Origin of the sequence: Massilia timonae, from assembly GCF_001866515.1 — a bacterium.
Lineage (GTDB): Bacteria > Pseudomonadota > Gammaproteobacteria > Burkholderiales > Burkholderiaceae_D > Telluria > Telluria timonae.
Map to the genome: position 1 here is coordinate 456376 of NZ_JRYB01000001.1, position 454875 is coordinate 911250.

Sequence of the window (454875 nt, forward strand, 5' to 3'; positions counted from 1 at the left end):
CCCGATTTATATCTTTTATAGATAAATTATGCGAAGCGAGAGAGAGGTGCTTACACTGGGGGAAAGATTCGTTGACATGCCCCAAACAATTGTCTAGCATAATAAAACAATTGTCCTTGGCGCCAGACGGCGTATATGAACGCGATGCCGAAAAAAGAACAGTTATACGAGCTGATCCGTTCTAACCCCTTCATCTCGCAACAAGACCTGGCCGGCCATCTCGGCCTGTCGCGCTCCGCGGTCGCCAATTACATCGCCACCCTGGTGCGCGAGCGCCGCATCCTCGGTCGCGCCTACGTGCTGCCCGACCATCGTCCGATCCTGTGCGTCGGCGCGGCCAACCTCGACCGCAAGCTGCGCACCATCGGCAAGCTGGCCCTGAATACCTCGAACCCGGCGCGCCAGACCGAATCCTTCGGCGGCGTCGCGCGCAACATCGCCGAGAACCTGGCGCGCCTGGGCGCCCCCACGGCGCTGGTCACGGCGGTCGGCGGCGACTCGTCCGGCCGCGCCCTGCTCTCCTACGCCGACGAAGCCGGCATCGATACCCGCGGCGCGCTGCGCGTGGACGGCGCCGCCAGCGGCACCTATACCGCGGTGCTCGACGAGGACGGCGACATGCGCGTGGCGCTGGCCGACATGGAGATCAACGAGTCGCTCACGCCCGATTTCCTCGCCACCCGCGAACAGCAGCGCGCCGGCGCCGCCCTGATCGTCGCCGACCTGAACCTGCCGCGCGAGGCGGTCGCCACGCTGCTGGAGGGCAGCCGGCGCGACGGCGTGCCGATGGCGATCGTGGCCGTCTCGGAACCGAAGATCGACCGCCTGCCGCGCGACCTGACCGGCCTGCGCCTGTTGATCCTGAACGTGGGCGAGCTGGCGGCGCGCGCCGGCCGCCCGCTGGCGACCGCTGCCGACATCGCCGCGGCCTGCGCCGAACTGCGGCGCGACGGCGTCCGGGACGTGATCGTCACGCGCGGCGCGCAAGGCGCCATGTTCACGACCGCGACCGGCATGGCGGCGCTCGAAGGCCAGCCTGTCGACGCGCCAGCCGTGGTCGACGTCACGGGCGCCGGCGACGCCTTCGCCGCCGCCGTCTGCTGGAGCCTGTACAACGGCCAGCCCGAGCTGGACCTGGAAACGGCTTGCCGCCGCGGCCAGCTACTGGCCGCCATGACCATCGCCTGCGCGCAGACCGTCTGCCCGCAACTGGCGCCGGGGCTGTTCGACGCCCCGGTCCAGGACCTCGTTACCGATTGAATAAAGACCCGACCATGCAATCCTTCCTCCTGTTTTCGCCCGAAGTGGCGGCCGCCCGCGCCGCCGGCAAGCCGATCGTCGCCCTCGAATCGACCATCATCTCGCACGGCATGCCCTATCCGCAGAACGTGCACACCGCGCGCGAAGTCGAGCAGGTCATCCGCGACGCCGGCGCCGTGCCGGCCACCATCGCCATCATTGGCGGCAAGATCTGCGTCGGCCTGTCGGAAGACCAGCTCGAGACGCTGGGCTCCTCGCCCGACGCCATCAAGGTCAGCCGCCGCGACCTGCCCTACGTGCTGGCGCAGGGCCGCCTGGGCGCGACCACCGTCGCCGCCACCATGATCTGCGCCGAACTGGCCGGCATCGAGGTCTTCGTCACCGGCGGCATCGGCGGCGTGCACCGCGGCGCCGAAACCAGCTTCGACATCTCGGCCGACCTGCAGGAACTCGCCCAGACCAGCGTGGCCGTGGTGTGCGCCGGCGTGAAGTCGATCCTCGACATCGGCCTGACGCTCGAATACCTCGAGACCCACGGCGTGCCGGTGCTGGCCGTCGGCCAGCCGGGCTTCCCCGCCTTCTTCACGCGCGACAGCGGCTTCAAGGCCGACTTCCAGCTCGACTCGCCCGAGGAACAGGCCGCCTTCATCCGCACCAAGTGGCAGCTCGGCCTGAAGGGCGGCGTGGTGGTCAGCAACCCGGTGCCTGCGGAGTCGGCGATGGCGCCCGACGAGATCGATGCCATCATCCACCAGTCCCTGGGCGAAGCGCAGCAGCAGGCGGTGACCGGCAAGCAGGTCACGCCCTTCCTGCTGGCCCGCATCAAGGAGCTGACGGGCGGGCGCAGCCTGGCCACCAATATCGCGCTGGTCAAGCACAACGCCCTGGTCGGCGCGCGCCTGGCCGTGGCGCTGCACCACAAGGCTGCCTGAAGATACGGCGCGCCATGTCGATCGACCTGAAACAGCTCAAGTACTTCCTGGCGGTGGCCGAAGAAAAAAGCTTCAGCCGCGCCGCCGAGCGCCTGCACATCTCGCAGCCGCCGCTGTCGCAGCAGATCATGAAGCTCGAGAGCGAGCTGGGGGTGAAGCTGTTCACCCGCACCACGCGCAGCTTCGAGCTGACCGTGGCCGGCCGCGCGCTGATGGTCGAGGCGGCCGAGCTGCTCGGCAAGATGCGCATGACGATCGACACGATCCGCCAGATCGACCGCGGCGAGGTCGGGCGGCTGCGGGTCGGCATCGTCGGCTCGGCGATGTGGGGCCCGATCCCCGGCCTGCTGGAGCAGTTCCAGAGCCAGTTTCCGCGCGTGAGCTGGACCATCCACGAGCTGGGCCCGAACGACCAGTGGGAAGCGCTGCGCAGCAAGCAGATCGACGTCGGCTTCTGGCGCGAGCCGCGCATCGAGCAGGACGTGCTCAAGCAGGCCAACCTGCGCCAGGAACTCTGTTTCAGGGAGCAGTTCTGCGTGGCGGTCAATGCCCGCCATCCGCTGGCCGCGCGCGACGCCATCGCCCTGCCCGAGATCGCGGGCGAACCCATGCTGACCCTGCACCTGGACCAGTCGGCCGAGCCGCGCTACCTGCTCCAGTGCTGCGTGAACGCCGGCTTCCAGCCGACCATCTTCCAGGAGGCGGCCGAGCCGCAGACCCTACTGGCCATGGTCGGCGCCGGCCTCGGCGTGGCGCTGATGCCCGAAACCACCAGCCGCATCGGCTGGCCGGGCGTGCGCTTCCTGCCGATCCACGCCCACGCGCCGTCGGCCAACCTGTACATCAGCTACCCGGCCCAGGACGATGCGCCGGTGGTGCGCGCCTTCCTCAAGATCCTGTTCCCCGAAGAACAGCCGGCCTGACGACTTCCGGTAATCTTTTTCTGCCCGGCCCGCCATGTGCGGGCCGAACCGTTTTTGTACCGCCTTCCCATAAGTCCTAGCGTAAATTGCGCATTTTTTGCGCAAGAAACCCCCGCACGATTGAGTTCAATTAACTATTTCTCAACTTTGTCTCCGGTATGATGGTTATCAAGTTCATCAATTTCTACAGGATTCCGTATGACTACAGCGACGCGGCGGTACGATGGGATCGGCGTGGAAACGGGCGACGACGCCGCCTTTGACATCGCATCGCTGCGCCGGGCGGTGGACGAACGCATCGACCAGCTGCTGTCCGGCAGCCCCCACGACCAGCTCACCAGGGCCATGCGCTCGTCCGCGCTCAGCGCCGGCAAACGCATGCGTCCCCTGCTCCTGATGCTGGTGGCGCGCGACCTCGGCTGCAATTCACCGGCCCTGATCGACGTCGCCTGCGCGGTCGAGCTCGTGCACGCGGCCTCGCTGATCCTCGACGACCTGCCCTGCATGGACGACGCCAGCTTGCGCCGCGGCAAGCCCGCGATCCACATCCAGTATGGCGAAGACGTCGCCATCCTCGCGTCGGTGGCCCTGCTCAGCCGCGCCTTCGGCGTGCTGTCGCAGGCCCAGGACATCGCCCCCGCCACCCGCGCGCGCCTGGTCGCGACGCTGGCGCAGACGGTCGGCGACCAGGGCCTGGTGCGCGGCCAGTTCGAAGACCTGCACGGCGGCGCGCGTTCGCCCGAGGCGATCGCCACCACCAACGAACTCAAGACCGGCCTGCTGCTCGGCGTCGCGGTCGACATGGCCTGCATCGTCTGCCATGCCGACGAGCAGGTCGCGCAGCAGCTGCGCGCCTTCGCGCTGGCGGCCGGCCAGGCCTTCCAGATCAAGGACGACTTCCTCGACGGCGCCGGCAACGACAGCGCCGTCACCGGCAAGGACACCGGCAAGGACGTCGGCAAGGCCACCCTGATCAACACGCTGGGCCGCGACGAAGCGCAGCGGCGCCTGGCGGCCTGCCTGGTCGAAGCCGACCGCTGCCTGAGCGCCGCCGTCGGCGCCCACGGCCGCACGCGCCGCTTCGTGTCCGGCCTGTTCGCGAAAGAAGGCAAGGGAAAGCGCTTCGCCCCCGAGCTGGCCAAGGCGCGCGAGCTGCGTCCGGGCGCCCAACTGGCCGAACTGCGCCTCTCCTGAAGCCGGCGGTCCGCATGGCGCATTTCGCGGTGGTGGCCCCGGCGCTCTACAGCCACTTCAATACGCTGACGGTGCTCGCGCGCGAACTGCTCGCGCGCGGGCACCGCGTCACCTTCGTGCACCGGCCGGATGCCGCCGCCTACGTGAAGGACGAACGCATCGGCTTTTATGCCGTCGGCCTCGACACCCACCCGGCCGGCTCGCTGCCGGCGATGCTGGCGCGGGTGGCCAATCCCGGCTCGCCGCTGGGCCTGCGCCGCGTGATCCACGACATGGCGGCCAGCACCACGATGCTGTGCCGCGAACTGCCGGCCGCGCTGCGCCGGCTGCAGGTCGACTTCCTGATCGCCGACCAGATGGAAGCGGCCGGCGGCCTGGTGGCCGAGGGCATCGGCATGCCCTTCGTCTCGGTCGCCTGCGCCTTGCCGGTCAACCGCGAGCCGGGCATTCCACTGCCCGTCATGCCCTTCATGTATGAAGACAGCGAGCGCGCCTTCAAGATCGTCGAAGGCAGCACCATGGTCTACGACTGGATGATGCGGCCGCACGAGCGCGCCATCTCCGCCGCAGCCCGGCAGCTCGGATTGAGTCCACGCGGAAAACTGCACGACTGCCTGTCGCCGCTCGCCCAGGTCGGCCAGGTCGTGCCGGGCTTCGATTTTCCACGGCGCGCGCTGCCGCCGCATTTTCATCACGTCGGCCCGCTGCACAGCGGGGCCGCGGCGCCGGCCCGGACGCCGGCCGAACTGGCTGCCGAACTTGCCACGTTGCTGCCGCCCGTGTCAAACACGCGCCCCTTCGTCTACGCCTCGCTCGGCACCCTGGTCAGCCAGCGCTTCGGGCTGTTCAAGCGCATCGCGCAAGCCTGCGCGCGCCAGGACGCGCAACTGCTGGTCGCCCACTGCGGCGGCCTGGATCCATCCCAGGTGCGCGCGCTCGAGCGCATCGGCGACACCCGCGTGCACGCTTTCGTGCCCCAGCTGGCCGTGCTGGCGCGCGCCGACGCCGTCATCTCGCATGCCGGCGCCAACACCGTGATGGAAGCCGTCGCCAGCCGCACCCCGATCCTGGCGCTGCCGATCGCCTTCGACCATCCGGGCGCCGCCGCCCGCGTGGAATATGCCGGCGTCGGCCTGCGCGCCTCGCCGCGCTTCGCGACGGTGGCCGAACTGTCGCGCAAGCTGCGCCGCCTGCTCGACGAGCGGGGCTTCCGGCAACGCATGGAACCGCTGGCCGACCAGATCCGCCAGGCCGGCGGCGCGCCGCGCGCGGCCGACGTCATCGAGGCCGCGCTCGGCCTGCAACCCGCGACCCGAGGCCTGGCCCGCCATGGATGAACGCGGCAAGCCCGACTACGACCTGATCCTGGCCGGCGGCGGCCTGGCCAACAGCTTGATCGCGTGGCGCCTGCGCAGCGCGCGCCCCGAACTGCGCATCCTGGTGCTCGAACAGGGCAAGCGCCTGGGCGGCAACCATACCTGGTCGTTCCACGACAGCGATCTCGATGCCGCGCAGCGGCGCTGGATCGCGCCGCTGGTCACCCACCGCTGGCCGCGCTACGACGTGGTGTTTCCCGGCCTTGCCCGCACGCTCGAAGGCGGTTACGCCAGCATCGCCTCGCACGACCTGGCCCACGTCGTCGAGCCGGCCCTTGGCGCGGCGCTGCGCACCGGCGTCTGGATCGACGAGGTGACGCCGACCATGGTGCGGCTGGCCGATGGCGAAACCCTGCGCGCGCGCGCCGTCATCGACGGCCGCGGCATGCGCGACAGCAGCCACCTCGCGCTCGGCTACCAGACCTTCCTCGGCCAGGAACTGCGGCTCGACGCCGCCCACGGCTTGACGGCGCCGGTCATCATGGATGCCAGCGTGGCCCAGCAGGGCGGCTACCGCTTCGTCTACCTGCTGCCCTTCGGGCCCGACCGCGTGCTGGTAGAAGACACGCACTACGTCGACAGCGCGGCCTGGGACCCGGAGCGGCTGCGCGCCAACATCGCCGCCTATGTGGGGGCGCGCGGCTGGCGCGTGCGCGACGTGCTGCGCGAGGAACAAGGCTCGCTGCCGATCGTGCTGGCCGGTGACTTCGACCGCTTCTGGGACGAGCTGCAAGGCCAACCCAGCGTCGGCCTGCGCGCCGGCCTGTTCCACCCGACCACCGGCTATTCGCTGCCGCACGCGGTGCGCCTGGCCGAGCGCGTTGCCGCGCTGCCGGACCTGTCGGCCCCGACGCTGTTCGCCGCCATCCGCGCGCAGGCGCGCCAAGCCTGGGACGAACAGCGTTTCTTCCGCATGCTCAACCGCATGCTGTTCCTGGCCGGCAGCCCCGATCACCGCTGGCGCGTGATGCAGCGTTTCTATGGCCTGCCCGCGCCCTTGATCGCGCGCTTCTACGCCGGCCGCCCGACCCTGGGCGACAAGGCGCGCCTGTTGACCGGCAAGCCGCCGGTGCCCGTCATGGAAGCCTTTGACGCCGTACGCAAGACCCATCCCTATCAGATCAGGACCGCAGAATGAACCAGATGAATTTCAAGCCGAGACTCGAACCAAAGCGCGCCGTCGTGATCGGCGCCGGATTCGGCGGCCTGGCGCTGGCCATCCGCCTGCAGGCCGCGGGCATGCAAACGACCCTGCTCGAGAAACGCGACAAGCCGGGCGGCCGCGCCTACGTCTACGAAGACCAGGGCTTCGTGTTCGACGCGGGCCCTACCGTGATCACCGATCCTTCGGCGATCGAGGAACTGTTCACCCTGTGCGGCAAGCGGATGGCCGACTACGTCGAAATGCTGCCGGTCACGCCCTTCTACCGCCTGTGCTGGGAAGACGGCAGCCACTTCGACTACGCCAACGACCAGGAGGCGCTGGACCGCCAGATCCATGCGCGCAACCCGCAAGACGTCGCCGGCTACCGGCGCTTTTTGGCGTACTCGAAGGCGGTGTTCGATGAGGGTTACCTGAAGCTGGGCGCGGTGCCGTTTCTCTCTTTCCGCGACATGATCCAGGCCGGCCCGCAACTGGCGCGGCTGGAGGCGTGGAAGAGCGTGTACGGCATGGTGTCGCGCTTCGTGAAGGACGAGCAGCTGCGCCAGGCGTTTTCCTTCCATTCGCTGCTGGTGGGCGGCAACCCGTTCGCCACCTCGTCGATCTACACCCTCATCCATGCATTGGAACGGCGCTGGGGCGTGTGGTTCCCGCGCGGCGGCACCGGCGCGCTCGTGAAAGGCCTGGTGCGGCTGTTCGAGGACATGGGCGGCAAGCTGGAACTGAACGCATCGGTGGCGCGCATCGAGACCGCCGGCAATCTCGCCAGCGGCGTGCGGCTGGAAGACGGCCGCTGGTTCATGGCCGACGCGGTGGCGTCAAACGCCGACGTGGTGCACACCTATGCCGACCTGCTGAAGAACCATGGCCGCGGCAGCAGCCACGGCGAGGCGCTCAAGAAGAAACGCTTCAGCAATTCGCTGTTCGTGCTGTACTTCGGCCTGGACAAACACCATGAGCAGCTGCAGCACCACACGGTGTGCTTCGGCCCGCGCTACCGTGAGCTGATCAAGGACATCTTCCACGGCCAGCAGCTGGCCGACGACTTCTCGCTCTACCTGCACGCGCCCTGCGTCACCGATCCCTCGCTCGCGCCGCCCGGCTGCGGCAGCCACTACGTGCTGGCGCCGGTGCCGCACCTGGGCAACGCGCCGATCGACTGGGAGACCGAAGGCCCGCGCTACCGCGACCGCATCTTCGACTACCTCGAGCGGCGCTACATGCCGGGCCTGCGCAGCCAGCTGGTGACGAGCCGCATCTTCACGCCGCACGACTTCCGCGACCAGCTCAACGCCCACCTGGGTTCGGCCTTCTCGCTGGAGCCGATCCTCACGCAAAGCGCCTGGTTCCGCCCGCACAACCGCGACGCCGAGCTGCCCAACCTGTACCTGGTCGGCGCCGGCACCCATCCCGGCGCCGGCGTGCCGGGCGTGATCGGCTCGGCCAAGGCGACCGCCGGCCTGATGCTGGAAGGCGTGCATGCCGGGGTGCACTCATGAGCGCCTACGCCGGCACCAAGCTGATGGAACACGCGACCCAGACCATCGCGGTCGGGTCGAAGAGCTTCGCGGCGGCCGCCAGGCTGTTCCCGCCCGCCACCCGGCGCAGCGTGCTGATGCTGTACGCCTGGTGCCGCCATTGCGACGACGTGGTCGACGGCCAGGAACTGGGCTTCGCCGCCGCCGCGCCGAGCGCCTATGGCGCCAATTTCGAGCTCGACCGCCTGTACGACGACACCCGGCGCGCCTATTCGGGCGAACCGATGCGCACCCCGGCCTTCGCCGCCTTCCAGGAAGTGGCGCTGGGCCACGCGATCGCGCCGCGCTATGCCTTCGACCACCTGGCCGGCTTCGCGATGGACGTCAACGAGGCGCGCTACCGCACCATCGACGACACCATGCGCTACTGCTACCACGTGGCCGGCGTGGTGGGCCTGATGATGGCCTCGATCATGGGCGCCCGCGACGAGCTGGTGCTGGACCGCGCCTGCGACCTGGGGCTGGCCTTCCAGCTGACGAACATCGCGCGCGACATCATCGACGATGCGAAGATCGGGCGCTGCTACGTGCCGTCCGAATGGCTGCTGGAGGCCGGCATACAGCCCGACCACGTGGCCCTGCCGCGCCATCGCGCGGCGCTGGCGACCGTCGCCGCGCGCCTGGTCGACCATGCCGAGCCGTATTACGCGTCCGCCACGCTCGGCATCGCCGCACTGCCCCTGCGTTCGGCCTGGGCGATCGCCACCGCGCGCAATGTCTATCGGCAGATCGGGATCGAAGTCAAGCGGCGCGGTGCGCACGCCTGGGACCAACGGGTGGGCACCTCGAAGGCGGCCAAGCTGCGCCTGCTGGCCCTGGGCGGCGCCCAGGCGCTGGCCTCGCGCCTCAGCCCTGCTCGGGCAGCGAGGGCGCCGCGGCGGCGCGATCTGTGGCTGCGTCCTGGGCGCGCGGGCGGCGCACCTGGCCCTGCCGCGCCTGCAGCTGACGTTTAAGCCGGGCGACCGGCGGCGCGTACAGGAAGCCGAAGGACACGGCGCCCTCTTTACCTTCCACCGCATGGTGCATGCGGTGGGCCTGGTACAGGCGCTTGAGGTAGCCGCTCCGGGGGACGTAGCGGAATGGCCAGCGCTGGTGCACCAGGCCGTCGTGGGCGATGAAGTACAAGGCGCCGTAGGCGGTCATGCCGGCGCCGATCCATTCGAGGGGGTGGACACCGCGCGTGCCGAACCAGATCAGGGCGATGGCGACCCCGGCGAACACCACGGCGTACAGGTCGTTCTTTTCGAACCAGCCGGTGCGCGGCTCGTGGTGCGAGCGGTGCCAGCCCCACCCGAAGCCGTGCATCACGTACTTGTGCGCGACGATGGAAAACACTTCCATGAACGCGATGGTGGCCAGGACGATGAGCGCGTTGGAAAGCATAATGAGGGCTGCGAGAGCGGGTTGACGGGATATCAACAGCCTATCATGGCGGCCCGCGCGCACGGTTGCGCGGCGCTGCCGCAGACCGCTCAAACGCGGTCAAACACGATTCACACTTAACCTTATGGAGTTTTCATGCAGTCGATCTTTCGCACCCTGGGTCTTTCCCTTCTGCTGGCGTCAGGCGTGGGCGCCGCCGGTCTTGCTTCGGCCGCGGCGATCGAGGTCAGGGTTCAGGGCGTCACCACTGCCAAGGGCACGGTGCGGGTCGCGATCTGCGACAAGGCGACCTTCCTGAAGGATTGCCCGTATGCGGCGTCGGCCGCGGCGCGCGTGGGCGAGACCGTGGTCACCGTCGACGACCTGCCGCCCGGCACCTGGGCCGTGCTGTCGTTCCAGGACGAGAACGACAACGGAAAGCTCGATCGCAACGCGCTGGGCATCCCGAAGGAGCGGTACGCCTTCAGCCGCGATGCGCGCGGGCGCTTCGGGCCGCCGAGCTTCGAGGATGCGGCCTTCGTGCTGCGTGACGAGGAGGCGGTCAGCTATATCAAACTGCGTTGATAACTCATTACGACATGTCATCTCGCCGTTTCTGCCTCTTCGCCACGATTGTTTGCCTGTTCGCCGTGCTGACGCTGCCGTCCGCCCGCGCACAAGATCCGCAGCCCAAGCCGTCAACTGGGCGATTGGAGCGCATCGAACTTCCCTCGCGCCATGTCGAACCGCGACCGGTGGACGTGTGGCTGCCGGGCGATTACGCCGAGCGTGTCCGTCAGGGCCAGCGTTTCCAGGTGCTGTACATGCATGATGGCCAGATGCTGTTCGACCCGACGATCACCATGAACCAGCAGGCCTGGCACGTCGATGTCACGCTCGACCGCTTGACGCGCAGCGGCCGGGTTCCCCCGACCATCGTCGTCGCCATCTGGAACCGGGGCGAGTTCCGCGACGCGGAATACTTTCCACGGAAAGTGCTGGAACGTCTCGCCCCGGGTAAGCACAAGTCCACGCTCGAGACCTATATGAAACAGGGGTCGCGGTCAGACGATTATCTGCGCTACCTCGTCGACGAGCTCAAGCCACTGATCGACAGCCGCTATGCCACCCGGCCCGAACGGGACGCGACCTTCATCATGGGTTCGAGCCGGGGCGCCGTCCTGTCGGTCTATGCCATGAGCGAGTATCCGCAGGTGTTCGGTGGCGCTGCCGGGCTGTCGGTTCACTGGATCGGCACGTTCGAGCGCAACGCCGCCATCCCGATGGCCACTTTTTCCTACCTGAGCGCGCACCTGCCGGATCCGGCCGGACATCGCCTGTATCTGGACCGCGGCACCGAGACCCTCGATGCGCTGTACGGGCCCAGCGTCGAATTCGGCGGTGACGTCATCCGCGAACGCGGCTACACGGATGCGAATTACATGCAGCGGGTATTCCCGGGCACCGATCATAGCGAGAAGGCCTGGGCGGCCAGGCTGGACATCCCGCTGCTGTTCCTGCTCGCCAAGCCATCGTCTTGATGTGCCGATGGGCAGGCAGCTGCATCAGCCGGTCTGCTCGCGACGAATTCGCCGGCAGATCACCTCCAGTTCGGCGCTTCCCGTGCCGGGAGGATGGCCGGCGCAGGTCTTGCTGTGCACATGCTTTCGCCGGCCGCTGTGTGCGCTGCTTCGCCCACAATAACAGCCTTCCCTTTGCCTTCTTGATGGCCCGACTATTTGAAACGACATCATCCCTCGCCTGCGCACATGGTGAACCTATTCTATTCACCGAGTGCTCGACAATAGTGCCAGCGGGGAGACTGTGCGCTTGTCAGATTTCTCGTACTCATGGCGTGCGGCCGTCCCCTGACGGCCGGCACGGCGCTCAGTGCGTGGCCCCTCCCGTTTCACGCACGTCGGCCTCGACGCTCACGGTCACCTCCACCGCCAGCTTGATGCCGGCGATGATGTCGTCCAGCGCCATCGACGGCGGCGCATCCGGCCGCGCCGCGGCCTGCTCCGGCAGGAAAGGCACGTGGATGAAACCGGCCTTCATTGGCTGCGGCTGGCGCGCCGCATGGTGCATCAATCCATAGAACACATGGTTGCACACGAAGGTGCCGGCGGTCTGCGACACGCCGGCCACCAACCCCTTCTCGCGCAGCGCGCGCACGATGGCCTTGATCGGCAAGGTCGAGAAATAGGCGGCGGGACCGTCGGCCGCGATCGCCGCATCCACCGGCTGCTGGCCGCCGTTGTCGAGGATCGCCGCATCGTCGACGTTGATCGCCACGCGCTCGACCGAGATGTCGGGCCGTCCGCCGGCCTGGCCGACGGCGATCGCGACATCCGGATGCAGCTCGTCGACCATCGCCACCAGGTCTTCGATCGCCTGCCCGAACACGCAGGGCAACTGGCGCACCTCGACCCGGAAGCGATGTTCCCCCACCTCGCCTTCCCAGCCTTCGAGCGCGCGCACCGCTTCCCAGGCCGGGTTGATGCTGGCGCCATTGAACGGCTCGAAGCCGGTAAGCAGTACGGTCTTGATCATCGTGGCCTCACAGGTTCATCAAAAAATACAGCAGGAAGATATTCGCTATCAGGATCGGCAGCGCGCTCGGTATCTGGGCGCGGATCACCGCGTTCTTGTCGGGCAGGTCGAGCAGCGCCGCCGGCACGATATTGAAGTTGGCCGCCATCGGCGTCATCAGGGTGCCGCAATAGGCGCTGAACATGCCGATCGCCGCCATCACGGCCGGATTGGCGCCATACACGCCGATCAGCACCGGAATGCCGACGCCGCCCGCCATCACCGGGAAGGCGGCGAAGCCGTTGCCCATCACGATGGTGAACAGCGCCATGCCGATACAGTACACCGCCACCGCGACGAATGCCGAATCCATGCCGATATAGGTGGTCGTCAGGTGCGCCACCGTCTTGCCGACGCCGGCTTCCGAGAACAGCAGCCCCAGCACCGCCAGGATGTGCGGCAGCACCACCGCCCAGCTCATGGCGTCGACCAGGCGCCGCGCCTCGCGCACGCCCTGCAGCGGCGTCGCGCGCGTCAGCCAGCAGGCGGCAGCCAGGGCCACGACCGCGCCGCAGCCCATGCTGACCAGGGTCAGGTGGGCCGGGTCGAGCATGGGCAGGCCGCCAATGTGAACGTCCTTGAGCACGGTGGCGCCGATCACGGTCACCAGCGGCAGCAGCAACGCCGGAATGAAGATGCGGTTGCCCAGGCGCGCGGCGCTGGCGCGGCGCGCCTCCGGCTCCAGCGCCTTCGGCGCGCCGGCCTTGACGCCGCCGAAGCCTGCCAGCAGCGCCATGGCGATCATCAGCGCGCCGACCGCCGCCGCCGGCATGCGCTCGCCGGCCAGGTACAGCAAGGCATACAAGCCCCAGAACAACGCGGTGGTATGGCGGCGCGGATTGCTGCGGTCCACCAGGTTCATGATGGCGACACTGGCGAGCAGGAGGCCGACCAGGATGTAGAAATGGTCGATGGTGAGGGTCATGCCGCCTCCTTCGCCGCCGACACGTCACGCCCGACCTCGCGCCTGATCTCGGCATCGAGCCGGCGCAGGTTCCAGGCATGGATCACGAAGGCGGTGATCGCGGTCGGGATGCCCCACAGCGCGATGTGCAGCGGATCGACCTCGATGCCCTCGGCCTGCAGGATCGTGTGCATCAGGACGATGGCGCCGAAGGCGACGAAGATGTCTTCGCCGAAGAACAGGCCGATATTGTCGGTGGCGGCCGACATGGCGCGGATGCGATGGCGCACGCGTGCGGGCAGGCTGCCGTGCTGGGTTTCCGCCGCCGCCTCGGCCATCGGCGCGACCAGCGGCCGCACCATCGTCGGATGGCCGCCCAGGCTGGTCAGCCCCATCGCGGCGGTGCTCTCGCGCGCGAACAGGTAGACGATCAACAGGCGGCCGGCGGTGGCCGAGCGCACCTTCGCGATCACCGATTGCGCCTGTTCGCGCAGGCCGAAGCGCTCCAGCAGACCGATCGCGGCCAGCGGCAGCAACAGGATCAACGGCAGGTTGCGCGTCTTGACGAAGGCGGCGCCGAGCGACTCGAGCAGGGCCATGACGGGCATGGCGGCCGCGACGCCCGTCACGCCGCAGGCGGCGACGGCGACCAGCACCGGATTGGCGCGCAGCAAGAAGCCGGCGACGACGACGACCACGCCGAGCAGTGGCCACAGATTGACAGCAGATTGCATGGATTCCCCGGCAATGTTCGACAAGCCGAGGATGTTACCCGATCTTGTGTGTTAGTTCGGCAAGAACTCAGGCGGCGATTCAGGCAGGCCGTACGGGATTGCCCGCCAGGTCACCGACCACCGTATTCCACTGGCGCACGTGGAAGGCGCGCACCAGGCCATGGGTGACGTAGGGGTCGCGCGCCGCGAACAGCTGGACCGGTTCGGCCGTCTCGCAATCGAAGACCAGCACCGCGTGATCGGCCGGTTCGGCCAGCGCGCCGGCCAGCACCAGTTCGCCGCGTTCCTGCGCTTCCCAGGCCAGCTTCAGGTGTTCGTCGCGGAATTCGCCGCGGCGTTCGAGGTAGTCGGGGGCGAGGTCATAGGTGAGCAGGTAATGCACGGCGTCTCCAGGATGGCTTGGATGAATGTGAACGTACATCGTAACCGCAATCGCCCGATGGCGGCACCAGCACGACGGCAGCGCTCGATGTTGGTTTAAAACAACTTCTTGACCCGTTTCGCATGGCCCGCCCGACAGTGAGAGGCATCACACAAAACAAAACTCAGCGGCTGGCGTAGACTGTCAGTCATGGATATGTCGAAGAAAATGGCGGCGGGGATCACGGGCTTTGCCAGCATGCTGTGGCTGGGGCTGACGGCGGCCGTCGCCGCCAACCAGCGCCGCCTGGTCTTCAATCCGACGCTCGAGCGCGAGGTGAAAAGCCCGCGCAGCAGCGGCCACCGCACCCGTCCCGTGGTCTTGCGCGCCAACGACGGCACCCGCCTCTCGGGTTGGCTGATGACCCCGACCATTCCCGGTCCGCGCCCGGCGGTGCTGTATTTCGGCGGCCGTTCCGAAGAAGTGTCCTGGGTCGTGCGCGATGCGGGCAAGCTGTTCCCCAACATGACCGTGCTGGCGATGAACTACCGCGGCTATGGCGAATCGCAGGGCGTGCCGGCCGAGATCCACATGATCGAAGACGGCTGCCTGCTGTACGACTGGCTCGCCACGCGCGGCCAGGTCGATCCGCACCGCATCGCCGTGGTCGGCCGCAGCCTGGGTTCGGGCGTCGCGGTGCAGGTCGCCAAGGAGCGGCCCGCCCATTCCGTGGTCCTGATCACGCCCTACGATTCGATCCTGGCGATCGCCAAGCGGCGCTTCCGCGTGATGCCGATCGAGTACATGCTGCAGCACCGCTTCGAGTCGATCAAGTACGCGCCCTCGCTCAAGGCGCCGACCTATGTGCTGCGCGCGGCCAGCGACGACGTGGTGCCGCACACGCATACCGACCTGCTGGTGGCCAAGCTGGGCCAGCTGGTGGCGGACGACATCGTGCCCGACTCCGACCACATGAACATCCCCTACCTGGCATCGACCCAGGACATGATCGCGGGCTTTCTCACGCGCCAGTTCAGCCAGCCGGTGACGCCGGCCGCCGCGGCGGCCGTTGCCGACGCGGTCGCCACCGCCGAACCACCCGCCGAGGCGGTCCCGACGCCCGCCGATTTCGTCCTCGCGACAAAATAATTGCTGAAAGTTGTCAGCAGTTATATTTCCAACGAATAAATTGGCAAGTAAAATCGTATTTGTCATCAACTTGCAGGTTGATGCATATTTGACAGCTTGCGCTGAAATGGCGTGAGTTTGCTCATGATTTGCTCACTTCAGCCAGATCGACCCTCCCAGCCTGTTGTGGCCGTGCTACACGTATGCCATTCTGCTGAGAAAATAGTCGCCAGATACAAACCGTAACTTCCTGCGGATCGCCGGACTGACACAATCGCACAGCGCGAAGTGCCGTCCCCGCCATGTCGCTCGAGGTCGCAATTGCGCAGCCCTTACCATCGGCCACCATGCCGCGGGTACAATATCGCTATTCCAGGAGCCCATTGATGAAATTTAAGCAACTCAGCATGACCATCGCGGCGCTGTGCGTCGCAGGCAGTGCATTGGCCGCGCCGGCAGCAGGTCCGATCGCGCAGCCGAAGCTCGGCATGGTCTACGATGCGGGCGGCAAATTCGACAAATCGTTCAACCAGTCGGCCTTCGAAGGCCTGCAGCGCTTCTCGAAGGAGACCGGCGTCAAGGTGTTCGAAGTCCAGGCCAATAGCGATACCCAGGCCGAGCAGGTCATGCGCGGCCTGGCGCGCAAGAAGGTCGACATGATCGCCGCCATCGGTTTCTCGCAAACCCAGGCCGTGCAGAAGGTCGCCCGTGAATTCCCGAACGTGCGCTTCGTGCTGATCGACAGCGTCGCGCAAGGCCCGAACATCGAATCGGTGATGTTCAAGGAACAGGAAGGCTCCTACCTGGTCGGCGTGGCCGCCGCCATGGCCTCCAAGTCCAAGAAGCTCGGCTTCGTGGGCGGCATGGACATCCCGCTGATCCGCGCCTTCGCCTGCGGCTACGGCCAGGGCGCCAAGGCCCAGGCGCCGAAGATCGAGATCGTCCAGAACATGGTCGGCACCACCGCCGCCGCCTGGAACGACCCGGCCAAGGGCGGCGAGCTGGCGCGCGCGCAGTTCGCGCGCGGCGTCGACGTCGTGTTCGCGGTGGCCGGCGGCAGCGGCATGGGCACGCTGCAGGCCGCCAAGGAACGCGGCAAGCTGGCGATCGGCGTCGACTCGAACCAGAACTACATGCATCCGGGCACCATGCTGACCTCGATGGTCAAGCGCGTCGACGTGGCCGTGTACGACTCCTTCATGGCCGTCAAGAACGGCAGCTGGAAGGCTGGCGTGCACTACAAGGGCCTGAAGGAAGGCGGCGTGGACTGGGTGCTGGACAAGGACAACCGCAAGGTAGTCACGCCCGAGATCGAAAAGCGCGTCAACGCCGTGCGCACCGACATCATCAACGGCAAGATCAAGGTCATCGATTACCGCGCAGGCAGCAGCTGCCCGGTCTGATCTTTTCATTCCCATTCAAAGCGCGCCGCGCCGGCTTCAACCGGCCCGGCGCGCTTTTGAATGATAAGCACACTCATATTTACGACAGATCGCAATGCAGCCAGCCGTAGAATTTCGCAACATCAGCAAGGCCTTCGGGCCTGTGCAGGCGAACGCCGACGTCAGCTTCTCGATCGCCAAGGGCTCGATCCATGGCGTGATCGGCGAAAATGGCGCCGGCAAATCCACCCTGATGAGCATCCTGTACGGCTACTACCATGCCGACAGCGGGCAGCTCGTCATCAACGGCGCCGAGCAGAAGATCCGCTCCAGCCAGGAGGCGATCGACCTGGGCATCGGCATGGTCCACCAGCACTTCATGCTGGTCGAGAACATGACCGTGCTCGATAACGTGATGCTCGGCGCCGAGGGCGGCTTCAAGCTGGCGAAGAAGCGCACCGAGACCGAGGCCAAGCTGCGCGAGATCTGCGCCCGCTACCACCTCGACGTCGATCCGCTGGCGGTCATCTCGACCCTGTCGGTCGGCGCCCAGCAGCGCGTCGAGATCCTCAAGCAGATCTACCGCAGCGCCGAGATCCTGATCCTGGATGAGCCGACCGCGGTGCTCACCACGCAAGAGATCGCCTCGCTGTTCGACATCCTGCGACTGTTCAAGGAACAGGGCAAGACCATCATCCTGATCACCCACAAGCTGGGCGAGATCATGGAGATCACCGACCAGGTGACGGTGATGCGCGCGGGCCGCGTGGCCGGCACCGTCGCCACCCGCGACACCTCGAAGGAGCAGCTCGCGAACATGATGGTGGGCCGCCCGATCGAGGGCAACCTGCCGCGCAAACCGCACGCGCCCGGCGCGCCGGTGCTGCAGGTCGAGAATCTGCAACTGAAGGACGCCAACGGCGTCCAGCTGCTGGCCGACATTGCCCTGGACGTGCGCGCCGGCGAGATCGTCGCCATCGCGGGCGTCTCGGGCAATGGCCAGAGCGAGCTGATGGAAATCCTGGCGGGCATGCGCCTGCCGACTTCCGGCAAGGTGACGATGGAAGGCGCGCCGCTGCCCTTCGCCGGCCGCGCCAACGCCGACGGCCTGCCCGCCCTATTTCGTGACCTCGGCATCGGCCACGTGCCGGAAGACCGCCTGCGCGACGGCGTGATCAAGGATTTCTCGGTCATGCAGAACACCGTGTTCGGCTACCAGGACCGCGTCACGAAGCGCGGCCTGTTCGACTTCGACGCCATCGCCAAACGCTGCGCCGGTTTGCTCGAGCAATTCGACGTGCGCCCGAAAGACCCCAATGTGCGCATCGGCCTGCTCTCGGGCGGCAACCAGCAGAAGGTCGTGATCGCGCGCGAAGTGTCGGCCGCGCCGAAGCTGATGCTGGTCGGCCAGCCGACCCGCGGCGTCGACATCGGCACCATCGAGAGCATCCACACCCAGCTGCTGCGCCTGCGCGACGAAGGCGTGGCCATTCTCTTGGTGTCGACCGAGCTGGAAGAAGTGCGCGCACTCAGCGACCGCATCGTCGTGATGTCGGGCGGCCGCGTCACCGGCGAACTCCATATTGACGAATTCGACACCACCCGCATCGGCCTCCTGATGGGCGGGATGCACAAATCATGAAAACGACTGAACTCCCACGCTGGGCCTCGGGCTTCGTCCTGCCGGTCCTGAACCTGCTGTCCGCGCTGCTGGTCGCCGCGCTGGTCATCCACCTGCTGGGCGAGAGCCCGGTCGAATCGCTGCAGATCCTCGTCAACAGCGCCGTCATCAATCCGGAAGGCCTGAGCTATACGCTGTTCTACGCCTCCACGTTTGTCTTCACCGGCCTGGCCGTGTCGATCGCGATGAAGGCGGGCCTGTTCAACATCGGCGCCGAAGGCCAGATGTACCTGGGCGGCCTGGGCCTGACCCTGGCGATGCTGGCGTTCGACGCCTCGCTCTCCGCCTGGCTCCTGATCCCGCTGGCGATCGTCGCCAGCGCTCTGTTCGGCGCGGCCTGGGCCTTCCTGCCCGGCTACCTGCAGGCCAAGCGCGGCAGCCACGTGGTGGTCACGACCATCATGTTCAACTTCATCGCCGCCGGCCTGATGAATTTCATCATCGTCAAGTACATGATCCCCGAGGGCGACCAGAACCCGGCCAGCCGCGTGTTCTCGGACGCCGCGGCGATCCCGCAGCTGTCGACCTGGCTGCCGTTCTTCGGCGAGAACACGCCGCTCAACCTGGCCTTCATCCTGGCCCTGGTCGCGCTGGTGGTCTATTGGGTGGCGGTGTCGCGTTCGAGCTGGGGCTACAAGCTGCAGGCGACCGGCCTGAACGCCCACGCCGCCCACTACGCCGGTGTGCGCATCAGCCGCACCATCATCGTCGCGATGCTGATCTCGGGCGCCCTGGCCGGCCTGGCGGCGGTGAACTCGATCCTCGGCTCGACCCACTACCTGAGCCTGAACTTCCCGGCCGGCGCCGGCTTCATCGGCATCGCGATCGCGCTGATGGGCCGCCAGCATCCGGTCGGCATCCTGCTGTCGTCGGTGCTGTTCGGCGCGCTGATCCAGGGCGGCTTCGACCTGTCGCTGGAAAAGCCGAACATCCCGCAAGAGACCTTCATTTTCATCCAGGGCCTGATCATCCTGTTCTGCGGCGCCATGGAAAACATGTATGGACCGGCGCTGCTGAAACTGATCAACGCCACTCGTCGTAGCAAGGGATAAGCCATGGAAGACTTCCAGTTCGCCAGCATCGTCGTCTCCACCATCCGCAACGCGCCGGTGCTGATCTTCGCGGCCATGGCCGGCCTGTTCGCCGAACGCAGCGGCGTGGTCGACATCGGCCTCGAGGGCAAGATCCTGGCCTCGGCCTTCGTCTCGGCCGGCGTCGCCTACACCTACCAGGACCCGTGGATCGGCATCGCCGCCGGCATCCTCGCATCAGTCGCACTGGCCCTGGTGCAGGCCTTCGTCTCGATCACCCAGAAGGGCAACCAGCTGGTGGCGGGCATCGCCATCAATATCGCGATGAGCGGCCTGACTTTTGTCGTGGCCCAGTACTTCTTCCAGCAGGGCGGCCGTACGCCGGACCTGGGCGAGGCGCGCCTGTCGACCGTGGTGCTGCCGGGTTCCGACCTGGTGGCCGACATCCCCGGCCTGGGCTGGGTCTGGACGCGCCTGATCGGCGGCCACTCGCCGCTGGTGTACTTCGCCTTCGCCCTGCTGCCGATCGTGCACTGGGTGCTGTTCCACAGCCGCTTCGGCCTGCGCCTGCGCGCCTGCGGAGAGAATCCGCACGCGGCCGACGCCGCCGGCATCTCGGTCCAGCGCACCCGCTACACGGCGATGATCATCGCCGGCGTGCTGTGCTCGTTCTCGGGCGCCTACCTGTCGATCGTCCAGAGCGGCTTCTTCCTGCGCGACATGTCGGCCGGCGCCGGCTACCTGGCGCTGACCGCCCTGGTGTTCGGCAACTGGCGTCCGCTGCACACGGTGCTCGGCTGCATGATGTTCGGCTTCTTCGCCGCGGTGCAGATCCAGATCGAAGGCGTCGACCTGCCGGTCGTGGGCCGCATCCCGGGCTCGTTGATTCAGATGATCCCGTACATCGTCACCGTGGTCGTGCTGGCTGGCCTGATGGCCAAGTCGGTGGCGCCGAAAGCGCTGGGCAAGCCCTTCGTCAAGTCGCGCTGAGCAATACCTTCGCCTGCCCGCGTTCGCGGGCAGGCATTTTCCCTTCCGTTCCCCATCCTTCGACGCAAAACCAGCTATCACTTGTTGTGATGACAAGTGAACGTGACTGCATTGCCACACATATCAAGAAATTTGGCATACAAAATGCAATCTTGTTCGGCAATTGCTGTCCAGTCTGAGAAAATACCGACTTTCCGTATGGCAACGAACAGACCATGGTCGTTGACATGCAAATTTTCTCTATAGGAAACTTATGGCAATCGAGAACATCAAGCTGCGCAGCCTCCTGTTCGGCGGCTTCGCTACCCTGCTTGCGGCAATGCTGATCCTGGTCGGCATCGGCCTGATCCAGACCAAGAAGGCGGAAGACTTGACCGACAGGCTGACCACCGAAAGCATGGAGCGTCTGGCCATGCTGCAGGAATGGCAGGCCATCATCGAAACCAATGCGGCGCGCACGATCGCCGCCATCAAGATGGCTGACGCCGCCGACGAGAAATACTTCCTCGACGATATCGCCTCCTCGTCCAAGCGTTCGGACGTGTTGCACAAGGGCCTGATCGAAAGCCTGAAGGACGACGCCGCGGCGATGGCCCTGTTCGACAAGGTCGACGAGCAGCGCGAAGGCTACCGCGCCGCGCGCAAGAGCGTGCTGGAGAAAAAAGCGGCCGGCGACGACGAAGCGGTGCGCGAATTCCTGGCCAAGGACATGCTGCCGCGTGTGAAGTCGTACATCGAGAGCCTGCGCGCGATCGTCGAGTACCAGAAGAAGGTGGTCGAAGCCGATGCGCAGTCGATCGATGACGGCTTCAAGACCAGCCTGAACCTGCAGCTGACCCTGGCCGCGATCGCCCTGGTGGCCGGCGCCGCCTTCGCCTGGTGGATCGGCCGCCGCATCACCGCGCCGTTGGAAGAAGCCGTGGCCGTGGCCCAGACCGTCGCAACCGGTGACTTGAGCAGCCGCATCGTCGCCCAGGGCAGCAACGAAACCGGCGTGCTGATGGGCGCCCTGAAGGACATGAACGACAACCTGGTGGGCATCGTCGGCCAGGTGCGCAGCGGCACCGAGACCATCGTCGAAGCGGCCGACCAGATTTCGGCCGGCAACCTCGAACTGTCGTCGCGCACCGAGCAGCAGGCCGGCGCGCTGGAAGAGACCGCGTCGTCGATGGAAGAACTGACCTCGACCGTGAAGCAGAACGCCGACAATGCGCGCGAAGCCAATGCGCTGGCGCAGACCGCCTCGCAAGTGGCGGGCCGCGGCGGCGAGACCGTCGGCCGCGTGGTGCAGACCATGGACGCGATCAACGATTCGTCGAAGAAGATCGTCGACATCATCTCGGTCATCGACGGCATCGCCTTCCAGACCAATATCCTGGCGCTGAATGCGGCCGTGGAAGCGGCGCGCGCCGGCGAACAGGGCCGCGGCTTCGCGGTCGTGGCGAGCGAGGTGCGCAACCTGGCCCAGCGTTCGGCGGCGGCGGCCAAGGAAATCAAGACCCTGATCGGCGACTCGAGCGCCAAGGTCGAGGAAGGCAGCCGCCTGGTGTCGGATGCCGGCGCGACCATGCAGGAAATCGTGGACAGCATCGGCCGCGTCACCGCGATCATGTCGGGCATCGCCATGGCCAGCCAGGAGCAGTCGGCCGGCATCGAGCAGGTGAACCAGGCGATCGCCCAGATGGACCAGGTGACGCAGCAGAACGCGGCGCTGGTGGAAGAAGCGGCGGCCGCCTCGACCTCGATGCGCGAACAGGCGCAATTGCTGGCGCAGCTGGTGTCGACCTTCCGCTTCGAGCCCGAAGCGGCTGCCGGCCGTCCTGCGCTCAAGAACGCCGGCCGTCCGGCCCTGGCGATGCGCCAGGCGGCCTGACGCCGACGATTCGTGTCTTCGTTTGACGCCGGGCTGGTCCCGGCGTTTTTTTATGGCGTGACCGGATCGACCGGCTCATAGCCGGCCGCGCGGCGGCTCGAGCGCGCCAGGGTCCAGGCGAAGCCGATGCCGGCCGAGGTGCCGGTGTTCTTGAGGTGCAGCGGGCTGTCGCGGTTGGCGCTGCCCGCATACGATTCGAAGCGCACGAAGCCGAACAGGCGCACATCCGGATTCAATTGGCGCGTGGCGAACAGGCCGACACGGGTGAGCATCAGGCCGGCGTCGGCGCCATACGCGGCGCGCGACGCGTTCGCATACTGCGGCTGCACCTCGTAGAAATAGCGGTTGATGCGCTTGTCGCCGAACACGACCGAGACATTCCCTTCGACGCTCCACAGTCCGCGTTCGCCACGCGTCTCATACGCCAGCTTGGGCTCGAAGGTCCAGCCCTGGCGCCGCAGCCCTCCCCTTGCCTCGATCACGGCGCGCAGCGGCAGCTCCGCGCGCAGGCGGCTGCGCTCGTCGAAATCGGCCACCCGGATCTTCAGGCGCGGCCCGAACTCGAACAGGGCGCCCAGGTCGGGCATGCCGGCGCGGATCTCGACGTCGTCGGAATCGGATGGCAAGGCGCCGGCCAGGCCGACGTCGAACTCGAGCCGGTCGGAACGGAACAGGCGCGCACCGATGCCCGACTGGTCGGCGCGCAGCACTTCGCCGCGGTACAGCAGGTAGGGCACGGGCAGGACGCGGTTGTTGCGATCGTCGGCGCCGGGATAGGCCGGCGCCGTGAGGCCGAAGGCGCCCACGCCGAATTCCCAGAGCGGCAAGCCGGCCGAGGCGGGCGCCAATTCGGGCGACTGCGCGCTGGCGTGGAGGGAGGGAATCAGGCATGCGGCCGCGATAGCGGCTTTGATGGTGGGATGCATGGGGCCTCGGAATCTGATCGGGATTGACCGGATTCTAGCTGACACCGGGGCAAAGACGCGCGATTATGCCGTGACGCGGTTGGCAGCCAGGTCCCAGCCACCGACCGTGCTGCCGCCACCGCCGCCACCGATTTTCTGCTGTGTATAGCGCCATTTGATCTTGGAATACTTCAAGCTGACGTGCTCATCCAAAATCGTGCCCGGCTCGATGCTGGGCTCGACGGCGCCGATCAACACATTCTCGAGTTCGATTTCGAAGTAGCGGATCGGATTGCCGCTGCCATCGGCGCGCATGAATTCCAGCTTTGCCTTGGGGATGGTTTTCCCCATCGCGCAATATTGCATGAGGATGGGACTCGACAGATCGGCCAGCTTGCTGAACGCGATCTCGCGCAGTTCGGCGCGTTCGGCCGTGTGCCCGCCGCTGGTCGACGCGGTTGCGCTACGGGGCTGGCGGATCCCCCAGTTCACGGAAACGCACTCGATCCAGTCCTTGTGCTTGTCGTCCTGCGACTCGCCCTTGATGCCGTCGATTTGCAGATACACGTCGATTGCCATGTCAGTCTCCTCGTTTGAGCGCTCATTATTCAGCGGTCCCGGCGTCGATCGGTTGAGTGCACTCAACCGTGCTCGAACTGCCAGCCTGTAGATTGAAGCTCTCCGGATTGGCAGGAGCGATCATGTGGAACGGAAACTCTGGACAAGACACGGCCGGCGCCAACGACCATCTCGGCATGAGCGCTGGCGCGCGTGCCCGCATGCGCAAACGAGAAGTGGACGTCTATCGCTACTATGATGACGGCGGCCGGCCGGGGGTAGGCCATTGCACCTGGGGTCCGGGCATTCTTGCCCATAGGGGGCCGTGTACCAAGGAAGAACTGGGACGCCCCGTCGGCCAGGCCGAGATGGATGCCGAATTCGCGCGTCGGCTCGCGCGGTCCGAACGCGAAGTGCGCAGCGGCGTACGCAAGCAGCCGCTCAGCCAGGCGCAGTTCGATGCCCTGGTCAGCCTGGCCTATAACGCCGGCGCACGCGGCAGCAGGGGCACCTGGAAGCTCGTCGAAAAAGGCGATATGGAAGGGGCCGCCATCAACATCAAGAAAATGACCAAGACCACGATCAATGGCAGGCTGGTTGTCGCACGCGGCCTGGTCTCACGCCGGGCCGAAGAAGCAGCGCCATTCCTGGCGCCATCCCGCTAGAACAAGGATCTTGCATGAGTCGCTCACGCATCCTCGCCGCAACACTCGTACTCGCTGCAACCGCGCTCGTCCCGGCAATCGCCGCCCGGCCCATCCAGCCAAACGATGACATCCTGGGACAATGGCGCATCACTAAAATGCTGGATGCATCGAACGTCACGGCGCTGGACGACAGGCAGGCCGCGCGCCTGGTCGGCAAACTCTTCGTGGTCGAACCGGGCAAGGTGTCGATGGATGGCGAAGTGTGCGACGAGCCCGAGTTCACGCGCCACTATGAAGACGCGGTGCGCTACCTGCGCGAAGAGGCGCATGCCTCATCGTGGAAACTGGGCCTGCCCTTGACGGTGACGGTCATCGACCTGTCCTGCACCGAAGCGCTGATCAAGAATCACGATCATATCGTCGTGCTCTGGAAGGGCGTGTTCTTCGACGCGGTGAAGCAAGCGCCTGGCCTGCCTGGCCAGGCGAAGCACTAGGCTTTTTCATCGCCCATGCGCGCAGGCAGCTGTTATGGCCAGATCGCCTGCAGCATCGCCGCCAGGTTGTAGCCGCCCTTGATCAGCTGGGTCTTGGCGATCTCCGAGCTCGGCACCGGGTAGTTCTGCGGCACTTCGAGCGCGAAGGTGTAATAGGTCTCGCCCTTCTTGCTGGTCTGCGGGGTCAGCTTGCCAGGTGTCACGTCCTTGTAGGCCAGCTTGGCCGACACCAGGCCGTCCTCGACCCACTGCACCGGCCAGGTCGAGACATCGCCCTGCGCCCGCTTGATCTGTGGCCGGCTGGCGACCGCGACGTCGGCGAACTGCTCCGGCGTGCGGGTCTTGATGCGGCGGAAGGCGTAATCGACCGTGGTGCTGTCCCAGTAGGAGTGGAACGGCTTGGTCAGCGCCGCCGGCACGCCTTCCTTGACGACGATTGGCTCGCCGGCCGGGATCACGCCGGCCGACAGGGCCGACAGGCGCTCGTTATCCAGCAGCAGGTTGTTGCCGCCGCGCGAGTCGAAGACCAGGGTCTCGTCGATCTCGGCGCGGTCTTTCGGCACCACGAACTGGCCGTCCTTGGAAACGAAAGCCGAACCCACGTGCAGCGGCTGGTGGATGTCGCCGGCGAAGTGGGTCAGCAGGATCAGGGCCTGGCGCTTGGTGAACTTGTGCGGGTTCAGGGCAGGGTCGGTCTTGCCTTGCAGGACGGCGATGCACTGCTCCAGCGTCTGCACGATGTCGACGTCGCTCGTGCCCACGCCGTGTTCATGGTAGTGGTCCAGCTGGAACGGCACATTGGTGTAGTGGTATTCGCTGTGGCGCGGATTGGCGGCCACGTACTCGACCATCTCGGGCGTCTGCGGGCCGCAGTAGTTGCCCTTGACGCAGTCGGCCCAGCTGGCCATCGAGGCCAGCGATTCGCCCGGCTGCAAGAGCTGCGCGATTTCCTTTTGCGCGTTGCTGCCCTTGAGCAGGCGGTCGGCGATGGCGCCGATGGCGCGGTGGCCGTCGCGGCCCCAGGCGGCGGCGTCGGGCGCGGCCACCGATGCGAAGACGCCGGTCAGCGCCAGCACGCATGCGAGTTTTTTCATGGTGATTCCTTGTTGATTCAGTTGACCTTGCGGATGCGCGGAGCCGCTGGCGCCATCGCGCCCTGCCCTTCGATCTTCTTCAGCCAGGCGATGAAGCCGTCCAGGTCGCGCATGCCGGTGTCGACGCGCGCCGTGCCCTTGCCGAACTCTGGATAACCGTCGCTGCCTTCGGCCAGGAAGTTGTTGGTGGCGATGCGGTAGGTGGCGTTGTCCTGCATCTCCTTGCCGTTCAGCCTGAGGCTGCCCGGGACCAGGCGGCTGCCCGCCGGACGCTTCGGGTCCCAGGCATAGCTGAAGCCCTCGGAAATCTGCAGCACCGACGAATTGGAATCGACGCCGTCGGCCCATTGGCGTTCCAGCAGGGCGCGGATCTGGGCGCCGGTCAGGTCCATCACGACCGTCGTGTTGCCGAATGGGAGCACCACCTGGACCTGGCCGAAGGCCACCGTACCGTCAGCGCCGGCCTCGAGGTCGCGGCGGATGCCGCCATTGTTCATGAAGGCCAGTTGCGCGCCCAGGTGACGGACCGAATCGAGGGCCGCATCGGCGATCATATTACCCAGCACCGATTCGCCGGCATCGTTGGTCCTGCGCAGCACGGGCGCCCCGACCACCTTGGCGATCGGGCGATTCAGGGCTTCCTTGCTGCGCTCTTTCACCTGCGCCACGAAGGCCGTCATCTTCGGGTCCGCCGGGTACTCGCCCGGCTTCATCACCACGTTCTTCACGACCAGGTTGCTCACCGCGCCGCTCTTCGGCTCGACCTGCATCGACACGCGGGTGAGCAGGTGGCCGGCGGTGTCGGCCTGGGTCACGGTGCGGCCATCCACATTGCACAGATAGCCCTGGTGCGAGTGGCCGGTCAGCACCAGCCTGACCGACGGGTCGATCTTTTTCACCACGTCGACGATGTCGCCCTTGAGCTGCGAGCAGCCGGCCTGCAGCGGCGACTCCACCGTGCGACCGCCCTGGTGCACCAGGGCCACGATGACTTGCGCGCCGGCGGCGCGCATGGCCGGCAGCGCGGCATTGATCGCCTCGGCCTCGTCGCCGAAGCGCAGGCCGGCGATGCCGGAAGCGACCACCATGTTCGGCGTGTCCTTCAGCACCACGCCGACCAGGCCGACCTTGATGCCCTTGACGTCTTCGATCCTGAAGCCCGGGATGACCGGCTTGCCGGTGGCCGAGTCGATCACGTTGGCGCCGAGGTAGGTGAACCTGGCGCCGCCGAAATTCGGGGTGAGCTTGCAGGCGCGGGTCGGATGCGGCGAATCGCAGCCGCCGTTCTGCTGGCGCAGCAGTTCCTTGCGGCCGCCGTCGAACTCATGGTTGCCGACCGCGCTGGCGCGCAGGTTCAGCATGTTCATCACTTCGATGGTCGGCTCGTCGGCCCACAGCGAAGACAGCGCCGGGCTGGCGCCGACGATGTCGCCGGTGGACACCAGCAGCAGGTCCTTGTCTTCCTTGCGCCAGGCCTGCAGGGCCGCGGCCACCGCTTCGGCGCCGCCGGCGCGCATGACTTCTTCCCTGCCGTCCGCATGCTTGAGGACGTAGCGGCTCGGCTCGAGGTTGCCGTGGAAGTCGTTCAGCGACACGAGGTTGAGGGTGACCGGCCCCTGGGGCGCGCTGACGCAGCCGGCCAGCAGCAGCGCCATGGTGAGGGTGGAAAGACTGGCGCATGCGCGGCGCGAAACGATCATGGGAACACCTTTAGTGGATGCGGACCGGCGCGAACGGCGGGTCCGGAAAAACGGGGTTCGAGCGAACTCGACAGCCAACATTATCCCACGCGGCTTGTGCGCAGGAAATCCTTACGGCGGCTGGGTTTCTCAATTTTTGAAAGAAAAACGGCCGGTGTTTCCACCGGCCGTTTCTTGACTAGCTCATGCTACGAATTCGACCTGCTTAGAATTCGTACTTGAGGGTTGCCTGGATCGCCCACTGCGACTCGCCCTTCGACTGCTTCAGGTCTTGACGCTCGACGTCGTTGCGCACGACGTAGATGTAACGACCCTGGCTGTCCAGACCGGCGTAGTCGACGAAGCTACGCGCCATGCCGCCCGACGACTGGAAGCTGATCTCTTCGGTACGGCCCCACTTCTTGTTCAGCAGGTTGCCGAAGTTCATGAAGTCCAGGGTGAAGGTCGCCTTGTTGCGCTTGAACAGGCCAGGGATTTCCTGGCTGATACGCACGTCGAAGGTGTTGACCCACTCAGCGGTGCTGTTGTTACGCTTCACGACGCCACCAGCCGAACCGTGCAGGCCCTTGTTGGCGTTGACGACGTCCCAGAAACGCTGCTCGTTCGAATGGTTGGTCGCGGTGTCGCCGTAGAACACGACTTCGCCGGAACCGAACGCGGTCGGGATGTACATCAGGTCGTTGCCCGACTCGCCGTCACCATTCAGGTCATTGTTGATGGTCCAGCTGTATGGACGACCTTCACGACCTTCGTAGAAGATGCCCAGGCGGGTGTTGTAGTTCGAGAAGAACTTCTTCTGGAAGTTGACCAGCGCATTGACGCGGTTCTTGATCGCGTAGCTCGACGCTGCAGCGACTTCTTCGTTCGGGTTGAACACCGAACGACCACGCCAGTTCGAGTTGGCCACCGACGAGGTCAGCGGCGAGACTTCGGTCGCATCGGTGTAGGTGTAAGCCACCGACCAGCCGAAGCCCTTGGTCATCGGACGCGACAGCGACGCGGTCAGGACTTTTGCATCGCCCTTGTCGGTATCGCGCGCCACCAGCACGTTGCCGAAGCTGCGGTTGTTCAGCGAGCGAGTCTGTGCGCCGGCGCTGGTGATCACGTTGGCGGTGTTGTTCGACACGCCCCAGCTATTCTGGTTCAAGCCGGCCGCGTTCCAGTACAGCTCACGACCGTCGGTGCCGGTGCGGGTCGACGCGCCCAGGTTCAGGTGCTCGTAGTAGATGCCGTTCTTGTTCTTGGTGTACAGCGCTTCAGCGCCGAACACGATGCCGTACCATGGCAGTTCGGTATCGAACGCCAGGTTGGCTTTCCAGATCGACGGCTGGCGGAAGTCCGGATCCAGGAAGTTCACGTCAGCAGCCGGAATCGCGCCGGAAATCGCCGGCTGGGCGTCCGGATCCAGGCTGGCCAGGCCGCCCGTGGTCGGGCAGCGGGTCGCGCCGGTGCCCGAGCAGCTGATGGTGGCGGTTGCCACGCCGGTGCCCGAGAACGGGTTCGACATCCAGACGGTCGCTGCCGCGCCCTGGAACAGGCCGACGCCGCCGCGCAGCTGGGTCGGACGCTCCGCCTTGTCGAAGCGGTAGTTGAAGCCCACGCGTGGCTGGACCAGGTCGGTGCCGTCGATGGTCTGGCGGTTGTCCAGACCGAAGCCGCCGCTCTGGCGGACGCCGGTGGCCGGGTTGCCGGCAACCATCGGTGCGGCGGCAGCGGCGTTGTACAGCGGGACGCCGCCGACATCGTTACGGTCGTAACGCACGCCGTAGGTCAGGGTCAGCTGGTCGTTGACAGCCCAGGTGTCCTGCAGGAACAGGCCGGTGTTCTTGGTTTCGAACGTGGCGATCGCGTCGTTCAGCGATGCGCCCGGCAGCGCGCGCTGCTGGCTGAAGCTCAGCGGACGGCCGCGCTGGAAGTTCTCGAGCACGGCTTGCTGGATGCGCTCGGCCGAGGCGCCGGAGCAGGTCAGCGCGCCGAACGAGTAGAAGTTGGTATCGGCCGAATCCAGGCAGGCGAAGGTGTACGAGCCGTTAATGCCCTGCAGGAAGGCGTTATAGACTTCGTTCTTGGTCTGGTCGACGCCGAACTTCAGCTCATGGTCGCCCACGATCCAGTTGGCGCCCGCATACATGTCCTTGGTCTTGTTGCGCAGAACGTTGTTATGGCGGCTGAACTCGGTGCCGAAGTTCAGGAAACGGTTGGCGGTCGACAGGCCGGCCGGTGCGCCGGCTGGCAGCGCGCCCGAGAATTGCAGGCCGATCGATGGGGTGCGGGTCGCGTTGACCGGGACCGAATCATAGTCGCGGGTCGAGAACTTGAACTCGGTCGAGAAGGTCGGGGTCCAGTCCGAGAAGATCTGGCCGACGACGGTCTCGATCTCCTTGCCCTGGTTGTAGAAGCTCGACGACAGGCCGACGCCGGTGGCCGAGAAGCCCGGGTAGAACGGCTCGCCCTGGGTGGTCTTGGCGTAGCGCAGGTTGGCGCGGTGCTCGTCGGTGATGTTCCAGTCGAACTTCACCATGCGCTCTTTCGAGGTCAGCATCGAGCCGCTAGGAACGGTCGGGCTGCCGATGTCGACGCCGTAGACGCTCTGGGCGATGCGCTGGGCTTCGGAGATGGCTGCCGGGGTGATGGCGACGGTGGTGCCGGCGCCGCTGCCGATCGGTCCGAAGTCCGGGCTCGAACGCGAGCTTTCATAGTTTTCAGCCAGGGCGAAGATGAACAGCTTGTCTTGGATCAGGGGACCGGAAGCCCAGATACCCTTGGTGGTTTCCTTCGACTTCGGCGGCTCGCTGTAGACGTCGGTGATCGGGTTGTAACGGTCGCCCGACATGGTGTCGTTGCGGAACACGTAGTACACGCCACCCTTGTAGGTGTTGGTGCCCGACTTGGTCACGGCGTTGATGTTGGCGCCGGTGTAGCCCTTCTGCGTCACGTCGTAGTTGGCGACGTTGACCTGCACCGACTGGATCGCTTCGATCGAGATCGGCTGGCGTGCGGTAGGGCTGCCGTTCGCTTCCAGGCCGAAGGTGTCGTTGATCGCGACGCCGTCGATGGTCATCGAGTTGTAGCGCGAGTTCTGGCCGGCCACGGACAGTTCGCCGCGGTCCTTGTCGGTCTGCGACACGCGCGGGTCGGCACGGGCGTAATCTTGCAGGTTACGCTGGATCGATGCCTGGGTCTGCAGTTCGGTGTTGCTGATCGAGGTGCCCGAGCCCATGTTGTTGCTCGAGAAGATCTCCGAACGAACAGCCGAGCCGGCCACGGTCACGGTCTGGATGCCGACGGTCGCGTCGACGGTCGCGGTCTGCGCCAGCTCGACGTAGACGTCGTTGCGGGTCTGGGTGACGCCATCCTTGGTGATGGTAATGGTGTAAGGACCACCCACGCGCAGGCCGCGCGCGGTGTAGCGGCCTTCCGCGTCAGTGACGACATTGCTGACAGAACCCGACTCGACGTGCAGGATCTGCACTTGGGCGCCGGCGGCTGGTGCGCCCGCAGCGTTCGAGATACGGCCACCGATGGCGGACGTGGTGTTCTGTGCAAACGACGGCGACGCCGCCAGTGCAACCGACAAAGCCAGCGCCAATTTGGTGAGCCGGATCTGTTGTTGAGTGATCATTGATTACCCCAAAAAGAACTTCAATTTATTGTTGGACGCCCGGGCGGACGCCCTCCCCTACGATTTACTGCTTGAATTTTTTGCTTGGTGCGGCAGCGCTTCAGCCGGCAAGCGGCTGCGATTGTATCGTTACAATGTTTCAACAAAGTGACACGACGGAGTGATGAGATACAGCGGAATTCCGCCAATATGCATGAGCTTTGAACAAGCCGACAAATTCGTTTTGGCTTGGTTATTCAGAGCTTTTACGTATAAATCACCGCGTATGTGTTGTCTTTACGCGACATAATCGGAGTGCTGCCAGCCGGAATATGACAAGGCGGGATTATATGTGCGGCGTTCTCCAGCGGAATTTTTTTGATAAAAATTCAGTGGAAGTGCGTAGGGAACGAAGATTTTTGTAGCGAGAAGGCGACATAAGTTAATTTTATATTAACTTATTACCAAAGAGTCACCGGGGGATTATGACAAGGTAGTGGCCCGGCGGGCGCCGGGCCGTGGATGTCACACTTTATTTGGCACGGACGGCCGCGGCGTCCAGGGCAGCGATCTTTGCCTCGAATTCCGTGTAACGCTGATCCAGTTGTCGGGTCAGCCGTTGCTTTTCTGCCACGGGCAAGAAGGCATAGCGGATGCTGTTGTACGAGGCCTTCTTCACTTCCGCGTAGCTCGGCTTGAACTGGCTGGCGAACTGTACGTACTCATGCGACAGCGTGTGGCGGGTCACGCCGGCATCGTCGGTCGAGATCACGTAGGGCACGCCATATTTACGATACAGGTTGAGCGGATGGTTCGTGGTCGACACGCCGCTGATGAAGGCGTTCGAGGTCAGGTTGATCTCGACCGGGATGTCCTTCTCGCGCATGGTCTTCATGATGCCGGGGGCATTCGCCTCGTGCGCCAGGTCCAGGCCGTGGCCGATGCGGTCGGCGCCCGCCACCGCCAGCGCCTGGTCGATGTGGAACTTCAGGCCTTCCGGCGGCACGTCGCCCAGCGCCAGTTCGCCCGCATGCATCGCCACCTTCACGTCCGGGTAGACCGACTTCAGGAAGCGGAACATCTTCATGTGCAAGGTATAGTCGCGCATCGAGACGTGGGTGCTTTCCTGGCCCACGATGTTCAGGCCGACGACGCGCCCGCCCTTGGCTGCCGCCTTGAAGCTCGACACCATGGCCGAGAAGACCTGCGACGGGTTCAACAGGCGCAGCGTGTAGTTCTGGTAGCGCATGGTGAAGCGCTCGTCGTCGATGCCTTCGGAGGCGGCATGGATCTGCTGGACGAAGTCGTCGATCGACTTGTTGAAGGCGGCGTCCTTGTCCAGCGCAGCCAGTTTCGCGCGCAGCGCATCGTCGAGCGCCTTGTCGTCGTTCACCGTGGTCCAGGCCTGGCTGTCGAAATCCGGATTGGCAATGAAGGGCGACAGCAGGAACATCGTTTCGATGTAGCCGACGTTTTCCGCGATCGCGCGCTCCTTGATCTCCAGCAGGCCTTCGCGCAGGTTGTCGTTGGCCACCGGGCCGAAGTAGCCGAAGGTCTGGAAGAAGCGCTGGTCGGGCGCCGGCTGCAGGTTGGTGTGGTTGTAGAAATCCCTGTTCGACCAGCGCTTGGCCACTTCGCGCCAGGTGTCTTCGTCGGCGCGCACCTCGGCGCCCGAGCGGCAAGCACGCTGGGCTGCCGGCTTCGCGCGTTCGGCGGCGACGACCGCCTTGTCGGTCTCGATCCGATACGTCTGCGTGTTGATGCAAAAGCCCTGCTTGTCGACGAATTCGGTATAGGTCTCGGCATACACCGATCCCGAATAATGGTGGTGCAGGTCGCCGCCCTTCGGCATCTGGGTGAAGAACATCGTCAGCTCGGACAGCTTCGGCTGCTCGCCCGCGATCAAGCCCGCGTAGTGGCGGGCGGTGGCCGCTTCATTGGCCTTGGCGGCAGGCTCCTTGGCCCAGGCCGGAGCGCCGGCCACGGCCAGCGCCAGCAGCGCGCTGCCGGAGAGTAGCTTGTGCATAGTGTGCTTTCTGGATGAGATGGAATCGCGCCACTCTAACTGCTTAGTTCACCCTTGGCAATATTGCCAGACTCATTTGCCAAATGCGCGCTGATGCACCTTGCGTCCGCCCGAATACGTCGCGGCGATCGTGCGGTCGTCTCCCAGCAGCGCCAGCGCGAACAGCAGTTCTTCCAGCGAATCGGCGTAGCTGGTGCGACGCGCCAGCAGCGGCGTCGCCTCGCGGTCGAGCACCACGAAGTCGGCTTCCAGGCCGGGCTGGAAGCTGCCGATCGTGTCGTCCAGGCGCATGCTGCGCGCCGCGCCCAGGGTGGCGAGATAAAACATGCGCAGCGCCGGCAGATAGCTGCCCTTGAGGCGCGCCACCTTGTAGGCTTCGTTCATGGTCTGCAGCATCGAGAACGAGGTGCCGGCGCCGACGTCGGTGCCCAGCGAGAGCAGTGCACGCGCGCTGTCGGCGCGTTCGAAGTCGAACAGGCCGCTGCCCAGGAACAGGTTCGAGGTCGGGCACACGGCGGCGGCCGATCCGGTGGCCGCCATGCGCGCGAAGTCTTCGTCGTCGAGCCAGATGCAGTGGCCGAACAATGCGCGCGGACGCATCAGGCCAAAGCGCTCGTACACGTCGAGGTAGCTGCGCGCCTGCGGGAACAGCTCGCTCACCCAGGTGCACTCGTCCTTGTTTTCCGAGACGTGGGTCTGGATGAAGGTGTCCGGGTGGCGCGCCGCCAGCTCGCCGGTCAGGCGCAGCTGGACGTCGGTCGACGTCGGGGCGAAGCGTGGCGTGATCGCGTACAGCGACCGTCCGCGCTTGTGCCATTTGTGGATCAGGTCTTCGCTCTGCCCCAGGTCGCCCTCGAGGTCGCGCAGGAAGTCCGGGCAGTTGCGGTCCATCAGCACCTTGCCGGCCACCATGCGCAGGTTGCGCGCCTCGCTCGCCTCAAAAAAGGCGTCGACCGATTGCGGATGCACGGTGCAATACACCACGGCGGTGGTGGTGCCGCAGCGCAGCAGTTCGTCGAGGAAGAACTCGGCGGTCGCGCGCGCATGCGCCGGGTCCTCGAAACGGCGCTCGCTCGGGAAGGTGTAGGTCTCCAGCCATGGCAAGAGGCCCGGCGACGGCGAGGCGATCATGTCGGTCTGCGGGTAATGCAGGTGGGTGTCGATGAAGCCGGGGGCGATCACCTTGCCGCGGTAGTCGACCGGCTCCAGGCCGGGCGGCAAAGTGGAAACCAGCGCGGCATGGTCGCCGGCGGCCTTGACGCGGCCATCCTCGACGATCAGCAGGCCGTCTTCATGCCACAGCGCGGCCCCGTCGTCGAAGGCCGGATCGGCGCGAAAGTGCAGCAAGCTGGCACGGTAGGCTTGCACATTGGATGATGCGGTGGACATTACGAGAGTTCCGGTTGTTCTTCAGGGTAGTGGGCGGCTTCCCACACGGACAGCAGCTGGGCGGCGACGGAGGCGGCGATCACGGCCGGGGCCTTGCCGTCGATGCCAGGCAGGCCGATCGGGCAGGTCATATCGGCCAGGCGCGCGGCATCGATGCCGCGTTCGCGCAGGCGCGCCTCGAACTGGCTGCGTTTGGTACTCGATCCTATCAGGCCGAACCAATCCTTGCAGGAATCACTGCGCGCGCGTGACAGGATTGCATGGCACAGGCGCAGGTCGAGCGCGTGGCTGTGAGTCATGACCAGGAAGCTGGTCCCGGGGGCGGCGCGTTCGGCCAGTGCTTCCGGGGTGTCGGTCGCTTCCACCGTCACGTTGGCGGGGACGTCAAGCGGGAACAGGTCGTCGCGTTCGTCGACCCAGGTGACGCGGCACGGCAAGGGCGCCAGCGCGCGCACGATGGCGGCGCCGACATGGCCGGCGCCGAACAGCATCAGGTGCTCGCGCGGGGCGAGGACGGCGTCCAGCAGCCAGCGGCGGCCGCCCTCTCCCTCCACCACGCGCGTGTCGCCTTGCGCCGCAAGGATTGGCGTCGTGACCGCACCGGCGAGGTGACGGCCCGCTTCGTCGAGCAGCGTCCATTCGCTGGCACCGTCGAGGGCGACCAGGCGCCAGGTGTCCTGGTGGCGGCGCGCGAGCAGGATATCCATCTGTTCGGCTTCCATGCGCTCGAACGCAAGCCAGGCCACGCCGCCGCAGCACTGGCCCAGGCTCGGGCCAAGGGGAAAGCGCTCGAAGCGGCGCGCTTCGCCAAGCTGCAGCATCGCACGCGCGATGTCCAGCGCCCGGTGCTCGAGATGGCCGCCGCCGATGGTGCCGTCGAAATCCCCGGCGCGCACCAGCATCTTCGCTCCCGGTTCGCGCGGCACCGAGCCTTTCACGGCCGCCACCGTGACCAGCACGGCGGCCGCGCCCGCGTGCGGGGCAAGCCAGTCGTTCGTCATGCGCGCGCCGCCTCGACGAAAGCGACCGCCTTCAGGATCTCTTCGGACGTCGCCGGCGCGTTCAAAGGCGGGTTGACACGGTGCCCGCCCACGCTCGAGACGGCGTCGCGGATCGCGAAGAAGACCGAGAACGGCAGCAGCAGCGGCGGCTCGCCGACCGCCTTCGAGCGGTGGATGCTGTCCTCGACGTTGGCGTTGTCGAACAGGCGCACGCGGAAGTCTTCGGGACAATCCGAGACGGCCGGAATCTTGTAGGTGGACGGCGCATGCGTCATCAGCTTGCCGGCCGGATTCCACCACAATTCTTCCGTCGTCAGCCAACCCATGCCCTGGATGAAGGCGCCTTCGACCTGGCCGATGTCGATCGCCGGATTGAGCGAGCGGCCGGCGTCGTACAGCGCATCCACGCGCAGCAGCTTCCATTCGCCGGTGAGCGTGTCGACCACGACTTCGGACACCGCCGCGCCATAGGCGAAATACGAGAACGGCCGGCCGCTCATCGTCTTCGGATCCCAGTGCAGGCCGGGCGTCGCATAGAAACCGTCGGACCACAGCTGCACCCGCGCCAGATACGCTTTGGCCACCAGTTCCTCGAACGGCAGCGCCATGCCGGCGACGAACACGGTCCCGGCCGCGAAGCGCACCTCGCTGGCCGCGCCGCCGTACTGGCCGGCGGCGAAATCGGCAAGGCGCGCGCGGATGGTGCGCGCCGCATCTTGGGCCGCCTTGCCGTTCAGGTCAGCGCCGGTCGACGCCGCCGTGGCCGAGGTATTGGCGACCTTGGAGGTATTGGTGGCGGTGGCGCGCACCCTTTCCAGTTCCACGCCCAGCTCGTGCGCCACCACCTGCATCACCTTGGTGTTGATGCCCTGCCCCATCTCGGTGCCGCCATGGTTGACCAGGACCGAGCCATCCACGTAGACGTGCACCAGCGCGCCGGCCTGGTTCAGGTGGGTGACGTTGAAGGCGATGCCGAACTTGAGCGGCGTGAGCGCCAGGCCCTTCTTGAGCACCGGGCTGGCGCGGTTGTACTCGACGATGGCGGCGCGCCGGGCGCGATAATCGCTGTCGGCCTCGAGCTCGGCCACCAGTTCGGGGAGCACGTTGTCGACGATCTCCTGGCCGAAGGGCGTGACGTTGCGCTCGGTCTTGCCATAGAAGTTCAGGCGCCGGACGTCGAGCGCATCGCGCCCCAGCTTGCGCGCGATCTCGTCGATCACGTATTCGATGGCGATCGCGCCCTGCGGTCCGCCGAAGCCGCGAAACGCCGTGTTCGACTGGGTGTTGGTCTTGCCGCAGGCGGCGCGGATCTCGACGTCGGAAAGATAATACGCATTGTCGAAGTGGCAGACCGCGCGCGTGGCGACGGGGCCCGACAGGTCGGCCGAGTAGCCGGCGCGGGTGACCATGTCGACCTTCGCCGCCAGGATGCGGCCGTCGTCGTCGTAGCCGACCTCGTACTCGTAGTGGAAGCAGTGGCGCTTGCCGGTGACCAGCATGTCGTCGTCGCGGTCGGCGCGCAGCTTGACCGGGCGTCCGGTGCGCACGGCCGCGATCGACGCCGTCGCGGCCCACAGCGCCGACTGCGACTCCTTGCCGCCGAAGCCGCCGCCCATGCGGCGGCACTCGACCGTCACGTGATGCGAGTGCAGGCCCAGCGCATGCGCGACGACGTGCTGCATCTCGCTCGGGTGCTGGGTCGAGCAGTACACGTGCATGCCGCGGTCTTCGCCGGGGATCGCATAGGCGATCTGCCCTTCGAGGTAGAACTGTTCCTGGCCGCCCACGTGCAGCTCGCCCTTGACGACGTGCGGCGCGCGAAAAAAGGCCTGCGCCGCGTCGCCGCGGGCCAGGCGCATCGGCGGCAGCACGTAGGATGCGGCGGCGCGCGCCGCCTGCGGCGTGAGGATGGCCGGCAGGTCGTCGTAGTCGACCACGGCCAGGCGCGCCGCGCGGCGCGCGTTGTCGTGGCTGTCGGCGACGACGATGAAGATCGGCTGGCCCACGTACTGGACCAGGCCATCGGCCAGGATCGGATCGTCGTGGACGATCGGGCCGCAATCGTTCAGGCCGGGGATGTCGCGCGCCGTCAGCACCGCGACCACGCCGCGGCTGGCGGATACCTTCGCCAGGTCGATCGCCTTGACGCGCGCATGCGCGCGCGCCGACAGACCCAGGGCCGCGTGCAGGGTGCCGGCCAGCTCGAGGATGTCGTCGGTATAGGTGGCCTGGCCGCGCACGTGCAGCTCGGCGGATTCGTGCTTGCGTGCGCGGCCGACTTCGGCCCAGGCGTCCATGCGGTTCAAGCCTGCATCGTTCATGATCAATCCCCTCACAGGCTCGCAAAGGCGTTGACGGCGCTGGCCGGCAGCGGATTTTCCGGGCGCGTCTCCAGCCAGAAGCGGTGCAGCAGGTTTTGCGCGGTGCGCATGCGGTAGCTGCTGGAAGCGCGCGCGTCGCTCAGCGGCGCATAGTCGCGGGCGAGCGCCGCCATCGCCGCGCGCAGCGTGGCTTCGTTCCAGGCCTGGCCTCGCAGGACGGCTTCGGCGTCAAGCGCGCGCTTCGGCGTGGCCGCCATGCCGCCAAAGGCAATGCGCGCGTCGACGATGGTGTCGCCGTCGAGCGTCACGGCGAAGGCGGCGCACACCGCCGAGATGTCCTGGTCGAAGCGCTTGGCCAGTTTATAGGTACGGAACCGCAGCCCGGGCAACGGCAGCGGCACGCGCACGGCTTGCACGAACTCGCCCGCGCGCAGGTCTTTCTGCTGGTAGCCGAGGTAGAAATCTTCCAGCGCCAGCACGCGCGTGCCCTCGCTGCTGCGCAAGACCACCTGGCTGCCCAGCGCGATCAGCCACGGCATCGAATCGCCGATCGGCGAACCGTTGGCGACATTGCCGCCCAGGGTGCCCGCATTGCGGATCGGGAGCGAAGCAAAGCGCTGCCAGAGTTCGGACAACTCGGCCGGATAGCGCTCGCACAGCGCCGCGTAGGCATCCTGCAGCGAGACGCCGGCGCCGATCTCCAGCATGCCGGCATCCATACGCACGCTCTTGAGCGCCTCGACCTGGCCCAGGTAGATGACGTCGCCCAGATCGCGCAGCTGCTTGGTGACCCACAGGCCGACGTCGGTCGAACCGGCCAGCAGCACGGCGGCCGGGTGCGCGGCGCGCAAGGCCGCCAGTTCGTCCAGCGTGCGCGGCGCGTGGAAGCGTTGGCCGCCGGCCGTGTAGCTGAAGCCGGTGCTGCGCTGCAGGCCGCGCAGGCGCTCGGCCAGTGCCGCCTTGTCGAAGGCGACCGGCGGCAGTTCGGTCATGCGGCGCGCGGCGTCGATGATGGGACGGTAGCCGGTGCAGCGGCACAGGTTGCCGGACAGTGCATCGTCGATCTCGCGGCGCGCCGGCGCGCGGCCCTCCTGCTTGAGGTACATGCCCCACAGCGACATGGCAAAGCCCGGCGTGCAGAAGCCGCACTGCGAACCATGGCACTCGACCAGCGCCTGCTGCACCGGGTGCAGCGCGCCGTCGGCCTGGGCCAGGTCTTCGACCGTGAACAGCGCCTTGCCGTCGAGCGTCGGGGTGAACTGGATGCAGGCGTTAATGGACTTGAGTGCAAGCCGGCCGTCTTCCAGCGACCCGACCACCACCGTGCAGGCGCCGCAGTCGCCTTCGGCGCAGCCTTCCTTGGTGCCGGTGCAGCGCAGGTCCTCCCGCAAGTGTTGCAGGATGGTTTGCGTCGGCGGCGTCTCGCGCAGTTCGCGCACCTCGCCACGGAAGAGGAATCGGATCGGTTCTGACATGCCTGTCTCGAAGTACAACTTTATTGTTCGCCAAGGGCGGAAGGCTACCATCCGGCGGCCATCCTCATATCATCAAATTCTGATATCGGTTATCATCAATTGCAAATACCTTGGACACGCGTCCTTGCGCCTCATTCCACGTAAGGATGCACGGTTTTCCAGTGATTGGCGATATCGATGCGGCGCGTCACCCAGACCCGGTCATGCCGCATCACGTAATCGAGGAAGCGCGCCAGCGCCGCCGTGCGCCCCGGCCGCCCCGCCAGGCGGCAGTGCAGGCCGACCGAGAGCATCTTCGGCCGGTCCAGGCCGGCGGGGTCGCCTTCCGCGTAGAGCACGTCGAAAGCATCCTTCAGGTAGTCGAAGAACTGGGTTCCTGAGTTGAAGCCCTGGGCGGTGGCGAAGCGCATGTCGTTGGTGTCGAGCGTGTACGGCACCACCAGGTGCGGCGCCGCGCGCACGACGCCATCGGCGTCAAGCGCGTCGACCCGCTGCCAGAACGGCAGATCGTCGCCATAGTGGTCGGCATCGTAGGCGAAGCCGCCATGCTCGACCACCAGCCGGCGCGTATTGGGCGAATCGCGTCCCGTGTACCAGCCCTGCGGCGCGGCACCTAGCAGGCGGCGCATGATCTCGACGGCCTCTTTCATGTGCGCGCGCTCGATCGCCTCGTCGACGTTCTGGTACGAGATCCAGCGCAGGCCGTGACAGGCGATCTCGTGCCCCAGTTCGCGAAACGCGGCGACCGCCTCGGGGTGGCGCTCGAGCGCCTGCGCCACGCCGAACACGGTCAGGGGCAGCCGGCGCTCCTCGAACAGCCGCAGCAGGCGCCACAGGCCGGCGCGTGAACCGTATTCATAGAGCGACTCCATGCTCATGTGGCGCGCCGGGAAGGCGCTGGCGCCGATGATCTCGGACAGGAAGGTCTCGGAGGCCGGGTCGCCGTGCAGCACGCAATTCTCGGCGCCCTCCTCGAAGTTCAGCACGAACTGCAGGGCGATGCGCGCGCCGCCGGGCCAGCGCGCATGCGGCGGATTGCGGCCGTAGCCGGCCAGGTCGCGCGGATAGGAAGCTGCCATGGCGTCCCTCGACAAGGAAGAATACGCTTGATCATATATTGCAACGACCACAACAGTATATGACAGGACGCATATGCGGGCTGTTGGCGCCGATATACGTCCCTCAGGCGCGCATGATGAATGGGTCGACGCTTGTATCTGTCCAGATCGGCGTTATGATGAGCTCCCCCCACATTCCCCGACAAGGACCACGATGGGAAAACTGACCACCCATGTGCTCGACACCGCCCACGGCTGCCCCGGCGCCGGCATCCGGGTCGAGCTGTACGCGACCGGCGCCGACGGCCGCACGCTGCTTGCCAGCGCCGTGACGAACGACGACGGCCGCTGCGGCGCGCCCCTGCTGGAGGCGGCCGCGCTGCAGGCCGGCCAGTACGAACTGGTGTTCCACGCCGGCGACTACTACGCGGCGCGCGGCGTCGACCTTCCGTCTCCCCGCTTCCTGGACCGCATCACGCTCGCCTTCGGCATCGCCGATCCCGCCCAGGCCTACCACGTGCCGCTGGTGATGACGCCGTGGTCGTATTCGACCTACCGCGGCAGCTAGCAGACTTGTGGGCGTCATTCTGCGTTGATCGGAAGTAAGATACTCATCAATACCACGATCAAGGATTGACGCCATGCAGCAGCCCGCGCCCGCCGCTTCTTCCGCGCCTTCGCCCGGCGACGACCTCGTCCCGGCCTGGCTCGGCCCCACGCGCATCGGCATCGGCCTGGCCCAGGGCCTGCTGCTCTACCTGCTGTACACGGCGGCGCAAGACAAATCCTGGCCGGCCACCATTCCGCTGCTGTTCGGGCCGCTCGTCATGCTCGGCCTGCTGCTGCCGGTGATCCTGATCAGCGGCCTGGGCCACCTGACGCGCCGCCAGCTGGCATCATGGGCGGTGTCGGCGGCCATCGTCATCGCGCTGCTGGCCGCCTACGATATGTGGCGCCGGCTCGGCGGGCCCGATGGGGAGGGCGGCAAGCCGTCCGGCATGCTCACCTTCTGCCTGGCGGTCGGCTTCTTCATCGCCCATGCGCTGGTGCTGGCTGCCTGCCGCGAGGGGCGCCGCATCGCGGCCTATGCCAGCTACTTCGAGGTCGCCTGGAAGCTCAATCTGCAGATCCTGTTCTGCCTCGTGTTCGTGGGCGCGACCTGGATGGTGCTGCAGCTGGGCGCCGCGCTGTTCGACCTGGTCAAACTGAATTTCCTGAGCTGGGCCATCGGCAAGGCCTGGTTCTTCATTCCCGTCACCGCCTTCGCGTTCTCGGTGGCGATGCACCTGACCGACGTCAAGCCCGCCATCGTGCGCGGCATCCGCAACCTGCTGCACGTGCTGCTGTCGTGGATCTTGCCGGTGCTCACCCTGCTGGTGGGGGGCTTCCTGGCCAGCCTGCCGTTCACCGGTCTCGATCCGCTGTGGGCCACCCGCAGCGCCGGCGGCATGCTGCTCAGCGCGGCGGCTGCCTTCGTGGTGCTGATCAATGCCGCCTACCAGGACGGCGCCACCCCGCCGGCGCGCGTGCTGGCCGCATCGGCGCGCATCGCCTGCCTGCTGCTGGTGCCGCTGACCCTGCTCGCCGCCTATGCCCTCGCGCTGCGGGTCGCGGACCACGGCTGGTCGGCCGACCGCGTCATCGCCGCCGCCAGCCTGCTGGTCGCGGCCTGTTATGCCGGCGGCTATGCGGCGGCAGCGCTGCGCCGCGGCTGGCTGCGTACCCTGGCCGGCGTGAATATCGCCGCCGCCTTCGTGGTGCTGGCCGTGCTGGTCCTGCTGCTGTCGCCCGTCCTCGATCCGGGCCGCATCGCGGTCGACAGCCAGCTGGCGCGCCTGGCGACGGGCCAGATCACGCTGCGCCAGCTGGATGTCGCCTACCTCCATCACCACGGGGCGCGCCATGGCCGCGCGGCGCTGGCGCGGCTGGAGCAAGACGCCGCCGGCCCCGACGCCGACTGGCTGCGCGCCGAACTGGCGCGCCTGCGCCAGCCGCGTCCACTCGGCGCCGACGCGCCGGCGCAGATCGCGCGCAACCTCACGGTCTGGCCGGCCGGCGCCTCCCTGCCCGCCGGCTTCGCGCACTACGATTGGAAGAAAGTCGACGGGCAGTACAATCTGCCGCTATGCCTGCAACGCCAGCAGACGCCGTGCGACGCCTATGTGATCGATCTTGGCGGCGACGCCAGGCTGGAGGTCGTCGTGATCGGCGCCCGCGACCATGGCAATGCCGTGCTGCGCCAGGACGACCAGGGCGCTTGGGAAATCGCCGGCAGCCTGCCCGCATCGCTGACCGGTTGCGCGCCCATGCTCGACGCCCTGCGCGCGGGCCAGGTGCGCGCGGCGCCGCCACCGTTGGCCGATCTCGAGATCGGCGGCCGCCACGTCGCGATCGAGCCGGCCGCGACATTACCCAATTGCGCAGCGACGTTCGGGCAAGGCCAGAGGGCCGGCGTTGTCCAGGAAGACGCGCCGCGCTGACGAATATTGCTATGCTCGGGGGCCGGATACCACCGCTGGAGGGGAGGCGCGCATATGGCATTGCACATCGTTCATTTCATCGGCCCGATCAACCACAACTCCGCCTGCACGGTGCGCAACTGCTGCCTGGAGGCGCTGCAAAAAGGCGCGACCGAGATCGCGCTGCACATGTCGACCGAGGGCGGCAATATGACGGCCGGCTTCGCGCTCTACTTCTTCCTGAAATCCCTGCCGATCCCGCTCACCACCCACAATATCGGCAGCGTCGAATCGGTCGGCGTGGTGATCTTCTTGGCCGGCCAGAAGCGTTATGCCTGCCCTGGCACGCGCTTCCTGATCCACCCGCTGCACTGGGGTTTCGGCAACCTGGTGGCGGCCGACCATGCGCGCGTGTCGGAGTGGCGCGAGTGCCTGGATTTCGATGCCGAACGCTACGCCAGCATCTTCCGCGAGGCTACCCGCGAAGCCGGCCATGAAACCGACATCCGGCCGCACCTGACCGGCCAGGCCCGCATCTATACCGCCGAGGAGGCGGTTGGCGCCGGCATCGTCTACGAAGCGGTGCAGGCCAGATTGCCGACAGCAGGACCGACTTGTCATTGGTGGAACTAAAACTGACAACGAAATGTGTCAATCCAGCCACATAACATGGCCAAGCATCTCCAAATATCTCCAATTGTCATAAATTTGTTGCTGTAAAAATTACCGGCTGGATAGAATAATTTCCAGCGCCCATGCCTGCTGCCCTTGCGTGCGCATCGTCCCTAGCAGCTCACGTCACACATCCGGTACCACCCCGCAATGAACAAAAAGATTCTCGCCAGCCTGCTGGCGCTCCCCTTGGTCGTCCCTGCAATGGCCCAGGCGCAAGATAACGCCGTCAAGATCAGCGGCTTCGGCACCGCCGCCCTCACCTGGTCGGACGACGACCGCGCCCAGTTCGGTCGCCCGAACCAGGCCAGCGGCGCCGCCGACAACTTCCGCACCGGCGTGGATTCCAACCTCGGCCTGCAAGCCGATTACACCGTCAACAACTGGCTGTCGCTGACCGCCCAGGGCCTGGTGCGCCAGGATGCCGAAGAACACTACGGCGCCGAACTGAGCTGGGCGTTCGCCAAGTTCCGCGTCTCGGACGAGCTGAGCGTGCGCGTCGGCCGCGTCGGCCTGCCGGTCTTCATGATTTCGGACTACCGCAACGTCGGCTACGCCAACACCATGCTGCGTCCGCCGTCGGAAGTGTATTCGCAGGTGCCGTTCAACAGCGTCGACGGCGCCGACATCACCTGGCGCCATGACTACGGCAACACCAGCATCACCTCGCAGCTGGCGGTTGGCACGATCAAGTCGCCGGTGAGCAATTTCCACGTGCGCGGCAAGGACATCCTGGCGCTGAACGTGGTCGCCGAGAATGGCCCGTTCACGCTGCGCGTCGGCCACGCCCGCACCAAGATCACGGTGGACGACCTGGCCTCGCTCAACACCCTGGTCGGCTCGCTGCGCGCCGCCGGCGCCGGCTATCGCCTGCCACAGCTGACCGACCTGGCCGGCCAGATCGAAGCCAAGGATGCCAAGGGCACCTTCAATTCCATCGGCCTGACCGCCGACTGGAACAACTTCGTGCTGCAGACCGAGTTCGCCAAGCGCAAGACCGAGACCTACATCAACGACACCACCTCCTGGTACGTGATGGGCGGCTACCGCATCGGCAAGTTCTTGCCGTACTACACGCGGTCTGAGCTGAAAATCGACGGCTCCATCAACAGCACCGTGCCTGCGGCCTGCCCGGCGGGCTATCCCGCGGCCTGCACCCCGACCCTGATGCAGCTGGACGGCGCCGTGCGCCGCATCCCGGTGTCGGGCGTGGGCCAGGGCGAGCAGACCACCGACACCATCGGCGTGCGCTGGGATTTCGCCAGCTCGGTGGCGCTCAAGGTCCAGATCGACCGCATCAAGCCAAGCGGCAACGGCCTGTTCATCAACGCCCAGCCCGGCTTCTCCGGTCCGGTGACCGTGGGCGCCGTGGCCCTCGATTTCGTGTTCTGAAGGAGCGAACATGAAGAAATTGATTCTGGCCGCGTGCGCGGCATCGAGCTTCGCCGCCCTGCCGGCAATGGCCCAGGTGGTCGTGGTCGTCAATCCCAAGGCGGCCGAGAGCAGCATGACCAAGGAACAGGTTGCCCAGTTCTTCCTCGGTAAATCGACGTCCATGACGCCGATCGACCAGCCGGACGGTGCGCCGATCCGCGCCGACTTCTACAAGAAGGTCGCGGACAAGGACGCGGCCCAGGCCAAGGCGCTGTGGTCCAAGCTGGTGTTCACCGGCAAGGCCACGATGCCGAAGGAAGTCGCCGACAGTGCGGCCGTGAAGGCGGCCGTGGCGGCCAACCCGAAAGCGATCGGCTATATCGAGAAGAGCGCGGTCGACGCGACGGTCAAGGCCGTCTACACCGCGCAGTAAGCCGGCTTTTCCCAGGCGGCCGGCACTGTACCGGCCGCCTCGTCTATCTGGAGACATCATGAGCATCAAGCGCAGGATCTGGGCACTGCCCGTCATTTCCGCCATCATCTTCGGCCTCGGGGCCGGCGCCAGCGTGACGATCGCGAACGGCGCACTGGCGTCGATCACCACCACCGAAACCGTCGACTACCCGCTGATGGACGCCGTCAAGGCGGTGACGCTCGACATCGCCGCCGTCACCGAGGGCCTGACCGACGCCGTGACCGAGGGCGACAAGGCGCGCATCGAGCAGGTCGGCGCGCAGGCGGACAAGGTGCGCGCCGATCTCGACAAGCTTGGACAGATCCCGGGCCATGCGGCGACCGGCGCGCGCCTCAAGAACGAATTCGACGCCTATTACGCCCCCGCGCTGTCGTCGGCGCGCATCATGCTCGAGATGGAACAGGGCGACCCGCAGGCGACGGTCGGCAAGATGCAGGCGGCGCTGGCCTCCCTGAACGCCGACCTGGCCAAGACCGTCGACAGCGCCCAGCGCCAGTTCGCGGCCGGCATCGCCGCCAGCCAGGACAGCGTGCGCAATACGCTGGTGGCGATGGTCGCCAGCGCCCTGGCCGTGCTCGCCGCGCTGGCGATCACCTCGTGGTTCGTGGTGCGCACCATCTGGCGCCAGCTGGGCGGCGAGCCGGCCTATGCGCGCACGATCGCGCAGGCGGTGGCCGCCGGCGACCTGTCGATGGATATCCGGATCGAGGCGGGCGACAACGACAGCCTGCTGGTGGCGCTGAAGGACATGCGCGAACGCCTGGCGACGCTGGTGGCCGGCATCAAGGGCTCGGCCGACACCATCGCCAACGCCAGCACTGAGATCGCGAGCGGCAACGCCGACCTGGCGCGCCGCACCGAATCGCAGGCGGCGAGCCTGGACCGCACCACGCGCGCGATGGAAGAGCTGACCGGCGCCGTGCGCCAGAACGCCGCCAACGCCAGCCAGGCCAACGCCCTGGTGGCCTCGGCCACCGACATCGCCACCCGCGGCGGCGCCGTGGTGGGCGGCGTGGTGACCACGATGGGCGACATCGACGCCTCGTCCAGAAAGATCGTCGAGATCATCGCCACCATCGACGGCATCGCCTTCCAGACCAATATCCTGGCGCTGAATGCGGCGGTGGAAGCGGCGCGCGCCGGCGAACAGGGCCGCGGCTTCGCGGTCGTGGCCAGCGAGGTGCGCACCCTGGCCCACCGCTCGGCGGCGGCGGCCAAGGAAATCAAGCAACTGATCGGCGATTCGGTGTCCAAGGTGAACGCCGGCAGCGCGCTGGTCGACGAAGCGGGAGCGACGATGAAACAGCTCGTGGACGCGGTGCGCAAGGTGCAGACCATCATGATCGAGATCCGCGACGCCGGCGCGCGCCAGCACGCGGGCATCGAAGACATCGGCCGCGCGATCGGCAGCATCGACGAGATGACGCAGCAGAACGCGGCCCTGGTCGAAGAGGCATCGGCGGCGGCGGAGTCGATGACCGACCAGACCGGGCAGCTGACCGAGGCGCTGGCGGTGTTCAGGCTGCAGGTTTCCGAACCGACCACGACCGTGAAAGCTTTGCCAAGACTGTTTCATCAAGCTTAACGCGCCACACGCGAAGCAGCGCAATACCAGCCCATCCATTCCGGGCGATCCTGCCCGGAATGCCAATTCGTCCACGTGGTACGGACGCATCTCATGCACACCAAATCCTTTACAAATTTAGTGCCTGTAGGCATGATCCTTTGATCCGCCGGCTTGCCCGGCGCCCTTGTCGCTTCCCTTGAGGTTCCCACACACGGCGCATATGGCAGCAGTCCTCCCCAACACGACCACCGGCACCGCGCTGTCGGGCCTGGCGCGCGCGCTGGTGCAGGCCAATCGCCTGAGCGCCGCGCAGGCGGACATGCTGCACAAGAAGGCCATCCAGGAAAAGACCGCCTTCATCGACGCCGTGCTCGCCAGCGGCGCGATCGAGCCGCGCGCGCTGGCCGCCTTCTGCGCCGAGACCTTCGGCTATCCGCTGTTCGACCTGTCGGCCTTCGCGCCGGAGTTCCTGCCCACCAGCGCCATCGACGCCAGGCTGATGCAGGCCCAGCGCGTGATCGCGCTGGCCAAGCGCGGCAACAAGCTGTCGGTCGCGCTGTCCGACCCGACCAATAACCAGGCCCTGGACCAGATCAAGTTCCAGAGCGAGGCGACGGTCGAGCCGGTGATCGTGCCGCACGACGCGCTGCTCAATCTGCTGGCTGCGATCGCCAAGGGCGCCGAACAGGATTTGAGCGAGCTGGCCGGCGACGACGCCGAGATCGAATTCGCCGAGGAAGACCAGCAGGCGGCCACGAACCCGGAGGCCGCCAGCGACGTCGAGGACGCGCCGATCGTGCGCTTCCTGAACAAGATCCTGATGGACGCGGTACAGATGGGCGCGTCGGACATCCATTTCGAGCCCTACGAAAAGTATTACCGGATCCGCCTGCGGGTCGACGGGGTGCTGCGCGACCACGCCTCGCCGCCGCTGTCGATCCGCGAAAAACTGGTGTCGCGCATCAAGGTGCTGGCGCGGCTGGACATCGCCGAAAAACGCGTGCCGCAGGACGGCCGCATGCGGCTGATCATGTCGGCCACCCGCACCATCGATTTCCGTGTCAGCACCCTGCCCACGCTGTTCGGCGAAAAGACCGTGATGCGTATCCTGGACGCGACCCAGGCGCAGATGGGCATCGACGCGCTCGGCTACGATCCGGACCAGAAGGCGCTGCTGCTGGAAGCGATCACCCGCCCCTACGGCATGGTGCTGGTGACGGGCCCGACCGGCTCCGGCAAGACCGTGTCGCTGTACAGCTGCCTGAATCTGCTGAACAAGCCAGGCATTAACATTTCGACCGCCGAAGACCCGGCCGAGATCAACCTGCCGGGCGTGAACCAGGTCAACGTCAACGAAAAGGCCGGCCTGACCTTCCCGGTGGCGCTGAAGTCCTTCCTGCGCCAGGATCCCGACATCATCATGGTCGGCGAGATCCGCGACCTGGAAACCGCCGACATCGCAGTCAAGGCCGCCCAGACCGGCCACATGGTGTTCTCGACGCTGCACACCAACGATGCGCCGTCGACCCTGACGCGCCTGATGAACATGGGCGTGGCGCCGTTCAACATCGCCTCGTCGGTGATCCTGATCACGGCCCAGCGCCTGGCGCGGCGCCTGTGCGGCTGCAAGCAGCCGCTCGAGATCAGCCGCGAAGCCCTGCTGGCCGCCGGCTACCGCGACAGCGACCTGGACGGCGACTGGCGGCCCTACGGCCCGGTCGGCTGCGACCGCTGCCTGGGCTCGGGCTACAAGGGCCGGGTCGGCATCTACCAGATCATGCCGATCTCCCCCAGTATCGAGGCGCTGATCCTGGCCAACGGCAATTCCATGGAAATCGCGGCCCAGGCCGAGAAGGAAGGCGTCAACTCGTTGCGCCGCTCGGGTTTGCTGAAAGTGAAACAGGGGCTGACCAGCCTTGAAGAAGTGCTTGGCTGCACCAACGAATAAGACCCGGACAGGAATACGAACAATGGCAACATCCCCCCAACCCAAGAGCCGTGGCGCGCAGGTCAAGGAAAACGTGTACGCCTGGGAGGGCAAGGACAAGACCGGCCGCGTGGTGCGCGGCGAAGTGCGCGCCGGCGGCGAGGCGATCGTCAACGTGACCCTGCGCCGCCAGGGCATCATGGTCACCAAGGTCAAGAAGAAGGTCTACCGCAGCGGCCGCAAGATCACGGACAAGGACCTGACCATGTTCACGCGCCAGCTCGCGACCATGATGAAGGCCGGCGTGCCGCTGCTGCAATCGTTCGACATCGTCGGCAAGGGCCACAGCAACCCGTCGATGGCCAAGCTGATCCAGGACCTGCGCAACGACGTCGAGACCGGCACCAGCCTGAACCGCGCCTTCCGCAAGTTCCCGCTGTACTTCGATCCGCTGTTCTGCAACCTGGTCGGCGCCGGCGAACAGGCCGGCATCCTGGAAGACCTGCTCACGCGCCTGGCGATCTACAAGGAAAAGACCCTGGCGCTCAAGGGCAAGATCAAGTCGGCCCTGACCTATCCGATCGCGATCCTGGCGGTGGCCCTGGTCGTCACCGCCGTGATCATGATCTGGGTGGTGCCGGCCTTCAAGCAGGTGTTCTCGAGCTTCGGCGCCGACTTGCCGACCCCGACCGTGGTGGTGATGGCGATCTCGGACTTCGTCGTGGAATGGTGGTACGTGATCTTCGGCTCGCTGTTCGCCGGGCTGTACCTGTTCTTCCAGGCCTGGCGCCGCTCGCTCAGGATGCAGCAGGTAATGGACCGCCTGCTGCTGCGCCTGCCGATCTTCGGCAGCGTGATCCGCAAGGCCACCATCGCGCGCTGGACCCGTACGCTCTCGACCATGTTCGCGGCCGGCGTGCCGCTGGTCGAAGCGCTCGACTCGGTCGGCGGGGCGTCGGGCAATGCGGTCTACCTGGAAGCCACGCGCAAGATCCAGAACGAGGTCAGCACCGGCACCAGCCTGACCGCCTCGATGCAGAATGCGGACGTGTTCCCGAACCTCGTGATCCAGATGGTGCAGATCGGCGAAGAGTCGGGTTCGCTCGATGCGATGCTGGGCAAGGTGGCGGATTTCTTCGAGGATGAGGTCGACGAGGCGGTGGCGGCGTTGTCGTCGCTGATGGAGCCGCTGATCATGGTGATTCTTGGGGTGTTGATCGGCGGGTTGGTGATTGCGATGTATTTGCCGATCTTCAAGCTGGGGTCGGTGGTCTGAAGCGGGTAGACCAGCGATTGTAAGTTTTTACGAATGGACGATATTGCCGCGACATGAGGGAACCACGTACTTTTGCTGGATGTATCCGACATCGCCGACTCTTCGTTGGCAGACGCTTCGTCATCCAGTAAAACTGATTCCATGCTCCATTTGGCGAGCGGCGCTCCCAAAGGAAGCGCTTTGCGCTTTGTTTGCCGCTAAGCATAGCGACTTCGCGTCGGCGGGGAACGTCAAACTTAAAAAACTGCGAAGTTTTATAAGAAAAGTTCTGCAAGATCCTCGCGAAGTAGTTGTAGAGCAGTGGGACACGACTGCAGGACGTCGTGAGAATCTACAGATGGGCCGCGGGCGCCATGCCGCGGCCCGGGTTTTGCCGTCTAGTACTGGGCGCGCCAGTCGATACCGAGGCCCGCGAGCTCCGGCTGGAGTGCGGCCAGGACGTGGGCCCAGTTTTCTTCGCGCGCCTGGCCACCGAAGTGCAATCCAACCACCAGCGCGTTTTCTCCCTCGAAATCGACGACGCATGAGCCGGAACTGCCGCGTAGGGTGCTGGCATCGTGGCCCATGATCCAGTTGCGCGTGTCGCCGGCCAGTTGGCCGGTGCCGGCATCGACCAGCCCCGGCATCCAACGCTTGACGCCGAATACATTATCGAACAGCAGCTTGAGCGGCACCTCGTACTCGCTTCCCGGTTGCGGAGGCGCTAATCCGGCGCCGTCGCCGGGCAGGATGATCTCTGGCTTGGCGGGAAAGCCGACGACATAGATGGGATGCCGCACGGCCTGGCCCGCGTCCATCGCATCGGCGTCGGTTCCGAGGCGCAGCGGCGCGGGAAATCGCGACAGGTCGCCCCGCACCCGGATCACGGCCAGGTCGAGATGCGCAAAATTGCTCCTGCCCTCGATCGGGTCGGGGCCGGCCAGCACCACCGAATCCAGGTCGAAGGCCAGCGTGGCGGTCCGTTCGTACTCGCCCCCGAAATCGATCTGCACAGCGTAGCGCCAGGCCCAGGCCTGATCCTGATGCGTCGCGATCACTTGAAGGACATGTCGATTGGTCAGGATCAGGCCGGGGGCTATGGCAAAGCCGGTACCGATCTGTCTGTTGCCGAAGGCGGGCAGGCAAATGCTGCCGACCGATCCGGCGATGCGTTCGATGCCCGCCAGGCGTGCCTCGGCCCGGTCGCGCCAGGGCCTTTCCAGCACGTTATCTGGGTCGAGCGCGTCGAGATCGATGGTGCCGTCTTGCACGAACAGGACCGGGCGACTGCCGTCCACGGCCCCGACCGCCTCCAGGCCGAGCCGCTCGTCCGTGGTCAGCGAGGCGCCCGCACCCTCGCCTGCCAGCTTGTGCAAACCGGTTTTTCCCAGCCTGACCAAGCCCCTGACTGCCTCGCTATCCACCTCGGGGATCGTCTCGGCCCGCCGCAGCAATGTCGCTTCGGCGGTGTCCACCCGCTCCTGGATCAGCATGCCAGGCGGCTGGTCGATGCCGCCGCGCTCCGCCAGGCCCGGTGCCAGTGGCAAGACGAGACGGGACAGGAAGTGGATATTCAGCTCTTCATTCGATACGGATGGATGATCCATGTTCCGCTCCTGGAGGTAAAGCGGCGCTGTCGCTGACTGTCAAGTCGTACCGGAGCGCGCTTGCCGCGTGCGATCCAGGCGCGCCACGGCAACGGCGGCGAGCATGGCCGCGGCCTCGGGCGGCAACCCGGCCTGCGCGCCCAGGCGCATGGCGGCGTCCGGCGCCTGCGTGGACTGGGGGTTGCGCTCGTCTTCCAGCATGATGCGCACTGTCTCGTCCGCGAGCTTGGCGCCGACCGTCTGCTGCTCGGGGAACACCGCTTCGACACTGGTGCCGTACACCAGCAGGTCGTCGTCGTCGGTGGTGGGGTCACCCGCCGCGGCCAGCGTTTTGCGGCGGCCGATCTCGCGCAGCAGGATCGGTTCCGAGTAGGTGGCGAGCTGCGCCTTCGCCTGTTCGAACAGCGAGGGCGGGGGCACAGCCGCTTCCACGTCGCCGTACGCGCCGGCCGCTTCCCCGGTCGACGCGAGGCCAGGCTTGCCTTCGATCGCAGGAATGAAACACGCCGCCACCGCACCGTAGCCGGCACTGGTCGGATGCAGCTCGTCGTGCCATCGCCTGTTGCCGACGATGCCACGGCAATCGACCACCTGCACATCCTGGTGCCGCGCCGCGATCTCGGACAGGACCGTGTGGAAGCGGTCGACGATGCAGCGCAGGATGGCGCATTGCAACGCCGCGTCGCGGATGCCGATCTTGGCCAGGGGGCGGCCCAGCCAGCGGCTATTGGCCGGGAGCACATAATCGTAGGTATGACAGATCACCCGCACGCCCGGCCGCACGGCCAGCACGCGCCCGACCAGCGTGTCGTAGTCGCGCGCCACGCTCTTCAGGTTGGCCTCGAATTCGGGGCCAAGATAAGCTTGCGCCTTGCGGCCCTCGGCATAAGGCGGCAGCAGGCTGCTCAACCGCGCGCCGCTGAGGACATCGTTTCCGCCGCCGCTCAACAGCACGACGTCCGGCCGCTCCTGCGCCACGGCGGCCACCAGTTCGTTTTGCCGCATGATGTCCGCCATCAGGTCGCCTGCTGCATCCAGGCTGAGAATCGCATACCGGTCGAACAGGTGATCGATGACGTCGTCGAGCAGCAGCGGGTACTGGAACCAGCTGTCCCCTTCCGACACGATGCGCAATCCCTTCCAGCCGTCGATCTTGCGCAGATAGCGCCGGTGCCGGCGCCAGCGCGAGATGCCGTTCAGCGATGCCAGCGCGACCGCCGCCTCCAGCGGACTCACGTCGGCGACCCGGGCCGGATTGGCCTTGACCACCGGGTTCAGTGGCGTCGAGTCTTCGACGCTGTCGATCAGGAACGGCCTGATCTGCGCATCGGGCACGTCGATGTCGAGCAGCATGCTCTCCAGCTCCCTGGCGCTGATGGATGATTCGGTCATGATGGCCTCGCTGTGATGGATGGGGCCTCATGCCCCAAGGACGACATGGCCGGTCTCGACCATGGCCTTGAGCATGACCGCGGCCCCGCACTGCTTCGAGACGGCGGACGGATCGAAGCGACCGTCGCGGACGAACTTTCCGGCTGCGTAGTGGTTCGAAAAACTCCACAGATAGGGGCTGTGCAGATTGCGTCCGCGGTAGCCGAAACCGTTGTAGGCCTCGAAGCGGTACAGGGTGGCCGCCAGGCCCCAGTCGTCGGTGCCGCCGAATCCGTGGAAGCGCATGGCGTCGACCGCCGACGACATCCAGTCGTTCGGCGGATTCCAGCGCGGCGGCCGCCCTTTGGGGACCTGGACGGTGCGGGCCGTCAACGGATCGCCATTGTGCAGATGTGTGGTGAAACTGAAGCTGGCCTCCAGCGCATGGACGATGCCCACGAACCACCATGGCACGCCACTGCCGGCGGAAACTTTGTCATATTGCGCGCGGTAGGCCGACAGGCGGCCGCAGTGCCAGGCGACTTCTCCCCGTCGCGCGGGATTGACCTGGCAGCTTGCGAACAGGCGGGTGTATTCCGGCCCCAGCTGCGCCAGGCCGGGCCGGGCCGATTCCGAACCATCGGGCGGCTGGCGCAGGCTGGTTTCTTCCGCAAGGCGCGCCAGCAGCACATCGATCATATCCCTCGCCTCGATGAGGGCCTGGAGCAAGGGTTTGCCGTTGGCGCCGGCCAGCGCCGCCAGGGCCAGATCGATATCGGCCAGCGCGGCCTCTTCTTGCGATTCTGCACCGATCGCCAGCGCTTCGGTGGCACCCGGCCCCGCCGGCGGCAGCGGCCAGGACGAGGCATCGTCGTAGAAGTTGCTGGCGGCCTTGACCGAGACGTGACAGTGTTTGTCATGCGGATTGCGGCCGGTATAGGCGCGCCAGGCCCAGGCCGGGGCGCCGCCGATCGGCAGTGAATTGGCGATCCGCCGGTTCCAGATGATGTACTTGATGCGCGGATCACGCGCAGCGTGCAGCCGCGCGGCGATCTGGCCGGCGTCGCAGCCGTGGGCGGGGTCGTGCGTGATGTCGAAGGCAGTGACGACGCCGACCGTGCCATCGACGATGTGCGGATTGTGATCCGATCCCGTGTCCTGATGGCGTGCGTCGCCGATCGTTCCATCGCTTTTTTTGCTGCGCCCGGGATAGGCAGCGTCGATCTGCACCCGCAGTGTGCTCAGCGACTCCGCCACACGCCATGGCCGCACGCCCTCTAGCGTGAAGGATTCAGGCCCTGCCTGGAAGTCGGCCGCCGCGCCGGGATCGACGTGGGCATCCGCCCCGGGGTCCGGCGGCAGCGTAGGTGCAGGCGGTCGCAACCGGGAGGAACGCCTCGGCCCTTCGGCCTGGGTGGTGTGCGATGCCATGGTCGCGCCTCCTTATCTGCTCCAGATTCGTAGGCGTTCGATCGCGATCACTCACGATATGTTCCGACTGTGCTCTGAAAGGGGCGGTAGGGACGCGCATGTCAGCGCCATCCGAGCGCCGGCGCCACATGCTCGAGCAACGACGACGGCAGGCGAACGTTGTAGTCCACGCCGAGCTGATTCGGCGCGGTCAGCAGCAGCATATCCGCTTCGGCAATGCCCTCATCCCGGCGCAGCTCCCCGATCAAGCGGACCGGTTTGGCCGCATGGGAACGGCCGTAGACGGCGCGCAGAGTGTCGATGACGCCAATCCGGTCGGGGCTGTCGCCACGACCGGAATACGCGCGGTCCAAGTCGTTGACGAGGGCGAAGATCGAGCGCGAGACGCCGACCAGGGGAGTTCGGGCAGTCGATGCCCTTACTTTACCCAACAACGCATCGCTGCTCGCTCGCTAGGAATGCGCCAGCCGCGCTCAGGCGAATCCGGGCGCTTGATCCAATCAGCGATGCCCTTCCGGCGCAGCCCTGAACCGCCGCGACCTGTTCGCACTATCTCAGCGCTGTTCTGATTCCCCGCGCCGCCCATTCCAGGGTCGCCCTCAGCAGCGCATTGCCCATCGCCCATGGCCGCTGCCGGTCCAGCCCGCGCCGCCCCATCCGCTGCGGCAGGAAAAACCGCCCGAACGCCGACAACCCACTCCCACGCATGACCCAGAAACACCCGCCAGCATACGTCGTATCGAACCCATCCTCCGCCCGCAGCAGATACAGCGCCGTCCCCGAACACATCGCCACGTCGGCCTGCGCATCGCGCGCCAGCAGGCGCAGGCCGCGAAGATAAGACAACTCGAGCGTCTGGCGCAGATCGGGCAACGCGAGCACCAGCGGGCGCAACAGGCGCAAGCGCTCCAGCAGCCGCGGCAAGCCATGCAGTCGCTCCACCGCCCGCTCGCGATACCTCAGAAAAGCTTCTTTCAACTCCGCCACCGTCGCCTGGGCCGGACGCGGCAGCGGCTCGGGCCGGTCGCGCCAGCAGCGCATCCAGTGCGCCAGCGCCTGCTCGTGCTGGGCCGCCAGGCTGGCCGGACTGTCGAATTCGAGGTCGAAGCGCGCGCCCGGCTGCAAAAAGCGGATGAGGCCGCGCTGCGCTTCCAGCCGCGGCGCCTCCAGCACGCCCACCGGGGTGCGGCGGCCATGGTTGAGCCAGGCATTGTCGACCCGGCTGTAGCGGGCGAAGGACGCGACCGGCACGATCAACCGCGGCTTGAAGGTCTCGGCCTGCAGGGCCAGGCGCTCGATGCCCCGCTCGGCCGCCGCTTCGCGCTGGGCGAAGTCGTCGGGATTGCCGCACCAGGCCATGTCGGCGAAGCCCGTCAGCAATACATCCACGCGGATATTGGCCTTGCGCATCCGCGCGGCGGCGGCGCTGCAGGCGGCGCGGGTGGCGAGCGCGCGCTCGCCCAGGTGCAGCAGCGTACGCCGTCCGCACCGGACCAGGCACCAGGAGTCGCCCTCGCCGTTCGCGAACGCCGTCAGGCGCAGGTCGCGCGCCAGGGTGCGCGGCTGCCCATCGGGACACTCGGCCATGGCGAAACGGTTGCGCCGCAACTCGCCCTGCAGACGCCAGTCGCGGCCCTGGCGATACAGGAAGGTGGCGATGCCGCGGAACTCGGCGCGAAAGCGGCGCAGGAAAGGCGTCGACAGGCGGTCGGGCTGGGCGCGCGAACACCAGATAAACACCGGCAAGCCGCTCGCGTTCAGCTCGGCGATCAGCCTGGCGGTATGGGTGGAACGGTCGAGCAGGCTCCATGCATCGTTCAGCACCGTGCCGTCCAGCCAGGGGTCAGCCAGCAGCAGCGCATGGTCGGTGCGCAGCAGGAAACCGGCGTGGTTCAGGAAGGTGAAGGTCGGGCTCGGCATGGCGGCATGGCGGGGGTAGGCTCGGCTTCAGCCTATCGCCACGTCGCGCGCCATCCATGAGGCACCGCAATCGTGTTGCGATGCCTTTCCACGCCTTATACCGGGATTGCCTCGAGCAAGAGCGCCCGTTCAAATCCAATCGTGAGCTTGTTGCTGGCCGCGCTCACTTCGCCCAGCTCGCGGTCTTCGACGTAATCGCGCACGCGGTAGCGACCGTTTCCGAGCCCGCGCAATTCGACCTGGCCCGACCACGCCTTCGCATAGAAGGCATAGTACAGCCGGCCATCCTTTTCGACCGCATGGGTTTCCGGCTTGTCGAAGCCGATGTCGTACAGTTCCCCGCGGTACTGGCCCTTGGGCAGCATCTTGTCCTTGTAGATGCCGATCCACTTGCGCCACTTCGCTTCCTTGACCGCCGTCAGCAAGTAGCTGTCCTTCGGCTTCGGGTCTTCGGGCCAGGTGAACTTGGTCGAGACCACCGCGCCGATGCCCACGGTCGATGCGAAATCGTCGCCGCCATCGCTGAGCTCGACGTGGTCGCCGGCGTAGGCCGCGCTCGGCCCCATCAGGGCTTTCAGGGTCTTGCCCTTGTGCCGCACCTGCCACGAGGACAGCGGGTCGGACGACGGCGCCTGGTTGGTATAGGGCAGCGTATGGAAGGCATACGAGGTGCCGCAGGGGCAAAACTCGACCACCGCCTGGGGGTTGATTTCGCGCGCGGTGTCGTACACCATCTTCCAGAAGTCCTGCAGTTTTTCGAAGGATTCTTCGGGACGCGCATGCTTGTGCGCCGGGTTGTGGCATGGCGCCACGCCGTTCAGGTGCTGGCCGTCGAGCTTCAAGCCCTCGTAGCCCCACTCGCCGATGATCTTGCGCACCAGCGCGCGGGTCTGCTCGATCACCGGCTCATAGGCCGGGCACAGGGTCAGGGCGTTCCACCAGGTGACGAATTGCGGCGCGCCGTTCTCGTCCAGCAGCAGCTGGTCGGTGTGCTGGTGCAGCAGGTCGGTGCCCGGATCGGCCGCCAGCGGCGCCAGCCACAGGCGCGCCTTCAGGCCGGCGCCATGGATGTCGTCCACCAGCTTCTTCATGTCCTCGTCGCCGCGCGCGAACTTCTTGCGGTCGATCTTCCAATCGCCTTCATTGGTTTGCCAGCCATCGTCCAGCACCGCCCATTCCAGGCCCAGTTCCTTGGCCTTGGCCAGGGTGCCGGTCATCAGCGGGATCGTGAAATCGCGCTCATAGCCCCAGGCGCACCAGATCGGCTCGTACGATTCCTCGCCCGCCTGCGGCGCCGCCAGGCCGCGCTCGGCCATCAGCAGGCGGTAGCGGTCCAGGGCGGCGAAGTAGTCGCCGGTGTGCACCGTAACAAACGTGTCCAGGGTCGCCAGCTCCTGGCCCGGCTGCAGCACGACGGCTTGATCGAACTCGATCGCCAGCGCGGCGCCGGCCTTCACCTGCCGCACCGGCAGCGCCACCAGGCGCGGCACGGTGTCGAGATGGCCCACGGCGATGCCGTGCTCGGGCTGCCAGACGTCGGCCACCGGCGTGCCGCCGCCATAATCGGACGAATTCATGCCCATGAAGTTGCGCTGCTCGAAGCCGTCCTTGAGCGGCTGCACCCAGTCGCGCCGGTCGGCGTGCGACGAACCGGAGAAGGTCCAGAAGCCGCGGCCAGGTGCGCGCCTGGCCGGCAGCAGCGTGTAGCCGCTGTTCGACCAGGCCTCGACCGGCAGCGCGGTCTGGCCATTGTTGCGATAGCTCACGCGCAGCAGGGCCAGGCCCGGATGGCGTTCGTAGAAGGTGACCGTCACGGTCTTTTCGACACCGTCCTTCGACACGCCTTTCAGGCGATGGCGCACGCCCGCGCCGTGCGGGCCGTCGACGCGGTCGACCGCCTGCTCGCCGAGGGCGAAGCCGTCGATCCAGCGCCCGCCCGTCACGCGCAGCCGTTCGCTGGCGTGAAAGCCCGTGACCGCGACCGTCGCGCCGCCCTGGCGCGCCAGCAGGCGGGTGCGCATCTGGCCGTCGAATTCGAGTCCCAGGGCGGCGTCGCCGATGCGCGCCACGTTTTTAGCCTCGGGCGCGGCCACGGCCACGCCGGCGCCCATGCCGCTTGCCACGGCCGATCCGGCCAGCCACTGCAACAGGGTGCGGCGCCGTTCGCTATGCACTTCGGTCATCTTGTCTCCTTGCTTGGTAGGACTACACAGCCGGCGCCGGCCGGCCGCGCCGCCCTACACCAGCACCACTTGCGCGCCGCGCGAGCGCAGCGCTTCGACCATCTCCGCCGGCACGCCGGCATCGGTGATGATCTGGTCGATCTGTTCGATCGTCGCGATCATGGACAGGCTGCGCCGTCCGATCTTCGACGAGTCGCCCACCGCCACCACGCGGCGCGCGATGCCCAGCATGCGCGCATTCAGGCGCGCTTCGAGCAGGTGCGGCGTCATCACGCCGATCTCCGGATCCAGGCCGTCGAAGCCCAGGAACAGGATGTCGGCATGCAGGCCTTCCAGCCCCTGCTCGGCCTGCGGGCCGCCCAGCGAATACGAGCTGGGACGCAGCACGCCGCCGAGCATGATCAGGGTCACGTGCGGCGCGCCGGCCAGCAGCACGGCGATGTTGAGCGCATTGGTGATCACGTTCACCGACTGCAGCTTCAGGCCGCGGATCTGCTTGGCGATTTCGGCGGTCGTCGTGCCCGAGTCGAGCACGATGGTCTGCCCTTCCCCGATCAGCTTGACCGCTTCTTCCGCGATGCGGACCTTTTCCGCGCGGTGCAGCGACTGCTTGACGCCGATCGGCAAATCCTCGTCGGCGCGCTGGGCCAGGGCCCCGCCGCGGGTGCGCACCACCGCGCCGATCTCGGCCAGCACGTTCAGGTCGGCGCGCACCGTCACCAGCGAAATGCCGAACATCTCGGACAGCTCGGCCACCGTCACCCGCCCACGCTCGGCCACCATCTCGCGGATCTTGCGGCGCCGCTCCGCCACCAGCAGATCCTGGTCGGGCACCGATTCCGCAGGCTTGCCACCGTTACCGTTCGAAACTTTCGTTTCTAAATTTTTTTCTCGCTTCATTCCTTGTCCATCCGCGCCGGTTCGCCGTCGCGGCTCCGTGTATAGGCGTGTATCCGTGTCATTAACGGTTTGATGATACAGGATGAAAATGCAAGAAACGAAAGTTCAGACTATTTTTTGCTCCCCTTCTCGCTTACGTATGAAGCCAGCATGATCACGCCTTCCAGGCGCCCTGGAACACGCGCTCGGCGTTCAGGCGGAACAGCTTGTCGGCCACCGCCTTCGGCAGCGCCAGGCCGCGCACCACGCCGTCCAGGTCCGGCGTGGTGAGTTCGTCGTCGGTATTGAAGTAGCGCCAGTCGCGCCGCCACACGCCGTCCAGGTCGGCCACGAAGTCGGCCTGGCTCTGCGCCGTCGACTGGGCCAGGTCGGAGCCATACATCAGGCGATCCTGGTAATCGATGAAGAACCGGCGCACCCGCTCGCGGTCGCGCTGCGACTGGTGCTGGATCTGGCCGATGCGCGCCGCGATGTCCACATTGGCCGTCGGATTGCGGTCCAGGAAGCGCGCCAGCTCGTCCACGTTCCACTCCAGCGAGGCCATGTGCACGCCGACGAAGCGCAGGCGCGGATGGCTGGCCAGCAGGCGGTCGCGCGCGCCCATCTGGTCTGCGTAGCTCGGCATCTTCGGCTGCCGGTACATGTGGTACTGCGGATGGTTCTTGAAGTATTCGCGGTCGTTCTTGGTCGTCATCTTCTCGAGCGGCAGCCAGCAGTTGTGCGGCTCGCCCTGGTGCCCGACCAGCAGCACGTCGCGCGCTTCGAACGCGTCGAACAGCGGCTTGATGCGGGCGTCGTCGACCATCACCAGCTTGCCCTGGGCATCGCGCTCCGACATGCCGATGTTCTTCCATACCTTGACGCCCACCGCGCCATCCTGCAGCGCCGCATCCAGCCGGTGCAGGGTCGCCGGGATCCAGGCCGGCTGCAGCAGGTTGTCGGCGCTGAAGCTGGCGATCCAGCCAACGGTGGCCGGATGCTCGTGATGCAGCTTGCTGGCCACGCGCTGCTGCTGCTCCAGCGCCGGGAACACCGGATAGTCGACGTTGATCGTCAGCGCGCGGAAATTGGCCTTGCGCGCCAGCTCCAGGAACGGGCCCTGCTCCAGGCCGTGCAGGTGCAGGTGGGCGTCGATCTTGGGCACGCTGTCGTAGTCGTCCATGGTGTAGCTGTCGCTGGCCAGCGCGCCGATTGGCGATGCCAGCGCGGCAAGGAGGATGGTGCAAAGAAGGCGGCTGCGCATGTCGTTCTCCTGTCTATCGTTTATCGGGCCTGGGCGGCGAGGCGATCCAGCGCGGCCTCGCTCAATGGCTGCCCGGCGCTGCGGGCGGCGTACAAGGCGGCGCCGAGCACCGGCGCCAGCCGCGGCGCCTGCAGGCGGTAGGGCCTGGCGCAGGCGGCCAGTGCCTGCTCGAATGGCGCGCACAGCAGGCCGCCGTCGCCGAACAGCCCGCCCGTATAGGACACCGGCAGCGGCATGCCCGGATCGACCTCGAGCCGGTCGCGCACCGCGTCGACCATCGCCGCCAGTTCGCGCGCCGCATCGACGAAGATGGCGCGCGCCTGTTCGTCGCCCTGGGTCGCCGCCTCGGACACCAGGCGCGCCAGCTGGGCCACGCGGCTGCGCTCGCCGCCAAGTTCGCCGTACACCACGGCGCACAGGTCGAGATCGTCCTCCAGCGCCAGCCGCTCGCGCATCAGGCCGTACAGGGCTCCCTTCGGCGCGCGACCGTCGCTCATGCGCGAGAACAGGGTCAGGCCGGCGCGCGCGATCCAGTGGGCCGACCCTTCGTCGCTGAACAGTTCTCCCCAGCCGCCGGCGCGCGCCTGGCGGCCGGCGACTTCGCCATAGGCCATCGAGCCGGTGCCGGCGATCACGCTGATGCCGTCCATGCAGGCCAGCGAACCGGCCCAGCTGCACACCATGTCGTTGCCGCACAGGGTGCGCTCGGGGCCGAGGATGGCGCCGGCCGCCGCATCGAGTTCGCGCTGGGCCGCGCGGTCCTCGCCATAGGCCGGCAGGCCAAAGAAAGCGTAGTCGACCGCGCCGCCATCGACGCCGGCCGTGGCCAGCAGCGCCTGCACGCCGCGCCGCAGGGTCGCGGCCACGGCGGGCATGCCGGCGTCGACGTGGTAGGTGCTGCCTTCTTCATGGCGCGCCAGCACGCCGCCGTGCGCGTCGACCAGCGCGAACGCGGTCTTGGTGCCGCCGCCGTCAACCCCGAGGAACATGGACGGCCTCGCTGTCGACATGGGAAATGAATGGATAGATGGTCACCCCACGCACCACCCGGTTGACGGTGCCGGACATGCTCGGCGTATCCGGGCGCACGCCCAGCGACAGCGAGCGCAGGAAGGCAAAGGCCTGGCAAAACACGATAAAGGGCAGCGCCAGCTCGAGGTCTTGCACACTCTCGGCGCCGGTGAACGTGAACGCATCGTCGCCGGGCGCGGCATCCGCCTGGGCGTCAAGCGCCAGCACGCGGCCGGCGCGGCGGTCGCCGCGCAGCTCGCGCAGCAGGTCGAGATCGTAGCGGCGCGCCTGCGGATCGTTCGACAGCAGCACCACCACCAGAGTCCGGTCGTCGACGATGGTCTTGGGACCGTGGCGGAAGCCCAGCGGCGAATCGTGGATCGCCACCACCTGGCCGTCGGTCAGCTCCAGCAGCTTCAGCGCGGCTTCGCGCGCCAGGGCGCGCAGCTCGTTGCTGCCGAGGTAGACCACGCGCCTGAAGTCCTGCGCCACCAGCTGCGCCAGCAGCGCCAGCGCGCGCTCGCCGACCTGCGTCGCCGCCGGCGCGGTACGAGCTCCAGCGTCAGGCGCCAGCAGCCGGAAGGCTAGCGCCGCGGCCAGCAGCATCGAGGTGAAGCTGGTCGTCATCGCGAAGCCGCGGTCGTGGGTGGCGTCGGGCAGCAGGATCGCCAGCGCATTGGCGCGGTCCTGGGTCATGCGGTACAGCTGCCCCTCTTCGTTGCAGGTAATGACCAGGTGGTAGACGTCGTCCACCAGCTGGTCGGCCAGCTGCACCGCCGCCACGCTTTCCGGGCTGCTGCCGGAACGGGCGAACGACACCACCAGGGTCGGCGCGCCGCGCTGGAAATAGCGGTCCGGACCGGACACCAGGTCGGTGGTCGGCACCGCTTCGGCGCGCCGCCCCTGGCGCAGCAGGCCGGGGGCCAGGCATTCGCCGATGAAGGCCGAAGTGCCGGCGCCGGCCATCACGATGCGCAGCGCCGGACGCGCCAGCAGGGGCGCCAGGAAGGCGTCGATCTGCGCGCGCTGCGCGGTCACCAGCGCATCGATCTGCGGCCACACGGCCGGCTGCTGCGCGATCTCGCGCGCCGTCACGCCGCCGCCCAGCGCATCGAGACGGGCCACATCCTGTCCAAATAATTCGTTGCCGCCTTGCGCGGCATCCTGTACTGCTTGCATGTTCACTGCTCCCTAGGTTCGGCGCCCGGCTGGCAGGCGCGCATGTACTGGCGCAGCACGCGGGCTACCCCTTCTTTCAACAGCGCGAGCGGCGTGTTGCGCACCCGGCCCTCGCGCACGGCTTCGTAATGGAATGGCAGGTACTGGCTCAGCAAGGTGAGCGGCGCCGGCTGGCGTTCCAGGTTCGCGATCAGGGCCGCCTGCGCGGCCTGGATGCGCGGATGCGGCCAGTAGTAGCGGATCCGGTCGCTCAGGCTGAACTGCTGGTCGAACAGCAGCGTGCCGGCATCGTGGTAATACTTGCGCCAGTAATCCGGCTCGGCGCGCATCACGTCCAGCACGGTCTCCTTGAAGCCGCTGTCCCCTTGCGCGCCCATCTCGGCCTCGATGTCGGCCAGCGCCCACAGCGTCTCGCGCAGCGCGAAGGTGAGGCCAGGGCCGACCTTCAATATGGCAAAGTGGTCGCGCACCAGCGCTTCCAGCAGGCCGGGCGTCTGGTAGTCGGTCGAGTGGGCCTCGAACACCATGGTCGGCTCGCCCTCGATGAAGCGGCTGAGCGCCTGCGCCTTCTGCGGACGGTAGTCGATCACCTTGTGGTGGTCGAACTCCACGCCCGGCTGCACCACCAGGCCGATCACGCGCGGCCACGCGGCTTCCAGCCCGGCCGCATTGAATGCGGCCCGATGCGCCGCGATCGTCAGCGCCGCCGCGTCCGGGGTGGTCACGGCCAGCTCGTCCAGCTCTTCGTGGGCGCCGCCCGGCACCGGCACTTCGGTGCCGACGATGTAGACCGGCGCTTCGCCGCCCGCGCGTTGCCAGGCCCGCTCGGCCACCACCGCCAGGCGCGCCGCCCGTTCGGCCACCACCTCGTCTGGCAGCGGCACCGGGTCGCCGGCGCACGACATCGAACAATCGAGGTGGATCTTGCGAAAGCCCGCCATCACGTACTGGTCGATCAGCACCTCGGACTTGGCCATCGCGCCGGCGGCCGGCTCGCCCTGCCAGCAGTTCGGCCCCAGATGGTCGCCCCCGAGCAGGATGCGCTCGCGTGGAAAACCCACCTTGTCGGCGATGCCGAACACGAAGTCGCGGAAAGCGGCCGGCGTCATGCCGGTATAGCCGCCATCCTGGTTGACCTGGTTCGAGGTGGCCTCGACCAGCACCGGGCCGTCCGCCGCCAGTCCCGTTTCGAAGGCGGCCTCGATCACGAGCGGATGCGCCGAACACACCGAATGGATGCCGACGGGCTGGCCCGCATGATGACGTTGGACGAGGTCGAGAAGCACTTGCATTGTCGTTGACTCCAGAAAGAGGGACTTCAGGCGGCGCTCGGCTCGTCGGGCTGCAGCGCCAGGAACAGCGCCGCCGCCAGCGAGAGGCCGATGCCGGCCAGCTTGAAACCGTTCGGCAGGGTCGCCGCCATCGCCACCGAGATGATCGTGGTCAGGAGCGGCGCGCCGGCGTTGACCAGGGGCGACACCACCAGCGCCTTGCCATGCCGGAACGCGTACACCAGGGTCAGCGCGCCCACCGCGTTGAGCACCTGGGTGATCGCCGCCAGCCACGGGCCATCGGGGCCATAGTTGATCGGCTGCGAAAAGTCGGTCATCGCCAGCGCGACCGGAATGAAAGCGAGTGCGCTGACGGTCATGTAGAAGAAGATGCTTTCGGCATCCATGATGGCGTTGGCGCGCTTGATGAAGTAGGCCTGCAGGCCCCAGGCCACCAGCACGCCCAGCGCCAGCACGAACCACCAGCCATAGGCAACGCCGCCCTGCTCCGGCGCGTAGTCGAACAGCGGCAGCGCGCACAGCGCCAGCACGATGCCGGCCACGCCCATGGCGCCGGTGCGTTCGCGCAGGAAGGCGTACGACAAGGCGATCGTGATCACCGGCGACAGCGAGATCAGGGGGAAGATCAGGTAAGTCGGGCCTTCCTTGACCGCGTGGAACAGGATCATCTGGCCGCCCGCGCCGAGCAGCCCGATGGCCAGGCCATAGCCGATCGCCGGGCCGTCGCGCCGCACGCGCCAGTCGATGCGCGCCAGCGCGAACAGCGCCGGCGGAATCATGGTCAGCGCCCATACCGCATACACCAGGGTCTCGGGAAAGCCGTTCTGCACCGGGCGCCCGGCGAAGGCGCCCCACACGCCCCACAGCAGCGTGGTCGCCAGCGCGTAGCCCAGCCAGTGGTTTTTTGTCGTCGGCATGGTATGCATCAGAACCTCACGCTCATGCCGGCGGCGTAGGTGCGGCCCCAGGCTTCGAAGCCGTAGATCGCGTCGCTGCGGCCCAGGTTCGAGCGCATCACCTCGTCGCCAAGGTTCTTGCCTTCGACGAACAGGCTGACGTTCTCGTTCACGTCGTACGAGGCCGAGGCGGTGATCCAGGTGATGGCGTCGACCTTGTTCGGCAGGCCGGCGATGGCGTTGGTGGCTTGCGTGTACTTGCCGGTGTAATCGAAGGTCAGCGCGGCATTGAGCTTGCCCTTCTCGTACAGGAAACCGAGCGACGACGCGGTCGGCGCCACACCTTCCAGCTGGCCGACGTAGACCCCGCCGGAATAGGCGCGGGTCCAGGTCTTGGCGAACTTGGCGGCGATGCCGAAGCCGCTGTCCCACAGGTGCTGCACGCCCAGCTCCATGCCGCGCACACGCGCCTTGTCGCCGTTGACCGGGTGGATCACCGTGTACAGGTAGCCCGGCACGCCGATGTCGACCCGCTCGTCGGTCTGGTAAGTGACGAAGTTCTTGATCTGCTTGGCGAACAGCGCGGCGTTGAGCGCCGACTTCGGCGCGTAATACCATTCCAGCGACAGGTCTTGCTGGGTCGCTTCGGTGGGCTTCAGGCCCGAATCGCCGACGATGCTCAGGATGTAGCTGCGGTCGAGCGTGTTGTCGGTGCGGGTCGGGGCCAGCTTGTCCAGCGACGGCCGCGCCATCACCTTGGCAACGGCGGCGCGCAGCACCAGCTCGGGCTGCCACCAGTAGCTGAAGTTCGCCGACGGCAGCACCTTGGTGTAGGAACCCTCGTCCTCGACCGGGGTGGCCGGGCTGTAGGTCACGATCGGGCTGCTGGTCGGAATATCCGGGGTTTTATCGTCGATGGCGACGATCTCGTCGATCGCGCTCCGCGAGCGGGTCCTGGTGTGCACCACGCGCACGCCGAGGTTGCCGTTCCAGCGTTCGCCCGACAGCTCGAGCTGGCCGAACAGGGTGGCGGTGCGCTCGCGCACGTCATAGGAATCGGTCGGCACGAACACCGGCTGCGACTTGCTGGTGTCGTACACGTCGCCGGTCGGCTGGCCGTCTTCGCCGATCACCGGCTGGCCGTTGAGCGACTCGAGCGCCTTGAAGTAAGCCGGCACGTCGAAGGCTACGAAGCCGGTCGGGAAGTTGCCGCCCGCCCCGCGCATGTAGTTCGGCAGGGTCATCGGCCGCAGCACGTTGGCGCCCAGGTTGGCGAAGGTGGTCGAGTACATGCCGCAGTACTGGCAGGCGCCGCCGCTCTTTTCGTTGCCGATCGAGGTGCGGGTCTTTTCGCGCGAGGTGCCCGACACGCCGAACTCGAAGGCGTCGACGTTCCACTTGCCGTCCAGGCTCAGGCGCCCTTCGAGCGAGCCGCCGTCGACGGTGTCCTTGATGTCGACCCCGGTCAGGCCGGCGAAGTGCACGCCGAAATCCTTGTCGCCCAGGCGCCCGGCATTGAGTTCGGTGGCCAGGTCGCGGCCGTCCTCGAGCTGCACGCGGATGTCGGGGAAGGCGTTGTCGTTGGCCCGGTAGTAGCCGGTGTTGGCGCCGGCGATGCCGGCCACCACGAAGTTGTCCTTGCCGCCCGAATCGCGCCTGGAGGTCGAGCGGTAGACGTCGCCCACCAGGCGCAGGTCGCGGTTGACCTTCCACTCGCCCTTCCAGCCGAACTGCATGGTGTCGACCACGCGGTCGGTGGTCACGTTCGACATCTCGGGGATCAGGTCCTTGATCGTCATGCCGGTGATCAGGCCATCCCTGGCGACCACGTCGGACCAGCGGTCGGCCGCGTGTTCGACGTAATAGGATTGCTGGTAGCCGACCTGCGGCGAATCGAGGCGGGTGGCGAGCGCGTCGAAGGTCATGCGAAAGTCCGGCGTGACCTTCCATTCGAAGGCGCCGGTGAGCGCGGCGCGCTTTTTCTTCTCGAAGATCGAGCCGAAGGAGATGCAGCAGGAACCGAGCAGGTTCTGTTCATCCGGGCTTAGCGAGGCGTTGCCGTCGACGTCGAAGCTGCCCGGCGCATCGGCATTGAAGGTCTGGTAGCCCAGCGAATCGGTGCGCACCTCGCGGTCGGACAGCACGGCGCCGAGGATGAACCCCATCGTGTTGTCATTGAAGGTGTTGCTGACGACGCCCGACAGCTTGACGCCGTTCTTGCGCGACAGGTCGTTGCGGTCGCCCTCGATGCGCGCCGAGGCGTGGTAGCCGGGATTGTCGAAGGGCCGGGCCGAGCGCAGGTTGACCGAGCCGCCGATGCTGCCTTCCATCTGCGCGGCGCTGGCCGATTTCATCACGTCGGCGCCGCTGATCATCTCGGACGGCAGCACGTCGAAGGCGAAGTCGCGGCCGTCGCCGTCGGTGGCCAGGATGCGGCGGTTCAGGGTCACGATGTTGTAGCCCGAGCCGAGGCCGCGCACATTGATGTACTGGCCCTCGCCGCCGCGGGTGCGCGAGACCGAGATGCCGGCGATGTGGGTCAGCGAGTCGGCCACGTTATCGTCGGGGAAGCGTCCCAGCTCGGTGGCCGAGATCGAGTCCTGGATCACGTCGGCGTTGCGTTTCAGGTCGAGCGCGCGCGCCAGCGCGGCGCGGGCGCCGGTGACGACCACGACCGAGGCTTGCGAGGGCTCGGCGGTGACGGCCGGAGTGCTGGTGTTGCTGTCGCCGGTCTCTGCGGCGTTGCCGGACTGGACCTGGGCCAGCGCCAGGCCGCAGAGCGCGGCGTTCACGGCGGTGGCAATCAAGGTTCGGCGGAGTCCCTTTTCGAATCTACTGCGCATTGGCATGTCTCCTTCAGGTTTCTTCGTTCTGACCAAATAGTAATGGAAGGAATTCGAAATATCAAATAACTTTCGAAGTCTTTCGATATGATTCGGAAATGCGTGGTTTTTGCCGCAAGATAGCGCCAGGTCAAGTCCTTCGCCAAATGCGGGGAAAACCCCTACAATGAGCTTGATGTAAGGAATTATTCTGCGGCAGGCCGTCGGTAGGTGGATGGCGCCGCCTATCGTCTCGGACCGGATCGACATGCCCCTGGAATCGTTGTTGTTTGCGCCCCCTGCCCTGCTGGGCCCCACCCTCGTGGCCGCCCTGCTGGGCCTCCTGGTCGGCAGCTTCCTGAACGTGGTCATCTACCGCATCCCGAAGATGATGCAGCGCGAGTCCGACAATTACGTGGCGCAGGAAAGCGGCAAGGAGCCGCCGCATACCGACCGCTTCAACCTGATGGTGCCGCGCTCGCGCTGCCCCTGCTGCGGCCACCAGATCACGGCCATCGAGAACATCCCGGTCATCAGCTGGCTCGCCCTCGGCGGCAAGTGCCGCAAATGCAAGACGCCGATCCCGGCGCGCTATCCGGCGATCGAACTGCTCACCGCCGTCGTCTCCGGCCTGATGGTGTGGACCTTCGGCAGCGGCGCGGCGGGCATGAGTAGCCTGCTGTTCGCCTGGCTGCTCATCGCCATGACCTTCATCGATTTCGACACCCAGCTGCTGCCGGACGACCTGACCTATCCGCTGCTGTGGGCGGGCCTGCTCATGAACATCAACGCCACCTTCGTGCCGCTGCAGGACGCCGTGATCGGCGCCGCTGCCGGTTACCTGGTGCTGTGGACCGTATACTGGATATTCAAGCTTGTGACCGGCAAGGAGGGCATGGGGTATGGCGACTTCAAGCTGCTGGCGGCGCTCGGCGCCTGGCTCGGATGGACCGCCCTGCCGACCATCATCCTGCTGTCGTCGGTGGTGGGTGCGTTAGTGGGCATCAGCCTGATCGTGTTCGCCCGGCGCGGACGCGACAAGCCGATCCCCTTCGGCCCCTACCTGGCGGCGGCCGGCCTGATCGCCATGCTGTATGGCGGGGAGCTGGGCCGTTTCAGCGCCGGCCTGCTGGGCGGCGCATGAACACGGCGCGCGGCGCGGCGTTTTCGGTCGGTCTCACCGGCGGCATCGGCTGCGGCAAGAGCACCGTGGCCGAGCTGTTCGCCGGCCTGGGCGCGACGATCGTCGACACCGACGCCATCGCCCACTCTCTCACAGCCGCGCACGGCGCGGCAATGCCGGCCATCCTGGCCGAATTCGGCCCCGACTTCGCCACGCCTGACGGCGCCCTGGACCGCGCGCGCATGCGCAGCCTGGTGTTTACGGATGCCGGCGCGCGCGGCCGGCTGGAAGCGATCCTGCATCCGCGCATCCGCGACGCCACCGCCGCTGCGGCGGCCATCGCCACCGGTCCGTACGTGATCTTCGCGGTGCCGCTCCTGATCGAGTCGGGAACATGGCGCAATCGGGTGTCGCGCGTGCTGGCCGTGGACTGCTCGGAAGACACCCAGGTGGCCCGTGTCATGCAACGCAGTGGCCTGTCGGCCGACCAGGTGCGCGCCATCATGGCGACCCAGGTCACGCGGGCCCAGCGCCTGGCGGCGGCCGACGACGTGATCGACAACGACGACGGCCTGGAGGCCCTGTTACCCCAGGTAATACGCTTGCACGAGCGGTATCTGGCATTGAGTATGTAACAAGGTTGATGCAGTGTTTGTAATTTCGCTTCGTATGGTTCAGAATCACCAAGTTGCTTGCCAGCCTACATTCAGAGGAATGTCATTTTGATCGTCTACGAATACCCTTTCAACGAGAGGATTCGCACGTTGTTGCGGCTGGAGGACCTGTACGAGAAGTTCAAGTTCTTCGTGCAGCAGGAACACCCGATGCAGCACCATGTCGCCCTCGCGACGATCTTCGACATGCTGGAAGTGGCCGGCCGCGCCGACCTGAAATCGGACCTGCTGCAGGAACTCGAACGGCAGAAGCAATCGCTGCTGGCCTACCGCAGCAATCCCGCCGTTGCCGCCGACACGCTTGACGCCGTCCTGGCCGAACTGGACAAGGCCAGCAGCGCGCTGGTCACCAGCCAGGGCAAGACCGGCCAGAACGTGCGCGACAACGAATGGCTGATGAGCATCCGCGGCCGCACCATCATCCCGGGCGGCGCCTGCGAATTCGACCTGCCCTCCTACTACGCCTGGCAGAAGCGCCCGGCCGAGCAGCGCCACGCCGACATCATGGGCTGGTTTGGCCCGCTCGCCCCGCTGCTCGAGGCGCTGGCCCTGGTGCTGCGCCTGCTGCGCAATTCGGGCGCGCCGGTCAAGATGATCGCCGTGGCGGGCAGCTATCAACAGATGTTACAGGGTAAAATCTACCAGATGCTGCGCTTGACCCTGGACGAGTCGCTTGGCGCGATCCCCGAGATCTCGGCCAACAAGTACATGCTGTGGGTACGCTTCACCACCCAGGACGGCGATTGCAAGCCCAAGCCGCTGGAAGAAGACGTGCCGTTCGACCTGACCCTCTGCAATTTCTGATTTTTGATTGGTAGTACCGATGACCGTAGTCGCCTGCCCCACCTGCGGCAAACAAGTCGAATGGATCGAAGCGAACAAGTTTCGTCCGTTCTGTTCCGAGCGTTGCAAGAAGATCGACCTGGGCGCCTGGGCCGAAGAGAAATTCGTGATTCCGGGCGGCGCGCCGAGCGACCCGCTCGATGAACCGCCGACCGAACGTTAAACGGCGATCCCCGCCGGCGCCACCACCGGCCTGTTGCGCCGCCCATAGCGGTCCATGAACAGCCCTTCCAGCCCGATCTCGGGCTGGCGTCCCGACAGGATATCCGCCAGCACCCGGCCCGAGCCGCACGACATGGTCCAGCCCAGCGTGCCATGCCCGGTGTTCAGGAACAGGTTGCGATACGGCGTCGGTCCGATCACCGGCGTGCCGTCCGGCGTCATCGGCCGCAGGCCGCACCAGAACGAGGCCTGGCGCACGTCGCCGCCGTCCGGGAACAGGTTCGTCACCGAATGCTCGAGCGTGTCGCGCCGCGCCTGGTGCAGGCGCAGGTCGTAGCCGCACAGCTCCGCCGTGCCGCCGACGCGGATGCGGTCGCCCAGGCGCGTGATCGCCACTTTATAGGTCTCGTCCATCACCGTCGATTCGGGTGCGCCGGATGCGTCCGTGATCGGCACCGTGATCGAGTAGCCCTTCACCGGATAGACCGGGATATGGATGCCGATCTGCCTGAGCATCAGCGGAGAGTAGCTGCCCAGCGCCAGCACGAAGGCCTCGGACTTCAGTTCGCCCTTGTTCGTGACGACGCCGGTCACGCGGTCGCCCTCGACGTTCAGGCGCTCGATTTTCACCTCGTGCCGGAACTTGACGCCCAGGCCCTTGGTCAGTTCCGCCAGCGCCTGGGTGAACTTGAAGCAGTCGCCGGTCTCGTCGTTCGGCAGCAGCAGGCCGCCCACGTAGTTGCCGGGCACGCGCGCCAGCGCCGGTTCGTACCGCGTGCAGCCTTCCCGGTCGAGCAGCTTGTAAGGCACGCCGGAACGCTCCAGCACCTCGGTATCGGTGTGCGCGCCATCGAGCTGCTTCTGGGTGCGAAACAGCTGCAGGGTGCCCTTGCTGCGTTCGTCGTAGGCGATGCCGGTGTCGCGCCGCAGCTGGACCAGCACGTCGCGGCTGTACTCGGCCAGGCGCACCATGCGGCCCTTGTTGACCTGGTAGCTGCGGGTATTGCAGTTGGCCAGCATCTGCAGGATCCAGCGCCACTGCTGCGGATCCATCCGCGGCCGGATCACCAGGGGGCTGTGGCGCATCGCCAGCCATCGGAGGGCCTTGAGCGGCACGCCGGGGCCGGCCCAGGGCGTGGCGTAGCCGGGCGAGATCTCGCCGGCATTGCCGAAACTGGTCTCCATCCCGGCGCCGCTCTGGCGTTCGATCACGGTGACGTCATGCCCGGCCCTGGCCAGGAAATACGCCGATGCGGTTCCGATGACGCCACTGCCGAGGATGATGACCTTCACACGTTCTCCTTGAGATTGATGGTCCGCGCTCAGCGTTCCGGATACCGGACCCGGTCGAGCCACGCGAGCAGCGGGATGGTGGCCGGCAGCAGCGGGCTCACGCCGAAGGCGCCCTGCCAGGCGAAGGCCTGGCCTTCCAGGCTTTGCGGCTCCCCTAACCACTCGCGGCAGATGTAGAAATACAGGCGCACGTGGGCGTGTTCGTACACATGCTCGACGCAGCACCAGGCGTCCCCGCCCACCACCTGCACCCCGAGTTCTTCCATGAACTCGCGCTGCAGGGCGGCGAAAATGTCTTCGCCCGCCTCGACCTTCCCGCCCGGGAATTCCCAGTAGCCGGCATACGGTTTGCCGTCGGGACGCTGGCCGAGCAGGACGTCGCCGTCGGGCCGCATCAGGATGCCGACGGCGACGTCGACCGGCGCTTGATTGCTGTTTTCAGTCATTCGATGATGCATCCGGCAGCTTGCCGGCATAGTCCTTCGCGAATTGCCAGGCCACGCGGCCCGAGCGCGAGCCGCGCTGCAAGGCCCATTGCAGGGCCTCCGGGCGCGCGGCCTCGATCTGCTGGGGCGTGCAGCCGAAGTCGGCCAGCCAGTGGCCGACGATGTCCAGGTAGTCGTCCTGGCGGAACGGGTAGAACGACAGCCACAATCCGAACCGTTCGGACAGCGAGATCTTCTCTTCGACCGTCTCGCCCGGATGCAGGTCGCCGTCCTCGCCGTGGCGGTAGCTGGCGTTGTCCGACATCTTCTCGGGCATCAGGTGGCGCCGGTTCGAGGTGGCGTAGATCAGCACATTGTCCGACTGCGCCGTGATGCTGCCGTCGAGCGCCACCTTCAGCGCCTTGTAGCCGGCCTCGCCCTCTTCGAACGACAGGTCGTCGCAAAACACCACAAAGCGCTCCGGCCGGCCGGCGACCAGGTCGATGATGTCGGGCAGGTCGGCCAGGTCGGCCTTATCGACCTCGATCAGGCGCAGGCCCTGGTCGGCGAAGGCGTTCAGGCAGGCCTTGATCAGGGAAGACTTGCCGGTGCCGCGCGCGCCGGTGAGCAGCACGTTGTTGGCCGGGCGGCGCGCCACGAACTGGCGCGTGTTCTGCTCGATCTGGCGCTTCTGGGCCGCGACGTGCTGCAGGTCCTCGAGCTTGATGGTCGATGCGTGCAGCACCGGCTGCAGGTAGTTGCCACCGCCGGCCGGGCGCCGGCGCCAGCGGAAGGCGAAGCTGCGCTTCCAATCCGGCTCGCGCGCGCTGGCCGGCGGCAGCACCGCCTCCAGGCGTTCGAGCAGGCCTTCGGCGCGGCGCAGAAACTGGTCGAGCGGCGTCATTACGAACGGTAGTCGGCGTTGATCGAGACATAGTCGTGCGACAGGTCGCACGTCCAGACGGTGGCCGTGGCGTCGCCGCGCGCCAGTTTGACGCGCACCGTGATCTCGGATTGCTTCATCACGCGCTGGCCGTCTTCTTCCTTGTAATCCGGATTGCGGCCGCCGCTCTTGGCCACCCAGACGTCGTCCAGGTAGAGGTCGAGTTTGGTCACGTCGAGGTCGTCGACGCCGGCATAGCCGACCGCGGCCAGGATGCGGCCCAGGTTCGGGTCGGACGCGAAGAAGGCGGTCTTGACCAGCGGCGAGTGCGCGATCGCGTAGGCGATCTTGCGGCACTCGGCCACATCAACGCCTTCGTCGACCGTGATGGTCATGAACTTGGTCGCGCCTTCGCCGTCGCGGATGATCTGCTGCGCCAGGTTGCGCGAGATGTCGGTCACGGCGTCCTTCAGCGCCTCGTAGTCGGCGCCGCTGGCCGCGTCGATCGACAGGCCACCGGTGCCGGTCGCGATCACGATGAAGGAATCGTTGGTCGAGGTGTCGCCATCGATGGTGATGGCGTTGAACGAGTGGTCGGCCGCGTGTTTCACCAGTTCGTCCAGCACCGGCTGGGCGACTTTGGCGTCGATCGCCAGGTAGCCGAGCATGGTCGCCATGTTCGGCTTGATCATGCCGGCGCCCTTGCTGATGCCGGTCATCGTAACTAGATGGCCGCCGATGGTGACGGTGCGCGAGGCAGCCTTCGGCTGGGTGTCGGTGGTCATGATCGCCTCGGCGGCGTTGAACCAGTTGTCCGCCTTCAGGCTACCCGCGGCGGCGGGCAGGCCGGCCAGCAGCTTGGGCATCGGCAGCTGTTCCAGGATCACGCCGGTCGAGAACGGCAGCACTTGGCCGGCCTCGAGGCCCAGTAACTTGGCCACTTCGGCGCAGGTGGCGTTGGCGTTGGCCAGGCCCTGCTCGCCGGTGCCGGCATTGGCGTTGCCGGTATTGACCACCAGCGCGCGGATCGGCGCGCCGCCGTTCTTGACCGCCGCCAGGTTGACCTTGCTGACCTGCACCGGCGCGGCGCAGAAGCGGTTCAGGGTGAACACGCCGGAGACGGTCGCGCCTTCGGCCAGCTTCATGATCAGGACATCCTTGCGGTTCGGCTTCTTGATGCCGGCTTCGGCAAAGCCGATCTCGACGCCGTTGACGGGCTTCAGGTCGGCGGCGACTGGCAGGGGGGAATTGACGGCCATGGTGATCTCGTTGGAAAAATTGTCGAATTCGTTATTGTAACGCCAGCGCCCTGGCGATGCTGCGAGGTTTCTGCTGCACATCAACGCGCGCGGATGCCTTTAGGAAAAACATGGGCGTGCACTGACAGGAAAGACCGCGATGCCGACCGCATTGAATCCCACCACCCTGCGCCACTACCAGGCTTTCGACGCCGCCGCGCGCGAATTCGACGTGCCGCGCGCGCTGCTCGAGGCGGTCGCCTGGGCCGAAACGCGCTGGCGCCCGGTGTCGCCGCAGTCCGAATCGCACCATGGCATGCCGCTGTCCCACGGCATCATGGGCTTGCGCGACGACCCGCATTTCGGCCGCTCGCTGCGCCTGGCCGCCGCCCTGCTCGGCATGCCGTCACGCCGGCTGGCGCTGGACACGCCCAGCAATATTCGTGGCGCTGCCGCCCTGCTCGCGCTGTATGGCGCAGGACTGACGCGCCAGTCGCCGCTGGAAGCCTGGGAAGACGCGCTGGCGCGCCTGTGCGGCATCGCGCAACGCGACGTCGCGCAAATCCACACCTACGACATCTATATGGCGATCCGCGAAGGACGCCAGGGACCGGATTTCGCGGTCACGCGCCTGCCGGTCGACCTCACGCGCATCTATGGCCAGGCCCGGCTGGACGTGCTGTCGGCACCGGCGCTGACCTTGGCCGACTACCCTGCAGCGACCTGGCTGCCGGCGGCCAGCTGCAATTATTCGGGCCGCACGCTGGCGGTCAGCCACGTGACCATCCACACGACCCAGGGCTCGTATGCGGGCGCCATCTCGTGGTTCCGCAACTGCAGCGCCGGCGTGAGCGCCCACTACCTGGTGCGCTCGTCGGATGGGCAGATCACGCAAATGGTGAGGGAAAACGACAAGGCCTGGCACGCGGGCAGCGCCAACGGCCACACGGTCGGCATCGAGCACGAAGGCTTCGTCGAGCAGCCGGACGCCTGGTATTCGGAACCGATGCTGATGGCCTCGAGCGCCCTGGCGCGCGCCACCCTCGCGGCGCGCGGCATCGCGCCGCGGGTGTATGACGGCAGCCGTGGCTGGAATGCGGTGCTGCCGGAGGCCGACTACAACGTGAAAGGCCACGTCAATCACGCCGGGCAGACGCATACCGATCCGGGCGCGGGCTGGGATTGGGAACGCTACCGGCGGATGGTGATGGACGAATGAAAACGGCCGGGTCGCCCCGGCCGTTTCGCATGCTGGCTAGTGGCTAATTACGCCAGCTTGCCGTGGCACTGCTTGAACTTCTTGCCGCTGCCGCAAGGGCATGGATCGTTGCGGCCGACCTTCACGCCCATATAGCTGTTGTGGTCTTCGGCCGACACGGCTTCGCCGTCGCCGCTGCGGTTCGGGTTCGGATTGAGCAGCTCTTCCGGCGCGGCCGACGGGTTAAAGTCGGCGTGCTGGTAGTTGACGTTTTCCAGCTGCGCGGCCTGGGCCGCCATCGCCGCCTCGGCCGCCTCGACTTCTTCGCGCGACTGGATGCGCACGGTCATCACGGTGCGGATCACTTCGTTCTTGATCAGGTCCAGCATATTGCTGAACAGCTGGAACGCTTCGCGCTTGTATTCCTGCTTCGGATTCTTTTGCGCATAGCCGCGCAGGTGGATGCCCTGGCGCAGGTGGTCCAGCGCCGCCAGGTGCTCGCGCCAGTGGGTGTCCACGCTCTGCAGCATGACGTTGCGCTCGAAGCCGCCGAACGATTCCTTGCCCACCACGCCGACCTTGGCGCCGTAGGACGCGTCGGCCGCCGCCAAGACGCGCTCGAGGATGTCGTCGTCGTTCAGGTTCGGTTCATCCTGCAGCATCTGCTGCAGCGGGACAATCAGGCTCCACTCGGACGACAGCGCGCTTTCCAGGCCCTTGACGTCCCACTGTTCCTCGACCGATTCGGCCGGCACGTAGTCGCGCACCAGGTCGGTGAACACGCCCACGCGCAGCGAGTTGATCATCTCGCTGATGTCGGTCGACTCCAGCAGTTCGTTACGCTGGGTGTAGATCACCTTGCGCTGGTCGTTGGCGACGTCGTCGTACTCGAGCAGCTGCTTGCGGATGTCGAAGTTGCGGGCCTCGACCTTGCGCTGGGCCGACTCGATCGAGCGCGACACGATGCCCGCCTCGATCGGTTCGCCTTCCGGCATCTTGAGGCGGTCCATGATGGCGCGCACGCGGTCGCCGGCGAAGATGCGCAGCAGCGCGTCGTCCAGGCACAGGTAGAAGCGCGAGGAACCCGGGTCGCCCTGGCGGCCCGAACGGCCGCGCAGCTGGTTGTCGACGCGGCGCGATTCGTGGCGCTCGGTGCCGATGATGTGCAGGCCGCCGGCGTTCACCACGTGGTCGTGCAGCGACTGCCATTCGTCGCGCAGCTGCTGCGCCTGGGTGGCTTTCTGCTCCGGCGACAGGTTGCTGTCGGCTTCGATGATCTGGATCTGCTTGCCGACGTTGCCGCCCAGGACGATGTCGGTGCCGCGGCCGGCCATGTTGGTGGCGATGGTGATCATCTTCGGACGGCCGGCCTGGGCCACGATCTCCGCTTCGCGCGCGTGCTGCTTCGCGTTCAGGACATTGTGCGGCAGCTTGGCCTTGGTCAGGATGCCGGACAGCAGCTCCGAGTTCTCGATCGAGGTGGTGCCGACCAGCACCGGCTGGCCGCGCTCGTAGCAGTCGCGGATGTCGTTCAACATCGCGTTGTATTTTTCTTCCGAGGTCTTGTAGACCTGGTCCTGGCGGTCCTTGCGCTGCGAAGGACGGTTCGGCGGCACGACGACGGTTTCCAGGCCGTAGATTTCCTGGAATTCGAACGCTTCGGTGTCGGCGGTGCCGGTCATGCCCGCCAGCTTGGCATACATGCGGAAGTAGTTCTGGAAGGTGATCGAGGCCAGGGTCTGGTTCTCGTTCTGGATACGCACGCCTTCCTTGGCCTCGACCGCCTGGTGCAGGCCATCCGACCAGCGGCGGCCCGTCATCAGGCGGCCGGTGAATTCGTCGACGATCACGACTTCGTTGTTCTGCACCACGTAGTGCTGGTCCTTGTGGTACAGGACGTGGGCGCGCAGCGCCGCATACAGGTGGTGGATCAGCGAGATATTGGCGGCGTCGTACAGCGACGCGCCTTCGGGCAGCAGGCCCATTTGCGTCAGGATCGCTTCGGCGCGCTCGTGGCCCTGCTCGGTGAGCAGCACGGTGTGCGCTTTCTCGTCCTTCAGGTAGTCGCCCGGGACTTCGATCTTGCCCTTGCCGTCCGGGGTTTCTTCGCCGATCTGCTGGGTCAGCTGCGGCGGCACTTCGTTCAGGCGGTGGTACAGGTCGGTATGGTTCTCGGCCTGGCCGGAGATGATCAGCGGCGTGCGCGCCTCGTCGATCAGGATCGAGTCGACCTCGTCGACCACGGAGAAATTCAGGCTGCGCTGCACGCGTTCGCGCGCGTCGTAGACCATATTGTCGCGCAGGTAGTCGAAGCCGAATTCGTTGTTGGTGCCGTAGGTGATGTCGGAACCGTAGGCCTTCTGCTTGCTGTCGTGGTCGAGCTGCGACAGGTTGACGCCGGTGCTCAAGCCCAGCCAGCCGTACAGCTGGCCCATCTGGTCCGCGTCGCGCTGGGCCAGGTAATCGTTGACGGTAATGACGTGCACGCCCTTGCCCGACAGACCGTTCAGGTAGACCGGCAGGGTCGCCATCAGGGTCTTGCCCTCACCGGTGCCCATTTCGGCGATCTTGCCCTGGTGCAGGACCATGCCGCCGATCAGCTGTACGTCGAAGTGGCGCATCTTGAGCACGCGCTTGGCCGCTTCGCGGCAGACGGCGAAGGCCTCGGGCAGGATATCGTCCAGGGTCTGGCCCTTGGCCAGGCGATCCTTGAATTCTGGCGTCTTGGCTTGCAGTTCGGCGTCCGAAAGCTGCTCCATTTGTGGCTCGAGCGCGTTGATCTGACGCACGGTCTTTTGGTACTGCTTGAGCAGACGCGAGTTACGGCTGCCGAAAATCTGGGTCAGGAATGACATGCTGTGTTCTAGAAAAATACGCCGCAAAAAGAAGCCAAGATGATATCAAAGCGATAAGCACCGTCGACGGAGTTAGGCAAATAACCACTGATTTTATCATGCGATCCGGCCACACTTGGGGATCATGGGCAGGATAACAAGTCCTGCAGAGCCAGAAACGTTATCAAACTGGCCTCGATGAGCCCCCCGCGGCGGCAGATCCGCCACCCGGTCCGCCCAAAGCGCGGGCGCTGTGGTATGTTCCAAGCATGCAGCAATCTCCTCCCAAGCGTCCCTTCCATATTTTCGGGACCAGCACCCGGCAGACCTCGCACGCCGCCACCGACTTCTTGCGCGCCAACGACCGCATGGCCAGCCTGCTGCCGGCCGTCGGCCGCATGGCGCGCCTGCAGGCCGACTGCGCGGCGGCGCTGCCGGCGATCTTTCATAACTGCGACGTGCTGTCGTTCCAGGAAGGCGTGCTGACCCTGGCCGTGCCCAGCTCGGCGCTGGCGGCCCGCCTCAAGCAGCTGCTGCCGAAGCTGCAAGCCACCCTGCTGCAGAAGGGCTGGCAGGTGGAATCGACCCGGATCAAGCTGCAGGTGACGCGCGCCCTGCCCGACCGGCCCGAGATGCGCACGCTCGAGCTGCCTCCGCGCGCGGTGCAGGCCTTCGAGGAACTGGCGGAATCGCTGCCGGAGACGCAGCAGAACCGCGACCTGGTGGCGGCGCTCAGGGCGCTGGCGGCGAAGCGCAAATAATCCGGCACGCCAGAAAAAATGGCTGCAGCCCCTTCCGGGACCCGCAGCCATCGTGTATTCCGTGCAGGGCGGCAGGCTCAGCTCTGCGCCCACTCCCGCGTCATCTGCCGCACATAGGACGGCGGCGCCGTGCCCAGGTCGTCGAAGGTGACGATCTCGTAGGAATCCGGCTGGGCCAGCAGCGCGCGCAGCAGGTCGTTGTTGAGCGCATGGCCCGATTTGTGCGCGGTATAGCTGGCCAGCAGCGGGTGGCCCACCAGGTACAGGTCGCCGATCGCGTCCAGGATCTTGTGGCGCACGAATTCGTCCTCGTAGCGCAGGCCGTCGGTGTTCAGGATGCGGTATTCGTCCATCACGATGGCGTTCTCGAACGAGCCGCCGCGCGCCAGGCCCATGCCGCGCAGGCTCTCGACGTCTTGCATGAAGCCGAAGGTGCGCGCGCGCGCCACGTCGCGCACATAGGTGATGTCGCCGAAATCGACGGTGGCGCGCTGCATCGTGCCATCCACCGCCGGATGGTTGAATTCGATGAAGAAATCGAGCTTGTAGCCGTCGTGCGGCGACAGGCGCGCCCATTTCTCGTTGGCGCCGCTCCCCTGGCGCACTTCGACGTCCTTGAGCACGCGGATGAACTTGCGCAGCGACGTTTGCTCTTCGACGCCGGCCTGCTGCAGCAGGAACACGAAGGACGATGCCGAACCGTCCATGATCGGGATTTCCTCGGCCGTGACGTCGATATACAGGTTGTCGATGCCGAGGCCGGCGCAGGCCGACATCACGTGTTCGACGGTCGAGACGCGCACGCCGTCCTTCATCACGACCGAGGCCATGCGCGTGTCGCCCACCACGTCGGCGCTGCTCGGGATGGCCACGATCGGATCGACGTCGACGCGGCGGAAGATGATGCCGGTGTCGGGCGCGGCCGGACGCAGGGTGAGCTCGACCTTGCGGCCCGAGTGCAGGCCCACACCCGTGGTGCGGACCAGTTCCTTGATTGTTCGTTGTTTCAGCATGCGCCAATTATAGCCCAGCGTTTACAGCGGCGCTGCCGCCCCCCTCGATTGGCGGGGCCATGGTGGCGCGGTCGCGACAGCAGCCATGCGCACTTAGGGGTGTTCCGCCTCGGCATGGTCTTTTTCGTGGCGGATCAGATACAGGCCGCTGCCGATGATGATGGCCGCGCCCACCATGGTCCAGCCGTCGGGCAGCGCGCGCCACAGCAGCCAGTCCAGGCCCACGCCCCAGGCCAGGGCCGAATACTCGAACGGCGCCACGCTCGAGGCCTCGCCGCGCGAAAACGCCTCGGTGATCGCCAATTGGCCGATGAAACCCGACACCGCCAGGCCGCACAACAAGGGAATCTCGCTGGCGGGCAGCGGCACCCAGCCCGGCGCCGCCAGCAGGCCGGCGCCCGCCGCGATCATGACGATCAGCCAGAACACCGTGTGCTCGCTGCGGTCGGTGCGCGCCAGCACCCGCACCGTGATCGCCGACACCGCGTAGCAGGCGGCGGACGCCAGCACCGACAGGCCGCCGATGGTCAGAAAGCCCGCGCCGCTCGGGCGCAGCACCACCAGCACGCCGCACAAACCCACGCCGATGGCGAGCCAGCGCGCCAGGTTGACGCGCTCTTTCAACAGCAGCACCGACAGCGCCGTGATCAGGGCCGGCGCGATGAAGAAGATCGAATAGGCTTCGGCCAGCGACAGCTTCTTGAGGCCGAAGGCGAAGAAGGCCAGCATCAGGATGCCGAGCAGCCCGCGCAGCACGTGCATCGACCAGCGCACCTGGAACACGCCCCTGAAGGCGCCGCGCCAGGCCACGTAGGCCGCGACCAGCGGCAGTGAGCACATCGCGCGCAGCGCCGCCACCTGCATCGCCGGATAACGCGCCGCCAGCAGCTTCATCGCCGTGTCCATCAGGGCGAACATGAAGACGGCGAGCAGCATCGCGTAGATGCTGTACAGGTTGCGGCCGCGCGTGGTTGCCAACCCGGTCATAGACGCTTTTCCATGAACAGGCTCAAGGGGTCGGGCCGGTAGTCGCCGAACGGCGCGCAGCGGCTGAAGCCGAACCCTTCGTACAGCGCGATCGCCGCCGGCTGATGGATGCCGGTTTCGAGCTTCAATTCGCCCAGGCCCGACATGCGGGCGAACATCGCCAGGTGTTCCAGGAGCTTCTTTCCCGTGCCCAGGCCGCGGCGCGCCTCATCCACATACATGCGTTTGACTTCACCATAGGCGCCGCGGTTGGCCAGGGCCGCGCAGCCGACCGCCGCGCCGTCGATGTCGCGCGCCACCAGGAACAGCACGTCGCCGGCCAGCAGCGCGTCGATGTCCAGCAGGTGGTTGCTCTCGGCCGGGTACAGCGCCGCGCAATAGGCGTCCAGCTTGCCCAGCATGGCCCGGACTTCTGGCTGGTCGGGGGTTTCGGTATTGATGATCATAAGTAGGAAACGGCGCCGCAGCGCCGTTCGTCAAGTGCGGATACGGCCGGGATCAGCCGAGTTTCTGCAGCATCGATTCGGCGCTCGACACGTCGACGCCCTTGGCGTCGATGTCCAGGCTCTTGACCACGCCATCCTCGACCAGCATCGCGTAACGCTTCGAGCGCGTGCCCATGCCGTGGGCCGAGAAGTCGTTGTCCAGGCCCAGGGCCTTGGTGAAGGTGGCGTTGCCGTCAGCCATCATGCGCACGATGCCGGTGGCCTTCTGGTCGCGGCCCCAGGCGCCCATCACGAAAGCGTCGTTGACCGAGATGCACCAGATTTCGTCGACGCCCTTGGCGCGGATCGCATCGGCGTGCTTGACGTAGCCCGGCACGTGCTGCACCGAGCAGCCTGGCGTGAAGGCGCCCGGCAGGCCAAAGATCACGATCTTCTTGCCTTTCACGAGGTCGGCCACCTGGAAGGTGTTCGGACCGAGCGTGCAGCCCGCGGTCTCGTTCTCGATGAATTCCGCGAGGGTGCCTTCCGGCAGGCGGTCGCCGATCTGGATGGTCATGCTGTTCTCCTGTTGATGTTTTGTGAATCTTGCCATTATCGCCGATCCGGATCGGGCGTGCTGGTCTTGCGGCCGTTTCGCGGCGACGCAAACGAAAAGGCCAGCTTGCGCTGGCCTCTTCATCGCGAACTGCCGACCGGACTTGGTCAGTCGGCCTGCTTGCGCAGGAACGCCGGGATGTCGTAGGTCTCGACGCCGTTGCGCTGCATCGCCTGCACCTGCTCCGATGCCTGCTCGCGGCGCCACACGGCCGGCTGCTTCATGCCGCCCAGGGCGTCGGCGCTGGCCTTGCCCGCGGTCAGGCCGCCGGCGACGGCCGCTGCGCCCTGCATCACCGGCGCGTCGTAGGTGCCGGTGCGCAGCTGCTGCTGCGGTTGCACCAGCTGGATCGACTTCTTGTTCTTGCCCAGGCCCGTCGCGACCACGGTCACGCGGATTTCGTCGCCCATCGCGTCGTCGTAGGCGATGCCCTGGGCGATCGAGGCGTCCGGCGCCGCGAAGGCGCGCACGGCGGCCATGACTTCCTTGATCTCCTTGCCTTTGAGGCCGCGGCTGGCGGTCACGTTGACCAGCACGCCCTTGGCGCCCGACAGGTCGATGCCGTCCAGCAGCGGCGACGCCACGGCCTGCTCGGCGGCGATGCGCGCGCGGTCGACGCCGGCGGCGGTCGCGGTGCCCATCATGGCCTTGCCCTGCTCGCCCATGATGGTCTTGACGTCGTTGAAGTCGACGTTGATGTGGCCCGGCACGTTGATGATCTCGGCAATGCCGGCCACCGCGTTGTTGAGCACATCGTCGGCGTGCTTCATCCAGTCGAGCATCGATTCGTCTTCGTAGATGTCTTCGAGTTTTTCGTTGAGGATGACGATCAGGGAGTCGACATGCTTGGTCAGTTCTTCGAGGCCTTCCTCGGCCACGTCCATGCACTTCTGGCCTTCGTAGGAGAACGGCTTGGAGACCACGGCCACGGTCAGGGCGCCCATGGTCTTGGCCACTTCGGCCACGATCGGCGCGGCGCCGGTGCCGGTGCCGCCGCCCATGCCGGCGGCGATGAAGACCATGTGGGCGCCGCGCAGGGCATCCTCGATGCGCGAGCGCGACTGCTCGGCCAACTGGCGGCCGACCTCGGGACGCATCCCCGCGCCCAGGCCCGAATCGCCAATCTGGATGATGTTGTTGGCGCTGGAAACCGCCAGGGCCTGTGCGTCCGTGTTTGCGGCGATGAACTCGACACCGGACACACCTTTATTGATCATGTGCTGAACCGCGTTGCCGCCGGCGCCACCGACGCCAACGACCTTGATCACGGTTCCCAGTGCTGCGTTATCGACCATATCGAACTCCATGATGAACTCCCTAATTTTCAAAATGCGGTTCCAGGGAAGAGGCCTTGGCGTTGCTGGTTCGCTGCCTCAAACCGGTAACTGCGATTGTATTTAAAAACCTTGTACCCGTGACGAATTTTTACAACTGAATTTGTTACTAGAGTTTAGAAATTCCCGGCTATCCATTCCTTCATGCGCTGCCAGACCGCCTTCACCGACCCGTCCTGGCGCGTGACGATGTGTCCGCGCAGGTACTGCTTCTTCGCTTCGAGCAACAGGCCGAGCACTGTCGCGTAGCGCGGGCTGCGCACCACGTCGGCCAGCTGGCCCCGATAGTCGGGCGTGCCGAGGCGCGCGGGCTTGAGGAAGATGTCTTCCGCCATCTCGATCATGCCCGGCATGATCGAGCTGCCGCCCGTCAGCACGATGCCCGAGGACAGCACGCCTTCGTAGCCGGATTCGCGCACGGCCTGATGGACCATGGCGAACAGTTCTTCCACCCGGGGCTCGATCACGGCTGCGAGGGCCTGGCGCGACAATGCGCGTGGGCCGCGGTCGCCGAGACCTGGCACTTCGAGTGTCTCGCCCGGATCGGCCAATACCTGCTTGGCCACGCCGTAGCGGATCTTGATGTCCTCCGCCTCGCCGGTCGGCGTGCGCAGGGCCATTGCGATATCACTGGTGATCTGGTCGCCGGCGATCGGAATGACCGCCGTGTGGCGAATCGCGCCGTCCGAAAACACCGCGATGTCGGTGGTGCCGCCGCCGATGTCGATCAGGACCACGCCCAGTTCTTTTTCGTCGACCGTCAGCACCGCGTCGGCGGACGCCATCGGCTGCAGGATCAGATCCGAGACCTCGAGCCCGCAACGGCGCACGCACTTTACAATATTTTGCACCGCGGACACCGCACCGGTGACGATGTGCACCCGCACTTCCAGTCGAATGCCGCTCATGCCGATCGGCTCGCGCACGTCTTCCTGGTTGTCGACGATGAATTCCTGCGGCACCGTGTGCAGCAGTTGCTGGTCGGTCGGGATGTTGACCGCCTTGGCGGTCTCGATCACGCGCGCCACGTCGGTGGCCGTCACTTCCTTGTCCTTGATCGCCACCATCCCGCTCGAATTGAACGAGCGGATATGGCTGCCGGCGATGCCAGCGTAGACGTTGCGGATCTTGCAGTCCGCCATCAGCTCGGCTTCCTCGAGCGCGCGCTGGATCGATTCGACCGTGGCCTCGATGTTGACGACCACGCCCTTCTTCAATCCCTTCGACTCGTGCTGACCCAGCCCGATCACCTCGTGGCGTCCGTCGGACATCACCTCGGCGACCACGGCCACCACCTTGGAGGTGCCGATGTCGAGGCCGACGATCAGGTTTTTCGCGTCTTTTGTCATTGCTGTTCGCCTGCTTCAGATTTGCTTGGTTGTTTTATTGGGTGTTGCATGTTTGGGTGACTCTTTGGGCTTCTTTGCCGCCTTGACCGGCTTCGTCGCATCCACCGGCACCGTGAGCGCCGCCGACGACAGGGCCAGACCGTTCGGATAGCGCATGTCGATCGTGTCGATACGGCCTTCCTGCAGCCGGGCGACCAGCTGCGGATAGACGCCGACCAGGCGCTGCACGCGCTTCTTGAGCGTGTTGCGATCCTGCTCGCGTCCCAGTGCGACGCTCATGCCGTTGTCCAGCTTCACGGTCCAGGCATACCGGTTGGACAGCGACAGCTCCTGCGGCACCAGCTGCACGGGAGCGAACGCCGTGCGCAGTTCGTTGAAGCGGGCCAGCACTTCCTTCTCGCTGCCGACCGGACCGTCGAAGGCCGGCAGCGCCTGCTCATCCTCGGTCTCGGCCACGTTGGCGGTGAACACGTCGCCCTTCACCGACAACAGGCGGCCGTCCTCGCCCCAGGTGCCGAGCGCTTCGTGCTCCTCCACCTCGACCACCAGCGCATTGGGCCACTCGCGGCGCACGGTGGCGCGGCGCACCCAGGGCACGGTCTCGAAGGTGGCGCGCACCTGTTCCAGGTCGGCGGTGAAGAAGTTGCCGCGAATCTTGCCGAGCACGCCGTTGCGCACGGTGAGTTCGTTTACGTGCTTCAACTCGATTCCGTACATGCTCTCCACCGTCACCGAACCGAGCGCGAACATCGGGCGCTGCGACAGCCACCACACGCCCGAGATCAAGGCGGCGAGCACCGTCACCGCCGTCAGAAAACTGGCGGTCGCGTTGAGGGCCCGGACGTCATGCCACATCTGCTTTTATCCTTTTGCCTTCTGGCCCATCTTGAGCCGCGCCGAACGCAGGATCTCGACGCACAGATCTTCGTAGCCGATGCCGACCGCGCGCGCCGCCATCGGCACCAGCGAGTGGGTCGTCATGCCGGGCGAGGTGTTCACCTCCAGCAGGAAGGGACGCATATCGCTTTCGCGCACCAGCACGTCGACCCGGCCCCAGCCCTCGCAGCCCAGGGCGCGGTAGGCGTTCACCGCGTGGCGCTGGATCTCGTGGGTCAGCTCCTCCGGGAGCGGCGCCGGGCAGTGATATTGCGTGTCGTCGGTGAAGTACTTGTTCTGGTAGTCGTACTTGCCTTCCGGCGCCACGATCTCGACGATCGGCAGCGCGCGCGCCGAGGCGCCATGGCCCAGCACGGCCACGGTGAACTCGCGGCCGGTGACGAATTCCTCGGCCAGCACCGACTCGTCCATGCTGGTCACCAGCGCCACCGCCTCCTTCAGCTGGTCGGCTTGCGTGACCTTGGTGATGCCGATGCTCGAGCCTTCGAGCGGCGGCTTGACGATCAGCGGCAGGCCCAGGTCGGCCACCACCGCATCCAGGTCGGTATCCGCATCGATCCTCACGTAGCGCGGGGTCGGCACGCTCTCCTGCAGCCAGATCTTCTTGGTGGTGATCTTGTCCATGCCAACGCTGGACGCCATCACGCCGCTGCCGGTGTAAGGGATACCCAGCAGTTCGAGGGCGCCCTGCAGGCTGCCGTCTTCGCCGTAGCGGCCGTGCAGCGCGATGAACACGCGATCGAATCGTTGCGCGGCCAGCTCGGCCAGGCTTTGCGTGCCGGGGTCGAAGGCGTGGGCGTCGATGCCTCGGCCCTGCAGCGCCGCCAGCACGCCGGCGCCGGAAATGAGCGAGATCTCGCGTTCGGCGGAGCGTCCGCCGAACAGCACGCCGACCTTGCCGAAAGCCGCTGCGTCAAGAGTTGGGGTGGTGGTCACGGTTCAGGCCTTTGCGTTGGTGAGTTGGTTGGGAACGCCGCTGATCGAGCCGGCGCCCATGGTCAGCACGACGTCGCCGTCGCGCGCCACATTCAGGATGGCGGCCGGCATGTCGGCGATCGTCTCCACGAAGATCGGCTCAAGCTTGCCCGAGGTGCGCAGCGCGCGCGCCAGCGCGCGGCCGTCGGCGGCCACGATCGGCGCTTCGCCGGCCGGGTAGACCTCGGCCAGCAGCAGAACATCGGGCGTGGCCAGCACCTTGACGAAATCCTCGAACAGGTCGCGCGTGCGGCTGTAACGGTGCGGCTGGAAGGCCAGCACCAGGCGCCGGCCCGGATAGGCGGCGCGCGCCGCGGCCAGGGTCACCTCGGTCTCGACCGGGTGATGGCCGAAGTCGTCGACCAGGGTGAAGCTGCCGCCGGACGGCAGCGCCACTTCGCCATAGCGCGTGAAGCGGCGGCCGACGCCACGAAATTCCAGCAGGCCCTGGGCGGTGGCGGCGTCCTCGATGCCGATCTCGCGCGCGATCGCGATCGCCGAGCAGGCGTTGAGCACATTGTGCATGCCGGGCTGGTTCAGCACGAACTTGGTGTCGGGATAGCCTTCCTGGCGCACCGTGAAATGCATCTGCGTGCCTTCGGCATAGGCGTCCAGCGCGCGCACCTCGGCTTCCTCGCAGAAACCATAGGTGGTGACCGGCTTGGTCACCTGCGGCAGGATCGAGCGCACGTGCGGGTCGTCGATGCACAGCATCACGCGGCCGTAGAACGGCATGCGGTGCGTAAAGTTCACGAACGCGGCCTTCAGTTTCTCGAAGTCGTGCTCGTAGGTGTCCATGTGGTCGGCGTCGATGTTCGTGATCACTTCGATCATCGGCGACAGGTTCAGGAACGAGGCATCCGACTCGTCGGCCTCGGCCACGATGTATTCGCCGCTGCCCAGGGCCGCGTTGGCGCCGGCCGCCGTCAGGCGTCCGCCGATGACGAAGGTCGGATCCAGTCCGCCGGCAGCCAGCACCGACGCCACCAGGCTGGTGGTGGTGGTCTTGCCATGGGTGCCGGCGATCGCGATGCCGCGCTTCAGGCGCATCAGTTCGCCCAGCATGATCGCGCGCGGCACGATGGGCGTCTTGTTGGCGCGCGCGGCGACCACTTCGGGATTCGCCTCGTTGACGGCGGTCGAGGTCACGACGACGTCGGCGCCGCTCACGTTCTCGGCCTGATGGCCGAGGTGGACGGTCACGCCCAGGCCGGCCAGGCGCTGGGTGGCGGCATTGCTGCCCAGGTCCGAGCCCGACACCTGGTAGCCGAGATTGTGCAGCACCTCGGCGATGCCGCTCATGCCGCTGCCGCCGATGCCCACGAAGTGGATATTCTTGATCTTGTGTTTCATTAACGCTGTCCTGCCAATTGTTCGAGTTCGCGCGCGATCGCCTCGTTGGCGTCGCGCTTGCCCACGCCATGCGCCGCCTGCGCCATCGCCAGGCAACGCTCGCGCGTCGTGTCTTGCAGCAGGCTCGCCAGCCGCTGCGGATTCAGTTCACCCTGCGCCAGATGCACGGCCGCGCCTTGCTTGTCCATCCACACCGCGTTATCGCGCTGGTGGCTGGTGGTGCTGGCGACGAACGGCACCAGCACGCTGGCCACGCCGGCCGCCGTCAGCTCGGACACCGTGATCGCGCCGGCGCGGCAGATCACCAGGTCGGCGTTCGCGTAGGCGGCGGCCATGTCATCAATGAAGTCGACCACGTTTGCGTTGACACCGGACTGCAAATAAGACGCGCGCAGCGCATCGATATTCTTCTTGCCCGACTGGTGGGTCACGATCGGGCGCAGGGCCGGGTCGATCAGGGCCAGGGCCGCCGGCACGCTGTCGTTCAGGACTTTCGCCCCCAGGCTGCCGCCCACCACCAGCACGCGCAGCGGACCGCTGCGGCCGGCGAAGCGTGCGGAAGGCAGAGGCAGGTCGAGGATCTGCTGGCGCACCGGGTTCCCGGTGACCACCGCCTTGTCGGCCGCCTTGCCGAAGTCCGCCGGGAAGCCGAACAGCACACGCTGCGCCACCGGCGCCAGCGTCTTGTTCGACAACAGCAGCGCGGCGTCGGCGTTCACCAGCGCCAGCGGAATGCCGCGCGAACGGGCGGTCAATCCGCCCGGGACCGTGACGTAGCCGCCCATGCCCAGCACCACGTCGGGACGACGGCTGCCCAGATAGCGGCGGCAAGTGAGGAAGCTCGCCGCCATCTTGAAGGCGCCCTTGACGGTGTGGCCCAGGCCCTTGCCGCGCAGTCCGGCGAAGTCGATGGTGTCCATCGGGATGCCGGCCTTCGGCACCAACTCGGTTTCCATGCCGTGGGCGGTGCCGAGCCAGCTCACTTCCCAGCCGCGCGCGCGCATGGTCTGCGCGATCGCGATGCCGGGGAAGATATGGCCGCCCGTTCCTGCAGCCATGATCATCAAACGCTTGGTGTTTCTGACCTTCATGTCCTGCCTCCGCGCATGCGCACCCGGTTCTCGTAGTCGATCCGCAGCAGGATCGCCAGGCCGATGCAGTTGAACATGACGCCCGAACCACCAAAGCTCATCAGGGGCAGGGTCAAACCCTTGGTCGGCAACAGGCCCAGGTTCACGCCCATATTGATGAAGGTCTGCACACCGATCCAGATGCCGATGCCCTTCGCGGCCAGGCCGGCGAAGGTCTGGTCGAGGGCGATCGCCTGGCGGCCGATGTCGAAGGCGCGCTTGACCAGCCAGTAGAACATCGCCACCACCACCAGCACGCCGACCAGGCCCAGCTCTTCGCCGATCACGGCCATGATGAAGTCGGTGTGCGCTTCCGGCAGGTAGTGCAGCTTCTCGACCGAGGCGCCCAGGCCCACGCCGAAGAATTCGCCGCGCCCGAAGGCGATCAGCGAGTGCGTCAACTGATAGGCCTTGTCCAGCGCATTGCCCTCTTCCCACGGGTCGAGGTAGGCGAACATGCGCGCGCGCCGGAACGGCGACAGCGCGATGATCGCGCTGAAGATCACCACCAGCAGCGCGCCGATGCCGCCGAACCAGACGATATTGATCCCGCCCAGGAACAGGATGCCCATGGCGATGCAGACGATCACGCCGAAGGCGCCGAGGTCGGGCTCGAGCAGCAGCAAGGCGCCGACCAGGCCGATCGCGACCATCATCGGCAAGAAGCCTTTCGTCAGCTTGTGCATGTACTCCTGCTTGCGCACCGTGAAGTCGGCCGCGTACAGCACCACCGCGATCTTCATGATCTCGGACGGCTGCAGGTTGAAGACCTTCAGCGACAGCCAGCGCCGCGCGCCGTTGACCGACACGCCCAGGCCCGGGATCAGCACCAGCACCAGCAGCACCAGGGTGCCGATGAACATCATCGGCGCGTATTTCTGCCATACCGCGATCGGCACCCGGAACACCACCGCGGCCGCAACCATCGAGACGATGATGTAGATCGCCTGGCGGTACAGGAAGTATTCGTTGCGGTCTTCCAGGTAGCGGAACTTGGGCGAATCGGGCAAGGCGATCGAGGCCGAGTACACCATCACCATCCCGAGCAGCATCAGCAGCAGCGTGACCCAGACCAGCGGCTGGTCGTAGTCCATCATCTTCGACGGCTTGCTGCGGCCATCGACGGTGGCGTCGGAGGCGGTTCCGGAGAACTTGAAGGGAATCTGGAAGGCCATCAGATCTCCTGTCCCTTGTCCAGCGCGATCTCGCGCACCGTGTCGACGAACACCTGGGCGCGGTGCGCGTAATTGGTGAACATGTCGAGGCTGGCGCAGGCCGGCGACAGCAGCACGGCGTCACCGGGGCGCGCGAGGCCCGCGGCGCGGCGCACCGCCTGCGGCAGGTCGTCCAGGTCGAAGGCCGGCACGCCGGTCGGCTCGACCGCGGCGCGTACCGCGGGAGCATCGCGGCCGATCAGCAGCACGGCGCGCACGTGATCCGCGACCGGTTGCGCCAGCGGCGCGAAGTCCTGGCCCTTGCCGTCGCCGCCGGCGATCAGGAGGATCTGCTGGTCGGCGCCGGTGAAGGCCTTGCCCAGGCCGGTCAAGGCGGCCACGGTGGCGCCGACATTGGTGCCCTTGCTGTCGTCGTAGTAATCGACGCCGTCGATGGTGGCGACCAGCTCCACGCGATGCGGCTCGCCCGCGTATTCGCGCAAGCCATGCAGCAGCGGCGCCAGCGGCAGGCCGCAGGCGCGGCACAGGGCCAGCGCGGCCAGCGCGTTCGAGGCATTGTGCAGGCCGCGGATTTTCAAGGCATCGGCCGGCATCAGGCGGTTGACGATGGCCTCGACCGGCTCCGGTGCCTCGTTTTTCTTGCGTTTCTTTTCGACTTCCTCGCCCGCGACCGCATTGGCCAGCCACAGCACGCCGCGCTCTTCGAGCAGGCCGAAGCTGTCGGCCTCGACCGGTCCGTCGGTGCCGAAGGTATAAGCCGGGGTGTCGACCGCCGCCATGCGCATCACGCGCGCATCGTCGCGATTGAGCACGCGGATGGTGTCGGCGCCGAAGATGCGCGCCTTGTCGGCCGCATAGGCGTCCATGCTGCCGTGCCAGTCCAGGTGGTCCTGGCTCAGGTTCAGCACCGTCGCGGCGTCGGCCTGCAGGCTGAAGGTGGTGTGCAGCTGGAAGCTGGACAGTTCCAGCACCCAGGCCTGCGGCAGGTCGTTCGCATCGATCGTTTCGCGCAGCACGTCCAGCGCGGCCGGGCTGATGTTGCCGGCCACGCGCGCGCTGAGGCCCGCGCGGCGGCACAGCAGGCCGGTCAGGCTGGTCACCGTGGTCTTGCCGTTGGTGCCGGTGATCGCGATGACCTTCGGCGTGTAGCCGCTCGTCTCGCGCAAGTGCGCCAGCGCCTGCGCGAACAGCTCGATCTCGCCCCATACCGGAATGCGGAGCTCGGCGGCGGCGGGCACGATCTCGGCCAGCTCGCGCTGCGGCGCCAGGCCCGGGCTGACGGCGACGAAGTCGACGCCGTCGAGCAGCGCGACACTGAAATCGCCCGCGACGAATTCAGCATCCGCGACGGCTGCGCGCAGCGCCGCCAGGCGCTGGGGTGCATCGCGCGTATCGGCCACGCGCACGCGTGCGCCGGCCCGCGCCAGCCAGAGCGCCATCGCCAGCCCGGATTCGCCCAGGCCCAGTACCAATGCGTGTTTGCCGTCGTAGTTCATTTCAGCGCAGTTTCAACGTCGACAGGCCGACCAGGATCAGCACCATGGTCACGATCCAGAAGCGGACCACGACCTTGGTCTCCTTCCAGCCCTTTTGTTCGAAATGGTGGTGCAGCGGCGCCATCAGGAACACGCGGCGTCCGGTGCCGTAGCGCTTCTTCGTATATTTGAACCAGCTGACCTGGATGATCACCGACAGGGTCTCGGCCACGAAGATGCCGCCCATGATGAACAGCACGATTTCCTGGCGCACGATGACGGCGATGGTGCCCAGCGCGCCGCCCAGCGCCAGCGCGCCGACGTCGCCCATGAACATCTGGGCCGGGTGCGCGTTAAACCACAGGAAGGCCAGGCCCGCGCCGGCCATCGCGCCGCAGAAGATCAGGAGTTCGCCGGCGCCCGGGATGTACGGGATCAGGAGGTATTTCGAATAGGTCACGCTGCCGGTGAGGTAGGCGAACAGGCCCAGCGCGCCGCCCACCATCACGGTCGGCATGATGGCCAGGCCATCGAGGCCGTCGGTGAAGTTCACCGCGTTCGAGGCGCCCACGATCACGCAATAGGTCAGCGCGATGAAGCCCCACACGCCCAGCGGATAGCTGATGGTCTTGAAGAAGGGGACGATCAGGTCGGCCTTCGGCGGCAGGTCCATCGAGAAGCCGGACTGCACCCAGGCGTAGAACAGCTGCGCCACTTCCCACGGGTTGGCGGCCGAGACCGAGAACGCGAGGTACAGGGCCGAGGCGATGCCGATCAGCGACATCCAGAAGTATTTCTCGCCCGAGCGCATGCCTTCCGGGTCCTTGTAGACGACCTTGCGGTAGTCGTCGACCCAGCCGACGGCGCCGAAGCCGAAGGTCACCACCAGCACCGGCCAGATCAGGCGGTTCGACAGGTCGCACCACAGCAGGGTCGAGACGCCGATCGCGATCAGCACCAGCACGCCGCCCATGGTCGGGGTGCCGTGCTTGGTCAGGTGGCTTTGCGGGCCATAGGTGCGCACCGCCTGGCCGACCTTCAGTTCGGTCAGCTTGCGGATGACGATCGGCCCGGCGACCAGGCCGATCGTGATGGCGGTGATGGTGGCGAACACCGCGCGGAAGGTGATGTAGTTGAACACGCGCAGCGGACCGATATAGTCCTGGAAGTATTGTGCGAGCCAGAGAAGCATATTAGTGGGCGCCCTTGCCAATGGTGGTTGATCCGGTCAGGTGCTGGACCACGCGCTCCATTTTCATGAAGCGCGAGCCCTTCACCAGCACAGTCGCTTTGGTATTGCCGCCCAGTTTTTCATCCAGTGCTGCCAATAATTCGTCGAACTGCTCGTAATGTCGTGCTCCCGACGCGGCCAGGTGGCGCGCCAGCTCGCCCGTCGCGAGCACGGTCTCGATGCCACGCGAAGCTGCGTAGGCGCCGATTTCTTCGTGAAACTCTTTTCCTTGCGCGCCGACTTCGCCCATGTCGCCCACGACCAGGATGCGCGGCGCCGGACAGGCGGCCAGCACGTCGATCGCGGCCCGCATCGAATCGGGGTTCGCGTTATAGGTGTCGTCGATGACGGTCGCGCCGTTGCCGGCCTGCTTGCGCTGCAGGCGGCCGCCGACCGGGGCAAAAGCTTCCAGGCCGCGCACGATGGCCGCCTGGTCGACGCCGGCGCCGAGCGCGCAGGCGACTGCGGCCAGCGCATTGCGCACATTGTGTTCGCCGGCCGCGGCCAGCTTGATGCCGAATTGCGCACCGGGCGCCAGGACGTGCAGCTCGCTGCCGAAATCGCCGGCGACGTGGGTCGCGCGCACGTCGCAGGCCTCCGACAGGCCGAAGGTCAGCGCCTTGCAGCCGGCCAGGCCGCGCCACAGGTCGGTGTAGGTATCGTCGCCCGGGAACACGGCCACGCCGTCCGCTGCCAACGCCTGCAGCACCGAACCGTTCTCGCGCGCCACCGCTTCCACGGTGTGCATGAATTCCTGGTGCTCGCGCTGGGCGTTGTTCACCAGGCCCACGGTCGGCGTCGCGATCGCGCTCAGGCGGCCGATCTCGCCCGGATGGTTCATGCCCAGCTCCACCACCGCGGCGCGGTGCGAAGCGTCGAGACGGAACAGGGTCAGCGGCACGCCGATCTCGTTGTTCAGGTTGCCCTGGGTCGCCAGGCGCGCGTCCTCGCCGACGGCCGCCGCCAGGATGGAGGCGATCATTTCCTTGACCGTCGTCTTGCCGTTGCTGCCGGTGACGCCGATGACCGGGATGTCGAACTGCGCGCGCCAGGCGTGGGCGATGCGCCCCAGCGCCACCAGCGTGTCCGGCACCACGATCGCGGGCAGGGTCCAGCCTTGCGGCAGGCGCGACACGACGACCGCCGCCACGCCCTGCCCCGCGACCTGGTCCAGGAAGTCATGGGCGTCGAAGGTCTCGCCGACCAGCGCGACGAACAGCGCGCCCGCTCCCACCTTGCGGCTGTCGGTCGATACGCCCTCGAAGGACGCATCCGGCCCGACCAGGCGCGCGCCCGGGATGGCGTCGACCAGCTGTTGCAACGATCCGCGCATCAATGCGTCCTCAACATGGTAAGCCGCGCCGTCAATGCCAGCGAAGCGTGGTCCGCATCCGAGAACGGCATCTTGCGACCCTTGATTTCCTGATAGGGCTCATGGCCCTTCCCTGCCAGCAGGATCACGTCCTGCTTGGCGGCCTGCTTTACCGCCAGCAGGATGGCGGCCGCGCGGTCTTCGACCGTCTGCACGCGCGCGGCCTGCGAGGTGTCCATGCCGGCCACGATCTGGGCGATGATGCTCGCCGGCTCTTCGCTGCGCGGATTATCGCTGGTGACCAGCACCTGGTCGGCGCCCTGCGCGATGCGGCCCATCTGCGGGCGCTTGCCCGGATCGCGGTCGCCGCCGCAGCCGAACACGCACCACAGCTGGCCGCCGCGATCGAGCGCCACCTGGCGCAGCGCGTCGAGGGTTTTTTCCAGCGCGTCCGGCGTGTGCGCGTAGTCGATCACGACCATCGGCGCGTCCGACCCGCCCATCTGCTGCATGCGGCCCGGCGCCGGGACCAGGGTCTCGATCGCATCGACCGCGGACTTGAGCGCCACGCCTTTCGCCAGCAGCGCGCCCAGCACCGCCAGCGTATTGCTGACGTTGTAGTTGCCCACCAACTGGGTGCGCACGGTCGCATTGCCTTGCGCGGTCTCCACCTGGAACTCGGTGCCGGCGTTCTTGCTGCGCATGCCGCCGGCGCGCAGCACGGCCACGCCTTCGGGAGCTTGCGCGGCGGCGAGCGTGTAGCCGGTGACGGCCAGCGCAGGGAACTTCGCGCGCAGGTGCGCCACCAGGCGCTGCCCGGCCTGGTCGTCGAGGTTGACCACCGCGTGTTTCAGGCCATCCCATTCGAACAGCTTGACCTTGGCCGCCTCGTAGCTTTCCATGTCGCCGTGGAAGTCGAGATGGTCGCGCGTCAGGTTGGTGAAGATCGCGACGTCGACGTGCATACCGGCGGTGCGCTCCTGCACCAGGCCGATCGACGAGGCTTCGATGGCCAGCGCGCTGGCGCCCGCTTGTTTCAGGTCGGCCAGCGTCGAGGCCAGCAGCACCGCGTCCGGCGTGGTGTAGCCGGTGACGTCGAACTGCGGTTCAGTCGCGGCCTTGCCCTTGATCAGGCCCACGCCCAGCGTGCCGATCACGGCGGCGGCTTCGCCCAGGCGCGCCAGGGTTTGCGCGGTCCACAGCGCGCACGAGGTCTTGCCGTTGGTGCCGGTGACGGTCACGGTGAACATGGCGCGGTCCGGATAGTCCAGCACCGCGTGCGCGATCGGGCCGGCGTTCTTTTTCAGGTCGTTCACGGCAAGATGGGGCAATGCAGTATCGACATTCCAGGCGAAACCGGCGGCCTCGAAGACCACGGCGGCGGCGCCGGCTTCGATAGCGGCTTCGATGTAGCGACGACCGTCGGCGGCCTCGCCCGGATAGGCGAAGAACACGTCGCCGGGCTTGACGCGGCGCGAGTCGGAAACGAGACGGCCGCCTTGGGCGGCGGCGCGAATCCATTCGATGGTGTCGTGCAGGCTCGGGGCCATCACATGCTCTCCTCTAGAGGAACTTCCGGAATGATGATGTCCGTGATCGATGAATCGGGCGGCACGTTGGCGGCCCGCAGCGCATTGGAAAACAGGTCCGCGGCGGTCGGCGCGGCGACGAAGCCGCCGGTGCGGAATGGACCGCTCGGATCGTCGACCATCACCGCGATGATGAAGCGCGGCTTCGACATCGGCCCGATGCCGGCGAAGTAGCCGATATTGTTGGTGCGCGAGTAGCGGCCGTTGACGATCTTCTCGGCGGTGCCGGTCTTGCCGCCGATGCGGTAGCCGGCGACCTGGGCGCGCGAGGCGGTGCCGCCCGGGCCGACCACCGATTCGAGCATGGTGCGCACCTGGGCCGCGGTCTTGGCCGAGATCACCTGCTGGCCCACCGGCTGCTCGTCCACCTTCACGAACGACAGCGGGATGATGTCGCCGTTGCGGGCGAAGATCATGTAGGAGCGCGCCATCTGCAGCAGCGACACCGACAGGCCGTGGCCGAAGGCCATGTTGGCGTACTCCACCGGCTTCCAGGTCTTGTAGGGCCGCACGCGGCCGGCGGCGGCGCCGGGGAAGCCGAAGCGCGGCGCCTGGCCGTAGCCGACCTTGGTGTACAGCTCCCACATCTCCTGCTGCGGGATCATCTGGGCGATCTTGACCACGCCGAGGTTCGACGATTTCTGGATGATGCCGCTGACGGTCTGCACGCCATAGTTGTGGAAGTCGCGGATGCGGCGACCGGTGACCATCATATAGCCCGGATTGTTGTCGAACACGGTGTCGGGCGTGATACGGCCGGTTTCCAGGCCGAGCGCCACGGTGAGCGGCTTGATCGTCGAACCCGGCTCGAAGGTGTCGGTGATGACGCGGTTGCGCAGCTGCTCGCCGGTCAGCTTGGAGCGGTCGTTCGGGTTATAGGTCGGGTAGTTGGCCAGGGCCAGCACTTCGCCCGTTTGCACGTCGAGCACCACGGCGGCGCCGGCCTTGGCCTGGAACTTCTCGACCGCGTTCTTGATGCTGGTGAAGGCGATGTACTGCAGCTTGCTGTCGACCGACAGGGTCAGGTCGCGGCCCTGGTGCGGCTCGCGGAACATGCCCAGGTCTTCGGCGATGTGGCCGAGGCGGTCCTTGATCACGCGGCGGCTGCCCGGCACGCCCATCAGGGTCTTCTGGTGCTGCAGCTCCATCCCTTCCTGGCCCTTGTCCTCGACGTTGGTGAAGCCCACCAGGTGGGTCATCACTTCGCCCTGCGGATAGAAGCGCTTGTATTCCTTGCGCGTGTCGATGCCGTCGATCTTGAGCGCCAGGATCTGGTCGACGATCGGCATCTCGACCTGGCGCTTGAGATAGACGAAGGTGCGGTCGGAGTCGAGCTTCTTGCGCAGCTCGGATTCCGGCATCTCGAGCAGGTTCGCCAGCGCGCGCAGCTTTTCCGGCGGCGCCTGCAGCACGTCTTCGGGAATGCCCCAGATCGCGCGCACCGGCAGCGAGGTGGCCAGCACGGCGCCGTTGCGGTCGAGGATGCGGCCGCGCGTGGCCGGCAGCTCGAGCGTGCGCTCGTAGCGGCTCTTGCCCTGCTTTTGCAGGAACTGGTTCGACACGCCCTGCAGCCAGACCGCGCGCACGGCCAAGGCGGCGAAGGCCGCGAACAGGACGAACAGCACCAGGCGCGAACGCCAGTCGGGCAGGCGCACCGCCAGCACCGGGCTCTTCGAGAAGGCCACGCCCTTCGATGCGGCCACCCGCGCATTGCTGTTCTTCGCGGCGCCACGCATCATGGGGCGCCCTCGGTCAGGTACTGGGTCCGGGCCGGGCTCAATGGCGCCATCTCGAGCTGCGAACGGGCGATCTGCTCGATGCGCTCGTTCTTCGCCAGGCGCGACTGGTCGAGCTGGAGCTGGTCCCAGTCGATGTCGAGCTGGCGCGCGTGCTGCTGCAGGCGCTCGAGCTCGATGAGCAGGTGGCGCGCCTGGTAGCGGGCGTTGACGACCGATAGCGCGCAGCCCACCAGCAAGGCGGTGAGCAAGACGTTCAGCTTGACGCTCATGCAGCCGTCCCCAGGCGTTCGGCCACGCGCAGCACCGCCGAGCGGGCGCGCGGGTTCTCCTGCACCTCGGTGTCGCTCGGCTTGATCTTGTCGATCAGCCGCATCTCGGGCTGCGGCAGGTCGACGGCGCGGATCGGCAGGCGGCGGTCGGGTTGTTCGACCTTGGCCTTGGAGGCGAGGAACTGCTTGACCATGCGGTCTTCCAGCGAGTGGAAGGAAATCACGGACATGCGCGCGCCCGGCGCCAGCATGCCGTAGGCGGCCGTCAGTCCTGCCTCGAGGTCCTCAAGCTCCTTATTGATGAAAATCCGGATAGCCTGAAAGGTCCTGGTTGCCGGGTCCTTGCCTTTTTCGCGGCCCTTGACCGCGCTTGCCACGATTGCGGCAAGCTGTCGTGTGCCTGAAATCGGTTCGACTGCGCGGCGAGCAACAATCGCCTTTGCAATCTGAAAAGCATACCGCTCTTCTCCATAATCGCGTATCACCTTTTCCAATTGAAGTTGCTCCGCGCTCGCTATCCACTCGGCCGCCGACATGCCGCGCGTGGTGTCCATGCGCATGTCGAGCGGGCCATCGTTGCGGAAGCTGAAGCCGCGGCTGGCGTCGTCCACCTGGGGCGACGAGATGCCCAGGTCGAGCAGGATGCCGTCGACCCGGGGGATGCCGCGCGCGGCCAGCGCGTCGTGCATCGTTGCAAAGCTGTCGTGGACGATCGCGAAGCGCGGATCGTCGATGTGTGATGCTGTGGCAATCGCTTGCGGATCCTTGTCGAACGCGATCAGGCGCCCTTGCGGGCCCAGGCGCGACAACAACAGGCGGCTGTGACCGCCCCGTCCGAAAGTGCCATCTATATAGATGCCGTCAGCGCGTGCGCCCGCGAGGTTGAGCGCATCGACCGCTTCGTCAAGCAGCACCGTTCGATGCTGGTACATAGGCACCGTCAAGGAATCCGTCATCGGCGCCTCAGAAAGAGAAATTGGAAAGAACATCGGGCATGCCACCGGCGACGGCCTCGGCCTCGTCCTCGGCCAGCTTGGCGGCATTCCAGATTTCGAAGTGGGTGCCCATGCCGAGCATCATCACTTCCTTCTCGAGCCCGACCGCGGCACGCAGTTCGGGCGAGATCAGCACGCGGCCGGCGCTGTCGAGCTCGACATCGACCGCGTTGCCGAGGAAAATGCGCTGCCACGCGCGGGCCGACATGGGCCAGGCAGCGATCTGTTTACGGTGCTCTTCCCATACCGGGCGCGGGAAAAAGAGGAGGCAACCATGGGGGTGTTTGGTCAAGGTCATGCGGCCCTCGCACTGAAGCGTAAGGGCGTCACGGTGCTTGGCCGGAATCGACATTCGGCCTTTTGCATCGAGATTGATCGCGGACGCGCCCTGGAACACGTATTTACCTAGCTTTGGAGAGTTATTTGCCGATGTTTGTCGGGCGCCGGGAGCCGAAGGAATTACCCCACAACCCTCCCACAAATCGACACTTTTTCACACCGTTTCCCACTTTAGTGGAAGCAATGTTGACGGTCAAGCGAATTCACGATTGACGAAATCGACTTTTTCCAATGAAACCAAGGACTTAGGCGCAGGTGCAGCGCACACAACGCAACAAAATGTCCCGTAAAATTAGGGACTTAGCCGTAGGAGTGAAGGAAAGGCCTGAGTTGTAAAGACGATGTTTACGTTTGAGCAACGTCAAATAGAAGAAAAATATTGACGTGAAGAAACAACTGTTGAGGTCGACCGACTGCTGTATGGGCATCCAGTCATTGGCGAGGATCGCGCTTTTCAGTGCATTCCCACGCGCGGCCCCGGCCGGCGCGGTCCGGTACAGGGCCTGCAACAGCGCTGCGCCGTCGCCGACACTGACCAGCAGCGACTTGCCACCTTAGCAGAAGCGCCGCGCGGATGACCCACGCCTGCGCGCGCCCGGCATGCAGATCCTTACAACTGTGGCGCACTACGCACTATCCACAGTTAACTATTTTGACTTTGGGAAACTAAAAACGTAATATCGGAAAATATGAACACCCCAACCGACCTGCAGCCGGCAGCGACCTACAATGCCGCGGACTATTGCTCGACCAAGGAGGCCGCGGCCACCCTGGGCGTCTCGCACCGCACGGTGCAGCTGTGGGTGGAAAACGGCACGCTGCAGGCCTGGCGCACTGCCGGCGGCCATCGCCGCATCACGGTGGAATCGGTGAACCGCCTGGTCGACGGCCGCCGCATCGCCATCGGCGCCCCGCCGGCGCCGGCCAGCGCGCCGGCGCCGGGCAAGCCGCGCGTGCTGGTGGTCGACGACGATCCCCTGATGCTGCGCCTGTACGAACTCGAGATGGCGGGCTGGGGCCTGGACCTCGAAGTGGTCAAGGCGAACAACGGCTTCGAAGCCCTGATCCGCATCGGCGAGCAGCGCCCCGACCTCCTGGTGAGCGACCTGAACATGCCGGGCATGGACGGCTTCCGCATGATCCGCACCCTGCGCGAAGACAGCGGCACGGCCGGCATGAACATGATCGTCGTCAGCGGCCTGGACCGTGCGACGATCAAGGCCATGGGCCTGCCCGCCGACATCCCGGTGTTTCCCAAGCCGGTGCCGTTCGGCGAACTGCGCGGCGCCGTCGAGAACGGCCTGGTGCGCGCGTAAGCTGCTATGCTGACCCACCGGCGCGGCGCGCGTCCGGCCTGTCAGGGAGCTGTCATGTCCGCATTCCCGTCACTGCAAGCAACCACCCCGCCGCCCTTCGCGGCGCGAACAAGACCATGAGCAGGACGATTCTTGTCGTCGACGACCAGGACGAGCTGCGCCTGCTGATCTCGCTCACCCTGCAATCCCTCGGACGCATCGTCGAAGCCGCCAATGCCGAGCAGGCCCTGGCCCGGCTCGCCGACGAAGGTCCCGACCTGGTCGTGCTCGACATCTGGCTCGGCCCCGGCGCCAGTGGCCTCGACGTGTGCGCCGAGCTGCGGCGCGATCCGCGCCATGCGGCAACCAAGGTCATCCTGTTGTCGGCCTGCGGCCAGCAAAGCGATATCGCGGCCGGCATGGCGGCCGGCGCCGACCTGTATGTTGTCAAGCCGTTCAGTCCACTGGAATTGCTCGACGCGGTGCGCAGCCTGCTCGGCTGAAACGCGTCACGATGTTGATTTAAAGAAACAGAAGTTTCTTTTAGAGACACCTCTCTAATTCTCCCGTCGATTCTGCAAATCCGAACAATTCTATAGCATTGAGACAACGCAATGAGACTCAGGGGCACCCCTGGGTCCGCCCTTCGCTGTCGGGTGCCCCGGCAATCCCGCAAAACCAAAAAACCGCCTGCGGCGACGAACTGACCGATTCCGACAGCACCGCGCGCAAGCCGCCAACAAAGCCGCTATGATGAATTCATCGCTATTTATCCGGTAATGTTCGGCTTTGTTCATCATGTTGCGCGCATCCCGTCTTCTCGCGGCCAGCCTAGCCGCCGTCACCCTGGCCCTGCCGGCCGTGGCGGACGCGCGCATCGCATCGGCCAGCTTCCAAGCGCGCTTCGAGATCGTCGCCACCTGCTCGGTGCGCGTCGCCGGCGCGGTCGACGTCGCCTGCGCCAGCCCGGGCACGCCCTACCTGCTCGACGCCCACGGCGCCCCTTCGCAACGCAGCGCCGACCCCGACGCCCGCCGCGTGACGGTGTACTTCTAAGACGTTTTTCTTATTTGCATATCAGCTTTTGTTCGTAGGCCCCTGGACGGGCGCCGTCGATAATGGCTGAGTGAATCATTCCGCCCCTACTTCCGACACCCACGCAGCTACCGACAATGCCGACCGCCTGGTGCACTGGCTGATCGACAGCGTGCAGCTCGAAGCGACGGTCTTCCACCTCGGCCAGTATTGCGGCCGCTGGCAGGCGTCCACCGCCGGTCGCGGCCTGGGCAGCTTTCACCTGGTGCTGCATGGCGAGTGTTACCTGCATGTCGTGGGCCGCGCGCCGGTGCGCCTGGGCGCGCGCGACGGCGTGTTCCTGCTGCGCGACACGCCGCACTTCCTGAGTCCCGATCCCGACCCGGCCAGCGCCCGTTCCGGCATGCCGATGCAGCAGCTCGGCCAGGCGGCGCCGGACGCCACCGCCCTCGCCTGCGGCTTCCTCCACTTTCGCAGTGCGCTCAGCACGCTGATCGCCGATTCCTTCCCGGACAGCCTGGTGCTGCGCGCCGACGACCCGTCGCTGCAGGCCCTGAACGCACTGTTCGAACTGATCCTGCTGGAGCCGCCGCGCGACCCCGACGCGCCGTCGCCGCTGGTGGCGCGCCTGGCCGAGCTGATGTTCTTCTATGTCATCCGCCACGTAGCTCGCCAGCAAGACATCGCCACCGGCCTGCTGGCCGTGGCCAGCCGGCCCGAGTTCTCGCCCCTGCTCGACCGCATGATGCAGGAGCCCGGCCAGGACTGGTCGACCGAGAACATGGCGCGCGCGGCCCATATGTCGCGTTCGAGCTTCTATAAACACTTCAGCGAGGCCAGCGGCCAGGCGCCGGCGCAGTTCCTGTTGCTGCTGCGCATGAAGATCGCGGCCCAGCGCCTGCACGGCGGCGAGACGGTCGAGCGCACCGCCGGCCACGTCGGCTACAGCTCGTACGCCGCCTTTTCGCGCGCCTTCCACAAGGTGATGGGCGAGCATCCGGGCACCTTCCGGCGCGGCCGGCACATCCACGTCAAGACACCGGACGCCGGGCCGATTCGGACGATCGAGCAGAAAACAAGGACGGCCGTGTCCAAACGTGTTTTTCAATCGCCGCTAAAATAACGGACCCAACGCTTTGATAGAGAGATCCGCCATGTCCCGCCTGACCCTGCATACCCAAGAAACCGCGCCTGAAGGCAGCCGTCCCTTCGTGGACAAGGCCGTCGCCAACAACGGCTTCCTGCCGAACCTGATCGGCGTGCTGGCCAATTCGCCGCAGGCGCTGCAGACCTATATGACGGTGTCCGGCATCAATGCCGAGACCAGCCTCACCCTGCCGGAACGCGAAGTCGTGCAGATCACCGCCGCCCGCATCCACGGCTGCGACTTCTGCATCGCCGGCCACACCGCCATCGCCCTCAAGAAAGCCCAGCTGCCGGTCGAGACCGTCCGCGCCATGCAGCAAGGCCAGGATACCGGCGACGCCAAGCTCGACGCCGTGCGCCGCTTCTCGGAAGCCGTCATCGCCACCCGCGGCGGCGTGAGCGACGACGCCCTGGCCGCCTTCAAGGCCGCCGGCTACAACGACCAGCAGGCGCTGGAAGTCGTGCTGGGCATCAGCCTGGCCACCCTGTGCAACTTCGCCAACACCCTGGCCGGCAGCGCGATCAACCCGCAGCTGCAGCCTTTCGCCAGCGGAGCCATCTGATGTCGGTCGGCGAACAAACGACACGCTCTGCCGTGACTCTGCCCGCGGAGCTGACTGACTGGCTGCAGGCCAACGCCGACCAGCTCGACAGCACGCCCGAGCTGGCGAGCGAAGTCGTGCCGCGCCTGGCCGGCGCCGGCCTGTTCGCCGTGGGCGTACCGCAGGAACTGGGCGGCAGCGGCGGCGCCACGATCGATGCGATCGACGCCATCGCCGCGGTGGCCGAATATTCGGTCACCGCCGCCTTCGTGTTCTGGGGCCAGCGCACCTTCATCGAATACCTGCTGCAAAGCCCGAACGAGGCCATGCGCGCACGCTGGATCGGCCCGCTGATGCGCGGCGAATTCGCCGGCGCGACCGGCCTGTCGAACGCGATGAAATTCCTGTCCGGGATCGAGTCGCTGCAGATCACGGCCACCCCCAACGAACAAGGCTGGCAGCTCGACGGTTCGCTGGCCTGGATCACCAACCTGCGCAAGGAAGGCTTCATCGCCGCCGCCGCCGTCAACTCCGCCGGCGAGCTGCCGCCCGCGGTGGTCGCCTTCGTCAGCGACGGCGCCGGCGTCACGCGCAGCCCCGACCTCGAACTGATGGCCCTGCGCGGCAGCAATACCGCCGCCGTCAAGATCGAGGGCGTGCAGATCGGCGAAGGCGAAGTGCTGCATCCGAATGCGCGCGCCTGGCTGCCGGGCGTGCGTCCGTCCTTCCTGGGCCTGCAGTGCGGCCTGTCGATCGGCCTGGCGCGCGCCAGCCTGCGCGCGGCGCACAGCCTGTCGACCGCCATGCGCGGCCCCCTGCTCGAGCGTATCGTGGCCCAGCAGGTGGCATTGGAAGACCTGGTCACGCAGCTGAAGGATGGCGTGGCCGACGGCCGCTTCAAGACCGCCGCGGCGCCGATGTTCAGGCTGCGCATCGCGCTGGCCGAAAGCGTCCAGCAAGCCGTGATGCTCGAGCTGCAAGCCAGCGGCGGCCGCGCCTACCTGGTCGACCGCGACCGCAGCTTCGCGCGCCGCTGGCGCGAATCGGCCTTCATCCCGATCGTCACCCCGAGCCTGACCCAGCTGCAGGTCGAACTCGCGAAGCACGCCGCGGCATGACGGCGCCCGTGCTCGAACCAGGCGCGACCGCGCTGTCGGCCTCCGGCCTGCGCATCGGCTACGGCGGCAAGACCGTGGTCGACGACATTTCGCTCACCATCGACAGGCGCGAGATCGTGTGCCTGCTGGGCGGCAGCGGCTGCGGCAAATCGACCCTGCTGCGCGGCCTGGCCGGCCTCAGCCCGGCCCAGGCCGGACAGGTCAGCTTTTTGGGCGAACCGCTGCTGGCCCCGCATCCGCGCGCGGCGCTGGTGTTCCAGCAACCCAGCCTGCTGCCCTGGCTGAGCGTCGAAGGCAATGTGGGCTTCGGCCTGGACTTCGCGCGCCAGCCGGCGATCTCCCGCGACGCGCGCAAGCAGCGGGTGGTCGACGCCATCGAGGCGGTCGGCCTGGCGGCGCGCGCGCATGCCTATCCGGCCCAGCTGTCCGGCGGCCAGGCCCAGCGCGTGGCGCTGGCGCGCGCCCTCGCGCGCCAGCCCGAGCTATTGTTCGCCGACGAGCCGTTCTCGGCCCTGGACGCGATCACGCGCGCCGAGATGCAGGCCCTGCTGGTCGACCTGGTGCACCGCTGGCATACCGCCGCCCTGCTGGTGACCCACGATATCGACGAGGCGATCCTGGTCGCCGACCGCATCCTGCTGATGGCCGGCCAGCCCGGACGCATCGTGCGCGAGTGGAAGGTCGACCTGCCGCGGCCGCGCCACGAACACGCCGACGGCGTGGTCGGGCTGCGGCTGGACATCATCAAGGCGCTGCGCGAAGGCGCCTGAACGCCGCGGCGCGAACCACGAACACGAACAACAAGGAAAACCCATGAGCAACCCGATCCACATCTGCGCTTCTTCCGACTGCGATTGCGGCATGACCCGGCGCGACTTCCTGCGCATGTCGGCCCTGACCGGCGCCGCGGCGGCGTCGCCGCTGCTGTTCGCGGGCGACGCGATGGCGCAGAACTTCAAGGGCGACGACCAGCCGGTGAAAATCGGCTACCTGCCGATCACCGACGCCGCCCCGCTGCTGGTGGCGCACGGCCGCAAGCTGTTCGAACAACAAGGCCTGAAGGTCGAGACGCCGCGCCTGTTCCGCAGCTGGGCCCAGATCGTCGAGGCCTTCGTGGCCGGCCAGGTCAATGTGATCCACCTGCTGTCGCCGGCGACCCTGTGGGTGCGCTACGGTTCGAAATTCCCGGCCAAGGTGGTGGCCTGGAACCACATCAACGGCTCCGCCCTGACGGTGCAGAACGAGATCAACTCGGTGGCCGACCTCGGCGGCAAGACGATCGCGATCCCGTTCTGGTACTCGATCCACAACATCCTGCTGCAGAAGATCCTGACCGCGAACAAGCTGAGCGTGGTCACCCGCGCGCGCGGCGCCGCGCTCAAGCCAAATGAAGTCAACCTTATCGTGCTGGCGCCGTCCGAGATGGTCTCGGCGCTGGCGACCAAGTCGATCGCCGGCTACATCGTGGCCGAGCCGTTCAATGCGGTGGCCGAAAATGCGAAGATCGGCAAGGTGCTGCGCTTCTCGGGCGACGTCTGGAAGAACCACGCCTGCTGCGTGACCTTCCTGGCCGAGCGCGACCTGAACGACAAGCCGGAATGGTCGCAGCGCGTGACCAACGCCATCGTCAACGCCCAGCTGTGGTCGCGTTCGAACCAGGTCGAGACGGCCAAGCTGCTGGCCGCCACCGGTCCCAACAAGTACACCCCGCACAACCTGCAGGCGCTGACCAAGGTGCTGGCCACCACCGATTATTCGGACTACGAAAAGCGCCGCATCGTCGCCCACCCGGCCTGGCAGCAGCGCCGCATCGACTTCCAGCCGTTCCCGTTCGCTTCGTACACCGAGGAACTGGTGCGCGCGATTGGCCAGACCAAGGTCGAGGGCGACACCAGCTTCCTGGCCAAGCTCGATCCGAAGTTCGTGGCGAAAGACCTGGTCGACGACCGCTTCGTGCGCAAGTCGATCGCCGCCGTGGGCGGGCCTGCCAAGTTCGGCCTGCCGGCCAACCTGCTGCGCACTGAGACGATCGCGGTTTGATGATGCTGGGACGTTTCTTGTGGCCGGTCGCCGGCTTCGCGATCGCGCTGCTGCTGTGGGCCTGGGGCGCCAAGGGCCTCGAAGAGAGCACACCGATCGCGGCCATGTTCGCCCCGATGGAGACCTTCGAGGCCTTGCGCGCGATGGTGCTGGGCCCCGACATCTGGGTGCACGTGGCCACCAGCCTGAAGCGCGTGGCCGTGGGCCTGGGCTTCGCCATCCTGTTCGGCGTGCCGCTCGGGATCCTGGTCGGCATGTCGAAGGCCTTCAGCCAGGCCAGCACGCCGCTGTTCCAGCTGCTGCGCATGGTCTCGCCGCTGTCGTGGATGCCGCTGGCGGTGATGGTGCTGGGCGTCGGCGACGCGCCAGTCTACTTCCTGCTGGCCTTCGCCGCCGTGTGGCCGCTGATGCTGAGCACCGCCGCCGGCGTGGCCCAGCTCGACCCCAACTGGATGCTGCTGGCGCGCTCGCTGTCGGCCACCAAATGGGAAGTGATCTGGCGCCTGGTGCTGCCGGGGATCACGGCGCAGATCCTGACCGGCGTGCGCCTGGCGATCGGCATCATCTGGATCGTGCTGGTGCCGGCCGAGATGCTGGGCGTGTCCGCCGGCCTGGGTTACTTCATCCTCGATACGCGCGACCGCCTGGCGTATTCGGAACTGACGGCCGCCATCATCCTGATCGGCCTGCTGGGTTACGCGCTCGACTACGCGGCGCGCTTCGTGCACGCGCGCTGGCTGCACTCGGTGCCGTCCGATCCGCTGCGCTGATCGCCTGTCCATCCCCGCCCGGTGCGGGGATTTTTTTTAGAACGTCAGCTGCACCGTGATCGTATCGCGGTAGTTGCCCGGCGTCGGCGCGCGCTGGCGCGGCACCAGGCCGTGCATCATGACGCTCTGCGTCGCGCCGGTCCCGGTGCCGGTGTACACCACGGTGCCGCCGGTGCCGTCGCCCCAGATCGCGCCGTCCGGCGTGGACGAGATCCGGTAGCCCAGGGTTTCACCGGTCAGGCTGTTCTTCATGGTGCGCGCCGCCGGGTTGCCGGACTGGCCGCCGTTCATCGAGATCTGGTAGCTGCTGTTGGCGGTGCAGGTCACGCTCAGGGGCGCGCTGGCGCGCCGCTCGCTCAAGGGGCTGCCCGCGCCGAACACCAGGTTGCTGGCGCTGATCAGGCAGTTGTTGGTCACGGTGGCGCGCGCCTGGAAGGCGAAGGATTCGGTGGCGCCGGCGGTGCACGACTTGCCGGCCCCGAACGAATACTGCAGCGTGCCGTGGCCGGCGAAACTGGCCGTGTACAGGGTGTCGGTATTGCCCGAGGTGCCGACCCCGGCCAGGCTGGACGCCGGGATGCGGCCATAGATCGTCACGCTCTGGGTCACCCCGCCCAGCGACAGCAGGCCGACCATGGTACCGGTGATCGGCTTGGCGCCGATGGTGCTGGTGTTGCTGCCCCACAGCGATGCCGCCGAATAGGAAGGATCGGCATACAGGTTGAAGCCGAGGCGCCGCGAACCGCTGGTCATGTAGCGCGGATCGCCCGTGCCGCCGCCGCTGCCCGGCCCCAGGTTGACGCAGACGTTGGCGGCCGGCAGCAGCAGCGCCGACTGGCCCAGCAGCAAGGTCCAGTAGCAGGTCACGTTCAGGGTGCCGCGCGCCGTGTAGTCGGTGTTGGCGATCGGGCTGACCACGCCGAAGTCGATGTCGGTCATGGTGACGGTACAGTTATCGGCGCGCGCGCCGGGAATGGCCAGCAGCCACAGCAGCGCTGCTGCGCACAGTGCGCGCAGCAGCCGGACATTCATGGTCGTCATCTTCATCATGGTCGTTTTCCTTGCACGGGCTGGCACACCAGCGGTCCGATGGTCGGCAACTCGCCCTCCAGCGGCTTGTAGTCGAAACGCACTTCGCAGGCATCCGCCCCGGTCCCGACCGTCACCCGGTTCGAGGCGCGCAATCCTTCCACGAACAGCACGCCATCGTAACCGACGACCGCGCCGGCCGCGCCGCGGGCCCCGGCGCCTTCGAGCCGTGCGGGAGTGCCGACTTCCGGCGGCCGGCCGTCGGGCTTGAGCACCATCAGCGTCGCCGCCGCATAGCGTTCGATCTCGAAGCGCGCCACCACGCCGGCGTACTCGCGCGGCACCACGTCCTGGCTGCTGCCGGCGATGCGGGTGTCGGGCGGCAGCGACGATGGATCGATCGCGATCCGGTTGGCGGCATATGGCTGCAGGTCGGGCACCAGCAGCCGGCCCTTGCTGTCGGTGCGGCCGATCACGCGGTTATCTTGCAACACCGGCAGGTCCGGCGCGCCGGCCGAGACCAGCGCGAAGCCGTTGCCGACCTGGCGCGCGGCGACCAGCGCGCCATCCATCGCCACCAGCGCGCCGCTGACGTCCAGGCTGGTATTGCTGCCGCCATTCACGTGTTGCGTGGAGATGGCGGCGCGGCCGTGCGAGCCGAGGTACTGGACCTGCGCCTGGTGATAGCGCTGGGCGCCGGCCATGCCGGACTGCAGCGCCCAGCCCAGGCCGCCCTCGAAGTCCGGCGCGCGTCCCAGCGACACCGTGGCCGCCGTGTCGCCGCGCTGGCGGCCGGCGTTGGTGTTGAACGAGATGCGCGAATCGAAGGCCATGCTGAAGGTGAACGTGATGCCGCGGTCGGCGCGCTGCTTCAGGTCCTGGAAGGCGCTGACGCTCAGGTTGCCGCGCCGCCCCACGCTGCGCGACCAGGCCAGCGACACGTTGCGCGTGACGCCCGGCGTCTCTTCGACCGGGCCGATCGGGGTGCCGCCGCCGGCGCCGGGTCCCAGCGGGTCCGGCGCCAGGCCCAGGCCGTTCTCGGACGGCAGGCGCAGCTGGATCAGGCTCACGCTCAGGCCATTGCCGCGGTACGAGGTGCTGAGCGTGGCGCGGTCGGTGGCGCGCGGCACCGGCACGCCCTCGAGCACGCCCAGGTCGCCATAGTCGCGGCTGGCGCGCACCGACTGCACGTCGAAGGCGAAGCGCGGCGACACGTATTGATAGCCGAGGCTGGCCTGGCCGCCGCGATGGCGGCCGCCGCTCGCGGCCAGCGCGGCGCTGAACACGCCCGCGTCCGGGATGCGTTTCAACACCCCGGCGCCGGCCAGCACCAGGCCGCTGCCGGCCTCGGCATGCCCCTCGAGCGTCATGCTGTCGCTCCAGCCGTGGCGCCAGGACGCCAGCGCCGCCGCGCTGCCGTAGCGGAAGGAATGCAGCCCGTAGTCGCGTCGCAGCGCGCCGACCGAGACCGCGAAATCGCTCAGGCCGCGCGCCAGCAGGCGGGTGTCGACGTACAGCGGCAAGGTGGTGGCGACTTCGCGCCCGAGGGCGTCGCGGGTGACCACGGTGGCCTGGCCGGCGCCGTTCAGGCCCGTCACCTGGTCGACCACGAAGGGGCCGGTGGGCACGGCGGCGCTGAACTGGCGCACCCCGTTCACGTACAGGTCGACGCTGCTGGGCACCACGGCCGAGCCGGCGACCGAGGCCACCGGATAGGTCACGAGGTCGGGCCGCAATTCGAAATTACGGCGCCATTCGATGCCGCCCAGGCGCATGGCGCGGGTCCAGCTGAGCGCCGGCGCGACGGTGTCGCCCACCTGCCAGGTCGAGAGATTGTCCTGCGACGAGCGCACCCAGCTGGTGTCGTAACGGGTATACCCCTGCCCCGGGCCGCGCAGGATGGCGGCGCCGGTGCTGTTCAGCGTTCCATGGCGGTCGAAATAACGCAGGTCGAGGGTGCCGGCCAGCGCGCGCGAGCTGCTCTGGCCGAACAGGTTGTAGTTGAGCAGCATGCCGCGGCTGGCCTGGGCGGGTCCGGCCTGGCGCACCGTGCGCGCGCTCAGCACGCGCTGCTCGCGCAGGGCATCGGTCAGGGTCAGGGCCAAGGCCTGCTTCGCGGGGTCGTAGGCCCAGCGCATGCCGCTTACCTCGTCCAGCGAAAAATCGCTGCGCCCGGCCACGCCGAAGCGGGCCGGGTCCAGGCCCAGTTCGCGCAGGGACTCGACCGTCATGCGCAAGGTGGAGCCGAGCTGGATGACGGGCACGATCTGGCCGGTGGGCTGGCCGTCGATGCTGGTGTCGAGGAAGAGTTCGACCGCTTGCCCGGCCGCCGCGGATGCGGACGCAGGCGCTGACTGGGCCACCTCGGCCACTTGCGCCACCGCGGCGGCGATCGGCGTCAGGCTCAGGGCCAGCAGGCACGACGAATGCAGCGCCCGCCATGGCCGGCGGCTGATCAACATTGCTGCACGAGGACTCAGTCCCTGGCGACGGCGGCGCTGGCGGACTGGGGCCGGGTATTCACCGTGGCCTGGATCCCCAGGGACGCCGGCATGCGGGCCGCGACGTCGGGCGGCAAAGCCCATTCGCGGGCGCGGCCCGGCAATGCATAGCCCAGCAAGCCCTTGGAGAGTTCCACGTCGCGCTCGCCGATGCGCACGCTGGTGGCGCCGATCTGGGCGTGCAGGGTGCCGGCGTTGAAGGCGCGCAGGTGCCAGGCGCCACCGCGCTGGAAGGTGCTCCATTCGAGCTTGGGCGCGGCCTGGCCGTCGGCCGGCAGCACGAAGGCCGGCACCGAATACTGGAGGCGGATCGCGACGTTGCCCTGCTGGCTGTCGCCACGCGGGAGTTCGTCGATGAGGATGCGGTAGGTCTGTTCGGCGGCGCCGGCGGCGGCCGCGCCCTGCGCACCCGGGCGGCGCACCAGGCGAATGGTCTGGGTGCTGTTGGGGGCGACTTCGATCACCGGCGGGCTGGCCACCAGCTGGGTGGTCGGGGTCAGGTCGTCGACGCCGTTACGCTGGTCCCATGCGTACACCCTCACCTGGCCGTACAGGGGCGTATCGCCATTGTTCTGGAGCTGGATGCCGGCCGCGTTCTGGCCCGGCTGGAAGCTGATCGAGACCGGCGAAATCTGCAGGTTGGCGCCATGCGCCAGCTGGCCGGCCGCCAGGACCATGGACAAGGCTGTAAAGCGGGCCGCAGCGATTGCGGCGCAGCGAAGACTCCGCATGCACACTCCAGTTTAGAAATACACGGATGCCGTGATCGACGATTTGTAGTTGTCCGGCGTCGGCGCATTCTGCACCGGGATCTCGCCGTACACGGTCAAGGTCTGCTTGTCGCCGTTTCCAGTTCCGGCGAGCGTGTCGGTGCCCTGGGTGTTACCCCACAGGCCCGCGCCCGGCGCACGGTACAGGTTGAACTTCACGGTGTCGGTATTGGTGCCGCTGCTGCCCGACAGGTAACGCGTCGTGCCGCTCGAACCGGCGCCGGTGCCGGCATCCAGGCCCACATTGTAAGGCGTAGTGTTGGTGCATGTCACAGTCAAGTTCGATTGACCGTTCTTGGCCGTGGTGATCAGGCCGGTCTGGCCGAAATCGAGGCTGGTCGCGGTGACGGTGCAGTCGGCAACGACGCTCATCGTCACGTCGAATTTCGCGGTGGCCGGGCTGGCGGCGGACACGCTGGTGAAAGGCATGACGGCAGCCAGGACAGCAGCCAATACGCGGTTACGGTTCGAGGTCGACATCATTTTCTTTTCTCCAGGTGTTGAGGGCGCGATCACCATGACGCACACGAAATTGCTCAACTCGGAAAATATGATACCTCGTTTCCGTACGGAATCAAATGCTTTTCATCACTTTTGCTGACTATTTCAATTTTGCTGGTTTTATGCAACAGCGTGGTGAAATTGCTACACCGACCTCACTCTTCCGGCGTGGCCCAGGAACGCGCATGCGCGACCGCCCGCGCCCAGCGCGCCAGCAGTTCGGCGCGGCGGCCGGCGTCCATGCCTGGCGTGTAGCGGCGCTCGACCTGCCATTGCGCCTCGATCGCCTCCAGCGATTCCCAGTAGCCGCAGGCCAGGCCGGCCAGGTAGGCCGCGCCCAGGGCCGTGGTTTCGGTGACGCGCGGACGCACCACCTCGACGCCGAGCAGGTCGGCCTGGAATTGCATCAGCAAGTCGTTGCGGGCGGCGCCGCCGTCGGCGCGCAGCTCGGTGACGGCGCAGGCGGCGTCCTTCTGCATGGCCGCCAGCAGCCCGGCGCTCTGGTAGGCGATGGCCTCGACCGCGGCGCGCGCGATGTGGGCGGCGCCCGTGCCGCGCGTCATGCCGAGAATGGTGCCGCGCGCATACGGATCCCAGTGCGGCGCGCCGAGGCCGGTGAAGGCCGGCACCAGCATCACGCCGCCGCTGTCGGGCACGCTGGTGGCGAGGGCCTCCACCTCGTGCGACTGGCGGATGATGCCCAGGCCGTCGCGCAGCCATTGCACGGTGGCGCCGCCCATGAAGACGCTGCCCTCGAGCAGGTAGTCGGTGCGGCCCGCGACCGTCCAGCCGACCGTCGCCAACAGGCGCTTGTGCGAGACCGGCGCGGAATCACCTGCATGCATCAGCATGAAACAGCCGGTGCCGTAGGTATTCTTGACCAGGCCCTTGCGGTGGCAGGCCTGGCCGAAGGTGGCGGCCTGCTGGTCGCCGGCGATGCCGGCGATCGGGATCGCGTGGCCGAACCACTCCTCGGCGGCCAGCCCGACGACGCCGGCGCTGGGAACGACCTCGGGCAGCAGCGCGCGCGGAATGTCGAACAGCGCCAGCAAGTCGTCGTCCCAGGCCAGCGCATGGATGTTGAACAGCATCGTGCGCGCGGCATTGCTGGTATCGGTGACGTGGCGGCCACACAGGCGCCAGACCAGCCAGCTGTCGACGGTGCCGAAGGCCAGCTCGCCCTTCTCGGCCCGGCTGCGCGCGCCAGGAACATGGTTCAGCAGCCATTGCAATTTGGTGGCGGAAAAATAGGCGTCGAGCTCGAGGCCCGAGCGTTGCTGGATGAAGGCGGCCTTGCCCGCCTCGCGCAGGCGGTCGCAGGCGCCGGCGGTACGCCGGTCCTGCCACACGATGGCGTTGGCCACCGGCTCGCCGCTAACGCGGTCCCACAGGAGCGTGGTCTCGCGCTGGTTGGCGATGCCGATCGCGGCGAGCTGCGCGGCCTGGATGCCGGCTTGCGCCAATGCTTCGCGCGCGCAGGCGAGCTGGCTGTGCCAGATGTCGAGCGGGTCGTGCTCGACCCAGCCGGGCTGGGGAAAATATTGGGGGTACTCTCGCTGGCAGCTAGCCACCGGCAGGCCGGCGCGGTCGAACAGGATGGCGCGCGAGCTGGTCGTGCCCTGGTCGAGGGCAAGGATGTATTGGGTCAAAGGCGTCTCCGGACTCTGGCCGGCGCGGAACGCCAGGGCAAAGCGGTCCGGGACGACCGTCAACAAGGCGCGTGGATCACGCGCCTCGGGGAATTATAAGTAAAGCAGGCCGATAGGCCGGATTCTGTGTAACGCCACCTTGCGGCGGCGCATGGACAGCCATTCCTCTAGGCGCTGGATTACTCCAGCGCTCAAGCTTCCTACCCGCACGCTCCGCGAGCAACATCAACGCGTGCCTATTTGGAATTGCTCCAGGTGGAGGTTACCGCGTTTCACCGTAACTGAATACGCTCGTCTCTGTGGCCCTATTCCTCGCCTTATACCGCTGGCTTGCGCCAGACGACTTTCAGCGGACGGCCGTTAACCGTCACCCCGCTCTGTGGAGTCCGGACCTTCCTCCCGTCCACGACCTTGCGGCGTGGACCAGCGACTGTCTGGCCTGCTTCACGGGCGGTATTGTACTCGCTCGCCGCTGTCGGTAGGGGCCTGCAGCACAGATTAAGTCCTCTCCCCTGAAGCGGGAGAGGTTCTTCCGCTCAATTCAAGGCTATCTTGTCAACGTTTAAAGCAAACAACTCTTCGATCAGCTTTGTGATGTTGGCTCGCACTGCACCCTCGTTTGCGATTCGCAAACGCTCTGTGCCAGCAAATGCAGCACTGAACGAAGCGGTATACGGGACGCTGATACGGCGGGTCAGGATTTCCTTGCCAGTCGTTCGCTCGATCACGGAGTACATTACGCCAACAGTGACAGTCATATCAAACCCTGCCATTGGCTGATCTACGCGCTCCAAATGCGCTATTAGCAGGTACTTCCCTGCCTGCTTACCGTTTGCTAGCAGGCCTGCATCACGCAGTGATCCCTCCAAAGCTTGCTCGAATTCACTATTGCCAACATTCGATACCCACATTGGGTTCGTTTCTTTTCCGCCGGTTACATCCTTTACAGCAACATTTGAACGAAGTGGCGTCTGTCCGATTCGCTGTTGCGGCGTTGCGTGGGCGGTCATCTGATCAATACGTGCCGGGGCGGCGCAACCAGTGAGCAGGAGTGTCAAGACGAGCGGTGCGGCAATGACGACGTTTTTCAAGTTGTCTGTTCTCATCAGAGTCCCGTTTGAGTAGAAGTAACAACCGGGGAGTTGCCAGGCGCTGCAACGGCACCTGAGCATTTTTTCAGGATCGCAGCCTGATGGCTGGCATCGTATTCGCCGCGCAGTCTTGCATAGTCAGCTTCTTGCTGCTTCGTCCCGCCCAATGCGAACAACGTAGGCCAGAACAGAACAATACCCACTCCTGCAATGGCTTTATCATTCGATGCTGCCTCGTCCAAGCGTCCACCCAGTTGAACGACACGAGACTGGATTCTTTGTATCTCACTGCTCAGCTGTTCACAGTCATAGGCTTGGTATTGCATTGGCGAAACGTATGCGACCGGGACATCCTTAGAGGCAGTTGCGCATCCGGTCAACGTCATACACGCTGCCAAAGTTATTGCTATGGTCTTTTTCATACGAAGATTCCCTAGTAAATATTATATTTTTTGGCAACATAAATTGCCTCAGTAAATATAAATACTGGAAAACATCAGTGTCAATCTGAAAACATAAATTTCCTAATTGCTATTCTGTATGCATATCCACGTCGCATTCCAGCAACTAATAGCGCTAAAAGAAATCTGAAATTTAGTGTCGCCATTTCAAAAGCCGACACGGGCGTGCTCACATAGAATGCCGAAGATGCCAAAACCTCAAGGATGACCTCTCCATGACCCACCCTTCCCGCACCGGCGGCCAGCTCCTGGTCGATGCGCTCCACGTCCACGGCGTCGACACCGCCTTCGGCGTCCCCGGCGAAAGCTACCTGGACGTGCTCGATGCGCTGCACGACTCGAACATCCGCTTCGTGATCAACCGCCAGGAAGGGGGCGCGGCATTCATGGCCGAGGCCTACGGCAAGATGACGGGCAAACCCGGCATCTGCTTCGTCACCCGCGGTCCCGGCGCCACCAACGCCTCGATCGGCGTGCACACCGCCTATCAAGACTCCACCCCGATGATCCTGTTCATCGGCCAGGTCGGCAACGACTTCGTCGACCGCGAAGCCTTCCAGGAAATCGACTATCGCCGCATGTATGGCCAGATGGCGAAATGGGTGGCCCAGATCGATCGCGCCGACCGCATCCCCGAATATCTGGCGCGCGCCTTCCAGGTGGCCACCAGCGGCCGTCCCGGCCCGGTGGTGCTGGCGCTGCCGGAAGACATGCTGGTGTCGACGGCAGAAGTAGCCAATACCCGTCCCTACCAGCCGTCGCACGGCGCCCCAACGGGCGAGCAGATCGCCCGCCTGCGCGCCATGCTGCAAGACGCCCGGCGTCCGATCGTGCTGCTGGGCGGCGGCACCTGGAACGCGCAGGCCTGCGCCGACCTGGCCCGCTTCGCCGAAGCAAACCGCTTGCCGGTAGGCTGCACCTTCCGCTTCCAGGACCTGCTCGACAACGCGCACCCGAACTACGCCGGCGACGTCGGCATCGGCATCAACCCCAAGCTGGCCGCGCGCGTCAAAGAGGCCGACCTGGTGATCGCCATCGGCCCGCGCCTGGGCGAGATGACGACCGGCGGCTACACGCTGCTCGATGCGCCGGTGCCGCGCCAGCGCCTGGTCCACATCCACCCGGACCCGGAAGAACTGGGCAGCGTCTACCAGGGCGAACTCATGATCGCCAGCGGCATGCCGCAAGCCTGCGCCATGCTGGCCGCGATGGAGCCGGTCGACGCCACCGCCTGGCAGGACAGCGTGGCCGAGGCCAAGGCCGAACTGGCCGCCTGGCAGGCGCAGCCGGCGCTGCTCAAGGAAGGCGCGCCGCTCGACCTGTGGCAGGTGGTGCAGGACTTGATGGATCAACTGCCGCGCGACGCCATCATCACCAACGGCGCCGGCAACTACGCCTCGTGGGCGCACCGCTTCTATCGCTACAGCGGCATGCGCACCCAGCTGGCGCCGACCAATGGCGCGATGGGTTATGCCGTGCCGGCCGGCGTGGCCGCCAAGATCGTGTGGCCGGAGCGCGCCGTGGTGACCTTCGCCGGCGACGGCGAATTCATGATGACGGGCCAGGAACTGGCGACCGCCGTCCAGTACGGCGCCGGCGTGGTGATCCTGGTGTTCAACAATAATATGTTCGGCACCATCCGCATGCACCAGGAGCGCACCTACCCGGGCCGCGTGTCGGGCACCGGCCTGCACAATCCGGACTTCGCCGCGCTGGCGCGCGCCTACGGCGGCCATGGCGAAGTCGTCGACAAGACCGGGGATTTCGCGCCGGCGCTGCGGCGCGCGCTGGAGCATGCGGAACAGCACCGGCTGCCGGCCGTGATCGAGCTGCGCTACGACGGTAACCTGATCACCCCGAACGCCACCCTGGAGACGATCCGCCGGCAGGCGGAAAGCGCCAGGGCTGGCCGCTAGGCCGGCACGGCCGACGGCGCGGCGTCCAGGCGCCGGCGCCAGAACGCGTGGCCGGGCCAGCGGGTTTCCATCCGATACCACGCGTCCAGGTGGCGGCGGTAGGCGAGGTCGATGCGGGCGGTCTCGCCGCCGTAGTCCTCCAGCGCGCCGGCCTCTCCTTCCAGATACCGGTGCGCCGCCTCGGCGCCGGCGAGCCCGGTGTACAGGGCATTGAACAGGCCCTGGGACGACAAGGGGTCGAAGGCGAGCGCGGCGTCGCCGACCGCAAGCCAGCCATCGCCCCAGGGACGATCCAGCGCGGCGCCGTGGGCGGCGCAAAAGCCGTGTCCGTCCTCGGGATCGAAGCGCGCACCGGCCAGGCTGGCGCGCAGCGCCGGCGTGCGCGCCAGCCTGGCCAGCAGGGCCGGGCCGGTATGCGCGCAACGCGCCGCCGGGAGGTCGGCATCGGTGTAGAAGGCCAGCAGGCGTCTCTGTTCAGGCAACGACGCCGTGTACCACCAGCCGTCCTCCTCGGCGTGCAGCTCGCTGGCGCCGGTCGCGGCGCCGTCGCGGCCGAACAGCCAGCCGCAGACCAGTTTGCCCCGCGCCTGGCGCCGCGCGCCGACGTGGCGCGCCAGCACCCCATCCCTGCCGCTCGCGTCGACCACCAGGCCGGCCCTGACCTGCAAGGGTTGGCCATGGCGCCGCACCTCGAGCTGCCAGCGCGCTCCCCCGTCGTCGATGCGGCGCAGCCCGGCCAGGCGCGTCCCGGCCAGCAGGGCGGCGCCGCGCGTGCGCGCCACGTCGGCCAGCCAGGCATCGAAGCGCGCGCGGTCCAGGTGCCAGCCCGGCCCATCGAGATTGCGCAAGGCATCCTGCTCCACCAGGACGGACGAGCCCCAGCAGGAGCGCGTCACGTGACAGGCGGCGTGCCCCTGCGCCAGGAAGTCGCGCTCGAGACGCATGTCGCGCAGCAGCCGGCCGGCGGCGGCCGGCAGCGCCTCGCCCACGCGGCGCGGCGCCGGGCCGCCCTTGTCGAGCACCAGCACCCGCCTGAAGGGCGCCAGGTTGAGCGCCAGCGCGCACCCGGCCGGCCCGGCGCCCAGCACGACGACGTCGGCATCGATGACGTCGTCGAGCGCGTCCCAGGCCGGCATCAGCCCGGCAGCCCGTGCGGGAAGCGCCGCACCTTCTCGATGGTGCCCGGCTCGGGCTCGCGCCGCTGCGCGCTGCCGCGGGCGCCGATGCGCAGCCCCGGCTGCGCCGCATCGTGCGACCGGTGGGCGTCGGGCGCCGCCATGTCCTTGATCTTCGGATGCTGGTCCTCGACCTCGATCAGCGCCGGGAAGTGCGCGCGGTCGGACGGCCCCGGATGCGACTCGACCACGCCGAGCTTGTCGAAGTGACGGATCATGTTGTTGATCTTGTCCGTGTAGCTCGTGTTCGCGTCGCCCAGCGGGTCGCTCCAGCCCGCGCGGTCGGCGAAGGCGGCGAGCCGCTCGCCCAGCGGCTTGCGCTCGTCCATGACGATCCTGTAGTTCTCCTTGGTGAGCACCTCGTTGGGCACGCGCGCCGGCCAGAAGGTCGGAATATACGGGTCGTACTCCGGCACGTAGCCCGACTTGCAGCTGGCCGTGTCCGTATGCCAGGGCACCGCCATCCAGCGCGTGATGCCGCCCGGCTGCTGGCCGGCGAAGGGGCCGTCGGTGATCTGCATCGCTTCCGGGGTCAGGACCTGCGCCGGCTGCGGCGCGATCCAGCCGTCCAGGGCGTGGGCGAAGCGGAACGGTTCCATGTACATGCTCGGCTGGCGCGTGACCCAGGTCATTTCGCAGCCGGGGTGGAAGGCGTCGGCCAGCGCGAATTCGAGCGCCGCCCGCGTCAGCGTATCGCCCTGCTCGGCCAGCGGCACCTCGTCCAGGCTGGCCGGCCAGTGGCGCTCGGGGTCGTAGTCCTCGATGAAGTCGCCCGCCGCCCACTGCGCCAGCATCTGCATCTGCGTGCCCGACAGCGAGGCGTTCTGGCGCGGCGTGGCGGCCGGCGGCACGTTCATCGCGTCGCCGTACAGCCAGGGCCAGGGCTTGGGCGAGGCGCCGTCGACGGCGTCGTCGCGGAACTGGTTCGCGACCAGGTGCCGCAGTTCGGCGCTGGCGCCGCCGCCATCGGACAGGCGCGCGAGCGCTTCGGCGCTGGTGAGGTCGTTCGCGCCCTTCCAGCCGAATCCCGACGCGAAGCCGGCATTGACCCACTGCAGCCCGGCCATCCGCTCGAAGATCGGCAGGATGTCGAAGGTGAAACTGGGCCGCCTGGGCCGCGGCAGCATGCCGGCGTTGATGGCCACGTCGCGCATCAGGTCCCACATGGTGCGCACCGACTGCCGCTGCGGGCCGTAGTTCGGCGGCGCCACGACCACCCACGCCGGCACGACGTTCAGGCGCATGCCCTGGTATTCCACGTCGGCGCTCACCGGACCGTCGGCGACGTCGTCATGCCAGGCCTCGTTGTTGGCGAAGGTGACCGCGCGGCTGCCGTCGTACGAGGCGGCGGCGCCGTGCCCGCCCAGCACGATCAGGCGTCCCTGGTCGTCGGTGAAGATCTCGCCCAGGTAGACCGGCTTGTCCATGAAGCGGCCGTCGTCGAAGCGGCGCGGGGCGGCGTCGCGTCCCGTCACCGTGCGCGCCGCCGGCGTGATCGCCAGCCTGTCGCGCTCGGCGACGCCGGGATTGCGCAGCGTCGTCGGCGGCGCCCAGGCGGCTTCGGGAATGTCCAGCGCCAGCTGGAAGCCGTACCAGGCCGACTTGGTATTGGCCAGCTGGACCTTCCACTCGATCTTCGCGTCGTCCGGCGTCAGTTCGCGCACGATATGGCCCTTGGCGTTGACGCCGTAGACGCGAAAGCGCACCGCCTGGCGCTTGAGCTTGTGATGCGCGTCGCGATAGAAGCCGGGCGGCTGGGCCGGCGGATTGCGCACTTCCGGGCCCAGGAACCACCCGTCCTCGCTCGACCCCACGCGCGCGATGCCGATCGCCGGATGGATCACCGCCTGGACGATGCAGGTGTCGGCGTCGGGCGCCGGCCGGCCCGCCGAGAAAGGACAGCTCGCGCGCGGCTGGCGCGGCTCTTCCTGCGGCTGGCCGTTGGCCTCGCGCCGCGCGTGCGCGCTGGCCGCGTAGGCGATCTTGCGCGCTTCGGCGATCGAGCCGACCGGCGTCTGCTCCGGCGGCACGCGCCAGATGTTGAAGGACAGCGCGTCGCCATATTCGGCCTGGCCGCGGGTGCAGATGTCCTGCTGCGGCAGGATCAGGGTCGCCACCTGCACGAACGGGCTGGTCTTTTCGCTCCATTCGACCGTCGCCTGGTCGAGCGGCATGTTGTCGGGGTCGGTGCGGCGCTGGACCATGAAGCGGAACCGGTATTCGCGCCGCGCCAGGCGGCGCGCCATGTCGGTGCCCAGGTAATCGTTGCCGCTCCCGGCGATCCGGTCGGACTCGGTTTCCGGCTCCAGCCGGTACTTGACGAACTGCTCGCCCGCCCTGAACGGCAGGATCGCCCAGTAGGTGGCCGTCAGCACGCTCGACTCGACCTTCGCCATGCGGTCGAACAGACGGGACATGCGCTCATGCTTGGCCAGGTAGCCGTCGTCGTCCTTGGCGATCACGCTCGCATAGGTGAAATCGAGCATCTCCGCGCAATCGTCGGCGAAGAACACCGGGAAGTTCTGCATGATGAAGTCGGCGGTATCGCCCTCCTCGCCCAGCCCGTTCGGGCCGGCGACGCCGAACAGCTTGATGCCGACGCCGACCGTCGAACGCAGGTCGGGATCGGTGGGCTTGATGTCGCTCGAAAAACGCATCCATGCGTCCAGCCGCGCATGGCGGAACACGCCGACCTTCAGGTCGGCCGGAATCGACGGCAAGACTTCCAGCCGGCCGCTGGCCACGCCATGCTGCTTGCGGAACACCGCGCGCCGCGCGGGTCCGGGGTCGTTCTCGATGTGCCGCTTCTGGGAAACGTCGACGAACAGTTCGGTCAGGCGTTGCGCGGATTGGTCCGGCTGCGTGAAACAGGGAGGCGCTGCGTCGTTCGGTTTGGTCATGGCGGAATCCAATAGGGGTTGCAGGGCATCGCATCGGTGGCGATGGTGGTCCGGCTGGTGAGACGACCGCGGTGCTGCATTGGAACGGGTGCTGGACTGCGAAGCGGACGAGGTGTTCGTGCCCTGTCGAGAGGGCAATTTATTGCGAAAAAATACTACTTCAGTATTTTTCGAAAATCTACTCGTAGTTTTCATCTTTACCGGTTCTTGTATGCGCCCGCGCAACGATCGAGCGGCATCCGATGCGCCGCAGCGACACCGGGCATGCCGCCCGCATGAACGATTGGATTCCGGCAAGGCTTCAGCGAGGCGATACTTGGCGTGCAAGCGCGGTGTCGCTCGCGTGCAATGCAAGACCGTATTGCTGCTCTGGTAAAATATTCGCTAGTTTTTTCATCGCCGGCCACGCCGGCGTCCGCACGCAGTCCCGCCACCAGACACTATGTTTAGCTTCTTCAAAAGAAAAAAAGCGCCTGACACACCGGCGCCGGAACCGGTCGTGCCGGCCGCGCCGCCTGCGCCCGCCCCCGCTCCCGCCCCCGCTTCGGCCCCGGCGCCCATCGCCGCGCCCCCGATCGCCGCCGAAGCCAGCGTCCTGCACGAAGGCGCCAACCTGTTCCCCGAAACCGCCGAACGCCCGACCACCGAGGCCGAGAAGAAGACCTCGTGGATGGCGCGCCTGAAGGCCGGCCTGTCCAAGACCTCGAGCAACCTGTCGCTGCTGTTCGTCGGCGCCCGCATCGACGAAGACCTGTACGAGGAACTCGAGGCGGCGCTGCTGATGTCGGACGCCGGCATGGACGCCACCGAGCACCTGCTGGGCGAATTGCGGCGCAAGGTCAAGGAAGACAAGCTGCTGGACGCCGCCGCCGTCAAGGCCGCGCTCAAGGCGCTGATGATCGAGCTGCTGCAACCGTTGCAGAAGCCGCTGGAGCTGGGCCGCCACGAACCGCTGGTGATGATGATCTCGGGCGTCAACGGCGCCGGCAAGACCACCACCATCGGCAAGCTGGCCAAGCATATGCAGAGCTTCGACCAGTCGGTGCTGCTGGCCGCCGGCGACACCTTCCGCGCCGCCGCACGCGAGCAATTGATGGTCTGGGGCCAGCGCAACAACGTCACCGTGATCTCGCAGCAGTCGGGCGATCCGGCCGCCGTCGCCTTCGACGCGGTGCAGTCGGGCAAGGCGCGCGGCACCGACGTCGTCATGATCGACACCGCCGGCCGCCTGCCGACCCAGCTGCACCTGATGGAAGAACTGAAAAAGATCAAGCGCGTGATCGGCAAGGGCATGGACGGCGCGCCGCACGAGACCCTGCTCGTCATCGACGGCAATACCGGCCAGAACGCGCTGGCCCAGGTGAAGGCCTTCGACGACGCCCTGCAGCTCACGGGCCTGGTCGTGACCAAGCTGGACGGCACCGCCAAGGGCGGCGTGCTGGCGGCGATCGCCCGCACCCGTCCGATCCCCGTGTACTTCATCGGCGTCGGCGAGAAGCTGGAAGACCTGCAGCCGTTCAACGCCGAAGAATTCGTCGAAGCGCTGCTCGGCTGACGGAACGGGACCCATGATCGCATTCCAGTCGGTATCCAAACAGTACACCCACGGCGATGCGCGCGGCGCCTATGCGCTGCACGACGTCTCGCTCGACATCGCCAAGGGCGAGCTGGTCTACCTGGCCGGCCCTTCCGGCGCCGGCAAGTCGACCCTCATGAAGATGGTGGCGGCGGTCGAGCGCCCCAGCAGCGGCAAGGTGATCGTCAACGGCCAGGACATCGGCCGCATCAAGCCGGCCGGGATTCCCTTCCTGCGCCGGAATATCGGCATCGTCTTCCAGCAGCAGCGCCTGCTCAACGACCGCAACATCCTGGCCAACACCATGCTGCCCCTCCTCGTCACGGGCGCCCGCACCGCGGACGCCGCGCAGCGCGCCCGCGCCGCGCTCGACCGGGTCGGCCTGCTCGACCGCGCCAAGGCGATGCCGCTCGAACTGTCGGGCGGCGAACAGCAGCGGGTGGCGGTCGCGCGCGCGATCGTCAACCGGCCGCAGATCATCCTGGCCGACGAGCCGACCGCCAATCTCGACCGCGTGGCGGCCGACAAGGTGCTCGACGCGCTGCGCGCCTTCCACGCCGCCGGCGTCACCTGCGTCATTTCGACCCACGACGAGCAGGTGCTGGCAGGCAGCACGCGAGTGATCCGCCTCGAGCAGGGCCAGCTGGTCGGAGGTGCGGCATGAGCCCGTGGCTGCGCCAGCACCGCTTCGCCCTCGGGGCCGCGCTGTCGACGGTGCGCAAGTCGCCCGGCAGCTTCCTGTTCAACGTGCTGGTGGTCGCGCTCGCGCTGACCCTGCCGTTCGCGGGCATCACCCTGCTCGACAATGTGCGTCCGCTGTCCGAGCAATTGTCGGTCGATCCCGAGATCAGCCTGTTCATGCGCGACGACGCCAGCCGCGCCGATGCCGAAGCGCTGGCGCCGCGGATCCGCCAGATCGTCGCGCCGCAGGGTGGACAAGGGGCGGAAATCGCTTTCGTGCCGCGCGAGCAGGCGCTCGCTTCGCTCAAGGAGCGTAGCGGCCTGGGCGACGTGCTGGAAACCCTGGGCGATAACCCCTTGCCCGACAGCTACGTAATGAAGCTGGAAGGCTTCGCCAGCGCCGGCGCCGCCGCCCAGGTGGACCTGATTACCGAGCGCCTGGGCGAACTGCCGGGCGTGGCGACGGTGCAGGTCGACTCAAGCTGGGTCAAGCGCCTGGCCGCGATGCTGGCGATCCTGCGCCTGGCGCTGCTGCTGCTGGCGGCCACCCTGGGCATCGTCGTGATCGCGGTCGTGTTCAATACGATCCGCCTGCAGGTGCTGACCCAGAAAGAAGAAATCTCGGTCTCGACACTGCTGGGCGCGACCAACGATTTCATCCACCGTCCGTTCTTCTACACCGGCGCCCTGCTCGGCCTGTGCGCCGGCGCGGTGGCGCTGGGCGCGGTGACCCTGGCCCTGCGCCCGCTGAACGGCGCGATCGGTGAGTTCGCCCGGCTGTACGGCTCGAATTTCCAGCTGATGCCGCTGGGTGGACTCGAAATCGCCGGCCTGCTGGCGATCAGCGCCGCGCTGGGCCTGGTCGGCGCCCTGCTGTCGGTGCGGCGTCACCTGGCGCGGCAGCGTTGAACGCGGTCCTACAAAGTTGCAGTGAAAAAAACTGTCGAGATGGTATTGAAAACGCGATCAGCGTCACCATCTGGTGTAGCAGGGCTAGGCGGCCCTCCTGTGTGGCTGCCTGCCCCTTTACCGGACAAGACCGCGTCGCATGACACCGCAATGAATCCTACGGCCTAGCTGCCATCCCCTACGCTTCCACGCGCATAAGTCCTACAGGCTGCGCCGTGGGTACGTGCGCCATTCAACAGAATACGTGCCGCTACGGCCGTAATCTGTGTCTAACGTTATTCCAGTCATTCCTGGCTTACTTTTGAGCCGAATCAACTGGACAAGCAATACCTGCTCTACAGTGGAACCGTCGGCAATTCGATTCCCGAGAGCAATACTTTGAACAATCTTAAGCGCCGGGACCACTTCTAGCACTCACCTCGGGGGAGTGCTAATATATGGTCCAAGGCAATCGAAATTCAAGTCACGCATTCAGGTAACAAGCCGTAACAGCAGTGCCGCAAGGCAATAAGTTATGGCACATTGAGGATGCAGCAAGATTACTACGAGGGAAATGAATATGTCCGCACAATCCGCATTGGTTCCGACCGGCAGTCGTGCTCTGGGACTGGGTTTCACCGGCAATCTGGGCAATATCGACGCCTATATCTCGGCCGTCAACCGCCTGCCGATGCTCACGCACGAAGAAGAGGTATCGCTGGCAAAGCGGCTGCGCGACGACCACGATCTCGACGCCGCGCAAAAGCTGGTGCTGTCGCACCTGCGCCTGGTGGTATCGATCGCGCGCGGCTACCTGGGCTATGGCCTGCCGCACGCCGACCTGATCCAGGAAGGCAATATCGGCCTGATGAAGGCGGTCAAGCGCTTCGACCCGAACCAGGGCGTGCGCCTGGTGTCGTACGCCATGCACTGGATCAAGGCCGAGATGCATGAATACATCCTCAAGAACTGGCGCCTGGTGAAGGTCGCCACGACCAAGGCCCAGCGCAAGCTGTTCTTCAACCTGCGCAGCAACAAGACCGGCCTGGACGCGATGTCGCCGGGCCAGGTCGACGACCTCGCCAAGCTGCTGGGTGTCAAGCGCGAAGAAGTGATCGAGATGGAAACCCGTCTGTCGGGCCGCGACATCGCGCTGGAGTCGCCGACCGACGACGAAGACGACAAGTTCTCGCCGATCGCCTACCTGTCGTCGGACCAGCAGGAACCGACCAAGGTGCTCGAGGCCGAGCAGGTCACCCGCCTGCAGTCCGAAGGCCTGGAAACGGCGCTGGGCAAGCTCGATCCGCGTTCGCGCCGCATCATCGAGGCGCGCTGGCTGGCCAACGACGACGGCTCGGGCGCCACGCTGCATACGCTGGCCGAAGAGTTCAGCGTGTCGGCCGAGCGCATCCGCCAGATCGAATCGGCCGCGCTCAAGAAGATGAAAGGCGCGCTGGCGGCTTACGTGTAAGCCGGCCCTGCCCCATCACGAACCCCGCTGCGGCGGGGTTTTTCTTTGGCGCTGTCAGTCCCGCACTCACAGCGCCCGGTAGCGGAAATCGCCGAGCGTCACCGCGCCGGCGCCGGCGCAATAGACGCCGACCTTCAGGCTCAGGAAGCCGCCGAACACATTGTGGTGGATGCCCGATACTTCCATCCGTGTCCCGTGCAGGGTCCAGGTCTTGCCGCCGTCGTGCGAGTAGCGCCAGGTGACGACGTGCTCGTCGTTCGTCATCCGCACCCGCACCGTGGAGGTCTTGCGCTTGCCCCGCGCCCAGCCCTGCTCTTCGGCGTACTGGAAGGTCTTGACCTCGTCACGCGTAAAACCGATGCCGACGAAGGCTTTCTGGCTGTAGAACAGCAGCAGGCCGGCTTCGGCCTCTCCCTCCAGGGTGAGCGTCACCTCCACCTCGTAGGCGCGGTCGCCGACGCCGCAGGTCAGCGGCCGGCTGTCGGCCGGCGACGCGCCGCGGCCGGCGATCCGCAGCCCCGTATCCGTGTAACGCGCGCGGCGCATCTCGTCCGGCGCCGGATCGTGGAAGGCCCATTGCACGCCGAGGCGGTCGCGCCTGAAATCGTCGGACAGCGCCTGGCCGGCCGGGCCGGTCTCTCCTCCCCTCGGCATCGGCAATGGCCGCGACAGGTCGCCGCCCATGGCGTGGAACCAGCCATCGTCCGTCCACTCGATCGGCTCCAGCAGCGTCTGCCGCCCCAGGGTGCGGTAGCCGTTCTCGTAGCCGTGATAGATCATCCACCAGTCGCCGGCCGGTCCCTCGACCAGGGTCGCATGGCCGCGCGACCACCACGGTTCGGCCGTGCCCAGCGAACGCACCAGCGGGTTGTGCGGGCAGTGTTCCCATGGTCCATGCACCGAGGTCGAGCGCGCCGCGATCACCATATGGCCGGTGACCGGGCCGGCGGTGCCGCCGACCGCCGTCACCAGATAGAACCATTTGCCGCGCCGCAGCAGCTTCGGCCCTTCGGGCGCGAAGTTCTCGACGATCCAGTCGGCCGGATAGCGCCAGGGTTCATAGGCCTTCTCGAGCCGGCCATCGGTGGCCAGGCCATCGTCGGCGAGCCGGATCTTGCGGATGCCGTTGACGAACAGGTAGCGCTTGCCGTCCTCGCCCACCACGTGGCCGGGATCGATGCAGTCGGCAATCCTGAGGTCGACCGGTTCGCTCCACGGCCCCTCGATGCGGTCGGCCCAGATCGCGTAGATCGACCACGGCTTGCCGTCCGGCGCGGCCGGGATATAGATGAAGTAGCGGCCATCGTGCTTGCACAGGTCGACGGCCCAGATCGTCCCCAGGGGTTTGCTCAGCGCCGGCGCGACCGGGCGCCAGTTGACCAGGTCGGTCGAATGCCAGATCACCAGGCCGGGATAGGAATAGAACGAAGAATACGTGAGGTAGTAGTCCTTGCCGTCCTTGAGCACGGTGGGGTCGGGATGGTCGCCCGCGATGATCGGGTTCAGGTAGGTGCCGTCGCCCTGGTCGGCCCGGCGCTGGCCTTCGATGCCACGGCGCCAAGCCTGCCCGCCTGCCTGGCAATCAGTCGATGCCGCCGCCGCGGGCAGCGCCGGCAGGCTGGCGCCAGCCAGCAGGATCTTGAAGGCGTCGCGACGCGAGGGTTTCGTCATGTCCTGGTCTTTCTCGTGGTGGACGGGACAGGATAGGAAATCCCGCGCGCCGAAGCCAGCGCCAGCAGCCTTTTCTCCCGGGGGGATGCGGAAAGTTGTACGAATCTTGCAGCAAGTGGCAGGCCGCCCGCCCCTTTTCGGGGCCGCGCCAACGCGTTTCTCTCCCATTGGCTAGAATGATTTCTTTGACCAGGTTCAAGGAGACCCCATGGCTGACCAAGCATCCTACGTCCCACCGAAAGTCTGGACCCCGCCCGCCTCGTCGGGCGGAACCTTCGCCAGCATCAACCGCCCGGTCGCAGGCCCGACCCACGACAAGGAACTCCCGGTCGGCCAGCATCCGCTGCAGCTGTATTCGCTGGCCACGCCAAACGGCGTGAAGGTGACGATCCTGCTGGAAGAATTGCTGGCGGCCGGCCACAGCGGCGCCGAGTACGATGCCTGGCTCATCCGCATCAACGAAGGCATGCAGTTCTCGAGCGGCTTCGTCGAGGCCAACCCCAACTCGAAGATCCCGGCCCTGGTCGACCGCAGTGGCGCCGAGCCGGTGCGCGTGTTCGAATCCGGCTCGATCCTGGTCTACCTGGCCGAGAAATTCGGCGCCTTCCTGCCGAAGGACGGCGTGGCGCGCGCCGAGACCATGAACTGGCTGTTCTGGCAGATGGGCTCGGCTCCTTTTGTCGGCGGCGGCTTCGGTCACTTCTATGCCTATGCCCCGGAAAAGCTGCAGTACCCGATCGATCGCTACGCGATGGAAACCAAGCGACAGCTCGACGTGCTCGACCGCCACCTGGCCGACAAGCGCTTCGTCGCGGGCGAGGAATACACGATCGCCGACATGGCGATCTGGCCCTGGTATGGCGGGCTGGTGCTGGGCCAGCTGTACGAGGCGGCGGAATTCCTGTCCGTGCACGAATACAGGCACGTCAAACGCTGGGCCGACGAGATCGCCGCGCGGCCGGCCGTCATCCGTGGGCGCAAGGTCAACCGCTCGTTCGGCCCCGAAGCCGACCAGGTGCACGAGCGGCACGCCGCGGCCGACCTCGACTGAGCATTACCTGAACTGCACCCGCGCGACCACCGGATGGTGGTCGGACGGATAGCGGCCGTGGAGCGAATCGCCCAGGGCCGCGTACTTGAGCACCTCGAAGTGGCGGTCGACGTAAATGTAGTCGATGCGGTCGCGGCTGGGCGCATCGAGCCGGAAGCCGTTATAGGTGCCGACCGGCCCGTAGGGCGGCGTGCGGCTGACCTGGTAGGCGTCGCGCATCGTCGTCGCCATCGCCCGCATCTGCGGGGTGTCGGGCGTCGAATTGAAGTCGCCCGTGCAGATGGCCGGCTCGCCACGGCTGATCTCGGCGATCTTGCGCAGCAACAGCTCGCTCGATGCGCGGCGGGCGACGACGCCCTCGTGGTCGAAGTGCGCCGAGAACACGTACAACACCCGGCCGCTGGCGCGTTCGCGCAGCCTGGCCCACGAGACGATGCGATGGCAGCAGGTCGCATCCCAGCCCAGCGAGGGCCGGTCGGGCGTTTCGCTGAGCCAGAAATCGCCCTTGTCCAGCAGCGCGAAGCGGCTCTTGCGGAAGAAGATGGCCGAATGCTCGCCGGCCTGTTTGCCATCGTCGCGGCCGACGCCGACGTGGTCGAATTCTTCCATCGCCGCCAGGTCGGCGACCTGGCCGGCGAGTCCCTCCTGGGTGCCGACGATGTCAAATTCGTGATGGCGGATCAGCGCCTTGACCATCTCCCTGCGCGCCGGCCAGGCGTTGGGGCCATCCTGGGGATTGTCATAGCGCAGGTTGAAGCTGGCGACGTTCATGGGTTCGCCCCGCTCGAATGCGACGGCGGGCGCGCAGGCCACGCCGATCAACATGGCGAATGCAGCGAACAGGGAGAAAACAATCTTCATGGCGTCGAGTTAAGCATAGTCGGCAGGACATGGCGACCAACAAGACCTCATGACGGCGCAGTTTATGTTCTTTTACTAAACAGCGCGGGCGGTTTGCGCGTCCAGCAGATAACGCCGCTCCATCATCGCCGCCATCTCGTCAGCCGGCACCGGACGCGCGATATAGAAACCCTGCACCTCGTTGCAATCGAGGTGGCGCAGGATCGCCAGCTGTTCCTCGGTCTCGACGCCCTCGGCCACCACCGACATGCCCAGCGCGTGCGCCATCGACACGATGGCCTGGAAGAACACCTTGCCCTCCTTCGAATTGGCCAGCTCGGTGGTGAAGGCGCGGTCGACCTTCAGCACATCCATCTTGAGGCGCTGCAGCTGCGACAGCGACGAGTAGCCGGTGCCGAAATCGTCCACATGCAGTTTCACCCCGAGCGCGCGCAGGGCCGCCAGCTCGGCCAGGATGTCGTCCTGGTCGCCCATCATCGCCGACTCGGTGATCTCGACCTCGATCAGGCTGGCCGGCACCCGGTGCTTGACCAGCGCCGCGCTCAGCTGGCGCTGCACGCCGCCGCGCAGGAACTGCTTGGGCGAGACGTTGATCGAGACCGGCACCAGCGCCACGCCGGCCTCGCGCCAGGCGGCCAGCTGGGCGCAGGCCTTGTCGATCACGGTCTCGCCGATGCGCACGATCAGCCCGGTGGCTTCGGCCAGCGGGATGAATTCGCCCGGCGCCACCATGCCCAGGGACGGATGGCGCCAGCGCACCAGCGCTTCCATGCTCAGCAATTCTCCGCTGCGCGCGTCCACGCGCGGCTGGTAGTGCAGCACGAACTGGTCGGCCTCGAGCGCTTCGAGCATGTTCTGCTTCAGGCGCGCGCGCGAGTTGAGGGTCGACGACAGCGAGGGATCGAAGAAGCGGTATTGCCCCTTGCCCTCGTTCTTGCCGACGTACATGGCGATGTCGCTGTGCCTGACCAGGGTCTCGGCATCCAGCCCGTCGCGCGGATACAGGCTGATGCCGATCGAGGAGCCCACGGCGTGCAGCTCGTCGCCGATCAGGAACGGCACGGCGAAAGCCTCGACGATGCGCGAGGCCACCGAGGCGGCCTGGCGCTCGCCGTCGCAGGGCGACAGCAGCACCACGAATTCGTCGCCGCCGAAGCGCGCCACCCCGTCGCCCGGACGCAGCAAGGACAGCAGGCGGCCGGCGGCGGCCTTCAGCAGCTGGTCGCCGGTGGCGTGGCCGTGGGTGTCGTTGACATGCTTGAACTCGTCCAGGTCGATGAACAGCAGCGCGGCGCTGGCGCCGTTGCCGGCGCCGGCTTCCTGCGCCTGGGCCAGCATGGCCGGCATGCGCTCCAAAAAGGCGTGGCGGGTGGCCAGGCCGGTCAGCGAATCTTCGTTGGCCAGGCGCTCGAGCTGGGCCTCGTGCGCCTTGCGCTCGCTGATGTCCTGCAGGGTCACCGCCAGGCCGTTGCCGACCCGTACCAGGCGCCGGCGGCCCCAGCTGATATTGAGCCGGTTATCGCTCGGCATCCTGCGGTCGTCTTCATGAAAGCCGCTGTCCATCGCCTTGCGGTAGGTGCCGAGGAGGTCCTCGCCGAACAGGCCGCTGTCGATCTCGGTCAGGCTCGACCCGACCAGTTCGTCGCGCGTCACGCCGTAGAAGAAGGCGCCGCGCTCGTTGCAGTCGACGATGCGGAAATCCGTGATCTGGCCGTCGCGCGCGCGCACCGCCGAGGCCATGTAGAAGCCGTCGTTGCCGCTCTCGGTGGCCGCGCGGTAAGCGCGCCGCACCTCGTCCTGCTCCTTGGCCCGCGCCACGGCGCGCCGCGCCAGCACCGCCCCGACCGCGCCCAGCAGCAACAGGCACAGGGTGGCGACGATGGCGCGGTCGCGGCTCTCGATCCAGTAGCCGTTGTTGGCCGCCAGCGCTTCGTGCTGCGGCAAGCCGACCAGGGCCACCAGCGGATAGGCGGTCGACTGGCGCCAGCCCAGCACGCGCGACTGGCCGTCGGCGAAGCCGCCCTCGCCCTCGACCAGGCGCACGCCCTGCTCGCCCGACCAGGCGCCGCCGCGGCGCGGCAGCGCGACCGCATCCGTGAACGACGCGCCGTTGCTGCGCTGCTCGACCCGCAACCGTCCTTCGCTACCGGCCAGCGCCACGATGCCGCCGGCGCCGATGGTGGCCGGGCTGACGAAGGACGTGAAGTAGCGGGCGTCGATCGCCATCAGCACCACACCGTCGAATTCCTCTTCCCGGGTTTCGAGGCGGCGCGTGAACAGCACCACGTCGTCGGCGCTGCCGAACTGCGTCGGCGCGGCGCCGACCCGCAAGGCGGTCGAGTTGTTGTCGCGGTGGTGGTTGAACCAGGCGCTGGGCGCCAGGTCGGCGCCGATCAGGCCGGCGCGCGTGCTGGAGCGCACGACGCCGCCGCGGTCGAGCACCGCCACCACGTGAAAGGCGCTGTCGGTGAACATGCCGTCGCGCCGCATCTCGTCGAGCAGGCCAGCCTGGCGCGAATTCTCCCAGCTGAACTTCAGCTGCATCGTGATCTGGTCCATCTGCGCCACCGAGCGCGTGATGTACTGCTCGTAGGCTTCGGCGTAGGCCGCCACGTCCTTGCGCGCCTGGCTGGCCACGCGCTCCTGCTCGGCCTCGACCCGCAACAGGGTCGCCGCCCACAACGCGCCGCATGCCAGCACGGCCAGCAGCGGCCACAGCAGGACCAGGAAGCGGTTGCCGCGTGCGGGGTCCAGATAGGGCGCCAGGTAGGGGGCGAGGCCGGGATGTCTGCTCATTGCGGGTGAAAAAAGAACAAGTTGCCGCAAGTCTAGATAGCAAACATGTCAGCGTCGTGACATGGAAACGCTTGGCGCTTCAGGTCGGCGACAGCATGTAGCCGGCGCCGCGCACGGTCTTGATCAGCGACTTGGCCCGCCCCAGCGCCTTGCGCAGGCGCAGCACGTGCACGTCCACGGTGCGCTGGTCGAGCGAGGCGTGGGCTTCCCACAGCTGCTCCAGCAGCTGGGTGCGCGTAAACACCTGGCCCGGATGGCACAGCAGGAAGCGCAGCAGCCGGTATTCAGCGTGCCTGACCTCGACCTTGTGGTTGCCGACCCGTACGCTGCAGCTGAGCGGATCGAGCACCAGGCGGCCCGAGCGCAACAGGCGCGATTCGGGCGACAGTTCGCGCGCCTGCTCGAGCGGGGCCTGGGGAATGAATTCGGGATGGGGGACGGGCGCCGGGAGGCTGGCGGGACGCTCGCCTTCCGCGCATTGCGCCGCCAGCAGGATCACCGGCTGCTCGCGCAGGCGGCGGTCGCCGCGCAGGCGCGCCAGCAGGCGCATGCCGCCTTCATTGCGCAGCATCGATTCCTGCAGCAACAGTTCCGGGCGCTCGCGCCCGATGAAGTCCCAGGCTTGCGCCAGGCTCGGCACGTCATGCCAGACCCACTCGTCCTCGTGCAGCGAGAACTTGAGCAGCTCGGCAATGGCCGGCTTGTCGTCGATCACCAGGACGATCGTGTTCGCCGTTGTCATGGGATGCCCAAAAAGAGGTTCTGCGTTGATGCGGCCCACGGTGCCGCGAGCGCACCAACGAAAATCCGGCAGCCAGGCTGCCGGATCGGTCGCCGTGAAGGCGTCTTACATGATGGCCTTGCCCGAAGCGTCCTTCAGGTTGGCTTTCCAGGCGTCCTGCACTTGCTTGACGACGCTGGCCGGCATCGGCACGTAGTCCAGCTCGGCAGCTGCCGGGGCGCCGTTCTTGAACGACCAGTCGAAGAACTTCACGACTTCCTGGCCTTTCTTGGCGTCGGCCTGGCTCTTGTGCATCAGGATGTACGACACGCCGGTGATCGGCCAGCTCTGCTTGCCGGCGCCGTCGGTCAGCACCACGCCGAAGCCAGGGGCCTTGGTCCACTCGGCATTGGCGGCAGCGGCCTTGAACACGTCGTCCGACGGTTGCAGGTCGACACCTTCCTTGTTGCGCAACTGGGTGTGCGACAGCTTGTTCTTCTTGGCATAAGCCCACTCGACGTAGCCGATTGCGCCCTTGATACGCTGTACGTTGGCGGCGACGCCTTCGTTGCCCTTGCCGCCCACGCCCACGGCCCACTTCACGGTGGTGCCCGAACCGATGCTCTCTTTCCATGCCGGGCTGGTCTTGGCCAGGAAGTCGGTGAACAGGAACGAGGTGCCCGAGCTGTCGGCGCGGTGCACGACGGTGATGTCCGCGGCAGGCAGTTTCACGCCCGGGTTCACGGCGGCGATTTCCGGCGCGTTCCACTTGGTGATCTTGCCCATGTAGATGTCGGCCAGCAGCGGACCGGTCATCTTCAGCTGGCCCGGGGTCACGCCGTCGACGTTGACCACGGCGACCACGCCGCCCATGATGGCCGGGAACTGCATCAGGCCTTCCTTGTCCAGCTCTTCCGCCTTCAGCGGCATGTCCGATGCGCCGAAGTCCACGGTCTTCGCCTTGATCTGCTTGATGCCGGCGCCCGAGCCGACCGACTGGTAGTTCAGGCCGGTGCCGGTGGCGGCCTTGTAGCTTTCAGCCCACTTGGCGTAGATCGGGTACGGGAAGGTCGCGCCCGCGCCGGTAATGTCGGCGGCGAACGAGGTCGTCATCACGAGCGTGGCGGCAGCGCCGGCGAGGATCTTCTTGAACATTGTTATTCCTATCTCTGGTTGAGGGATATGTTTTGGACTACAGGAAAAAGAATAGCTGCCGAATATGACCTGTTTATGACTTGACCATGCCCTGTCTTTTCGCTGTCACGCGACCAGTCGGTTGCGGTTTTGCTATCATGGGTTTCCCGTCAAACCCTGGATGACACCGATGCGCACCTTGCCCTGCGTCCTCTCCATCGCCGCCGCCGGCCTGCTGTCGGCCTGCGCCACGCCCGACCGCCTGCCCGACGCCCAGTACACGCTGAGCGAGCGCCAGACCCTGCACCTGCCGCCATTGCCGATCGACCAGCGCCTCTCCCTCACCTACGAGGGCGCCGACGACAGCCGCTGCCCGGACAATGCGCGCTGCATGTGGGCCGGCCAGCTGGCCTACCGCTTCACCCTGCGCATCAACAACATGGCGCAGGGCTTCTGGCTGGTGCAGGGCAAACCCGGCTATACCTCGCCCGGCCTGCGCGGCGCGCGCATCGAACTCGATCCCTCGTTCGTGCCGCAGCCGCGCGGCATGGCGGAAGCGAAACCGGCGTCGTATCCGGTGGTCTTCAATATGTACGGCAGCTGATGGCGCCGCGCCGCCTGCCGCGGGCCGCACTGGCGTGCGTCCTGGCCGTCGCCGTCTCCTTCCAGGGCGTCGCGGCCGCGCCGGTCGCGACCGGCACCGGGGGCGCCGTCGCCACGATCAGCGCGCAGGCCTCGCAGGCGGCGCTCGCCATCCTGAATCAAGGCGGCAACGCGGTCGACGCCGCGGTGGCCGCGGCCGCCACGCTGGGCGTCACCGACCCGTTCAGCTGCGGCATCGGCGGCGGCGGGTTCATGGTGATCTACCTGGCCAGGGACAAACGCGTGATCACCATCGACCACCGCGAGACGGCCCCCGGTGCGGTGGGACCGCGACTGTTCCAGCAGGATGGCAAGCCGCTCGACTTCGAGACGGCGGTCGCCAGCGGAGCGGCGGTCGGCGTGCCGGGCACCGTGCGCGGCTGGCACGAGGCGCTCGAACGCTACGGCAGCATGCGCTTTTCCCAGGTGCTGGCGCCGGCGATCGCGGTGGCCGACGGCGGCTTTCGCATCAACGCCAATTTCAGCAAGCTGGTCGAGCAGAACGACAAGAAATTCCGCCAGTTCGCGCCGACGAGCGAGCTGTACCTGCACAAGGGCAAGGCGCTGCCCGCCGGCACGCTGCTGCGCAATCCCGGCATGGCGCGCGCCTACCGCGAGATCGCGCAAGGCGGCGTGAAGGCATTCTATGAAGGGCCGATCGCGCGCGCGATCGTCGACAGCGTCAACCGGCCGCCGGTCGCGAAAGGGTATGCCGTACGGCCCGGCGCCATGACCATGGCGGATCTCGCCAACTACGAGGCGCGCATCCGCCCCGCCCTGCGCAGCACTTATCGCGGCTACGAGCTGTATGGCATGCCCCTGCCGAGCAGCGGCGGCCCGACGGTGGCGCATGCGCTCAACATCCTCGAGGGCTATGACCTCGAGTCTCTGCCGCGCGCCCGCGCCGAGCACCTCTATATCGAAGCCAGCCGCCTGGCCTTCGCCGACCGCAACGCCTATCTGGCCGATCCCGAATACGTCGATGCGCCGCTCGCCGGCCTGCTCTCGAAGCAGTATGCGGCCGAGCGCCGTGCGCTGATCGATCCGCGCAAGGCCGCGCCGGGCGCGGTGGCGGCGGGCGACCCCTACCGCTATCAGAACGACCCGAGCATCCCCCTGCGCACCCAGCCCGCCGCCGCCGTCAAGCTGGCGCCCGAGAGCGCGCACACCACCCACCTGACGGTGTCGGACAAGGACGGCAACGTGGTGGCGTACACCTTCACCATCGAATCCTGGGGCGGCAGCGGCATCGTGGTGCCGGGCTACGGCTTCCTGCTCAATAACGAGCTCACCGATTTCGACTTCGACGCCAGCGGCCCGCACCCGAACGTGCCCGAAGCCGGCAAGCGGCCGCGCTCGAGCATGGCGCCCACGATCGCGCTCAAGGACGGCAAGCCGGCCTTCAGCATCGGCAGCCCCGGCGGCTCGACCATCATCACCACGGTGCTGCAGACCATCGTGAACCACGTTGACTTCGGCATGCCGATGGACCAGGCGCTCGATGCGCCGCGCATCAGCCAGCGCAATGCGCTCGACACCTCGGTCGAGCCGGGCTTCACGGACACGGCGCAGGCACGCGCCCTGTCGGGCTTCGGCCAGCGCTGGGAGTCGCCGGCCGAAGAAATCGGCGCGGCCAATGCGCTGGTGTTCAACCCGGACGGCACCGTCACCGCCGTCAGCGAGGGCAAGCGCCACGGCGTCGGCACGGCGCTGGTGCAGCGCCGCGGGCACTAGCTGGCGGGCGGGTAATCGATATAGCCGCGCTCGCCTCCCTGGTAATACGTCGCCTCATCGGCCGCCGCAAGCGGCAACCCTTGGCGAAAACGCTCGACCAGATCGGGGTTGGCGATATAGGGAGCGCCGAAGGACACGAGATCGGCATCCCCCGCATCAAGCAGCGTGCGCGCCGATTCCAGCGTCAAGCCGCCATTGGCCATGATCGTCCCGTCATAGAACCGGCGGAAATAAGCCGCCGTGCCGCCCTCGAGCGCCTCGATCGGCGTGCCTGCCAGCTCGCCGGCCGGATGGTAGAGCTGCAGGTAGGCGATCTTCAGCTTCGCTACCCGTGACACCAGGTATTCGTAGGTCGGCAAGGTGTGCGCCGTCGGCTGGAGCTTGCCGAGACCGACGCCGGGACTGAGCTTGAGGCCGATGCGGCCCGCACGCCACTCGCCGATCATCGCTTCGAGCACCTCGAGCGGAAAGCGCGCGCGGTTCTCGATACTGCCGCCATAACGGTCCTCACGCAGGTTGAACGTCTCGTTCAGGAACTCCGGGATCAGGTAACCGACGATGCCGTGCAGCTCGACGCCATCGAAACCCGCCTGGCGCGCCAGCCGCGTCGCCCGCGCATAGTCGCCGATCGTACGCTCGATATCGCCGAGCGTCATGGCCTGCGGGATGGGCGAGGTCTTGAAGCCGTCCGGCGTGAACACCGGTTGCTCGAGGCCGATGGCGGAAGGCGCCAGCGGCAGCCTGCCGCCATGCAGGTCGGGATGCGACGCCGCGCCGCAGTGGCCGAGCTGGACGAAGATCCGCCCTCCGGCGGCATGCACCGCGTCCGTCACCCGCTTCCAGCCTTCGGCCTGCCGTTCGTTGAACAGGCCCGGCACGTGCAACGCGCCGATCGCCTCCTCGCTCGGCCACGTCCCTTCGCTCAGGATCAGGCCTGCGGACGCGCGCTGGCGGTAATACTCGGCCTGCAGCGCGTTGGGGACGAGCCCGGTGTTGTCGGTCCGGGCGCGCGACATCGACGCCATGACGATGCGGTTCGGGAGTTCGAGGTCACCGATCTTGCTTGATTGGAACAGGATATCGCTGGAACGCATTGCTTCCTCCGGTGAGATGTGAAAGGGCCTGACGCCCCTTTCCAGGCGTCGGCATCGCATGTTCCGGATGGTAGCCTCTATGATATGATTTACACCAGTACCCACTTTTTTGTAAGTGTAAAAACGGGAGGCGGCCGAATGAAAGACATCCCCTTCAAGTGCGGCATGGAAGCCGTGCTCGACCTGATCGCAGGCAAATGGAAACTCCTGATCGTCTATCACCTGATGCATGGCGACCAGTTGCGTTTCAGCGAACTGAGGAGACTGGTCGGCGATGTCAGCGAGAAGATGCTGAGCCAACAGCTCAAGGAAATGGCTTGCGACGGCCTGGTGCGGCGCATCGACTTTCGCACGGTGCCGCCCCATGTCGAGTACGCGCTGACCGAGTTCGGCAAGAGTCTGGCGCGGACCCTCCAGCCGCTGTGCGCATGGGGCACCGATAACATGGAGGAAATCGGTGCGATCTCCTCCGCGCGTGCGACGCGCAACGCCTGAAGAAGCCGGCGGCGTCAGATGCCGAGCCCGCCCGCCACGTCGATAACGCCGCCGGTGATGTAGCCGCCGTTCGGGCCGGCCAGGAAATTGACCAGCGCCGCCACTTCCTCGAGCGTCGCGATGCGGCGGATCGGGTGCATCTCCAGGAAAGCGTCGGGCGCCGTCGTGCTGCCCAGGGCCTCCACCATCATGTCGGTCGGCATCGCGCCGGGCTGGACCACGTTGACGGTGATGTTGCGCGGCCCGAGGTCGCGCGCCACGCCCTTGGCATAGCCGATCAGGGCAGCCTTGGTGCCGGCGTAGTCGGCCACGCCGGGGATCAGGGCCAGGGTGCCGTTGCGCGAACCGATGAAGATGATCCGGCCGCCCTCGGCCAGCACGGGCGCGGCAGCGCGCGTGGTCGCGACCGCGCCCATGACGTTGACCTGCCATTGATGGTCGAGTGCGGCGGTGTCGAGCGCGGGATCGTCGACGAGCTGGCCCTTGGCGACCACCGCGGCATTGTTGACGAGGATGTCGAGCCGTCCGAAATGGTGCATCACCGTGTCGACCAGCGGCTTGGCCGCCGCCGTGTCGGCCTGGTCGCTGCGGATGGCCAGTGCGCGCACGCCCTTCGCCTTCAGTCTTTCCACCACGGCTTCGGCCTTGCCGCCAGATGCCACATAGGTGATCGCCACGTCGGCGCCCGCATCGGCCAGCGCTTCGGCGATCACCGCGCCCAGGCCCCGCGAGCCTCCGGTCACCAGCGCAACCTTGCCTTTCAAATCATTCGACATATCGTTTCCTCACGCGTTATTTCGTAACGACCGTTACGATAACGACGAGTATATAATCCGCGGATGGACTGTCAAGCAATTTTTGTAACGCGCGTTATTGAAAAAGCGGAGGTGCGCTGATGGGTCGCCATCGCGAATACGATGTGGAAAAGGTGCTCGACGCCGCGCTGTGCGTGTTCTGGCGCAAGGGCTACGAGGGGGCCTCCTACGCCGACCTGACCGAGGCCGCCGGCGTCGAGCGGCCCGCCCTGTACTCGGCCTTCGGCAACAAGGAAGCGCTGTTCAAGCGAGTACTCGAGCGCTACCACGAGCGCTTCATGACCCATATCCCCGAGGCGCTGGCCAAGCCGACTTCGCGCGAAGTGGCCGCCCACATCCTGTACAGCTCAGTAGAACTGAATACCCGCTATCCCGACCGCGCCGGCTGCCTCGGCATCAACGGCGCGGTCGCCGGAACGGATGAATCGGAACCGGTGCGCCAGGCCCTGATCGGTTTTCGTGCGATCGGCGAGACCCAGCTGCGCGAGCGCTTCGAACGGGCCCAGGCCGAAGGCGACTTGCCTGCCTCGGCCCGGCCGGCCGCTCTGGCGGCATTCGTGATGGCCCTGCTGCACGGCATGGCGATCCAGGCCAAGGCCGGCTTCGAGCGCGAGACGCTCGAGGCGGTGGTCGAGCAGGCGCTGTCGACCTGGCCCGGCGCCTGACCTAGCGCGCGACCAGCTCGCGCACCCGCTGCGCCATCGCGTCGATCGAGAACGGCTTGGTCAGCACCGACATGCCGGGCGCGAGCTGGCCGTGGTCGAGCAAGGCGGTTTCGGCATAGCCGGTGATGAACAATACCTTCAACCGGGGACGCTTGACGCGCGCCGCGTCCGCCATCTGGCGTCCATTCATCATGCCCGGCAGGCCGACGTCCGAGATCACGAGGTCGATGCGCGCGTCCGATTGCAGCAGCGCCAGGCCGCCGGCGCCGTCCTCGGCCTGGAGCACCGTGTAGCCGAGTTCCTCGAGCAGGTCGACCACCAGCGTGCGCACGCTCGGCTCGTCGTCCACCACCAGGATCGTCTCGCCTTGGCCAGCCGGCGGCGCCGCCAGGGCGGGCGCCGCATCGGGGCCCTCGGCCGCGCCGCGATGACGCGGCAGGAAGATGCTGACCGTGGTGCCCTGCCCCACCTGCGAGTCGATGGCCACCTGCCCGCCCGACTGCTTGGCGAAACCGTAGATCATCGACAGTCCCAGCCCCGTGCCCTGGCCCAGCGGCTTGGTGGTGAAGAAGGGTTCGAAGGCCTTGGCCAGCACGTCCGGCGCCATGCCGGCGCCGGTGTCGGCCACCGAGAGCACGAGATAGTCGCCCGGCGGCAGCTCGTGGCTGCGCGCGGCGTCGAGGCCGAGCACCCGGTTGGCGGTGGCGATCGCGATGCGCCCGCCTTCGGGCATGGCGTCGCGCGCATTGATGCACAGGTTCAGCAGCGCGTTTTCGAGTTGCGACTGGTCGACCAGCGCCGTCCACGGCACGTCGCTGTACGCCGGCTCGACCCGCACGCCAGGGCCCACCGTGCGCCGGATCATTTCCAGCATGCCGTCGACCATGGTGTTGACGCAGATGGCCCTGGGCGCCAGCGTCTGGCGCCGCGAGAATGCCAGCAGCCGGTGGGTCAGCGCCGCCGCCCGCCTGGTCGCGCCCTGAGCCACCGCGAGATAGCGCTCGATCTCGTCGGCGCGGCCCTGCCCGAGGCGCAGCTTGATCAGGTCGAGGCTGCCAGCGACGCCGGCCAGCAGGTTGTTGAAGTCATGCGCGAGCCCGCCGGTGAGCTGGCCTACCGCCTCCATCTTCTGCGAATGGCGCAGCTGTTCCTGCGCCCGCTCCAGCTCGGCCTGGCGTTCGCGCTCGACGCTGATGTCGCGCGCCGAGCAGTACACCTTGCGCTCGTCCGGCACCGCCACCCACGACAGCCAGCGCCAGCCGCCGCTCTTGTGGCGGTAGCGGTTCTCGAAGCGCAGCGCGGGAATGCCGCGCTCCAGTGCGCGGCGCCAGACCGCCTCGGTGCCGGCGCGGTCGTCGGGGTGGATGAAGTCGAGGAAAGGCGTGGCGGCCACCTCTTCCTCGGTCCAGCCCAGCGTGGCCTGCCAGGCCGGGTTCGAGGTCTCCATGAAACCGTCGGCGTTGAGCACGCCCAGGATGTCGGGACTGAGCTGCCAGGTGCGTCCACGCGCCAGCGCCTGGGCCAGCACCTTCTGTTCCAGCTGCTCGTTGAGCGCGCGCAGCTTGAGGATCGCCCCGTCGCGCTCGGCCTCCACCGCGCGCCGTCCCTCGACGTCGATCAGCACGCCCGGGAACAGCAGGCCGGTGCCGTCCGGCGCCAGGTCGACCCGGCCATTGGCCTCGATCCAGTAGTACCGGCCGTCGGCGCGCCGCACCCGGTACTGGTGGGCGTAATGGCCGCCGCGCGCGATCACCGTATTGATGGCCTGGGCCAGGCCGGCCTGGTCGTCGGGGTGCACGGTGGCGACCACCTGGGCCAGGGAGAGGCCGGTGCGGCCGATCGCCGGGTCGAGGCCGAAGGCGCGTGCAAAGGCTTCGTCGACGGTGAAGCGGTCGGTCGGCAGGTCCCAGAACCAGGTGCCGATGATGGCGCCGGCCTCCAGCGCCAGCTGGACCCGCTCGGCGTCTTCGCGCGACGCCGATTCGTGCTCCCGCAGCACCGCTTCGTCGGCCGCCTGGCGCCGCTGCCTGAGCACGGCGTCGGTGGTCTCGATGCAGGTGCACAGCAGGCCGCAGATGCGGCTGGCGTCGTCGCGTACGGGACCGTAGGAATAGGTGAACCAGGTGTGCTCGGCATAACCCTTGCGCTGCATGACGAGCGCGAGGTCGTTCATCCGGTGCGATTCGCCGCCGACCAGGGTGCGCTCGACCAGCGGCCCGAGCACGTCCCAGATTTCGTGCCAGACGGCCTGGAACCCCAGCCCCAGCGCGGCCGGGTGCTTGTTGCACAGGATCTCGGCATAGGCGTCGTTGTAGAGCAGGATCTGCTCCGGTCCCCAGACGATAAAGCTCGGAAAGGCCGAGTCCAGCACGATATTGACGCTGGTGCGCAGCGTGGCTGGCCAGGATGCGATCGGGCCCAGCGCCGTGGCGGCCCAGTCGTGATCGCGGATTGCCGCCGCCATGGCGGCGCCGGAAGCGGGAAACACTGCTGGACTACCCATGGAGTCGATCGGTTGCCTGATGGGGTCCCAGGACGTGGTTGCGCGCATTCATGCGGCATTATTGCATGTTTCGCAACGTCGTCGCGCCGTAATCTCGGGCCGACAGGCGATTTTTCGCCGCGCACTCGACTACACTGGCAGGGCGGCGCGCATGCGCAGTCCGACGCGCCGACATCCGATAAGAACACCACCAAGGAGACGCGCGATGACCGATTTTATTACCCTGCTGCCCACCCTGCTGATCGGGGCGCTGGCCCTGATCATGTTCGGCCTGGGCCTGTCCCTCACCGTCGGCGACTTCCGGCGTCTGCTCGGGCATCCGAAGGCGGTGCTGCTGGCGCTGGCGCTGCAGGCGCTGGCATTGCCGGCGCTGTGCTACGGCCTGGTCGTGGTGCTGGACGTGCCGCCCGTGTTCGCGATCGGCCTGATGCTGCTGGCCGCCTCGCCCGGCGGCGTGTCAGCGAATCTGTTCAGTCACCTGTTTGGCGGCAATGTGGCGATGAATATCTCGCTTACGGCGATCAACACGCTGCTATCGATCGTGACCCTGCCGCTGATCGCCAACTTCGCCATCGCCAGCTTTTCGCAGAGCGGCCAGGTGGTGCCGATGCAGACTGCCAAGGTGATGGAAGTGATCGGCATCGTGCTGGTGCCGGTGGCGATCGGGATGGCGGTCAAGCGCGCCACGCCGGGTTTCGCGGCGCGCACCGACAAGCCGATGAAGATCTTCTCGATGGCGGTGCTGGCGGCGCTGGCGCTGATCGCCTTCGCCAAGGAATGGGATGCGCTGACCGGTTCGTTCGCCACGATCGGGCTGGCGGTGGTGCTGTTCAATGCGGCCAGCCTGGGCCTGGGCTACTACGTCCCGCGCATCGCCGGCCTCGACAAGCCGAACGCGGTGGCGATCGGTTACGAGATCGGCATCCACAACTCGACGCTGGCGATTTTCGTGGCGGTGTCGGTATTGGGCGACTTCCGGCTGATGGTGCCGGCGGCGATCTATTCGATCAGCATGTACGTGCTGGCGACGGCGTTCGGGGTGCTGGTGCTGCGGCGCCAGGGCGCTGGCGTGAAGGTGGCGGCGACGGCGAGCCGCTGAAGCAGCGCCTGTGCGGCGGGCGGCCGCACAGGCGCCAATACAGGTCCTTACGCGGCCAGGGCCATGCGTTCGTGAGCGGCACGCGCTCGCACCGGCGCCTGCGCCTGAGGCGCCGCCTGCGCATCGACCTTGAACACGCCCACCATCTGCTGCAGCGCATGCGCCTGGTCCTGCAGCGCGCCGGTGGCGGCTGCCGCTTCCTCGACCAGGGCGGCGTTCTGCTGGGTCGCCTGGTCCATGTGGCTGACCGCTTCGTTGATCTGCTGGATGCCGGCGTTCTGCTCTTCGCCCGCGGCCAGGATCTCGGCCATGATGTCGCTGACGCGGCTCACGCTGGTCACGATCTCGTCCATGGTGGTGCCGGCACTGTCGACCAGGGCGGTGCCGGCCTCGACGTTGCTGACCGAGGCGGTGATCAGTTCCTTGATTTCCTTGGCCGCCGCCGCCGAGCGCTGCGCCAGGTTGCGCACTTCGCCGGCCACGACCGCGAAACCACGGCCCTGCTCGCCTGCACGGGCGGCTTCGACGGCCGCGTTCAGCGCCAGGATATTGGTCTGGAAGGCGATGCCGTCGATGGTCGAGATGATGTCGACGATGCGCTTGGACGAGGCGTCGATGGCGCCCATGGTCTGCACCACTTCCGCCACCAGCTGGCCGCCGCGCACCGCGACTTCGGACGCCGAGCGCGCCACGTTATTGGCCTGGCGCACATTGTCCGCATTGTGCTGCACGGTGGTGGTCAATTCCTCGAGCGAGGAAGCGGTTTCTTCCAGGCCGCTGGCCTGGGCCTCGGTACGGCTTGAGAGGTTCATATTGCCGGCCGCGATCTCGCTGCTGGCGCTGGCGATCGACATGCTGCTGTCGCGCACGCTGCGCACGGTGGTGGCCAACTGTTGCTGCATGGTGGCCAGGCCCTTGAGCAGAGCGCCCATTTCGTCGTCGCGGTCGACCTGCACACGGGTGGACAGGTCGCCATGGGCCATCGCATCGAAGTGGCCGAGCGCATGGTCGAGCGGACGCATGATGGCGCGCAGCAGCAGCCACGACGACACCGCCGCCAGCAGCACGCCGAGCGCCACGCTGGCGCCGGAGATCCACATCAGCATGTCGAACAGGCGGCCGCTCTCGTCATAACCCCGCTTGGCGGTACTCAGCTGGTAATCGTCCAGCGCAACCGAGGCTTTGTCGAAGGCGCCGTACAGGGCCGTCATTTCCGTCATCGACAGCGCTTCGATGCGCTCGACGTTCATCTGCTCGACGGCGCTGGCCAGCGCCAGCATGCCGTCGTTGATGTAGCGGGTGCGCTCGACCTCCAGGTTCTTGGCCAACGTCGCTTCCTCGCCGTCGCGCGGGAGGGCGAGGTAACGCTGCCATTCCTTGTTCGAATCGTCGATGAAGCCCTTGGCGCGGCTCAGGGTCTTGCCGACGTCGGCCGCGTCCGGATGGAACACGGCGCGGTCCAGGCCAAAGCGGGCGCGGTTCAGGAAGTTCTTGGAATTATTGATCGCGATGCTGGACGCCAGCTGGTTTGCGTACACCTCTTCCAGCGCGGCATGGTCTTCACGCATGCCGTAGATGCCGAGCAGGCCGACGGCGATGATGAGGAAGCCAAGCATGGCCATCGTGGCGATCAGCCGGAGGCGCAGTGTCAATTTAAAAAGCATGGTTGCCCTGAAGATGAAGGTTTTTTCGTAAGTAAGTACGTCAGCGAAACCTTATCTTCAGCACGACTTTTTTTCAGCAAAAACCGAAGTTTAGTATCAATATTACAGGATTCTGGTTGTTGCGCAGCAACAAAGAGAACGACCGATCGATCCTTTTGGACAACTCGGTTAATGAACAGATCACATCGCACAATGCTACTTTACCGCGTCAATCCAGCCTTCCCACCGGATAATCAAATGAAGCCGGGAGCATGGAACGCCAGGTGCGGGCCATCAGGACGGTGACCAGCAGTAACGAAAATCCGGCATTACTCGAAAAAAGACGGTAATACCGGGTACCACCCAGTCAGTCCAGCCGTCCTGCCGGAAAAGCGAACGGCGCGCCTTCCACCAGGCGCAGGCGCCGGTGCACCAGCAAGCCGGCCGCGACGATCGAAACGATGGTCGCCGATGCCCAGAACGGCAGATCGAACACCATGAACAGGATGGCTCCCGCCAGCGGGCCGATGAGGCTCAGGCCGACCGCGAACAGCCAGTAAAAAACGGCGCTCCAGGCCGGCGCGCGGGCATGGTCGCGCAATGCCAGTGCAATGGCCGGCGAGGTCATGCAGCACATGCAGGCAGACGCCGCCAGCGCATTGCCACGCGCGCCGGCAACCAGCGCCATCAGGACGGCGGTGGCGCTGACGAAAATCCAGATCGTCAGTCCCTGGCGTAACAGTCCATGCGCCAGCATGCGGTTGAAGCGCTGCGCTTCGGCAGGCATCGCCGGCGCCAGGCGCAGCAAGGCTTGCTCGTTCTTGCTGCGCGCAACCAGGGACGGCACCGAACCGGCCTGGAACAGGAAAGACAGGAGGATCAGCGCGGTCATGGCGGAGCTGGATGGTGCGAGCACCTCCGTCACGTCGGCAGTCGTGACCGAGCGGCCAAAATAGGTCAGGGCAGCGAACGTCAGTCCCGCAATCGTCGCGCTCGCCACCGTGGCAGCCACGATGTCCGGGCCAAGCGCGCGCATCAGCAGCGCACGTGGCTCCCGGCGCGCAAGGTCGCGTCCCAGCGTCAGCCCATGCCACGCGTATCCGGCCAGGCCGCCGGAATGAAAGCTGTTACTGCCCTTGCCGAGCGCTCGCGCGCGGTGCGCGAGCATGTCCCAATGGCGATCGCCCGCCCGCGGCAGCAGCGCATGCGCGACCAGCAGCCCGCATGGGATCATGGTCGCCACCACCACCGCGGTTGCCGCCGGAGTGCGCAGCGCATCGAGCAGCCACGGCGGCGCCAGCTTGCCGGCCAGCGATGCGCCCAGCAACGGCAGGACCATGATCCAGCCGCCTTGCACGCCGCCCATGCCGGCCGCCACGCCCAGCGTCATCGCCATGGCCAGCAGCAGCATCGGCGCCGGTCCGTCCTGCAGCACGAGCAGGCCCGCCGTCAGCACTGCCATTGCGCCACCCCATAGCAGCACCGTCAGCTCGAACAGGCGCGCGCGCATGCCGGGCGCCAGTTGTGCGCTGGCCGGAGTGTTCAAGCCGGTCGCCCCCGGCACGAAGCACATGGTCCACACAAACAGCATGATGATGGCCGGCGTGCACAATACCGAGGCGATGACGCCGGACATGCCGAAGCCGAGCGCGCCCATGATCATGGCGAGCAACGTCATCACTCCCATCGACAACAGCAGGATCGTATGGGCGGCTGGATGAGCCTGTTCGATCGCCGCATGCCACAGCAGCCCGTATTGGCCAAGACGACCAGGGTGGCCCGGATAGCCGGTACGCCCGATCATCGGGTCACCTCGATGAACAGGTCTTCCAGGCTGCGCGGCGTACGCGCATCGGCCGCCACGTGGTTGGCAGCGCCGTCGAGCAGGTCGTCGAGGTCGCCTTCGAGCACGATGCGGCCGTCCTTGAGGAAGGCGACGTCCAGCGCCACCCGCTCCAGGTCGGTGAGGATGTGGGTCGAGAACACCACCGTGGTGCCGCGCTCGATCACGCCGTCGATCAGCTCGGCCAGGAAGTCACGCCGCCCGGCAGGATCGAGGGCGGACACCGGCTCGTCCAGCACCAGCAGCTCGGGTTCGTGGGCCAGTGCGCGGATGATCGACAGGCGTTGCTGCTCGCCGCCCGAGAGGCGCCGGATCGGCTTGTTGCGCAGCGCGATATCGATGCCCCAGCGATCCAGCAAGCCTGCCACCCTGGCATCGTTCCAGCGCGGATACAAGGCTTTGAAATAGGCCAGCATCTGCAGCGGCGTCATCCATTCGAACAGATCGGATTTCTGCGGCACATAGCCGATGCGAGCGCGGGTCGCGTCCGACAGCGCGTCAAGCGGCTCACCGAACAGCCGGACACTGCCACCGTCGATCTCGCGCAGGCCCAGCAGGCATTCCATCAGGGTCGACTTGCCGGCGCCGTTGCGTCCCAGCAGGCCGATCACCTGGCCCTGCCCGACTTCCCAGTCGAGGCCATCGAGGACGGGCTTGCTGCCGAAGCGCTTGGCGACGCCGCGCATCAGGATCGGGGATGCTGTCATGCTGATTCCTTCAGGATTTGGGTAAACAGGGTAAGGATGGCGTCGGGATCGAGCTCGAGCTCGCGCGCCTCACGCGCGGCGCGCTCCAGGGTCGGGCGCAGCAGCGCCAGGCGCTCGCCGGCGTCGCTGACGCGGCGCAGGCGATCCGCGACCACCATGCCGACTCCACGCCGACGCTCGAGCACGCCCTCCAGCTCGAGCAAGCCGTAGGCTTTCGACACGGTCATCGGGTTGACCGCAAGCTGCAACGCGGTCTCCCGCACTGAGGGCAGCGCGTCGCCCGGCGCCAGCTGGCCTCCTGCCGCCATGCGGCGCACCTGATCGACCAGTTGCCGGTAGATCGGCTCGGTCGAACCAGGGACGATCGAGAACAGTTGGGGAGTGTGGCTGGTCATCGCGTATTGGTGTATTAGTTCATTGATACACTAGACCCCGATGGCTGCCTTGTCAACCTCGAACGGAATTTCATGCGCCATGGGTAAGCGCTGCAACCCGCAAAAACAGGGACGAAAAAAAACCGGAGCCTTGGCTCCGGTCTTCATTCCGCGCAGCGGATTACAGATGCACCGTAATCTGCGGCATCAGATCGTCGAAGGTACGGCCATTGCCGTTCTCGCCGATCGCATGCATCTTCCACTCGCCGTTGTGGCGGTACAGCTTGGCCATGATCTGGGCCGAGTGCGAACCGGTCACCGACAGGTTGAAGCGCGCCACCTCTTGCTGGTTGGCGGCGTTGATCAGGCGGCAGTAGGCGTTCTCCACGGTCGAGAAGTTCTGGCCGGTGAAGCTGTTCACCGTGAACACCAGCGCCTTGACGTTCGCCGGCACGGCGTTCAGGTCGACATTGATCTGCTCGTCGTCGCCATCGCCGGCGCCGGTGCGGTTGTCGCCCGAGTGCGAGATGCTGCCGTCGCGGCTCTTGAGCTGGCGGAACCAGACCGTATCGATCGCATTGTTCGATTCGTCGAACAACACCACCGAGGCGTCGAGGTCGACAGCCTCCGACTTGCCGCCGCCGAAACCGAAGAAGCCCTTGGACTTGATCGCGTCCCAGCCCAGACCCATGGTCACGCGGGCGAGGCCGCCACCGGCTTCCTTGTCCAGGGAGATCTTCTGTCCCTTTTGCAGATTGACTGACATGTTATTCCTCCTTATTTTGCGGGCGCCTGCATCCAGGCCTTGAATGCGGTGCGGTTGCGCGAACACACATATACCTTGCCACGACCGGAGAAGCGCAGGACCATGCCCTCGCCGCTGGTCTGGCTGTTGATCAGGTTGCCCAGGAAGCCGCCGCTGGTGCCGGTCGTGATCGAGATCTCGTAGCGCAAGGTGCTGTCCCAGCACACCACGTGCGAGTTGTCGATGATCGCGTCCTTGCCCGGCTCGACCTCCAGGACCGACATGGAACCGAAGCCCGACACCACCACCTGGCCCTGGCCGCCCGTCTCGGTGACGAAGAAGCCGCCGCTCTGCGCGAACAGGGCGTTGCCCAGGCTTTGCGTGCGCACCCGCAGGTCGACGCCGGACGTGGCCGCAACAAAAGCGCCGTCGCTGATGATGTAGTTGTTCGGGCCGACGTCGACGATCTGCATCGCGCCCGGCAGGGTCGGCGACAGCAGGCAGTCGCCTTCGCCGCGGGTCGCTTCGATGTGCTGCTGGAAGAACGACTCGCCGTTGGCGAAGGTGCGCATCAGCGCGCTACCGAGGCCGCCCTTCATCTTGCCCTTGAGATCGAGGGTCGATTCCATCATCACCATCGCGTCGGATTCGCAATAGATGGTCTCGCCCTGCTTCATCGACACATGCAGGAAGGGATCGACGTCCCCGGTCACGGTAAATACTGGCATTTGGCTTCCTTTCATAAGGCGGTCCATGGACCGCCCCTACATTACCTTAAACGTTCACGCCGTAGTTGCGGGCCAGTGGGCCCAGGCCGCCGTTGAAGCCCTGGCCGATCGCGCGGAATTTCCAGTCGGCGCCGTTGCGGTACACCTCGCCGAAGATCATCGCCGCTTCGGTCGAGCTGTCTTCCGACAGGTCGTAGCGCGCGACTTCCTGGTTGGTGGTGTTGTTGACGCAGCGGATGAAGGCCTTGCCGACCATGCCGAAGTTCTGGCGGCGTGCTTCGGCGTCGTGGATGGTCACGCCCAGCACGACCTTGTCGACGTCGGCCGGCACCTTGGTCAGGTCGATGGTGACGAACTCGTCGTCGCCTTCGCCGGCGCCGGTGGTGTTGTCGCCCGAGTGGACGATCGAACCGTCGGCCGACTTCAGGTTGTTGTAGAAGATGAAGTCGCTGTCCGAACGTACCTTGCCCGACGAATTGAGCAGGAACACGGCGCCGTCGAGGTCGAAAGCTGCGCCATCGGTTGCGCGAATGTCCCAGCCGAGGGCGACTTTCAGCGAAGTCAGGCCCGGAGCTTCTTTCGACAGGTTGACGTTGCCGCCTTTTTGCAGACTGATTGCCATGATGAGACTCTCCTAGTTAGTGAACACCGGGTTGCAAACGCAGCGAGCTGGTGTTCAGCCGCTCGCCGCGGATTCTGTATTGCGTCGTTACGCGCCGCCTTCCACTGCGGCGTGCTTTTTCTTGTACTGCAGCGAACTCCACAGCGAAGCCAGGATGAAGGCCACGCCGACGCCGCCGGTGATCAGCTCTGGCACATGCCACTTCATGCTCGCCAGCATGATCACGGCCAGGATGCCGATCGCGTAGTGCGCACCATGCTCCAGGTAGACGTATTCGTCCAGCGTGCCCTTGCGCACCAGGAACACGGTCATCGAACGCACGAACATCGCGCCGATCGCCAGGCCCAGCATGATGATCACGACGTCGCTGGTGATCGCGAAGGCGCCGATCACGCCGTCGAACGAGAACGAGGCATCCAGCACTTCGAGGTACAGGAAGCCGCCGATACCGCCCTTCTTGACCGCGTCGCCGACGGCGCCGGCTTCGGACTCGCTCTTTTCCAGCATGCTGCTGAGCATGTCGACACCGACATAGACCAGGATGCCCCACATACCTGCGATCAGGACGACCATCTTCTGCGCTTCTTCAACATAGGTCATGCTGAACAGCAGCGCGGCGATCGCGATCATGACGGCGATCGAGGACACCTTGCCCAGCGCGCCGATCTTGGCTTCGAAGTTGCCCAGCCAGTGGGTTTCCTTCTCGTCGTCCAGCATGAAGTTCAGGAACACCAGCAGCAGGAACATGCCGCCGAAGGCCGCCACTTCGGCGTGGTGGTTGGTCAGGTGGGTCGAGAACGCCTTCGGATCGGTCAGCGCCAGGTTCCACACTTCAACGGCGCCCAGGTCCGCGGCCACGGCCACGATCACCAGCGGGAACACCAGCCGCATGCCGAACACGGCGATGATGATGCCGACGCCCAGGAACAGCTTGATCCAGAACTCGTCCCAGCCCTTGAGCACCGAGGCGTTGACCACGGCGTTGTCGAAGGACAGCGAGACTTCCATCACCGCCAGGATGGCCGCCACGCCCAGCGCGGTGAACGCGGCGCTCATGCCGCCATGCTCGAAGCCCCACCATGCGGAGAGCGCGAGACAGACTGCGGTCACGATGAATGACCAGGTAAAGTACTTCATAAGTTTTTCCCTCTTATAAAAGTTATACGCCAACAGTGTCGGCGAGCTATATTGTAAAAGCTTGGCGCTTATTGAAAAAGCGAAGATAATCGAAATATTACTTCCGAAAAACAGAAGCCATGAACCACGCGCCACCCAATTTCCGTCACCTTTATTACTTCTGGGTGGTTGCCAAGGAAGGCAGCATCACGCGCGCCGCCGAGCGCCTTGGCCTGGCGATCCAGACTGTCAGCACACAGCTTACCTTGCTTGAACAGGCGTTTGGCAAAGCACTGTTCAATCAGCAAGGCCGGCGCCTGAACCTGACCGAGGCCGGTCGCCTGGCGCTGTCCTATGCCGACCAGATCTTTCTTCTGGGAGAACAGATGCAGGAAGCGCTGGACGCCTCGGACAGCGCCCGCATCCGGCTCGCGGTGGGCATTTCGGATTCGCTGCCCAAGTTCACCGCCTACCGCATGCTCGAGGTGACGACCCAGCTCGCCATTCCGGTGCGCCTGGTGTGCCATGAAGACGAGTACGAAGCCCTGCTGGGCGACCTGGCCCTGCACAAGCTGGACGTGGTGCTGACCGACCGCGCGGTGCCGACCGGGACCACGCTGCGCGTGTTCAGCCACCTGCTGTCCGAGAACGAGATGTATGTGGTCGGCGCCCCGGCCCTGGCCAAGAACTACCGCAAGGATTTCCCGGCCTCGCTGCACGGCGCCCCGATCCTGCTCCCGACCCGCAACAATGCCCTGCGCGGCAAGATCGACGACTGGTTCGAGCGCCATGCGATCCGGCCCGACGTGGTCGGCGAGTTCGAGGACAACGCCCTGCTCAATACCTTCGGGCGGCGCGGACTCGGCCTGTTCTTCACCCCGGCGGCGCCGGTGGCCGACATCAAGGTCCAGCTCGGGGCCGAGCTGGTGGGGCGGGTGCCCGAGGTGCGCGAGCACTTCTATGCGATCTCGAACGAACGCAAGATCAAGCATCCGGCGGTCGAGGCCATCCTGGCCGCCGTGCACAAGGAAGCGCTTGACAGGGAATAAAGACAAGTCAGGTTGTACAATGACCCCTGGCTTTGCCTTTTGTTAATACAAAACCAGTATGGAAAACATTTTATTTGTCGTTCTCGCCTTCTTCCTGGTGGCGCTGAACGGCTTCTTCGTGGCGGCCGAGTTCAGTATCGTCACGCTGCGCAAGACCCGCGTGCGCGCGATCGCCAAGACCACCGGCCTGCGCGGACGCATCCTGGCCAAGGTCCACGGCCAGCTCGACGCCTACCTGTCGGCCTGCCAGCTCGGCATCACCCTGGCCTCGCTGGGCCTGGGCTGGGTCGGCGAACCGGCCTTCGCCAGCCTGCTCGAGCCGGTGTTCGCCTTCCTCGGCGTCACCTCCGAGGAACTGATCCACGGCGTGTCCTTCGTGGTGGCCTTCTCGGTGATCTCGTTCCTGCACATCGTGGTCGGCGAACTGGCCCCCAAGTCGCTCGCGATCCGGCTGCCGGAATCGGTGGCCCTGTGGTGCGCGATGCCGCTGTACGGCTTCTACTGGGCGATGTACCCGGCGATCGCCGTGCTCAATGCCAGCGCCAACGCCGTGCTGCGCATGGCCGGCCTGGCCGGCGCCGGCGGTCACGACACCCACTACTCGCTCGACGAGCTCAAGCTCATCCTGCGCACCAATACCAACACCACCACGCCGGGCGAGCAGATCACCCAGGACGACCGCAACATCCTGGCCCAGTCGCTCGACTTCAGCACGCTGCAGGTATCCGAGCTGATGCGGCCGATCAACGAGGTCAGCGCCCTGTACGCCAGCCGCTCGCTGGAAGAAAACCTGGAAACCGTGCGCCGCAACCGCTTTTCGCGCTACCCGTATTTCGACGAGGAAGGCGAGGAAGTGCTGGGCATCATCCACCTGAAGGACCTGTATTTCGCGCTGCAGGCGGGCCGCCCGGTCACCGACCTGACGCAGTTCCTGCGCCCGGTCGAGTCGATCTCGGCGCGCACCCCGGCCCAGGACATCTTCCGGCGCTTCCGCGGCGGCGCGCCGCACTTCGCCCTGATCGGCGAAAAGGGCAAGCGTCCGGTCGGCTTCGTCACCCTGGACAACCTGCTGGGAGCGATGGTGGGCGAGATCCGCGACGAGTTCCGGATGAACGAAAACGACTGGCTCAAGCAGACCGACGGCACCTATATCGGCAAGGCCAGCCTGCCGATCTTCTCGCTCGAACGCCTGCTCGGGATCGACATCGACAACGAGCAGATGGGGCTGGAAGACGTGGAATCGGTCGGCGGCCTGCTGATGGAAAAGCTGGGCGACATCCCGAAGCAGGGCCAGCGCATCGCGTTCCCGCATTTCGACGTCGTGGTCAAGAAAATGAACGGGCCACGCATTTTGCTGGTCAAAGTCATACCGCAATTGACCCGCTTAAATGAAAACGACGAGCGCGATTGAAATGTTTACGCCCCTTTGCACCCTGATTGCATGCTGCCTTTGCTGACTTTGCAGACAAAAAATGTTATTTTCAGTGCATGGCTGCGTGAAAATATTAGAAGGCATTAAATGTCCGTCAAGACTCGCAACAACGTCCACGTGACCGGCCAGGGAGCGGCCACGATGGTGTTTGCCCACGGTTTCGGCTGCGACCAGACCATGTGGCGCTTCCTCGCGCCCTGCTACCAGGACCGGTTCCGCGTCATCACCTATGACCTGACGGGCTCCGGCGGCTCCGACTTGGCGGCCTACGACCGCGCCCGGTACGCGTCGCTGCACGGCCATGCCGACGACCTGCTCGAGGTCGTGGAAGAGTTCGCCACCGGACCGGTCGTGGTGGTCGGCCACTCGGTCAGCGCCATGATCGGGATGCTGGCCACCATCGCGGCGCCCGGGCGCTTCGCCGCCCAGGCCATGATCGGCCCCTCCCCCTGCTACATCAACGACGGCGACTATGTCGGCGGCTTCAGCCGCGAAGACATCGGCGAGCTGCTCGACACCATGGAAGCGAACTACCTGGGCTGGTCGCGGAGCCTGGCCCCGGCCATCATGGGCGCGCCGAACCGGCCCGAGCTGCGCCAGGAACTGACCGACAGCTTCTGCCGCAACGATCCCGAGATCGCGCGCCACTTCGCCTGCGTCACCTTCCTGTCCGACCACCGGCCGGATGTGCCGAAGTCGACCGTGCCGGCCCTGGTCCTGCAGTGCAGCGACGACCTGATCGCGCCGCGCACGGTCGGCGAGTGGCTGCACCGGCACCTGCCCAGCAGCAGCCTGGCCGTGATCGACAACGTCGGCCACTGCCCGCACATGAGCGCGCCGACCGCCAGTTCGCGCGCGATCGACGTTTTCCTGGCGCAGACGCTGCGCTGACCTTCGATGAACGCCGCCCTGCCCGCCGTCGATGCGTTTTACGAGCAGGCGGCGTGCGGGCTGCTGGCGACCGATGCCGACGGCATGATCGTGCGCGCCAACGCCACCATCCACGCCTGGCTCGGCGCGCCATCCGATGCCCTGACCGGCAAGCTGCGTTTCTGCGACCTGCTGTCGGTCGGCGCCCGCCTGTTCCACCACACCCGCTGCGTGCCGCTGCTGCAGCGCGAAGGCGCGGTGAACGAAGTCCAGGTCGACCTGCTCACCCTGGACGGCCGGCACCTGCCGGTGCTGCTCAACATCGTGCGCCATCCCGGCGCCGACGGCGCCTGGCTCGACCACTGGGCCGTGTTCAGGTCGAGCGGACGCCACGCCTACGAACATGCCCTGCTCGGCGCGCGCAAGGTGGCCGAGGAAGCGCTCGAGGCCCAGCGCGCGGCCGACCTGCAGCTGCAGGCGCTCAACCTGCAACTGACGGCGGCCGACCGCCGCAAGGACGAATTCCTGGCCACCCTGTCGCACGAGCTGCGCAATCCGCTGGCGCCGATGCGCAGCGCGGTCGACGTCTTCAAGCTCAAGTACGGCAGCGGCGCCGACGAGCGCCTGCTGCAGGCCTTCGACCGCCAACTGCGCCACCTGACGCGGCTGGTGGACGACCTGATGGACGTCTCGCGCATCACCCAGAACCGGATGCGGCTGCGGCGCACGGCGGTCGACCTGGCGCCGCTGGTTCGCGGCGCGGCCCAGGACATGGCCCCGGCCATGGCGGCGGCGCGCCATACGCTGCGCCTGTCCGTTGGCGACACGCCGCTGGTGGTCGACGGCGACGCCACGCGCCTGGCGCAAGTGGTCATCAACCTGCTGGCCAATGCCGCCAAGTACACGCCGGACGGCGGCCTGATCGACGTCGAACTCACCTGCGCGGACGGCCACGCCGAACTGCGCGTGCGCGACAACGGCATCGGCATTCCGCCGGACGCGCTGGGCGCGGTATTCAATATGTTCGCCCAGCTCGAACCGGCCCTCGACCGGGCCAGGGGCGGGCTCGGCATCGGGCTGGCGCTGGCGCGCGGCATTGTCGACCTGCATGGCGGCGCGATCCTGGTCGAGAGCGCCGGGCCCGGCCTGGGCAGCGAATTCACGCTGCGCCTGCCGCTGGTCGCCGGCTGCGCCGCGCCGGAAGCCGTCGCGGAACCGGCCGCGCCGGTCCCGCCCAGGCGGGTGCTGGTGGTGGACGACAACTTCGATACCGCCGAGACCATGGCGCTGGCGCTGGAACTGTTCGGCTGCGAGACGCGCATGGCGCACACCGCGGCGGCCGCGCTGGACGTCGCGGCCGAATTCGCGCCCGACGTCGCCCTGCTCGACATCGGGCTGCCCGACTACAACGGTTACGAACTCGCGCGGCGCCTGCGCGCCCTGCCGTCCGGCCTGGACATCACGCTCGTTGCCGCCACCGGCTGGGGCCAGGACAAGGACCGCACGCTGGCGCTGGACGCGGGCTTCGATCACCATTTGACCAAGCCGATCGATTTCGAGCAGCTGCGCCTGCTGTTACGATGAGCGCTTGTGAACTTCGAGCACGATCCATGACCATCCGGTTTTCCATGCTTCCCGGGCTGGCTGCAGGCCTGTTGTGCCTGGCTTCGCTGATGCATGCGGGCGTCGTCGCCGCCTGCGAGCGGCGCTATCCCGAAGCCAACGGCGACGACCGCACCCGCCACGTCGCCCTGTCGGCGCGCTGGCCGGACGCCCAGATCCTGCAGAACCTGCGGCTGCAGATCGACCGCGCCGAGGTCAGGCAGAGCGAGAGCAAGGACGCGCTCAAGACCGAGTATGGCTACTTTGGGCGTTCGGTGACGATCACGCGCTCGGTGAAGAACGGCGTCGAGGTGCTGTTGCTGGAAAAAGGCAGGGACAAGCTGGTCTGGAAGCTGGGCAGCTGCTAGCCTGGAGCGATGTCCTCATCGTGCTTGACGATCGGATCCTCGGTCCCGGTCCATTCGCTCATCAGGGAATAACCGACCGCCAGCAGCACCGGCCCGATGAACATGCCGACGAAGCCGAAGGCGATCACGCCGCCCAGCACCCCGAGCAGGGTCAGGAGGAACGGCAGGCTGCTGCCGCGGCTGATCAGCATCGGCCGCACGACGTTGTCGACGCCGCTGATCAAGACCGTGCCCCAGATCGCCATGAAGATCGCCCAGCCCGTCTCGCCATGGGCGAACAGCCACAGGGTCGCTCCACCCCACACCAGCGGCGGGCCGAGCGGAATCAGCGACGTCAGGAACACCAGCACCGACAGCAGCGGCACCGCCGGCACCCCGGTGATCGCGAAGCCGACCGCCGCCACCAGCGCCTGGGCCAGCGCCGTGCCGAGCAGGCCGTACATCACGCCGCGCACGGTCTGGCTGACCGTGTGCTGGATCGATTCGGCGCCCTCGCCCATCACCTTGCGCATCGTCACCGCGATCACCGCCAGGAGCGCATTGCCGTCGCGGTACAGGAAGAAGCTGACGAAGGCCGCCAGGCTCATCTGCACTACGCCGGTCCCGAGCATGATGCCGCCCTTGACCAGCCAGATACGGGCCGGCTCGATCATGCGCTGGGCCAGCGCCAGCATCTGCTCGCGGCTGGCGATCAGGTCATGCAGGTAGGTGTCGATCGTTTCGCCGAGCAGGGGAATGTCGCGGATCCAGGCCGGCGGCGCCAGTTCGCGGTGCTCGACCAGGACGCGCAATTCGTTGAAGCCACGCGCGACGTCGTCGCCCAGGTTGTAGGCCACCATCGACAGCGGGATGATGAACAACAGGGTCAGGGTGAGCGTCATCGTCAGCGCCGCGATCGTGCGCTGGCCGCGCAGTTCGCGCAGCAGGCGCAGGTACAGGGGCCAGGTGGAGATGGCGACCGCGGCGGCGAACAGGATGGCCGGCAGGAAGGGACGCAAGACATAGAGACAGCCCAGCGTCAGCAGGACGACGATGGCGATGCGGGTGTAGTTTCTTCCGGGTCGCGCTTCCATGCCGTCCTGTGATGAATGATGTTTACATCATCATAGCAGTTGGCGCAGGTCGTGGGCGATGAGCGCCGGGCCCTGGCCGTGGCGCACGAACAGGCGCAGGCGGCCCTGCTTGTCGAACACGAAGCTGCCGGCCGTGTGGTCCACGGTGTAGCTGCCGGGATCGGCGCCCGGCACCTTGGCGTAGAACACCTTGAACTCCTTGGCAACCTTGGCGGTCGCGGCGGCGTCGCCATACAGGCCGATGAAGCGCTTGTCGAAGGCCGGGACGTAGTGCGACAGCAGTTCCTGCGTATCGCGCTCGGGGTCGACGGTGATGAACAGCACCTGCACGTCGTCGCTCGACGGGCCCAGTTCCTTCATCACGGTGGCCATCTCGGCCATCGTGGTCGGGCAGACGTCGGGGCACTGGGTGTAGCCGAAGAAGACCACCACCACCTTGCCCTTGAAGTCTTCGAGGGTGCGCGGCTTGCCGGTATGGTCGGTGAGGGCGAAACCCTTGGCGTAGTCGACGCCGGTGACGTCGGTGTTGTGGAAGGCCGGCGGCTTGTCGGCCAGCTTGTCGCAACCAGCCAGCAGTGCTACAGCCGCGAATCCAAGTACGCCCAGGATCTTTTTCATGTCAGAACTTGAAGTAATGGTCGACCAACAAGGCCGCGAACAGCAACGACAGGTAGACGATCGACCAGGTGAAGGTCTTGCGCGCCGCCATATCGCTGTAGTTGCGGTGCACCCGCCACGCGTGGCGCAGGAAGATGGCGTTGAGGGGCACCGCCGCCGCCAGGTAGATCAGGCCGCTCATGCCCACCGCGAACGGCAGCAAGGTGGTCGCGGCCAGGCCGATCGTGTACAGCCACACCTGCAGGCCGGTGAACTTCATGCCGTGGGTGATCGGCAGCATCGGCAGGCCCGAACGGGCGTAATCTTCGCGCCGGTACATGGCCAGCACCCAGAAATGCGGCGGGGTCCACATGAAGATGATCAGGACCAGCAGCCAGGCTTCCATCGGCACCTCATTGGCCACCGCGGCCCAGCCCAGCGCCGGCGGCATGGCGCCCGACAGGCCGCCGATCACGATGTTCTGCGACGTGTTCGGCTTGAGCAGCAAGGTATAGATGAAGGCATAGCCGACGAAGGTGACGAAGGTCAGCCACATGGTCAGCGGATTGACCAGGGTGTACAGGATATACATGCCCAGGCCGCCCAGCACGACCGAAAAAGTGATCGTCTGCGACTGGCTCAACTCGCCCGATGCCGTGGCGCGGCGCGCGGTGCGCGCCATGCGCGCGTCGACCTCGGCCTCGACCAGGCAGTTCACCGCGAAGGCGGCGGCGGCCAGCAGCCAGATGCCGACCGTGCCGGCGACCAGCGTTTGCCAGCCGGGGAAGCCGTCGGTGGCGAGGAACATCCCGATCACGGCGCAGAACACCGCCAGCTGCGTCACGCGCGGCTTGGTCAGGGTCCAGTATTGCGAGAACCGGCTCGGAGGCTTGTGGATGGCGGTCTGGGTCGTCATTTAGGGCGCTTGCTGGCGCGACAAGGCATTGGAAAGTTCGGGCGCCGGGGTGGCGCGGGCCGCGTCGAGTTGGAACTTCACCCGGTAGTTTAACATGGTCACCAGAATGACAAGCAGGGCGGCCCCGGCGTTATGCATGACGGCGATCGCCAGCGGGAAGTCGAAATACACGGTGGCGATGCCGGTCAACAGCTGCACCACCATCACCAGCAACAGCCGGCGCGCGGTCGTGCCTACCTCAGGCAGATGCCAGGCGCGCCAGGCCGCCAGGCCCAGCACCAGCACCACCGCCAGCGCGAACGCCCGGTGCACCCAGTGGATCGCCACCAGGGCCGAGAACGGCAGGTAATGGCCTTCCTTGGTCATGCCCAGCTCGCGCCACAGGTGGAAACCATGCTCGAAGTCGAGTTCCGGCACCAGCGCGCCCTGGCACAGCGGGAAGGTGTCGCAAGCCATGGTGGCGTAGTTGGTGCTCACCCACCCGCCGAGCGCGATCTGCGTGACCAGCACGACCGCCGCCATCAGCGACAGGCGCCGCAGGCCGCGCAGGCGGCGCACGAGATCGAGCCCCCGCGCCAGCGGTGGCGGTTTGAGCAGATAGTCTTCGCGGCAGCCCATCCACACCAGCATGGCCAGCAGCATCATGCCCAGCAACAGGTGGATGGTGACGATCACCGGTTGCAGCTTGAGGGTGACGGTCCAGGCGCCGAAGGCGCCCTGCACCAGCACCGACGCCAGCAACGCCAGCGGCATGGCCGGCTTGAAGACTTCGTTGTGGGTGCGGCGCCACTGCTTGACCGAGGTGAACAGCAGCGCCAGGATCAGCGCGCCGATGCCCATCGCCAGGTAGCGGTGGATCATCTCGATCCACGCCTTGGCGACGGTCACCGGGCCGGTCGGCATCGCCGCCTCGGCGGCGGCGATGTGTTCATGGGCCAGGAAGGGATTGGCTTCGCCATAGCAGCCCGGCCAGTCCGGGCAACCGAGGCCCGAATCGGTCAGGCGGGTAAAGCCGCCGAACACGATCAGGTCGAAGGTAAGAAACACCATCACCCAGACCAGCTTGCGGTATTTATTGGCGTCGGCCGACATCCAGACGATCGCCAGCGGCAGGCTGGCGACGAGCGCGCCCATCAGGAGCAGGTGAAGCAGTGAAGACAGATCCATGTGTTTCTTTTAACTATGACTGTGAAGCGCAAGCTGGAAGGCTCAACCGATGGACGAGGCCTTGAGCAGCTTGACGATGTCCTTGTAGACGCGGCCCGGCTCCGGCTGGTAGGGGAAGCGCATCATGAGGTTGCCGAGCGGGTCGATCAGGTAGATGTGGTCGCCCATCTTCTGGCCCGGTGCGACCGGCAGCCATTGCGCCACCGTCGCGGCAGGCGCGCGCAGCAGTTCCATGCCGTCGTACTCGCGCATCAGGACGGTATCGAGCGGCTCGTTGTCGGTGATCAGCCAGACGCGCTCCATGCGGTCCATGTTCTTGCCCTGCATGGTGCGCCACTGGCGCATCGCGTACAGCTGGCGCTGGCACTCGTCGTCGCAGGCGCCGCCGCCGACGCGCAGCATGACCCACTTGCCCTTCAGGTCGGCAAGGGTGCGCGGCTTGCCGTCGAGCGTGGTGGTGGCCATCTCGGGAATCGGCAAGGAGCGCGCGTCGAGGATGGTGCCATAGTTGGTGCGGCCATCCGGCTTGACGATATAGAACGTGATGTAGGACACGATGATCGGCAGCGCGCAGATCAGCAGCACGAACAGCAGTTTCATGCGCCCACGGCGGCGCGCAGCCTCAGGGGCCTTGGGGTCAGCGATTTGTTCTTGAGCCACGTCGAAATCCCGTCATTACATAAAAAATCAGGGCCAGCGCCGCCAGTGCATACCACTGGAAGGCGTAGCCGCGGTGTTTGTCGATGCCTGCGGAAGGCACGGGCCAGTCGCGGCCGAGCGCATCGCGCCGGCCGGCGGCCTGGGTCTGCTGCACCAGGAAGGGCTGCAGCTTCAGACCACTGGCCGCGGCGAGCGCCTCGGGCGTCAGGTTCTGGACCAGGGCGCCGGGCGCCAGCGGCGGCTCCTCGCCCAATTCCATCACCTTGCCGGCGCTCGCGACGATCCTGCCCTTGAGCAGGAGCGGGCCGGCGGGCGTGGCGAACGCGGGCAGCTTGCCGTATTCGGCCCCGGCGGGTCGCGGCAGCCAGCCACGCAGCACCAGCACGTGCGTGTCCGAACCCGCTATTTTAAACGGCATTGCGAGATAGAACCCGGACTGCGCTCCGGACCGGGTCGTCATCGGGCGATTGGCGAGGAAGACCGGCCAGCCGGCGACGAATTCGCCCTGCAGGCGCACGGTCCGGAATTCGTCGTCCGGACCGATCCTGGTGGAAGGCGTGAGTTCGAGCGGCGGCTCGGCGGCGCGCGCCAGCTGGCGCGCCTGCAGCCCGGTCTTATAGGCGGCCCGGCCCTGTTGCCAGTTGCCGAGCAGGATGCCGATGATGGCCACGAGCAGGGCCGCGGCGAAGGCGACGGGGCGAAAACGGAAGCCGAACCGCATTACAATGAAGCCTCAACCTTTCGCGGGTCCACCATGAAAATCTTCGTCGCCATCGCCTTCGTCCTGATCCTGGCCAGCCTTGGCTCGGCCCTGTTCTTCCTGATGCGCGACAAGGGACGCAGCAGCCGCACCGTCAATGCGCTGGCGCTGCGGGTCGGCCTGTCGATCGTGTTGTTCCTGTGCCTGCTGGCGGCGCACCAGCTGGGGTGGATCGCGCCGACCGGCTTGCGGTAAGGTGGGCGGGTTCCCCGCCCACGCGTTCAACCTACGCTTGCGTCACAACCAATATACAACAACGTACAGCCCCAGCCACACCACGTCGACGAAGTGCCAGTACCACGCGGCGCCTTCGAAACCGAAGTGGTTATCCGCCGTAAAGTGCCCTTTCATGACGCGGTACAGGATCACCGCCAGCATGATCGCTCCCATCGTCACGTGGAAGCCGTGGAAGCCGGTCAGCATGAAGAAGGTCGAGCCGTAGATGCCCGAGGTCAGCTTCAGGTTCAGGTCCCGGTAGGCGTGCATGTATTCGTAGACCTGGAAGCCCATGAAGACCGCTCCCAGCAGGATGGTGGCGGCCAGCCAGAACGCGGTCTTGCCGCGATGCCCGGCGCGCAGCGCATGGTGGGCGATGGTCAGCGTCACGCCCGAGGTCAGCAGCAGCGCGGTGTTGATGGTCGGGATCGGGAATGGTCCCATGGTGCGGAAGCCGTCGACGATGTGCGCCGGGCCGGTGTTGCCCCACTGCGCAGAGAAGTCGGGCCACAGGATCTGGTGGTCGAGGTCGGCCAGCCAGGGCATGCTGATCGCGCGCGCATAGAACAGCGCGCCGAAGAAGGCGCCGAAGAACATCACCTCCGAAAAAATGAACCAGCTCATCGACCAGCGGTAGGACAGGTCGATGCGCTTGCCGTACAGGCCCGATTCGGATTCGCGGATCGCGTCGCCGAACCAGAAGTACAGCACCACCAGCATGGCGACGATGCCGGCCAGGCACACGGGCGGCGCCCATGACATGCTGTTGACCCAGCCGGACGCGCCGGCCATCGTCACCAGCATCGACAGGCCGGCCAGCAGCGGCCAGCGCGACGGGCCGGGGACATAATAGTAAGGCGCGGCGCCTGGGGAACTCACTGGTGACGAACTCATGTTTATCTCCTCTGTGATGCTATTGTTGTTGCGTCTATGTCGCCGACACTGCGAACCGCACCGCCAGCATGATCAGTCCGATGAAGATCGCGACCCCGATCAAGCCGGCGACGATCACGTGGATCGGGTTCAGGTTGGCGGCATCGCTCTCGTAATCCTTGCGCTTGCGTACGCCGAAGAAGGACCAGAACACGGCCTTCATGGTGGCGAGAAAATTCGCCTTGCGCTGGTGTGGCTTATCCATTCTTCGCCGATGCCGCCGGCGCCGCCGCCGCCTTGAACGCGCCGCCGATCTCGAAGAAGGTGTACGACAGCGTGATGTTCTTCACTTCGCGCGGCAGCTTGGGATCGATGAAGAACACCACCGGCATCTGGCGCGCCTCGTTCGCGGCGAGCGTCTGCTCCTGGAAGCAGAAGCAATCGACCTTCATGAAGTGCGGCGTGGCCGACTGCGGCGCATAGCTCGGGATCGCCTGGGCCTTGACCGCCCTGCCCTGGGTGTTGACCACCTCGTACATGACGGTGGCCAGCTCGCCCGGGTGCACGTCGATGCTGCGCGTGGTCGGGCGGAAGCGCCACGGCCCCTGCGAATTGCCGTCCAGTTCGATCGTGATGGTGCGCGACGTATCGACCTGGGTATTGGTCGGCGCCGCCACGAACTCGCCCTTCTGGGTCAGCACGTTAATGCCGAGCACCTCGCAGATCTGGCGATACACCGGCACCAGCGCATAGCCGAAGCCGAACATCGCGATCGCCACCACCACCAGCTTGCCGAGCGTGGTGCGGTTCAGGCGCAGGAGCTTGCTGTTCATGCGCGCCTCCCGGATCAGCTCAGTAGCGTGAACTTGACGAACACGCTGGCGAAGAAGAACAGCGCCAGGCCGCCCACCCACAGGGCGGTGCGCAGATTGTTCGGTTTACGCGGGCTCATCATTTCACCAGCGGCGGGTGTTCGAAGGTGTGGAACGGCGCCGGGCTCGGCACGGTCCACTCCAGGCCTTCCGCGCCTTCCCACGGCTTGGCCGGCGCCTTGGCGCCGCCGCGGATGGTCGGCAGCACCACCGCGAACAGGAAGTACACCTGGCTGAAACCGAAGCCGAAGGCGCCGATCGACACGATCATGTTGAAGTCGGTGAACTGCACCGCGTAGTCGGCGTAGCGGCGCGGCATGCCGGCCAGCCCCAGGAAGTGCATCGGGAAGAAAGTGATGTTGAAGGTGATGAGCGAGAGCCAGAAGTGGATCTTGCCGCGGCCTTCGGGATACATATGGCCGGTCCATTTCGGCGCCCAGTAATAGAAGCCGGCGAACAGTGCGAACAGCGAGCCGGCCACCAGCACGTAGTGGAAGTGGGCCACCACGTAATAGGTGTCGTGCACCTGGATGTCGATCGGGGTCACGGCCAGGATCAGGCCGGTGAAGCCGCCCATGGTGAACACGAAGATGAAGCCGACCGCGAACAGCATCGGGGTCTCGAAGGTCATCGAGCCCTTCCACATGGTGGCGACCCAGTTGAACACCTTCACGCCGGTCGGCACCGCGATCAGCATGGTGGCGTACATGAAGAACAGTTGCGAGGTCACCGGCATGCCGGTGGTGAACATGTGGTGGGCCCAGACCACGAACGACAGGATGGCGATCGAGGCGGTGGCGTACACCATCGAGGCATAGCCGAACAGGGGCTTCCTGGCGAAGGCCGGGATGATCTGCGAGACGATGCCGAAGGCCGGCAGGATCATGATGTAGACCTCGGGGTGGCCGAAGAACCAGAAGATGTGCTGGTACATCACCGGGTCGCCGCCGCCGGCGGCGTTGAAGAACGAGGTGCCGAAGTGGCGGTCGGTGAGGGTCATGGTGATGGCCCCGGCCAGCACCGGCATCACGGCGATGAGCAGGTAGGCGGTGATCAGCCAGGTCCAGCAGAACATCGGCATCTTCATGAGGGTCATGCCCGGCGCGCGCATGTTCAGGATGGTGACGATGATGTTAATCGAGCCCATGATCGACGAGGCGCCCATGATGTGCATGGCAAAGATCGCCATGTCCATGCCGATGCCCATCTGGGTCGACAGCGGCGCATATAAAGTCCAACCCGCCGCAGTCGCCCCGCCCGGCACCAGGAAGGAACCGGCCAGCAGCAGCGCGGCCGGCGGCAGCAGCCAGAACGAGAAGTTGTTCATGCGCGCGAACGCCATGTCCGAGGCGCCCACCTGCAGCGGCAGCATCCAGTTGGCGAAGCCGACGAAGGCCGGCATGATCGCGCCGAACACCATCACCAGGCCGTGCATGGTGGTGAGCTGGTTAAAGAATTCGGGACGCACGAATTGCAGGCCGGGCTGGAACAGCTCGGCGCGGATCATCAGCGCCAGCACGCCGCCCGAGAGCAGCATGACGAACGAGAACCAGAGATAGAGGGTGCCGATGTCCTTGTGGTTGGTGGCGAACAGCCAGCGGCGCCAGCCGTGTGGATGCTCGTGGTGTTCGTCGTGGGCGTGGTCGTGGCCGTGTGAGTGATCGTGGCCGTGGTCGATCGTCGTGGTGCTCATGTCGTTACCCCTGCATTATTTGCGTGCGGCCAGGACTTCGGCCGGTTGAACGATATTTTCCGCAGCCTTGTTCGACCAGGTATTGCGGGTATAGGTGATCACGGCGGCGATCTCGGTATCGGACAACTGTTTCCAGGCCGGCATCTCGGTCGGGAACTTGCCGCTCTTCTGGCCATTGAGCAGGATGTCGATCTGGTGCTTCTTGTCGCCGAGCACGTTCGGCGAACCGTCCAGCGCCGCGAAGGCGGCGGGCACGCCCTTGCCGTTGGCCTGGTGGCAGGCCACGCAGTTGGCGGCATACACCTGCTCGCCGCGGGTTTTCAACTCGTCGATGGTCCAGGTCTTGGTCGGATCGTCGGCCAGCGCCGCCATTTCCTTCTTCTTGCCCTCGACCCAGGCGGTGTACTCGGCGTCGGTCACCACGCGCACCACGATCGGCATGAAGGCGTGGTCCTTGCCGCACAGCTCGACACAGTTGCCGCGGTAGACGCCGGTCTTCTCGGCGCGGAACCAGCCGTCGCGCACGAAACCGGGGATGGCGTCCTGCTTGATCGCGAACGCCGGAATCGTCCAGGCGTGGATCACGTCGTTGGCGGTGAACACCATGCGGATTTTCTTGTTCACCGGGACCACCATCTCGTTGTCGACTTCGAGCAGGTAGTTCTCGGTGCGCGCCTCGGTGGGCTTGACGCCCGGCTCGCCGATCTGGGAGCGCGGCGTGGCCAGGTTCGACAGGAAGGAGATGCCTTCGCCCTCGCCTTTCAGGTAATCGTAGCCCCACTTCCACTGCATGCCGGTGGCCTTGATGGTGAGGTCGGCGTTCGAGGTGTCCTTCAGGGCGACCACGGTCTTGGTCGCGGGCAGCGCCATGCCGATGACGATCAGGAACGGGACAATCGTCCAGGCGATCTCGACGGCGGTGGATTCGTGGAAGGTGGCGGGCTTGTGGCCGAGGGATTTGCGGTGCTTGAACACCGAATAGAACATGACGCCGAACACGCCGAGGAAGATCACCAGGCAGACGATCATCATCCAGTTGTGCAGGGAATAGATGTCGGCGCCGACGGCGGTGACGGGGGCCTGCATATTGAGCTGGTGCTCGAGGGGCCGGCCCGTGAGCGGCTGTTGCTGCGCCAGGGCTGGCGTGGCGCCGGCTGCTGCGAGTACGGCAAGGCCGTACAGCACGGCCTGAAGTCGCGTTGCATATGTCATGTATGTCCCCAACCACCCTAAAAATAAGAATATTTTTAAACGGGCCCAGCAATTTCGTGAACGAACCGTGCCCGCTCCTACTGATCGCAAAGGGCTTGCCGGGTCGTCCCGCGAAATTGCGCTGCGGAATGGTGGGAAACCATCTCGCCCACCTGGCAATACGTTGCTGCCAGGACCGGGCGACTCTGCGACTGCTGCAATTCTTTTTTCTACTTTTCGTCCGAATCTGCCGCTTTTTTAAGCGATTCTATTGGCCGGACGGAAAAAATAGCAATTGATTATATCTAAAGCACTAATTTTTATTCAAGGAAAATCGGCCGTCTTATCAGATATGCCATGCGAGGCGGATATCAGGGCTTGCGGGGCTGGAAGCGCACGATGGATTCACCCGAGGCGGTGGTGCGCGGCGCAGGGCGGAAGGCGTGGCCGTAGATGACTTCGAAGGTCAGGCCCAGCTTGCCGTCCGGGCGGCGTTGCGCCTCGAAGGCGTCGAGCACGCGCTGCCAGGCCGCGCGGCCGATCAGGCCGCGGCGGCGCGATTCGAGTGGATTGCCGCCCAGCGCCCGCACGTCGGCCAGCAGCGCCTGCGGCGTGTCGTAGGTGACCGTGATGCGCTCCATGTCCATCACGGGCGTCGAGAAACCGGCCGCGACCAGCTGGTCGCCGAAATCGTGCATGTCGACGAAGGGCAAGGTGTGCGGATAGGCGTCGAGCGCGGCGAAAGCGGCGCGCACTTCGGTGAAGGTGTCCGGGCCGAAGCAGGAAAACATCAGCAGCCCTTCGACCCGCAGCACGCGGCGCCACTCGGCGAACACGCGATCGGGCAGCGGGTGCCAGTGCAGCGCCAGGTTCGACCACAGCAGGTCGAGCGAGTTCGGTCCGAACGGCAGGTTGCCATAGTCGCCGCACAGCACGTCGACGCCGGCCTTGGCCGGCATCAGGCGGGTCAGCAACTGGTTCAGCGCGCCGCCCTGCGCTACCGGCCCCCTGGCCGCGCGCGCCATGGCCCCCGCCCCGTCGAGGCCCAGGATCTGGGCGGCCGGATAGGTTTTCTGCAGCAAGCCCAGGTCGGCGCCGGCGCCGCACCCCGCATCCAGCACCTGCCTGGGAACGATCTTGACGAGGCTCAGGCGCTCGTGCATGCGTTCGGCGATCTCACGGCGCAGGAAATCCGATGGCGCGATGCGCTCGGGACGCGCAAACAGCTCGCGCACGCGGGGCAGGTCGATCGGGGCGCTCAGCCTGGACGGGGATTGAGGAGAAGCCATGGGATGCAAGTCGAGATGAGATAATGTTGGCAGTTTAACCGGTTGTGGGAAGTCGAGCCGATGCTGGACCTTCGCGCACTGCCCGGCCGCCTGCTGGGCGCCATGCTGCCGTCCGCCTGCGCCCTGTGCGGAGCTTACTCGGACCATGCCGTGTGCCCGGCTTGCGAGCAGGCCTACGTCCTGCCCGTGACGCGCTGCCCGTGCTGCGCCAATCCGGCAGGCAGGGCCGACCTCGGCCGGCATTGCGGCGCCTGCCTGGCGGACAGACCGGCTTTCGACGCCACCGTGGCCGCCTGCGATTACGCGGCGCCGCTCGACAGCCTGGTGCTGCAGCTGAAGTTCGGGGCCCAGCTGGCGCTGGCGCCGTGGATGGCGCGCGTGCTGCACGGCGCCGTCGCACGTGCGGCGCCAGCGTTGCCCGACGTGCTGTGCCCGGTGCCGCTGGGCCCGGCCCGCCTGGTCGAGCGCGGCTACAACCAGGCGCTCGAGGTGGCGCGGCCGCTGGCCGGCGCGCTGCGCGTAGCCGTCGCGCCGCGGCTCTTGCAGCGGGTGCGCGAAACACCGGCGCAGTCGAATGCGGCGCCGGGAGAGCGCAAGAAGAATGCGCGCGGGGCGTTCGGGGTGGACGCCGCGTGCGACGTGCGCGGACGCCATGTGGGCGTGGTCGACGACGTCATGTCGAGTGGGCATACGCTCGACGAAGTCGCGACCGTCCTGAAACGGGCCGGCGCCGCGCGCGTCACGAACTTCGTGTTCGCGCGCACACCGCCGCATGCATGAACTATCACTGAGGAGAAGTACCTTGTTTCACGTCGTCCTGGTCGAACCAGAAATCCCGCCGAATACCGGCAATGTGATCCGCCTGTGCGCCAACGCCGGCGCCCAACTGCACCTGATCGAACCGCTCGGCTTTCCTTTGGACGACGCCAAGATGCGCCGCGCCGGGCTGGATTACCACGAATACGCCAATATGCAGGTGCACAAGGACTGGGACGCCTTCCTGGAGGCGGTCAAGCCCGACCAGGCGCGCATGTTCGCGCTGACCACGCATGGCTCGTCGCCGTTCGCCGAGGCCAGCTTCCGGCCGGGCGACGTGTTCGTGTTCGGGCCGGAGTCGCGCGGCCTGGCGCCGGCGTTTCGTGAGACCTTCCCGCCGGCCCAGCGCATCCGGCTGCCGATGCGGCCCGATAACCGCAGCCTGAATTTATCGAACACGGTGGCGATCGTGGTATACGAGGCCTGGCGCCAGAACGGTTACCAGGGCGGGGCTTAGCTCAGGACGCAGGCTTGGCACGCGTATACATCCCGACCGCCTTGCCGTATATCTCGGTGTCCGCTTCATACGTCAGGCCAAGGCGCTTGGCAACGCGCAGCGACGATGCATTGGCTGAAGCGATGAGCGCCCGCACTGTTGGTTCGCGTCGGATCTCGAGCGCGTGGCTCAAGGCTGCCGCCGCCGCTTCGTTCGCGAATCCCTGGCCCCAGAAGGCACGATAAGTATTCCAGCCGAGCTCCATCACGGTGGATTCCTCGCGGAAGAACGCGCCGACACTTCCGACGAGTCGACCCGTCTTCTTTTCCTCGACAGCCCACCATCCTGCGCCATGGATGAGCCATAGTCCCGCTTGTGAACAGAAGATGCGCCAAGCGGCGTGGCGGTCAGCCGGGCCCAGGTGGGCCGAGCTGACGGGGTCGGCGAGATGCGCTGCGAACGCGTCAAAGTCCTCGCGCCGATATTCACGCAGCATGAGTCGCTCCGTGTGAAGGTATGGAACAGATGTGATGAACTCGCTATTCATGCGCTGGATTCCATGTAATGGTGCCGGATTACTCATGCGTCGTCGGCCACAAGATTACCTCAAGCGTGCGATCAACTCCGCATGCTCGGGCCAATCCTGCTTGAGTAAACTTTCATCCCCAATCTCGAATTCTTCGAACTCAAAGCCCGGGGCTACCGTACAACCCACCAGGCTGTAGCCCTCGGGCTCCTCGCATTCCGCCGCGAACCAGCGCCCGGCCGGAACCAGCGCCTGGAACTGCGCGCCCGCATGCCGCAATGGATGTCCGAGTGTGAGAACGCTGAGCCCTCCATCCGGCTCCAGGACGTAGATCCGAAGTGGCACACCATCATAAAAATGCCACATCTCGTCCGACCGGATCCGATGCCAGGTCGACCTTTCCCTTCCGCGAAGAAGGTAGTAGATCGCCGTCGAGGCAGAACGGCTGACCGCGTCCCCTTCCCTGTTCACGCGGTGCTGACTTCGGTAGGTCTCCTTGAAATGCCCGCCTTCCGGATGCGGCATGAGCGACAGCAGAGAGATCAGATTGTCCGAACCGGTTTCAAGCGTCATGGGCGTATCGCAGGTCAAGAGGTAAGCGTTTCTCGGAAGGTTATATGCCAATGCAGGGAAAAATCAAACTCAGGCCACGCCCCCGCGAAAAGCCCCGGCACGAAACGCCAGCGCGCAAAAGCGTTCGCCGATCAAGCGATGCGCCTCCGCCTCGGGATGCAGCTCGTCGGGCAGAGGATAACGCGCATTGTCCTCCAGGCCGTAAAGCTCCCTGCCGTCGAGGTAATGGATGTTCGCATCGGCCGGCGCCCGCTGCTGGACGATCTTCTGCAGCTGCTCGCGGATCACGCCGAGGGTCAGCTTGCCCTGCCGGCGCTCGGCGTCGCTCCCCATCGCGCGGAACAGCAACGTGCCTTTTTCCAGCGCCTTGCCATCGAACATGGTGGGCCCCGGCGTCGTCTCATGGATCGGGCACCAGGTCGGCGAGACCACCAGCAGCGGCGTCGTTGGATGCCCTTCCCTGATCGTATCGAGAAAGCCGTGCACGGCAGGCCCGAAGGCGCGCAGCCGCATCGCGTCCGTGTTGACGAGGTTGATTCCCAGCTTGAGACTGATCACGTCGGCCGGCAGGTCGCGGATCGTGCGCGCCGTGAACGGGTCCAATAATGCGCTGCCGCCCAGGCCAAGATTGAGCAGGTCGACACCGGCCAGCCGCGCGGCCACGGCCGGCCAGATGCCGGTCGGGTTGGTCGCGTTGGAGCCCTGGCTGATGGAGCTGCCATGGTGCAGCCAGCGGCGCTTGCCGGACGCCGCCAGCGGCGCGACCGGCGCATCCGCATCCAGCGCTACCAGTTCGGTCGTCTCGTCATGCGGCAGCCAGATCTCGATCGCTTTGTCGCCCGGCGACAGGCCGGCAAAGCGCAGCCGCTGCGGTTCGCCCGGCAGCATCTTCGCCGCACCGGACAGCACGTCGATGTCCATGATCTTGCCGCCCGGCGCGCTGGCCTGCTGCGCCAGCTGGCCATCGACGAGCAGGTCATAGATGCCGTCCGGGCGCGGCGCCATGGCGCCATAGCGGCGCTTGGTCGGCAAGACAATCAGTTCCACGACCGTCGCCGCGGTGCGCAGCGCGACGCGCACGCCGGAAGGCTGCGCCTCCACCATTGCCAGTTGCGGATCCTGGCACTGGGCGCGTGCCCAGGCTGGCAGGCGGTGCGGCAGCAGGCCTGCGTCCGTGCGCTCGAGTTCGACGGCGCCATGGACCAGGTCGGACGTGATCGGTGAATGGAAAGGCAGCGTCATCGCGGTATTCCTTGGAGTATTTATGCAGCGCTCATTATAAGGACCCCAGCCGTTGACACCGGCGTCGCCGATGCGTAGTTTTCTTATCCTTTGCTTATCCTTTGCCTGCCCTGGAGATCGCCGCGTGCCGAGATCGCCGATGCCCTCCCGCCGCCGCCTGGCGCTCGCCCTCGCCTCGCTCGGCCTGCCCGCGCTTGCCCGCCAGCCGGTCGTCAACGACGCGACGCAGCTGAACCCGGTGCATGTCGAGCGCATCCTCGTTCCGCGCACGGTGGACGAGATCGTGGCCGCGCTGCGCGCGTACGCCGGTCCGGTCTCGATCGGCGGCGCCCGCTACAGCATGGGCGGCCAGATCGCCGCCGACCGTTCGCTGCATCTGGACATGCGCGGCTTCGACCAGGTCGTCCGCTTCGTGCCCGCCGAGCGCAGCATCACGGTCCAGCCGGGCATCACCTGGCGCCGCATCCAGGCCTTCATCGACCCGCACGACCTGGCGCTGCAGGTGATGCAGTCGTATGCCGATTTCACCGTGGGCGGCTCGCTCGGCGTCAATGCCCATGGACGCTACGTCGGGCAAGGCCCGCTGGTGTCGAGCGTGGAAGCGATCCGGCTGGTGCTGGCCGACGGCACGGTCATTGCCGCCAGCCCGACCCGCAACAGCGACCTCTTTTACGGCGCGATCGGCGGCTACGGCGGCATCGGCGTGATCGTCGAAGCGACGCTGCGCCTAGCCGACAATGCACCTCTCGAGCGACGCTCGCGCGTGATGCCGCTCTCGGACTACCGGCAATTCTTCACGGCCCGTATCGGCGCCAATCCGGATGCCGTGATGCACAACGCCACCCTGTACCCCGGCGATTACACGCTGGTGCGCGCGGTGACCTTCGAGCGCACCCGCCGCACGGTGACGCTGCCGAACCGCCTCACCGCCACCGGCGGCGACTACCGCATCGAGCGCCGGCTGCAGGAAGTGATCTCGGCTTCGCCCTGGGGCAAGGAGCTGCGCCGGCGCATCCTCGAGCCGCTGCTCTATTCCACGGATTCGGTCGAGTGGCGCAACCACCAGGCCGGCCTCGACATCCATTCGCTCGCGCCGCTGGCCGGCGCCGGGACCGCGTATGCGCTGCAAGAGTATTTCGTGCCGGTCGCGGCGCTGGAACGCTTCGCCGAGCGGCTGCGCGCCATCCTGCGCCAGCACCAGGTGAACGTCATCAACGTGTCGATCCGCCATGCGCGCAAGGACCCCGGCACCCTGCTGGCCTGGGCCCGCAGCGACGTGTTCGCCTTCGTGCTGTACTACCGCCAGCAGACCGCGCCACGCGACCGCGACGCGGTGCGTGCCTGGACCCGCGAACTGGTCGACGCCGCGATCACATTGGACGGCTCGTACTACCTGCCCTACCAGATCCACGCGACCGTGGCGCAATTCCACGCCGCCTATCCGGATGCCGAACGCTTCTTCGCGCTCAAGCGCAGGGCCGACCCGGCATATAGGTTCCGCAACAAGCTGTGGGACGCGTACCATACGGGCTGAATCCAACCTTGAAACGAAAGCCAACACCATGCTGATACGTGTCTTCACGACAGACGACCAATCCGAACCTTCCCTGGCCATGGAAACGCAGGTCGACGCCGCCGCGCTGATGGCGATGGCGCAACCGCGCGCAGCCGAGGCGCGCGAACGTGGAGCCGAATGGACCGCGGGCGCCATCCCCTTCTTCGTCCAGGAACTGGTCGATGCGCTGCAAGCGGGCAAACCCGGCCAGGAGATCGAGATGCAGGCGACGAACGCCGCGATGGCCGCATGGCTCTACGACTCGGTCCACGATGGCGTGAGCGCGGACGTCTTCGCCGGATGCGACCTGGTGTTCACGCAGTCGGCGGGCGGCGTGGTGCAATACGACCGCCTGCCTGCCGCGGCAGGCTGAAGAAACGGTCAGCCGCGGATGCGCGCCACCAGCTTGGTGGTCGAGCGGTCATGCTCGAAATCGATCGCCACCGCCCGGCCGCCATAGGCCAGCACGGCCTTGCCTTCGGGGATCTGGTCCATCACGTAATCGCCGCCCTTGGCGTAGATGTCTGGCCGGCCTTCCTGCACCACCTCCAGCGCCGTGTCCTCGTCGAACTCGACCACCAGGCTCACCGATTCCAGCGCCGCCAGCACCGCCATGCGGTCGGCCAGCGTGTTGTGCGGGCGATCGTCGCCCTTGCCCAGGCGCTTGACCGAGGCGTCGGTGTTCGCCGCCACCACCAGCGAAGCTCCCAGCTCGCGCGCCTGCGCCAGATAGGTCACATGGCCGCGGTGCAGGATGTCGAACACGCCGTTGGTCAGCACGACCGGTTTCGGCAGTGCGGCGATACGCGCAGCCAGCTCGGCGCGCGTGCAGATCTTGTTTTCGAATGAAGGCATGAATGATTAAAGCAAAAGTCAATGTTTCGGAGGTTCGTCGTCGGGTTCTTCCTCGATCGCCATCGACAGCTCGGCCGGCCGCGCGGCAGCGGCGCCTGGCTCGCGCCGTTCGCCCGACAGCTTGATCTGCAGGCGCAGGCCGTTGGCCGAGTCGGCATTGCGGATCGCCTCGTCGTAGCTGATCAAGCCCTTGTTGTACAGCTCGAACAAGGCCTGGTCGAAGGTGCACATGCCCAGTTCGCGCGACTTGTGCATGATCTCCTTGATGTTCTGGAAGTTCCCCTTGAGGATCATCTCGCCGATGGTCGGCGTGTTCAGCAGGATCTCGATGGCCGCCTTGCGGCCCTTGCCGTCTTCAGTACGCACCAGGCGCTGCGAGACGATGGCGCGCAGGTTCGACGACAAATCCATCAACAGCTGATTGCGCCGCTCTTCCGGGAAGAAGTTGATGATCCGGTCCATCGTCTGGTTGGCGTTATTCGCGTGCAGGGTGCCCAGGCACAGGTGGCCGGTTTCGGCGAAGGCGATCGCGTGTTCCATCGTCTCGGTGTCGCGGATCTCGCCGATCAGGATCACGTCCGGCGCCTGACGCAGCGTGTTCTTCAGCGCGTGATGCCACGACAGGGTGTCCACCCCCACTTCGCGGTGCGTCACCAGGCAATTCTTGTTCTTGTGGACGTACTCCACCGGGTCTTCCACCGTGATGATGTGGCCGGCCGAGTTGCTGTTGCGGTAGTCGATCATCGCCGCCAGCGTGGTCGACTTGCCGGAACCGGTGCCGCCCACCACCAGCACCAGGCCGCGCTTGGTCATCACTACGTCCTTGAGCACCTCGGGCAGGTCGAGCTTTTCGAAGTTGGGAATCTCGGACGCGATCGTGCGTACCACCATGCCCACGCTCTGCTGCTGCACATAGACGTTGACGCGGAAGCGGCACACGCCCGGCAGCGAGATCGCAAAATTGCACTCCATCTCGGCCTCGAACTCGGCGCGCTGGCGCTCGTTCATGATCGACAGCGCCAGGGCGCGCGTGACTTCGCCCGTCAGGCGCTGCTGGCTGAGCGCCTTCATCGCCCCCTGGTGTTTAATACTTGGAGGAAAGTCAGCCGAGATGAAGAGGTCGGAGCCGCCCTGGTGATGCATCACCGTCAGGAGCTTGTGGATATAGGCCTGGGCTTCCGCCGGGCCGAACGTCGAAGACATGCGGGCCTTTCAAAAATTGCGGCCGTGTAGCCTGCCGGGCAATTATATCGACTATGATTCTCGTTAAACTATTATTTCATGGCTAAAACGGGTGTGCCGCCCCAGCCCGCCGTTCCGGCGCCGGCCGGGGTGCGCTACCCGGAACACATAAAACATGACACTGACCGAGCTGAAATACATTGTCGCCGTTGCGCGCGCCAAACACTTCGGCCATGCCGCCGAAGCTTGTTTCGTGGCCCAACCCACCCTGTCCGTCGCCATCAAGAAGCTCGAGGACGAGCTGGGCGTGACCCTGTTCGAGCGCGGCGGCTCCGAAGTCTCCGTCACGCCGCTGGGCGCCCAGATCGTGGCCCAGGCCGAGCGGGTGCTGGAGCAGACCGCCGCCATCAAGGAGCTGGCCAAGCAGAACAAGGATCCGCTGGCCGGCCCGCTGCGCCTGGGCGTGATCTACACCATCGGGCCCTACCTGCTGCCGCCGCTGGTGAAGAACCTGATCGACACCGTGCCGCAGATGCCGCTGGTGCTGCAAGAGAACTACACGCATAAGCTGCTGGAGCTGCTGCGACAGGGCGAGCTGGACGCCGCCATCATGGCGCTGCCGCTGCCCGACCACGGCATGTCGGTGCAGCCGCTGTACGACGAGCCGTTCATCGTGGCCATGCCGAAAAGCCACCCATGGGCCGGCCGCAAGGAAATCTCGGCCGAAGACCTGAAAAGCGAAACCATGCTGCTGCTGGGCGCCGGCCACTGCTTCCGCGACCAGGTGCTCGAAGTGTGCCCGGAAATGGCGCGCTTCTCGGCGCCCGGCAACGGCATGCAGCGCACCTTCGAAGGCTCGTCGCTCGAGACGATCCGCCACATGGTCGCCAGCGGCATCGGCCTGACCGTGCTGCCGCGCGCCTCGGTGATCGACCTGCAGGACCCGAACGGCCTGCTGACCTACGTGCCCTTCCTGCCGCCGGCGCCGTCGCGCCGCGTGGTGATCGCCTGGCGCAAGAGCTTCACCCGCCGCGCCGCGATCGACGCGGTGGTGCGCGCGGTGGGCGAATGCCAACTGCCAGGCGTGGACATGGTCACGCTCGAGGCGGCGGCATAGTCTTATCCAGCGTCACCAGGCCTGCATCCTCTCCCCCCTCGCCAGGACCACCCGGCTGTTCCCGGGCGCCGGCCTGCTCCCGCGAGAACACGATCTTCTGGGTCGGGAAGGCGAAGGGGATGCCGGCCGCTTCCAGCCGCTCGTGGATCTTCAGTAGCAGCGTCTCGCGGATGATGACCTGGGTGTCGAACTCGCTCACGTTGATGTACGACCAGACATCGATGTTGAAGGCCCGGTCGTTGATGCTGCCCAGCCGCGCGCGATGGCCCTCGGCCATGTTCTTCTCTTCCGTCAGCACCTGCTGGACGATGGTGATCGCCTCCTTCAGCTTGGCCGACGGAGTGCCGAGCGGCACCGCGATGGTCGGGTTGAACAGGAAGCGGTCGCGCGCCGCGAAGTTCTCGATCTGGCGCGCCGACAGGTCGCCGTTGGGAATGGTGACGACGGTGCGCTCGCCGGTGCGGATGCGGGTCGAGCGGATGCCCACGTCTTCCACGGTGCCGACCACGTCGCCCACCTTGACGAAATCGCCCACCTGCAGCGGCTTGTCGGCGATCACGGTGACGCTGCCGACCAGGTTTTCCACCGTCTTCTGGGCGCCCAGCGCCAGCGCGATACCGCCGATACCCAGCGCCGCGATACCGGTCGTGACGTCGATGCCGAAGGTGCCGAGGATGGCGACGCCCGAGAATGCCAGCAGCAGGATCTTGGCGGCGCGGCGCGCCAGCGTGATCACGGCCACCACCTGGCGCCGCTGGCTGCGCTGCATGCGCGCGGTGGCCATTTCGGCGACCGCATCGATCAGCCGCAGGCCGAACCACACCAGCGCGATGACCGAGACGATGTCGGTATAACGCAGCAGCGTCGTACGCGCGACGATCGACACCGGCAGTTCTTCGGCCCAGTTGTAGAACAGGGCAACCGCGATCAGCAGGCTGGCCGGCGGCAGCGCCGCCTCCATGAAGCGCACCAGGCCGTTGGCGCCCGCGTCGGGCACCAGCTTGCGCATGGCGGCGACGATCAGGGCCGCCACCATCCACAGTCCGCCAAAGAGCAGCACCCCGAGCCCGACCAGCATCGCCCAGTCCTTCAGCGGCGCGCCGGCGACGACGAGTTCATTCTTGTCGGGCGCCTGCACCACCGGCTCCTGGCGCGCCGCCTGCGTGACCTGGTCGATCGTCTCGCGCGACACGCGCCAGACCTGGTGGTCGCCGTCCTGGCCGCGGGTCAGCAGGATCGGCACCTTCCTGTCCTGGATGGTCAGGACGCCGACGTTTTCCTGCTCGGCCGGCAAGTCGTCGTCGATCTTGCCGATCGCCTCGTTCGACAGCGCGACGAACGGCGACAGCGAACCGCCGTTGTCCAGCAGCGCATGGAAGTTGCGCGCCTGGGTTATGGCGTTGGTGCGCTGGCGGTTGCTGCCGGCCGGCATGTCGAGGTACTGGGCGGCGCGATCGTAATCGGGCTCGGCCAGGGCGGAAATCAGGCCCGAGACCATCGAGCGCGGCGTCTCGCGCTTGAGCGGATCGGGAATGACTTCCTCGGCGGGCGGCGCTTCTTCGGCCTGGCCGGCGGCAAAAGCGGTCGATGACAGTGGCGCCGCCAGGGCGATCAACAGTAGGAACAGGAAACTGAACGAAGCACGCATAAGCAAGTCGACTCCTCTGACTGGGCATCTGGCTGATGCGGAACAAAAACAAGGCTGAAAATGAAAGCGGACATCCTATGTCCGCTTTCAAGCAAGTCTAGCATCCGGTCGAGTCTGTCCCTCGCACTATTGCCCTGCTTCTACGTTCATTTCACCGCCAATCCCGTCCAATGGGCGGCAAATACCCGTTCTTCGCACACTTGCGCGTCTACGCTATCGGTTTTCAATCGCGCTTGCGGCGGCGCGCCAGCAGCAGGCCTGCCATCAGCGGCAGCACCATGGCCACGGTCGACGGTTCCGGCACCTGCGCCACGATCGAGAAGGTGTCGCCCGCCGACAGGCCGCTGGTGTCGAGCAGCCAGTCGCTGCGGCCGTCCAACAGGGTCGGATTGCCGAACAGGACGTCGGCCGTCTCGCCGTTGGCGAACTTGATGACGGCGTTGTTGCTCGAATAGCTGGCCGTGGCGCCGGAGAACGAGGACACGCTGCCAGCGCTTGCATAGCCGATGCCCTGCAGACCGAAGTTGAACTGGTACATCGACAGGCCCACCAGGTTGCGGACGATGGCGCTGAAGCTCAGCGGGCCGGCCAGGTCGGCTTCTTCCAGCACGAAGTTCAGCGTGGTCGTGCTGAAGTCGCGCAGGTCGAGGTCGAACGACACCACGCCGGGTTCGCTGTAGTCGGTCACGAAATTGGCGCCGCTGCTGCCCGTCAGGACGACGGCGCTGGCGGAGTGCGAAAAGGCCAGCGCGCCCAGGGCGATGGCGGAGGCGGCGACGAATTTGTTCATGCTCATGGTCGTTTTCCTTTATAAAAAGTGACGGTTACAGCGGGCCCTTGGCCCACGGGCCCGAGATCGCGAAGGTCACGCCCGGGGTCTGGATGTTCACGAACAGGTAGCGGCCGGTCGGGTCGAAGCAGGCGCCGGCGAATTCGTTGCCGCGCTGATCTCCGGCGAGCGACGGCAGCTTGCCGGCGCCCTGCAGCTGGGCCGCCGTCAGGTTGATGTTGTTCTTGGCGAAGATGTAGGCATCGCCCGCGCCCGTCAGGCCCATTAGGCGCTGGCCGTAGCCGAAGTGGTCGGTGATGGCGCTCGACGCGTCTTCGCAGATCAGGATCGCATTGCGCGGGCTGACCGTCAGGTTGTCGCCCATATTGCCCACCAGCTGGCTCGGGCTCGAATAGATGCATTTCAGGGTCTGGCGCGCCAGGTCGAGTTCCCAGATCGCGCCGCGGTTGATGTGGCCGCCCGAGGTGTCCATCACGTACATCTTGCCCTGGGCATACCAGATGCCTTCGCCGCGGTTCATGCGCAGCGCGCCTTTCATCCAGCCCTGCACGAAGGGGCCGGCGGCATTGTTGATGGTCTCGCCGCCCGGGCCGACGCCGCTGCCGCGGTTGGCGTCCGGATTGGCGATCGGCACCCACTCCAGCTCATAAGTGTCGTCGACCGAGGCCACCGCCAGGTTGACGTTGTTGCGGCCCTTCACCTTGGCCATCTCGAGCACACCGCCCATGGCCAGCGAGCCGGGTGCGCCGGTCTTCACATCCGGGATGTAGCGGTAGAAGCCCGACTTGCCCGAGGAATCCTCGGTCAGGTAGACGTTGCAGTTGCTCGGATCGACGGCGGCGGCTTCATGCGCGAAGCGGCCCATATTGACGATCGGCTGGCCACTGACCTGCTGCGGATCAGCCGTCACCTCGAACACGTAGCCGTGTTTCTTGCCGCCGGCACTGACCGTGTCCGAACCGATCTCTTCGCAGGTCAGCCAGGTGCCCCAGGGAGTGATGCCGCCGGCGCAGTTCTGCTGGGTGCCGCCCAGGCTCGGGGTCATGCTGATCCAGTCGCCGTCGCGGAACACCAGGTTGGTGGTGCCGCCGCAGGAACGGTTGCTCGAACTGCCGCTGACGTTACCGGTGTCATACAGGCCGTAGGCGTTGATGAAATTGACAGCGGCGCTGCCGCTGATTTCATGATTGCGCACCAACACTTGTTCCGTATTGCGACCGACCTTGCGCGTGACGATCACGCCCATGCCGTCATGGCCGCCCGGGCATGGACGGCCGTCGCTCATGGTGTCGCCGCGCCAGCCATAACTCTTGTAGCTGAAGCCCGGCGGCAATTGCAGCAGCGGTAGGCCGGTAGCCAGGTCGTTGACCGGGGCGATCGGGCCATAGGGACTGTCGACCAGGGCGGTCGCGCCATTGGCCGCGAGCGCTTCGCGCGCGTGCAGCGCGGCGAAGGCGCCGACGAAAGGCAGCGCGGAGGCGCCGGCCATGCCCTTGAGCAGGTTGCGCCGCGAAGGCGACATATCGTGTTCGTTCATCGAGATGCTCCAAAGAGTAGGAATCGAGCCGGTGGTCCGGCGTCTGGTGTCGTTGGCCGCGCCCACGCATCGGGCCCGTCCCGTCCCGCCACCCCCGGCAGGACCGATGCATTAAAACAAACAAAAATGTCACACTCATGACGACAAAAAGACAACAATCATGCATTCGCCACGCACTGAATACATGGCCTTGTCATGCACGAGGAATGGCGCCCGTATGGACGGGACGGAATGGGCGCGCATGGATAAACAGGCTAGAATCGCTGTCTTCTGCTCAACAATTCTTGCCTGTCAAGACGCGATTCACCATGAACAAACTGGCGCTCTACTTCCGCCTGGTCCGGGCCGACAAGCCGATCGGCATCCTCCTGCTGCTGTGGCCTACCCTGTGGGCGCTGTGGATGGCGTCCGGCGGCGTGCCGGACCTGCAGGTGCTGGCGATCTTCGTCGTCGGCACCGCGCTGATGCGCTCCGCCGGCTGCGCCATCAACGACTACGCCGACCGCGACTTCGACCGCCACGTCAAGCGCACGGTCGACCGCCCGCTCACCAGCGGCAAGATCAGCGGCAAGGAAGCGGTGACGGTGGCGGCGGTGCTGGCCATCGTGTCCTTCCTGTTGATCCTGCCGCTCAATGCGCTGACCAAGCAGCTGTCGGTGGTGGCGGTGGTGGTAGCCGGCACCTATCCCTATTTCAAGCGCTTCTTCGCGATTCCCCAGGCCTATCTCGGCATCGCCTTCGGCTTCGGCATCCCGATGGCCTTCGCCGCCGTGCAGGACCAGGTGCCGGCCGTGGCCTGGTGGCTGCTGGTGGCAAATGTATTCTGGGCCGTGGCCTACGACACCGCCTACGCCATGGTCGACCGCGACGACGACCTCAAGCTCGGCATGCGCACCTCGGCCATCACCTTCGGGCGCTTCGACGTGGCCGCGATCATGCTGTGCTACGGCGCCTCGCTGGCGATCCTGCTGCTGTGCGGCTGGTCGCTGGGCCTGCGCTGGTGGTTCGTGGGCGGGGTGGCGGTGGCGGGCTGCATCGCGCTTTACCACTACACCCTGATCCGCGATCGCGACCGCATGAAGTGCTTCAAGGCGTTCCGCCACAACAACTGGCTGGGCGCCGCACTGTTCATTGGTGTCGCGCTCGACTATGCATTAGGTTAATATTGTCCAAAAGGCATTCACCCACCACACACAAGAGGCCCAAGATGATCGAAAAAATCCCGACCCAGACCGGCACCCGCGACCAACTGGTCAGCGACCTGAAGACCGTGATCCACGACGCCGAATCGTGGCTGCGCAACGGCGGCCAGCTGACCGGCGAAGAGCTGAAGGCTGCCAAGGTCAAGTTCGAGCAGACCCTGGCCTCCGCCAAGACCAGCCTGATCCACGCCGAAGAAACCGTGGTCGAGCGCACCAAGGTTGCCGCCAAGGCCACCGACGAGTACGTCAAGGACAATCCGTGGAAGTCGGTCGGCCTGGGCGCCGCCGTCGGCGTCGTGATCGGCATGCTGATCGCGCGTAAATAACATGACGATCTCCGCGACCGTCGGAAGGATAGGATCCAACCTGCTCGCCATGGTGCGGACCAGGTTGGAACTGGCAGCCATCGAACTGCAGGAAGAGACGCACCGGCTGATCGGCTATCTGGCCTGGGGCGTCGCGGCCGCCTTTTTCGCGGTGGTCGCGGTGTTGCTGGCGATCCTGTTCGTGCTGGTCCTGTTCTGGGACACCTATCGCCTGCTGGCGATCGGCGTCATGACGGGGCTGTTCGCTCTGGGCAGCCTGCTCGCCTTCTTCAAGGTGCGCGGCGACCTGGTGACGCGTCCGCCGCTCATGGCCGCTACGCTGGCCGAACTGCGCAAGGATGCGCAAGCCGTCAAAGGAGAGCCGATCGATGAGCAGCAATGAAACCCTGGCGGCGCGCCGCCGCTTGCTCGCCGCCCAGTGCGCCGAACAGCGCGCGCTGATGGCGCACGACGTGGCGCTGCTGCGCCATCCGGCCGAACTGGGCGGCGCCCCCGGCTACGTGGCGCAGCACAAGACCGCCGTCCTGGCCGCCGCCGGCCTGGGACTGGGCTTCCTGATCACCAAGCCGAAGTGGGTGGTCGGCGCGGTGACCGGCGCCCTGTCCGCCTACAAGCTGGCGCAGAAGGTATTGCCGGTGCTGGGCTGGAGAAAGTTCGAGATCCACTGAGCCGGGTGCGCATGAACGCGCCAACCGGGCCGCTGTCCAACCGGACGAGCGACCACGGTTGGAGGCATCATGCGCACACGAATCCTGCGGCCAGTCCTGGCGCTGGCCTTCCTGCTGGCACTGAACTTCCTGTTGCCGCTCTCGGCGGCGGCCATGCAGGCGCAGTCACCCGACGCGCTCGCTTCGCGCGTCGACGGCGCCTATCGCGTCGGCGCCTTTTCCCTGTCCTTCGCCAATAACGGCTTGCGCATCGGCCATGCGGCCGAGCCGGCGCGCATCCTGTGGGCCAGCGTGCCCGGCCGCGCCTTCCTCGGCGCCGCGCAGGGGCAAGCCGACGTCCGCCAGTTCGGCACGCCCGACGGCTCCTACCGCATCGACGACAAGCTGCTGGCGCAGTGCCTTGCCCAGAGCATCGATGCGCTCGAGCGCGCGGCCGACACGCTGGTCGTGCGTGGTAGCCTGAGCGGTCCGGGCTGTGATGTGACCTACCGCCTGGCGTTCGACGCGGCCGGAGTCAACCAGCTGCGCTTTCGCCTGCAACTCGACGGCCCGCAGGCCGTGCAGCTGAACCGCAGCTACCTGCGCCACGCCTCGAGCGCCGATGAACGCTACTTCGGCCTGGGCCAGCAATTGACCTGGTTCGACCAGAAGGGCAAGACCATCCCGGTGCTGGTGCAGGAACACGGCGTCGGCCGCGGCCTGCCCGGCTTCACCCAGCTGTTCGACCTGCTCGAAGGCGGCGGTGGCGGCAGCGAGGTGTCCACTGGCGCGCCGGCACCCCACTACCTCAGCAGCAAGCTCAACTCGCTGTTCCTCGAGAACACCGAGTACAGCATCTTCGATTTCCAGCATCCCGAGCGGGTGGAAATCAAACTGTTCACGAGCGCGATGACGGGCCGGATCCTGTATGGCCGCACGCCGCTCGAGCTGATCCGCGAGTACACGGCCTATACCGGCCGCATGCCGCCGCTGCCGGACTGGGTCGGGCGCGGCGCCATCGTCTCGGTGCAGGGCGGCACCGATGAGGCCAATAAAAAGCTCGATACCTTCGAACGCGCCGGCATCCCGCTCGCGGGACTGTGGATCCAGGATTGGTCGGGCGTGCGCGTTACGAACGCCGGCAAGCAGCTGTGGTGGAACTGGGAGCTGGATGAAAGTTACTATCCACGTTGGGACGCGCTGGTCGACCGGCTCGCGCGCCTTGGCGCCCGCATGCTGGTCTACATCAATCCTTTTCTTAGCACCGAGGCCGGCCACGACAGCCTGTACCAGCAGGCGCGCCAGGCCGGCTATCTCGTCAAACGCCAGGACGGCACGCCCTACCTGATCCGCAACACCAATTTCGATGCCGCGCTGGTCGACCTCAGCAATCCCGAGGCACGCACCTGGATCAAGAACGTCATCAAGAACGAGCTCCTCGGCCGCACCCGCGCATCCGGCTGGATGGCCGATTTCGGCGAGGCGCTGCCGTTCGATGCGGTGCTGGCGAATGGTAACGACCCGGCCGCTTGGCATAACCGCTATCCCGAGGAATGGGCGGCCGTGAACCGCGAAGCGATGATGGAGGCCGGACGCGAAGGCGACGTCATCGCCTTTCACCGTTCCGGTTTCACCCGCAGTCCCGGTCAGGGCACCCTGTTCTGGCTCGGCGACCAGCTGCAGACATGGGACGGCTACGACGGCATCCGCACCGCGATCGTCGGCATGCTGTCGGGCGGCGTCTCGGGATACAGCCTGCTGCACAGCGATACTGGCGGCTACAACGCCTTCGGCTTGACGGTGCTCGGCCGGCAAGTGCCCGTCATCGCGCGCAACAAGGAATTATGGATGCGTTGGGTCGAGCTCAATGCGTTCACGGGCGTGCTGCGCACCCACGAGGGCCTGAATCCGGCCATTAGCTGGCAGGTGGATAGCGATGCCGAGACGCTGGCTCACTTTGCGCGCATGAGCAAGATTTTTCGGGCGCTAGGGTTTTATCGGCAGGGGTTGATGCAGCAGGCGGCGGACAGCGGTGCGCCGCTGGTGCGGCATCCTTTTCTGGAGTTTCCATCTGACCAGAATACCTACGCGCTGCGCTACCAGTACATGCTGGGGTCGGATTTCATGGTGGCGCCGGTGGTGACGCGTGGCGCGCAAGCGGTGCGGCTTTATCTGCCGGCCGGGACCTGGATTGACCTCTGGACCGGCAGGCCTTTTGACGCCGGCTCGGGTGCCTGGACCGAGGTGGCGGCGCCCTTTGGCAAGCCGGCGGTGTTCTACAAGGCCGGTTCTGCTGCGGGCGCGCGCCTGGTTACGGCGTTGAGATTAGAAGGACTCTATTAAGCGTTCTTGACCACTCCGAGCACCCATCAATTCCCTGAGGTTGTCATGAAAGCGGCCTCCGAATACACTCAGCCTTATCGAACGTCTGCTATCGGCCAAAAGCGGACCTACGCCGAAAATCGATTGATGTCTGATCTCAGCCATAACACATCGCTATGAGCGCATCTTTGTCTATTGCCGCTAACGGGCACCTAACTCTCGACTTTGGCGATTACGATTCTGTGGCATACCGTCAGGTGTGCGCCAAGCTCGAAAAAGAACTCGGGTTTTCTAGGCAGGGGAGCACCGTCGCTGGACTCGACGAAGGTATAAGCCCTTCGTTCTTGCGGGCCGGGCTCGAGCTTTCGGCCGGGTGGGACAACTGGAGCGGTAGTTATCTGTTTTCAAATTCAGACGCAGGCGACGTAGTGCTCCGGCGTTTGCACGCTGAGCTTGGCTAGGAGATTGCGGGCGAAACCATGCTCGCTGTAGCTTGCGTCTGACGCTAGTCGACGTTCGGTTAGTCGACGTCCGCTTTGGGTCAGTTGCGGACGCACCCATGCCCAGTCCGAGCATGAAAGTAGCGGTATTTTTGCAGCGCATTTACCACGGGCTTCTGCAACCGCTCCGCGAGTACCGCCAGATCAGGTGGATGCTCGCTCATCTGTTGATGGTATGCCGAATGGTTTTGCCAGGCGCGCTCAGTTGCTACCCAATTCCTCACCCAACTCGCGCCCACGCGCCGCAGCCGCCTTCATCGCCGCGACAATAGCCTCCTTGACGCCAGCCGCTTCCATGCTGGTGATCGCCGCATGCGTAGTCCCACCCTTCGAGGTCACACGCTGGCGCAGCACTTCGACCGGCTCATCCGACTGCGCAGCCAGCTGCGCCGCGCCGGTAAAGGTAGCCAGCGCCAGCTCCCTGCCCTGCTCCGCGTTCAAGCCCATTTGCAGGGCCGCCTCCTGCATCGCTTCCATGAAGAAGAACACATACGCCGGACCGCTGCCCGACACCGCCGTCACCGGGTCGATCTGCGCCTCGTCATCCAGCCACACGGTCTTGCCGACCGCGCGCATCACCGTGTCAGCCTGCTCGCGCTGGGCCTCGCTCACGCCCGGCTGCGCCGCCAGGCCGGTCACGCCCATGCCGATCAGCGCCGGCGTGTTCGGCATCGTGCGCACGATCGCGTCGTAGCCGCCGAGCCAGCGCGACAGATCGCTGCTGCGGATGCCGGCGGCGATCGACAGCACCAGCTGCCGGTTCAACAGCGGCGCCAGCTCGGCCGCTACTTCGCGCATTTGCTGCGGCTTGATCGCCAGCACCACGACTTCGCTTTCCTTGACCTGTTCGTCGATCACCGTCGCGGTGCGCACGCCGTATTGTTGCGACAGGCGCTCCAGCGCTTCCGGGTTGCGGTCGACGACGTGGATGTTCGCGCCCGAACCCGCCTGGCGGACGATGCCCGAGATGAGCGCGGCTGCCATATTGCCGCCACCAATGAACGTGATCTTCATGTGTTTTCCTGTTAGTCGTAATTGCGTGCGCCAAAGATGGCGCTGCCGATGCGCACGATGGTCGCGCCTTCCGCGATCGCCGCCGCCATGTCGCCCGACATGCCCATCGACAGCGTATCGAGCGCCAGGCCGTCGGCGCGCAGGGCGGCGTGCAGCTTGCGCAGGCGGGCAAAGGCGGCGCGCTGCTGCTCGGGTTCGGTCGCGCGTTCGGGGATCGCCATCAAGCCGCGCAGGCGCAGGTTCGGCAACTGCGCCACGGCGCGCGCCAGTTCCGGCAATTCAGCCTCGGATGCGCCGCTCTTGCTGGCCTCGCCGCTGATGTTCACTTGCAGGCAGATATTCAAAGGCCCGAGTTCGGGCGGGCGCTGTTCGGACAGGCGCTGGGCGATCTTGAGGCGCTCGACCGTGTGCACCCAGTGGAAGCTGGCCGCGATCGGGCGCGTCTTGTTGCTCTGGATGGGGCCGATGAAATGCCATTCGACCAGCGCATCGGGTTGCGTCTGCGCGACGTTCGCGATCTTGTCGAGCGCTTCTTGCAGATAATTTTCGCCGAACGCACGTTGTCCGGACGCCATCGCATCCAGCACCGCTTGAGCAGGAAATGTCTTGGAAACAGCGAGCAATTGCACCTCGTCCCGGGCGCGTCCGGCGGCTTGCACAGCCTCCCCGATTGTCGCTTCGACAGCTTGCAAGTTGGCGGCGATTGTGGACATAATGATTTTCTATAGGAAATATTTTTCGAGCGGCGACGATGACAAATGCGCACCTCGAGCCACAGGGATTATAAATGGACATTTCGGAATTACTCGCCTTCTCGGTCAAGAACAAGGCTTCGGACTTGCACCTGTCGGCCGGCCTGCCGCCGATGATCCGCGTGCATGGTGACGTGCGCCGCATTAACCTGCCGCCGCTCGAGCACAAGGACGTGCACGGCATGATCTATGACATCATGAACGACGGCCAGCGCAAGCAGTACGAAGAAGTGCTCGAGTGCGACTTCTCGTTCGCGATCCCTGGTCTCGCGCGCTTCCGCGTCAACGCCTTCAACCAGGAGCGCGGCGCGTCGGCCGTGCTGCGCACGATTCCGTCCAAGATCCTGACCCTCGAAGAGCTGAACGCCCCGAAGATCTTCGCCGACCTGGCCATGAAGCCGCGCGGCCTGGTGCTGGTGACCGGCCCGACCGGCTCTGGTAAATCGACCACGCTGGCGGCGATGGTGAACCACCTCAACGAGAACGAGTACGGCCACATCCTCACCATCGAAGACCCGATCGAATTCGTGCACGAGTCCAAGAAGTGCCTGATCAACCAGCGCGAAGTCGGTCCGCATACGCTGTCGTTCAACAACGCGCTGCGTTCGGCGCTGCGCGAAGACCCGGACGCGATCCTGGTCGGCGAATTGCGCGACCTGGAAACCATCCGCCTGGCGCTGTCGGCGGCCGAGACCGGCCACCTGGTGTTCGGCACCCTGCACACTTCGTCGGCCGCCAAGACCATCGACCGTATCGTCGACGTGTTCCCGGCCGAAGAGAAAGAGATGGTGCGCGCGATGCTGTCCGAATCGCTGCAGGCTGTGATCTCGCAGACGCTGCTCAAGACCAAGGACGGCTCGGGCCGCGTCGCGGCGCACGAGATCATGATCGGCACCCCGGCCATCCGCAACCTGATCCGCGAAGCCAAGATCGCCCAGATGTACTCCGCCATCCAGACCGGCAGCAATGCCGGCATGCAGACGCTGGACCAGAACCTGACGGAGCTGGTGCGCCGTAACGTGATCTCGACCGGCGCCGCGCGCGCCGCGGCCAAGATCCCGGAAAACTTCCTCGGCTAAGGATCATCCAGATGGAACGCGACCAGGCATCCAAGTTCATGTTCGACCTGCTGCGCCTGATGGTCAGCAAGGGCGGTTCCGACCTGTTCATCACGGCGGGCTTCCCGCCGGCGATCAAGATCGACGGCCGCATGACGCCGGTGTCGAGCCAGGCGCTCACCGCCAGCCACACGGCCGACCTGGCGCGCGCGATCATGAACGACAAGCAGGCGGCCGGCTTCGAGCTCACGCGCGAGGCGAACTTCGCGATCACGCCGGGCGACCTGGGGCGCTTCCGCGTATCAAGCTTCATGCAGATGGGTTGCGTGGGCATGGTGCTGCGCGTGATCACCACCGCGATCCCGAAGTTCGAAGACCTCGCCCTGCCCGACACGCTCAAGGATGTCGTGATGACCAAGCGCGGCCTCGTGATCATGGTCGGCGCCACGGGCTCGGGCAAATCGACCACGCTGGCGGCGATGGTCGGCTACCGCAACGAGAACAGCTACGGCCACATCATCACGGTCGAGGACCCGGTGGAATTCGTCCACCCGCACCGCAACTGCGTGATCACGCAGCGCGAAGTGGGCGTCGATACCGACAGCTTCGAAGCGGCGCTGAAGAATTCGCTGCGCCAGGCGCCGGACGTGATCCAGATCGGCGAGATCCGCGACCGCGAGACGATGGAACACGCGATCGCCTTCGCCGAAACCGGCCACCTGTGCCTGGCCACCCTGCACGCCAACAGCGCCAACCAGGCGCTGGACCGCATCATCAACTTCTTCCCTGAAGAGCGCAGACAGCAGCTGCTGATGGACCTGTCGCTGAACCTCAAGGGCCTGATCTCGCAGCGCCTGATTCCGAAGAAGGAAGCCAAGGGGCGCGTGGTGGCGATCGAGATCCTGCTGAATTCTCCCTTGATCTCGGACCTGATCTTCAAGGGCGAAGTCCACGAGATCAAGGAGATCATGAAGAAGTCGCGCGAGCTGGGGATGCAGACTTTCGATCAGGCGCTGTTCGACCTGTATGAGGCGGACAAGATCACTTACGAGGATGCGCTGCGCAATGCGGATTCGGTGAATGACCTGCGCTTGAACATCAAGCTCAATAGCAAGCACGCGAAGAACCGCGATTTCTCGAGCGGGACGGAGAAGCTGGGGTTGATCTGATCGGCTGTTGTACCGTCATCCGTGGGGTGGACGGTTTCCCGTCCACGCGTTCAGCCCGAGCATGCGTTGCCGCGATGTCCCCTCGATTTGAACGCGTGGACGGCATAGCCGTCCACCCTACGGCAACAACGGATCAAAAACGCGACTCCAGCGTCACCCGCGCCATCGTGTGCCCTTCACTGAAACTGGTCCTGCGCAGCGTCCCGAATTCATCGGTATAGCGCGAATCCGATACCCCATCCTGGCGCAGCAGGTTCGACGCCGCCAGCCGCAGCTGGTATTTCGGATTGAACTTCCACAACGCATACACATCCAGGTCGCGCCGCACGCTCTGGTAGCGCGACTGTTCCACATTGACCCGCACCGGGCCGCCGTCCTTGAACGCGAAGCTGGCGCCGGTGCTCAGTTTGCCGTCGCGGGTCTTGTAGTCGATCCCCAGCGTCGCCGACAACGGCACCTGCTGGTCCAGGCGGTTATCAGGGCCCGGCACCGCATCCACTTCCGACCAGTTGCGCGACACGCTCGCACGCAGGTCGATCTCGGGCACGTCGGCGAGCACCGCCGACAGCGGGAACTTCGCCTCCAGTTCCAGGCTGCGCGTGAGCGCGTCGCCGTCGTTGACCGGGGTCTGGATCCAGCGGCCGTCTTCCAGGATCAGGCCCTGGCGCGTGTAGTCCTCGATGCGGCGCACCGACACGCTGGCGCTCAGCAGCGCCTTCTCGGCCCACCAGTGCTCGTAGGCGGCGTCGATGCCGGTCGCCAGTTCCGGCTGCAGATCCGGATTGCCGCGGTAGTCGGGTTCGGTCTGGCTGTTGTTCGGCGTCGTGAAGCGACGCGGGATCAGGTTGCTCGCGGACGGCGCCTTGAAGGTGCGGGTCAGCGCCAGGCGCACCTGGTCGCGGCTGTCCGGGATCTTGTACAGGGTCTGGGCCAGCGGCGAGAACACGCTGGCGCGGTTGGTGCTGGTCTCGAAGGTATTGCCTTCGCTGGTCGTCTCCAGTCCTTCCCAGCGCAGGCCGGCATACATCGACCACTGCTTGCTCACGTTCCACTCGTCCTGGATGTACAGCGCCAGGCGCTTGATGGTGGCGTCATACTCTTCGTTCGATATCAGCTCGCGCCCGGCCAGCGGCAATACCTCGACTTCGCCGCGCTCGTCCTCGCGCTGCGTGTAGCCGGCATCCCAGCCCATCGACAAGGCATGGTCCTTCTTCCACGGCGTCGTATATTTGCCGACCATCGTCAGCCCGCGCTCGTCGGTCGCGCTCAATACGGTGGAGTCGCGCGCCAGCCGATCCAGGTTGTAGTCAAATTCGCGCCAGTCGCCGCGATTGCGCGTGCCGTTCACGCCCAGCTTGAGGTCGAGTTTCGCGCCCTCTTCCAGGTTGTGCACCCAGTTCACATCGGAACGCAGCATGACGAAACTGCCGCCGCTATTCATGTCGCGCACGTCGTACATCGGCGGCGCGCCAAGCTCGGTCGTGGTCACGGCGTCGCCGTGATAGTCGTTACGATTATAGGAAGCCATCGTCTGCCAGCTGACCGTGTCGCCGTTCTCGAGCGTCCAGTTCAGGCGTGGCGTGAGGTTGAAGCCCTTCGGGCTGCCGCTGTCGTTCTGCTCGGTGCGGCGCAGCTGCGTCAGGCGGCCTTCGGGATCGATCTGCGTTTCCTCGTACGGTTGCGGACGGTCGAAGTTGAAGCGCCAGACGCTGGCGCCGAGCGAGTACGACAGCGCGTCGAGACGGTCCGACATGTTCAGGCTCGCGCTCGGGTTGCTGGCGTCCTCGCTCTTGCCGTAGCCGACCCGCAGTTCGCGCTGCGCCTTTCGCACCACCCGCTTGAGCACGATGTTGATGGTGCCGGCGATCGACTGGGTCGAAAACTCGGCGCTGGCCGCCCGCAGGATCTCGATCCGTTCGATGACGTCGGGCGACAGCTGGTCGATGTCGAAGCCGGCCGGGGCCCGCTCGCCGTTGATCAGGATCTGCGTGTAGCCGCTGCCCAGGCCGCGCATGCGGATTTCGCCCGCCCCGCGGCCGCCGCCACCGCCGACGGTGATGCCGGGCAGGCGCTTGAAGACGTCGAGCACGGAAGTGTCGCCATAGCGCTTGATCTCTTCGTTCGAGACCACGATGCGGCTGGCGGTGTCGTCGCGCCGCGGGTCATAGCTGTTGGCGTCGGCCTTGACCTCGACCTTCTGCATGGCATCCGGGCTGACCGGCGGCGGGTCGGATGGCGGGCTGACTTGGGCGGCGGCCGGCAGCGCAGCGAGGGTCAGCGCGATGAGCGTTGGTCGGAGCATGGGATCGGGAACGCAGTGGACAAAAGTCCCCGTATTCTGTCACAGCTTGTTCCACCGAAAGCCGCTTTGCCAGAATTATTCATCCGGCATATCGCCTGTACTGACAGCTGTATTCACCGCGGCCCCATGCCGCCGCCCGGTGGACCGAAGCCCGGCCCGCCCGGGCCACGCGGCCCGCGTCCGCCGCCGAAGGTGCCGAAGCGGTACGACAGGCCGACGTAGACCAGGCGCCCGTCCTGGCGGCGCAGGCTGTATTCGCGCAGGGTGTCGGTTTCGGTGATCGACTCCGACTTCTGCGAATCGAAGACGTCGTTGACGTTGACGACCAGGCTCAGGGCCTGGCTCAGGTTGTGCCGGTAGTTCAGGTCCGCGGTGCGGGTCGGCTGGCGATAACCCTCGCCGAACAGCGTCTTGCCCTGGGCATTGAGCACCAGCTGCAGGCTGTTGGCCGGATTGAACTGGTAATTGAAGCGCGCGCGGCCGGCGATCGAGGTCGCGCTGCGCTTGTCGTCGTTCACGCTGCCCAGCACCGATTGCTCCGAATAGCCGATATTGCCGCTGGCATTGATCGTCAGCTTGGACGTGGCACGACCGCTGAAGGTGAATTCCAGTCCGCCCGAGCGGCTGGTGCCGGCGTTCTCGCGCGTGGTCAGCAGCACGGTGTCCGAGATGAAGTAGCGGCGCTCCGAGATCAGGTCGGTGTCGCGGCGCGCATACAGGCGCACATTGGTCTCGACGTTGCCAAGCTTGGTCTCGACGCCCAGCTCGAGCGAGTCGGACTCGGTCGGCATCAGGTCGGGATTGCCCGACGAGACGTTTGTTTCGTCGCGGTAGATCACGAAGGGATTCAGGTCCGAGGCGCCGGGACGGCGGATGCGGTGCGCATAGCTCAGGCGCAGCGCCGTGCTATCGGACAGGTCATAGGTGAGGAAGGCGCTGGGGATCGCTTCCAGGTAGTGGTTGCCGGCCTTGATCCCGGTCGTGACCTGGTCCATGTCGAGATCGGTGTATTCGGTGCGCAGGCCGCCCAGCACGCCCCACTTCTCGCCCAGGCGCATCTGGTAGGTGCCGTACAGCGCCAGCGTGGTGTCGACCAGCTCGAAGCGGTTGGTGCGCGCCGGGTTCACGGTTTCGAACAGCGTGCCCGGATCGACGTCGAGGAAGCGGGTGTCGATCACGCTGCTGTTGCGGATCACCTTGTAGCCCAGCTTGAGCACGCCGGCCTCGCCCGGACGCTCGTAATCGCCGGTGAGGTCGATGATGCGGGTCTCGTTGAGGTTGTCCTGGCGGGTCAGCGGATCGGACGAATTGATCGGACGCACCGTGTAGTCGCTGACGTAGCGGGTGTCGCCCTCGCCCCGGGTGCCGGACAGGCGCAGGTCGGTCTTGAAGATCTCGCCCGGCAGCTCGCCCTTGTGGTCGAGGCTCGCGCCCAGGCTGTAGCTGCGGTTGTCGGTGTCGCGCACCGTGGAGCGCAGGTAATCGCTCTCGACCGCCCCGGATGCGTCGGTGCCGCGGTAGCGCTCGGACGACAGGCCATCCTGGCGGTTGGCGTTGAAGCTGGCCTTGAGCGACACCACGTCCTTCTCGCCCAGGTTGTAGTTGAGCGAGCCGTTGAAGCCAGCCGACTCGGTGTCGTTCTCGCTGGTCGAGGTCTGCACGCTGCTGGCCACGGCGCCGGTGGCCGGGTCGATGCGGTCGCGCGTCGTCTCGCCGGTCGAGCCGCGGCTGTCGCGGCGGCCGAACAGCGCACCCTGCACGCTCAGGCGTCCGCCCGTGTAGCTGCCGAAGGTCGAGGCATTGAAGCGGCCCTCGGCGCCGGCGTTGGCGTTGACCACGCCGAAGCTGCCCGGCGTGCGTTCGCGCCGCATCACCAGGTTGATGATCGGGCCGCCGCCGCCTTCGTTGCCGAACTGCGCGCCGGGATTGTTGATCACCTCCACCGACTCGAGGTCGGCGGCCGGCAGCGCGCCCAGGGCGGCGGCGCGGTTCTCGCCCTGCATCATGGCGGACGGCTTGCCGTCGATGAGGATCTGCACATTGCTGCGGCCGCGCAGGGTCACGTTGCCGTCCGGGTCGACCGCGACCGACGGCACCTTGTTCAGGGTGTCGGCGATGGTGTCGTTGGTGGCGGCCGCATCGCTCTTGACGTCATAGGCCTGGCGGTCGATGCGGTTCGACGAGCGCACCGCGCTGACCGAGACCGTCGACTGGACCGGGACCTCGGCTTCCGGTGCGGGGGTAGCTGGCGCAGGCGCGGCAGGTGCGGGGACCGCGGGAGGCTGCTGGACGCTGGCGCTGGCAGGGGCGAGCAGCGTGCCCGCCACGATCGGCGCGAGCAGCAAGACGGAGGAACGGTGACGTGGCATGACAACCCGGGATGCTGGACAATTGGATGAGCATAATTGTCGCACGCGCTGTGCCCAAAATACGTTAAGAAATGCTAAGACGCAATAAAAGTCACAGCCGTGATTCATACCGCGGGATCGCGTCATGACGCCGTGCACGTCGCGCCGCCTTCGCGTAAACTTGGCGATTCAACCACAAGGAGAACGCCATGACCGCCTACGATTTCAATGCCACCGCTCTCGACGGCCAGCCGGTCGACCTGGCACGCTATCGCGGCAAGGCGCTCCTGATCGTCAATACCGCCAGCGCCTGCGGCTTCACCCCGCAATACCAGGGCCTGGAGGAACTGCAGCAACGCTATGCGGACCAGGGCCTGGTGGTGCTCGGCTTCCCATGCAACCAGTTCGGCCGCCAGGAGCCGGGCAGCGAGGCCGAGATCGGCGCCTTCTGCGAAAAGAACTACGGCGTCACCTTCCCGATGTTCGCCAAGATCGACGTCAATGGCGACGACGCCCACCCGCTGTTCCGTTTCCTGAAGGGCGAGGCGCCGGGCGTGCTCGGCACCGAGGGGATCAAGTGGAACTTCACCAAGTTCCTGGTGAACAAGGAAGGAGCGGTGGTCAAGCGCTACGCGCCGGCCACCAAGCCGGAAGAACTGAAGGGCGATATCGAGAAGCTGCTGGCGGCCTGACGCCGCCCAAGGGCGAATCGCAGAACGCTCAGTTGGCGAGGACGGTCACTTCGTCGTCCGGCCCCGGCTCGCACGCCGCGCCAAGCGGCTCCCAGCCGCGCCGCACGACGATGCGGCCCTCGTCGTGGCAGATCTCCACGCGTTGCGTCTGCGGTGCGCGCTGGCGCACGAAGGCTTCGATCGAGGCCGGCACGCTCACCTGCAGCGCGAGGGCGTGCAGGTCGTCCACCGGATGGTCGTCCACATGCACCAGCGGCACGAACTGCCCGGCGAACATCAGCAAGTGTCCCGGCACCCTGACCGGCCCGGCGACATAGCCCTGCGCGCGCAGCCAGTCCTGCGCCCGCTCGCGCACCTGTCCTGCCTGCCCTGCGCCGTGTCCCGATACGCCGCCCCAGGCGCCCGCCAGCAGCTCGGCCACCCACTGGTTGCAGTTCTGGTAATCGGTGCCGAAAGCATAGGCGTTGGCGCTGTACTTCCCCGCCAGCAGCGCCAGCGCCAGCCGCTTGTCGCGCGCGGCGCGTTCGAGCTGCGCGCTGTCCTGCTCGGGCAGGAACAGCAGCGACACATGGCCGCTGGATGGCGCATCGGCGCCAAGCGCGAAGCCCGAGATGCCCTGGTCGAACAGGTGCGGACGGGCGTCGTCGCAGGCATAGTACAGCTGGCGCACGGCCCAGGCGCCGTCGGCATCGTCCCTCAGGGCGACGCCGGCATGCGAATACAGCAGGCCGAAGCGGCTCAGGTCCACGCCGGCGCGGGAAATCAGGGCGACCTTGCCGCCCGAGCGTTCGAGCTCTTGCCGGACCACGCCGGCAAAGCGCAGCACGCGGTCCTGTTCGAGCGCGGAGATGTCGCTCTCGCGCTCGCAGAAGGTCGGCAGGCCGGCCCAGGCGGCGCCGCTGAAGGTGGCGCAGAGGCCGAGCGCCAGCGCGGCGGTCGCCCTGCGCAGCCGCATCAGATGACGACTTTGCGCGACGCCAGGTCGCGCTGCCACTCGTCCTGCAGCGCCAGGAAGAACGGACGCTGGGTGTCGGCGTGGGCGAATTCGTAGCCGTAGACGCGCTCGTTCACGCGCACCACGTCGCCGGCATACACCTGGCGCTGGACCATGGCGCGGTTCGGCACGTCGAGGAAGAAGGTGCGGGCCTGGCCGGCTTCGGCGCGCAGGGTCAGGCGGGTGGTGTCGGGCTTGTTCGGGGCCTGCGCGATGTCGATCACGCGGTAGTCGCCGGCCGCCACCTTGTTGTCGCCGCTCGAGCTGGTGCTGGAATCGCTGATCGAATCCGAAATGCTGGCCGACGACGCAGAGCCGGCGCTGGAGGCCGACGAGGCGAAACTTTCGGCATGGACCGGGATGGCGCAGGCGATCGCGAACAGGCCCAGGCACATGGAACGTGAAAAGATTGGCAAGGTCATAAGAGGCTTTCGTTGTCGAGCAAAACGCTCACATGGTACAAGCCCTTGCACTTGAACACCATAGTGCCGTCGTAACCTCTTGTGACAAGCGCACGGATTCGTCGTCAGCGCGTCTGGATGCGCGCCACGCCGTGGATGGTGCAGCCACGGCTGACGTTGTCGAGGAAGCGGATCGCCTCGGTCATCGAGACGCCCGGCGGCAGCAGGCCGCCCAGCGCGGCGTTCTCGTTCAATTGGTCGAGGCCGTAGGCGATGGCGCGCGAGACGTCGCGCGCCATGCGGCCGTCACTGTTGTACAGCGCGTCGTAGACGCCGGCGGCTTCCCAGACCGGGACCAGGCCGGGGCTGCTGCTGTCTTCGAAGACCACGGCGGCCGGGCCGCCCTCGTCGTCGCGCACGAGTTGGAAGTTGAAGCTCAAGATCGTTCCTGTAGTGTGGCGCTGATTTGCCGGATGCGGCGCGATGCTAACACGCGTAGAACATCGATGCTCGGAAAGCCTGAAAGTTACCGCAATACATGCAAAAATATGAGTATTAGTAAACCTTTCATGTGTGCTTCAGAGTAGTATTATTGTTGAGCGATACGGCACGCGAAATTGCCGGAATGTCCACAGAGAGAGTAGAAAATGAATCAAAGTCCATTTCGGCCGTCTGAGAGACCAGATCGCATTCCAGAAGAACGTGGACACGTTCCTCGTCCAGCAGAGCATCGACCACCACCTCCGCCCCCGACTAAGAGATAGTTATGGAAGACTTTGAATATCTTTGGAACAAGCGCTGCGATGTTCAACTTCGTGCATTAACTAATCGCTTGTACTATCAAGAACGACAAAAGATATTCGAATGGCGCGATGGAATTGTGAAAGTTATTTCCATTCTCGCCGGGTCAGTCGCTTTCGGCAATGTCACTCATGCTCTAGTTATTCAATGGTGCGCTGCTATTGTTACAATAAGCAGCGCAGCCTCGTTGGTATTCGGTTTTGGAAACAAGGCCCGCGATAGTGCTAAGCGTAGCGCGGAATGGGCATTGCTTGAAAAATCAATCGAAGAGCAGGGTGAACGCACTTTCATTGAAGCCGATCTAGCAAAATGGACTGCACGCTGCAATGAGATTGAAGCTGGGGAACCAGCCGCTCATCCCGCATTATTTGAAGAGTGCTATCAACGTGCTTGTTCCTCATTGGGCAGTAAGCCGAACGAACCATGCCCAAAGTTTCGTTGGGTTCCAATTCGCATTATTCATTAACTAAGCTGCATTTTCAGTCTTTCGGGTTTTTAATTTTAGTCTCACTACAACTCAAAAAATGCAACTAAGACGCGTTAATTTGTGGACGAATGCACAGGCATTGCTTTCGAGCACTAAATAGTTCGTACTATATCTAATGAGTGTATATCGACGACACTCGGCGCTGTCTAGCTGCGCCCTCCCCTTTTAACTAGGTCGTCAAACGTCATTCAAAACCCGCTCGAGCAGCTCGACCCAGTGCGTCACCGGCTTGCCCGTGCCCGACTGCAGGTGCGTCAGGCAACCGATGTTCGCCGACACGATCTCCTCGGCGCCGGTGGCCGCCAGGCTGGCCAGCTTGCGGTCGCGCAGCGCGTGCGCGATCTCCGGCTGCAGCACCGAATAGGCGCCGGCCGAGCCGCAGCACAGGTGGTTGTCGGCGCACAGCACCACGTCCACGCCGGCGGCATGCAGCACGCCCTCGACCTTGCCGCGAATCTGCTGGCCGTGCTGCAGGGTGCACGGCGGGTGGTAGGCCACGCGCGGCGCGCTTCTCCCCTGCGCCCGCGTCCTGATCTGCTCCTCGAACTGCGGCAGGATCTCGGACAGGTCGCGCGTCAGCTCGCTGATGCGGCGCGCCTTGTCGGCGTAATCCGGGTCGTGCGCCAGCAGGTGGCCGTATTCCTTGACCGTGACGCCGCAGCCGGAGGCGGTCATCACGATCGCCTCAATTTGGCCCTGCTCCACGTACGGCCACCAGGCGTCGACGTTGCGCCGCATGTCGTCCAGGCCGCCGTCCTGGTCGTTCATGTGGTAGCGCAGCGCGCCGCAACAGCCGGCCTTGGGCGCCACGAGCAGCTGCACGCCGAGAGAATCGAGCACGCGCGCGGTCGCGGCGTTGATGTTCGGCGCCATCGCCGGCTGCACGCAGCCGTCCAGCAGCAGCATCTTGCGCGCGTGGACCCGCGTCGGCCAGTGGCCGGCGGCGCGCCCCGGCTGCAGCTTGTCCTGCAGAGCGGCCGGCAACAGCGGCCGCAGCGCCTGGCCCGCCCGGAAGGCCGGCCTGAACACGCCGGCGCGCGGCAGGCATTCCTTGAGCGTGGTGCGCTTGATCCTTTCATTCAAGGGACGCGGCACGCGCTCGTCGACCAGCTTGCGGCCGATGTCGACCAGGCGTCCATATTTGACGCCGGACGGACAGGTGGTCTCGCAGTTGCGGCAGGTGAGGCAGCGGTCCAGGTGCAGCTGGGTCTTGCGGGTCGGCTGCGCGCCTTCGAGCACCTGCTTGATCAGGTAGATGCGTCCGCGCGGGCCATCGAGTTCGTCGCCCAGCAGTTGATAGGTCGGACAGGTGGCGGTGCAGAAGCCGCAGTGCACGCAGGCGCGCAGGATCGCTTCGGCTTCCGCGCCTTCGCGCGTGCCCTTGATGAAGTCGGCTAATGTCGTTTGCATGGGTCAGGCGCTTTCGGGATACAGGCGGCCCGGGTTGAAGATGTGGGCGGGATCGAAGGCATCCTTCATGCGCGCATGGATGCGCGCCAGCGCCGGCGCCAGCGGCTGGAACACGCCGCTGCCCTTGTCGCCGCCACGGAACAGGGTCGCGTGGCCGCCGCAGGCTTGTGCCGTGCGCCGGATCGCTTCGGCCGTGGCGGCAGCGCCATCGGCGCGCAGCCAGCGCTGGGCGCCGCCCCACTCGATCAGCTGGTCGCCGCCGAGCACCAGCGCGCCGGTGGTCGACGGCACCGACAGGCGCCACAGGGGTGTCGCATTGGCCCTGACATCTGAGAAGAAGGCATGACGCTGTTCGCGCAGGTCGGCCCAGAACGCCGCCGCATCCGGATGCGGCACCGCTTCGCCGCCCAGCAGCCGCATCGCAGCGTCGACCGCCGCCTCGGCGCCGGACAGGCGCAGCGCCAGCTGGCCGCCGCACCAGGCGCTGCCCGACAGCGGCAAGGGCTGGCCGCCCCATTCGTTCAGGCGGCGGATGGCGTCGATCTCGCTCATCTCGAAGCGCAGCGTGGCCTCGGCGAAGGGCCGCGGCAGCACCTTCAAGGACACTTCCAGCAGCAGGCCGAGCGTGCCCATCGAACCGGCCAGCATGCGCGAGACGTCGTAGCCGGCCACGTTCTTCATCACCTTGCCGCCGAACGCCAGCACGTCGCCCTTCCCGTCCAGCAGCCTGGCGCCAAGCACGAAGTCGCGCGTGGCGCCGCTGCTGGCGCGTCGCGGACCGGACAAGCCCGCCGCGACCGTGCCGCCCACGGTGGCATTGGCGCCGAAATGCGGCGGCTCGAAGGCCAGCATCTGATTGTGCCGGGCGAGCAGCACCTCGACCTCGGCCAGCGGCGTGCCGCAGCGCGCCGTGATCACGAGTTCGGTCGGCTCGTAGTCGACGATGCCGGCGTGGTCGCGGGTGTCGAGAACCGCGCCCTGTGGCGCGCCGCCATACCAGTCCTTGCTGCCGCCGCCGCGGATGCACAGCGGCTGGCGATCACTCGCCGCGGCGCGCACCCGTTCCTGGAATCGTTCGATCGTTCCCATATCGGCTCTCGTTCAAAAACGCGGCAGGTCCGGGAACGGAACCTCGCCGTGGTGCACGTGCAGCTTGCCGAATTCGGCGCAGCGGTGCGGGGTCGGGATCGCCTTGTCCGGATTGAGCAGCGCGACCGGGTCGAAGGCGTGCTTGACCGCGAAGAAGGCGTCGAGCTCCTTGCGCCCGAACTGCACGCACATGGAGTCGATCTTTTCCTTGCCCACGCCATGCTCGCCCGTGATGGTGCCGCCCACTTCGACGCACAGCGCCAGGATCGCCGCCCCGAAGGCTTCGGCGCGCTCGAATTCGCCGGGCGCGCTGGCGTCGAACAGGATCAGCGGGTGCATATTGCCGTCGCCGGCGTGGAACACGTTCGAGCAGCGCAGGCCATAGGTCTGTTCCATCGCGGCGATGCCGGCCAGCACCCGCGCCAGCTGCTTGCGCGGGATGGTGCCGTCCATGCAGTAATAGTCGGGCGAGATGCGGCCCGCCGCCGGGAAGGCGTTCTTGCGGCCGGACCAGAAACGCACCCGCTCCGCTTCGCTCTGCGACACCGCGATCGCGGTCGCGCCGGCGCACGCGAGCACCGCGCTCATGCGCGCGATTTCCTCGGCCACCTCGAGCGCCGTGCCGTCGGCCTCGCACAGCAGGATCGCAGCGGCGTCGAGGTCGTAGCCGGCCTTCACGAAGGGCTCGACCATGCGCACCGAGGTGCGGTCCATCATTTCGAGACCGGCCGGGATGATGCCGGCCGCGATCACGTCGGCCACCGCATTGCCGGCCGTGACCACATCGCTGAACGACGCCATGATGACCTGGGCCAGCGCCGGCTTCGGCACCAGCTTCACCGTCACCTCGGTGACGATGCCCAGCATGCCTTCGGAACCGATGAACACCGCCAGCAGATCCAGGCCCGGCGCATCGAGCGCTGCGCCGCCCAGTTCGACGATATCGCCCTCGATGGTGGCGACCCGCACCCGCAGCACATTGTGCACCGTCAGGCCATATTTAAGGCAGTGCACGCCGCCCGAGTTCTCGGCCACGTTGCCGCCGATGGTGCAGGCGATCTGTGACGACGGGTCGGGCGCGTAGTACAGGCCGAACGGCGCGGCGGCTTCGGAGATTGCCAGGTTGCGCACGCCAGGCTGGACGACGGCGGTGCGCGCCAGCGGGTCGACGCGCTTGATCTGGCTCATGCGCGCAGTGGACAGCACGACGCCGTCGCGGATCGGCAGCGCGCCGCCCGACAGGCCGGTGCCGGCGCCGCGCGGCACGATCGGCGCCTGCAATTCGCGGCAGACGTCGAGGATGGCCAGCACCTGCGCCTCGTCGGTCGGCAGGGTCACGACCAGCGGCAGCTGGCGGTAGGCGGCCAGGCCGTCGCATTCATAGGGCCGGGTGTCTTCGGGGTCGGACAGGACAGCACCCGCCGGCAGGCGCGCGCGCAGGGCCGCCGCCACCTGAGCGCGTCGCTCGGCGGGGTCGGATGCGGCCATGCCTGCGGAATCGGGAACGAGGTCGTGCATGCTTCGATTGTAAGCACAATTGCCACATTTTGTCGTATGCTCGTCCCATCGTTTTTTCTCACCAACGCATAAGGCAACATCATGGGCAACCGCCTCTCGAAAATCGCGACCCGCACTGGCGACGACGGCAGCACCGGCCTGGGCGACGGCAGCCGCACCGGCAAGGACAGCGCGCGCATCCACGCGCTGGGCGAAGTCGACGAGCTCAACTCCTTCGTCGGCCTGCTGCTGTGCGAAGACATGCCGGCTGCATTGCGCGAAGAGCTGGTCTCGATCCAGCACGACCTGTTCGACCTGGGCGGCGAGCTGTGCATCCCCGGCTACCAGATGATCAAGGAAGAACACGTGGCGCGCCTGGACGGCCTGCTCGAGAAATACAACGCCGACCTGCCGGTGCTGAAGGAATTCATCCTCCCGGCCGGCTCGCGCGCGGCCTCCACCGCCCATGTCTGCCGCACCGTGTGCCGGCGCGCCGAGCGCGCCATCGTGGCCCTGTCGAAGGCGGAGCAGATCCACGCCCACCCGCGCCAGTACGTCAACCGCCTGTCCGACCTGATGTTCGTGCTGGCGCGCGTGCTGAACCGCCATGCCGGCGGCAGCGACGTGCTGTGGCAGCACGAACGCAAGCGGGGCTGATCCATGGACGACAAGGTGATGGATGACTTCATCGGCGTCTATGACGACGCGCTCAGCGCGCAGCAATGCGACGCGCTGCTGGCGCGCTTCGAGGCCAGCGACAAGGTCGTGCGCGGGCGCACCGGCAACGGCGTCGACGTCGACAAGAAGGACAGCTACGACATCACCATCAACCTGCACCGCGAGTGGGACGACGTCACCCAGCTGCTGCTCGAGACGATGACGCGCCACCTGGTGCAGTACGTCGATCGCTACCGCATGCTGCTGATGGGCTCCCTGTCGCCGACCCTGGAGCATCCGCAGACCGGCACGCCGACGGTGCTATCGATGGACAACTTCGAGGAAGTGGGCCGCCCGTATATCGAAGACCTGGTGCGCGTGCTGTACCGCCCCGGCACCATCAACCTGCAGAAGTACCGGCAGAACAGCGGCGGCTACCACCACTGGCACTCCGAGATCTATCCGCAGAACGCCAGCTGCGATTCGCTGCACCGCGTGCTGCTGTGGATGTTCTATCTCAACGACGTGGAAGATGGCGGCGAGACCGAGTTTCTGTACCAAGGCCGCAAGATCGCGCCCAAAAAGGGGCGGCTGGTGATCGCGCCGGCGGGCTTCACCCATACCCACCGCGGCAACGTGGCCAGGAGCGGCGACAAGTACATCGCTACTTCCTGGATCCTGTACCAGCGCGCCGAGGCCTTGTTCGGGCAGCCGGGATAAAAAAACCGCTTTCTACGGAAAGCGGTTTTTCTTTCGTGCCTACGCGTATCGCGCAATCAGCCGTTATTCACGACCAGCCGCGGCTCGCCTTGCGCCACCAGGCGCGCGCGGATCGACGCTGCGATGCCCTTGGCATCCAGGCCCACCGACGCCAGCAGCGCTTGCGGATCGCCCTGGTCGATGAAGTTGTCGGGCAGGCCCAGGTTCAGCACCGGCTTGGCGATGCCGGCGGCGGCCAGCGCTTCCATCACGGCGGCGCCGGCGCCGCCCATGATGCAGCCCTCTTCCACCGTCACCAGGAAGTCGTGCTCTTGCGCCAGGCGCTTGACCAGTTCGACGTCGAGCGGCTTCACGAAGCGCATATTGGCCACGGTCGCATCGAGTTCGTCGCCCGCCTTGAGGCTCGGCGCCACCATCGAGCCGAAGGCCAGGATCGCGACGCCCTTGCCGGTGCGGCGCACCTCGCCCTTGCCGATCTCGATCGAGCTCAAGGCCTCGGCGATCTGGGCGCCGACGCCGGCGCCGCGCGGATAGCGCACCGCGGCCGGGCCGGGATAGTGGTAGGCGGTGGTCAGCATCTGGCGGCACTCGTTCTCGTCCGACGCGGCCATCACGACCATGTTCGGGATGCAGCGCAGGTAGGCCAGGTCGTAGTTGCCGGCGTGGGTCGCGCCGTCGGCGCCCACCAGGCCCGCGCGGTCCAGCGCGAAGGTCACGTCCAGGTTCTGCAGCGCCACGTCGTGGATCAGCTGGTCGTAGGCGCGCTGCAGGAAGGTCGAATAGATCGCGACCACCGGCTTGAGGCCCTCGGTGGCGATGCCGGCGCCGAAGGTCACCGAGTGCTGCTCGGCGATGCCGACGTCGAAGTAGCGCTGCGGGTACTCCTGGTGGAAGCGCACCATGCCCGAGCCTTCGCGCATGGCCGGCGTGATGCCGACCAGGCGCTTATCGGCGGCGGCCATGTCGCACAACCAGTTGCCGAATACCTCGGTATACGTGATCTTGCTCGGGGCGGTGGACGGCTTGATGCCCTCGAGGTGGTTGAACTTGCCGGTGCCGTGGTACAGGATCGGCTCGGCCTCGGCCAGCTTGTAGCCCTGGCCCTTCTTGGTCACCACGTGCAGGAATTGCGGGCCCTTGAGCTTCTTGATGTTTTCCAGCGTCGGGATCAGCGAATCGAGGTCGTGGCCGTCGATCGGGCCGATGTAATTGAAGCCGAACTCCTCGAACATCGTGGCCGGGACCACCATGCCCTTGGCGTGTTCTTCGAGCTTGCGCGCGAGATCCAGCACCGGCGCCGGCAGCACGCTCTTGCCCACGTTCTTGGCGGCGGCGTAGAACTGGCCCGACAGCAGGCGCGCCAGGTAGCGGTTCAGGGCGCCGACCGGCGGCGAGATCGACATGTCGTTGTCGTTCAGGATGACCAGCAGGTTGACGTCGTCCTCGACGCCCGCGTTATTCAGCGCCTCGAACGCCATGCCGGCGGTCATGGAGCCGTCGCCGATGACGGCGATCGCATGGCGGTCCTCGCCCTTGATCTTGGCCGCGGTGGCCATGCCCAGCGCCGCCGAGATCGAGGTCGACGAGTGGGCGGTGCCGAAGGTGTCGTACTCGCTCTCGTCGCGCTTCGGGAAGCCCGACAGGCCGTTCAGCTGGCGCAAGGTGGGCATGCGGCCGCGGCGGCCGGTGAGAATCTTGTGCGAATAGGTCTGGTGGCCGACGTCCCACACGATGCGGTCGCGCGGCGTGTCGTACACGTAGTGCAGCGCGATCGTCAGCTCCACCGTGCCCAGGTTGGACGACAGGTGGCCGCCGGTCTTGGACACCGACTCGAGCAGGAACTGGCGCAGCTCGTGCGCCAGCGGGGTGAGCTGAGTGCGCGGCAGCTTGCGCAGGTCGGATGGGTCGTTGATTTTTTCTAGCAGGTTCATTTAGGCCTTCCGCTGCACGATCAGGTCTGCCAGTTCGCGCAGACGCTGTGCTTTGTCTCCAAATGGCGCCAGCGCTTCGTGCGCGTCACGCCGCAGTTGTTCGGCCAGCGCGCGCGATGGCTCCAGGCCGAGGATCGACACATAGGTCGGTTTGTTGTCGGCCGCGTCCTTGCCGGCGGTCTTGCCCAGCGTGGCCGAATCGGCGGTGGCGTCGAGCACGTCGTCGACCACCTGGAACGCCAGGCCTACAGCGGCGGAATACGCATCCAGCGCTTCGAGTTCGTGCGTTGCCAGGTCGCGCCCGGCGAGCGCGCCGAGCAGCACCGACACGCGCAGCATGGCGCCGGTCTTCAATTGGTGCATGCGCTCGAGCTGTTCGCGGGTGAGCGACAGGCCGACGCTATCGAGGTCGATCGCCTGGCCGCCGCACATCCCGTTCGAGCCGGCGGCCTGCGCCAGCAGGCGCACCATCGTCAACTGGCGCGCCGGCGGCACCGCCGCGGCATCAAGGCTGGCCACCACCTCGAAGGCGTGCGCCTGCAGGGTGTCGCCGACCAGCAGCGCGGTCGCTTCGTCATAGGCCACGTGCACCGTCGGCTTGCCGCGGCGCAGGGCGTCGTCGTCCATGCACGGCATGTCGTCGTGCACCAGCGAATACACGTGAATCATCTCGACCGCGCTCGCGACCCGGGCCAGCGCCGCGGGGTCGGCGTCGAACAGCGCGCCGGCGGCATACGCCAGCAGCGGGCGCACGCGCTTGCCGCCGCCGAGCGTGGTGTAGCGCATCGCCTCGTGCAGCTTGTGAGGCACCTGGTCGGCGGGCGGCAGGAAGGCGTCGAGCGCTTCCTCGACCCTGGCCTGGACGTCGCGGGTCCAGGCGCTGAAATCCTGCACCGTCATTGCGTGACCTCGTCGTCGCTGAATGGCTTGAGCATGTCGCCCTCGAGCACCTTGACCTGGGACTCGACTTTTTCGAGCTGGGCGGCGCAATACTTGACCAGTTCGGAGCCGCGCGCATAGGCCGCGACCGAGGCTTCCAGCGGCAAGGCGCCGGATTCCATCTGTGTCACGAGCTGGGCCAGTTCGGCCATCGCCTGCTCGAAGGATTGCGGAGGCGCCGCGGCTGCTGCCGGCGCGCTGTCCGCTGTCATATTCTTTGCCATAAGTCGGTTTCGTGAAGGCGCCCAGTTGTGCGCCGTGGGTCAGTCCAATCGCGTATTTTAGATCAATCCCACCCCACGGGGGGCGCACATTGCAGCATTCACAACTGGCAGGTGCGTCATGAATCCGGCCGACGCCCTTTATTTGTCCCCTCCCTGCCCCTTTTCCAATATGAAAACCATGCCTCATCGGCAACACATCAAGCGCCGCGCACCACAATCTCGCGCCGGCCCAAGACGGTAGAGCCTGTTACGCAGTATAATCTCCGGTTCTGTCCGAAATACCGTATTCCTCTACTTAAATACTGGTCTTTGGATTCTTTCTCTTCTTTGGAAGCTACCTTAAAGGGGGGTTGGGATGTCCGATCTGGCTACCCACGCCAAGCTGGCGCGCTCGAACGCACAGCTTCCGGTAAATGTTTATTTTGACGACGCGCTCCTCAAGCGCGAGATGCAGCAACTGTTCCACAATGGCCCGCGCTACATCGGCCATGAATTGATGGTGCCGGAAACCGGGGACTTCGCGACGCTCGCCTCCGAACACGAAGGCCGCATGCTGGTGCGTAACGCGGGCGGCATCGAAGTGCTTTCCAACGTCTGCCGCCACCGCCAGGCGCTGATGTTCAATGGCCGCGGCAATGCGAAGAACATCGTGTGCCCGCTGCACCGCTGGACCTATGACCTGAAGGGCGAATTGATCGGCGCACCGCATTTCGCGGACACGCCGTGCCTGAACCTGTCGAAAACCCCGCTGCAGAACTGGAACGGCCTGCTGTTCGAACAGAACGGCTACAACGTGATGGAAAAGCTCGGCAAGCTGTCGGTGACGAAGGACCTCGACTTCTCGGGCTATATGTTCGACCACGTCGAGATCCACGAGTGCGACTACAACTGGAAGACCTTCATCGAGGTCTACCTGGAGGATTACCACGTCGAGCCGTTCCACCCGGGCCTGGGCAACTTCGTCTCGTGCGACGACCTGAAATGGGAATTCGGCAGCGACTACAGCGTGCAGACCGTGGGCGTGAACCGCGCGCTGCAGAAGGCCGGCTCGCCGGCCTATAAACGCTGGCAGGAGCAGGTGCTGAAGTTCAACAACGGCCAGCCGCCGAAGTACGGCGCGATCTGGCTGACGCTGTACCCGAACATCATGGTCGAGTGGTATCCGAACGTGCTGGTGGTGTCGACCCTGTGGCCGGACGGCCCGCAGAAGACCCGCAACGTGGTCGAGTTCTACTACCCCGAAGAGATCGTGCTGTTCGAGCGCGAATTCGTCGAGGCCGAGCGCGCCGCCTATATGGAAACGGCGGTCGAGGACGACGAGATCGGCCTGCGCATGGATGCCGGCCGCAAGATCCTGCTGGCGCGCGGCGTCAACGAGGTCGGTCCGTACCAGTCGCCCATGGAAGACGGCATGCAGCACTTCCATGAGTGGTATCGCAGCAGGATCACATTCTAACCTTCAAGTCGTAAAACCGGCGCCGCACCCCGGCGCCCGGACCGCGCGGCGCCAATGCCGCACGGTCCTTCACTGGAAATCCGATGGCTTCCCTCTGGATGTTGTACGCCAGCTTCGCGTTCGCCGCCATGGGCGCGGGCGTGAAGCTGGCTTCCGAGTTCTATTCCACCTCCGAACTCCTGATGTACCGGGGCCTGATCGGCACCCTCATCCTGCTGTTCATGGTGCGCCGCCAGGGCGGCACCTTCAAGACGGATTTCGGCAAGGCCCACCTGTGGCGCAGCCTGGTCGGCGTGACCTCGCTGTGGCTGTGGTTCTTCGCGATCGGCCGCCTGCCGCTGGCCACCGCGATGACGCTCAACTACATGGCGCCGATCTGGATCGCGGCCGGGATGTTCGTCATGGGCTGGTGGACCAAGACCAAGCATGCCGAGTGGCCGCTGGTGGTAGCGATCGCCTCCAGCTTCTTCGGCGTGACCATGGTGCTGCAGCCGGCGGTCGAGAGCAACCAGTGGCTGGGCGGCCTGGCCGGCGTGTGCTCGTCGATGATCTCGGCCATGGCCTATATGCAGGTGCGCAAGCTCGGCCAACTGGGCGAACCGGAATACCGCGTGGTGTTCTACTTCTCGCTGACCACGACCCTGGTCGGCCTCGTCGCCACCCTGGCCGGCGACGGCCCGCAAGGCGCCCTGTTCCATGCGCACACGGCCTACGGCTTCGTGCTGCTGCTGGGAATCGGCAGCGCCGCCCTGATCGCCCAGATGTGCATGACCCGCGCCTACCGCGTGGGCAAGGTGCTGGTGGTGGCCAACCTGCAGTACACCGGCATCGTGTTTTCCACCCTGTGGGGCCTGATCCTGTGGGGCGACGCCTTCGACTGGCATGTGTGGCTGGGCATCGGCGTGATCCTGCTCTCAGGACTGGCCGCGACGTTCTACAATACCCGCAAGACGGCGCGCGGCGCCGTCGTCAAGGACCAGGACCCCGTGGTCAGCGAATCGTAGAAGGAGACTTAACGCCATGTTCAAGACCCTGATTTCGGCCAGCCAGCTGGCCCCTCATATCGACGACCCGACATGGGTCGTGGTGGACTGCCGCCACGACCTGGTGAACCTCGCCGCCGGGCGCGAAGGCTATGCCGCCGGCCACCTGCCGAACGCGGTGTTCGCCGACATCGAGACCGTGCTGTCGGGCGCCAAGCGCGGGCCTGACGGCGTGTTCCTCGGCCGCCATCCGCTGCCGGAGAAGGAAGCGCTGGCGCAAGCCCTGCAGGCGTTCGGCATCGATGACGACACGCAGGTGGTCGCCTACGACGCCCACGGCGGCATGTTCGCGGCGCGCCTGTGGTGGCTGCTGCGCTGGCTGGGCCACGAGGCGGTGGCGGTGCTCGACGGCGGCATGGGGGCCTGGCAGGCGCTGGGCCAGCCCTTGTCGACCGAGACGCCCGCCAGGCCGCGCGGCAGCCTGAGCGTGCGCGCGCCCTTCGTGCCGACCGTGACGGTGCGCGAGGTGATGGACAACCTGGAAAGCGGCCAGCGCATCGTGATCGACGCCCGCGCGGCCGACCGCTTCCGCGGCGAGAACGAAACGATCGACCCGGTGGGCGGCCACATCCCGGGCGCCAGGAATCGCTTCTTCAAGGACAACCTGCAGGCCGACGGCCGCTTCAAGGCCCCGGAAGACCTGCGCGCGGAGTTCGGCGCCCTGGTCGACGATCCGCAGCGCGCCATCATGCAGTGCGGATCGGGCGTGACCGCCTGCCACAACCTGCTGGCGCTGGAAGTGGCGGGCATGCCGGGCGCCAGCCTGTATCCGGGATCGTGGAGCGAGTGGGTGGGCGACGCCTCGCGGCCGGTCGCGAAAGGCGCGGATTGAACGAAAAAAAGGGCTTCTTCGCGAAGCCCTTTTTCTTTAGAAGGCGTGCAGCGCCACCACGATCGCCACCCCGAGGGCGATCAGCAACACCTGCGGCACCGATTCCTTCAGGGTTGCCCGGCGCTGCATCTGCGGCATCAGGTCGCTCACCGCGATATAGATGAAGCCCGACGAGGCGAACACCAGCACGTAGGGAATCAGGCCGCTGGCCTGGTCCAGCGTGAAGTAGCCCAGCAGGCCGCCCGCCACCGCCAGCAGGCTGCACAGCAGGTTGAACACGTAGGCGCGCAGGCGCGAGAAGCCGGCGTTGAGCAGCACGATGAAGTCGCCGATCTCTTGCGGGATTTCGTGGGCGACGATGGCCAGCGCGGTCACGATGCCCACTTCCGGGTCGGCCAGGAAGGCCGCCGCGATCAGGATGCCGTCGGTGAAGTTGTGCATGCCGTCGCCGAGCAGGATCATCCAGCCCGACTTGCCGGCCTCGCGCGCGTCATGGCCGTGGGCGTGGTGGTGTCCGTCGCCCTCGTGGTGGTGCGAATGGCGCAGCAGCGCCACCTTTTCCAGCAAGAAGAACGCCAGCAGGCCCGCCAGCAGGGTGGCGAACAGGCTCTTGATGTCGGCGCCCGATTCGAACGCTTCCGGCAGCGCGTGCAGCAGCGACGTCGCCAGCATGATGCCGACCGACAGGCTGACCATCTTTTCGACCACTTTCGACAGCAGGGCGAACGAGAAAAGCGCAGCCCCGGAAATGCTGACGACGCCGGCGATCACGGTCGCCAGCAGGATGGAACTCAGGGTCGGGTCGATAAGCGGGTCGATTTGAAAGCCTCTTGTTCTGTTCTTGCGACGATCCGCAAACCGGGCATTGTACCGCTCCCGGCCCGCGCTCGTCCAAGAGCCCGCCCAAAGCGGCAGGCTCGCGGGCCGTCGCCCGTCAGGCGACGCCGTGCTTGCGGAACCACGCCAGCGCGCGGTTCCAGCCATCCTTGGCGTCAGCCTCGTTGTAGGTCGGGCGGTAGTCGGCGTGGAATGCGTGGTCGGCGTCCGGATACACGTGGATCGTCGAGCGGCTGTTGCCCTTGTCCAGGGCGGCCTGCATGCGCTTGACCGTGTCCAGCGGGATGCCGCCGTCCTTGCCGCCGTACAGGCCCAGCACCGGCACCTTGAGGTTCTGGGCCACGTCGATCGGGTGTTTCGGCGTGTTCGGGGTCGCCTCGCCCACCAGGCGGCCATACCAGGCCACGCCCGCCTTGACGTCCAGGTTGTGCGCCGCGTACAGCCAGGTGATGCGTCCGCCCCAGCAGAAACCGGTGATCCCCAGTTTGGTGGTGTCGCCGCCACGCTGCTTGGCCCAGGCCACCACGGTGTCGAGGTCGGACATGACTTGCGCGTCCGGCGTTTTGGAGACGATGTTCTTGATCAGGTCCGGAATGGCCTCGACCTTGGTCGCGTCGCCCTGGCGCACGAACAGGTCGGGCGCGATCGCCATATAGCCCTGCTTGGCGAAGCGGCGCGCCACGTCCTTGATGTGCTCATGCACCCCGAAGATCTCGGACACCACCAGGATGACCGGGACATTGGTCTTGCCGCGCGGCTGGGCGCGGTAAACGGGCACGTCCTGGCCCTCGATGACCAGGATGCTGTCGGCCGCGTCGAGGCCTTCGGCATCGGTCTGGATCCGGGTCTGCGCGACCACCGGCAGCGCGGCCGCGGCGAAACCGGTGCCGACGGCCGCCTTCAGGAAATCGCGCCGCTTCACGCCGTCGTCGTAGGCGCTGGCGCCCAGCAGGCTGTGGGCATCGTTGACGAGATCTTTCATGGACATCCCCTTTCTGGTCAGAGTTGGACAGGCTTGCCAGTTTAGCATCGCTTGCGGCGACTGCACGCGCGGCACGGATGGGCACGGCGAATGCTCCCAGCGCCCGCCGCCTGCGTGCTGTCGCTGGTGCGCGCGGGCGCCATCGGGCTCGATGACGACGTCTGCATCCACTTGCCGGAACTGGCGAAGTTCGAACAACCCTTCCCGCTGCGCAGCCTGCTCAATCACAGCAGCGGTATCCCGGACTATTTCCAGTTCATCGAATCCCAGTTGTCGCGCCACGAGGCCGACTATTTCGACAACCGGATGATCCTGCAGGTGATCGCTCGTCTCGACACCGTCGCCTTCCCCACGTCGACCGGATACCGCTACAGCAATAGCAACTACATCCTGCTTGCCGCCCTGGTGGAGCGCCTGAGCGGCAGGTCGCTCGGCCGCTATGCGCGAGAAAAGCTGTTCGATCCGCTGGGGATGCGGCGCATCGCGTTCGACGAGGACCGCTTCAGTATCATCGAACACCGGGTCTTCAGCTATGAAGCCGATCGCGCGCGTCCCTTCGGCTACAAGCAGCACCTGGGCAATGCCAACACGGTTGGAGATGGCGGCGTCTACGCGAGCGTCAATGAACTGCTACGCTGGGAAAAAGAATGGCATCGCCAATGGGCCGATCCAGCGAGTCTGTTGCGCGCGATGCTGCAGGCTTCGCCCTTGCTGGACGGTTCGGTGCCGGCTTACCGCTTCGGGCTGGAGGTGACCCAGCGCGCAGGCCATGACGTCGTATTCCACAGCGGCGGCCTGTGGGGATTCGACACGCTGATCCTCAGGATACCGGCCCACCGCATGTCGGTCATCCAGCTGGCGAACTGCGAGGCGGCGCAATCCGATATGGAAAAGATCGTGGCTGCCGCCCTTGATCAACATTGATCGGAACGGCGCCTACCTGGCCTGGTCGAACAGCAGCGGCATCTTGCCGTCGACCGCGAGCCGTTCCATATAGCTGCACACCGCCGGCGGGAACTGTAGCCCGTCGACGATGCTCAGCGAACGCAGAATCGGCCACAGCTTGACGTCGCCGAGGATCGGCACGGCCTTCTTGCCGACCAGGCGCGTGGGCGTCTCGGCATCGTCTTCCATGACGACGATGATCTCGAAGGGCAGATTCTTCAGACCCAGGGCCAGCCGCGCGCGGCTGCAGAAAGGGCAATGCTCGCATATAGAGTTTCAAGAGTCCTCCATGGACGATGTGCAGGCGCCTGGCCGCGTCGCTACATCAGTACGCTATCAGTGCGCCTCCTCCCAATTCTTGCCGACACCGGTCTCGGCCAGCAGCGGCACGTCGAGCTTGGCCACACCCGCCATCAGCTCCGGCAGCTTGACCCGCACCAGTTCCAGCTCGGCTTCCGGCACCTCGAGCACCAGTTCATCGTGCACCTGCATGATCATGCGGGTGCCCAGCTTCTCGTTCTCGATCCAGCCCTGCACCGCGATCATCGCCAGCTTGATCAGGTCGGCCGCCGTGCCCTGCATCGGCGCATTGATCGCCGCGCGTTCGGCGCCGGCGCGGCGCGGGCCGTTCGGCGAATTGATCTCGGGCAGCCACAGGCGGCGGCCGAACACGGTCTCGACGTAGCCGCGCGCCTTCGCTTCCAGGCGCGTGTTGTCCATGTACTGCTTCACGCCCGAGAAGCGCGCGAAATAGCGGTCGATGTAGCTCGAGGCGGCCGAACGCTCGATGCCCAGGTTCTGGGCCAGGCCGAAGGCGCTCATGCCATAGATCAGGCCGAAGTTGATCACCTTGGCGTAACGGCGCTGCTCGCTCTGCACGTCGGCCGGCGGGATGCCGAAGATCTCGGCGGCGGTGGCGCGGTGGATGTCCTCGCCGTCGGCGAACGCTTTCAGCATCGCCGCGTCGCCCGAGATGTGCGCCATGATGCGCAGCTCGATCTGCGAATAGTCGGCCGAGACGATCACGTGGCCCGGGGCGGCGATGAAGGCTTCGCGGATGCGGCGGCCTTCGGCGTTACGCACCGGGATGTTCTGCAGGTTCGGCTCGTTCGACGACAGACGGCCGGTGATCGCCACCGCCTGCGCGTAGTTCGTGTGCACGCGGCCGGTGTTCGGGTTGACCATCTTCGGCAGCTTGTCGGTATAGGTCGACTTCAGCTTCGACATGCCGCGGTGCTCGAGCAGGATCTTCGGCAGCGGATAATCCTCGGCCAGCTTTTGCAGCACCTCTTCGTCGGTCGACGGCGCGCCGGTGGCGGTCTTCTTGATCACCGGCAGGCCAAGCTTGCCGAAGAAGATCTCGCCGATCTGTTTCGGCGAACCCAGGTTGAACGGGCCGCCGGCCGCCTCATAGGCCTGCTGCTCCAGTTCCATCATGCGCTTGCCCAGCTCGCCCGATTGCACGTCGAGCAGCGCGCTGTCGATCAGCACGCCGTTGCGCTCGATCTTGTGCAGCACTTCCATGGTCGGCATCTCGATCTCGCGGTAGATGTAGGCGAGGCCCTTGTCCTTCTCGACTTCCGGCAGCATGCTCTGGTGCAGGCGCAGGGTGATGTCCGAATCCTCGCCGGCGTACTCGGTGGCGCGCGCCAGCTCGACCTGGTCGAAGCAGATCTGCTTGGCGCCCTTGCCGCACACGTCCACGTAGGGAATCGTGGTGTAGCCGAGGTGGCGCATCGCCATCGTGTCCATATCGTGCGGCTTGTGCGACTCGAACACATACGATTGCAGCAGCGTGTCGTGCACGATGCCCTTCAAGGTCACGCCATGGTTGGCGAAGATGTGCATATCGTACTTGAGGTTCTGGCCCACCTTCGGCTTGGCTGGATTCTCGAGCCAGCCGCGCATTTTTTCCAGCACGTGCTCGCGCGACAGCTGGTCCGGCGCGCCGGCGTAGCGGTGCGCCACCGGGATGTAGGCGCCCTTGCCCACCTCGACCGACAGCGAGATGCCGACCATCTCGGCCGCCATCGGGTCGAGCGAGGTGGTTTCGGTGTCGACCGAGGTCAGCTCGGCCGCGTCGACCAGCGCCAGCCATTTGTCGAGCTGCTCGTCGGTCAGGATCGTTTCGTATTCACCTTTGATGACCGGCATGCCGGCCAGGGTCGCCGCGCCTTCCGGCGAGTTCAGCGGTCCGCCCCCCGGCGCACTGCCGGCGGCCGGACGCACGCTGCCGTCGCCCGGCTTGGCGCCGCCCAGGTCGCGCAGCATGGTCTTGAAACCATAGCGCTGGAAAAAGTCGCGCAGCGCCTCGGCGTCTTCCGGACGGCCGACCAGCGACTCTTCGAACGAGATCACGTGCTTGACCAGGTCGCAGTCGGTCTTGACGGTGATCAGTTCGCGTCCCTTCGGCAGCCACTCGAGGGCCGCCTGCAGGTTGGCGCCGACGGCGCCGCCGATGCTGGCCGCGTTCTCGATCACGCCGTCCAGCGAGCCGTGCAGGGTGAGCCACTTGACGGCCGTCTTGGGGCCGCACTTGGCCACGCCCGGCACGTTGTCGACGGTGTCGCCGATCAGGGTCAGGTAGTCGATGATGCGGTTCGGCGCCACGCCGAACTTGGCCAGCACGCCGGCCTCGTCCATGCGTTCGTTGGTCATGGTATTGATCAGCATGACCTTGTCGTTGACCAGCTGGGCCAGGTCCTTGTCGCCGGTCGAGACCACGGTCTTCATGCCGCGCGCGGTGGCCTGCACCGCCAGGGTGCCGATCACGTCGTCCGCTTCGACGCCATCCACCATCAGGATCGGCCAGCCCATGTAGCGCACCACTTCGTGGATCGGTTCGATCTGCTTGCCCAGGTCTTCCGGCATCGAGGCGCGCGTTGCCTTGTATTCGGGATACAGGTCGTCGCGGAAGGTCTTGCCCTTGGCATCGAAGACGCAGGCGATGTAGGCGGCCGGAAAGTCGGCGCGCAGGCGGCGCAGCATATTGACCATGCCGTGCATGGCGCCGGTCGGGAAGCCGTCCGGGCTGCGCAGGTCGGGCAGCGCGTGGTAGGCGCGATAAAGATAACTGGAACCGTCAACGAGCAGCAGGGTATTGTCCATAGGGGGGCGACATTCAGGAGTTCGGCAGGCGGCGCCATCGGTGGCGCCAGGGTAAGCGCCATTATCGCAGAATCCGCATCAGCAGCCGCGCCTGAGCTTCAAGGCACTTGTCCCTCTGTAAACATAAGGTTTTGGCACACTTTTCACTGGGCAGGGACGCTGTTTGCTACAATGGACTAAACGACATTAGGTGACCATCATGCTGCGCTCGACATCCCGCTTCGCCCTCCTGACGCTTTGCCTGCTCGCCGGCTCGGCCGCGGCCCAGCAGTCGGCGTTGCCCCCGACGCAACCGACGCCGACGCCGCCGCAGAACCAGCAGCGGCCCAGCGATGCGCCGCCCGAACTCGAACGCATCGAGCCGGGCAGCGACACGCCGGCGACCACGATTCCGCCGCGCCAGCGCACCAAGATCACGGAGCGCCGCAGCAACGACGGCACGGTCACCCAGGTCGAGGTAGAAAGCGGCCCGAGCCGCTACACCATGAAGCCCAACGTTGCACCAGGTAACGCCCAACCCGGCGATGCCACCAGCAACAACATCCGTGCCCCACAATGGACGGTGATGGAATTCGACTTTGGCAATCCCAAGAAGCAGGACACAGCCGATCAGCCGGTCGCGTCGGCCCCCGCGCGTCCGGGCGTGCCCGCCCGCGCCGACGTGCCGCCGCCGCCCGCGCTGGAGCCGACCACCAAACAATGACCCCACCAGCCGCGGCGCTTGTGTCGCGGCGGCGGGTTCTCACCTTCTCTTTTGTTAGCACATGGCAGTATTTACCGCGGTCTCGCTGGATGACCTTCACCAGTGGATCAAGCAGTACCCGCTCGGCCAGGCCGTCGGGCTCGAAGGCATTTCATCCGGCATCGACAACAGTAATTTTTTCTTGAATACAGCTCATGGTCCACAGTCTGGCCAGTATGTGCTGACCATCTTCGAGAACCTGCGCTTCGACCAGCTCCCCTTCTACGTCAAGCTGATGGCCCACCTGGCCGATCGCGGCATTCCGGTGCCGGCGCCGGTGCCGAACACGGACGGCGAACTGGTGGTTGCGCTGCACGGCAAGCCGGCGATCATCGTCAGCCGCCTGCAAGGCAGCTCCCAGCTCGCCCCGCAGCCGGTGCACTGCGCCGAAGTAGGCCGCATGCTGGCGCGCATGCACCTGGCGGCCCAGGATTTCGCCCTGCATCAGCCCAATCTGCGTGGACTGGACTGGTGGGTGGAGACCGCGCCGGCCGTCCTGCCTTATCTGAGTGAAGCCGAAGCCGCGCTGCTGCGCAGCGAAGTGGCCTTCCAAAGTGAATTCGCCGCCGGCGCCACCTACGCGAATCTGACGCGCGGCCCCGTCCACGCCGACCTGTTCCGCAACAACGTGATGTTCGAGGGCGAGCGCCTGAGCGGCTGCTTCGACTTTTATTTTGCCGGCGTCGACACCTGGCTGTACGACGTCGCCGTGACCGTCAACGACTGGTGCGTCGACCTGGCGACGGGCGTTCTCGACGCAGCCCGGGTCCGGGCGCTGCTGGACGCCTACCATGCGGTGCGGCCATTCACCGACGACGAACGCGCCGCCTGGCAGCCGATGCTGCGCGCCGGCGCGCTTCGCTTCTGGCTGTCGCGCCTGTATGATCTGCATCTTCCCCGTGCGGCCGAGCTGTTGACGCCGCACGATCCGACCCATTTCGAACGCATCCTGCGCGAGCGCATCGCTTGCCCGGCGCCGAATTTGCCCTAAATGAACAATTTGCCTGCTATCACCGGCTGGATCTGGCTCAAACGCGGCGCCAGCCTGTTCCGTCAACAACCCGCGGCCCTGACCACGCTGTTGTTCGCCAACATCCTCATCAGCATCCTGATCAGCGCCGTGCCGCTGCTGGGACCAATGGTGGCGGTGGTCTTGATTCCCTCGTTCTCGATGGCCTTCATGATGGCTTGCTCGCTGATCGAGAGCGGCCAGCGCGTCTCGCCCGCGGTGCTCTTGACAGGATTCCGCAAGCCGGTATTCCGCGAATTGTGCAAGGTCGGCGTGGTCTACCTGGGCGTGTCGCTGGTGCTGGCGCTGATCACCCGTTTCGCCGTCGATGCGACGTTCTGGGAGCAGGTCCGCGCCCAGGGCACGACCGGCACCCCGGCCGTGCTGGCCGGATCGGACGTGCTGGCGATGTTCCTGATCTTCGCGGTCGACGTCGCGGCGCTGATTTCGCTGTGCTTCGCCGCCCCGCTCACCTACTGGCAAAAAATGCCGCCGTTCAAGGCCGTGTTCTACAGCTTCTTTGCCGTCAAGCGCAGCGCCGGCGTGTTCCTGGTGCTGCTGCTGGCCTGGTTCGCGATCTTCTTCGCGGTGTGCATGGTGATCGCCATGCTGCTGGGCGGGAACAATCTCGCGCGGGTGGTGATCATGTGGGTGATCTTCCTGTTCATCCTGCTGCTGCAGTGCGCGATGTATGCGGGGTATCGGGAGATCTTCGGCAAGCCGGATACGGCGCCGGCCGACAAGGTCAGCCTCGAGAAATGATGGGTTAAATGATGGGTTGATATGGGGTTGGCGGCTGCGCCGTCAACCCCATATATCGTTTCAGCGGCCGATCTTCTCCAGCTTCGCGATCGACAGGTCCAGCACCTTCATCCCGGCCGAACCGAAATTGATCTGGGCCCGCGCCGCGCCGGCGCCGCCTTCGATATTGACGATCACGCCCTCGCCGAACTTGGCGTGCGACACCGATTCACCCACGCGCCAGCCGGTGCCATTGCCCGACTTTTGCGTGATCTGCTGCGCGATCTTGTTGTCGCTGCCGCCTTCGCGGAACTTGGCGTCGTCCCAGGCCGTCGTCTGCTTGCGGCCAGCGAACCAGGCGGTCTGCACGCGCGGCGACAGCCACTTGAGCGCTTCTTCGGGCAACTCGTCGAAGAAGCGCGACTTCATGTTGAAGCGGGTCTGGCCGTGCAGCATGCGCTGCTGGGTAAAGCTCATGTACAGGCGCCGGCGCGCGCGCGTGATCGCCACGTACATCAGGCGCCGTTCTTCGTCCACACCCTCGGCTTCGCGCGCGCTGCTCTCGTGCGGGAACAGGCCTTCTTCGAGGCCGGTGATGAACACCGCATCGAATTCCAGGCCCTTGGCCGAGTGCACCGTCATCAGCTGCAATGCCTCTTGCCCGGCCTGGGCCTGGGCGTCGCCCGCCTCGAGCGAAGCATGCGACAGGAAGGCGGACAAGGGCGACATCACGGTCGGCAGCGGCGCGCCGCCGTCGATGACCTCGATGCCGTCCTGGTAGACCACCGCCTCGCCGGCCTGGGCCTGGGATGGCGGGCCGAGGTGGGCCGGCGCGCCGATGCCGAAGCCTTCTTCCTGCACGAACTGGGTCGCGGCGTTGACCATCTGCTCCAGGTTCTCGATGCGGTCGGCGCCTTCTTTCTCGTTGGCGTAATGCGTGAGCAGGGTGCTGCGCTCGAGCACCACGCGCACCAGCTCGGGCAGCGGCAATTGCTGGGTCTCGAAACGCGCGCCTTCGATCAATTTGACGAAGGCGCCCAGCGACGTGCCGGCCTTGCCGGACATATAGGGCACGGCCGCGTACAGCGAGATGCCGTAGCTGTCGGCCGCCATCTGCAGCTGCTCGATCGAGCGCGCGCCGATGCCGCGGGTGGGGAAGTTCACCACGCGCAGGAAAGCCGAATCGTTGTGCGGATTGTCCATCAGCTGCAGGTAGGCGATGGCGTGCTTGACCTCGGCGCGCTGGAAGTAGCGCAGGCCGCCGTACACGGTGTAGGGCAGGCCGGCGGCGAACAGCGCGTGCTCGATCACCCGGCTCTGGGCATTGCTGCGATACAGGATCGCGATCTCGTTGCGCGGCATGCCCTCGTTCATGAGGCTTTTCGCTTCTTCGATGATCCACTGCGCTTCTTCGAGGTCGGACGACGCCTCGTACACGCGCACCGGCTCGCCCTGGCCCGCATCCGTGCGCAGGTTCTTGCCCAGACGCTTGGTGTTATTGGCGATCAGGTAGTTGGCGCTGTCGAGGATGTGGCCGTGCGAGCGGTAGTTCTGCTCCAGCTTGATCAGGTTCTTGACCTGGTAGTCGCGCTCGAAGGCCGACATATTGCCGACGTTGGCGCCGCGGAAGGCATAGATGCTCTGGTCGTCGTCGCCGACGGCGAAGATGGCGCCGCCGCCGGTCTCGCCCTGCCCCGCCAGCAATTTCAGCAGGTTGTATTGCAGGTCATTGGTATCCTGGAACTCGTCGACCAGGATGTGGCGGAAACGCATCTGGTAGTGATGGCGCAGCGGGCCATTGCGCGCCAGCAGTTCATAAGAACGCAGCAGCAGCTCGGCGAAATCGACCACGCCTTCGCGCTGGCATTGCTGATCGTACAACTCATACAACTCGACCATGCGGCGCTCGATCGGGTCATACGCCTCGACCTGCGAGGCGCGCAGGCCCTGGTCCTTGGCGTTGTTGATGAAGTACATCAGGTTCTTGGCCGGATACTTCTCGTCGTCGACGTTGTGCGCCTTGAGCATGCGCTTGATCAGCGACAGCTGGTCTTGCGAGTCGAGGATCTGGAAAGTCTGCGGCAGCGCGGCGTCGCGGTAGTGCGTGCGCAGCAGCCGGTTGCACAGGCCGTGGAAGGTGCCGATCCACATGCCGCGCGTATTAATCGGCAGCATGGCCGACAAACGCGTGAGCATCTCCTTCGCCGCCTTGTTCGTGAACGTCACCGCCATGATGCCGGCCGGCGACACCTGGTTGGTCTGGATCAGCCAGGCAATGCGCGTGGTCAGCACGCGCGTCTTGCCGGAACCGGCGCCGGCAAGGATCAGCGCGCTCTGCGAAGGCAGTGTAACCGCGGCAAGTTGTTCGGGATTGAGGTTGTGAAGAAGGGTCTGCATCCGGCCATTATACCGCCGCGATTTACTGTATGCCCATCCAGTTCGCGCCGCCGCAACGTTTGCCGGCTGCGCTCAGGGCGCGCTCAAGGTGAAAACCGCTCGACCCGCACGACCGCGTCGCCATCGCCCTCGAAAGCTGCGGCCTTCGTCTCGATGCGCGCCAGCTGGTCCATGGCCGACGAGCAGGCGAAACCATATTTGGCGCGCACCCGCTCACTGGCGGCGCCCAGCCCGCGGCGGCTACGCGCCACGAACTCGGCCAGCGCATACGGCGTGCCGGCGTCCAGGTGTTCCTTGATGGCCGTCGACGGCGAATAGCAGTCGTCGGTGCTGGCATCCGGCCAGCGGACCAGAAAACGTACTTCAGGCATGGTTTGCTCCCCTATCGCGTTCTTCACCGCAGCCGATGAAGGCTTCCCGTTCGAAATCCCACAGCGTGACCCGTTCGGCGCCGCGCCGCAGCGTGACGGCGCTGCCAGGTTCCGTGCGGCCGATCGCGGCGCAGGCGATGCCGCGCGCCGCGAAGCGCGCCAGCACGGCGTCCAGGTGCGCGTCGGCGACGCTGAGCAGGAAGCCATAGCTGGGGAAGACGCCCAGCCAGCGCGCCAGGTCGACGCCGTCCGGGCGCGGCACCAGGTCGACGTCGATGACGGCGCCGATGCCGGAGCATTCGAGCAGCATCAGCGCCGTCCCGACCACGCCCGCCATGCTGATGTCCTTGGCCGCCGCCGCCAGGCCGTCCTCGGCCAGCGCCGGCAGGAGCTCGAGGTCGGCGCGCAAGCGCTCCGGCGGCGCGCCGAGGCTCGCGTTCCAGTAGGCATACGGCTCCTGGAAGCGGCCGCGCAGGTCGATCGCGGCGACCAGGTGCTGGCCTGGTCGCGCATCGAAGCTGGTCAGCAGGCGGCGCGCGCGGCCGATGATGGCGACCGACAGCTGTTCGCGGTCGGTGCGCCGGTTGCTGTGACCGCCGACGATGGGAACGCCATACGCGAGGGAGGCCGCCGCCAGCCCCTCCAGCACCGGGGTGGCCGCCTCGCCGCCGCGGCTCCACAGCGCATCCACGACGGCGGTGGGCCGTCCGCCCATGGCATAGATGTCGCTCACGTTGACCATCACGCCGCAATAGCCGGCGAACCAGGGTTCGCGCTCGACGAATTCGTTCAGGAAGCCTTCGATCGCGAACAGCAGGTAGCCGTCGCCGTCGGGGATCGCCGCGCAATCGTCGCCGATGGCGACGCCGCTGGGCGCGGCCCCGCGCAGGGCCGGCAGCACGCCCTCGATGTCGCGCTTGTGCGCGAAGCCGGGACTCGCGCGCAGGGATGCGGCCAACGCTTCCAGTGTGGAGTCGCTCATGCCGCCGGCCGCTTTTCGTAGGTGGACAGTGTCGAGCAGGCGCCGCAGCGTCCGCAACCCGCCTTGATGTCGGCCGCGCGCAGATTGCCGCGCTCGAGGATCCCGGCCAGCGGCGCCAGGACGGCGCGCATGAAGGCGGCGTCGGGCGCCGGATGGTCTTCGAGCGGGGTGCCGGTGACGGGCACGAACGGCACCACGAAGGGATACACGCCCATGTCCACCAGGCGCTCGCTCATGGCGAGGATCGCCTCCGGCGTGTCGCCCAGCCCGGCCAGGATGTAGGTGCTCACCTGGCCCGCGCCGAACACCGCGACCGCCGCCTCGAAGGCGCTGAAATAGCGCTCGAGCGGCACGCTCGCCTTGCCCGGCATGATGCGCGCGCGCACCGTCGGCGTCACGGCTTCCAGGTGCATGCCCAGTGAATCGACGCCGGCATCGCGCATGCGCCGGAACCACGCGTCGTCGTCGGGCGGCTCGCACTGGCCCTGGATCGGCAGGTCGACCGCCGCCTTGACCGCGAACGCGCTCTCGCACAGGATCTGCGCGCCACGATCGGTGGCGTTGGGGGTGCCGGTGGTCATGACCATGTGCTTCACGCCGTCGAGCAGCACCGCGGCGCGCGCCACCTCGGCCAGCTGTTCCGGCGTCTTGCGCAGGATCGTGCGGCCGGCCGCCAGCGACTGGCCGATCGCGCAGAACTGGCAAGCCTTGCGCCGGCTTTCGTATCGGATGCAGCTTTGCAGGACCGTGGTCGCCAGCACGTCGGCGCCGTGCAGGGTGGCGATCTTGGAGTACGGCACGCCGTCGTAGGTCTGCAGCTTGTAGAAGCGCGGCTGGCGCGGGAAGGACACCACAGCCAGCTCGATCCCGTCGCGCACGATGCGCGTCGAGCCGTCGGCGCGCGGCGCGGCGACATAGGGCGAGCTCCAGGCGCCCGCCGTGTGCACCGGGATCATCACCGTGTGGCCGTCGATCGTGACCGCCTTGTGGTCGGTCGGGCCGGCGCCGCCGCGCCGGCTCGGCGCGCCGATGCTGGTGTCGCCCAGCCGCAGTCCGACCGACTGCAGCTCCGCAATCAACTGCTGGTTCATGGGGTTCATGGCTGCTCCAGTGGTTGGGAAGAAGGTTCCGCGCCGCGCGTCGCCATCGCCTGGACCTGCGATTGCATGGGAGACGTCTGGCGCGGATCGATCATGAGGCTCAGGAGTTCGGGCCGCGCGTAGTGGCCCACCGAATCCATCATGCGCTTGCGTTTCGTGATCAGGGCCAGGTCCAGGTCGGCCACGACCATGCCTTCGCCGCTGCGCAGCGGCTCGGCCAGCAGCTTGCCTTCGGGCGAGACGATGGCGGTGAAGCAGCCGCCGCGCAGCGCCTTGCGGCGCTCCGGGTCCGGCGTGATCGCCTCGACCTGGGCGTCGGTGAGCCAGCCGGTGGCGTTCACGACGAAGCAGCCAGATTCCAGGGCATGGTGGCGGATGGTCACTTCCATCTGGTCGGCGAAGATTTGCCCCACCATCGAGCCAGGGAACTGGGCGGCATGGATTTCCTCGTGCTGCGCCATCAGCGCGTAGCGCGCCAGCGGGTTGTAGTGTTCCCAGCAGGCCAGCGCGCCGAGGCGGCCGACCGCGCTGTCCACCACCTTCAGGCCGCTGGCGTCGCCCTGGCCCCACACCATGCGCTCGTGGTAGGTCGGCGTGATCTTGCGCCGCTTGAGGATCAACTCGCCGTCGGCGTCGAACACCAGCTGGGTGTTGTACAGCGAGCCGTGGTCGCGCTCGTTCACGCCGAGCACCACGACGATGCCGTGGCGCCGCGCCGCGGCGCCGACGGCGTGGGTCACCGGACCCGGCACCGCCACCGCGCGCTCGTACAGCAGCAAGTGCTCGGGACCTTGCTCGAAGGGCGGCCGGATGAAGGAGAAATAGGGATAGTAGGGCACGAAGGTCTCCGGGAACACCGCCAGTTGCGCGCCCCGCGACGCGGCCTCGGCGATGGCGTCGCAGACCTTGGCGACGGTGCCGTCGGCGCTGTCCAGGCATGGTGCGATCTGCACCGCCGCCGCCCTGACCACCCTGTTCGCTTGGTTCATGGTGCCGCCCTCCTGTCGCTGACTACAGGGTCCAGGTATCGATGACGACCGCGTTGTCGCGCAGGTGCAGCAGCTTCAGGTCGAGCACGTCGAGCGGGCTGATGGGGCGGATGCCTTCGATCAGCGCCGGCTCACCATGGCCGTACAGCGCCTGCAGCGCGAAGCGGCAGGCATAGACCTTGCCGCCCTCTTCCATGAATTTGGTGAGCTGCTTGCTGTAGTTCTGGTGGCCGGGGAAGGCTTCGTCGCCGATGGTCGGGAAGCCGCGCTGGATGCCCAGGGTGACGCCCGGCCCGTACATCAGGATCGAGGTTTCGTACCCCTTGCGCTGCAGGCGGGTGGCCTGCAGCATGTTGACGAAACCGATCGAGCCTTCATAGGCCACCGTGTGGAAGGTTACCAGCGCTTTCTCGCCCGGCTTCGCCTTGACGTCCTCGAACACCTTCTCCTCGTAGTCCACGAAGAAGTCGCCTTTCTGGTGCTTGGCTTGGGTAACTGCTGGCATGGTAGTGCTCCTGTCTAGTGGTTGAATTGGTGCGGAAAAACGCGGTCCGCACAGGAGGATTGATTGCATGCTCCGTGCCAGTCAATGTCGCAACGAGCAGGCATTGAATGGAGCGTTTTCCATTCAAGCCGGCGTCCAAGAGGCATGCGGGCGCGGTGCGCGATGGCGATCCGGTCAAACCGTCCAGTCAATGGCGGCGGCAGGATCGAAGCGAAGCGTGCCGGGGCTGCGTCGCGGCGGTGCGGCAGATGCCACATCACGGCGCGCGCTGTGCACCGCGGCATGTCAGGCATACCGCAGCGCCGGTGCGCCGGCCAGGTCCGTGATGTGCTCCGCGAGGTACTCGGCATCGCGCGCCACGCCCGAGAAGCGCCCGGAGCCCCAGGTGTGCAGCCAGGGCAGGCCCAGGAAATACAGGCCCGGCTGGCCGCTGACGCCGCGCACGTGGACCGGATGGCCGCGCCCATTGAAGACCGGCGCATTGACCCATTTGAAATCCGGCGCGAAGCCGATGCACCAGATCACGGCCACGATGCCCTCGGCGCGCAGGTCGAGCGTGTCGGCCAGCGCGCCGTCCGGCTCCCATGGCGCCACGTAGGCGGCGCCGGGCGGGGCATCGATGCCCTGGGACGCGATCCAGTGGTCGATCGAGGCATTGATGCGGTTGTAGACCGCGTCGGCCTGGTCCAGGTTGGCCTTCAGGTTGGGGGCGAAGTCGAGCCGCGTTCCCTTCAGACCGGTCAGGGTGCCGTGCAGCCGCATCCCCTGCAGCGCGAAGGCGCGCAGGTCGATGTCGCGGCCGCCGTCGCGGCCCGTGACGTAATGGTTGGTGTTGTCACGCACGCCTTCGCGCAAGGGGTGTTCGCTGACCGACTTGTCGTAATAACCCATGTCGGCCAGCCAGTCGACCACGTCGCGGCCGCGATAGAAGCGCGCGCAGCGCGGCGCGTCGCCGGTGGCCAGGTGGACGCGGCGGCCGGCCAGGTGCAGGTCTTCCGCGATCTGCGCGCCGGACTGGCCGGAGCCGACCACCAGCACCGCGCCTTCGGGCAGGCCGTCCGGATTGCGGTAGTCGGCCGAGTGCAGCTGCACGATGTCGGCCGGCAGGCGCTCGGCCAGGCGCGGCACGATCGGCTCCTGGTAGCAGCCCGAGGCCACCACGACCTGCCCCGCGGTGGTGTCGCCGATGCTGGTGCGCAGCGCGAAGCCGCCGCTCGCCAAAGGCGCCACCTCGCGCACCTCGACGCCCTCGCGCACCGGCGCATTCACCTTGGCGATGAAGCCGTCCAGGTAGTCGACGATCTGTTCGCGCCGCATGAAGCCGTGCGGATCGTCGCCGGCATACGGATGGCCGGGCAGCCGGCATTGCCAGTTCGGGGTCACCAGCGAGAACGCGTCCCAGCGCTGGGTGCGCCAGGCGTGCGCCTGCACGTGTTTTTCGAACACGATGTGCCCGATGCCGGCCTGCTGCAGGTAGTAGCTCATGGACAGGCCGGCCTGGCCACCGCCGACGATGGCGACGTCGTAGTGCGCATCGAGCGCAGGCAGGATGGTGGGGGTGGTCATGCGGATTCTCCGGTGGGAAGGTTGGAAGACGGCGCCGGCCTGGCCGCCAGGCCGGCATAGCCGGCTTGCGGGGTGTGGCAGGGCGGATAGCTGGCCAGGTCGGCCTGCATCAGGTGATGCGGCCGTCCCAGCAGGGTTTCCTCGTGCAGCACATGCCAGTCGAGGCGCTGGAACAGGGGCACGTTCTGGCTTTGCACATGGGCGCGGAACACGCGGCAGCCCAGCGCGCCGGCGCTGGCGACCGCCAGGCGGATGAGGGTGATGCCGAGCCGGGCGTGCTTGCGCCATGCGGGATCGACGGCCAGCCGCGAACCGAACCACAGGCCGTCGCCTTCGTCATGGATGCGCACGGTGCCGATCACCTGGTCGGGCAGGCCGGCCAGGCACGACAGCGCGACCAGCAGCTGCGCGCGTTCGTCGACCGCGTCGCGGTCGTCGTGCGCGAAGATGCCCTGCTCTTCGCAGAACACGGCGCGGCGCAGACGGTAGGCCTGCTCCGCCTCCCATGGCAGGGTGACCCATTTGACGCGAAACTCGCTGGGCAGATAGGCGAGGGGCAGCTCGTTCATCATGATCGTTCTCCTGGCGGGCGATGCCTGGATTGAATGCATGGGGCGTGCCAATCAATGGCGCCGGAGGCTCGACTTGACTGCAGGCGCCTGCGGTCATTCCGGGCCACGGCGCGCCCGCCCCTTCTGGCACGCGCCTTGCATCGGGCCAGACGAGGGAGGCGGCTTTTTGCGTCGTCCGCCGGCTCCATACATTCGCTCCATACAATCGGCGCCAGGGGCCGCCACACGAAGTCGCGGATATCGCATCATCCGGGTGCGCGTTGAGCCTTTTCGGTGCCTGCGCGCGCCCGCAACAACGTCATGGAGGCCGGCAGCAATGAGCAAGAAATTCGATGGCTGGATGCCCAGGCTGAAGAAAGCGAACACGCCCGGCGCCCTGCCCTTCTACCAGCAGATCGCGAATGCGATCGCCGACGACATCACGACCGGCCGCCTGATGCCGGAGCAGCGCTTGCCGGCCCAGCGCCGGCTGGCCGCCGGCCTCGGGATCGACTTCACCACGGTGGCGCGCGCCTATGTCGAGGCGCAGCGGCGCGGGCTGGTCGATTCAACGGTGGGGCGCGGCACCTTCGTGTGCGGCAAGCGCCGTCCCGCCATCCCGCGCGCGGTCGAAGGACGGCCGAACATCGACCTGTCGATGAACATGCCGCCCGAGCCGGCGTCGCCCGAACTGGCGCAGCTGATGCAGGCCGGCTATGCGGAAGTCGGCGCCCACCTGCGCGACCTGCTGCGCTACCAGGACTTCTGCGGCTCGCGCGCCGATCGCGAGGCCGGTGCGCTGTGGCTGCGCCGGCGCGGCCTGGTGGTTCCCCAGGAACGGGTGCTGGTCACGCCGGGCGCCCAGTGCGCGCTGCTGGCGGTGCTGGGCGCGATCGCGCCCGCGGGCTCGGTCGTGTGCTGCGAAGAGCTGACCTATCCGGGGTTGCGCGCGCTGGCCGGCCAGCTGGGCCTGAAACTGGTGGGGTTGCCGATGGACGGCGAAGGCATCGATGCGGTCGCCTTCGCCGCCGCCTGCGCCCAGTACGCGCCGAAGGCGCTGTATTGTAACCCGACCCTGCTCAATCCGACCACGGCGGTGATGTCGGCGCAGCGGCGCCAGGCGCTGGTGGAGGTGGCGCGCTTTCATGGCGTGGCGATCATCGAGGACGACGCCTACGGCTTCCTGCCGCGTTCCGGCCCGCCGCCGCTGGCCAGCATGGGGCCGGACATCACCTTCTATATCGCCGGCCTCGCCAAATGCGTGGGCGCGGGCCTGCGCGTCGGCTTCCTGGTCGCCCCTGACGCCCATTACACGGCGCGCCTGACGGCCGCCATCCGCGCCACCACGACCATGGTCTCGCCGATCACGGCGGCGCTGGCGACGCGCTGGATCCGCGACGGCACGGCCGACCTGATGCTGGCCGCCATCCGCAAGGAATGCGCGGTGCGCCACAAGATCGCGCTGCGCGCCCTGCCCGACGCGAGCGTCGACGCCACGCCGGACAGTTTTCATCTATGGCTGCGGCTACCCGCGCCGTGGGGGCGCCGGCAATTCGCCGAGACGATGGCCGCGGCCGGCGTGGCGGTGGTCGCCAGCGATGCGTTCGCAGTCGGGGCGCCGGGCATGGCGCCGGAGGCGGTGCGGGTGTGCGTGGGCGGCATGGCCGACCGCTACCAGATCCAGCATGCGCTGGAGCTCATGGGGCAGGCGCTGCGCCATCCGCCCCCGTGCGTCGCGCATGGCGTGTGAACGCCGGCGCGCTTGCCGCCGCTAGACGCGCCTGACGAGCAGCGCGACGTCGATCTGGTCGTCGGCGCGCACGACCACCCGCTGGCCGATCACGGCGGTGCGGATCGGCGCCGCCAGGACTTCGTCGTTGCTGGTCAGCCTGGCCTGCACGCGCAGATTGCCCTGGTAGTCCATGCGGGCGATCGTGAACTCCAGGGCCCACGGCGTTTCGCCATGGACGCCACGCAAGGTGATGCGCTCGGCATTCTGCGCGACTACGACCGGCTTGCTGACCTCGCCGAACATGTCCAGCTTCAGCGCCACCTCGAATCCCGTATGGTGGTTGGTGTGCCCGATCCCGGCCGGAGGCAAGGGACGGGCTTGCGCGGCGGAGCCCGCCACTCCTGCGAGTGCTGCAACAGGCAGGGCGAGGCAAAGCTGGCGACGCTTGCGGTTGGACGATGGTGCGCTCATGGCGGTAGCTTTCCGAGAAGTTACGGTGATTCCATGCTCGCATCTTCCTGCACGGATGACAATGCGGGCCGCATGAAATCAGCTTTCCGACCGTGTCTTCTGATATTGCGGCAAGCCGTCCTGCAGCTTTAGCCAGCCCAGCCGGCTACGCACGAAGGTGTGGTCGGCCGGCGGCACCTGTTCCGGGTCGTCCAGGCTGGCGGTGGCAAGGTCGATCTCGTCGGGCCAGCGCTCGTCGTGCCAGGTGAGCGTGGTGCCGCAAGACGGGCAGAAACTACGCAGCGCATGTTCGCTGGAGCGGAAGCGCTGCGGTGCGCTGACGGTCCAGTGCAGGCTCGTTGTCTTGACGCTGAACCAGGCGAAGGCCGGGGCGCCCGAGGCCTTGCGGCAATCGGTGCAATGGCACAGCGTGCTGTTGAAAGGTTCGCCGCGCGCCTCGTAGCGCACTGCCCCGCAGAAGCATCCACCTTGCAAGCTCATCTGATTCTCCCCGACTTCATCGTCTTCGATTTCACACAGGAAACCACGTTAACGTCGCGCAACTTCTCATAAATGGGATTTCCCAGCCGCGCGCCCCCATCTTGTCTTTTCGCTTATTTTAATGACAGATTCGCGACAAGGTCGCGAACCCCGTCGCATGTGCATTCATTCGAGCCCAGGCGCGTGGGCCGGCCATCGTGCCGGCGCGGCGCGCCCGGGCGAAACCTAAGGAGAACACTATGTTGGGTCGTGTAGTTACCGTGGCCGCCCTGGCCGTCGGCGGCGCAATGCTGTCGAAGAAACTCAAGCAAAACCGTGGCTTTGGCGCCAGCTCGTCGATCGTCGAGACGATCGAAGTCAACGTGCCTGTGCGCACTGCCTATAACCAGTTCACCCAGTTCGAAGACTTCCCGCAATTCATGAAGAGCGTGAAAGAAATTCGCCAGCTGGACGACAAGCACCTGCACTGGAAGGCCAATGTGGCCGGCGAAGACAAGGAATGGGATGCCGAGATCACCGAGCAGATCCCGGACAACCGCATCGCCTGGCGCAGCGTCACCGGCGTCAAGAACGGCGGCGTGGTCACCTTCCACAAGATCTCGGACACCGTCACGCGCATCGCGCTGCAGATGGACTACGAGCCGGAAGGCCCATTGGAAACCCTGGGCGACGCCCTGGGCGCCGTGCGCATGGAAGCGCGTTCGAACCTGGCCAACTTCAAGGAGCTGCTCGAGAAGCGCGGCACCGAGACCGGCGGCTGGCGCGGCAAGATCGACCAGCATTGATTGCTGGCTGACGCGGGATCGGCGGCGCGGCCGCCGATCCCGCACGTTCACGGCCGACGGCTATTCACCGCCTTCGTCGTCGCCGGCAACTCCACCCTCTCCACCGGCGTCGCCTGCGCCTCGATGAAACCCTCCAGCGCCCGCGACAGGTCGTCGACGACCTGGCTGCCATACGCTCCCTCGATCAATGTGTACTGCTGCTCGATCAGCGGCGCGATCTCGTCGATCAACTTGTCGCCCTTCGGCGCCAGCCGCACCCAGATGCGGCGCTGGTCGGCCGCCACGCGCTGGCGCTCGATCAGGCCCAGTTCTTCCATCCGCGACAGCACGCCGGTCATGCTCGGACTCAGGATCTGGCACAGGTCGCACATCTCGCGTGGCTCCAGCTGCCCGTGCTCGTCCAGCACGCGCAGGATGCGCCACTGCTGCTCGGTCACGCCAAAATGGTTGAGGATGGGGCGAAAATGCGACATCAGCGATTCGCGCGCTTTCAGGAAAAGTTGGGGCAGGTTGCGGTGAGTGATACGGCGGGCCAATGCGTGCTCCGTGTTAAGTGTGTCTACGTCAAGAATGATCGCACAAGCACAAGCGCTTGACTGACTAAGATATTAGTGATTTACTGCGAATATATTAGTGAGTTTTCCTTGACTCCGTCTATTTTTTTGCGAATGCGGTCGGTACCGTGATTATCCGAGAGCGCCCTTCCGGGCTCAAGCTGTTCCTCCTGTTGCGCGGCTCGGTCCTGCCCCGCATCCTGCCTGTCCTGCTGGTCAATATTGCGGTGGCGACCCTGGTCACCTGGTCTCACGGCGACCTGTGGGACCTCAAGATCACCCTCACCACGATCCCCTTCACGCTGATCGGGCTGCCGATCGCGATCTTCCTCGGCTTTCGCAACAACTCGGCCTATGACCGCTTCTGGGAAGGCCGCAAGCTGTGGGGCGAGCTGGTGCTGCGCTGCCGGAACCTGGCGCGCCAGACCATGAGCCTGATCGACGACCCACGGCCGGCCCTCGCAAGCAATGGCTTGCAGGATACACGGGTTCGCATCATCTACCGCGCGATCGCCTTTGTCCACGCGCTGCGCGACCACCTGCGCGACCAGTCCGGCTCGCCCTACCTGGCCACCTTTTTGCTGCCGGACGAGTACGAAGACATGGCGCGCGCCCGCAACAAGCCCGACAGCCTGATGCGCCACATGGGCGACGACCTGCAACGCTGCATCAAGGAGGGGCGCATCGAGGCCTGCCTGGCGGCCAACATCGACAACACCCTGTCGGCGCTGACCGCCGCCGCCGCATCGTGCGAGCGCATCAAGAACACGCCCATCCCCTTTTCGTACACGCTGCTGCTGCACCGCACCGCCTATATCTATTGCTTCCTGCTGCCCTTCGGCCTGGTCGATTCGATCGGCTTCATGACGCCGTTCGTGGTCGCCATCGTGGCCTACACCTTCTTCGGCCTGGATGCGCTGGGCGACGAGCTGGAAGAGCCGTTCGGCATCGAACACAACGACCTGCCGCTGGACGCCATGTGCCGCGCCATCGAGATCGACCTGCGCAACGCGCTGCGCGACGAACACGTGCCGCCGCCTCTGCAGCCGGTCGACTACTGCCTGACCTGATCCCCCTTCAAGAAAAACAAGACCACACCAAGCCTGAACCTGAGGAGAAACCATGCATCACGATCACCACCTTGCCCACGACCGCGTCCGCCTGCCGCAACTGCGCGAGCGCATCACCAGCGCCGCCCATGCCGCAGAATGGATCCAGGACGGCATGACTGTCGGCACCAGCGGCTTCACCCGCGCCGGCGACGCCAAGGCGGTGCCGCTGGCGCTGGCCGAACGCGCACGCAGCGCGCCGCTGGCGATCACCCTGATCACCGGCGCCTCGCTCGGCGGCGAGACCGACGCGGCGCTGACCCAGGCCGGTGCGCTGGCGCGCCGCATGCCGTTCCAGACCGACCCTACCCTGCGCGCCGCGATCAACCGCGGCGAGGTGATGTTCACCGACCAGCACCTGTCCGAGACCGTCGAGCTGCTGCGCACGCGCCAGCTCGCGCCGGTGGACGTCGCCATCATCGAGGCGATCGCGATCACCGAGAGCGGCGCCATCATCCCGACCACCTCGGTCGGCAACAGCGCCAGCTTCGCGATCCTGGCCGACAAGGTGATCGTCGAGATCAACCTCTCGCAGTCGCCGGCGCTCGAAGGCCTGCACGACGTCTTCATCCCCAAGCACCGCCCGCAGCGCGAGCCGATGCCGCTGATGAACGTCAGCGACCGCATCGGCGCCACGGCGATCGCCATCCCGCCCGAGAAGATCGTGGCCATCGTCATGACCGAGAAGCACGACAGCGCTTCCACCATCCAGCCGCCGGACGACGACACCGCCGCCATCGCCGGCCACCTGACCGATTTCTTCAACGCCGAGATCGCCGCCGGCCGCCTGACCGAGCGCTTGATGCCGATCCAGGCCGGCATTGGCACCATCGCCAACGCCGTGCTGGCCGGCCTGATCGACGGTCCGTTCAAGGGCCTGACCATGTACTCCGAGGTGCTGCAGGATTCGACCTTCGACCTGTTCGACGCCGGCAAGCTCGATTTCGCCTCGGGTTCGTCGATCACGCTGTCCGAGGAAAAGGGACGGCAGGTGTTCGCCGAGCTGGAAAAGTACAAGGACCGCCTGGTGCTGCGTCCGCAGGAAGTGAGCAACCATCCGGAAGTCATCCGCCGCCTGGGACTCATCGCCATCAACACGGCGCTCGAGTTCGACATCTACGGCAATATCAACTCGACCCACGTGGGCGGCACCCACATGATGAACGGCATCGGCGGCTCGGGCGACTTCGCGCGCAACGCCTATCTGTCGGTGTTCGCGACCAAGTCGGTGGCCAAGGGCGGCAAGATCTCGAGCATCGTGCCGATGGTCTCGCACGTCGACCACACCGAGCACGACGTCGATATCGTGGTGACCGAAGTCGGCCTGGCCGACCTGCGCGGCCTGGCCCCGCGCGAACGCGCCCAGCGCATCATCGACCACTGCGTGGCCGAGCCGTACAAGCAGATGCTGCGCGACTACGTCGAAGAAGCGAATGCGCGCGGCGGCCACACGCCGCACGTGCTGGAGAAGGCGTATTCGTGGCACGTGCGGTACCGCGAAACCGGTTCGATGCTGCCGCTTGCGGATTAACTTGCCGTCGGCACGGGCTTGGCGAGTCCTTTCGCGCGCGCGTCCCTGATCAGGGCGCGCACCGTCTTGTCGGCGGCCTTGCTCTCGCGTTCCATCTCCTTGCCCAGCTCGCCCATGCGCTTGCCCAGCCTTTCCATCGGCTGGTTGGCGATTTCCATCTGGCGGCTGATGTCTTCCATCGAGGCGCGCTGCTGGCGCGCCTGCGGACCGTTGTAGGCTTCGCCGATGCGCTCGCCGGCGTCGGACATGCGCTTGCCGGTTTCGGCCATCTTCTGCTGGATGATCCGGCGCTCCGCATCGTCGCGCGCCGCCGCCATTTGCCGGCTCAGCAGGTCCATGTGCTTGCTCAGCGCCTGCATGCCGTCGTCGACTTCGCGCATGTCGCGCTCGCTCGGCATATAGGCCGGCTTGGCGGCTGCGCGCTCCATGTCGCGGCCCAGCGCTTCCATCTTCTTGCCGTGCTTTTCCATTTCCTTGCCGTGGACCTTCATCATCTCGCCCAGCCGGTCGAGCGGCGCCCAGGCGGCGCGCGCCCGCTTGACCGTGTCCGGATCCTGGATCACGTAGCCACGCCCATCCGCGCGGAACCAGATGAATTCGCCCTGGATGGCGCGCTGGGCCGCGCGCACCTCGTCCCAGTCGTCGCTGCCGCCGCTGATGTCGAAACTGCCCGACGTCTCGCGTACCAGGGCGTAGGGCTCGTCCGCCGCCGCCACGCGCACCACGCGCGGCTTGCCGTCGGCCGCCGCCTGGGTCGGCATGGCGAACGCCGCCAGGGTAGCGAGGCCGAGGAGCGGAAGCGCCAGCTTCCAGTGGGGCGATGCGGTGCGTGACATGGGTCGGTCTCCAGTGATGGGCCGGGCGCGGCCGGCGATGAAAACACTGTAGACAAGACGGCATGCGCCGCACAGCGCGCTGCGACAGACGGTCGAAATCGCGGAACAGGCGGTGGTACAGGCGCCGAAGCCGCCAAAACGACGACGCGGCCCGAAGGCCGCGCTGGAACGGTGCATATGCGGCAGGCCGGGCGGCCCGCCGGATAGTTAGTACACCACGACCGAACGGATCGACTCGCCCGACTTCATCAGGTCGAAGCCTTCGTTGATGCGGTCGAGCGGCAGGTGGTGGGTGATCAGGTCGTCGATATTGATCTTGTTTTCCATATACCAGTCGACGATCTTCGGCACGTCGGTACGGCCGCGTGCGCCGCCGAAGGCCGAACCTTTCCATTCGCGGCCGGTCACCAGCTGGAACGGACGGGTGGAAATCTCCTGGCCGGCCGCCGCCACGCCGATGATGATCGACTGGCCCCAACCCTTGTGGCAGCACTCGAGCGCCTGGCGCATGGTGTTGACGTTGCCCACGCACTCGAAGCTGTAGTCGGCGCCGCCGTCGGTCAGCTGGATGATGCTGTCGACGACGTTCTCGACCTTGGTCGGGTTGATGAAATGGGTCATGCCGAACTTGCGCGCCATGGCTTCGCGTTCCGGGTTCAGGTCGACGCCGATGATCTTGTCGGCGCCCACCATCCTGGCCGCCTGGATCACGTTCAGGCCGATGCCGCCCAGGCCGAACACGACCACGTTGGCGCCCGCTTCGACCTTGGCGGTGAAGATCACGGCGCCGATGCCGGTGGTGACGCCGCAACCGATGTAGCAGATCTTGTCGAATGGCGCGTCATTACGCACCTTGGCCAGGGCGATCTCGGGAACCACGATGTAGTTCGAGAAGGTCGAGGTGCCCATGTAGTGGTAGATCGGCTGGCCATCCAGCGAAAAACGGGAGGTCGCATCGGGCATCAGGCCGCGGCCCTGCGTCGAACGGATTGCCTGGCACAGGTTGGTCTTCTGCGACAGGCAGAATTTGCACTGGCGGCATTCTGGCGTATACAGCGGAATCACGTGATCGTCGCGGCGCAGGCTCGTCACGCCGGGACCGACGTCGACCACCACGCCGGCGCCTTCATGGCCCAGGATGGCCGGGAAGATGCCTTCGGGATCGGCGCCCGACAGCGTGTAGTAGTCGGTGTGGCAGATGCCGGTGGCCTTGACCTCGACCAGCACCTCGCCGGCCTTCGGACCTTCGAGTTCGACCTCTTCGATCGTGAGCGGGTGGCCCGCCTTCCATGCAATTGCTGCCTTCGTTTTCATGTCGTATTCCCGTTGCTTGAAGAAAAACCGCGCGTCCATGAGCGCGCCGCAAAGGTGACATGATAACAAGCTTGTGAAATCACGTCCGGCCGCGACCCCGCAATCGTTCGCCGATGGCGCCATGCAACCCGTTGAGGGTTTCCTCGGCGGCCAGGATCTGCTCGGCCACCTCGCCCATCTTGCGCCGCTGCGAGCGCGCCTCGTCGCGCAGCACGTCGAAAGCCAGGTGGCGGTCGATGTGAAAGCGCGCCATCAGCACGCCGACCGCGATGCTGGTCTCGCGTCCCGCCGCCAGCGCCGAGGTCAGGCTTTCCTCGCTGCGGCGCAGGCGCCGGATGTCGTCGCCGCGCGCCAGCGCCGCAGCGAACGCCGGCAGCAACTGCGCGCCGTCGACCGGCTTGACCAGGTAACCGACCGCGCCGGCATCGGCGGCGGCGCGCGCCGTCGCCGCATCGTCGCTGGCCGACAGGAACATGAAGGGGATGGTCGTTTCTTCGCGCAGCAGGCGCGCCAGCGCCAGGCCCGACATGCCGGGCATCTCGATGTCGAGCAGGACCAGGGCGATCCCGTCTCCCCGCTCCTCGATCGTGCGCAGGGCCTCGGCCGCCGTGCCGGCGTCGAGGGTATCGTGGCCCGCATGCTGCAGCACCTCGGCCAGGTATTCGCGCAGCAGCGCATCGTCGTCGACGATCAGTACCAGGCGGCGCGCTGGTGGTTGTGGGTTCATGCTTCCTCCTGTCTATACATGGGACGTCAGCGCCGCTGACGTGCTGGAGCACGAAAAAAATATAGCACGCAAGATTGTGAACGCGCCAGTTGGAAACGACACAATGTCAGATTCACGGAATGGCTGGCGCCGATGCATTTCTTGGGATACCATCGTTCCCTGCACCTTTGCAGGGCCAAATGGAGAACACCATGCCCGATTCCGCGAAGGTGCGCGCCGCGCATCTCTACGCCGCGACGCCGATGCCATTGCCGGGAATACCCGCGCTCGATCTGTCCCTCGCCTTCCCTGCCGCGCTAAGGCCGGCGGCAAGCGCCCTGACCGGGGACGCCGCCTGGCATTCCGAACACCGTCACCACGTGTACCAGGTCATGCTCGACGGGCAGATGCTGACGATTCCCTGGCGCCTCTACTTCGAGCGCGGCCTGCCGCTGGACGATGCCGGCCGTGACGCCACCGCACGCGGCATTGCGTGGTGCCTCGGGACTCGCCACCATGATGGCTACCTGCGCGAGGAATGCCTGGCCCGCCTGCTGGCCGCGCCGCAAGGCTGGATGGCGCCCTTCATCGTGCATCTCGTCGGCGAATACGTGATCGAGATCGTGCAGCGCATCGAAGCGGCGCTGCCGGTGCTCGACGCGGACATGCGGGCCGCCCTTGCCGCCTTCGTGCGCGAGAACCCGGCTTACCTTGACACGATCGAACGCCGGACCGTCAGCTACCGATTCTGGGGTGGCCCTCCGCCGCTGCTCGACTATCCGGGCAAGCGCGTCATGGCCTGCCTGCGCGCGCTGGGCCGGGAAGCGTGAGCCGCATGCGCTGCTCCATCAGGTCCGAGCCCGGCCGCAAGGGCTCGCGCACGCCGGCCTCGACGAAACCGGCGCGCTCGTAGAGGCGCAGGGCATCGGCATTGGTGCAGGTGACGCCCAGTTGCATCGCCTGGGCGCCGCGCTCCGTGGCCCAGCGCACGGCCTCGTCCAGCAAGGCGCCGGCCATGCCCCGTCCGCGCGCCTCGGGCGCCACCCACATCTGGAACAAGTTGACGATGGTTGCGTCGTCGCCGTCCTGCTTGGCCCAGGCCAGGCCGACCAGGGCGCCATCCATCTCGGCGGCCAGCGCGCGGTCGATGCCTGACGTGGTCGAGCGCGCCAGCCGGGCGGCCCAGGTCTCGGGCGCCAGCGCTTCTTCGGCGGCCAGGGTGCTGCCGAAGGCGTCGGGCGCATCGGCCAGCGCGCGCAGGCGGATCGCGCGGTAGGCCGGCCATTCGTCGGCCGTGAATGGTCTGATGGAGAATGCAGAGCGGGTCATGACGAACTCTCGTTTATTCCAGGAAACCGATTTTAGCAGGCAGCATCCGGCTCATTGCCGAGCGCCCCCGATGAGCGACAATTGGTACATTGAAGCTTCTAACCAAGGAGAGATTTCATGTCCGAACTGAACAAGAGCATCCTGCAACAGGCGAATGCGGCGGTGACCCGCGGCGACAACGAAGGATTCCTGGCGTTCTGCACCGACGACCTCGTCTGGTCGACGGTCGGCGGCGAAACCCTGCGCGGCAAGGAAGCGGTGCGCGCCTGGATGGTGGATGGCTATGCCGAGCCGCCGAAGTTCACCGTGCGCGAGCTGGTCGCGGAAGGCGATCTCGTGGTCGCCCTGGGCGACATCGAATCGAAGGACGAGCAAGGCAACACGGTGCAGAATGCCTATAGCGACGTCTGGCGTTTCCGCGACGGCAAGATGGCGGAGTTGCGCGCCTTCGTGGTGCCAGTCGACTAGTCCTTCTCCCAATCCTCCATGCGGCGCTTGCGCGCCCGCCCGACCGCGATCCGGTTACGCGTGGTGAACGCAATCAACCGCGCCACCACCACCGCCAGGTACATCAGCCCGACCAGCATCTCGACGCTGGCCAGTGCCCGCGCATGCACGGTCAGCGGGATCACGTCGCCGATGCCGGTGCTCGACAGCAGCGCGAAGCTCAGGTAATTCAGTTCGGTCCAGGTGCGCGGCGCGCCGGAGTTGACGGCAGCCGCGAAGCTGCCGGGATGGAGTTCCTGCACCAGGATGTACATGTGGGTGAAGCCCCATGCGAGCAGGGTGAAGGTGGCGCCGGCCGCGAACAGCTCGTCGGTGGTGGCCAGCTCGTCGTCCATCATATAGGCGATCAGGCTGCCCGCCGCATAGAAATAGAACAGCGCCTCGAGCCCCGACGACCAGGCCAGCAGTTCGCGCAGCCCGAACAGGATCTGCGCCAGCAGCAGCGCGATGATCGGCACCGCCAGCGCCCAGCTGACCCGCACCTCGCCCGGCGTGCGCCGGACCATGCGGATGGTGAAGGCCAGCACCACGATGCCGAAGGCATTGAAGGCCACCTGGCCGGCCGGCGTGCCCTCGATGAAGGGATAGGCCAGCATGCCGATCAGCTGGACCAGCAACAGGATGGCGGACGGGTGGCGGCGGGTGTGGACGAACAGGAGCAATGGGCGCATGGATGGACGACGGTGATCGCGATGCGCCCATTGTAGGTTCAGGCGGGCGGAAACAGCGCGCCGAATGCGTGCGCCGCAGCGCCGGGATCGCGCGAACCATAGACGCTCGTGATCGCCGCCACCAGGTCGATCCCGCGCGCCACCAGCGGCGCCGCATTGCTCGGCGTCATGCCGCCGATGACCACGATCGGCACATTGAACTCGGCGCGCGCCTGGTCCAGCAGCTCCGGCGGCGTGACGAAGGTGTACTTCTTGACCGGCGACGGATAGAAGCCGCCGAAGGCGACGTAGCTGGCGCCGGCTTCGACCGCCGCGCGGGCCAGGGCCAGCTCGCCGTAGCACGAGGCGCCGACGATCTTGTCCTTCCCCAGCAGCGCGCGCGCCTCCTGGACGCCGCCATCGGTATGGCCCAGGTGCACGCCGTCGGCGTCGATCGCCTGGCACAGGTCGACGTGGTCATTGATGACGAGCGGCCGGCCGTGGCGGCGGCAAAGCGCGAGCAGCGCCGTCGCCTGCTCCCCGCGCAATGCGGGACCGGCTTCCTTGTGGCGGTACTGGACCAGCGCGGCGCCGGCGCCCAGGGCGGCGTCGGTCGCGGCGATCAGTTTTTCCGTATCGTCCCAGTTCGGGGTAACGAGGTACAAGCCGCGCATGTCGACTCCTTTCAGGTTGTCAGTTGCAATAGACGGCGCGGGATGCGCTGCCCGGGCGCCAGCGCATACGACTGCGCCAGCGTGTGGTGGGTATAGGCCTGGGCTGCGTCGAGCGCCGCCTCCATGCGCTCACCCAGCGCCAGCCGCGCCGCCAGCGCCGCGGCCAGCGTGCAGCCGCTGCCGTGGTAGCCGTGCGGCAGGCGCGGCCAGTGCCAGGCGCGCGCCTCGACGCCGTCGACCAGCCAGCGGTTGACGACGGTGTCGCCTGCGGCATGGCCGCCGGTCACCAGCAGCTGCGCGCCGTGGATCTCGCCCAGTGCTTCGTGTTCGGGCAGGTTGGGCAGCACGATCGTCGCCAGCGCCAGCAGTTCGCGCAGCGCCTTGACGGCGTCGCCCTGCCCCAGCGCATCGCCATGGCCGCTGGCCAGCACCGGATCGAGCACCACCGGCAAGGTGGGACGGCGCGCGCGCAAGGTCCGGATGACGTCCGCGATCGCCGCCGCGTTGGCGGCATTGCCGGGAATGCCGAGCTTGACCGCCCCGATCTCGAAGGCCGCCAGCAGCGGCGCCGCCTGGCGCGCGACCCATTCGGCGTCGACCGGGCTCGCCGCATGGACCCGGTTATTGTCCTGCGCCGTCAGGGCGGTGGCCACCGGCAGCGGATGCGCGCCCTGCGCCGCGATCGCCAGGATGTCGGCGGCAAGGCCGGCGCCGCCGCCGGGATCGAGCCCGGCGAAGACCAGCACGCAGGCCGTCATCCCGTGATCTTCCCTTCCACCGGGGACGAGGGCGAGGCCGCGAAGCGCTTCGGCATGCGGCCCGCAAGATAGGCGTCGCGCCCAGCCAGCACCGCATGCTTCATGGCGCGCGCCATGCGCACCGGATCGCCCGCGGCGGCGATCGCGGTGTTCATCAACACGCCATCGCAGCCCAGTTCCATCGCGATCGCGGCGTCCGACGCCGTGCCGACGCCGGCGTCGACCAGCACCGGCACCGTGGCCTGCTCGATGATCAGGGACAGATTCCACGGATTGAGGATGCCCATGCCCGAGCCGATCAGTGAGGCCAGCGGCATCACCGCCACGCAGCCGATCTCCTGCAGGATGCGGGCCTGGATCGGGTCGTCGCTGCAATAGACCATGACGTCGAAGCCGTCCTTCACCAGCGCCTCCGCCGCGACCAGGGTCTCGGGCATATGCGGGAACAGCGTCTTCTGGTCGCCCAGCACCTCGAGCTTGACCAGCTTGTGCCCGCCCAGCAGCTCGCGCGCCATCTGCAAGGTGTAGATCGCGTCCCTGGCGGTATAGCAGCCGGCCGTGTTCGGCAGGATGGTGAATTCGCTAGGGGGCAGCACGTCCAGCAGGCTCGGCGCGTTCGGGTCCTGGCCGATGTTCACGCGGCGGATCGCCACCGTGATGATCTCGGCGCCGGCCGCCAGCGTGGCTTCGCGGGTCTGTTCCAGGTCGCGGTACTTGCCGCTGCCGACCAGCAGGCGGGATTGGTAAGAGCGGCCGGCGATGGTCAGCACGTCCTGTTTGATGTCGTTCAATGCATTCATGTCTCGTCTCCTGTCAGCCGCCACCGATGGCGCGCACGATATCGACCCGGTCCTGCTCATGCAGGCGCCGGTGCAGCCACTGCTGGCGCGGCACCACTTCGCGGTTGACCGCCAGCGCCATCCCCTGTCCGCTCAGGCCCAGCTGTTCCAGCAGGCCGAACAGGGTTTGCCCCGGCGGCACCTGGCACGGCGCGCCGTTGACTTCGATCGGCGTCATTCACACCTCCCGGTACAGCTGGGCGCCGTTCTTCACGAACTCGATCGCCTTTTCCTGCATGCCGTGGGCCAGTGCCGTCTCTCCCTGCACGCCTTTAGCGGCGGCATATTCGCGCACCTCTTGGGTGATCTTCATCGAGCAGAAATGCGGACCGCACATCGAGCAGAAGTGGGCCACCTTGGCCGAATCCTTGGGCAGGGTCTCGTCGTGGAATTCGCGCGCCTTGTCCGGATCGAGCCCCAAATTAAACTGGTCTTCCCAGCGGAACTCGAAGCGCGCTTTCGACAGCGCGTTGTCGCGCAGCTGGGCGCCCGGATGGCCCTTGGCCAGGTCGGCCGCGTGCGCGGCGATTTTATAGGTGATGATGCCGTCCTTGACGTCGTTCTTGTCGGGCAGGCCCAGGTGCTCCTTGGGCGTCACGTAGCACAGCATGGCGGTGCCGTACCAGCCGATATTGGCGGCGCCGATGCCCGAAGTAATGTGGTCGTAGCCCGGCGCGATGTCGGTGGTGAGCGGTCCCAGCGTGTAGAACGGCGCCTCGTGGCACTGCTCCAGCTGCAGGTCCATGTTTTCCTTGATCAGGTGCAGCGGCACGTGGCCGGGGCCCTCGATGATGGTCTGCACGTCGTGCTTCCAGGCGATCTGGGTCAGCTCGCCCAGCGTCTTGAGTTCGGCCAGCTGGGCTTCGTCGTTGGCGTCGTAGATCGAGCCGGGACGCAGGCCGTCGCCCAGGCTGAACGAGACGTCATACGCCTTCATGATGTCGCAGATGTCCTCGAAGTGCGTGTACAGGAAGGATTCGCGGTGGTGGGCCAGGCACCACTTGGCCATGATCGAGCCGCCGCGCGAGACGATCCCCGTCAGGCGGTTGGCCGTCATTGGCACATAGCGCAGCAGCACGCCGGCGTGGATGGTGAAGTAATCGACGCCCTGCTCGGCCTGTTCGATCAGGGTATCGCGGAAGATTTCCCAGCTCAGCTCCTCGGCCTTGCCGTTGACCTTTTCCAGCGCCTGGTAGATCGGCACCGTGCCGATCGGCACCGGGCTGTTACGCAGGATCCATTCGCGCGTCTCGTGGATGTGCTTGCCAGTCGACAGGTCCATCACCGTGTCGGCGCCCCAGCGGATGGCCCAGGTCATCTTTTCCACTTCCTCGCCGATCGACGAAGTGACGGCCGAGTTGCCGATATTGGCGTTGACCTTCACCAGGAAGTTGCGGCCGATGATCATCGGCTCCAGTTCCGGGTGGTTGATGTTGGCGGGGATGACGGCGCGGCCGCGCGCCACTTCCGAGCGCACGAATTCCGGCGTGATCTCGTGCGGGATGCTGGCGCCGAAGGACTGGCCCGGATGCTGGCGGCCGAGCAGCGCCGCCACCCGCTGACCCATCGGTCCCGAGGCTTCGAGCGAGGCGATGTATTCCTTGCGCTGCATGTTTTCGCGCAGCGCGATGAATTCCATCTCAGGGGTGATGATGCCCTGGCGCGCGTAGTGCATCTGGCTGACGTTGGCGCCGCTCCTCGCCCGACGCGGCGCGCGCTGCAGGTTGAAGCGCAGCGCGGCAAGCTGCGGATCGTTCAGCCGCGCCTGGCCGTAGCGCGAGGTGGGTCCGTCCAGCTGCTCGGTGTCGCCCCGTTCGGCGATCCATGCCTGGCGCATGGGCGCCAGGCCGCTGCGGATGTCGATCGCCGCGCCCGGCTCGGTGTACGGGCCGGAGGTGTCATAGACGAACAGGGACGGATTCGGTTCGCCGCCGAAGCTGTCGGGCGTGGGCGACTGGCTGATTTCGCGCATCGGCACGCGGATGTCGGGCCGGCTGCCTTCGATATAGACCTTGCGCGAATTGGGTAACGGATTGATTGCCGCGTGGTCCACCGTGGCGGTGGCGGCGTCGAATATCCGGGATGACTTCAGAGGTGCGTTCATGTGGCTCCCTTGCTTGCGGAGCCAGCAAAGGAGGTGCCGGGTGAGGCAAGGCGGACGCGGGTGTGCGCACGCTTGCATCGATTCGGCTGCTTCCCTTCGCTGGCATTATCCAGATCAGGTTCGGAGGGTATTTCTCACCCACGCGCCGTTGTGGCGACGCATAGGACCCCTAGCGTTTGCCGTCGAGGCGCGTGAGCGCCCGGACAGCCAGCCGATTATAGCCCAATCGATTTTCGATGGGCGGAAAATGAATGTGGTTTTATCACAGCATCGGCGGCTCCTGTTCCAGCGCATGCAGCTGCAGCTCGCCGTTCACGGAACGCACCTCGACGAACGGCGTGCGCGCCGGCGCGATGGCTTGCGCGACCGGCGGCCCGCCGTCGACCGACACTTCGAGCTGCACGCTGTCGGCCGCGGTGTGGACGTCGACCGCGTCCGCACGCGAGATCGTCCAGTCGGTGCTGACGCCGGACCGCTGGTACACCTGCTTGCCGTCGACCCGCACGCTCACGGTATTGTTCTGGAAGCCTTCGCCCAGCCTCACGCGTAATGTCATGACCTTCTTCTCCTCGTTGAGTGCCGGCGCCGGGGCGCCGGACGGGCCGCGCTCGGAGCACGCCTGTCCGGACGATCCCAGCGCCAGCATGACGGCAAATAAAACCTTGCGCTTCATTGCCCGTCAGGCTTCTTGCCGGGCTGGATCGACATCCGGTTCAGGCTGTCCTGCGCTCCCCGTGCGTCCCCCGTTGCATCCTGGACGCAGGACAGGCTGTACAGCACCTGGTCTTCGGACACCGGGTCGAGCACGTGGGCGGCGGTCACGCTCGATAGCAGGGCGATGCTTTCCTCGGTCCGCGCCGGACGCACGGTGACGGGCCTGCCCTCGCCCGCGTTGACGGTCTTGAATACCCGCGCCGCATTGATGCCCTTGACCATACGCGCATACGTGGCCAGCGGGTGCGCGCCGAAGCGGTCGATCACCTCGTCGAACGCGTCATTGCCGGAGCGCAGCGAGACGTTGTCCGACCCCTGCAGGTAGAGCAGCACGCCCTGGTCGTCGCCCATGAACAGGTCGGCCAGCGTGTCTTCGTCGCGCGTGACCGGGTAGCGCACCCGGATCGTCAGGATGTCGGACAGCACTTGCGAGCCGTCGAGCGCCGCATAGGCCGCGCGCACGCGGTACTGCCCCGGCTGATCGAAGTAGAAGCCGCCCTTGCCGTAGCCGATGTAGGCGCTGTCGCGCACCTCGTCGTCGACGCCGAGCATTTTCTGGCGTTCGCCGACCAGGTGGTCGATCATCGGCTCGTAGGCGACCACCTGGCCGCTCGGTTTGCTGATGACGACCCTGACCATGCCGAAATCGGGGTGCAGCCAGGTATGGGCGCGACGTCCGCGGGTGGTGGTGGCCTTCAGCTTGAGTTCGAGCACGACCGGTTCGCCCAGCGCGAAGCTGCGCTGGTGGGTCGAGATCCCCAGCACCAGCCCCGATTCGTCCGAGATCGGATCGGCCAGCACGTCGCGGCCCAGCGACGAACCGACGATGAAGTTGTTGCCGCCCATGATGACGTCGTTGCGGAAGCCATGGCGCAGGTGGATCAGCTCCTCGTCGTCGAAGCGGAAGTCGAAACTGCTCCAGAAGCCGGCCGGCCCGCCTTTCGGGTAGTACCACGGGTAGTTCATCCACGACAGCGCATCCGGCCGGTCGGGCTTGGGCGGCGAGGCCAGCGATTTCTGCCAGGAGTGCAGCAGGTTGAAGCAGTGGCCGAGTTCATGCACATAGGTGTACAGCTGCAGCCGCTGCTGCTCGGCCGTGGCGCCGCCGATCCCCGCGTGGAACACGGCGCAGCCCTGGCGCTGCTTGCCCTGCTGGTCGTACATGATGCCGTACAGGCCGGTGCCATAGTCGTGCTGCTGGGCCACCAGCTGCCAGACGCACCATTGCTGCACGTCGCTCCACAAGGTGAAATGGGTCTGCATCGAGGCGTGCAGCTCGGCATTGCTCCAGGTGGCATTGGCCCCGGCATCGCCGATATTGATCACATTGTTGCCGGCAGTGGGCACCATGCCGATGCCGGCTTCGCCGAAGGCACTGACCACGCTCATATTGCGCGCGCTGCCGCCGGACGGCAGCGAACCGGTGTTATAGCTGGCGAACGGCGTGGTGGTGAGATCGGAGACGCTGTCGGTTTCGATACGCACCGTGCGGAAATGCAGGGACGAGAACGGGCAGTGGTAGGACGCGCCCGGCGAATTGGTGACGGTAAAGAACTGCAGGGTCGCGGCCGCCTGCGGCTGCAGGATGTTTACCCGCGGAATGGTCACCTGCACCACCGGCGCGCCAGCGGCGAAGGTATAGCGGCCCATGCCCTTGACCACGACCTTGGCGCTGGACACGGTGACCACCGGGCTATCCACCACGAAGGAGCCGAAATACGAGGTGGTCTTGCCGACGGTGTGATAGAAGTCGCCGCTCACCCGTTTCATGGGCCGGCTGCGGTCGACGTCGACCCGCAGCTCGACCTGGAAGGCGCCCAGCGCCCCGGAATAGCAGCCGCTCACCGCCTTCTTGATCGGCAGCGGGATCGGCGGAATCGGAAATTTCGGAATCGGCGCCGGCGGCACGTGCGGAATTGGCGGCGCCTCCGGCAGGGCGCCGGTCGGGGCCGTGTCGTGGGGCTCGCCCAGCCCCAGTTCGCCATTGCTCAGGCCGGAGACTTCTTCGTAGCTCATCTGGCTGCTGTTTTCCAGCAGCGCCTCTTCGCCGGCGTTTTCAACCCCAGTTGGATCTATTTGTGACATGGTGTTACTCCTCGATGCAAACGTCATCGCGTGCGCGGCCAGGCAGTCCCGGCCACGTCCCGGTATGGCAAGCTCGTCCTCCCTTGAATGCGGATGTGGTGCTTGGACCGTGGGGATGCGGTGCGCGATTCGTCCAGGCCGCCGACATTCGGCGCGATCGGAGACGCGTTTAGAGGAAAATCAAAGGAACTTCACTGAGGGAGAAGGAGATCGGCCGGCGCAGGATTCGGGCGATGCCGCCGGGATAGGCTGGGGATGCAAGGTGACCTATAATGGTTCTTTCGCAAAAAATTTCACCTACCAGCACATCATGGAATTAGCCAAGTCTTTCGAGCCAGCCGATATTGAACAGTTCTGGCGCGCCGAGTGGGAAAAGCGCGGTTACTTCACCGCCACCATGGACGAGGGCAAGCCGTCCTTCAGCATCCAGCTGCCGCCGCCGAACGTGACCGGCACCCTGCACATGGGCCACGCGTTCAACCAGACCGTCATGGACGGCCTGACCCGCTACTACCGCATGCGCGGCTATAACACCGCCTGGGTGCCGGGCACCGACCACGCCGGCATCGCGACCCAGATCGTGGTCGAGCGCCAGCTCGACGCCCAGAAGATCTCGCGCCACGACCTCGGCCGCGACGCGTTCCTGGAAAAAGTCTGGGAGTGGAAGGAAAAGTCGGGCAACACCATCACCGGCCAGATGCGCCGCCTGGGCGCCTCGGCCGACTGGCAGCGCGAATACTTCACGATGGACGACGTGCGCTCGAAGTCGGTGGTCGAAGTCTTCGTGCGCCTGTATGAGCAGGGCCTGATCTACCGCGGCAAGCGCCTGGTCAACTGGGACCCGGTGCTGGGCACCGCCGTGTCCGACCTCGAAGTCGACTCGCAGGAAGAAGACGGCTCGATGTGGTACATCCAGTACCCATTGGCCGACGGCAGCGGCCACCTGACGGTCGCCACCACCCGTCCCGAAACGATGCTGGGCGACGTCGCGGTCGCGGTCGATCCGACCGATGAACGGTATACGAGCCTCGTGGGCAAACTGATCAAGCTGCCGCTCACCGGCCGCGAGATCCCGATCATCGCCGACAGCTACGTCGACAAGGAATTCGGCACCGGCTGCGTCAAGATCACCCCGGCCCACGACTTCAACGACTACGCGGTCGGCCAGCGCGCGAACCTAGCGCCGATCAACATCTTCACGCTCGACGCGAAGATCAACGAGAACGCGCCGGAACAATATCAGGGCCTGGACCGCTTCGCCGCGCGCAAGCAGATCGTCGCCGACCTGGAAGCGCTCGGCCTGATGGAACAGATCAAGCCGCACAAGCTGATGGTCCCGCGCGGCGACCGCACCAACGTCGTGATCGAGCCGATGCTGACCGACCAGTGGTTCGTCGCCATGACCAAGCCGGCGCCGGAAGGCACCTTCAATCCGGGCAAGTCGATCACCGAAGTGGCGCTGGAAAAAGTCGCCAGCGGCGAGATCAAGTTCGTGCCCGAGAACTGGAGCACCACCTACAACCAGTGGCTGGGCAATATCCAGGACTGGTGCATCTCGCGCCAGCTGTGGTGGGGCCACCGCATCCCGGCCTGGTTCGCCGAAGACGGCTCCATCATCGTCGCGCGCAATGAAGAAGAAGCCCAGGCCAAGGCCGCCGCGCAAGGCATCACCGGCGCATTGCGCCGTGACGACGACGTGCTCGACACCTGGTTCTCGTCGGCGCTGGTGCCCTTCTCGACCATGGGCTGGCCGGAGGAAACGCCGGACATGAAGATGTTCCTGCCGTCATCGGTGCTGGTCACCGGCTTCGACATCATCTTCTTCTGGGTGGCGCGCATGGTCATGATGACCGCCCACTTCACCGGCAAGGTGCCGTTCGAGACCGTGTATGTGCACGGCCTGGTGCGCGACTCGCAGGGCCAGAAGATGTCGAAGTCGAAGGGCAATACGCTCGACCCGATCGACCTGATCGACGGCATCGACGTCGAGACCCTGGTTGCCAAGCGCACCAGTGGCCTGATGGACCCGCGCGCTCTTGATAAGATCGCCAAGGCGACCCGCAAGGAATTCCCGGACGGGATTCCGGCCTTCGGCACCGACGCCGTGCGCTTCACCATGGCAAGCTACGCGTCGCTGGGCCGCAACATCAACTTCGACTTGGGCCGCGCCGAGGGTTACCGCAACTTCTGCAACAAGCTGTGGAACGCGACCCGCTTCGTGATGATGAACACCGAAGGCAAGGATTGCGGCGCCCCGGCTGCCGAAGATTTGTCTCCGGCCGACCGCTGGATCATCTCGCTGATGAACCGCGTCGAGCTCGACGTCGCGAAAGGTTTCGCCGACTACCGCTTCGACAATATCGCCAGCAGCATCTACAAGTTCGTGTGGGACGAGTACTGCGACTGGTACCTGGAAGTCGCCAAGGTGCGCGTCCAGCAGGGCACGGAAGCGCAGCAGCGCGCCACCCGCCACACCCTGCTGCGCGTGCTGGAAGTGATCCTGCGCCTGGCGCATCCGATCATCCCGTTCGTGACCGAAGCCCTGTGGCAGAGCATCGCGCCGCTGGCAGGCAAGACCGGCGAGACCATCATGCTGCAGCCCTACCCGCTGGCCGACACCTCGCTGGTCGACGAGGACGCCGAAGCCTGGATGGAGCAGTTCAAGGCGCTGACCGACGCCACCCGCAACCTGCGCGGCGAGATGTCGCTGTCGCCGTCGGTGCGCGTGCCGCTGATCGTCGAGCCGGGCAACGAGGAAGACCGCGCCAGGATGGCGGTGTTCGCGCCGTACATCCAGCTGCTGGGTAAACTCGCCGAAGTGCAGATCGTCGACGCGCTGCCGGAATCGCCGGCCGCGGTGTCGATCGTCGGCACCACCAAGCTGATGCTGAAGGTCGAGATCGACGTCGCCGCCGAACGCGAGCGCCTGTCGAAGGAGATCGCGCGCGTCTCCGGCGAGATCGCCAAGGCCGAGGGCAAGCTGTCGAACGAGAGCTTCGTGGCGCGCGCGCCGGCCGCCGTGGTGGCGCAAGAGAAGGAACGCGTGGCGAACTTCTCGGCCACCTTGGCCAAGATGCAGGAGCAGTTGGCGAAGCTGCCGGCGGCTTGACCGGACTTGCACCCGGTTCAAACGCGGCTTCGGCCGCGTTTTTTGTTGGGGGACGGCGTGGCGGCGTTATCGTAACGCGAAGCGCAAGCCGTAATTGTCCAGCGTCCCCGGCAGCTGCGCCGGGTCCAGTCGACCTTGCGGCAGCAGCCGCAAGGTTTTCCCGTCCGCGCCCGCATCGATCAAGGCCCCCAGCATCACGCTGGTCAGCATCAGCACCAGATTGCGCGCCGGGCACGTCACCGGTCCGCTGCTGAACGGAATCAAGGGCCAATCGCGATCCTGCGCATCCCTCACCTTATCGTCCTTCAACCACAACTCGGGCGCAAACCGGTTGGCGCATGCCATGCGCCGGTCATCCCGATGGAAGAACGGCGTGAACACCAGCACCCCGGTCCCTGCCGGCATCGTGTCTCCGCTCCAGTCGGTATCGCGCGTCGTCTGGCGCAGGATCGCCGGCGTCGTCGGCCACAGGCGCAGCGATTCCAGAACGGTGGCGCGCAGGAACGGCAGATATTGCCGCGCCATCCCGGGATGGCTGCGCAGTTCTTCGCGCGCGCGCTCCGCCTGCTCCGGATGTGCCGCCAGCAGCGCCAGCGCGCGGAAGGTGGCCATGCCGGCGGCGTCGAAGGCGAACAGCCATTGCGGCACCTGCTGGTTCGGCGCCGCATCGGGCGTCCTGGGAACGCGCGCCGCCACCGCCGCCAGGCTGCCGGGTTCGGCGCGCTCGAGGTAGGCCTGGATGCGCGCGAGGAAGCGTTGGCGCATGCCGGTCTTCTTGGGACGCATGAATGCCCAGTTGGCCGCCTGGCGCAGCGCGATGATCATGTCGCTGATTTCCTGGTCGCCGGCTGCGGCGTCGCCGAAGACGATGCGCCGCACCAGGCGGGTCCAGCCGGCGTTGAAGCCATCCCAGTCGAGTGTTCCCTGGCGACGCGCGCGGTCCAGGATGTGCCCGGCCTCATCGTCGACGGCCGGCAGGAACTTGCCCACCATGTGATGGACGGCGCGTTCGTGCTCGAGCACTTCCTCGTTGAAGCGGCGCCGCTCGGCGCGCTCGCGGCCGCACGAAATCAATGCTCCTTCGGGCTCGAAATGCGACAGCGCGGCGCGCTTTTCGCTGCTGGCGGCGCTGAACGGTTCCGGCGATTCGTCCAGCACCCGGCGCACGTGTTCCGGCGCCAGCAGGACGGCCTGCTTGCGGATCGGCAGCGGCAGCATCAGCGGCCCGTCTCCATACTTGTCGCGCAGCTTCTGCATGCGGCGCACCGCGCGCGCGTCCAGCCCAAGGCGCTCGGCCAGCGCCACCATCTTGGGGCGGCGCACGATCACGCCCTTGGCAAAGGTCGGGGCCAGCACCTCCACGGCCAGGGCCGCCGTGTCGATCGCGCCGGCGGTGGCCAGGCCACCATGTCTTGCCGCGCCTGCCCTGCGGGAAGATTGGGACATCCATTTAGCTGCTGCGACACTCCCGGCCAAACCGAGCGCGCCGGCAAGCAGCAAGTTCCGATTGCGTTTGTTCATGTCAGCCACTCTCCAGATTCGTCACGAACGGGCACGGCCCGGCATGTGCCTGACAGTCCAGTTCGTCATGTAGACTTTACGACAAGAACGTCAATGGCGACGCACGACGCCTATTTCGCGCCTACTTCATGGCGCGCCACCATGCGCGCCCGGAATGCGGCTGGCGCAGGTCGACTGCCTCGCCCATCTCGGGCGTGGTCAGCCTGACGCCCTTGTCGTCGGCCAGCTGCGCGATGCGGTCGAACGGATCCTGCCAGCGATGCATCCCCAGGTCGAAGGTGCCGTTATGCACGGGGAACAGCCAGCCGGCGTTCAGGTCGAGGAAGGCTTGCATGGTTTCCTCGGGCTGCATGTGGACGTCGGGCCAGCGCTTGTCGTAGGCGCCGGTTTCCAGCAGCGCCACGTCGAACGGGCCGAACCTGGCGCCGATCTCCTTGAAGCCCTTGAAGTAGCCGGTGTCGCCGCTGAAGAACAGGCGCAGGTCGTCGTGCTGGATCACCCACGAGGCCCACAGGGTCGTGTTCGCATCGGCCAGGGTGCGGCCCGAGAAATGCTGGGCCGGCGTCGCGGTGACGCGCACGCCGCCCACTTCCGTTCCTTGCCACCAGTCGAACTGGCGCACCTTGGCCTGGTCCACGCCCCAGCCGACCAGCCGGTCGCCCACGCCCAGCGGCGTCAGGAACAGGTCCGTCTTCGCGGCCAGCGCCTTCACGGCGGCGTAATCGAGGTGGTCGTAGTGGTCGTGCGACAGGATCACGGCCTTGATGGGCGGCAGTTCGTCGATCGAGATCGGCGGCGCATGGAAGCGCGCCGGGCCGGCCCATTGCACGGGCGAGGCGCGTTCGGAAAAGACCGGATCGGTGAGATAGAACTCGCCGCCGAGCTTGATCAGCATGGTCGAGTGGCCGAGGCGGTACAGCGTGTTGTCGGGCGCGGCCAGCAATGCCGCTTGGCTCAGGCTGCGCACCGGCACCGCCTGCTCGGGAATCGTGCCCTTTGGTTTGTCGAACAGGAAGATCCACCACAGCTTGGCCATCTCGCCAAAACTCATCTTGTGCATCTCGACCGGGTTACGGTATTTCCCGTCGTGGAATTGCGGCGAGGCCGGCGCGGTGGCGGTGCTGGCGATGGAGGTGCAGGAAGCCATGATAGCGAGTGCTCCAAGAAAGAGAGTGCCGAGAAGTAGGCGCATGGTGTCGATGGATAGTCATAAAGTACACTACACAGTGTAGTATCGAAATTTGAGAAAGTAAACTACTGAGTGTAGAATTCGCGTATGCACACGCCGACCCGCCTGACCGACCGAAAACGCAGCGCCATCCTGGCTGCCGCTGCCGAGCAGTTTCGCGTCCACGGTTACGAAGCCGCGAGCATGGACGCCATCGCGGCGCTTGCGGAAGTCTCGAAGCGCACCGTCTACAACCACTTCGCCAGCAAGGAAGAGCTGTTCGCCGAAACGGTGATGCAGATGTTCGAAAGCAGCGCCGGCGAGCTCGAACTGGGCTACCGTCCCGAGCGCAGCCTGCGCGCGCAGCTGGTCGAATTGATGGCGCTGAAGATGCGCACCCTGGCCGATCCGGAATTCATCGCGCTGGCGCGGGTGGCGATCGGCGAGGCGATCCACGCGCCCGAGCGCACGCTGCCCATCCTGGCGCGCCTGGGCGAGCGCGAAGAAGGCGTCACGGCCTGGATCCGCGCGGCCCAGGCCGACGGCAAGCTCAAGGCGGGCGACCCGTCGTTCGCCGCCACGCTGCTGCAGGGCCAGATCAAGACTTTCGCCTTCTGGCCGCAGATCGCGATGGGCGCCGCGCCGCTCGCGCCGCCAGAACAGGAGCGCGTCATCGACGCCGCGGTGTCGATGTTCCTGTCGTATTTCGCGGCCGGCTAGAAACCGATCACGAAGCGGGCGCCCTGGCCCACCGATTTCGCATAGCGCACCGTGCCGCCGTTGGCATGGACCAGGTGGCGCACCATCGCCAGCCCGATCCCCCCGCCCTGCTTCTTCGTCGTATAGAACGGCGTGAAGATGTGGGGGACCGAGGCCTCGGGAATGCCCGCGCCATCGTCCACGACCTCGATGCGCAGGCGGCTGCCGCGCACCAGGCGCGCCTCGACCCGGGCCTGCCCACCGGCCCGGGTGGCCTCGAAGGCGTTCTTGAGCAGGTTGATCAGCGCCTGCTCCAGCTGGCCCGGATCCACCATCAACTCCAGCGAGGCCGGTTGGACCGCGAACGTCACGTCCCCGCCGCGCGCGCGCCAGCCTGGTCCCACCAGCGCATCGACCCGATCGAACAAGGCGGCCAGCGCCACCCGCTCGGGCCGCGCTGCCGGCAGGTTCGACAGGCTGCGGTAGCTGGCGACGAAATCGACCAGGCTGTCGGCGCGGCGGTTGATCGCATCCAGCGCCGTCTTCAGGTCGGCGCCGACGTCCGGCGGCAGGCCGGCCGCGGATCCGTCCAATGCGTCGTCCAGCAGGTCGCGCGCGGTGCGCGACAGCGAAGCGATCGGCGTCAGCGAATTCATGATCTCGTGGGTCAGCACGTGCACCAGCTGGCGCCACGACTTGAGGGCTTCGGCCTCCAGCTCGCTCTCCACCGGCATCAGCGCGGCGAGGCGCTGCGGCGCGCCGTGCAGGGTCAGCATCGAGACCGCCGCCAGCGCCCGCTCGACGCCGCGCTCGGACTCGAATTCGACCAGCCGCCGCTGTCCCGCCTGCGTGGCCAGCTGGCGATACAGCGCGCCGGCGTCGAGCGCGCGACCCGGCGCGACCAGCTTGCGCGCGCTGGCGTTGAGCGGGGCCACGCTGTCGGCGGCGTCGATGGAGAACAAGGCGATCGGCGCATGCTCGAGCCGCGCCTCGAAGGCCAGCGCGCTGTCGAGCAGCGCGCGCTGATCGATGCCGGCCTCCGGCACGACGGGCGGCGCCGGGCGCGCCCGGGCCAGCCGCTCCACGCACCACCACAGCAACGCCAGCAGCGGCAAGGCCGCCAGCGCGCACGTCACCTGCAGGCGCGGCGAATCGCGCAGCACGCCCGCGCCGAACGCCAGCGCCAGCATGCCGGCCAGGGCAATCCAGAGGCCGGCCCTAGATCCCATGCTTGCCCAGCTTGCGGTACAGCGCGGCGCGGCTCAGGCCCAGCAGGCGCGCTGCCAGGCTGATGTTGCCCCTGGCCTGCTCCATGGCGGCCGCGATGGTCTCGCGCTCCAGCGCGCCGAGCTTGAATTCTTCCCCTGCCGGCGCGGACGCCGCTACCGGCGGCGGTGGCGGCGGCGCCAGGCCGAAATCGTCGACATGGTAGTCGGGACGGTTGCCGAGGATGACCGCGCGTTCGCAGGCGTGGCGCAGCGCCCGCACATTGCCCGGCCAGTCCCAGGCGCACAAGCGCTCGAGCGCGCCCGGCGCCAGCTCGCGCACCGGCCGGCCATACTGGCTTTCGTACAGCGACAGGTAGTGGTGCAGCAGCGCCGGGATATCGCCCCGCCGTTCGCGCAGCGGCGGCACGCGGATCACGATCGTGTTCAACCGGAACAGCAGGTCGGTGCGGAACACCGCCGCATCGAACAGGCTCGCCTCGTCGAGATTGGTGGCGCTGACGATGCGCACGTCGACCGGCTCGGCGCGGTCGGCGCCGACCGGCGTCACCTGGCGCCGCTCCAGCGCCGTCAGCAGCTTGGCCTGGGCGCCCAGCGGCATGTTGCCGACCTCGTCGAGAAACAGCGTGCCGCCGTGGGCGGCCTGGAAACGGCCCGCGCGGTCGGACCTGGCGTCGGTGAAGGCGCCGCGCCGGTGGCCGAACATCTCGCTCTCGAAGGTCGCCTCCGGCAAGGCGCCCATGTCGACCGCCAGGAAGGCGCCGTGCGCGCGGCTGGACGCCGCGTGGATGGCGCGCGCCACCAGTTCCTTGCCGACGCCGTTCTCGCCCAGCACCATCACGTTGGCCATGGTCGGCGCCACGCTGGCGATCATCGCCTTGACGCCCTGCATGGCCGGCGAATCGCCCATCAGGGCGGCGTCGACGCCGGCGCCCCTGGCGCCGCGGCGCGCCAGCGCGGCGTCGACCGCCGCCAGCAGGCGCGCATTGTCCCAGGGCTTGGTGATGAAGTCGCCGGCGCCGCGCTTGAGCGCTTCCACCGCCAGCGGCACGTCGGCATAGGCGGTCAGGACGATCACGGCCGGCGCGGCGGCCATGGCGCGCAGGCGGTCAAGCACCGCCAGGCCCTCGGCGCCGTCGATGCGGCCCGGCGTGAAGTTCAGGTCGAGCAGGACCACGTCCGGCACGCCGGCCTCCAGCACGGACGCGAGCCGCGCCGGATCGCCGAGCGTCGCCACCGCGCCGTGGCGCCGCCGCAGCAGCATCTGCGCGGCGCAGGCGACGTCGGGGTCGTCGTCGAGGATCAGGATGCGCGCGGCGGATTGGCTCATGGAGGTGCGGGAAAACAGGTCAGCAGGCATTCTAGCAGCGCGCAATGGCGCCGTGCGGCCGTCCCCGCGCACCTGTCCGCAAGCGCACACCCCACCTGTCCGGAACCGGACAGGTGGGCGCGAAAAAATCTCCAGCGGCCCGCAAAAGCGCCTGGCACGGCGCTTGCAAACGATGCCGGCATGGACCAGATACCCCCACCCGCCGTCACCGGCGCCGCCATGGACATGCAGTTGCCGCCACGGCGCGGCCGCCGCGCCATGCGCCTCGCGCTGTCGTTCGCCGTTCTCGCCGCCGGCGCCCTGCTGCTGTGGCAGTGGCTGCCGCGCGGCCTCGCGGTCGAGACGCGCGACCTGCGCATCGCCACGGTCGAAGCCGGCACCTTCCGCGACGAGATCGTCGTGCGTGCGCTGGCCGAGCCGCTCAATTCGGTCATGCTCGACGCGGTCGAATCGGGCCGCGTCGAGGAAGTGTTCGCCCGCGACGGGCAGATGGTGAAGAAAGGCGAGCTGCTGTTTCGCCTGTCGAACCCGCAGCGCAACCTGGAACTGCTGGCGCGCCAGGCGGAACACGCGCAGCAGATCTCGAACCTGGCCAACCTGCAGGTGGCGCAGGAAGCGGTGCGCACCGACCACCAGCGGCGCCTGAACGACCTCGCCTTCGCGCTCGACCAGGCCGACAAGCAGCATGCCCGCAACCTGCGGCTGGCGCGCGCCGGCTTCATCTCGGCGGTGGCGCTGGAGGAATCGGGCGACAGGCTGGCGCGGGCGCGCCGCGCGCTGGACGAGGAAGGACGCGGCATGGCGCGCGAACAGGACGTGCGCGGGCGCGCGCTGGCGCAGATGGACCAGGCGATCCGCGGCCTGGCCTCGGGCCTCGACCTGGTGGCGGCCACGGTCGATGCGCTGGCGGTGCGCGCGCCGAGCGACGGCGTGCTGACCGACTTCCGGCTGCTGGTCGGCCAGGCCGTGCGCCAGGACCAGGCCATCGGCCGCATCGACGATCCGAACCGCTTCAGGCTCAGCGCCCAGGTCGACGAGTTCTACCTGAACCGGGTCACGCCCGGCCGCGAAGGGCGCGTCATCCAGGACGGCAAGACCCATGCGCTGCGGGTCAGCACCGTCTACCCCCAGATCAAGGAAGGCCGCTTCAGCGTCGAACTGGTGTTTACCGGGCGCCAGCCGGAGGTGATCAGCCCCGGGCAAGGCATGGACGTGCAACTCACGCTCGGCCAGTCGGCCCGGGCCCTGCTGCTGCCGAACGGCGCCTTCGCCAACGACGGCGGCGGCGCCTGGGTCTTCGCGCTGGCCGCCGGCGCCAGCCACGCCGAGCGGCGCGCGGTGAAGCTGGGACGGCGCAACAACACCCAGGTCGAGGTGCTGCATGGCCTGGCCGCGGGCGACCGGATCATCGTGTCCGGTTATGCGGGCTTCGGCGAGGCCAGGCTGCTGCGGCTCACCGATTGAACCAGGTTTATCATCGATATCTCAACAGGAAACTCCTTATGCTCAAACTTTCAGGCGTCAGCAAGATCCACGTGGCCGGCGAAGTCCGGACCACGGCCCTCGACCGCATCGACCTCGAGATCGGCGCCGGCGAATACGTCGCCATCACCGGCCCTTCCGGCTGCGGCAAGTCGACCCTGCTCGGGGTGCTCGGCCTGCTCGACGTGCCGACCTCGGGCGCCTTCCTGTTCGACGGCCATGACGTCAGCGGCTGGAGCGAGGCGCGCCTGAACGGGCTGCGGCGCGGCATGGTCGGCTTCATCTTCCAGAGCTTCAACCTGATCGAGGAATTGAGCGTGTTCGAGAACGTCGAACTGGCGCTCGAATACACCGGCGTGCCGGGCGCCGAGCGCCGGCGCCGCGTGCAGGCCATGCTGGAACGCCTGGGCGTGGCCCACCGCAGCAAGCACCGGCCGTCGCAGCTCTCGGGCGGCCAGCAGCAGCGGGTGGCGATCGCGCGCGCGCTGGTGGCCGGGCCGGCCGTGCTGCTGGCCGACGAACCGACCGGCAATCTCGACACCGCCCACGGCGACGAGGTGATGCGCCTGCTGCGCACCATCAATGCCGAGGGCACGACGGTGGTGATGGTCACCCACTCGCCCGCGCATGCGGCCCAGGCCTCGCGCACGGTGCGCCTGCTCGACGGGCGCATCGTGGTCGACGCGCTGCAGGCGGCGTGAGGAGACCGATATGCTGCTGCGCGACTTTCGTATCGGCTGGCGACTGCTGGCCAAGGACCGCTCGTATTCGGCGGTCGTGATCCTCGGGCTGGCGACCGGCATCGCCGCCTGCTTCCTGCTGCTTGGCCTGGTGCGCCACGCGTTCTCGTACGACCGCCACGTGCCGCAGCATGAACAGGTATTCCGGCTGCTGCAACGCTGGAACCTGGAGCTGCTTGGGACCAAATGGGATCCCATGGCGAGCCTGCCCGCGCGCGACGCCGCGCTGGCCAGCGGCCAGCCGGTGCTCGCCACGGCCTTCGTGTCGCGCCCCCTGGATGCGCGGGTCGGCAACCAGGTCAAGGCTTTCAGGCTGACCCTGGTCGATCCGGCCTTCCAGCAGATCTTCTCGCCAAGGGTGCTAGCCGGCGACCTGCAGGCCGCGCTCGCCAGGCCCGGGGCGCTGGCGCTGAGCCGCGCCACGGCGCTCAAGCTGTTCGGCCGCATCGACGCGATCGGCGCCACGCTGCAGGGAGACGGCGCCACCTATACCGTGGCGGCGGTGCTGGAAGACCAGCCCGCGGCCACGACGACGCCGTACGAGGCGCTGGCCGGCTTCGACGGGCCCTTCCTTCCCGCCGAAGTGCGCCGCGAACTGGAGACTTCATGGGGCTTCAGCGGCGGCGCCGTCTATGTGAAACTGCTGGACGGCGCCGATCCGGAGCGCGTGCTCGACAACATCCGGCGCCAGCTGCGCGAGTCGTCCCTGGTGCGGCGCAATTTCGCCGAACAGGTGGCGGCCCTGGGCGGGCGCGACCTGATCGACTACCGGCTCGACCCGCTCGCGGATGCCTACCTGGCGCCCGACGTGGATGGCGCGATGATCGAGCACGGCAACCGCCAGGGCATGCTGGGCCTGGCCGTGGTGGCCGGCCTGATCCTGCTGCTGGCGGCGACCAATTACGTCAACCTGGCCACCGTGCGCACGCTCGCGCGCCAGCGCGAGATCGCGATGCGCAAGGTGCTGGGCGCGTCGGCGCCGGCGGTGGCGCGCCAGTTCCTGGCCGAGTCGGTGTTGATCTGCCTGCTCGCCACCCTGCTCGGGCTGTTGCTGGCCTGGCTGCTGCTGCCGGCGTTTTCCGACCTGGTGCAGCGCGAGTTCGATGCCATGTTCAGCCCTGTCGCGCTGGCCGCCACGCTGGCGCTCGGGCTGCTGCTCGGCCTGGCCGCGGGCGCGTACCCGACCTGGTCGGCGCTGCGCGTGCGCCCCGGCGCCGCGCTGGCCGGACGCGGCGCCAGCGAGACCGCGCGCGGCCTGTGGCTGCGGCGCGCGCTGACCGTCGTGCAGCTGGCGACCGCCATGGGTTTGACGGCCACGACGCTGGCGGTGAGCTGGCAGACGCGGCATGCCAGCGCGCTCGATCCCGGTTTCGACATGGCGCCGCTATTGATGTTCCCGGCCATTAACGATGCGCGCGACGCGCGCATCCGGGCCCTGCGCGACGAAATCGCGCGCCTGCCCGACGTGGCCGGCGTGGCCCTGTCGCATATGCCGTTCAGCGTCGGGCACAACATCACCAGCCTGCGGCGCGAGGGCGGCGCGGTGATCGACCTGCAAAACTATGCCGTCAGCCCGGAATTCTTCGACGTGTTCGGCGTCAAGCCGCTGGCGGGACGCCTGTTCGATGCGGCGCTCGACCGGCCGAAGCAGCCCGACCGGGTCGTGATCAATGCCAGCGCCGCGCGCCGGCTGGGCTTCGCCAGCCCGCACGACGCGATCGGCAAGACGCTTCTCAGGCCCGGGGCAGGCCGGGACGCGCTGCGCATCGTCGGCGTCGCCCCCGACATCCGCCACCGCTCGGCGCGCGACGAGCAGCCGCCGGCCGCCTACGTCCTGAACGACCGGGTCGGCATGTTCACCGTGCGCACCCGCCTCGACCCCGACGCCACCGCGCGCGCCATCGAGGCGCTGTGGCCGCGCCACTTCCCGAACGAGACCCTGGGCGTCATGCGCATGCAGAAGGTGGCCACGGACCTGTTCTACGCCGACGACCTGCGCCTGTCGCAATTGCTGGCCGCGTCGAGCGCCATCGCCAGCGCCATCGCGGCCTTCGGCATCTATGTGCTCGCCGCCTACAGCGTCCAGCGGAGGGAAAAGGAAATCGTGCTGCGCAAGCTGTACGGCGCCAGCCGCGGCGCCATCGGCCGGCTGGTGGCGCGCGACATCGGCCTGCTGGTCGGCGCCGGCGCCCTGCTCGGCTTGCCGCTGGCCTGGCTGGCGATCCAGCATTACCTGGGCGGCTTCGCTACCCGGGCGCCGATCGGCGGCTGGACGCTGGCGCTGGGACTCCTGCTGGCCTGCGTGGTCGCCCTTGGGGCGACCGTGCGCCACGCGCTGGCGGCGATGCGCCTGCGGCCGGCGCAGGCGCTGCGCGAATAGCGTCTTACTTTACCGGCGTGTCGAGGCGCACGCTATCTTGCTGCGTGGGCGACGCGGCGTTACGCTGCACCCAATAGTCGGCGTTCTTGATGCCGAGCGCAACCGGATCGAAGACCGGGTCCTTGCCGGCTTTCTTCTGCGCTTCGTAGTCGCGCAGGCACTTGAAAGCGACGTTGCGCAGCAGGACGATCGCCACGATGTTCAACCAGGCCATCAGGCCTACGCCCATGTCGCCCAGCGCCCAGGCGACATCGGCGGTCTTGACAGCGCCGTAGACGGTTGCGGCCACGATCGCGATCTTGAGCGCGAAATTCAGCCATGGATGGCGCGCATGGCGGTCCATGTAGGCGATATTGGTCTCGGCGATATAGTAATAGGCGACGATCGTGGTGAAGGCGAAGAACAGTAGCGCGATCGCCACGAACAGCGCGCCGAAGCCCGGCATCACGTTCTCGAGCGCGGTCTGCACGTAGCCGGGGCCGGCCGCCACGCCCTGCACGCCGACGAACATCTGAGTGCCGTCCGGCGCCTCGACGTTGTACTGGCCGGTAATCAGGAGCATGAAGGCGGTGGCCGAGCACACGAACAGGGTGTCGATGTAGACCGAGAAACCCTGCACCAGGCCCTGCTTGGCCGGATGGCTGACTTCGGCGGCGGATGAAGCGTGCGGGCCGGTGCCCTGGCCTGCCTCGTTCGAGTACACGCCGCGCTTGACGCCCCACATGATGGCCATGCCGATGATGGCGCCAAAGCCGGCGTCAAGGCCGAAGGCGGAGCTGACGATCAGCGAGATTACTGCCGGCAACTGTTCAATGTGCAGGAACACGATGACGCAGGCAACCACGATATAGCCCAGCGCCATGAAAGGCACCACCAGCTCGGCGAAGGTCGCGATGCGCTTGACGCCGCCGAAGATGATGAAGGCCAGCGCAATGGCCAGGACGGCGGCGGTGACGTTCGGATCGATGCCGACGGCCGTCTTCAGCCCCTCGGCGATCGAGTTGGCCTGTACGCCGGGCAGCAGCAAGCCGGTGGCGAACACCGTCGCGATCGCGAAGGTCCACGCATACCATTTGATGCCCAGGCCCTTTTCGATATAGAAGGCGGGACCGCCGCGGTACTGCTTGCCGATCTGCTCCTTGTAGACCTGGCCCAGCGTCGACTCGACGAAGGCCGAGCTGGCGCCCAGGAAGGCTACCACCCACATCCAGAACACCGCGCCTGGACCGCCGAAGGTGATGGCGGTGGCCACGCCGGCGATATTGCCGGTGCCGACCCGGCCGGCGAGCGTCATCGTCAGTGCCTGGAAAGAGGACACGCCCTGCTCTGAGCTTTTGCCTTCAAGCATCAGACGGGTCATCTCCCGCACATAACGCACCTGCAGGAATCGTGACCGGAGCGAGAAATACAGCCCCACGCCCAGGCACAGCGCGATCAGCGCAGGGCTCCAGATGATGCCATTGATGGCGGTTACCAGATCGTTCATGCAAAGTCCTTGTCGCGTGGGAGAGGTTGAAGATTTACCTTTGGTAAAGATGCCACAAGATACATTAATTAGAGGGAAATTTGCATCGAAAAAAAATAGATTGGCCTCGCAATCGGGCGCCGTTTCATGAGAAATGGCATCTAATAAATACATGATACGATCTGCCCATGGACCGACGAAGCGACTACAAGACCTCCCTGCGCATCGACGCCGTGATTCACGAGGCGTCCACCGACCAGCGCACCAGCGCCGCGCGCCAGCTCGCCGAGCTCGGCGTGCCGCTGGAAGTGACGATGCGGGTGCTGACCCGCCCGGCCGAGCGGCGCCACCAAGTCACGCCGGAAGACGTGCGCAACGCGCCGTAGTTTTGGAGGGAATCCTCTGATTTCAGGCCGTCCAGTCTCCAGGCGACTTTGCTACACTCTGCCGTACCAACAACAATACTGGAGACCTACCATGCGCCACCTGATGCACGCCGGCGTGATCGCCGCCGCCATGCTCGCCCTGCCCACCGCCGCCCTCGCGCAGAGCGTCTCGCCGGTCGGCACCTGGAAAACCATCGATGACGAAACCGGCAAGCCGAAGGCGCTGGTGCGCATCACCGAGGAAGGCGGCGTCCTGACCGGCAAGATCGAGAAACTGTTCCGCCCGGCGGACCAGGACCAGAATCCCAAGTGCGTCAAGTGCAGCGACGCGCGCAAGGACCAGCCGATCATCGGCATGACGATCCTTTCGGGCCTCAAGAAGGAAGGCAACGAATATACCGGCGGCCAGATCCTCGATCCGTCCAACGGCAAGACGTACAAGAGCAAGGCCAGCCTGGCCGACAACGGCAGCAAGCTCGAAGTGCGCGGCTACGTCGGCGCCCCGATGTTCGGCCGCACCCAGACCTGGCAGCGCGAACAATAAACCTCAATGCGGCCCGGCGACGGGCCGTTTTCCTTTCTGATGACCCTGAATCAAGCGTATATCTTCCTCGGCTTTGCCATCGTCGCCGAAGTGATCGGCACCACCGCCCTCAAGGCCTCCGACAGTTTTACCCGTCCTCTACCGAGCCTGATCACGGTCGGCTGCTACGCCCTGTCGTTCTACCTGCTCACCTTCAGCCTGCGCGTGCTGCCTACCGGCATCGCCTATGCGATCTGGTCCGGTGTCGGCATCGTGCTCATCTCCCTGGTCAGCTGGTTGTATTTCCGGCAAAGCCTGGACCTGGCGGCGATCGCCGGCCTGGCCCTGATCATCGCCGGGGTGCTGGTGATCAACCTGTTTTCGAAGAGCGTCGGGCACTAGCGCACGCCTGGTTCACGCGCCAGGCAATGTCGGCTATGCTGACGTCAAGATCGTGTCAACCTCGCGTCAACCGCGACGTGTTGCCGGACGTTACTTCCTGCCCACCTTCGAGGCGCCATGAAACCAACTTCCGTAGCACGTGCCGCACGACCCGTCTTCCGCGGACGGGCCATGCGCGTGATTCGCCTGCTCAGCCTGGCTGGCGGCGTGTTCGGCATCCTGTTGCCGGCCGCCTTGCTGGCCTCGACCGCGCACGGCATCCCGGACTGGATCGAGCCGTATATCGTGCTGGTCGGCGTGGCGCTCGGCTCGGGCGGCTTTTTCCTGGTCGCGATGGCCGGCCACCGCATGAACCGCGACGCCATGCTGCGCTCGTTCGCCGCCCTGCTCCTGATGATGCCCTTCGGCGCCAGCGGCATCGTGATCTGGCATGCCAGCAATATGCTGATGGTCTGGCTGTGCACCTTTTTGCTGATGCTGACGATCCTGCTGTACCTCAGCTTCATCTATCCGCTGACCCATGTGCCGCAGCAGCCGATCGTGCCCAGGACGCCTTCCCGGCGCGCACCCAAGCCTATGCAATGGGTCCCGCTACGGCGCAACGGCCAGCGCGAACGCCGCTTCACGCAGCCATCATAGCCAGCCGTCATAGCCAACCCGCATCGCGCGCCATCCGGTACGCTTCCACGCGATTTCCAGCGCCCAGCTTGCTGATCGCCTCCGACAGATAGTTGCGCACCGTCCCCTCCGACAGGTGGACCTGGCGCGCGATCTCGACGCTGGAGCGCCCTTCTCCCGCCAGGCGCAGCACTTGCCGTTCGCGCTCGGTCAGCGGGTCGCCGCCGCCGTTCCAGCTTTCCAAAGCCAGCTCGGGCGCGATCGCGCGCCCGCCGCCATGCACGACGCGGATGGCGTCGGCCAGCGCCTCGACCGGCGCATCCTTGAGCAGGTAGCCGCGCACGCCCGCCTCCATCGCGCGCCGCAGGTAGCCGCTGCGGGCGAAGGTCGTCACCACCACCACGCGGCACGCCAGCTTTCTCGACGACAGCGCCTGCGCCAGTTCGATGCCGGTCATGTGCGGCATCTCGATATCGGTCAGCACGATGTCGGGAACGAGGCGCTCGCACAGGGCCAGCGCCTCGCGGCCATCGAGCGCGCCGGCCACCACCTCGATGTCCGGCTCCAGCCGCAGCAGCGCGCTCAGGGCCCCCAGCACCAGCTTCTGGTCTTCGGCGATCAGGACGCGGATCATGCCGGCACCTGCAGCTCGAGCGCCAGGCCGTCGCCGGCCGCCAGTTTCAAGCGCCCGCCGAGCGCCGCCACCCGCTCCTGCATGCCGGCCAGCCCGTTGCCATGCCTTAACTCATCGGTATCGCGCAGGCGGCCGTCGTCGTGCACGCGCAGCACGGCGTGGCCGGCTTCGCGGCTCAGCGACAGCGTGCAGCGCGACGCCCGGGCGTGGCGCACGATGTTCGTCACCGCCTCGCGCACCGCCAGCGCCAGCACGTGCTCGGCGGCCGGGGCCAGCTCGATGCGCTCGACCCGTTCGTCGAGCGCCACGTCGGCCGCCTGCAGGCTGGCGCGGGCGCTGGCCAGGGCCTGGGCCAGGCCGCTCTCGCGGTAGCCGGTGACGGCCGTGCGCACCTCGGCCAGGGCGGTGCGCGCGCTGGCTTCGATGTCGGCGATTTCGCGCGCGCAGGCGGCGTCGTCGCGGCCGGCCAGCTTGCCCGCCAGTTCGGCCTTGAGGGCGATCAGCGACAGCGAATGGCCGAGCAGGTCGTGCAGGTCGCGCGAGATGCGTTCGCGCTCGGCGATGCGCGCCATGTGCTCGACTTCTTCCTGCTTGCGCATCAGGCGGGCGCGCGAGTCGCGCAGGCGCTGGTCCATCAGGGTCGACAGGCCCACCGGCAGGCCGACCAGCAGCAGCGGCAACAGGAACACCAGCTGCATCCGGCCCTCGACCAGGAACGACGCCGCCGTCCCGCCTGCGAGCACCGCCAGCATGCCGCCGACGGCGTGGCCGGGCCGCGGGATGCGGGCGCACATGGCGCAGGCAAAGATGAAGAAGCAGGCGGCGCCCGGATTCCAGTGCGCCCACGCTGCGCCGAGCAGGCAGCCGGCCGCCACGCAGGCGTGGACCTGCCAGCCGCGTGCCCAGAAGCTGAAGCAGTACAGCGCGACGAAGACCGGCAGCGTCAGCGCCAGCAGGGCCGCCTCCAGCGCGCCGGGCGCCACATAGGCGAACTTCCAGAACAGGTAGCCGAGCGACAGCAGCCACAGGTATTGCAGCCTGCCGTATTCGGGCGGGATCCAGGGCCGTGCCAGCGCTTTCCTGAGGGTCGTCATCATGGTGGGCTCCGTCGTTCTCATTGTTCCAGCAGGCGCACGTCGGCGAGTTCGAAGCGGTAGTCGCCCGGTTGCGGTCCGGCACTGAATGCTAGCATGGCGACGGCGGCCGGATCGATGCCGGCGAAGGCCGACAAGGGCACGCTCACTTCTTCCCATTCCCCCTTGGCCACGAAGGGCACCATGGCTGGCCGCGGGCTGCCGGCGCCCATCAACATCACCTGATAGGTCTTGCCGTCGCCGCGCACCTTGAAGCGCAGGATCTTCGCCGCGCTCAGGTCGGCCGGCTGCATCGGCTGGGCGCCGGGCATGAAGGCCACGCTGGACCAGGCGAACGGCAGGCCCGGCGCGACCGTGGCGCGCACCGCCAGCGGCACCTGCCCGTCGGGCAGCGGCGGCAGCACGTCGAGCTTGACGGTCGACTTGCCGCCCGCGAACTGGTCGGTCGACGGCAGCCAGCCGCTGCCGAATGGGCTGCCCAGGCGGCTGGCGCTGAAGTCGCTGATGCGGCCATCCGGCGGCAGCGCCTGGCGGGTGGCGCCGCCGCTTTCCTGCGCCACCCGCTGGCGTCGCGCATCGCGCAGGGGGTTGGCGCTCTGGCCATCCTTCCACACCTCGACGATGTGGCGCGTGGCCCGGACGTCGGCCGCGGGATTGCCCTCGACCAGCAGCAGGTCGGCCTTGCAGCCCCTGGCGATGCAGCCGCGCCGGCCCAGCCTGAAGGCCGCGGCCGGCGCGCTGGTGGCGGCGGCCAGCGCCTCGGCCGGACTCAGGCCGGCCTCGACCAGCGCCGCCAGTTCGCGGTGCATGCTGACGCCATACAGGGTGCCGGCGTTGCCCGCATCGGTCCCGGCCAGGACCGGCACGCCGGCCTTGCGCAATGCGGCAGTGACGGCTTTCGGCGCCGCCAGCGCCTGCGGCCGCGCCTGCGCGCCGTAGCGCGCCTTGAGCGTGGCGGCGCCTTCGCGGTCGACCAGCGCCGCCAGCCGGGCGTCGGCGAGCAGGTCGTCGCCGCGCACGCCGGCCATGCTTTCCAGGACCGCGAAGGTCGGGATCACGAAGGCGCCCCTGGTCCTGGCCAGCCGGGCCAGGCCGTCGACGGCCTGTCGATCGGGCGCGGCGCCCAGGAACAGGTGCACCAGGCCGTCGGCGCCGGCCTCCAGCGCGGCGCGCGCATCCTCTTCGTTGCTGACGTGGACCACGGCCAGCTTGCCGCGCAGGTGGGCGGCCTCGATCAGCGCCCTGGCGGTCGCCAGGTCGAGCGAGTTCATCCTGCTCGTACCCTGCCCGCCGGCTTCGAGCACGATCTTGATGAAGTCGGAGCCTTCGGCGATGCGCGCGTCGACGAAGTCGCGCGCCTGCTCCGGCCGGCTCAGGGTCGGGATGGGCAGGCCGTACTGGGTGCCGTGGCCGTTCGGCGCGGTGGCCAGGGTGCCGGCCGAGAACATGTCGGCCCGCCCCGCATTGCGGCCGGCCGCCATGCTGCCCTTCACCTCCTGCATCAGCGGCACGGCGGTGAACATGTCGACCTGCGTGGTGACGCCGAACAGCAGCGGCAGGTCGAGCTGCCTGAACGCGTGGGTATGGGCGTCGATCAGGCCCGGCAGCAGGGTGCGGCCGGCGCCGCCGACGATGCGGCTGCCCGCGGGCGGCGCGCCGCGGAAGTCGGCGTCGACGATGACGCCGCCCTCGAACAGCACCGAACGGCGTTCGTGCACGGCCTTGCCGTCGAAGACGCGCACGTCCTGGACCAGGGTGGCGGCGGCCAGGGTCGTGCCGGACAGGGCGACACAGGTGGCGACGAATAAAGTTTTCAGGACGGGGATGGACATGGTTTCCTCACGAGTTGGTGTGAAACCAGTATGTCGGCGCCGCCGCCGGCCCGACAGAATCGCTTGCCATCAATGCTGGCTGACAAATGTCATCCAGCTTACCCAGCCAGCACCTCCTGAAAATGTGACGCCGCAGACGCACACAAGGACACAATTACCACAATTATCATTTCCCTTGTGATATCTTGTTTTTACTGCCGAGCAGGCAGGAGGTTTTTCGTATGGCTATCCATGGGCCCGGATCGGGTCGTCTCTTCACATACAAGGATGCGCCATGATCTTTCTTCGCCTAGCCAGCCTGGTGGCCGGCGTGCTGGTGCTGATCGCACCCGCCATATTGATCCGCGTGGGCGGCATGCCCCCGGACCTGGGCCGGGCGGGGGCCGTGCTGTCGTGCGTGGTGCTGGCGTCGAGCGGATTCTTCATGATCGGCATGGCCGGGCAGCGCCTGCGCCGCTCGAGCGCATTGCGCACGCTGGCGGCGATACAGCTGGGCGTGCCGACCGTCGCCAGCGCCGCCCTGATGTGGCGCGGCGCGGCGCCGTCGGTGCTGTGGCTGGCCGGCGCCGTCATCGTGCTCACCGTTCTGCTGTACCTGACGCTGATCTATCGCCCCGTGCCTGCACTGGCGTCGCTCGTCCAGCGCCGCCGTCGGCCTTCCTCTCCCGGGTCCTGAGACCGCCGTTCAACCTGTAATCAACCCGGCGGCAGGTTATCCCACAAATCGCCCGTCGGGCTGATGCGCGGCGCGGTGACGCCGAAGTGCTGGTAGGCCAGCGGCGTGGCGATGCGTCCGCGCGGGGTGCGCTGCAGATAGCCCTGCTGGATCAGATACGGTTCGAGCACGTCCTCGATGGTGTCGGCGGCCTCGCCGATCGCCGCCGCCAGGTTGCCGATGCCGACCGGGCCGCCGGCGAACTTGAACAGCACCGCCTCCAGCAGCTTGCGGTCCATGACGTCGAAGCCGACGGTGTCGACGTCGAGCATCTTGAGCGCGCGGTCGGCCATCTCGCGCGTGATCTCGCCATTGCCCTTCACTTCGGCGTAGTCGCGCACGCGGCGCAGCAGGCGGTTGGCGATACGCGGCGTGCCGCGCGCGCGCTTGGCGACTTCGCGCGCGCCGTCCTCGTCGATCGGCGCTTCCAGCAACGCGGCGCTGCGCGCCACGATCTTGGTCAGCTCCTCGACGTTGTAGAACTCCAGGCGCGCCACGATGCCGAAGCGGTCGCGCAGCGGATTGGTCAGCATGCCGGCGCGGGTGGTGGCGCCGACCAGGGTGAACGGCTGCAGGTCGAGCTTGACCGAGCGCGCGGCCGGCCCCTCGCCGATCATGATGTCGATCTGGTAGTCCTCGAGCGCCGGATACAAAATCTCCTCGACCACCGGCGACAGGCGGTGGATCTCGTCGATGAACAGCACGTCGTTCGGCTCGAGGTTGGTGAGCAGCGCCGCCAGGTCGCCGGGACGCTCGAGCACCGGGCCCGAGGTCTGGCGCAGGTTGACGCCCATCTCGCGCGCGATGATATGGGCCAGCGTCGTTTTACCCAGGCCCGGCGGACCGAACAGCAGGGTGTGGTCGAGCGCCTCGCGCCGCTTGCGCGCCGCGTGGATGAAGATCTCGAGCTGGTCGCGGATCTTTTCCTGGCCGACGTATTCGTCCAGCTGCTTCGGACGCAAGGCGCGTTCGATCGCCTCTTCGTTGGGCGAGGCCGGCGCGGCGTCGATCACGCGGTGTTCGGTAAAGTTGTCGGTCTGGATGCTCATTGCTCAGATTCTTCCTCAGCCTTTGGACAGCGCCTTCAGCGCGAACTTGATGCCGTCCGAGACGCTCGAGCCGGCCGGCATGTTCTTGATCGCGAGGAGCGCTTCCTTGTCAGAATACCCCAGCGCGGCCAGCGCATTGAGCACGTCCACCTGCGCGTCGTCACGCGCCGCGCCGGCGACCATGCCGATGTCGGCGCCGAGCTTGCCCTTCAGTTCGAGCAGCAGGCGTTCGGCCGTCTTCTTGCCGATGCCGGGCACCTTCACCAGGCGGCCGGTTTCCTGCAGCGTGACGGCCTGCGACAATTCGGCCACCGACATGCCGGACAGGATCGCCAGCGCCATGCGCGCGCCGATGCCGGTGATCTTGATCAGCTGGCGAAACAGCGCGCGTTCGGACGCCGAGCCGAAGCCGAACAGCAGGTGCGCATCCTCGCGCACCACCAGGTGGGTGAACAGCACGACTTTTTCGCCGGTATGCGGCAAGTTATAAAAGGTGCTCATCGGCACGTCGACTTCGTAGCCGACGCCATTGCAATCGACCAGCACGTGCGGCGGCGCTTTTTCGAGCAGGATTCCAGAGAGGCGACCGATCATCGGTAAGGTTCCTAATTAAGAGACGAGACGGCTGTTCTTCATGCGCAGCGCCTGCATATCGGGCGACAGCGTGCCCAGAAGCGACAAGGTGTCGATACTGTGGGCATGGCAGATGGCGACGCCCAGGGCGTCGGCGGCGTCGGTGCCCGGCAGGCCCGGCAGCTTGAGCAGGCGCGCGACCATGTCCTGCACCTGCGGCTTGGCCGCCTTGCCGGTGCCCACCACGGCCTGCTTGACCTGCACCGCCGTGTATTCGGCGACATCGAGGTCGGCGCTGACCAGCGCGGTGATCGCCGCGCCGCGCGCCTGGCCCAGCAGCAGGGTCGATTGCGGATTGACGTTGACGAAGACTTTTTCGATGGCGGAACAGGCCGGGCGGTAGGTGGCGATGATTTCGCTGACGCCGTGCAGGATGACCTTCAGCCGCGGCGGCAAAGCGCCCTCCAGCCCGGTCTTGATGGTGCCCGAGGCGATGTAGCGCAGCTTGGCGCCGTGTTTTTCAATGACGCCGAACCCCGTCGTGCGTAGGCCCGGGTCGATGCCGAGAATAATCATTATGGAATGTTACCCCGGCTGGGGGTGTTCGTGGGAAAAATACTGTGCAAAAACACAGGTTCACCACGGTTTGATCGCATCGGGCCGGGAGGTTCCACCGGCCCGATGGTGTTGCCGGATCAGTGACGGAAGTGACGGGTGCCGGTATACAGCATCACCACGCCGCGCTCGTCGGCGGCATCGATCACTTCCTGGTCGCGCATCGAGCCGCCCGGGTGGATCACGCAGGTCGCGCCGGCGTCGACCACCACGTCCAGGCCGTCGCGGAACGGGAAGAAGGCATCCGACGCCACGGCCGAACCGCTCAAGGAAAGACCGGCGTTCTGGGCCTTGATCGAGGCGATGCGGGCCGAGTCGATGCGGCTCATCTGGCCGGCGCCGACGCCCAGGGTCATGCCATTGGCGCAGAACACGATCGCGTTCGACTTGACGAACTTGGCCACGCGCCAGGCGAACATCATGTCCTGCAGCTGCTGCTGGGTCGGGTGCTTCTTGGTGACCACGCGCAGTTCGCCCAGGCCCACGTTTTTCGCATCCGGCGACTGCACCAGCAGGCCGCCGCCGACGCGCTTGACGTCATACGCGTTCTGGCCGGCGCCCAAGGCGATTTCCAGCAGACGCACGTTCTGCTTGGCCGCCATGATCTGGCGTGCTTCCGCGGTGAACGATGGCGCGATCAGCACTTCGACGAACAGCTTGGCCAGCGCTTCGGCCGCCTTGCCGTCGACTTCGACGTTGAAGGCGATGATGCCGCCAAAGGCCGAGGTCGGGTCGGTCTGCAGCGCGCGCGAGTAGGCGTCCAGCGCATCGACGCCGATCGCCACGCCGCACGGGTTGGCGTGCTTGACGATCACGCAGCCGGCCGGCTGGCCGAGGCCGCCCAGCGACTTGACGCATTCCCAGGCCGCATCGGCGTCGGCGATATTGTTGTACGACAGTTCCTTGCCCTGCAGCTGGGTGTAGTTGGCCAGTGCGCCGTCGACCGTGACCAGGTCGCGGTAGAAGGCGGCGCCCTGGTGCGGGTTCTCGCCGTAGCGCATGTCCTGGACTTTCTCGAAGCCCATGTTCAGGGTCTGCGGGAAGCTCGAACGGGTCGCATGCGCGCGGTCTTCGCCCAGGCTGGTCAGGTAATTGGTGATCGCGCCGTCGTACTGCGCGGTGTGCGCGAACACTTTCTTGGCCAGGCGGAACTTGGTTTCATAGCTGACCGGGCCGGTGGCCTCGCCCTGGCCCTTCATCTCGGCCAGCACCACGCCATAGTCGAGCGGGTCGACGATCACGACCACGTCGCGGTGGTTCTTGGCCGCCGAACGCAGCATGGTCGGGCCACCGATGTCGATGTTCTCGATCGCATCTTCCAGCGAGCACTCTTCCTTGGCGACGGTCTGCTGGAACGGGTACAGGTTGACCACGACCATGTCGATCTGCGGAATGCCGTGCTCTTCCAGCTTGGCGACGTGCTCAGGAAAATCGCGGCGCGCCAGGATGCCGCCGTGCACCTTCGGGTGCAGGGTCTTGACGCGGCCATCCAGCATTTCCGGGAAACCAGTGTAGTCGGCGACTTCGGTCACCGGCACGCCGTTATCCTGCAGCAGCTTGGCGGTGCCGCCGGTGGACAGGATGTTGACGCCGAGCGAAGAGAGAGCGCGCGCGAAATCGAGCACGCCGGTCTTGTCGGATACGGAAATGAGAGCTTGTTTGATCATGGTGTGGCCTATGGTTGAGAATTCCTGGCGGCGGGCAGGCGGATCGGGGATCCGGTCATGGCCGCGCGCCCGGTGCGCGGCCACGTGGGTCACGCTTAGAGCAGCCCGTGCTCCTGCAGTTTCTTGCGCAAAGTGTTCCGGTTAATGCCCAGCATCTGTGCGGCGTGCGACTGGTTGCCGTCGGCGCGCGACATGACGACTTCGAGGACGGGCTTTTCGACGGTCAACACCATCATGTCGTAGATGTTGGTCGGCTTTTGTTCGCCCAGATCGTTGAAATAGTCTTCGAGACTCTTCTGGACGACTTCCTGGATACTTTCTTTGCTCATGTCTTCTGCTGCTTCATCCTGGTTTAATGATTGCTCCGCTCTCGCGAAGCGCGTCCCCGTGTTCTTGTTCTGGTTTGCTGCGTGCTGCCGGACTTGCCTATGCCGCGATCGCGTCGAGGCCAGGATGCGCGGGGCGGTATTGTAACCGCTCGCCATGCCTGTGCTGCGATTTGAAAAACTCATCGACCGCCGCCAGTTGCTCGGCCGTCGATTCCAGCAAGTTCATACGCTGCCGGAATTCCTCGCCGCCCGGCAGGTCTTGTACATACCAGCCGATGTGCTTGCGCGCGGTGCGCACGCCGACGTATTCGCCATAGAAGGCGTAATGGGCCGGCAAGTGCTCGTTCATCAATTCGCGCACTTCGTCCACCAGCGGCGCCGGCAGGTGTTCGCCGGTGCGCAGGTAGTGGTCGATCTCGCGGCAGATCCAGGGACGGCCCTGGGCCGCGCGGCCGATCATGACCGCGTCGGCGCCGGTATGGTCGAGCACGAACTTCGCCTTCTCGGGCGTCGTGATGTCGCCATTGGCCACCAGCGGGATGCTCACCGCCTGCTTCACGGCGCGGATGGTGTCGTATTCGGCCTCGCCCTTGTAGCCGTCGGCGCGGGTGCGGCCGTGCAGGGTCAGCATCTGGATGCCGGCCTGCTCGGCCAGGCGCGCGATGCGCAGCGCGTTCTTGTTTTGGCGATCCCAGCCGGTGCGGAACTTCAGGGTGACCGGCACGTCGACCGCCTCGACCACGGCGTGCAGGATGCGCTCGACCAGGTCTTCGTGCTGCAACAGGGCCGAACCGCACCAGCTATTGCACACCTTCTTGACCGGGCACCCCATATTGATGTCGATGATCTGGGCGCCGCGCTCGACGTTGAACTTCGCGCAATCGGCAAGGTCTTTAGGATCGGCGCCGGCGATCTGCACCGCCTTCGGCTCCATCTCGCCCGCGTGGTCGATGCGGCGCGAGGTCTTCTCGCTGGCCCACAGGCGCGGGTTCGACGCCGCCATTTCGGACACCGCATAGCCCGCGCCGAGCTGCTTGCACAGCTGCCGGAACGGACGGTCCGTCACTCCGGCCATGGGGGCGACAAAGACGTTATTACGCAGGTGATATGGACCGATTTGCACAGCAGAAAAACTCAGAAGTTTCTTGGGAACCTGCTATTTTACCCCAAGCGCTGCTCAAATTATCAGCAAAATTAATGTGATTGTTGCGTGTGCGATATTGGCAGGGCGAAGAAACAGGCGTTGTCGCGCCTGTTTTAGGCGCTTGGCTGTCAGGGCAAGTCGTCCAGCGCCGTCTGGCGCAGGTGCGCAATTTCGCCCCAGCTCACCAGCTTCAGTGCACCTTGCTCGACCACGAAACGGTTGATGCTGGCGTTGTGCACCTTGAAGTCGCGCGGCGTTTCCAGCGGCAGGCCGAGAGCCGCCCGGTAGGCGCACTCGAGCACACCGCCGTGCGCCACCAGCGCCAGGGTCTGGCCGGGGTGGCGCGCCGCATGGCCCAGGATCGCCTTCGTGGCGCGCTCGTAGAAGCTGCGGAAAGTTTCACCCTGATTCTTACCCGGTGGCAGGACCGCATCGACGTTGCGCGCCTGCCAGGCGGCGAACTCGAGCGGAAAGCGGGCCGCGATTTCGCTGTAGAGCAAGCCTTCGAAGCCGCCGTAGCAGCGTTCGCGCAATCGAGGATCGAGCTGGACACCGCCGGCATTGGCCGCGCCACGGGCGAGATGGACCGCCTCGGCCGTCTGCCGGGCGCGCGCCAGGTCGCTGGAAATGACCAGGTCTATATGTTCGCCGGCCAGCGCCGCGCCGAGCGCCGCGGCCTGGCGCTCACCTTCGGCATTGAGTGCGATATCGAGATGGCCCTGCAGCCGGCGCTCGGCATTCCAGGCGGTTTCGCCGTGGCGGATCAGGAGGATCGTGGTCGTGCCCGCAGGCGCGTCATTCAATGTCATGAGGTCCTTGCACCCGAACCTCGGGGCAGTGAAAAAATCAGATGCTTGATTATTTTGCCAGGTCGGCCGCGACCTGGGGATTGAGCGAATAGGTGCCGAAGATGCGCGCCTCGTCGAGGATATGTCCCTGGATCGCCAGGCGTGCCTCGGAGCCCGTGAAACGCCCCTCCAGCGGCAGGCGCGGGATGTCGAGCGCATACAGCGTAAACACATAATGGTGCACGCGCTCGTCGTTCCATGGCGGGCACGGGCCGTCATAGCCGTAGAACTCGCCCGCCATGTCGGGGTCGCCCGCGAACCAGCCGGTATAGTCGTTGACCCCGTGGCGCAGCTGGTGTTCGGTGCCGTTCTTGACGGTGAAGGCGACTTCGGGACCCGGCTTGCCATGCGGCGTGACCATGTCGGAAAACATGCCTTCGGCCAGCGACTTGAGGCAGACCGGGATGTCGGCCAGCGTCCAGTGGAAAAAATCGACCCGCGGCAAGGCGGCCGCCACGGTGCGGCCTTCCTTGTTGACGTCGCCGCCTTCGGACGGCACGTCGGGATCGTGGCAGATCAGTACCAGCGACTGCGTGCCGGCCGGCACGTCGTCCCAGGCGATATGGGGATTGCGGTTGCTCGACAGCTTGACGTGGGCATCAGGATCGCTGACCGCGAACGCGCAGGCGGCGGGGATATCGGCCCCGTCGGTGAATGAGTCGCTCCAGATTCGCATGTGACCTCCCTGGCTAGTAATTTGACCTTGGCGCCAGGCGCGGGTTTCAGCGCGCCGCCCCGACGGGATCAATACGCAGCCAGAATGTGACCGGGCCATCGTTGATGAGTGACACTTTCATGTCAGCACCAAATACGCCGGTCTCGACAATGCCATGCCGCTCCCGCGCCTGGCGCACGACATGCTCGAACAGGCGCCGTCCGTCTTCCGGCGCGGCGGCCGGCGAGAACGAAGGACGCGTGCCCGATTTGGTATCGGCCGCCAGGGTGAACTGCGGCACCAGCAGCAAGCCGCCTTCGACGTCCGTCACGCTGCGGTTCATCTTGCCGGCCTCGTCGGAAAACACGCGGTAGCCCAGCAACTTCGTTAACAGCAGGTCGGCCTCGCGTTCGGTATCGCCCTTTTCGGCGCATACCAGCACCATCAGGCCGGGACCGATGGCGCCGACGGTCTGGCCGTCGACGCGCACCGCCGCTTCGCTCACGCGTTGCAGCAGGCCAATCATGCGAGCGTGACGCGGGCGAACTTGCGCTTGCCGACTTGCACCACGACGGTGCCGGCAGCCACTTGCAGCCCCTTGTCGCTGACCACGGCGCCATCGATGCGCACGCCGCCCTGGTCGACCATGCGCATGGCTTCCGAGGTCGAGGCGCACAGGCCGGCGGCCTTCAGCAGTTGCGGCAGGCCCAGCGGAGCGCCGGACAGCGACACTTCCGGCACGTCGTCCGGGATACCGCCCTTGGAGCGGTTGACGAAGTCGGCCAGCGCATCGTCGGCCGCAGCGGCCGAGTGGAAGCGCGTGACGATTTCCTTGCCCAGCGCCACTTTCGCATCGCGCGGATTGGCGCCGCCGTCGATCGTCGCCTTCAATTGCGCGATGTCGTCCAGCGAGCGGAACGACAGCAGGTTGAAATACTTCCACATCATCTCGTCCGAGATGCTCATCAGTTTGCCGAACATGCTGTTCGGCGCTTCGGTGATGCCAATATAGTTGTTCTTGGACTTGGACATCTTGTCGACGCCGTCCAGGCCTTCCAGCAGCGGCATGGTCAGGATGCACTGCGGCTCCTGGCCGTAGTCCTTCTGCAGCTCGCGGCCAACCAGCAAGTTGAATTTCTGGTCCGTTCCACCCAGCTCAAGGTCTGACTGCAAAGCGACCGAATCGTAGCCCTGCATCAGCGGATAGAGGAACTCATGCACGGCGATCGGAGTCCCACTCTTGTAGCGCTTGGTAAAGTCGTCGCGCTCCATCATGCGGGCCACGGTGTAGCGCGAGGCGAGCTGGATCATGCCGCGCGCGCCCAAAGGATCGCACCATTCGGAGTTGTAGCGGATTTCCGTGCGGCTGGCGTCCAGTACCAGCGAGGCCTGGCGGAAATACGTCATCGCGTTTTCCTCGACCTGCTCGCGGGTCAGCGGCGGACGGGTGGCGTTGCGGCCCGACGGGTCGCCAATCATGGAAGTGAAGTCGCCGATCAAAAAGATCACCTGGTGACCCAGGTCTTGCAATTGACGCAATTTATTCAGCACGACGGTGTGGCCGAGATGCAAGTCCGGGGCCGTCGGATCCAGGCCCAGCTTGATGCGCAGCGGCTTGCCGGTCTGCTCCGAGCGCGCCAGTTTTTGCGCAAAATCGCTCTCGATCAACAGTTCGTCGACGCCGCGCTTGGCGATCGCGAGGGACTCAAGGACCTTGTCAGTCAGTGGCAAAGCATTAATGGAAGTTGCCGGAGTGCTAGCACCAGCTGCATTTGAGGTCATAAAATTCGTGTAGGAAATTGGCTAAAACGGTTGTAGGACCACTTCTTTTGGTATAATTCACGATCCTGTTTTCGTTTCCTAGAGAAAACTTTTTCGGAAACGCAATACATGGCCCTTGAAAGTTCAGCCGCAAATTTTAACTGATTGCATGAACCCTATACAGAAAATCACTGGTAAAAGCCTGCTAGCGCTGCTGCCGAAGACCCGCAAAGCCCGCGTCCTGAGCGCCGGCGCCGTCTTCCTGAGCGTGTGCGCCTTTGGCGCCGTGGGCGTTGCACCGATCGCTCCCGATCCCTCCGACCTGCCCGTCACCTCCGTTGCGCAAGACCTGGAACTGCCGAACCTGGCCGACCAGATCGCCGCGCTCCAGCAAGACGAGCAGCAATTTATCCACGAAGAACGCATCCGCCGCGGCGATTCGCTCGGCTCGCTCTTCACCCGCCTCGGCATCGAAGACGCGCAAGCGCAAAAGTTCGTTCGCTCCGACAAGCTCGCCAAGCGCCTGCTGTCGCTCCAGACCGGCAAGCGCATCCAGGCAGAGACCGACGAGAACGGCCTGCTGCTGTCGATGCGCGCCACTGTCAGCGACGGCAAGAGCGGCGAAGCACGCACGATCACCGTGCAGCGCAAGGGCGAGGAATTCGTCGCCCTCGAGGCGCCGGCCAAGCTCGAGCGCCGCGTCGAGATGCGTTCGCGCGACATCACCAGCTCGCTGTACGCGGCCACCGACGCCAACGTCGACGGCGGCAGCATCCCGGATTCGATCGTTGGCCAGATCATCGAGATGTTCTCGACCAATATCGACTTCCGCAGCGACGTCAAGCGCGGCGACCGTTTCAATGTGGTGTACGAAACCTTCTGGCTCGACGGCGAACTGATCAAGACCGGTCGCATCCTGGCCGGCGAATTCGTCAACCGCGGCACCAGCTACCAGTCGGTGTGGTACGAAGATCCGGTCTCCAAGCAGGGTGGTTACTACTCGCTGGACGGCAAGTCGCTCAAGAAAGCCTTCCTCAAGTCGCCACTGCAATACTCGCGCGTCTCGTCGGGCTTCTCGATGCGCGTGCACCCGATCTCGGGCAAGTTCAAGGCGCATAAAGGCGTCGACTTCGCCGCCGCCACCGGCACCCCGATCCGCGCCGTGGCCGATGCCACCGTCGACTTCGCAGGCAACGGCAATGGCTACGGCAATATGGTCGTCCTGAAGCACTGGTCGAACTACAGCACCGCCTACGCCCACATGAGCCGCATCGCGCCGGGCATGCGCAAGGGCGCCAAGATCAGCCAGGGCCAGGTGATCGGCTACGTCGGCTCGACCGGCTGGTCGACCGGCCCGCACCTGCACTATGAATTCCGCGTCGCAGGCGTGGCCAAGGATCCGAACAAGTTCAAGTCGCTGGCCCAGCAACCGCTGAACCAGGCCGAACTGGCACGCTTCCGCATGGCAGCCGCCGAGATGAACCACCGCTTCTCGCTGATGGCGCCAAGCGGCTCGTCGATGGCAGCCCGCTAAGCCGCACCGTCCTGTATAAAAAACGCCCTCCTCGCATTTCGATGCTGGAGGGCGTTTTTCTTTTGTATGCTTGCTGGCCTCTATAGGCACCTGAACCCGATACAACAATGACCGAGACACCTTCCCTCTACATCGGCCTGATGTCCGGCACCAGCCTCGACGGCGTCGACGGCGTGCTGGCCGATTTCAGCAATGGCGCCATCCAGACCGTGGCCGCCGCCTTCACGCCCTTCCCCGCCGCATTGCGCAGCGAACTGATGGCCCTGCAGGCCGCCAGCGACAACGAGCTGGAGCGCGAGGCGCTGGCCGCCAACGGCCTGGCCCTGGCCTACGCCGACTGCGTGCGCGCACTGCTGCCATCCAGCCCCGGCCCGGTGGCCGCTGTCGCCGTTCATGGCCAGACCATCCGCCACCGCCCCGAACTGGGTTTTACGCGCCAGACCAATAACCCGGCCCTGCTGGCCGAGCTGATCGGCATCGACGTGATCGCCGACTTCCGCAGCCGCGACGTCGCCGCCGGCGGCCAGGGCGCGCCGCTGGTGCCGGCCTTCCACGAGGCCGCCTTCGGCAAACCGGGCACGGCGCGCGTGGTGGTCAACATCGGCGGCATCGGCAATATCAGCGTGCTGCATGGCGACGGCCGCGTGACCGGTTTCGATACCGGTCCGGGCAATGTCTTGCTCGACCTGTGGATCGCGCGCCACCTGGGGCGCGCCTATGACGAGGATGGCGCCTGGGGTGCGACCGGCACTGTCCACCAGCCGCTGCTGGACGCCCTGCTCGACGAACCGTATTTCCGCCAGCCGGCGCCCAAGAGCACCGGACGCGACCTGTTCCATGCGCCATGGCTCGATGCCAAGCTCTCGCCCTTCGGCAAGCTCGCGCCGGCCGACGCGCAGGCGACCCTGGTGCAATTGACGGCGGTGACGATCGCGCGCGCGATCCGCGACGAAGGCGTGACGCCGGACGCGGTGTACGTCTGCGGCGGCGGCGCCTACAACGGCGCCCTGCTGCGCGCCATTGGCGCCGGGCTGGGCGGCGTGAAAGTGGCCTCGACGGCGGAACTGGGCGTGGCGCCGAACCGGGTCGAGGCGCTGGCCTTCGCCTGGCTGGGCTGGCGTTTCGCCAACCGCGAACCGGGCAACCTGGCGGCGGTCACCGGTGCGCGCGGTCCGCGCATCCTGGGCGCCTTGTACCCAGCCTGAAGCTCAGGCGGCCAGGCCTTTTTGCAGCAACTGCGCCACCAGCTCGTTCAGGTCGACGCCCTGCTCCTTGCTCTGCGCCTGCAGCTGCTTGACCAGGTCGCCATTGAGCTTGACGGCGAACGGCACCAGCCCCAGCGCACGGTCGCGCTCGCGTTGTTCGCGGCGGTCCGCTGCCGGGGCATCCCCGGGCTTGCCGACGACGGCGCCCTTGGGGCCCATCTTGTTCATCAGCTTCTTCGCATCGAATTTCGCGAGCTCGTTCTTGTTCATTGCTTACCTTGCTATTGGATTGATATGTTGCGGCGTCAGTCGAAACGCTTGAGCCGCTGGCCGAGGATGCCCCACTGGCACGGCGCGCCATCGACCACGCCGCACAGCGCCCAGCCGGTGCCGATTTTTTCCACCGTGACCTCGCTCTCGATTTCCCGGGCCAGCTTCTCGGCCCAGCCTTTGGCGGCGCCCTGCCCCTTGAACAATTCCTTGCCCTCATACATGACGGTGGCGTCGAACACGGGCATCGCGAATACGGTCATGGCTACCTCTGTCTCAAAAAAGCGTCATGCTACCACTGCAGGCCGGCTGCGTAGATAGCAAATACAAACGGCCCGCAGGAGCGGGCCGTCGATGATCCAGACCGCGGTCTGGATGGGCGGGCAACGATTACGCCGAGAACGACGAACCGCAGCCGCAGGTCGAGGTGGCGTTCGGGTTCTTGATCACGAACTGGGCGCCTTCGAGGTCGTCCTTGTAGTCGATCTCGGCGCCGACCAGGTACTGGTAGCTCATCGAGTCGATCAGCAGCTGGACGCCGTTCTTTTCCATCGTCGTGTCGTCTTCATTGACGATCTCGTCGAAGGTGAAACCATATTGGAAGCCCGAGCAGCCACCGCCCTGCACGAAGACGCGCAGCTTGAGGTCGGGGTTGCCTTCTTCTTCGATCAGCTGAGCAACTTTCTGAGCGGCGCTGTCGGTGAAGTTGATTGGTACGGGAATCGTGTCGAAATCTTGCACTTCGGCGACTGCGGTCATGGGAAAGCTCCTGAATAAATCAAACACCGTCCATTATAGACGGTTGGCGGAAGTCATGCTGCCGAGCCTTCGACGGCGTCGGCTAGATGAAACACCGGCTCGCTGGCGGGTTGGTGCGTCAATTTACCTGTTACCAACGCCCCACCGTGCATCTCGAGCAACCGGTAGTGTACATCCCCATTAATGCGGCCTTTCGGCTGTAATTCAAGGAGTTCCGACGAGTAAACCGCGCCGGCGATATAACCATTGACCACCAGGCTGGCGCAGCGCACTTCGCCTTCGATCCGCGCGTGCTCCGACACGATCAGCATGCTGTCGGCGCCATCCACCGCCACCACATTGCCATGGACCTCGCCGTCGATGCGCAGCCCGCCCGTGAAACACAGGTCACCCTCGATGCGGGCCGAGATACCGACCAGGCTGTCTATCTCGCTTTTCACTTGTCGACCGAACATGACTCACCTCTGAGGAAATTGACCGTTGGACGTGTCCAACAGTCAATTTACCCGGCTCAAAGGTCGTCGCTTTGATCTGCGTCGGGTCGCAGATCAAGGGTAAAGATTATGGCAACAGCGCGATCTGCTGCAGGCCCTTCGACTCTTGCAGGCCGAACATCAGGTTCATGCACTGCACGGCCTGGCCCGAGGCGCCCTTGACCAGGTTGTCCTGCACCACCAGGATCACGACGGTATCCGTGCCTTCCGGACGGTGCAGCGCCAGGCGCAGCATGTTCGAGCCGCGGGTCGAGCGCGTTTCCGGGTGCGAGCCGAACGGCATGACGTCGACGAATTCGCTGTCCTTGTATTGTTCTTCGAACAGCGCCTGCAGGGCGGCGTTGTCGATTTCCTTCGTCAGGCGCGCGTACAGGGTCGCGTGCATGCCGCGGATCATCGGCACCAGGTGCGGGGTGAAGATCAGGCCGACCTTCTGGTCGGTATAGCGCGCCAGCTGGGCCGAGGTTTCCGGGGTGTGGCGGTGGCCATGCACGCCGTAGGCCTTGAAGTTGTCGCTCGACTCCGAGAACAGCGTGCCGATCTCGGCCTTGCGGCCGGCGCCGGAGACGCCCGACTTGCAGTCGGCGATCAGGCTGCCGGCGTCGATCAGGCCGGCCTTGAGCAGCGGATAGAAGCCCAGCTGCATCGTGGTCGGATAGCAACCCGGATTGGCGATCAGGCGTGCGCCCTTGATATCGTCGCGGTTCAGTTCCGGCAAGCCATAGACGGCTTCATCCAGCAGCTCGGGCGCGGTGTGCTCGATCTTGTACCATTTTTCGAAGACGGCGCGGTCCTTGATGCGGAAGTCCGCCGCCAGGTCGATCACCTTGACGCCGGCCGCCAGCAGCTCGGGCGCCTGGGCCATCGCCACGCCGTGCGGGGTGGCGAAAAACACCACATCGCACTGCTTCAGATCGGCCTTGTCCGGGCTCGAGAAGGCGATATCGACGCGACCGCGCAGCGAAGGAAACATATCGGCCACCGGCAGGCCGTCTTCCTTGCGCGAGGTGATCGCGGTCAGTTGCACATCCGGATGAACGGCCAACAGCCGCAGCAATTCCACGCCCGTGTATCCGGTTCCGCCGACGATGCCAACTTTAATCATGTCTGTTCCTTCAATAATGGTAAAAAGGCCCTTTCCCAGGACGAGGCTGCATTTTAACAGCCTGTGTATGCGGGCGTTGTACCTGTCCCGAGCCTGTCTCAGTAGGCGGGGGGAAGCTGATGGCGATGCATGGCAAGCGTGGACAAGGCGCGAGGAGGCCGCATGGCGCGCCATGCAACGACGAGCAACGCAGCCCACGCTTGTCAGGCGCGCCAGCAGCGACTCCCGCCTACTGAGACAGGCTCATGCAAAAAAGCCGCCCAACCTTGCGGCGGACGGCTTTTCTGAACCAGTGCCCGAAGGCACTGAGGAAGACAATTAACGCTTCGAGAATTGCTTTGCGCGACGTGCTTTGCGCAGACCAACTTTCTTACGCTCGACTTCACGGGCGTCACGGGTGACGAAACCGGCACGTGCCAGGTCGCCCTTGAGGCCTGCGTCGTAGTCGATCAGTGCGCGGGTGATGCCGTGACGGACGGCGCCAGCCTGGCCCGATTCGCCACCGCCGTGCACGTTGACCTTGATGTCGAAACGCTCGACGTTGCCGGTCAGTTCCAGCGGCTGACGGATCACCATCAGGCCGGTTTCACGCGAGAAGTATTCCGATGCCGGCTTACCATTCACGATGATCTGGCCGGTGCCAGCTTTGATGAACACGCGAGCGACTGCACTCTTGCGACGGCCGGTGCCGTAGTTGTAGTTACCGATCATGTCAGTTCCTTAGAGGGTCAGTGCTTGTGGTTGCTGAGCAGCGTGCGGGTGGGTACCTTCCGCGTACACTTTCAGCTTCTTGATCATGGCGTAGCCGAGTGGGCCCTTAGGCAGCATGCCCTTGACAGCCTTCTCGAGTGCGCGGCCTGGGAAACGCTGTTGCATTTTCAGGAAGTTGGTTTCGTAGATACCGCCCGGGTAGCCCGAGTGACGGTAGTACGTTTTTGCGGTGGCCTTGGTGCCGGTCACGCGCAGTTTGCCGGCGTTGATCACGACGATGAAATCGCCGGTGTCGACGTGCGGGGTGAACTCTGGCTTGTGCTTGCCGCGCAGTCGGAGTGCCACTTCGCTGGCAACACGTCCGAGGACCAGGTCCGTCGCGTCGATGACAAACCAGTCGCGCTGGACTTCGTGGCCCTTAGCGGAAAAAGTTTTCATGTTTAATCCAAAAGAAAAAATTGCTCAAATGGTGGTTCCGCACAAGACTTCAGCGGACTCGTCCTTATTGTCTTTCCTGAGCAAACGGAAAGCCGGCAATCATACCCCGCCACCGCCTTGCCGTCAATCCTCATCCGCGTCGAGCGCAACGTCTCCACGCGCTTGCCTGCGGGCTGCTACCCGATACGCATGCCTTGATGCGTTGTTGAAACAATCGGTTGACCGGAGAAACAGCGCGAACTTATCATCGTTGCAACCTGAGGAGATGCTGTGAAGAGATCCAAGATTCTGCCCGCCATACTGTTCCTGCCACTCCTGGCGACGAGCCTTGCCAGCGCCCAGCCCGCTGCCAGCACGCCGGCGCCGGCGACGACCGAACGCAGCTGCCACCTGCCCGGCGTGGTCGAAGCGCTGCGCTGCGTCACCGTCAACGTGCCGCTCGATCATGCCAAGCCGCAATCCGGCACCCTCAAGCTGCACGTCACCGTCGCCCCGGCCTATCGCCAGGGCACGCGCGGCGACCCGCTGTTCGTGCTGGCGGGCGGCCCCGGCCAGGCCGGCAGCGACGTGCTGCCCCTGCTCAAGCTCGCCTTCGACCGGGTGCGCGCCACCCGCGACATCGTCTTCATCGACCAGCGCGGCACCGGCCGTTCGGGCAAGCTCGATTGCGAAAGCAAGCCGGAACACGAGCGCATGACGGACGACGAACTGATGGCCGAGCTGCGCGCCTGCATCGCCAATAACAAGCAGCCGCTGGCCGCCTACACCACGGCGGCCGCCGCGCGCGACCTGGAGCAGGTGCGGCGCGCGCTGGGCTATCGCCAGGTGAACCTGTGGGGCGGCTCCTACGGCACCCGCCTGGGCCAGGCCTATGCGCGCGCTTATCCGGACAGCGTGCGCAGCCTGGTGCTGGACGGCGTGGCCGCGCCCGACCAGGTGATCCCGGCCGGCGGGCGTGACGGCCAGGCCGCGCTGGACGGCCTGTTCGCCGCCTGCGCCAAAGACGCTGCGTGCAACAAAGCCTACCCGAACCTGCGCGCCGAGTTCGATGCGCTGGTGCAGAAGGTCGAGTCGGGCAATGTGCGCCTGTCGCTGCCGAATCCACGCACCGCCGAGCCGACCGAATTCACCATGAGTTCGCAGCGCTTCCTGGGCACCGTGCACAACATCCTGTATGCGCCGGCCGATGCGCGCCGCCTGCCCTTCCTGATCCACAGCGCCAGCCGTGGACGCTGGGAGCCTTTCGTCGCGCGCCAGAACCTGGCCGGCGACTTCGGCAACGACGCCAGCATGTCGATGCTGCTGCACTTCGCCGTGGTGTGCGCCGAAGACGTGCCGCGCTTCACGCCCGAGCTGATGAAATCCGACGCCGCCGTGCTGGCGCGCCCGCTGGCCGAAATGATCCCCAAGCTGTGCCAGGACATCAAGGTGCCGGCGGTGCCGTATGTGCGGCCGGCGCGCATCGAGGCGCCGGCCCTGCTGCTCTCGGGCGCCCTCGATCCGGTCACGCCGCCGCACCGCGCGGAGGCGGCCGCGAAATCGATGGCCCGGGCCCAGCACGTCGTGGTGGCCAATGCCGGCCACGGCGTGTCGCAGCTCGGCTGCGCGCCGCGCCTGCTGCGCGCCTTCCTCGACCGGCCGCAAGACAAGCTCGACGCCGCCTGCATGGCCGAGGTGCCGGCCCCCACCTTCCAGCTCGGCAGCGCCGGGCCGCAACCTTGAATCTGGGAACCCCATGATCGAAGTCCATGATGTACGCAAGCAGTTCGGCGCCGTCCAGGCGCTGGGCGGCGTTTCCTTCACCGCGCGCGACGGCCAGATCACCGCGCTGCTGGGCCCCAACGGCGCCGGCAAGACCACCCTGCTGCGCACCCTGGTCGGCCTCCTCCGGCGCGACCACGGCGCCATCTCGATCGGCGGCGTCGACCCCGAGCGGGATCCGATGGCGGTGCGCCGCAATATCGGCTTCCTGACCGACCAGTTCGGGCTGTACGAACGCCTCACCACGCGCGAATACCTGAACTACTTCGGCGAATTGAACGGCATGGACGGCGCCGCGCTGCGTGCCCGCATCGTCGAGGTGTCGGAACTGCTCGGGATGGACGACATCCTCGAGCGCCAGACCAAGGGCTTCTCGCAGGGCCAGCGCATCAAGGTGGCGCTGGCGCGCACCCTGCTGCACCGCCCGCGCCACCTGCTGCTGGATGAACCGAGCCGCGGCCTGGACGTGATGAGCACGCGCGCGCTGCGCACCGCGCTGAACGCCCTGCGCGAGGATGGCTGCTGCGTGATCATGGCCACCCACGTGATGCAGGAAGTGGTCCACCTGTGCGAGGACGTGATCGTCATCGCCAAGGGCCATACCGTGGCCCAGGGCTCGCCACAAGAACTGTGCCGGCGCACCGGCATCGCCGACCTGGAAGACGCGTTCGTCAGCCTGGTGGGCACCGAGGAAGGTATCGCATGAAGTCCAAACTCAAGGTCGTATTCCTCAAGGAGCTGCGCGAGACGCTGCGCGACCGCCGCACCTTCGGCTTCCTGGTGCTGGCGGTGCTGTTCTATCCGGCGATCCTCGGCGTCACGCTGCACCAGCTGATCGACAAGAGCACCAAGACCGAGCGCGAAGGCATCCACCTGACCGTGATCGGCGGGGCCAAGGCCCCGACCCTGATCTCCCAGCTGCGCGAACGCAGCGTGACGATCAACGAATCCGGCCCCATGACCGAGGAAGCGATCGGCGAACTTTTGCATGGCAAGAAGGTCTCGGCCGTGCTGCGCCTGTCGGACGACTTCATCGACAACTACCACTCGATGCGGCCCGCGCGCATCGAGTTATGGTTCGATTCGTCGACCGAAAGCGGCCCGCAGCGGCGCGAGCTCGAAGAGATCCTGCAGGCCTACGGCAGCAATATCGCCAGCGCGCGCCTGCTGGCGCACGGCGTGTCCCCGGCCACGCTGGCGCCGATCCAGCTGCAGCGCTACGACACCGGCACCAATGCCTCGCGCTCGGCCATGGTCATCGGCGGCCTGATCGGCTTCCTGTTCTTCCCGGCCTTCCTGCTGAACATGTCGTCGGCAGTCGACAGCACCGCCGGCGAACGCGAACGGCGCTCGCTGGAAGTGCTGATGGCGCAGCCGGCGCACAGCTGGGAGCTGGTGGGCGGCAAGTGGCTCGCTTCCAGCGTGCTGGCCCTGCTGGGCGTCACCGTGGTGCTGATGCTGGGCCACGCGATCCTGCGCTGGCTGCCGCTGGAAGAAATCGGCATGTCGTGGAACCTGGGCTGGGGCGAGCTGCTGCTGGTGTGCGTGGCGACGATGCCGCTGGCGCTATTGTCCTCGGCCCTGTACGTCGCCATGGCGATGAACGCCAAAACCTTCAAGGAAGCCCAGACCACCGTCAGCCTGGTGATGATCCTGCCGCTGCTGCCGGGTTTCGTGGTCTCGTTCATGGAACTCAAGACGGCGCAGTGGATGTACCTGATGCCGATGCTGTCGAACCAGACCCTGATCAAGGAGCTGGCCAAGAGCGGCGACATCGGCTTCGCGCCGTTCGTGCTGACCTTTCTTTGTTCGCTGCTCCCGGCGCTGTTGATCGTCGCCTTCGCCAGCTGGCGCATGAAGAGCGAGAAGTACGTATTGGGTGTTTGATGCGGGACGTGTGAGAAACGGCGGCCGCCTCGCACGCAAGGCCGGCGGCTGCCGTACAATCGACGTCCTTATCGACGCATCAGCAACACGGAGAATCGCATGGAAGTGAAAGTCAGCTGGAACGGCCCGTCGGGCATGAGTTTCCGGGCCGAGACCGGCAGCGGCCACATGGTGGCCATGGATGGCGCGCCGGAGGGCGGCGGCCATAACCTGGCGCCGCGCCCGATGGAAATGGTGTTGGTGGGCACCGGCGGCTGCACCGCCTATGACGTGGTCCTGATCCTCAAGCGCAGCCGCGAGGACGTGCGCGGCTGCGACGTGACCCTGCAGGCCGAACGCGCCGACCTTGACCCCAAGGTGTTCACGAAGATTAACTTCCACTTCACGGTCAGCGGCCGCAACCTGAAGCAGGCGACGGTGGAACGCGCGGTCAAGCTGTCGCACGAGAAGTACTGCTCGGCGTCGATCATGCTGGCCAGGACGGCCGAGATCACGCACTCGTTCGAGATCGTCGAGGTCTGATACCGTTCGACGAGATCGTTGCCCCCAAGACCGTCGTTCCCGCGCAGGCGGGAACCTAAGTGTGCTGGAAGACCGGGACCGTCAAAAGTCGGTGGCAGCGCGTCGAACCTGGATTCCCGCCTTCGCGGGAATGACGTTTGCAAGTTGCGGATCGTATAGCCCGCGGATCAGATCCGGTAAGCGGTGGTGGTCATCACCTTCGCCATCGCCCGCATCGCCACCTTGACCGGCAACGGCAGCGACGCCGCGCCCGCGGATTGCGCCGCGTCGGCGTGCGCGATCTCGTCGATGCGCATCTGGTCGACGATGGCGCGCGACTTGGCGTCCTGCGCCGGCAGCAGTTCCAGATGGCTATTCAGGTGCGCCTCAACCTGGCGCTCGGTCTCGACCACGAAGCCCAGGCTGACCGGGTCGCCGATCCGCGCCGCCACGCTGCCCATCACGTAGGCGCCCGCATACCACAGGGGATTCAGCACGCTCGGTTGCGATCCGAGTTCCGAGAGGCGCTGCGCGCACCAGGCCAGGTGGTCTTCTTCTTCGCGCGCCGCGTGCTCGAACTGGGTGCGCACCTCTTGCGTATGGGCGAAGTTGGCCTGCGAATCGTAGAGCGCCTGCGCGCATACCTCGCCCACGTGATTCACCCGCATCAGGCCCGCGCTGTGACGGCGCTCGGCGTCGCTCAATTCGCCGTCGATGGCGTGCGCGCCCGGGTTCGGGCGCGACATCGCCGCCACGCCGCCGACGACGCGCAAGGCCTTGTCGACGCCGACGATCAGTTGGTCCAGGGGGCTGATGAAACGGTTCGCAATCATGGTGTGCTCGATGTTCTGGTCGCTGAAGCGTTCATTATATGCCTTCGGCATGCGGCCCAGCGTGCGCCTGCTCTCCGGCGCCATCCTGCTGCGTTCCGTGCTCCTTTTTCTTGCGCGCGATCCAGTCGGCCAGCGGGCCCTCGGGTTCCAGCCCCGAGATGTTCTTGGCCACGCCCAGGTTCAACTCCAGCAGGAAGGGCAGCGACACCAGCGGCACGCCCGGGCAATGCCGCCTGAAGGCGTCCAGGAAGCGCGCCGACTCCACCGTCGGCATCACCTTCGCGCCACTCATGAACTGCAGCACGCTGGTGATGGTGTGACCCTTGCCCAGCGTGTGATAGATGAAGCGGTTGTACTCGCGGTCGACCGTCTTGAAGTCGATCGCCTCCTTGGTCATCAGGCCGGCCAGGTAGACCAGTCCCAGCGCGACGCGGAACCAGTCGGTGGATTCGGCCCGGCTGCGCCCCTCGCGCATCAGGATCAAGAGCTTTTCTTGGGTGATGGAGTCCATGCAGCCATTATCCATGCTTTGCCCCGGCTTGCGCCGCACGCGGTCCTCTATTGCAAAAAATTTATCGAAAGAAAACCATCGTGCGTCCTGTCACCGGATAATGCGGTCTGGGTCCCTGTTTGGACCGTATGTCGCACCGCGCCCGCCGTGGCCGTGCCGATTGAATACAATGCCAGTGTGAAAAAGTGTTTGGCCTGGCGTAAATACGCGCGAGGCAGCAGCCAGGAGTCGTCATGCAATTGAAAATCCGCAATTTGTCCAAGACCTACGCCAACGGCGTGGTCGCGCTGGACCGTGTCACGCTCAACATCCCGGCCGGGATGTTCGGGCTGCTCGGCCCGAATGGCGCGGGCAAATCGACCTTGATGCGGATCCTGGCGACCTTGCAAGAGTGCGACTCCGGTTCGGTGTTCCTGGACGATATCGACGTGCTCGACGAAAAGGACGCGGTGCGCCGCATGCTCGGTTACCTGCCGCAGGATTTCGGCGTCTACCCGAAGGTGAGCGCTTACGAACTGCTGGACCATTTCGCCCAACTGAAAGGCCTGTCGCACAAGGCGCGCCGGCGCGAAGTGGTCGACGGCCTGTTGCAGCAAACGAATCTGTGGGAAGTGCGCGACCAGCGCCTGGGCACCTTCTCGGGCGGCATGCGCCAGCGCTTCGGCATCGCCCAGGCCCTGCTGGGCGACCCGCGCCTGATCATCGTCGACGAACCCACCGCCGGCCTCGATCCGCAGGAACGGGTGCGCTTCCACAACCTGCTGTCGGACATCGGCGAAGAACGCACGGTGCTGCTGTCGACCCACATCGTGTCCGACGTGGCCGACCTGTGCGCCAATATGGCGATCATCAACAAGGGCCAGGTGCTGCTGTGCGGCGAGCCGCAAGAGCTGATCTACGGGATCGAGGACTTCATCTGGGCCCGTTTCGTCACCAAGGCCGAGCTGCCCGCTTACCAAGCGCGCTACAGCGTGATCTCGACCCGCCTGCTCAGCGGACGCACCCTGATCCATGTGTATTCCGAGGACGATCCGGGCGACGGCTTCGAGCCGGCGCGCGCCAGCCTGGAAGACGTGTATTTCGCCACCATCGCCGGCCGCCACAACCCGGCCGCCGGGAACTGCTGACCGTGCGCGCCCTGTTCGTCATCGCCCGCTTCGAAGCGGGCCAGCGCCTGCGGCGGCTCTCGACCTGGGTCTATTTCGCCGTCTTCCTGGCGCTCGCCATGACCTGGATGGCCGCCTCGGGCGGGGCGTTCCGCGATCTGCTCGTCACCTTCGGCAGCCGGGTCCTGGTCGACGCGCCGCGCCAGATCGCGATCGCCACGGCGCTGCTCGGCAGCCTGGGCACGGTGGTGACGGCGGCGGTGATGGGACGCGCGGTGCAGCAGGACTTCGAACACGAGATGCACCACTTCTTCTTCAGCGCGCCGCTCAGCAAGGCCGACTACGTGTTCGGCCGCTTCCTCGGCGCGTTCGCGACCCTGGCGGTGATCTTTTCCGGCATCGTGATCGGGCTGTGGCTCGGCACCTTCATTCCCGGCATCGCGCCCGACCGCCTGGGCGGCTCTCTGGCGTCGGCCTGGATCAAGCCCTACCTGTTCACGCTGCTGCCCAACCTGTTCATCTTCGGCGCGATCTTCTTCGTGCTCGCCGCCCTGACCCGGCGCATGCTGCCGGTCTACGTGGCCGCCGTGGTCATGACCATCGGCTATACCGTCGCGCCCTCGCTGGCGCGCGACCTCGACTTCAAGACCCTGGCCGCCCTGATCGACCCGTTCGGCACCACCTCCCTGTTCCTGCTGACCGAGTACTGGCCGCTGGCCGAGCGCAACCTCAATCCGATCGACCTGCAGGACGTCTACCTGATCAACCGCCTGCTGTGGTGCGGCTTCGCGCTGCTGGCGCTGCTGCTCGGCTACTGGCGTTTCCACTTCATCGGCGAGGCCGACGTGCAGGCGCGCACGCGCGGCCGCGGGCAGGCCCAGCCCGACCTGCCGGTCGAACTGTCGCAGGCCGCGCGCGACACCACCGCGCAACCCGATTTCGCGGCGCGCAGCCTGGCGCTGCTGCTGTTCAAGTCGGCGCGGGGCGAACTGCGCGAGATGACCCGCAACGTCTATTTCGCGGCGCTGGCCACCGGCGGCGTGCTGGCGCTGGTCGCCGGCGGAATCGACCTCGACGCCATCTACGGCGCCGCCACCTATCCGGTGACCTATATGGTGCTGGAGCTGATCCGCGCGGTGTTCGGCCTGTTCATGCTGGCCATCACGATCTTCTATGCCGGTGAACTGGTCTGGCGCGAACGCGAGACGCGCGTGGCCCAGATGCTGGACGCGCTGCCGGTGCCGAGCTGGCTGCCGCTGGCCGGCAAGACCCTGGCCCTGATCGGCCTGCAGGCGCTGCTGGTGCTGCTGGCGATGGTCACCGGCATGCTGATCCAGCTGTTCAAGGGCTACTTCCAGCTCGAGCCAGGGCTGTACCTGCATGCGCTGTTGACCATCCTGCTGCCGAACTACGCGCTGATCGCGGTGCTGGCGATCGCGGTGCAGGTCGTCGTCAATCACAAATACCTGGCCAACTTTTTAATGATCGCCTGGCTCGTGGCGGCGCTGCTGTTGAACAGCGCCGGCCAGAACCATCCGCTGCTGCTGTACGGGGTCTGGCCCGACCTGACGTATTCGCCGATGAACGGCTTCGGCCACCAGCTGCTGCGCGAGCGCTTCTATCTGCTGTACTGGAGCGGCGCGGCGCTGATGCTGCTGGCGCTGGCGCGCGCGCTGTGGCCGCGCGGGGTCGACGACGCCTGGCGCGAGCGCCTGCGCCTGGCGCGCCGCAACCTGACGCCAAAGGTGTTGACCTGCTTCGGCCTGGGGCTGGCCGTGTTCGCGGGCGCCGGCGGTTTTTTGGCCTGGGAACTGCCGAGCGGCGGCTACCTGACCACCTGGCGCAGCGAACTGCTGCGCGCTGAATACGAAAAGCGCTACCACGGCTTCGCCCGGCTGCCGCAGCCGCGCATCGTCGACGTCAGGCTCGACGCCGCCATCCATCCCGAACGACGCGCCCTGCACGTCAAGGGCAGCTACCGGCTCGAGAACCGCAGCGGCGCGCCGATCCGCGACCTGGTGCTGTACCAGCAGCGCGGCGCGCGCCTGACGCCGAACTTCGGCCAGCCGGCGACGGCGGTCACGCTCGATCCCGACCGCGGTTTCTACCACTACCGCCTGGCCGCCCCGCTGGCGCCCGGCGCGCGCCTGGACCTCGATTTCGAACTCGACTACGCGCCGCGCGGCCTGCTGGGCCTGGGCAGCGACACGCCGGTGGTCGCCAACGGCACCTTCTTCACCAACGAGGTCATGCCGCGCATCGGCTATCAACCTTCGGTCGAACTGAGCGACGTGCGTGACCGGCGCCGCCACGGACTGGCCGCGCGCGCGCCCATGCCGGCGCGCGACGACCCGGCCGGCCGCGCCACCCACCGCATCGGCGTCGACGCCGACTGGATCGGTTTCGAGGCCACCGTCAGCACCAGCGCGGACCAGGTCGCGATCGCGCCCGGCACCCTGGTGCGCGAATGGAACGAGGGCGGGCGGCGCCACTTCCGCTACAAGATGGACCGTCCCATGCTGAACGCCTATGCCTTCCAGTCGGCGCGCTACGAGGTTCGCCACGACCGCTGGCAGGATGTGACGATCGACGTCTACTACCAGCCGGGGCACGACGTCAACGTCGAGCGCCTGGTGCGCGGCGCCCAGGCCGGGCTGGACTACGGCGCGCGCCATGTCGGCCGCTATCCGCTGCGCGAGCTGCGCATCGCCGAATTCCCGCGCACCGTCCGCACCGCGCAAGCCTTCCCGGGCCTGATCCCCCTGTCCGAAGGCGCCGCCTTCATCGCGCGCGTCGATCCCGGCTCGCCCAAGGACCTCGACTACCCGTTCTACGTCAGCGCCCGCGAGACCGCGCGCCAGTGGTGGGGCCAGCAGCTGGTCGGCGCCGACACGCGCGGCGCCACCCTCCTGTCCGAGAGCCTGGCCGAGTACACGGCGCTGATGGTGATGAAGCGCTCGCTTGGCGCGGACAAGATGCGGCGCTTCCTGCGCCATGACCTGGAAGCCTACCTGATCGGCCGCGCCCAGGAACAGGAGAAGGAACTGCCGCTGGCCCATAACGAGAACCAGCGCTACATCCACCAGTACAAGGGCGGCCTGGCGCTGTACCTGCTGCAGGACATGCTCGGCGAGGACGTCGTGAGCGGCGTGCTGCGCGGCCTGCTGCAGCAATACGCCTACCGCGGCGCGCCCTACCCGACCGCCTCCAGCCTAGTCGGGGCCTTGCGCGCGGTGACGCCGCAGGACAAGGCCTACCTGATCGACGACCTGTTCGAATCGATCGTGTTCTACGAAAACCGCGCCGCCAGCGCCGTCGCGCGCCGCCGTCCGGACGGCAAGCATGAGGTCACGATCGATGCCCACGCCGCCAAGCTGAGGATGACGGAACAGGGCGAGGAGCGGCCGGTGCCAATGAACGACTACGTCGAATTCGGCGTGGATGACCGCAATGGCAACCCCTTGGCGCGCGAACGGCGGCTGGTGACCCAGGCCGCGCAGCAGCTGACCCTGGTGGTCGATGGCGTGCCGGGCCGCGCCGGCATCGATCCCGACAACAAATTGATCGATCGCAAACCGAATGACAATATGCTGCCAGTCGACAATCAATAGTTCTCGCGCTATGATCGAGACAAAATTATAGGAGAGAGCATCATGTCCAACGCCGTCGCGGAAATCGCCGAACGACTCAAGCTGCTGAGTCCGTCCGAGAAACAGGAAATCATGCAGCTGCTGCTACAGGACATCGACGGCCCCGACCAGGACGCCGATGAAGCGTGGCGCAACGAAGTGGTGCGGCGCGTGAAAGCGATCCGCAATGGCGAGGCGGCAATCCTCGCACTGAAGGAATGGCAGGAGTGAGCATCGCACATCCATGATGCTGGAATGAAAAAAAACCGCGGCAAGCCGCGGTTTTTTTACGTCCGGAGCGGGCGGGATGCACCCGCCCTCGACCTGTTACTTCTTCGCAGCGGCCGCGGTCGCCTTCTTGGCCGGCGCCTTCCTGGCCACTGCCTTCTTCGCCGCCGGCTTGGCGGCCGGTTTGGCGGCTGCCTTGCGCGCTGCCTTCACTGGCGCTGCCGCACCATCGGCGCCGTCCGCGCCGGCAGCGGCCTCATCGCCCGCCTTGCCCTTGGCGGCGGCGCCCGGCTTGGCCTTGCGCTCCTCGAACTCGAAGCTGATCTTGTTGTCCTTGCCGCGCACCAGGAAGGCCTTGAATGCACGACGGGTACGCTGGGACACGAAGCCCGGCAGCAGGTCGGTCTTGCCGTCGTTCAACAGCTTGGCCATCTGTTCCGGCACGATTTCCTGCTGCAGGATGATGCGTCCGCTGCGGAAGTCGCAGGTCTTCGGCTTGGCCACGCTGTGCTCGCAAACATAGGCGAGCGGCATTTCGTACACCCCGCCATTGCACTTCGGGCAAGGGCCGACCGGGGTCTGGCCGCTGAAGTCGACGCCTTCGCCCTCTTCGCCTTCCTCGTCCTGGCCGAAGTCGAACTCGAGCTTGAAGTTCTTGATCTCTTCATCGCGCACGATGCGCAGGATGGCGGCGAACGGGCGCCCCATCTTCGAGCGGAAGCCCTGCAGTGGACCGATGGTGCGGTTCTTGAGCAGTTCTTCGACTTCCGCGATCTCGAACTGGCGGCTGCCCGGCGTCTTGCTCATCGAGAAGTCGCACTTGGTGCAGGCGAAGCGGCGGTAGTTTTCCTTGACCATGCCGCCGCAGTTCGGGCACGGGTTGACCAGGGTCGCGTACTCGCCGGGAATCGTGTCGTTGTCGTATTCCTTGGCGCGCTTGACGATGATCTGGGTCATCTGCTGGATCTCGCGCATGAATTCTTCGCGCGAAATCTTGCCCTTCTCCATTTGCGACAGCTTGAATTCCCACTCGCCGGTCAGCTCGGGCGCCGTGAGTTCATTCACGCCCAGGCCGCGCAGCAAGGTCATCAGCTGGAAGGCCTTCGCGGTCGGCATCAGCTCGCGCCCCTCGCGCAGCAGGTATTTCTCGGTCAGCAAGCCCTCGATGATGGCCGCGCGCGTGGCCGGCGTGCCCAGGCCCTTGCCGGCCATCGCATCGCGCAACTCGTCGGAATCGACCAGCTTGCCCGCGCCTTCCATCGCCGACAGCAGGGTCGCTTCGTTGTAGCGCGCCGGCGGCTTGGTAACCAGGCCGTTGGCCGTGACCTTGTCGGTCAATACCTTCTCGCCCTTGGCCACCGGCACCAGGTTGGCGCCGTCCTTGTCGTCGCCCGTGTCTTTGCCGTACACGGCCATCCAGCCGGGGTTGGTCATGACCTTGCCCTCGGTCTTGAACTGGTGGCCCGAGACTTCGGTATAGCGGGTCGTGACCAGGAACTCGGCGGCCGGGAAGAACACGGCCAAGAAGCGGCGCGTCACCAGGTCGTACAGCTTCTGTTCCGGCTCGCTCAGGTTCTTGGGCACCACGCCGGTCGGGATGATGGCGAAGTGGTCCGAGATCTTGGTGTTGTCGAAGATGCGCTTGTTCGGCTTGACCCAGCCATTTTTGCTGATCTGCTTGGCGAACTGATTGTAGTTATTGGTCTCGGCCAGCGCTTCCAGGGTCGACTTCACGGTGCCGATATAGTCTTCCGGCAGGTGGCGCGAATCGGTACGCGGGTAGGTCAGCACCTTGTGCTTTTCGTACAGCGCCTGGGCCAGGCCCAGCGTGTTCTTGGCCGAGAAGCCGAAGCGGCCGTTGGCCTCGCGCTGCAGCGACGTCAGGTCGAACAGGCCGGGCGCCATCGATGTGGTCGGCTTGCTTTCTTCGGTGACGTTGCCCTGCTTGCCGCGGCAGGCGGCCGCGATCGAATCGGCGGCAGCCTTGCTCCACAGGCGCTCGGCGCGCTTCTCGGGATCGTTCTCGTCCTTCTTGAATTTTTGATCCAGCCAGCGCCCTTCGTAGACGCCAGCGGCGCACACGAACTCGGCGCGCACTTCCCAGTAGTCGCGCGGCACGAACTTCTTGATCTTTTCTTCGCGCTCGACCACGATCGACAGGGTCGGGGTCTGCACCCGGCCCACCGTCGTCAGGTAGAAGCCGCCCTCTTTCGAATTGAAAGCGGTCATGGCGCGGGTGCCATTGATGCCGATCAGCCAGTCGGCTTCGGAACGGCAGCGCGCGGCGTCGGCCAGCGGCAGCATTTCTTCGTCGCTGCGCAGGTTATTGAAGCCTTCGCGGATCGCGTTGGCCGTCATCGACTGCAGCCACAGGCGCTTGACCGGTTGCTTGGCTTTCGCGTTCTGGGCGATCAGGCGGAAGATGAGTTCTCCTTCGCGGCCCGCGTCACATGCGTTGATCAGGGTGGTGACATCCTTGCGCTTGATCAACTTATTCAGCACCTTGAGACGCGACTCGGTCTTGGCGATCGGGTTCAGCGCGAAGTAAGGCGGGATCATCGGCAGGTGGGTAAAGCTCCACTTGCCGCGCTTGACGTCGTGTTCTTCGGGCACCGCGATCTCGAGCAAGTGGCCGACGGCGGACGAGAGGACGTAGTCGTCCGATTCGAAGTACTCATCGTGCTTGGTGAAGCCGCCCAGCGTCTTCGCGATATCGTTCGCGACCGACGGTTTCTCGGCGATGATGAGGGATTTGGTCATAGTGATTCTCGTCGTGCTATCTATATAGTGTGGGCTTGCGCATCATACATGCTGGCAGCCGGGCCGGTGAAATTCCGGCCATAGTGTCTGATTGGTAACTGTCAAGATGAAGCGGCCAATGATAAGCGCGTTATCGCGCTCCCTGCAAGTACACCTTGCGCTTCGTGATGGTGCGATGCGGGCCACATATGGTCTATGTGCCGCCCAGAAATGGTGAGCCAGAAATGCAAAACGGGGCACAAGCCCCGTCGAATGTCTTACAAAAGCGACACCGCGCGTCAGTGCAGCAGACGCGGCTCTTGCTCGTCGTCGTCGCTGAACAAATCGTCGAACATCAGCGCGTCCGGTTCCTTGCCCTGGCTCCAGAGCACCATCAACACGATGATCTTGAGCTTGCTCAAGGCGATGGGGGACTCGTCGCAGGCCAGTGCGCGCTCGATGACGATCTCGCGCTGGATGGGGCCGAGCACCTTGGCGCTTTCGAGGAAGGCGATGAAGCCGATCGCGGCGCTGCCCAGCTCGATATATTCTTCGTCCACGTAGTAGCGCATGCCGGTAGAGGCATCGATCGTGTCGGGCAGCGGCGCATCGGTCAGCCCGGTCAGCCAGTCCAGCGCTTCCGAGATTTCGATGTCGTCGAAGCCGACAGCGGACAGTTTGCGAGCCAGGGCTGCCGGCTCGGGGCAGGCGTCGGGACGGTAGTACGTCTCGTAGAGATAGACCAGGATGTCGAACATAGTGACGCTACTGTAGCAGCTAAACTTCGTGCGGCACAAGTAGAGCGCGCCTGTCGCGCTGCCTCGTGGAAAAAACGTTGTATGCAAGCCTTGTTCGATCAGCTAGCTTACCAAAAACGATTAAAAACAAGAACATACAATTCGCAAACTTCGTGAGATGAAGCACAGGCAATCTATTAAATGTGCATCCACGCGGCCTGATTCGAAGTAGGCCTAAGGCCAGATGCGCTGCACCCTTCCGCCCGGCAACTGCACCACCAGACCGGCCAGTTCCAGGCCCAGCAGTCGCCCGCCGAGCTCGCCAGCATCGGTCCCCAGCCGCGCCAGCAGATCGTCGAGCGCCACCGGTTCGTGGCCCAGCGCGAGCAACAGCTCGGCGTCTTCTTCCGCCGTATCGTCCGGCCCGGCGTCGCGCTTCTGGCGACATGCTTGCCCGATGGCCGCCAGCGGTGACACCCGCATCGCCAGCAGCACCTCGTCCACCGTCTCGACCAGTTGCGCGCCGTCGCGGATCAGGCGGTGGCATCCCTTGGCCAGCGCGGAATGGATCGAGCCGGGCAAGGCGAACACCTCCCTGCCCTGCTCGGCCGCCATCTGGGCCGTGATCAGCGAGCCCGACTGGGCCGCCGCCTCGATCACCAGCACGCCGGCCGCGAGGCCGCTGATCACGCGGTTGCGGCGCGGGAAATTGGCGGCCAGCGGCGGCGTGCCCAGCGCGTATTCGCTGAGCAGGCAGCCGTGTTCGGCGATGCGGTGGGCGAGCATCCGGTTGCGCGCCGGGTAGACGCGGTCGAGTCCGGTGCCGACCACGGCGATGGTGGCGCCTAGCCCGCGCAGCGCGCCTTCGTGGGCGGCGGTGTCGATGCCCAGCGCCAGCCCCGACACCACGCACAGGCCGGCGCCGGACAGGGCCGCGGCAAAGGATTCGGCGTCGAGCTTGCCCTGCACGCTGGCGTTGCGGCTGCCGACCACGGCAACCAGGGGCCGCGCCAGCAGCTCGATGCGGCCGGCGGCGTACAGCAGCAGCGGCGGATCGGGGATCTCGGCCAGCGCCGGCGGGTACAGGGAATCGTGGAAGGTGATCAGGTGGTGGCCGGGTCGCTCCAGCCAGGCCAGGGTGGCCGCGACCAGGGCCGTCAAGGCGGGCGTGACCGGCGCGCACACCGCTTGCGCCTGGCCCGCCGACACATGGGCCGCCAGCGCCGCTGCCCCGGCCCTGAAGATGGCCCCGGGCGAGCCGAAGGCGGACAACAGCGCATGCGCGCTGCGGCACCCCACCCCGTGCGCCTGTTCCAGGCGCAGCCAATCGGCGATCAGGGTGGCGCGCTCGGCAATGGGATGGGGTTCCGTGTCTTGCACGGCGGGGTTACTCCGGTGATTTGGCGACGTCGCCCACCTGCACCGGCGCCGTCACCTGCATGACCAAGCCGTACGAGACGTTCTTGAACACGCGGAAGATGAACAGGCTGCCGTATTGCTCGTCGGGCAGTTTCAACTGCTTCCGGCCCAGGCCCAGGAAACCCCGGCTTTGCGGATCGGCCACAGTCTTCCCGAGATGATAGAGCTGCAGCACCGCGCCGACATCGAGCCCGTCAACCGTGCCCCGGTTGACAGTGACGACCTGGCTCTGTCCGGCGTAGGTTACGCCGGAATAGATCGACATGACGCGGCCGTCGAGGGGTTGCAGCGGCGCGTGCGGCACGTAGTTGCGCACCGGCGTCGGCGGCGCCGGCAGCAGCAGGTCGCCCACGCCCATCTCCTGCACGGTATCGACCACCTGGAAAGTGTGCACGTCGACGCCGGGCGCGGCCAGCTTGAGCAGCTTGACGGTGCCGAGGAAGGCGGCTTCGTGCGCCACCACCAGGCCGGTCTGCGGGTCCGTCAGCGCGGCGCCGGGGCGGAATACCTGGAACACGCTCTCGTGCTTGACGTCGCCGTGCACGTAGACGCGGTCGCCTTCTCCCAGGTAGACGCGGCCTTCCTGCGAGGCGGCGATGCGTGGCGCGCCCGCCAGCTCGTCGGCCTCGACCACCAGCGGCTGGGTCAGGTAGGGTTCGATGGCGCCGGCGGGAATCGCCGGCACGGCGTCGCGCGCCAGGCCTTCGCTGCGCACCTGCGGCGACAGGCGGGTCAGCGGAGGCGCATCGCGGCCATCGCCGCCATCGAGGCTAGTGCCGGGCTGCTGCAGGCTCAGGCGGCCACGCGCGCGGTCGAACCAGATGGTCTGGCCCGGATAGATCCAGTGCGGGTTGCGGATTTCGTCACGGTTCATGCCCCAGACCTGGGGCCAGCACCATGGGTTGCGCAAGAAGGCGCCAGAAATATCCCATAGGGTATCGCCCTTGACCACGACGTGCTTGTCGGGTGCGTCCGGGCGGAAGCTGCAGGCGCCGGCGGGCACTGGGGGCTGGGCCGAGGCGCCGGCGGCGCATGCGAGCAACGCCGCCGCAGCAGCACGGGCCACGACTGTGCTAAAATTTTTCATTGAAGACGTCCGTTTAATGCGGCGTAAGATTAAATGATGCCGCCAGATTGCAGCTGCATCCAATGCAGGTCATGATGCTGAACAGGCCGCTCCGTCATCCGGCCCGGCCGCAGCGAGAGACAGCACGACGTACCGCTCCCCGCTCACGGAAGGGTTGCTGTATAGAATCAAATTCTGCACACAAATCCCTGAACTAGCAAGCAAACCGAGGTCTGCGCGCCAGGGCGTGTGGCGGGTTTGCGTCCTGTCTTGCCTGCCAGCCAAGTACCCGTTCAACCTAGACAACTCCACCGACATCCGATCCGATATGGCACTTCTCGACATCCTCCGCTACCCCGACCCGCGCCTGCACAAGGTCGCCAAGCCGGTCACCGAATTCGGCACCGAGCGCCTGCGCAAGCTGGTGGCCGACATGGCGGAAACCATGTACGACGCGCCTGGCGTCGGCCTGGCCGCCACCCAGGTGGACGTGCACGAACGCGTGGTTACCATCGACGTGACCGAAGCGCAAGAAAAGCTGATGGTCTTCATCAACCCCGAGATCACCTGGGCCAGCGAAGAAAAGCAGGTCTACGACGAAGGCTGCCTGTCGGTGCCCGGCATCTACGACGGCGTCGAGCGCCCGGCCCGGGTCAAGGTGCGCGCATTCGACGTCGACGGCAAGCCGTTCGAGGTCGAGGCCGACGGCCTGCTGGCCGTGTGCATCCAGCACGAGATGGACCACCTGATGGGCAAGGTTTTCGTCGAATACCTGTCGCCGCTCAAGCGCAACCGCATCAAGGCCAAGCTGCAGAAGGAAGAACGCGGCATGCAGCGCGACGCCGCCCAGCGCGCCGCCCGCCGTTGATTGCGGCGGTGACATGAAAGTCGTTTTCGCCGGCACCCCCGAGTTCGCCGCCGTCGCCCTGCGTGCCCTGCACGAGGCCGGCTTCGAGATCCCGCTGGTCCTGACCCAGCCCGACCGCCCCGCCGGGCGCGGCATGCAACTGCAGGCATCCAGCGTCAAGCAGTACGCGCTGGCGCACGGCATGCCGGTGGCGCAGCCGCTGTCGCTGCGCATGGACGCCAAGGATCCGGAGCGCGCCGCCCAGGCCCGCGCCGCGCACGAGCAATTGCAGTCGATCGACTACGACGTGATGGTGGTCGCGGCCTATGGCTTGATCCTGCCGCGCAGCACGCTCGACATCCGTCCCTGCATCAATATCCACGGTTCGCTGCTGCCGCGCTGGCGCGGCGCCGCGCCGATCCACCGCGCGATCGAATCGGGCGACCTGGAAACCGGCGTGACCATCATGGAGATGGAAGAAGGCCTGGATACCGGGCCGATGCTGACCATGGAGCGCCTGCCGATCGACCCGCTTGATACCACCGGCAGCCTGCACGACAAGCTGGCCGCGCTGGGCGGACGCATGATCGTCGACGCGCTGCGCAAGATGCAAGCCGGCGAGCTGAGCGCCGTGCCGCAGCCGGACGAAGGCGTGACCTACGCCGCCAAGATCGGCAAGGAAGAAGCGAAGCTCGATTTCAGCCTGCCGGCCGCGGTATTGGCGCGCAAGGTGCGCGCCTTCAACCCCTTCCCCGGCGCGAACGGGGTGGTCGATGGCGTGGCGGTGAAGTTCTGGTCGGCCGAAGCGGTTGAAGGCAGCGGCGCACCGGGCGCGGTGTTGCAGGCCGACGCCGGCGGCATCGTGGTCGCTTGCGGAGAAGGTGCGCTGCGCCTGAACGAGCTGCAGAAGCCTGGCGGCAAGCGCCTGAAGGCGGCGGAATTCCTGAAAGGGTTTTCGCTGGCGGGGTTGACGTTCAATTGAAGCGCTCGCGGCGCTCCTGAAGTCGATTTCATAACACGTCGTCCCCGCGGGCGAGGATGACGTGCAAAACGGTTGCGGCGATCAACCGATAACGATCACCGCGTCGGCGGCAAAGCCGCCACCCCTACGCCTGCGACGTACGCTGGGCGTCCATGTGTTCACGCAGAACCTGGTTGATGCGGGTCTGGTAGCCGGGACCTGCGGCCTTGAACCATTCAAGCATATCCACATCCAGGCGGATCGTGACGATCTGTTTCACACCATTGCTGGCGACTTGTGGCTTCGACGACATTGCTGGCTCCGGGTTGCGGTCCATAGGCTGATCCCAATCCGGTTGGTATTCTTTGTTCATGCGGTTATCCCATCTATACGTTCGCCACTCGTGGAGGCGGACCTTGATTGTCGTCTCGCCATGTATCGTAAAGATTGCAGCCACCCCAACAAATGTAACGCTATGTAACGCATGCGGCGTTGAATACATAACGATACATACACACCCCCACTGCCGGGCCTATCGCGCCGCTTGACGTATAATCGTAGACCGCCCTTTCTCAACCGGCCTGTCAAGCCGCACCTTCGGAAAAACACGATGAACGCCCGTACCAATCCCGTCTCCCCGATCGAAACCCAGCTGCGCGAGATCCTCGCGCGCCGCATCATGATCCTGGATGGCGCGATGGGCACCATCATCCAGCAGTACAAGCTCGATGAAGCGGCCTACCGCGGTGAGCGTTTCGCGAACTTCGCGGCGCCCGAGGGAGCAGGCCAGCGCGAGCTGTTCGTGAAAGGGAATAACGAGCTGCTCACGCTCACCCAGCCGCAGGTGATCCAGGAAATCCACGAGCGCTATCTCGCCGCCGGCGCCGACCTGCTCGAGACCAATACCTTCGGCGCCACCGGCGTGGCGCAGGAGGATTACCACATGGCGCACCTGGCCTACGAGATGAACGTCGAAGCGGCCAGGCTCGCGCGCGCCGCCTGCGACAAATATTCAACCCCTGACAAGCCGCGCTTCGTCGCCGGCGCCCTGGGACCGACCCCGAAGACCGCCTCGATCTCGCCCGACGTCAACGACCCGGCGGCGCGCAACATCACCTTCGACCAGCTGGTCGCGTCCTACCACGAACAGGTCCGCGGCCTGGTCGACGGCGGCGCCGACCTGCTGCTGGTCGAGACCATCTTCGACACCCTGAACTGCAAGGCGGCGCTGTTCGCGATCGACCAGTATTTCGACGAGCATCCCGAGACGCCGCGCCTGCCCCTGATGATCTCGGGCACCGTGACCGACGCCTCGGGCCGCATCCTGTCGGGCCAGACCGTGCCGGCCTTCTGGAATTCGGTGCGCCATGCCAAGCCGCTGACGATCGGCCTGAATTGCGCGCTCGGCGCGGCGCTGATGCGCCCCTATGCGCAGGAGCTGTCGCAAATCGCCGACACCTTCGTGTGCATCTACCCGAACGCCGGCCTGCCCAACCCGATGAGCGACACCGGCTTCGACGAGCTGCCGGCTGACACCTCCGCCCTGCTGCGCGAATTCGCCGACGCCGGCTTCATCAACATCGCCGGCGGCTGCTGCGGCACCACGCCCGAGCACATCGCGGCGATCGCGAAGATCCTGGAAACCCAGGCTCCACGCCAGGTGCCGGAAGTGCCGGTCGCGATGCGCCTGTCGGGCCTGGAGCCTTTCACCATCGACGAATCGTCGCTGTTCGTGAACGTCGGCGAGCGCACCAACGTCACCGGGTCGAAGGCCTTCGCCCGCATGATCCTGAACGAGCAGTTCGACGAGGCGCTGTCGGTGGCGCGCCAGCAGGTCGAGAACGGCGCCCAGGTCATCGACATCAATATGGACGAGGCGATGCTCGATTCGCAGGCGGCCATGACGCGCTTCCTGAACCTGATCGCGTCCGAGCCCGACATCTCGCGCGTGCCGGTGATGATCGACTCGTCCAAGTGGTCGGTGATCGAAGCGGGCCTGAAGTGCGTGCAGGGCAAGGCCATCGTCAATTCGATCTCGATGAAGGAAGGCCTGGAGGAATTCATCCGCCAGGCGCGGCTGTGCCGCCGCTACGGCGCCGCCGTGATCGTGATGGCCTTCGACGAACAGGGCCAGGCCGACACCTTCGCGCGCAAGATCGAGATCTGCGAACGCGCCTACAAGGTGCTGACCGAACAGGTGGGCTTCCCGCCCGAAGACATCATCTTCGACCCGAACATCTTCGCCATCGCCACCGGCATCGAAGAGCACGACAACTACGCCAACGACTTCATCGAAGCCTGCGCCTGGATCCGCGACAACCTGCCGCACGCGAAGATCTCGGGCGGCGTGTCGAACGTCTCGTTCAGCTTCCGCGGCAACGACCCGGCGCGCGAAGCGATCCACACCGTGTTCCTGTACCACGCGATCAAGGCCGGCCTGACCATGGGCATCGTCAACGCCGGCATGGTCGGCGTCTACGACGACCTCGATCCCGAGCTGCGCGAACGCGTGGAAGACGTGGTGCTCAACCGCCGCAAGGACGCCACCGAGCGCATGATCGAATTCGCCGGCACGCTCAAGGCCGGCGGCGCCAAACAGGAACAGAACCTCGAGTGGCGCAACGCGCCGGTCGAGAAGCGCCTGGCGCATGCGCTGGTGCACGGCATCACGCAATGGATCGTCGAAGACACCGAAGAGATGCGCCAGCAGGTCGCAGCAGCCAACGGCCGCCCGATCCACGTGATCGAAGGTCCGCTGATGGACGGCATGAACATCGTCGGCGACCTGTTCGGCCAGGGCAAGATGTTCCTGCCGCAGGTGGTCAAGTCGGCGCGCGTGATGAAGCAGGCCGTGGCGCACCTGGTGCCGTTCATCGAAGAAGAGAAGGCGGCGGAAGAAGCGCGCACCGGCATCGTCGCCAAGCCGAAGGGCAAGATGGTGATCGCCACCGTCAAGGGCGACGTGCACGACATCGGCAAGAACATCGTCTCGGTGGTCCTGCAGTGCAATAACTTCGAGATCGTGAACATGGGCGTGATGGTCCCCTGCGCCGACATCCTGGCCAAGGCCAAGGAAGAAAACGCCGACATGGTCGGCCTGTCGGGCCTGATCACGCCGTCGCTCGAAGAGATGGCGCATGTGGCGCGCGAAATGCAGCGCGACCCGTGGTTCCGCGAGCGCCAGGTGCCGCTGCTGATCGGCGGCGCCACCACCAGCCGCGCCCACACCGCGGTCAAGATCGCGCCGCACTACGACGGTCCGGTGGTCTACGTGCCGGACGCGTCGCGCTCGGTCTCGGTCGGCCAGGCGCTGGTCACTGACGACACGCGCGACGCCTACATCATCGAACTGGCCCAGGACTACGAGCGCATCCGCATCCAGCACGCCGGCAAGAAGGCGCTGCCGATGCTGCCTCTCGACCAGGCGCGCGCCAACAAGGCCAAGCTGGCGTTCGCGCCGGTCAAGCCGAAGTTCATCGGGCGCCGCGTGTTCAAGAACGTCGACCTGGGCCTGATCGCGCGCTACATCGACTGGGGCCCGTTCTTCCAGACCTGGGACCTGGCCGGTCCCTTCCCCGCCATCCTCACCGACGAGGTGGTGGGCGAGGCCGCCACCAGGGTGTATGCCGAAGGCCAGGCCATGCTCAAGAAGATCATCGAAGGCCGCTGGCTCACCGCCAACGGCGCGATCGCCCTGCTGCCGGCCAACACGGTGAACGACGACGACATCGAGGTGTATACCGACGAATCGCGCGAACAGGTGGCCTTCACGTATTACGGCCTGCGCCAGCAGGGCGTCAGGCCGGTCGTCGACGGCGTGCAGCGCCCCAACCAGTGCCTGGCCGACTTCATCGCGCCGAAAGAGAGCGGCATCCCGGATTACATCGGCATGTTCGCCGTGACCGCCGGCCTTGGCATCGAGAAGCACGAGCAGCGCTTCGAGGCGGCGCATGACGACTACTCGTCGATCATGCTCAAGTCGCTGGCCGACCGCCTGGCCGAAGCCTTCGCCGAATACATGCACGAGCGCGTGCGCACCGACCTGTGGGGCTACGTGGCGGACGAATCCCTGTCGAACGAGGCGCTGATCGCCGAAGAGTACCAGGGCATCCGTCCGGCGCCGGGCTATCCGGCCTGCCCCGAGCACACGGTCAAGGCCGATATGTTCCGCACGCTGCAGGCCGGGGAGATCGGCATGGAGCTGACCGAGTCGTTCGCGATGTATCCGGGCGCGGCGGTGTCGGGCTTCTACTTCGCGCACCCGGAATCGAAGTATTTCGTGGTCGGGAAGATCGGCGACGACCAGGTCGAGGACATGGCGCGGCGGCGCGGGATGGACAAGGCCGAGGTGGAGCGCCACCTGGCGCCGAACCTGTAAAACACAACGCCGCGAGATCCGCGGCGTTTTTTTCGTGACGCGCCGAGTGTGCGGCGCTCAGATCGCGTAGCGCACCACCTTGTCGCTCCACTCGAACGCCGACACCTCGAGTTCGGCCAGGTCGTCGCCGTCCATCGACAGGCTCTTGAGGCCCGCCAGCAGGTCGTCGCCCTCGTCGTCCATGCGCTCGATCGATTCGGCCAGCTTCAACAGCTCGCCGAAGAAGCCGCTGCGCTGCAGGAGCGCGGCGCGCACTTCGTCGATCACGGGGATCTGCTCCACGATGTCCATCATCGGGATGCAGAACAGCGTGTCCATCAGGGACATCATGCCGACCGTGAAGGCGACGTCGGCGACGTTCTTCTGGCCGGGGCGCAGGCGCTGGGCCAGCAGCTCCATCAGGCGCGCGCGCGTGGTGGCCAGCAGCAGGAGCGGGCTCTGGCTGTGGCCGCGCACGTCCGGCTCGGCATACAGCAGGATCTGCAGCCAGCGCTGCAGCTGGCGCCGGCCCAGCAGGGTCAGGGCCTGGCTGATCGATTCGATGCGTCGCCCCGCCCCCACCGCCGGCGTGTTCACCAGGCGCAGCAGGTTCAGGCCGATCGTCACCTCGCGCTTGACCACGCTTTCGATCTCGGCGTTGTCGGCGTCGGACGCCACCAGGTTCACCAGGTCGAGCACCGTCGTCTGCGACGGCGACAGCTTGCGGCTGGCCAGCACCGACGGCTTGGCGAAATAATAGCCCTGGAAGTAGTCGAAGCCGATGTCCAGGCAGGTGCGGTATTCGCTGTGGTTCTCGACTTTTTCGGCCACCAGGCGCTTGCCCGTGGTGCGCAGGCGCGGCGCCAGCGACAGCAGGGTCACGGCCGGCAGCGCGCGCAAATCCATCTTGACGAAGTCGATCACGGGCAGCAGGCGCGACAGCGCCGGGCCGTGGGCCGCCGCCTCGGCCGCGAAGCGAAAGCCATGCTTGCCCAGGGCCCGCATGCGTTCGATGACGGCGTCGTCCGGCTCGACCGAAGCGACGATCTCCAGCACCGTGCGCTCGCGCGGCAGGAAGGCGAACATATCGCTCACCAAGACGTCCTTGTCGACGTTGATGAAGGCGTTGGCGTCGCCGATCGCACGCGGCAGGCCGAGCTGGGATGCATGGTGGATGACGCTGGCGCTGGCCGACAGGCCCGAATCGAAATGGGCCGGGCCCTGGGCGCTGCCGCGAAACAGCAGTTCATAGCCGAACAGCGCCTGGTTGCGGTCCAGCACGGGCTGGCGCGCGAGGTAGAAATGGCGCATGCGTAGCGGCTGGGAGGCCTCGTCGAGGCTGGCGGTATCGGTCATCTCGTTCTCGTTCTCGCATCAATCGGACTACTTTACCGCATCCATCCCGGCGTGTGTCTTCTTGGCACTAATTTATTAGAAGAACGTTATTCGCGAAACATCGGTGTTGTCACAATCGATACACAGTGTTTACTGCGGCAATCCGTCGACGAACACCTTCAGCTCACCCGGCGCGAAATGGGTCCACTCCTCGTTCGTCGTGAGCGGCTCGGTGACGATGATCGCGACCCGGTCGTCGGGCGTGGTCACCTGCGAAAAGTCGACCGACAGGTCTTCGTCGGACAGGCAGGCCGTCACGAAGGGATACTTGCGCACCACGTAGCACAGCTTGGTCGAGCAATGGGTGAACAGCGCGGCGCCGTCGGACAGCATCATATTGAAGGTGCCGTGGGCGGCGATGCCGGGAATGATGCGCTCGAGCAGTGCGCGCAACTCCTCGCGGCCCGGCGCGGTGTCGCCGAACTCGCGGCGCATGCTTTGCAGCAGGTAGCAGAAGGCCAGTTCGCTGTCGGTGGTGCCGACCGGACGAAAGGCGCCGTCGAGCACGGGCGCGAAATCCTTGAGGTCGCCGTTATGGGCGAACACCCAGTAGCGGCCCCACAGCTCGCGCACGAAGGGATGGCAGTTTTCCAGCGCCACGTGGCCGACGGTGGCCTTGCGGATGTGGGCGATGACGTTGGTCGACTTGATCGGATAACGCTTGATCAGTTCGGCGATCGGCGAGGCGATGGCGGCCTGGTGATCGACGAAGTGGCGCACGCCACTGCCCTCGAAGAAGGCGATTCCCCAGCCGTCGTGGTGGGTGTCAGTGCGGCCGCCGCGGTGGGCGAAGCCGGTAAAAGAGAAGACAATGTCGGTAGGGACATTGCAGTTCATTCCGAGGAGCTGGCACATGGCCCGCAGCTTACCATGACCGATGAAAAAAGCGCCATTGCCCGCCGGTGGCAATGGCGCTCGGGGACTTCAGCGCAGCGAAATGCTGTCCTGGCTCAATGCACGTGCTCAATGAAGAACGACGGGCTGGCTCATCAGGGTGTCATACGAGCCCAGGAAGTCGTCGATCTCTTCCATGGTGGGTTCGCTGGCAATCAGGTTGTTGACGTCGCGCCGGAACGATTGCGCGAGGCGGCCGCCGATGAAGGCCTCGCGACGGCCGGCCTTGTCGACGATCTCGAAGCCGCCAAATCGCAGCGCTTCGAGTTCACGGTCGACGCCGAACTCGACGACGCTGTACTGTTCGCTGTTATAGATCATGTTCATGATGACTCCTTCGATCAGAAATTAGTGCAACCCTGCCGCATGGCGGCGTACGGCAGGCTGTTCACTTCGCTTCAGAGGTGGGGCTGTCCGAACCGATTTCAAGACCGTCAAGTGCCTTCAGGCGTGGACGGTCGGGTTCAGTGCCAACAGCTGATCGTATGGCGGCGCTGCAAGCCACGATCGCAACTGATCAAGGTGTTCGCTGCTCGCCAGGCCGAGAAACAGGCGTCCCGGGCGTTGGCGCAGCAGTCGATTCAATGTTACACGCAAAACGAGATTGCCGTCGCAGCACAAACACCCGGGAGCGATGCGCACGACCTGCAGGCCGGGGCCGGTCTCGAGCGGCGTGGCGGCCACGCCCAGGCCTTCGAGGATGACCGCGCTGAAGTCGCGCGACGTGGCTGCGCCGGCGCCAGGCGCGCCAGGATCGGAAACGGCAGCGGGAGGAACGGCCAGCAGCGCCGCGATCGCCTGTTCGCGTGCGGCGGCGCTGGGCCCTGTGACGAGGACGGTGGCCGCGCGGGCCATCATCCCCCTTTCTTGGCGAGCTTGCCCGGTTCGACGCCCAGCTGCTTGAGCTTGCGGTACAGGTGGGTGCGCTCGAGGCCGGTCTTCTCGGCGACGCGCGTCATGCTGCCGCCTTCGCGGCCCAGGTGATGTTCGAAATACATGCGCTCGAAGGCGTCGCGCGCCTCGCGCAGCGGTAGGTCGAACGACAGCGTATAGCCGGTGCCCTCGCCCTGCGACACCGCATGCACCATGCGCGTACCGTTGCCCATGCCGACGCCTGGGCCGGGCTGCACGCCAGGGGACGCGAACATCGGCGCGCTGGGGGCGGCGATGGCGGCGTCGCTCGCCACCGGCGGCGCGCTCGGCGCGATCGGGCGCGGCGGTGCCATCGGTGCGCGCGCCACCTCTTGCGCGCGGGTCAGGCCCTGCTGGACCGCCTTGAGCAGCTTTTGCAGGGCAATCGGCTTTTCGAGGAAATTCAGGGCGCCGATGCGGGTCGCCTCGACCGCCGTGTCGATGGTCGCATGGCCCGACATCATGATGACCGGCATGGTCAACATGCCGTCGCGCTGCCACTCCTTGAGCAGGGTCACGCCATCGGTATCCGGCATCCAGATGTCGAGCAGCACCAGGTCTGGCGTCGCGGCCGCACGCGCCTCGCGCGCCTGTTGCGCGTTCTCGGCCAGGGTGATGGCATGGCCTTCGTCGCCGAGAATCTCCGACAGGAGTTCCCGGATGCCCATTTCATCGTCAACTACGAGTATGTTCGCCATCGTTTCTACCTTCCTGATCTTCTACCCGTCACGTGTGCAATTTTATAAGTTTTTTTGCACTTAAGCCAAGTTTGCTGATGGGGCCGAGTTCTCATGCCCTGAAATAGAGGTTCGTTGAACAATCAGGTTTGATTCAATGAATCTTCATTTCAGGACACTTAAGCTAACTTTAGCAGCAAAATCGATACCGCTGCGCCAGTTCCATCGCTGCGGTTGCCGACGTCGATCCGGCCCCCGTGCTCGTCCACGATTTTCTTGACCATGGGCAGGCCGAGGCCGGTGCCGCGGGCCTTGGTGGTGACATACGGTTCGAAGGCGCGCGCCAGGATGCGCGGCGCGAAGCCGGGGCCGTTGTCGACGATCGCCAGGCGCACCGCGGTGCCCGCGAGCCCGTCGGCGCCGGTGTAGTGGATCGCCTCGGTGCTCACGTCCACGCGCGGGGGCGGCGCGTCGGGGCCGCGGTCGACCAGCGCATCCTGGGCGTTCTGCACCAGGTTGTGGATCACCTGGCGCAGCTGGGTGGCGTCGCCCATCACGCGCGGCAGGTTCGGCGCCAGGCTGGCGTGGATGACGTCATTGCCATCCTCGGCCAGGTAAAGGTTCAGGATTTCTCCGATCAGGCCATTCAGGTCGAGCTGCTCGAGCATGGCCGGCGGCGTGCGCGCGTAGTCGCGGAAGTCGTCCACCATGCGCTTCATGGCGTCGACCTGGTTGACGATGGTGGTGGTGCCGCGCTTGAGCAGCTCGGCCTCTTTCGGCGGCAGGCTGTCCTCGAGCTTCATCTGCATGCGCTCGGCCGCCAGCTGGATCGGCGTGAGCGGGTTCTTGATCTCGTGCGCCAGGCGCCGCGCGACCTCGCCCCAGGCCACCGAGCGCTGGGCCGTGATCACGTCCGAGATGTCGTCGAACACGACGATGAAGCCGCTGTCCGCGCCCACCGGCAGGCGCGAGCCGCGCGCCAGCAGCACCAGGTCGTGGTCGTGGTCGTCGCCGCTGCCGCGGCGCGGGATCTCGATTTGCTGCTGCCAGTGCGCACGTTTGCGCCGCTCGGCCGCCGAGTGCGCGCTCTGGGCCGAGAAGGCGCGCGTGATGCAGTTCGAGAAGTGTTCCAGTCCCGGGATCCGGGCCAGCGGCCCGGCCATCGCGCCGGGTTCCACCTGCAGGATGCGGTAGGCGGCGTCGTTCGAGTTCACCACCAGGCCCTCGGCGTCGAGCACGATCACGCCGGCCGACATATTCGCCAGCACCGATTCGAGGTGGGCCTTGGCGCTTTGCAGCGCGGCGCGGTTGCGCTCGACCGCGCTCCTGGCCTCGAACAACTGGCCGGTCATGGCGTTGAACGATTGCGTCAGCGTGCCAAGTTCGTCCTTCGTCTGGACGATCGGCCTGGGCGACAGGTCGCCCTCGGCCACCGCCTGCGTGCCCTCGGCCAGCACCAGCAGCGGCTGCGCCAGGTTGCCGGCGATGAGGAAGGCGCTGCCGACGGCGCCGAAGATCGCCAGCAGCAGCGTCAGGGTCAGCATCCCGATGTACATCTTGCGCAGGCCGGTGCGCGCTTCCAGGCGCAGGCGGTATTCGCTGTAGGCCGAGCGCAGCACCTCGGCGTTCGAGGCCAGGTTGACCGGCACCGACTGCAGCAGCTGCAGGTAGCGCTGCGGCGCGCCGGGCGGCTCGGGCACGGCCAGCACCACGCGCAGGCGCAGGCCCGTGACGGCGTCGAGCGCGCTCGAGACGCCGTCGAGCCCCTCTTCGCTCAGGTCGCGATCGACGCCGCCTTCGGCCAGCGCATACCCGCCCGGCATGGCGGCGCTCTTCAGCATGCGTTCGTTGGGCGCGTCGGCCGCCAGGTTGGCGCCGCGGTCTTCCAGCGCCGCGGCCAGCACCGCGCCCTTCTCGTCGACCAGCATCGCGCTCTGCAGGCCGCTGGTGTCGGCCAGCAGGCGCGCCAGCACCGGCTGCGCGCTCATGTCGCCCTGGCCCGCCAGGGTCGCGGCGGCGGTCTGCGCGGTCGCGCCCAGTTCGGCCAGCGATTCGTCGAGCGCGGCGCGGCCCAGGTTCAGGCCCGACTCGATCGCCGACTCGATCTTGACGTCGAACCACGAGTCGATCGAATGCGAGACGAAATTCACCGACACCATGAAGATGACGACGCCGGGCAGGATGCCGATGCCGGCGAACAGCAGCACCAGTCTCGCCATCAGGCGCGAGCCGAACTTGCCGGCCTTGTGGCGCGAATACAGGCGGCCGAGGGCGACCGCGACGAAGGCCAGCAGCACGAAGGCCACCGCGCCGATCAGTCCGATCAGCCAGCCGTAGTAGCGGCCAAGGAATTCGGAATTGGCCGAGGCCGACGCGAGCAGGAACAGCAGGATGCACACTACCGCGCAGCCCACGACGAGGGCGTAGCGCAAGACCTGGTTGACCGGTCTACTCTGCACGATAGGTAAAGGTCTTCCGGCTGGACGTCAGGCGCCAGTCGGAATCGTTGAGGGCGTTGACCTGGAGCGGCTTCTGCAGGTATTCGCGGTCCATGTACATGCGCAGCGAGACTTCGTAGACTTCGCCCGGCTTGAGCTTGCCCTTGGGCGCGATCAGCCAGCGGGTCGGCCGGCGCACCATGAACATCGCATCCTCGAAGGTCTGGAAGCGCTCCTGGAAGGAGCCGACCACCGTCACGTAATACTGGCGCGTCAGCACGTCATACGAAATGCGGATGGTGCGCTTGGCGGACACCGCCCGCTCGTCGCGCCACCACCAGCGCGGCCGCACCAGCTCGATCTCGGTGGTGAAATGCAGTTGCACGCCGTGCTGGAGCGCATCCCGCAGGCCGCTATTGAGCTCGAAATCGTAGACCGTGTTGAGCCGGTAGCCGTCGTCGCTCGCTTCGATCGCGGCGCGGCTGATCTCGATCCCGTCGGCCGCCTGCGCCGGTACCCACGCAGCAACGCACGCAAGCGCCAGCAGCAGCTGGCAGGCGAGGAGGCGTAAAAGTCGTAACGTCACGGGTGAGCCGGGGCCTTAAAAAATGCGCGTAGTGTAAAAGAACTTACGCCGCTTTCTTCTGGAACAGGGCGTAGAACAAACCGTCATGATCCTGTCCGGCGCCGCCGAGCGGCAGGAGTTGGCCCGGCGCATCAAGGCGGACTGCGTCGTGGCGAGCCGCGAAAGCGGCTGCCTGCGCCTCCGATTCCTGGGGCCAGAGCGAACATGTCACGAACAGCAATTTACCATCGGGCAGCAACATCTGCCAAAGATTGTCGAGTATTTTGGAAGAAAGTGTTGCAAGTTGGGATGTATCCGACTTGCGGCGCAGCCAGCGGATATCCGGGTGGCGGCGCACGATGCCCGAGGCGGTGCACGGCACGTCGGCCAGGATACGATCGTATTGACGGCCATCCCACCAGTCCCGGCTGCCGGCATCGGCGGCCAGCAGCGTCGCGTCCAGGCCGAGGCGGCCCAGGTTGTCGCCCACGCGCGCCAGGCGCGCCGGGTCGGCGTCGACCGAGGTCAGCTGCACGTCGGCGGTCTCGAGGATGTGACCGCTCTTGCCGCCGGGAGCGGCGCAGGCGTCCAGCACGCGCATGCCGTCCTTCAGGTCGAGCAGCGGCGCGGCCAGCTGGGCGCCGGCGTCCTGCACCGACACCACGCCGTCGGCGAAGCCCGGGATCTGGGCCACGTTGATGGCCTGGGCCAGGCGCACCGCGGTCAAGCCCACCTGCTCGGCCTGCAGGCCGGCTTCGTTCAGGGCGTGCAGATAGGCAGAGACATCGGTCTTGCGGCGGTTGACGCGCAGGGTCAGCGGCGGATGGACGTTGCCGGCCTCGAGCACGGCTTCCCAGTCGCGCGGATAGGCCGCGCGCATGGTGTCGATCCACCACTGCGGATAATTGAAGCGCGCCAGCGGCTCGCGCAGGGCTTCTGCGACCAGCGCCTCGCGCTCGCGCAGGAAGCGCCGCAACACGGCGTTGACCATGGCCTTGGCATGGGCGAAATCGGGATGGGCTGCGGCCGCGTTGACGGCCTGGTCGACCACGGTGAAGGCCTCATACGGGGCCGCCTGGCCCTCGGGCGGATCGAGCAGGGAGAGCGCCGCGCACAACAGGCCGCCCAGCATCGGCGGCTCGGGCGCCTTGCTGGTCATCAGGCCCAGCAGGGTCTCGCTGCGGCCCAGCTGGCGCATGGTGCGGTAGGCGATGTCCTGGATCGCGCCGCGCGCCTGCGGCGTGGCGTCGTAGGCGGCGAATACAAGGGCGAGGGCCTGCGGCAGCGCGCTGCCCCCGCGCACGCGCGCCACGGCGCTGGCGGCGCCGAGCAGCGCCAGCGCCAGCGAATCGGACTTGAGGTCGGGACGGTAGTCGCGTTGCGGCGCGACTTTCACTTCGTGGCTCTGGCGCAGGCGCGGCGCTTCTTCACGCTGCGCACGCGGCTGCTGGCCGGGGAAGTCGCCACCCTGCGCCCGAGGCGGCTTGCCGACCGGGCGGCGGTCGGGATCTGCCGGCCGGGGCTGGCCTGATGCGCTCGGACCGGGCTTGCCATGACCGCCCTGCCCCCGCGCAGGACCCTTTGCCGCAGCGCCGGCCGGAACCGGGTTGCGGCCGACCGCGCCTGGCGCGCGCCGGTCGGCGGCGGGCCTGGCCTTGGGTTTCAGGGTGAGCGTTGGACGCTTGTCAGTCATGGCGAATAAAATGTTGCGAAAATGGGCTCCCATTGTAACGGTTATGCCTTTGGCGACGCTTAATATGGTTGTTGAACCGCCAATCGCGAACGCCGTGTCCAGCCAAAGCGTGGCATCAAACTAGTATAATGTTCACTGTTTGCCTGCTCGTCTTCCCGATAATAGGCGCCGTCCATCCGTAGTACCTAATTTTTCGACCATTCCCATGCTCGCCCAACAAAAACAACAAATCGTTGCCCTGTTCCAGGCAGCCCTCGCCCCGATCGTCGCCGGCACCGACCTGGCCCCCAATGTGGTGCTGGAGCGTCCGCGCGATCCTTCGCACGGCGACATCGCCTGCAATATCGCCATGCAGCTGGCCAAGCCGCTCAAGACCAATCCGCGCGAACTGGCCACCCGCCTGGTCGCCGCGCTGCAGGCCGAGCCGGGCGCGCAGGGCCTGATCGAATCGGCGGAGATTGCCGGCCCCGGCTTCATCAACCTGCGCGTGGCCGCCGCCGCCAAGCAGTCGGTGGTGCGCAGCGTGCTCGAGCAGGGTGAAGCCTTCGGCCGCGCCGGCGCCGCCAGCGGCCACCATGCGATCATCGAATTCGTCTCGGCCAACCCGACCGGTCCGCTGCACGTCGGCCACGGCCGCCAGGCCGCGCTGGGCGATGCGCTGTCGTCGCTGTTCGAATCGCAGGGCATCGAAGTGACGCGCGAGTTCTACTACAACGACGCCGGCGTCCAGATCGCCACCCTCGCCACCTCGGTGCAGGCGCGCGCGCGCGGCTTCAAGCCGGGCGACGCCGAATGGCCGGAGTCGGCCTATAACGGCGACTACATCGCCGACATCGCGGCCGACTTCCTGGCCAAGAAGACCGTGTCGGCCAGCGACGGCGCACCCGCCACCGCCAGCGGCGATGTCGACGACATCGAATCGATCCGCCGCTTCGCGGTCACCTACCTGCGCAACGAGCAGGATCAGGATCTTCAAGCGTTTGGCGTCAAGTTCGACAATTATTATCTCGAATCGTCGCTGTACGCCGACGGCAAGGTCGAGACGGCGGTGCAGGCCCTGGTCGATGCCGGCAAGACCTATGAAGACGGCGGCGCCCTGTGGCTCAAGACCACCGACTACGGCGACGACAAGGACCGCGTGATGCGCAAGTCCGACGGCACCTATACCTATTTCGTGCCCGACGTCGCCTACCACATCCAGAAATTCCGCCGCGGCTTCGACCAGGCGATCAACATCCAGGGCAGCGACCACCACGGCACCATCGCGCGCGTGCGCGCCGGCCTGCAGGCGGTGAACATCGGCATCCCGCAGGGCTATCCCGACTACGTGCTGCACAAGATGGTCACCGTGATGAAGAACGGCGAAGAGGTCAAGATCTCCAAGCGCGCCGGCTCCTACGTCACCGTGCGCGACCTGATCGAATGGTCGGGCAATGGCGACGTCACGCGCGGCCGCGACGCGGTGCGTTTCTTCCTGATTTCGCGCAAGGCCGACACCGAGTTCGTGTTCGACGTTGACGTCGCCCTCGCGACCAATGACGAGAATCCGGTCTACTACGTGCAGTACGCCCACGCGCGCATCTGCTCGGCGCTGGCCAACTGGGGCGGCGACGTCGCCAGCCTGGCCAAGGCGGATCTGTCGCCGCTGACCGAATCGCACGAGTCGCAACTGCTGGCCAAGCTGGCGGCCTATCCCGAGATGCTGCAGCGCGCGCAGGCCGAACTCGGCCCGCACCAGGTCGCGTTCTACCTGCGCGAACTGGCCGGCGAGCTGCACAGCTATTATTTCGCGCACAAGTGGCTGCTCGACGACGACGAGTCGCTCAAGCTGGCCCGCCTGGCGCTGGCCGCCGCCACCCGCCAGGTGCTGCGCAATGGCCTGGCCCTGATCGGCGTCTCGGCGCCGGACAAGATGTGAAGGGCGCCTCGAAAAACCGTCGCGAGCGGCAGCAGTTTCGGTCGAGAAGCGCAACCGTACGGCCGTACGGTGAGCATCGCAGACCGAAACTGCAACGCGCAGCAGGTTTTTCGAAGTGCCCTAAAGTGCAGGCAGCACTGGAACCGAAGCCCAACGTCTCATCACCAGAAAGCGTCATGACCGTCATCCGTACCTTCTCGAAGCGTAGCCAACGCCACCAACGCGGCAGCACCCTGACCGGCATCATCGTCGGCCTGATCATCGGGCTGGGGATCGCGGTGGCGGTCGCGCTCGTGATCACCAAGGGCGCCTCGCCGTTCACCGATCGTTCCAACAAGATGGGCCGCCCGGCCGACCTCGAGCCGAGCCAGGCGTCCGATCCCAACAAGCCGATGTACGGCAACCGGGCGCCGGTGCCGCAGGCGCCAAGCCAGCCGAGCGCGCCGGCGAGCGCGCCGGCGCCGTCACCACAGCAGCAGCCCGACTCCGACCCGCTGGGCGCCGCCATCGCCGGCATGCAGGAGCCGCGCCCGAGCGCGCCGCCACCGCCGCCGGGCCCGGTCAACACCGCCGCCCCCGCCTCCGGCGCGGCGGCCGTGACCGACGGCTACATCTATTACCTGCAGGCCGGCGCCTTCCGCGAGATGTCGGACGCCGAGAACACCCGCGCCAAGCTGGCCCTGCTCGGCTTCGAGGCCGCCATCACCGACCGCAGCACCGACAGCGGCGTGCTGCACCGGGTGCGGGTCGGCCCCTACTCGCAAGTCGAAGCCGTCAACAAGGCGCGCGCCAAGCTGCTCGACAGCGGCATCGACGTCGCCATCGTGCGCAACCAGCGCTAAGCCCATGTCGACGCGGACGGAGCGCGTCTTCATCACCGGCGCCTCGAGCGGCATCGGCGCCGCCCTGGCGCGCGAATACGCCGCGCGCGGCGCCACGCTCGGCCTGCTGGCGCGGCGGCGCGACCACCTGGTTGCGCTGGCCGCCTCGCTGCCCCACCCCGAACGGCATCACATCTACGCGGTCGACGTGCTCGATCGCGACGGCCTGGCCGCGGCCGCGCTTGACTTCATCGCCGCCAACGGCGGCGCCGACGTCGTCATCGCCAGCGCCGGCATTTCGCACGGCACGCTCACCGACCGCGCGGCCGACCTGGCCGTGTTCGACGCGGTGTTCGCCACCAACGTGAACGCCACGGTCGCCACCTTCGCCCCGTTCATTGCCCCCATGCGGCGGCAGGCGACGCCCTGCCGCCTGGTGGGCATCGGCAGCGTGGCGGGCGTGCGCGGCATGCGCGGCGCCGGCGCCTACTGCGCCAGCAAGGCCGCCGTGCACAGCTACTGCGAAGCGCTGCGGGTCGAGCTGCGCGCGACCAACATCCGGGTGGTGACGATCGCCCCCGGTTATATCGACACCCCCATGACCAGCAAGAACCGTTTTCCCATGCCCTTCCTGATGCCCGCCGACCGCTTCGCGGCGCAAGCCGCCGCCGTGATCGCGCGCGGCGACAGCTACCGCGTATTGCCCTGGCAGATGGGCGTCGTCGCCAAGCTGCTGCGCCTGCTGCCCAACTTCGTGTTCGACCGCCTGTTCGCGCGCGCGCCGACCAAGCAGCGCCAGGGGGAAGCATGAACGCCGATGCCATCCGCGCACTGTCGAAGGCCGGCGTGGCGGTCGACGTCGTGGCGCAGACCGGCTCCACCAATGCCGACCTGCTGGCGCGCGCCGCGACGCTCGAAGCGCCATTGCTGCTGGTGGCCGAACACCAGACCGCCGGCCGCGGTCGCGCCGGCCGCAGCTGGCTGTCTTCGCCCGAAGGTTCGCTGACCTTTTCGCTGGCGTGGAAGTTCGACGGCGGCCCGCAGGCGCTGGTTGGCCTGCCGCTGGCAATCGGCGTGGCGCTGGCCGAGACGCTCGGCGCGCTGGGCCAGCAAGTCCAGCTGAAATGGCCGAACGACCTGCTCAAGGACGGCGACAAGCTGGCCGGCATCCTGGTCGAGACCCAGTCCGCGCCCGGTGGCGGCACCTGGACCGTGATCGGCATCGGCCTCAATCTCCTGATGCCGGACGAGATGGAAGCGCAGCTGGGACGCAGCGCGGCCGGCGTGCCCTGGCTGGCGCGCATGGAGCGCGACGTCCTGATGGCGGCCCTGCTCGACGGCCTGGCCGCGGCGCTGGCGGAGTTTTCCGCGCGCGGCTTCGCCGCCTTCGCCGCGCGCTGGAACCTGCGCCACGCCTGGCAGGGCGAGACCGTGGTCCTGCTCGACCACGGCGCGGTGCGGCACGAGGGCCGCGCCGCCGGCGTCGACGACAGCGGCCGCCTGCTGCTCGACACGTCGGAGGGCCGCATCACCGTGATGGCCGGCGACGTCTCGCTGCGGGTGAAGACATGATGCTGCTGGTCGACGCGGGCAATACCCGCGTCAAGTGGGCGCTGGCCGACGCCGGCAGCGCCCTCGGCGCGTGGCGCCTGCACGGCGCCGTGCTGCATGCGCAGCTGGACGAAGCAGCTGCCCGATGGGCGAGCGCCGGCGTGACCCGCGCGCTGGTGTCGAACGTCGCCGGCCCACAGCTGGCCGGGCGCATCGCGGCCCTGCTGCCGGCCGGGATCGAGGTCGAATGGTTCGCCTCCAGCGTGGAGCGCGCCGGCCTGCGCAACGGCTACCGCGACCCCGGCCGCCTGGGCTGCGACCGCTTCGCCGCCGCCATCGGCGCGCGCGCCCTGGCGCCCAGGCAGAACCTGATCGTCGCCACCTGCGGCACCGCGACCACGGTCGACGCGGTGAGCGCCGACGGCCTGTTCGTGGGCGGCATGATCCTGCCCGGCCTGGCGCTGATGGCGTCCAGCCTGGCCAGCAACACGGCGCAGCTGCCGCAGGTAGTCCCTGGCGCCGTGCCGGCGCTGTTTGGCGACAATACCAACGACGCGATTCTCTCCGGCGTGCTGTCGGCCCAGGCCGGCGCCATCGAGCGCGCCGTGGCCGGACATGGCGCCTCTTCCTGCATCGTCTCGGGCGGCGCGGCGCCGACCATCGCGCCCGCGCTCAAGGTCGCGCACAGGGTGGTCGATAATATCGTGCTGGTCGGCCTGCAGGCGGCGACCGCCTGGAGAGAGGGGGAAGCACGGTGTTGAAATTCGTATTCTGGGCGCTGCTGGCCGCGAACGCGGCCTTGCTGGCGTATGGCCAGGGCATGCTGGGCCAGCCCGGCGCCGGTGAGCGCGAGCCAGGCCGGCTGAACAACCAGCTGGCGCCCGAACGCATCACGCAACTGACGGCGGTCGAGGCCAAGCGCGCGCTGGACGAGGCCGAGGCCATGGAAGCCGGCGACGCCGAAGCCCGCGCCGAGCCATCCGCCGCCGCGCCCTCGCCGGAGCCGGCGCCGCCGGCCGCCGTGGCGCCGGGCCTGATCGCCTGCGTCCAGGCCGGTCCCTTCAGCGCCGCCGACGCCCGCCGTTTCGAAACCCGGGTGGCCAGCCTGGACCTCGCTGCGCGCCAGTCGCGGGTCGACGTCCCCTTCCAGGAAGTGACCAGCCGCCTGGTCTACCTGCCTCCCAACGGCGGCCGCGAAGGCGCCCAGCGCCGCGCCGCCGAGCTCAAGGAACGCGGTGTCGAGAATTTTTACATCATGCAGGGCGACTCGCCGCTGCGCTGGGCGATCTCGCTGGGCGTGTTCAAGACCGACAGCGCGGCCCAGAAGCTGGTGGCGCAACTGCAGCGCCAGGGTGTGCGCGGTGTGCGGGTGCTGCCGCGTGGCCCGCAAGTCATGCGCCCCGCCTACCAGTACCGGGCGATCGATGCCGGTGCGCGCAGTCGGCTTTCCACGCTCATCGGCAACTTCTCCGGCGCCGACTTGCGCAACTGCGAATAACGTCGCGGTCGTGTATCGCATCCATCCAGCGCGCCACATGGCGCGCTTTTTTTATGCTGTGTGCGCAGTTGACCACCCGCAAGCTGTCGAATATCTTTACACTTAATTTTCCTCAAGAAATTTTAATTAACCAAAACAAACACTTATATCCTTGGCACACTATTTGCTCTATATCAAATTAAGTTGTTCCAATATAATTTGACGTTCCGAGGGGAAACCATGAAACAGATCATCACCGCCTTGCTGCTCGCCGCCGCCACGCTGTCGACCACCGCTGCCGCTGCACCCATTTCGCTGAACGGCTCGCTGGCCAACGGGATGCTGGATCAGGGCAGCTACAAAGTCGCTTTCATCAACGATACGCCGCTGCCAGAAAAATATACCTTCAATAGCCTGTCGTATTCGTTCTCCTTCAAGGACGATGGCGAACTGATGAAACTGACCTCGACCAGCGACCGCGACGAAGGCGAGTACGGCAAGGTCAAGAATGGCAAGAGCACCCGCGATGTGACGGTCACCAATACCCATACCTATACCGGTGAACAAGAGAGCGCCGCCCTGTGGTTCGGCGACTTCCTGCTCGGAAGCGGAAGCACCCAGCTCTTCGAGTCGAGCTATACCTCCCCGTCGAGCTTCCAGGAAATTTACGACGGCCAAAAATGCACGAAATGGTTCTTCTTCATCTGCAAACAATCGCACTCGCAATATTCGGATACCACGACCACGACGACGACCGTGAAGAAGGCGTACACCGGTGAGTTCACCATCAGCGGCACCGTGACGAACCAGTCCATCATCGATGCGCTGCTGAACGATGGCCAACTGACGTTCAAGCTGAAAGTGCTCGGCGACCTGATGCTCACCAACTCCGAGCTCCTGCTCGACTACACCAAAGTGGAAGAGCCGACCGAAGAGCCGGGCGAAGTGCCTGAACCGTCGAGCGTCCTGCTGGCCGGCGCCGGCCTGGCCGCCATCGGCTTCCTGCGCCGCCGCCGCACCGCCGCACAGGCATAAGCGCTTCTTTTCCGCTCGAAGAAATGGCCGGTTCGCCGGCCATTTTTCATGGCGCGGAGGTTCAGCGCGCCGCGTTCGACGAGGGGGCGATCAGCGCTGGACCACGATCGGCTTGAAGCCGAGGCTGGACGGCAGCGCACGCATGGCTTCCATCGCTTCGGCGCGGCTGGCGTACGGGCCGCCGTACAGGCGATTCAGGGAACCCACCTTGACCACTTCGAGCTTGCCCAGCTCGACGCCGGCATCGGCGATCTTTTCGCCCATCGCCTCGGCGGTGCCGGCGCGGCCATAGGCGCCGAGCTGGATGAAGAAGCGACCGGCCGGCGCGGGCGCGGACACCGGCTCGGCCTGGCTCACCAGCGCCGCGCTGTCGGAATGAATCCGGTCTTCCAGCATCAGCGCCTCGATCTCGGGCGGCGCCGATTGCGCGATCGACGCGACCTCGCGGCGCGCGGCCGCGATCTGCGCCGGCGGGACGATCGGATCGCCCGGGAACAGGCGCTCGATCTCGACTTCATGGCTGCCCTTGCCCAGCAGCCCGAGCTTGAGCGCCGCCGTGTACGAGACGTCGATGATGCGGCTGGAATGGAAGGGGCCGCGGTCGTTGATGCGCACCACCACCGAATTGCCGGTGTCGAGGCTGGTCACGCGCACATAGGACGGGATCGGCAGCGTCGGATGCGCGGCCGTCATCTTGTACATATCGTACAGTTCTCCGGACGCCGTGCGCTGGCCGTGGAACTTGACGCCATACCAGGTGCTGACGCCGCGCGCGCTGTACCGCTCGTCATTTCCCAGCGGCGTATAGGTCTTGCCCAGCACCGTGTAGGGACGGCTGGTCCATTTGTTGAAGGGCTCGGCCTTGACCACGGCGTCCGGCACGTCGAGCAGGCCGTCGGGGATGTCGTCGCCCGGGCCGTCGTCCTTGTAGTAGCCGCCGCGGCCCGACTTGGCGGCCGGCAGCTGGGGCGCCTTGCCATGCTTGGCGGTCGGCTTGTGCGGCCAGGGGAAAGGATTGAGCTTTTTATGCTCTCCCGTGCTGCTGCAGGCCGATACTAGAATGGCAACCGGTATGACCGCCAGGAAGCTTGTACGAACGCCCATTGGCCGTCCTCCATCGTGTTAGGTCGACCCCCAGTTTACGTTGTCTTGCCAGACTCATCAATATGCAGGCATCAAGCCGGAATGCGATGATGGCCGTTTTGGCAAGACGTCCTCGTGCCCCGATCGTTCCGAAAGTGTGGTTCCGGCGCAAAAAAACAGGGCATACTGCGGCATCGCCGGTCTGTCCGCTTTCAACCATGTTGCACTCTTCGCATATTTTCGATCACCTGCCGGGTAATGGCGACACCGTGACCCTGCTGCGGCAAACCGACTGGTCGCGCACCTGCCTTGGCGACCCATCCACCTGGCCCGACGCCTTGCGGCTGCAGGTGAACGTCTGCTTCGAATCGCAGTTCCCGATCGCGATATGGTGGGGCCCGGACCTGATCCAGCTGTACAACGATTTCTACCGGCCGATCCTCGGTTCGAGCAAGCACCCGGCGTCGTTCGGCGGCCCGGCCCGGGAAACCTGGCCCGAAATCTGGCCGACGATCGGCGCCATGGTCGACCAGGTGATGAACGACGGCATCGCGGTCAGGGGCGAGGACATGCCGCTCGAACTGCTGCGCAACGGCTACCCCGAACTGTGCCACTTCACGTTTTCGTACAGCCCGATCCGCGATATTTCGGGCGCCGTCGTCGGCATGTTCACCGCGGCGGTCGAGACGAGCGCGCGCGTCATGGCGGAGCGCCGGCGCGCTTTCCAGCTCAACCTGGCCGACGAATTGAGAGGGCTGGCGACGACCGACGACATCATCGGCACGGCGACCCGGCTGATCCGCCAGCACCTGGGCGTCACGCGCGCCTATTACGCCGAAATCGACGACCAGGCCGGCTGCTTCCACATCCCCGCGCAATGGACGCACGGCGGCGAGCTGCCCGCCCTGCCCGGCCTGCCGATGCACGGATCGGTGGCCTCGTTCAGTCCCTACCTGCTGCAAAGCCTGCGCGCCGCGCGGGCGGTCGTGGCCGAGGACATCGCGGCCGACCCGCACCTGGCCGGGCATGCGCAGGCCTACCAGGATCTCGGGATGCAGTCGGTCGTCGTCATTCCGCTGAACCGGGGTGGCCAGCTGCGCGCCAACTTCAATGTCGGCCATTCGGTGCCGCGCCGCTGGACGCCGGGTGAACTCGAGATCATCGCCGACGTGGCCGAGCGCACCTGGGACGCGATCGAGCGGGCCCGGGCCGAAGAGGCGCTGCGCCTGTCAAGCCGCCTGAAGGACGAATTCCTCGCGATGCTGGCGCATGAACTGCGCAACCCGCTGGCGCCGATCAGCGCCGCGGCCGACCTGCTCGCCGCCGCCCGCCTCGACGAGGACAAGATACACCGGACCAGCGCCGTCATCCAGCGCCAGGTCGCGCACATGACCGCGCTGGTCGACGACCTGCTCGACATCTCGCGCGTGACCCGCGGCCTGATCACGCTGGAACAGAGAGAGATCGATGTGCACGACGTCATCGCCGACGCCGAGGAGCAGGCGCGCCCGCTGATGGAAAAGCGCCAGCATGCGCTGCGCTGCGTCTACCGCGCGGGCAAGGCCTACGTACGCGGTGACCGCAAGCGGCTGGTGCAGGTGCTCGCCAATCTCCTCAACAATGCGGCCAAGTACACGCCGCCGGGCGGCGCGATCGACATGCGGGTCGAGGTGCGGGAGCGCGACGTCGCCATCTCGGTGAGCGACAACGGCATCGGCATGGCCCACGAGCTGGTCGGCCGCGTGTTCGATCTGTTCGCCCAGGGCGAGCGCGATGCCGACCGGACCCAGGGCGGGCTGGGCATCGGCCTGGCCCTGGTGCGCAACCTGGTCGAGCTACACGGAGGCAGCGTCGGCGCGCATAGCGCGGGCGCCGGACAGGGCAGCCGGTTCACCGTGACCCTGCCGCGGATCGAACCCGCTGCCGCGCCGGCCGGCAGCGCCGGTTCCGCCACGGGGTTCGCGCCGGCGGCGGGCGGGCTGAAAGTGCTGGTGGTGGACGACAATGCCGACGCCGCCGCCATGCTGTCGATGCTGGTCGAATCGGCCGGCCATGACGTCGTGGTCGAACTGAGCTCGCTGAGGGCGCTCGACAACGTCGAGACGATCAGGCCGGACATCTGCCTGCTCGACATCGGCCTTCCCGAGCTCGATGGGAACGCGCTGGCGCGCCGGCTGCGCGCGATGCCGCGGCTGCCGCCTCCGGTGCTGGTTGCCGTCACCGGATATGGCCAGCAATCCGACCGCGACAAGGCCTTCGCGGCAGGCTTCGACCATTTCTTCACCAAGCCGGTCGATATTTCCCGCTTGATGACCTTGCTGACCGAGGTGCACACGGCAGGCCCCGCGGCGCGCGGCGGCCCGGTTCGCTAGACGCGTGGACGGCTTGGCCGTCCTAGGGAAGCGCTGTTTTATTCTGACGGATGGGATTGGCGACGGAAAAAGGCGCCCGGCAAGGCGTAAACCGCAGCCATACCGCGTGGTATGGCGAGGATTTACAACGCAGCAGGGCGCCTTTTTTCCGTGCCAAGACCGCCGCCATGAATAAATCAGCGCTTCCCTAGGTCTGCACCAGCTTGCGATGCCGCTGGATGCTCATCAGGATGCCGGCGCCGAGGCCCAGCGTGATGAAGGCCGTGCCGCCATAGCTCATGAACGGTAGTGGCACCCCAACTACAGGCAATATCCCTGAAACCATGCCCATATTGACGAAGGCATAGGTGAAGAAAATCATCGCGATCGAACCGGCCAGCAAGCGGCCGAAGGCGTTTGGCGCATTGGCTGCGATCATCAGGCCGCGTCCGATCAAGAGCAGGTAGACGAACAGCAGGAACAGGTTGCCGATCAGGCCGAACTCCTCGGAATACACCGAGAACACGAAGTCGGTGGTGCGTTCCGGCACGAATTCCAGGTAGCCCTGGGTGCCCTGCATATAGCCCTTGCCGGTCACGCCGCCCGAACCGATCGCGATGATCGACTGGATGATGTGGAAGCCCTTGCCCAGCGGGTCGGAAGTCGGATCGATCAGGGTCATCACCCGCTGGCGCTGGTAGTCGTGCATCATCGACCAGCCGATCGGCAGGAAGGCCAGCACGCTCACCGTCACCGCCGCGATCGCCTTCCACGACAGGCCGGCCAGGAAGATCACGTACAGGCCCGACGACGCGACCAGCAGCGAGGTGCCGAGGTCGGGCTGCTCCATGATGAGGGCGACCGGGATCATCAGGATCACGGCGGCCACGATGTAATGCTTCCAGCCGGCGACCTGGGCCCGGGTCTGGAAGTACCAGGCCAGCATCAGCGGCAGGCCGATCTTCATGATCTCGGACGGCTGGATGTCGATGACGCCGATGTGCAGCCAGCGCTGCGCGCCCTTCTTGATCAGGCCGAACAGCGCGACCGCGACCAGCAGGGCCACGCCGACCGCGTAGACCGGCACCGCGAGCCGCATCAGGGTTTGCGGCGCGATGTTCGCGGCCACCCACATCACGGCGAAGGACAGCAGGAAGTTGCGGATCTGGTGCTCGACCCGGTCCGGGAAATCGGCGCCGGCCGACATCATGGTGACCATGCTGATCGTCACCAGCATGGCCAGGATCAGGGTCAGCGGCAGGTCGAACACCGTGAAGTACGGGCGCAGGCGGCGGCGCAGCGAGCGCCGTTCTGGAATATGGGCCATGGCTTATTCGGTTCGGGTGGCGGTGGCGGGGGCCGCAGGTTGGGGCGCAGCGGCCGGCGCGGCCGCCTTGACGGTGGCGGGACGGGCACTACCCTTCGGCTCCGGCGGCGGCGCCGGACGCTTGCCGAGGATCGCGTAGTCGAGCACCTTGCGCGCGATCGGCGCCGCCACCACGCCGCCGAAACCGGCGTTCTCGACGATCATCGCCAGCGCGATGCGCGGCTGCTCGACCGGCGCGAAGGCGGTAAACAGCGCATTGTCGCGATGGCGTTCGTCGATCGCGTTGGCGTCGTACTTCTTGCCGCGCAGGCCGATCACCTGCGCGGTGCCGGTCTTGCCGGCCGACGTGTACGTGGCGCTGGAGAAGGCGCGTTGCCCGGTGCCTTCGCGCATCACGCCGGCCATCGCATCCTTGATGAAATCGAGGTGCTCCTGCTTCATCGACAGGCGCCGGGTCTCCTTGGGCACGGTCAGGGTGCGCTCGCGGGTCACGCCATCCTCGACCATCTTGACCAGGTGCGGCTTCATCACCACGCCGTCATTGGCCAGGATCGCGGTCGCATGCGCCAGTTGCAGCATGGTGTAGTTGTTGAAGCCCTGGCCGATCGAGATCGAGATGGTGTCGCCGCCCACCCATTTCTGGGCCGCGCGGTTGCGCTTGAAGCGCTCGGCCTTCCATTCCTTCGACGGCAGCACGCCGGTCTTTTCGTGATCGAGGTCGATCCCGGTCGGATGGCCGAAGCCGAATTCGCTCATGAATTTCGAGATGTTGTCGATCCCCATCTCGTTGCCCAGCTGGTAGTAATAGGTGTCGCACGAATGGGCGATCGAGTGGTACATGTTGACGATGCCGTGGCCGCCCGGCTTGTCGTCGTTGAAGCGGTGTCCGCCCAGGATGAAGAAGCCGGGATCGCGGATCGCGTCCTGCGGACGGCGGTAACCCAGCTCGAGCGCCGCCAGCGACATGAAGGGCTTGAAGGTCGAACCCGGCGGATAGGTGCCCGACAGCGGACGGTTCATCAGCGGCCGGTCGAGCGAGGTGTTCAGCTCGTTCCAGCTCTGGTAGTCGATGCCGTCGACGAACAGGTTCGGATCGAAGCCCGGCCGCGAAACGTAGGCCAGCACGTCGCCGGTCGCGGGCTCGATCGCCACCAGCGCGCCGCGGTGGTCGCCGAAGGCCTCCTCGGCGATCTTCTGCAGCTCGATGTCGATCGACAGGATCAGGTTGCTGCCCGGCACTGGCGGCGTGCGCTTGAGCGTGCGGATCGCGCGGCCGCCGGCCGAGCGCTCGACCTGCTCGTAGCCCGTGATGCCGTGCAGCTGGCGCTCGTAGCGCTTCTCGACGCCTTCCTTGCCGATATGGTCGGTGCCGTTGTAGTTGGCGGCGTCGTCGCCCTCCTCGATCGCGGCGGCTTCCTTGGCGTTGATGCGGCCGATGTAGCCGATCACGTGCGAGGCCACCTCGCCCATCGGGTACTGGCGGAACAGGCGCGCCTGGACTTCGACGCCGGGAAAGCGGAAGCGCTGGGCGGTGAAGCGCGCCACCTCGTCGTCGGTCAGGCGGGTGCGCAGCGGGATGCTGGCGAAGCTGCGCGACTCTTCGCGCAGGCGCTTGAAGCGGCGCCGGTCGCGCGCGTCGATCTCGACCAGCTTGGCCAGCTCGTCGATCACCGACTCCATGTCGGCCTGCAGCTTGGACGGCGTGATCTCGAGCGTGTAGGCGGAATAGTTGCGCGCCAGGACCACGCCGTTGCGGTCCACGATCAGGCCGCGGTTGGGCACGATCGGCACCAGCGCGATGCGGTTGTCCTCGGCCTGCGCCGCGTACTGGTCGTGGTGCAGCACCTGCAGCCAGACCACGCGCGCGACCAGCAGGCCGAAGCAGATGAAGACGAGCGCCACCAGCGCCGTGAGGCGCATCCGGAACTGGTGGATCTCGCGGTCGCTATCCTTGAACTCGGTCATTCCTGGGCAAACCTGGTCAGATGGGGCGGGTATGGTCGCGGTCGACGGCGCGCCGCTGGGGCGCCAGCAGCAGCCAGGTGATCAGCGGCCACAGCGCCACCGCCACCACGCTCTCGACGAACGGCAGCAGGCCGGGGAAGCGGCCGGAGACCACCAGGTGCACGACCAGCTGGATGGCCTGCGCCAGCAGCAGCAGCGGGAACACGTGCATGGCCTGGGTCAGCAGCGGGAACCACAGCACGCGGCGATGGATCATGATGGCCAGGTAGGACAGCACGGTGTAGGCGAGCGCGTTCTCGCCCAGCAGGCTGGCGTCGTGCACGTCCATCAACAGGCCCATGCAGAAGGCGACGCCGATGCCGACCTTGCGCGGCTGGTGGATGCCCCAGAACACCAGCACCAGCGCGACGAAGTCGGGCGCCCCGACCCAACGCCCCCAGGGCATCAGGTTGAGCATGAAGGCGCACACCAGGCTGAAGGCGATGAACAGCGGGCTGACGGGCAGCAGGATGTAATGCGGACGGCGACCGGGCATGGCGGCTTACTCCGTTCGGGCGGCCGGCGCGGGCGCGGTCGCTGCAGGTGGCGTGGCGGCGGGCGCCGCCGGACGTGGCGTGGGCTGGGCCGCCGCCGGACGTGGCGTGGGCTGGGCCGCGGGCGGCGTCGCCGCAGGCTGGTTGGCCGGCGTCGGCGCTGGCGCGCCGTTGGCGGCGGCAGCGGCGGGCGCGCCGGCTGCCGGCAGCGGCGCGGCCGGCAGCGGCGGCGTCGGCACCGCCGGCATCTTCGGCATATTGCGCCGGCTGCCGCTGTACGGCGCCTCTGGCGCCGGGCGCGGCGGCAAGGGATTGTGCGACATGATCACCAGCACCTGGCGATTGCGGTCGATGCCGGCCAGCGGCTGGCCGACCACGCGGCCGAACGAGCCGGCCGCCTTCTCGACCTGGGTCACGCGCGCCACCGCCAGGCCGGCCGGGTACATCCCGTCCAGGCCCGAGGTCACCAGCACGTCGCCGACCTGGATGTCGGCGTCCTGGGCCACGAAGCGCAGGTCGAGCAGGCCCGTATTGCCGCGGCCATAGACGATGCTGCGCAAGCCGCTGCGCAGCACCTGCACCGGAATGGCCTGGTCCTTGTCGGTCAGCAGCGTGACTTCGGAGGTGAACGGGAACACGCGGGTGACCTGGCCAACCACGCCAGCGTGGTCGATCACCGGCAGGCCGAGCGACACGTCGTCACGCGAACCGCGGTTGATCACGATGCGGCGGGTGGACGGGTCGCGCGCGTCGTATAGGATCTCGGCCATCTGCGACTGCACCGGCAACTGCTGCTTGCCTTCCATCAGGCGCCGCAGGTGCGCGTTCTCGGCCATCTGGAACTGGGCCTGCTGCAGCAACTGGGCGCGCGCCAGCTCCTGGTGCTTGAGGGCCTGCACTTCCTTCTGCAAGGTCGACAGCGACGAGAAATAATCGCCCATATTGGCCAGCGCCTCGCGCGGCATCAGGGCCGCCATCTGCATCGGATAGAGCACGGTGGCGGCCACCTGGCGCACGCCGGACAGCAATCCCATGCGGGCGTCGACGAACAGCAATACGATGGCGATCAAGGCGCACACCATGGCCTTGACTCGTGCCGGGGCGCCTTGCTTGAACAGCGGCGGAGGACTGTATTCCATGACGTCCGTTGGTGATAACGCGGGCGGTCAATGCCAAGGCGGGCAGATGCGCGCAGCTTGTGACCGCACGCCCTGCCCGCCCCGGTTGATCACGCGCGTCTTATTCGTACGAGAAGATCGAACCAAGCTTGTCCATGCGCTCGAGGGCCATGCCCGAGCCGCGCACCACGCAGGTCAGCGGATCTTCGGCGGCCAGCACCGGCAGGCCGGTTTCTTCCATTAGGAGACGGTCAAGGTCGCGCAGCAGCGCGCCGCCGCCGGTCAGCATCATGCCTTTTTCGGCGATGTCGGCGCCCAGTTCCGGCGGCGCCTGTTCCAGCGCGTTCTTCACGGCCGACACGATCTGGTTCAGCGGATCGGTGAGGGCTTCCAGGATCTCGTTGCTCGAGATGGTGAACGAGCGCGGTATGCCTTCCGACAGGTTGCGGCCCTTGACTTCCATTTCCTTGACTTCCGAGCCAGGGAACGCCGAGCCGATCGCCTTCTTGATCGCTTCGGCGGTCTGTTCGCCGATCAGCATGCCGTAGTTGCGGCGGATGTAGTTGACGATGGCTTCGTCGAACTTGTCGCCGCCGACGCGCACCGAGCCCTTGTAGACCATGCCGCCCAGCGAGATGATGCCCACTTCGGTGGTGCCGCCGCCGATGTCGACCACCATCGAGCCGGTCGCTTCCGAGACCGGCAGGCCGGCGCCGATCGCGGCCGCCATCGGCTCTTCGATCAGGTAGACCTGCGAGGCGCCCGCTCCAAGAGCCGATTCGCGGATCGCGCGGCGCTCGACCTGGGTCGAGCCGCAAGGCACGCAGATGATGATGCGCGGCGACGGACGGAAGAATTTCGAGTCGTGCACCATGCGGATGAACTGCTTGAGCATCTGCTCGGTGACGGTGAAGTCGGCGATCACGCCATCCTTCATGGGGCGGATCGCTTCGATATTGCCGGGCACCTTGCCCAGCATCTGCTTGGCTTCCTTGCCGACTGCCTGGATGGTCTTCTTGCCGTTCGGGCCACCTTCCTGGCGGATCGCGACCACCGACGGCTCGTCCAGGACGATGCCCAGGCCGCGGACGTAGATCAGCGTGTTGGCGGTGCCGAGGTCGATCGCCAGGTCATTCGAGAAGTAGCTGCGTAAAAAACCAAACATGGGTGTCCTGATGCGCATCAATGTGCGCCTAAACATTGATCGGGGATTCTGTGCCGCACCTGCCTCGCATGGGCACCGCGGACTTCGCATGCGCGGGCGCCGGGCTTTCGGCACGACAACGCATTAGCCCGCCATTCTACCTTATAATTTGTCGTTTACATGCTGAATACGGGTGGTTTTCCCCACCGAATTGCAAGCGATTTGAGCGGTGTTTGCAGGGTTTTATCGCCTTTAAGAAGCCGTTCGCTGACAACTTGCTAACATTCATTATTCGCCGAATCACTTTTTGCGCGCTGATGGCGTGCCATATAGCCATGTCCCTGACCCTTTCCGACGTAAAACGCATCGCCAACCTGGCCCAGCTCGACATGGACGATGCCCATGCCGAGACCGCGCTGGCCGAGCTGAACGGCATCTTCGCGCTGGCCGAGCAGATGCAGGCGGTCGACACCACCGGCGTGGCGCCGCTGGCCCAGCCGCTGTCGGCCATCCTGGCCCTGCCGCTGCGCCTGCGCGACGATGCGGTCACCGAAGAGAACCGCCGCGAAGACTACCAGGCGCCGGCGCCGAAGGCGCAGGATGGCCTGTACCTGGTGCCGAAGGTCATCGAGTAAACCGCCCAGAAAATCGCTAAAGAATCGACACGCACATGCATAACAAGACCATCAAGGAGCTGTCCGCGCTCCTGCACTCGAAACAGGTGTCCGCGACCGAGCTGGCGCGCCACTACCTCGGCCGCATCGACGCGAGCGGGCACAACGCCTTCCTGCACGTGGACCACGAACTGACGCTGGCCCAGGCCGCGGCCGCCGACGCCCGCTTCGCGCAAGGCACGGCCGGCCCGCTGACCGGCGTGCCGATCGCGCACAAGGACATCTTCGTCACCCGCGGCTGGCGCACCACGGCCGGCTCGAAGATGCTGGACGGTTACGTCAGCCCGTTCGACGCGACCGTCGTCGACCGCTTCAACGCGGCCGGCATGGTTACCCTGGGCAAGGTCAACCTGGACGAATTCGCGATGGGCTCGGCCAACGAGAACTCGGCCTATGGCGCGGTGAAGAACCCGTGGGACGCAGCAGCCGTGCCGGGCGGCTCGTCGGGCGGCTCGGCCGCGGCGATCGCCGCGCGCCTGGCGCCGGCCGCCACCGCGACCGACACCGGCGGCTCGATCCGCCAGCCGGCCGCCTTCTGCGGCGTCACCGGCATCAAGCCGACCTATGGCCGCGTGTCGCGCTTCGGCATGATCGCCTTCGCCTCGTCGCTGGACCAGGGCGGCCCGATCGCCCAGACCGCCGAGGACTGCGCGCTGCTGCTCAACGAAATGATCGGCTTCGACGAGCGCGATTCGACCAGCCTCACGGTCGAACAGGGCAACGTCCGCGAAGACTATACGCGCGACCTGAACAAGCCGCTGGCCGGCCTGCGCATCGGCGTGCCTTCGGAATACTTCGGCGAAGGCCTGGCCAGCGACGTCGAAGGCGCGGTGCGCGCGGCGCTCGAGCAGTTCGTGAAACTGGGCGCGGTGCTGGTCGACATCTCGCTGCCGAAGACGGCGCTGTCGATTCCGACCTACTACATCATCGCGCCGGCGGAAGCCTCGTCGAACCTGTCGCGCTTCGACGGCGTGCGCTACGGCCACCGCGCCGCGGAGTACAAGGATTTGCAGGACATGTACCGCAAAACCCGCGCCGAAGGCTTCGGCAGCGAAGTAAAGCGCCGCATCATGGTCGGCACCTATGTGCTGTGCCACGGCTACTACGACGCCTATTACGTGCAGGCGCAAAAGATCCGGCGCCTGATCGCGGACGACTTCCAGGCTGCGTTCGCGGACAAATGCGACGTGATCATGGGGCCGGTGGCGCCGACGGTGGCCTGGGACCTGGGCTCGAAGACCAATGACCCAGTGGCGAACTACCTGGCCGACATCTTCACGCTGTCGACCAGCCTGGCCGGCCTGCCCGGCATGTCGATCCCTTGCGGTTTCGGAGATGGCAAGGAAGGCAGTGAAGCGAACGGCAAGCGCCCGGTGGGCCTGCAAATCATCGGCAACTACTTCGCCGAGGCGAAGCTGCTGAACATCGCGCACCAGTACCAGCAGGCGACCGACTGGCACAAGCGCACGCCCGAAGGCGTGTGATCCGCGACGCTACTGAACAAAGAGAGAACACTATGCAATGGGAAGTCGTCATCGGTCTTGAGAACCACGTCCAGCTCACGACCCAATCGAAAATCTTCAGCGGCAGCTCGATCCGCTTCGGCGCCGAGCCGAACACGCAAGCGAGCCCGGTCGACCTGGCGCTGCCGGGCGTGCTGCCGGTGCTGAACCGCGGCGCGGTCGAGCGCGCGATCCGCTTCGGCCTGGCGGTCGGCGCAAAAATCGCGCCGCAGTCGGTCTTCGCGCGCAAGAACTACTTTTATCCCGACCTGCCGAAGGGTTACCAGATCAGCCAGATGGACGATCCGGTGGTCCAGGGCGGCACCATCAGCTTCGCCTACGAAAAGGACGGCAAGCTGGAGACGAAGACCGTCAATCTGACCCGCGCCCACCTCGAGGAAGACGCCGGCAAATCGCTGCACGAAGACTATGCCGGCATGAGCGGCATCGACCTGAATCGCGCCGGCACGCCGCTGCTCGAGATCGTGTCCGAGCCCGAGATGCGCAGCGCCGCCGAGGCGGTGGCGTATGCCAAGGCCCTGCACTCGCTGGTGATGTGGCTGGGCGTCTGCGACGGCAATATGCAGGAGGGTTCGTTCCGCTGCGACGTCAACGTCTCGGTGCGCCCCGTCGGCCAGAAGGAATTCGGCACCCGCTGCGAGATCAAGAACCTGAACTCGTTCCGCTTCATGGAAGAGGCGATCCACTACGAGGTGCGGCGCCAGATCGAGCTGATCGAGGACGGCGGCAAGGTGATCCAGGCGACGCGCCTGTGGGACCCGGACCGCAAGGAGACGCGCTCGATGCGCACCAAGGAAGACGCCCAGGATTACCGTTACTTCCCCGATCCCGACCTGCCGCCCCTGGTGATCGGCCAGGACTGGATCGACCGCGTCAAGGCCGGGATGCCCGAGCTGCCGGGCGCCCTGCGCGCGCGCTTCACGGGCGAGTACGGCCTGCCGGAGTACGACAGCCTGGTCCTGACCTCGTCGAAGGCGATGGCCGGCTACTACGAAGCCGTGGTGGCGAAAGCCGGCAAGGAAAACGCCAAGGCCGCGGCCAACTGGATGATGGGCGACGTCTCGTCGACCCTGAACCGCGAAGGCGTGGACATCGGCGACGCGCCGGTGAGCGCGGCGCAACTGGCGCTGCTGCTCAAGCGCATCGCCGACGGCACGATCTCGAACAAGGCGGGCAAGGAAGTCTTCGCCGCGATGTGGGAAGCCAAATCGGACGACGAAAACCTGGCCGACACCGTGATCGACCAGAAGGGCCTGAAGCAGATCTCGGACACGGGCGCGCTGGAAGCGATCGTCGACGAAGTCCTGGCCGCCAACGCCAAGTCAGTCGAACAATACCGCGCCGGCAAGGAAGCCGCCATCAACGCCCTGATCGGCCAGACGATGAAAGCGTCGAAAGGCAAGGCGAACCCGGCCCAGGTGACCGAGCTGCTAAAGCGGAAGTTGTCTAATTAGCGTAAATAAAATTGCGAGGGCATAGTCCAGAGTGCCCTCGCGCAAATAAGCTTAGTCCAGCGATTTTAGGACTTCTTCGCGAATATCCTAAAAAATCGATTAAGTATCGTAGGTGGAGGATCTTCTTGCGCGACAGAGTTACTCTCCTGCACAACCACAGGAGGATCAATAAATTCACAATAAGATCGCCTCAAGAAATCACTTAGAGAATCTGGGCACCGAATTCGTGGCCCCATCACACTCATTGCATTATTCTGCCCCATACTAAGCTTGACCTTAGGACTCGCTTGATAGCGGCTACTAAATCTTTTTATCTCCCGATGAAATTCGAGAGACATTTCCACCACAAACCAAAGAACATATTTACCTCGAATATATCGTTCTTTCCCTCCCAATCTACGAAATTCCTCCTCCGTCTGCCTCAACGTTGCCTCAGAGCACAAATCACAACCAACTTTCTCTGATACATAAAGCAATCGCTTTGCCAGAGTATCAAATCCATCCTTAGCAAGGATTTTTCCACTCGCAAAATAGAAAAGATCCTTTGGATTGATCTTATCCAGCACTGGCCTTTTACCAGAGCGCTGCCACACAACTATTTGACACATTATAGGAACCATCGCTTCGAGAAAGAAGTCAAAATTCTCCTCAAACGCAATCCGCATTGCATTTGCATCATCTACAGATATTGCAGAAATATTTAATACTTCATGCAAAACACGCTGCACCGTACCAAAATTCGCCGCTTCGTTCTCGATAGAATATTTTTCCGTAACATATAAATTATCCTGAATCGGATCAGGAACAACTCTAAACATAGAGAGATCCCTGTCGACGAAAAAACAAATTCTCTTTCTCGGGTATCTTGACCAATCAAAATCAGCAAGAGCTGACAAAACGTTGTTACGATTTCCTGAAGCTATTAATTGAACATCCCATCCAGTTGGAAGAAAACTTTCTATAATTCCTTGGTAAAACACAGGATCATCTTTCCCCTCCACAATCCCATAAACAATTTGACTATTTTTTCGATACCTGATTAAAAATTCGTGGTAGACGCCATTACCACTATTAAGAGCTGCGGCGTGCAGTTCAAGCATACTCATGTATGAATTTAATAAGTAATGAACTCACCTAACGAATGAGCATATGGCCGCAAGGTATTGTCGTAAATAAATGGAGAGTGCGTCACGGCAATAAGCCCTGTACAGAAACCAGCTGACCGTATATCGCTTAAAAAGCGCCGCTGCCATGGAACTGACAAGGACAATTCCGGCTCATCAATTAGTACGAAAAATCTATCTTTGCCAGATAAATACAAATGACTAAATAATGAGACAATTTGTTTCTCCCCAGAAGAAAGCTCACTTAAATCTACTGTCGATTCAGCATTCCAAGCGTCTGCAGAGTGAATAGAGAATGTAAAGTTCGCGCTATCATAAAGAAAATTTTTATCTACTATATATTCAGAACATAAATCACAAAATTGCGATATTTGCAGCTCTCGCTTCCTTAACGACTCTTGGAATCTCAAAAGCTTTAAGAAATAATGATAAATTATTTTCTCATGTTCACTTGGTGCCACGGCTGAGCGTGCCGAGTTGATGACACTAAAAAGTTTATGCTTATCAACTTTCCCCAAAATATTATCTTGAATACGATCTAAAACCGCCCTAACAGTTCCGTCCGGCGCTTCAGAGACCTCATTCATATTAACATTTTGATACTCACGATTGACAACATCGCCAAGGTAATTCAAGGTTAAGCTATTTAAACTTTCACGAGCAAAATCTTTCAACTGCTCGAGAGTCCGGTCAATAGCTTCCTGCACATCTTTCATTCCGAATTCAACCAACTCAATGAAAGTATCGCCAGTCTCATTTTGACGTCGATTAAATCGATGTTTCCTTATATCATCCTGATCAAACCCCTCGAAAATACTATTCAGTTCTCGTTCGATACGGCGATAGGTTGGAAGGTAGAGAATTTGAGCATTTATACTATTATGAATCCTCTTCTCAAGCTCCTGAAGCATCTTCTTAGGCCCACGCGGATTCGCATCAGATATCTCCAGTTCGCTCAACAATATATTTCTCGGAATACCGTAGCGATCTGCTAAACGAAGCACTTCAGAATATGCACGATCAATATCGCCTTTGGCCGCGGCCTCTACAAAGCGATGACGTAATGATTGAGGCAATACGCTTCGAATACGGCGATCCGTTTCACCGAATGCGCGCTCAATTTGCTCTCTTGATACCGAAACTTCACCATCCGAAAAATTTACGACAACTTTTTCAAATCTAAATTGAAGCAATGAAACCCATCGCCCAGATAGGAAATAGAATACTATTCGCAAAAAGGTTGTTTTGCCTGAGCCGTTTTCCCCAACAATGATTAAAGTGTCATTATCTACGTCAACATCAATACTGCGGTTTCCATATAAACCAATAATCTGAATGCGTAGTATCTTATTCATTTTATTAATCCATGACTCTCATATGCCGTAGCGGGTACGGTAGGCGGCGACGGCGTCCTTGTGCTGGGACAGGCGCGCGTCCTGGGTGTGGGTGTCGAGGTAGGTGAACAGGTCTTCGAGGTTGGCGATCGAGATCACGGGGATGTTGAACTCGCGCGCGACTTCCTGCACTGCCGACAGTTCGGACAGCGCGTCGTCCTTCCCCGAACGCTCCATGCGGTCCAGCGCGATCAATACTGCGGCCGGTTCGGCGCCGGCGGCGCGGATCATCGTCACCGATTCGCGCACCGAGGTGCCGGCCGAGATCACGTCGTCGATGATCACCACTTTTCCCTGCAGCTTGGCGCCGACGATGGTGCCGCCCTCGCCGTGGTCCTTCGCTTCCTTGCGGTTGTAGGCGAACGAGGTGTCGCGGCCCTTCGCGGCCAGGGCCACGGCGGTGGCGCTGGCCAGGGTGATGCCCTTGTAGGCCGGGCCGAACAGCATGTCGAATTCGACGCCCGAATCGAGCAGGGTCTGGGCGTAGAACTGGGCGAGCTTGCCCAGCGTGGCGCCGTCGTGGAACAGGCCGGCGTTGAAGAAGTACGGCGACAGGCGGCCCGCCTTGGTCGTGAATTGGCCGAACCTCAATACCTCGGCCTCGACCGAAAACCCGATGAATTGCTGGCGCAGATCGCTCATGTACTCTCTCCCTGAATGTCGAAAGCGGCTATTTTAATCCGTCGCGGCGTCGGCCGCGACCACCCGCGCCACCTCGTCCGGATTGACCGGCTTGACCAGGTGGCGCTCGAAGCCGGCCGCCTCGCTCCTCGCATGGTCGGCCGCCAGCCCGTAGCCGCTCAGCGCCACCAGGCGGCAGCCCTCCCCGCCGGGCAGCGCGCGGATGCGCGCGGCGAGCTGGTAGCCGTCCAGCACCGGCAGGCCGATGTCGAGCAAGGCGACCGTGGGCCTGAAGCGCTCCAGCGCCGCCAGCGCGCCGACCGGATCGTGGTACACCTCGACCGCGTGGCCGTGCGCACGCAGCAGGCGGCCCAGGGTGTCGGCGCCGTCGGCATTGTCGTCCACCAGCAGCACGCGCTGCGAGACGACGCCCGGCATCGGGGCCGGCGCCGCCTCCGATGGCGCCGGCGCCTGGGCTACGCTGCTCAGCGGCAGGCGCACCACGAATTCGCTGCCCAGGCCGCGTCCCTCGCTGTGCGCATGGACGCTGCCGCCGTGCAGCTCGACGATGTTCTTCACCAGCGCCAGCCCGATCCCGAGCCCGCCTTCGGCGCGGTCGATGCTGCGCTTGCCCTGGAAGAACAGCTCGAACACCTGTTCGCGCACCTCGGGCGCAAGGCCGATGCCGGTGTCGCGCACGCTGATCTCGACCGCTTCAAGCCCGTCGCGCCGCACGTGCAGCCACAGCCGGCCACCCGGCTCGGTATAGCGCGCCGCATTGGTCAGCAGGTTCGACACCACCTGCGCCAGCCGCACCGGATCGCCTTCCCACGCCAGGCCGGGTTCGAGTTCGACCTCGAGGCGGTGGCGGCGCTGCTCGATCAGCAGGCTTGCCATCTCGACCGCCTTGTCGACCACCCGCGCCAGTTCGACCCGCTCGACCTTGAGCTCGATCTTGCCGCGCGTGACGCGCGAGACGTCGAGCAGGTCGTCCACCAGCCGCACCAGGTGGTCCACCTGGCGCTGGATGATCTCGCCCTCGCGGCCGTGCGCGCCGTCGCCGCGCATGCGCATCAGCTGCAACGCGGTGACGATCGGCGACAGGGGATTACGCAGCTCATGGCCCAGCATGGCCAGGAACTCGTCCTTGGCCCGGCTGGCCGCGCTCAACTCCACCAGCAACTGTTCGCGCTCGCGATGGGCGCGCTCGATCGCCTGGCGGCTGCGCACGTGGTCGGTCACCTCGACCGCGACCAGGATCACGCCGTCCGGCCGCCCGTCCACGCCCGTCAGCGGCTCCAGGCTGAACTTGAAATAGCGCTCTTCCAGCTGGCCCTGGGAGTCGAGGCGGCCGAGGGCCAGTTCTTCCGCGTGATACGGCTCGCCGGTGGCGAACACGTGGGCGATGCGCTCGGCCACGCCGCTGCCGGACAGGCGCGGGAAAGCCTCGCCGAAGGTGCGTCCGACCAGTTCATTGGAGCCGACCAGTTCGCAATAGCGGCGATTGACGAGGTGGAAGCGCAGCTCGGGCCCCATCAGGAGGGCCGCCGCCACCGGCGCGTTCAACAGCATGGCGTCGCGCTGGGCCAGCGCCACGTCGCGCTCGTGCCGCTCGGTGGCGTCGCGCGTGAAGCAGCGCGTGTAGCGCAGCCGGCCGTCCTCGAAATGCCCGTTGGAGTGGATCAGCACATGCTTGATCGAGCCATCCTTGCAGCGCAGCCGCGCCGGCTGGTCGTACAGCGCCCCGCCCGACAGCAGGGTCGTCAGGATGTAGTCGATCGTGGCCGGATCGGCGTGGAAGTCGGCGATGTGGCGGCCGACGTATTCGTCCCACTCATAGCCGAGCAGCTGCAGTTCGGCGCGGTTGGCCCACAGGATGGTGCCGTCCGGGCCGACCCGGTGCAGGCCTTCGACGGCGTTTTCCACGAAGTCGGCCAGCTCGGCGTTCGATGCGGCGGGCAGGCAAACGCCGGAATCGACGATGCCCGCGAGTAGCGGTTTGTCAGTGTTCATGGACTTGGGAAGGAGGCAATGCAACGTCAGGAAGTTGACGCGGCGTGCGATGCAGGAGAATGCCTAGTGTAACAGATCGTTGCCCTTCATCACGGCATCTACTGCATATCCGCAACAGTCGGCAGGCATGACGGACGGTTCAAAAACGCGCTACACTGTCCCGCTTGTTGCCGGGTGGCCATTAAACCCGCTGATCCATTACCAGTCTTATCATCACCATGCCACGAATTATTTCCGCGAACCTGAACGGCATCCGTTCCGCCCACAAGAAGGGCTTCTTCGAATGGCTCGCCACGCAGGATGCCGACTATATCTGCGTCCAGGAGCTCAAGGCCCAGGAAGCCGACATGACCGAGGATTTCCTGCGCCCGCACGGCTACCATGGCCACTTCCACTACGCCGAGAAGAAGGGCTATTCGGGCACCGGCGTCTACAGCCGCACCGCCCCGGACAAGCACCGCATCGGCTTCGGCTGCGTCGAGTTCGACGCCGAGGGCCGCTATACGCGCTGCGACTTCGGCGACCTGACCGTGATCTCGCTGTATGCGCCGTCGGGCTCCTCGTCGCCCGAGCGCCAGCTGGCCAAGTTCCGCTTCATGGAAGTGTTCCTGCCGCACCTGCAGGAGCTGCAGGCCGAGGGCCGCGAAATCGTGATCTGCGGCGACTGGAACATCGCGCATAAAGAGATCGACCTCAAGAACTGGAAGGGCAACCTCAAGAATTCGGGCTTCCTGCCCGAGGAGCGCGCCTGGATGACGCGCATCTTCGACGAACTGGGCCTGGTCGACGTGCATCGCGGCCTGGACCCGCGTCCCGAGCAGTACACCTGGTGGAGCAACCGGGGCCAGGCCTACGCCAAGAACGTGGGCTGGCGCATCGACTACCACGTCGCCACTCCAGGCCTGGCCAAGTGCGCCAAGGCCGTCTCGGTCTACAAGGACGTCAAGTTCTCCGACCACGCTCCGCTGATCATCGACTACGAGCGCTGATCTCGTGCCGCAATGATCTCGCGGCCAACTATCACCGCGTGGAAGGCGTAGCCTTCCACCCTACATCGCTGATTCAAGGCCAATCCAGGCTGAATTCGCTGTCGAAGCTGCGCGGCTGGCCGGTGAGCGGGTCGTCGAAGGCGATCGAGCGCGCCAGCAGCTGCAGCGGCGACCTGAAATCGTCGCCCTTGCACGGCAGCGCGACCGGATAGAAGGCGTCGTTCACGATCGGCGCGCCGAGGCGCGACAGGTGCAGCCGCAGCTGGTGCTTGCGGCCCGTGTGCGGATGCAGGCGATAACGCGCCAGGTTTCCTCGCCGCTCGATCAGCTCGATCAGCGTCTCCGAATTCGGCTCGCCCTCCACCTCTTCGCTCACAAAAAACTGCTCCGCATCCTGCATGCGGCTGCGGTAGGTGAAGGGAAACTCTCGTCCCGCCATCATCGGCGCCAGCGCCTCGTAGGTCTTCTTCACCACCCGCTTCTGGAACATCGATTGGTACGCCCCGCGCGATTCAAGATTGTGCGAGAAGATCACCACGCCCGCCGTCTCGCGGTCGAGCCGATGGATCGGCACCAGGTGCGGCAGGTCGTGGGCGCGCTTCAGGCGCACCAGCAGCGTCTCTTTCAGGAAGCGTCCGGTCGGGATGGTCGGCAGGAAGTGCGGCTTGTCGGCCACCAGGATGTGCTGGTCCCGGAACAGCACTTTTTCGTGGAACGGGATCGGCGTCTCGGCCTGTTCCAGCTCGCGGTAATACCAGATGCGCATGCCCTGGCGCACGTGGCTGTCGGGGCCCAGGGCAGCGCCTTTCGCATCGACGATCTCGCCACGGTTCAGGCGCGCGGCCCAGGCCTCGCGGCTCACGTCCGGAAACCGCTCGGCGAGAAAACGCAGCATGCCACCGGCGCGGGTCTCGGTCAGCCACAGGTAGCTGGGCGAGACGCCGTCGCGGATCGGCAGCGGCACATGGGCATTGGCTTCGGCCTGCCGGCCCTTGACGACTACACGGCCCATCGCCGCCTCGCTCCATGCATCACTTCAGGGCGGTGCTCTGGTAAGCCGGCAGCCTGGCGACGCTCGTGTTCTTGGCGCGCGCGTACAACGGCAGCAGCACGTTCATGTGCGCTTCCATGTCCTTGATGCGGGTTTCGCCGCCCGGGTGGGTCGAGAAGATCTCGAGCGGCGCGCTCTGGTTCAGCGCCGCCATCTTGCGCCACAGCGCGATGCCTGCGCGCGGGTCGTAGCCGGCGCGCGACGAGATGTCCAGGCCCACCAGGTCGGCCTCGCGCTCTTCGTCGCGCGAGAATTTCAATACCAGGAACTGGCCGGCATAGTTGGCGGCGGTGCCGGTCAGGTTGGGGTCGACGCCGAAGATCCCCGACAGCAGCGCGCCGCCGACGCGGGCGCCGAGCGCCGTGACATTGGTCTTGGCCAGGCGCTCGCGCCCGTGTTCGCGCAGCGCGTGCGCGATCTCGTGGCCCATCACGGCCGCCACTTCGTCGTCGGTCAGGTTCAGCTGATTGATGATGCCGGTATAGAAGCCGATGCGGCCGCCCGGCATGCAGAAGGCGTTCACCTGGTCGGACTTGAACAGGTTGACCTGCCATTCCCACTTGCTCGCGGCCGGATTCCAGCGCGTGGTCTGCGGGATGATGCGCTGGGCGATCACGCGCAGGCGCTTGAGCTGGGGGTCGCCTTCCGGCGCCAGCACGCCCTTCTGCTTGGCCTCGCCCACCATTTCGGTGTACTGCTGGCGCGCGGCCTCGTTGACCTGTTCTTCCGGCGCCAGCACGCGCATGCGCGACAGCGGCTTGACCGCGATGCCGTCCTGGACCACCTGGCTGTTGTCCTGGGCAAGGCCCAGGCTGGTGGCGCTCATCAGGGTGAGGCAAAGGGCAAGGCGTTTCAGTTTTATCATCTCGTCACCGACAGGCTGTTGTTAGCAGCGCTATCCTCTCAGAAATTATTCAAAACGGGCAACACGCCCGCGCAGGATTGGCGAGGATCATCGCGTATCCGCCGCGTTCGCTCAAGCCGCCAACGCACATAAGACGTATCAAGTTGCTGGCGTTACCTTCTTGCGCAGACGAAACACTGCCAGGCTGCCGCGCAGGTTGGGCAGGAATTTGACGACCTCGCCGTCGGCCAGCGCCACGCACTCCAGCACTTCGAGGCCGCACGACACCGCCAGTTCCTGGAAATCGTAGATCGTTGCATAGCGCACGTTGGGCGTGTCATACCATTTATACGGCAGCGAGCGCGACATCGGCATGCGGCCCTTGAGCAGCGCCAGGCGGTGCGGCCAGTGGGCGAAGTTGGGGAACGAGACGATGGCTTCGGTCCCCACCCGCACGATATCGCGCAGCAGCGCCTCGACGTGCTGCATCATCTGCAGCGAGTTCAGGCACAGCACGGTGTCGAAAGTATTGTCGCCGAACAGGCCCAATCCCTTCTCCATGTCGTGCTGGATCACGTTGATGCCGCGCGCGGTGCTTTCCAACACCTTGTCGTCGGCGATCTCGATGCCGTAGCCGCTGCAGCGCTTGCCGGACTCCAGGTAGCGCAGCATGGCGCCGTCGCCGCAGCCGACGTCCAGCACGTGGGCGCCCTCGCCCACCCAGTGGGCGATGAAGGCCAGGTCGGGCCGCAAGGTGTTCAGGTCGTTGAAATTCATGCGACCTCCAGCGCAATGCGGTTGACATAGGCGCGCACCACGTTCATGTAGCGCGCGTCTTCGAGCAGGAAGGCGTCGTGACCGTGCGGCGCGTCGATCTCGGCATAGCTGACGCGGCGCCGGTTGCTGATCAATGCCTCGACGATCTCGCGGCTGCGCTCGGGCGAGAAGCGCCAGTCGGTGGTGAACGAGGCGACCAGGAACTGGGCTTTCGTGCCGGCCAGCGCCTTCGTCAGGTCGCCGCCATGCTCGCGCGCTGGGTCGAAGTAGTCGAGCGCCTTGGTGATCAACAAATAGGTGTTGGCGTCGAAGTATTCCGAAAACTTGTCGCCCTGGTAGCGCAGATAGGATTCGATCTCGAAGTCGATGCCGAAGTCGAAGTTGTAGTCGTTCGTTTCGGCCGCGTTGCGCAGCTTGCGTCCGAATTTTTCCGCCATGTCGTCGTTCGACAGATACGTGATGTGGCCGATCATGCGCGCCACCTTGAGGCCGTTCTTCGGCACCACGCCATGCTCGTAGAAGTCGCCGCCGCGGTAGTCCGGGTCGGTCAGGATGGCCTGGCGCGCGACGTCGTTGAAGGCGATGTTCTGGGCCGACAGCTTGGGCGTCGAGGCGATCACGATGCAGTGGCGCAGGCGTTCGGGGAACATGATGCTCCACGACAGGGCCTGCATGCCGCCCAGCGAGCCGCCCATCACGGCGGCGAATTGTTCGATGCCGAGGCGGTCGGCCAGGCGCGCCTGGGCCGCCACCCAGTCTTCCACCGTCACCAGCGGGAAGGCGGCGCCATACGGCTTGCCGGTGGCGGGATTGACGTGCATCGGGCCGGTCGAGCCGAAGCAGGATCCGAGGTTGTTGATGCCGATGACAAAGAAGCGGTCGGTGTCGACCGGCTTGCCCGGGCCGACCATATTGTCCCACCAGCCGGCGCTCTTCGGCGTGGCGTAGTGGCCGGCCACGTGGTGCGAGGCGTTCAGCGCGTGGCAGATCAGCACCGCGTTCGACTTGTCGGCGTTGAGCGTGCCATAGGTTTCATACATCAGCGTGTAGTCGCCGAGCTGGGCGCCGCTTTGCAACAGCAAGGGCTCGGCGAAATGCATCGCCTGCGGTGTGACTATTCCAAGAGATCCCATGGAGGTATTCAAAAGTGTTGGGTGGTGCGATGGTGGTGCTCGCGACGGCCGGGCCTGGCCGTCGCCACAACGTCAGAGGGCTTGCAGCTGCTCGACCGCGCTGGCGATCTCGCCCGGCTCGATCGCGCGCAGGATGCGCCGGGTTCGGGTAGTGACCGCGCCCAGGTCGGTGTTCAAGATTTCTTGTTTCACCGCCAGCAGCTGCGCCGGATGCATCGAGAATTCGCGCAAGCCCATGCCCAGCAACAGGCGGGTGAGCTTGACGTCGCCGGCCATCTCGCCGCATACCGCCACGTCCAGGCCGGCCTTGTGGCCGGTGGCGATGGTCGAGGCGATCAGCTGCAATACGGCCGGGTGCAGCGGATTATACAGGTGCGCCACCTCGTAATCGACCCGGTCGATCGCCAGCAGATACTGGATGAGGTCATTCGTGCCGATCGACAGGAAATCCATGCGCCGCACGAACAGCGGCAGCGCCAGCGCCGCGGCCGGGATCTCGATCATGGCGCCGACCTCGATGCCCTCGTCGAATTTGATGTTTTCAAGACGCAGCTGGGCCTTGGCCTGTTCGATCATGTTCAGGGTCTGGTCGATCTCGAAGGCATGCGCCAGCATCGGGATCAGGATCCTCACCTTGCCGAAGGCGGAGGCGCGCAGGATGGCCCGCAGCTGGGTCAGGAACATCTGCGGCTCGGCCAGGCAGTAGCGGATCGCGCGCAGGCCCAGCGCCGGATTGAGCGCGGTCTGATCGGTCTGGTCGAGCGGCTTGTCGGCGCCGACGTCGAGCGTGCGGATCGTCACCGGGCGGCCCTTCATCGCCAGCACCGCCTTGCGGTACTGCTCGAACTGTTCGTCCTCGCCCGGAATCTGCAGGCCCTGCGGGCCGCGGCCCATGAACAGGAATTCGGAGCGGAACAGGCCGACGCCGTTGGCGCCCGCCTCGAGCGCGGCCGGGCAATCGTCGGGCAGCTCGATATTGGCCAGCAGCGTGATGGCGGTGCCGTCCTGGGTGACGGCCGGGGTCTTCTTGAGCTTGAGCAGGCGTTTGCGCGCCTTGGCCAGCGCCGTCTGGCGCTCGCGGTACTGCTCCAGCACCAGCTGGCTCGGATTGCAGATCACCACGCCGGCGTCGCCGTCGACGATCACCCAGTCATCCTGCTCGACCAGGCGCGAGGCCTGGTCCATGCCCACCACGGCCGGGATGTCGAGGCTGCGCGCCACGATCGCGGTGTGCGAGTTCTGGCCGCCGACGTCGGTGACGAAGCCGATGAAGGTGCGCGGTCCGCCGTCGCGGTCGCGGAAGGCCAGCATGTCGGCCGGCGAAATGTCGTGGGCCACCACGATCATCTGCGGCGGCGGCTGGTCGTCGTCGATCACGATCGGCGGCACGTTCAGCGCGGTGCCGGTCAGGACCTTCAGTACCCGCTCGGCCACCTGCTGGATGTCGTGCTTGCGCTCGCGCAGGTATTCGTCCTCGATCTCGTCGAACTGGGCCGACAGGTCGTCGATCTGGGTCACCAGCGCCCATTCGGCGTTGTAGTGGCGCGCGCGGATGATATCGAGCGGCGCTTCCGACACCATCGGATCGGACAGGATCAGGGCGTGGACGTCGATGAAGGCGCCCAGCTCGGTGGGGGCGTCCTTGGGCAGGTCGGTCCACAGTTCCTGCAGGTTGCGGTGCACGGCGGCGATCGCGTCCTGCAGGCGGCGCACTTCGTTTTCCACCTGGTCGTCGGCGACCAGGTAGTGCTTGACGTCGAGCGCGGCCGGGGTGAGCAGGTGGGCGCGGCCGATCGCGATCCCGCGCGAGACCGGTATGCCATGGAGAAGGAAGGAGGCCATGCTGACGTCTCCTGAACGAGATGCCGCTTCACGCGGCATTACTCGCCTTCGCCGAACTTGTCGTTGACCAGGGCGGACAGGGCCGCGACCGCGGCTTCCTCGTCCTTGCCGTCGGCTTCCAGGGTCACCTTGGCGCCCTTGCCGGCGGCCAGCATCATGACGCCCATGATCGACTTGGCGTTGATGCGGCGTCCGTTGCGGGTGAGCCAGACGTCGCTCTGGTACTTGGCGGCCAGCTGCGTGAATTTGGCGGATGCGCGGGCATGCAGGCCCAGCTTGTTGATGATCTCGAGTTCTTGTTGAATCATATTCGCTTTATCGTTGTACTTGTCGAATCGCGCCCCTCGGCGCCTGCACCGCTACCGCTACGGCAATCCCTACCCCACCCGAATCCGGTTATCCACCCGCACCGCGCCGTTCTGGGCGCCCGCCAGCGCCATCTCGACCACGACGTCGAGCGTGTCGCGCCGATACGTGATCGCCCGCAGCAGCATCGGCAGGCTGATGCCGGCGATGACTTCCACGTGGCCGGCGTCGGCCAGCGAGTTGCAGCAATTGGACGGCGTGCCGCCCTTGACGTCGGTGATCACCAGCACACCGTCGCCTTCGTCGAGGCGCGCGATGGCCTCGCGCGCCAGGCCGTTGACCTCGCCGATATCCTGGTCGGCGGCCACGTCGATCGCCTCGAAGCGCTCGGTCGGGCCGCGGAACACGTGCGCCACTGCCGCGATGAATGCCTGGCCCAGCGGCGCGTGGGTCAGGAGCAGGATGCCTACCATGATGTTATTCGTTCACCTTTTGTTCGACCGCGTCGATGAACATCGCGGCCACGTCGAATCCGGCCTGGTCGTGGATCTCCTGGAAACAGGTCGGGCTGGTCACGTTGACTTCGGTGAGGAAGTCGCCGATCACGTCTAATCCTACCAGCAACAGGCCGCGCTCGGCCAGCACCGGGCCCAGGGCCTCGGCGATCTCGCGCTCGCGCGGGCTGATCGGCTGGGCCACGCCCAGGCCGCCGGCGGCCAGGTTGCCGCGCACTTCGCCGCCTTGCGGGATGCGCGCCAGCACGAAGGGCACCGGCTTGCCGCCGATGACCAGCACGCGCTTGTCACCCTTCTCGATGGCCGGAATGAACTTCTGGGCCATGATGGTGTTGCGGCCGTTGTCGGTGAGGGTCTCGATGATGGCGCCCAGGTTCAGGCCATCGCTCTTGACGCGGAAGATGCCGGCGCCGCCCATGCCGTCCAGCGGCTTGAAGATGACGTCGCCATGTTTTGCGTGGAAGGCGCGCAGGCGCGCCGCATCCGAGGTGACGATGGTCGGCGAGGTGTGTTCGCTGAACTGGCCGATGGCCAGCTTCTCGTTGTGGTCGCGGATCGCACGCGGGCTGTTGATCACGCGCGCGCCCTGGCGCTCGGCCAGTTCCAGCAGATAGGTGCCGTACACGTATTCCATGTCGAACGGCGGATCCTTGCGCTCGATGATGGCGTCGAATTCGGACAACCTGACGTCGGCGGCCGGGTCAAGGCGGTACCACTCGTCGGCGTCGCCGGTGAGATGGATTTGCGCCACGCGCGCGCTGACGACGCCTTCTTCGAGCACCATGTCGCGCTGCTCGAAGTGGTAGATGGCATGGCCGCGCCGCGCCGCCTCGCGCATCATGGCGAAGGTCGAATCCTTGTAGATCTTGAATCCGGACAGAGGGTCGGCGAGAAAGGCGATTTTCATGGGGCTTCCATTCGGGGTAATGCCCTGATTTTAGCCCGAATTGCAGAAACTCGCGGGCCGGGGCCCAGGCTGCCGCTTGAGGCATCTGCACTCGGAAATGCCGCACCGCAATTTGTTGACCATCACACGACGCGACTGAGACACCTCAATCGGATCGCGGTGATCAGGGAGGAGCATGGAGGCATGGATACCCAACCAAGCCAACAGGCCGAGCAGGAGCGCATCGAAGATGTCTACCGCAACTGGCATGGCGGCGCCGCGCTGGCGCGCTATGCCTGGCACCGGCCCGAGATCCTGCAGCAGGTGGCGGCGCGTTCGCGCGGCTTTGCCGACCTCCTCTCCAATACGGTTGGCTCGGATTTGTCTGATGTGCAAGTGCTGGACGTTGGCTGCGGCACCGGGGGGTTCCTGCGCCAGATGATCGACTGGGGCGCCACGCCGGCCAATCTCACCGGCACCGAGCTGCAAAAAGACCGGCTCGACCATGCGCGGCGCTGCACCGCCCACGGCGTACGCTGGCACCTGGGCGCGCTCGACGCGCTGCCGCCGGCCGGCTACGACCTCGTCACGGCGCAAACGGTGTTTTCCTCGGTGCTCGATCCCGTCCTGCGGCGCGAGCTGGCCGCCCAGATGTGGCGCACGCTGCGCCCGGGCGGCTGGTGCCTCGTGTTCGATTTCCGCTACGACAACCCGCGTAACCGCAACGTGCGCAAGGTCACCCGCGCCGAGCTGCAAGCGTGGTGGCCGGGCACAGAGCAGCGCTACCGCAGCCTGGTGCTGGCGCCGCCGATCCACCGGCTGCTGGCGGTGGCGCCCTATATGGTGTCCGAGTTGCTGACAGCGCTGGCGCCGGTGCTGCGCTCGCATTTCATGTACGTGGTGCGCAAGGAAGAATGAGGACCCGCCGGGGAGTCCGTCAGGCAAGAACGGGCGGCAGCGGCCGCCTTCCCCGCTACCGTCAATAGACTTCCGGATTCGGATCGGTGCGTTCCATTTCCAGCGACGCCGCCAGCATGCCCAGTCGCGCCACCACGCCATACACATAGAAGCGGTTCGGCGCCGCCGTGCCCGGCTTGGCCTTCAGATCCGGCACCGCATGCTGCTGGGCGAAGGCCAGCGGCACGTATTGCGAGCCCGGCGAGTTCAGGTTCTGATCGATGCCGCGCTCGGCATGCACGCGATAGAAACCGCCCACCACGTAGCGGTCGATCATGTACACCACCGGCTCGGCCACGGCGTCGTCGATCGATTCGAAGGTGGGCACGCCTTCCTGGATGATCAGGTCGGTCACCGCCACGCCATCCTTGATCACCGACATGCGCGCGCGCTGGGCCGGGGTCAGGTCGCGCACTTCGCTCGCATCCTTGATGGTCATCACGCCCATGCCGTAGGTGCCGGCGTCGGGCTTCAGGATCACGAAGGGCTTGCGCTCCTTCATGCCGTATTCCTTGTATTTCTTTTTGATCTTCGAGAACAGCGCCGAGACGTTGTCGGCCAGGGCCTCGGTGCCGACGTTCTCGCGCAGGTCGACTTCGCCGCACTTGCTGTGCAGCGGATTGACCAGCCACGGATCGATGTCGATCAGCTTGCCGAACTTCTTGGCCACCTCGTCGAACGCCTTCAGGTGGTTGCTCTTGCGGCGCAGCGCCCAGCCGGCGTGCAGCGGCGGCAGCAGCGACTGCTCGTGCACGTTCTCGAGGATGGCCGGAATGCCACCCGACAGGTCGTTGTTGAGCAGGATGGTGCAGGGATCGAAATCGGCCAGGCCGACGCGGCGGCCGTTGGGCGAACGCACCAGCGGCTCGACCACCAGCATATTGCCGTCAGGAAGGGCCAACGGGGTCGGTTCGGTGACGTCCGGCGAGAACGAGCCCAGGCGCACGTGCAGCCCGGTCTGGCGGAAGATCTGCATCAGGCGCGCCACGTTCTGCAGGTACATCGGATTGCGCGTATGCGTCTCGGGCACCAGGATCAGGTTGCGTGCATCCGGGCAATATTTGTCGATCGCGGCCATGGCGGCTTGCACCGTCAGCGGCAGCATTTCGGTCGGCAGGTTGTTGAAGCCGCCCGGGAACAGGTTGGTGTCGACCGGCGCCAGCTTGTACCCGGCGTTGCGCAGGTCGACCGAGCAATAGAACGGCGGCGTATGCTCCTGCCACTCGAGCCGGAACCAGCGCTCGATGGCGGGGGTGGCTTCGAGGATTTTCTTTTCCAGGTCCAGCAGAGGACCGGTCTGGGCTGTGGCGAGGTGCGGAACCATGTAGAGGACGTCCTTGTTATGCGCTTCTTGTTGTTTACTTAATCGGGTATCTCATATGGGGGTCGCCTGGCCTTTTTAAAGAGGTGTTGCCAAGAACGCAAAAAAGGCGCCCGCAGGCGCCTTTCTGACCGATATCCGGAGATATCAGTAACGGTACGCCGATTCGCCGTGGCTGGTGATGTCCAGGCCCTCGCGCTCTTCGTCTTCAGGCACGCGCAGGCCGATCACGATGTCGACCAGCTTGAAGGCGATGAAGGCGACGATGGCCGACCAGACGATGGTCACGACCACGCCGTGCGCCTGCACCAGCACCTGGCTGCCGATCGAATAGCTGGTGTTCATGGCATTCGTGGTGTAATCCCACACGCCCTGGCCGCCCAGCGACGGCGCCGCGAACACGCCGGTCAGCAGCGCGCCCAGGATGCCGCCCACGCCGTGCACGCCGAACACGTCGAGCGAATCGTCGGCGCGCAGCATGCGCTTCAGGCCGGTCACGCCCCACAGGCAGATGATACCAGCCAGCAGGCCCATGACCAAGGCGCCCATCGGCCCCACGAAACCGGCGCCCGGGGTGATCGCCACCAGGCCCGAGATGGCGCCCGAGGCGGCGCCCAGCATCGATGGCTTGCGCTTGAAGATCCACTCGCCGGCCGCCCAAGAGACGGTGGCGGCGGCGGTCGCCAGCAGGGTGTTGATGAAGGCCAGCGCCGCGATGTCGCCCGCTTCGAGCGCCGAACCGGCGTTGAAGCCGAACCAGCCGACCCACAGCAGCGAGGCGCCGACCATCGTCATCGGCAGCGAGTGCGGGGCCATCGATTCCTTGCCGTAGCCGACGCGCTTGCCGATCACGTAGGCGCCGACCAGGCCGGCGACCGCGGAATTGATGTGCACCACGGTGCCGCCCGCGAAGTCGAGCGCGCCCTGCTGCCACAGGTAGCCGGCGCCGGCGGTGACGGTGGCCAGCGAGGCGGCGTCGGTGATCGCGTCAGGGCCGGCCCAGAACCAGACCATGTGCGCCATCGGCAGGTAGGCGAAGGTGAACCAGATCACCACGAAGGCCAGCACCGCCGCGAAGCGCGCGCGCTCGGCGAAGGAACCGACGATCAGCGCGCAGGTGATGGCGGCGAAGGTGCCCTGGAAGGCGACGAAGATGAACTCGGGGATCATCACCTCCTTGGTGAAGGTGGCGCCCATCGAGAACGTGCCGGCGACCGGGTCCCAGATGCCTTGCAGGAAGGCGCGGTCGAAGCCGCCGATGAAGGCATTACCGGAAGTGAAAGCAAGTGAGTAGCCGTACAGGCACCACAACACGATGATCAGCGAAAACACCATCATGACCTGCATCAGGACCGACAACATGTTCTTGGCGCGCACCATGCCGCCGTAGAACAGCGCCAGGCCCGGGATCACCATCATGATCACCAGCAGCGTGGCGACGAACATCCAGGCGGTATCCCCCTTGTTGATGGACGGCGCCGCCATGGCCGGGAGGGCCAGGCCCAGGCCCAGCATGGCGGTCAGGATTTTTGTCGTTATATGCTTCATGAACACTTTCCTTCTTACAGTGCGTCGTTGCCGGTCTCGCCGGTGCGGATACGGATGACCTGGTTCAGGTCGGCCACGAAGATCTTGCCGTCACCGATCTTGCCGGTGCGGGCGGCGCCCTGGATCGCGTCGATCACCTGGTCGACGACGGCATCGTCGACGGCGGCTTCGATCTTGATCTTGGGCAGGAAGTCGACGACGTACTCGGCGCCACGGTACAGCTCGGTGTGACCCTTCTGGCGACCGAAACCCTTCACTTCGGTCACCGTCATGCCTTGTACGTTGATTTCCGACAGCGCTTCACGCACCTCGTCGAGCTTGAAGGGCTTGATGATGGCGGTAATCATTTTCATGGTATTGCCTCTTTTGCTATCAAAAAGTTTTTGACACGGACAGCACGGCGGCTGACTTGCCCAGGTTCTTGCCTTCCGGACTCAGGTAGGCGTCGGTATTCGCCTTGTGCCAGGCCAGGGCCACGGTGGCGACCCCGAAGTCCTTCGTCACGCCGACCTTGTAGTCGGTGTACGACGCCGGGCTGTTGTTCTTCACGCGCTGGCGGCCGACGTGCAGGTTCAACAGGAAGCCGTTGCCGACGTCGATGTCGGCGCCCACGTCCAGGTAACCGCTGCGCTTGCTGTCGGCGGTGCCAAACAGATTGGTCGTCGAGTGCGAATACTTGATATACGCGGGCCCGAAGCCGAGCTTGCCGTAAATTTCAAACGTATTTGCGTTCGGATCCAGGCTGTTATCCGGATACCAGTAATACAGGCCGCCGACGTCGTAGCTGACCTCGTCGGTCAACTGGCCACGCTTGCCGGCATACACATCCCATTCAATATTGCCGTCGCCACCCAGGTCTTTCGTCCACTTGATGGTGGAGAGCCAGGTGCCTACGTAAAAGCCGGTTGGGCTGTGCACGTAGTCGACGCCGCCGGACAGCGCGGGGTCGGAATCGGTTTGCGACAGGCCGCGGTAACGGTAGTCGCTGGTGAGGGCCACGTTGTAGCTCACCTGATGTTCGGCGGGTTGTTCCTGTGCCATGGCCGGGACGCTGGTGAAAGCCAGAATCGCCAGACTGATTGCGTTGATTTTTGCATTGCACTTCATGACAAACCCCCTTTGACAGTTACTGCGTTTGGAATCCTTTTTTCATGCGTTATTCCTCTTTCATTTAGCAGGATGTGTGCCAGCTCATAAAAGCGCGCAAAATGGCCTTGTTTTTTTGGTAAACACGCCTCACATACGATTTGCTTCAATACAACCGAGCGCGAGCGGCGTCCGCCGTGTTGCGTGACGCACCAAATCAGGCTCGTTTGCACCGACTTGGTGCATACAACCCGGCAGAAAGGGATAGGGACATGAACAACAGCAACTTCTTCAGCGACTTGCAGGGCAAGATCAACCAGGCATTCGAAAGTGGTCCGGCCAAGGACATCGAGCGCAACGTCAAGGCCGCGATGACCTCGGGCTTCGCCAAGCTCGACCTGGTAACGCGCGAGGAATTCGATATCCAGGCCCAGGTGCTTGCCAAGACCCGCGCCAAGCTCGAAGCGCTCGAGCTGCGCGTGATCGAACTCGAAGCCCGCCTCGCTTCCGGCGCCTCCACCTCGGCATCGTCCACGTCGACCACCCCGCCGCCGGGCGCGGCGCCGTCGGCCACGGCGCCGTTCCCGGCCCAGCCCGAAGATCCGACCATCGTGCTGCCGCCGCATCTCGACAAATCGGGCGATACGCCGATCAACAAACCCTGATGGCGGGTGCATTCATGGATAGGGCGACCGGCATGAATGCACCAGAAGCACCAGCCGGCGCCCTGCCCGCGCAGGAAGTGTCGCTGGACGTGCTGCGCGAAAAATACGCGCGCGGCGACGAACGCACGATCGGGGACGTGCAGCGGCGCATCGCACGCGCCCTGGCCGCCCTCGAGCCGGCAACGCAGCGCGCCGAATGGGAGCGCCGTTACCTGGAGGCCCAGCAGCAGGGCTTCATTCCCGCCGGCCGGATCGCCTCCGCCGCCGGCCTTGGCCTGTCGGCCACCCTCATCAACTGTTTCGTCCAGCCGGTGGGCGACTCGATCTCCGGCGCCAGCGACGGCCTGCCCGGCATCTATACCGCGCTCAGCGAAGCCGCCGAGACCATGTGCCGCGGCGGCGGGGTCGGCTACGATTTTTCCGCGATCCGCCCGCTGGGCAGCAAGGTGGCCGGCACCGCCTCGCGCGCTTCCGGCCCGGTGTCGTACATGGAAGTGTTCGACGCCTCGTGCCGCACGGTGGAGTCGGCCGGCGCCCGGCGCGGCGCCCAGATGGGCGTGCTGCGCATCGACCATCCCGACATCGAGCGCTTCATCGCGGCCAAGGACACGGGCCGTCTCACCAACTTCAATATCTCGGTCGGCGTGACCGACGCCTTCATGCGCGCGGTCGAGGCGGACGAGGCGTTCGCGCTGGTGCACGCGGCCGAGCCGGGCGACGAAGACCAGGCGGCCGGCGGCCACCGCCGCGAAGACGGCCTGTGGGTCTACCGCAGCGTGCGCGCGCGCGACCTGTGGGAGCGCATCATGGTCTCGACTTACGACCACGCCGAGCCGGGCGTGCTGTTCGTCGACCGCATGAATGCCGAGAACAACCTCTGGTATGCCGAGGAGCTGCGCGCCACCAATCCCTGCGGCGAGCAGCCGCTGCCGCCGTATGGCTGCTGCGATCTCGGCTCGCTGAATCTCACGGCTTTCGTCGACGCGCCGTTCACCCTGGATGCGCGCCTGGACGTCGAGCGCCTGCGCAAGGTGGCGACCGTCGCGGTGCGCATGCTCGACCTGGTGCTGGACGCCACCCGATGGCCGCTGCCGCAGCAGGCCGACGAGGCGCGCGCCAAGCGCCGCGTCGGCCTGGGCTTCCTGGGGCTGGGCAGCGCGCTGGCGATGCTGGGCCTGCGCTACGACGCCGACCCGGGCCGGGCCATGGCGGCGCGCATCGCCAGCGAGCTGCGCGACGCGGCCTACGCGGCCTCGATCGAACTGGCGCGCGAAAAAGGCGCCTTCCCGCTGTTCGACGCCGACAAGTACCTGCGCGGACAGTTCGCCCTGCGCCTGCCCGACGCGCTGCGCGACGGTATCCGCAAGCACGGCATCCGCAACTCGCACCTGCTGTCGATCGCGCCGACCGGCACCATCTCGCTGGCCTTCGCCGACAATGCCTCGAACGGCATCGAGCCGCCCTATTCCTGGACCTACCGGCGCAGGAAGCGCACGGCGGACGGCGGCACGCGCAGCTACGAAGTGTGCGACCACGCCTGGCGCCTGTACCGCCAGCTGCGCGGCGACGTCCCCTTGCCCCCAAGCTTCGTCACCGCGCTCGAGATGCGCGCGCTGGACCACCTGCGCATGGTGGAGGCGGTCCAGCCCTTCATCGACACCGCGATTTCCAAGACCGTCAACGTGCCCGAGGATTATCCCTATGACGACTTCCGCGACCTGTACCTGGAAGCCTGGCGCGCCGGCCTGAAGGGGCTGGCGACCTATCGCCCCAACGCGGTGCTGGGGAGTGTGTTGTCGACCGCGCCGGCGGCGGACGACGCATCGGCCGCGCCGGTGGCGGACGACGACCCGCTGCGCAGGCGCTTCGAGCACCGTCCCCTCGGCGAGCTGGAATCGGTGACGTCGAAGATCGAGTACTCGACCCAGGAAGGCCGCAAGACCGTCTACCTGACGGTGAGCTTCCTGCGCGCCGAAGGCATGTGGCAAGGCCGCCAGGTAACGGTCGAACGTCCTTTCGAATTCTTCATGCCGGCCAACCAGCGCACCGGCGGCCACCAGTGGATCACGGCCTCGATGCGGCTGCTGTCGATGGTGGCGCGCGCCGGTGGTCCGATCGCGCGGGCGCTGGCCGACATGCGCGAAGTGGTATGGGAAAAAGGCCCGGTGCGCTGCGGCCACATCACGCGCGACGACGGCGTGCAGGTGCCGGTGTACCACGATTCCGAAGTCGCGGCGATCGCCTTCATGCTGCAGCGGATCCTGACCCGGCGCGGCTTCCTCGACGAGCAGGGCAACCAGGTGCCGGTGGACGCGCTCGCGCGCAGCTTCGAACGGCGCATGCACGGCGCCGCGCCAGGGCCGCGCTTGCAGGAGGAGACGCCGGCCGAGCCGCTGCCCGTCCTGAACGGCGCCAAATGCCCGGAATGCGGCGCGCTGGCGCTGCGCAAGGTCGACGGTTGTTCGCGCTGCGCGTCGTGCCACTACGTCGGCGAGTGCGGCTGACCGGTCCTTTGACAGTCGCGCCCGCGGGCCGGGCTCGGGCATACTGCCGGGGTCGCAACCAACCCGACCCAACGATGAGTTATTACGCCCTCAAGCACATCCACATGACCTTCGCCGTGTTGAACGGCGCCCTGTTCCTCGTCCGCGGCCTGTGGATGCTGGCCGCATCGAAGCGCCTGGAGCAGCGCTGGGTGAAGATCGCGCCGCATGCGATCGACACCCTGCTGCTGGCCAGCGCCATCGGCCTGGCGGTATGGAGCGGCCAGTATCCGGGCCAATCGCCGTGGCTGACGGCCAAGCTGCTGGCCCTGGTCGCCTACATCGGGCTGGGCACGGTGGCGCTCAGGCGCGGCCGCACGCGCCAGGTGCGCGCCCTCGCTTTCGTCGCCGCGCTGGCCTGCTTCGCCTACATCCTGGCGGTGGCGCTCACCAAGAATCCGCTGATCGTCGCGTGAATCGAAGCGTGAATCGAAGCGTGAATCGAAGCGTAATTCGCCATCCTCCGGTCGGCCATCAGCGCCGCTGCAACTGCGCCAGCTGCGCCGTCACCTGCCTCTTCTCGCGCCGCGCGAGCGGCGGAACGCCCGCCAGCGCCGCCTGGTAGGCCGCGATCGCGCGCGGCCGGTCGCGGCGCGCTTCGTAGACTTCGCCCAGCGTCTTGTAGACATAGGGCTTGGGGGCGATCGCTGCCGCCCTCTCCAGCTGCAGCGCGGCGTCGGCCAGCCGCCCCTGGGCGCGCGCCACTTGCGCCAGTCCGTAAAGTCCATGCTCGCCGGACGGCAGCCGGCGGTTCAGTTCCTGGAACAGTCGGACGCTCTGCGCATGGCGGCCGGCGTCGAGGTGGGTGCTGGCCAGGGCCAGCAGCAGCTCGCGCTCGCTGCCCTGCACCAGTGCATACTGCGTCAGGTCGGCCGCCAGGATGTGCTGCTCGGCCTCGTCCAGTTTCCCCTCATCGAAAGCGCACATGGCGCGCATCAGCCGGGTCAGGTCGGGGTCGAGGCGGCGCGCTTCGGTGGCCAGTTCGCGTGCGCGCACTTCGCTGCCGCCCAGGAAGAACGGCGCGTCGAGATAAAAGCTCATCAGCGTCACGCGGGCTCGGTAATTCATCGGATCGAAGCGCAGCGCGCGCTCCAGGGTGTCGCGCGTGGCATGCGCATTGCGCACGAACGCGACCAGGCCGCCGGCGCGCGACTGCGCCAGCATGACGTTCCCCAGCGCTTCGGCGCAGAGGCTGCTGTCCGGATTGGCCTCGACGCAGCGCTCGGCCGCGGCGCGCGCCTGCGGCAAGTCGTCCGGCTCGCCCCGGGCGATGCGCACGTCGACCGACGCGGCCAGTGCCGTCGGATCCGTGGCGTCGCGCGCCAGCCTGGCCTGGATCGCACTGTTCGCCTCCTGATAGCGCTCCTGGTGCACCAGCCGTGCGATCGGATCGGTCTGGGTGGCATGTGCGGCGCCATCCCATGCGCCCAATAGCAATACCGGCACCCACCATGCCCAGCTCTTAGCCAGCATTGCATTTCCTCTCGTCGGGACCCGGCCCTTTCCGTGGCGACCGGTCCCGCTTCCGCAGTCAGATATTGTTGCTATTTAATATAGAACAAATCCTCACACGAAAGTTATGCACGAGTCAATGCGATGGGGATACCCATGGAAACAACCGTTGCGCGCCAGCCCAATTCTTTGGATGCGCGAACTCAGCGGGATGGGCGCGCGGCGCGATACTTTGCCAGCTCGCCCTTGAGCCAGGCTGCGCTGGCGACCGGCGCATTGCCGCCGCAGCGCACCTGGTAGGGCTTGCCGCTGAGGCTGCTTTCGCTGGCGGCGCGCGCGATGAAATCCTCGCTCGAGGCGACCAGGTCGCGCTTGAGCAGGTAGTCGTATTTGCGCTGGAGGTGTTTCGCCGCTTGCGCGGCGTCGTGCCAGCTGCCGTTGCGCTGGAAGCTGCAACCGGATGCGGTGAGGTAGCCGATCAGGTGCGCGATCTCCTGGCGCGCGGCGGGGGCCGGCGCGGCCAGGGACGACAGCGGCAGGATGGCGAGCAGAAAGGCAGCGACGACAGGTTTCATCATGAGCGGCGAAAGAACGAAGAAGTTCCAGTATGCCGCGTTTGCCGTCCACGCGTCGCCTCCCCCGCCATGGCCTGGCCGAACGGCCGGACCATGGCGGCATGCTCGCCCCGGATCACTCGATACCGACCTCCTTGCGGTTGTCGCGCGACACGCGGTCGATCATCTTGTTGTAGGGATCGACGCCCACCTCGAACGGCTGCTCCTTCACCGTGACCGTCACCACCGGATTGGCGCCGGACAGCACGCGCTTCTCCAGGAGCAGCACTTTTTCGTCGGCTTCCCTGGCCCCTGCGGCGCGGGCAAACACACCGATCTCCACCGGCTCGTCGTAGGCGCGCGCGGTTTCCTTGCCCTTGCCGTCGGCCTCCATCTTGGCCAGGTGCAGCGTCATCGTCACGTCCCACTGGCCATCCGGGCGCTTCTTCGCCGTCGCCTGCGTCACGCGGTTATCGTAGAACACGATTTTCTCGAACATGTCCGAGATCAGGGCGTGCTTATCAAGCGGCGCCTCCGCGCGGATGTAGTCGAGCAGCTCCTTCGAGGTGGTGAACGGCGACTCCTGGTAGCCCTTGTCTTCGAGGAAGCGCTTGAGCGCGCGGTTCAGCGCCTGTTCGCCGATCTCGTCGCGCAGGCGGTAGAAGATCAGGCTGCCCTTGCGGTAGTGGATGTAATCCTGGTTTTCCACGCGCATGAGCGGCAGCTCTTCGATCACCTCGCCGCCGCGCGAACGCAGGTAGCGATCGAGCTCGTAGCGCAGGAAGCGGCGCATCTGGTGGCGTCCGTACTCCTTCTCCATCACCATCAGCGCCGAGTACTGCGACAGCGATTCGATCAGCATGCTCGAGCCCTGCACGTTGGCAGCGGTGACCTGGTGGCCCCACCACTGGTGCGCCATCTCGTGGGCCGTCACGTAGAACACGTAGTCGATGTCTTCCTTGTCGCGCAGGTCGGCGATGAAGCCGATCGACTCCGAGAACGGGATGGTATTGGCGAACGACTGGGCGAAGGACTGGTAGTTGGGGAACTCCAGGATGCGCACCTGCTTGTGCTGGTACGGCGTGAACTCGGTGGTGAAGTAGTCCAGCGACTTGCGGGTGGCCTCGATCATCCGGTCCACGTTGTAGCCGTGCTTGGCGTCGTGGTAGATCTCGATCGGGATGCCGTTCCAGTCGCCCTTCTTGACCTGCCAGCGCGCCGACAGGTAGGCGAAGAACGGCATCATCTTCTGGTCCATCTTGTAGTGGTAGTAGTTGCGGCCGTTCTCCTTCCACGACCGTTGCAGGTAGCCCGGCGCCAGCGCGATCTGGTCGCCGCTGGTCGACACCGTGGTCTCGAAGTCGATCCAGTCCGCGCCGCCGCCGAACATGGAGTCCACGCGCGCCGCCTCGTCCTCGAGCTTGGCCATGCGCTGCGGCTCGCCCAGCCCGCGCTTGCGGCGCTCGTTGCGCTCTAGCAGCTCGTAGTCGGCCTGGTAGCCGAGCATCGGGAAGAACTCGTGATTGTTGAAGAACGTGCCGTTGAGGTTGAAGGTGTCGGCCTTGCCCGAATTCGAGAAGCCCTGGCGATGCGCATCGATCGTGAAGTCGAGCGGCAGGCGCGCGCCCGGCGCCAGGGGTGCGGCCAGTTTCAGGATCCTGAAGCCCGATTCGGTGTCGTCCAGCACCACCTGGTGCGGCGGCAGCTTGCCCAGGGTCGTGACGACGTCGGGATTGAACTGCAGGCGCAGGGTATCGAGCGGCTTGTCGGTCTTGTTCTCCAGGACGTAGCTGCCCTTGACCGTCACGCGGCGCTGCTCCGGATAGATGTCGACCGCGGCGCGCACGTCGATGACCTTCGGATGCGGCAAGTCCTTGTACTGGCGGTAGTTCTTCTCGTACCGGGCCTGCTTGTCCATGCTCACGTTCTTGGCTTCGTAGCCGCCGAGGGTCACGGTGTTATGGAAGATCCAGCCGCCGACCAGGGCGAAGGCGATCGTGCACAGCGCCAGCGCCACGCCGGCGCCTCCGCGCAGGCGGCGGCCCGCTTCGCGCGCCCGCGCCCGCCACGCGACCGACAGGCCGCGCACCCAGAAGGCCTGGGCCACGATCAGCGCCGCCAGGCAGAACAGGGTCCAGTACAGCGCGAACCAGGCCCAGCCCGTGACGAAATGGCCGAAGCCGTTCATGTCCGAATACGGCGTCTCGGGCAGCAGCGCGATGTTGTACAGATTGTGATCGAAGTGCATCACCGACAAGACGATCTGCGCGATCAGGAGGACGATCACCAGCAGGTAGCCGATGAATTTGTTGTTGGTGACGACCTGCAGCACGATGGCGATCAGCGCCATCAGGACGAACGGCAGGCCGGCCATGAACACGCCCTGGACGTACACCCCGAATTCGACCGGCGCCCCGCCCCGGAACAGCTGGATGGCGATCGCGGTCAGGATCCCGGCGAACAGGAACACCAGCACCACGCCCACCAGCGCCAGGCTCTTGGCGACCAGCGGCGCCCAGTTCGGCGCCGGCATGGCGTCGCTCACGTCGGCGATCCTGGCCTGGCGTTCCTTGAAGATCAACTCGCCCGCATAGAAGGTGACGATGACAATCAGGAGGAAGTTGAACGACCCTTTCAGCAGTTCGATCATCAGGTGCGTGCGCGGATAGACGTCGGTGCCGAACATCTCGTCCAGCACGCTCGCACTGCCGACCATGTTCAGCACGCCGAACAGCAGCAGCACGAGGAATGGCACGCTTCTGAACACCGCGACGGCGTCGAAGGCGAAGATGTGCCAGCACTGGGCCCAGCGCGTGGCGCCGGTAAACCGCGGCGCGACGCGTGGCAGGGCCACTGTCACCGGCACGAAGGCCTGCGCGGCCTGCGTTTTGGCCTTGCCGAACAGGCGCTTGCCGGTGCCGGCGCGCTGCGGCTTGAACAGGGCCAGGGTCAGGCCGACCAGCACCAGCGCCACGGCGCTCCACAGCAGGCGGTTGGCCAGCATGTAGCCGCCAATGTCGGGCAGGCCGGCATTCGATTCGGCGGTCGAGAAGTAGCGCGTGGCGCGGCCGAGCGCGCGCAGGCCGAAGGGATCGGCCAGCACGGCGATCCATTCGTTGTCGATGTTCGAAGTGAAGCTGCCGGCGACGATCCACAGCACGAAGAAAGCCATCACGCCGACGTACACCATCATGATCGAGCGCGTGGTGGCGGCCAGCAGCATCAGCAAGGCGCCGATGAAGAACAGGTTGGGCACGACCAGCACGCCCAGCGCCCACAGGTAGGCCGCGCCGGGGAATGGGCCGACCCGCTGGACATCGATCCACGGCATCAGGGGACCGAGCATCGTGCCGAGCACGATCATGACGAAGATGAGCAGGCAGGCCACCAGGCCGGCGGCGAAGCGGCCGATCAGGTAGTCGCGCTTTTTCATCGGGGTGGCGAACAGCATGTCGGAGATGCCGACTTCGGCGTCGCGCAGCACGCCGCCGGCGATGAAGATGGTGACGACGAACATCGACATCAGGCTGAAGATGCCGAGCAGCTGCGCGACCACGGTCGGCGCATTGCGGTTGACGTTGCCGATGCTGCCGCCGACCTGGATCGCATCGCTGGTGGTGGCGCCGAAGGCCAGCGCGCCGAAGATCAGCGCGCACACCCACAGCAGGGGCTGGCGCAGCTGGAAGTCCAGCTCGAACTTGAAGAATTCTCTCAGCATGCCGCCCTCCTCACGCCGTCACCGGCGCAGCCTGGGCCGACGCCGCCTGGCCGGCCGCGCGGCTGGCATTGCGGATCTGCAGGAAGTAGACGTCTTCCAGGTCCGGCTCGACGCTGACGAAACCGTCGTCCGGCTGCGACTCGGCATAGACGTTGATCTGCGGCCGGCCCGCCACCAGGCGGGTGGACAGCACGTTGAAGCGCTCCTGGTATCCGGGCAGCGCTTCCTGGGTGACGGTGCGGCGCCACACGCGGCTTTTCAGGGTGTCGATCGCGGCCTGCGGCTCGCCCTGCAGCAGCACCGTGCCCTTGGCGATCATGGCCATGCGCGGACACAGGTCGGTCACGTCCTCGACGATATGGGTCGACAGGATGACCACCACCTGCTCGCCGATCTTGGCCAGCAGGTTCAGGAAGCGGTTGCGCTCGTCGGGATCGAGGCCGGCGGTCGGCTCGTCGACGATCACCAGGCGCGGCGCGCCGAGCAGCGCCTGGGCGATGCCGAAGCGCTGGCGCATGCCGCCCGAATAGGTGCCCAGGCCGCGCTTGCGCGCTTCCCACAGATTGGTCTGGTGCAGCAGGGCTTCGACGATCTCCCTGCGCTCGCCCTTCGCGGTCAGGCCTTTCAGGACGGCGAAGTGGTTGAGCAGCTTTTCGGCGCTGACTTTCGGATAGACCCCGAAGTCCTGCGGCAGGTAGCCGAGCTGGCGGCGCAGGCTCTCCTTGTCCTTCAGCACGTCGAGGCCGTGGAAATGGATGCTGCCGCTGTCGGGGTCCTGCAGGGTAGCAATGGTGCGCATCAAGGACGACTTGCCGGCGCCGTTCGGTCCGAGCAGGCCGAACATGCCGTTCGGGATCTCGAGGCTGACATCGTTGATGGCCTTGACGCCATTGGCATAGGTCTTGTTGAGCTGCTTGATCGATAACATCGGCGGTGACTCCTGGTCTGTAAATGGTTGCAGATATTTCCTTGCAGATAATGTAGCGGTAGTGGAATGCGATGTCAGGTTTTTGTGACAGGCGGTAGAAAAGCCGGAATGGACGACGAATTCGGGGGCATATGCGTACGCCATGCAGCGCGAATACGCATGCCTGTCCGCACGCAACAGATGCCGCTGCGCGCGCCGTACGATAGGGCCTTCCCAGCGTTCATGCGGAAGGAACACTATGAGTCTGGCCGTCCTCAGAAGCCGCGCCCTGGCCGGCATGGAAGCGCCCGCCGTCAACGTCGAAGTCCACCTGGCCAACGGCCTTCCTGGCATCGCCATCGTCGGCCTGCCCGATACCGAAGTGCGCGAAGCGAAAGACCGCGTGCGCGCGGCGCTGCAGAATTCCGGCTTCGATATCCCGGCGCGCCGCATCACGATCAACCTGGCGCCGGCCGACCTGCCGAAAGAATCGGGCCGCTTCGACCTGCCGATCGCGCTGGGCATCCTGGCCGCCTCGCGCCAGATCCGCGACGATGCGCTGCATCGCTACGAATTTGCGGGAGAACTGTCGCTGTCGGGTGAGCTGCGCCCGGTGCGCGGCGCGCTGGCGATGGCGTTCGCGATGGCGCGCTCAGGTAAGGACGAGATGCGCGACGACGAAATGCGCGCCTTCATCCTGCCGCTGGCCAATGCCGACGAAGCGGCCCTGGTCGAGGCAGCCGCCATCTACCCGGCGCGCACCTTGCTCGAGGTCTGCGCCCACTTCGCCAATGCGCCCGACGCGCCGAAGCTGGCGCGCCACCATGGCCCCGGCCTGTCGCGGCTGCCTTCCTATCCCGACTTCGCCGAGGTCAAGGGCCAGCAGCATGCCAAGCGCGCGCTCGAGGTGGCGGCGGCCGGTACCCATTCCGTCCTGCTGGTCGGCCCGCCGGGCGCGGGCAAGAGCATGCTGGCGGCGCGCCTGCCCGGCCTGTTGCCGCCAATGAGCGAGGCCGAGGCGCTCGAGTCGGCGGCCGTGCAATCGCTGGCCGGCGGCTTCGCGCCCGAACGCTGGCGCCAGCGGCCGTTTCGCAGTCCGCATCACACGACGTCCGGCGTGGCCCTGGTCGGCGGCGGCAACCTGCCGCGGCCGGGCGAGGTGTCGCTGGCGCATCACGGGGTGCTGTTTCTCGACGAGCTGCCCGAGTTCGAGCGCCGTGTGCTGGAAGTGCTGCGCGAGCCGCTGGAATCGGGATCGATCACGATCTCGCGCGCGGCCCACCAGGCAGATTTTCCCGCGCGCTTCCAGCTGATCGCGGCGATGAATCCCTGCCCCTGCGGCTGGCTGGGCCACGCCAGCGGCAAGTGCCGCTGCACGCCGGACGCCGTGCTGCGCTACCAGGGACGCATCTCCGGGCCGCTGCTCGACCGCATCGACATCCAGCTGCCGGTGGCGGCCATGGCGCCGGACAGCATGGGCGCGCAGGCCGATGGCGAACCGAGCGCGAGCATCGCGCAGCGGGTGGCGCGGGCCCATGCGCGCCAGCTCGCGCGCCAGGGGCGGCCCAACAGCCAGCTGGGGCCGGGCGCGATCGATCGCCACTGCGCGCCCGACGATGCCGGGCGCCGGCTGCTGCACGATGCCGCCCGGCACCTGCACTGGTCGGCGCGGGCCTACCACCGCGTGCTCAAGGTGGCGCGCACGATCGCCGACCTGGCGGACGTGGACGATGTGCGGTCGAAGCATGTGGCCGAGGCGATCGGCTACCGGCGCGCGTTGCGCGACGATTGATCCGTCTGCGCCTGGGCCTAGAGCGCCTGCTCGCGCGCCGCGCGCTTGATCGCCTGCGGCGGCTGGCCGAAGGCGCGCAGGAACGCGCGCCGCATGCGCTCGGGGTCGGCAAAGCCGGTCTCGCGCGCGACCACGTCGATCGAGTGGTTGCTGGTCTCGATCATGGCGCGCGCCGCCTCGACCCGCAGCACCTCGATCGCGCGCGCCGGCGATTGCCCGGTCTCGAGGCGGAAGCTGCGGCTGAACTGGCGCGTGCTGAGGTTGGCCGCCTCGGCCAGCTCGTCGACCGACAGCGGCCGCCGCAGGTGGCTCTTGGCGTAGGTGAGCGCCTGCTGGATGCGGTCCGATTTCGGCTCCAGCTCGAGCAGGGCCGAGAACTGCGACTGGCCGCCGCTGCGGCGGTGGTAGACCACCATGTGGCGCGCGATGTGCTTCGACGCGTCCTTGCCGAGGTCTTCCTCGACCATCGCCAGGCACAGGTCGATGCAGGCGGTCATGCCGGCCGAGGTCCACACGCGACCGTCGTTGATGTAGATGCGGTCTTCCTCGATGCGCGACTTCGGACAGGCGCGCTGCAGGTCGCGCGCCAGAGCCCAGTGGGTGGTGGCGCGGCGGCCGTCGATCAGGCCGGCCTCGGCCAGGATGAAGGCGCCGGTGCAGATGCTGGCGGTGCGGCGCGAGGCCGCGCTGGCTTCGCGCAGGAAGTTCAGGAAGGGCGCGCTCGACTTGAAGCCGACCGGGGTCATGATGCCGGCCACGATCAGGGTGTCGTAGTCGCGCCGGTCGAAAGCTTCGGTGAACACGCCGACGCCGGACGAGCTGGAGAGCACGCCGCCGTGCTCCGACAGCATGGTCATGTCATAGAACGGCCCGCCGTCGAGACCGTTGGCGATCTCGAACACGGTGGTGGCCATCAGGTCGAGCGCCTGGAAGCCGGGCGGGAACAGGAATCCGATTCTGCGTTTCATGATGATCCTGGAATGCGCAATAGAGAAAATAATACGCCAAGACGCGCCGGGCGGGCCGAAGTCCTCCATCTTTCGGTGGAGGCCGGGTCGCAGAACGTTCCAGCCGGGACCGATGCATACCCGTGATTCAGGACATCCGGGCACGCCGCCATGTCCAGAGAATACCGTGGCCGCCCTCCCCCAAAAACGGCAAGGGAGGTAGCCGCTGCTGCTACTATCGTGCCATGCACCCCGCTATTGACCCATCCATGCGACCACCGAATCCGTTCCGCATGCGCTTGCGCTTCCTCGTCCCGGCCATGCTGGCGGCCAGCCTGCTGGCCGGCTGCAATCCCACCTATAACTGGCGCGAGCACACGAGCCAGGAAGGACGCTACAAGATCCTGTTCCCGGCCAAGCCGGCCACCTTCACGCGCGCGGTGGACCTCGACGGCCTGCGGGTGGAGATGACCATGACGGCGGCCGAGGTCGACGGCGCCACCTTCGCCGTCGGCGCCGCCACGGCGCCCGATGCAGCGCGCGCCCGCGCCGCGCTGCCGGCGATGCGCCTGGCCCTGCTGCGCAATATCGGCGCCGGCGCGGAGGCGGCGCCGGCGCCGGTGGCCCGGGACGGCCTGCGCGTGCAAGCGACAGGCGCCGCCAACGGCAAGCCGATGCGCCTGCATGGCCGCTTCGAGGCGCGCGGCGAGCGCTTCTACCAGGTCATCGTGCTCGGACCGGCGAATGCGACGCCGCCCGAGCAGGTCGACCAGTTCCTGTCCTCGTTCGCGCCCCTGTGAGGCTTTCATGAATGCGCATCCACCCGCCCTGCGCCTGGCCGGCCTGCGCAAGGATTTCGGCCGCCCCGCCGTCGATGGCCTCGACCTGGTCGTGCGGCGCGGCGAGTTCTATGCCCTGCTCGGCCCGAACGGCGCCGGCAAGACCACAACGCTGCGGCTGGTGAGCGGCCTGCTGGCGCCGGACGCCGGCAGCATCGAGGTGCTCGGCATCGACCTGGCCGACGCGCCGGCGGCGGCCAAGGCCGGGATGGCCTACCTGCCGGACGAGCCGATGTTGTACGGGAAGCTCAAACCTTTCGAGTACCTGGAATTCGTGGCCGGGCTGTGGGGCGTGCGCGCCGACCAGGCCGAGCCGCGCGCGCGTGAGCTGCTCGACTGGCTCGACCTGAGCCGGCATGCGCACGAGCTGACCGAAGGATTCTCGCGCGGGATGAAGCAGAAACTGGCGCTGGCCGGGGCCCTGATCCACGAACCTGAACTCCTGATCCTCGACGAGCCGCTCACCGGCCTGGATGCTGCTGCGGCGCGCCAGGTGAAGGACTTGCTGCTGGCCCACGTCGCCAAGGGCGGCACGGTGATCCTGACCACGCACATCCTCGAAGTGGCTGAGCGGCTGGCGCAGCGCATCGGGATCATCCGCCAGGGGCGCCTGATCGCCGAGGGCACGCTGGACGAGCTGCGCGCGCGCACCCTGGGCGGCAGCCTGGAAGACGTGTTCCTGCAGCTGACTTCCGCGCCATGAGGGCGGCGCCGGGCAGCGTCGGCTGGCTGCTGCGGCATGAGCTGCGGCTGGCCTGGTTCAATGCCTCGGGCGCCGGCAAGCGGCGGCCCGGCAATGCGGCGATCGGCCTGGCGCTGCTCGGCTGGGCCACCCTGCACCTGCTGGGATGGGTGACGGTGCAACGGCTGGCTGGCGTGGCGGACGACGATCCGCGCATCCTGTTCGTCATCTCGGCCTTGCTGGCGGGCGGCGCGGCCTTGATGCTGTCGTCGGCGATCAAGTCGAGCGTGCTGGTGCTGTTCGAGCGCAGCGACCTCGACTTGCTGCTGTCGTCGCCCCTGCCCTCGCACAGCATCTTCAGCGTGCGCCTGGCCGGCGTGGCGGCCAGCACCGCCGCCGTGTACCTGTTCTTCCTGGCGCCGTTCGCCCATGCCGGCCTGCTGCAGGGGCAGTGGCGCTGGCTCGGCGTCTATCCGGGCGTAATCTCGGTGGCGGTGCTGTGCAGCTGCGCGGCGATGCTGCTCACGCTCGGCCTGGTGCGCGTGCTCGGCGCGCGCCGTACCCGCGTGGTGGCGCAGGTGATCGGAGCGCTTGCCGGGGCGCTGTTCGTCATCGCATCCCAGCTGCACTCGCTCTCGTCCAGGGAGTCGCAAGGCCGCGTGCGCGAGATGCTGGACGGCCTGTTGCGCCAGGATGGCATGAGCGACCACCCTCTGCTGCTGCCGGCGCGCGCGATGCTCGGTGAACCGCTGCCGATGCTGCTGCTGGCCGCGCTGGCTGCTGTCGTGTTCGTGCTGACCGCGCGGCGCACCCACCGCTTTTTCGCGCATGGCCTGCAACTGGCGGCGTCGGCGGCGCGCGCGGGCACGGCGCCCACGGCGCCGCTGCGCCACCGCTTCGGGCGCAGCCTGTTCTCGACCGTCGTCGTCAAGGAATGGCGCCTGGTCGTGCGCGATCCGCATCTGCTGTCGCAGGTGTTGCTGCAACTGCTGTTCCTGCTGCCGCTGTTCTTCCTCATCTTCCAGCGTTCTGACGTGCAGGTGCAGGCGTTGGGCGCCGGGCTGGCGCTGCTATGCGGCTCGCTGACCGGCGCGCTGGCCTGGATCGCGCTGTCGGCCGAGGATGCGCCGGACCTGCTGCTGGTGTCGCCCGCGTCGCTGGCCACGGTGCGGCGCGCAAAACTGGCGGCGGCCATCATGCCGGTGCTGGCGCTGGTGGCTGTTCCGCTGCTGTGGCTGACCGTGCGTATGCCCGCCACAGGGCTGCTCGTCTGTTTTGTGGTGGGCGGCGCCGTGCTGGGCGCCGGGCTGATCGTGTTCTGGTGCGGCCGGCCTGGCGTGCGCAGCAACTTCAAGGGCCGCGGCAAGGGCGGCGTGGTGATGAATATGCTCGAGATGTTCAACAGCCTGGCCTGGGGCGCGCTGGGGTGGTTCCTGGCCGGGACGACGCGCTCGCCCTTGTCGGATACGAGTGCGCTGGCGGTGACGGGGAGCGGTGCGCTGGCCGTCGTGGTGCTCGGGGCCGCTTGGGTCCTGAGGGTGAAACGTGCCTGAGTTGTGCGAGCGCGCGCACTGTGCGCCTGCGTTAGTCGTGCTATCGTTTAGACACTAACAATACTAAGAGATAGCCATGTTGATTACCTTTAAATGCAGATCCTACCCAGAGGTCTTGATGTACCAGGAGCATGCCAAGCGCATCCTCGACCTGTTGCACAAGGAACCGGAACGCGGTGTCATCACCGCGGCAGAAGCGGAACGCGTGATCCCTCTGCTCGAGGCCGAGATCGAAGAGAGTCGCAAGCACCAGGCGACCGATCAGGTGGCGCAAGACGTCCAGGCACACCATCGCGATGAAGACGACCACGAGCATCAGCCGATCGAAGTGGTCACCTTCTCGGCACGGATGTATCCGCTGCTGGAAATGATGCGATCGGCGCGCGACAACAAGACCGATATCTTGTGGGGTGTTTGAGCTTCGCTTGAATCCAGGCTGGTTGAACGCGTCGGCAGCGAAGCTGCCAACCCTGTATTCGGATCAGCACCTGCCGTAGGGTTGGCGGCTCTGCCGCCGACGCGTTCGCCAGATGCATGAATTCCCGATCGTTGAACCAGATCCAGACGGCTTTCCAAGGCCGGAAAGGAAAAAAAGCCCGCTCAGTTCAACTGAGCGGGCTTTTCTATATAACTAGCCTGACGATAACCTACTTTCACACTGGTTGCAGCACTATCATCGGCGCAAAGTCGTTTCACGGTCCTGTTCGGGATGGGAAGGGGTGGGACCGACTTGCTATGGTCATCAGGCTTTGACTTGTCTGGCTACGCTTGAGTTACGCGTGGGCGGCACAGCCGCCCACCCTACGCTTTGTTCAGCGTGGCCATGAATCTGGAAGAAGTAAGTTGGGTTGTAGTTTTGTATCGAGCAGCTGTACTCGACCTTGGACTACCAAGGTTATAGGGACAAGCCGTACGGGCAATTAGTACTGGTTAGCTTAATGCATTACTGCACTTCCACACCCAGCCTATCAACGTCCTGGTCTCGAACGACCCTTCAAGGAGCTCAAGGCTCCGGGAAATCTCATCTCAAGGCAAGTTTCCCGCTTAGATGCTTTCAGCGGTTATCTCTTCCGAACTTAGCTACCCGGCAATGCCACTGGCGTGACAACCGGTACACCAGAGGTTCGTCCACTCCGGTCCTCTCGTACTAGGAGCAGCCCCCTTCAAATTTCCAACGCCCACGGCAGATAGGGACCAAACTGTCTCACGACGTTTTAAACCCAGCTCACGTACCACTTTAAATGGCGAACAGCCATACCCTTGGGACCGGCTACAGCCCCAGGATGTGATGAGCCGACATCGAGGTGCCAAACTCCCCCGTCGATATGAACTCTTGGGAGGAATCAGCCTGTTATCCCCAGAGTACCTTTTATCCGTTGAGCGATGGCCCTTCCATACAGAACCACCGGATCACTATGTCCTACTTTCGTACCTGCTCGACTTGTCGGTCTCGCAGTTAAGCACGCTTATGCCATTGCACTATTAGCACGATGTCCGACCGTACCTAGCGTACCTTCGAACTCCTCCGTTACACTTTAGGAGGAGACCGCCCCAGTCAAACTGCCTACCATGCACTGTCCCCGATCCGGATAACGGACCAAGGTTAGAACCTCAAATGAACCAGGGTGGTATTTCAAGGATGGCTCCACGAGAACTGGCGTCCCCGCTTCAAAGCCTCCCACCTATCCTACACAGATTGATTCAAAGTCCAATGCAAAGCTACAGTAAAGGTTCATGGGGTCTTTCCGTCTAGCCGCGGGTAGATTGCATCATCACAAACATTTCAACTTCGCTGAGTCTCGGGAGGAGACAGTGTGGCCATCGTTACGCCATTCGTGCAGGTCGGAACTTACCCGACAAGGAATTTCGCTACCTTAGGACCGTTATAGTTACGGCCGCCGTTTACTGGGACTTCAATCAAGAGCTTGCACCCCATCATTTAATCTTCCAGCACCGGGCAGGCGTCACACCCTATACGTCCACTTTCGTGTTTGCAGAGTGCTGTGTTTTTATTAAACAGTCGCAGCCACCATTTTATTGCAACCCGTTCATCCTTCCACAGTAAAGTGGTCAAACTACTAGGGCGTACCTTATCCCGAAGTTACGGTACCAATTTGCCGAGTTCCTTCTCCCGAGTTCTCTCAAGCGCCTTAGAATACTCATCTCGCCCACCTGTGTCGGTTTGCGGTACGGTCTCGTATGACTGAAGCTTAGAGGCTTTTCTTGGAACCACTTCCGATTGCTTCGTCGCACATGGCGACTCGTCTCAACCCCTTGAATTACGTGCCCGGATTTGCCTAAGCACCTTCTATGAGTCAAAAACTAGCTATTCCAACAGCTAGACAACCTTCCGCGATCCGTCCCCCCATCGCATCATACGACGGTGCAGGAATATTAACCTGCTTCCCATCAGCTACGCATCTCTGCCTCGCCTTAGGGGCCGACTCACCCTGCTCCGATGAACGTTGAACAGGAAACCTTGGGCTTACGGCGTGCGGGCTTTTCACCCGCATTATCGCTACTCATGTCAGCATTCGCACTTCTGATACCTCCAGCATCCTTTACAAGACACCTTCGCAGGCTTACAGAACGCTCTCCTACCATATAGATCAAGTGATAAATCACGAGAAATATATCCGCAGCTTCGGTGACTGGCTTAGCCCCGTTACATCTTCCGCGCAGGACGACTCGATCAGTGAGCTATTACGCTTTCTTTAAATGGTGGCTGCTTCTAAGCCAACATCCTGACTGTTTTAGCCTTCCCACTTCGTTTTCCACTTAGCCAATCTTTGGGACCTTAGCTGGCGGTCTGGGTTGTTTCCCTCTTGACACCGGACGTTAGCACCCGATGTCTGTCTCCCAAGCTCGCACTCACCGGTATTCGGAGTTTGCAATGGTTTGGTAAGTCGCAATGACCCCCTAGCCATAACAGTGCTCTACCCCCGATGGTGATACTTGAGGCACTACCTAAATAGTTTTCGGAGAGAACCAGCTATTTCCAAGTTTGTTTAGCCTTTCACCCCTACCCACAGCTCATCCCCTAATTTTTCAACATTAGTGGGTTCGGACCTCCAGGGCGTGTTACCGCACCTTCATCCTGGCCATGGGTAGATCACTTGGTTTCGGGTCTACACCCAGCGACTGTCGCCCTGTTCGGACTCGATTTCTCTACGGCTCCCCTATTCGGTTAACCTCGCCACTGAATGTAAGTCGCTGACCCATTATACAAAAGGTACGCCGTCACCCCACGAAGAGGCTCCGACTGTTTGTATGCACACGGTTTCAGGATCTATTTCACTCCCCTCCCGGGGTTCTTTTCGCCTTTCCCTCACGGTACTGGTTCACTATCGGTCGATTACGAGTATTTAGCCTTGGAGGATGGTCCCCCCATGTTCAGACAGGATTTCTCGTGTCCCGCCCTACTTGTCGTATGCTTAGTACCACCGTTTGAATTTCGTGTACGGGGCTATCACCCACTATGGCGTCACTTTCCAGAGACTTCCACTATTCAATCGACTATCACATACAGGCTCATCCCATTTCGCTCGCCACTACTTTGGGAATCTCGGTTGATTTCTTTTCCTGCAGCTACTTAGATGTTTCAGTTCGCCGCGTTCGCTTTGCATGCCTATGTATTCAGCATGCAATGACCTAAAAGGCCGGGTTTCCCCATTCGGAAATCTGCGGATCAAAGCTCGTTTGCTAGCTCCCCGCAGCTTATCGCAAGCTACTACGTCCTTCATCGCCTGTAATCGCCAAGGCATCCACCATGTGCACTTATTCACTTGTCCCTATAACGTTGGCCTCTGCATGAGTTACAGAGATCGTCATAGATCAAGAGTACAACTATGTTTGCTTGATACAAATTACTACTACCCTAAGTGTGCTCACTCATCATTTCTGATTCGCTTACACGCTTAAAAAAACTTTACTTCTTCCAGATTGTTAAAGAACGAAAAAACAGTGATCTCGAAAAGATCAAACCTAAATCTCATCAGCTATTTACTGACGACTTACGTTTGAGCTTTTGGTGGAGGATGACGGGATCGAACCGACGACCCCCTGCTTGCAAAGCAGGTGCTCTCCCAGCTGAGCTAATCCCCCGAGAAACGTGGTAGGGCTGGTTGGACTCGAACCAACGACCCCCGCGTTATCAACACGGTGCTCTAACCAGCTGAGCTACAGCCCCGATAAAACTGTTCTTTACTCGTTCAACAGTCGATAAGCGTGGACGCTTGATGATGGGTCGTTAGACCCCGGTGCTACTCTAGAAAGGAGGTGATCCAGCCGCACCTTCCGATACGGCTACCTTGTTACGACTTCACCCCAGTCACGAATCCTACCGTGGTAAGCGCCCTCCTTGCGGTTAAGCTACCTACTTCTGGTAAAACCCGCTCCCATGGTGTGACGGGCGGTGTGTACAAGACCCGGGAACGTATTCACCGCGGCATGCTGATCCGCGATTACTAGCGATTCCAACTTCACGTAGTCGAGTTGCAGACTACGATCCGGACTACGATACACTTTCTGGGATTAGCTCCCCCTCGCGGGTTGGCGGCCCTCTGTATGTACCATTGTATGACGTGTGAAGCCCTACCCATAAGGGCCATGAGGACTTGACGTCATCCCCACCTTCCTCCGGTTTGTCACCGGCAGTCTCATTAGAGTGCTCTTGCGTAGCAACTAATGACAAGGGTTGCGCTCGTTGCGGGACTTAACCCAACATCTCACGACACGAGCTGACGACAGCCATGCAGCACCTGTGTTCAGGTTCCCTTTCGGGCACAGCCAAATCTCTTCGGCCTTCCTGACATGTCAAGGGTAGGTAAGGTTTTTCGCGTTGCATCGAATTAATCCACATCATCCACCGCTTGTGCGGGTCCCCGTCAATTCCTTTGAGTTTTAATCTTGCGACCGTACTCCCCAGGCGGTCTACTTCACGCGTTAGCTGCGTTACCAAGTTAATTAAAACCCGACAACTAGTAGACATCGTTTAGGGCGTGGACTACCAGGGTATCTAATCCTGTTTGCTCCCCACGCTTTCGTGCATGAGCGTCAATCTTGACCCAGGGGGCTGCCTTCGCCATCGGTGTTCCTCCACATCTCTACGCATTTCACTGCTACACGTGGAATTCTACCCCCCTCTGCCAGATTCTAGCCTTGCAGTCTCCATCGCAATTCCCAGGTTGAGCCCGGGGATTTCACGACAGACTTACAAAACCGCCTGCGCACGCTTTACGCCCAGTAATTCCGATTAACGCTTGCACCCTACGTATTACCGCGGCTGCTGGCACGTAGTTAGCCGGTGCTTATTCTTCAGGTACCGTCATTAGCCGTGGATATTAGCCACAGCCGTTTCTTCCCTGACAAAAGAGCTTTACAACCCGAAGGCCTTCTTCACTCACGCGGCATTGCTGGATCAGGCTTGCGCCCATTGTCCAAAATTCCCCACTGCTGCCTCCCGTAGGAGTCTGGACCGTGTCTCAGTTCCAGTGTGGCTGGTCGTCCTCTCAGACCAGCTACTGATCGTCGCCTTGGTGAGCCTTTACCTCACCAACTAGCTAATCAGATATCGGCCGCTCCAGGAGCACAAGGCCCGAAGGTCCCCTGCTTTCATCCTTAGATCGTATGCGGTATTAGCGTAACTTTCGCTACGTTATCCCCCACTCTTGGGTACGTTCCGATATATTACTCACCCGTTCGCCACTCGTCAGCGGAGCAAGCTCCCTGTTACCGTTCGACTTGCATGTGTAAAGCATGCCGCCAGCGTTCAATCTGAGCCAGGATCAAACTCTTCAGTTCAATCTCTGTTTGTTGACTCTTTCGAGTCATCGGTATTGCTACCGAGTCGCTCACTCAAAATACTGACCGTCACTTCATTGCTGAAGCAACGTTTAATACTTTGTGCGAACATTTGATATTTTAAGTATGCAGCTGAACAAGTCAGCTGGCACCTTCATCAAACGCCCACACTTATCGACTGTTAATTTTTAAAGAACTTTATTCGGTACTGCATCATCTGCTGTTTGCTTCGAATCGTTTTGTTCGTCAGCAGCAGAGGAAAGAGAGTATGAAGTGTTTTTCGTTTTTCGTCAACCCCTCATTTCGCTTCGCCTCAGATTTCTCTGTCGACCTTGCCATCGTAACCACTTGATTACGTTAACATTTTTCGGCCGTTGCCGAAGCGGAGGCGAACTATAGCAAACCTCGACAGGGTTCCGCAAGACCCTGATCGACACATCTATCCGCCATTTCAGCAAGCCATCAGCTTGCCGAATTGTTTCTGTGCGCACGTAATACTCCCTTGCAAGGTATATTCCTTGGCTGATTGGCAAGGCATTCCCTTCTCGCGCTTGCTACGCACTCATGGAGAAATAATGAAGCACACCGTCTTGCGCCGTACGGCGATCGCCGCCGTCTGCGCCTGCTGGCCGCTGGCCGCCCTTGCCGAAGAGATTCGCGACCCGATGAACGTGGTCGTGGTCAGCGGCACCCGCGCCGAACACACGAGTTTCGACCTGCCGGCCGCGGTCGACGTGGTCGATGCGGCGCAGATCGGCGACACCCAACTGCGCGTCAACGCGTCCGAAGCCCTGGTCGCCGTGCCGGGCATCGTGGTGCGCAATCGCGAGAACTATGCGCAAGACCTGCAGATCTCTTCGCGCGGTTTCGGCACCCGCTCCGCCTTCGGCGTGCGCGGCGTGCGCCTGGTGGCGGACGGCATCCCGGCCACCATGCCCGATGGCCAGGGCCAGGCCGCGACCTTCAACTTGGATCTGGCCGAGCGCATCGAAGTGCTGCGCGGCCCCATGTCCGCCTTGTATGGCAACCATTCCGGCGGCGTGGTCCAGCTCTTCACGCGCGAACCGACCGATACACCCACGGTCGAAGCCAGCTTCACCGGCGGCAGCTATGGCCAGCGCAAGTTCGACACCAATGCCTCCGGCCGCAGCGGCGGCATCGGCTATCTGCTCGATGCCTCGCGTTTCGAGACCGACGGCTACCGCGACCACAGCGCCGCGACGCGCAAGCAGGCCTACGCCAAGCTGGTCGCCGAACCCTCATCGACCAGCCGCCTGGTGCTGACTGCGAGCGGCCTGCGCCAGGACGATACGCAAGACCCGCTCGGCGTCACCTGGGCCACCTACCAGCGCGACCCGCGCGCGGGCGAGATCGACGCCACCGATACGCAGACGCCCCAGCGCACGCTGGCCGATCGCTACGACACGCGCAAGAGCATCGACCACCAGCAGTTCGGCGCGACGTATGAACAGACGTTCGGCGCCGACCGCCTGCAGGTGACCGCCTATGGCGGCAACCGCCGCGTCATCCAGTACCAGTCGTTCTCGCGCGGCTTCCAGGCGCCGAGCAGCCACTCGGGCGGCGTGATCGACTTCGACCGCGACTTCTACGGCATCGACGCCAACTGGCGCGCGGTGCGCCAGGTCGCCGGCGGCACCATGCGCGCCACGGCCGGCCTGGAACTGGCGCGCTCGAAGGATGCGCGCCAGGGCTTCGAGAACTTCGTCGGCAACACCTTCGGCGTGAAGGGCAACTTGCGGCGCGACGAACAGAACGAGGTGACCAGCGTCGACCCATACGTGCAGCTCGAGTGGGAGCGCGATCGCTGGGTGCTGAGCGGCGGCGTGCGCCACAGCCGCGTGGACTTCGACGTCAAGGACAACTTCCTCTCCAACGGCAACGACAGCGGCGGCACCGACTTCCGCCACACGACGCCGCTGGTGGGCGTGCTGTATAAAGTCTCGCCGACCCTGAACGTGTACGCCAGCGCGGCGCGCGGCTTCGAGACGCCGACCATGAACGAATCGTTCTACTCGGGCACCGGCGGCGGCTTCAACTTCGCGCTCGAGCCTGCGATCGGCACCCATCTCGAAGCCGGCGTGAAAGCCATGGTCGCCAGCGGCGTGCGCGTGAACGCCGCGGTGTTCCAGGTGAAGACGAAGGACGAATTGGTGGTCGACGCCTCGTCGGGCGGACGCACCAGCTACCGTAACGCCAGCGCCACCCTGCGCCAGGGCGGCGAGCTGTCCGTGGACGCCGAACTCGGCGCCGGCTGGAATGCGCGCCTGGCCTTGAGCATGCTGCACGCGGTCTATGACGAAGCCTTTGGCGCGGTGCCGAAAGGCAGCCGCCTGCCCGGCCTGCCGAAGACCAGCTTCTACGGCGAATTCGGCTGGAAGGAAGCGGCCGGCCGCTATGGGGCGGCGCTCGAGACCATCGCCAACAGCCGCGTGTACGCCGAAGACACCAACAGCGCCACGCCGGCGCCTGGCTATGCGATCGTCAACGCCCGCGTGCAGGCGAGCCAGCAACTGGGCGGTTGGAAGCTGCGCCAGTTCGCGCGCCTGAACAACCTGTTCGACCGCGACTACGTCGGTTCCGTCATCGTGGGCGACACCAATCGCCGCTATTACGAAGCGGCGCCAGGCCGCAACTGGATCCTGGGCGTCAGCGCGCAGTACCAATTCCAGTAACTGAGTCCTTGTCCGATGTCGGCGCGGCCTGCGCCGGCGCGCCCGGCAGCGCGACATCGGGATACAGGCGCGCGAGCGTCGCCGTCACCGCCGGCACCAGCACCGCCTCGACCAGCCTCGTGGCGGCGCCCAGGTCCGGCGCTTCGCGCACCGACTGCCACAGGCGATCCCCATCGATGCCGACCGCGCTCAGCGCCTGCTCGGCTTCTGCCTGCCAGAACGGCGGCGCCTCGCTTTCCACATAATTACCCCGTCCTCGCCCGAAGTGCGCCACCGCCAGGTAGCGCAGCATGGCGCCCGTCAGCAGCGTCTGCAGGAAAGGATTCGCGAACTTCACATTGGCCTGGTTGCGGTCCGTGCCCTGGTTGAAACCCCAGGCCGCGCCGGCCGCCGTGATGCCGCCGGCGATCGCGCCCAGCAGCGCGCCTGCGCCCAGGGTCAGTCCGCCGGCCATCGCATCGGCCGACAGGCCGGTCGCCGCCCCCGAGACCACCGCGCCGAGCAGCCCGGCCTGCGCCTTGTCCACCGGCGCGCGCACCGCGAAGTTCTCGCGCACGCGCGCGTTCACGTTCACCGCTTGTCCGGGATCGATGCGATACAGCGACAGCATGCGCGCGGTCGCGTGATTGATGCCGTCGTTCAGGCGCTGCACCAGCGCCGCCATCGCGAGATCCTGGTGCCGCTGCTCGTCCTTGCCGATGCCGACCGCCTTCAGCGCGGTGCGCAGCATGCCCCCGCGTTCTTCGCCCAGGGGCTCGCTGTCGCGCGCCGCCGCCGCGATCTGCTCGGCGCTCATGTTCAGGGCGCTCGCATAGCGCACGCGGTTGCGCTCGGCCCACGCGGCCAGCAGGCGCGTATAGGCGGGACGCTTCTCCTCGTCGATCAGGTGCGCCACCGATTCATAGAACACGTGTTCGTGCACCCAGCAGCGGGCAAAGGCGTCCAGCGGCAGCACTTCCTTCACCACCTGGTACTGCGCCAGGTGCTGTTTCCAGCGCTTGGGTTCGGCCTGCTCCTCGTGCGCCGGACGTGGCGGGCCGACCTGGTTGAGGAGCACGACCACGGGCTTGCCGAGCCATTCGAGGATCTTCATCTCGGGCGGCAGGTAACCCGCGTCCTGCGGCGATTCGGAGGAGTTGACCAGGTAGAGCACGACGTCCGCCTCTTCCCTGGCTGCGCGCAGCGCCTGCTGGCTGAGCCAGAACGGGCGGTCGCGGTAGCGGTCGAACACCTCGCGCAGGAACCAGCCGATCGGATTGCCGGCCAGCGCGAGGCGCTTGTGCAGGCGCACCGAGTCGCCGAAGCCCGGCGTGTCCCACAACACCAGCGCATCGCCCTCCTCGGTGCTCAGGAGCGGGTAGCCTTCCGAGATCTGGGTCACGTGGGCGGCGTCGCGGATCTCGCCGACGTCCATCCCGACCAGGGTGCGCGCCAGCGTGGTCTTGCCATTATTGGTGTGCGAGACCAGGGCGAACTGGATTTTTGCGGGCGTGATCATCGCAGCTCCGGCAAGGCGAGGCCCGCGCCCAGTTCAAGCGCGTGCTTGTCGGGCTGGAGCAGATTGACGACGTGGGCCGAGGCGCCGTGGAAGCTGCAGAACTGGCGCCACAGGGCGTGGCGTTCGGCGACGCGCTCGCTCCCCGCCTGTTCGCCGATGCGCTCGAGCAGCGGCGACTCGTCGAGCAGCACGGCCACGCCGCGCGGCACCCGCTTGACCAGGTAGTCGAGCAGCGCGCCGTGGTTTTCCTTTTCGGGCGTGGCGGCAAGGCTGAACAGCACCGTGGTCACGGTGATGCCGGGCTCTTTCAGGGTCGTGTCGCGCAAGGCTTCCTTGAGCTCGACGCCATATGCGACCGGCGGCAGCAACTGCACCCGCGCTTGGCCGCCGAGGGCCGCGGCGGCGATCGCCCACAGGCCGCGGTCGCGCGGTTCGTCGAGCGTGTAGCTGTAGGGGATCACGCGCAGCACGGCCGGCGTGCCGGCGCCGATGCTGTCGGCCAGCTTGCGGTAATAAGGCTGGTCGAGATCGATCGGGAAGTTGCGCTTCAGGTGGCGTGCGCGCATGCCCGCGACCAGTGCCAGCACCAGGCGCGGCAGGATCACCAGCAGCAGCAAGGTCGCGCCATACAGGTGGACCCAGCGCTCGCCGACCGGCAGGCCGGCAGCGCCGCCAAAGCGCAGCTGCTCGATCTCGGCGGGCGTGAAGCCCTGCAAAAACGGGAACACGGTCAGCGCCGGCGTGAACAGCCATGACAGCAGCGTGTGCACCTGCGCCGCGTCGAGGAAGGTGCTCTCCCATCCGGTGACGTATTCGGTGAGCAGGCCGCGCGCATACAGCGAGGCGACGGCGCCCAGCGCGAAGCCGGCCGCCGCCAGGTGGAAGGTGCGGGCCAGGCGTGCGCGCGTGAGCGGCTCGCTCAGCACGGCCCAATCGGCCAGGTAGTGGGCGACGCCTTCGGCCAGCGCGGTCGGCAGCTTGCGCGGCGCCACCACCTTGCCCACGCTCAGGCGGCGCAGCAGCGGCGTGCCGCTCTTGCGCCGGCGCGCGGCGGGCACGATGGCCCAGACCAGCAGGCCGAGATAGACGAGCAGGTTCCAGCCGACGATCGCCAGCAGCGGCGCCGACAACAGGTCGACGCGGTGCGGATCGGCGATGCGATCAAGCGCGGCGCCAAGCAGGAAAGCCAGGAATGGCAGCGCGATCCAGATGCCGCTCATGCCGGGAGCGCGCCGGGCGAAGGCGCCGAAGGCCGGCGTGCGTTCGCCCAGGCGCTTGAGGATCTGTTCCGCGCGTTGCTGCAGGAAGTGATGCTGGTTGACCGCCATATGGCTGTCGGCCGCTTGCCAGGCAGCAAGCTCGCGCGCGCTGCGGGTGGCGTACATGCGGTCGTCGTCGCTCAGGACCGTGTGGGCAACATCGGCGTACTCGATCGAGCGCACCAGCACGACGTTGCGTGCGACCTGTTCGTTCATGCTTCTCCTATGGATGAAATGGCAATGTCGTTAGAGGCATTGTGCACCAGATTCAGGCAGGCTGGCAGTGGGCTGGCTCACCGTACGTCCTACGCCGACAAGAAAAAACCCGGGCCAGGCCCGGGTCGGTGGTATTGGTGGACGGTCGAGGTCCTGGTCGATCAGCCTTTGCGCTTGCTGCCGGCATCCGACGATGGTTCGTCAGGCCGCCCCTGCCGTTGCTGGTTGGCGGCGCCGTTGCCGGTTTGTCGCGATTTGTCCGGGCCGGTTGGAGACTCCTGGGACCCGGCATGCTGGTACTGCTCCATGCCGTGGCCGGATTGCCGCGACTCGCCCAAACGGTCCTGCTCGCCGCGCGCCTGCATGCGCTGGGCCTGCTGGCGGGCGCTCCATCCGCCGCTCTGCGAACCGGCGCCGGCGCGTTGGCCGCGCCCGCTCGAGTCGGATTGCATGGATCCGGTGTTTCCCTTCGGGAAAGGTGTGTCGAGTCCGCCCGGCATGACGTAACCAGGTGCTCTCGACTGCAGGCTGCCTTCGGCAACCATCAGCGTTTTTGGTTTTGCGATACCGCGTGCACGGTTGTCTCCGCCCTTGACCTTCTCTTTCGACTTCATCGCGATCCTCCGCTTTACTGAACAAGAACTTCGATAATGCGCGTGCAAAGACAGGGGAAGTATCAGAGAACGTTTCGGTGGACTGTGGGATTCGCCCTACGCACCGCATGCAACTATTCTGTTGCTGAGTTGCCTGGAGGCTGCTGCGCGAGGATATTCCTGATCGCGTTCACCACGTCGGCAGGGTTCTGGCGCTGCACCCGGTGGTCGGAATCGACGACAATTCTTTTTGCTTTCGGATACAAGCCGCTGACCAATTCCCTCGTCTTCTGGTCTTTGTTGAAGGCGCCGAAATCGACGCCGACCGCGGTGGAACCCGACGGTTTGTTGATGAGCATGACGATCGGCTTGTCATCGATCGGCGCAAGCGACAGCACCTGTTCGCTGGTCTGGTGAATGGCGTCGATCTCCTTGTTGACGGTACTCGAGAAGAACAGCCGCTTGGCGCCGCGGGTCCAGACGGGGAATTCCTCGGATTTCTTGACGACCCCAGGCAGTAGCGGATCAACCAGCACGAGGCCGCAGACTTCTTGCGGGTAGCGCTTTGCGAATAGCTGCATGTACAAGCCGCCGAGCGAGGGCCGACAAGGATGTACGGAGGCGCCAAGCCTTTATGCCTCAGGGTTTGCCTGAGTTCCTCGACGATAGTTGCGCCATCGCGCGCCGTGTCCGTTTCCTGGCTGTTGCCATAGCCAGGGCGGTTATAGGCGAAGATCGACGCGTCAGGAACCAACGAGTCGATCACCTTGTCCCATCCATCCACCGTTGCGCGCAAGCCGTTTTCGAAGACGATGCTGACGTTCGCGCTCGGATGTTTGATGGTCAGCGATTCGACCTGTCGGCCTGCGACCATATCGACGCTGGCGGTGGCGGGGGCGGAGGATACCGATCCCGACATCGACAGGCAGCCCAGCAGGATGACAATGGAAAGGATGTTCTTGCGGCCAGCGTTCGTTTGCGGGGACATGGGATCTCGTGAAATCGCTCGAGTTTGGAGAGTTCCATTCTTTCACGACACCCCATCAGTCTTGTCGGACAAGCGCTGAACTGCTGATTGGCTCGACAGATTGCCGAAAGCGCGATCTGGACTGCAAAAAGCAAAAAGCCCGCTCAGTTCAACTGAGCGGGCTTTTCTATATAACTAGCCTGACGATAACCTACTTTCACACTGGTTGCAGCACTATCATCGGCGCAAAGTCGTTTCACGGTCCTGTTCGGGATGGGAAGGGGTGGGACCGACTTGCTATGGTCATCAGGCTTTGACTTGTCTGGCTACGCTTGAGTTACGCGTGGGCGGCACAGCCGCCCACCCTACGCTTTGTTCAGCGTGGCCATGAATCTGGAAGAAGTATTGTTGGGTTGTAGCTTTGTATCGAGCAGCTGTACTCGACCTTGGACTACCAAGGTTATAGGGACAAGCCGTACGGGCAATTAGTACTGGTTAGCTTAATGCATTACTGCACTTCCACACCCAGCCTATCAACGTCCTGGTCTCGAACGACCCTTCAAGGAGCTCAAGGCTCCGGGAAATCTCATCTCAAGGCAAGTTTCCCGCTTAGATGCTTTCAGCGGTTATCTCTTCCGAACTTAGCTACCCGGCAATGCCACTGGCGTGACAACCGGTACACCAGAGGTTCGTCCACTCCGGTCCTCTCGTACTAGGAGCAGCCCCCTTCAAATTTCCAACGCCCACGGCAGATAGGGACCAAACTGTCTCACGACGTTTTAAACCCAGCTCACGTACCACTTTAAATGGCGAACAGCCATACCCTTGGGACCGGCTACAGCCCCAGGATGTGATGAGCCGACATCGAGGTGCCAAACTCCCCCGTCGATATGAACTCTTGGGAGGAATCAGCCTGTTATCCCCAGAGTACCTTTTATCCGTTGAGCGATGGCCCTTCCATACAGAACCACCGGATCACTATGTCCTACTTTCGTACCTGCTCGACTTGTCGGTCTCGCAGTTAAGCACGCTTATGCCATTGCACTATTAGCACGATGTCCGACCGTACCTAGCGTACCTTCGAACTCCTCCGTTACACTTTAGGAGGAGACCGCCCCAGTCAAACTGCCTACCATGCACTGTCCCCGATCCGGATAACGGACCAAGGTTAGAACCTCAAATGAACCAGGGTGGTATTTCAAGGATGGCTCCACGAGAACTGGCGTCCCCGCTTCAAAGCCTCCCACCTATCCTACACAGATTGATTCAAAGTCCAATGCAAAGCTACAGTAAAGGTTCATGGGGTCTTTCCGTCTAGCCGCGGGTAGATTGCATCATCACAAACATTTCAACTTCGCTGAGTCTCGGGAGGAGACAGTGTGGCCATCGTTACGCCATTCGTGCAGGTCGGAACTTACCCGACAAGGAATTTCGCTACCTTAGGACCGTTATAGTTACGGCCGCCGTTTACTGGGACTTCAATCAAGAGCTTGCACCCCATCATTTAATCTTCCAGCACCGGGCAGGCGTCACACCCTATACGTCCACTTTCGTGTTTGCAGAGTGCTGTGTTTTTATTAAACAGTCGCAGCCACCATTTTATTGCAACCCGTTCATCCTTCCACAGTAAAGTGGTCAAACTACTAGGGCGTACCTTATCCCGAAGTTACGGTACCAATTTGCCGAGTTCCTTCTCCCGAGTTCTCTCAAGCGCCTTAGAATACTCATCTCGCCCACCTGTGTCGGTTTGCGGTACGGTCTCGTATGACTGAAGCTTAGAGGCTTTTCTTGGAACCACTTCCGATTGCTTCGCGCTACATGAGCGCTCGTCTCGACCCCTTGAATTACGTGCCCGGATTTGCCTAAGCACCTTCTATGAGTCAAAAACTGACTATTCCAACAGTCAGACAACCTTCCGCGATCCGTCCCCCCATCGCATCATACGACGGTGCAGGAATATTAACCTGCTTCCCATCAGCTACGCATCTCTGCCTCGCCTTAGGGGCCGACTCACCCTGCTCCGATGAACGTTGAACAGGAAACCTTGGGCTTACGGCGTGCGGGCTTTTCACCCGCATTATCGCTACTCATGTCAGCATTCGCACTTCTGATACCTCCAGCATCCTTTACAAGACACCTTCGCAGGCTTACAGAACGCTCTCCTACCATATAGATCAAGTGATAAATCACGAGAAATATATCCGCAGCTTCGGTGACTGGCTTAGCCCCGTTACATCTTCCGCGCAGGACGACTCGATCAGTGAGCTATTACGCTTTCTTTAAATGGTGGCTGCTTCTAAGCCAACATCCTGACTGTTTTAGCCTTCCCACTTCGTTTTCCACTTAGCCAATCTTTGGGACCTTAGCTGGCGGTCTGGGTTGTTTCCCTCTTGACACCGGACGTTAGCACCCGATGTCTGTCTCCCAAGCTCGCACTCATCGGTATTCGGAGTTTGCAATGGTTTGGTAAGTCGCAATGACCCCCTAGCCATAACAGTGCTCTACCCCCGATGGTGATACTTGAGGCACTACCTAAATAGTTTTCGGAGAGAACCAGCTATTTCCAAGTTTGTTTAGCCTTTCACCCCTACCCACAGCTCATCCCCTAATTTTTCAACATTAGTGGGTTCGGACCTCCAGGGCGTGTTACCGCACCTTCATCCTGGCCATGGGTAGATCACTTGGTTTCGGGTCTACACCCAGCGACTGTCGCCCTGTTCGGACTCGATTTCTCTACGGCTCCCCTATCCGGTTAACCTCGCCACTGAATGTAAGTCGCTGACCCATTATACAAAAGGTACGCCGTCACCCCACGAAGAGGCTCCGACTGTTTGTATGCACACGGTTTCAGGATCTATTTCACTCCCCTCCCGGGGTTCTTTTCGCCTTTCCCTCACGGTACTGGTTCACTATCGGTCGATTACGAGTATTTAGCCTTGGAGGATGGTCCCCCCATGTTCAGACAGGATTTCTCGTGTCCCGCCCTACTTGTCGTATGCTTAGTACCACCGTTTGAATTTCGTGTACGGGGCTATCACCCACTATGGCGTCACTTTCCAGAGACTTCCACTATTCAATCGACTATCACATACAGGCTCATCCCATTTCGCTCGCCACTACTTTGGGAATCTCGGTTGATTTCTTTTCCTGCAGCTACTTAGATGTTTCAGTTCGCCGCGTTCGCTTTGCATGCCTATGTATTCAGCATGCAATGACCTAAAAGGCCGGGTTTCCCCATTCGGAAATCTGCGGATCAAAGCTCGTTTGCTAGCTCCCCGCAGCTTATCGCAAGCTACTACGTCCTTCATCGCCTGTAATCGCCAAGGCATCCACCATGTGCACTTATTCACTTGTCCCTATAACGTTGGCCTCTGCATGAGTTACAGAGATCGTCATAGATCAAGAGTACAACTATGTTTGCTTGATACAAATTACTACTACCCTAAGTGTGCTATCAAATCATTGCTGACCTGATCTCACGCTTAAAAAAACTTTACTTCTTCCAGATTGTTAAAGAACGAAAAAACAGTGATCTCGAAAAGATCAAACCTAAATCTCATCAGCCATTTACTGACGACTTACGTTTGAGCTTTTGGTGGAGGATGACGGGATCGAACCGACGACCCCCTGCTTGCAAAGCAGGTGCTCTCCCAGCTGAGCTAATCCCCCGAGAAACGTGGTAGGGCTGGTTGGACTCGAACCAACGACCCCCGCGTTATCAACACGGTGCTCTAACCAGCTGAGCTACAGCCCCGATAAAACTGTTCTTTACTTGTTCAACAGTCGATAAGCGTGGACGCTTGATGATGGGTCGTTAGACCCCGGTGCTACTCTAGAAAGGAGGTGATCCAGCCGCACCTTCCGATACGGCTACCTTGTTACGACTTCACCCCAGTCACGAATCCTACCGTGGTAAGCGCCCTCCTTACGGTTAAGCTACCTACTTCTGGTAAAACCCGCTCCCATGGTGTGACGGGCGGTGTGTACAAGACCCGGGAACGTATTCACCGCGGCATGCTGATCCGCGATTACTAGCGATTCCAACTTCACGTAGTCGAGTTGCAGACTACGATCCGGACTACGATACACTTTCTGGGATTAGCTCCCCCTCGCGGGTTGGCGGCCCTCTGTATGTACCATTGTATGACGTGTGAAGCCCTACCCATAAGGGCCATGAGGACTTGACGTCATCCCCACCTTCCTCCGGTTTGTCACCGGCAGTCTCATTAGAGTGCTCTTGCGTAGCAACTAATGACAAGGGTTGCGCTCGTTGCGGGACTTAACCCAACATCTCACGACACGAGCTGACGACAGCCATGCAGCACCTGTGTTCAGGTTCCCTTTCGGGCACAACCAGATCTCTCCGGTCTTCCTGACATGTCAAGGGTAGGTAAGGTTTTTCGCGTTGCATCGAATTAATCCACATCATCCACCGCTTGTGCGGGTCCCCGTCAATTCCTTTGAGTTTTAATCTTGCGACCGTACTCCCCAGGCGGTCTACTTCACGCGTTAGCTGCGTTACCAAGTTAATTAAAACCCGACAACTAGTAGACATCGTTTAGGGCGTGGACTACCAGGGTATCTAATCCTGTTTGCTCCCCACGCTTTCGTGCATGAGCGTCAATCTTGACCCAGGGGGCTGCCTTCGCCATCGGTGTTCCTCCACATCTCTACGCATTTCACTGCTACACGTGGAATTCTACCCCCCTCTGCCAGATTCTAGCCTTGCAGTCTCCATCGCAATTCCCAGGTTGAGCCCGGGGATTTCACGACAGACTTACAAAACCGCCTGCGCACGCTTTACGCCCAGTAATTCCGATTAACGCTTGCACCCTACGTATTACCGCGGCTGCTGGCACGTAGTTAGCCGGTGCTTATTCTTCAGGTACCGTCATTAGCCGTGGATATTAGCCACAGCCGTTTCTTCCCTGACAAAAGAGCTTTACAACCCGAAGGCCTTCTTCACTCACGCGGCATTGCTGGATCAGGCTTGCGCCCATTGTCCAAAATTCCCCACTGCTGCCTCCCGTAGGAGTCTGGACCGTGTCTCAGTTCCAGTGTGGCTGGTCGTCCTCTCAGACCAGCTACTGATCGTCGCCTTGGTGAGCCTTTACCTCACCAACTAGCTAATCAGATATCGGCCGCTCCAGGAGCACAAGGCCCGAAGGTCCCCTGCTTTCATCCATAGATCGTATGCGGTATTAGCGTAACTTTCGCTACGTTATCCCCCACTCTTGGGTACGTTCCGATATATTACTCACCCGTTCGCCACTCGTCAGCGGAGCAAGCTCCCTGTTACCGTTCGACTTGCATGTGTAAAGCATGCCGCCAGCGTTCAATCTGAGCCAGGATCAAACTCTTCAGTTCAATCTCTGTTTGTTGACTCTTTCGAGTCACTCGCTATTGCTAGCGAGGTCGCTCACTCAAAATACTGACCGTCGCTTCATTGCTGAAGCAACGTTTAATACTTTGTGCGAACATTTGATATTTTAAGTATGCAGCTGAACAAGTCAGCTGGCACCTTCATCAAACGCCCACACTTATCGACTGTTAATTTTTAAAGATCAGAATTCGGTACTGCTTCATCTGCTGTTTGCTTCGAATCGTTTTGTTCGTCAGCAGCAGAGAGGCGAGATTATGAAGTGTTTCTCATTGTTCGTCAACCTCTTTTTTCTCTTCGCTTTCGCTACCGTGAGGCTGCGTCTGCGTCGAGGAGCGAGACTATAGCAAGCCGGAGGCCGACTTGCAAGGTTTACGATTGTGATATCTTAGCCGCCGCATTCAGCGACCTTCTCTTACATACCCTTATATGATTCCTACGATCGTCCCTACCGCCGACGCCGCCCTCTCCCGGTCCCTGGCGGACGCCATCAATAACAAGACCAAGCCGCTCGGCAGCCTCGGACGACTGGAATCGCTCGCCGCCCAGCTGGGCCTGATCCAGCGCTCGACCAGGGTCAGCATCGACCAGCCTGCGATCCTGGTCTTCGCCGCCGACCACGGCGTCGTGGCCGAGGGCATCTCCGCCTTCCCGCAAGACGTCACCTGGCAGATGGTCGAGAACTTCCTGGGCGACGGCGCGGCCATCAATGTATTCGCGCGCCAGAACGGCTGCGCCCTGCACGTGGTCGACGCCGGCGTGAACCACGATTTCGGCGCACGCGCGGGGCTCGTGCACCGCAAGGTCGCCAACGGCACCCGCAACTTCGCGCTCGATCCGGCCATGACGGCGCAGGAATGCGCGACCGCGCTCGAACACGGCATGGCCCTGGCGCGCGACCTGCCCGGCACTGTGGTCGGCTTCGGCGAGATGGGCATCGGTAACACGACGTCGGCCGCCGCCCTGATGCACAAGCTGACCGGCCAGCCGGTGGCGCGCTGCGTCGGCGCCGGCACCGGCCTTACCCCCGACGGTATCCGCCACAAGGCCGACGTGGTCGCGGCAAGCGTGGCCCGTCACACCCACGCCGTGCAACCGCTCGAGGTGCTGGCCACCTTCGGCGGCTTCGAGATCGCGATGATGGCCGGCGCCATGCTCAAGGCGGCCGAGCTGCGCAAGGTGCTGCTGATCGATGGCTTCATTGTCACCAGTGCCCTGCTGGTGGCCGCGCGCCTGCAGCCGGCCATCCTCGACTACTGCGTGTTTTCGCACTGCTCGGGCGAGCATGGCCACGCACTGCTGCTCGAGGAGCTCGGCGCCCGTCCGCTGCTCGACCTTGGCCTGCGCCTGGGCGAAGGCACCGGCAGCGCGCTCGCCCTGCCCCTGCTGCACGCCAGCGCCAACTTCCTGAACGAGATGGCCACCTTCGCCTCGGCGCAAGTGAGCGAACGCTCGGCATGACGCACCAGCTGCGCCTGTTCTTCATCGCGCTGCAGTTCTTCACGCGGCTGCCGATTCCGCGCTGGGTCGGTTTCGAGCCGAGCTGGTTGAACCATGCGTCGCGCTACTTCCCGCTGGTGGGCGTCGTGGTCGGCGCCATCGGCGCGCTCGTCTACCTGGTGGCCGCGCACTGGCTGACGGCGCCAGTGGCGGCCGTGCTGTCCACCGCCGCCACCATCTACCTCACCGGCGCCTTCCACGAAGACGGCTTCGCCGACACCTGCGATGGCCTGGGCGGCGGCATGACGAAGGAACGCGCGCTCGAGATCATGAAGGATTCGCGCGTCGGCGCGTATGGCGCGATCGGCATCGTGTGCATGCTCGGTGCGAAGCTGGCCCTGCTTGCCAGCCTGCCGCCGGCCAGCGCCATGGCCGCCCTGCTGCTGGCTCACCCGCTGTCGCGACTGGCCGCCACGTCCCTGATCTGGCAGATGGAGTACGCCCGCGCCGAGGGCAAGGCCAAGCCGCTGGCGGTGCGCATGAGCGACCGCGAGTTCGGCATCGCCGCCGTGACCGTGCTGCTGCCCGCGCTCGGCCTGCTGGCCTTCGGCCTGCTCGACCTGGCCGCCATCGTCGCCGCGCTGGTCGCGGCCCTCGTTGCAACCTGCTGGCTCGCGCGTAAATTCACGCGGCGCTTGCAAGGCTATACCGGCGACTGCCTCGGCGCCGTGCAGCAACTGGCCGAAGTGGCGGTCTATATCGCGGTGCTGGCCACGCTCGGCCGCGGCGCGCTGGCCTGATGCGCCTCTACCTGGTGCGCCATCCGCGGCCCGAGGTGGCGGCCGGGCACTGCTACGGCCGCAGCGACCTGGCGGCGGATCACGCGGACGTCGAACGGGTGCTGGCCGCATTGGCAAGCCAGGGGCTGCCCGGCGCGATGCCCGTCTACGCCAGCCCGCTGGCCCGCAGCGCGGTCCTGGCGGAGCAGCTCTCGCCGGCGCCGGTATTCGACGCGCGCCTGGCCGAGATGGACTTCGGCGCCTGGGAAATGCGCAGCTGGGACGACATCCCGCGCAGCGAGATCGACGCCTGGAGCGCCGACCTGCTGCACTACCGCCCCGGCGGCGGCGAAAGCGTGATGGACGTGGCCGCGCGCGTGGCCGGTTTCGATGCCGATATCCGGCGCGCCGGACACGCGCAAGCCCTGGTCATCTGCCACGCCGGCACCATGCGCCTCCTGCATTCGCTGCACCTCGGCGGCACGCTGGTCGAGGCCGCGCTGCGCGCTGCACAGGCGCCACACCGGATCGGCTACGGCGAAGTGATGATGCTGGAAACCTGACAACGCCTTGGACAACACCTTATAATGTGCGCGTTTTGGTGCTCGCGCCTGCGTTCGCAGTCGCAGTTAAACGGGAAACACGAAGCTCCTTTCAAGGGCCAACGTGTGCTGCCCCCGCAACGGTAAGCAAGTGCCGCATGCTCTCTTCGAGCCATGCGGCAAACCGTCCCCTCATACCACTGTGCGCATGCATGGGAAGGTCGGACGGCCATACTTGTCAGCCCGGATACCGGCCAAAAGGTGGCGTCGCCTCGCGCGATGCCGTTCAATCTGGCCTACGGGGACGTCGGCTGGTTGCCCTTTATAAGAAACAGTTCATGAATTTTCCAGTCACCCGGCAAGCCGCCGCGGTCTCGCTCGCCCTCGCCGTCATCTCGTCCGCCGCCGTCGCCGACGCACCCTCGCCTGACGCCATCCCTACCGCCGACACCGTCGTCGTCACCGCAACGCGCACCGCGCAGCGCGCCGCCGACGTCATCGCCGACACCACCGTCATCGATGCCGAAGAGATCGCGCGCTCCGGCGCCGGTTCGGTGGCCGACATCCTGCGCCGCCAGCGCGGCATCGAGATCTCGCGCAACGGCCCGGCCGGCACCACCACCAGCGTCTTCATCCGCGGCGCCAACGCCAACCAGTCCGTGGTCCTGGTCGACGGCGTGCGCTTCGGTTCGGCGACCACCGGCACCGCCAGCTGGAACGCGATCCCGCTGGGCGCCATCGACCGCATCGAGATCGTCTACGGCCCGCTCAGCACCCTGTACGGCGCCGACGCCATCGGCGGCGTGATCCAGATCTTCACCCGCAAGGGCGAAGGCGCCCCGGTCGTCACCGGCTCGGTTGGCGTGGGCAGCAACGCGACCCGCCAGCTTGATGCCGGCATCTACGGCAGCAGCGGCGGCCCGAACGCCGTCAGCTACGCCTTCGGCGCCGGCTACGAGGACTCGGACGGCTTTTCGTCTACCCGCCCAAGCGCCTCGGGCTACAACCCGGACGAAGACGGCTACCGCCGCCGCAACGCCAACGGCCGCGTGACGATGGCGCTCGCGCCGGGCCACGAGATCGGCGCCCAGTTCCTGGTCAGCCGCCTGTACAGCCAGTACGACAGCGGCACCGCCAACTACGACGTCCACAGCGACAACGACCTGAACACCGCCGCGGTCTTCATGCGCAACCAGATCCTGCCGAACTGGCACAGCACGGTGCAATACGCGCGCTCGGAAGACAAGTCGGGCAACTTCACCAACGCGACGCCATCCGGCGCCAGCCAGATCGACACCCAGCAGGATGAGTTCAGCTGGCAGAACGACATCGCCATCGGCCAGGACACCCTGCAGCTGCTGTACACGCACCGCAAGGAAGAGGTGCCGACGATGCAGCGCTCGCGCATCACGAATTCGTATGCCGCCGCCTACTCGGCCAAGCGCGGCCAGCACCTGGTCGACGTCAGCGCGCGCCACGACCGCTCGGTCTATGGCAGCAAGAACACCGGCGCCGCCGGCTATGGCTACGACTTCGGCAACGGCCTGCGCGCCACCGCCAGCGTCGGCACGAGCTTCCGCGCCCCGACCTTCAACGAGCTGTATTTCCCCGGCTACGGCCTGGAAACCAACAAGCCCGAAAAAGGCCGCAACCGCGAAGTGGGCCTGCGCTACGACGGCAACGGCTACCAGCTGGACGCCACCTACTTCCACAACCGCCTGACCGACATGATCGTGTCGAGCACCCCGTGCCCGGACGGCGTCAACCGCAGCTGCGCCTACAACGTCAACAAGGGCCTGCTCGAAGGCTTCTCGCTGGCCGGCGCTACGCGCCTGATGGGTGTCGACCTGCGCGCCAGCCTCGATTGGCAGGATCCGCGCGACGAGACCACCGGCAAGCAGCTGGCGCGCCGCGCGAAGAAGCATGCCAGTTTCGGCGCCGACTACACGATGGGCACGCTCAAGGCCGGCGCCGAACTGACGGTATCGGGAGAGCGCTTCGACGACGCCGCCAACAACCGTCGCCTGGGCGGCTACGGCCTGCTGAACCTGCACACGACCTGGCAGTTCACGCCCGACTGGTCGCTGCTGATGCGCCTGGACAACGTCGCCGACAAGCAGTACGAGATCGCGCGTAACTACGGCACCAGCGGCCGCACCTGGTTCGCGGCCCTGCGCTACGGCATCCGTTAAGCTATAACCCCTTGCCCGCGGCAGCCAGGCCGCGGGTGTCCGAAACCAACAGGGCCAGCATGCACGCATCCGTCCCACCGCTACGCCAGCGCGCCACGCTCATCGTCGGCGCCATGCTGGCGTTTTCGATTGCCACCCTGCTGTTCGCGGGCATGACCGGATCGATCCGGGTGCCTCTCGGCGAGATTCCCGACGCCCTGCGCCAGCTCGCCAGCGGCCAGCCCGATTCGCTTTCCGCCTCCCTGCTCGAGCTGCGCGCCAGCCGCGCGCTGGTGGCGTTCGCGACCGGCGGCGCGCTGGCCCTGGCCGGCCTCATGATGCAGGCGTTGCTGCGTAATCCGCTGGCCGACCCGTATGTGCTGGGCGTCTCGTCCGGCGCCTCGGTCGGCGCCCTGCTGGCGCTGCTCCTGATGGCGTCCACGCTGATGGTCGATGCCGCCGCGCTGGCCGGCGCCATCGGCGTGGCGATGTTGCTGTACCTGCTGGCGCGGCGCGACCTGCGCAGCGGCCAGGCGGCCGAAGGTGGCGCCTCGATGCTGCTCCTGACCGGCGTGATCGTCTCGGCCCTGTGCGGCTCGGTCGTGACCCTGATGCTGTCGATCGCGCCCGAGGGGCGCCTGCGCAGCATGATCTTCTGGCTGATCGGCGACCTGGCCGGCGCGCCGCTGCGGCTGGCGCCCTGGCTGGTGCTGGCCGGCTGCCTGGTGTACGCCATGCGCAATGCGCGCGCCATGAACATGGTCGCGCTGCACGCCGAGAATGCGGTGACGCTGGGCGTGCGCGTCGGCGCGCTGCGCAAGGGACTGTTCTTCGTGTCGGCCCTGCTCACCGCGAGCGCGGTCACCAGCGCCGGCTCGATCGGCTTCGTCGGCCTGATCGTGCCGCATGCCTGCCGCTTCGCCTTCGGGCCCGACCACCGGGTCCTGATCCCGGCCGTGGTGCTGGCCGGCGGCGCCTTCCTCGTGCTGTGCGATACGCTGGCGCGCACCATCATCGCGCCGCAGCAGCTGCCGGTCGGCGCCATCACGGCGATGATCGGCGCGCCGGTCTTCCTCTACCAGTTGCACCGCCTGCGCAAATGAACTCCATCTCCACCCACGACCTGCTGCTGTCCATCGGCCCACGCACCCTGGTGCGGGGCCTGGACTGGACCGCGCGCGCCGGCGAATGCTGGAGCATCATCGGCCGCAATGGCGCGGGAAAAAGCACCTTGCTGCGTACGCTGGCCGGGCTGCAGCCGCCGAACGGCGGATCGGTCCAGGTAAATGGCCGCGCACTACCCGACTGGCCGCTGACCGAGCTGGCGCGCGAGCGCGCCTTCCTGGCCCAGTCGCGCCACGACGCTTTCGCCTACACGGTGCTCGAGAGCGTGCTGTCGGCGCGCCACCCCTACCACGCCAACCGCTACTGGGAAGGCAGCGACGACCATCAAGCCGCCCTGCAGGCGCTGGCGTCGATGGAAGTGGACGACCTGGCCGCGCGCGACGTGCGCACCCTGTCCGGCGGCGAGCGCCAGCGCGTGGCGATCGCCGCCCTGTTGGCGCAGCAGACGCCGCTGCTGCTGCTCGACGAGCCGGCCAATGCGCTCGACCTGGCGCACCAGGTGAGCGTAATGGGCCTGCTGGCCCGCCTGTGCCGCGAGCAGAACCGGACCGTGGTCATGATCGGCCACGACCTGAACCTGGCCGCGCGCATCTCGACCCACGCGCTCCTGCTCATGGGCGACGGCCGCTGGACCGCTGGCGCCAACGACCAGATCATGCGCCCGGCGCTGCTGGGCGACTACCTCGGCCATCCGATCGACATGATCGAACACGAAGGCCGCCGCATCTTCATCCCCAAGGAGGGCTCCGCATGACCGACATGACACCAGAACAGACCGCCGCCCTGAACGAACGCCACCGCGCCCGCATGGAGCGCAAGAAGGCGGTCATCGACGCCAAGATCGCTTCGGCCGACAAGGAAATCGGCATCGTCATCGTCAATACCGGCAACGGCAAGGGCAAGAGCTCGAGCGCGTTCGGGATGGTGGCGCGCGCGCTCGGCCACGGCATGAAAGTGGGCGTGGTCCAGTTTATCAAGGGCGCCCTGTCGACCGGCGAAGAAACCTTCCTGCGCCGCTTTCCCGACGAAGTGCGCTTCCATGCGATGGGCGAAGGCTACACCTGGGAAACGCAGAACCGCGAGCGCGACATCGCCAAGGCTGAGGAAGCCTGGGCGCTGGCCCGGCAGTTCCTGTCCGATCCCGCGATCGGCATGGTGGTGCTCGACGAGCTGAACATCGCCCTCAAATACAAATACCTCGACGTGCACACCGTGATCGCCGACCTGCTCGACCGTCCGGTGATGCAGCACGTGGTGATTACCGGCCGCGGCGCGCCGCCGGAACTGATCGCGGTGGCCGATACCGTCACCGAAATGAACGTGGTCAAGCACGCGTTCAAGGCCGGCATCACGGCCCAGGCGGGGACCGAATGGTGACGGGCGCCCGTATCGTCCTGGTGGCGGCGATGTCGTCCGGCCAGGGCAAGACGACGGTGACGGCCGCGCTGGCGCGGCGGCTGGTCCGCATGGGCAAGCGCGTGCGGGTGTTCAAATGCGGCCCCGACTTCATTGACCCGATGCTGCTCGAACGCGCCTGCGGCGCGCCGGTGCACAATCTCGACCTGTGGATGGTGGGCGTCGATGCCTGCCGCCAGCGCCTGCTTGACGCCGCGCGCGAGGCGGACGCGATCCTGATCGAGGGGGTGATGGGCCTGTACGATGGCTCTCCTTCGGCGGCGGACCTGTCGCGCGAGTTCGGCATCCCCGTGCTGGCGGTGCTGGACGCGTCGGCGATGGCGCAAACGGCCGGCGCCGTGGCGCAGGGCCTGCGCGACTATGGCCCCGTCGAGATGGCCGGCGTGATTGCCAACCGCATCGCCAGCAGCGGCCATGCGGCAATGGTGAAAGAGTCGCTGCGCGACATCCCGCTGATCGGCACTCTCTCCCGCCAGGAGGCGCCGCTGCCCGAGCGTCATCTGGGCCTGGTGGTGCCGGGCGAGGTCGAGGAGCTCGACGGCATCCTGGATGCGCTGGCCGACAGCATCGATTTCGATGAAGCGGCGTGGGATGCGCTACCCGTCATGACGCCTGCTGCCACGGCCCCGGCGCCTGTAGAGCCGCTGCTGGCGGGGCGCACGATCGCGATCGCGCGCGATCCGGCCTTCGTCTTCGTCTACCCGGCGAATATCGACCTGCTCGGGCAGCTCGGCGCGCGCATCACGTATTTCGCGCCGTTGTCCGACGAAGCGGTGCCGGACGATGCCGACGCGGTGTATCTGCCGGGCGGCTATCCCGAACTGCACGGCGCGCAGCTGCAGGCCGCCCAGCGCTGGCGCGACTCGATCCGCGCGGCGCACGCACGTGGCGTGCCGATCGTCGCCGAATGCGGCGGCATGATGGCGCTTGCCGATGGCCTGACCGATGGCGAGGGACGCCGCTTCGAGATGGCCGGGCTGCTCACCGGCGAGGTCAGGATGCAGAAGCGCCTGGGAGGACTGGGCATGCACGCGATGCCGACGCCGCAAGGCGAGATCCGTGGTCATACCTTCCACTACTCATTGCTGGACTCCCCGGTCGCGCCGCAAGCACATACCGTGAAGCAGAGGACCGGCACGCAAGGCGAAGCCGCCTACCGGGTCGGCTCGCTGTTCGCGTCCTACTTCCACGGCTATTTCCCTTCCAACCCGCGTGCGGTGGCGGCACTGTTCGGAGCGCAGCCGTGAGCGTGACCCTGGTCTTCGGCGGCGCGCGCTCGGGCAAGAGCGCCTACGCCGAGCGCATCGCGCGCGAATTGGGCAAGGAGGTCGTCTATGTCGCCACCTCGCGCGCCGGCGACGGCGAGATGGCCACGCGCATCGCCCATCACCGCGAGCGGCGCCCGCCCGAATGGCGGACGGTCGAGGAAGAACTGGCGCTGGCGCAGACGCTGCGCGACTGGTGCGCGCCGCAGCGCCTGGTGCTGGTCGACTGCCTGACGCTGTGGCTCAGCAACCTGATGTTCTGCGATGGCCGCGACTATCCCGACGTCGGCGCGGTCGACTTGCCGGCATCCTTTCATCAAGAGCGTACGGCGCTGCTGGACTTGCTGGACGGGGAGCTGCCGGGCGACCTGATCCTGGTGTCGAACGAAGTCGGCATGGGCATCGTGCCCTGGGGCGCGATCTCGCGCAGCTTCGTCGACGAAGCCGGCCGCCTGAACCAGGCGGTGGCGTCGCGCGCCGACCGCGCGGTGCTGGTGGCGGCCGGCCTGCCACTTGTCCTGAAAGGTCTCCAGTGCTGACCGGCCTGTCGCTGTCCACCATCGCGCTATTGCTCGTCGCCGGCATCGCGCTCGACCTGCTGCTGGGCGAGACGCGGCGCTGGCACCCGCTGGTCGGCTTCGGCAAGCTGGCCGGCTCGATCGAGCGGCGACTCAATCGCGGGCAGGCGCGCCTGGCGCGTGGAGCCCTGGCATGGATGCTCGCCGTCCTGCCACTGAGCCTGCTGTTCCTGGCGTTGGCCGACCTTGCCGGCCTGTGGCTGCATGCGGTGCTGCTCTATTTCTGCATCGGCCTGCGCAGCCTGCGCGACCATACGCTGCCGATCCATTCCGCGCTGCGCGCGGGCGACCTGGCGCAGGCGCGCGCGCTCACGGCGCGCATCGTCAGCCGCGACACGGCGCACGCCGACGAATCCGACCTTGCCAAGGCCAGCGCCGAATCGCTGCTCGAGAACGGCAACGACGCCGTGTTCGGCACGCTGTTCTGGTTCGTGCTGCTGGGTGGGCCGGGCGCGGTGCTGTTCCGCCTGACGAACACGCTCGATGCGATGTGGGGTTATCGCAGCGAGCGCTTCAACCTGTTCGGCCGCGTCGCGGCGCGCATCGACGACGCATTGAACTACGTGCCCGCGCGCCTGACCGCGTTGTCGTACGTGCTGCTGGCGGGCAGCGGCCGCGCGCGCGCCTGGCACTGCTGGCGCACCCAGGCCCCGGCCTGGAGCAGCCCGAATGCCGGGCCGGTGATGGCCAGCGGCGCCGGCGCCCTGGGCGTGTCGCTGGGCGGCGCCGCCGTCTACGATGGCGAAGTCGAACAGCGCCCGCCGCTGGGCCTCGGGCCTGCCGCCGGCGCCGGCGACATCCTGCGCGCCTGGCGGCTGGTGCTGCGCACCACCTTGCTGTGGGCCGGCGTGGTCTGCCTGCTGGCGGTCGGAGTTTCTCATGCTTGAACACGGCGGCAACCTGCGCGACGCCGCGCGTCACTATGGCCGCGATGACTGGGTCGACCTGTCGACCGGGATCAACCCGCATGGCTATCCGGCGCCGGCGCCGTCGAGCGCGGCCTGGCATCGCCTGCCGGAGCCCGATCCTGCATTCCTTGCTGCGGCCTGCGCCTATTACGGCGCGCCGCAACTGCTGCCGGTGGCCGGCACGCAGGCGGCGATCCAGGCCCTGCCGCGCCTGCGTCCACCATCGCGCGTCGCGGTGTCGGCGCCTTCGTATGCGGAACACGCGTTTCACTGGAACCTGCACGGCCATACGCGGCGGCTGGCGCCGTACGCGGAACTGGACGCCGCGGTCGATGGCAGCGACGTCGTCGTGGTGGTCAATCCGAACAACCCGACCGGCGAAACCATCGCGCCCGAGCGCCTGCTCGACTGGGCGGCGCGGCTGCATGCGCGCGGCGGCTGGCTGGTGGTCGACGAAGCCTTTGGCGATACGGCGCCCACGCTGAGCGTGGCGCCGCATGCGGCGCAGCCGGGATTGATCGTGCTGCGCTCGATCGGCAAGTTCTTCGGGCTGGCGGGGCTGCGGCTGGGATTCGTCGCGGCGCATGAGCGCGTGCTGGCGGACCTGGCCGACCTGCTCGGGCCGTGGGCCGTCAGCGGTCCGGCGCAGGAGATCGCGCTGCAGGCGCTGGCCGACACCGGCTGGCAGCGGGATACGCAGGCCCGGCTGGCTCAGTCGGGCGAACGGATGGCGCGGCTGCTGCGGGAGCACGGCATCGTCAGCGCCGGCACGCCGCTGTTTCGCTGGTGGCCCGAGGCGCGGCCCGAAGCCTTTCATGGACACATGGCCGCGCACGGCATCTGGTGCCGGCTGTTTCGCGATGCGGCGCGCGGCATCCGGGTCGGCCTGCCTGCCGGCGAGGATGAATGGCAACGCCTCGAACAAGCACTTCACGAATGGAGCAAGCAATGAAGAAAGCGATGCTGCTGGCCGGCCTGGCTGGTCTGGCCGCGGCTGGCCTGGCGGCCCAGGCCCAGGCCGCGATCACGGTCAAGGATGATGCGGGACTGACGGTCACCCTCGCCAAGCCGGCGCTGCGGGTAGTATCGATGGCGCCCAGCGTCACCGAGCTGCTGTTCGCGGCCGGCGGCGGCAACCAGATCGTCGGCGCGGTCAACTACAGCGATTATCCCGAAGCGGCCAAGCGCATCCCGCGCATCGGCTCGAACCGCGAGATCGACATGGAGCTCCTGATCTCGCTGAAGCCCGACCTGATCGTGGCCTGGCGCCACAACAGCTCGGAGCGACAGATCGAGATGGTGCGCCGCCTGGGTGTCCCGGTATTCCAGAGCGACCCGCAGACGCTGGACGGCATTCCCGACGCCGTGCTGCGCCTGGGCCAGTTGCTGGGCACCGACGCCGCGGCCAGGACGACCGCGACGCAGCTGCGCGAGCAGTTGGCCGGCCTGCGCGCGAAGTATGCGAACCGTTCCACGGTGCGCACCTTCTACCAGGTGTGGGACAAGCCGCTGTATACACTGAGCGGAAAGCACATCCTGACCGACGCGATGAAGCTGTGCGGCGGCGAGAACATCTTCGACAAGCTGACGGTGACGGCGCCGATCGTCTCGATCGAGAGCGTGTTGCAGGCCAACCCGGAAGCGATCATCGCCACCGCCGAGAAGAACTATGGCGGCGTCGAACTGTGGAAGCCGTATGGCACCCTGGCCGCGGTGCGCAGCAATAACCTGTTCACGCTGGACGGCCACCTGCTCAATCGCGCGGGGCCGCGCATGGTCCAGGGCACGGCCGCGATGTGCGAAGTGCTCGAGCAGGCGCGCCAGCGTCGATCCAGATGAGCGGCTTTCCCTACCGGACCCTGATGGTGCAGGGCACGACGTCCGACGCCGGCAAGAGCACGGTGGTCGCGGCGCTGTGCCGCCTGCTCAAGCGGCGCGGCATCCGGGTCGCGCCATTCAAGCCGCAGAACATGGCGCTCAACAGCGCGGTGACGCGCGATGGCGGCGAGATCGGCCGCGCGCAGGCGCTGCAGGCGATCGCCGCCGGCATCGAGCCGCATACCGACATGAATCCGGTGCTGCTCAAGCCGTCGAGCGACGTCGGCGCCCAGGTCATCATCCATGGCCAGGTGCGCGCCGACATGAATGCGCGCGACTATCACCAGTACAAGCCGGTGGCGATGGGGGCGGTGCTCGCATCGCATGCGCGCCTGCTGGCGCAGTACGAAACGGTGATCGTCGAGGGCGCGGGCAGTCCGGCCGAGATCAACCTGCGCGACCGCGACATCGCCAATATGGGCTTTGCCGAGGCGGTCGACTGCCCGGTGGTGCTGGTGGCGGATATCGATCGCGGCGGCGTTTTCGCGCATCTGGTTGGCACGCTGTCCTGCCTGTCGCAGTCGGAGCGCGATCGGGTGATCGGCTTCGTCATCAACCGCTTCCGTGGCGACATCAAGCTGCTCGAGCCGGGGCTGGAGTGGCTGGAACGGCAGACCGGCAAGCCGGTGCTGGCGGTGCTGCCCTATCTGCACGGGCTGTTCCTCGATGCCGAGGATGCGGTGCAGGCGACGCAAACGAACAAGGGCGCGTTTCGTGTCGTCGTTCCCAGCCTGCCGCGCATGAGCAATCACACCGATTTCGATGCGCTGCGTGCGCATCCGGACGTCGACCTGCGCTTCGTGCGGCAGGGAGAGGCGATTCCGGGCGCGGACCTGATCGTCCTCCCGGGCAGCAAGAATACGCGCGGGGACCTGGCCTGGCTGGAGGCGAATGGATGGCCTGAACGGATCACGCGTCACCTGCGCTATGGCGGCAAGGTGATCGGCGTGTGCGGCGGATTCCAGATGTTGGGCCGGACAGTCCAGGATCCCCATGGCGTCGAAGGCGCGCCGGGACTGTCTGCGGGACTCGGCTTGCTGGATATCGACACCGAACTGACGCGCGAAAAGCGGCTGACCAGGGTGGAGGGCCTGTGCGCGTTCAGTGTGGACGACACCGCGAGCCGGGTAAGCGGCTACGAAATTCATATGGGTGTGTCGCATGGCGCGGCCATGGAGACGCCGGCATTTTCGATCGACGGTCGCGGCGAAGGCGCCGTATCGCCGGATGGACAGATCCTGGGAACATATCTGCACGGACTGTTCGACCACCCGGAAGCCTGCGGCGCACTGCTGCAGTGGGCTGGTTCGCGCAGCGAACATGTCGTCGACACGGCGCAGCTGCGTGAAGCGAGTCTGGATCGGATCGCGGATTCGGCGGAAGGATTGCTGAACAGGCTGATCGAGATCGGCGGCTGAAAGCAAAAAACCCCGACCAGATCACTGGACGGGGTTTTTCTTATAACTAGCCTGACGATAACCTACTTTCACACTGGTTGCAGCACTATCATCGGCGCAAAGTCGTTTCACGGTCCTGTTCGGGATGGGAAGGGGTGGGACCGACTTGCTATGGTCATCAGGCTTTGACTTGTCTGGCTACGCTTGAGTTACGCGTGGGCGGCACAGCCGCCCACCCTACGCTTTGTTCAGCGTGGCCATGAATCTGGAAGAAGTATTGTTGGGTTGTAGCTTTGTATCGAGCAGCTGTACTCGACCTTGGACTACCAAGGTTATAGGGACAAGCCGTACGGGCAATTAGTACTGGTTAGCTTAATGCATTACTGCACTTCCACACCCAGCCTATCAACGTCCTGGTCTCGAACGACCCTTCAAGGAGCTCAAGGCTCCGGGAAATCTCATCTCAAGGCAAGTTTCCCGCTTAGATGCTTTCAGCGGTTATCTCTTCCGAACTTAGCTACCCGGCAATGCCACTGGCGTGACAACCGGTACACCAGAGGTTCGTCCACTCCGGTCCTCTCGTACTAGGAGCAGCCCCCTTCAAATTTCCAACGCCCACGGCAGATAGGGACCAAACTGTCTCACGACGTTTTAAACCCAGCTCACGTACCACTTTAAATGGCGAACAGCCATACCCTTGGGACCGGCTACAGCCCCAGGATGTGATGAGCCGACATCGAGGTGCCAAACTCCCCCGTCGATATGAACTCTTGGGAGGAATCAGCCTGTTATCCCCAGAGTACCTTTTATCCGTTGAGCGATGGCCCTTCCATACAGAACCACCGGATCACTATGTCCTACTTTCGTACCTGCTCGACTTGTCGGTCTCGCAGTTAAGCACGCTTATGCCATTGCACTATTAGCACGATGTCCGACCGTACCTAGCGTACCTTCGAACTCCTCCGTTACACTTTAGGAGGAGACCGCCCCAGTCAAACTGCCTACCATGCACTGTCCCCGATCCGGATAACGGACCAAGGTTAGAACCTCAAATGAACCAGGGTGGTATTTCAAGGATGGCTCCACGAGAACTGGCGTCCCCGCTTCAAAGCCTCCCACCTATCCTACACAGATTGATTCAAAGTCCAATGCAAAGCTACAGTAAAGGTTCATGGGGTCTTTCCGTCTAGCCGCGGGTAGATTGCATCATCACAAACATTTCAACTTCGCTGAGTCTCGGGAGGAGACAGTGTGGCCATCGTTACGCCATTCGTGCAGGTCGGAACTTACCCGACAAGGAATTTCGCTACCTTAGGACCGTTATAGTTACGGCCGCCGTTTACTGGGACTTCAATCAAGAGCTTGCACCCCATCATTTAATCTTCCAGCACCGGGCAGGCGTCACACCCTATACGTCCACTTTCGTGTTTGCAGAGTGCTGTGTTTTTATTAAACAGTCGCAGCCACCATTTTATTGCAACCCGTTCATCCTTCCACAGTAAAGTGGTCAAATTACTAGGGCGTACCTTATCCCGAAGTTACGGTACCAATTTGCCGAGTTCCTTCTCCCGAGTTCTCTCAAGCGCCTTAGAATACTCATCTCGCCCACCTGTGTCGGTTTGCGGTACGGTCTCGTATGACTGAAGCTTAGAGGCTTTTCTTGGAACCACTTCCGATTGCTTCGCGCTACATGAGCGCTCGTCTCGACCCCTTGAATTACGTGCCCGGATTTGCCTAAGCACCTTCTATGAGTCAAAAACTGACTATTCCAACAGTCAGACAACCTTCCGCGATCCGTCCCCCCATCGCATCATACGACGGTGCAGGAATATTAACCTGCTTCCCATCAGCTACGCATCTCTGCCTCGCCTTAGGGGCCGACTCACCCTGCTCCGATGAACGTTGAACAGGAAACCTTGGGCTTACGGCGTGCGGGCTTTTCACCCGCATTATCGCTACTCATGTCAGCATTCGCACTTCTGATACCTCCAGCATCCTTTACAAGACACCTTCGCAGGCTTACAGAACGCTCTCCTACCATATGTCAAAGACATATCCGCAGCTTCGGTGACTGGCTTAGCCCCGTTACATCTTCCGCGCAGGACGACTCGATCAGTGAGCTATTACGCTTTCTTTAAATGGTGGCTGCTTCTAAGCCAACATCCTGACTGTTTTAGCCTTCCCACTTCGTTTTCCACTTAGCCAATCTTTGGGACCTTAGCTGGCGGTCTGGGTTGTTTCCCTCTTGACACCGGACGTTAGCACCCGATGTCTGTCTCCCAAGCTCGCACTCATCGGTATTCGGAGTTTGCAATGGTTTGGTAAGTCGCAATGACCCCCTAGCCATAACAGTGCTCTACCCCCGATGGTGATACTTGAGGCACTACCTAAATAGTTTTCGGAGAGAACCAGCTATTTCCAAGTTTGTTTAGCCTTTCACCCCTACCCACAGCTCATCCCCTAATTTTTCAACATTAGTGGGTTCGGACCTCCAGGGCGTGTTACCGCACCTTCATCCTGGCCATGGGTAGATCACTTGGTTTCGGGTCTACACCCAGCGACTGTCGCCCTGTTCGGACTCGATTTCTCTACGGCTCCCCTATCCGGTTAACCTCGCCACTGAATGTAAGTCGCTGACCCATTATACAAAAGGTACGCCGTCACCCCACGAAGAGGCTCCGACTGTTTGTATGCACACGGTTTCAGGATCTATTTCACTCCCCTCCCGGGGTTCTTTTCGCCTTTCCCTCACGGTACTGGTTCACTATCGGTCGATTACGAGTATTTAGCCTTGGAGGATGGTCCCCCCATGTTCAGACAGGATTTCTCGTGTCCCGCCCTACTTGTCGTATGCTTAGTACCACCGTTTGAATTTCGTGTACGGGGCTATCACCCACTATGGCGTCACTTTCCAGAGACTTCCACTATTCAATCGACTATCACATACAGGCTCATCCCATTTCGCTCGCCACTACTTTGGGAATCTCGGTTGATTTCTTTTCCTGCAGCTACTTAGATGTTTCAGTTCGCCGCGTTCGCTTTGCATGCCTATGTATTCAGCATGCAATGACCTAAAAGGCCGGGTTTCCCCATTCGGAAATCTGCGGATCAAAGCTCGTTTGCTAGCTCCCCGCAGCTTATCGCAAGCTACTACGTCCTTCATCGCCTGTAATCGCCAAGGCATCCACCATGTGCACTTATTCACTTGTCCCTATAACGTTGGCCTCTGCATGAGTTACAGAGATCGTCATAGATCAAGAGTACAACTATGTTTGCTTGATACAAATTACTACTACCCTAAGTGTGCTCACTCATCATTTCTGATTCGCTTACACGCTTAAAAAAACTTTACTTCTTCCAGATTGTTAAAGAACGAAAAAACAGTGATCTCGAAAAGATCAAACCTAAATCTCATCAGCTATTTACTGACGACTTACGTTTGAGCTTTTGGTGGAGGATGACGGGATCGAACCGACGACCCCCTGCTTGCAAAGCAGGTGCTCTCCCAGCTGAGCTAATCCCCCGAGAAACGTGGTAGGGCTGGTTGGACTCGAACCAACGACCCCCGCGTTATCAACACGGTGCTCTAACCAGCTGAGCTACAGCCCCGATAAAACTGTTCTTTACTCGTTCAACAGTCGATAAGCGTGGACGCTTGATGATGGGTCGTTAGACCCCGGTGCTACTCTAGAAAGGAGGTGATCCAGCCGCACCTTCCGATACGGCTACCTTGTTACGACTTCACCCCAGTCACGAATCCTACCGTGGTAAGCGCCCTCCTTGCGGTTAAGCTACCTACTTCTGGTAAAACCCGCTCCCATGGTGTGACGGGCGGTGTGTACAAGACCCGGGAACGTATTCACCGCGGCATGCTGATCCGCGATTACTAGCGATTCCAACTTCACGTAGTCGAGTTGCAGACTACGATCCGGACTACGATACACTTTCTGGGATTAGCTCCCCCTCGCGGGTTGGCGGCCCTCTGTATGTACCATTGTATGACGTGTGAAGCCCTACCCATAAGGGCCATGAGGACTTGACGTCATCCCCACCTTCCTCCGGTTTGTCACCGGCAGTCTCATTAGAGTGCTCTTGCGTAGCAACTAATGACAAGGGTTGCGCTCGTTGCGGGACTTAACCCAACATCTCACGACACGAGCTGACGACAGCCATGCAGCACCTGTGTTCAGGTTCCCTTTCGGGCACAACCAAATCTCTCCGGTCTTCCTGACATGTCAAGGGTAGGTAAGGTTTTTCGCGTTGCATCGAATTAATCCACATCATCCACCGCTTGTGCGGGTCCCCGTCAATTCCTTTGAGTTTTAATCTTGCGACCGTACTCCCCAGGCGGTCTACTTCACGCGTTAGCTGCGTTACCAAGTTAATTAAAACCCGACAACTAGTAGACATCGTTTAGGGCGTGGACTACCAGGGTATCTAATCCTGTTTGCTCCCCACGCTTTCGTGCATGAGCGTCAATCTTGACCCAGGGGGCTGCCTTCGCCATCGGTGTTCCTCCACATCTCTACGCATTTCACTGCTACACGTGGAATTCTACCCCCCTCTGCCAGATTCTAGCCTTGCAGTCTCCATCGCAATTCCCAGGTTGAGCCCGGGGATTTCACGACAGACTTACAAAACCGCCTGCGCACGCTTTACGCCCAGTAATTCCGATTAACGCTTGCACCCTACGTATTACCGCGGCTGCTGGCACGTAGTTAGCCGGTGCTTATTCTTCAGGTACCGTCATTAGCCGTGGATATTAGCCACAGCCGTTTCTTCCCTGACAAAAGAGCTTTACAACCCGAAGGCCTTCTTCACTCACGCGGCATTGCTGGATCAGGCTTGCGCCCATTGTCCAAAATTCCCCACTGCTGCCTCCCGTAGGAGTCTGGACCGTGTCTCAGTTCCAGTGTGGCTGGTCGTCCTCTCAGACCAGCTACTGATCGTCGCCTTGGTGAGCCTTTACCTCACCAACTAGCTAATCAGATATCGGCCGCTCCAGGAGCACAAGGCCCGAAGGTCCCCTGCTTTCATCCTTAGATCGTATGCGGTATTAGCGTAACTTTCGCTACGTTATCCCCCACTCTTGGGTACGTTCCGATATATTACTCACCCGTTCGCCACTCGTCAGCGGAGCAAGCTCCCTGTTACCGTTCGACTTGCATGTGTAAAGCATGCCGCCAGCGTTCAATCTGAGCCAGGATCAAACTCTTCAGTTCAATCTCTGTTTGTTGACTCTTTCGAGTCACTCGCTATTGCTAGCGAGGTCGCTCACTCAAAATACTGACCGTCACTTCATTGCTGAAGCAACGTTTAATACTTTGTGCGAACATTTGATATTTTAAGTATGCAGCTGAACAAGTCAGCTGGCACCTTCATCAAACGCCCACACTTATCGACTGTTAATTTTTAAAGATCAGAATTCGGTACTGCTTCATCTGCTGTTTGCTTCGAATCGTTTTGTTCGTCAGCAGCAGAGGAAAGAGAGTATGAAGTGTTTTTCGTTTTTCGTCAACCCCTCATTTCGCTTCGCCTCAGATTTCTCTGCTGACCTGGTCACCGTAACCATTTGATTACGTTAACATTTTCGGTCAGTGCCGAAGCGGAGGCGAACTATAGCAAAGCCCTACCCAGTCGCGCAAGTGCTCAGCAATAATATTGTTCTGCAGTGAGCACTCATGGCAATGTCACCACACTGCGCAGCTGCTCGGCGCCCTGCAACGACGAGGCGCCTCCAGCACCCGCGCCTGCTTCTGGCAATAGAGCGGACTCATGATTGTGGCCCTCTCGCCTAGAGATGCAAAAAAAGTACGTGCTCGCACTCATTACAATATAGAGGTGCTGGCATCTCGGATCTTGCGGATCATCGCTTGCAATTATCTAGTGTGCGACCTATATTGGAAACATGAATGCGAACACTTCCACCTCCACTGCGACGCCCATGCTCGACGAGCAGCTGTGCTTCGCCTTGTACTCGACCTCCCTGGCGATGATGCGGGTCTACCGCGGCTTGCTGCCCAAGCTCGGGCTCACCTACCCGCAGTATCTCGTGATGATGGTGTTGTGGGAACAAGATCAGCTGACCGTGTCCGACATCGGCGAGCGCCTGTTCCTGGATTCCGCGACCTTGACACCCTTGCTCAAGCGTATGGAAGCCCAGGGACTGGTGCAGCGTAACCGCGCGCGCAGCGATGAACGCCAGGTGATTATCAGCCTGACCGCAGAGGGCAACGTGTTGAGGAAAGAAGCCGCCAGCGTGATGCCGGCGGTATTGTGTGCGACCCAGTGTTCGGTCGATGAGGCGTCGACTTTGCGCGACCAGTTGGTAAACCTGCGCAAGAGCCTGAACGACAGCGCCGACTGAGCGGCGCCTGATAGGTAAGAAAGTCAGCCCGCGATCCGCAGCGGGCTGCCCTCGGCGCCAATGCGGAATACGCGCACCGTGCGCAACAGCATCGCTGCCTGTTCCTTGAGTGCCGCGGCGGAAGCTGCGGCTTGCTCGACCAGCGCAGCGTTCTGCTGGGTTGCCTCGTCCATTTGACCCACCGCATGGTTCACTTGCTGGATACCGGCATGCTGGGCTTCGCTCGCGGTCGTAATTTCAGCGATGATGCCGCTGACTTCCTTCACGCTGATCACGATGTCGTCCATCGTCGTGCCAGCCTGCTCCACCAGCTTCGAACCCGCATCGACCTTGGCGACCGATTCACCGATCAATGCCGAGATCTCCTTGGCGGCAGTGGCCGAGCGGTGCGCCAAGTTGCGCACTTCGCTCGCGACCACGGCGAAGCCCCGTCCCTGCTCGCCGGCACGCGCCGCTTCGACCGCAGCATTCAACGCCAGGATATTGGTCTGGAAGGCGATGGCGTCGATCACGCTGGTGATGTCCGATATCTTGCGGGCCGAGGCATTGATATCCTGCATGGTATTGACCACGGCGGAGACGACGGTGCCGCCCTTGGCTGCGACTACGCTGGCCGATGCGGCGAGCGTGTTGGCGTGACGGGCATAGGCGGTGTTCTGTTCGACGACAGCGGTCAGCTCTTTCATCGAGTCCGCGGTGCGACCCAGCGAATTCGCCTGTTCCTCGGTGCGCATCGACAGATCGTCGTTACCGGCGCTGATCTCACTGGAAGCGGTCGCGATCATGTCGGTGCCGCCGCGAACCTGGGCAACGATGTTTTGCAAACTGACCTGCATTTCACGGATGGCATGCATGACGCTGGCCTCGTCGTTGGGGCGCACGGCGACGTCGACGGTGAGGTCGCCCGCGGCAATGGCCGACGCGATGCGATTGACTTCGACCGGCTCGCCGCCCAGCTGGCGCAGCAGGTGTGCCGTGATCGCGCTGCCGATCACCAGGCTCAGTGCGACCGCGGCAAGCGTGACCACGATGATCGTGGTCTTGGCGGAAGCGATCGACTCCTGCGCATGGGCCGTACCGGCTTCGACATGTTCCTGAACGGTGGTGATGACCCGATCGATATCGAGGACGTTTTGACGGCGCAATGGACTGCATTCATTGACGAGGAAGGCACCGTACTCGGCCATCTGCCCGGCATCGCGGTAACGGCGTGGGCGGTTCAGCTCTTGCGCCATCTGCAACAGTCCATCGCGCATCTTCGCGAAGTCGGCATTCCCCACGAACAGTGGCTCCAGGGCTTGCAGCTCGGCGAGATAACGGGCTTTCTGTTCGTCCAGGAGGTCGAGTTCACGCGTGGCGTCGGTGGCGTCCGGGAAAATGTAGGCATTGCGCGCGGCAAGACCGGTCTGGGCGAGCGATTCGCGCAACTCGTAGAGGCGCTCGAGCTGGTTAGTGCGCACTGTGTTTTGCGCGGTAAGCTCCTGACCGACATTGCCTAATTCACGCCACGCAAAGATGGCCAGGACGATGATCAGGATCCCGACCAGGCCAAACCCGAGGCCCAGCTTGGCCCGCGTGCTGAGTGCAGAAAGTGATCGCATAATATTCTTTTTAAAAGTGATGAGGCAAACGACGTCCCTGTCGGCTTGATATGCCAACAAGAACAAATAATTGGGTAACGAGGAATTATAGAAAACTATCTGCCGCGCACGATTGATTCTGGACAGAAAGCAAAGTTATTTGTACGCAATGTGCTTTATGTCAAAGCGATTTGGTGCTTGAACAACAAGCGGTACATGGAATGCACAAAGCAAAAAAGCCCGCTCAGTTCAACTGGGCGGGCTTTTTCTATATAACTAGCCTGACGATAACCTACTTTCACACTGGTTGCAGCACTATCATCGGCGCAAAGTCGTTTCACGGTCCTGTTCGGGATGGGAAGGGGTGGGACCGACTTGCTATGGTCATCAGGCTTTGACTTGTCTGGCTACGCTGAGTTACGCGTGGGCGGCACAGCCGCCCACCCTACGCTTTGTTCAACGTGGCCATGAATCTGGAAGAAGTATTGTTGGGTTGTAGCTTTGTATCGAGCAGCTGTACTCGACCTTGGACTACCAAGGTTATAGGGACAAGCCGTACGGGCAATTAGTACTGGTTAGCTTAATGCATTACTGCACTTCCACACCCAGCCTATCAACGTCCTGGTCTCGAACGACCCTTCAAGGAGCTCAAGGCTCCGGGAAATCTCATCTCAAGGCAAGTTTCCCGCTTAGATGCTTTCAGCGGTTATCTCTTCCGAACTTAGCTACCCGGCAATGCCACTGGCGTGACAACCGGTACACCAGAGGTTCGTCCACTCCGGTCCTCTCGTACTAGGAGCAGCCCCCTTCAAATTTCCAACGCCCACGGCAGATAGGGACCAAACTGTCTCACGACGTTTTAAACCCAGCTCACGTACCACTTTAAATGGCGAACAGCCATACCCTTGGGACCGGCTACAGCCCCAGGATGTGATGAGCCGACATCGAGGTGCCAAACTCCCCCGTCGATATGAACTCTTGGGAGGAATCAGCCTGTTATCCCCAGAGTACCTTTTATCCGTTGAGCGATGGCCCTTCCATACAGAACCACCGGATCACTATGTCCTACTTTCGTACCTGCTCGACTTGTCGGTCTCGCAGTTAAGCACGCTTATGCCATTGCACTATTAGCACGATGTCCGACCGTACCTAGCGTACCTTCGAACTCCTCCGTTACACTTTAGGAGGAGACCGCCCCAGTCAAACTGCCTACCATGCACTGTCCCCGATCCGGATAACGGACCAAGGTTAGAACCTCAAATGAACCAGGGTGGTATTTCAAGGATGGCTCCACGAGAACTGGCGTCCCCGCTTCAAAGCCTCCCACCTATCCTACACAGATTGATTCAAAGTCCAATGCAAAGCTACAGTAAAGGTTCATGGGGTCTTTCCGTCTAGCCGCGGGTAGATTGCATCATCACAAACATTTCAACTTCGCTGAGTCTCGGGAGGAGACAGTGTGGCCATCGTTACGCCATTCGTGCAGGTCGGAACTTACCCGACAAGGAATTTCGCTACCTTAGGACCGTTATAGTTACGGCCGCCGTTTACTGGGACTTCAATCAAGAGCTTGCACCCCATCATTTAATCTTCCAGCACCGGGCAGGCGTCACACCCTATACGTCCACTTTCGTGTTTGCAGAGTGCTGTGTTTTTATTAAACAGTCGCAGCCACCATTTTATTGCAACCCGTTCATCCTTCCACAGTAAAGTGGTCAAATTACTAGGGCGTACCTTATCCCGAAGTTACGGTACCAATTTGCCGAGTTCCTTCTCCCGAGTTCTCTCAAGCGCCTTAGAATACTCATCTCGCCCACCTGTGTCGGTTTGCGGTACGGTCTCGTATGACTGAAGCTTAGAGGCTTTTCTTGGAACCACTTCCGATTGCTTCGCGCTACATGAGCGCTCGTCTCGCCCCCTTGAATTACGTGCCCGGATTTGCCTAAGCACCTTCTATGAGTCAAAAACTGACTATTCCAACAGTCAGACAACCTTCCGCGATCCGTCCCCCCATCGCATCATACGACGGTGCAGGAATATTAACCTGCTTCCCATCAGCTACGCATCTCTGCCTCGCCTTAGGGGCCGACTCACCCTGCTCCGATGAACGTTGAACAGGAAACCTTGGGCTTACGGCGTGCGGGCTTTTCACCCGCATTATCGCTACTCATGTCAGCATTCGCACTTCTGATACCTCCAGCATCCTTTACAAGACACCTTCGCAGGCTTACAGAACGCTCTCCTACCATATCCTTACGGATATCCGCAGCTTCGGTGACTGGCTTAGCCCCGTTACATCTTCCGCGCAGGACGACTCGATCAGTGAGCTATTACGCTTTCTTTAAATGGTGGCTGCTTCTAAGCCAACATCCTGACTGTTTTAGCCTTCCCACTTCGTTTTCCACTTAGCCAATCTTTGGGACCTTAGCTGGCGGTCTGGGTTGTTTCCCTCTTGACACCGGACGTTAGCACCCGATGTCTGTCTCCCAAGCTCGCACTCACCGGTATTCGGAGTTTGCAATGGTTTGGTAAGTCGCAATGACCCCCTAGCCATAACAGTGCTCTACCCCCGGTGGTGATACTTGAGGCACTACCTAAATAGTTTTCGGAGAGAACCAGCTATTTCCAAGTTTGTTTAGCCTTTCACCCCTACCCACAGCTCATCCCCTAATTTTTCAACATTAGTGGGTTCGGACCTCCAGGGCGTGTTACCGCACCTTCATCCTGGCCATGGGTAGATCACTTGGTTTCGGGTCTACACCCAGCGACTGTCGCCCTGTTCGGACTCGATTTCTCTACGGCTCCCCTATCCGGTTAACCTCGCCACTGAATGTAAGTCGCTGACCCATTATACAAAAGGTACGCCGTCACCCCACGAAGAGGCTCCGACTGTTTGTATGCACACGGTTTCAGGATCTATTTCACTCCCCTCCCGGGGTTCTTTTCGCCTTTCCCTCACGGTACTGGTTCACTATCGGTCGATTACGAGTATTTAGCCTTGGAGGATGGTCCCCCCATGTTCAGACAGGATTTCTCGTGTCCCGCCCTACTTGTCGTATGCTTAGTACCACCGTTTGAATTTCGTGTACGGGGCTATCACCCACTATGGCGTCACTTTCCAGAGACTTCCACTATTCAATCGACTATCACATACAGGCTCATCCCATTTCGCTCGCCACTACTTTGGGAATCTCGGTTGATTTCTTTTCCTGCAGCTACTTAGATGTTTCAGTTCGCCGCGTTCGCTTTGCATGCCTATGTATTCAGCATGCAATGACCTAAAAGGCCGGGTTTCCCCATTCGGAAATCTGCGGATCAAAGCTCGTTTGCTAGCTCCCCGCAGCTTATCGCAAGCTACTACGTCCTTCATCGCCTGTAATCGCCAAGGCATCCACCATGTGCACTTATTCACTTGTCCCTATAACGTTGGCCTCTGCATGAGTTACAGAGATCGTCATAGATCAAGAGTACAACTATGTTTGCTTGATACAAATTACTACTACCCTAAGTGTGCTATCAAATCATTGCTGACCTGATCTCACGCTTAAAAAAACTTTACTTCTTCCAGATTGTTAAAGAACGAAAAAACAGTGATCTCGAAAAGACCAAACCTAAACCGCTTGTGGCTTACGTTTGAACTTTTGGTGGAGGATGACGGGATCGAACCGACGACCCCCTGCTTGCAAAGCAGGTGCTCTCCCAGCTGAGCTAATCCCCCATTTGAGGTCATGCTGAAACTTGGTAGGGCTGGTTGGACTCGAACCAACGACCCCCGCGTTATCAACACGGTGCTCTAACCAGCTGAGCTACAGCCCCGATAAAACTGTTCTTTACTTGTTCAACAGTCGATAAGCGTGGACGCTTGATGATGGAGCGTTAGCTCCCGGTGCTACTCTAGAAAGGAGGTGATCCAGCCGCACCTTCCGATACGGCTACCTTGTTACGACTTCACCCCAGTCACGAATCCTACCGTGGTAAGCGCCCTCCTTGCGGTTAAGCTACCTACTTCTGGTAAAACCCGCTCCCATGGTGTGACGGGCGGTGTGTACAAGACCCGGGAACGTATTCACCGCGGCATGCTGATCCGCGATTACTAGCGATTCCAACTTCACGTAGTCGAGTTGCAGACTACGATCCGGACTACGATACACTTTCTGGGATTAGCTCCCCCTCGCGGGTTGGCGGCCCTCTGTATGTACCATTGTATGACGTGTGAAGCCCTACCCATAAGGGCCATGAGGACTTGACGTCATCCCCACCTTCCTCCGGTTTGTCACCGGCAGTCTCATTAGAGTGCTCTTGCGTAGCAACTAATGACAAGGGTTGCGCTCGTTGCGGGACTTAACCCAACATCTCACGACACGAGCTGACGACAGCCATGCAGCACCTGTGTTCAGGTTCCCTTTCGGGCACAACCAGATCTCTCCGGTCTTCCTGACATGTCAAGGGTAGGTAAGGTTTTTCGCGTTGCATCGAATTAATCCACATCATCCACCGCTTGTGCGGGTCCCCGTCAATTCCTTTGAGTTTTAATCTTGCGACCGTACTCCCCAGGCGGTCTACTTCACGCGTTAGCTGCGTTACCAAGTTAATTAAAACCCGACAACTAGTAGACATCGTTTAGGGCGTGGACTACCAGGGTATCTAATCCTGTTTGCTCCCCACGCTTTCGTGCATGAGCGTCAATCTTGACCCAGGGGGCTGCCTTCGCCATCGGTGTTCCTCCACATCTCTACGCATTTCACTGCTACACGTGGAATTCTACCCCCCTCTGCCAGATTCTAGCCTTGCAGTCTCCATCGCAATTCCCAGGTTGAGCCCGGGGATTTCACGACAGACTTACAAAACCGCCTGCGCACGCTTTACGCCCAGTAATTCCGATTAACGCTTGCACCCTACGTATTACCGCGGCTGCTGGCACGTAGTTAGCCGGTGCTTATTCTTCAGGTACCGTCATTAGCCGTGGATATTAGCCACAGCCGTTTCTTCCCTGACAAAAGAGCTTTACAACCCGAAGGCCTTCTTCACTCACGCGGCATTGCTGGATCAGGCTTGCGCCCATTGTCCAAAATTCCCCACTGCTGCCTCCCGTAGGAGTCTGGACCGTGTCTCAGTTCCAGTGTGGCTGGTCGTCCTCTCAGACCAGCTACTGATCGTCGCCTTGGTGAGCCTTTACCTCACCAACTAGCTAATCAGATATCGGCCGCTCCAGGAGCACAAGGCCCGAAGGTCCCCTGCTTTCATCCTTAGATCGTATGCGGTATTAGCGTAACTTTCGCTACGTTATCCCCCACTCTTGGGTACGTTCCGATATATTACTCACCCGTTCGCCACTCGTCAGCGGAGCAAGCTCCCTGTTACCGTTCGACTTGCATGTGTAAAGCATGCCGCCAGCGTTCAATCTGAGCCAGGATCAAACTCTTCAGTTCAATCTCTGTTTGTTGACTCTTTCGAGTCACTCGCTATTGCTAGCGAGGTCGCTCACTCAAAATACTGACCGTCATCTCATTGCTGAGACAACGCTTAATACTTTGTGCGAACATTTGATATTTTAAGTATGCAGCTGAACAAGTCAGCTGGCACCTTCATCAAACGCCCACACTTATCGACTGTTAATTTTTAAAGATCAGAATTCGGTACTGCTTCATCTGCTGTTTGCTTCGAATCGTTTTGTTCGTCAGCAGCAGAGGAGAGAGATTATGCTGTATTCCTAAAACCTCGTCAACCCCTTCGTTTCGCTTCGTCGCAGTTTTCACTGTTGACTTCATCGCGCTAACCGTTTGATTTGGCTTGCGTTTTTCGGTCAGTGCCGAAGCGGAGGCGAACTATAGCAAACCAACCGCCGGGTCCGCAAGAGGGCGGGAAAGAAAGTGTGGCGCCTACAACAGCCAGTCGATCGGCAACCACGACAGCGCCTTCACGGCGGCCCGCTTGAACCAGCTCGTGCCGGGCTCCTTCTCATGCCGGATCACCTGGTCGCCACGCCGTTCCAGCCAGATCACCGAACCACGATCGTCGAGCTTCACTTCATAGGCGCGCGTCGGCAAGGTCCGGTCCAGCGTCTCGGTCAGGCGCCTGGCCAGCGCCGGGCTGTCGATCACCATACCCATTTCGGTATTCAGGTGAATGGAACGCTGGTCGAAGTTGAACGACCCGACGAAGACCCGCTTCCCGTCCACGCCGAAGGTCTTGGCATGCAGGCTGGCATCCGAACTGCCGATCCCACTGCCGCTGCCGCGCTTGTCCCGGGTGGGCTCGTCGGTCGCCTCCCTGCGCAGTTCATACAGTGTCACCCCTGACTCCAGCAACGGTTTGCGCCACTTGGCATAGCCCGCGTGCACCGCCGCGACGTCGGTCGCCTCCAGTGAATTGGTCAGTATCCTGGTGCGGGTGCCTTTTTTGGCCAGATCGACGAAGGCCGCGGTTCCCTCCTTGCCGGGAACGAAGTACGGCGAGACAAGATCCAGGCTGCGCTGCGGCTCTCCCAGGATATCTCTCAGTTTGAAAGCGATGTTCGCTTCCGGCGCCGCCGTCCCCATGACCTTGGCCGGATCGTCGCTGACGAACCTGGCGCGCGCCCACTCCAGCGGCAAGCTCCCCTCCACCAGCTGCTCGAGGAAGGCGGAGCGCTTGATGGCTTCGATATAGGCCTGCGCCTCGGCGTCCGGTTTCAAGGCTGGTGCGGCGGCGGCGTCCGGCGCCAGCAGCACCAACGGATAAGCCGAGGGGCTGTTCCAATACAGGTCGAAATCGTCCGACACCGCGCGCACGACCGGACCGGCGGCAATGACGTCGAGGTCGGCGAACGAGATTTCGCCCGCCGCGCCAAAATATTCGTCGCCCACGTTACGACCGCCAATAATCGTGACCTGGTTATCGGCGGTGAACGATTTATTGTGCATGCGCCGGTTCAGGCGCATGAAATCGGCGGCCATGCCGACCGCCCGCACGGCGCGGATGCCGTTCGGGTTGAACAGCCGCACCTCGATCATCGGATGGGCGTCGAGCGCGGCCAGCGATGCATCCAGCCCGGCCGTATTGTTATCGTCGAGCAGGAGTCGCACACGCACCCCGCGCTCGGCCGCAGCCCTGAGCGCGTCGAACATGAGCCTGCCGGTAGTGTCATTACGCCAGATATAGTACTGGACATCCAGGCTGCGGTCGGCAGCCTGCGCCAGCACGGCGCGCGCGGCGAAGGCGTCGCGCCCGTCCGAAAGGGCGTGGATGCCGGCCAGGCCGGGATGGGCCATCGTCAGGGGCATCAACGCCTTGCCGAGACGGGTGTCGTCGGTGTCGGCGATAGCCGTGCTCGCCACCCGGCCCTCCAGCGGCGGCAGCGAGGAACAGCTCGTCAGCGCCAGGGACAGCGCCAGCAGCGCCGCCGGTACCACCAGCCACACCCTGCGCGCGCCCATCGATTACAGTCCCTCGAAATCCGGCTTGCGTTTCTCGAGGAAGGCCGACATGCCTTCTTTCTGGGCAGGCGTGCCGAAACCGGCGTGGAAATAGCGGCGCTCGTAGGCCACGCCCTGGCGCAGGGTCGTCTCATACGCCTGGTTGACGCAATCCTTGATCTGCATCGCCACCGACACCGGCATCTCGGCGATGCCCTGGGCGATCTTGATCGCCTCACTCATCACCTCGGCCGCCGGATACACCCGCGACACCAGGCCGGTGCGCTCGGCCTCGACGGCGTCGATCATGCGCGTGGTGAGCAGCATGTCCATCGCCTTCGACTTGGAAATCGCGCGCGGCAGGCGCTGGGTGCCGCCCGCGCCCGGGGTGACGCCGACCTTGATCTCGGGCTGGCCGAATTTGGCGCTGTCGGCGGCAATCAGGAAATCGCACATCATCGCCAGCTCGCAGCCGCCACCCAGGCAATAACCCGACACCACGCCGATCACCGGCTTGCGGATGTCGAGGATGTGCTCCCAGTTGCGGCCAATATAGTTATTGCCGTAGGTTTCCTGGTAATCGTAATTGGCCATGGCGGCGATATCGGCGCCTGCCGCGAACGCCTTCTCGCTGCCCGTCAGCACGATCACATTGATCGCCGGATCCTTGTCGAACTTGCGCAGGGCGTCGCCCAGCTCGTTCATCATATTGTCGTTCAGCGCATTCATCGCCTTGGGACGATTCAGGCGCACCACGGCAACCTTGCCGTGGTTTTCGATCAACAGGTCAGCATATTCCATATCACACCCTTTATTGGTTAATCACGACTCTGCGATTCTAGCGCTTTACGTACGCGTCAAGTCGAGCGGGTTGTCGAGTCACGAAAGATACGCTGCGGATTGGCTGGCCGACGCGGCCTTAGCGGGCAGCGTCCGATGCCACGCCCCTGGGCAGCAGCACCCACAACGAACCCTGCTGCTTCATCAGCCCCGCATTCTCCGTCGCTTCAGGCCCGAAGCCAAAGAAGAAATCGGCCCGCACCGCGCCGCGGATGGCGCCGCCCACGTCCTGCCCCATCACCAGGCGCTGCAGTGGCGCGCCGTCCCTGGGCATGGTGGTCGACAGCCAGACCGGAGCCCCCAGCGGCAGGATGCTGCGGTCGATCGCGAGCGAGCGGCCCGGCGTGAGCGGCACGTTCAGCGCGCCGCGCGGGCCGGCGTTCGGATCGGTCACCTTCTGCTCGGTAAAGAAGATATAACTGGCGTTCACGTTCAGCACTTCCTGGCGGCGCGCCGGATTGGCCGCCAGCCAGGCGCGGATCGACTGCGCCGATACCTGATCCGGCGTCATGATGCCCTGCTCCACGAACCAGCGCCCGATCGCTTTATATGGATGGCCATTCTGGTCGGCATAGCCGACGCGCACCGTGTCGCCGCCATCGAGCTGCACGCGGCCCGAACCCTGCACCTCGAGGAAGAACGCCTCCACCGGATCGTTCACCCACAACAGTTCCCTGCCCTTCAGCGGCGCGCGGTCGATCTCGGCGCGGCTGTAATAGGGCACCAGCGTCTTGCCGGACAGCCGCCCACGCAGGCGCCGGTTCTGCAGGTCGGGATAAATGCCGCCCAGGTCGACCGTGACCAGGTCGTCCGGCACCCGGTAGAGCGGAGTCTGGTAAGCGCCGCCGCGCTTGCGCGAGCCGTACAGCATCGCCTCATAGTAGCCGGTGATCATGCCGGTGTCGCTGCCGTCCGGATTGCGCACCTGGTTGGGCACGAAATACGTCTCGAAGAAGCGGCGCACCGCCGCCGTATCGCCGGCGTCGACCGAGCGCGCCGCGGCGCATGGCGTCTTCCACTCGGCCGCGCGCGTGGCCAGCACGCTGCACGACTGCTGGAAGGCCGGCCAGGCCTGGCGCACGTCGTCCTGCTGCCAGCCAGGCAGCGCCTCGAAACTCACCGGAGTGAAAGGCGGCGCCGGCGCCGGAGGCGGCTCGGGCGCGGGCGCCGGCTGTTCGGTGGGCGGCGTTGGCGGCACCACCACCGGTCCCACCGGCGGCGGCATCGTGATGGGCGGCTGCTCCGGCTGCGGCGTGGTCGAGCAGGCGCTCAGCAGGCAGACGAAGGCGATCAGGGAAGGTACACTGCGGCGTGTCGTATACATAACAGGCATGGAGACGAATATGTGGATCCTGATGGTGGAAGCCGGCGTGGCGCTGTTCCTGCTCGTATTTATCGTCTGGTGGACCATGTTCGCCGGCCGCAAGGACGTCGACCGCAAAGACGACGACAACAGCGACACCCGGCCCTGATCAGTGCAGCGAGCGAGGCGGCGACAGCACGAATTCGGGGATCGGGGTCTCGAAGCGGTGGCCATCCTCGGCCACGCAGAAGTATTCGCCGCGCATCGAACCCTGGGCGGTGCCGAGCTGGGTGCCGCTGGTGTACTCGAACTGTTCGCCCGGCTGCAACAGCGGCTGGTGGCCGACCACGCCCAGCCCACGGACTTCCTGCATCTGGTTGTTGGCGTCAAGGATCACCCAATGGCGTGAGATGAGCTGGGCCGCGATGCTGCCGGTGTTCTTGATCGTGATGGCGTAGCTGAACACGAACTGGTTCCGGTCAGGGTCGGACTGCTCCGGCAGGTATTGCGTTCTGACGGTGACAGTGAAATCGTAGGCGGGCATCGGGTTTCCTTGGATGATCATTAACAAGGCCGCTGCGCGTCGCGCGGCGGCCGGTGCGCCGTGTGGCGCAAACAGCAACAATGATACCGCCTGCGGCCCGATCCCGGCGCTGCGGGAGGGAAGAACGGGCCGCAAGCCGCCACCCCGGCGCTTGAGCGGCGTAGAATAGCGGCTTCTTGTTCAAACCCGCCCCATCGTCCCATGACCACCTACCGCATCGCTCCCAGCATCCTGTCCGCCGATTTCGCCCGCCTGGGCGAGGAAGTGCGCAATGTCGTCGCCGCCGGCGCCGACATCATCCACTTCGACGTGATGGACAACCACTACGTCCCGAACCTGACCATCGGCCCGCTGGTGTGCCAGGCGATCCGCCCCCACGTGGATGTGCCGATCGACGTGCACCTGATGGTCAAGCCGGTGGACCGCATCATCCCCGATTTCGCCAAGGCCGGCGCCAACATCATCACCTTCCACCCCGAGGCGTCGGAGCACATCGACCGCACCCTGCAGCTGATCCGCGACCACGGCTGCAAGGCCGGCCTGGTGTTCAACCCGGCCACGCCGATGCACTACCTTGAACACGTGATGGACAAGATCGACATGATCCTGATCATGTCGGTCAACCCGGGCTTCGGCGGCCAGTCCTTCATCCCCGAAGCGCTGAAGAAGATCGCGATCGCGCGCCGCATGATCGATGAATCGGGCCGCGACATCATGCTGGAAGTCGATGGCGGCATCAAGGCCGAGAACATCGCCGCCGCCGCCGCCGCCGGCGCCGACACCTTCGTCGCCGGCTCGGCCATCTTCGGCAAGCCGGACTACAAGGCCGTGATCGACGCCATGCGCGCCGAGCTTGCCACGGTAGGTAAATAATGCGCGCCGGCGCAGCAAGCATCCGGGCCGCCATCGTCGACCTCGACGGCACCATGCTCGACACGGTGCCCGACTTCGAGGCGGCCCTGAACGGCATGCGCCTAGACCTGGGCCTGGGCCCCATCACCCAGGCCGTCATCAAGCCGCTGGTCGGCAAGGGTTCCGAAAAGCTGGTGCGCGATGCGCTCCTGCTCGACTGGGACGCGGCGCGCGTGGAAGCGGTGTACGAAGAAGCGATCGCCGGCTACCAGCGTCACTACCTGGCCATCAACGGCGACCGCAGCACGCTGTTCGACGGCGTGCTCGAGGGCCTGCAGGCCATGCGCGACCTCGGCCTGCGCCTGGTGTGCGTGACCAACAAGCCCGTCGCTTTTACCCTGCCCCTGCTCGAGCAGAAAGGCCTGGCGCCCTACTTCGAGCAGGTGTTCGGCGGCGATTCGTTCGCGAAGAAGAAACCCGACCCGATGCCGATGCTTGGCGCCTGCGCCGCGCTCGACCTGCCGCCGGGCCAGGTGGTGGCGATCGGCGACTCGTCCAACGATGCCGAAAGCGCCCGTGGCGCGGGGTGCTTCGTGCTGACCGTCCCATATGGTTATAACCACGGACGCCCTGTACAAGAAATTCAATCCGATGGTATAGTTGATTCGCTTCTCGAAGCAGCGGCCCTGATCGCCGCACACAACCGCACTGCAAACTAAGTCATCTATACATGTTTTTCACCAAAAAACACACTGTCAACCAGACCGGCGCCCTCGAGGCCTGGCTGTGGCGACGCTGGCAATCCTGGGCTAACTAAGCCGTACCGATTGCTGCCGGCGCTTGTATCCGCGATAGTGTCCGCGATACCAACCCGGCAGGTTTTTTGAAGCACACCACCGCCCCACCTTGCCGGGCGGTCCGGAGAAAACATGACCGAACTCGAATTCAAATCGCTGGCCAACCAGGGCTATAACCGCATTCCATTGATCGCGGAAGCCTTCGCCGACCTCGAAACCCCGCTCACGCTCTACCTCAAGCTGGCCCAGTCGCAGCACACCGGCAAGAACACCTTCCTGCTGGAGTCGGTGGTGGGCGGCGAGCGCTTCGGCCGCTATTCCTTCATCGGCCTGCCGGCCCACACGCTGCTGCGCACCACCGGCAATCTCACCGAGATCGTCAAGAACGGCGAAGTAATCGAAACGCACGAGGGCAATCCGCTCGACTTCATCGAGCAGTATCAGGCGCGCTTCAAGGTGGCGCTGCGTCCCGGCCTGCCGCGCTTCTGCGGCGGCCTGGCCGGCTACTTCGGCTACGACACGGTGCGCCACATCGAGCGCAAGCTGGCCGACACCTGCCCGCGCGACGAACTGGGCCTGCCGGACATCCAGCTGATGGTCACCGAAGAGCTGGCCGTGATCGACAACCTGTCGGGCAAGCTGTACCTGATCGTGTACGCCGACCCGAGCCAGCCAGAGAGTTACTCGCGCGGCCGCCAGCGCCTGAAAGACCTGCGCATGATGCTGCGCCGGAGCGTCGACGCGCCGGTCACCTCGAGCTCGGTGCGGACCACCGAAGTGCGCGACTTCAGCAAAGAGGATTACCTCAAGGCCGTCGCGAAAGCCCACGAATACGTGATGGCCGGCGACCTGATGCAGGTGCAGATCGGCCAGCGCATCCGCAAGCCGTATGTCGATTCGCCGCTGTCGCTGTACCGCTCGCTGCGCTCGCTGAATCCGTCGCCGTACATGTACTACTACAACTTCGGCGACATGCAGATCGTCGGCGCCTCGCCCGAGATCCTGGTGCGCAACGAGCTGTCGCCGGAAGGCGGCCGCAAGGTCACCCTGCGCCCGATCGCCGGCACCCGGGGCCGCGGCGCGACGCCCGAGCAGGATGCGGCGCTGGCCGAAGAGCTGCTGAACGATCCGAAGGAAGTCGCCGAGCACGTGATGCTGATCGACCTGGCGCGCAACGACATCGGCCGCATCGCCGACACCGGCAGCGTCAAGGTCACCGACCGCATGGTCATCGAAAAATACTCGCACGTGCAGCACATCGTATCCAACGTCGAAGGCAAGCTGAAAGACGGCATGTCGAACCTCGACGTGCTGCGCGCCACCTTCCCGGCCGGCACGCTCACCGGCGCGCCGAAGGTGCGGGCGATGGAAGTGATCGATGAGCTAGAACCCGTGAAGCGCGGCATCTACGGCGGCGCTTGCGGTTACCTGAGCTTCGGCGGCGAGATGGACGTGGCGATTGCGATCCGCACCGGCGTGATCAAGGACGGCAACCTGTACGTGCAGGCCGCGGCCGGCATCGTGGCCGATTCGATCCCCGAGATGGAATGGCAAGAGACCGAAAAGAAGGCGCGCGCCGTGCTGCGCGCCGCCGAGCAAGTGCAAGATGGCCTGGATGGGGAGTTCTGACATGCTGCTAATGATCGACAACTACGACTCGTTCACCTTCAACATCGTGCAGTACTTCGGCGAGCTGGGCGAGACTGTCCGCACCGTGCGCAACGACGAGATCACGCTCGAGCAGATCGCGGCGATGAAGCCGGACCGCATCTGCATCTCGCCGGGCCCGAAGGCGCCGAAGGATGCCGGCATCTCGCTCGACATCCTGCGCGAATTCAAGGGCAAGCTGCCGATCCTGGGCGTGTGCCTGGGCCACCAGGCGATCGGCGAAGCCTTCGGCGGCAAGGTGATCCGCGCCAAGCAGGTCATGCACGGCAAGACCTCGAGCATCGCCCACATCGGCGAAGGCGTGTTCACCGACCTGCCCAGCCCCTTTACCGTCATCCGCTACCACTCGCTGGCGATCGAACGTTCCTCGCTGCCGTCCTGCCTCGAAGTGACGGCATGGACCGACGACGGCGAGATCATGGGCGTGCGCCACAAGGACTACGACATCGAGGGCGTGCAGTTCCACCCCGAATCGATCCTGTCCGAGCACGGTCACGCCCTGTTCAAGAACTTCCTGACGCGCTGATGCACGTCATTCCCGCGAAGGCGGGAACCCAAGTTCGCTCTGCAGCCCTCTCCTTAGGTTCCCGCCTGCGCGGGAACGACGGCTCATCTGCTGGCTAACACCAAACTGGAACCATCATGCCGATCACCCCACAAGAAGCGCTGCTGCGCTGTATCGAACACCGCGAGATCTTCCACGACGAGATGCTGCATCTGTTCCGCCAGATCATGGCCGGCGAGATGTCGCCGACCATGGTCGCGGCCTTGACCATGGGCCTGCGGGTCAAGAAGGAAACCATCGGCGAAATCACCGCCGCCGCCCAGGTGATGCGCGAGTTCTCGACCAAGGTGCCGATGGCCGACACCACCCACCTGCTCGACATCGTCGGCACCGGCGGCGACGGCGCCAACACCTTCAATATCTCGAGCGCCTCGATGTTCGTGGCCGCCGCCGCCGGCGCGCGCGTGGCCAAGCATGGCGGGCGCAGCGTCTCGTCCTCGTCCGGCAGCGCCGACGTGATCGAGGCCTTCGGCGCCCACATCGACCTGAAGCCCGAGCAGATCGCCCAGTCGATCGCCCAGACCGGCATCGGCTTCATGTTCGCCCCCAACCACCATGCGGCCATGAAGCACGTGGCGCCGGTGCGGCGCGAGCTGGGCGTGCGCAGCATCTTCAACATCCTCGGGCCGCTGACCAATCCGGCCGGCGCGCCCAACATCCTGATGGGCGTGTTCCATCCCGACCTGGTGGGCATTCAGGTGCGCGTGCTGCAGCGCCTCGGCGCCGAGCATGCGGTGGTGGTCTGGGGCCGCGACAATATGGACGAGGTCTCGCTCGGCGCCGGCACCCTGGTCGGCGAACTGGTGAACGGCGAGATCCGCGAATACGAGATCCACCCGGAAGACTTCGGCCTCTCGATGATCTCGAGCCGCAACCTCAAGGTGAACAATGCCGAGGAATCGAAGGCGCGCGTGCTGGAAGCGCTGCGCGGCGAGCCGGGTCCGGCGCACGACATCGTGGCCCTGAATGCCGGCACCGCGCTGTACGCGGCCGGCGTGACCGGCTCGATCGAAGCCGGCCTGCAGAAGGCGCGCGAAGCGATCGCTTCCGGCGCGGCCATCGCCAAGCTGGAGCAGTTCGTCCAGGTCACGCGCCAGCTCGGCGCGGTCAACTAAATCCACCTGCGAGTACATCGATGTCCGACATCCTCAACAAGATCCTGGCCGTGAAGGCTGACGAAGTGGCCGCCGCGCGCAAGGTGCGCGACCTGGCCAGCCTGCGCAGCGAGGCCGAAGGCGATCGCGAAGCGCGCGCCGCCATCCGCGGTTTCGAAGCCAGCCTGCGCGCGAAGATCGCGGCGGGCCAGGCCGGCGTGATCGCCGAAGTCAAGAAAGCCTCGCCGTCGAAAGGCGTGCTGCGTCCCGACTTCCAGCCGGCCGCGATCGCGCAAAGCTATGCCGAACATGGCGCGGCCTGCCTGTCGGTGCTGACCGACGTCCAGTTCTTCCAGGGCTCGTTTGAGTACCTGAAGCAGGCGCGCGCCGCCTGCGCGCTGCCGGTGCTGCGCAAGGATTTCATGGTCGACCACTACCAGGTCTATGAAGCGCGCGCGATGGGCGCCGATGCGATCCTGTTGATCGTGGCGGCGCTCGACCACGGCCTGATGGCCGAACTCGAAGCCTGCGCCATGGACCTCGGCATGGACGTGCTGGTCGAAGTGCACGACGGCGAGGAGCTCGATGCCGCGCTCAAGCTCAGGACGCCGCTGCTGGGCATCAATAATCGCAACCTGCGCACCTTCGACGTCACCCTCGACACCACGCTCGGCCTGCTGCCGCGCATCCCGAAGGACCGCCTGGTGGTGACCGAATCGGGCATCCTGGGCGCCGGCGACGTGCAGCGCATGCGCGAAGCCGACGTCCACGCCTTCCTGGTCGGCGAAGCCTTCATGCGTGCCGAAAACCCTGGCCAGGAACTGCAGCGCCTGTTTGCCTAGTGAATGGTAGAGGAACTCCGGATGCACGGATGGGTCGAACAGGTACGCCAATACCGGCGCGACCTGCGACTGTCCTGCATCCACCATGAAGAACTCTCATCGCAGCATCGTCTTTCGCATCCCCCTTTTTCTTGCACTGGTCGTACTCGCGGCCCTGGCCGCATGTGGCACGTCGACCCGAACGCCGGCGCCTGCGCCACAGGCCCAGGCAGTAACCATTCCTCAGACGCCCATCCCCACTCCTCCGCCAACGCGCACGCTCGACGCCTATAAAGCCGACGTCGCGCGCCACGTCATGCAGCGCAATCCAGAAAGAGTGTTCAAGGGAGAATTGCCGCCCATGCTGCCGGCGGTGGTGGTGCTGAACATCACGGTCGACCGCGCCGGCCAGCTCCTTGAGGTCCAGGTGCAGCGCTCGCGCGACCAGGGCGCCTCCGAGGTCGCGCTGGCCTCGCTGCGCCGCAGCGGTCCGCTGCCGCCACCCGATGGCCTCGGGCCGGCGCATGCCGACCTGATGACGTTTTCCGAGACCTTCCTGTTTGGCGAGCGTTACCGCTTCCAGCTGCGCACGCTGGCAGGGCCGCAGCGCACAGGTTTATAAAAGTTAGTGAGGATGGCAGGATGCCGGCGCCGGATGGGCGGCGTCCTGTGCGCGGGCGCCGCAACGCTTGCAATGACGGCGGTTGCGCAGGTGCGCATACAGCAGCATGAAGCCGCTGATGACGGCGAATACCGCTTCGGCGGTTTCGCCGAACAGCGGGCTGACGACGAACACGGCGCCCAAAAAGATCGCCAGGCCGGCGCAGCCGACCAGCAAGGTGGTCTTGTCGCGGTGCTTCAGATAGCCGGGCACCAGCGCCAGCAAGACCGGCAAGGTGATCGCCGCGATCAGCGTGTCGTGGAAGGTGTCATGCACGTGGGCCAGCCCGAGCATCGGAAACGCCAGGATCACGAGCGGCATCGCCATGCAGTGCAGCAGGCACAGGATCGATGCCGCCATGCCGGCGACATCGCCGTATTTGATCAGGGATTTCATGAACCCTTGTTCCTTTCTTTAGACCCGGCGCCGCCAGAAGCGTCCGCGGCGCCGGTGGATTGGGTCCGGTCAGAACAGCACGCGCAGGCCGGCCGTCAGGTTACGACCGGTCAGCGGTGCATAGTCCTTGATGAACGAGGTGTGGCTGTAGGCCAGGCGATCGGTCACATTGTTCAGGCGCAGGTACAGCTGCGCCGGCAGGTTGCCGATGCGGGTCGAGTAGTGCGTGCTGAGATTGAGCGTGGTGTAGCCGGGCGTCTCGGTCTCGAAATCGGCGATCCTGTCCTGCTTGCCCACGCGGACCAGCTCGGCCAGGCCGTTCCAGGCGCCCCAGTCGCCTTCGAGCTTGACGCCGATGCGGTGCGCCGGGGTGCGCGGGATGTCGCGGCTGCCCGGGCCTTCGTCGAAGCGGGCGCGCACGTAGTCGCCGAACAGGGTGGTCTTCCACACCGACGACAGGTTGTGCGCGACTTCGCCTTCCAGGCCGGTGAAGGTGGCGTCACGCTGGGCGTAGTTGATCAGTTGCAGGCCTTCGAACTCGCCGCGCGTCTGCGAATAGATGTAGTCGCCGATGCGGTTGTGGAAAGCACTGAGCGAAAAGGTCGTGCGGCCGGCGAACTTGCGCAGGGTCAGGTCGAGGTTGTTCGACGTTTCCTTGACCAGGTTCGGGTTGCCGATCTCGTAGGTGTTGGTCGCCAGGTGCGGCCCGTCCGCGAACAATTCCTCGGCGGTCGGCAGGCGGTGCGTGTGCGACAGCGAGGTGCCCAGCGAGTACTCCGGCGCGAATTTCCAGACCGCGCCGACCGACAGCGAGGTGCCGCGCGTGTGGCTGTCGGGCTTGTCCACCTCGGCTTCGACGTCCTGCCATTCGTGGCGCACGGCGGCCTCGAAACGCACATTGCCCAGCTTGTATTCCTCGGTCAGGAAGGCCGCATGCTTCTTCGTCAGGGTCGGCGGCACATAGGCCTCGGCGCCGATGGCCGAGAAATCGCGGCGCGTGGTCTGCAGGCCGAACACGCCGTGCCAGCCCTTGACCGGCGCATGCACGAATTCCAGGCGGCCGTCGTGGCCCTTGTTCTTGAAGGTGGTGGCGACCGCGCTGCCCTCGACCTCGTCGTGGATGTAGTCGGTGAACGAGGCGCGCAGCCGCACGCGCTCGACGCCTGCGACCGGATTGCGGTACTCGCCGCGCACGTCCCAGCGTTCGCTATCGAGGTCCACCACCGGCGCCTCGATCTCGCCCGCCTCGTTCTCGAAGCCGTGGCCCGGCAGGCCATATTCGCCGCGCTCCTTGGTGAAGGCGGCGCCCAGGTAGCCATCCTTGCCGACCCAGGACAGGCCGACGGTGCCGGTCTCGGTTTCCTTGTAGCTGCCCGGGACGCGGCGCCCGCCTTCCCAGTCCTTGCCGACGCGGTAGTCGTCGGCATCGCGCTTGACGCCTTCCACGTGCAGGGCGACGTTGCTGCCCGCCGCCGTGGTGAGTTCGACCGCGCCGGTCTTTTCGCGCGCCGCCGAATTGGCGCGCACCTCAAGGCTGCCTTCCAGGCCGTTCGCCGGCATCGCGGTCGGCACCTTGCGGTCGATGATGTTCACTACGCCGCCCACGGCGCCGCCGCCATAGGCCAGGGCCGACGGACCGCGCAGCACTTCGATGCGCTCGGCCAGGACAGGTTCAAAAGCGACGGCGTGGTCGGGGCTGATGGTGGACGCATCCTGGATTTCGGAACCGTCGGACAGGATCTTCACGCGCGGGCCGTCCATGCCGCGAATGATCGGACGGCTGGCGCCGGCGCCGAAGTGGCTCGAGGTAATGCCCGGCATGCTCGACAAGGTTTCGCCCAGGGTCGACTGGCGGGTGCGCACCAGCTCATTGCCGCCGATCGACGTCACCGGCGTGACCATGTCGTCGCTGGCCACGCCGAGTCCGCTGGCGGATACGACGACGGTCGCCGGGACGGCGGTCGATTGCGCGTGGGCAGTGGCGGCCAGCGGGCCGCCAAGGGCCAGTACGCAAGCCAGTGCGAGCGGCGTGCGCTTGCCGGTGAAGTCAGTCATGGGAATCCTTGGTCGTCGAAATGCGCCATGGTGGCAGTGATGCACCATAAGCGAAATCTAATGATAACTCATTATCGTTAAGGATTCAACGCAGCGCAGCAATTGCGCGCGGCAAAAAAAACCGGCGCAGGGCGAACCTCGCCCTGCGCCGGCCGGTATGTCTTGACGCGATGCGTCAGAAGATGACGCGAATGCCCGCCGTCAGGTTACGCCCGGTGAGTGGCGCCGCGTTCTTGATGAACGAGGTGTGGCTGTAGGCCAGTTCGTCGGTCAGGTTGTTCAGGCGCGCATAAAACTGGGTCGGCACGCCGCCAATGCGGGTCGCGTAGTGGGCGCCGACGTTGAGCATATTGTAGCCGGCGGTCTCGGTCTCGTACTCGGCCAGCTTGTCCTGCTTGCCCACGCGGTAGAACTCGACCATGCCATGCCACTGATTCCAGTCGCCGTCGAACTTGACGCCGAGGCGCGAGGCCGGGATGCGCGGCAGGTTGCGGCTGCCCTCGCCCTCGTCGAAACGGGCGCGCACGTAGTCGCCGAACACGGTCGCGCTGATCGATGGAGTCAGCTTCTGGCGGATCTCGCCTTCCAGGCCGGTGAAGGTGGCGTCGCGCTGGGCGTATTCCACCAGTTGGAAGCCTTCGTGGTTGTCCAGCGTGTGCGCGTAGATGTAGTTGTCGACGCGGTTGTGGAAGGCGCTCACCGAGAAGGTGGTGTCGCCTTCGAACTTGCGCAGGGTGAGGTCGACGTTGTTCGAGGTTTCCTTTTCCAGATCCTGGTTGCCGATTTCATAGGTGGCGGTGGCCAGGTGCACGCCGTCGGCATACAGTTCTTCGGCGGTCGGCAGGCGGTGACTGCGCGACAGCGAGGCGCGCAGCGAGTATTGCGGCGCCAGCTTCCACACGGCGCCGACCGAGGCCGAGGTGCCGCGCGCGTCGGTGTCGCGCAGATCGGGCGCATCGACCTCGATGTCCTGCCATTCGTGGCGCAGGCCGGCCTCGAAGCGCCAGTTATCGAGCTTGTATTCCTCGGTCAGGAAGGCGGCGTGCTTCTTGGTGAGGGTCGGCGGCACATAGGCTTCCTCGCCGACGGCCGAGAAGTCGCGACGCGTCGTCTGCAGGCCGAACACGCCGCGCCAGCCGGCCAGCGGCGCGTGCACCGCCTCCAGGCGGACGTCGTGGCCCTTGTTGCGGAACGAGGTCGAGACGACGTTCTCTTCCAGCTCGTCGTGGACGTAGTCGGTCAACGAGGCGCGCATGCGCACGCGCTCGATGCCGGCCACCGGGTTGCGGTACTCGCCGCGGACGTCCCAGCGCTCGCTGTCGAGTTTCACGACCGGCACGCCGTGCTCGTGCTCATGCTCGTGGTCGTGGCCTTCCTCGCCGTGTTCGTCATGGTCGTGGCCCTCTTCTTCTTCGTGGCCGCCGCAGTGAAGGTGCGAGCCATGCGGGTGGCAGCCCTCGAACTCATGGTTGTGGCCCGGGATGCCGTATTCGGTGCGTTCCTTGGTGAAGGCGGCGCCGAGATAGCCGTTCTTGCCGATCCACGACAGGCCGACGGTGCCGGTCTCGGTCTCCTTGTAGCTGCCCAGGACGTGGCGGCCTTCGCTCCAGTCCTTGCCGACGCGGTAATCGTCGGCGTCGCGCTTGACGCCTTCCAGGTGCAGGGCCAGGTTGCTGCCGGCGGCGGTCGTGAATTCGAAGGCGCCGGTCTTTTCGCGCGCCGCCGAATTGGCGCGCACTTCGGCACTGCCTTCCAGGCCCTTCTCGGGCATCGCGGTCGGAATCTTGCGGTCGAGGATGTTCACCACGCCGCCCACCGCGCCGCCGCCATAGGCCAGGGCCGACGGGCCGCGCAGCACTTCGATGCGCTCGGCCAGGACCGGTTCGAAAGCGACGGCGTGGTCGGGGCTGATGGTCGAGGCGTCCTGGATCTCGGCGCCGTCGGACAGGATCTTCACGCGCGGACCGTCCATGCCGCGGATCACCGGACGGCTGGCGCCGGCGCCGAAGTGGCTCGAGGTGATGCCGGGCTGGTGGGCCAGGGTCTCGCCCAGGGTCGACTCGCGGGCGCGCACCAGTTCACCGCCACCGAGCGAGGTCACCGGGGTGATCATGTCGTCGTCCACCACGCCCAGGGCGCTGGCGGAAACGACCACGGTCGGCACGCTGTCCGGATCCGACGCCGTGCGGCTGGTCGTCTGGGCCTGGACGGCCAGGGGCGCGCCGAAGGCCAGCATCAGCGCCAGGGTCAGCGGTGTGCGCTTGCAAGTGAAATGGGACATGGTGTTTCCTCGAAAGAAATGGAGCGGCAGATGAAGATGAGGCCGATAACGATAATCCGTTATCATTAAGAATGAAATGATAAGGCATTATCATTAAGCATTCAACCGCTTTTTGGCCCCGCCTTTTGATCAAGGTATGCGCTTTGAGGTATCCTTCGCCCCATGCAACGTAATACACGTCAAAAAACCGCCATCCTGCATGCGATCGAGCATGCGCAGCGCCCGCTATCGCCACAAGAGATCCTGGACGAAGCCAGCCGCCAGGTCAGCCAGCTGGGCATGGCGACCGTGTACCGCAACCTGAAGTCGCTGGTGGACGACGGCGCGCTCAAGGTCGTCACCCTGCCGGGTGAAGGCGCGCGCTACGAATCAACCAGCGCCGCCGAGCACCATCATCACCATTTCCAGTGCACCGTCTGCCAGCGCGTGTTCGACGTGCACGCCTGCCCCGGCGACATCGAGCACATGGCGCCGAAGGGCTTCAGCGTCGAAAGCCACGAGCTGACGCTATACGGGCGCTGCGCCGACTGCCTCAAGTCCTGATCCAGAAATAAAAACGGCCGGCGCGCAAGCGACCGGCCGTTTTCACATGGCTTGGCTGTTTATTTTCCGAGCACGTTCAGCACGGCCAGGGTCATCGCCTGGGCGCCGGTCTTGATCGACGGTTCCGGCACCGGCGCGTAGAACGGCGAGTGGTTGAAGGCGATCGGCTTGCCGCCCTCGCGCTCCGCCTCGGCCACCACCTTCGGATCGTAGACGCCGGTGAAGAAGAACATCGACGGCACGCCTTCGTTGGCGTACAGCGAAAAGTCTTCGCTGGCGGTCATGGCCGGCATGCGCTTGGCCTTGTCCGCGCCGAAGGCTTCCTTGAACACCACCTCGGTCTTGTTCACCAGCTCGGTGCTGTTGACGATGGCCTGGCCGCCGCCGATCAGCATGTCGGGCTTCGGCGCGCCGGCCATCGCGGCCGAACCCTCGGCCACGCGGCGCACGCCTTCGAGCAGCTTGGCGCGCACAGCCGGACTGTACGAGCGGATGGTGCCGCGCACCTGCACGCTGTCCGGGATGATGTTGCCGACCGTGCCGCCCTGGATCGAACCGACCGTCACCACGCCGAATTCCTTCGGATCCTTCTCGCGGCTGACCACGGTCTGGACGTCGACCACGAAACGCGCCGCAATCGCCACCGGATCGATGGTCTTGTCGGGCGCCGAGCCGTGGCCGCCGCGGCCTTTGAAGGTGATCTCGAGCCAGTCCGAGTTGGACGACACCGGGCCGTCGTTGAAGCCCACGGTGCCATGGGCCAGCGGCCAGGAATGCAGGGCGAAGGCGTAGTCCGGCTTCGGGAAGCGCTTGAACAGGCCGTCGTCCAGCATGGCCTTGGCGCCGGCGACGATTTCCTCGGCCGGCTGGCCGATGAAGACCAGGGTGCCCTTCCACTGCGATTTCAGTTCGACCAGGGTGCGCGCCGTGCCCAGCCAGCTGGCCATGTGGACGTCGTGGCCGCAGCTGTGCATCACGAAGGTGTCGCGGCCTTCGCTGGTGGCGCGGGCGCGGCTCGCGTACGGCAGGCCGGTGCGCTCTTCCATCGGCAGGCCGTCCATGTCGGTGCGCACCAGGACCGTCGGGCCGGCGCCATTCTTGAGCACCGCGACGATGCCGGTCTTGCCGACCTTCTCAGTAACGGTGAAGCCGAGCTTGCGCATCTCGGCCGCCAGCTTGCCGGCGGTGCGCACTTCCTGGAAGGCGATCTCGGGATGCGCGTGCAGGTCTTTGTAAATTCCGTCGAGCCACGGATACATGGCGTCGACCTTGGCGACGACGTCGTTCTTGAGTGGCGCGGCCTGCTGGGCCTGGGCGAGGTTCGCGGACAGTGCCAAGGACGTGAAAACGGCTGCTGCCGCAGCTGACATGGCAAATCGAGTAAAGGTCATGGGATGCTTATCGTTGTGGGGATTCTTGTCCATTACACTGCGCTCGGCCGCTTGATCGCCGCCGACTTGCGCCCGGCCACGGCCTGGGCCAGGCTGATGCCCGGCACGCGGTCGCCCTGCAGGGTGACGTCGAAGGCCATCAGCTCGTCGCGGCGGAAGGCGTGCACGGTGACGCGGTCGCCGACGCGGTAGCGCGCCAGCAGCGCGTCGACGTTGGGGGCGGCGCCATTCACGCGCAGGCCGTCGATCGCGATCACGACGTCCAGCGCCGACAGGCCGGCCTGGTGCGCGGCGCCGCCCTCGTGCACCTGGGTGAGCTTGGCGCCGAGCGGATCGCGGCCGATGCCGGCGTCCAGTGAGGCCTTGCCGCCCTTGCGCTCGTCGACCAGCTTCACGCCCAGCGGCGCGTACAGCTTGGCCAGCGGCAGGTCGTCAAGGCCGCGCACGTAGCGCTCGAACATATTCTTGAGTTTGAGGCCGCTTACTTCGTCGAACAGCGCTTCGACTTCCTGTTCCGTCACGCCGCGGCCGGCGCCGTTGTAGAAGTCGCGCCCGTAGCGCTCCCACAGCGCCAGCATGATGTCGTCCAGCGATTTCGCGCCACCGGTCCTGGCGCGGATAGTCAGGTCGAAGGCCAGCGCGATCAGCGAACCCTTGGTGTAGTAGCTGATGATCGCGTTCGGCGAATTCTCGTCCTGGCGGTAGTACTTGCTCCAGGCGTCGAAGCTCGAATCGGCCACGCTCTGCTTGAGGCGCCCGCTGCCGCGCAGCACGCCGCCGATCGTCTTGGCCTGCAGCTTGAAATACGTGGTTTCGCCGATGATCCCGGCGCGCACCAGCATCAGGTCGTCGTAATAGCTGGTGAAGCCTTCGAACAGCCACAGGAGCGGCGTGTAGTTCTCGGCCTGCAGGTCGTAGGGGGCGAAGGCGGCCGGCTTGATGCGCTTGACGTTCCAGGTGTGGAAATACTCGTGGCTGCACAGGCCCAGGAAGCGCAGATAGCCTTCGCCCGGCTCGGCCGCCTTTGGCGTGGCCAGGCTCGGCAGGTCGGCGCGCGCGCAGATCAGGGCGGTCGAGGCGCGGTGTTCGAGGCCGCCGTAGCCATCGCCCACGGCCATGGTCATGAACACGTAGCGCTCGAGCGGCGCGCGCTTCGTCTTCGGCTCGAAGAAGGCGATCTGGGTCTCGCAGATCGCTTTCAGGTCGGCCTGCAGGCGCGCCATGTCGAGGTTGGGCACGCGGCCGGTGATCACGATGTCGTGCGGGATGCCATGGGCCTTGAAAGTGGCCAGCTCGAAGTCGCCCATCTCGACCGGATGGTCGATCAGTTCGTCGTAGTCGGCGCAGGCGTAGACGCCGAAGCCGTAGCGCTTGGCGCCTGCTTCGGGCATCGCGGTGGCCACGCGCCAGGTCTTGGCGGCCGGGTCGGCAGGGCGCTGGATGTCGACCTGGTGGACCAGCGACTCCTGCCCCACCACGCGCAGGAACACGCTGGTGCCGTTGAAGAAGCCGTGGGTCTGGTCGAGATGGGCGGCGCGCACCGACAGGTCCCAGGCATACACCTCGTAGTGCAGGGTCAGGGGGCCGGTGGTGGGCGCGGCGCGCCAGGAGTGTTTATCGAGCTTGGTGAGCGCGACCGCCTGGCCGCCGCTGTCGGCGCGGATGCGCACGATATTGCGTGCGAATTCGCGGATCATGTAGCTGCCCGGGATCCAGGCCGGCAGCGCGAACGTCTGGCCGTCGGGATCGGGATTGGCGACCGTGACGGTGACGTTGAACAGGTGACCGGCCAGGTCCTTGGGAACGATGGTGTAGTGAATGGCGTTCTGCTTTTTCTGCGATGGCTTTTTCATGATCTTCTTGAATGGTCTCTCGGGACGCGCCGAATGGACATAGTGTAATCCATCGGGCGCAGCCAAACGCGCGCCATGCGAGGAGGATGGGCGGCGCGCGGGCTAGGCCGGCAGGTCGGAGGGGGAATCGATGTCGCGCAGGATGCCTGGGTCGGGCACGTCGATCGCGGCGACCGGGCTGCCGGCAAGCAGGCGCCGCGCGCCCTGGTCGCCATCCAGCGCCAGCAGGTCGTCGCGGTGCCGGGCGCCGAAGGCGACCGGATTGCCGCGCCGGCCCCCGAACAGGGGCGCGGCGATGGCGGCGCCCTCCTCGATCGCGGCGGCCAGCACCTGCAGGGTGGATGGGGCGACGAAGGGCATGTCGCCCAGCGCCACCAGCCAGCCCTGACCGGGAGCATCGAGGGAATGACGGATCGCGTGCGCCAGCGACAGGCCCATGCCGCCATCGGCATCCAGGCACACCGTCACCTCGCAGCCGAGCTGGCGCAGCACGTCCCCCACTCCACCGTCATCCGGCGGCACCACCGCCACCACGCGCGGGAACACGGCCAGCAGCGTGCGCGCGCTAGCGGCGACCACCAGTTCGCCGCCGGGCAGGCGCTGCAACAGCTTGTTGCGCTGGCCGGCCGGGTCGAAGCGGCGGCCCCGTCCCGCGGCCAGCAGGATGCCGGTCAGCGCCATGGCTTCACGCCTCCAATGCCGCGGCGGCATCCTTGATGGCCGCGCAGATCCGCTGATAGGTGCCGCAGCGGCACAGATTGCCGCTCATGGCGTTGTCGATGTCGGCGTCCAGCGGACGCCGGTTGGCGCGCAGCAGCGCGACGGCGCTCATCACCTGGCCGCTCTGGCAGTAGCCGCATTGCGGCACGTCGTGACGCACCCAGGCATCCTGGACCGCCTTGCCGACCGGATCGTCCTGCATCGCTTCGATGGTGGTGATCGCCTGGCCCGCGACCGCCGCGATCGGGGTGATGCAGGCGCGGATCGGGGCGCCGTCCAGGTGCACGGTGCAGGCGCCGCACAGGGCCGCGCCGCAGCCGAACTTGGTGCCGGTCAGGTTGAGGTTGTCGCGCAGCGCCCACAGCACGGGCGTGGCGGGGTCGGCGTCGACTTGCAGGTCTCTGCCGTTGATGTTCAAGATCAGCATGAACGCTCCTGGACGACAACCATGGCCGGCGGCTGCCTTATTTCGCCGGCTTCGCTTCCAGCGAATCGAGCTTGGCTTCGAGCGACTTCAGGTCGATCGCGCCCGGGATGCGGGTGCCGTCGCTGAAGAAGATGGCCGGCGTGCCGGTGATGCGCAGCTTCTGGCCGAGCGCCAGCACCTTGTCGTTCGGCGATTCGCAGGCCGCCGGCGCCGCCGGCGGCACCTTGCCGTTGATCATCCAGTCATCCCAGGCCTTGTTGCGGTTCGGCGCGCACCAGATGTTCTTCGACTTCGTGAACGAATCCTGGGACAGGATGTTGTACATGAAGGTATAGATGGTGACGTTGTCGATCTCGGCAAGCGTCGTCTGGCGCAGGCGCTTGCAGTAGCCGCAGTTCGGGTCCTCGAACACCGCGATCACGCGCTTGCCGTTGCCCTTGACCTGCTTGAGCGCCATCTCGAGCGGCAGGTCGCTGAACTTGATCTTGTTGATGTCGTCGATGCGCTCGCGCGTCAGGTTGCGCGAACTCTTGACGTCATATACCTGGCCGATCACGAGGAACTCGCCCTTCTTGTCGGTATACAGGATGTCGCCCGCGACCCGCACCTCGTACAGGCCGCCATACGGGGTCTCCTTGACCGACTCGATCTTGGCGCCGCCCAGGTGCGGTTCGAGCGCCTTCTTGATGTTTGCCTCGACCGTGTTCTGCGCATCGACGCACGATGCGAGCAGCGCCGTCGCCAGCAGAACGGCGAGCTTCATTTTGACCATGCTTGGTTCCTCAGATTGATGACTTGCCCATCGCATGCGCCATCAGGCGCCGCTTCAAAGCAGGCATTTTATCAAGCAAGTTGAGTCCAAGATTGCGCATGACGCGTACCGGCTCCAGATTGGCCCCGAACAGGCGCTCCAGGCCATCGGTCGCCAGTTGCATCATGACCACGTCTTCCTTGCGCTTGCGGGCATAGCGCGCCAGCACCCGCTCGTCGCCGATGGCGCGCCGCTCCTCGCGCTCGCGCACGGCGGCGAGCAGGTCGACCACGTCGCCGAACCCCAGGTTCATGCCATGCCCGGCCAGCGGGTGCACGGCGTGGGCGGCGTCGCCCACCAGCGCAACGCGCGGCGCCACGATCGCATGCGGCTTGACCAGCGCCAGCGGCACCGCCGCCACGGCCTCGGGTTGCAGCGGACGCAGGGCGCCCAGCTTGTCGTCGGCGTACTCGCCGAGCCGGATCGCCAGTTCGCCCAGCGACTCGTCCATCAGGGTGTCGGCCAGGGTCTCGGGCGCCGACCACACCAGCGAGACGCGGTTGCCCGGCAGCGGCAGCAAGGCGATGATGCCGTCGGCGCAGGTGAACCACTGATGGGCCACGCCATGGTGCGGCTTGTCGCAGGCGAAGTTGGTGACGATGGCGCGCTGGTGGTACATGCGGTAGTCGACGCCGATGTCGCACTGCCCGCGGACCCAGGATTCGCGGCCGTCGGCCCCGACCAGCAGCGCGCATTCGATGCGGCGGCCGTCTTCCAGGCGCAGCGCGGCGCCCTCGTCGCTGCAGGTAAGCTCGCAGGCCCGGCCTTCGATGCGCTGCACGTTGTGGGCGAACTTGAGCGCGGCGTCCAGCGCCCCGTTCAGGTTATGGTCTTCGACGATCCAGGCCAGGGTGCCGACCCGGGCTCCGAAGGCGTCGAAACCGAGGTTGCCGCCGTTGTCGCCATCGCCATGCACGTCCATGGCATCGACCGCGGCGACCCGCGCCAGGTCGAGGGCGCCCCAGACCTTGAGCGAGGCCAGCAGGTCATGGGCCGTATGGTTGAGCGCATAGACGCGCACGTCCCATGGACGTTCCGCGGCCGAAGCCGATGCTGACGACGGCGCCTCGGCCCCGGGACGCGCGGGCGGAGACAGCAGGGTCACGCGATGCCCGGCCTGGGCAAAGCCGAGGGCGGTGGTCTTGGCGATGGCGCCATTGCCGACGATGCAAACATCGGTCCGGGTGGTGGAGGTCGTGGGCGTGGTCATGGTGCTCATTATAGCGATATGCCAACCCCGCACCTCGCCGGCGTCGCCATGCCTGGACGGCGGCGCCGGGACCGATCTGCCGCCTGACACAGATAAAGCGTTCGAGAGCACTTGCGCAACTGAAAATCGCTGGCTATAATCATGCCTCTCTTGGCCTGGTAGCTCAGTTGGTAGAGCAGAGGATTGAAAATCCTTGTGTCGGTGGTTCGATTCCGCCCCGGGCCACCAAGAATAGCGAAAAAACGCCAACCTTCACCGGTTGGCGTTTTTTTTCGCGCCTGCGATCGCCATGTCCGAGGATCGTGCCCTGCCGGGAAAGCACCCGGAAGCGCATGAGAGCGCTCAGGAGGGTGGCGCAACGGGCTGTCGGTGTGTTTCCTTCTGGTATCATGCGCGCTGACTGATGGTTGTCGGCGCCGGACTGGTATCGGAGCCGCCCGCGCGGCGACCGCATGCGATACGCTGCGGCCATGCCGCGCCTTGTCCGATGGCGCGCAGCCGGTCCAGCGGCATCCAACCAGCCTCCCTATTGCGGCCCTCCCGGGCCGGCGTTGATATTTCAAGGTTCACATGCACACCCTTCCTCCCTGCCCCCAATGCCAATCCGCCTATACCTATGAAGATGGCGGCGGCCAATATGTGTGCCCGGAATGCGCCCATGAGTGGCCGGTCCAGGCGGCCGCCGCGGCGGCCGAGAGCGTGCGCGTCTACAAAGATGCTTCAGGCAATATCCTCCAGGATGGCGACACCGTCACCGTAATCAAGGACCTCAAGCCGAAGGGGTCGGGCGGCGTGATCAAGCAAGGCACCAAGGTCAAGAATATCCGCCTGGTCGATGCCGACCACGACATCGACTGCAAGATCGACGGCTTCGGCGCCATGAGCCTCAAGACGGAATTCGTGCGCAAGGTGTAAGCACGCCCGGCGCCTAGTGCAGCGCGCCGCCCGCCTCGCGGGTCAGCACGATCTCGAGGTATTCGGCCGGCGCCACCATCGAATCCGGCCCGGCCGTGTTGAAACGGTCGATCAGGGCCAGCAGGTCTTGCTCGAGCGCGTCGGCGGCGGACGGCGCAAGGGCGGCGAACGCCCGGTTCAGCGGTCCGTAGTAATCGCGGAACACATGCACCCAGTGCGTGGGCGACGCGTAGCGGAAGTTGAACATCCTGCGCGTGATGCGCGCCTGGAGCGCGTCGGCGCCGAACAGCTGGCGCACATGGTCTTCATTTCCCCACAGTAGCGGCGACGCCAGCCCGGGCGGCGGCGCGATGTGCTTGCCGACCGCCTTGAACAGCTGGCCGATGAAGCCCTCGGGCGTCCAGTTCGCCATGCCGATGCGTCCGCCGGGCCGCACCACGCGCCGGATCTCGGCGGCGGCGCGCGCCTGGTCGGGCGCGAACATCACGCCAAAGGTGGACAAGGCCACGTCAAAACTGGCGTCCGGGAACGGCAGCGCCTCGGCGTCCGCTTCGCGAAAGTCGATCGCCAGGCCTTCGGCGGCGGCGCGCGCCCGCCCCTTCTCGAGCAGCGCCGGCACGTAGTCGGTGGACGTGACGCGGGCGAAGCGGCGCGCCGCGGCCAGCGTGGCGTTGCCATTGCCGGCGGCGACGTCGAGCACGCGCTCGCCGGCGCGCACGTCGGTGGCCTCGGCCAGCAGTTCGCCGACGATCTGCAGCGTGACGCCGACGACGGCGAAGTCGCCGCTGGCCCAGGTGGCCTGCTGGCGCTGCTTGATCGCGGCCAGGTCGGGACCGGCGGCGCCCGGACCCGCTTGGGGCGACGGCGAGGGTTGGACTGGCTGAGTCATGATCCATCTCCTTGAGCTGGCAGGTTTTCGATATGACTGGCCGCGCCACCCATGGTTCGACGCTATACCTTGCGCCTTCTCAATCCTGAGGTGGGAAATCAGCCCGCCGCTGCGACTCCAAGAACAAGCCAGGCACCGCAGACACGGCGCCGCCTCGGAGGATTCCCATCATGAAACCGCGCCTTGTTCCGCGTGGCATTGCCGTCGCAATCGTCATCCTTGCCATCGCCGTCATCGGCGCAGTGGCGCTCGCCGCCATGCCGTCGCTCTGGTCGGGCCGCGGCACGGCCAATACCGGTTTCGACCCGCTGTTCGCCGGGGCCGCCGGCGCCACCTGCGCGCCGGCGCGCGCCGGTGCGCCGCCCCTGCTGGCCCACCTGGTGCAGGCCCAGACCCAGGCCCAGGCCCAGGCAGAAACCCGCCCCTTCGCGCCAGGCCAGCAGGCGCCGGCCAGGCCGGGCGCCAAGCCCGCGGACAAGCCGGGCAAGGCCGCGCCGCCGCCCCTGTACGACAACCTGGGCAAGCTGCACGTGCCGATCACCACCGCCAGCAAGCGCGCCCAGGCCTATTTCGACCAGGGCATCCGCCTGACCTTCGCCTTCAACCATGCCGAAGCGGCGCGCGCCTTCCGCGCCGCGCAAGACGCCGACCCGGACTGCGCCATGTGCTACTGGGGCGAGGCGCTGGTGCTGGGTCCGAACATCAACGCCCCCATGTTCCCCGAGGCCGTGGCGCCGGCGGTGGCCGCCGCGGCCGAGGCGAGCCGCCTGGAGCCGCGCACCCGCCCCGAAGAGCAGGCCGTGATCCGCGCCGTGGCGCGCCGCTACAGCCTTGACGCCGGCGCCGACCGCGCCGCGCTCGACAAGGCCTACGCCGATGCCATGGCCGAGGCGGCGCGCGACTTCCCGACCCACGACACCATCCAGGTGCTGTTCGCCGAATCGCTGATGGACCTGTCGCCCTGGGACTACTGGGCGGCCGGCGGCGCCCGGCCCAAGAACCGCACGGCCGAGCTGGTCGCCGCGCTCGAGAAAGTATTGGCGCGCAACCCGACCCATGCCGGGGCCGCCCACTACTACATCCACGCGATGGAAGCCTCGGCCCGACCCGAGAAAGCCCTGCCCGCCGCGCGCGTGCTGGCAAGCCAGATCCCCGGCGCCGGCCATATCGTGCACATGCCCTCGCACATCTATTACCGGCTGGGCATGTACCGCGACGCGCTGCGCGCGAATGTCCTGGCGGTCGCCACCGACGAACGCTACTTCGCCGACGCGGCCAGCGACCCCGTCTACCGCGGCGCCTACTACCCGCACAATATCCACTTCGTGATGGTGTCGGCCCTGATGGGCGGCGACGGTCGCACGGCGCTCGAAGCCGCGGGCAAGCTCGACAAGGTGATCACGCCCGACCTGCTCACAGCCATCGGCGCGCTGCAGCCGGTCAAGTCGGCGCCTTACTTCGCCCATGTCCAGTTCAGCGATGCGGACACCCTGCTCGCGCTGCCCGACCCGGGACACCAGTTCGTGCTCGTGCAGGCGATGTGGCATTACGCGCGCGCCGTCGGCCATGCGCGCAAGGGCGACTTCGAGGCGGCCGCACGCGAAGTCGCCGCCCTCGACAAGATCGAGAAGAACGGCGACTTCAAGGCGGTGAACGACTGGAACATTCCCGGCCGCGAGATCGTCCAGACCGCCCGCTCGGTGGCCCAGGCCAGGATCGCCGATGCGCGCGGCGACTTGCCGCGTGCGGTCAACGCCTACCGCAGTGCGATCGCGGTGCAGGATTCGTTGCCCTATATGGAGCCGCCCTACTGGTATTACCCGGTGCGCCAGTCGCTCGGCGTGGCGCTCCTGCGCAGCGGACAGCCGGACGCCGCCGAAAAGGTCTTCCGCGACTCGCTGGCACGCACCCCAAGCAATGGCTGGGCATTGCGCGGGCTGATGGAGGTGTACCGCAAGCGTGGCGACGAAACCGCGCTCGCGGCCGTGCAAAAGCAGTTCGCGACCACCTGGCTTGGCAAGCCGGACGGGCCGGCACTGTCCGCACTCTAGACCTTTGGCATGCCCGCTTGCGCGGCCTGGTCAAGCCTTGCCGAGCGTCGCGCGCCCGCGCCGGATGTCGGCGGCAACGACGGCTTCCTGTCGGTCGTCCTCACCCATGGCGCATGCTGGATCCACCATGGCGCTGGGCATGCCGCTGTCATGCGGCGCGGATGTAAATCATGCGACACAGCAATCCCATTGTCACTTATGCTAGGAGCCCGAATATTTACAAGAGGTTCCGATGAACGCCAAGCCTTCGTTCTTCGCGTCGTGCGCCGCCCTGGTCCTGTCCGCCCTGTGCGCCGTTCCGGCGCTGGCAGCGGACAGCGCCCGGCCGTTGCAGCCGATCGAATCGCTCGTGGTGCCGCGCTATATGGGCGTCTGGTACGAGATCGCAAAACTCCCCAACGATTTCCAGAAAAAATGCGTCGGTGACACCACCGCCACCTACACCCTGGGCGAGGATGGACGGGTGCAAGTCGTCAATCGCTGCCGCACCGCCGAGGGCAAGTTCGACGTGGCCGACGGCGTGGCGCGCCAGCTCGGCGGCGCCACCTCGCCCAAGCTCAAGGTGCGTTTCGCGCCGGCGATCCTGTCCTTCATCCCGATGGTGTGGGGAGATTACTGGGTCATCGACCTCGACGAGAAATACCAATTGTCCGCGGTGAGCGAACCCAAGCGCGAATACCTGTGGATCCTGTCGCGCACACCGCAGGTCGAACCGGCCGACTACGACGCCCTGCTCACACGCCTCACGGCCCAGGGACTGGATGTGTCCAGGCTGGTGCGCACCCCGCAAACCCAGTTGCAGCAGCCCGGGCAGTAATAAGTCCGGAAGCGCCAGCCGGTCATTCCCGCCACAGCCCCGAACGGCCCGGCAAGCCTGGAAATCCAGGCAGCCGTCCCCATCTTCAACAGCAGCAGGAGTCGCAAACGACGCCGAGATCCGGCCGGCGTTTGCGCCATCCAAATCCTTGCCGCCCAGGCAATATCCTTAGCCATGCACCGGCCTCGCCGGCTGCCGTGCCGTCCTTGAAGAGTTCGATGTCCGGTCCGATGCCCTTCCTCGCATTCCGCCTTGCCCTTCCGACCTGGATCGCCGTGGCCGCGCTCCTGCCGGCGCCGCCTGCCGCACAGGCCGCCGCCTCATTTGCTTCAGCCTCTGTTTCCGCCTCCGCTCCCGCCAACGGCGGCGATCCGCTGGCGGCGCTGGTCAACGCCTACCGCGCCGATCCCGGCGCCTGCGACGGCCATCCCGCCGCGCCGGCTAACGCGCTCGATCCGCAACCGGCCCTGGCCCAGGTACGCATCGGCGCCGGCACCTTCATCGAATCCGCACTCGAACGCGCCGGTTACGCCGCCGCGCAGGCACAGGCGGTCTACGTCACCGGCCCCGAGGATGCGCAGGCCGCCATGACCGTGCTGGCGCAAAAATACTGCAAGGTACTGCTGAGCGACCGTTTCTCGGCGGTCGGCAGCTATCGCGAGGGTGCGACCTGGACCGTCGTGCTGGCACAACCGGCGCCGCCGCTGCCCTCGGCCACCTATCCCGACTGGCGCGAAGCCGGGCACGCGATCCTGGATGAAGTCAATGCTGCGCGCGCCAGTGCCCGTTCCTGCGGCAAGCAAGCGTTCCCGGCGGCGCCGCCCCTGAGCTGGAACCCCGCGCTGGGCGACGCCGCACTGGCCCATAGCCGCGACATGGCCACGGGACGCTACTTCAGCCACCGCGGCAGGGATGGCAGCCAAGCCGCCGAGCGCGCCCTGCGCGCCGGCTACAGCTGGCGCCGGGTGGGTGAAAACATTGCCTTTGGCCAGCGTTCGCCGCGCGAAGCCGTCGAAGGCTGGCTCGACAGCCCCGGACATTGCGCCAACATCATGAACCGCGCTTTCACCGAGATGGGCGCCGCCTATGGCGTCACGCCCGAGCGGCAGACCGGCGTCATCTACTGGACCCAGGTGTTCGGCGCATCGCGTTAAGCGCCGCAGCCACCGGGCCGGCCCATGCCTGCCCCGCCTTCGACCCGGATTGCGCGCCGAGCCGTGCCGCCCCCACAAGCTGCTTCAGATAGACTTCCCCTCAACATCAACCTCCCGTGCGCGCCTCGCTGCGCCGCCCTTTCCACATGCTCCAGTCCGCCCCGCAACCACGACTCGGCCTCGTCTGCATCACCGTTTCCAAGGACGTGCGATACCGCGCGCTCACGCGCAAGCGCCTGCTCGAGCATTCGGAAGATGGCCAACGCCGCTTGCTGGAAGACATTTATCGCGACAATATCCAGACCCTGGACAATGCGCTGCGTTACTGCGAGCGCGAAGGTATTGCCCTCTACCGCATGCCCTCGTCGATCTTCCCGTTCTCGGATACGCCGTTCGGGCTGGACGTCCTGCAACAGTTCAAGGAAACCCTGGGCCGCTCGGGCCGGCGCGCGATCGAGCGCGGCATCCGCCTGGTGATGCATCCCGACCAGTTCGTGGTGCTCAGTTCGGACTCGGAAGACGTCGTGGCCAACAGCGTCAAGATCTTGCAGATGCACGCCGACATCATGGATTTGCTGGACCAGCCGCGTTCGCCCTGGGCGCTGCTGGAAATCCATGGCGGCAAGGCCGACCGCGAAGACAAGCTGGTCGCGCGCATTGCCGAACTGCCGGACGCGATCCGCTGCCGCATCGGCCTGGAGAATGACGAATACGCCTACAGCGCCGACGAGATCCACGCCGTGTGCGTGCGCGCCGGCGTGCCGATGGTGTTCGACGCCCACCACCACATCGTCCACGAAAAGCTGGACAGCTACGAGCATCCGAGCGTGGCCGAGATGGTGGCCAGGGCGCGCGCCACCTGGCCCGAGCCGGCCCACCAGCTGGTGCACATCTCGAACGGCCGCGAAGGCTTCAACGACCGCCAGCATTCCGACCTGATCGCGACGATGCCCTCGTCCTACCTCGCCGCGCCGTACATCGAGATCGAGGCCAAGCTCAAGGAAGAGGCGATCCGCGGCCTGGATGGCTGGTGTTCAAGGTTCGCGACGACGTAGGGGCGGCAGCGCTTCCAACCACGGCACGATCACGTCGCACAATGCTTGCGGCGCCTCCAGCGGAATCATGTGTCCGCTGTCCTCGACCAGCGCGAACTGCGCCCCCGCGATGCCCGCATGCAGCTCCTGCGCTTCTTCCAGGCTGCGCAGGCGGTCGTGCCCCGCCGCGACCACCAGGGTCGGACAGCGGATCTCGCCCAGCAGATGCAGGTCGCCCGGCCGCTCGACCATCGACTGGTTGCGAAACGCCACGCCGCCCAGCCGCACGCCCATCGTGCGCACGCGCTCGATCAGCGCCTCGTTGTCCACCTCGCGCGGATGCAGCGAGCTGGCGATGGCGGTGCGGCTCAGCCCCGCGAACGAGACGGATGGCGCCGCCCGCGCCACCGTGCGCTTGCCCTGGCGTACGGCGTCGGAATCGGGCCGGGTCGAGGTGGCGATCTGCACCAGCGCGCGCACGCGTCCGGGCGCCTGGCGCACCATCTCGCGCGCGACATAGCCGCCCATCGAGAAGCCGATCAGGATGAAGGACGGCGGCGCCTCGGCCAATGCGCGGCGCGCCAGGTCCTCGAGGGTGGAATCATGACGCAGGTCGGCATGCGCCAGCGGGCCGAAGCGGGCCAGCCGGTCGCGCATGTCGTCCCACAGCGTCTCATCAAGCATGTAGCCTGGAACCAGCAGGATAGTCATCGCGCCATCATAGCAAAGCGCGCTGACGGCGCGGGGTCAGGCCAACCTTCAGGCTACCTTTCAGGCAGCCTTCTTGGGCAGGATGTCGCTCGCCATCATCTCGCCGAACGGGCCGGTGATCGACTGCTCCCCCTGCTCCGTTCCTTTCCCCAGCAGCGGGAACACCAGTTCGGCGAAGCGGTACGATTCTTCCAGGTGCGGATAGCCCGACAGGATGAAGGTCTCGATGCCCAGATCCGCATACTCGCGCATGCGCGCCGCCACCGTCTCGGGGTCGCCCACCAGCGCCGTCCCCGCCCCGCCGCGCACCAGGCCCACGCCGGCCCACAGATTGGGCGCGACTTCGAGCTGATCGCGCCGCCCGCCATGCAGGGCCGCCATGCGGCGCTGGCCGACCGAATCCATCTTCGCGAACGCGGCCTGGGCCTTTGCGATGGTGTCGTCGTCCAGGTGGCTGATCAACTCGTCGGCCGCGCGCCAGGCTTCTTCATTGGTCTCGCGCACGATCACATGCAGGCGGATGCCGAATTTCAGCGTTCGCCCATGCTTCGCGGCCCGTGCGCGGATATCGGCCAGCTTCTCGGCCACCGCCGCCGGCGGCTCGCCCCAGGTCAGGTAGACGTCCATCTGCTCGGCCGCCAGTTCGTGGGCCGGCTCGGACGAACCGCCGAAGTACAGCGGCGGATACGGTTTCTGCACCGCCGGATACAGGGTCTTGGCGCCCTTGACCTGGATGTGCTTGCCCTCGAAGTCATAGCCTGCCGCGCCGCCCTCGCCCGCCATGCTGGCGCGCCAGACCTTGAAGAATTCGCGCGAGATCTCGTAGCGCTTGGTGTGATCGGCATACAGGCCGTCGGCTTCGAGCTCGCCCTGGTCGCCGCCGGTGACGACGTTGATCAGCAGGCGCCCGTTCGACAGGCGGTCGAAGGTGGAGGCCATGCGCACCGCCAGCCCGGGCGTCGACAGGCCGGGACGGATCGCGACCAGGAATTTCAGCCTGGTGGTGGCGTTGATCAGCGACGAGGCAACGATCCAGGCGTCCTCGCAAGAGCGCCCGGTCGGCAGCAGCACGCCGTCGTAGCCGAGGGTATCGGCGGCGACCGCGACCTGCTTCAGGTAATCGGCGTTGACCGGGCGCGCGCCCTTGGTGGTGCCGAGATAGCGGCTGTCGCCGTGGGTGGGGATGAACCAGAAGATGTTGGGAGTCGACACGGTAAGTCCTCGGTGATTCATGCGGCGGCGGCGGTCTGCGCGCGCGCCTGGAGTTCGGCGTCCAGCTGTTCAATACCCTCGGCGACACGATCGGCGATCGGGCCCGCCAGGCGCGTGCCGCGCTCGCTGTCCCAGGCGATCTGCTCGGACGTGGCATAGATGCTGGACAGGATGGCGCGCGCCGACATCGAGGCCAGCACCGGGCGCAGCGCATAGTCGAGCGCCAGCAGGTGCGACTGGCTGCCGCCGGTCGCGAGCGGCAACACGACCTTGCCGCGCAGGCCGTCCTGCGGCAACAGGTCGAGGAACAACTTGAGCATGCCGGTGTAGGCCGCCTTGTAGATCGGCGTGGCCACCACCAGCGCGTCGGCCTGGGCCACCAGCGCCAGCGCGCGCGCCAGCTCCGGGTCATGCGCATCCATGCGCAGCAGGGCGGGACCGGGCAGTTCGCGCACCTCGAGGCGCGTCGTGCGCCAGCCGTGGACGGCGAGTTTTTCTCCGACGTGCTGCAACAGGCGGCTGCAGGACGACTGCGACGACGGGCTACCGCCCAGCAAGATGACGCTCATGGTGAGTTCCAGTTCTGACAACGATCGCCACAGCGTACGCCGCGCGCACGATCGACCCAACGAATCGTTTCGCTCATCGATATGCGTTTGCCGTTTTAACTTTTCGCGCATATTCATGGCCGGATTTCTTCGTTCACGCGGCGCCGGCTAGCGATGCAAGATGGCAGCTCACCCAATACCGGCACACAGCCCCATGTCTTCCATCCTGCAGCAATTGCGTCCACAAGACGACCACGCTACCGCGGCCAGATCCGGCCCGCTGGCCATCGCCGCCGACCTGGCCGAGCGCCTGGCCGCCACCGCCGTCGAACGCGACCGCGCCGGCAGCCACCCGAAGCACGAGCGCGAACTGATCCGCGATTCAGGCCTGCTCACGCTGTCGATCCCCGTTGAATTCGGCGGCCAGGGCGCCGACTGGGCCACCGTGATGGCGGCCGTGCGCATCCTGGCCAAGGCCGACAGCGCGCTGGCCCACCTGTTCGGCTTCCATCACCTGCAGCTGGCCGGCGTCCAGCTCTACGGCACCGAGCTGCAGCAGCGCAGCCTGCTCACCGCCACCGTGCGCCAGAAGCTGTTCTGGGGGAATGCCCTGAACCCGCTCGACAAGCGCACCCGCGCCACCGCCTCGCCGGCCGGCTATATCCTGGACGGCGTGAAGAGTTTTTCTTCGGGCTCGGTCGGTTCCGACTGGTTGACGGTGTCGGCTTGGGTATCGGGAAAAGACGGTGAGGCCGACGCCTCCCTGATCGCCGTGGTGCCGACCGAGCAGGCCGGCGTGCACGTGGAAGCCGACTGGGACGCCTTCGGCCAGCGCCAGACCGACAGCGGCAACGTCCATTTCGAGAAGGTCTACCTGCCGACCGCGCTGGTGCTGCAGGCCCCTGGCCAGGCGCCCACCGCCCGCTCCACCCTGCGCTCCCAGGTGGCCCAGCTGATCATGGCCAATCTGTATCTCGGCATCGCGCAGGGCGCCTTCGACGCCGCGCGCGATTACACGCTCGAACAGGCGCGGCCCTGGTTCGCCTCCGGCGTGGACGATGCGATCGACGATCCCTTCACCCAGCACCGCTATGGCCAGCTGTGGCTGACCGTGCGTCCCGCCGCGCTGCTGGCCGACGAGGCCGCGCGCCAGCTCGACGCCGCCATCGGCAAGGGCGACGCCGTGACGGCGCGCGAACGCGGCGTCGTCGCGATCGCTGTGGCCGAAGCCAAGGTGCTGGCCCACCGCGCCGCGATCGAGATCAGCAACCAGATGTTCGAACTGCTCGGCGCGCGCGCCACGTCAAGCCGCTTCGGTTTCGACCGCTTCTGGCGCAACGCGCGCGTGCACACCCTGCACGACCCGGTCGACTACAAGCTGCGTGACCTCGGGCGCTATGCGCTCAGCGGCCGCGTGCCCGATCCGACGCCCTATTCCTGACCAACATGACAGCTTCCGTACCAGTCATCCGCGTCGAACGCGCCAGCAAGGCCTTCCCGCTGCCGGAAGGCGGCCGCTTCGACGCCGTGCGCGAGATCTCGCTCGACGTCCTGCCGGGCGAGATCTTCGGCCTGGTGGGCCGCAGCGGCGCCGGAAAATCGACCCTGCTGCGCCTGATGAACCTGCTGGAAAAACCCGACAGCGGCAGCGTCGCCGTCGCCGGCCAGGAGCTGACCGCGCTCGGCGCGCGCGAGCTGCGCGAGGCACGGCGCCGCATCGGCATGATCTACCAGCACTTCAACCTGCTCGCCAACGCCACCGTATTCGAGAACGTGGCCTTCCCGCTGCGCATCCACGGCGCGATGAACGCACCGCGGCTAAAGGCGCGCGTGGCCGAATGCCTGGAACTGGTCGGATTGCTCGATAAGGCCGGCAGCTATCCGGCGCGCCTGTCGGGCGGCCAGAAGCAGCGGGTGGCGATCGCCCGCGCCCTGGCCAGCTACCCCACGGTGCTGCTGTGCGACGAGCCGACGTCGGCCCTCGACCCGGACACCACGCGCAGCGTGCTCGATACGCTGCGCGACATCAATGCACGCCTGGGGGTGACGATCGTCATCGTCAGCCACGAGCTGCAGGCGCTGGGCAGCCTGTGCCAGCGTGCGGCCGTGGTCGAGGACGGCCGCATCGCCGAACTGTTCGACCTGCGCGACCACAGCGAGCCGCGCAAGACCTCGCTCGGCCGCGAGCTGGTGTACCACGCCGCCGAAGCCCATGCCGCCGAAGTCCATGCCGGCCTCCCCCCAGGAGAGCTGCATGCTTGAAAAATTCCTGCTCGTCGCGCCGGAGCTGTGGCGCGCCTTCGGCGAAACCCTGCTCATGCTCGGCATCGGCCTCTCGGCTGCGGTGCTGCTGGGCGGCCCGCTCGGCGTGGCCCTGTTCCTCAACGGTTCGGGCGAGCCAGGCCGTGGCCGCAGCATCGGGAAAGTGCTGGGCTGGCTGGTGAACACCGTGCGCTCCTTCCCCTTCATTATCCTGATGGTGGCCCTGGTGCCGTTTACGCGCATCGTCGCCGGCACCTCGATCGGTCCGCTGGCCGCCAGCGTGCCGCTCTCCTGCGCCGCCATCCCCTATTTCGCGCGCCTGGTCGAACAGCAGCTGCACGAAGTGCCGCGCGGCGTGATCGAGGCCGCCGAAGCGATGGGCGCCACGCGCCTGCAGATCGTCACCCGGGTGCTGCTGCTGGAGGCTCGGTCCGGCCTGGTGCTGGCGCTGACCGTGTTGGCCATCAGCTTCCTGTCGTATTCGGCGGTGGCCGGCGTGGTGGGCGGCGGCGGCATCGGCGACCTGGCCATCCGCTACGGCTACTACCGCTTCGAGACCGACGTCATGGTGATCACGGTCGCGATCCTGATCGCCATGGTGCAGCTGATCCAGTTCGGCGGCGGGCGCATCGCGCGCCGCCTGGACAAGCGCTGAACCGTCAACGGAAAGAGAAACGGAAGGAAGCCCATGAACCTGAACCGCCGCATCCTGCTCGCCAGCCCGCTGGTCCTGGCCATCGTCCTTGCCGTCGCCACCAATGCGCAGGCGAAGGACCCAAAGGAAATCGTCATCGGCACCAGCGCCGGGCCGTATGCCGACCAGGTCAGGCTGGGCATCAAGCCCATCCTCGAAAAACAGGGTTACAAGGTGCGCATCGTCGAATTCAACGACTACATCCAGCCCAACTTCGCGCTGGCCGAGGGCGCGCTCGACGCCAACGTGTTCCAGCACGTGACCTACCTGGACCGCTTCAAGGCCCAGCACAAGCTGCAGCTTTCCGAACTGGTGAAAGTGCCGACCGCGCCGATCGCGATCTACAGCCGCCGCCACAAGAGCCTCGACGCCGTGAAAAGCGGCAGCACCGTGGCGCTGCCGAACGACCCCACCAACCAGGCGCGCGCACTGGTCATGCTCGATCAGCTGGGTTGGATCAAGCTGAGGCCCGGCTTTGATCCGATCCGCGCCTCGGAACGCGACGTGGCCGCCAACCCGAAGGGCGTCAAGCTGCTGCCGCTGGAGGCGGCCCAGCTGCCACGCTCCCTGCAGGATGCCGACTACGCCTTCGTCAACGGCAATTATGCGCTGGCCTCGGGCCTCAAGTTGCGCGACGCGCTGCGCACCGAAAAGATTTCGCCGGCCTACGCCAACCTGGTGGCGGTAAGGACGCCTGACCGCGACAAGCCTTTTGCGCGCGACCTGGCTGCGGCGTACAAGTCGCGCGCCTTCCTGGACGTCACCAACAGGCATTTCGCCGACTACGCCAAGACCGATTACCAGCTGGCCCTGCAAGCGCCTGCCGGAGGAGCCAGGTAATGGCGCGCCGCATCCGCTTCAACGCCTTCCAGATGAACACCCCGAGCCACCAGTCGCCCGGGTTGTGGACCCATCCGAGGAGCGACAGCGAGCGTTACCTGACGCCCGGCTACTGGGTCGAGCTGGCGCAGCTGCTGGAACACGGCGGCTTCGACGCCATCTTCCTCGCCGACGTGCTGGGCGTGTACGACGTCTACCGCAAGGGACCGGAAGCCGCGCTGCGCCACGGCGTGCAGGTGCCGCTGAACGACCCACTAGCCCTGGTGCCGCTGATCGCCCACGCCACCACGCGCCTCGGGATCGGCGTCACCGCCGCCCTGACCTACGAACACCCGTATACCTTCGCGCGCCGCATCTCGACGCTCGACCACCTGAGCGGGGGCCGGATCGGCTGGAACATCGTCACCGGCTATCTCGACAGCGCCGCGCGCAACCTGGGCCTGGGCCAGCAACTCGGCCACGACGAGCGCTACGACCTGGCCGACGAATACATGGAGGTCGTCTACAAGCTGTGGGAGCGCAGCTGGGAAGACGGCGCGGTGAGGCGCGACAAGGAGCGCGGCATCCATACCGACCCGGCCAGGGTGCATCCGATCCGGCACAAGGGCCGCTACTACGAGGTGCCGGGCTTTCACCTGTGCGAGCCGTCGCCGCAGCGCACGCCCTTCCTGTACCAGGCCGGCGCCTCGCCGCGCGGCGCCCGTTTCGCCGCGCGCCATGCCGAAGCCACCTTCATCAGCGGCCCGAGCAAGGCGGTGGTGAAACGCGGCGTCGACGCCGTGCGCGCCGCCGCGCGCGCCGAGGGCCGCGATCCGGATGCGCTGCTGGTGTATGCCCAGGCCCTCGTCGTCACCGGCGCCATCGAAGCAGAGGCGCAGGCGCGGCTCGCGGAATACCGGCGCCACGTCGACGTCGAGGCCGCGCTCACCCTGCTGTCCGGCTGGACCGGCGTCGACTTCGCGCGCCACCACCTGGACGACACCATCGAGTACATCGACACCGACGCCGGACGCTCGGCCCTGGCCTCGCTCAGCGCCGCCGACCCGGGCCGCGACTGGACCGTGCGCGAAGCGGCCGAATTCATCGGCCTGGGCGGACGCGGCCCCATCATCGTGGGGGACCCGCGCCAGGTGGCCGACCAGCTCGAATCCTGGATCGACGACACCGGCGCCGACGGCTTCAACCTCGCCTTCGCGCTGCCGCTGGAAGACATGACGCTGGTGGTCGAGCACATCGTGCCCGAACTGGCGCGGCGCGGCCGCTACGACGCCGCCCCACGCGGCGGCACGCTGCGCGGGCAACTGCTCGGCCAGGGCCCGCGCCTGGCGCCCGGCCATCCGGGCAGCCGGGTCGAGATCGCATCCCCGCTGTCTGGCATCCAGGCAGCTTGAATCACCATCAAAGGACCATCATGAAACGAAGAAGCCTGTTGCAACTGGTTGCCAGCGGCGCCGCCCTCGCCGCCTTGCCAGCACGCGCCGCTCCCTTATCGGAACTGCGCCTCGACTACGCCCACTATTCGCCCACCAGCCTGGTGCTGCGCCACTTCGGCTGGCTCGAAGAAGAGTTCAAGGCCGACGGCACCCGCATCAAGTGGGTGTTCAGCGCCGGCAGCAACCGCGCGCTCGAATACCTGAACGCGAACAGCATCGACATCGGTTCGAGCGCCGGCCTGGCGGCCCTGCTGGCCCGCGCCAACGGCAATCCGATCCGCACGCCCTATCTGTTCTCGCGGCCCGAGTGGACGGCGCTGGTGGTGCCCAAGAACTCCCCCATCCGCAGCCTGGCCGACCTGAAGGGCAAGAAGGTGGCCGCGACCAAGGGCACCGATCCCTATCTGTTCCTGCTGCGCGCGCTGCAGACCGTGGGCCTGAAGCGCAGCGACATCGAACATGTCAGCCTGCAGCACGCGGACGGCCGGGCGGCGCTGGAACAGGGCCGCGTGGATGCCTGGGCCGGCCTCGATCCGCATATGGCGGCGGCCGAACTGGAAGGCGGCGCACGCCTGCTGTACCGTAACGTCGGTTTCAATACCTATGGTTTCCTGAACGTGCGCGAAGACTTCCTGGCCACCCGCGCGAACGAGACCGCGCGCGTGATCAGGGCCTACGAGCGCGCCCGCGCCTGGGCCCGCGCCAATCCGTCGGAAGCGGCGAAAATCCTGTCTACGGAGGCCAAGGTGCCGCTGCCGGTCGCGCTGCTGCAGGTCAAGCTGCGCTCGGACTTCAGCAACGCCCAGCCGACCGCCGAGCACCTGCGCGCGCTTCAGCTGGCGGCGCCGATCCTGCGCGACGAGGCGCTGGTGCGCCCCGGTACCGACCTGGACAAGGCGATCGCTGGCCTGGTCGACACCGGCTTCGCACGCCAGCTCACCAGGGCCTGACATGGAACGGCAGGCCATCACGCTGGAAGCGCCGCCGCCGGCAACGCGCGCGCGACGCCGTCTCGGCTTCCCTCTGGGCTTGCTGTTGCCGGCGCTGGCCCTGATCGGCGCGGAAGCCGGCGTGCGCGCCGGCCTGGTGCCGGCCAACCTGCTGCCGCCACCGAGCGCCATCCTCGAATCCCTGTCCTGGCTGCTGGAGAACGGCCTGGCGGGCCACGTCGGCGCCAGCACGCTGCGGGTGGCGGCCGGCTTCGCCGCCGGCGCCCTGCTGGCGCTGCCGCTCGGCGCGCTGGTGGCCCTGAACCGGCGTGCGGAAAGCCTGCTCGACCCCAGCTTCCAGGCGCTGCGCGCGATTCCGTCGCTGGCCTGGGTGCCGCTGCTGCTGCTCTGGTTCGGCATCGACGAGGCGCCCAAGATCATCCTGATCGCGATCGGCGCCTTCTTCCCGGTGTACATGGGCGTGGTGGCCGGCATCCGCGGCGTCGACCGCGGCCTGACCGAGGTCGGGCTGCTGTATCGCCTGTCGCCGCTGGCGCTGGCGCGCCGGGTGCTGCTGCCGGCGGCGCTGCCCTCGGTGCTGACCGGCCTGCGCAACGGCCTGAGCCTGGCGTGGATGTTCATGGTGGCGGCCGAGCTGATCGCCGCCAGCCGCGGCCTGGGCTATCTGCTGACGGACGGCCGCGAATCGAGCCGCGCCGACATCATGCTGGCGGCCATCGTGCTGCTGGCCCTGCTGGGCAAGGCCAGCGACAGCGCGATGCAGGCGCTGGAACGGCGCTGGCTGGCCTGGCGCGACAGCTATGGGGAAAGGGCGACGCGATGAGTTTCCTCGAGATCGCCATCGATGAGAAACGCCACGGCGCACGCACGGTGCTGCGCGGACTGCGGCTGGGACTGGACCAGGGTGAGATCGTCAGCCTGGTCGGCGCCAGCGGCTGCGGCAAGAGCACCTTGTTGTCGATCGTGGCGGGGCTGGACGGCGACTACCGCGGCGCGGTGCGGCTCGACGGCCGCCAGTTGACGGGGCCGGATGCCGACGTCGGCCTGGTGTTCCAGGCGCCGCGCCTGTTCCCGTGGCTGACCGTGGCGCAGAACGTCGTCTTCGGCGGACACGCGCGGCCGAACCCGGAGCGCGCCCATGCCCTGCTGGAGGAGGTCGGCCTGAAGGGATATGGCGATGCGCTGCCCAAGCAGCTGTCGGGCGGCCAGGCCCAGCGCGCGGCCATCGCGCGCGGCCTGTACCTGGAGCCGCACGTGCTGCTGCTGGACGAACCGTTTTCGGCGGTCGACGCCTTCACCCGCATGCGCCTGCAAGACCTGCTGGCGGAAGCGGCGCGCCAGCGCGGCCTGACCGTGCTGCTGGTGACCCACGATATCGATGAGGCGATCTATCTGAGCGACCGCGTGGTGCTGATGGATGGCGTGCCCGGCCCGGTGCGCGCCGAGTTCACGAACGACGCGCCATGGCCGCGCGAGCGCGGCAAGCTGGCGCTGTCGCCGTTGAAACCGGCGATCCTCGACAGCCTGCACGCGGTGCACGCCATTTAGACGCTCGACTCAGGTGTTGCGCATCTGCGCCTGCGACACATTGCTGCCCGGCGGGACGCTCTGGGTCAGCCAGACGTTGCCGCCGATGGTCGAACCGGCGCCGATCGTGATGCGGCCCAGGATGGTGGCGCCGGCATAGATGACGACGTCGTCCTCGACGATCGGATGGCGCGGCGTGCCCTTGACCAGGGCGCCGCTCTCGTCGACCGGGAAGCGCTTGGCGCCGAGCGTGACGGCCTGGTACAGGCGCACGCGCTCGCCCAGGATCGCGGTTTCGCCGATGACGACGCCGGTGCCGTGATCGATGAAGAAGCTGCCGCCGATCTGCGCGCCGGGGTGGATGTCGATGCCGGTCAGCGAGTGGCCGATGTCGGCCGTGACCCGCGCCAGGAACGGCACGCCGAGGCGGGTGAGGCAATGCGCGATGCGGTGGTAGAGGATGGCGATGGTGCCGGGATAGCACAGCATGATCTCGGCCACCGAGGTGGCGGCCGGGTCGCCGGCCAGCGCGGCCTGCACGTCGGACACCAGCAGCGCACGGACGGCAGGCAGGCTGGCGGCGAACTCGCGCGTGATGGCGCGGGCGCGCTCGGCCAGCACGACGTCATCGGTCTGGTCATGCTCAGATGAGAACTCGGGCGAAAAGCGCAGCGCGCGCCGCACCTGCTCGGCCAGGCGGTCGAGCGCCACGTTGAGCGTGTCGGCGACGAAGTAGTCGATGCTCTCGTCGTTCAGGTCGGGGCGGCCATAATGCGTGGGGAACAGGGCGGCGGAGATGCCGTCCACGATCTGGCGCACGACTTCACGCGACGGCAGTTCGCGCACCCTGCCCTGGTGCCGGATATTGTGGGTGGATTCGCGCGACGTGCGCAGTGCGTCGATGACGGGACCGAGGTGCCACTGCACCGATCCGCCCTGATGGAAAAATTCGCTGTTCATTCGCCGAGCCTATACGATTCGTTTTTCAATGACTACGATTTTATTGGTATGTCGATATGCGTGCTTTGACGCGCTCAAAAACGGTCCCTGCCGACGGCAGAACTTGCCGCGCGGCAGTTTCTAAGGCAACATCAAGCACTGATTTCTTTTGTAACGACACGACCATGAACCTCCCCTCCCACCAGCTCAGCATGACGGTGCTGATGACGCCCGACACCGCCAACTTCTCCGGCAACGTGCACGGCGGCACCATCCTGAAACTGCTCGACCAGGTCGCCTACGCCTGCGCCAGCCGCTACGCCGGCCGCTACGTGGTGACGATGAGCGTCGACCAGGTGACCTTCCGCCAGCCGATCCACGTGGGCGAGCTGGTGACCTTCCTGGCCGCCGTGAACTACACCGGCCGCAGCTCGATGGAAATCGGGATCAAGGTGATCGCCGAAGACATCCGCAGCAAGGTGGTGCGCCATGTGAACAGCTGCTTCTTCACGATGGTGGCGGTGGGCGACGACAAGAAGCCGGCGGCGATTCCGCCGCTGGAACCGTCGACGCCGGATGAACTGCGCCGCTTCGAGGAAGCCAAGGGCCGACGCGAGTCGCGCCTGGCGCTGGAGCGGGACCACGCACAGCGGATCTCGTCCAAGGGGTGAATCAGGCGCGGGATTGTTTATCCGCCGCAAACGCTGCTATAATTGCGGCCTCTTGGCCTGGTAGCTCAGTTGGTAGAGCAGAGGATTGAAAATCCTTGTGTCGGTGGTTCGATTCCGCCCCGGGCCACCAAGAACATACTTCACGCAACGCCCACTCATGCAAGTGGGCGTTGTCGTTTCTGTGATTCGCAGCCCAAGATGCCAGCTTCGAAACTGGCATCCCAGCTTATGCATCAGCTGGCAGTGATCCTTTCGATCGCTTTTACAGCCGTCCCGCCACCCGGAACCAAGGCGCCTGCCAGTTCCGAGCCCATTTCGAAAAGCATTTCGCGTGTGGTGATTGCCTGCAGTTTTTCCTTGAACCACTGGCCATTTTCGATCACTTCCCCTGTCAGGCCGTCGACTTCAATGACCCCTACCTTGTCCTCGGTCGTCCAGGCAAATTCAAATGCAAACACAGGACGGTAGTAGAGGTACACTTTTTCAATCGTAACGATGTCTTCCTGAAACTCGTGGGCATTGATTACTTCTGCGTCCAGCGTCTGGCGTATCTTCTGCAACAGCATCGGCAAACGTAGTTGCGGAACGATCGCTTCGGGCAGTTCCAGTACCGTATGCTCCTGCACTTTGTATTTGTTGATGTAATTCGCCAGAACTCCCTTTTTCAGGTCGCGCGACAGCCCGTCGAGGTGATCTTCGTAGTTAATCTTCCTATGAGAAAATTCGACTCCCTGCAGGTTGATCGACCGTTTATTTCCTTGCTCTGCAATCGAATACTCCTTTCCGTTGATGAGAACTTTTTTTGCATACGCATTGCCGATCTCCACAGGATAGGTCAGCTCGCGTGAGTAATCGACTGACCGAGTCGTCACTACATGCCAAAATGGCTCATAACGCAAGACGTGCTTCGAAAGGAGGACAGTTTCTTCCTTGGGGCGTTTGAAGGGATTCAACTTCGCCAGCATCCCGAAAGCATTCAATTTTTTCTGATTCGCCTGCTCGGTGGCAGCGCTCAGAGGATAGACCTGGTCGAACACAAATACCTTTTCGGCATTGTCCAAGTATTGAAGAAGTTCCGCCATATGAGACTCAAAAGAAATATTTTGTATATTAAACCATTTATTTCATGCCAGAGGTGATGCAGAGAGTGGGTATTGTCGTTTCTGGGATTTATCCGGGGCGCTACTGGAGCGCCGCCCCCAACTGTCAACGTTCCGCCGGATAGGAATA

Annotated in this window: 397 protein-coding genes, 10 tRNA genes, 12 rRNA genes, 1 other RNA gene, 1 pseudogene and 2 riboswitches (1 of these 423 only partly in view); of the genes and pseudogenes, 170 read left to right on the forward strand and 251 right to left on the reverse strand. The window is 65.5% G+C overall.

Features of this window, described 5'->3' with window-relative positions:
• Positions 1-135 precede the first annotated feature (135 nt).
• The 8 genes from LO55_RS02000 (at position 136) to crtB (ending at position 9338) form a co-directional block, all read left to right on the forward strand.
• On the forward strand, positions 136-1260 hold the full coding sequence (locus tag LO55_RS02000; protein WP_229410021.1) for a carbohydrate kinase: 1125 nt from the start codon (positions 136-138) through the stop codon (positions 1258-1260).
• 14 nt (positions 1261-1274) lie between these two features.
• A complete protein-coding gene (locus LO55_RS02005) occupies positions 1275-2192 on the forward strand; it encodes a pseudouridine-5'-phosphate glycosidase (RefSeq protein WP_071360245.1) in 918 nt (305 codons plus the stop codon).
• 14 nt (positions 2193-2206) lie between these two features.
• A complete protein-coding gene (locus LO55_RS02010) occupies positions 2207-3115 on the forward strand; it encodes a LysR family transcriptional regulator (RefSeq protein ID WP_071360246.1) in 909 nt (302 codons plus the stop codon).
• Between the two features lie 198 nt (positions 3116-3313).
• Complete coding sequence (locus LO55_RS02015) at positions 3314-4309, forward strand: polyprenyl synthetase family protein (protein WP_071360247.1); 996 nt, start codon at positions 3314-3316, stop codon at positions 4307-4309.
• 14 nt (positions 4310-4323) lie between these two features.
• Positions 4324-5646, forward strand: coding sequence for a glycosyltransferase (locus LO55_RS02020; RefSeq protein WP_071360248.1), 1323 nt, complete (start codon positions 4324-4326; stop codon positions 5644-5646).
• A complete protein-coding gene (gene crtY, locus LO55_RS02025) occupies positions 5639-6823 on the forward strand; it encodes a lycopene beta-cyclase CrtY (RefSeq protein WP_071360249.1) in 1185 nt (394 codons plus the stop codon). The genes LO55_RS02020 and crtY overlap by 8 nt, the downstream gene beginning before the upstream one ends.
• Entirely contained in the window at positions 6820-8346 is a 1527-nt protein-coding gene (locus LO55_RS02030) for a phytoene desaturase (protein WP_071360250.1), read from the forward strand. The genes crtY and LO55_RS02030 overlap by 4 nt, the downstream gene beginning before the upstream one ends.
• A complete protein-coding gene (gene crtB / locus LO55_RS02035; protein ID WP_071360251.1) occupies positions 8343-9338 on the forward strand; it encodes a 15-cis-phytoene synthase CrtB in 996 nt (331 codons plus the stop codon). The genes LO55_RS02030 and crtB overlap by 4 nt, the downstream gene beginning before the upstream one ends.
• Here crtB and LO55_RS02040 read toward each other — a convergent pair.
• On the reverse strand, positions 9232-9768 hold the full coding sequence (locus LO55_RS02040; RefSeq protein ID WP_071360252.1) for a sterol desaturase family protein: 537 nt from the start codon (positions 9766-9768) through the stop codon (positions 9232-9234). The genes crtB and LO55_RS02040 overlap by 107 nt on opposite strands.
• Positions 9769-9903: 135 nt before the next feature.
• On the opposite strand from LO55_RS02040, the gene LO55_RS02045 reads away from it, so the two are divergent.
• A complete protein-coding gene (locus LO55_RS02045; RefSeq protein ID WP_071360253.1) occupies positions 9904-10332 on the forward strand; it encodes a DUF2141 domain-containing protein in 429 nt (142 codons plus the stop codon).
• Positions 10333-10346: 14 nt separating this feature from the next.
• Entirely contained in the window at positions 10347-11288 is a 942-nt protein-coding gene (locus tag LO55_RS02050) for an alpha/beta hydrolase (protein WP_071360254.1), read from the forward strand.
• A gap of 346 nt (positions 11289-11634) precedes the next feature.
• On the opposite strand, the gene pcp is transcribed toward LO55_RS02050, so the two are convergent.
• The 4 genes from pcp to LO55_RS02070 all read right to left on the reverse strand — a co-directional run bounded on the left by pcp (position 11635) and on the right by LO55_RS02070 (position 14359).
• Positions 11635-12297, reverse strand: a complete 663-nt coding sequence (pcp, locus tag LO55_RS02055; RefSeq protein WP_071363658.1) for a pyroglutamyl-peptidase I — start codon at positions 12295-12297, stop codon at positions 11635-11637.
• A 10-nt stretch (positions 12298-12307) separates the two neighbouring features.
• Entirely contained in the window at positions 12308-13264 is a 957-nt protein-coding gene (locus LO55_RS02060; protein WP_071360255.1) for a DUF979 domain-containing protein, read from the reverse strand.
• Positions 13261-13977, reverse strand: coding sequence for a DUF969 domain-containing protein (locus LO55_RS02065; RefSeq protein ID WP_071360256.1), 717 nt, complete (start codon positions 13975-13977; stop codon positions 13261-13263). The genes LO55_RS02060 and LO55_RS02065 overlap by 4 nt, the downstream gene beginning before the upstream one ends.
• Before the next feature lie 79 nt (positions 13978-14056).
• Positions 14057-14359 carry a YciI-like protein gene (locus LO55_RS02070; RefSeq protein WP_005668343.1) on the reverse strand — a complete coding sequence of 101 codons (303 nt, stop codon included), beginning with the start codon at positions 14357-14359 and terminating at the stop codon, positions 14057-14059.
• 189 nt (positions 14360-14548) lie between these two features.
• Between LO55_RS02070 and LO55_RS02075 the strand changes: the two genes are divergently transcribed.
• The 6 genes from LO55_RS02075 (at position 14549) to LO55_RS27260 (ending at position 22423) form a co-directional block, all read left to right on the forward strand.
• A complete protein-coding gene (locus LO55_RS02075) occupies positions 14549-15487 on the forward strand; it encodes an alpha/beta hydrolase (protein ID WP_005668341.1) in 939 nt (312 codons plus the stop codon).
• Positions 15488-15852: 365 nt separating this feature from the next.
• Positions 15853-16869, forward strand: a complete 1017-nt coding sequence (locus tag LO55_RS02080; protein ID WP_071360257.1) for a BMP family lipoprotein — start codon at positions 15853-15855, stop codon at positions 16867-16869.
• A 94-nt stretch (positions 16870-16963) separates the two neighbouring features.
• On the forward strand, positions 16964-18490 hold the full coding sequence (locus LO55_RS02085) for an ABC transporter ATP-binding protein (RefSeq protein ID WP_071360258.1): 1527 nt from the start codon (positions 16964-16966) through the stop codon (positions 18488-18490).
• Entirely contained in the window at positions 18487-19581 is a 1095-nt protein-coding gene (locus tag LO55_RS02090) for an ABC transporter permease (protein WP_071360259.1), read from the forward strand. The genes LO55_RS02085 and LO55_RS02090 overlap by 4 nt, the downstream gene beginning before the upstream one ends.
• Positions 19582-19584: 3 nt before the next feature.
• A complete protein-coding gene (locus LO55_RS02095) occupies positions 19585-20550 on the forward strand; it encodes an ABC transporter permease (RefSeq protein ID WP_005668334.1) in 966 nt (321 codons plus the stop codon).
• Between the two features lie 253 nt (positions 20551-20803).
• Positions 20804-22423: a methyl-accepting chemotaxis protein gene (locus LO55_RS27260; RefSeq protein ID WP_005668332.1), complete on the forward strand. Its 1620-nt coding sequence runs from the start codon at positions 20804-20806 to the stop codon at positions 22421-22423.
• 50 nt (positions 22424-22473) lie between these two features.
• Here the strand turns inward: LO55_RS27260 and LO55_RS02105 are convergent, their stop codons facing one another.
• Positions 22474-23349 carry a MipA/OmpV family protein gene (locus LO55_RS02105; protein WP_071360260.1) on the reverse strand — a complete coding sequence of 292 codons (876 nt, stop codon included), beginning with the start codon at positions 23347-23349 and terminating at the stop codon, positions 22474-22476.
• Positions 23350-23412: 63 nt separating this feature from the next.
• Positions 23413-23907 carry an Hcp family type VI secretion system effector gene (locus LO55_RS02110; protein WP_071360261.1) on the reverse strand — a complete coding sequence of 165 codons (495 nt, stop codon included), beginning with the start codon at positions 23905-23907 and terminating at the stop codon, positions 23413-23415.
• Positions 23908-23975: 68 nt separating this feature from the next.
• On the opposite strand from LO55_RS02110, the gene LO55_RS02115 reads away from it, so the two are divergent.
• Both LO55_RS02115 and LO55_RS02120 read left to right on the forward strand, forming a co-directional pair.
• The gene (locus LO55_RS02115; protein WP_143054435.1) at positions 23976-24551 is read left to right on the forward strand and encodes a glycoside hydrolase family protein; all 576 of its coding nucleotides are present in this window, start codon (positions 23976-23978) and stop codon (positions 24549-24551) included.
• Between the two features lie 137 nt (positions 24552-24688).
• Positions 24689-25027, forward strand: coding sequence for a hypothetical protein (locus tag LO55_RS02120; RefSeq protein WP_071360263.1), 339 nt, complete (start codon positions 24689-24691; stop codon positions 25025-25027).
• 32 nt (positions 25028-25059) lie between these two features.
• Here the strand turns inward: LO55_RS02120 and LO55_RS02125 are convergent, their stop codons facing one another.
• The 9 genes from LO55_RS02125 to puuE form a co-directional block, all read right to left on the reverse strand.
• Complete coding sequence (locus LO55_RS02125) at positions 25060-26121, reverse strand: S1/P1 nuclease (protein WP_071360264.1); 1062 nt, start codon at positions 26119-26121, stop codon at positions 25060-25062.
• Positions 26122-26138: 17 nt separating this feature from the next.
• Complete coding sequence (locus tag LO55_RS02130) at positions 26139-27821, reverse strand: bifunctional metallophosphatase/5'-nucleotidase (protein ID WP_071360265.1); 1683 nt, start codon at positions 27819-27821, stop codon at positions 26139-26141.
• A gap of 205 nt (positions 27822-28026) precedes the next feature.
• Positions 28027-31443 carry a TonB-dependent receptor gene (locus LO55_RS02135; RefSeq protein WP_071360266.1) on the reverse strand — a complete coding sequence of 1139 codons (3417 nt, stop codon included), beginning with the start codon at positions 31441-31443 and terminating at the stop codon, positions 28027-28029.
• 511 nt (positions 31444-31954) lie between these two features.
• Positions 31955-33448 carry an adenosine deaminase family protein gene (locus LO55_RS02140; protein WP_071360267.1) on the reverse strand — a complete coding sequence of 498 codons (1494 nt, stop codon included), beginning with the start codon at positions 33446-33448 and terminating at the stop codon, positions 31955-31957.
• Between the two features lie 72 nt (positions 33449-33520).
• Positions 33521-34837, reverse strand: coding sequence for a guanine deaminase (guaD, locus tag LO55_RS02145; RefSeq protein WP_005668322.1), 1317 nt, complete (start codon positions 34835-34837; stop codon positions 33521-33523).
• Entirely contained in the window at positions 34837-35838 is a 1002-nt protein-coding gene (xdhC, locus tag LO55_RS02150; protein WP_071360268.1) for a xanthine dehydrogenase accessory protein XdhC, read from the reverse strand. Before xdhC ends, guaD begins: the two co-directional genes overlap by 1 nt.
• Positions 35835-38159 (reverse strand): xanthine dehydrogenase molybdopterin binding subunit, encoded by a 2325-nt coding sequence (gene xdhB / locus LO55_RS02155; protein ID WP_071360269.1) that lies wholly within the window; start codon positions 38157-38159, stop codon positions 35835-35837. The genes xdhC and xdhB overlap by 4 nt, the downstream gene beginning before the upstream one ends.
• 11 nt (positions 38160-38170) lie before the next feature.
• The gene (xdhA, locus tag LO55_RS02160; RefSeq protein WP_071360270.1) at positions 38171-39634 is read right to left on the reverse strand and encodes a xanthine dehydrogenase small subunit; all 1464 of its coding nucleotides are present in this window, start codon (positions 39632-39634) and stop codon (positions 38171-38173) included.
• 131 nt (positions 39635-39765) lie between these two features.
• Positions 39766-40713, reverse strand: a complete 948-nt coding sequence (gene puuE, locus LO55_RS02165; protein WP_071360271.1) for an allantoinase PuuE — start codon at positions 40711-40713, stop codon at positions 39766-39768.
• Positions 40714-40906: 193 nt separating this feature from the next.
• Between puuE and uraH the strand changes: the two genes are divergently transcribed.
• From uraH to LO55_RS02205, 8 genes are all read left to right on the forward strand, one after another.
• A complete protein-coding gene (gene uraH, locus LO55_RS02170; protein WP_071360272.1) occupies positions 40907-41260 on the forward strand; it encodes a hydroxyisourate hydrolase in 354 nt (117 codons plus the stop codon).
• Between the two features lie 73 nt (positions 41261-41333).
• Entirely contained in the window at positions 41334-43172 is a 1839-nt protein-coding gene (locus tag LO55_RS02175; RefSeq protein WP_071360273.1) for a DUF4153 domain-containing protein, read from the forward strand.
• 54 nt (positions 43173-43226) lie between these two features.
• Positions 43227-43784: a ClpP family protease gene (locus LO55_RS02180; RefSeq protein ID WP_071360274.1), complete on the forward strand. Its 558-nt coding sequence runs from the start codon at positions 43227-43229 to the stop codon at positions 43782-43784.
• Positions 43785-43973: 189 nt separating this feature from the next.
• Positions 43974-45215, forward strand: coding sequence for a hypothetical protein (locus LO55_RS02185; RefSeq protein WP_071360275.1), 1242 nt, complete (start codon positions 43974-43976; stop codon positions 45213-45215).
• Positions 45216-45225: 10 nt separating this feature from the next.
• Positions 45226-45630 (forward strand): hypothetical protein, encoded by a 405-nt coding sequence (locus LO55_RS02190; protein WP_071360276.1) that lies wholly within the window; start codon positions 45226-45228, stop codon positions 45628-45630.
• Between the two features lie 58 nt (positions 45631-45688).
• Entirely contained in the window at positions 45689-47257 is a 1569-nt protein-coding gene (locus tag LO55_RS27265; protein ID WP_071360277.1) for a methyl-accepting chemotaxis protein, read from the forward strand.
• Between the two features lie 202 nt (positions 47258-47459).
• On the forward strand, positions 47460-49187 hold the full coding sequence (pilB, locus tag LO55_RS02200) for a type IV-A pilus assembly ATPase PilB (protein WP_005668307.1): 1728 nt from the start codon (positions 47460-47462) through the stop codon (positions 49185-49187).
• Positions 49188-49209: 22 nt separating this feature from the next.
• Complete coding sequence (locus LO55_RS02205) at positions 49210-50442, forward strand: type II secretion system F family protein (RefSeq protein WP_005668306.1); 1233 nt, start codon at positions 49210-49212, stop codon at positions 50440-50442.
• Positions 50443-50819: 377 nt separating this feature from the next.
• Here LO55_RS02205 and LO55_RS02210 read toward each other — a convergent pair whose 3' ends face one another.
• From LO55_RS02210 to LO55_RS02270, 13 genes are all read right to left on the reverse strand, one after another.
• Positions 50820-52028, reverse strand: coding sequence for a trypsin-like serine peptidase (locus LO55_RS02210; RefSeq protein WP_071360278.1), 1209 nt, complete (start codon positions 52026-52028; stop codon positions 50820-50822).
• Positions 52029-52067: 39 nt separating this feature from the next.
• Positions 52068-53420 (reverse strand): SGNH/GDSL hydrolase family protein, encoded by a 1353-nt coding sequence (locus LO55_RS02215; protein WP_071360279.1) that lies wholly within the window; start codon positions 53418-53420, stop codon positions 52068-52070.
• A gap of 27 nt (positions 53421-53447) precedes the next feature.
• Positions 53448-54830, reverse strand: a complete 1383-nt coding sequence (locus LO55_RS25635; RefSeq protein WP_143054436.1) for a hypothetical protein — start codon at positions 54828-54830, stop codon at positions 53448-53450.
• A 101-nt stretch (positions 54831-54931) separates the two neighbouring features.
• A complete protein-coding gene (locus LO55_RS02225) occupies positions 54932-55264 on the reverse strand; it encodes a hypothetical protein (RefSeq protein ID WP_071360280.1) in 333 nt (110 codons plus the stop codon).
• Between the two features lie 115 nt (positions 55265-55379).
• Complete coding sequence (locus LO55_RS02230) at positions 55380-56750, reverse strand: hypothetical protein (protein WP_071360281.1); 1371 nt, start codon at positions 56748-56750, stop codon at positions 55380-55382.
• Between the two features lie 95 nt (positions 56751-56845).
• On the reverse strand, positions 56846-58933 hold the full coding sequence (locus LO55_RS02235) for a glycoside hydrolase family 36 protein (RefSeq protein ID WP_071360282.1): 2088 nt from the start codon (positions 58931-58933) through the stop codon (positions 56846-56848).
• Between the two features lie 54 nt (positions 58934-58987).
• Positions 58988-59767: a DeoR/GlpR family DNA-binding transcription regulator gene (locus LO55_RS02240; protein ID WP_040776964.1), complete on the reverse strand. Its 780-nt coding sequence runs from the start codon at positions 59765-59767 to the stop codon at positions 58988-58990.
• Positions 59768-59987: 220 nt separating this feature from the next.
• Positions 59988-61076, reverse strand: coding sequence for an amidohydrolase family protein (locus LO55_RS02245; protein WP_071360283.1), 1089 nt, complete (start codon positions 61074-61076; stop codon positions 59988-59990).
• A 20-nt stretch (positions 61077-61096) separates the two neighbouring features.
• The gene (locus LO55_RS02250; RefSeq protein WP_071360284.1) at positions 61097-62065 is read right to left on the reverse strand and encodes an N-acetylglucosamine kinase; all 969 of its coding nucleotides are present in this window, start codon (positions 62063-62065) and stop codon (positions 61097-61099) included.
• Positions 62049-63266: an SIS domain-containing protein gene (locus LO55_RS02255; RefSeq protein ID WP_083415121.1), complete on the reverse strand. Its 1218-nt coding sequence runs from the start codon at positions 63264-63266 to the stop codon at positions 62049-62051. Before LO55_RS02255 ends, LO55_RS02250 begins: the two co-directional genes overlap by 17 nt.
• A gap of 2 nt (positions 63267-63268) precedes the next feature.
• Positions 63269-64558: a D-tagatose-bisphosphate aldolase, class II, non-catalytic subunit gene (locus LO55_RS02260; protein ID WP_071360285.1), complete on the reverse strand. Its 1290-nt coding sequence runs from the start codon at positions 64556-64558 to the stop codon at positions 63269-63271.
• A gap of 26 nt (positions 64559-64584) precedes the next feature.
• Positions 64585-65475: a DMT family transporter gene (locus LO55_RS02265; RefSeq protein ID WP_218145966.1), complete on the reverse strand. Its 891-nt coding sequence runs from the start codon at positions 65473-65475 to the stop codon at positions 64585-64587.
• Positions 65476-65483: 8 nt separating this feature from the next.
• Complete coding sequence (locus tag LO55_RS02270) at positions 65484-68261, reverse strand: TonB-dependent receptor (RefSeq protein ID WP_177185495.1); 2778 nt, start codon at positions 68259-68261, stop codon at positions 65484-65486.
• Positions 68262-68544: 283 nt separating this feature from the next.
• Here LO55_RS02270 and LO55_RS02275 point away from each other — a divergent pair, with 283 nt between their 5' ends.
• The 4 genes from LO55_RS02275 (at position 68545) to LO55_RS02290 (ending at position 71079) form a co-directional block, all read left to right on the forward strand.
• Positions 68545-69420, forward strand: coding sequence for a prepilin peptidase (locus tag LO55_RS02275; protein WP_071363662.1), 876 nt, complete (start codon positions 68545-68547; stop codon positions 69418-69420).
• Positions 69417-70034 (forward strand): dephospho-CoA kinase, encoded by a 618-nt coding sequence (gene coaE, locus LO55_RS02280; RefSeq protein ID WP_071360288.1) that lies wholly within the window; start codon positions 69417-69419, stop codon positions 70032-70034. The genes LO55_RS02275 and coaE overlap by 4 nt, the downstream gene beginning before the upstream one ends.
• Positions 70035-70121: 87 nt before the next feature.
• On the forward strand, positions 70122-70877 hold the full coding sequence (gene zapD, locus LO55_RS02285) for a cell division protein ZapD (RefSeq protein ID WP_071360289.1): 756 nt from the start codon (positions 70122-70124) through the stop codon (positions 70875-70877).
• A 19-nt stretch (positions 70878-70896) separates the two neighbouring features.
• The gene (locus LO55_RS02290; RefSeq protein ID WP_005668268.1) at positions 70897-71079 is read left to right on the forward strand and encodes a DNA gyrase inhibitor YacG; all 183 of its coding nucleotides are present in this window, start codon (positions 70897-70899) and stop codon (positions 71077-71079) included.
• Here LO55_RS02290 and LO55_RS02295 read toward each other — a convergent pair.
• From LO55_RS02295 to argJ, 4 genes are read right to left on the reverse strand one after another with little or no spacing between them, the layout of a single operon-like run.
• Positions 71076-72371, reverse strand: a complete 1296-nt coding sequence (locus LO55_RS02295; RefSeq protein WP_071360290.1) for a D-amino acid dehydrogenase — start codon at positions 72369-72371, stop codon at positions 71076-71078. The two genes, LO55_RS02290 and LO55_RS02295, sit on opposite strands and share 4 nt — an antisense overlap.
• Positions 72372-72400: 29 nt before the next feature.
• Positions 72401-72817, reverse strand: a complete 417-nt coding sequence (locus LO55_RS02300; protein ID WP_071360291.1) for an NUDIX domain-containing protein — start codon at positions 72815-72817, stop codon at positions 72401-72403.
• Entirely contained in the window at positions 72810-73700 is an 891-nt protein-coding gene (locus LO55_RS02305; protein WP_005668261.1) for an ATP-binding protein, read from the reverse strand. The genes LO55_RS02300 and LO55_RS02305 overlap by 8 nt, the downstream gene beginning before the upstream one ends.
• Positions 73700-74938, reverse strand: a complete 1239-nt coding sequence (argJ, locus tag LO55_RS02310) for a bifunctional glutamate N-acetyltransferase/amino-acid acetyltransferase ArgJ (protein ID WP_071363663.1) — start codon at positions 74936-74938, stop codon at positions 73700-73702. Before argJ ends, LO55_RS02305 begins: the two co-directional genes overlap by 1 nt.
• 139 nt (positions 74939-75077) lie before the next feature.
• Between argJ and LO55_RS02315 the strand changes: the two genes are divergently transcribed.
• Entirely contained in the window at positions 75078-76136 is a 1059-nt protein-coding gene (locus tag LO55_RS02315; protein ID WP_071360292.1) for an N-acetylmuramoyl-L-alanine amidase, read from the forward strand.
• A gap of 47 nt (positions 76137-76183) precedes the next feature.
• On the opposite strand, the gene secA is transcribed toward LO55_RS02315, so the two are convergent.
• Positions 76184-78970 carry a preprotein translocase subunit SecA gene (secA, locus tag LO55_RS02320; protein ID WP_071360293.1) on the reverse strand — a complete coding sequence of 929 codons (2787 nt, stop codon included), beginning with the start codon at positions 78968-78970 and terminating at the stop codon, positions 76184-76186.
• Positions 78971-79218: 248 nt separating this feature from the next.
• Between secA and LO55_RS02325 the strand changes: the two genes are divergently transcribed.
• On the forward strand, positions 79219-79710 hold the full coding sequence (locus LO55_RS02325; protein WP_071360294.1) for a DciA family protein: 492 nt from the start codon (positions 79219-79221) through the stop codon (positions 79708-79710).
• Between the two features lie 77 nt (positions 79711-79787).
• Here LO55_RS02325 and lpxC read toward each other — a convergent pair whose 3' ends face one another.
• The 19 genes from lpxC to mraZ form a co-directional block, all read right to left on the reverse strand.
• On the reverse strand, positions 79788-80723 hold the full coding sequence (gene lpxC / locus LO55_RS02330) for a UDP-3-O-acyl-N-acetylglucosamine deacetylase (protein ID WP_005668248.1): 936 nt from the start codon (positions 80721-80723) through the stop codon (positions 79788-79790).
• Between the two features lie 93 nt (positions 80724-80816).
• Positions 80817-81710, reverse strand: coding sequence for a DMT family transporter (locus LO55_RS02335; RefSeq protein WP_229410023.1), 894 nt, complete (start codon positions 81708-81710; stop codon positions 80817-80819).
• Positions 81707-82156: a GNAT family N-acetyltransferase gene (locus LO55_RS02340; RefSeq protein ID WP_071360295.1), complete on the reverse strand. Its 450-nt coding sequence runs from the start codon at positions 82154-82156 to the stop codon at positions 81707-81709. Before LO55_RS02340 ends, LO55_RS02335 begins: the two co-directional genes overlap by 4 nt.
• A 52-nt stretch (positions 82157-82208) precedes the next feature.
• Positions 82209-82712 carry a peroxiredoxin gene (locus tag LO55_RS02345; RefSeq protein ID WP_005668245.1) on the reverse strand — a complete coding sequence of 168 codons (504 nt, stop codon included), beginning with the start codon at positions 82710-82712 and terminating at the stop codon, positions 82209-82211.
• A gap of 146 nt (positions 82713-82858) precedes the next feature.
• Positions 82859-84058: a cell division protein FtsZ gene (gene ftsZ, locus LO55_RS02350; RefSeq protein WP_005668244.1), complete on the reverse strand. Its 1200-nt coding sequence runs from the start codon at positions 84056-84058 to the stop codon at positions 82859-82861.
• A gap of 143 nt (positions 84059-84201) precedes the next feature.
• Positions 84202-85434, reverse strand: coding sequence for a cell division protein FtsA (ftsA, locus tag LO55_RS02355; protein ID WP_005668243.1), 1233 nt, complete (start codon positions 85432-85434; stop codon positions 84202-84204).
• A 15-nt stretch (positions 85435-85449) separates the two neighbouring features.
• Positions 85450-86289: a cell division protein FtsQ/DivIB gene (locus LO55_RS02360; protein WP_005668242.1), complete on the reverse strand. Its 840-nt coding sequence runs from the start codon at positions 86287-86289 to the stop codon at positions 85450-85452.
• Positions 86290-86295: 6 nt separating this feature from the next.
• Positions 86296-87267 (reverse strand): D-alanine--D-alanine ligase, encoded by a 972-nt coding sequence (locus tag LO55_RS02365; RefSeq protein ID WP_005668241.1) that lies wholly within the window; start codon positions 87265-87267, stop codon positions 86296-86298.
• Positions 87268-87270: 3 nt separating this feature from the next.
• The gene (gene murC, locus LO55_RS02370; RefSeq protein ID WP_071360296.1) at positions 87271-88659 is read right to left on the reverse strand and encodes a UDP-N-acetylmuramate--L-alanine ligase; all 1389 of its coding nucleotides are present in this window, start codon (positions 88657-88659) and stop codon (positions 87271-87273) included.
• The gene (murG, locus tag LO55_RS02375) at positions 88659-89750 is read right to left on the reverse strand and encodes an undecaprenyldiphospho-muramoylpentapeptide beta-N-acetylglucosaminyltransferase (protein ID WP_083415124.1); all 1092 of its coding nucleotides are present in this window, start codon (positions 89748-89750) and stop codon (positions 88659-88661) included. The genes murC and murG overlap by 1 nt, the downstream gene beginning before the upstream one ends.
• Positions 89747-90964 (reverse strand): putative lipid II flippase FtsW, encoded by a 1218-nt coding sequence (gene ftsW, locus LO55_RS02380; RefSeq protein WP_005668236.1) that lies wholly within the window; start codon positions 90962-90964, stop codon positions 89747-89749. The genes murG and ftsW overlap by 4 nt, the downstream gene beginning before the upstream one ends.
• Entirely contained in the window at positions 90964-92460 is a 1497-nt protein-coding gene (murD, locus tag LO55_RS02385) for a UDP-N-acetylmuramoyl-L-alanine--D-glutamate ligase (RefSeq protein WP_071360298.1), read from the reverse strand. The genes ftsW and murD overlap by 1 nt, the downstream gene beginning before the upstream one ends.
• A gap of 1 nt (position 92461) precedes the next feature.
• Complete coding sequence (gene mraY / locus LO55_RS02390; RefSeq protein WP_005668232.1) at positions 92462-93631, reverse strand: phospho-N-acetylmuramoyl-pentapeptide-transferase; 1170 nt, start codon at positions 93629-93631, stop codon at positions 92462-92464.
• 1 nt (position 93632) lies between these two features.
• On the reverse strand, positions 93633-95003 hold the full coding sequence (locus LO55_RS02395; protein ID WP_071360299.1) for a UDP-N-acetylmuramoyl-tripeptide--D-alanyl-D-alanine ligase: 1371 nt from the start codon (positions 95001-95003) through the stop codon (positions 93633-93635).
• On the reverse strand, positions 95003-96532 hold the full coding sequence (locus tag LO55_RS02400; protein WP_071360300.1) for a UDP-N-acetylmuramoyl-L-alanyl-D-glutamate--2,6-diaminopimelate ligase: 1530 nt from the start codon (positions 96530-96532) through the stop codon (positions 95003-95005). The genes LO55_RS02395 and LO55_RS02400 overlap by 1 nt, the downstream gene beginning before the upstream one ends.
• Positions 96532-98310: a peptidoglycan D,D-transpeptidase FtsI family protein gene (locus tag LO55_RS02405; protein ID WP_071360301.1), complete on the reverse strand. Its 1779-nt coding sequence runs from the start codon at positions 98308-98310 to the stop codon at positions 96532-96534. Before LO55_RS02405 ends, LO55_RS02400 begins: the two co-directional genes overlap by 1 nt.
• The gene (gene ftsL, locus LO55_RS02410; RefSeq protein ID WP_005668224.1) at positions 98307-98579 is read right to left on the reverse strand and encodes a cell division protein FtsL; all 273 of its coding nucleotides are present in this window, start codon (positions 98577-98579) and stop codon (positions 98307-98309) included. Before ftsL ends, LO55_RS02405 begins: the two co-directional genes overlap by 4 nt.
• Positions 98576-99556 (reverse strand): 16S rRNA (cytosine(1402)-N(4))-methyltransferase RsmH, encoded by a 981-nt coding sequence (gene rsmH / locus LO55_RS02415; RefSeq protein ID WP_169331337.1) that lies wholly within the window; start codon positions 99554-99556, stop codon positions 98576-98578. Before rsmH ends, ftsL begins: the two co-directional genes overlap by 4 nt.
• The gene (mraZ, locus tag LO55_RS02420; RefSeq protein WP_040776953.1) at positions 99543-99971 is read right to left on the reverse strand and encodes a division/cell wall cluster transcriptional repressor MraZ; all 429 of its coding nucleotides are present in this window, start codon (positions 99969-99971) and stop codon (positions 99543-99545) included. The genes rsmH and mraZ overlap by 14 nt, the downstream gene beginning before the upstream one ends.
• 631 nt (positions 99972-100602) lie before the next feature.
• Between mraZ and LO55_RS02425 the strand changes: the two genes are divergently transcribed.
• The 9 genes from LO55_RS02425 (at position 100603) to LO55_RS02465 (ending at position 107859) form a co-directional block, all read left to right on the forward strand.
• On the forward strand, positions 100603-101229 hold the full coding sequence (locus LO55_RS02425) for a response regulator (RefSeq protein ID WP_005668219.1): 627 nt from the start codon (positions 100603-100605) through the stop codon (positions 101227-101229).
• Positions 101230-101345: 116 nt separating this feature from the next.
• Positions 101346-101711 (forward strand): response regulator transcription factor, encoded by a 366-nt coding sequence (locus LO55_RS02430; protein ID WP_071360302.1) that lies wholly within the window; start codon positions 101346-101348, stop codon positions 101709-101711.
• A 295-nt stretch (positions 101712-102006) separates the two neighbouring features.
• The gene (locus tag LO55_RS02435) at positions 102007-102264 is read left to right on the forward strand and encodes a hypothetical protein (RefSeq protein WP_143054437.1); all 258 of its coding nucleotides are present in this window, start codon (positions 102007-102009) and stop codon (positions 102262-102264) included.
• 70 nt (positions 102265-102334) lie between these two features.
• Entirely contained in the window at positions 102335-103366 is a 1032-nt protein-coding gene (locus LO55_RS02440) for an AraC family transcriptional regulator (RefSeq protein ID WP_071360304.1), read from the forward strand.
• 31 nt (positions 103367-103397) lie between these two features.
• On the forward strand, positions 103398-103952 hold the full coding sequence (locus LO55_RS02445; RefSeq protein ID WP_071360305.1) for a carboxymuconolactone decarboxylase family protein: 555 nt from the start codon (positions 103398-103400) through the stop codon (positions 103950-103952).
• A complete protein-coding gene (locus tag LO55_RS02450; RefSeq protein WP_071360306.1) occupies positions 103952-105049 on the forward strand; it encodes an acyl-CoA dehydrogenase family protein in 1098 nt (365 codons plus the stop codon). Before LO55_RS02445 ends, LO55_RS02450 begins: the two co-directional genes overlap by 1 nt.
• On the forward strand, positions 105046-105819 hold the full coding sequence (locus tag LO55_RS02455; protein ID WP_071360307.1) for an ABC transporter ATP-binding protein: 774 nt from the start codon (positions 105046-105048) through the stop codon (positions 105817-105819). Before LO55_RS02450 ends, LO55_RS02455 begins: the two co-directional genes overlap by 4 nt.
• 43 nt (positions 105820-105862) lie before the next feature.
• On the forward strand, positions 105863-107089 hold the full coding sequence (locus tag LO55_RS02460; RefSeq protein WP_071360308.1) for an ABC transporter substrate-binding protein: 1227 nt from the start codon (positions 105863-105865) through the stop codon (positions 107087-107089).
• A gap of 2 nt (positions 107090-107091) precedes the next feature.
• Positions 107092-107859, forward strand: coding sequence for an ABC transporter permease (locus LO55_RS02465; protein ID WP_005668205.1), 768 nt, complete (start codon positions 107092-107094; stop codon positions 107857-107859).
• A 36-nt stretch (positions 107860-107895) separates the two neighbouring features.
• On the opposite strand, the gene LO55_RS02470 is transcribed toward LO55_RS02465, so the two are convergent.
• From LO55_RS02470 to LO55_RS25640, 8 genes are all read right to left on the reverse strand, one after another.
• Positions 107896-108909 (reverse strand): Csu type fimbrial protein, encoded by a 1014-nt coding sequence (locus LO55_RS02470; RefSeq protein ID WP_071360309.1) that lies wholly within the window; start codon positions 108907-108909, stop codon positions 107896-107898.
• Positions 108906-111350, reverse strand: a complete 2445-nt coding sequence (locus tag LO55_RS02475) for a fimbria/pilus outer membrane usher protein (RefSeq protein ID WP_071360310.1) — start codon at positions 111348-111350, stop codon at positions 108906-108908. The genes LO55_RS02470 and LO55_RS02475 overlap by 4 nt, the downstream gene beginning before the upstream one ends.
• Before the next feature lie 14 nt (positions 111351-111364).
• The gene (locus LO55_RS02480) at positions 111365-112120 is read right to left on the reverse strand and encodes a fimbrial biogenesis chaperone (RefSeq protein WP_083415125.1); all 756 of its coding nucleotides are present in this window, start codon (positions 112118-112120) and stop codon (positions 111365-111367) included.
• A 12-nt stretch (positions 112121-112132) separates the two neighbouring features.
• Entirely contained in the window at positions 112133-112642 is a 510-nt protein-coding gene (locus LO55_RS02485) for a Csu type fimbrial protein (protein ID WP_071360312.1), read from the reverse strand.
• 173 nt (positions 112643-112815) lie between these two features.
• The gene (gene glpK / locus LO55_RS02490; RefSeq protein WP_071363665.1) at positions 112816-114309 is read right to left on the reverse strand and encodes a glycerol kinase GlpK; all 1494 of its coding nucleotides are present in this window, start codon (positions 114307-114309) and stop codon (positions 112816-112818) included.
• 97 nt (positions 114310-114406) lie between these two features.
• Positions 114407-114755, reverse strand: an RNA gene (gene rnpB, locus LO55_RS02495) — RNase P RNA component class A.
• A gap of 90 nt (positions 114756-114845) precedes the next feature.
• The gene (locus LO55_RS02500) at positions 114846-115400 is read right to left on the reverse strand and encodes a YajG family lipoprotein (RefSeq protein ID WP_040777255.1); all 555 of its coding nucleotides are present in this window, start codon (positions 115398-115400) and stop codon (positions 114846-114848) included.
• Between the two features lie 14 nt (positions 115401-115414).
• Positions 115415-115822: a hypothetical protein gene (locus tag LO55_RS25640; protein ID WP_083415127.1), complete on the reverse strand. Its 408-nt coding sequence runs from the start codon at positions 115820-115822 to the stop codon at positions 115415-115417.
• Between the two features lie 254 nt (positions 115823-116076).
• Between LO55_RS25640 and LO55_RS02505 the strand changes: the two genes are divergently transcribed.
• Positions 116077-117777, forward strand: coding sequence for a thiamine pyrophosphate-binding protein (locus tag LO55_RS02505; protein ID WP_071360313.1), 1701 nt, complete (start codon positions 116077-116079; stop codon positions 117775-117777).
• Here LO55_RS02505 and LO55_RS02510 read toward each other — a convergent pair.
• Positions 117774-118913 (reverse strand): FAD-dependent monooxygenase, encoded by a 1140-nt coding sequence (locus LO55_RS02510; protein ID WP_071360314.1) that lies wholly within the window; start codon positions 118911-118913, stop codon positions 117774-117776. The genes LO55_RS02505 and LO55_RS02510 overlap by 4 nt on opposite strands.
• Positions 118913-121852: a LodA/GoxA family CTQ-dependent oxidase gene (locus LO55_RS02515; RefSeq protein ID WP_071360315.1), complete on the reverse strand. Its 2940-nt coding sequence runs from the start codon at positions 121850-121852 to the stop codon at positions 118913-118915. Before LO55_RS02515 ends, LO55_RS02510 begins: the two co-directional genes overlap by 1 nt.
• A 442-nt stretch (positions 121853-122294) precedes the next feature.
• Here LO55_RS02515 and ftsY point away from each other — a divergent pair, with 442 nt between their 5' ends.
• The 4 genes from ftsY (at position 122295) to rpoH (ending at position 126468) form a co-directional block, all read left to right on the forward strand.
• Positions 122295-123407, forward strand: a complete 1113-nt coding sequence (ftsY, locus tag LO55_RS02520; protein WP_071360316.1) for a signal recognition particle-docking protein FtsY — start codon at positions 122295-122297, stop codon at positions 123405-123407.
• Between the two features lie 13 nt (positions 123408-123420).
• Complete coding sequence (locus LO55_RS02525) at positions 123421-124092, forward strand: cell division ATP-binding protein FtsE (protein ID WP_071360317.1); 672 nt, start codon at positions 123421-123423, stop codon at positions 124090-124092.
• Positions 124089-125018: a permease-like cell division protein FtsX gene (ftsX, locus tag LO55_RS02530; RefSeq protein ID WP_071360318.1), complete on the forward strand. Its 930-nt coding sequence runs from the start codon at positions 124089-124091 to the stop codon at positions 125016-125018. The genes LO55_RS02525 and ftsX overlap by 4 nt, the downstream gene beginning before the upstream one ends.
• Positions 125019-125577: 559 nt before the next feature.
• A complete protein-coding gene (gene rpoH / locus LO55_RS02535; protein WP_005668172.1) occupies positions 125578-126468 on the forward strand; it encodes an RNA polymerase sigma factor RpoH in 891 nt (296 codons plus the stop codon).
• A gap of 66 nt (positions 126469-126534) precedes the next feature.
• Here the strand turns inward: rpoH and LO55_RS02540 are convergent, their stop codons facing one another.
• Positions 126535-128139 (reverse strand): family 43 glycosylhydrolase, encoded by a 1605-nt coding sequence (locus tag LO55_RS02540; protein WP_071360319.1) that lies wholly within the window; start codon positions 128137-128139, stop codon positions 126535-126537.
• Between the two features lie 208 nt (positions 128140-128347).
• Here LO55_RS02540 and yghU point away from each other — a divergent pair, with 208 nt between their 5' ends.
• Positions 128348-129190 (forward strand): glutathione-dependent disulfide-bond oxidoreductase, encoded by an 843-nt coding sequence (gene yghU, locus LO55_RS02545; protein ID WP_071360320.1) that lies wholly within the window; start codon positions 128348-128350, stop codon positions 129188-129190.
• Positions 129191-129193: 3 nt separating this feature from the next.
• On the opposite strand, the gene LO55_RS02550 is transcribed toward yghU, so the two are convergent.
• The 4 genes from LO55_RS02550 to pstS form a co-directional block, all read right to left on the reverse strand.
• On the reverse strand, positions 129194-130051 hold the full coding sequence (locus tag LO55_RS02550) for an endonuclease/exonuclease/phosphatase family protein (RefSeq protein WP_071360321.1): 858 nt from the start codon (positions 130049-130051) through the stop codon (positions 129194-129196).
• A gap of 75 nt (positions 130052-130126) precedes the next feature.
• Positions 130127-132847: a bifunctional diguanylate cyclase/phosphodiesterase gene (locus LO55_RS02555; protein ID WP_071360322.1), complete on the reverse strand. Its 2721-nt coding sequence runs from the start codon at positions 132845-132847 to the stop codon at positions 130127-130129.
• A gap of 79 nt (positions 132848-132926) precedes the next feature.
• Positions 132927-133589, reverse strand: a complete 663-nt coding sequence (locus tag LO55_RS02560) for a winged helix-turn-helix transcriptional regulator (protein ID WP_071360323.1) — start codon at positions 133587-133589, stop codon at positions 132927-132929.
• A 105-nt stretch (positions 133590-133694) separates the two neighbouring features.
• The gene (gene pstS, locus LO55_RS02565; protein ID WP_071360324.1) at positions 133695-134723 is read right to left on the reverse strand and encodes a phosphate ABC transporter substrate-binding protein PstS; all 1029 of its coding nucleotides are present in this window, start codon (positions 134721-134723) and stop codon (positions 133695-133697) included.
• A 169-nt stretch (positions 134724-134892) separates the two neighbouring features.
• Here pstS and LO55_RS02570 point away from each other — a divergent pair, with 169 nt between their 5' ends.
• Both LO55_RS02570 and ggt read left to right on the forward strand, forming a co-directional pair.
• Positions 134893-135306, forward strand: coding sequence for a hypothetical protein (locus LO55_RS02570; RefSeq protein ID WP_071360325.1), 414 nt, complete (start codon positions 134893-134895; stop codon positions 135304-135306).
• Positions 135306-137078 (forward strand): gamma-glutamyltransferase, encoded by a 1773-nt coding sequence (gene ggt, locus LO55_RS02575; protein ID WP_071360326.1) that lies wholly within the window; start codon positions 135306-135308, stop codon positions 137076-137078. The genes LO55_RS02570 and ggt overlap by 1 nt, the downstream gene beginning before the upstream one ends.
• Here ggt and LO55_RS02580 read toward each other — a convergent pair.
• Positions 137075-138172, reverse strand: a complete 1098-nt coding sequence (locus tag LO55_RS02580) for an alkene reductase (RefSeq protein ID WP_071360327.1) — start codon at positions 138170-138172, stop codon at positions 137075-137077. The genes ggt and LO55_RS02580 overlap by 4 nt on opposite strands.
• Positions 138173-138310: 138 nt before the next feature.
• On the opposite strand from LO55_RS02580, the gene LO55_RS02585 reads away from it, so the two are divergent.
• The gene (locus LO55_RS02585) at positions 138311-138667 is read left to right on the forward strand and encodes a winged helix-turn-helix transcriptional regulator (protein ID WP_071360328.1); all 357 of its coding nucleotides are present in this window, start codon (positions 138311-138313) and stop codon (positions 138665-138667) included.
• Between the two features lie 14 nt (positions 138668-138681).
• Here LO55_RS02585 and LO55_RS02590 read toward each other — a convergent pair whose 3' ends face one another.
• Positions 138682-139443 (reverse strand): SDR family NAD(P)-dependent oxidoreductase, encoded by a 762-nt coding sequence (locus LO55_RS02590; RefSeq protein ID WP_071360329.1) that lies wholly within the window; start codon positions 139441-139443, stop codon positions 138682-138684.
• A gap of 119 nt (positions 139444-139562) precedes the next feature.
• On the opposite strand from LO55_RS02590, the gene LO55_RS02595 reads away from it, so the two are divergent.
• The gene (locus LO55_RS02595; protein ID WP_071360330.1) at positions 139563-140147 is read left to right on the forward strand and encodes a TetR/AcrR family transcriptional regulator; all 585 of its coding nucleotides are present in this window, start codon (positions 139563-139565) and stop codon (positions 140145-140147) included.
• Between the two features lies 1 nt (position 140148).
• Here LO55_RS02595 and LO55_RS02600 read toward each other — a convergent pair whose 3' ends face one another.
• Complete coding sequence (locus tag LO55_RS02600) at positions 140149-142650, reverse strand: hybrid sensor histidine kinase/response regulator (RefSeq protein ID WP_071360331.1); 2502 nt, start codon at positions 142648-142650, stop codon at positions 140149-140151.
• A gap of 205 nt (positions 142651-142855) precedes the next feature.
• Between LO55_RS02600 and LO55_RS02605 the strand changes: the two genes are divergently transcribed.
• A complete protein-coding gene (locus tag LO55_RS02605) occupies positions 142856-143749 on the forward strand; it encodes a bile acid:sodium symporter family protein (RefSeq protein ID WP_071360332.1) in 894 nt (297 codons plus the stop codon).
• Between the two features lie 47 nt (positions 143750-143796).
• Here the strand turns inward: LO55_RS02605 and LO55_RS02610 are convergent, their stop codons facing one another.
• From LO55_RS02610 to LO55_RS02645, 8 genes are all read right to left on the reverse strand, one after another.
• Positions 143797-145413: a methyl-accepting chemotaxis protein gene (locus LO55_RS02610; protein WP_071360333.1), complete on the reverse strand. Its 1617-nt coding sequence runs from the start codon at positions 145411-145413 to the stop codon at positions 143797-143799.
• Between the two features lie 346 nt (positions 145414-145759).
• The gene (locus tag LO55_RS02615) at positions 145760-147196 is read right to left on the reverse strand and encodes a hypothetical protein (RefSeq protein ID WP_071360334.1); all 1437 of its coding nucleotides are present in this window, start codon (positions 147194-147196) and stop codon (positions 145760-145762) included.
• Positions 147193-147942, reverse strand: a complete 750-nt coding sequence (locus tag LO55_RS02620) for an ABC transporter ATP-binding protein (protein ID WP_071360335.1) — start codon at positions 147940-147942, stop codon at positions 147193-147195. The genes LO55_RS02615 and LO55_RS02620 overlap by 4 nt, the downstream gene beginning before the upstream one ends.
• On the reverse strand, positions 147939-148337 hold the full coding sequence (locus LO55_RS02625; protein WP_071360336.1) for a GntR family transcriptional regulator: 399 nt from the start codon (positions 148335-148337) through the stop codon (positions 147939-147941). Before LO55_RS02625 ends, LO55_RS02620 begins: the two co-directional genes overlap by 4 nt.
• A 160-nt stretch (positions 148338-148497) precedes the next feature.
• Positions 148498-149082 (reverse strand): TerD family protein, encoded by a 585-nt coding sequence (locus LO55_RS02630; RefSeq protein WP_071360337.1) that lies wholly within the window; start codon positions 149080-149082, stop codon positions 148498-148500.
• Between the two features lie 11 nt (positions 149083-149093).
• Positions 149094-149789: a TIGR00266 family protein gene (locus LO55_RS02635; protein ID WP_005668141.1), complete on the reverse strand. Its 696-nt coding sequence runs from the start codon at positions 149787-149789 to the stop codon at positions 149094-149096.
• A 46-nt stretch (positions 149790-149835) separates the two neighbouring features.
• Positions 149836-150411, reverse strand: coding sequence for a TerD family protein (locus LO55_RS02640; RefSeq protein WP_071360338.1), 576 nt, complete (start codon positions 150409-150411; stop codon positions 149836-149838).
• Between the two features lie 87 nt (positions 150412-150498).
• Positions 150499-151548, reverse strand: a complete 1050-nt coding sequence (locus LO55_RS02645; RefSeq protein WP_071360339.1) for a DUF475 domain-containing protein — start codon at positions 151546-151548, stop codon at positions 150499-150501.
• A gap of 119 nt (positions 151549-151667) precedes the next feature.
• Between LO55_RS02645 and nhaR the strand changes: the two genes are divergently transcribed.
• The 5 genes from nhaR (at position 151668) to LO55_RS02670 (ending at position 156848) form a co-directional block, all read left to right on the forward strand.
• Entirely contained in the window at positions 151668-152576 is a 909-nt protein-coding gene (gene nhaR, locus LO55_RS02650; RefSeq protein ID WP_005668138.1) for a transcriptional activator NhaR, read from the forward strand.
• Between the two features lie 58 nt (positions 152577-152634).
• The gene (locus LO55_RS02655; protein ID WP_071360340.1) at positions 152635-153987 is read left to right on the forward strand and encodes a hemolysin family protein; all 1353 of its coding nucleotides are present in this window, start codon (positions 152635-152637) and stop codon (positions 153985-153987) included.
• Positions 153988-154095: 108 nt separating this feature from the next.
• A complete protein-coding gene (locus LO55_RS02660) occupies positions 154096-154899 on the forward strand; it encodes an alpha/beta fold hydrolase (protein ID WP_005668136.1) in 804 nt (267 codons plus the stop codon).
• Positions 154900-154905: 6 nt separating this feature from the next.
• A complete protein-coding gene (locus LO55_RS02665) occupies positions 154906-156462 on the forward strand; it encodes a hybrid sensor histidine kinase/response regulator (protein ID WP_071360341.1) in 1557 nt (518 codons plus the stop codon).
• A gap of 26 nt (positions 156463-156488) precedes the next feature.
• The gene (locus LO55_RS02670; RefSeq protein ID WP_143054439.1) at positions 156489-156848 is read left to right on the forward strand and encodes a hypothetical protein; all 360 of its coding nucleotides are present in this window, start codon (positions 156489-156491) and stop codon (positions 156846-156848) included.
• On the opposite strand, the gene LO55_RS02675 is transcribed toward LO55_RS02670, so the two are convergent.
• The 6 genes from LO55_RS02675 to LO55_RS02700 are packed head-to-tail and all read right to left on the reverse strand — an operon-like array spanning position 156845 to position 161982.
• Positions 156845-157921 (reverse strand): AI-2E family transporter, encoded by a 1077-nt coding sequence (locus tag LO55_RS02675; protein WP_071360343.1) that lies wholly within the window; start codon positions 157919-157921, stop codon positions 156845-156847. The genes LO55_RS02670 and LO55_RS02675 overlap by 4 nt on opposite strands.
• Before the next feature lie 30 nt (positions 157922-157951).
• Positions 157952-158539 (reverse strand): SCO family protein, encoded by a 588-nt coding sequence (locus tag LO55_RS02680; protein ID WP_071360344.1) that lies wholly within the window; start codon positions 158537-158539, stop codon positions 157952-157954.
• A gap of 1 nt (position 158540) precedes the next feature.
• Complete coding sequence (gene cyoE, locus LO55_RS02685) at positions 158541-159434, reverse strand: heme o synthase (protein ID WP_071360345.1); 894 nt, start codon at positions 159432-159434, stop codon at positions 158541-158543.
• Positions 159435-160601, reverse strand: coding sequence for a COX15/CtaA family protein (locus LO55_RS02690; RefSeq protein WP_071360346.1), 1167 nt, complete (start codon positions 160599-160601; stop codon positions 159435-159437). It abuts the gene before it with no gap.
• A 42-nt stretch (positions 160602-160643) separates the two neighbouring features.
• A complete protein-coding gene (locus LO55_RS02695) occupies positions 160644-161261 on the reverse strand; it encodes a redox-active disulfide-containing membrane protein (protein ID WP_071360347.1) in 618 nt (205 codons plus the stop codon).
• Positions 161239-161982: an SURF1 family protein gene (locus tag LO55_RS02700; RefSeq protein ID WP_071360348.1), complete on the reverse strand. Its 744-nt coding sequence runs from the start codon at positions 161980-161982 to the stop codon at positions 161239-161241. Before LO55_RS02700 ends, LO55_RS02695 begins: the two co-directional genes overlap by 23 nt.
• Positions 161983-162015: 33 nt before the next feature.
• Between LO55_RS02700 and LO55_RS02705 the strand changes: the two genes are divergently transcribed.
• Complete coding sequence (locus tag LO55_RS02705; protein WP_071360349.1) at positions 162016-162216, forward strand: twin transmembrane helix small protein; 201 nt, start codon at positions 162016-162018, stop codon at positions 162214-162216.
• 42 nt (positions 162217-162258) lie between these two features.
• Here LO55_RS02705 and LO55_RS02710 read toward each other — a convergent pair whose 3' ends face one another.
• From LO55_RS02710 to LO55_RS02735, 6 genes are all read right to left on the reverse strand, one after another.
• On the reverse strand, positions 162259-163131 hold the full coding sequence (locus LO55_RS02710; protein WP_005668122.1) for a cytochrome c oxidase subunit 3: 873 nt from the start codon (positions 163129-163131) through the stop codon (positions 162259-162261).
• A 34-nt stretch (positions 163132-163165) separates the two neighbouring features.
• Positions 163166-163375, reverse strand: a complete 210-nt coding sequence (locus tag LO55_RS02715; RefSeq protein ID WP_071360350.1) for a DUF2970 domain-containing protein — start codon at positions 163373-163375, stop codon at positions 163166-163168.
• Positions 163368-163943, reverse strand: a complete 576-nt coding sequence (locus LO55_RS02720; RefSeq protein ID WP_071360351.1) for a cytochrome c oxidase assembly protein — start codon at positions 163941-163943, stop codon at positions 163368-163370. Before LO55_RS02720 ends, LO55_RS02715 begins: the two co-directional genes overlap by 8 nt.
• A 118-nt stretch (positions 163944-164061) precedes the next feature.
• Positions 164062-165675 carry a cytochrome c oxidase subunit I gene (ctaD, locus tag LO55_RS02725; protein ID WP_005668117.1) on the reverse strand — a complete coding sequence of 538 codons (1614 nt, stop codon included), beginning with the start codon at positions 165673-165675 and terminating at the stop codon, positions 164062-164064.
• 15 nt (positions 165676-165690) lie between these two features.
• Positions 165691-166887: a cytochrome c oxidase subunit II gene (gene coxB, locus LO55_RS02730; protein WP_005668116.1), complete on the reverse strand. Its 1197-nt coding sequence runs from the start codon at positions 166885-166887 to the stop codon at positions 165691-165693.
• A gap of 350 nt (positions 166888-167237) precedes the next feature.
• Positions 167238-168155, reverse strand: a complete 918-nt coding sequence (locus LO55_RS02735; RefSeq protein WP_071360352.1) for a methyltransferase domain-containing protein — start codon at positions 168153-168155, stop codon at positions 167238-167240.
• Positions 168156-168215: 60 nt separating this feature from the next.
• Here LO55_RS02735 and LO55_RS02740 point away from each other — a divergent pair, with 60 nt between their 5' ends.
• Together LO55_RS02740 and trmL are read left to right on the forward strand one after the other, a co-directional pair.
• Complete coding sequence (locus LO55_RS02740; RefSeq protein ID WP_071363667.1) at positions 168216-168935, forward strand: ComF family protein; 720 nt, start codon at positions 168216-168218, stop codon at positions 168933-168935.
• A 22-nt stretch (positions 168936-168957) separates the two neighbouring features.
• A complete protein-coding gene (gene trmL, locus LO55_RS02745) occupies positions 168958-169428 on the forward strand; it encodes a tRNA (uridine(34)/cytosine(34)/5-carboxymethylaminomethyluridine(34)-2'-O)-methyltransferase TrmL (RefSeq protein WP_071360353.1) in 471 nt (156 codons plus the stop codon).
• A gap of 1 nt (position 169429) precedes the next feature.
• Here the strand turns inward: trmL and LO55_RS02750 are convergent, their stop codons facing one another.
• The 3 genes from LO55_RS02750 to LO55_RS02760 all read right to left on the reverse strand — a co-directional run bounded on the left by LO55_RS02750 (position 169430) and on the right by LO55_RS02760 (position 171748).
• The gene (locus tag LO55_RS02750) at positions 169430-169903 is read right to left on the reverse strand and encodes a GNAT family N-acetyltransferase (RefSeq protein WP_177185496.1); all 474 of its coding nucleotides are present in this window, start codon (positions 169901-169903) and stop codon (positions 169430-169432) included.
• 105 nt (positions 169904-170008) lie between these two features.
• Positions 170009-170506, reverse strand: coding sequence for a cupin domain-containing protein (locus tag LO55_RS02755; RefSeq protein WP_071360355.1), 498 nt, complete (start codon positions 170504-170506; stop codon positions 170009-170011).
• A gap of 69 nt (positions 170507-170575) precedes the next feature.
• A complete protein-coding gene (locus LO55_RS02760; RefSeq protein WP_071360356.1) occupies positions 170576-171748 on the reverse strand; it encodes an SGNH/GDSL hydrolase family protein in 1173 nt (390 codons plus the stop codon).
• Between the two features lie 139 nt (positions 171749-171887).
• On the opposite strand from LO55_RS02760, the gene LO55_RS02765 reads away from it, so the two are divergent.
• Both LO55_RS02765 and LO55_RS02770 read left to right on the forward strand, forming a co-directional pair.
• Positions 171888-173282, forward strand: coding sequence for an FAD-binding oxidoreductase (locus LO55_RS02765; RefSeq protein ID WP_071360357.1), 1395 nt, complete (start codon positions 171888-171890; stop codon positions 173280-173282).
• Positions 173283-173310: 28 nt separating this feature from the next.
• Positions 173311-173676, forward strand: a complete 366-nt coding sequence (locus tag LO55_RS02770) for a hypothetical protein (RefSeq protein ID WP_071360358.1) — start codon at positions 173311-173313, stop codon at positions 173674-173676.
• An 8-nt stretch (positions 173677-173684) separates the two neighbouring features.
• Here LO55_RS02770 and rfaE2 read toward each other — a convergent pair whose 3' ends face one another.
• Positions 173685-174158 carry a D-glycero-beta-D-manno-heptose 1-phosphate adenylyltransferase gene (gene rfaE2, locus LO55_RS02775; protein WP_071360359.1) on the reverse strand — a complete coding sequence of 158 codons (474 nt, stop codon included), beginning with the start codon at positions 174156-174158 and terminating at the stop codon, positions 173685-173687.
• Positions 174159-174176: 18 nt separating this feature from the next.
• On the reverse strand, positions 174177-175361 hold the full coding sequence (locus tag LO55_RS02780; protein WP_071360360.1) for a PilT/PilU family type 4a pilus ATPase: 1185 nt from the start codon (positions 175359-175361) through the stop codon (positions 174177-174179).
• Between the two features lie 154 nt (positions 175362-175515).
• On the opposite strand from LO55_RS02780, the gene LO55_RS02785 reads away from it, so the two are divergent.
• On the forward strand, positions 175516-176457 hold the full coding sequence (locus tag LO55_RS02785; protein ID WP_071360361.1) for a hydrogen peroxide-inducible genes activator: 942 nt from the start codon (positions 175516-175518) through the stop codon (positions 176455-176457).
• Here LO55_RS02785 and LO55_RS02790 read toward each other — a convergent pair.
• From LO55_RS02790 to LO55_RS02800, 3 genes are all read right to left on the reverse strand, one after another.
• Positions 176435-178105, reverse strand: coding sequence for a mechanosensitive ion channel family protein (locus tag LO55_RS02790; RefSeq protein ID WP_071360362.1), 1671 nt, complete (start codon positions 178103-178105; stop codon positions 176435-176437). The two genes, LO55_RS02785 and LO55_RS02790, sit on opposite strands and share 23 nt — an antisense overlap.
• A 223-nt stretch (positions 178106-178328) precedes the next feature.
• Positions 178329-178901, reverse strand: coding sequence for a PEP-CTERM sorting domain-containing protein (locus LO55_RS02795; protein WP_071360363.1), 573 nt, complete (start codon positions 178899-178901; stop codon positions 178329-178331).
• A gap of 28 nt (positions 178902-178929) precedes the next feature.
• Positions 178930-180432: a PhoX family protein gene (locus tag LO55_RS02800; protein ID WP_071360364.1), complete on the reverse strand. Its 1503-nt coding sequence runs from the start codon at positions 180430-180432 to the stop codon at positions 178930-178932.
• 308 nt (positions 180433-180740) lie between these two features.
• On the opposite strand from LO55_RS02800, the gene ubiA reads away from it, so the two are divergent.
• The 5 genes from ubiA (at position 180741) to LO55_RS02825 (ending at position 184950) form a co-directional block, all read left to right on the forward strand.
• On the forward strand, positions 180741-181595 hold the full coding sequence (gene ubiA / locus LO55_RS02805; RefSeq protein WP_071360365.1) for a 4-hydroxybenzoate octaprenyltransferase: 855 nt from the start codon (positions 180741-180743) through the stop codon (positions 181593-181595).
• A gap of 44 nt (positions 181596-181639) precedes the next feature.
• Positions 181640-181960, forward strand: coding sequence for an ElaB/YgaM/YqjD family protein (locus LO55_RS02810; protein WP_005668083.1), 321 nt, complete (start codon positions 181640-181642; stop codon positions 181958-181960).
• A 1-nt stretch (position 181961) separates the two neighbouring features.
• The gene (locus LO55_RS02815) at positions 181962-182342 is read left to right on the forward strand and encodes a phage holin family protein (protein WP_071360366.1); all 381 of its coding nucleotides are present in this window, start codon (positions 181962-181964) and stop codon (positions 182340-182342) included.
• The gene (locus LO55_RS02820; protein ID WP_071360367.1) at positions 182329-182628 is read left to right on the forward strand and encodes a hypothetical protein; all 300 of its coding nucleotides are present in this window, start codon (positions 182329-182331) and stop codon (positions 182626-182628) included. Before LO55_RS02815 ends, LO55_RS02820 begins: the two co-directional genes overlap by 14 nt.
• Before the next feature lie 69 nt (positions 182629-182697).
• Entirely contained in the window at positions 182698-184950 is a 2253-nt protein-coding gene (locus tag LO55_RS02825; protein WP_071360368.1) for an alpha-glucosidase, read from the forward strand.
• 680 nt (positions 184951-185630) lie between these two features.
• Here the strand turns inward: LO55_RS02825 and proC are convergent.
• Both proC and LO55_RS02840 read right to left on the reverse strand, forming a co-directional pair.
• The gene (gene proC / locus LO55_RS02835; RefSeq protein WP_071360370.1) at positions 185631-186443 is read right to left on the reverse strand and encodes a pyrroline-5-carboxylate reductase; all 813 of its coding nucleotides are present in this window, start codon (positions 186441-186443) and stop codon (positions 185631-185633) included.
• A gap of 11 nt (positions 186444-186454) precedes the next feature.
• Positions 186455-187156 carry a YggS family pyridoxal phosphate-dependent enzyme gene (locus LO55_RS02840; RefSeq protein WP_071360371.1) on the reverse strand — a complete coding sequence of 234 codons (702 nt, stop codon included), beginning with the start codon at positions 187154-187156 and terminating at the stop codon, positions 186455-186457.
• Positions 187157-187230: 74 nt separating this feature from the next.
• On the opposite strand from LO55_RS02840, the gene LO55_RS02845 reads away from it, so the two are divergent.
• A complete protein-coding gene (locus tag LO55_RS02845) occupies positions 187231-188274 on the forward strand; it encodes a type IV pilus twitching motility protein PilT (RefSeq protein ID WP_005668052.1) in 1044 nt (347 codons plus the stop codon).
• A gap of 11 nt (positions 188275-188285) precedes the next feature.
• On the forward strand, positions 188286-189422 hold the full coding sequence (locus tag LO55_RS02850) for a PilT/PilU family type 4a pilus ATPase (protein WP_005668051.1): 1137 nt from the start codon (positions 188286-188288) through the stop codon (positions 189420-189422).
• 133 nt (positions 189423-189555) lie between these two features.
• Here the strand turns inward: LO55_RS02850 and LO55_RS02855 are convergent, their stop codons facing one another.
• Together LO55_RS02855 and LO55_RS02860 are read right to left on the reverse strand one after the other, a co-directional pair.
• The gene (locus LO55_RS02855) at positions 189556-191724 is read right to left on the reverse strand and encodes a TonB-dependent receptor plug domain-containing protein (protein ID WP_071360372.1); all 2169 of its coding nucleotides are present in this window, start codon (positions 191722-191724) and stop codon (positions 189556-189558) included.
• Between the two features lie 113 nt (positions 191725-191837).
• Entirely contained in the window at positions 191838-194093 is a 2256-nt protein-coding gene (locus tag LO55_RS02860) for a TonB-dependent receptor domain-containing protein (RefSeq protein WP_071360373.1), read from the reverse strand.
• A 188-nt stretch (positions 194094-194281) separates the two neighbouring features.
• Here LO55_RS02860 and LO55_RS02865 point away from each other — a divergent pair, with 188 nt between their 5' ends.
• Positions 194282-194764 (forward strand): glutathione peroxidase, encoded by a 483-nt coding sequence (locus LO55_RS02865; protein WP_005668047.1) that lies wholly within the window; start codon positions 194282-194284, stop codon positions 194762-194764.
• Positions 194765-194792: 28 nt separating this feature from the next.
• On the opposite strand, the gene LO55_RS02870 is transcribed toward LO55_RS02865, so the two are convergent.
• From LO55_RS02870 to LO55_RS02880, 3 genes are all read right to left on the reverse strand, one after another.
• Entirely contained in the window at positions 194793-195719 is a 927-nt protein-coding gene (locus LO55_RS02870; RefSeq protein WP_071360374.1) for a DUF2145 domain-containing protein, read from the reverse strand.
• Entirely contained in the window at positions 195719-196180 is a 462-nt protein-coding gene (locus tag LO55_RS02875; RefSeq protein ID WP_071360375.1) for a hypothetical protein, read from the reverse strand. The genes LO55_RS02870 and LO55_RS02875 overlap by 1 nt, the downstream gene beginning before the upstream one ends.
• 104 nt (positions 196181-196284) lie before the next feature.
• A complete protein-coding gene (locus tag LO55_RS02880) occupies positions 196285-196599 on the reverse strand; it encodes a hypothetical protein (protein ID WP_071360376.1) in 315 nt (104 codons plus the stop codon).
• Positions 196600-196925: 326 nt separating this feature from the next.
• On the opposite strand from LO55_RS02880, the gene LO55_RS26165 reads away from it, so the two are divergent.
• A complete protein-coding gene (locus tag LO55_RS26165; protein WP_143054440.1) occupies positions 196926-197426 on the forward strand; it encodes a hypothetical protein in 501 nt (166 codons plus the stop codon).
• A gap of 198 nt (positions 197427-197624) precedes the next feature.
• Here LO55_RS26165 and glcF read toward each other — a convergent pair whose 3' ends face one another.
• From glcF to LO55_RS02895, 3 genes are read right to left on the reverse strand one after another with little or no spacing between them, the layout of a single operon-like run.
• Positions 197625-198857 (reverse strand): glycolate oxidase subunit GlcF, encoded by a 1233-nt coding sequence (glcF, locus tag LO55_RS02885; RefSeq protein ID WP_071360377.1) that lies wholly within the window; start codon positions 198855-198857, stop codon positions 197625-197627.
• A gap of 3 nt (positions 198858-198860) precedes the next feature.
• Complete coding sequence (gene glcE / locus LO55_RS02890; RefSeq protein WP_071360378.1) at positions 198861-199946, reverse strand: glycolate oxidase subunit GlcE; 1086 nt, start codon at positions 199944-199946, stop codon at positions 198861-198863.
• A gap of 12 nt (positions 199947-199958) precedes the next feature.
• On the reverse strand, positions 199959-201464 hold the full coding sequence (locus LO55_RS02895) for an FAD-linked oxidase C-terminal domain-containing protein (RefSeq protein WP_071360379.1): 1506 nt from the start codon (positions 201462-201464) through the stop codon (positions 199959-199961).
• A gap of 81 nt (positions 201465-201545) precedes the next feature.
• Between LO55_RS02895 and LO55_RS02900 the strand changes: the two genes are divergently transcribed.
• Both LO55_RS02900 and LO55_RS02905 read left to right on the forward strand, forming a co-directional pair.
• Complete coding sequence (locus LO55_RS02900) at positions 201546-202100, forward strand: cob(I)yrinic acid a,c-diamide adenosyltransferase (protein WP_005668037.1); 555 nt, start codon at positions 201546-201548, stop codon at positions 202098-202100.
• Between the two features lie 3 nt (positions 202101-202103).
• Complete coding sequence (locus LO55_RS02905; protein ID WP_229410033.1) at positions 202104-202820, forward strand: 2OG-Fe(II) oxygenase; 717 nt, start codon at positions 202104-202106, stop codon at positions 202818-202820.
• Positions 202821-202876: 56 nt separating this feature from the next.
• Here the strand turns inward: LO55_RS02905 and dxs are convergent, their stop codons facing one another.
• From dxs to LO55_RS02920, 3 genes are read right to left on the reverse strand one after another with little or no spacing between them, the layout of a single operon-like run.
• Positions 202877-204751 carry a 1-deoxy-D-xylulose-5-phosphate synthase gene (gene dxs / locus LO55_RS02910; protein WP_071360380.1) on the reverse strand — a complete coding sequence of 625 codons (1875 nt, stop codon included), beginning with the start codon at positions 204749-204751 and terminating at the stop codon, positions 202877-202879.
• Entirely contained in the window at positions 204752-205651 is a 900-nt protein-coding gene (locus LO55_RS02915) for a polyprenyl synthetase family protein (RefSeq protein WP_071360381.1), read from the reverse strand.
• Entirely contained in the window at positions 205648-205902 is a 255-nt protein-coding gene (locus LO55_RS02920; RefSeq protein ID WP_040777212.1) for an exodeoxyribonuclease VII small subunit, read from the reverse strand. Before LO55_RS02920 ends, LO55_RS02915 begins: the two co-directional genes overlap by 4 nt.
• A gap of 367 nt (positions 205903-206269) precedes the next feature.
• Here LO55_RS02920 and LO55_RS02925 point away from each other — a divergent pair, with 367 nt between their 5' ends.
• From LO55_RS02925 to LO55_RS02935, 3 genes are all read left to right on the forward strand, one after another.
• Positions 206270-207370 carry an aromatic ring-hydroxylating oxygenase subunit alpha gene (locus LO55_RS02925; RefSeq protein ID WP_071360382.1) on the forward strand — a complete coding sequence of 367 codons (1101 nt, stop codon included), beginning with the start codon at positions 206270-206272 and terminating at the stop codon, positions 207368-207370.
• A gap of 83 nt (positions 207371-207453) precedes the next feature.
• On the forward strand, positions 207454-208374 hold the full coding sequence (locus LO55_RS27420; protein WP_071360383.1) for a DMT family transporter: 921 nt from the start codon (positions 207454-207456) through the stop codon (positions 208372-208374).
• Positions 208375-208390: 16 nt separating this feature from the next.
• Positions 208391-209245, forward strand: a complete 855-nt coding sequence (locus LO55_RS02935; RefSeq protein WP_071360384.1) for a sulfurtransferase — start codon at positions 208391-208393, stop codon at positions 209243-209245.
• Positions 209246-209281: 36 nt separating this feature from the next.
• Here the strand turns inward: LO55_RS02935 and LO55_RS02940 are convergent, their stop codons facing one another.
• Together LO55_RS02940 and LO55_RS02945 are read right to left on the reverse strand one after the other, a co-directional pair.
• Entirely contained in the window at positions 209282-210016 is a 735-nt protein-coding gene (locus LO55_RS02940) for a ZIP family metal transporter (protein WP_071360385.1), read from the reverse strand.
• Positions 210017-210179: 163 nt separating this feature from the next.
• The gene (locus LO55_RS02945) at positions 210180-211064 is read right to left on the reverse strand and encodes a dienelactone hydrolase family protein (protein WP_071360386.1); all 885 of its coding nucleotides are present in this window, start codon (positions 211062-211064) and stop codon (positions 210180-210182) included.
• Between the two features lie 90 nt (positions 211065-211154).
• On the opposite strand from LO55_RS02945, the gene LO55_RS02950 reads away from it, so the two are divergent.
• On the forward strand, positions 211155-211988 hold the full coding sequence (locus LO55_RS02950) for a serine hydrolase domain-containing protein (RefSeq protein ID WP_229410035.1): 834 nt from the start codon (positions 211155-211157) through the stop codon (positions 211986-211988).
• Between the two features lie 12 nt (positions 211989-212000).
• Here the strand turns inward: LO55_RS02950 and LO55_RS02955 are convergent, their stop codons facing one another.
• Both LO55_RS02955 and polA read right to left on the reverse strand, forming a co-directional pair.
• On the reverse strand, positions 212001-212279 hold the full coding sequence (locus LO55_RS02955) for a glutathione S-transferase N-terminal domain-containing protein (protein WP_083415136.1): 279 nt from the start codon (positions 212277-212279) through the stop codon (positions 212001-212003).
• Between the two features lie 66 nt (positions 212280-212345).
• On the reverse strand, positions 212346-215117 hold the full coding sequence (polA, locus tag LO55_RS02960) for a DNA polymerase I (protein WP_071360388.1): 2772 nt from the start codon (positions 215115-215117) through the stop codon (positions 212346-212348).
• Positions 215118-215316: 199 nt separating this feature from the next.
• On the opposite strand from polA, the gene LO55_RS02965 reads away from it, so the two are divergent.
• The 3 genes from LO55_RS02965 (at position 215317) to LO55_RS02975 (ending at position 217630) form a co-directional block, all read left to right on the forward strand.
• Complete coding sequence (locus LO55_RS02965) at positions 215317-215820, forward strand: hypothetical protein (protein WP_071363669.1); 504 nt, start codon at positions 215317-215319, stop codon at positions 215818-215820.
• Positions 215821-215881: 61 nt separating this feature from the next.
• The gene (locus LO55_RS02970) at positions 215882-216850 is read left to right on the forward strand and encodes a homoserine kinase (protein WP_071360389.1); all 969 of its coding nucleotides are present in this window, start codon (positions 215882-215884) and stop codon (positions 216848-216850) included.
• Positions 216851-217630: a BPSS1780 family membrane protein gene (locus tag LO55_RS02975; RefSeq protein WP_071360390.1), complete on the forward strand. Its 780-nt coding sequence runs from the start codon at positions 216851-216853 to the stop codon at positions 217628-217630.
• Between the two features lie 60 nt (positions 217631-217690).
• Here LO55_RS02975 and LO55_RS02980 read toward each other — a convergent pair whose 3' ends face one another.
• From LO55_RS02980 to LO55_RS03015, 8 genes are all read right to left on the reverse strand, one after another.
• Entirely contained in the window at positions 217691-220006 is a 2316-nt protein-coding gene (locus tag LO55_RS02980) for a UvrD-helicase domain-containing protein (protein WP_071360391.1), read from the reverse strand.
• Positions 220007-220089: 83 nt separating this feature from the next.
• Complete coding sequence (locus tag LO55_RS02985) at positions 220090-220377, reverse strand: MSMEG_0570 family nitrogen starvation response protein (RefSeq protein WP_071360392.1); 288 nt, start codon at positions 220375-220377, stop codon at positions 220090-220092.
• Entirely contained in the window at positions 220370-221359 is a 990-nt protein-coding gene (locus tag LO55_RS02990; RefSeq protein ID WP_071360393.1) for a sll0787 family AIR synthase-like protein, read from the reverse strand. Before LO55_RS02990 ends, LO55_RS02985 begins: the two co-directional genes overlap by 8 nt.
• A complete protein-coding gene (locus LO55_RS02995; protein WP_177185497.1) occupies positions 221356-222459 on the reverse strand; it encodes an MSMEG_0568 family radical SAM protein in 1104 nt (367 codons plus the stop codon). Before LO55_RS02995 ends, LO55_RS02990 begins: the two co-directional genes overlap by 4 nt.
• Complete coding sequence (locus LO55_RS03000) at positions 222456-223448, reverse strand: Nit6803 family nitrilase (RefSeq protein ID WP_071360394.1); 993 nt, start codon at positions 223446-223448, stop codon at positions 222456-222458. The genes LO55_RS02995 and LO55_RS03000 overlap by 4 nt, the downstream gene beginning before the upstream one ends.
• Before the next feature lie 22 nt (positions 223449-223470).
• Positions 223471-223953 carry an MSMEG_0572/Sll0783 family nitrogen starvation response protein gene (locus LO55_RS03005; RefSeq protein WP_005667995.1) on the reverse strand — a complete coding sequence of 161 codons (483 nt, stop codon included), beginning with the start codon at positions 223951-223953 and terminating at the stop codon, positions 223471-223473.
• A 285-nt stretch (positions 223954-224238) separates the two neighbouring features.
• Positions 224239-225519: an MSMEG_0569 family flavin-dependent oxidoreductase gene (locus tag LO55_RS03010; RefSeq protein WP_071360395.1), complete on the reverse strand. Its 1281-nt coding sequence runs from the start codon at positions 225517-225519 to the stop codon at positions 224239-224241.
• A complete protein-coding gene (locus LO55_RS03015; RefSeq protein ID WP_071360396.1) occupies positions 225516-226091 on the reverse strand; it encodes an MSMEG_0567/Sll0786 family nitrogen starvation N-acetyltransferase in 576 nt (191 codons plus the stop codon). The genes LO55_RS03010 and LO55_RS03015 overlap by 4 nt, the downstream gene beginning before the upstream one ends.
• A gap of 316 nt (positions 226092-226407) precedes the next feature.
• Between LO55_RS03015 and LO55_RS03020 the strand changes: the two genes are divergently transcribed.
• Entirely contained in the window at positions 226408-227820 is a 1413-nt protein-coding gene (locus LO55_RS03020) for an aminotransferase-like domain-containing protein (RefSeq protein ID WP_005667989.1), read from the forward strand.
• Between the two features lie 21 nt (positions 227821-227841).
• Here LO55_RS03020 and LO55_RS03025 read toward each other — a convergent pair whose 3' ends face one another.
• Together LO55_RS03025 and LO55_RS03030 are read right to left on the reverse strand one after the other, a co-directional pair.
• Positions 227842-228273, reverse strand: coding sequence for a hypothetical protein (locus tag LO55_RS03025; protein WP_143054441.1), 432 nt, complete (start codon positions 228271-228273; stop codon positions 227842-227844).
• A 78-nt stretch (positions 228274-228351) separates the two neighbouring features.
• Entirely contained in the window at positions 228352-228753 is a 402-nt protein-coding gene (locus LO55_RS03030) for a GFA family protein (protein WP_071360398.1), read from the reverse strand.
• Between the two features lie 239 nt (positions 228754-228992).
• Between LO55_RS03030 and LO55_RS03035 the strand changes: the two genes are divergently transcribed.
• A complete protein-coding gene (locus tag LO55_RS03035; protein WP_005667984.1) occupies positions 228993-229538 on the forward strand; it encodes an SRPBCC family protein in 546 nt (181 codons plus the stop codon).
• A 47-nt stretch (positions 229539-229585) separates the two neighbouring features.
• Here the strand turns inward: LO55_RS03035 and hpaR are convergent, their stop codons facing one another.
• Positions 229586-230074: a homoprotocatechuate degradation operon regulator HpaR gene (hpaR, locus tag LO55_RS03040; RefSeq protein WP_005667982.1), complete on the reverse strand. Its 489-nt coding sequence runs from the start codon at positions 230072-230074 to the stop codon at positions 229586-229588.
• 146 nt (positions 230075-230220) lie between these two features.
• Here hpaR and LO55_RS03045 point away from each other — a divergent pair, with 146 nt between their 5' ends.
• Positions 230221-231162: a bestrophin family protein gene (locus LO55_RS03045; RefSeq protein ID WP_071360399.1), complete on the forward strand. Its 942-nt coding sequence runs from the start codon at positions 230221-230223 to the stop codon at positions 231160-231162.
• A 52-nt stretch (positions 231163-231214) separates the two neighbouring features.
• Positions 231215-232732, forward strand: a complete 1518-nt coding sequence (gene scpC / locus LO55_RS03050; RefSeq protein WP_071360400.1) for a succinyl-CoA:acetate CoA-transferase ScpC — start codon at positions 231215-231217, stop codon at positions 232730-232732.
• Here scpC and LO55_RS03055 read toward each other — a convergent pair.
• The 3 genes from LO55_RS03055 to LO55_RS03065 form a co-directional block, all read right to left on the reverse strand.
• The gene (locus tag LO55_RS03055) at positions 232729-233568 is read right to left on the reverse strand and encodes a hypothetical protein (RefSeq protein WP_071360401.1); all 840 of its coding nucleotides are present in this window, start codon (positions 233566-233568) and stop codon (positions 232729-232731) included. The genes scpC and LO55_RS03055 overlap by 4 nt on opposite strands.
• A 207-nt stretch (positions 233569-233775) precedes the next feature.
• A complete protein-coding gene (locus LO55_RS03060) occupies positions 233776-234882 on the reverse strand; it encodes an S-(hydroxymethyl)glutathione dehydrogenase/class III alcohol dehydrogenase (protein WP_040777195.1) in 1107 nt (368 codons plus the stop codon).
• A gap of 79 nt (positions 234883-234961) precedes the next feature.
• On the reverse strand, positions 234962-235609 hold the full coding sequence (locus LO55_RS03065) for an ANTAR domain-containing response regulator (protein WP_071360402.1): 648 nt from the start codon (positions 235607-235609) through the stop codon (positions 234962-234964).
• A gap of 191 nt (positions 235610-235800) precedes the next feature.
• On the opposite strand from LO55_RS03065, the gene LO55_RS03070 reads away from it, so the two are divergent.
• On the forward strand, positions 235801-236418 hold the full coding sequence (locus LO55_RS03070; protein ID WP_143054442.1) for a hypothetical protein: 618 nt from the start codon (positions 235801-235803) through the stop codon (positions 236416-236418).
• On the opposite strand, the gene LO55_RS03075 is transcribed toward LO55_RS03070, so the two are convergent.
• Positions 236381-236917, reverse strand: coding sequence for a GNAT family N-acetyltransferase (locus LO55_RS03075; RefSeq protein ID WP_071360404.1), 537 nt, complete (start codon positions 236915-236917; stop codon positions 236381-236383). The two genes, LO55_RS03070 and LO55_RS03075, sit on opposite strands and share 38 nt — an antisense overlap.
• 117 nt (positions 236918-237034) lie before the next feature.
• Between LO55_RS03075 and LO55_RS03080 the strand changes: the two genes are divergently transcribed.
• Positions 237035-237385: a nuclear transport factor 2 family protein gene (locus LO55_RS03080; protein WP_071360405.1), complete on the forward strand. Its 351-nt coding sequence runs from the start codon at positions 237035-237037 to the stop codon at positions 237383-237385.
• Here LO55_RS03080 and LO55_RS03085 read toward each other — a convergent pair.
• The 8 genes from LO55_RS03085 to LO55_RS03120 form a co-directional block, all read right to left on the reverse strand.
• Positions 237382-238095, reverse strand: a complete 714-nt coding sequence (locus LO55_RS03085) for an ion channel (protein WP_071360406.1) — start codon at positions 238093-238095, stop codon at positions 237382-237384. The genes LO55_RS03080 and LO55_RS03085 overlap by 4 nt on opposite strands.
• Before the next feature lie 38 nt (positions 238096-238133).
• The gene (thiE, locus tag LO55_RS03090) at positions 238134-238748 is read right to left on the reverse strand and encodes a thiamine phosphate synthase (protein ID WP_071360407.1); all 615 of its coding nucleotides are present in this window, start codon (positions 238746-238748) and stop codon (positions 238134-238136) included.
• Positions 238749-238759: 11 nt separating this feature from the next.
• Positions 238760-239506, reverse strand: a complete 747-nt coding sequence (locus tag LO55_RS03095) for a bifunctional hydroxymethylpyrimidine kinase/phosphomethylpyrimidine kinase (RefSeq protein ID WP_071360408.1) — start codon at positions 239504-239506, stop codon at positions 238760-238762.
• The gene (locus LO55_RS03100; RefSeq protein ID WP_071360409.1) at positions 239503-240306 is read right to left on the reverse strand and encodes a thiazole synthase; all 804 of its coding nucleotides are present in this window, start codon (positions 240304-240306) and stop codon (positions 239503-239505) included. Before LO55_RS03100 ends, LO55_RS03095 begins: the two co-directional genes overlap by 4 nt.
• Before the next feature lie 13 nt (positions 240307-240319).
• The gene (gene thiS, locus LO55_RS03105) at positions 240320-240523 is read right to left on the reverse strand and encodes a sulfur carrier protein ThiS (RefSeq protein ID WP_005667962.1); all 204 of its coding nucleotides are present in this window, start codon (positions 240521-240523) and stop codon (positions 240320-240322) included.
• Positions 240524-242449 (reverse strand): phosphomethylpyrimidine synthase ThiC, encoded by a 1926-nt coding sequence (gene thiC, locus LO55_RS03110; protein WP_071360410.1) that lies wholly within the window; start codon positions 242447-242449, stop codon positions 240524-240526.
• A gap of 74 nt (positions 242450-242523) precedes the next feature.
• A riboswitch (TPP riboswitch) is annotated at positions 242524-242630 on the reverse strand.
• Between the two features lie 81 nt (positions 242631-242711).
• The gene (locus LO55_RS03115; RefSeq protein ID WP_143054443.1) at positions 242712-243122 is read right to left on the reverse strand and encodes a hypothetical protein; all 411 of its coding nucleotides are present in this window, start codon (positions 243120-243122) and stop codon (positions 242712-242714) included.
• A complete protein-coding gene (locus LO55_RS03120; RefSeq protein WP_143054444.1) occupies positions 243119-245248 on the reverse strand; it encodes a hypothetical protein in 2130 nt (709 codons plus the stop codon). The genes LO55_RS03115 and LO55_RS03120 overlap by 4 nt, the downstream gene beginning before the upstream one ends.
• A 310-nt stretch (positions 245249-245558) precedes the next feature.
• Here LO55_RS03120 and LO55_RS03125 point away from each other — a divergent pair, with 310 nt between their 5' ends.
• Positions 245559-248357 (forward strand): valine--tRNA ligase, encoded by a 2799-nt coding sequence (locus tag LO55_RS03125; protein WP_071363671.1) that lies wholly within the window; start codon positions 245559-245561, stop codon positions 248355-248357.
• 66 nt (positions 248358-248423) lie between these two features.
• On the opposite strand, the gene LO55_RS03130 is transcribed toward LO55_RS03125, so the two are convergent.
• Together LO55_RS03130 and LO55_RS03135 are read right to left on the reverse strand one after the other, a co-directional pair.
• A complete protein-coding gene (locus tag LO55_RS03130; RefSeq protein WP_071360413.1) occupies positions 248424-249803 on the reverse strand; it encodes a cytochrome P450 in 1380 nt (459 codons plus the stop codon).
• 196 nt (positions 249804-249999) lie between these two features.
• The gene (locus LO55_RS03135; protein WP_218145968.1) at positions 250000-251025 is read right to left on the reverse strand and encodes an MBL fold metallo-hydrolase; all 1026 of its coding nucleotides are present in this window, start codon (positions 251023-251025) and stop codon (positions 250000-250002) included.
• A gap of 129 nt (positions 251026-251154) precedes the next feature.
• Here LO55_RS03135 and LO55_RS03140 point away from each other — a divergent pair, with 129 nt between their 5' ends.
• On the forward strand, positions 251155-251766 hold the full coding sequence (locus tag LO55_RS03140) for a TetR/AcrR family transcriptional regulator (protein ID WP_071360415.1): 612 nt from the start codon (positions 251155-251157) through the stop codon (positions 251764-251766).
• Here the strand turns inward: LO55_RS03140 and LO55_RS03145 are convergent.
• Positions 251763-252974 carry a sensor histidine kinase gene (locus tag LO55_RS03145; RefSeq protein ID WP_071360416.1) on the reverse strand — a complete coding sequence of 404 codons (1212 nt, stop codon included), beginning with the start codon at positions 252972-252974 and terminating at the stop codon, positions 251763-251765. The two genes, LO55_RS03140 and LO55_RS03145, sit on opposite strands and share 4 nt — an antisense overlap.
• On the reverse strand, positions 252964-254301 hold the full coding sequence (locus LO55_RS03150; protein WP_071360417.1) for a sigma-54-dependent transcriptional regulator: 1338 nt from the start codon (positions 254299-254301) through the stop codon (positions 252964-252966). The genes LO55_RS03145 and LO55_RS03150 overlap by 11 nt, the downstream gene beginning before the upstream one ends.
• 180 nt (positions 254302-254481) lie before the next feature.
• Here LO55_RS03150 and LO55_RS03155 point away from each other — a divergent pair, with 180 nt between their 5' ends.
• Genes LO55_RS03155 through LO55_RS03165 form a run of 3 tightly spaced genes read left to right on the forward strand, consistent with a single transcriptional unit; the run spans position 254482 to position 258903 of the window.
• Positions 254482-255765, forward strand: coding sequence for an efflux RND transporter periplasmic adaptor subunit (locus LO55_RS03155; RefSeq protein ID WP_083415139.1), 1284 nt, complete (start codon positions 254482-254484; stop codon positions 255763-255765).
• 38 nt (positions 255766-255803) lie between these two features.
• On the forward strand, positions 255804-256484 hold the full coding sequence (locus LO55_RS03160) for an ABC transporter ATP-binding protein (RefSeq protein ID WP_005667949.1): 681 nt from the start codon (positions 255804-255806) through the stop codon (positions 256482-256484).
• A 10-nt stretch (positions 256485-256494) separates the two neighbouring features.
• Positions 256495-258903 carry an ABC transporter permease gene (locus LO55_RS03165; RefSeq protein WP_071360419.1) on the forward strand — a complete coding sequence of 803 codons (2409 nt, stop codon included), beginning with the start codon at positions 256495-256497 and terminating at the stop codon, positions 258901-258903.
• Between the two features lie 4 nt (positions 258904-258907).
• Here the strand turns inward: LO55_RS03165 and LO55_RS03170 are convergent, their stop codons facing one another.
• On the reverse strand, positions 258908-260389 hold the full coding sequence (locus LO55_RS03170; protein WP_071360420.1) for an alanine/glycine:cation symporter family protein: 1482 nt from the start codon (positions 260387-260389) through the stop codon (positions 258908-258910).
• Between the two features lie 167 nt (positions 260390-260556).
• Here LO55_RS03170 and LO55_RS03175 point away from each other — a divergent pair, with 167 nt between their 5' ends.
• The 4 genes from LO55_RS03175 to LO55_RS03190 all read left to right on the forward strand — a co-directional run bounded on the left by LO55_RS03175 (position 260557) and on the right by LO55_RS03190 (position 262318).
• Entirely contained in the window at positions 260557-260754 is a 198-nt protein-coding gene (locus tag LO55_RS03175) for a hypothetical protein (protein WP_071360421.1), read from the forward strand.
• A 91-nt stretch (positions 260755-260845) separates the two neighbouring features.
• Positions 260846-261298, forward strand: a complete 453-nt coding sequence (locus LO55_RS03180; protein ID WP_071360422.1) for a DUF2147 domain-containing protein — start codon at positions 260846-260848, stop codon at positions 261296-261298.
• Between the two features lie 39 nt (positions 261299-261337).
• Positions 261338-261679, forward strand: a complete 342-nt coding sequence (locus tag LO55_RS03185) for an SMR family transporter (RefSeq protein ID WP_005667942.1) — start codon at positions 261338-261340, stop codon at positions 261677-261679.
• Positions 261680-261850: 171 nt separating this feature from the next.
• On the forward strand, positions 261851-262318 hold the full coding sequence (locus tag LO55_RS03190; protein ID WP_071360423.1) for a hypothetical protein: 468 nt from the start codon (positions 261851-261853) through the stop codon (positions 262316-262318).
• A gap of 7 nt (positions 262319-262325) precedes the next feature.
• On the opposite strand, the gene LO55_RS03195 is transcribed toward LO55_RS03190, so the two are convergent.
• Genes LO55_RS03195 through LO55_RS03205 form a run of 3 tightly spaced genes read right to left on the reverse strand, consistent with a single transcriptional unit; the run spans position 262326 to position 265857 of the window.
• Positions 262326-262931: a response regulator transcription factor gene (locus tag LO55_RS03195; protein ID WP_071360424.1), complete on the reverse strand. Its 606-nt coding sequence runs from the start codon at positions 262929-262931 to the stop codon at positions 262326-262328.
• Complete coding sequence (locus LO55_RS03200) at positions 262928-264028, reverse strand: sensor histidine kinase (protein WP_071360425.1); 1101 nt, start codon at positions 264026-264028, stop codon at positions 262928-262930. Before LO55_RS03200 ends, LO55_RS03195 begins: the two co-directional genes overlap by 4 nt.
• A gap of 17 nt (positions 264029-264045) precedes the next feature.
• Positions 264046-265857 carry a CIA30 family protein gene (locus LO55_RS03205; protein ID WP_071360426.1) on the reverse strand — a complete coding sequence of 604 codons (1812 nt, stop codon included), beginning with the start codon at positions 265855-265857 and terminating at the stop codon, positions 264046-264048.
• Between the two features lie 274 nt (positions 265858-266131).
• Between LO55_RS03205 and LO55_RS03210 the strand changes: the two genes are divergently transcribed.
• Positions 266132-266533, forward strand: coding sequence for a hypothetical protein (locus LO55_RS03210; protein ID WP_071360427.1), 402 nt, complete (start codon positions 266132-266134; stop codon positions 266531-266533).
• A 20-nt stretch (positions 266534-266553) separates the two neighbouring features.
• On the opposite strand, the gene ruvB is transcribed toward LO55_RS03210, so the two are convergent.
• From ruvB to tyrS, 10 genes are all read right to left on the reverse strand, one after another.
• Positions 266554-267621: a Holliday junction branch migration DNA helicase RuvB gene (gene ruvB / locus LO55_RS03215; RefSeq protein WP_071360428.1), complete on the reverse strand. Its 1068-nt coding sequence runs from the start codon at positions 267619-267621 to the stop codon at positions 266554-266556.
• A gap of 15 nt (positions 267622-267636) precedes the next feature.
• The gene (gene ruvA / locus LO55_RS03220) at positions 267637-268215 is read right to left on the reverse strand and encodes a Holliday junction branch migration protein RuvA (protein ID WP_005667935.1); all 579 of its coding nucleotides are present in this window, start codon (positions 268213-268215) and stop codon (positions 267637-267639) included.
• Positions 268216-268230: 15 nt separating this feature from the next.
• A complete protein-coding gene (ruvC, locus tag LO55_RS03225) occupies positions 268231-268770 on the reverse strand; it encodes a crossover junction endodeoxyribonuclease RuvC (RefSeq protein ID WP_071360429.1) in 540 nt (179 codons plus the stop codon).
• A gap of 119 nt (positions 268771-268889) precedes the next feature.
• On the reverse strand, positions 268890-270476 hold the full coding sequence (purH, locus tag LO55_RS03230) for a bifunctional phosphoribosylaminoimidazolecarboxamide formyltransferase/IMP cyclohydrolase (protein ID WP_071360430.1): 1587 nt from the start codon (positions 270474-270476) through the stop codon (positions 268890-268892).
• A 95-nt stretch (positions 270477-270571) separates the two neighbouring features.
• Positions 270572-270805: a helix-turn-helix domain-containing protein gene (locus LO55_RS03235; protein ID WP_005667930.1), complete on the reverse strand. Its 234-nt coding sequence runs from the start codon at positions 270803-270805 to the stop codon at positions 270572-270574.
• 97 nt (positions 270806-270902) lie between these two features.
• Complete coding sequence (dusB, locus tag LO55_RS03240) at positions 270903-271928, reverse strand: tRNA dihydrouridine synthase DusB (protein ID WP_083415141.1); 1026 nt, start codon at positions 271926-271928, stop codon at positions 270903-270905.
• A gap of 149 nt (positions 271929-272077) precedes the next feature.
• Positions 272078-272758 carry a histidine phosphatase family protein gene (locus tag LO55_RS03245; protein ID WP_071360432.1) on the reverse strand — a complete coding sequence of 227 codons (681 nt, stop codon included), beginning with the start codon at positions 272756-272758 and terminating at the stop codon, positions 272078-272080.
• 49 nt (positions 272759-272807) lie between these two features.
• Positions 272808-273473, reverse strand: coding sequence for a YbhB/YbcL family Raf kinase inhibitor-like protein (locus LO55_RS03250; protein WP_071360433.1), 666 nt, complete (start codon positions 273471-273473; stop codon positions 272808-272810).
• A 46-nt stretch (positions 273474-273519) separates the two neighbouring features.
• On the reverse strand, positions 273520-273978 hold the full coding sequence (gene dtd / locus LO55_RS03255) for a D-aminoacyl-tRNA deacylase (RefSeq protein ID WP_071360434.1): 459 nt from the start codon (positions 273976-273978) through the stop codon (positions 273520-273522).
• The gene (gene tyrS, locus LO55_RS03260) at positions 273975-275234 is read right to left on the reverse strand and encodes a tyrosine--tRNA ligase (RefSeq protein WP_071360435.1); all 1260 of its coding nucleotides are present in this window, start codon (positions 275232-275234) and stop codon (positions 273975-273977) included. The genes dtd and tyrS overlap by 4 nt, the downstream gene beginning before the upstream one ends.
• A gap of 148 nt (positions 275235-275382) precedes the next feature.
• On the opposite strand from tyrS, the gene LO55_RS03265 reads away from it, so the two are divergent.
• Together LO55_RS03265 and LO55_RS03270 are read left to right on the forward strand one after the other, a co-directional pair.
• A complete protein-coding gene (locus tag LO55_RS03265) occupies positions 275383-276747 on the forward strand; it encodes a M23 family metallopeptidase (RefSeq protein ID WP_071360436.1) in 1365 nt (454 codons plus the stop codon).
• Positions 276748-276854: 107 nt separating this feature from the next.
• Positions 276855-277952 carry an anhydro-N-acetylmuramic acid kinase gene (locus LO55_RS03270; RefSeq protein ID WP_071360437.1) on the forward strand — a complete coding sequence of 366 codons (1098 nt, stop codon included), beginning with the start codon at positions 276855-276857 and terminating at the stop codon, positions 277950-277952.
• A gap of 3 nt (positions 277953-277955) precedes the next feature.
• Here the strand turns inward: LO55_RS03270 and LO55_RS03275 are convergent, their stop codons facing one another.
• The 7 genes from LO55_RS03275 to rplM form a co-directional block, all read right to left on the reverse strand.
• Complete coding sequence (locus LO55_RS03275; RefSeq protein WP_005667915.1) at positions 277956-278222, reverse strand: hypothetical protein; 267 nt, start codon at positions 278220-278222, stop codon at positions 277956-277958.
• Between the two features lie 35 nt (positions 278223-278257).
• Positions 278258-278485, reverse strand: a complete 228-nt coding sequence (locus LO55_RS03280) for a hypothetical protein (protein ID WP_071360438.1) — start codon at positions 278483-278485, stop codon at positions 278258-278260.
• Between the two features lie 127 nt (positions 278486-278612).
• Positions 278613-278981: an iron-sulfur cluster insertion protein ErpA gene (gene erpA, locus LO55_RS03285; protein WP_005667912.1), complete on the reverse strand. Its 369-nt coding sequence runs from the start codon at positions 278979-278981 to the stop codon at positions 278613-278615.
• A 53-nt stretch (positions 278982-279034) separates the two neighbouring features.
• A complete protein-coding gene (locus tag LO55_RS03290) occupies positions 279035-279436 on the reverse strand; it encodes a bactofilin family protein (protein WP_005667909.1) in 402 nt (133 codons plus the stop codon).
• 106 nt (positions 279437-279542) lie between these two features.
• Positions 279543-280580: an N-acetyl-gamma-glutamyl-phosphate reductase gene (argC, locus tag LO55_RS03295; protein WP_071360439.1), complete on the reverse strand. Its 1038-nt coding sequence runs from the start codon at positions 280578-280580 to the stop codon at positions 279543-279545.
• Between the two features lie 318 nt (positions 280581-280898).
• Positions 280899-281291, reverse strand: coding sequence for a 30S ribosomal protein S9 (gene rpsI, locus LO55_RS03300; protein ID WP_005667904.1), 393 nt, complete (start codon positions 281289-281291; stop codon positions 280899-280901).
• Positions 281292-281300: 9 nt separating this feature from the next.
• On the reverse strand, positions 281301-281729 hold the full coding sequence (gene rplM / locus LO55_RS03305; RefSeq protein ID WP_005667902.1) for a 50S ribosomal protein L13: 429 nt from the start codon (positions 281727-281729) through the stop codon (positions 281301-281303).
• Between the two features lie 270 nt (positions 281730-281999).
• Here rplM and LO55_RS03310 point away from each other — a divergent pair, with 270 nt between their 5' ends.
• From LO55_RS03310 to LO55_RS03325, 4 genes are all read left to right on the forward strand, one after another.
• Positions 282000-283451, forward strand: a complete 1452-nt coding sequence (locus LO55_RS03310; RefSeq protein ID WP_071360440.1) for an alpha/beta fold hydrolase — start codon at positions 282000-282002, stop codon at positions 283449-283451.
• A gap of 13 nt (positions 283452-283464) precedes the next feature.
• On the forward strand, positions 283465-284196 hold the full coding sequence (locus tag LO55_RS03315) for an ABC transporter ATP-binding protein (protein WP_071360441.1): 732 nt from the start codon (positions 283465-283467) through the stop codon (positions 284194-284196).
• Positions 284193-285377 (forward strand): ABC transporter permease, encoded by a 1185-nt coding sequence (locus LO55_RS03320; RefSeq protein ID WP_071360442.1) that lies wholly within the window; start codon positions 284193-284195, stop codon positions 285375-285377. The genes LO55_RS03315 and LO55_RS03320 overlap by 4 nt, the downstream gene beginning before the upstream one ends.
• A 99-nt stretch (positions 285378-285476) precedes the next feature.
• On the forward strand, positions 285477-285899 hold the full coding sequence (locus LO55_RS03325; RefSeq protein WP_071360443.1) for an OsmC family protein: 423 nt from the start codon (positions 285477-285479) through the stop codon (positions 285897-285899).
• Between the two features lie 167 nt (positions 285900-286066).
• Here LO55_RS03325 and coq7 read toward each other — a convergent pair whose 3' ends face one another.
• Both coq7 and LO55_RS03335 read right to left on the reverse strand, forming a co-directional pair.
• Positions 286067-286711 (reverse strand): 2-polyprenyl-3-methyl-6-methoxy-1,4-benzoquinone monooxygenase, encoded by a 645-nt coding sequence (gene coq7 / locus LO55_RS03330; RefSeq protein WP_071363672.1) that lies wholly within the window; start codon positions 286709-286711, stop codon positions 286067-286069.
• A gap of 34 nt (positions 286712-286745) precedes the next feature.
• Positions 286746-287222 (reverse strand): hypothetical protein, encoded by a 477-nt coding sequence (locus tag LO55_RS03335; RefSeq protein ID WP_071360444.1) that lies wholly within the window; start codon positions 287220-287222, stop codon positions 286746-286748.
• A gap of 233 nt (positions 287223-287455) precedes the next feature.
• On the opposite strand from LO55_RS03335, the gene LO55_RS03340 reads away from it, so the two are divergent.
• From LO55_RS03340 to LO55_RS03350, 3 genes are read left to right on the forward strand one after another with little or no spacing between them, the layout of a single operon-like run.
• Positions 287456-288349: an ABC transporter ATP-binding protein gene (locus LO55_RS03340; protein WP_005667889.1), complete on the forward strand. Its 894-nt coding sequence runs from the start codon at positions 287456-287458 to the stop codon at positions 288347-288349.
• Positions 288350-288351: 2 nt separating this feature from the next.
• The gene (locus tag LO55_RS03345) at positions 288352-291939 is read left to right on the forward strand and encodes an ABC transporter permease/M1 family aminopeptidase (protein WP_083415143.1); all 3588 of its coding nucleotides are present in this window, start codon (positions 288352-288354) and stop codon (positions 291937-291939) included.
• A gap of 42 nt (positions 291940-291981) precedes the next feature.
• Positions 291982-292188 carry an addiction module protein gene (locus LO55_RS03350; RefSeq protein ID WP_005667885.1) on the forward strand — a complete coding sequence of 69 codons (207 nt, stop codon included), beginning with the start codon at positions 291982-291984 and terminating at the stop codon, positions 292186-292188.
• 96 nt (positions 292189-292284) lie between these two features.
• Here LO55_RS03350 and LO55_RS03355 read toward each other — a convergent pair whose 3' ends face one another.
• The 4 genes from LO55_RS03355 to LO55_RS03370 form a co-directional block, all read right to left on the reverse strand.
• Entirely contained in the window at positions 292285-294945 is a 2661-nt protein-coding gene (locus tag LO55_RS03355) for a DNA topoisomerase III (protein WP_005667883.1), read from the reverse strand.
• Positions 294946-295223: 278 nt separating this feature from the next.
• Positions 295224-295682 carry a Smg family protein gene (locus LO55_RS03360; RefSeq protein ID WP_005667881.1) on the reverse strand — a complete coding sequence of 153 codons (459 nt, stop codon included), beginning with the start codon at positions 295680-295682 and terminating at the stop codon, positions 295224-295226.
• Between the two features lie 213 nt (positions 295683-295895).
• The gene (gene dprA, locus LO55_RS03365; RefSeq protein ID WP_071360445.1) at positions 295896-297041 is read right to left on the reverse strand and encodes a DNA-processing protein DprA; all 1146 of its coding nucleotides are present in this window, start codon (positions 297039-297041) and stop codon (positions 295896-295898) included.
• 7 nt (positions 297042-297048) lie between these two features.
• The gene (locus LO55_RS03370) at positions 297049-298167 is read right to left on the reverse strand and encodes a LysM peptidoglycan-binding domain-containing protein (protein ID WP_071360446.1); all 1119 of its coding nucleotides are present in this window, start codon (positions 298165-298167) and stop codon (positions 297049-297051) included.
• 307 nt (positions 298168-298474) lie between these two features.
• On the opposite strand from LO55_RS03370, the gene def reads away from it, so the two are divergent.
• Together def and fmt are read left to right on the forward strand one after the other, a co-directional pair.
• Positions 298475-299014 carry a peptide deformylase gene (gene def / locus LO55_RS03375; protein WP_005667874.1) on the forward strand — a complete coding sequence of 180 codons (540 nt, stop codon included), beginning with the start codon at positions 298475-298477 and terminating at the stop codon, positions 299012-299014.
• A 13-nt stretch (positions 299015-299027) separates the two neighbouring features.
• On the forward strand, positions 299028-299975 hold the full coding sequence (gene fmt, locus LO55_RS03380; protein WP_071360447.1) for a methionyl-tRNA formyltransferase: 948 nt from the start codon (positions 299028-299030) through the stop codon (positions 299973-299975).
• Positions 299976-300099: 124 nt separating this feature from the next.
• On the opposite strand, the gene LO55_RS03385 is transcribed toward fmt, so the two are convergent.
• A complete protein-coding gene (locus LO55_RS03385; protein ID WP_040776893.1) occupies positions 300100-300327 on the reverse strand; it encodes a BrnA antitoxin family protein in 228 nt (75 codons plus the stop codon).
• Positions 300328-300564: 237 nt separating this feature from the next.
• Between LO55_RS03385 and metH the strand changes: the two genes are divergently transcribed.
• On the forward strand, positions 300565-304332 hold the full coding sequence (gene metH / locus LO55_RS03390) for a methionine synthase (protein ID WP_071360448.1): 3768 nt from the start codon (positions 300565-300567) through the stop codon (positions 304330-304332).
• 57 nt (positions 304333-304389) lie between these two features.
• On the opposite strand, the gene LO55_RS03395 is transcribed toward metH, so the two are convergent.
• The 8 genes from LO55_RS03395 to rsmB form a co-directional block, all read right to left on the reverse strand.
• Positions 304390-305667, reverse strand: coding sequence for an EAL and HDOD domain-containing protein (locus LO55_RS03395; RefSeq protein WP_071360449.1), 1278 nt, complete (start codon positions 305665-305667; stop codon positions 304390-304392).
• 129 nt (positions 305668-305796) lie between these two features.
• Positions 305797-306561, reverse strand: coding sequence for a class II glutamine amidotransferase (locus LO55_RS03400; protein ID WP_005667864.1), 765 nt, complete (start codon positions 306559-306561; stop codon positions 305797-305799).
• Positions 306562-306669: 108 nt separating this feature from the next.
• Positions 306670-306927: a BTH_I0359 family protein gene (locus LO55_RS03405; protein WP_005667861.1), complete on the reverse strand. Its 258-nt coding sequence runs from the start codon at positions 306925-306927 to the stop codon at positions 306670-306672.
• A 117-nt stretch (positions 306928-307044) separates the two neighbouring features.
• Positions 307045-307458 carry a P-loop NTPase family protein gene (locus tag LO55_RS03410; protein ID WP_071360450.1) on the reverse strand — a complete coding sequence of 138 codons (414 nt, stop codon included), beginning with the start codon at positions 307456-307458 and terminating at the stop codon, positions 307045-307047.
• Positions 307455-308210 carry a response regulator gene (locus tag LO55_RS03415; protein WP_005667858.1) on the reverse strand — a complete coding sequence of 252 codons (756 nt, stop codon included), beginning with the start codon at positions 308208-308210 and terminating at the stop codon, positions 307455-307457. The genes LO55_RS03410 and LO55_RS03415 overlap by 4 nt, the downstream gene beginning before the upstream one ends.
• Before the next feature lie 158 nt (positions 308211-308368).
• Complete coding sequence (locus LO55_RS03420) at positions 308369-310648, reverse strand: sensor histidine kinase (protein ID WP_005667856.1); 2280 nt, start codon at positions 310646-310648, stop codon at positions 308369-308371.
• A complete protein-coding gene (locus tag LO55_RS03425; RefSeq protein WP_005667854.1) occupies positions 310638-311213 on the reverse strand; it encodes a DUF4390 domain-containing protein in 576 nt (191 codons plus the stop codon). Before LO55_RS03425 ends, LO55_RS03420 begins: the two co-directional genes overlap by 11 nt.
• 43 nt (positions 311214-311256) lie before the next feature.
• A complete protein-coding gene (gene rsmB, locus LO55_RS03430; RefSeq protein WP_229410037.1) occupies positions 311257-312885 on the reverse strand; it encodes a 16S rRNA (cytosine(967)-C(5))-methyltransferase RsmB in 1629 nt (542 codons plus the stop codon).
• A 205-nt stretch (positions 312886-313090) separates the two neighbouring features.
• On the opposite strand from rsmB, the gene argS reads away from it, so the two are divergent.
• The 7 genes from argS (at position 313091) to LO55_RS03465 (ending at position 319687) form a co-directional block, all read left to right on the forward strand.
• On the forward strand, positions 313091-314803 hold the full coding sequence (gene argS, locus LO55_RS03435) for an arginine--tRNA ligase (protein ID WP_071360451.1): 1713 nt from the start codon (positions 313091-313093) through the stop codon (positions 314801-314803).
• Between the two features lie 176 nt (positions 314804-314979).
• Positions 314980-315645: an SPOR domain-containing protein gene (locus tag LO55_RS03440; RefSeq protein ID WP_071360452.1), complete on the forward strand. Its 666-nt coding sequence runs from the start codon at positions 314980-314982 to the stop codon at positions 315643-315645.
• 4 nt (positions 315646-315649) lie between these two features.
• Positions 315650-316435, forward strand: coding sequence for an SDR family oxidoreductase (locus LO55_RS03445; RefSeq protein ID WP_071360453.1), 786 nt, complete (start codon positions 315650-315652; stop codon positions 316433-316435).
• Positions 316432-317196 (forward strand): biotin--[acetyl-CoA-carboxylase] ligase, encoded by a 765-nt coding sequence (locus LO55_RS03450; RefSeq protein ID WP_071360454.1) that lies wholly within the window; start codon positions 316432-316434, stop codon positions 317194-317196. The genes LO55_RS03445 and LO55_RS03450 overlap by 4 nt, the downstream gene beginning before the upstream one ends.
• Positions 317193-317936, forward strand: a complete 744-nt coding sequence (locus tag LO55_RS03455) for a type III pantothenate kinase (RefSeq protein WP_005667839.1) — start codon at positions 317193-317195, stop codon at positions 317934-317936. The genes LO55_RS03450 and LO55_RS03455 overlap by 4 nt, the downstream gene beginning before the upstream one ends.
• A complete protein-coding gene (locus tag LO55_RS03460) occupies positions 317930-318673 on the forward strand; it encodes an SPOR domain-containing protein (RefSeq protein WP_071360455.1) in 744 nt (247 codons plus the stop codon). Before LO55_RS03455 ends, LO55_RS03460 begins: the two co-directional genes overlap by 7 nt.
• A gap of 219 nt (positions 318674-318892) precedes the next feature.
• Entirely contained in the window at positions 318893-319687 is a 795-nt protein-coding gene (locus LO55_RS03465) for a PEP-CTERM sorting domain-containing protein (protein WP_005667833.1), read from the forward strand.
• Between the two features lie 90 nt (positions 319688-319777).
• Here LO55_RS03465 and LO55_RS03470 read toward each other — a convergent pair whose 3' ends face one another.
• Entirely contained in the window at positions 319778-320791 is a 1014-nt protein-coding gene (locus LO55_RS03470) for a septal ring lytic transglycosylase RlpA family protein (protein ID WP_005667831.1), read from the reverse strand.
• Positions 320792-320988: 197 nt separating this feature from the next.
• On the opposite strand from LO55_RS03470, the gene LO55_RS03475 reads away from it, so the two are divergent.
• Positions 320989-323142, forward strand: coding sequence for a hybrid sensor histidine kinase/response regulator (locus tag LO55_RS03475; protein WP_071360456.1), 2154 nt, complete (start codon positions 320989-320991; stop codon positions 323140-323142).
• Positions 323143-323329: 187 nt separating this feature from the next.
• Here the strand turns inward: LO55_RS03475 and rodA are convergent, their stop codons facing one another.
• The 5 genes from rodA to LO55_RS03500 form a co-directional block, all read right to left on the reverse strand.
• Positions 323330-324448, reverse strand: a complete 1119-nt coding sequence (gene rodA, locus LO55_RS03480) for a rod shape-determining protein RodA (protein WP_071360457.1) — start codon at positions 324446-324448, stop codon at positions 323330-323332.
• Positions 324449-324451: 3 nt separating this feature from the next.
• Entirely contained in the window at positions 324452-326413 is a 1962-nt protein-coding gene (gene mrdA / locus LO55_RS03485) for a penicillin-binding protein 2 (RefSeq protein ID WP_071360458.1), read from the reverse strand.
• A gap of 16 nt (positions 326414-326429) precedes the next feature.
• Positions 326430-326948 carry a rod shape-determining protein MreD gene (gene mreD / locus LO55_RS03490; RefSeq protein WP_071360459.1) on the reverse strand — a complete coding sequence of 173 codons (519 nt, stop codon included), beginning with the start codon at positions 326946-326948 and terminating at the stop codon, positions 326430-326432.
• A 6-nt stretch (positions 326949-326954) separates the two neighbouring features.
• A complete protein-coding gene (mreC, locus tag LO55_RS03495) occupies positions 326955-328085 on the reverse strand; it encodes a rod shape-determining protein MreC (protein ID WP_071360460.1) in 1131 nt (376 codons plus the stop codon).
• Positions 328086-328185: 100 nt separating this feature from the next.
• Positions 328186-329229, reverse strand: coding sequence for a rod shape-determining protein (locus LO55_RS03500; protein ID WP_005667820.1), 1044 nt, complete (start codon positions 329227-329229; stop codon positions 328186-328188).
• A 314-nt stretch (positions 329230-329543) separates the two neighbouring features.
• Here LO55_RS03500 and gatC point away from each other — a divergent pair, with 314 nt between their 5' ends.
• From gatC to gatB, 3 genes are read left to right on the forward strand one after another with little or no spacing between them, the layout of a single operon-like run.
• Positions 329544-329843: an Asp-tRNA(Asn)/Glu-tRNA(Gln) amidotransferase subunit GatC gene (gatC, locus tag LO55_RS03505; protein ID WP_005667818.1), complete on the forward strand. Its 300-nt coding sequence runs from the start codon at positions 329544-329546 to the stop codon at positions 329841-329843.
• A 35-nt stretch (positions 329844-329878) separates the two neighbouring features.
• A complete protein-coding gene (gene gatA, locus LO55_RS03510; protein ID WP_005667817.1) occupies positions 329879-331366 on the forward strand; it encodes an Asp-tRNA(Asn)/Glu-tRNA(Gln) amidotransferase subunit GatA in 1488 nt (495 codons plus the stop codon).
• A gap of 32 nt (positions 331367-331398) precedes the next feature.
• A complete protein-coding gene (gatB, locus tag LO55_RS03515) occupies positions 331399-332859 on the forward strand; it encodes an Asp-tRNA(Asn)/Glu-tRNA(Gln) amidotransferase subunit GatB (RefSeq protein WP_071360461.1) in 1461 nt (486 codons plus the stop codon).
• A 65-nt stretch (positions 332860-332924) separates the two neighbouring features.
• Here gatB and LO55_RS25645 read toward each other — a convergent pair whose 3' ends face one another.
• From LO55_RS25645 to LO55_RS03530, 4 genes are read right to left on the reverse strand one after another with little or no spacing between them, the layout of a single operon-like run.
• Positions 332925-333965 (reverse strand): DUF4435 domain-containing protein, encoded by a 1041-nt coding sequence (locus LO55_RS25645; protein WP_083415145.1) that lies wholly within the window; start codon positions 333963-333965, stop codon positions 332925-332927.
• Between the two features lie 8 nt (positions 333966-333973).
• On the reverse strand, positions 333974-335338 hold the full coding sequence (locus LO55_RS25650) for an AAA family ATPase (protein WP_083415146.1): 1365 nt from the start codon (positions 335336-335338) through the stop codon (positions 333974-333976).
• A gap of 18 nt (positions 335339-335356) precedes the next feature.
• Positions 335357-336019, reverse strand: coding sequence for an orotate phosphoribosyltransferase (pyrE, locus tag LO55_RS03525; RefSeq protein ID WP_071360463.1), 663 nt, complete (start codon positions 336017-336019; stop codon positions 335357-335359).
• A gap of 33 nt (positions 336020-336052) precedes the next feature.
• Entirely contained in the window at positions 336053-338011 is a 1959-nt protein-coding gene (locus tag LO55_RS03530; protein WP_071360464.1) for a hybrid sensor histidine kinase/response regulator, read from the reverse strand.
• 218 nt (positions 338012-338229) lie between these two features.
• Here LO55_RS03530 and LO55_RS03535 point away from each other — a divergent pair, with 218 nt between their 5' ends.
• Positions 338230-339000, forward strand: coding sequence for an exodeoxyribonuclease III (locus LO55_RS03535; RefSeq protein WP_005667810.1), 771 nt, complete (start codon positions 338230-338232; stop codon positions 338998-339000).
• 73 nt (positions 339001-339073) lie between these two features.
• Here LO55_RS03535 and LO55_RS03540 read toward each other — a convergent pair whose 3' ends face one another.
• The 8 genes from LO55_RS03540 to gshB form a co-directional block, all read right to left on the reverse strand.
• Positions 339074-340012 carry a pseudouridine synthase gene (locus LO55_RS03540; RefSeq protein WP_071360465.1) on the reverse strand — a complete coding sequence of 313 codons (939 nt, stop codon included), beginning with the start codon at positions 340010-340012 and terminating at the stop codon, positions 339074-339076.
• A 19-nt stretch (positions 340013-340031) separates the two neighbouring features.
• Complete coding sequence (locus LO55_RS03545) at positions 340032-340916, reverse strand: M48 family metallopeptidase (protein ID WP_071360466.1); 885 nt, start codon at positions 340914-340916, stop codon at positions 340032-340034.
• Positions 340917-341054: 138 nt separating this feature from the next.
• Positions 341055-341672: a methionine biosynthesis protein MetW gene (gene metW / locus LO55_RS03550; protein WP_071360467.1), complete on the reverse strand. Its 618-nt coding sequence runs from the start codon at positions 341670-341672 to the stop codon at positions 341055-341057.
• Positions 341669-342805, reverse strand: coding sequence for a homoserine O-succinyltransferase MetX (gene metX / locus LO55_RS03555; RefSeq protein WP_081589939.1), 1137 nt, complete (start codon positions 342803-342805; stop codon positions 341669-341671). Before metX ends, metW begins: the two co-directional genes overlap by 4 nt.
• A gap of 72 nt (positions 342806-342877) precedes the next feature.
• Positions 342878-344647 (reverse strand): phosphoenolpyruvate--protein phosphotransferase, encoded by a 1770-nt coding sequence (gene ptsP, locus LO55_RS03560; protein WP_071360468.1) that lies wholly within the window; start codon positions 344645-344647, stop codon positions 342878-342880.
• A gap of 38 nt (positions 344648-344685) precedes the next feature.
• Complete coding sequence (locus LO55_RS03565) at positions 344686-344955, reverse strand: HPr family phosphocarrier protein (protein WP_005667800.1); 270 nt, start codon at positions 344953-344955, stop codon at positions 344686-344688.
• A 69-nt stretch (positions 344956-345024) separates the two neighbouring features.
• The gene (locus tag LO55_RS03570) at positions 345025-345426 is read right to left on the reverse strand and encodes a PTS sugar transporter subunit IIA (protein ID WP_005667799.1); all 402 of its coding nucleotides are present in this window, start codon (positions 345424-345426) and stop codon (positions 345025-345027) included.
• A gap of 4 nt (positions 345427-345430) precedes the next feature.
• Positions 345431-346375: a glutathione synthase gene (gene gshB / locus LO55_RS03575; RefSeq protein WP_071360469.1), complete on the reverse strand. Its 945-nt coding sequence runs from the start codon at positions 346373-346375 to the stop codon at positions 345431-345433.
• A 183-nt stretch (positions 346376-346558) separates the two neighbouring features.
• Between gshB and LO55_RS03580 the strand changes: the two genes are divergently transcribed.
• The gene (locus LO55_RS03580; RefSeq protein ID WP_071360470.1) at positions 346559-347272 is read left to right on the forward strand and encodes a class I SAM-dependent methyltransferase; all 714 of its coding nucleotides are present in this window, start codon (positions 346559-346561) and stop codon (positions 347270-347272) included.
• 61 nt (positions 347273-347333) lie between these two features.
• Here LO55_RS03580 and gshA read toward each other — a convergent pair whose 3' ends face one another.
• The 4 genes from gshA to LO55_RS03600 all read right to left on the reverse strand — a co-directional run bounded on the left by gshA (position 347334) and on the right by LO55_RS03600 (position 351287).
• Positions 347334-348635, reverse strand: a complete 1302-nt coding sequence (gene gshA, locus LO55_RS03585) for a glutamate--cysteine ligase (RefSeq protein ID WP_071360471.1) — start codon at positions 348633-348635, stop codon at positions 347334-347336.
• A 144-nt stretch (positions 348636-348779) separates the two neighbouring features.
• Complete coding sequence (amt, locus tag LO55_RS03590; protein WP_071360472.1) at positions 348780-350180, reverse strand: ammonium transporter; 1401 nt, start codon at positions 350178-350180, stop codon at positions 348780-348782.
• Positions 350181-350194: 14 nt separating this feature from the next.
• Positions 350195-350533: a P-II family nitrogen regulator gene (glnK, locus tag LO55_RS03595; protein WP_005667790.1), complete on the reverse strand. Its 339-nt coding sequence runs from the start codon at positions 350531-350533 to the stop codon at positions 350195-350197.
• A 19-nt stretch (positions 350534-350552) separates the two neighbouring features.
• A complete protein-coding gene (locus LO55_RS03600) occupies positions 350553-351287 on the reverse strand; it encodes a TorF family putative porin (protein WP_071360473.1) in 735 nt (244 codons plus the stop codon).
• A 251-nt stretch (positions 351288-351538) separates the two neighbouring features.
• On the opposite strand from LO55_RS03600, the pseudogene LO55_RS26930 reads away from it, so the two are divergent.
• The 3 genes and pseudogenes from LO55_RS26930 to LO55_RS03615 form a co-directional block, all read left to right on the forward strand.
• Positions 351539-351766: pseudogene (locus LO55_RS26930) on the forward strand (accessory factor UbiK family protein); the annotation flags it as partial.
• Positions 351767-351963: 197 nt separating this feature from the next.
• A complete protein-coding gene (locus LO55_RS03610; RefSeq protein ID WP_071360475.1) occupies positions 351964-354435 on the forward strand; it encodes an adenosylcobalamin-dependent ribonucleoside-diphosphate reductase in 2472 nt (823 codons plus the stop codon).
• A gap of 74 nt (positions 354436-354509) precedes the next feature.
• Positions 354510-354890 (forward strand): SirB2 family protein, encoded by a 381-nt coding sequence (locus LO55_RS03615; RefSeq protein ID WP_071360476.1) that lies wholly within the window; start codon positions 354510-354512, stop codon positions 354888-354890.
• Between the two features lie 58 nt (positions 354891-354948).
• Here LO55_RS03615 and LO55_RS03620 read toward each other — a convergent pair whose 3' ends face one another.
• The 4 genes from LO55_RS03620 to LO55_RS03635 form a co-directional block, all read right to left on the reverse strand.
• A complete protein-coding gene (locus LO55_RS03620) occupies positions 354949-355947 on the reverse strand; it encodes a tetratricopeptide repeat protein (protein ID WP_071360477.1) in 999 nt (332 codons plus the stop codon).
• 182 nt (positions 355948-356129) lie between these two features.
• On the reverse strand, positions 356130-356504 hold the full coding sequence (locus tag LO55_RS03625) for a YfeK family protein (protein ID WP_229410040.1): 375 nt from the start codon (positions 356502-356504) through the stop codon (positions 356130-356132).
• A gap of 112 nt (positions 356505-356616) precedes the next feature.
• Positions 356617-360198, reverse strand: coding sequence for an ABC transporter permease/M1 family aminopeptidase (locus LO55_RS03630; RefSeq protein ID WP_071360478.1), 3582 nt, complete (start codon positions 360196-360198; stop codon positions 356617-356619).
• A 10-nt stretch (positions 360199-360208) separates the two neighbouring features.
• Complete coding sequence (locus LO55_RS03635; RefSeq protein WP_005667776.1) at positions 360209-361126, reverse strand: ABC transporter ATP-binding protein; 918 nt, start codon at positions 361124-361126, stop codon at positions 360209-360211.
• 238 nt (positions 361127-361364) lie between these two features.
• On the opposite strand from LO55_RS03635, the gene LO55_RS03640 reads away from it, so the two are divergent.
• Entirely contained in the window at positions 361365-362897 is a 1533-nt protein-coding gene (locus LO55_RS03640) for a YifB family Mg chelatase-like AAA ATPase (protein ID WP_071360479.1), read from the forward strand.
• A gap of 17 nt (positions 362898-362914) precedes the next feature.
• Here LO55_RS03640 and LO55_RS03645 read toward each other — a convergent pair whose 3' ends face one another.
• The gene (locus tag LO55_RS03645) at positions 362915-363865 is read right to left on the reverse strand and encodes a GlxA family transcriptional regulator (RefSeq protein ID WP_005671562.1); all 951 of its coding nucleotides are present in this window, start codon (positions 363863-363865) and stop codon (positions 362915-362917) included.
• Positions 363866-364113: 248 nt separating this feature from the next.
• On the opposite strand from LO55_RS03645, the gene LO55_RS03650 reads away from it, so the two are divergent.
• The 4 genes from LO55_RS03650 (at position 364114) to LO55_RS03665 (ending at position 367336) form a co-directional block, all read left to right on the forward strand.
• Entirely contained in the window at positions 364114-364644 is a 531-nt protein-coding gene (locus LO55_RS03650; RefSeq protein ID WP_229410043.1) for a hypothetical protein, read from the forward strand.
• 7 nt (positions 364645-364651) lie between these two features.
• Positions 364652-365386 carry an ABC transporter ATP-binding protein gene (locus LO55_RS03655; RefSeq protein ID WP_071360480.1) on the forward strand — a complete coding sequence of 245 codons (735 nt, stop codon included), beginning with the start codon at positions 364652-364654 and terminating at the stop codon, positions 365384-365386.
• Complete coding sequence (locus LO55_RS03660; protein ID WP_071360481.1) at positions 365383-366918, forward strand: putative ABC transporter permease subunit; 1536 nt, start codon at positions 365383-365385, stop codon at positions 366916-366918. Before LO55_RS03655 ends, LO55_RS03660 begins: the two co-directional genes overlap by 4 nt.
• 76 nt (positions 366919-366994) lie before the next feature.
• Complete coding sequence (locus LO55_RS03665) at positions 366995-367336, forward strand: DUF1840 domain-containing protein (RefSeq protein WP_071360482.1); 342 nt, start codon at positions 366995-366997, stop codon at positions 367334-367336.
• Between the two features lie 216 nt (positions 367337-367552).
• Here LO55_RS03665 and rrf (LO55_RS03670) read toward each other — a convergent pair.
• The 5 genes from rrf (LO55_RS03670) to LO55_RS03690 all read right to left on the reverse strand — a co-directional run bounded on the left by rrf (LO55_RS03670) (position 367553) and on the right by LO55_RS03690 (position 372720).
• A 5S ribosomal RNA gene (gene rrf, locus LO55_RS03670) occupies positions 367553-367665 on the reverse strand.
• A gap of 152 nt (positions 367666-367817) precedes the next feature.
• Positions 367818-370709: ribosomal RNA gene (locus LO55_RS03675) — 23S ribosomal RNA — on the reverse strand.
• Between the two features lie 237 nt (positions 370710-370946).
• A tRNA-Ala gene (locus LO55_RS03680) sits at positions 370947-371022 on the reverse strand.
• 8 nt (positions 371023-371030) lie between these two features.
• Positions 371031-371107: transfer RNA gene (locus tag LO55_RS03685), tRNA-Ile, on the reverse strand.
• A gap of 82 nt (positions 371108-371189) precedes the next feature.
• A 16S ribosomal RNA gene (locus LO55_RS03690) occupies positions 371190-372720 on the reverse strand.
• Together the 16S, 23S and 5S rRNA genes with 2 tRNA genes alongside form the textbook arrangement of a ribosomal RNA operon.
• A 575-nt stretch (positions 372721-373295) precedes the next feature.
• Here LO55_RS03690 and LO55_RS03695 point away from each other — a divergent pair.
• Positions 373296-375413 (forward strand): TonB-dependent receptor family protein, encoded by a 2118-nt coding sequence (locus LO55_RS03695; protein ID WP_071360483.1) that lies wholly within the window; start codon positions 373296-373298, stop codon positions 375411-375413.
• Here the strand turns inward: LO55_RS03695 and LO55_RS03700 are convergent.
• The 9 genes from LO55_RS03700 to LO55_RS03740 all read right to left on the reverse strand — a co-directional run bounded on the left by LO55_RS03700 (position 375388) and on the right by LO55_RS03740 (position 385313).
• Complete coding sequence (locus LO55_RS03700) at positions 375388-376911, reverse strand: DUF3482 domain-containing protein (protein WP_071360484.1); 1524 nt, start codon at positions 376909-376911, stop codon at positions 375388-375390. The genes LO55_RS03695 and LO55_RS03700 overlap by 26 nt on opposite strands.
• Entirely contained in the window at positions 376908-378386 is a 1479-nt protein-coding gene (locus LO55_RS03705) for a DUF2868 domain-containing protein (protein WP_071360485.1), read from the reverse strand. Before LO55_RS03705 ends, LO55_RS03700 begins: the two co-directional genes overlap by 4 nt.
• A 161-nt stretch (positions 378387-378547) precedes the next feature.
• Entirely contained in the window at positions 378548-379000 is a 453-nt protein-coding gene (locus tag LO55_RS03710) for a hypothetical protein (RefSeq protein WP_005671458.1), read from the reverse strand.
• A gap of 113 nt (positions 379001-379113) precedes the next feature.
• On the reverse strand, positions 379114-379560 hold the full coding sequence (locus LO55_RS26935) for a hypothetical protein (RefSeq protein WP_229410045.1): 447 nt from the start codon (positions 379558-379560) through the stop codon (positions 379114-379116).
• Positions 379561-380144: 584 nt separating this feature from the next.
• Positions 380145-380257 (reverse strand): 5S ribosomal RNA (gene rrf, locus LO55_RS03720).
• A 153-nt stretch (positions 380258-380410) separates the two neighbouring features.
• Positions 380411-383302: ribosomal RNA gene (locus LO55_RS03725) — 23S ribosomal RNA — on the reverse strand.
• Positions 383303-383539: 237 nt separating this feature from the next.
• Positions 383540-383615, reverse strand: a tRNA-Ala gene (locus tag LO55_RS03730).
• Positions 383616-383623: 8 nt separating this feature from the next.
• Positions 383624-383700, reverse strand: a tRNA-Ile gene (locus LO55_RS03735).
• Between the two features lie 82 nt (positions 383701-383782).
• A 16S ribosomal RNA gene (locus LO55_RS03740) occupies positions 383783-385313 on the reverse strand.
• A 442-nt stretch (positions 385314-385755) separates the two neighbouring features.
• On the opposite strand from LO55_RS03740, the gene cobT reads away from it, so the two are divergent.
• From cobT to LO55_RS03805, 13 genes are all read left to right on the forward strand, one after another.
• Positions 385756-386787, forward strand: a complete 1032-nt coding sequence (cobT, locus tag LO55_RS03745) for a nicotinate-nucleotide--dimethylbenzimidazole phosphoribosyltransferase (RefSeq protein WP_071360486.1) — start codon at positions 385756-385758, stop codon at positions 386785-386787.
• Positions 386784-387566 (forward strand): adenosylcobinamide-GDP ribazoletransferase, encoded by a 783-nt coding sequence (locus LO55_RS03750; protein WP_071360487.1) that lies wholly within the window; start codon positions 386784-386786, stop codon positions 387564-387566. Before cobT ends, LO55_RS03750 begins: the two co-directional genes overlap by 4 nt.
• Complete coding sequence (locus LO55_RS03755; RefSeq protein WP_071360488.1) at positions 387566-388108, forward strand: histidine phosphatase family protein; 543 nt, start codon at positions 387566-387568, stop codon at positions 388106-388108. The genes LO55_RS03750 and LO55_RS03755 overlap by 1 nt, the downstream gene beginning before the upstream one ends.
• Positions 388109-388127: 19 nt before the next feature.
• Positions 388128-388360: riboswitch (cobalamin riboswitch) on the forward strand.
• Between the two features lie 65 nt (positions 388361-388425).
• On the forward strand, positions 388426-390279 hold the full coding sequence (locus LO55_RS03760; protein WP_071360489.1) for a TonB-dependent receptor domain-containing protein: 1854 nt from the start codon (positions 388426-388428) through the stop codon (positions 390277-390279).
• A 59-nt stretch (positions 390280-390338) separates the two neighbouring features.
• The gene (locus LO55_RS03765) at positions 390339-391361 is read left to right on the forward strand and encodes a FecCD family ABC transporter permease (RefSeq protein WP_071360490.1); all 1023 of its coding nucleotides are present in this window, start codon (positions 390339-390341) and stop codon (positions 391359-391361) included.
• Complete coding sequence (locus tag LO55_RS03770; protein ID WP_071360491.1) at positions 391358-392137, forward strand: ABC transporter ATP-binding protein; 780 nt, start codon at positions 391358-391360, stop codon at positions 392135-392137. The genes LO55_RS03765 and LO55_RS03770 overlap by 4 nt, the downstream gene beginning before the upstream one ends.
• The gene (gene cobO / locus LO55_RS03775) at positions 392134-392760 is read left to right on the forward strand and encodes a cob(I)yrinic acid a,c-diamide adenosyltransferase (RefSeq protein WP_071360492.1); all 627 of its coding nucleotides are present in this window, start codon (positions 392134-392136) and stop codon (positions 392758-392760) included. Before LO55_RS03770 ends, cobO begins: the two co-directional genes overlap by 4 nt.
• Positions 392754-394046 carry a cobyrinic acid a,c-diamide synthase CobB gene (locus LO55_RS03780; protein ID WP_071360493.1) on the forward strand — a complete coding sequence of 431 codons (1293 nt, stop codon included), beginning with the start codon at positions 392754-392756 and terminating at the stop codon, positions 394044-394046. Before cobO ends, LO55_RS03780 begins: the two co-directional genes overlap by 7 nt.
• The gene (cobU, locus tag LO55_RS03785; RefSeq protein WP_071360494.1) at positions 394043-394603 is read left to right on the forward strand and encodes a bifunctional adenosylcobinamide kinase/adenosylcobinamide-phosphate guanylyltransferase; all 561 of its coding nucleotides are present in this window, start codon (positions 394043-394045) and stop codon (positions 394601-394603) included. Before LO55_RS03780 ends, cobU begins: the two co-directional genes overlap by 4 nt.
• The gene (gene cbiB, locus LO55_RS03790) at positions 394597-395529 is read left to right on the forward strand and encodes an adenosylcobinamide-phosphate synthase CbiB (RefSeq protein ID WP_071360495.1); all 933 of its coding nucleotides are present in this window, start codon (positions 394597-394599) and stop codon (positions 395527-395529) included. Before cobU ends, cbiB begins: the two co-directional genes overlap by 7 nt.
• Positions 395522-396502 carry a threonine-phosphate decarboxylase CobD gene (gene cobD, locus LO55_RS03795; protein WP_071360496.1) on the forward strand — a complete coding sequence of 327 codons (981 nt, stop codon included), beginning with the start codon at positions 395522-395524 and terminating at the stop codon, positions 396500-396502. The genes cbiB and cobD overlap by 8 nt, the downstream gene beginning before the upstream one ends.
• Positions 396499-397389 carry a cobalamin-binding protein gene (locus tag LO55_RS03800; RefSeq protein ID WP_071360497.1) on the forward strand — a complete coding sequence of 297 codons (891 nt, stop codon included), beginning with the start codon at positions 396499-396501 and terminating at the stop codon, positions 397387-397389. Before cobD ends, LO55_RS03800 begins: the two co-directional genes overlap by 4 nt.
• A complete protein-coding gene (locus tag LO55_RS03805; RefSeq protein ID WP_071360498.1) occupies positions 397386-398846 on the forward strand; it encodes a cobyric acid synthase in 1461 nt (486 codons plus the stop codon). Before LO55_RS03800 ends, LO55_RS03805 begins: the two co-directional genes overlap by 4 nt.
• A gap of 49 nt (positions 398847-398895) precedes the next feature.
• Here the strand turns inward: LO55_RS03805 and rrf (LO55_RS03810) are convergent.
• From rrf (LO55_RS03810) to LO55_RS03830, 5 genes are all read right to left on the reverse strand, one after another.
• Positions 398896-399008, reverse strand: a 5S ribosomal RNA gene (gene rrf, locus LO55_RS03810).
• Between the two features lie 153 nt (positions 399009-399161).
• A 23S ribosomal RNA gene (locus LO55_RS03815) occupies positions 399162-402036 on the reverse strand.
• Between the two features lie 237 nt (positions 402037-402273).
• Positions 402274-402349, reverse strand: a tRNA-Ala gene (locus tag LO55_RS03820).
• A gap of 8 nt (positions 402350-402357) precedes the next feature.
• Positions 402358-402434 (reverse strand) — tRNA-Ile (locus tag LO55_RS03825).
• Positions 402435-402516: 82 nt separating this feature from the next.
• A 16S ribosomal RNA gene (locus tag LO55_RS03830) occupies positions 402517-404047 on the reverse strand.
• A gap of 686 nt (positions 404048-404733) precedes the next feature.
• On the opposite strand from LO55_RS03830, the gene LO55_RS03835 reads away from it, so the two are divergent.
• Positions 404734-405192, forward strand: a complete 459-nt coding sequence (locus LO55_RS03835) for a MarR family winged helix-turn-helix transcriptional regulator (RefSeq protein ID WP_071360499.1) — start codon at positions 404734-404736, stop codon at positions 405190-405192.
• Between the two features lie 23 nt (positions 405193-405215).
• On the opposite strand, the gene LO55_RS03840 is transcribed toward LO55_RS03835, so the two are convergent.
• The 9 genes from LO55_RS03840 to mltA form a co-directional block, all read right to left on the reverse strand.
• Entirely contained in the window at positions 405216-406793 is a 1578-nt protein-coding gene (locus LO55_RS03840) for a methyl-accepting chemotaxis protein (protein WP_071360500.1), read from the reverse strand.
• A gap of 258 nt (positions 406794-407051) precedes the next feature.
• Positions 407052-407164, reverse strand: a 5S ribosomal RNA gene (gene rrf, locus LO55_RS03845).
• A gap of 152 nt (positions 407165-407316) precedes the next feature.
• Positions 407317-410190: ribosomal RNA gene (locus tag LO55_RS03850) — 23S ribosomal RNA — on the reverse strand.
• Positions 410191-410414: 224 nt separating this feature from the next.
• Positions 410415-410490 (reverse strand) — tRNA-Ala (locus LO55_RS03855).
• Between the two features lie 21 nt (positions 410491-410511).
• A tRNA-Ile gene (locus tag LO55_RS03860) sits at positions 410512-410588 on the reverse strand.
• An 82-nt stretch (positions 410589-410670) separates the two neighbouring features.
• Positions 410671-412201 (reverse strand): 16S ribosomal RNA (locus tag LO55_RS03865).
• 450 nt (positions 412202-412651) lie between these two features.
• The gene (locus LO55_RS03870) at positions 412652-414187 is read right to left on the reverse strand and encodes a phospholipase D family protein (protein ID WP_083415147.1); all 1536 of its coding nucleotides are present in this window, start codon (positions 414185-414187) and stop codon (positions 412652-412654) included.
• Between the two features lie 3 nt (positions 414188-414190).
• On the reverse strand, positions 414191-414967 hold the full coding sequence (locus LO55_RS03875; RefSeq protein WP_005671463.1) for an enoyl-CoA hydratase: 777 nt from the start codon (positions 414965-414967) through the stop codon (positions 414191-414193).
• Positions 414968-415085: 118 nt separating this feature from the next.
• Positions 415086-416330: a murein transglycosylase A gene (gene mltA, locus LO55_RS03880; protein ID WP_071360501.1), complete on the reverse strand. Its 1245-nt coding sequence runs from the start codon at positions 416328-416330 to the stop codon at positions 415086-415088.
• Positions 416331-416349: 19 nt separating this feature from the next.
• On the opposite strand from mltA, the gene LO55_RS27155 reads away from it, so the two are divergent.
• Positions 416350-416478 (forward strand): hypothetical protein, encoded by a 129-nt coding sequence (locus LO55_RS27155; protein ID WP_005671466.1) that lies wholly within the window; start codon positions 416350-416352, stop codon positions 416476-416478.
• Here the strand turns inward: LO55_RS27155 and apaG are convergent, their stop codons facing one another.
• Positions 416479-416853 carry a Co2+/Mg2+ efflux facilitator ApaG/CorD gene (apaG, locus tag LO55_RS03885; RefSeq protein WP_005671467.1) on the reverse strand — a complete coding sequence of 125 codons (375 nt, stop codon included), beginning with the start codon at positions 416851-416853 and terminating at the stop codon, positions 416479-416481.
• A 201-nt stretch (positions 416854-417054) separates the two neighbouring features.
• On the opposite strand from apaG, the gene rpe reads away from it, so the two are divergent.
• The 7 genes from rpe to LO55_RS26175 all read left to right on the forward strand — a co-directional run bounded on the left by rpe (position 417055) and on the right by LO55_RS26175 (position 423272).
• A complete protein-coding gene (gene rpe, locus LO55_RS03890) occupies positions 417055-417726 on the forward strand; it encodes a ribulose-phosphate 3-epimerase (protein WP_005671468.1) in 672 nt (223 codons plus the stop codon).
• Complete coding sequence (gene gph / locus LO55_RS03895) at positions 417726-418424, forward strand: phosphoglycolate phosphatase (protein WP_071360502.1); 699 nt, start codon at positions 417726-417728, stop codon at positions 418422-418424. The genes rpe and gph overlap by 1 nt, the downstream gene beginning before the upstream one ends.
• 210 nt (positions 418425-418634) lie before the next feature.
• A complete protein-coding gene (gene trpE / locus LO55_RS03900; RefSeq protein WP_005671470.1) occupies positions 418635-420131 on the forward strand; it encodes an anthranilate synthase component I in 1497 nt (498 codons plus the stop codon).
• Position 420132: 1 nt separating this feature from the next.
• Positions 420133-420696 (forward strand): anthranilate synthase component II, encoded by a 564-nt coding sequence (locus LO55_RS03905; protein WP_005671471.1) that lies wholly within the window; start codon positions 420133-420135, stop codon positions 420694-420696.
• Between the two features lie 116 nt (positions 420697-420812).
• Complete coding sequence (gene trpD / locus LO55_RS03910; protein WP_071360503.1) at positions 420813-421850, forward strand: anthranilate phosphoribosyltransferase; 1038 nt, start codon at positions 420813-420815, stop codon at positions 421848-421850.
• A gap of 20 nt (positions 421851-421870) precedes the next feature.
• Entirely contained in the window at positions 421871-422671 is an 801-nt protein-coding gene (gene trpC / locus LO55_RS03915) for an indole-3-glycerol phosphate synthase TrpC (protein ID WP_071360504.1), read from the forward strand.
• Positions 422672-422756: 85 nt separating this feature from the next.
• Complete coding sequence (locus LO55_RS26175) at positions 422757-423272, forward strand: TonB C-terminal domain-containing protein (RefSeq protein WP_071360505.1); 516 nt, start codon at positions 422757-422759, stop codon at positions 423270-423272.
• A 3-nt stretch (positions 423273-423275) separates the two neighbouring features.
• Here LO55_RS26175 and LO55_RS03925 read toward each other — a convergent pair whose 3' ends face one another.
• The 3 genes from LO55_RS03925 to LO55_RS03935 all read right to left on the reverse strand — a co-directional run bounded on the left by LO55_RS03925 (position 423276) and on the right by LO55_RS03935 (position 428043).
• Positions 423276-423707, reverse strand: coding sequence for a MerC domain-containing protein (locus LO55_RS03925; protein ID WP_071360506.1), 432 nt, complete (start codon positions 423705-423707; stop codon positions 423276-423278).
• Positions 423708-423776: 69 nt separating this feature from the next.
• Positions 423777-425762, reverse strand: coding sequence for a TonB-dependent receptor (locus LO55_RS03930; RefSeq protein ID WP_071360507.1), 1986 nt, complete (start codon positions 425760-425762; stop codon positions 423777-423779).
• 175 nt (positions 425763-425937) lie between these two features.
• On the reverse strand, positions 425938-428043 hold the full coding sequence (locus LO55_RS03935) for a TonB-dependent receptor domain-containing protein (RefSeq protein WP_071360508.1): 2106 nt from the start codon (positions 428041-428043) through the stop codon (positions 425938-425940).
• A 162-nt stretch (positions 428044-428205) separates the two neighbouring features.
• Between LO55_RS03935 and LO55_RS03940 the strand changes: the two genes are divergently transcribed.
• Entirely contained in the window at positions 428206-428586 is a 381-nt protein-coding gene (locus LO55_RS03940) for a Fur family transcriptional regulator (protein ID WP_005671481.1), read from the forward strand.
• Positions 428587-428645: 59 nt separating this feature from the next.
• Here LO55_RS03940 and LO55_RS03945 read toward each other — a convergent pair whose 3' ends face one another.
• The 6 genes from LO55_RS03945 to LO55_RS03970 all read right to left on the reverse strand — a co-directional run bounded on the left by LO55_RS03945 (position 428646) and on the right by LO55_RS03970 (position 434998).
• Positions 428646-429977 carry an amidohydrolase gene (locus LO55_RS03945; RefSeq protein WP_370659592.1) on the reverse strand — a complete coding sequence of 444 codons (1332 nt, stop codon included), beginning with the start codon at positions 429975-429977 and terminating at the stop codon, positions 428646-428648.
• 32 nt (positions 429978-430009) lie between these two features.
• Positions 430010-431830, reverse strand: a complete 1821-nt coding sequence (locus tag LO55_RS03950; RefSeq protein WP_071360510.1) for a M61 family metallopeptidase — start codon at positions 431828-431830, stop codon at positions 430010-430012.
• 102 nt (positions 431831-431932) lie between these two features.
• The gene (locus LO55_RS03955; protein ID WP_071360511.1) at positions 431933-432511 is read right to left on the reverse strand and encodes a nucleotidyltransferase family protein; all 579 of its coding nucleotides are present in this window, start codon (positions 432509-432511) and stop codon (positions 431933-431935) included.
• 4 nt (positions 432512-432515) lie between these two features.
• Complete coding sequence (locus LO55_RS03960) at positions 432516-432977, reverse strand: (2Fe-2S)-binding protein (protein WP_071360512.1); 462 nt, start codon at positions 432975-432977, stop codon at positions 432516-432518.
• Between the two features lie 37 nt (positions 432978-433014).
• A complete protein-coding gene (locus tag LO55_RS03965; RefSeq protein ID WP_071360513.1) occupies positions 433015-433749 on the reverse strand; it encodes a DsbC family protein in 735 nt (244 codons plus the stop codon).
• Positions 433750-433759: 10 nt separating this feature from the next.
• Positions 433760-434998 (reverse strand): FAD-dependent monooxygenase, encoded by a 1239-nt coding sequence (locus LO55_RS03970; RefSeq protein WP_071360514.1) that lies wholly within the window; start codon positions 434996-434998, stop codon positions 433760-433762.
• A 152-nt stretch (positions 434999-435150) separates the two neighbouring features.
• On the opposite strand from LO55_RS03970, the gene LO55_RS03975 reads away from it, so the two are divergent.
• A tRNA-Phe gene (locus LO55_RS03975) sits at positions 435151-435226 on the forward strand.
• 342 nt (positions 435227-435568) lie between these two features.
• Positions 435569-435913, forward strand: a complete 345-nt coding sequence (locus LO55_RS03980; protein WP_071360515.1) for a zinc ribbon domain-containing protein YjdM — start codon at positions 435569-435571, stop codon at positions 435911-435913.
• 13 nt (positions 435914-435926) lie between these two features.
• On the opposite strand, the gene LO55_RS03985 is transcribed toward LO55_RS03980, so the two are convergent.
• Positions 435927-436802 carry a class I SAM-dependent methyltransferase gene (locus LO55_RS03985; RefSeq protein ID WP_071360516.1) on the reverse strand — a complete coding sequence of 292 codons (876 nt, stop codon included), beginning with the start codon at positions 436800-436802 and terminating at the stop codon, positions 435927-435929.
• 170 nt (positions 436803-436972) lie between these two features.
• Between LO55_RS03985 and LO55_RS03990 the strand changes: the two genes are divergently transcribed.
• The 4 genes from LO55_RS03990 to uvsE all read left to right on the forward strand — a co-directional run bounded on the left by LO55_RS03990 (position 436973) and on the right by uvsE (position 441879).
• Entirely contained in the window at positions 436973-438853 is a 1881-nt protein-coding gene (locus LO55_RS03990) for a tetratricopeptide repeat protein (protein ID WP_071360517.1), read from the forward strand.
• Between the two features lie 232 nt (positions 438854-439085).
• Complete coding sequence (locus LO55_RS03995; protein WP_005671502.1) at positions 439086-439670, forward strand: lipocalin family protein; 585 nt, start codon at positions 439086-439088, stop codon at positions 439668-439670.
• A gap of 218 nt (positions 439671-439888) precedes the next feature.
• Positions 439889-440824, forward strand: a complete 936-nt coding sequence (locus tag LO55_RS04000; RefSeq protein WP_229410046.1) for a CAP domain-containing protein — start codon at positions 439889-439891, stop codon at positions 440822-440824.
• A gap of 146 nt (positions 440825-440970) precedes the next feature.
• On the forward strand, positions 440971-441879 hold the full coding sequence (uvsE, locus tag LO55_RS04005; protein ID WP_071363679.1) for a UV DNA damage repair endonuclease UvsE: 909 nt from the start codon (positions 440971-440973) through the stop codon (positions 441877-441879).
• Here uvsE and LO55_RS04010 read toward each other — a convergent pair.
• The 3 genes from LO55_RS04010 to ssuE are packed head-to-tail and all read right to left on the reverse strand — an operon-like array spanning position 441859 to position 444350.
• A complete protein-coding gene (locus tag LO55_RS04010) occupies positions 441859-442569 on the reverse strand; it encodes an alpha/beta fold hydrolase (protein WP_071360518.1) in 711 nt (236 codons plus the stop codon). The two genes, uvsE and LO55_RS04010, sit on opposite strands and share 21 nt — an antisense overlap.
• Positions 442570-442629: 60 nt before the next feature.
• A complete protein-coding gene (ssuD, locus tag LO55_RS04015; protein ID WP_229410049.1) occupies positions 442630-443781 on the reverse strand; it encodes an FMNH2-dependent alkanesulfonate monooxygenase in 1152 nt (383 codons plus the stop codon).
• Between the two features lie 17 nt (positions 443782-443798).
• A complete protein-coding gene (gene ssuE, locus LO55_RS04020) occupies positions 443799-444350 on the reverse strand; it encodes an NADPH-dependent FMN reductase (RefSeq protein ID WP_071360520.1) in 552 nt (183 codons plus the stop codon).
• 193 nt (positions 444351-444543) lie between these two features.
• Between ssuE and LO55_RS04025 the strand changes: the two genes are divergently transcribed.
• From LO55_RS04025 to LO55_RS04060, 8 genes are read left to right on the forward strand one after another with little or no spacing between them, the layout of a single operon-like run.
• Positions 444544-445770, forward strand: coding sequence for an acyl-CoA dehydrogenase family protein (locus LO55_RS04025; protein WP_071360521.1), 1227 nt, complete (start codon positions 444544-444546; stop codon positions 445768-445770).
• A gap of 5 nt (positions 445771-445775) precedes the next feature.
• Positions 445776-446591, forward strand: a complete 816-nt coding sequence (locus LO55_RS04030; protein WP_071360522.1) for a methionine ABC transporter ATP-binding protein — start codon at positions 445776-445778, stop codon at positions 446589-446591.
• Entirely contained in the window at positions 446584-447246 is a 663-nt protein-coding gene (locus LO55_RS04035; RefSeq protein ID WP_071360523.1) for a methionine ABC transporter permease, read from the forward strand. The genes LO55_RS04030 and LO55_RS04035 overlap by 8 nt, the downstream gene beginning before the upstream one ends.
• Before the next feature lie 33 nt (positions 447247-447279).
• Entirely contained in the window at positions 447280-448125 is an 846-nt protein-coding gene (locus LO55_RS04040) for a MetQ/NlpA family ABC transporter substrate-binding protein (protein WP_071360524.1), read from the forward strand.
• A complete protein-coding gene (locus LO55_RS04045; RefSeq protein ID WP_071360525.1) occupies positions 448125-449516 on the forward strand; it encodes an LLM class flavin-dependent oxidoreductase in 1392 nt (463 codons plus the stop codon). The genes LO55_RS04040 and LO55_RS04045 overlap by 1 nt, the downstream gene beginning before the upstream one ends.
• A gap of 20 nt (positions 449517-449536) precedes the next feature.
• Entirely contained in the window at positions 449537-450508 is a 972-nt protein-coding gene (locus LO55_RS04050) for an aliphatic sulfonate ABC transporter substrate-binding protein (protein WP_071360526.1), read from the forward strand.
• A 1-nt stretch (position 450509) separates the two neighbouring features.
• On the forward strand, positions 450510-451331 hold the full coding sequence (locus LO55_RS04055; protein ID WP_071360527.1) for an ABC transporter permease: 822 nt from the start codon (positions 450510-450512) through the stop codon (positions 451329-451331).
• Complete coding sequence (locus tag LO55_RS04060; RefSeq protein ID WP_071360528.1) at positions 451328-452056, forward strand: ABC transporter ATP-binding protein; 729 nt, start codon at positions 451328-451330, stop codon at positions 452054-452056. Before LO55_RS04055 ends, LO55_RS04060 begins: the two co-directional genes overlap by 4 nt.
• Positions 452057-452065: 9 nt before the next feature.
• Here the strand turns inward: LO55_RS04060 and epsC are convergent, their stop codons facing one another.
• Complete coding sequence (gene epsC, locus LO55_RS04065) at positions 452066-452995, reverse strand: serine O-acetyltransferase EpsC (protein WP_071360529.1); 930 nt, start codon at positions 452993-452995, stop codon at positions 452066-452068.
• A gap of 164 nt (positions 452996-453159) precedes the next feature.
• On the opposite strand from epsC, the gene LO55_RS04070 reads away from it, so the two are divergent.
• Positions 453160-453645: an acyl-CoA thioesterase gene (locus LO55_RS04070; protein WP_005671532.1), complete on the forward strand. Its 486-nt coding sequence runs from the start codon at positions 453160-453162 to the stop codon at positions 453643-453645.
• A gap of 54 nt (positions 453646-453699) precedes the next feature.
• A tRNA-Phe gene (locus LO55_RS04075) sits at positions 453700-453775 on the forward strand.
• A 103-nt stretch (positions 453776-453878) separates the two neighbouring features.
• Here the strand turns inward: LO55_RS04075 and LO55_RS04080 are convergent.
• Together LO55_RS04080 and LO55_RS04085 are read right to left on the reverse strand one after the other, a co-directional pair.
• The gene (locus tag LO55_RS04080) at positions 453879-454727 is read right to left on the reverse strand and encodes a hypothetical protein (protein ID WP_071360530.1); all 849 of its coding nucleotides are present in this window, start codon (positions 454725-454727) and stop codon (positions 453879-453881) included.
• A gap of 124 nt (positions 454728-454851) precedes the next feature.
• On the reverse strand, positions 454852-454875 hold the 3' portion of the coding sequence (locus LO55_RS04085; protein WP_071360531.1) for an AbgT family transporter. 1551 nt of this gene lie beyond the right edge of the window; 24 of the gene's 1575 nt are visible here — the last part of the coding sequence; the start codon falls outside the window, past its right edge; it ends in the stop codon at positions 454852-454854.

Excerpts from the sequence above, each read along its gene's own strand:
- LO55_RS02000 (WP_229410021.1), top strand. The coding sequence starts at position 136 with ATGAACGCGATGCCGAAAAAAGAACAGTTATACGAGCTGATCCGTTCT.
- LO55_RS02005 (WP_071360245.1), top strand. The coding sequence starts at position 1,275 with ATGCAATCCTTCCTCCTGTTTTCGCCCGAAGTGGCGGCCGCCCGCGCC.
- LO55_RS02010 (WP_071360246.1), top strand. The coding sequence starts at position 2,207 with ATGTCGATCGACCTGAAACAGCTCAAGTACTTCCTGGCGGTGGCCGAA.
- LO55_RS02015 (WP_071360247.1), top strand. The coding sequence starts at position 3,314 with ATGACTACAGCGACGCGGCGGTACGATGGGATCGGCGTGGAAACGGGC.
- LO55_RS02020 (WP_071360248.1), top strand. The coding sequence starts at position 4,324 with ATGGCGCATTTCGCGGTGGTGGCCCCGGCGCTCTACAGCCACTTCAAT.
- crtY (WP_071360249.1), top strand. The coding sequence starts at position 5,639 with ATGGATGAACGCGGCAAGCCCGACTACGACCTGATCCTGGCCGGCGGC.
- LO55_RS02030 (WP_071360250.1), top strand. The coding sequence starts at position 6,820 with ATGAACCAGATGAATTTCAAGCCGAGACTCGAACCAAAGCGCGCCGTC.
- crtB (WP_071360251.1), top strand. The coding sequence starts at position 8,343 with ATGAGCGCCTACGCCGGCACCAAGCTGATGGAACACGCGACCCAGACC.
- LO55_RS02040 (WP_071360252.1), bottom strand. The coding sequence starts at position 9,768 with ATGCTTTCCAACGCGCTCATCGTCCTGGCCACCATCGCGTTCATGGAA.
- LO55_RS02045 (WP_071360253.1), top strand. The coding sequence starts at position 9,904 with ATGCAGTCGATCTTTCGCACCCTGGGTCTTTCCCTTCTGCTGGCGTCA.
- LO55_RS02050 (WP_071360254.1), top strand. The coding sequence starts at position 10,347 with ATGTCATCTCGCCGTTTCTGCCTCTTCGCCACGATTGTTTGCCTGTTC.
- LO55_RS02060 (WP_071360255.1), bottom strand. The coding sequence starts at position 13,264 with ATGACCCTCACCATCGACCATTTCTACATCCTGGTCGGCCTCCTGCTC.
- LO55_RS02065 (WP_071360256.1), bottom strand. The coding sequence starts at position 13,977 with ATGCAATCTGCTGTCAATCTGTGGCCACTGCTCGGCGTGGTCGTCGTC.
- LO55_RS02075 (WP_005668341.1), top strand. The coding sequence starts at position 14,549 with ATGGATATGTCGAAGAAAATGGCGGCGGGGATCACGGGCTTTGCCAGC.
- LO55_RS02080 (WP_071360257.1), top strand. The coding sequence starts at position 15,853 with ATGAAATTTAAGCAACTCAGCATGACCATCGCGGCGCTGTGCGTCGCA.
- LO55_RS02085 (WP_071360258.1), top strand. The coding sequence starts at position 16,964 with ATGCAGCCAGCCGTAGAATTTCGCAACATCAGCAAGGCCTTCGGGCCT.
- LO55_RS02090 (WP_071360259.1), top strand. The coding sequence starts at position 18,487 with ATGAAAACGACTGAACTCCCACGCTGGGCCTCGGGCTTCGTCCTGCCG.
- LO55_RS02095 (WP_005668334.1), top strand. The coding sequence starts at position 19,585 with ATGGAAGACTTCCAGTTCGCCAGCATCGTCGTCTCCACCATCCGCAAC.
- LO55_RS27260 (WP_005668332.1), top strand. The coding sequence starts at position 20,804 with ATGGCAATCGAGAACATCAAGCTGCGCAGCCTCCTGTTCGGCGGCTTC.
- LO55_RS02105 (WP_071360260.1), bottom strand. The coding sequence starts at position 23,349 with ATGCATCCCACCATCAAAGCCGCTATCGCGGCCGCATGCCTGATTCCC.
- LO55_RS02110 (WP_071360261.1), bottom strand. The coding sequence starts at position 23,907 with ATGGCAATCGACGTGTATCTGCAAATCGACGGCATCAAGGGCGAGTCG.
- LO55_RS02120 (WP_071360263.1), top strand. The coding sequence starts at position 24,689 with ATGCTGGATGCATCGAACGTCACGGCGCTGGACGACAGGCAGGCCGCG.
- LO55_RS02125 (WP_071360264.1), bottom strand. The coding sequence starts at position 26,121 with ATGAAAAAACTCGCATGCGTGCTGGCGCTGACCGGCGTCTTCGCATCG.
- LO55_RS02130 (WP_071360265.1), bottom strand. The coding sequence starts at position 27,821 with ATGATCGTTTCGCGCCGCGCATGCGCCAGTCTTTCCACCCTCACCATG.
- LO55_RS02135 (WP_071360266.1), bottom strand. The coding sequence starts at position 31,443 with ATGATCACTCAACAACAGATCCGGCTCACCAAATTGGCGCTGGCTTTG.
- LO55_RS02140 (WP_071360267.1), bottom strand. The coding sequence starts at position 33,448 with ATGCACAAGCTACTCTCCGGCAGCGCGCTGCTGGCGCTGGCCGTGGCC.
- guaD (WP_005668322.1), bottom strand. The coding sequence starts at position 34,837 with ATGTCCACCGCATCATCCAATGTGCAAGCCTACCGTGCCAGCTTGCTG.
- xdhC (WP_071360268.1), bottom strand. The coding sequence starts at position 35,838 with ATGACGAACGACTGGCTTGCCCCGCACGCGGGCGCGGCCGCCGTGCTG.
- xdhB (WP_071360269.1), bottom strand. The coding sequence starts at position 38,159 with ATGAACGATGCAGGCTTGAACCGCATGGACGCCTGGGCCGAAGTCGGC.
- xdhA (WP_071360270.1), bottom strand. The coding sequence starts at position 39,634 with ATGTCAGAACCGATCCGATTCCTCTTCCGTGGCGAGGTGCGCGAACTG.
- puuE (WP_071360271.1), bottom strand. The coding sequence starts at position 40,713 with ATGGCAGCTTCCTATCCGCGCGACCTGGCCGGCTACGGCCGCAATCCG.
- uraH (WP_071360272.1), top strand. The coding sequence starts at position 40,907 with ATGGGAAAACTGACCACCCATGTGCTCGACACCGCCCACGGCTGCCCC.
- LO55_RS02175 (WP_071360273.1), top strand. The coding sequence starts at position 41,334 with ATGCAGCAGCCCGCGCCCGCCGCTTCTTCCGCGCCTTCGCCCGGCGAC.
- LO55_RS02180 (WP_071360274.1), top strand. The coding sequence starts at position 43,227 with ATGGCATTGCACATCGTTCATTTCATCGGCCCGATCAACCACAACTCC.
- LO55_RS02185 (WP_071360275.1), top strand. The coding sequence starts at position 43,974 with ATGAACAAAAAGATTCTCGCCAGCCTGCTGGCGCTCCCCTTGGTCGTC.
- LO55_RS02190 (WP_071360276.1), top strand. The coding sequence starts at position 45,226 with ATGAAGAAATTGATTCTGGCCGCGTGCGCGGCATCGAGCTTCGCCGCC.
- LO55_RS27265 (WP_071360277.1), top strand. The coding sequence starts at position 45,689 with ATGAGCATCAAGCGCAGGATCTGGGCACTGCCCGTCATTTCCGCCATC.
- pilB (WP_005668307.1), top strand. The coding sequence starts at position 47,460 with ATGGCAGCAGTCCTCCCCAACACGACCACCGGCACCGCGCTGTCGGGC.
- LO55_RS02205 (WP_005668306.1), top strand. The coding sequence starts at position 49,210 with ATGGCAACATCCCCCCAACCCAAGAGCCGTGGCGCGCAGGTCAAGGAA.
- LO55_RS02210 (WP_071360278.1), bottom strand. The coding sequence starts at position 52,028 with ATGGATCATCCATCCGTATCGAATGAAGAGCTGAATATCCACTTCCTG.
- LO55_RS02215 (WP_071360279.1), bottom strand. The coding sequence starts at position 53,420 with ATGACCGAATCATCCATCAGCGCCAGGGAGCTGGAGAGCATGCTGCTC.
- LO55_RS25635 (WP_143054436.1), bottom strand. The coding sequence starts at position 54,830 with ATGGCATCGCACACCACCCAGGCCGAAGGGCCGAGGCGTTCCTCCCGG.
- LO55_RS02230 (WP_071360281.1), bottom strand. The coding sequence starts at position 56,750 with ATGCCGAGCCCGACCTTCACCTTCCTGAACCACGCCGGTTTCCTGCTG.
- LO55_RS02235 (WP_071360282.1), bottom strand. The coding sequence starts at position 58,933 with ATGACCGAAGTGCATAGCGAACGGCGCCGCACCCTGTTGCAGTGGCTG.
- LO55_RS02245 (WP_071360283.1), bottom strand. The coding sequence starts at position 61,076 with ATGCGCAGCCGCCTTCTTTGCACCATCCTCCTTGCCGCGCTGGCATCG.
- LO55_RS02250 (WP_071360284.1), bottom strand. The coding sequence starts at position 62,065 with ATGTTCCTCGGGGTTGACGGCGGCGGCACCAAGACCGCGTTCGCGCTG.
- LO55_RS02255 (WP_083415121.1), bottom strand. The coding sequence starts at position 63,266 with ATGCAAGCAGTACAGGATGCCGCGCAAGGCGGCAACGAATTATTTGGA.
- LO55_RS02260 (WP_071360285.1), bottom strand. The coding sequence starts at position 64,558 with ATGCAAGTGCTTCTCGACCTCGTCCAACGTCATCATGCGGGCCAGCCC.
- LO55_RS02265 (WP_218145966.1), bottom strand. The coding sequence starts at position 65,475 with ATGCCGACGACAAAAAACCACTGGCTGGGCTACGCGCTGGCGACCACG.
- LO55_RS02275 (WP_071363662.1), top strand. The coding sequence starts at position 68,545 with ATGCCCCTGGAATCGTTGTTGTTTGCGCCCCCTGCCCTGCTGGGCCCC.
- coaE (WP_071360288.1), top strand. The coding sequence starts at position 69,417 with ATGAACACGGCGCGCGGCGCGGCGTTTTCGGTCGGTCTCACCGGCGGC.
- LO55_RS02290 (WP_005668268.1), top strand. The coding sequence starts at position 70,897 with ATGACCGTAGTCGCCTGCCCCACCTGCGGCAAACAAGTCGAATGGATC.
- LO55_RS02300 (WP_071360291.1), bottom strand. The coding sequence starts at position 72,817 with ATGACTGAAAACAGCAATCAAGCGCCGGTCGACGTCGCCGTCGGCATC.
- LO55_RS02305 (WP_005668261.1), bottom strand. The coding sequence starts at position 73,700 with ATGACGCCGCTCGACCAGTTTCTGCGCCGCGCCGAAGGCCTGCTCGAA.
- argJ (WP_071363663.1), bottom strand. The coding sequence starts at position 74,938 with ATGGCCGTCAATTCCCCCCTGCCAGTCGCCGCCGACCTGAAGCCCGTC.
- LO55_RS02315 (WP_071360292.1), top strand. The coding sequence starts at position 75,078 with ATGCCGACCGCATTGAATCCCACCACCCTGCGCCACTACCAGGCTTTC.
- secA (WP_071360293.1), bottom strand. The coding sequence starts at position 78,970 with ATGTCATTCCTGACCCAGATTTTCGGCAGCCGTAACTCGCGTCTGCTC.
- LO55_RS02325 (WP_071360294.1), top strand. The coding sequence starts at position 79,219 with ATGCAGCAATCTCCTCCCAAGCGTCCCTTCCATATTTTCGGGACCAGC.
- lpxC (WP_005668248.1), bottom strand. The coding sequence starts at position 80,723 with ATGCTGAAACAACGAACAATCAAGGAACTGGTCCGCACCACGGGTGTG.
- LO55_RS02335 (WP_229410023.1), bottom strand. The coding sequence starts at position 81,710 with ATGACCGGGTTGGCAACCACGCGCGGCCGCAACCTGTACAGCATCTAC.
- LO55_RS02340 (WP_071360295.1), bottom strand. The coding sequence starts at position 82,156 with ATGATCATCAATACCGAAACCCCCGACCAGCCAGAAGTCCGGGCCATG.
- LO55_RS02345 (WP_005668245.1), bottom strand. The coding sequence starts at position 82,712 with ATGACCATCCAGATCGGCGACCGCCTGCCGGAAGGCACCCTCGCGGAA.
- ftsZ (WP_005668244.1), bottom strand. The coding sequence starts at position 84,058 with ATGGAGTTCGATATGGTCGATAACGCAGCACTGGGAACCGTGATCAAG.
- ftsA (WP_005668243.1), bottom strand. The coding sequence starts at position 85,434 with ATGACAAAAGACGCGAAAAACCTGATCGTCGGCCTCGACATCGGCACC.
- LO55_RS02360 (WP_005668242.1), bottom strand. The coding sequence starts at position 86,289 with ATGTGGCATGACGTCCGGGCCCTCAACGCGACCGCCAGTTTTCTGACG.
- murC (WP_071360296.1), bottom strand. The coding sequence starts at position 88,659 with ATGAAACACAAGATCAAGAATATCCACTTCGTGGGCATCGGCGGCAGC.
- murG (WP_083415124.1), bottom strand. The coding sequence starts at position 89,750 with ATGAAGGTCAGAAACACCAAGCGTTTGATGATCATGGCTGCAGGAACG.
- ftsW (WP_005668236.1), bottom strand. The coding sequence starts at position 90,964 with ATGGCCTTCCAGATTCCCTTCAAGTTCTCCGGAACCGCCTCCGACGCC.
- murD (WP_071360298.1), bottom strand. The coding sequence starts at position 92,460 with ATGAACTACGACGGCAAACACGCATTGGTACTGGGCCTGGGCGAATCC.
- mraY (WP_005668232.1), bottom strand. The coding sequence starts at position 93,631 with ATGCTTCTCTGGCTCGCACAATACTTCCAGGACTATATCGGTCCGCTG.
- LO55_RS02395 (WP_071360299.1), bottom strand. The coding sequence starts at position 95,003 with ATGCGCGGATCGTTGCAACAGCTGGTCGACGCCATCCCGGGCGCGCGC.
- LO55_RS02400 (WP_071360300.1), bottom strand. The coding sequence starts at position 96,532 with ATGGCCCCGAGCCTGCACGACACCATCGAATGGATTCGCGCCGCCGCC.
- LO55_RS02405 (WP_071360301.1), bottom strand. The coding sequence starts at position 98,310 with ATGATGCGTGGCGCCGCGAAGAACAGCAATGCGCGGGTGGCCGCATCG.
- ftsL (WP_005668224.1), bottom strand. The coding sequence starts at position 98,579 with ATGAGCGTCAAGCTGAACGTCTTGCTCACCGCCTTGCTGGTGGGCTGC.
- LO55_RS02425 (WP_005668219.1), top strand. The coding sequence starts at position 100,603 with ATGAACACCCCAACCGACCTGCAGCCGGCAGCGACCTACAATGCCGCG.
- LO55_RS02430 (WP_071360302.1), top strand. The coding sequence starts at position 101,346 with ATGAGCAGGACGATTCTTGTCGTCGACGACCAGGACGAGCTGCGCCTG.
- LO55_RS02435 (WP_143054437.1), top strand. The coding sequence starts at position 102,007 with ATGTTGCGCGCATCCCGTCTTCTCGCGGCCAGCCTAGCCGCCGTCACC.
- LO55_RS02445 (WP_071360305.1), top strand. The coding sequence starts at position 103,398 with ATGTCCCGCCTGACCCTGCATACCCAAGAAACCGCGCCTGAAGGCAGC.
- LO55_RS02450 (WP_071360306.1), top strand. The coding sequence starts at position 103,952 with ATGTCGGTCGGCGAACAAACGACACGCTCTGCCGTGACTCTGCCCGCG.
- LO55_RS02455 (WP_071360307.1), top strand. The coding sequence starts at position 105,046 with ATGACGGCGCCCGTGCTCGAACCAGGCGCGACCGCGCTGTCGGCCTCC.
- LO55_RS02460 (WP_071360308.1), top strand. The coding sequence starts at position 105,863 with ATGAGCAACCCGATCCACATCTGCGCTTCTTCCGACTGCGATTGCGGC.
- LO55_RS02465 (WP_005668205.1), top strand. The coding sequence starts at position 107,092 with ATGCTGGGACGTTTCTTGTGGCCGGTCGCCGGCTTCGCGATCGCGCTG.
- LO55_RS02470 (WP_071360309.1), bottom strand. The coding sequence starts at position 108,909 with ATGATGAAGATGACGACCATGAATGTCCGGCTGCTGCGCGCACTGTGC.
- LO55_RS02475 (WP_071360310.1), bottom strand. The coding sequence starts at position 111,350 with ATGTTGATCAGCCGCCGGCCATGGCGGGCGCTGCATTCGTCGTGCCTG.
- LO55_RS02480 (WP_083415125.1), bottom strand. The coding sequence starts at position 112,120 with ATGCGGAGTCTTCGCTGCGCCGCAATCGCTGCGGCCCGCTTTACAGCC.
- LO55_RS02485 (WP_071360312.1), bottom strand. The coding sequence starts at position 112,642 with ATGATGTCGACCTCGAACCGTAACCGCGTATTGGCTGCTGTCCTGGCT.
- LO55_RS25640 (WP_083415127.1), bottom strand. The coding sequence starts at position 115,822 with ATGAAAAAGACCATAGCAATAACTTTGGCAGCGTGTATGACGTTGACC.
- LO55_RS02505 (WP_071360313.1), top strand. The coding sequence starts at position 116,077 with ATGACCCACCCTTCCCGCACCGGCGGCCAGCTCCTGGTCGATGCGCTC.
- LO55_RS02510 (WP_071360314.1), bottom strand. The coding sequence starts at position 118,913 with ATGCCGGCCTGGGACGCGCTCGACGACGTCATCGATGCCGACGTCGTC.
- LO55_RS02515 (WP_071360315.1), bottom strand. The coding sequence starts at position 121,852 with ATGACCAAACCGAACGACGCAGCGCCTCCCTGTTTCACGCAGCCGGAC.
- ftsY (WP_071360316.1), top strand. The coding sequence starts at position 122,295 with ATGTTTAGCTTCTTCAAAAGAAAAAAAGCGCCTGACACACCGGCGCCG.
- LO55_RS02525 (WP_071360317.1), top strand. The coding sequence starts at position 123,421 with ATGATCGCATTCCAGTCGGTATCCAAACAGTACACCCACGGCGATGCG.
- ftsX (WP_071360318.1), top strand. The coding sequence starts at position 124,089 with ATGAGCCCGTGGCTGCGCCAGCACCGCTTCGCCCTCGGGGCCGCGCTG.
- rpoH (WP_005668172.1), top strand. The coding sequence starts at position 125,578 with ATGTCCGCACAATCCGCATTGGTTCCGACCGGCAGTCGTGCTCTGGGA.
- LO55_RS02540 (WP_071360319.1), bottom strand. The coding sequence starts at position 128,139 with ATGACGAAACCCTCGCGTCGCGACGCCTTCAAGATCCTGCTGGCTGGC.
- yghU (WP_071360320.1), top strand. The coding sequence starts at position 128,348 with ATGGCTGACCAAGCATCCTACGTCCCACCGAAAGTCTGGACCCCGCCC.
- LO55_RS02550 (WP_071360321.1), bottom strand. The coding sequence starts at position 130,051 with ATGAAGATTGTTTTCTCCCTGTTCGCTGCATTCGCCATGTTGATCGGC.
- LO55_RS02555 (WP_071360322.1), bottom strand. The coding sequence starts at position 132,847 with ATGAGCAGACATCCCGGCCTCGCCCCCTACCTGGCGCCCTATCTGGAC.
- LO55_RS02560 (WP_071360323.1), bottom strand. The coding sequence starts at position 133,589 with ATGACAACGGCGAACACGATCGTCCTGGTGATCGACGACAAGCCGGCC.
- pstS (WP_071360324.1), bottom strand. The coding sequence starts at position 134,723 with ATGTTCAAGAAGATCCTCGCCGGCGCTGCCGCCACGCTCGTGATGACG.
- LO55_RS02570 (WP_071360325.1), top strand. The coding sequence starts at position 134,893 with ATGCGCACCTTGCCCTGCGTCCTCTCCATCGCCGCCGCCGGCCTGCTG.
- ggt (WP_071360326.1), top strand. The coding sequence starts at position 135,306 with ATGGCGCCGCGCCGCCTGCCGCGGGCCGCACTGGCGTGCGTCCTGGCC.
- LO55_RS02580 (WP_071360327.1), bottom strand. The coding sequence starts at position 138,172 with ATGCGTTCCAGCGATATCCTGTTCCAATCAAGCAAGATCGGTGACCTC.
- LO55_RS02585 (WP_071360328.1), top strand. The coding sequence starts at position 138,311 with ATGAAAGACATCCCCTTCAAGTGCGGCATGGAAGCCGTGCTCGACCTG.
- LO55_RS02590 (WP_071360329.1), bottom strand. The coding sequence starts at position 139,443 with ATGTCGAATGATTTGAAAGGCAAGGTTGCGCTGGTGACCGGAGGCTCG.
- LO55_RS02595 (WP_071360330.1), top strand. The coding sequence starts at position 139,563 with ATGGGTCGCCATCGCGAATACGATGTGGAAAAGGTGCTCGACGCCGCG.
- LO55_RS02600 (WP_071360331.1), bottom strand. The coding sequence starts at position 142,650 with ATGGGTAGTCCAGCAGTGTTTCCCGCTTCCGGCGCCGCCATGGCGGCG.
- LO55_RS02605 (WP_071360332.1), top strand. The coding sequence starts at position 142,856 with ATGACCGATTTTATTACCCTGCTGCCCACCCTGCTGATCGGGGCGCTG.
- LO55_RS02610 (WP_071360333.1), bottom strand. The coding sequence starts at position 145,413 with ATGCTTTTTAAATTGACACTGCGCCTCCGGCTGATCGCCACGATGGCC.
- LO55_RS02615 (WP_071360334.1), bottom strand. The coding sequence starts at position 147,196 with ATGATCGGGCGTACCGGCTATCCGGGCCACCCTGGTCGTCTTGGCCAA.
- LO55_RS02620 (WP_071360335.1), bottom strand. The coding sequence starts at position 147,942 with ATGACAGCATCCCCGATCCTGATGCGCGGCGTCGCCAAGCGCTTCGGC.
- LO55_RS02625 (WP_071360336.1), bottom strand. The coding sequence starts at position 148,337 with ATGACCAGCCACACTCCCCAACTGTTCTCGATCGTCCCTGGTTCGACC.
- LO55_RS02630 (WP_071360337.1), bottom strand. The coding sequence starts at position 149,082 with ATGTCAGTCAATCTGCAAAAGGGACAGAAGATCTCCCTGGACAAGGAA.
- LO55_RS02635 (WP_005668141.1), bottom strand. The coding sequence starts at position 149,789 with ATGCCAGTATTTACCGTGACCGGGGACGTCGATCCCTTCCTGCATGTG.
- LO55_RS02640 (WP_071360338.1), bottom strand. The coding sequence starts at position 150,411 with ATGGCAATCAGTCTGCAAAAAGGCGGCAACGTCAACCTGTCGAAAGAA.
- LO55_RS02645 (WP_071360339.1), bottom strand. The coding sequence starts at position 151,548 with ATGAAGTACTTTACCTGGTCATTCATCGTGACCGCAGTCTGTCTCGCG.
- nhaR (WP_005668138.1), top strand. The coding sequence starts at position 151,668 with ATGAACCACGCGCCACCCAATTTCCGTCACCTTTATTACTTCTGGGTG.
- LO55_RS02655 (WP_071360340.1), top strand. The coding sequence starts at position 152,635 with ATGGAAAACATTTTATTTGTCGTTCTCGCCTTCTTCCTGGTGGCGCTG.
- LO55_RS02660 (WP_005668136.1), top strand. The coding sequence starts at position 154,096 with ATGTCCGTCAAGACTCGCAACAACGTCCACGTGACCGGCCAGGGAGCG.
- LO55_RS02665 (WP_071360341.1), top strand. The coding sequence starts at position 154,906 with ATGAACGCCGCCCTGCCCGCCGTCGATGCGTTTTACGAGCAGGCGGCG.
- LO55_RS02670 (WP_143054439.1), top strand. The coding sequence starts at position 156,489 with ATGACCATCCGGTTTTCCATGCTTCCCGGGCTGGCTGCAGGCCTGTTG.
- LO55_RS02675 (WP_071360343.1), bottom strand. The coding sequence starts at position 157,921 with ATGGAAGCGCGACCCGGAAGAAACTACACCCGCATCGCCATCGTCGTC.
- LO55_RS02680 (WP_071360344.1), bottom strand. The coding sequence starts at position 158,539 with ATGAAAAAGATCCTGGGCGTACTTGGATTCGCGGCTGTAGCACTGCTG.
- cyoE (WP_071360345.1), bottom strand. The coding sequence starts at position 159,434 with ATGACGACCCAGACCGCCATCCACAAGCCTCCGAGCCGGTTCTCGCAA.
- LO55_RS02690 (WP_071360346.1), bottom strand. The coding sequence starts at position 160,601 with ATGGATCTGTCTTCACTGCTTCACCTGCTCCTGATGGGCGCGCTCGTC.
- LO55_RS02700 (WP_071360348.1), bottom strand. The coding sequence starts at position 161,982 with ATGCGGTTCGGCTTCCGTTTTCGCCCCGTCGCCTTCGCCGCGGCCCTG.
- LO55_RS02705 (WP_071360349.1), top strand. The coding sequence starts at position 162,016 with ATGAAAATCTTCGTCGCCATCGCCTTCGTCCTGATCCTGGCCAGCCTT.
- LO55_RS02710 (WP_005668122.1), bottom strand. The coding sequence starts at position 163,131 with ATGAGTTCGTCACCAGTGAGTTCCCCAGGCGCCGCGCCTTACTATTAT.
- LO55_RS02715 (WP_071360350.1), bottom strand. The coding sequence starts at position 163,375 with ATGGATAAGCCACACCAGCGCAAGGCGAATTTTCTCGCCACCATGAAG.
- LO55_RS02720 (WP_071360351.1), bottom strand. The coding sequence starts at position 163,943 with ATGAACAGCAAGCTCCTGCGCCTGAACCGCACCACGCTCGGCAAGCTG.
- ctaD (WP_005668117.1), bottom strand. The coding sequence starts at position 165,675 with ATGAGCACCACGACGATCGACCACGGCCACGATCACTCACACGGCCAC.
- coxB (WP_005668116.1), bottom strand. The coding sequence starts at position 166,887 with ATGACATATGCAACGCGACTTCAGGCCGTGCTGTACGGCCTTGCCGTA.
- LO55_RS02735 (WP_071360352.1), bottom strand. The coding sequence starts at position 168,155 with ATGGCTTCTCCTCAATCCCCGTCCAGGCTGAGCGCCCCGATCGACCTG.
- LO55_RS02740 (WP_071363667.1), top strand. The coding sequence starts at position 168,216 with ATGCTGGACCTTCGCGCACTGCCCGGCCGCCTGCTGGGCGCCATGCTG.
- LO55_RS02750 (WP_177185496.1), bottom strand. The coding sequence starts at position 169,903 with ATGCTGCGTGAATATCGGCGCGAGGACTTTGACGCGTTCGCAGCGCAT.
- LO55_RS02755 (WP_071360355.1), bottom strand. The coding sequence starts at position 170,506 with ATGACGCTTGAAACCGGTTCGGACAATCTGATCTCTCTGCTGTCGCTC.
- LO55_RS02760 (WP_071360356.1), bottom strand. The coding sequence starts at position 171,748 with ATGACGCTGCCTTTCCATTCACCGATCACGTCCGACCTGGTCCATGGC.
- LO55_RS02765 (WP_071360357.1), top strand. The coding sequence starts at position 171,888 with ATGCCCTCCCGCCGCCGCCTGGCGCTCGCCCTCGCCTCGCTCGGCCTG.
- LO55_RS02770 (WP_071360358.1), top strand. The coding sequence starts at position 173,311 with ATGCTGATACGTGTCTTCACGACAGACGACCAATCCGAACCTTCCCTG.
- rfaE2 (WP_071360359.1), bottom strand. The coding sequence starts at position 174,158 with ATGCCTTCATTCGAAAACAAGATCTGCACGCGCGCCGAGCTGGCTGCG.
- LO55_RS02780 (WP_071360360.1), bottom strand. The coding sequence starts at position 175,361 with ATGTCTTCGACGTTCGGCCCGGCGGAAGCCCAGGCCTATATCCACAAG.
- LO55_RS02785 (WP_071360361.1), top strand. The coding sequence starts at position 175,516 with ATGACACTGACCGAGCTGAAATACATTGTCGCCGTTGCGCGCGCCAAA.
- LO55_RS02790 (WP_071360362.1), bottom strand. The coding sequence starts at position 178,105 with ATGCGTGCTTCGTTCAGTTTCCTGTTCCTACTGTTGATCGCCCTGGCG.
- LO55_RS02795 (WP_071360363.1), bottom strand. The coding sequence starts at position 178,901 with ATGAGCATGAACAAATTCGTCGCCGCCTCCGCCATCGCCCTGGGCGCG.
- LO55_RS02800 (WP_071360364.1), bottom strand. The coding sequence starts at position 180,432 with ATGAACGAACACGATATGTCGCCTTCGCGGCGCAACCTGCTCAAGGGC.
- ubiA (WP_071360365.1), top strand. The coding sequence starts at position 180,741 with ATGAACAAACTGGCGCTCTACTTCCGCCTGGTCCGGGCCGACAAGCCG.
- LO55_RS02810 (WP_005668083.1), top strand. The coding sequence starts at position 181,640 with ATGATCGAAAAAATCCCGACCCAGACCGGCACCCGCGACCAACTGGTC.
- LO55_RS02815 (WP_071360366.1), top strand. The coding sequence starts at position 181,962 with ATGACGATCTCCGCGACCGTCGGAAGGATAGGATCCAACCTGCTCGCC.
- LO55_RS02820 (WP_071360367.1), top strand. The coding sequence starts at position 182,329 with ATGAGCAGCAATGAAACCCTGGCGGCGCGCCGCCGCTTGCTCGCCGCC.
- LO55_RS02825 (WP_071360368.1), top strand. The coding sequence starts at position 182,698 with ATGCGCACACGAATCCTGCGGCCAGTCCTGGCGCTGGCCTTCCTGCTG.
- proC (WP_071360370.1), bottom strand. The coding sequence starts at position 186,443 with ATGAAGATCACGTTCATTGGTGGCGGCAATATGGCAGCCGCGCTCATC.
- LO55_RS02840 (WP_071360371.1), bottom strand. The coding sequence starts at position 187,156 with ATGTCCACAATCGCCGCCAACTTGCAAGCTGTCGAAGCGACAATCGGG.
- LO55_RS02845 (WP_005668052.1), top strand. The coding sequence starts at position 187,231 with ATGGACATTTCGGAATTACTCGCCTTCTCGGTCAAGAACAAGGCTTCG.
- LO55_RS02850 (WP_005668051.1), top strand. The coding sequence starts at position 188,286 with ATGGAACGCGACCAGGCATCCAAGTTCATGTTCGACCTGCTGCGCCTG.
- LO55_RS02855 (WP_071360372.1), bottom strand. The coding sequence starts at position 191,724 with ATGCTCCGACCAACGCTCATCGCGCTGACCCTCGCTGCGCTGCCGGCC.
- LO55_RS02860 (WP_071360373.1), bottom strand. The coding sequence starts at position 194,093 with ATGCCACGTCACCGTTCCTCCGTCTTGCTGCTCGCGCCGATCGTGGCG.
- LO55_RS02865 (WP_005668047.1), top strand. The coding sequence starts at position 194,282 with ATGACCGCCTACGATTTCAATGCCACCGCTCTCGACGGCCAGCCGGTC.
- LO55_RS02870 (WP_071360374.1), bottom strand. The coding sequence starts at position 195,719 with ATGCGGCTGCGCAGGGCGACCGCCGCGCTGGCGCTCGGCCTCTGCGCC.
- LO55_RS02875 (WP_071360375.1), bottom strand. The coding sequence starts at position 196,180 with ATGACCTTGCCAATCTTTTCACGTTCCATGTGCCTGGGCCTGTTCGCG.
- LO55_RS26165 (WP_143054440.1), top strand. The coding sequence starts at position 196,926 with ATGGAAGACTTTGAATATCTTTGGAACAAGCGCTGCGATGTTCAACTT.
- glcF (WP_071360377.1), bottom strand. The coding sequence starts at position 198,857 with ATGCAAACGACATTAGCCGACTTCATCAAGGGCACGCGCGAAGGCGCG.
- glcE (WP_071360378.1), bottom strand. The coding sequence starts at position 199,946 with ATGGGAACGATCGAACGATTCCAGGAACGGGTGCGCGCCGCGGCGAGT.
- LO55_RS02895 (WP_071360379.1), bottom strand. The coding sequence starts at position 201,464 with ATGCACGACCTCGTTCCCGATTCCGCAGGCATGGCCGCATCCGACCCC.
- LO55_RS02900 (WP_005668037.1), top strand. The coding sequence starts at position 201,546 with ATGGGCAACCGCCTCTCGAAAATCGCGACCCGCACTGGCGACGACGGC.
- LO55_RS02905 (WP_229410033.1), top strand. The coding sequence starts at position 202,104 with ATGGACGACAAGGTGATGGATGACTTCATCGGCGTCTATGACGACGCG.
- dxs (WP_071360380.1), bottom strand. The coding sequence starts at position 204,751 with ATGAACCTGCTAGAAAAAATCAACGACCCATCCGACCTGCGCAAGCTG.
- LO55_RS02915 (WP_071360381.1), bottom strand. The coding sequence starts at position 205,651 with ATGACGGTGCAGGATTTCAGCGCCTGGACCCGCGACGTCCAGGCCAGG.
- LO55_RS02920 (WP_040777212.1), bottom strand. The coding sequence starts at position 205,902 with ATGACAGCGGACAGCGCGCCGGCAGCAGCCGCGGCGCCTCCGCAATCC.
- LO55_RS02925 (WP_071360382.1), top strand. The coding sequence starts at position 206,270 with ATGTCCGATCTGGCTACCCACGCCAAGCTGGCGCGCTCGAACGCACAG.
- LO55_RS27420 (WP_071360383.1), top strand. The coding sequence starts at position 207,454 with ATGGCTTCCCTCTGGATGTTGTACGCCAGCTTCGCGTTCGCCGCCATG.
- LO55_RS02935 (WP_071360384.1), top strand. The coding sequence starts at position 208,391 with ATGTTCAAGACCCTGATTTCGGCCAGCCAGCTGGCCCCTCATATCGAC.
- LO55_RS02945 (WP_071360386.1), bottom strand. The coding sequence starts at position 211,064 with ATGAAAGATCTCGTCAACGATGCCCACAGCCTGCTGGGCGCCAGCGCC.
- LO55_RS02950 (WP_229410035.1), top strand. The coding sequence starts at position 211,155 with ATGCTCCCAGCGCCCGCCGCCTGCGTGCTGTCGCTGGTGCGCGCGGGC.
- polA (WP_071360388.1), bottom strand. The coding sequence starts at position 215,117 with ATGGACAATACCCTGCTGCTCGTTGACGGTTCCAGTTATCTTTATCGC.
- LO55_RS02965 (WP_071363669.1), top strand. The coding sequence starts at position 215,317 with ATGCTGCGCTCGACATCCCGCTTCGCCCTCCTGACGCTTTGCCTGCTC.
- LO55_RS02970 (WP_071360389.1), top strand. The coding sequence starts at position 215,882 with ATGGCAGTATTTACCGCGGTCTCGCTGGATGACCTTCACCAGTGGATC.
- LO55_RS02975 (WP_071360390.1), top strand. The coding sequence starts at position 216,851 with ATGAACAATTTGCCTGCTATCACCGGCTGGATCTGGCTCAAACGCGGC.
- LO55_RS02980 (WP_071360391.1), bottom strand. The coding sequence starts at position 220,006 with ATGCAGACCCTTCTTCACAACCTCAATCCCGAACAACTTGCCGCGGTT.
- LO55_RS02985 (WP_071360392.1), bottom strand. The coding sequence starts at position 220,377 with ATGCCTGAAGTACGTTTTCTGGTCCGCTGGCCGGATGCCAGCACCGAC.
- LO55_RS02990 (WP_071360393.1), bottom strand. The coding sequence starts at position 221,359 with ATGAGCGACTCCACACTGGAAGCGTTGGCCGCATCCCTGCGCGCGAGT.
- LO55_RS02995 (WP_177185497.1), bottom strand. The coding sequence starts at position 222,459 with ATGAACCCCATGAACCAGCAGTTGATTGCGGAGCTGCAGTCGGTCGGA.
- LO55_RS03000 (WP_071360394.1), bottom strand. The coding sequence starts at position 223,448 with ATGAACCAAGCGAACAGGGTGGTCAGGGCGGCGGCGGTGCAGATCGCA.
- LO55_RS03005 (WP_005667995.1), bottom strand. The coding sequence starts at position 223,953 with ATGCCAGCAGTTACCCAAGCCAAGCACCAGAAAGGCGACTTCTTCGTG.
- LO55_RS03010 (WP_071360395.1), bottom strand. The coding sequence starts at position 225,519 with ATGACCACCCCCACCATCCTGCCTGCGCTCGATGCGCACTACGACGTC.
- LO55_RS03015 (WP_071360396.1), bottom strand. The coding sequence starts at position 226,091 with ATGATGAACGAGCTGCCCCTCGCCTATCTGCCCAGCGAGTTTCGCGTC.
- LO55_RS03020 (WP_005667989.1), top strand. The coding sequence starts at position 226,408 with ATGAGCAAGAAATTCGATGGCTGGATGCCCAGGCTGAAGAAAGCGAAC.
- LO55_RS03025 (WP_143054441.1), bottom strand. The coding sequence starts at position 228,273 with ATGAGCGCACCATCGTCCAACCGCAAGCGTCGCCAGCTTTGCCTCGCC.
- LO55_RS03030 (WP_071360398.1), bottom strand. The coding sequence starts at position 228,753 with ATGAGCTTGCAAGGTGGATGCTTCTGCGGGGCAGTGCGCTACGAGGCG.
- LO55_RS03035 (WP_005667984.1), top strand. The coding sequence starts at position 228,993 with ATGTTGGGTCGTGTAGTTACCGTGGCCGCCCTGGCCGTCGGCGGCGCA.
- scpC (WP_071360400.1), top strand. The coding sequence starts at position 231,215 with ATGCATCACGATCACCACCTTGCCCACGACCGCGTCCGCCTGCCGCAA.
- LO55_RS03055 (WP_071360401.1), bottom strand. The coding sequence starts at position 233,568 with ATGTCACGCACCGCATCGCCCCACTGGAAGCTGGCGCTTCCGCTCCTC.
- LO55_RS03060 (WP_040777195.1), bottom strand. The coding sequence starts at position 234,882 with ATGAAAACGAAGGCAGCAATTGCATGGAAGGCGGGCCACCCGCTCACG.
- LO55_RS03065 (WP_071360402.1), bottom strand. The coding sequence starts at position 235,609 with ATGAACCCACAACCACCAGCGCGCCGCCTGGTACTGATCGTCGACGAC.
- LO55_RS03070 (WP_143054442.1), top strand. The coding sequence starts at position 235,801 with ATGCCCGATTCCGCGAAGGTGCGCGCCGCGCATCTCTACGCCGCGACG.
- LO55_RS03075 (WP_071360404.1), bottom strand. The coding sequence starts at position 236,917 with ATGACCCGCTCTGCATTCTCCATCAGACCATTCACGGCCGACGAATGG.
- LO55_RS03080 (WP_071360405.1), top strand. The coding sequence starts at position 237,035 with ATGTCCGAACTGAACAAGAGCATCCTGCAACAGGCGAATGCGGCGGTG.
- LO55_RS03085 (WP_071360406.1), bottom strand. The coding sequence starts at position 238,095 with ATGCGCCCATTGCTCCTGTTCGTCCACACCCGCCGCCACCCGTCCGCC.
- thiE (WP_071360407.1), bottom strand. The coding sequence starts at position 238,748 with ATGCGCGGCTTGTACCTCGTTACCCCGAACTGGGACGATACGGAAAAA.
- LO55_RS03095 (WP_071360408.1), bottom strand. The coding sequence starts at position 239,506 with ATGACGGCCTGCGTGCTGGTCTTCGCCGGGCTCGATCCCGGCGGCGGC.
- LO55_RS03100 (WP_071360409.1), bottom strand. The coding sequence starts at position 240,306 with ATGAATGCATTGAACGACATCAAACAGGACGTGCTGACCATCGCCGGC.
- thiS (WP_005667962.1), bottom strand. The coding sequence starts at position 240,523 with ATGACGCCGATCGAAGTCAACGGCGCGCCGTGCCAGGTGCCGCCGGGG.
- thiC (WP_071360410.1), bottom strand. The coding sequence starts at position 242,449 with ATGAACGCACCTCTGAAGTCATCCCGGATATTCGACGCCGCCACCGCC.
- LO55_RS03115 (WP_143054443.1), bottom strand. The coding sequence starts at position 243,122 with ATGAAGCGCAAGGTTTTATTTGCCGTCATGCTGGCGCTGGGATCGTCC.
- LO55_RS03120 (WP_143054444.1), bottom strand. The coding sequence starts at position 245,248 with ATGTCACAAATAGATCCAACTGGGGTTGAAAACGCCGGCGAAGAGGCG.
- LO55_RS03125 (WP_071363671.1), top strand. The coding sequence starts at position 245,559 with ATGGAATTAGCCAAGTCTTTCGAGCCAGCCGATATTGAACAGTTCTGG.
- LO55_RS03130 (WP_071360413.1), bottom strand. The coding sequence starts at position 249,803 with ATGTCCCAATCTTCCCGCAGGGCAGGCGCGGCAAGACATGGTGGCCTG.
- LO55_RS03135 (WP_218145968.1), bottom strand. The coding sequence starts at position 251,025 with ATGGCTTCCTGCACCTCCATCGCCAGCACCGCCACCGCGCCGGCCTCG.
- LO55_RS03140 (WP_071360415.1), top strand. The coding sequence starts at position 251,155 with ATGCACACGCCGACCCGCCTGACCGACCGAAAACGCAGCGCCATCCTG.
- LO55_RS03145 (WP_071360416.1), bottom strand. The coding sequence starts at position 252,974 with ATGGGATCTAGGGCCGGCCTCTGGATTGCCCTGGCCGGCATGCTGGCG.
- LO55_RS03150 (WP_071360417.1), bottom strand. The coding sequence starts at position 254,301 with ATGAGCCAATCCGCCGCGCGCATCCTGATCCTCGACGACGACCCCGAC.
- LO55_RS03155 (WP_083415139.1), top strand. The coding sequence starts at position 254,482 with ATGGACCAGATACCCCCACCCGCCGTCACCGGCGCCGCCATGGACATG.
- LO55_RS03160 (WP_005667949.1), top strand. The coding sequence starts at position 255,804 with ATGCTCAAACTTTCAGGCGTCAGCAAGATCCACGTGGCCGGCGAAGTC.
- LO55_RS03165 (WP_071360419.1), top strand. The coding sequence starts at position 256,495 with ATGCTGCTGCGCGACTTTCGTATCGGCTGGCGACTGCTGGCCAAGGAC.
- LO55_RS03170 (WP_071360420.1), bottom strand. The coding sequence starts at position 260,389 with ATGAACGATCTGGTAACCGCCATCAATGGCATCATCTGGAGCCCTGCG.
- LO55_RS03175 (WP_071360421.1), top strand. The coding sequence starts at position 260,557 with ATGGACCGACGAAGCGACTACAAGACCTCCCTGCGCATCGACGCCGTG.
- LO55_RS03180 (WP_071360422.1), top strand. The coding sequence starts at position 260,846 with ATGCGCCACCTGATGCACGCCGGCGTGATCGCCGCCGCCATGCTCGCC.
- LO55_RS03185 (WP_005667942.1), top strand. The coding sequence starts at position 261,338 with ATGACCCTGAATCAAGCGTATATCTTCCTCGGCTTTGCCATCGTCGCC.
- LO55_RS03190 (WP_071360423.1), top strand. The coding sequence starts at position 261,851 with ATGCGCGTGATTCGCCTGCTCAGCCTGGCTGGCGGCGTGTTCGGCATC.
- LO55_RS03195 (WP_071360424.1), bottom strand. The coding sequence starts at position 262,931 with ATGATCCGCGTCCTGATCGCCGAAGACCAGAAGCTGGTGCTGGGGGCC.
- LO55_RS03200 (WP_071360425.1), bottom strand. The coding sequence starts at position 264,028 with ATGATGACGACCCTCAGGAAAGCGCTGGCACGGCCCTGGATCCCGCCC.
- LO55_RS03205 (WP_071360426.1), bottom strand. The coding sequence starts at position 265,857 with ATGTCCATCCCCGTCCTGAAAACTTTATTCGTCGCCACCTGTGTCGCC.
- LO55_RS03210 (WP_071360427.1), top strand. The coding sequence starts at position 266,132 with ATGATCTTTCTTCGCCTAGCCAGCCTGGTGGCCGGCGTGCTGGTGCTG.
- ruvB (WP_071360428.1), bottom strand. The coding sequence starts at position 267,621 with ATGAGCATCCAGACCGACAACTTTACCGAACACCGCGTGATCGACGCC.
- ruvA (WP_005667935.1), bottom strand. The coding sequence starts at position 268,215 with ATGATCGGTCGCCTCTCTGGAATCCTGCTCGAAAAAGCGCCGCCGCAC.
- ruvC (WP_071360429.1), bottom strand. The coding sequence starts at position 268,770 with ATGATTATTCTCGGCATCGACCCGGGCCTACGCACGACGGGGTTCGGC.
- purH (WP_071360430.1), bottom strand. The coding sequence starts at position 270,476 with ATGATCAAACAAGCTCTCATTTCCGTATCCGACAAGACCGGCGTGCTC.
- LO55_RS03235 (WP_005667930.1), bottom strand. The coding sequence starts at position 270,805 with ATGAGCAAAGAAAGTATCCAGGAAGTCGTCCAGAAGAGTCTCGAAGAC.
- LO55_RS03245 (WP_071360432.1), bottom strand. The coding sequence starts at position 272,758 with ATGACATTGAATGACGCGCCTGCGGGCACGACCACGATCCTCCTGATC.
- LO55_RS03250 (WP_071360433.1), bottom strand. The coding sequence starts at position 273,473 with ATGCGAATCTGGAGCGACTCATTCACCGACGGGGCCGATATCCCCGCC.
- dtd (WP_071360434.1), bottom strand. The coding sequence starts at position 273,978 with ATGATTGGCCTGCTGCAACGCGTGAGCGAAGCGGCGGTGCGCGTCGAC.
- tyrS (WP_071360435.1), bottom strand. The coding sequence starts at position 275,234 with ATGACCTCAAATGCAGCTGGTGCTAGCACTCCGGCAACTTCCATTAAT.
- LO55_RS03265 (WP_071360436.1), top strand. The coding sequence starts at position 275,383 with ATGAACCCTATACAGAAAATCACTGGTAAAAGCCTGCTAGCGCTGCTG.
- LO55_RS03270 (WP_071360437.1), top strand. The coding sequence starts at position 276,855 with ATGACCGAGACACCTTCCCTCTACATCGGCCTGATGTCCGGCACCAGC.
- LO55_RS03275 (WP_005667915.1), bottom strand. The coding sequence starts at position 278,222 with ATGAACAAGAACGAGCTCGCGAAATTCGATGCGAAGAAGCTGATGAAC.
- LO55_RS03280 (WP_071360438.1), bottom strand. The coding sequence starts at position 278,485 with ATGACCGTATTCGCGATGCCCGTGTTCGACGCCACCGTCATGTATGAG.
- erpA (WP_005667912.1), bottom strand. The coding sequence starts at position 278,981 with ATGACCGCAGTCGCCGAAGTGCAAGATTTCGACACGATTCCCGTACCA.
- LO55_RS03290 (WP_005667909.1), bottom strand. The coding sequence starts at position 279,436 with ATGTTCGGTCGACAAGTGAAAAGCGAGATAGACAGCCTGGTCGGTATC.
- argC (WP_071360439.1), bottom strand. The coding sequence starts at position 280,580 with ATGATTAAAGTTGGCATCGTCGGCGGAACCGGATACACGGGCGTGGAA.
- rpsI (WP_005667904.1), bottom strand. The coding sequence starts at position 281,291 with ATGATCGGTAACTACAACTACGGCACCGGCCGTCGCAAGAGTGCAGTC.
- rplM (WP_005667902.1), bottom strand. The coding sequence starts at position 281,729 with ATGAAAACTTTTTCCGCTAAGGGCCACGAAGTCCAGCGCGACTGGTTT.
- LO55_RS03315 (WP_071360441.1), top strand. The coding sequence starts at position 283,465 with ATGATCGAAGTCCATGATGTACGCAAGCAGTTCGGCGCCGTCCAGGCG.
- LO55_RS03320 (WP_071360442.1), top strand. The coding sequence starts at position 284,193 with ATGAAGTCCAAACTCAAGGTCGTATTCCTCAAGGAGCTGCGCGAGACG.
- LO55_RS03325 (WP_071360443.1), top strand. The coding sequence starts at position 285,477 with ATGGAAGTGAAAGTCAGCTGGAACGGCCCGTCGGGCATGAGTTTCCGG.
- coq7 (WP_071363672.1), bottom strand. The coding sequence starts at position 286,711 with ATGATTGCGAACCGTTTCATCAGCCCCCTGGACCAACTGATCGTCGGC.
- LO55_RS03335 (WP_071360444.1), bottom strand. The coding sequence starts at position 287,222 with ATGGACTCCATCACCCAAGAAAAGCTCTTGATCCTGATGCGCGAGGGG.
- LO55_RS03340 (WP_005667889.1), top strand. The coding sequence starts at position 287,456 with ATGCAATTGAAAATCCGCAATTTGTCCAAGACCTACGCCAACGGCGTG.
- LO55_RS03350 (WP_005667885.1), top strand. The coding sequence starts at position 291,982 with ATGTCCAACGCCGTCGCGGAAATCGCCGAACGACTCAAGCTGCTGAGT.
- LO55_RS03355 (WP_005667883.1), bottom strand. The coding sequence starts at position 294,945 with ATGACCAAATCCCTCATCATCGCCGAGAAACCGTCGGTCGCGAACGAT.
- LO55_RS03360 (WP_005667881.1), bottom strand. The coding sequence starts at position 295,682 with ATGTTCGACATCCTGGTCTATCTCTACGAGACGTACTACCGTCCCGAC.
- LO55_RS03370 (WP_071360446.1), bottom strand. The coding sequence starts at position 298,167 with ATGAAAAATTTTAGCACAGTCGTGGCCCGTGCTGCTGCGGCGGCGTTG.
- def (WP_005667874.1), top strand. The coding sequence starts at position 298,475 with ATGGCACTTCTCGACATCCTCCGCTACCCCGACCCGCGCCTGCACAAG.
- fmt (WP_071360447.1), top strand. The coding sequence starts at position 299,028 with ATGAAAGTCGTTTTCGCCGGCACCCCCGAGTTCGCCGCCGTCGCCCTG.
- LO55_RS03385 (WP_040776893.1), bottom strand. The coding sequence starts at position 300,327 with ATGAACAAAGAATACCAACCGGATTGGGATCAGCCTATGGACCGCAAC.
- metH (WP_071360448.1), top strand. The coding sequence starts at position 300,565 with ATGAACGCCCGTACCAATCCCGTCTCCCCGATCGAAACCCAGCTGCGC.
- LO55_RS03395 (WP_071360449.1), bottom strand. The coding sequence starts at position 305,667 with ATGACCGATACCGCCAGCCTCGACGAGGCCTCCCAGCCGCTACGCATG.
- LO55_RS03400 (WP_005667864.1), bottom strand. The coding sequence starts at position 306,561 with ATGTGCCAGCTCCTCGGAATGAACTGCAATGTCCCTACCGACATTGTC.
- LO55_RS03405 (WP_005667861.1), bottom strand. The coding sequence starts at position 306,927 with ATGAACATGATCTATAACAGCGAACAGTACAGCGTCGTCGAGTTCGGC.
- LO55_RS03410 (WP_071360450.1), bottom strand. The coding sequence starts at position 307,458 with ATGATGGCCCGCGCGGCCACCGTCCTCGTCACAGGGCCCAGCGCCGCC.
- LO55_RS03415 (WP_005667858.1), bottom strand. The coding sequence starts at position 308,210 with ATGGCGAACATACTCGTAGTTGACGATGAAATGGGCATCCGGGAACTC.
- rsmB (WP_229410037.1), bottom strand. The coding sequence starts at position 312,885 with ATGACTGACAAGCGTCCAACGCTCACCCTGAAACCCAAGGCCAGGCCC.
- argS (WP_071360451.1), top strand. The coding sequence starts at position 313,091 with ATGCTCGCCCAACAAAAACAACAAATCGTTGCCCTGTTCCAGGCAGCC.
- LO55_RS03440 (WP_071360452.1), top strand. The coding sequence starts at position 314,980 with ATGACCGTCATCCGTACCTTCTCGAAGCGTAGCCAACGCCACCAACGC.
- LO55_RS03445 (WP_071360453.1), top strand. The coding sequence starts at position 315,650 with ATGTCGACGCGGACGGAGCGCGTCTTCATCACCGGCGCCTCGAGCGGC.
- LO55_RS03450 (WP_071360454.1), top strand. The coding sequence starts at position 316,432 with ATGAACGCCGATGCCATCCGCGCACTGTCGAAGGCCGGCGTGGCGGTC.
- LO55_RS03455 (WP_005667839.1), top strand. The coding sequence starts at position 317,193 with ATGATGCTGCTGGTCGACGCGGGCAATACCCGCGTCAAGTGGGCGCTG.
- LO55_RS03465 (WP_005667833.1), top strand. The coding sequence starts at position 318,893 with ATGAAACAGATCATCACCGCCTTGCTGCTCGCCGCCGCCACGCTGTCG.
- LO55_RS03470 (WP_005667831.1), bottom strand. The coding sequence starts at position 320,791 with ATGGGCGTTCGTACAAGCTTCCTGGCGGTCATACCGGTTGCCATTCTA.
- LO55_RS03475 (WP_071360456.1), top strand. The coding sequence starts at position 320,989 with ATGTTGCACTCTTCGCATATTTTCGATCACCTGCCGGGTAATGGCGAC.
- rodA (WP_071360457.1), bottom strand. The coding sequence starts at position 324,448 with ATGGCCCATATTCCAGAACGGCGCTCGCTGCGCCGCCGCCTGCGCCCG.
- mrdA (WP_071360458.1), bottom strand. The coding sequence starts at position 326,413 with ATGACCGAGTTCAAGGATAGCGACCGCGAGATCCACCAGTTCCGGATG.
- mreD (WP_071360459.1), bottom strand. The coding sequence starts at position 326,948 with ATGCCCGGTCGCCGTCCGCATTACATCCTGCTGCCCGTCAGCCCGCTG.
- mreC (WP_071360460.1), bottom strand. The coding sequence starts at position 328,085 with ATGGAATACAGTCCTCCGCCGCTGTTCAAGCAAGGCGCCCCGGCACGA.
- LO55_RS03500 (WP_005667820.1), bottom strand. The coding sequence starts at position 329,229 with ATGTTTGGTTTTTTACGCAGCTACTTCTCGAATGACCTGGCGATCGAC.
- gatC (WP_005667818.1), top strand. The coding sequence starts at position 329,544 with ATGTCCCTGACCCTTTCCGACGTAAAACGCATCGCCAACCTGGCCCAG.
- gatA (WP_005667817.1), top strand. The coding sequence starts at position 329,879 with ATGCATAACAAGACCATCAAGGAGCTGTCCGCGCTCCTGCACTCGAAA.
- gatB (WP_071360461.1), top strand. The coding sequence starts at position 331,399 with ATGCAATGGGAAGTCGTCATCGGTCTTGAGAACCACGTCCAGCTCACG.
- LO55_RS25645 (WP_083415145.1), bottom strand. The coding sequence starts at position 333,965 with ATGAGTATGCTTGAACTGCACGCCGCAGCTCTTAATAGTGGTAATGGC.
- LO55_RS25650 (WP_083415146.1), bottom strand. The coding sequence starts at position 335,338 with ATGAATAAGATACTACGCATTCAGATTATTGGTTTATATGGAAACCGC.
- pyrE (WP_071360463.1), bottom strand. The coding sequence starts at position 336,019 with ATGAGCGATCTGCGCCAGCAATTCATCGGGTTTTCGGTCGAGGCCGAG.
- LO55_RS03530 (WP_071360464.1), bottom strand. The coding sequence starts at position 338,011 with ATGAACACTGACAAACCGCTACTCGCGGGCATCGTCGATTCCGGCGTT.
- LO55_RS03535 (WP_005667810.1), top strand. The coding sequence starts at position 338,230 with ATGCCACGAATTATTTCCGCGAACCTGAACGGCATCCGTTCCGCCCAC.
- LO55_RS03540 (WP_071360465.1), bottom strand. The coding sequence starts at position 340,012 with ATGGGCCGTGTAGTCGTCAAGGGCCGGCAGGCCGAAGCCAATGCCCAT.
- LO55_RS03545 (WP_071360466.1), bottom strand. The coding sequence starts at position 340,916 with ATGATAAAACTGAAACGCCTTGCCCTTTGCCTCACCCTGATGAGCGCC.
- metW (WP_071360467.1), bottom strand. The coding sequence starts at position 341,672 with ATGAATTTCAACGACCTGAACACCTTGCGGCCCGACCTGGCCTTCATC.
- metX (WP_081589939.1), bottom strand. The coding sequence starts at position 342,805 with ATGGGATCTCTTGGAATAGTCACACCGCAGGCGATGCATTTCGCCGAG.
- ptsP (WP_071360468.1), bottom strand. The coding sequence starts at position 344,647 with ATGGCCTCCTTCCTTCTCCATGGCATACCGGTCTCGCGCGGGATCGCG.
- LO55_RS03565 (WP_005667800.1), bottom strand. The coding sequence starts at position 344,955 with ATGATTCAACAAGAACTCGAGATCATCAACAAGCTGGGCCTGCATGCC.
- LO55_RS03570 (WP_005667799.1), bottom strand. The coding sequence starts at position 345,426 with ATGGTAGGCATCCTGCTCCTGACCCACGCGCCGCTGGGCCAGGCATTC.
- gshB (WP_071360469.1), bottom strand. The coding sequence starts at position 346,375 with ATGAAAATCGCCTTTCTCGCCGACCCTCTGTCCGGATTCAAGATCTAC.
- LO55_RS03580 (WP_071360470.1), top strand. The coding sequence starts at position 346,559 with ATGGATACCCAACCAAGCCAACAGGCCGAGCAGGAGCGCATCGAAGAT.
- gshA (WP_071360471.1), bottom strand. The coding sequence starts at position 348,635 with ATGGTTCCGCACCTCGCCACAGCCCAGACCGGTCCTCTGCTGGACCTG.
- amt (WP_071360472.1), bottom strand. The coding sequence starts at position 350,180 with ATGAAGCATATAACGACAAAAATCCTGACCGCCATGCTGGGCCTGGGC.
- glnK (WP_005667790.1), bottom strand. The coding sequence starts at position 350,533 with ATGAAAATGATTACCGCCATCATCAAGCCCTTCAAGCTCGACGAGGTG.
- LO55_RS03600 (WP_071360473.1), bottom strand. The coding sequence starts at position 351,287 with ATGAAGTGCAATGCAAAAATCAACGCAATCAGTCTGGCGATTCTGGCT.
- LO55_RS03610 (WP_071360475.1), top strand. The coding sequence starts at position 351,964 with ATGAATGCACCAGAAGCACCAGCCGGCGCCCTGCCCGCGCAGGAAGTG.
- LO55_RS03615 (WP_071360476.1), top strand. The coding sequence starts at position 354,510 with ATGAGTTATTACGCCCTCAAGCACATCCACATGACCTTCGCCGTGTTG.
- LO55_RS03620 (WP_071360477.1), bottom strand. The coding sequence starts at position 355,947 with ATGCTGGCTAAGAGCTGGGCATGGTGGGTGCCGGTATTGCTATTGGGC.
- LO55_RS03625 (WP_229410040.1), bottom strand. The coding sequence starts at position 356,504 with ATGATGAAACCTGTCGTCGCTGCCTTTCTGCTCGCCATCCTGCCGCTG.
- LO55_RS03630 (WP_071360478.1), bottom strand. The coding sequence starts at position 360,198 with ATGCTGAGAGAATTCTTCAAGTTCGAGCTGGACTTCCAGCTGCGCCAG.
- LO55_RS03635 (WP_005667776.1), bottom strand. The coding sequence starts at position 361,126 with ATGTTATCGATCAAGCAGCTCAACAAGACCTATGCCAATGGCGTCAAG.
- LO55_RS03640 (WP_071360479.1), top strand. The coding sequence starts at position 361,365 with ATGAGTCTGGCCGTCCTCAGAAGCCGCGCCCTGGCCGGCATGGAAGCG.
- LO55_RS03645 (WP_005671562.1), bottom strand. The coding sequence starts at position 363,865 with ATGAAACGCAGAATCGGATTCCTGTTCCCGCCCGGCTTCCAGGCGCTC.
- LO55_RS03650 (WP_229410043.1), top strand. The coding sequence starts at position 364,114 with ATGCGACCACCGAATCCGTTCCGCATGCGCTTGCGCTTCCTCGTCCCG.
- LO55_RS03655 (WP_071360480.1), top strand. The coding sequence starts at position 364,652 with ATGAATGCGCATCCACCCGCCCTGCGCCTGGCCGGCCTGCGCAAGGAT.
- LO55_RS03660 (WP_071360481.1), top strand. The coding sequence starts at position 365,383 with ATGAGGGCGGCGCCGGGCAGCGTCGGCTGGCTGCTGCGGCATGAGCTG.
- LO55_RS03665 (WP_071360482.1), top strand. The coding sequence starts at position 366,995 with ATGTTGATTACCTTTAAATGCAGATCCTACCCAGAGGTCTTGATGTAC.
- LO55_RS03695 (WP_071360483.1), top strand. The coding sequence starts at position 373,296 with ATGAAGCACACCGTCTTGCGCCGTACGGCGATCGCCGCCGTCTGCGCC.
- LO55_RS03700 (WP_071360484.1), bottom strand. The coding sequence starts at position 376,911 with ATGATCACGCCCGCAAAAATCCAGTTCGCCCTGGTCTCGCACACCAAT.
- LO55_RS03705 (WP_071360485.1), bottom strand. The coding sequence starts at position 378,386 with ATGAACGAACAGGTCGCACGCAACGTCGTGCTGGTGCGCTCGATCGAG.
- LO55_RS03710 (WP_005671458.1), bottom strand. The coding sequence starts at position 379,000 with ATGAAGTCGAAAGAGAAGGTCAAGGGCGGAGACAACCGTGCACGCGGT.
- LO55_RS26935 (WP_229410045.1), bottom strand. The coding sequence starts at position 379,560 with ATGCAGCTATTCGCAAAGCGCTACCCGCAAGAAGTCTGCGGCCTCGTG.
- cobT (WP_071360486.1), top strand. The coding sequence starts at position 385,756 with ATGATTCCTACGATCGTCCCTACCGCCGACGCCGCCCTCTCCCGGTCC.
- LO55_RS03750 (WP_071360487.1), top strand. The coding sequence starts at position 386,784 with ATGACGCACCAGCTGCGCCTGTTCTTCATCGCGCTGCAGTTCTTCACG.
- LO55_RS03755 (WP_071360488.1), top strand. The coding sequence starts at position 387,566 with ATGCGCCTCTACCTGGTGCGCCATCCGCGGCCCGAGGTGGCGGCCGGG.
- LO55_RS03760 (WP_071360489.1), top strand. The coding sequence starts at position 388,426 with ATGAATTTTCCAGTCACCCGGCAAGCCGCCGCGGTCTCGCTCGCCCTC.
- LO55_RS03765 (WP_071360490.1), top strand. The coding sequence starts at position 390,339 with ATGCACGCATCCGTCCCACCGCTACGCCAGCGCGCCACGCTCATCGTC.
- LO55_RS03770 (WP_071360491.1), top strand. The coding sequence starts at position 391,358 with ATGAACTCCATCTCCACCCACGACCTGCTGCTGTCCATCGGCCCACGC.
- cobO (WP_071360492.1), top strand. The coding sequence starts at position 392,134 with ATGACCGACATGACACCAGAACAGACCGCCGCCCTGAACGAACGCCAC.
- LO55_RS03780 (WP_071360493.1), top strand. The coding sequence starts at position 392,754 with ATGGTGACGGGCGCCCGTATCGTCCTGGTGGCGGCGATGTCGTCCGGC.
- cobD (WP_071360496.1), top strand. The coding sequence starts at position 395,522 with ATGCTTGAACACGGCGGCAACCTGCGCGACGCCGCGCGTCACTATGGC.
- LO55_RS03800 (WP_071360497.1), top strand. The coding sequence starts at position 396,499 with ATGAAGAAAGCGATGCTGCTGGCCGGCCTGGCTGGTCTGGCCGCGGCT.
- LO55_RS03805 (WP_071360498.1), top strand. The coding sequence starts at position 397,386 with ATGAGCGGCTTTCCCTACCGGACCCTGATGGTGCAGGGCACGACGTCC.
- LO55_RS03835 (WP_071360499.1), top strand. The coding sequence starts at position 404,734 with ATGAATGCGAACACTTCCACCTCCACTGCGACGCCCATGCTCGACGAG.
- LO55_RS03840 (WP_071360500.1), bottom strand. The coding sequence starts at position 406,793 with ATGCGATCACTTTCTGCACTCAGCACGCGGGCCAAGCTGGGCCTCGGG.
- LO55_RS03870 (WP_083415147.1), bottom strand. The coding sequence starts at position 414,187 with ATGGGCGCGCGCAGGGTGTGGCTGGTGGTACCGGCGGCGCTGCTGGCG.
- LO55_RS03875 (WP_005671463.1), bottom strand. The coding sequence starts at position 414,967 with ATGGAATATGCTGACCTGTTGATCGAAAACCACGGCAAGGTTGCCGTG.
- mltA (WP_071360501.1), bottom strand. The coding sequence starts at position 416,330 with ATGTATACGACACGCCGCAGTGTACCTTCCCTGATCGCCTTCGTCTGC.
- LO55_RS27155 (WP_005671466.1), top strand. The coding sequence starts at position 416,350 with ATGTGGATCCTGATGGTGGAAGCCGGCGTGGCGCTGTTCCTGCTCGTA.
- apaG (WP_005671467.1), bottom strand. The coding sequence starts at position 416,853 with ATGCCCGCCTACGATTTCACTGTCACCGTCAGAACGCAATACCTGCCG.
- rpe (WP_005671468.1), top strand. The coding sequence starts at position 417,055 with ATGACCACCTACCGCATCGCTCCCAGCATCCTGTCCGCCGATTTCGCC.
- gph (WP_071360502.1), top strand. The coding sequence starts at position 417,726 with ATGCGCGCCGGCGCAGCAAGCATCCGGGCCGCCATCGTCGACCTCGAC.
- trpE (WP_005671470.1), top strand. The coding sequence starts at position 418,635 with ATGACCGAACTCGAATTCAAATCGCTGGCCAACCAGGGCTATAACCGC.
- LO55_RS03905 (WP_005671471.1), top strand. The coding sequence starts at position 420,133 with ATGCTGCTAATGATCGACAACTACGACTCGTTCACCTTCAACATCGTG.
- trpD (WP_071360503.1), top strand. The coding sequence starts at position 420,813 with ATGCCGATCACCCCACAAGAAGCGCTGCTGCGCTGTATCGAACACCGC.
- trpC (WP_071360504.1), top strand. The coding sequence starts at position 421,871 with ATGTCCGACATCCTCAACAAGATCCTGGCCGTGAAGGCTGACGAAGTG.
- LO55_RS26175 (WP_071360505.1), top strand. The coding sequence starts at position 422,757 with ATGAAGAACTCTCATCGCAGCATCGTCTTTCGCATCCCCCTTTTTCTT.
- LO55_RS03925 (WP_071360506.1), bottom strand. The coding sequence starts at position 423,707 with ATGAAATCCCTGATCAAATACGGCGATGTCGCCGGCATGGCGGCATCG.
- LO55_RS03930 (WP_071360507.1), bottom strand. The coding sequence starts at position 425,762 with ATGACTGACTTCACCGGCAAGCGCACGCCGCTCGCACTGGCTTGCGTA.
- LO55_RS03935 (WP_071360508.1), bottom strand. The coding sequence starts at position 428,043 with ATGTCCCATTTCACTTGCAAGCGCACACCGCTGACCCTGGCGCTGATG.
- LO55_RS03940 (WP_005671481.1), top strand. The coding sequence starts at position 428,206 with ATGCAACGTAATACACGTCAAAAAACCGCCATCCTGCATGCGATCGAG.
- LO55_RS03945 (WP_370659592.1), bottom strand. The coding sequence starts at position 429,977 with ATGACCTTTACTCGATTTGCCATGTCAGCTGCGGCAGCAGCCGTTTTC.
- LO55_RS03950 (WP_071360510.1), bottom strand. The coding sequence starts at position 431,830 with ATGAAAAAGCCATCGCAGAAAAAGCAGAACGCCATTCACTACACCATC.
- LO55_RS03955 (WP_071360511.1), bottom strand. The coding sequence starts at position 432,511 with ATGGCGCTGACCGGCATCCTGCTGGCCGCGGGACGGGGCCGCCGCTTC.
- LO55_RS03960 (WP_071360512.1), bottom strand. The coding sequence starts at position 432,977 with ATGCTGATCTTGAACATCAACGGCAGAGACCTGCAAGTCGACGCCGAC.
- LO55_RS03965 (WP_071360513.1), bottom strand. The coding sequence starts at position 433,749 with ATGGTCAAAATGAAGCTCGCCGTTCTGCTGGCGACGGCGCTGCTCGCA.
- LO55_RS03970 (WP_071360514.1), bottom strand. The coding sequence starts at position 434,998 with ATGACCACGCCCACGACCTCCACCACCCGGACCGATGTTTGCATCGTC.
- LO55_RS03980 (WP_071360515.1), top strand. The coding sequence starts at position 435,569 with ATGCACACCCTTCCTCCCTGCCCCCAATGCCAATCCGCCTATACCTAT.
- LO55_RS03985 (WP_071360516.1), bottom strand. The coding sequence starts at position 436,802 with ATGACTCAGCCAGTCCAACCCTCGCCGTCGCCCCAAGCGGGTCCGGGC.
- LO55_RS03990 (WP_071360517.1), top strand. The coding sequence starts at position 436,973 with ATGAAACCGCGCCTTGTTCCGCGTGGCATTGCCGTCGCAATCGTCATC.
- LO55_RS03995 (WP_005671502.1), top strand. The coding sequence starts at position 439,086 with ATGAACGCCAAGCCTTCGTTCTTCGCGTCGTGCGCCGCCCTGGTCCTG.
- LO55_RS04000 (WP_229410046.1), top strand. The coding sequence starts at position 439,889 with ATGTCCGGTCCGATGCCCTTCCTCGCATTCCGCCTTGCCCTTCCGACC.
- uvsE (WP_071363679.1), top strand. The coding sequence starts at position 440,971 with ATGCTCCAGTCCGCCCCGCAACCACGACTCGGCCTCGTCTGCATCACC.
- LO55_RS04010 (WP_071360518.1), bottom strand. The coding sequence starts at position 442,569 with ATGACTATCCTGCTGGTTCCAGGCTACATGCTTGATGAGACGCTGTGG.
- ssuE (WP_071360520.1), bottom strand. The coding sequence starts at position 444,350 with ATGAGCGTCATCTTGCTGGGCGGTAGCCCGTCGTCGCAGTCGTCCTGC.
- LO55_RS04025 (WP_071360521.1), top strand. The coding sequence starts at position 444,544 with ATGTCTTCCATCCTGCAGCAATTGCGTCCACAAGACGACCACGCTACC.
- LO55_RS04030 (WP_071360522.1), top strand. The coding sequence starts at position 445,776 with ATGACAGCTTCCGTACCAGTCATCCGCGTCGAACGCGCCAGCAAGGCC.
- LO55_RS04035 (WP_071360523.1), top strand. The coding sequence starts at position 446,584 with ATGCTTGAAAAATTCCTGCTCGTCGCGCCGGAGCTGTGGCGCGCCTTC.
- LO55_RS04040 (WP_071360524.1), top strand. The coding sequence starts at position 447,280 with ATGAACCTGAACCGCCGCATCCTGCTCGCCAGCCCGCTGGTCCTGGCC.
- LO55_RS04045 (WP_071360525.1), top strand. The coding sequence starts at position 448,125 with ATGGCGCGCCGCATCCGCTTCAACGCCTTCCAGATGAACACCCCGAGC.
- LO55_RS04050 (WP_071360526.1), top strand. The coding sequence starts at position 449,537 with ATGAAACGAAGAAGCCTGTTGCAACTGGTTGCCAGCGGCGCCGCCCTC.
- LO55_RS04055 (WP_071360527.1), top strand. The coding sequence starts at position 450,510 with ATGGAACGGCAGGCCATCACGCTGGAAGCGCCGCCGCCGGCAACGCGC.
- LO55_RS04060 (WP_071360528.1), top strand. The coding sequence starts at position 451,328 with ATGAGTTTCCTCGAGATCGCCATCGATGAGAAACGCCACGGCGCACGC.
- epsC (WP_071360529.1), bottom strand. The coding sequence starts at position 452,995 with ATGAACAGCGAATTTTTCCATCAGGGCGGATCGGTGCAGTGGCACCTC.
- LO55_RS04070 (WP_005671532.1), top strand. The coding sequence starts at position 453,160 with ATGAACCTCCCCTCCCACCAGCTCAGCATGACGGTGCTGATGACGCCC.
- LO55_RS04080 (WP_071360530.1), bottom strand. The coding sequence starts at position 454,727 with ATGGCGGAACTTCTTCAATACTTGGACAATGCCGAAAAGGTATTTGTG.